This window comes from Agromyces ramosus, assembly GCF_004216665.1.
Lineage (GTDB): Bacteria > Actinomycetota > Actinomycetes > Actinomycetales > Microbacteriaceae > Agromyces > Agromyces ramosus.
In genome coordinates this window covers 208,713-664,975 of the sequence record NZ_SGWY01000002.1, presented here as the reverse complement: position 1 = coordinate 664,975, position 456,263 = coordinate 208,713, and the positions used below count along the sequence as shown (strand labels likewise).

Sequence of the window (456,263 nt, the reverse complement as noted above, 5' to 3'; positions counted from 1 at the left end):
TGACCGATGATCACGTACGTGCAGTCGAGCTGCGCGAGGAACGCGCCGGAGATCTCGCCCGTGTACGCGCCCGAGTCGTGCGCCGAGAGGTCCTGGGCACCGTACGCGAGCGGCAGCGAGTCCGCCGCGATGAGCGTCTGGACCGAGCGGAGGTCGGTGAACGGCGGGAACACCGCGACCTCGGCGTCGGCGAAGTCGTGCTTCGCGTCGGCCAGCGACCATGCGAGCTTCTGCACGAACGCGATCGACTGCAGGTGGTCGAGGTTCATCTTCCAGTTGCCCGCGATGAACGGGGTGCGCTTCACTGCCATCCGAGGACCTCCAGTCCGGGGAGCTTCTTGCCTTCGAGGAACTCGAGGCTCGCGCCCCCGCCCGTCGAGATGTGTCCGAATGCCGCGTCGTCGAAGCCCAACTGGCGCACGGCCGCGGCCGAGTCGCCGCCGCCGACGACGCTGAGGCCGTCGAGCTCGGTGAGCGCCTGGGCGACGGCGCGGGTGCCCGCAGCGAAGGGTGCGAGCTCGAAGACGCCCATGGGCCCATTCCAGAAGACGGTGCGCGAGCGGCGGATCTGCTCGGCGAAGGCCGCCGCGGTGTCCGGCCCGATGTCGAGTCCGAGTCCGGATGCCCCGAACGGCGTCTGCTCGATCGCGTCGGCCGCCGTCACCACGTGATCGGCGTCCGCCGAGAAGGAGGCCGCGACGACCACGTCGGTGGGCAGCACGATCGAGACGCCGCGCTCCTCCGCCTCGGCGAGGTAGCCCTGCACCGTCTCGATCTGGTCGGCCTCGAGGAGGCTCGATCCCACCTTGTGGCCCTGGGCCGCGAGGAAGGTGAAGAGCATGCCGCCGCCGATGAGCAGCGTGTTCACCCGCGGGAGCAGGTGCGCGATGACACCGAGCTTGTCGGACACCTTCGAGCCGCCGAGCACCACCGTGTACGGCCGCTCGGGCGACTCGGTGAGCCGGTCGAGCACGTCGAGCTCGGACGCGATCAGGTGCCCCGCGGCGCTCGGCCGCAGCTGCTCGAGCTCGTACACGCTCGCCTGCTTGCGGTGCACGACGCCGAACCCGTCGGAGACGACGGCATCGGCGAACCCGGCGAGCTCGCCGGCGAACGCCGTGCGCTCCGCCTCGTTCTTCGAGGTCTCGCCCGGGTTGAAGCGCAGGTTCTCGAGCACCAGCACCTCGCCGTCGCCGAGCGCGGCGACCTTCGCCGCGGCATCCGGGCCGACCGTGTCGGTGGCGAAGGCGACCGGGGCGTCGATCAGCTCGTCGAGGCGCGCCGCCACCGGCGCGAGGCTGTACCTCGGGTCGGGCGCGCCCTCGGGGCGGCCGAGATGGGAGACCACGATGACGCGGGCGCCCTGGCCGACGAGGGCCTCGAGGGTGGGGACCGATGCCCGCACGCGGCCGTCGTCCGTGATGACCTCGCCCTGGAGGGGGACGTTGAGGTCGCAACGGACGACGACGCGCTTGCCGGCGAGCGGACCGAGGGTTTCGATCGTTCGCAGGGTCACGATGGCTCGATTCAGAGGCGTTCGGCGACGTACTCGGTCAGGTCGACGAGTCGGTTGGAGTAGCCCCACTCGTTGTCGTACCAGCTCGAGAGCTTCACCTGGTCGCCGAGGACGCGGAGCAGCCCGGCGTCGAAGATCGAGGAGTGCGGGTCGGAGACGATGTCGCTCGAGACGATCTCGTCTTCGGTGTACTTCAGGATGCCCTTCATCGGGCCGTCGGCGGCGGCCTTGTAGGCGGCCTTGACCTCGTCGACCGTGACCGGACGCGACGAGGTGACCGTGAGGTCGGTGATGGAACCGGTGGGCACCGGGACGCGGAGCGCGAAGCCGTCGAGCTTGCCGACGAGCTCGGGGAGAACGAGGCCGATGGCCTTCGCGGCACCGGTGGAGGTCGGCACGATGTTGACGGCCGCGGCGCGGGCACGACGCAGGTCCTTGTGGGGGCCGTCCTGCAGGTTCTGGTCGGCGGTGTAGGCGTGCACGGTCGTCATCAGGCCGCGCTCGATGCCGAACGCGTCGTTGAACACCTTCGCGAGCGGCGCAAGGCAGTTGGTCGTGCACGACGCGTTCGAGATGATGTGGTGGCGTTCGGGGTCGTAGTCCTGCTCGTTCACGCCCATGACGAAGGTCGCGTCCTCGTCGGTGGCGGGCGCCGAGATCAGCACCTTCTTGGCGCCGGCGTCGATGTGCTTGCGGGCGTCGCCGGCCTTCGTGAAGAAGCCCGTCGACTCGATGACGATGTCGACGCCGAGGTCGCCCCACGGCAGGTTCGCAGGGTCGCGCTCGGCGAACGCCTTGATCGCCGTGCCGTTGACGATGATGTGGTCGTCGTCGTAGTCGACGGTCGCGTCGAGGCGGCCCGTGATCGAGTCGTACTTCAGCAGGTGGGCGAGCGTCTTGTTGTCGGTGAGGTCGTTCACTGCGACGATCTCGAGGTCGGCGCCCTGGGCGAGAGCGGCGCGGAAGTAGTTGCGGCCGATGCGGCCGAAGCCGTTGATGCCGATCTTTACGGACACAGGTGTCTCCTGAATTGACGTGCGCGAGTGCGCGATTCCAAGGTGAACGGATCGGACGGCGGTGTCCCCGGACGGGTCCGGGGACACCATCCGCTACGACAGTAGCAGCAGCCCTGAGGTCTTCTCGCGTGCGGCCTGGAGGCGCTGCTGGGCGTTGTCCCAGTTCGCGATGTTCCAGAACGCCTTCACGTAGTCGGCGCGGACGTTCTGGTAGTCGAGGTAGTAGGCGTGCTCCCAGACGTCGAGCATGAGCAGCGGAACGATGCCCGCGGGGAGGTTGCCCTGCTGGTCGAAGAACTGCACGATGATGGGCCGCTGGCCGAGCGAATCCCAGGCCAGCACGGCCCAGCCGGAGCCCTGCACGCCGAGCGCGGTCGCGGTGAAGTGCGCGCGGAACTTGTCGAACGAGCCGAACTCGTCGTCGATCGCCGCGGCGAGCTCGCCGGTCGGCTTGTCGCCGCCCTCGGGTGACAGGTTGGTCCAGAAGATCGAGTGGTTGACGTGGCCGCCGAGGTTGAACGCGAGGTCCTTCTCGAGCTTGTTGACGTTGGCGAGATTGTCCGAGTCGCGCGCCTCGGCGAGCTGCGCGAGGGCGGTGTTCGCCCCGGTCACGTACGCCTGATGGTGCTTCGAGTGGTGCAGCTCCATGATCCGTCCGCTGATCGACGGCTCGAGCGCCGAGTAGTCGTACGGCAGATCGGGGAGGGTGTAGTCAGCCATTGCTTCTCCTTGTCAGATGCCGGGCGTTCCGGGCTCCTGCCCGGCGTTCCGCGGCTGCATCCACGAGTCTATGCCCGGCCCGTGGCGGGCCGGTCGGGGTTGACGCGTCTGCGACGGCGCATGACGATGACGGATGCCGCGGCATCCGTCATGCTCTGATGACGCGGCTCCGCGGCGACGGGCGGCCGGAGGTCGCAGCTCAGACGTCGTCGAGGTCGGCGGGAAGGCTGGCCTCGGTGCCGGGGACGCCGAGCTCGATCGCGCGCTTGTCGGCCATCGCGAGCAGGCGGCGGATGCGACCCGCCACCGCGTCCTTCGTCATGGGCGGGTCGGCATGGTGGCCGAGCTCGTCGAGGCTCGCATCGCGGTGGGCGAGCCGGAGCTCGCCCGCGTACTTGAGGTGGTCGGGGATGTCGTCGCCCAGGAGCTCCATGGCGCGCTCGACCCGCGCGCACGCGGCCACCGCGGCCTGGGCCGAACGCCGCAGGTTGGCGTCGTCGAAGTTCACGAGGCGGTTGGCGGTGGCGCGCACCTCCCGGCGCTGGCGGAGCTCCTCCCAGTTGCGCACGGTGTCGGTGGCCCCCATGAGCGCGAGCATCGAGCTGATCGCCTCGCCGTCGCGGATGACGACCCGGTGCACGCCGCGCACCTCGCGGGCCTTCGCGGAGATGCCGAGGCGGCCGGCCGCGCCGACGAGCGCCATCGCGGTCTCGTTTCCGGGGCAGGTGACCTCGAGCGCGGCCGAGCGTCCCGGATCGGTGAGGCTGCCGTGCGCGAGGAAGGCGCCGCGCCACACCGCGGCGACGTCGTCGCGCGAACCGGTGGTGAGCTTGTTGGGCAGGCCGCGCACGGGGCGTCGACGGGCGTCGAGCAGGCCGGTCTGGCGTGCGAGGGTCTCGCCGCCGTCGAGCACGCGCACCAGGTACTGGTTCGACCGCCGGATCCCCGATGGCGAGATCACCGACACGTCGGGTCGCACCCCGTAGAGCTCGCCGAGATCGCGCGTCACCCGGCGGGCGATCGTGGGCGAGTCGAGCTCCGCCTCGATGGCGATACGCCCCGAGATGATGTGCAGTCCGCCGGCGAAGCGCAGCACCGCGGCGAGCTCCGCCGCCCGCACACTCGTCTTCGACACCTCGACCCGCGCGAGCTCCTCTTTCACGTCGGCGGTCAGTGCCACGTCATGTCCTCTCATTCGTCATGTCCGGCGACCGGTCACTCGCGGCCGCGATCGCGATGCTTCACGCTGACGGCCACGCCCGGGAACCGTCCGATCCGCTCGGCGAGCTCGCGGACGATCGCGACCGAACGGTGCTTGCCGCCGGTGCATCCGACCGCGATGGTCGCGTGTCGCTTGTTCTCGCGTTGGTAGCCGGACAGCACCGGCTCCAGCGCCGCCGCATAGGCGTCGATGAACTCGTGCGCCCCCGGCTGGCTGAGCACGTAGTCCGCGACTTCGGGGTCCTCGCCGTTGAGGTGCCGGAGCTCCGGGATCCAGAAGGGGTTCGGCAGGAATCGTGCGTCGGCGACGAGGTCGGCGTCGGCGGGAAGCCCGTACTTGAAGCCGAAGCTCAGCATCGTCACATGCAGGCCCGCCCGCCCGGCCTCCGCGAAGGTCTCGGTGATGAGGGTCGCGAGCTGGTGGATGTTCAGGTCCGAGGTGTCGACGACGATGTCGCTGGACTCGCGCAGCTCGGCGAGGCGCGTGCGCTCCGCGCCGATGCCGTCGAGCAGCGTGCCGTTGCCCTGCAGGGGATGCGGGCGACGCACCGACTCGAATCGGCGCACCAGCACGGCATCCGTGGCGTCGAGGAAGACGACGCGCACGTTCACGCCCGTGCGCAGCGCCTGGATGATGTCCTGGAGCTCGGAGAAGAAGTCGCGGCCTCGCACGTCGACGACCGCCGCGATGCGCGGCAGGGATGCGCCCGCGCGCTCCACGAGCTCGACGAGCGGACGGAGCATCTGCGGCGGCAGGTTGTCGACCACGTACCAGCCGAGGTCCTCGAGGGCGTTGCCGACGGTGGAGCGGCCCGCACCCGACATGCCGGTGACGATGAGCATCTCCTGATGCTCGGCCTCAGCTGCCATCGTCTCGGGCCCCCTTTCCGCGCGTCGACACTCCAGCCTACCGGGGCGCCGACACGCCGTCGGCGCGAAGGTGCGCATGCACGGTGGCCGCGAGCGTGGGGCCGATTCCCTTGACCTCGGCGATGTCGGTCTCGCTCGCCGCACGGAGTCGCTTCACCGAACCGAAGTGCTTGAGCAGCTCCTTCACCCGGGCGGGGCCGAGCCCGGGGATGCCCGAGAGCACCGAGCCGATGTCGCGCTTGCGTCGTTGCCGCTGATGCGTGATCGCGAAGCGGTGCGCCTCGTCGCGCACGCGCTGGAAGAGGAACAGCGCGTCGCTGTTGCGCGGCAGGATCACGGGGAAGTCGGCGTCGGGGGTCCAGATCTCCTCGAGCCGCTTGGCGATGCCGCACAGGTAGATCCCCTCGACGCCCGATTCCTCGAGCGCACGGGCGGCTGCCGCGACCTGCGGCTCGCCGCCGTCGACGACGAGGAGGTTCGGGCGATAGGCGAACTTCCTGCGTCGCTCGGAGACCGCCGCGGCATCCGGAGACTCGCCGTCGCCGTTGCCCACGCCGGGGCCGAGGCCCGACGTGTCGGCCGTCGCGGCCGGGCCTGCCGCCGTCGCGTCGTCGCGGCCGGGCTTCGCGAGGTAGGCGAGCCGGCGCGTGAGCACCTGGTGGATCGAGTCGGTGTCGTCGGACGAACTCGGGATCGTGAACCGGCGGTACTCGTCCTTGCGGGGCAGTCCGTCCTCGAAGACCACCATCGAGGCGACGATGTTGGTGCCGCTGAGGTGCGAGACGTCGAAGCACTCGATGCGCAGCGGCGCGTCGGCCATGCCGAGCGCCTCCTGGATGTCCTCGAGCGCGCGCGACCGGGTCGTGAAGTCCGCACTGCGGCGCGTCTTGTAGAGCATGAGGGACTGCCGTGCGTTCTGCGTGGCCGTCGTGAGGAGTGCCGCCTTGTCGCCGCGATGCGCGACGCGAAGCCGCACCTTGCGGGAGGCCAGCGTGCCGAGCCAGGTCTCGAGGGCCTCGGCGTCGTCGGGCAGCTCGGGCACCACCACCTCGCGGGCGGGCGTGAGGTCGTCGCCGTACGCGTTCTGCAGCACCGAGTCGACGAGGTCGCCGAGCGGCACGTCGAGCTCCTTGTCGACCGTCCACGAATGCACGCCGCGCACGCGCCCGCCCCGTACGACGAACAGGTGCACGGCGGCGGCGAGCTCGTCATGGTCGATGCCGAAGACGTCGAGGTCCACCTTCGCGCCGAGCACGACCGCGCTCTTCTCGAAGAACGCCGTCGCGGCCTGCAGCTGGTCGCGCCGGCGCGCCGCGGTCTCGTAGTCCTGCACGGCCGCGGCGGACTGCATCTGCCGGGTGAGGTCCCCGAGGATCCGCTGGTCCTGGTTCTGCATGAAGGCGACGAAGCGGTCGACGTTGGCGCGGTGCTCCTCGACCGTCACCCGGCCGGAGCAGGGCCCGAAGCACTTGCCGATCTGGCCGGCGAAGCACGGCCGTCCACTCGCCATCGCGCGCTTGTAGTCCGAGTCCTTGCAGGTGCGGATCGGGAAGAGCTTCATCAGCAGGTCGAGCGTCTCGTTCACCGCCCACACCTTGGGGTAGGGCCCGAAGTACCGGGCGCCGGGGATCCCGCGCTTGCGCGAGACCATCGCACGGGGCGCCTCGTCAGCGAGGGTGACCACGAGGTAGGGGTAGGACTTGTCGTCCTTGAAGCGCACGTTGAAGGGCGGATGGAGCTCGTTGATCCAGGTGATCTCGAGCTGCAGCGCCTCGACGTCGCTCTGCACGACGGTCCATTCCACGGATGCCGCAGTGGTCACCATCCGGCGCGTGCGTTCGTGCAGCGTCCGGAGCGGCGCGAAGTAGTTCGAGAGCCGTGCCCGCAGGTTCTTGGCCTTGCCCACGTACAGCACGCGCCGGTCGGCGTCGAGGAATCGGTACACGCCCGGGTCGGTCGGGATCTCCCCCGCCCTCGGGCGATACGGAACGGTGCCGCTCATCCTCGTCAGCTGGCGACGTCGGCGCGCTCGGATGCCGCGTCGAAGATCTCACGCAGGAAGTAGCCGGTGTGGCTCGCCGCCACGCGCGCGACCTGCTCGGGGGTGCCGGTCGCGACGACCTGCCCACCGCCCGAGCCGCCCTCGGGACCGAGGTCGATGACCCAGTCGGCCGACTTGATGACGTCGAGGCTGTGCTCGATGACGATCACCGTGTTGCCCTTCTCCACGAGCTTGCCGAGCACCTTCAGGAGCTTGCGCACGTCTTCGAAGTGCAGGCCGGTGGTCGGCTCGTCGAGCACGTAGACGCTGCGGCCGTTCGACCGGCGCTGGAGCTCCGTCGCCAGCTTCACGCGCTGCGCCTCGCCGCCGGACAGGGTCGTGGCGCTCTGGCCCAGCTGCACGTACCCGAGTCCGACATCGACGAGGGTCTTGAGGTAGCGGTGGATCGCGGAGATCGGCTCGAAGAAGTCGGCCGCCTCGCTGATCGGCATCTCGAGCACCTCGGCGATGTTCTTGCCCTTGTAGTGCACCTGCAGCGTCTCGCGGTTGTAGCGCTTGCCGCCGCACACCTCGCACGCGACGTAGACGTCGGGCAGGAAGTTCATCTCGATCTTGATGGTGCCGTCGCCGGAGCACGCCTCGCAGCGGCCGCCCTTGACGTTGAAGCTGAACCGGCCGGGCAGGTATCCGCGCGCCTTCGCCTCGGTGGTCTCGGAGAAGAGCGTGCGGATGCGATCGAACACGCCCGTGTACGTGGCGGGGTTCGAACGCGGCGTGCGGCCGATGGGCGCCTGGTCGACGTGGACGACCTTGTCGAGCTGGTCGATGCCCGTCACGCGACGGTGCCTGCCCGGGACCTTGCGGGCGCCGTTGAGCCGGTTCGCCAGCACGCGGTAGAGGATGTCGTTCACGAGCGACGACTTGCCGGAGCCGCTCACCCCGGTGACGGCGGTGAACGTGCCGAGCGGGAAGTCGACGTCGATGCCCCGGAGGTTGTTGGCCTCCGCGCCCTGCACCGAGATCATGCGCTCGGGGTCGATCGGACGTCGTCTCGCGGGAGTCGGGATCTCCTTGCGTCCGGAGAGGTAGTCGCCCGTCAGCGAACGCGTGTTCTTGATCAGGTCGGCGTAGCTGCCCGAGTGCACGACCGTGCCGCCGTTGACGCCCGCACCGGGGCCGATGTCCACGATCCAGTCGGCCGTGCGGATGGTGTCCTCGTCGTGCTCGACGACGATGAGCGTGTTGCCGAGGTCGCGGAGGGCGATCAGGGTGTCGATCAGGCGACGGTTGTCGCGTTGGTGCAGGCCGATGCTCGGCTCGTCGAGCACGTAGAGCACGCCCGTGAGTCCCGAGCCGATCTGCGTCGCGAGTCGGATGCGCTGCGCCTCACCGCCCGACAGCGTGCCCGCGGCGCGCGCGAGGTCGAGGTAACTCAGGCCGACGCGGATCAGGAAGTCGAGGCGGACCTTGATCTCGCGCAGCACCTGGGCCCCGATCGCCTGCTCGCGATCGGTGAGCTGGAGCCGGTCCATGAACGACCTGGCGTCGGTGAGGCTCAGCAGGCCGACATCGGCGATGCTGTGGTTGTGGATGAGCACCGAGAGCACCTCGGGCTTCAGCCGCTTGCCGTCGCAGACGGGGCACGGGACCTCGCGGAGGTACTCCGACCAGCGAGCCCGCTGCACGTCGGTCTCGGCCTGCAGGTACTGCCGCTCGATGTACGGCACGACCCCCTCGAACCCGGACGTGTAGCTCATCTCGCGGCCGTAGCGGTTGCGCCACCGCACCTTGACCTCGAAGTTGTCGCCCCGCAGCACCGCCTGGCGCGCCTCGAGGTCGAGCTCCTCCCACGGGGTGTGCAGCGAGAAGCCGAGGTCGCGGGCGAGCCCGTCGAGCAGCTTCTCGTAGTAGTTGTAGAGGCTCTTGCCCTGCGAGGTCCACGGCAGGATCACGCCCTCGGCGATGCTGAGCGAGGGGTCGCCGAGCAGGAGCGCCTCGTCGACCGACATGCGAGTGCCGAGGCCGGAGCACTCGGGGCAGGCGCCGAAGGGCGCGTTGAACGAGAACGTGCGCGGCTCGATCTCGGTGAGCTGGATCGGGTGCTGGTTGGGGCACGAGAGTTTCTCGGAGAAGGTCGCCCATGCGCTCGGACCCGTCTCGTCGACGTAGTTGACCTGCACGAGCCCGTCGGTGAGGCGCAGCGCCGTCTCGAGCGAGTCGGTGAGCCGGCCGAGGATGTCGGGCCCGGCCACGAGCCGGTCGACCACGACCGAGATGTCGTGCTTCACCTGCTTCTTGAGGATCGGGGGCTCGTCGAGGCGGATCACCTCGCCGTCGACCACGGCGCGCGAGTACCCGCCGGCGGCGAGTTCGCGGAAGAGGTCGACGAACTCCCCCTTCTTCTTCGAAACCACGGGGCTCAGGACCTGATAGCGCGTGCTCTCGGGCAGCTCCATGAGCTGATCGGCGATCTGCTGCACGGTCTGCCGCTGGATCCGCTCGCCGCAGACCGGGCAGTGCGGCACACCGATGCGGGCCCAGAGGAGTCGCATGTAGTCGTAGATCTCGGTGATGGTGCCGACCGTGGAGCGGGGGTTGCGGTTCGTGGACTTCTGGTCGATCGAGACCGCCGGGCTCAGGCCCTCGATGAAATCGACGTCGGGTCGGTCGACCTGCCCGAGGAACTGGCGCGCGTAGGCCGAGAGCGACTCGACGTACCGCCGCTGCCCCTCGGCGAAGATCGTGTCGAACGCGAGCGACGACTTGCCCGAGCCCGAGAGGCCCGTGAACACGACCATTGCATCGCGCGGGATCTCAACGTCGACGTTGTGCAGGTTGTGCACGCGGGCACCGCGAACACTCAGGCGCGAGTGGGCATCGAGACGTGAGACTGGCACCTTACGAGTCTAGAGAGAGCCACCGACACCGCGGCCCGCGCGGCGCGTGCTCTCAGCGAACATACGTTCGATTCGACTCGCGCAGGCCCGTGTTCTCGCGGCTGCCGGGCCTCGGCGACGGGAGCTCTCAGCCGAGGTGACCCGCCTTCTCCATCTGCCGGAGTTCGCGCTTCAGCTCGGAGACCTCGTCGCGCAGGCGGGCGGCGAGCTCGAACTTCAGCTCCCCCGCCGCCTCGAGCATCTGCTCGTTCAGGTCGCGGATGAGCTCCTCGAGGTCGTTCGCGCCGGCGGCGGCGATGCCCTCGCGCCGCAGGTTGGGCACGGGGGCCTTCTTGCGCGCATCCCGTCCGGCGAGGAGCGCCGCGGTATCGGCCTCCTCGCGCGCCAGCACCTCGGTGATGTCGGCGATCCGCTTGCGGAGCGGCTGCGGGTCGATGCCATTGGCGCGGTTGTACTCGAGCTGCCGGTCGCGGCGACGCGTGGTCTCGTCGATCGCGGACTTCATCGAGTCGGTGAGCACGTCGGCGTACATGTGGACCTCGCCCGAGACGTTGCGCGCCGCACGGCCGATGGTCTGGATGAGGGACGTGGACGACCGGAGGAAGCCCTCCTTGTCGGCGTCGAGGATCGCGACGAGCGACACCTCGGGAAGGTCGAGCCCCTCGCGCAGCAGGTTGATGCCCACCAGCACGTCGTAGACGCCCGCGCGGAGCTCGGAGAGCAGCTCGACCCGGCGGAGGGTGTCGACGTCGGAGTGGAGGTAGCGCACGCGCACGCCGGCCTCGGTGAGGAAGTCGGTGAGCTCCTCGGCCATGCGCTTCGTGAGCGTGGTGACGAGCACGCGCTCGTCGCGCTCGGCCCGCACGCGGATCTCCTCGAGCAGGTCGTCGATCTGCCCCTTCGAGGGCTTCACCACGATCTGGGGATCGACGAGTCCGGTGGGTCGAATGATCTGCTCGACCACGCCGTCGGCGATGCCCATCTCGTATCGGCCGGGCGTCGCGGAGAGGTAGACGGTCTGGCCGACCCGGTCCTTGAACTCGTCCCACTTCAGCGGCCGGTTGTCGAGCGCGCTCGGCAGCCGGAACCCGTGCTCGACCAGCGTGCGCTTGCGCGACGAGTCGCCCTCGTACATCGAGCCGATCTGCGGCACCGTGACGTGGGATTCGTCGATCACGACGAGGAAGTCGTCGGCGAAGTAGTCGAGCAGGCAGTGCGGCGCCTCTCCCGGGGCTCGGCCGTCGATGTGACGCGAGTAGTTCTCGATGCCGGAGCAGAACCCGATCTGCTCCATCATCTCGAGGTCGAAGGTGGTACGCATGCGGAGCCGCTGCGCCTCGAGCAGCTTGCCCTCGCGCTCGAGCTCCGCGAGCCGCTCCTCCAGCTCGACGCGGATGGTGCCGATCGCCCGCTGCATCACGTCGGTGCTCGCAACGTAGTGCGAGCCAGGGAAGATGGGCACCGCGTCGAGCTTCTCGACGACCTGGCCCGTGAGCGGGTGCAGGCTAAACAGAGCCTCGATTTCGTCGCCGAACATCTCGATGCGGATGGCGAGCTCCTCGTAGATCGGGATGATCTCGATCGTGTCGCCGCGCACGCGGAAGTTGCCGCGTGAGAAGTCGACGTCGTTGCGCTGGTACTGCATCGAGACGAACTTGCGGATCAGCCAGTCGCGATCGACTCGCTGCCCGACCTGCAGCGGCATCATCGCGCCGAGGTACTCCTCGGGTGTGCCGAGGCCGTAGATGCACGAGACGGACGAGACCACGACGACGTCACGCCGGCTCAGGAGGGAGTTCGTGGTGGAGTGCCGCAGCCGCTCGACCTCGGCGTTGGTCGACGAGTCCTTCTCGATGAAGGTGTCGGTCTGCGGCACGTAAGCCTCGGGCTGGTAGTAGTCGTAGTACGAGACGAAGTACTCGACCGCGTTGTTCGGCATGAGCTCGCGGAACTCGGTGGCGAGTTGTGCGGCGAGCGTCTTGTTGTGGGCGAGGACGAGGGTGGGGCGCTGCACCTGCTCGATCAGCCAGGCCGTCGTCGCCGACTTGCCCGTGCCGGTCGCGCCGAGGAGCACCACATCGGTCTCGCCGGCGTTGATCCGGCCGGCCAGCTCGGCGATCGCGGCGGGCTGGTCGCCGCTCGGCCGGTAGTCGCTCACGACCTCGAAGGGACGGACGGATCGCGTGGCCTGCATGCGTTCCAGTCTAGGTACGCCCGCCGACACTCCGTCCGCCGCAGGGCCCCGTCCACGCAGGCCGCGCAGGGGCCTAGGCGCGGGCGCGCTCCTGCTTGATGCGGTGCCAGAGCGCGTCGACCTGGCTCATCGTGTGCGCCATCGAGCCGTCGGTGTCGATCACGACATCGGCGACCGCCACCCGCTCCGTGTTGTCGACCTGGGCATCGACGCGCGCCCGGGCCTGGTTCGGGTCGAACCCGCGCTCCTCGACGAGTCGCTTGACCTGAGTGCGCTTGGGGGCGCTCGTCACCACGATGAGGTCGAACGGATGATCCACCGCGGCCTCGACGAGGAGCGGGACGTCGTAGACGACGACCGCGTCGGGGTCCTCTCCCTCGATCTTCCCCAGGAGCCTCGTCGTCAGCTCGCGGACGGCGGGATGCACGATGGCATTGAGCCGCTCGCGAGCCTCGTCGTCGTTGAAGACGATCTCGGCGAGCTTCTGACGGTCGAGCGTGCCGTCGTGATCGAGGATGCCCTGCCCGAACCCCTCGACGATCGCGGCGAGGGCGGGCTTGCCGGGCTGGACGACTCGCCGGGCGAGCTCGTCGGCGTCGATGTGCACCGCTCCATGCTCGACCAGCCGACGCGCGACCGTGGACTTTCCTGAGGCGATTCCGCCCGTGAGACCGATCAGATACACGTTGACCACTCTATCCGTGCGACACTCGACCCGACGGCGTGGGAGGTGCGCGTGCTCGAGGTGCTGACGGGGACCGGCCTCGCGTTGGCGGCCGGGCTGAACGCCTGGATCCCTCTGGTGGTGCTCGGAGCGCTCGACCGGTTCACCGGCCTCGTCGAGCTGCCGCCGGCGTGGGCCTGGCTCTCGAACGAGTGGGTCCTGCTCATCCTCGTCGTGCTGCTCGTGCTGGAGTTCATCGCCGACAAGATCCCAGGGTTCGATTCGGTCAACGATCTCGTGCAGACGGTCGTGCGCCCGACCGCGGGCGGTCTCGCCTTCAGTTCGGGCATCGATGCGACCACGGTGGCGGTCACCGATCCCGAGGCGTTCTTCGCGTCGCAGCAATGGATCCCGATCGCGATCGGCGTCGTGCTCGCGCTCGGCGTGCACCTTGCGAAGGCGACGGCACGTCCGGTGGTGAACACGGCGACGGGCGGTGTCGGCGCGCCGGTCGCGAGCACAGCGGAGGACCTCGGCAGCTTCGGACTGGCCTTCGCAGCCATTCTCGCGCCCGTCCTGGTGCTCGTCGGGATCATGGCGCTCGCCGTGCTCGTCATCGTGCTCGTGCGGCGACGGCGTCGCGCGAGACGGGCGCGCGAGGAGCATCCGTCGCCTGCCCCATGACGACAGGCGCGGAGACGCCGGAAGGCCGGCCCCGAGGGGACCGGCCTTCCGTATCGCGGATCGCGACTAGTTGTTGCTCGAGAGCTTCTCGCGCAGCGCGGCGAGCGACGCGTCGTCGGCGAGGGTGCCCGCGCCGGCGGAGTCGCTCGAGAACGCTGCGGCACCCGAGGTGAACGAGTCGTCGGCGGCAGCAGCAGCGTTCGCCTGGGCGACCTGCTTCTTGTGCGCCTCCCAACGAGCCTGGGCGGCAGCGTAGTCCTGCTCCCACTTCTCGCGCTGGGCCTCGAAGCCCTCGCGCCACTCGTTGGTCTCGGGGTCGAAGCCCTCTGGGTACTTGTAGTTGCCCTGCTCGTCGTACTCGGTGAGCATGCCGTAGAGCGCCGGGTCGAACTCGGTGCCCTCGGGGTCGACGCCCTCGTTCGCCTGCTTCAGCGAGAGCGAGATGCGGCGACGCTCGAGGTCGATGTCGATGACCTTGACGAAGACCTCTTCGCCGACCGACACGACCTGCTCGGCGAGCTCGACGTGCTTGCCCGACAGCTCCGAGATGTGCACGAGGCCCTCGATGCCGTCGGCCACGCGAACGAACGCACCGAACGGTACGAGCTTCGTGACCTTGCCCGGTGCGACCTGGCCGATCGCGTGGGTGCGGGCGAAGACCTGCCACGGGTCCTCCTGCGTCGCCTTGAGCGACAGGGAGACGCGCTCGCGGTCGAGCTCGACGGAGAGCACCTCGACGGTGACCTCCTGGCCGACCTCGACGACCTCGCTGGCGTGCTCGATGTGCTTCCACGAGAGCTCGGAGACGTGGACGAGACCGTCGACGCCGCCGAGGTCGACGAACGCGCCGAAGTTGACGATCGACGAGATGACGCCCTTGCGGATCTGGCCCGGGTGGAGGTTCGCGAGGAACGTGGAACGCGACTCGGACTGCGTCTGCTCGAGGAGCGCGCGGCGCGAGAGCACCACGTTGTTGCGGTTCTTGTCGAGCTCGAGGATCTTCGCCTCGATCTCCTGGCCGAGGTACGGCGTGAGGTCGCGGACGCGGCGAAGCTCGATGAGCGAGGCCGGGAGGAAGCCGCGGAGGCCGATGTCGACGATGAGGCCGCCCTTGACGACCTCGATGACCGAACCGGTCACGACGCCATCGGCTTCCTTGATCTTCTCGACGTCGCCCCATGCGCGCTCGTACTGCGCACGCTTCTTCGACAGGATGAGGCGACCTTCCTTGTCCTCCTTCTGGAGGACGAGGGCCTCGACGGTGTCGCCGACGCCGACGACTTCGCTCGGGTCGACGTCGTGCTTGATGGAAAGCTCGCGGGAGGGGATCACACCCTCGGTCTTGTAGCCGACGTCGAGGAGGACCTCGTCGCGGTCGATCTTCACGACGGTGCCCTCGATCAGGTCGCCGTCGTTGAAGAACTTCAGGGTCTTCTCGACCGCGGCGAGGAAATCGTCAGCAGATCCGATGTCGTTGATTGCGACCTGCTTGGGCGCCTTGGTCGTTGCGGTTGTCATGTAGTGAATGCTCCGTAAAGGACAAAATCGAGCCCGTCGCGAGGTAGAGCGTTGTTGGTTTCCGCGACGGGCATGCGGACATGGATGTCACACGAGTGACGCTCTATCCTAGCCGAAGCGCTCCCCCGGCGGCAACCGAGCCGGAGAGCCTATCCGAATCGCCCGGTTCAGGCCGCCGGCGTTCAGTTGAGGAGCGCACCGCGGAGCGTATCGAGGCCGACGCCGCCGAGGTCGAGCGCGCGCCGGTGGAACTCGCGGATGTCGAATGACGCGCCCTCGCGGCGGGCGACCTCATCGCGCAGCTGCTCCCAGATCCGCTGGCCGACCTTGTACGACGGCGCCTGACCCGGCCAGCCGAGGTAGCGGTTCACCTCGAACCGCACGAACCCCTCGTTCATGTTGACGTTCTGCGAGAGGAACTCGAGCGCGTACTCACCCGTCCACGGGCCGTTGCCGTCGGGCCGCTGCTTGCCGAGGTGCACGCCGATGTCGAGCACCACGCGGGCCGCGCGCATCCGCTGGCCGTCGAGCATGCCGAGCCGGTCGGCGGGATCGTCGAGGTAGCCCAGGCCCTCCATGAGCCGCTCGGCATACAGCGCCCAGCCCTCGGCGTGGCCCGACGTGCCCGCGAGCTGCCGACGCCACGTGTTGAGCTTGCCGCGGTTGACGACGGCCTGGCCGATCTGGAGGTGATGTCCGGGGACGCCCTCGTGGTAGACCGTCGTGAGCTCGCGCCAGGTGTCGAACTCGGTGACGCCCTCGGGCACCGACCACCACATGCGACCGGGCCGCGTGAAGTCGTCGCTCGGGCCCGTGTAGTAGATGCCGCCCTCCTGCGTGGGCGCGATCAGGCACTCCAGCGTGCGGATCTCGTCGGGGATGTCGAACTGCGTCGCACCGAGCTCCGCCACCGCCCGGTCGCTCGTCTCCTGCATCCAGCGCTTCAGGGCATCGGTGCCGTGCAGCTTACGGCTCGGGTCGCCGTCGAGGAACGCGATCGCCTCGGCGACGGATGCCCCGGGCAGGATCTCGCGCGCGATGGCCTCCTGCTCGGCGACCATCCGGGCGAGCTCCACGATGCCCCACTCGTAGGTCTCGTCGAGGTCGATGACCGCACCGAGGAAGTGCCGCGACCGCAGGGCGTAGATGTCTCGTCCGACCGCGTCGCGCTTGCCCGCGACCGCTTGGAGCTCGTCTTCGAGGAACGCGGCGAGCGAGCCGTAGGCGGATGCCGCGCCGGCGGCCGCGCGCGCAAGCTCGCGCCGCAACGGCTCCGCGAGCTCGTCGTCGCCGGCCTTCGCCTGCTCGACGAACGTGCCGAAGAAGCCGTCGGGCTTCGCGACCCGGCGCGCCTGCGCCGCGACCTCGCGCACCTGCCGCACCGCGGGCACGACGCCCTCGGCCGCGCCGGCGCGGAGGGTGGCGATGTAGCCGTCGATGGCGCGCGGCACGTCGCCGAGCCTCGTGGCGATGCGCTCCCAGTCGTCGCGCGAGTCGGTGGGCATGAGGTCGAAGACCTCGCGGATCTCCTGCGCGGGACTCGCGATGACGTTGAGGTCGCGAAGGTGGAGCCGCGCCTCGTCGACCTCGAGTTCGAGCCCGAGCTCGCTGCCCAGGTCGGCGACGGTGATCCGGTCGATGTCGTCGGCGGGCTCCGCCGTGCGCAGCGCCTGCAGCGTGGACCGGATCGCCTCGACCGAGCGCTCGTGCCCCTCGGGCGAGTAGTCGGCCAGACGGTCGTCGGTGGAGGGGCGCCCGATGTAGGTGCCGACCGCCGGATTCAGCTCGACGAGGGTGTCGACCCAGCCCTCGGCGATGCGGTCGACGTCGGACGGGGTGCGCTCACTCGATGCCATGGTGCGAGCCTATGACACCCCGCCGACGGCCCTCGAACCGCCCGGCACCGCACGTGCCGTCGCCGTACTCGCGTGTGACGCGCCCTCGCTCAGTGCGCCGCGTCGTCCCAGTTCGCGCCGCGGCCGATCTGCACGTCGAGCGGCACCTGGAGGTCGGCGGCGTTCGCCATGCCCTCGCGGACCACCGCTTCGAGCACGTCGGACTCTCCGGGCGCGACCTCGAACACGAGCTCGTCGTGCACCTGCATGAGCATGCGGCTGCCGAGGCCGCGAGCGGCGATGTCGGCCTCGACGCGCGACATCGCGATCTTGATGATGTCGGCCGCCGAGCCCTGGATCGGCGAGTTCAACGCGGCTCGCTCGGCATTCTCGCGGAGCACGCGGTTCGGGCTCGCGAGGTCGGGGAACGGACGACGGCGACCGAAGATCGTCTCGGTGTAGCCGTCGATCTTCGCCTGCTCGACGACGCCGCGCAGGTAGTCGCGCACCGCACCGAATCGCTCGAAGTACTCCTTCATGAGCTGCGTCGCCTCGGCGCGGTCGATGCGCAACTGCTTGGACAGGCCGAAGGCGCTGAGCCCGTAGGCGAGGCCGTACGACATCGCCTTCACCTTGGTGCGCATGAGGGGGGTGACGTCGACGGGGTCGACCGAGAACACGCGCGCACCGACGAAGCGGTGGAGGTCCTCGCCGGCGTTGAACGCCTCGATGAGCCCCGGATCCCCTGAGAGGTGCGCCATGATCCGCATCTCGATCTGCGAGTAGTCGGCGGTGAGCAGCTCGGCGTACTCGGGTCCGTGCCGGAACGCCTCGCGGATGCGCCGCCCCTCCGCCGTGCGGATCGGTATGTTCTGCAGGTTCGGGTCGTTCGACGACATGCGGCCGGTGGCGGCGCCGATCTGGCCGTAGGTGGTGTGGATCCGGCCGTCGCCGGCGATCGCCTTGTCGAGCGACTCCACGATCTGACGGAGCTTCGTGGCGTCGCGATGCTCGAGGAGGTATCCCAGGAACGGGTGCGGGTTCGAGTCCTGCAGGTCGGCGAGCGCACTCGCGTCGGTGGTGTAGCCGGTCTTCGTCGCGCGCGTCTTCGGCATGCCGAGCTGGTCGAAGAGCACCTCCTGGAGCTGCTTCGGGGAGCCGAGGTTCACCTCGCGGCCGATCTCCGCGAAGGCCGACTGGGCGAGCGCCGCTGCCCGCTCGCCGAGATCCGACGAGAGCTCCGCGAGCTCGGCGTGGTCGACGGTGACGCCGCGCAGCTCCATCGCGGCGAGCACGGGCACGAGGGGCATCTCCACCTCGGCGAGCAGGCGGCGCGAGCTCTCGGACAGCGAGCGCAGCACGACCGGGGCGAGACGCAGCGTGTACCACGCGTACTCGGGCGCGCCGGCGTCCATGCCCTCTTCTGGGACGAGGAGCGCGGGATCGGACTGGGGCACCGTCTCGCCGAGGTAGAAGGCGACGAGATCGGCGAGCGACTTCTCCTGCAGGATCGGACGGACCATCCATCCGGCCACCAGCGTGTCGAGCACGAGCCCGTCGAACGCGAGCCCCGACCGGCTCAGCGCCTTGAGCTGGCCCTTCGCGTCGGTCATGATCTTGGGCGCATCGCTCGCGAGCCACGCCTCGAACGGGGCGTACTCGGCGCGATCGGGCTGCCAGGGCAGGCGCAGCGACTCGTCGGAGCTCGCGATGCCGGCGCCGATCACGCGCCCGTCGACCACGTCGAGGCTCAGGCCGAGCCCCGCCGGCTCCGCGGCCGTCGCGCGCTGCAGCCAGGTCGCGAGCTCCTCGTCGAGCAGTATGCGGGACGTCGGCGCGGGGGGCGCCTCGGCGACGGCGGCCTCGGCGGCGGGCACCGGCACGGGGGCCGCCCCGCCGTTGCCGTTCGCCTCGCCGGTGACGAGCTTCGTCACCCGCTCCATGAGGGTGCGGAATTCGAGTCGCTCGAAGATCGGGCGAACGGACTCGAGGTCGATCGGCTGGGCGACGAGCTCGTCGAGCTCGACGTCGAGCTCGACGTCGCGGACGAGCTGGTTCAGCTTGCGGTTGCGCACGGCGTTCTCGCGCCCGTCGCGCAGGTTCTGCCCGACGACGCCCTTGATCTCGTCGGCATGCGCGAGGATGCCGTCGAGGTCGCCGTAGAGGCCGAGCCACTTGACGGCGGTCTTCTCGCCGACCTTCGGGATGCCGGGGAGGTTGTCGCTCGTCTCGCCGACGAGCGCGGCGACGTCGGGGTACTGCTCGGGGCGGATCCCGTAGCGTTCCACGACCGCGTCGGTGTCGTAGCGCTTGAGCTGCGAGACGCCCTGCGTGTTGGGGTACAGCAGTGTCACGTCGTCGCCGACGAGCTGGATGGTGTCGCGGTCGCCCGAGACGAGCAGCACCCGGTAGCCCTCGGCCGCACCGCGGGTGGCGAGGGTCGCCAGGATGTCGTCGGCCTCGAAGTCCTCCTTCTCGAGGGTGCGCACGCCCATGGCCTTCAGGGCGTCCTGCAGCAGCGGCACCTGGCCCCGGAACTCGGGCGGCGTCTCGCCGCGATTGCCCTTGTACTCGGCGTACTCGCGCGTGCGGAACGACTGACGTGAGATGTCGAACGCCACGGCGAGGTGGGTGGGCTTCTCGTTCTGGAGCAGGAGCAGCAGCATCGACAGGAACCCGTGGATGGCGTTCGTGTGCTGCCCGTCACGGGTGGAGAAGCTGTCGACGGGAAGGGCGTAGAAGGCCCGGAAGGCCAGCGAATGGCCGTCGATCACGAGAAGGGTGGGCTTGTCTGCGTCCGGCACCCCCATAGCCTACAAGCGGCCGCCGACAGCGATCCGCCAGTCGGGCGACCCCGTCGCGGAGGGTCGGCGGAGACGACGGATGCCGCGACGAACGGGTCGTCGCGGCATCCGGAAGCGGAAGGGGCGTGGGCTACTTCTTGGGCGCCAGCTGCTCGATGATCGCCTGCGAGACGTCCTTCATGGTGAGCCGTCGGTCCATCGACGCCTTCTGGATCCAGCGGAACGCCTCGGGCTCGGTGAGGCCCATCTTCTCGTTGAGCAGGCCCTTCGCCCGGTCGACCAGCTTGCGGGTCTCGAAGCGCTCGACGAGGTCGCCGACCTCGGCCTCGAGGGCGATGATCTGGGCGTGACGCGCCAGCGCGATCTCGATCGCGGGCAGGAGGTCGTTGGGCGTGAACGGCTTCACGACGTAGGCCAGGGCGCCGGCCTCGCTCGCGCGCTCGACGAGCTCCTTCTGGCTGAATGCGGTGAGGAGCACGACCGGGGCGATGTGGCCCTTCGAGAGCCGCTCCGCGGCCGAGATGCCGTCGAGCTGGGGCATCTTCACGTCCATGATGACGAGGTCGGGACGCAGCTCGGTCGCCAGGGCGACCGCCGTCTCGCCATCGCCGGCCTCTCCGACGACCTCGTAGCCGTTGTCGCGCAGGATCTCGACGATGTCCAGGCGGATGAGCGACTCATCCTCCGCCACGACGACACGGCGCGGCGCCGGCTGGGTCTGTTCGCTGTCTGTCACGCAGGAAAGCCTACGGTATTCTGGGCGGGGCCTCTGGCCGGTGTGGCGGAATGGCAGACGCGGAGCACTCAAAATGCTTTGCCCGAGAGGGCGTGTGGGTTCGACCCCCACCACCGGCACCACTCGGTGCCGCCATCGCGGTCGGGTTTCGGCCTCACGCCTCCTTCGCGGGCGGATGATGCACGCCGCGGTGGATCTCGTAGAGGCGCGCGTTCCCCGGCGAGTCGGGGTCGTCCACGATCGGCTGGTCCTCCATGAACAGCCGGATGAGGTGGGCGAGCTCCCCGGGGTGGCTGAAGTTGATGGCGTGCGCCGCACCTTCGATCCGCACGATCAGCACGTGGTTGTCGGTCTGGCCGGCCACCTCCTGCACGCGCGCCGCACCGGGCATCAGCGGGTCGCGGTCGCCGAGCACCGCGAGCGTCGGGATCTTCATGGCGAGCAGGCGTTCGAGCGATGGATACTGCGTGAGCGACCGGAACATCCGCATGGTGCTCGGAACGCCGAACCGCACGTAGTCGGGGGTCACGACCCGCATCAGCCGTGCCGGCTCGCGCGGTGCGTCGCGACTGATCTGCCCCATGGCGCGCCGGAGCGGCTGGTTGAAGATGCCACCCGCCGGTGAGACGAGGACCGCCCGGTCGATGCGGTCGGGATAGTGGTAGGCGAACTCGCAGATGACCGGGCATCCCATCGAGTTCCCCACCAGCGTCGCCTTCTCGATGCCGCGATCGTCGAGGAACCGCGCCGCGGCATGCGCGAGGTCGGGCACGTCGAGGGCGTTCGCCACCTTCCCGCTGCGTCCGAATCCGGGAAGGTCGGGCACGAGCGTGTGGAAGTGGTCCGCGAGCCGCTCGGCGGTCGGGAGGAGGTAGCGCCCGGAGAGGCCGAAGCCGTGCACGTGCATCATCACCGGGGCATCCGGCGGATTCCGCGACTCCCGGTAGAACACGTCGATGCCGTCGACCGTCGTCCATCGCTCGGCCAGGGCCGTCGCCGGTCGCGGACGGCCGGGACCGCTACGTCGCCAACCGGTCGGAACCTCGGAACTCGTCCTCACCATCGACTCCCATCCGTCGGACGTCGCCGCACGGCTCCGCTCAGGAGCGCACTCCAATGCTGCGCCCTGATCGCCGATCGTCCCTCTCCCCCGAACGGGGGTCAGCACCTGCGGTCCTCAACGGCCTTCCGGCACGGGCCCGTTTCCGAGGTACGCGTTCCGCCGCTCGATGAGCCGCACGAGGTGCGGGCCGATGAACGCCTCGGCGGCTCGACCGAGCCCGCCGAGCGGCGCCTCGAACACGACATGGTCGATCATGAGGGTGCCGTTCCCGTCGGCGACGAACGCGTGCTCGTGGCGGAAGCTCCGGAACGGCCCGCGCACCTGTTCGTCGACGAACCAGTGCGGCGCCTCGAGCTCGGTGATGCGGCTCGTCATCCTGATGGGCACGCCGAAGTGCCAGGCTCGCCAGGTCACCTCCTCCCCCAATCCGATCGAGCCGGAGGTGACGCCGCCGATCGCCCGCTCGCGGGAGCGAGCCATGGACGCGGCGTGGACGTCGATGTCGAGCGAACGGGCGAACGCCTCCTCCACGGGCATCGCGAGCGGCGTGCGGCATTCGAACTCGACGGTCACGTGATCATCCTGACATCCGGCCGGACCACTCGGCGTCCCGACCCCATCGCGACCGCGTGTTCCGACGGCGACGGCCCGGCCGCTCCGAAGCGGAGCGACCGGACCGTCGGGCGTCGGGGCGTCGTGCTAGAGCACCTCGCCCACGACGTGCACGCGCACGTCGTTGGTGGTGCCGGGGATGCCGGGAGGGGACCCGGAGATGATGACGACCTTCTCGCCGTTGACGGCCTTGCCGGTCTTCGCGAGCACGTCGTCCACCTGGCCGACCATCTGGTCGGTGTGGGTCACGCGGTCGACGACGAACGACTCCACGCCCCAGTTGAGCGCCATGCGGCGACGGATGGCGGGATCGGGCGTGAACGCGAGGATCGGGATGACGGAGCGGATGCGGGTCATCCGTCGCACCGACTCGCCGGTCTCGGTGAAGACGCAGAGGTACTTCGCCTCGACGAAGTCGGCGACCTCGACCGCGGCGAGCGTGATCGCACCGGCTTGGGTGCGCGGCTTCGTGCCGAGCGGCAGGATGCGATCGAGCCCGTGCTCCTCGGTCGACTCGACGATGCGGGCCATCGTCGTGACCGTGATGACCGGGTACTCGCCGACGCTCGTCTCACCCGACAGCATCACCGCATCGGCACCGTCGAGGATCGCGTTGGCGACGTCGGACGTCTCGGCGCGGGTCGGCACCGGGCTGTGGATCATCGACTCGAGCATCTGGGTGGCGACGATGACCGGCTTCGCGAGCCGCCGTGCGATCTCGACCGCGCGCTTCTGCACGATCGGCACCGCCTCGAGCGGCAGCTCGACGCCGAGATCGCCACGCGCGACCATGATCGCGTCGAAGGCCTCGGTGATCTCCTCGAGCGCGTCGACGGCCTGGGGCTTCTCGATCTTCGCGATGACCGGCACGCGACGGCCGACCTCGGCCATGATCTCGTGCACGCGCTCGATGTCGGACGCGTTGCGCACGAACGACAGCGCGATGAGGTCGGCGCCCAGCTCGAGGCCCCAGCGCAGGTCGGCCTCGTCCTTGTCGGACAGTGCGGGCACGTTCACCGCCACGCCGGGCAGGTTGATGCCCTTGTTGTTCGACACCGGGCCCGCGACGACCACCCGGGTCGTGACCACGGTGCCGTCGGTCTCGACGACCTCGACGCGGACCTTGCCGTCGTCGATGAGCAGGAAGTCGCCGGGCTTCACGTCGTCGGGCAGGCCCTTGAACGTGGTGCCGACGATCTCCTTCGTGCCGAGGATCTCCTCGGTGGTGATCTTGAAGATGTCACCCTCGGCGAGCTCGTGGGGGCCGTTCTCGAACTTGCCGAGCCGGATCTTGGGACCCTGCAGGTCGACGAGCACCGCGACGGCGCGGCCGGAGTCGTTCGCCGCCTTCCGCACGTTCTGGTAGACGCCCTCGTGCACGTCGTAGCTGCCGTGGCTGAGGTTCATGCGCGCGACGTCGATGCCCGCATCGACGATCGCCCGGATCTGCTCATAGCTCGATGTCGCCGGCCCGAGGGTGGCGACGATCTTCGCTCGTCTCATCTGGTGTGTGCTCCCGTGTTCCGCGCCGAAGCGCTGGGTGGTGGTCATGCATCGCGCCGTCGGCGCGCGCGGGTCTAGATCGCGAAGGCGCGGGCGTGCGCCGGGATCGGGCTCGGCAATTCGGTGTCGCCTTCAAGGTACCGGTCGACCGCGGCGGCCGCAGCGCGTCCCTCTGCGATCGCCCAGACGATCAGCGACTGGCCGCGTCCGGCGTCGCCGGCGACGAACACGCCGGGCTGGGCGGTGGCGTAGTCGGCGCCGCGGGCGATGTTCCCCCGGTCGGTGACGGGCAGGTGCAGCTGCTCGTCGAGCTCGCGGGTCTCGGGGCCGGTGAAGCCCAGTGCCAGCAGCACGAGGTCGGCCGGGATCTCGCGCTCGGTGCCGGCCTTCGGCACGCGCCGTCCGTCGAGGTACTCGGTCTCGGCCACGCGGATGGCGCGCACCTCGCCCGCGTCGTTGGCGAGGAACTCGACCGTCGACGCGAGGTAGTGGCGGTTGCCGCCCTCCTCATGGGCGCTCTGCACCTCGAAGACGGTCGGATGCATCGGCCACGGCTGCTCGGCCGGGCGCGTGGTGCCCGGCTCCTTGCCGATGGCGAGGTTGGTGACCGAGAGCGCGCCCTGGCGGTGGGCCGTGCCGATGCAGTCGGCGCCGGTGTCGCCGCCGCCGAGGACGACGACGTGCTTGCCCTCCGCGGTGATCTGGTCGAACACCTGGTCGCCGGCGAGGTGCCGGTTCGACTGCGTGAGGTACTCCATCGCGAAGTGCACGCCCGGCAGGTCGCGGCCGGGGATCGGCAGGTCGCGCGGCACCATCGCGCCCGTCGCGACGACCACCGCGTCGTAGCGCTCGCGAAGCTGCTCCCACGTGATGTCCACGCCGATGTCGACGCCCGCGCGGAAGCGCGTGCCCTCGGCCGTCATCTGGGCGAGGCGCAGGTCGAGGTGCTTCTTCTCCATCTTGAAGTCCGGGATGCCGTAGCGGAGCAGGCCGCCGATGCGGTCGTCGCGCTCGAACACCGCGACCGTGTGGCCGGCGCGCGTCAGCTGCTGCGCGGCCGCGAGGCCGGCGGGCCCCGACCCGACGACGGCGACGGTCTTGCCGGTGAGGCGGCCCGGCGGCTGCGGCTGCACCCAGCCGTTGCCGAAGGCCTGGTCGATGATCGACACCTCGACCTGCTTGATGGTCACGGCGGGCTGGTTGATGCCCAGCACGCAGGCGGACTCGCAGGGTGCCGGGCACAGCCGCCCGGTGAACTCGGGGAAGTTGTTCGTGGCGTGCAGGCGCTCGATGGCCGCGCGGCCCTCGCCGCGCCACATGAGGTCGTTCCACTCGGGGATGAGGTTGCCGAGCGGGCAGCCCTGGTGGCAGAACGGGATGCCGCAGTCCATGCACCGGCCCGCCTGACGGCGCAGCTGGGCGGGGTCGCCCTGCTCGTAGACCTCTTTCCAGTCCATGATGCGCACCGGCACGGGCCGACGCTTCGGCAGTTCGCGCTCGGTGACCTTCAGAAAGCCCTTCGGGTCAGCCACCCGTCACCTCCATGCATTCGACGAGCACCGCTCGGTCGGGGTTCGACATCCGCTCAGCCACCGGTGACCTCCAGGATCCTGGTCCACACCACGTCGCCGTCGGGGTCGAGGCCCTCGTCGACGGCGCTCTGGCGCGTGCGGAGCACCGCAGCGTAGTCGCGCGGCAGCACCTTGGTGAACCGATCGAGCGCGGGATCGCCCTCCGCGAGGAGGCGCGCCGCGACATCCGAGTCGGTGGTCTCGAGGTGCTGCTCGAGCAGGTCGCGCACGATCTCGCGGTCGGCGCTGCCGAGCGGATGCAGCTCGAGCTCGCCCGAGCCCAGGGACTCGCGGTTGACGCGGCCCTCGCTCAGGCCGAGCACGTAGGCGGTGCCGCCCGACATGCCGGCGCCGAGGTTGCGGCCGGTCTCGCCGAGGATCAGCGCCAGCCCGCCGGTCATGTACTCGAGCGCGTGGTCGCCCACGCCCTCGACGACCGCCGTGGCGCCGGAGTTGCGCACGAGGAAGCGCTCCCCGACGATGCCGCGGATGAACATGCTGCCGCGCGTGGCGCCGTAGCCGATGACGTTGCCCGCGATCACGTTCCGCTCGGCGACGAAGCCGCTGTCCTTCGAGGGACGCAGCACGAGCTGGCCACCCGAGAGCCCCTTGCCGACGTAGTCGTTGGAGTCGCCCTCGAGGCGCAGCGTGATGCCGCTCGGCAGGAAGGCGCCGAACGACTGGCCGGCCGAGCCCCTGAGGGTCACGTCGATCGAGCCGGGCGGCAGGCCGTGCTCGCCGCGCCGCACGGTGACCTCGTGGCCGAGCATCGTGCCGACGGCACGCTCGGTGTTCTTGATCGGCAGCTCGATCTCGACCGAGCCGCCGTCCTCGAGCACGATCGCGCTGCGGCGGATCAGCTCGTTGTCGAAGTGCCGGTCGAGCTCGTGGTCCTGCTCGCGGAGGTTGCGCCGCGGCTCGGATTCGGAGAAGTCGGGTCCGACGAGCACGGGGGTCAGGTCGAGGCCCGCGGCCTTCCAGTGCGCGACGGCGCGATCGATGTCCAGCAGGTCGCGGCGCCCGATGACCTCGTCGAGCGACCGGTAGCCGAGCTCGGCAAGGTACTCGCGCACCTCCTGGGCGATGAACTCGAAGAAGTTCACGACGAACTCGGGCTTGCCCGTGAATCGCTTGCGGAGCTCGGGGTTCTGGGTGGCGACGCCGACCGGGCACGTGTCGAGGTGGCAGACGCGCATCATGACGCAACCCTGCACGACGAGCGGCGCCGTCGCGAAGCCGAACTCCTCGGCGCCGAGCAGCGCGCCGATCACGACGTCGCGACCGGTCTTCAGCTGCCCGTCCACCTGCACGACGACGCGGTCGCGCATGCCGTTGAGCATGAGCGTCTGCTGGGTCTCGGCCAGGCCGAGCTCCCACGGGGTGCCCGCGTGCTTCAGCGAGTTCAACGGGCTCGCGCCCGTCCCGCCGTCGTGCCCCGAGACGAGGATGACGTCGGCGAGTGCCTTGGCGGTGCCCGCGGCGACCGCGCCGATGCCGGACTGGCTCACGAGCTTCACGTGCACCCGCGCCCTGGGGTTCGCCCGCTTCAGGTCGAAGATGAGCTGTTTCAGGTCCTCGATCGAGTAGATGTCGTGGTGCGGCGGCGGTGAGATGAGGCCGACGCCGGCTGTGGCGTGCCGGGTGCGTGCGACCCACGGGTACACCTTCGTGGGCGGAAGCTGGCCGCCCTCGCCGGGCTTGGCGCCCTGCGCGAGCTTGATCTGGATGTCATCGGCGTGCGTGAGGTACATGCTCGTGACGCCGAACCGGCCCGAGGCGACCTGCTTGATCGCGCTGCGCCGTTCGGGGTCGAGCAGGCGGTCGAGGTCCTCGCCGCCCTCTCCCGTGTTGGACTTCGCACCGAGCCGGTTCATCGCGATGGCGAGCGACTCGTGCGCCTCCTTCGAGATCGAGCCGTAGCTCATCGCCCCGGTCGAGAAGCGCTTCACGATCGACTCCACCGACTCGACCTCGTCGATGGGCAGCGGCGGCCGCGTCCCCGTGCGGAGCGCGAACATGCCGCGCAGCGTCATGAGCTCCTGCGCCTGCGAGTCGACGAGCGAGGTGTACTCGCGGAAGACGTCGTAGCGCCGATTCCGGGTCGAGTGCTGCAGGCGGAACACCGTCTCGGGGTTGAAGAGGTGCGGCGAGCCGTCTCGGCGCCACTGGTACTCGCCGCCGGTGGTGAGGCGCTCGTGCGCGCGCACGGCGGCGTCCGCGGGATAGGCCAAACGGTGCCGGTGCAGGTTCTCGGTCGCGACGACGTCGATGCCGACGCCGCCGAGCTTCGAGGTCGTGCCCGTGAAGTACTCGTCGATGAACTCCTGCGAGAGGCCGACGGCCTCGAAGGCCTGCGCCCCCGCGTACGACGAGATCGTGGAGATGCCCATCTTGGACATGATCTTGAGCACGCCCTTGCCGAGCGCCTTGATCACGTTGCGCACGGCCTCCTCGGGCGTGACCCCGGTGATGACACCCGAGCGCACGAGGTCCTCGCAGCTCTCCATGGCGAGGTAGGGGTTCACGGCCGAGGCGCCGAACCCGACGAGGAGCGCGACGTGGTGCACCTCGCGCACGTCGCCCGCCTCCACGACGAGGCCGACCTTCATGCGGGTCTCCGACCGGATGAGGTGGTGGTGCACCGCCGAGAGCATGAGGAGCGACGGGATCGGCGCGAGGTCCTTGTTCGAGTCGCGGTCGCTGAGCACGATGAAGGACGCGCCCTCGTCGATGGCCTCGTCGACCTCGTCGCACATCTCGTCGAGGCGTGCACGCATCGCCTCGGGCCCGTCGTCGACGCGGTAGAGGCCCTTCAGGGTCTTCGTCGTGCGCGCGCCCACGCGGGGGTCGATGTGCACGATCTTCGCGAGCTCGTCGTTGTCGATCACGGGGAAGTCGAGCGACACCTGACGGGCGTGGTCGGGTCCGGCGGTGAGCAGGTTCCGCTCGGGTCCGAGCGACGACCCGAGCGACGTGACGACGGCCTCGCGGATCGAGTCGAGCGGCGGGTTGGTCACCTGGGCGAACTGCTGCGTGAAGTAGTCGAAGAGCAGGCGCGGGCGCTCCGACAGCACCGCGATCGGGGTGTCGGATCCCATGGCGCCGAGCGGCTCCTGGCCGGTCTTCGCCATCGGCGTGAGGAGGATCTTCACCTCCTCCTCGGTGTACCCGAAGGTGCGCTGGCGCCGGTTCACCGACGCGGGCGGGTGCACGATGTGCTCGCGCTCGGGCAGCTCGGAGAGGCGGATGCGCCCGGCGTCGAGCCAGTCGCCCCACGGCTCGGATGCCGCGAGCTCGGCCTTGATCTCGTCGTCCTCGATGAGGCGGCCCGCCTCGGTGTCCACGAGGAACATGCGGCCCGGCTGCAGCCGCCCCTTGCGCACGATCTTCGACTGGTCGATGTCGAGCACGCCGATCTCGCTCGCCAGGACGACGAGCCCGTCGTCGGTGACGAGGTAGCGGCCGGGGCGCAGGCCGTTGCGGTCGAGGGTCGCGCCGACGAGCGAGCCGTCGGTGAAGACGATCGCGGCCGGGCCGTCCCACGGCTCCATGAGCATCGAGTGGTACTCGTAGAAGGACCGGCGGACCGGGTCGATCTCGGTCTGGTTCTCCCATGCCTCGGGCACCATCATCATGACGGCGTGCGGCAGGCTGCGGCCCGACAGCGTGAGGAGTTCCACGACCTCGTCGAACGAGGCGGAGTCGCTCGCGCCGGGGGTGACGATCGGGAGGATCGGCGCGAGGTCGCCGAGCACCTCGGACTCGAGCTGCGACTGGCGGGCCCGCATCCAGTTCCGGTTGCCCTGGATCGTGTTGATCTCGCCGTTGTGCGCGATCATGCGGAACGGCTGCGCCAGCGGCCAGGACGGGAACGTGTTGGTGGAGTAGCGGGAGTGCACGAGCGCGAGCTTCGAGGCGAAGCGCTCGTCGGACAGGTCGGGGTAGAACGGCTCGAGCTGCAGGGTCGTGACCATGCCCTTGTACACGAGCGTGCGGCACGACAGCGACGCGAAGTAGAGCTCGAGCTCGCGCTCGGCGCGCTTGCGCAGGCGGAACGCCAGCCGGTCGAGGGCGAGGCCGTCGAGCCGGCCGCCGTCCGACGTGGTCGCGGCCGACTGCACGAACAGCTGCTGCACGACGGGCATGGCGGCCCGGGCGAGCGTGCCGAGCTCGTCGGGGCGCACGGGCACCTCGCGCCATCCGATCACGTCGAGCCCCTCGGATGCCGCGAGCTGGGCGAACCGGCGCTTGACGCTCGAGCGGGTGGTGGGGTCGACGGGAAGGAACGCGTTGCCCACGGCGTACGCTCCGGCGGCGGGCAGGGCGAACGGGGCCACGGCGCGCAGGAATGCGTCGGGCACCTGCGTGATGATGCCCGCGCCGTCGCCCGTGCCGGCGTCGGAGCCGACCGCACCGCGGTGCTCGAGGTGGCGCAGCGCGTCGAGCGCCGCGGTGATGATGTCGTGTCCGGCGGTGCCCCGGAGGGTCGCGACCATCGCGAGGCCGCAGGCGTCCTTCTCGGCGGCGGGGTCGTACATGCCCTGCGCGTCAGGAAGGAGACCGAACCTCGAGAAGGGTGGAGTGAGCGACACGTGGACCGTCCTCATCAACTAGTTAGGCAGCGGGGGACGTCGTCGGCCCATCGAAGGGATGTCGCGACGCATGGTGCGGCGTCGCGTCGGAGAACGTGGAGTATGGGCGCTACGCGGAGGTAGAACGGCTCGAGCTTGTGGCTGCCGTCTCGCCCGTGCTGTTCTCACCCTCGACGCCATCGTCGAGAGAGTCGGAGTCGGACTCGGTTTCGTCAGAGTCTACCTCAGCGTCGGGTCCCTTCCATTCACGGCCGGGCACGTACGGGGTCGGCTCGTCGCCCGTGTGTCGGCGGCGCTGCAGGAGGAAGAGCACGATGCCGAGGATCACGGCCGCCCATGACGTCCACACGTTCACGCGGACGCCGAGGAACATCTCGCTCGGATCGACGCGGATCGCCTCGAAGAACGACCGGCCGAGGCCGTACCAGATGAGGTAGACGGCGAACGCCTTGCCCCATCGCAGGTTGATCCTCCGCTCGAGGAGGATGATGAGCGCGGCACCGGCGAGGTTCCAGATGATCTCGTAGAGGAAGGTCGGGTGGAACAGCGTGCCGTCGGCCAGGCCGGCGGGGAACGCCGGGTTGGACGACTCGATCTCGAGGCCCCACGGCAGGTCGGTGGGAAGGCCGAAGAGCTCGTGGTTGAACCAGTTGCCGAGGCGTCCGGCCGCCTGCGCGACCAGGAGGCCGGGCGCGAGCGCGTCGGCGAACGACCAGAATCGGATGCCGGTCATGCGGCAGCCGATCCACGCGCCGACCGCGCCGCCGATGAGGGCGCCGTAGATGGCGTTGCCGCCCTCCCAGATGTTCCAGATCGCACCGGGTTGGAACGGATTCCAGACGTTGGCGCCCTCGAAGAAGTAGTCGTCGGGATGCGTCAGCACGTGGTAGATGCGGGCGCCGATGATGCCCAGCGGCACCGCCCACAGGGCGATGTCGAGCACGACTCCCGGCTCCGCACCGCGCCTGGTCAGCCGTCGGGACGTCATGACGACGGCGAGGACGATCCCGACCAGGATGCACAGCGCGTACATGTGGATGTTGAGCTGCCACCCGAACAGGTTGATCTCCCAGATCTGCCATTCGTAGTCCGGGCTCGGGATGCTGAGCGGTGCGATCACTCGGGCTGCTGCCTTTCCTCGTGCGACTGACGGCCGTCAGGCCTCAGTCAGCGTACTTCACTCCGGCCGCGTGCCGCGCGCGAGCTCCGCCGCCAGCTCGCCGGCGGCGGCGACCCCGCCGTCGGCGAGGGCCTTCACGAGCGCCGAGCCGACGATCGCGCCGTCGGCGTACTCGAGCACCTCGGCGACCTGCGCGGCGGTCGAGATGCCGAGCCCGACGCAGCTGGCGGGTGCTCCGGCGTCGGCGAGTCGCGCGACGAGCGTGCGCGCCGCCACGTCGACGTCGCTGCGGGCCCCCGTGATGCCCATCGTCGAGACGGCGTAGACGAACCCGCGGCTCGCGTCGACGGCCTGGCGGATGCGCGCGTCGGTCGAGGTCGGCGCCGCGAGGAACACGCGATCGAGGCCGGTGCGCTCTGAGGCGGCCATCCAGTCCGCCGCCTCGTCGGGGATGAGGTCGGGCGTGATGAGCCCCGCTCCCCCGGCCGCGGCGAGGTCGTCGGCGAACCGATCGACGCCGTACTGCACGACGGGGTTCCAGTAGGTCATGATCAGCACCGGGGCATCCGTGCGGTCGGTGATGCGACGCACCGCCTCGAAGCCGTCGGCGAGGCGGAACCCGTTCGCGAGCGCCTGCTGGGTCGCCGCCTGGATCACGGGCCCGTCCATGACGGGGTCGGAGTAGGGCAGGCCGAGCTCGAGCACGTCGACGCCGTTCTCGACGAGCGAGACCGCCGCCTCGACGCTCGCGTCGAGGGTCGGGAACCCGACCGGCAGGTAGCCGATGAGCGCGCCCCCGGCCTCCTCGTTGCGGCGCCGGATGACGGGGCCCACCGTTCTCACTTGGGGTTCTCCTCGTCGTAGAGCTCGAAGTACTTCGCCGCGGTGTCCATGTCCTTGTCGCCGCGCCCCGAGAGGCTGACGAGGATCGTGGCGTCGGATCCGAGCTCGCGGCCGAGCTCGATCGTGCCCGCCAGCGCGTGCGCCGACTCGATCGCGGGGATGATGCCCTCGGTGCGCGTGAGCAGGCGCAGCGCCTCCATGGCGGCGGCATCCGTGACGGGGCGGTACTCGGCGCGGCCGATCGCGGCGAGCCACGAGTGCTCGGGACCGACGCCCGGATAGTCGAGTCCGGCCGAGATCGAGTGCGATTCGATCGTCTGGCCGTCCTCGTCCTGCAGCAGGTAGCTGCGAGCGCCGTGCAGGACACCCGGCCGGCCCTTCGTGATGGTCGCGGCGTGGCGCTCGGTGTCGACGCCCTCCCCGCCGGCCTCGAACCCGTAGAGGCCCACCTCGGTGTCGTCGAGGAAGGCGTGGAAGATGCCGATGGCGTTGGAGCCGCCGCCGACGCACGCCGTGACCGCCGTCGGCAGCCCCCCGGTGAGGTCGATGACCTGCTGGCGCGCCTCCTCGCCGATGACCTTCTGGAAGTCGCGCACCATCTCGGGGAACGGGTGCGGACCGGCGACGGTGCCGAAGATGTAATTCGTGGTGGCCACGTTCGTGACCCAGTCGCGCATGGCCTCGTTGATCGCGTCCTTGAGGGTGCGCGAGCCGGCGGTGACCGCGACGACCTCGGCGCCCAGCAGCCGCATGCGGGCGACGTTGAGCGCCTGCCGCTCGGTGTCGACCTCGCCCATGTAGATCGTGCAGTCGAGGCCGAAGAGCGCGGCCGCGGTCGCCGTGGCGACGCCGTGCTGCCCGGCGCCCGTCTCGGCGATGACCCGCGACTTGCCGATGCGCCTCGTGAGCAGGGCCTGCCCGAGCACGTTGTTGATCTTGTGCGAGCCCGTGTGGTTGAGGTCTTCACGCTTCAGGATGATGCGGGCGTCGCCCGCGTGCCTGGCGAACCGCGGCACCTCGGTGATGATCGAGGGGCGGCCGGTGTAGCTGCGGCCCAGCTCGGCGAGTTCGGCGCCGAAGTCGGGATCGAGCTTGGCGAGGTCGTAGGCCTCGCCGAGCTCGTCGAGGGCGGCGACCAGGGATTCGGGCACGAAGCGCCCCCCGAAGTCGCCGAAGTACGGACCGGTCTGCGCTCTGAGCGCCATGTCACACCGCCAGGAAGGCTCGAAGATTGGCAATCGGGTCGCCCGTGACGAGCGCCTCGCCCACGAGCACCACGTCGGCGCCCGCCGCGCGGTAGTGGGCGACGTCGGCGGCGGACAGCACCGCCGACTCCGCGACGCGGATGGCGCGGTCGGGGAAGCGCTCGGCCAGGCGGCCGAAGAGGTCGCGATCGAGCTCGAAGTTCGACAGGTCACGGGCATTGACGCCGATGAGGCGCGCGCCGAGCGCGGACGCGCGGTCGAGCTCCGCTGCGGAGTGCGTCTCGACGAGGGGCGTCATGCCGAGGGACACGATGAGGTCGAAGAGCTCGCGCAGCGTGTCGTCGTCGAGTGCCGCGACGATCAGCAGGACGAGGTCGGCGCCCGCGGCGCGCGCCTCGAGCACCTGGTAGGGCGTCGCGATGAAGTCCTTGCGGAGCACCGGCAGGGCGACCGCGGCCCGCACCTCCTCCAGGTCGGCGAGGGATCCGCCGAAGCGGCGCCCCTCGGTGAGCACGCTGATGGCGCTCGCGCCGCCGAGCTCGTAGCTGCGGGCGAGCGCGGCCGGGTCGGCGATCTGCGCGAGCGCGCCGCGTGACGGGCTCGACCGCTTGATCTCGGCGATGACCTTGACGTGGTCGGCGGGCTTCAGCGCCTCGAGGGCGTCGAGCGGCGCCGGGCGCGCGAGGGCGGCGCGCTCCACCTCGGCGAGGGAGCGCGTCTCACGGCGTGCGAGCGAATCGGCGACCGCGTTCGCGGTCAGTTCGGACAGCACGCGTCAGTGCACCTTCTCAGCGACCTTCGCACCGCCGACGCCGTAGCCCGCACGGGCCAGGACCCAGCCGACGACGGCGCCGACGAGGAGGAGCGCCGCCGAGGCCCAGACCAGCCAGACCACGTCGAGGAAGAACGCGACCGTGCCGATGGTGACCGCGATGAGCATGATCGTGACGGAGGTCCATGCCGCGGGCGAGTGTCCGTGGCCGGGATCTGCGTGCTCAGTGCTCATGATGCTCCTTCGTTGCTGGGGTTTCGGGGGCCAGTCTAGCGGCTGGGACCACCCGGGCCCTCGCCGCCGACCGGGTCGTCATGGGCCGGGGCGGTGGCGTCGGGCGTGGTCGCGCCGGTGTCACGCGTTGAGTCCCGGGGCGACTCGACCGCCGCCTCGTCGGCGGGCGCGGCGCCGTCGTCGGCCGTCGGGTCGTCGCCACGGCTCAGCTCGTCCCAGTCGTCGATGGCGCGATCGGATGCCGCGCGCCCGCCCGCATCGTGACCGGCGACCTCATCGATGTCGGCGAGCCGCGCGGCGCGATACCGGCGGGACGAGGTGGGCCAGCGGGTGCCGGTGACGAGGACCGCGATCCCGGCGAGCACGAGCAGGACTCCCCCGATGAGGGCGACCACGGGCCACGCCGTCGCGACGGCGGCGGCCACGAGCTCGGCGGTCGGGCCCGAGCCGGACACGCCGGTCGCATCCGTCACCGCGGGCGCGACGGCGGCGACCGGGTCGCCGATCGAGACGCCGGTCGCCAGGAGCACGCACCCTCCGAGCACGACCTCGAGCACGCCGAGCACGATCCGGATGCCGGGACCCGCGATCGCGAGCGCCGCGACGAGGGCGAGTCCGGCGAGTCCGAGCGCGGCGAGTGCGGGCGACGCCACGCTGCCGGGGACGGCGATCGGCTCGCCGGCGCCCTGCGCCGAGGCATCCGCGAGCTCGAGCTCGAACCAGGTCTGGCTCCAGGAGAGCAGGGCGAGCGCCGAGCCGACGATCGTCGCGACGATGACCGGCAGCTTCATGCGCGCGGCCCTCACTCGACCCTCCGCATGGCGTTGGCGACGGCCACGGCGCGCAGGGGTGCCGCGGCCTTGTTCTGCGACTCCTGGAACTCCGACTCGGGCACCGAGTCGGCGACGAGCCCGCCGCCCGCCTGCACTCGGGCGACGCCGCCCGAGATGGTCGCCGTGCGGATCGCGATCGCGAGGTCGGCGTCGCCCCCGAAGCCGAAGTAGCCCACGACGCCGCCGTAGAGGCCGCGCTGGGCCGGTTCGAGCTCGTCGATGATCTCGAGTGCCCGCGGCTTCGGCGCACCCGACAGCGTGCCGGCGGGGAACGTCGCGCGGAACACGTCGACGGCGTTCGCGTGGGGCGCGAGGTCGCCCTCGACGGAGGAGACGAGGTGCATGATGTGGCTGAACCGCTCCACGCGCATGAACTCGGTGACCTCGACCGAGCCCGCCGTGCACACCTTGGCCAGGTCGTTGCGGGCGAGGTCGACGAGCATGAGGTGCTCGGCCTGCTCCTTGGGGTCGGCGACGAGCTCGGCCTCGAGGTCGGCGTCCTGCTCGGGCGTGGCGCCGCGCGGCTTCGAGCCGGCGATCGGATGCGTGAACACGCGGCCGTCCTGCACCTTCACGAGGGCCTCGGGCGAGGAGCCGACGATCCAGTACGGCTCGCCGGCGGGGTCGTCGAGGTGCAGCACGTACATGTAGGGGCTCGGGTTGAGGCTGCGCAGCACGCGGTACACGTCGATGGGGTCGGCCGTCGCCTCCTGCTCGAAGCGCTGCGAGATCACGACCTGGAAGATGTCGCCCTCGCGGATGTACTCCTTCGAGCGTTCGACCGCCGCGAGGAAGTCGGCCTTCTCGGTGCGATGTGCCGGCGAGGCGGCCGTCGTCAGGTCGATCTCGGCGAGCCACGCCTCGGACGGGCGCGCGAGCCGCCGCTGCATCCGGTCGAGGCGCTCCTGGGCGTCGACCCACAGGGACTCGGGCGCGTCGTCGCCGTCGTGCAGCGCCGAGGCGACGAGCTGCACCGTGCCGGTGCGGTGGTCGATGACCACGAGCTCCGAGACGAACGAGAACGCCTGTCCGGGCATCCGGTAGTCGGCGGGCGGGCGGTCGGGCAGGTGCTCGATCTGGCGGATGGCCTCCCACCCGATGAACCCGACGAGTCCACCCGTGAGGGGCGGCGCGCCGGGGACGTCCTCCGTGCGCCACCGCTCGAAGAGCGCCTCGAGGGCGGCGAGCGGCGCGAGCGCGGCAGCGGCGCCCAGCGCGCGCTCGGCCGACAGCCCGTAGTCCTGCCATTCGACCCGGCCGTCGCGCTCGGTGAGCACGCCGTACGAGGAGGCACCCACGAACGAGTATCGGGACCAGATGCCGCCCTGCTCGGCGGACTCGAGCAGGAACGTGCCGGGGCGACCCTCGGCGAGCTTGCGGTAGATGCCGACGGGGGTCTCGCCGTCGGCGAAGAGCTCGCGCGTGACCGGCACGACGCGGCGGCCGGGCAGCAGCGCGGTGAAATCCTCGAAGCTCGTGGTGGCGGACGGCACTCGGGTCTCCTCGTCGTCGGTCGGCGTCGTCAGTGGGCGGGCGCGGCGCCCCGGGCGACCTGGATCGGATCGCCGTCGAAGCACGTGCGGGTGCCCGTGTGGCAGGCCGCACCGACCTGCTCGACGGTCACGAGCAGCGTGTCGGCGTCGCAGTCGAGCGCGGCGGCCCGCACGTACTGCACGTGGCCGGAGGTGTCGCCCTTGCGCCAGTACTCCTGCCTCGACCGCGACCAGAAGGTGACGCGCCCCTCGGTGAGGGTGCGTCGCATCGCCTCTCGGTCCATCCAGCCGAGCATGAGCACCTCGCCCGTGCCCGACTGCTGGATGATCGCGGGCAGCAGCCCGTCGGCGTTGAACGCGGCCCGGTCCAGCGGCGACCCGCCCTCCGTCCAGGCCTCCTCGTCGAACTCCAGCTCCTCGTCGCCCGGTTCGCTCATCGCACGGTCCTCCCATCGGCGGCGAGGGCCGCCTTGACCTCGGCGATCGTGACCTCGCCGTTGTGGAACACGGATGCCGCGAGCACGGCATCGGCGCCCGCGGCGATGGCCGGGGCGAAGTCGCCGACGCCGCCCGCCCCGCCCGAGGCGATCACGGGCACGCTGGACAGCTCGCGCATGCGCGCGGTCAGCTCGAGGTCGAAGCCCTGCTTGGTGCCGTCGGCGTCGATCGAGTTGACGAGCAGCTCTCCCGCGCCGAGCTCGATCGCCGTGCGCGCCCATTCGAGGGCGTCGAGGTCGGTCTCGGTGCGGCCGCCGTGCGTCGTCACGACGAACCCGGACGGCGTGCGGTCGGATCGCTTCACGTCGAGCGACAGCACGAGCACCTGCGCGCCGAATCGGTCGGCGATCTCGGCGACGAGCTGAGGCCTCGCGATCGCGGCGCTGTTGACGCCGATCTTGTCGGCGCCATGGCCCAGCAGGCGTGCGACGTCGTCGGTGGAGCGCACGCCGCCGCCCACCGTGAGGGGGATGAAGACCTGCTCGGCGACCCGCTGCACCATGTCGTACGTCGTCGAACGGTCGTCGACGGTCGCCGTGACGTCGAGGAAGGTGAGCTCGTCGGCGCCTTGGTCGGAGTAGCGCGCGGCCAGCGCCACGGGGTCGCCCGCGTCGCGCAGGTTCTGGAAGTTCACGCCCTTCACGACGCGGCCGGCGGCCACGTCGAGGCACGGGATCACGCGGACGGCGAGGGACATGCGCGCCTCACAACCGTGCCGCGTGGATCGCGCTCACGAGGATCGCGCGCGCGCCGAGGGAGTACAGCTCGTCCATCACATGGTTCATGTCGACGCGCGGGATCATCACCCGCACGGCCACCCATTCGGGGTCGTGCAGCGGCGAGACCGTGGGCGACTCGAACCCCGGAGCGGCCTCGGTGGCGCGCTCGAGGTGCGCGACGGGCACGTCGTAGTCGAGCAGCACGTACTGTCGGGCCACGAGCACGCCCTGCAGACGGCGCAGGAGCGTGTCGGCACCGGGACGCTCGACGCCCGAGCCGATCAGCACGGCCTCGGACTCGAGGATCACGGGGCCGAAGATCTCGAGGCCCGCCTTGCGGAGCGTGGAGCCCGTGGAGACCACGTCGGCGACGGCATCCGCCACGCCGAGCCGCACGGCCGACTCGACGGCGCCGTCGAGCTTCACGAGCTTCGCCGTGACGCCGTGGCCCGCGAGGAAGTCGCCGACGAGGCCCGGGTAGCTCGTCGCCACGCGCACGCCGTCGAGGTCGGCGAGCCCGGTGAACCGCCCGTCGGGCCCGGCGAACCGGAACGTGGAGTCGCCGAAGCCGAGCGGCGCGATCTCCGCGGCATCCGAGCCGGAGTCGAGCAGCAGGTCGCGGCCGGTGATGCCGACGTCGAGTGCGCCCGACCCCACGTAGGTCGCGATGTCCCGCGGACGGAGGTAGAAGAACTCCACCCCGTTGCGGGGGTCGGCGGTGTGCAGGTCGCGCGGGTCGCGACGGCCGCTGTAGCCCGCCTCCCACAGCATCTGCGCGGCGGTCTCGGCGAGCGATCCCTTGTTGGGCACGGCGATTCGGAGCATTCCCTGGCTTTCGTGTCGACGGAGCTGATCGGTCATGTCACTCATGGCGTGATCAGAGATGTCGGTACACGTCGGCCGGCGCGAGCCCCTTCGCGAGCATGAGCACCTGCAGGTGGTAGAGCAGCTGCGAGATCTCCTCCGCGGTCTCGTCGTCGCCCTGGTACTCGGCGGCCATCCAGACCTCCGCCGCTTCCTCGACGATCTTCTTGCCGATGGCGTGCACGCCGGCGTCGAGCTCGCGCACGGTGCCGGAACCCTCGGGGCGGGTGCGGGCTTTGTCGCTGAGCTCGACGAAGAGGTCGTCGAAGGTCTTCACGTCTTCAGGCTACCGGTGCGCGTGCGTGTGCGCTGACGCGGCGTCGCGCAGCGACGCGATGCGGTCGGCGGGCACGTCTCCGCCGAACACCGCCGACCCGGCCACGAACGTGTCCGCACCGGCCTCGGCCGCGATCCCGATGGTGTCCGCCGTGATGCCGCCGTCGACCTGCAGCCACACGTCGAGTCCGGCGTTGCGCACCGCGTCGGCGACCCGCCGCAGCTTCGGCATCGTCTCGGGGATGAACGACTGACCGCCGAAGCCGGGCTCGACCGTCATCACGAGCACCTGGTCGAACTCGGCCAGCAGGTCGAGGTAGGGCGTGGCATCCGTGCCGGGCTTGAGCGCGATGCCGGCGCGGGCGCCGATCTCGCGGAGCCGTCGCGCCAGCGACACGGGTTCGCCGGCCGCCTCGGCGTGGAACGTGACCGAGAACGCGCCAGCCTCGGCGTAGGCCGGCGCCCAGCGATCGGGGTCGTCGATCATGAGGTGCACGTCGAGCGGGATGGGCGAGACCTCCTGCAGGCGCTCGACCATCTGCAGCCCGAACGTGAGGTTGGGCACGAAGTGGTTGTCCATGACGTCGACGTGCACGAGGTCGGCCGAGGCGATGCGATCGAGCTCGTGCTCGAGGTTCGCCCAGTCGGCAGCGAGGATGCTCGGGTTGATCCGCGTCGTCATTCCGCCAGCCTACCGAGCGGCGTCGGGGGCGTCCGTGGCATCCGCCTCGATGCGACGCACGAGCGCGATGAACATCGCGTCGGTGCCGTGCCGGTGCGGCCACAGCTGCACGGTCTCGGCGTCGCCGGCCAGGTCGAGCGGATGCCGCGACAGGCCCTGCACCACCGCATGCGTGTCGAGCTGGTCGACGAGGCCCTCCCAGCGCTCGAGTGCGGCGGCGAGGCTGCCGTGGGTCTCGGCGGTGTGCGGCGAGCACGTGACGTAGGCGAGGATGCCGCCCGGCGCCAGCGCGCGCACGGCGGCGTCGAACAGCTCCCCCTGCAGCCGTGTGAGGTCGGCGACGTCCGAGGGCGACTTGCGCCAGCGCGCCTCGGGTCGCCGGCGAAGCGCACCGAGCCCGGTGCAGGGCGCGTCGAGGAGGATGCGGTCGAAGCCGTCCGGCGCGCCGAGCGCGTCGAGGTGGAGCTCGCGGCCGTCGCCGACGTGCACGTCGACGCTCGTCGGCACCCCGGCGAGGGCCTTGCGCACGAGCTCGGCGCGCGCGGGGACCATCTCGTTGGCGGTCAGCACGGCGCCCGAGGTGCGCGCCTCGGCCGCGAGCACCGCGGTCTTGCCGCCCGGGCCCGCGCACAGGTCGAGCCATCGCTCCCCCGCGCGGACGGGCGCCGCCCGCGTCAGCGCGAGCGCGGCGAGCTGCGATCCCTCGTCCTGCACGCGGATGCGTCCGGACGAGGCCTCCGCAGCGCCGATGGGGTCGTCGGCGACCGCGCCGATCGGCGAGTAGCGATCGGATTCGAGGCCGGGGATGCCGGAGACCTCGACGCCGAGCCCCGGCAGCACGGCGAGGTTCACGCGCGGCGAGGCGTTGTCGGCCTCGAGGAGCCGGGTCAGCTCGTCACCGCGCCCCTCGTGCGCCAGCGCGGTCCGCAGTGCGCGGACGATCCATCGAGGATGGCTCTCGAGTCGGGCGAGCCGATCGTCCTCGCCCTTCGCCCCCTCGGCCACGAGTTCGCGCCACGCCTCGGCCGAGGATCGGGAGATCGTCCGCAGCACCGCGTTGGCGAAGCCGGCGGCCTTCGGGGCGACCCGACGGGCCAGCGCCACCTGCTCGTACACGGCGGCGTGGGTGGGCACCCGGGTCGCGAGGAGCTGGTGGGTGCCGAGCCGGAGCACGTCGAGCACCGCCCGGTCGATCGCGCTCGTCGGACGACCCGCGGCGATGGCGACCACCTCGTCGTAGTAGCCCTGCATGCGCAGCGTGCCGTACGTCAGCTCGGTCGCGAAGGCGGCATCCGCCCGGTCGAGACCCGCACGGCGGATGCGCGACGGCAGCAGCAGGTTCGCGTACGCCTCGTCGTCCCGCACGGCCTCGAGCACCTCGAAGGCGACGAGACGGGCCGGCGAGATGCGCTCCTCGCTCGCAGGGCGCGACCCGCCGCTGCGACCGCGTCCGTCGCGGCGCCCGGCGCCGCGGTCCGTCGACGACCCGCTCATCTCGCCACCGCGCCGTCGCGCCCGGCGCCCCGCCACCAGTCGGCCGCGGACATCGCCGTGCGCCCCGCCGGCTGCACGCGCACCAGCTCGAGCGGTTCCGTTCCGGTGCCCACGAGCAGGCGCCTGCCGTCGAGCCGCAGGGTCCCCGGGGCGAGCGGGTGGGACCCGGGCGCCACGGCGACCCCGAGCACCTTGAGCCGCTGGTCGTCGAGGGTCGTCCATGCGCCCGGCTCGGGCGTCACGCCGCGGAAGCGATCGCGGACCGCGTCGGCGGGTGCCGTCCAGTCGAGGCGCGCATCGTCGATGCCGAGCTTCGGCGCGAACGTCGGCGCCCCCTCCTGCGGCGTCGCGGTCGCCGTGCCCGCGGCGATCGCGTCGACCACCTCGGCCAGCAGGTCGGCGCCGTCGACGGCGAGCTCGTCGAGCAGCACGCCCGCCGTGGCATCCGGCGCCACCTCGACCGAGCGCGTGCCGTACACGTCGCCGGCATCGAGCTCGGGAACGAGCCGGAACACGGATGCCCCGGTGCGGGCGTCGCCCGCGATGAGCGCGTGCTGCACCGGCGCGGCGCCCCGCCACGCGGGGAGCAGCGAGAAGTGCAGGTTGATCCAGCCGTGGCGGGGCGTCGAGAGCAGCGGCTCGCGCACCAGCCCGCCGTAGGCGACGATCACGCCGAGATCGGGTGCGAGGTCGGCGACCAGGCCCGTCGCGTCATCGCCGAGTCGAGCCGCCTCGATCACCGGGATGCCGTGTTCGACCGCCGACGTCGCCACCGGCGACGGCGTGAGCACGCGCCTGCGTCCGAGCGGCGCCGCAGGACGAGTGATCGCGGCGACGACCTCGTGCGGGCCCGACGCCAGGCGTTCGAGGGAGGGTACGGCGGCGGACGGGGTCCCGGCGAACACGAGGCGGAGCTTCTGCACACTCCATTGTCACCGAGATCTACGGAACCTCGGGGTCGTCGAACCGCACCCGGAGCACCGGGGGCCGCCGCGGCCCGCGCCCGGCCACGGGTCGACGGCGCTCCGTCGCCACGCGGATCATCTCCGCACGCAGTTCGCGGGCGACGCGAGCGCCCGCGGCGTAGTCGAAGCGGACGATGGCACGCTCGAGTCCGTCGTCGACGGCCGCCGGTCCCAGCACGTCGACCCCGTCGACCACCCGCACCGCGTCCGTCGCACGGGCCACCGCCGCCGGCGGCGACGTGATGCTCGCCACCCGCACGGCGGGCGGGAACCGCAGCGCCCGGCGCGTCGCGAGCTCGCCGCGCGCCCACTCCCCCTGCTTCCAGGTCGCGAGGGCGGTGGCGAGGGCGCCGCCCACGCCGACCAGGAACACCGCGGCCCCGGGCGCGCCGAGGGCGGTCGCGTTCGACCACCAGCGCAGGCAGTCCTCGGCGACGCGCAGCGATTCACGCAGGAGCATCCGCTCGCCGTCGAGGAGCAGCACCGCGCGGTACCCCCCGTCGGCGATGGGTTCGGCGCCGCGCGTCGCGACGACGAGCGCGGGCTGGGGACCGACCGCCAGCACGGGACGCTCGCCGTCGGACAGGATGATCCGGGCCTTGGGGAACGCACGGCCGAGCTCCTCCGCGGTGCGGCTCGCGCCGACCGTCACCGCGCGGAGCTTCGTGCCGTCGCACACCGGGCAGCGCCACGCGGCGGCACTCGTGCCGCACAGCACGCAACGGGGTTCGCCGCCGTCGCGGGGAATCGCCAGGGCGCCGCCGCACGCGACGCATCGCGCGGGCTCCCGGCACCGGTCGCAGGCGAGGGCGGGCGCGTTGCCCGGTCGTGCGACCTGCACGAGCACCGGTCCCTCGCGCACCGCCTCCTGGGCCTGGCGCCATGCGGCGGAGGGGATGCGAGCGGATCCGGGCTCGAGGGCTGCCTGCTGCTCGGTGGGGATGACCTTCGGCTTGGCGTGGCCCGCGGGGACGACGTCGTGCACCCAGCCGATCTCGACGAGCCGGGCCACCTCGACGCTGCGCGTGTGCGCGGCGAGCAGCAGCGCCGCCCCGCTCTGCTCCTGCCGCACGAGGGCGGCGTCGCGCGGGTGGACGCCGGGCGCGAGCGGCTCGTTGAGCAGTGGATCGCCATCGTCCCAGATCGCGATGAGGCCGAGGCGTGGCGCGGGCGCGTAGATCGCCGACCGGTTGCCCACGATGATGCGCGCGTCGTCGCGGGTCGCATCGAGGAAGGCGCGGTACCGGTCGCCTCCCGACTGCCTCGCATCGGTGCGCAGCACGCGGCGAGGGTCCACGGATGCCGCGAGGACCGCCTCGAGCTGCTCCTGGTCGCGGTAGTCGGGCACCACGAGCAGCGCCGAGCGATCGGCGGCGAGGGCGTGGGCGGCGGCCTGCGCGAGCGTCACAGCCCAGGCGCCGACCCATTCCCCCGACGGCAGCCGCAGCGGACGCGGATCGGCGGCGATGGCCATCCGCTCGCCGTGCGCGATGCCGGCCTCGACCCGCCCGGACGCGGAGCCGTGGATCGGGGGCGGCGACTCGGGCAGCGTGCCGGGATCGCCCGGCGCGGCGAGCCACGACCGCTCCGCCCGCACGTACCGGCTCGGGATCGCGAGTCGCAGCACGTCGCTCGCGTTGCCCGCGGCCCGATCGGCGACGGCGCGAGCGAGGGCCCACACCTCGGGCACCAGCAGCGGCACCTCGGAGACGACCTCCTCGAGCTCGCTGAGGGCGCCGCCGTACTCGCTCGACTCGGCGAGCTCCACGAGCCAGCCGTCGGCGATGCGGCCGCCCGTTCGGAGCGGCATCCGCACGCGGACACCGGGCCGGGCGGTCGCGCGCAGGCGCTCGGGCACCGCGTAGTCGAAGAGCTGGTCGAGCTGGGGAAGCGGTGAATCGACGAGCACCCTGGCGACGGCGCCGCCCGCCACGTCAGAGCCCGGCGGCGGCGCGGAGGTCGTCGACGCGGTCGAGCCGCTCCCAGGTGAAGTCGGGCAGCTCGCGGCCGAAGTGGCCGTAGCTCGCCGTCTTCGCGTAGATGGGCCGCAGGAGGTCGAGGTCGCGGATGATCGCCGCGGGCCGCAGGTCGAAGACGTCGCGGATGGCGCCGATGATGCGCTCGTCGGGAACGTGGGCGGTGCCGAAGGACTCGACGTAGAGCCCCACGGGGGCGGCCTTGCCGATGGCGTAGGCGACCTGCAGCTCGAGCCGGTCGGCGAGGCCGGCCGCGACGGCGTTCTTCGCGACCCAGCGCATGGCGTACGCCGCGGAGCGGTCGACCTTCGACGGGTCCTTGCCGCTGAACGCCCCGCCGCCGTGGCGGCTCGCGCCGCCGTAGGTGTCGATGATGATCTTGCGACCCGTGAGGCCGGCGTCGCCCTGCGGCCCGCCGATCTCGAATCGGCCGGTGGGGTTGATGAGCACCGCGAGCTCGGGACGGGAGAGCTCCACGGTGTCGAGGACCGGACGGATGACCAGCTCCTCGACCTCGGCACGGAGCTGCTCGGTCGACACGGCGGGCGAGTGCTGCGTCGACAGCACGACCGTCTCGATCGTGCGCGGCACCTGGCCGTCGTATCCGACCGTGACCTGTGTCTTGCCGTCGGGGCGCAGGTAGTCGAGCTCGCCCTGCTTGCGCACCTCGGCGAGGCGCTCGGAGAGCCGGTGCGCGACCCAGATCGGCACGGGCATGAGCTCGGGCGTCTCGCGCGTGGCGTAGCCGAACATGATGCCCTGGTCGCCGGCGCCCTGCATGTCGAGCGCGTCGTCGCTCGCCCGCTCGCGCGCCTCGAAGGCGTGGTCGACGCCCTGCGCGATGTCTGGCGACTGGCCGCCGATCGACACCGAGACCCCGCACGAGCGGCCGTCGAACCAGACGTCGGAGGAGTTGTAGCCGATCGACGTGACGCGGTCGCGCACGATCGCCGGGATCTCCACGTACCCCGCCGTCGTCACCTCGCCCGCCACGTGCACCAGTCCCGTCGTCACCAGCGTCTCGACCGCGACCCGGCTGTGCGGGTCGACGGTCAGCAGCGCATCGAGGATCGAATCGGAGATCTGGTCGCAGATCTTGTCGGGGTGGCCCTCGGTGACGGATTCGGAGGTGAAGAGGCGGAGTGCGTTCATGTGGTGGGCTCGTGTTCCTTCGAGGTCTCGGCGGCGGCCGCCGCAGTCGTCGATTCCGAGACAACCACGTCGAGGATGACTTCGGCCACTGACATTTTCGTTCCGTGTGCTCGTGTGACGACGACGCCGTCGTGTCCGATGACCACGACCGCGTTCTCGTCGCGCGCGAACCCCTCGTTCCAGCCCACCCGGTTGACCACCAGCAGGTCGGCGCCCTTCGCCTCGCGCTTGGCGCGGCCGAGCTCGAGGAGGCGGTCGTCGTCGGGTTCGGTCTCCGCGGCGAATCCGACGAGCAGGGTGCCGTCGTGCGGCGCGTGCCCGAGCCCGGCGAGGATGTCGGGATTCCGCACGAGCTCGAGCGTCATGCCCACGTCGCCGGCGTCCTTCTTGAGCTTCGACTCGCTGACGTCGGCGGGGCGGTAGTCGGCGACGGCGGCGGCCATCACGACCACGTCGGCGCCGTTCGCGGCATCCGTCACGGCCTGCTGCAGTTCGAGGGCGGTCGAGACCCGGCGGATGTCGCAGCCGGCCGGCTCGCCGATCTCGAGGTTCGCGGCGATCAGCGTGACTTCGGCGCCGCGCGCGAGTGCGGCCTCGGCGATCGCGACGCCCTGCTTGCCGCTCGAGCGGTTGCCGAGGAAGCGCACGGGATCGAGCGGCTCGCGCGTGCCGCCCGCGGTCACGACGACGCGGAATCCGGCGAGGTCGCGCCGAGCGGATGCCGCGGCGCGCTCGAGGGCCGCCGCGGCGATCACGTCGGGCTCCTCCATGCGACCGGGGCCGCTGTCGGCGCCCGTGAGCTGGCCGACCGCGGGACCGACGACCGTGACGCCGCGCGAGCGGAGCGTGGCGATGTTCGCCTGGGTGGCCGGGTGCCGCCACATCTCGGTGTGCATGGCGGGCGCGATGACGACCGGCGCCTCGCTCGCGAGCACGGTGTTGCCGAGCAGGTCGTCGGCGAGGCCGGTCGCGAGCTTCGCGATCGTGTTCGCCGTGGCCGGCGCGATCACGATGAGGTCGGCGGCCTGCCCGATGGCGACGTGGCGCACCTCGGCGACGCCCTCGTACAGGTCGGTGTGCACCGGGTTGCGCGAGATGGCCTCGAGCGTCGGCCGACCGACGAACCGCAGCGCACCCTCGGTGGGCACGACGTGGACGTCGTGCCCGGCCAGCACGAGTGCCCGGACGACGCCGACGGCCTTGTACGCCGCGATGCCGCCGGTGATGCCGACGACGATGTTGAGCGGCGACATCCTCGGCGCGCTACTCGCCGATCGGGCGGAGCCGGAGCTTGTCCTCGTTGATCTCGTGCAGCGCGACCGAGAGGGGCTTGTCGTCGATCGACGAGTCGACCAGCGGGCCGACGTTGTCGAAGAGGCTGCCCTCATGCAGGTCCGCGTAGTAGTCGTTGATCTGGCGGGCGCGCTTCGACGCGAAGATCACGAGCTGGTACTTCGAGTCGACCTTCGAGAGCAGGTCGTCGATGGGCGGATCGATGATGCCGGACAGCTTCTCAGCCATGGACAGACTCCTTAGAACGGAACGTGCGCACCTCTGTGCGCGGAAACTTGCGGCCCGGGCAGCTCAACGCCGACCCTTTCGGGGCCTCATCAAGTCTACGACCTTTTGCGCGGCCTCGCCGACGTCGTGGTTCACGACCTGGTGGTCGAACTCGTCGACGGCGGCCAGCTCGACCTTCGCGGTCTCCAGGCGGCGCTGCTGCTCGGCGGGGCTCTCGGTGCCCCGGCCGACGAGCCGGCGCACCAGCTCGTCCCAGGTGGGCGGCAGGAGGAACACGAGCGTCGCCTCGGGCATCGCGCGTCGCACGGAGCGCGCACCCTGGATGTCGATCTCGAGCAGCACGCTGCTGCCCTCGGCGATCGCCTCGTCAACGGGACGCCGCGGAGTGCCGTACCGGGAGGCGTTGTGCACGGTGGCCCACTCGAGGAGATCCCCCGCCGCGATCATGCGGTCGAACTCGGTGTCGTCGACGAAGTAATAGTGCTCGCCCTCGACCTCGCCCGGCCGGGGCGGTCGCGTGGTCGCCGAGACCGACAGGCGCACCTCGGGGTGGTGCCGTCGGATGTACGACGCGACGGTCCCCTTGCCCACAGCGGTCGGCCCCGCCAGCACGACCAGGCGGTCCCCGGTGCCGCCGTGACCGGCGACCCAGTCGGCCACGAACTCGCGGAGCCGCCTGCGCTGCAGGCGACCGAGCCCGCCGAGCCGCTTGGACTTGGCGATCCCGAGCTCGTCCATGATGCGAGCGCTCTTGGTGGCGCCGATCGCCGGGATGGAGGTGAGGAACTCGGGTACCCGGAGGCGCCCCTCGACGCCCTCGGGCGCCTCGTAGGCCTCGCGCAGCACGTCGAGAGGGCTGCGCGAGCCGCTCGCCACATCGGCCTTGACGGACGCCCGGGCGCGCCGCGCGGCGACCGCCGCCCGCGACGCGGCGACGCGGTCGACCTCGGGGGGCGACGCGGTCGCGGTCGTGCCGTGCGTCGGGGTGGTCGTCGTCTCAGGCAATCGCAGCTCCGTACTCGTCTGCGCGACGCGCGATCGCGTCGGCGAGCCCATCGGGACCGGCAGCGAGCAGCGAACGCGACTCGCTGGCGATGACGCCGGAGGCGAACGCGCCGAACCTGGTGCGGATGTCGCCGGGCTCGGCGCCCTGGTGCCCGAATCCGGGGGCGAGCACGGGCAGTCCCGGCCGCGGCGGTTCCGCGTCGGTGTCGATGCCCGTCACCCGCAGGTCGGTGGTGGCGCCGAACACGACGCCGATCGAGCCGAGCGTGCGCGTCGCGGCATCCGCTCGACCCTGGTTCCATCCGATCACGCCCTGCGTGATCGCCTGCGCGACCGTGCTGCCGGCGCGGCTCGACTGCTGCAGGACGGCCCGCTGGATCGCCGCCGCCTCGGGGTTGGATGTCGCGGCGAGCACGAACAGTCCCTTGCCCGCCGCCTCCGCGGCCACCATGACCTGCTCGACGGAGCCGAGGCCCTGGTAGGCGCTGATCGTCATGGCATCGGCCTCGAGGCTGGAACCGGGGCGGAGCCACGCCGCGCCGTAGGCGTCGACGGTCGAGCCGATGTCGCCGCGCTTCGCGTCGGCGATGACCAGCAGGTCGGCGTCGCGCGCCTCGCGGAGGACGCGCTCGAGCGCGGCGTACCCCGCGGCGCCGTGCCGCTCGAAGAACGCGACCTGCGGCTTCACGATGCCGACCTTGTCGGCCGCGGCCTCGACGGCGCGCAGGCCGAACTCGCGCACGCCCTCTGCGGAGTCGGGCTGGCCCCACTCGGCGAGCAGCGAGGCGTGCGGGTCGATGCCGAGGCACAGGTGCCCGTATGCTGCGAACACGGCTTCCAGCCGTTCGCCGAAGGGCATCACGGAGGCGCCGTTCATGCGGTCATCGCCGCCGCCCGGCGCGCGCCGTACTCCTGCAGGCTCGTCACCTCGAACCCGCCGCGCACCGCGTCGAGGGAGGCGACGGCCGCCGAGAGCTCGGCGATGGTCGTGAAGAGCGGGATGTCGGAGGCCACCGCCGCGGCACGGATCTCGTAGCCGTCGGCCCGGGCCGACCGGCCGCTGGGCGTGTTCACGACCACGTCGACCTCGCCGCGATGGATGAGTTCGACGACGGATGCCGCGTCGGCGTCGGGCTTCTCGCTGTACTTGAGCACCTCGCGGGCGCCGATGCCGTTGCGGCGGAGCACCTCGGCGGTGCCCTCGGTCGCGGCGATCTCGTAGCCGAGCTGCTGCAGGCGGAGCACCGGGAGGATGATCGAGCGCTTGTCGCGGTCGGAGACCGAGACGAACACCGTGCCCGACAGCGGCATCCCTCCGTATGCGGCCAGCTGGCTCTTCGCGAACGCGGTCGGGAAGTCCTTGTCGATTCCCATCACCTCGCCCGTCGAGCGCATCTCGGGACCGAGCACCGAATCGACCATGATGCCCTCGCGGGTGCGGAACCGGTGGAACGGCAGCACGGCCTCCTTCACGGCCACGGGTGCGTCGAGCGGCACCCGTGAGCCGTCGGATGCCGGCAGCATGCCCTCCTCGATGAGCTCGGCGACGGTGGCGCCCACCATGATGCGCGAGGCGGCCTTGGCGAGCGGGATGCCCAGCGCCTTCGACACGAACGGCACGGTGCGACTGGCGCGCGGGTTCGCCTCGAGCACGTAGAGCACGCCCGCGCCGATCGCGAACTGCACGTTGAGGAGCCCCCTCACGCCGACCCCCTCGGCGATCGCGCGAGTCGCCACGCGCACGCGGTCGACCTCGGCGCGGCCGAGCGTGACGGGCGGAAGCGTGCAGCTCGAGTCGCCCGAGTGGATGCCCGCCTCCTCGATGTGCTCCATGACGCCGCCGATGTACAGGTCGGTGCCGTCGTAGAGCGCGTCGACGTCGATCTCGATCGCGTCGTCGAGGAAGCGGTCGACGAGCAGCGGGTGGCTGGGGCCGACGATGCCTTGGCCCTCGATGCGCGAGAAGTAGTCGGCGAGCGAGGGCGAGTCGTAGACGATCTCCATGCCGCGTCCGCCGAGCACGTAGCTCGGGCGCACGAGCACCGGGTAGCCGATGCCCTCGGCCACGTGCACGGCCCCGGCCACGTCGATGGCGGTGCCGTTGCGCGGGGCGAGCAGCCCGGCGGCGTCGAGGATGCCCGAGAACAGTCCGCGCTCCTCGGCGAGGTCGATCGCGTCGGGGCTCGTGCCGAGGATGGGCACGCCGGCCGCCTCGAGGCCCTTCGCGAGCCCGAGCGCGGTCTGCCCGCCGAGCTGCACGACGACTCCGACGAGCTCGCCGGTCTGCGACTCGGCGTGGATCACCTCGAGCACGTCCTCGAGCGTGAGCGGCTCGAAGTACAGGCGATCGCTCGTGTCGTAGTCGGTCGAGACGGTCTCGGGGTTGCAGTTGATCATGATGGTCTCGAACCCGGCGTCGGACAACGCGAACGACGCGTGCACGCAGGAGTAGTCGAACTCGACGCCCTGGCCGATGCGGTTCGGACCCGAGCCGAGGATCACGACCTTGCGGCGGTCGGACGGCTCCACCTCGGTCTCGAGGTCGTAGCTCGAGTAGTGGTACGGCGTGAGCGCCGGGAACTCGCCCGCGCACGTGTCGACCGTCTTGTAGACCGGCCGGATGCCGAGGATGTGGCGCACCTCGCGCGCATCGGCCTCGCTGCCGAAGCCGCGCAGCTGGGCGATCTGCGCGTCGGAGAACCCGTGATCCTTCGCGAGCAGGAGGAGCTCCGTGTCGAGCGCATCGGCGGCGGCCACGGTCTCCGCGACCTCGTTGACGAGCACGATCTGGTCGAGGAACCACGGGTCGATCCCGGTCGCCTCGAAGACCTCCTCGATCGACGCACCCTTGCGCAGCGCCTGCTGCACGAGCACGATCCGGCCGTCGGTCGGCACGCGCGACGCCTCGACGAGTTCGGCCGCGCTGCGGTCCTCCTCGCCCCAGTGGAACGACGAGCCGCGCTTCTCGAGGGAACGGAGCGCCTTCTGCAGCGCGGTCGAGAAGTTGCGTCCGATCGCCATCGCCTCGCCGACCGACTTCATGGTGGTGGTGAGCGTCGGATCGGCGGCGGGGAACTTCTCGAACGCGAAGCGCGGCACCTTCACGACGACGTAGTCGAGCGTCGGCTCGAAGCTCGCCGGCGTCACCCGCGTGATGTCGTTCGGGATCTCGTCGAGGCGGTAGCCGATCGCGAGCTTCGCCGCGATCTTCGCGATCGGGAACCCGGTGGCCTTCGAGGCGAGCGCCGAGGAGCGGGACACGCGCGGGTTCATCTCGATCACGATGATGCGCCCGTCCGCCGGGTCGACGGCGAACTGGATGTTGCAGCCGCCGGTGTCCACGCCGACGGCGCGGATGATGTCGATGCCGATGTCGCGCAGCTTCTGGTACTCGCGGTCGGTCAGCGTGAGCGCCGGGGCCACCGTGATCGAGTCGCCCGTGTGCACGCCGACGGGGTCGACGTTCTCGATGGAGCAGACGACGACGGTGTTGTCGGCCGTGTCGCGCATGAGCTCGAGCTCGTACTCCTTCCAGCCGAGGATCGACTCCTCGAGGAGCACCTCGGTCGTGGGCGAGTCGTGGAGGCCCTGCGTCACGTAGCGCACGAGGTCCTCCTCGGTGTACGCGAAGCCCGAGCCGAGGCCGCCCATCGTGAACGACGGACGCACCACGAGCGGATAGCCGAGGTCGAGCGCGAACTCCTTGGCCTGCTCGAGCGTCTTCGCGACGTGCGAGCGGGCGACATCCGCCCCCGCCTCGATCACGAGGTCCTTGAAGAGCTGCCGGTCCTCGCCCTTGCGGATCGCCTCCACCTTGGCTCCGATGAGCTCGACGCCGTGCTTGTCGAGGATGCCGGCGTCGTGCAGGGCGATGGCCGCGTTCAGCGCGGTCTGGCCGCCGAGGGTCGGGAGCACGGCATCCGGCCGCTCCTTGATGATGATCGACTCGATGATCTCGGGCGTGATGGGCTCGATGTACGTCGCGTCGGCGAAGTCGGGGTCGGTCATGATCGTGGCCGGGTTCGGGTTCACGAGGATGACGCGCACGCCCTCGGCACGGAGCACGCGGCACGCCTGGGTGCCGGAGTAATCGAACTCGGCCGCCTGGCCGATGACGATCGGACCGGATCCGATGACGAGGACGCTGGTGATGTCGTCGCGCTTGGGCATCAGGCGCTCGTCTCCTTGCTCGCGATGACCATGTCGCGGAAGCGGTCGAACAGGTAGTTGGCGTCGTGGGGGCCGGCGGCCGACTCGGGGTGGTACTGCACCGAGAAGGCGGGGATGTCGAGGCAGTTGAGGCCCTCGACGACGTTGTCGTTGAGGTCGTAGTGGCTCACCTCGACGCGCCCGAAGCCCTCGGCCGATTCGCTCACGCGGTCGATCGGGGCGTCGACGGCGAAGCCGTGGTTGTGTGCGGTGATCTCGACCCGGCCGGTGGCCTTGTCGAGCACCGGCTGGTTGATGCCGCGATGGCCGAAGGGCAGCTTGTAGGTGCCGAACCCGAGGGCGCGTCCGAGCAGCTGGTTGCCGAAGCAGATGCCGAAGTACGGCAGGCCCTCGCGCAGCGTCGCCCGCAGGAGTTCGACGTGCGCGTCGGATGCCCCGGGGTCGCCCGGTCCGTTCGAGAAGAACAGCGCATCGGGGGCCAGGGCGAGCACCTCGTCCGCGGTGATCGACTGGGGCACCACGTGCACGTCGAAGCCGCGCTCGGCGAGGAACCTCAGGGTCGACGTCTTCACGCCGAGGTCGAGCACGGCGACGGATCCGACCCGGTCGCCCTCGGCGGGCAGCGTGTACGACTCGGTGGTCGACACGGTGCCCGAGAGGTTCAGGCCCGTCATCTCGGCGCCGCCGAGCACCAGCTCGAGCTGCTCGCCGTGCGTGAGCTGGGCGGCGTCACCCGAGAAGATGCCCGCGCGCATGGCGCCGGCGGAGCGGATGTGACGCGTGACCGCGCGCGTGTCGATGCCGCTGATGCCCACGATGCCGGAAGCCTCGAGGTCGTCGTCGAGGCTCCGCTGGGAGCGGAAGTTCGAGACGACGCGGGAGGGATCGCGCACGACGAACCCGGCCACCCAGATGCGCGCGGACTCCATGTCCTCGTCGTTCATTCCGGTGTTGCCGATGTGCGGCGCCGTCATCATGACGATCTGGCCGGCGTACGAGGGGTCGGTGAGGGTCTCCTGGTAGCCCGTCATGCCGGTGGCGAACACGGCCTCGCCGAGCGTGCGCCCGCGCGCGCCGTAGGCGCGTCCCTCGTAGCGGCGGCCGTCCTCGAGCACGAGCACGGCCGGCTCGTCGGTGCGGGTTGGGGTGGGGGTCTCAGTCATCCGAGGCCTCGCTCTCCTGTTCCGGCCGCGGCGCGGTACGCGCGGCGGCGATGTCCGTGATGGCGGCGATGATGCGCGCCGAGTCGCCCGGATACCGGGCCCTGAGGTAGCTGTCGACGTTGGGGGCCGCCTGCTCGGGATCGGCGAGGTTCGCGATCCACGTCACCACGACCAGCCCCTCGGGCTCCACGCCGCGGTCGATCGCGTAGCTCGCCTCGCCGGCCGACACGATGCGGTCGGCGGGGAGGAAGCTCGCGGGTTCGCCGGCGACGCGAAGCACCATCCCCTCGGGCGCGACCTCGATGCGGGCGGCGCCGCGGAAGGCGAGGCCGTGCACGGCGAGGCGCTCGAGCGGCTCGCCGGTCGGCGTCGTCGCGACGTACAGCACCTCCGTCTCGAGGATCGACGGGCCGAGCGACGCGGGCAGCGGGTACGGGGTGATCCGCTCGTCGCGAACGGTGCGGCGCTTCCACGACCGCACCATGAGCCACGCCGCGAGCCCGATGATGACGATGGCGACGAGTGCGCCGGCCCATTTATCCACGGGTCCCCTCCAGCCGCGCGGAGGCGTGCCGGGCGATCTCGTCGGCAGGGCGCACCGCGCCGTCGAGGTACGTGGCGTAGCCCCCGTGGAACGTGGCGACGACGCGACCGGGCAACCTCCGCCCGAGGTAGGGCGAGTTCACGCTGCGCCCGGCGAGCCGGTCGAGGGAGAAGTCGGATGCCGCGGCGGGATCGTACAGCGCGACCTCCGCCGCCGATCCGCGCTCCAGTGGCTGCCCGTGGCCGGCCAGGCGGCCGATGCTCGCGGGGGCGGCGGACAGCACGCGCGCGACATCCGCCCAGTCGAGGAGGCCGTTCTCGACGACGGCGGCGTGCACGACGGCGAGCGCGGACTCGAGCCCGACCATGCCGTTCGCGGCGGCGTCCCACTCGCTCTCCTTCGCCTCGACCGGGTGGGGCGCGTGGTCGGTCGCGACGATGTCGATGGTGCCGTCGGCGAGCGCGAGGCGCAGGGCTTCGACGTCCTCGGCGCGGCGCAGCGGCGGGTTGACCTTGAACCGGGGGTCGTAGCTCGAGACGAGGTCCTCGGTGAGCAGCAGGTGGTGGGGCGTGACCTCGGCGGTGACGTCGATGCCGCGGGCCTTCGCCCAGCGGATGACCTCGACGGAACCGGCGGTGGAGACGTGGCAGACGTGCAGGCGGCTGCCGACGTGCTCGGCGAGCAGCACGTCGCGGGCGATGATCGACTCCTCGGCGACGGCGGGCCAGCCGACGAGGCCGAGCTCGCCCGAGAGCGCCCCCTCGTTCATCTGGGCGCCCTGGGTGAGCCGCGGCTCCTGCGCGTGCTGAGCGATCACGCCGTCGAACGCCTTCACGTACTCGAGGGCCCGGCGCATGAGCAGCGGGTCCGAGACGCAGAAGCCGTCATCGGAGAAGACGCGCACGTTCGCCCGCGAGCGGGCCATCGCACCGAGCTCGGCGAGCTGCTCGCCCTTCAGGCCGACCGTGACCGCCCCGATCGGCTGCACGGTGGCGTAGCCGGCGGCGCGGCCGAGGCTCGCCTCCTGCTCCACGACCCCGGCGGTGTCGGCCACGGGAGAGGTGTTCGCCATTGCGAAGACGGCCGTGAACCCGCCCGCCGCGGCGGCCTGCGTCCCGGTGAGCACCGTCTCGCTCTGCTCGTAGCCCGGCTCGCGGAGGTGGGTGTGCAGGTCGACGAGCCCGGGCAGGGCCACGAGCCCGTCGGCGTCGACGACCGTCGCGCCCGCGGCATCCGCGATGCGACCGACCTCGGCGATGACGCCGTCCGAGAGGAGGAGGTCGGCACGCCCGCCCGTCGCGAGCGTCGCGCCGGTGATCAGGAAGCGCTCGGTCATGCGGCGTCACCCCGTTCGCCCGACAGCAGCAGATAGAGGGCGGCCATTCTCACTGATACTCCGTTCGCGACCTGCTCGCGCACCGTGGACTGCGGCGAATCTGCGGCGCGGGCGGCGATCTCCAGCCCGCGGTTCATGGGTCCGGGGTGCATCACCATCGTAGTCGGGGGCAGCCGATCGAACCGGGCGTCGTCCAGTCCCCACGTGCGCGCGTACTCGCGGCTGTTGGGGAAGAATGCGGCGTGCATCCGCTCGGCCTGGATGCGGAGCATCATGACCACGTCGGGACCGCCGGCGAGCGAGGCGTCGAGGTCGTAGCCGACGCGGGCGGGCCACGCCGTCGTGTCGACCGGCAGGAGCGTGGGCGGCGCGACGAGCTCGACCGTTGCGCCGAGCGTCGTGAGCAGCCACACGTTCGAACGCGCGACGCGGGAGTGCAGGATGTCGCCGACGATCACGACGTGCACGCCGTCGAGACCGCGTCCCCGCGACGTCGCGCCGTGCAGGCGGCGCCGGATCGTGAACGCGTCGAGCAGCGCCTGCGTCGGGTGCTCGTGCGTGCCGTCGCCGGCGTTCACGACGCCGGCGTCGATCCATCCGCTCATCGCGAGCGTCTGCGGGGCGCCCGATGCGTGGTGGCGGATGACGACGCCGTCGGCGCCCATGGCCTGGAGCGTCTGCGCGGTGTCCTTCAGGCTCTCGCCCTTCGAGACGCTCGACCCCTTCGCACTGAAGTTGATGACGTCGGCCGACAGCCGCTTCGCCGCGGCCTCGAATGAGATGCGCGTACGGGTGGAGTCCTCGAAGAAGAGGTTCACGACGGTCCTGCCGCGCAGCGTCGGGAGCTTCTTCATCTCACGCTCCTGCACGGCCGCCATGTCCTCGGCGACATCGAGCAGGGCGATCGCGTCGTCACGCGAGAGCTCCTTCGTGGAGAGCAGGTGGCGCATCAGTCGTCACCACCGTCGATCGTCACGGCGTCGTCGCCGTCGACCTCGGCGAGGCGGACGTTGATGCGCTCGCGGGTCGAGCTCGGCAGGTTCTTGCCGACGAAGTCCGCCCGGATCGGGAACTCGCGGTGACCGCGGTCGACGAGCACGGCGAGGCGCACTGCGCGAGCGCGGCCGAGGTCGGCGAGCGCGTCGAAGGCGGCCCGGATCGTGCGGCCCGAGTAGAGCACGTCGTCGACGAGCACGACCGTGGCTCCGTCGATTCCGCCGGAGGGCACCGAGGTCGGCTGCGGCGTACGGACGGGATGCCGGCCCAGGTCGTCGCGGTACATCGTCACATCGAGCGCTCCGGCGGGAACGTCGGAGGCCGCGATGCGGCCGATGATCGCGGCGAGGCGGTCGGCGAGCACGACGCCACGGGTGGGGATCCCGAGGAGCACGAGCCGTTCGGCCCCGCGATTCGACTCGAGGATCTCGTGGGCGATGCGAGTGATCGCCCGATCGATGTCAGCCTGCTGCAGCACGGTGCGCACAGCCATGCGGACTCCCTTCTCCGCCTCACGGGACGGGCTTCAAGGTTGCCTTCCGATCCAGCCTACCAGCCGTGGCCGTCGCCGCCCGCGGCGGTCGGGAGTAGCATCGGCCGCGCGGGGGCCTCCCCGCGTCGAGGAGGACGGGAGGGGCTCATGGCCGGCACGGGCACCGCGGACGATCCCTGGCAGTTGACGACGGCACCGGGAACGTCGGCGTACACGATGTACCGCGACGAGGGCGCCGAACCGCCCGCGCTCGTCTGCAGGGTGGGCTCGACCACGCTGACATACCGCCTCTCGGCGATCGACGACCTCGCCGCCTGGCTGCGCGAGCAGGGCGACTGGGTGCCGCTGGGTGCGGCCGACGAGCAGAAGACCGCCGCCGACGGCACGGTCGAGGCCTGGGGACGATCAGCGGCCAATCCCGTCGGCGGCTGGTACGGCCTCCGGAAGGGCTACCGGGGACGGTTCGGCATGTACCTGCCGCCGCTGCTCGAGGCGCTCGGGCTCGCCGAGCTCACGCACGACGCACGCAACAATCGCATGCGCGCGATCTGATCGCCGATAACCGCATGCGCGATCTGATGGCCGCACCCCCTGAACGCCGAAGGGCGGAGCGCCATGCGCTCCGCCCTTCGTGCCGGGTGCCGCCGGGTCACCGGCCGGACCTGGCCGATCCGCGCAGCACCCGCGACGCGACGACGAGCGCCGCCGCGATGAGCACCACGTTCTTGAGGACGTACTGACCGAGCAGGGTCGGCCCCGCGGCCGTGAACAGCTCGCTCGGGAAGAAGACGAGCGGCGACAGGATGCCGACGAAGGCGACGGCGAGCATGACGAGTCCGAAACGGGCGAACACGCCCGAGATCAGGGCGAGCCCGGCGACGGTCTCGATGACCGCCGTGAGGATCATGGCGAGCTGGCCGCCGACGATGCCGAAGGTGAGCACGCCCCACGTCGCCTCGACGAGCGACTCGACCGGGCTGACCCCGGGGAAGAACTTGATCACGCCGAAGGCGACGAACACGACGCCGAGGGCGACGCGGAGGGCCGGGACGCTCCACCGCTCGAGGAACGCCTTGAGCATGCCCTCGAACGCGCCGAGGCGGTCGATGAGGCTGAGGTGGGAGGCCGGGACCGGACGGGGGCCGACGGGCTGCAGGCCGGGAGTGGGGGCGGGGATCGATGACATGGCGCAGGTGCTCCTTCCAGAGCCTTCAGGTGTTGGGATCGGCGCTCGCACGTGCGGCACCGAGATCCAGTGAACCGGCTGCGACCGTCCCGGAGATCCGGGCCTGCGCCGGAATCCGGGGAGGGTCTCCACCCATTCCCCTCCCCGTGCCAGCACTGGGGGTGACGGCGAAGCAGGCTGATGTGGTCGAATCGGGCATGGCCGAAGTGATGATCGCCGTGATGCCGTTCCAGGGCCACGTCGCGCCGATGGCCGCCGTCGCCCGCGCGTTCGTCGAGGCGGGTCACGGTGTGCGCGTCTACACCGGCTCCGCCCATGCCGACCGGTTCACGGCCGTCGGCGCGCAGGCGCTCAGGTGGACCTCGGCGCCCGACTTCGACGAGCACGACCTGGCCGCGACCTTCCCCATGCTGCGCGGGCGCAAGGGTCCACGCCAGATGCTGGCGAACGTGGAGCACGTCTTCGTGCGCACCGCCGCAGCCCAGTCCGACGACCTGGTCCGGGCCTTCGACGAGCGCCCATGGGACGTCGTCGTCGCCGACGGCCTGAGCCTCGGCGCTCACCTGGCGTCCGAGCGCACCCGCACGCCGTGGGTCACCGTGAGCATCGTGCCGCTCGCGATCCCCAGCCGCGACCTGCCCCCGCCCATGTTGGGCCTCGCGCCCGCGACCGGCGCTCTCGGACGACTCCGCGATCGCGCGCTTCGGGCGGTCGCGCGCGCCGGCGCATACGGCATCCGGCGCGCCTACATCGCCGAGCGCGCACGCGCCGGGCTCCCGGCGAACGGCCGCTCGTTCGACGAGGCGTGGTACTCCTCCGACCTCGTCTGCGCCACGGGCGTCGCCGAGCTCGAGTTCGCGCGATCCGACCTCGCGACGCATGTCGTGTTCGTCGGCGAGCTGACCCGCGCGACGGCGGGCGGTGCGGCACTGCCGACATGGTGGGACGAGGTCGCGGCCTCCGCGGAGCCGGTGGTGCACGTGACGCAGGGCACGCTGAACGTCGACCCGCACGACCTCATCGAGCCCACGTTCGCGGCGCTCGGCCGGCAGCCCGTGCTCGTGGTCGCCGCGACGGGGCGTGCGGATGACCCGAGCCTGCCGTTCCCCGCCCCGCCGAACGCGCGCGTGGCCGGCCTCCTCCCCTACGGCGCCCTGCTCCCCAGGGTCGACGTGATGGTCACGAACGGCGGATGGGGCGGTGTGCTCGCCGCGCTCGCCGCCGGCATCCCGCTCATCGTCGCCGGCGGCGACCTCGACAAGCCCGGGGTGGCCGCCAGGGTGGCCTGGTCGGGCGCGGGCGTGAACCTGCGGTCGGGCCGTCCCTCGGCTCGTACGGTGCTCCGCGGGTGGCGCCGGGTGTCGACGGATGCCGCGTACCGCGTGAACGCCGCGCGCATCGCCGAGCGGCTGGCCGAGCACCACGGTCCTGCGGAGGTCGTCGAGCACACGCTCCGACTGCTCGCGACGCGGCAGCCGCCTGCCGCGGCGACCGCCGAGTGAAAAGGTGCGTGGCGGGTCGACGCGAGCGGGCGTACTGTCGAGGAATGGCGAAGCTCAGCGAGAGTCTGGCGGCGTTGGTGCCCACGTGGGGCGCCAAGATGGCATACGGCGAACGCACCACGTTGGGCGGACATGAACTCGTGCCCGTCGCACTCGTGGTCTTCGGGTTCGGCGGGGGCGAGGGATCCGGCGAGATGCCCGAGGGCGGCACCACCCCCGCAGGCAGGGGCGAGGGCAGCGGCGGCGGTGGCGGCGGCTACGTGGTGCCGATCGGCGCCTATGTCGGCGGCCCCGACGGGCTGCGGTTCCGCCCCAACCCGATCGCGATGCTGATGGTCGCCGTTCCGCTGGTGTCTGCCGCCGGCTGGGCGGTGTCGCGGATCGCCGGCGCGATCGGCGGGAGCCGCGCCGCGCACTGACCGCACCGCTCGGGCGCGGGTCGGAGTCTGCTCCTAAGCCTTGGCGTGCGAGATCGCGGCCAGGAGGCCGTTCACGAAGCCGGCGGAATCGTCGGTCGACAGCACGGTGGCCGCCTCGACGGCCTCGGAGATCGCCACGGGGTCGGGCACGGCGTCGTTGTACAGGATCTCCCAGACGCCGATGCGCAGCAGCGCGCGGTCGACCGCGGGCATGCGCTCCAGCGTCCAGCCGCGCGAGTGCGTGGTGATGAGCTCGTCGATCTCCTCGCGGTGGTCGACGATGCCGTCGACGATCTCCCGGGCGTAGAGCCACGACGCCTGTCGCTCGGGCTCGCTCACGGCGCGCTCGGCCTCGACCGCGAGCACCTGCTCGACCGGCACCTGGCGCATGTCGGCCGAGTAGAGCATGTCGAGGGCGCGCTTGCGCGCCTTCGTGCGGGCGCTCACTAGTCGTTCACGCGGCCGAGGTAGTCGCCCGTGCGGGTGTCGACCTTGACCTTCGTGCCGGTCTCGAGGAAGAGCGGCACCTGGATCTCGTAGCCGGTCTCGACGGTGGCGGGCTTGGTGCCGCCCGTCGAGCGGTCGCCCTGCAGGCCCGGCTCGGTGTAGGTGATCTCGAGCACGACCGACGCGGGCAGATCGATGTAGAGCGGGTTGCCGTTGTTCAGGGCGATGGTGACCGCCTGGTTCTCGAGCATGAAGTTCGCGGCGTCGCCGACGACGGTCGCGGGCACGGTGAGCTGGTCGTAGTCGGTCGCGTCCATGAACACGAAGCCGTCGCCGTCGTTGTAGAGGTAGGTGAAGTCGCGGCGGTCGACGTTCTCGATGTCGATCTTCGTGCCGGCGTTGTACGTGCGATCGACGACCTTGCCCGTGACGACGTTCTTCAGCTTCGTGCGGACGAACGCGCCGCCCTTGCCGGGCTTGACGTGCTGGAACTCGATGACGCTCCAGAGCTGGCCGTCGATGTTGAGGACGACGCCGTTCTTGATGTCAGCCGTGCTTGCCATTGGAGGTGATTCCGATCGATCGAGGGAAGTCAGAGGGCACGCGTCGATCGCGTGCGACTGATCGAGTGTAGTCGACTCACCCGAGCGACCGCAGAACCCAGTCGACCGCGAGACGGTAGGACTCCGCGCCGAACCCGGCGATCACGCCCGTCGCGACGCCCGAGATCACGCTCGTGTGGCGGAAGGCCTCGCGGGCGTGCGGATTGGAGAGATGCACCTCGACGAGCGGCACGCCGACCTGCTTCAACTGGGCGGCGGCATCCCGCAGTGCGTAGCTGTAGTGCGTGAACGCCGCCGGGTTCAGCACGACCGGTACCCGGCGGTCGACGGCCTCGTGGATCCAGCCGATCAGCTCGGCCTCGTCATCCGTCTGCCGCAGGTCGACCTCGACGCCGTCGGGCACGGATGCCGCGAGGCCGGCGCCGATGTCCGCGAGCGTCTCGCTGCCGTACACCTCGGGCTCTCGCGTGCCGAGGCGGCCGAGGTTCGGGCCGTTCAGCACGAGGATCGTCGTCATGCGGCCAGCCTAGCGGCGGGGGCATCCGCGGATCGTGGCCCGGTGGCGCGGCGCACCGACGGCCGTGGCACGGTTCAGGAGCCGATCTCCTGGTACGCCGCGAACAACAGCGATTGGTCGGGCGCCTGCATCACCGTGGGCTTCGCGAGGTCGTCGAGCACGATGAAGCGCAGCTGGCCGCCCCGCGCCTTCTTGTCGCGCTGCATCGTCGCGAGCAGGGTGTTCCAGCGGCCTGCGGGGTAGGTCGTCGGCAGCCCGAGCAGGTCGAGCACGCGCTTGTGCCGGTCGGCGACCTCGTCGGAGAGGCGGCCGGAGAGGCGGCCGAGCTCGGCGGCGAACGCCATGCCGACCGAGATGGCGGCACCGTGCCGCCACTGGTAGCGCTCGGCGTGCTCCACGGCATGCCCGAGGGTGTGCCCGTAGTTGAGGATCTCGCGGAGGCCCTGCTCCGTGAAGTCCTCGGACACGACCTCGGCCTTCATGCGGATCGCGAGCTCGACGACGCGCCGGAACTCGGGCGAGGTCGGATCGGTCGCGGCATCCGGATCGGCCTCGATGACGTCGAGGATCTCGGGGTAGCGGATGAAGCCGGCCTTCACGATCTCGGCGAACCCGGCGAGGATCTCGTTCCGCGGCAGGGTGTCGAGCAGCTCGAGGTCGCAGAGCACGGCGGCAGGCGCGTGGAACACCCCGACGAGGTTCTTCCCCTCGCTCGTGTTGATCCCCGTCTTGCCGCCGACGGCGGCGTCGACCATGCCGAGCACCGTGGTGGGCACCTGCACGACGCGCACGCCGCGCAGCCAGGTTGCGGCGACGAACCCGGCGAGATCGGTGATCGCCCCGCCGCCGAGGCCCACGATGGCGTCGCTGCGAGTGAAGTCGGCCTGGCCGAGGACCTGCCAGCAGAACGCCGCGACCTCGACCCGCTTGCCGGCCTCTGCGTCGGGTACCTCGGCGAGGAGCACCTCGAAGCGATCCTGGAGCTCCTCGCGCAGGGCGGCGGCACGCGCGCCGAGCGTCGGCGCGTGCACGACCAGCACCTTCCTGGCCGCCGGCCCGATCGCGTCGCCGAGCTCGGACACCACGCCGCGTCCCACGACCACGTCGTAGCCCGCGTCGCCGCCCACCCGGATGCTCGTCCGCGCCTCGCCTGCCGTCATCGTCGTCCTCCCGTGAACCGCTCGGTGATCGCGTCGACGATGCGCGCGACCGAGCGGCGCGACGTGTCGATGTCGTAGTCGGCGAGCTCGCGGTAGATCGGCGCGCGCGCCTCGAGGATGGCGGTCCAGCGCGACATGCCGCCCTCCGTCAGCATGGGTCGAGTGCCGCCCGTGAGCCGGGGCGCCACCGCCTCGGGCGACACCTTCAGCCACACCACCTGCAGGTCGGCGAGGTCGTCGCGCGTGTCGGGGTGCAGCACCGCTCCCCCGCCGAGCGAGATGACGGCCTCCTCGCGCAGGGCCTCGGCCACGACCTCCCGTTCGACGATGCGGAAGTACTCCTCGCCCTCGCGATCGAAGATCTCGTCGATGGGCCCGTAGCGCTCCACGATGCGCGTGTCGGTGTCGACGAAGGGCGCCCCGACGGATGCCGCGAGCCGATGCCCGACGCGCGACTTGCCCGCTCCCATGGGCCCGATGAGGACGATGGGCAGCGGGACGCGAACGCCGTCAGACACGGTCGGCCGCGGCCTCCGCCGACGCGACCTCCGTGCGGAGTGCATCGGGGATCGCCGCGAGGTAGGACTCGAGGTTGCGACGCGTCTCGGCGACGGAGTCGCCCCCGAACTTCTCGAGCACCGCGTTCGCGAGGGTGAGGGCGACCATCGCCTCCGCCACGACGCCGGCCGCCGGAACGGCGCAGACATCCGACCGCTGGTGGTGCGCCGGTGCGGCCTCGCCGGTGGCGACGTCGACGGTCGGCAGGGCGTGCGGGATCGTCGCGATCGGCTTCATGCCGGCGCTCACGCGGAGCACCGTGCCCGTGGACATACCGCCCTCGGTGCCGCCGGCGCGATCGCTCGCCCGCACGATGCGGCCGTCGGCGCGGTGGAGCTCGTCGTGGGCGGCGGAGCCCCGGCGCGTGGTCGTGAGGAACCCGTCGCCGACCTCGACGCCCTTGATGGCCTGGATGCCCATCAGCGCGGCGGCGAGCTGCGAGTCGAGGCGTCGGTCCCAGTGGACGTGCGAGCCGAGGCCCGGCGGCACCCCGTACGCGAGCACCTCGACGACGCCGCCGAGCGTGTCGCCGTCCTTGTGGGCCCCGTCGACCTCGGCCACCATGCGGGCCGACGTCTCGGGATCGAAGCAGCGGAGCGGGTCGGCGTCGAGCCGGTCGACGTCGTCGGGCAGTGGCAGTGGCGAGCCCTCGGGAACGCGCACCGGTCCGATCGCGACGGTGTGCGACACCGTGCGGATGCCGAGCTCGGCGAGGAAGGCGCGCGCCACCGCGCCGAGTGCCACGCGTGCGGCCGTCTCGCGTGCGCTCGCCCGCTCCAGCACCGGTCGCGCCTCGTCGAAGCCGTACTTCTGCATGCCGACGAGATCCGCGTGCCCCGGCCGGGGCCGCGTGAGGGGCGCACCGCGTCCGCGGCCGAGCTTCGCCGGGTCGATGGGCTCGGGGCTCATGACCTCCTGCCACTTCGGCCACTCGGTGTTGCCGATCCGCAGCGCGATGGGGCTCCCGAGGCTCTCGCCGTGGCGCACTCCGCCTGAGATCGCCAGCTCGTCCTGCTCGAACTTCATGCGCGCACCCCGGCCGTAGCCGAGCTTGCGACGCGCGAGGTCGGCGCGGATGGCGTCGAGTGAGACGGGGATACCGGCGGGGAGACCCTCGAGGATCGCGACGAGCTCAGGGCCGTGCGATTCTCCGGCAGTGAGCCAACGGAGCATGCCCCTATCCTTCCACAGGCGCGTCAGAGCGATCGGCGCATGACGTCGAGCACGGCCGCCTCGTCGGGCAGCGCCGCGAACGGATCGCCCGCCACGAAGATGCGCACCTGCAGCAGCGCCTGGTGCAGCAGCATCCCGTGCCCGTGCACGACCGTGCCGCCGGCGGCGAGCCATTGCGCGGCCAGCGGCGTCGGCCAGGGCGAGTACGCGACGTCGAGCAGGGTCGCCCGCCGCATGAGCGCCTCGGATGCCGCGACGTCGAGCTCCGTGCCGCCTGGAACCGTGCTGACGACGAGCTCGGCGTCGTCGAGCCGTGCGAGCTCGGCGAGCGGGGACGCGACGATGGCGAGTCCCAGGCGCCGGCCGAGTGCGATGATGGGCTCCGCCGCCTCCGGGCGGCGGAGCAGCAGGTGCACGTTCGTGGCGCCGAGCTGTGCCATCGCGACGAGCGCGGAGGCGGCCGTCGCACCGCCGCCGATCAGCACCCCGGTGCGCACGCGTTCGAGGCCGGCCTCGCCGAGGGCGCGCACGATGCCGCCGACATCGGTGTTGAAGCCGAGACGGGCACCGTCGGCGAAGCGCACCGTGTTCGCGGCACCGGTGAGCACGGCGAGCTCGTCGACCTCGTCGAGGAGCGGCAGCACGTCCTGCTTCAGCGGCATCGTGAGCGAGACTCCGCGCCAGGTCTCGTCGCGCGAGGCGACGAACTCCGCGAGCTCGCCTCGGCCGAGCTCGACGGCGTCGTACGTCCAGTCCAGTCCGAGCCGTTCGTACGCCGCTCGGTGCAGCGCCGGGCTCTTCGAGTGCGCGATCGGCGAGCCGAGCACCGCGAGGCGCGTCGCGTCGCGCGCGACGGGGTCACTCACAGTAGGCCGCGTTCTCCTCGCTGGCCGCGCACCACTCCTGCAGTTGCGCGACGGCCGCCTCGTGCTCGTCGACCGTGGTCGAGAACACCGTCTCGCCGGTGGCGAGGTTGACGGGCACGAAGAACAGCCACGGTCCGTCCGCGGGGCGGATCGCCGCGTTGATCGCCACGTCGCCGGGGTTGCCGATGGGGCCGACCGGCAGGCCCGGGTTCGCGTACGTGTTGTAGAGGTTCGACGCGTCGGCTCGCTCCGCGTCGGTCGTCCACACGGTGTGCGTGTTGCCCGTGCCGTACGCCACGGTGGCGTCCGACTCGAGGTTCATGCCCTGGTCGAGGCGGTTCTGGAACACCCGCGCGACCTTCGGGAAGTCCCCGAGGTTCGAGCCCGCCTCGCGCTGCACGATCGAGGCCAGCACGATCGTCCTCCAGCGCTGGTCCGCCGGCACGCCCGCCGTGTCGAGCGCCTCGAACTGCCGATCCACGAGCGTCTGGAGCACGCCGTGCGCGTCGATGCCCGGGTCGAGCGTGTACGTCGCCGGGAACAGGAAGCCCTCGAGCGTCGTCGCCTCGGCGGGGAGTCCGTAGGCGGACGGCGGCTCCGCGGCGGCGGCCTGCAGCTCCTCGATCGGGATGCCGGCGCCCTCCGAGATGGAGACGAGCACGTCGGGCAGCGCGGTGCCCTCGGGGATGACGAACGTGTTCTCGAGCTTGCTGGCCGGATCGACGAGGGCGTCGAGCGCCGCCTGCGCGCTCATCTCCTCGGCGAGCCGGTAGGCGCCCGGATGGAAGTCGGGCTCGGGGCTCTGCTCGAGCAGCAGGTCGTAGAACGCGTCGTACGAGGCCGTCACTCCCTCGTCGACGAGGTTCTCGGCGATGTCCGAGCCCGTGTCGCCGTCATGGATCATGAAGACGACCTCGCCGGTGCCGCTGCCGGTGAAGTCAGCCGCGGGCGTGAACCGCTCGACGATCGAGTTGATCGGCCCCTGCAGGAAGAAGAACGCGCCGGCGACGAGGGCGGCCACCACGACGAGGCCGATGAGGCAGCCCCACGCCCCGCGGCGCCTCGGCTTCTCGTGCGGGTGGTCGTCGTCGTGGAGCTGGAACTCGGATGCCGCGGCGCGGCGCTCCGCTCGCGACGTCCTCGTGGCCTCGAGCTCCTCGCGCTCCGCGAGTGCGAGTCGTCGCTGCTCGGCCTCGCGCGCCTCGCGCCGGGTCATCGGCTGCCCTGTTCCGGCACTGCCGGAGGCGGACGGAGCGGGCGTCGCATCGGCAGGGCGTCCGGCCTCGGGAGCGACGTCGTCGCCGGCGAGCAGCGCGTGCCAGTCGACGGCGTCGCGCTCGGGCGCGGATCCGCGTGGCTCCGGCGGGAGGTGGGTCACAGGGGGGACGACCCTTCGTCTGTCGTGAGCAGGCGCCCGGGCTCGGTGCCCGATGCCCGCTCCGTGTCGATGGCGTGTTGCAGAATGATAACGGCTGCAACTTGGTCGACGATGGGACGCTGGCTGCGACTCGAACGTCCCGAGGCCCGCAGGGCCTGTTGGGCGCTCACGGTCGAGAGCCGCTCGTCCACCAGCCGCACGGTGGATCCGGCCGCGGCGAGGCGAGCGGCGAAGGCGATCGCATCGTCGGTCGACGGCGTCGGAGCCCCCGACAACGAGAGCGGATGACCCACCACGAGCTCGATGGCCCCGTACTCGTCGGCGAGCTCGAGGATCCGGCGGATGTCCGCATCACCCTCCTGCGCACGCGGCACGGTCTCCACGGGAACCGCGAGGAGTCCGCCGGCGTCGCACCGGGCGACGCCGATGCGCGCCCGCCCCACGTCGATGCCGAGTCTCGCTCCCTGGCGCATCCGGCCTACCGGTGGAGCTCGCGGCGCACCGCGTCGAGGGCCGCGGGGATCGCCGACGTGTCGCTGCCACCGCCCTGCGCGAGGTCGGGCTTGCCGCCTCCGCCCCCTCCGAGCACGGACGCCATCGTCTTCGCGAGTGCGCCGGCATTCGCGCCCGCGTCGCGGGCCGCGGGCGACGTCGCGACGATCGCGATCGGCTTGCCGCCGACCTCGGCTGCGAGCGCCACCACGGATGCCGCGTCGCCGAGCTTCCCGCGCACGGCGGTCGCGAGCGATCGCAGCTCATCGCCCGAACCCAGCGAGCCGACGGCCTCGGCGACGAGGAGCACGTCGCCGACGCGCGTCGCGTTCGCCGCGAGCGCCGGAACGCGATCGGCGAGGGCCCGCGCCTCGAACTGGGCGATCCGCTTCTCCGCCGACTTCAGGCTGGTCACGAGCTCGCCGACGCGGTCGACGAGCTGCTCGGGACGGGTCTTCAGGCTCGTGCTCAGCTCGGAGACGAGCGCCCGCTCGGCCGCGAACCGGCGGAAGGCGTCCATGCCGACGAGCGACTCGACGCGCCGGTTGGAGGCGCCGACCGACGACTCGCCGACGATGTTGATCATGCCGACCTCGGCGCTCGTCGAGACGTGGGTGCCGGCGCAGAGTTCGCGCGACCACGGGCCGCCGATGTCGACGACGCGCACGACGTCGCCGTACTTCTCGCCGAAGAGCGCCATCGCGCCGAGGGCCTTCGCCTCGTCGAGCGGCATCTCGCGGGTGACGACCTGCAGGTTGTCGCGGATGGCGTTGTTCGAGATCTCCTCGATCTCGCTGCGGGTCTCGGGCGACAGCGCGGAGTTCCACCCGTAGTCGAGGCGCAGGTACCCGGCCTTGTTGAACGACCCGGACTGGTGCGCGTTCGGCCCGAGCACCTGGCGGAGCGCCGCGTGCACGAGGTGCGTGCCGGAGTGCGCCTGCGTCGCGCCGCGCCGGTAGTCCTCGTCCACGAGCGTCGTCGCGGGCACGCCCACGCCGACCTCGCCGGACACCACCTTGGCGGTGTGGCTGATCAGGCCCTTCACGGGCTTCTGGACGTCGATGACCTCCAGCTCGAACCCGTTGCCCACGATGCGGCCCTGGTCGGGCGCCTGGCCGCCGGATTCCGCGTACAGGGAGGTCTCCGCGAGGATGACCTCAGCGGTCTGCCCCGCGGTGGCGACCGGCACCGGCCGGCCGTCGACGATGAGCCCGAGCACGGTCGACTCGGTCGTGAGGTCGGTGTACCCGGTGAAGATCGTCTCGCCCTTGGCGCGGAAGTCGCCGTACACGGACAGGTCGGCGAGCACCTTCTTCTTCGACTTCGCGTCCGCCTTCGCGCGCGTACGCTGGGCGGTCATCAGCTCGTCGAACGCGCCGCGATCGACCGCGAGGCCCGCCTCGTCGGCCATCTCGAGGGTCAGCTCGATCGGGAAGCCGTAGGTGTCGTGCAGGAGGAACGCCGTGTCGCCGGCGAGCTCCGCCTGTCCGGCGGCCTTGGTCGTCGCGACGGCGCCGTCGAGGATCGAGGTGCCCGCCGCGAGCGTGCGCAGGAACGTCTCCTCCTCGCCGAGGGCGAGCTGCTCGATGTGGGCGTAGTCGCGCGCGACCTCGGGATACGCCGCCTTCATGGCATCGCGCGAGGCGGCGAACAGCTCGCGGAAGGTCGGCCCCTCGACGCCGAGCAGCCGCATCGCGCGGATGGTGCGACGCAGGAGCCGACGGAGGATGTACCCGCGACCCTCGTTCGACGGGGTCACGCCGTCGCTCATCAGCATGAGCGAGGAGCGGACGTGGTCGGCGATCACGCGCATGCGCACGTCGTCGTCGTGCACCGCGCCGTACCGCCGGCCCGAGATCTCCGCGGCGCGGTCGAGCACCGGGCGCACCTGGTCGATCTCGTACATGTTCTCGACGCCCTGCTTGATGAACGCGACGCGCTCGAGGCCCATGCCGGTGTCGATGTTCTTCTTCGGCAGTTCCCGCACGATGCGGAAGTCGGTCTTGGACTTCACGTCGTCGATGAGGTACTGCATGAAGACGAGGTTCCAGATCTCGACGTAGCGGTCGTCGTCCGTCGCCGGTCCCCCGTCGATGCCGTAGGCGGGGCCGCGGTCGAAGAAGATCTCGGAGCACGGACCCGCGGGTCCGGGCTGGCCGGTGTGCCAGTAGTTCGTGTCCTTGTCGAGTCGCTGGATGCGCTCCTCGGGCAGCCCTGCGATCCGCTTCCACAGCTCGATGGCCTCGTCGTCGTCCTTGTAGACGGTCACCCAGAGGTCCTTCGGCTCGAAGCCGTACCCGCCGTCGGCCTCGGGCGTGGTGAGCAGCTCCCACGCCATGCTGATGGCGCCCTCCTTGAAGTAGTCGCCGAAGGAGAAGTTGCCGTTCATCTGGAAGAACGTGCCGTGGCGCGGCGTCTTGCCGACCTCTTCGATGTCGTTCGTCCGGATACACTTCTGCACGCTCGTGGCGCGCGGGTACGGCGGCGGCACGAGGCCCGTGAGGTACGGGACGAACGGCACCATGCCGGCCACGGTGAAGAGCAGCGTCGGGTCGTCGGAGACGAGGGAGGCCGAGGGCACGACGGTGTGGCCGCGCGCGGCGAAGAAGTCCAGCCAGCGCTGGCGGATGTCTGCAGTCTGCATGATTCCGTTCTGGTTCAGCGGCCCGGTGCGACCGGGCGGAGTCGGGGTGCCGGCGTCAGCGCGCGGCGTCGGGCGCGAGGCCCTCGGCGCGGAGCTCGGCGTCGCGCTCGTGGTAGCCCTCGGCGATGGCCTTGCCGAAGGCCCGCGCCTTCGCATCGACCGACGAGAAGAACTCCCGGCCCTGCTGGGTCTGGTTGAGCTGGTGCGCGGCGACGAAGCCTGCAGCGACGCCCACGGCGAACCACACGATGCTCTTCACGAAGTGCTCCCTCTGACCGATTCGCGGCACGAGTCCCGCTCGGCACGCCTGCAGCTAGTCTAGGCGCCGGTCATGGCCGAGCGCCCGCGAGCAGCGCCCTGCGGAGGCCGCCGCGCCGCGCTCGACAGTCTAGCGGCGACGGATGCCGCGGAGGCAGATGCCGCAGGCACGGAACAGGGGCCGCGGGAAAGCCCCGCGGCCCCTGGCCAGTGCGTGGTCGCGTCAGCGAGCCGCGTAGTACTCGACGACGAGCTGCACGTCACAGGTCACGGGGACCTCGGCGCGCTTCGGGCGACGGACGAGCGTCGCGTGGAGCTTGTCGAGCTCCACGTCGAGGTAGGCGGGGAGCTTCGGGAGCACGTCGACGTGGCCGCCGGCCGCGGCGACCTGGAACGGCTCGGTGCCCTCGGAGCGCTGCTTGACGCCGATGAGCTGGCCGGGCTTCACGCGGAACGAGGGTCGGTCGACGATCTGGCCGTCGACGAGGATGTGGCGGTGCACCACGAACTGGCGGGCCTGCGAGATCGTGCGGGCGAAGCCGGCGCGGAGCACCAGGGCGTCAAGGCGCATCTCGAGCAGCTCGACCAGGTTCTCACCGGTCAGGCCGTCGGTGCGGCGAGCCTCGTTGAACGCGATGCGGAGCTGCTTCTCGCGGATGCCGTACTGGGCGCGCAGGCGCTGCTTCTCGCGAAGACGCACGGCGTAGTCGGAGTCCTGCTTGCGCTTGGTGCGACCGTGCTCGCCGGGGGCGTACGGGCGCTTCTCCATGTACTTGGCGGCCTTCGGGGTGAGGGCGACGCCGAGCGCACGGGAGAGGCGGGTCTTGCTGCGTGACTGGTTCGACACGAATGTCCTTTCGGAAGAATCTCAAGTGAATTCGCGGCGCGATCGTGCGCCGGGAATCTGTGTCAGAGGGATTCGCCAAGGGTGGATCGGCTACAGATCGCACCCGTTCGCCAGTGATCCTCTCGCAGCCGCGCTCGAGGGTCAGGCTTCAGGCCAGAGAAGATGATATCACGGAGCCGCGCCGCCGTTCATCGGACGGCGAGCCGGCCGCGCAGGCGTCAGGGTCCGCCCCGCACGATGCGTCGCAGCTTCGCGAGCCTCGCCGACACCTCGCGTTCATTGCCGTGCTCGGTGGGCTGGTAGTACGTCGCGCCGCGAAGCTCGGTGGGAAGGTACTCCTGCTGCACCACGCCGATCTCGTCGTCGTGGGGGTACTTGTAGCCCTTGCCGTGGCCGAGCCGCTTCGCGCCGGGGTAGTGGGCATCGCGCAGGTGCTTCGGCACCCGACCGGCCCGGCCCTCGCGGACGTCGGCGATCGCACGGTCGATGCCCAGGTACGCGGCGTTCGACTTCGGGGCGGTCGCGAGGTGCACGACCGCCTGGGCCAGTGGGATGCGCCCCTCTGGCATGCCGATGTACTGCACGGCGTCGGCCGCGGCCACGGCAACGCCGAGCGCCGTCGGGTCGGCCATGCCGATGTCCTCGGACGCGAGCACGATGATGCGCCGGGCGATGAAGCGCGGATCCTCACCCGCCTCGATCATGCGCGCCAGGTAGTGCAGCGCGGCGTCGACGTCGCTCCCGCGCACCGACTTGATGAAGGCGCTGATGACGTCGTAGTGCTCGTCGCCGTTGCGGTCGTACCGCAGCAGCGCACGATCGACGGCGCGGGCCACCACCTCGGCGGTCACGACGGGTCGGGGCGGGACGGCGGCATCCGCTGCACGACCGTCGTCGGCGCCGTCGTCGGCATCTCCGGCGTCGGATGCCGCGGGCTCGCCGTCGCCGGCGGCGGCGGCCGCGGCGACCTGCGACGCGGCGACCGACGCCGCCTCGAGCGCCGTGAGGGCCCGCCGCGCGTCGCCCGAGGCGAGTCGGATGATCGCGGCGCGCGCCTCGGGTTCGAGGTCGACCGCTCCGGCGAGCCCGCGCGGGTCGGCGACCGCACGGTCGACGAGGACGCCGAGGTCGTCGTCGGTGAGGAGCTCGAGCGTGAGCAGGAGCGACCGTGAGAGCAGCGGCGAGATGACGGAGAACGAGGGGTTCTCGGTGGTGGCGGCGACGAGGATGACCCACCCGTTCTCGACGCCGGGGAGCAGCGCGTCCTGCTGGGCCTTCGTGAAGCGGTGGATCTCGTCGAGGAAGAGGACCGTGGAGAGTCCGTAGAGGTCGCGGCTGGCGCGCGCCTCCTCCATCACCTGGCGCACGTCGCGCACGCCGGCCGTGACGGCGGAGAGCTCGACGAACTTGCGGCCCGAGGAGCGGGCGATCGCCTGCGCGAGCGTGGTCTTGCCCGTGCCGGGCGGACCCCAGAGGATGACCGAGACCGAGCCCGATTCGCCCGTGCGATCGCCCGCCAGTGCGACGAGCGGCGATCCCGGGGTGAGCAGGTGCCGCTGGCCGGCGACCTCGTCGAGACTCGTCGGGCGCATGCGCACGGCGAGCGGCGTCGCGCCGGAACGCAGCCCCGGGCTGGAGTCCACCATGACGTCCAGCGTAGCCGCGGCATCCGACACCCCGGCCGACCCCGACGACCCGCGGGCGCACGCGGGCGCACGCGGGCGCACGCGATTGGTGCCGACCACCGGCCTTGCGTAGAGTCGGCACGCAGGAGTCCCGAGAAGGAGCATGCGTGGCATCGAACGACCGTCAGGCGCGTGAGGAACGCGCCCGCCTCCGCACGTACCAGGCTCGCCAGGAGGTGCACGTCCGCAAGCAGCGCCGCCGCTCGCGCGACAACGTCATCGCCGTCATCGCCCTCGTGGTCGTGCTCGCGCTCGCGACCGCCGCCCAGCTGTTCTACTTCGGGGGCGGACCCGGCACGCCCGAGGCGGAGCCCACGGCCACGCCGACGCCGACCGCGACTCCTCCCGCCGGCGAGAACGAGGGCGACGTGCCCTCCGCGGACATCGCCGAGGATCGCACCTGGACCGGCACGCTCACGCTCAACGACATCCCGCTCGGCATCGAGCTCGACGGCGCGGCCGCCCCCCAGGCGGTCTCCAGCGAGATCAGCCTCATCCAGTACGGCTTCTACGACGGCACGAGCTGCCACCGCCTCACGCGGGAGAACATCTGGGTCCTGCAGTGCGGCGATCCCGCCGGCGACGGCACGGGAGGCCCCGGGTACAGCTACGGACCCGTCGAGAACGCGCCGGCCGACAACGCCTACCCGGCCGGCACGATCGCGATGGCGCGCCAGCAGCTGGACGGCTACAGCCATGGCAGCCAGTTCTTCATCGTCTACGAGGACACGACGCTCTCCCCCGACCAGGCCGGCGGCTACACCGTCGTCGGCCGTGTCACGAGCGGCCTCGACGACCTCAAGTCGGCCGTCACCGACGCCGGAACGGCCGACGGCGGCACCGATGGCGCGCCCGCCGTGCCCGTGGCGATCACGGGGTTCACGATCGAGTGACGACGGTCCCGCCCTCGGGCGGTGCAATAGGCTTGATGCCGTCAACGCCGCCCGTGGGGCGGCATCCGACCACGACAGGGTGAGGCCGTGACCGATTCAGAGCAGCAACCGTGGGGCCGCGTCGACGAGACGGGCACCGTCTTCGTACGCACCGCCGACGGCGAGCGAGAGGTCGGCCAGTACCCCGACGCCACGCCTGAGGAGGCCCTCGCCTACTTCGAGCGGAAGTACGCCGACCTCGCGGGCCAGGTCGGCCTCCTCGAGCAGCGCGCGCGTCGGGGCGCACCGGCAGCGGATGTCGCCAAGGCCGTGACCAACCTCCGCGAGTCCGTCGCCGGGGCGCACGCGGTCGGCGACCTCGACGCCCTCGCCCGCCGTCTCGAGGCGCTCTCCGGCACGGCCAAGGAGCTCACCGAGCAGCAGCAGGCCGAGTCGAAGGCCGCGCTCGACGAGGCGATCGCCGAGCGCACCCGGATCGTCGAGCAGGCCGAGGCGCTCGCGGCGCAGGACCCCGCCAAGACCCAGTGGAAGCAGGCGACCGCCGAGCTCGACGCCCTCTTCGCGAGCTGGCAGCAGCACCAGCAGGACGGCCCGCGCCTGCCGAAGAACGAGGCGAACGAGCTCTGGAAGCGCTTCCGCACCGCGCGCTCCACCATCGAGCAGCACCGCAAGGCGTTCTTCGCCGAGCTCGACGCCGCACATCGCGACGTGCGGGCCCGCAAGCAGGCGCTCATCGAGCGCGCCGAGGCGCTCGCCCCGCGTGGTGGCGACGCGGTCGCCGACTACCGTGCCCTGCTCGACGAATGGAAGCAGGCCGGCCGCGCCGGCAAGAAGCTCGACGACGCCCTGTGGGCGAAGTTCAAGGCGGCGGGAGACGTGCTCTTCCAGGCCAAGGCCGAGGTCGACGCGCAGGAGGACGAGGCGTACCGCGCCAACCTCACCGAGAAGCTCGCACTGCTCGACGAGGCCGAGAAGCTCCTCACGGTCACCGATCCCAAGCAGGCGCGCAACGCACTGAACCGCGTCCAGCGCAGCTGGGACGAGATCGGCCGGGTGCCGCGCGACCAGGTGCGGCCGGTCGAGGACCGCCTGCGCAAGGTCGAGACGCACGTGCGCTCGCTCGAGGACGAGCGCTGGCAGCGGGAGGACCCCGAGAAGAAGGCGCGCTCCGAGGGCATGCTCGGCCAGCTGCAGGACGCGATCGCGAAGCTCGAGGCCGAGCTCGCCGCGGCCGAGGCGGCGGGCGACCAGAAGGCGATCGCGTCGGCGCGCGAGGCCCTCGAGGCGCGTCGTGCGTGGCTGAAGGCCGTCGGCGGCTGACCGGCCGACACCACCGAGGCGACGCGGCCCACTCGACCGCGCCCTCCGACGACGACCGACGTTCTCCACAGTTCGATCGTCACGCGGTGCGCAGACGGCCGGATGCCGCAGCATGACCTCATGGCCCGGCTTCCCGCGGTGCTCGGCACCGATCACCTTCCGCTCGCCGAGCTCTGCGCCGCGCGACTCGACGGCGAGCTCTTCGTGATCGACCATGCCTGGGCACCGGTCGACGAACCCGACCACCCGGCATTCCGAGCCATGGTCCTGTCCATGCGATCGCCCCGCTCGCTCATCATCGAGCGGATGTCGGCGGCGTGGGTGCACGGGGCGATCGACGATGCCCCGACGGTCGCGCAGTTCTGCGTGCCGCTCGATGCCAGGATCGCCGTCGTCGACCGCCCTCGAACGCTCGTCCGCGAGGTCCGCATCGACGACGACGACATCGTGCGGTTCGGCGACCACCGGTGCACCTCGCCGACGCGCACCGCGTTCGACCTGCTTCGCGATCCGAGCCTCGACGACGACGTGGTCGTGGGCGTGGTCGGCGCCCTGCAGGTCGAGCGGCCCGCGCTCGCGACGGCACTGCACGAGCGACTCGATGCCGCCGTCCGGATGCCGCACCGGGCGGCGGCCCGCAGGCGGCTCGAGCTGGCGGAATCCGGGCGGCGTTCAGCGCGCGATGGCGATCAGCCGTCGCTCACGCGGTAGACGTCGTAGACGGCGTCGATCCGTCGCACGGCGTTGAGCACGCGATCGAGGTGCGTGGTATCGCCCATCTCGAAGACGAACCGGCTGAGGGCCAGGCGATCGGTCGAGGTCGACACGTTCGCAGACAGGATGTTCACGTGGTGCTCCGAGAGCACGCGCGTGACGTCGGAGAGCAGTCCGGCCCGGTCGAGCGCCTCGATCTGGATCTGCACGAGGAACACGCTCTTGGAGCTCGGTGCCCACTCGACGTCGATCATCCGCTCGGGCTCCCGCATCAGCGACTGCACGTTGTGGCAATTGGCCTGGTGCACCGACACCCCGGCACCGCGCGTGATGAAGCCGATGATCTCGTCGCCCGGCACCGGGGTGCAGCATCGGGCGAGCTTCACGAGGATGTCGGGAGCCCCGCGAACGAGCACGCCGGAGTCCGAGTTCCGGGGCAGAGGGCGAGAGCGCACCGGGATCGGCAGGTCGGGCTCGTCGCCCTCGTCGACGTCGCGGACGAGCGCCACGACCTTCTCGAGCACCGACTGGGTCGAGACATGGCCCTCGCCGACCGCGGCGTACAGCGACGACACGTCGTCGTAGCGCAGCTGCGCGGCGACCTCGGCGAACGACTCCTGGCTCATGAGCTTCTGGAGCGGCAGGTTCTGCTTGCGCATCGCCCGGGCGATGGCGTCGCGGCCCTGCTCGATCGCCTCGTCGCGACGCTCCTTGGTGAACCACTGCCGGATCTTGTTCCGCGCCCGGGGGCTCTTCACGAACGTGAGCCAGTCCTTGCTCGGTCCGGAGTCGGGGTTCTTCGACGTGAACACCTCGACCACGTCGCCACTGGACAGCTCGCTCTCGAGCGGCACCAGACGGCCGTTGACCTTCGCGCCCATGGTGCGGTGGCCCACCTCGGTATGCACCGCATACGCGAAGTCGACCGGGGTCGCACCAGAGGGCAGGCCGATCACGCGACCCTTCGGCGTGAAGACGTAGACCTCCTTCGCGCCGATCTCGAACCGCAGCGAGTCGAGGAACTCCCCCGGGTCGGCCGTCTCGGCCTGCCAGTCGGAGATGTGGGCGAGCCACGCCATGTCGGTGTCGTGGGCGCTCGCGGCGTCCGTCGCACGACCGGAGTTCATCCGCTCCTTGTACTTCCAGTGCGCGGCGACGCCGAATTCGGCGCGTTGGTGCATGTCGTGGGTGCGGATCTGGATCTCGACGGCGCGGCCCTTCGGGCCGATCACCGTCGTGTGGAGGGACTGGTAGAGGTTGAACTTCGGCGTGGCGATGTAGTCCTTGAACCGGCCGGGCAGCGGCGTCCACCGCGCGTGGATCGAGCCGAGGATCGCGTAGCAGTCGCGCACCGAGTTGACGAGCACGCGGATGCCGACGAGGTCGTAGATCTCGTCGAAGTCGCGCCCGCGCACGATCATCTTCTGGTAGATCGAGTAGTACTGCTTGGGGCGGCCCATGACCTTGCCACGGATCTTCGCGGTCTTGAGGTCCTCGCCGACCATGTCGATGACCGTCTGCACGAACTCCTCGCGCTGCGGGGTGCGCTGCTTCACGAGGCTCTCGATCTCGGCGTACAGCTTCGGGTAGAGCACGGCGAACGAGAGGTCCTCGAGCTCCAGCTTGATCGCCTGGATACCGAGTCGGTGCGCGAGCGGCGCGTAGATCTCGAGGGTCTCGGTGGCCTTGCGCGCCGCGGACTCGGCCGGCACGAAGCCCCAGGTGCGGGCGTTGTGCAGGCGGTCGGCGAGCTTGATGATGAGCACCCGGATGTCCTTCGACATCGCGACGATCATCTTGCGCACGGTCTCGGCCTGGGTAGAGTCGCCGTACTTGACCTTGTCGAGCTTCGTGACGCCGTCGACGAGCATCGCGATCTCGTCGCCGAAGTCGGCGCGCACCTGGTCGAGCGTGTACGCCGTGTCCTCGACGGTGTCGTGCAGGAGCGCCGCGGCGACCGTCTTGGGCCCGATCCCGAGGTCGGCGAGGATCTGCGCGACCGCGATCGGGTGCGTGATGTACGGCTCGCCGCTCTTGCGCTTCTGGCCCTCGTGGGCGCGTTCGGCGACGGTGTAGGCGCGCTCGATGAGCCCGAGGTCGGCCTTCGGATGATGCATCCGAACCGTTCGCATGAGGGTGTCCACGGCACCCGAGGGCTGGGCCTTCGAGAAGATCCGTGGCACCAGGCGGCGCAGCGAAGCGGTCGAGTTGACTCCCGCCTCGGTCATACGCCCACCTCCAGAACTCAATTATCGCCGTTCCGGGGCGTGCTCCGTGCCACTCTCGCCCGAGGCGAACATCACACGGTCGGCAGCGCCTCGGCGTTGCTCGTCGCGGATGCCGCGCGCTCGCGCTCCTTCAGCACCTTCTGGTCGTGGCGATGGATGGCCGGCTCGCCCTCGCGCAGCTGCGAGTACAGCGGCGCGGCGATGAAGACGGTCGACCACGTTCCCACGATGATGCCGATCAGCAGTGCGAGGGAGATGTCGCGCAGGGTGTCGGCCCCGAGCACCCCGGCGCCGATGAAGAGGATCGCCGCGACCGGCAGCGCCGCCACGACACTCGTGTTGATGGAGCGCACGAGGGTCTGGTTCACGGCGAGGTTCACCGACTCGGCGAACGTGCGGCGCGACTCCTGGCCGTCTTCCGCGGTGTTCTCGCGGATCTTGTCGAACACCACCACCGTGTCGTAGAGCGAGTAGCTGAGGATCGTCAGGATGCCGATCGTGGCCGCGGGGCTGATCTCGAAGCCGACCGCGGCGTAGATGCCGACCGTGACGATGAGGTCGCCGATGAGCGCGAGGATCGCCGCCAGCGACATCTTCCAGGTGCGGAAGTAGATCGCCATGATGACGCCCGCGAGCAGGAGGAACGCGACGAGACCGACGAGCGCCTGCCTCGTGACATCCGCACCCCAGCTCGGGCCGATGAACGACGACGTGACCTCCGACTCGGGGACGCCGTACGCCTCGGCGAGGGCGGTCGTGACCGCCCGCGAGTCGGCCTGCTCGAGTTGGTCGGTCTGCACCCGCACCCCGTCGCCGCCGACGATCGTGACGTGCGAGTCGGCCTCGGGCACGACCGACGCCACCGCGTCGATCGCGGGCTCGGGCGTGGCGTTCTCGATGCCCGCGATCTGGAACTGCGAACCGCCGCGGAACTCGATGCTGAAGTTGATCCCGCGCAGCACGGGGATCAGGACCGTGAGGATGATCAGCACGCCCGCGATCGCGTACCACTTCTTGCGGCCGCCGACGAAGTTGAACGAGCGCTTGCCCGTGTAGAGGTCGTTGCCGAATGTGGTGAGCCGGTTGGCCATCAGGACTCCTTGCCTTCGCTCGTCCCACTGCCGACGCTCGCGGTGGCCTTGCGTTCTGCGATGGTCTGGCGCTTCTGCGCCTCCTTCGAGCTCGAGGCGACCTTGCTCGCGGGCACTGCGACGGGCTTGCGGAACTCGGCGCGGCCACGGTAGACGGCACCCAGAGCATTGGGGTCGAGCCCCGACCATGGGTTGCCGCTCGAGAAGAACCTGGTCTGCGCGAGCAGCTGCAGCATCGGGTGGGTGAACAGGATCACCACGACCACGTCGATGATCGTCGTGAGACCGAGCGTGTACGCGAAGCCCTTCACGCTGCCGACCGCGAGGATGAAGAGCACCACCGCCGCGAGCAGGTTGACGCCCTTCGAGGCGAGGATCGTGCGGAAGGCGCGCTTCCATCCGGCCTCGACGGCGCCGACGAGCGGCCGGCCGTCGCGGAGCTCGTCGCGTACGCGTTCGAAGTACACGATGAACGAGTCCGCCGTGAAGCCGATCGCCACGATGAGGCCCGCGATGCCCGCCAGCGAGAGGCGGTAACCCTCCCGCCACGACAGGATCGTGATCATGAGGTAGGTGACCAGGCCCACGATCGCGAGCGACGCGATCGTGACGGACCCGAGCGCCCGGTACTGGAAGAGCGTGTAGATCACGACCAGGATGAGGCCGATGAGGCCGGCGATGAGGCCGGACTGGAGCTGCGAGGTGCCGAGCGTCGCCGAGATCGTGTCGGAGGACTGCACGGTGAAGCTGATCGGCAGGGCGCCGAACTTGAGCTGGTCGGCGAGCGACTTCGACGACTCCTGCGTGAAGTTGCCGGTGATCTGCGGGCGCCCGTCGGTGATCGCCCCGTTCATCTGGGGCGCCGTCAGCACGGCTCCGTCGAGCACGAATGCGAACTGGTCGCGCGGCGTCTGGCCGTTGAGGCCGAACAGGCGCGTGCTGACCTCGCCGAAGTCCTCGGTGCCCTGCTCGTCGAACTGGATGTTCACGGCCCACTGGCCGGTGCTGGCGCCGGTCTGGGTGGTGACCATGCCGTTGGTCGCGTTCACGATGTTCTCGCCGCTGGCCTCGACCGGGCCGAGCAGGTACTTCGCGGTGCGGCTGACGTCGCAGGTGACGAGCGGCTCGTCGGCGGGCGCGACGTTGGTGTCGGCCTCGTCGAGGGTCGCGCAGTCGAAGTTGTCGAACTCGTCCTGCAGGGCGGGGGTGATCCACGCCGGGTCGCTGCCGTCGGTCGGCTCGGTGGTAGGGGTCGACTCGAGCTCCTCTGCGGGCTCGGTCGGCGCGGGGCTCTCGGTGGGGTCGACCGACTGCGTCGTCGCGGCATCCGCGAGCAGCACCGCCCGCAGCTCGAGCTTGGCCGACGACTCGATGCGGTCGCGGGTCTGGTCGTCGAGCTCACCGGGGATGCGGACGACGACGTTCGATCCCTCGGTGTTGATCTCGGCCTCGGCGACGCCCGACGCGTCGACGCGCTGCCGGATGATCGAGACCGCCTGGTCGAGCTGCTCCTGCGAGACCGACTGGCCGGTCTCGACCTTCGGCTCGAGGATGATCTGCGTGCCGCCCTCGAGGTCGAGGGCGAGCTTGGGCGTCCACGAGCCGCCGCCCCAGATCACTCCGGCCGCGTTGATCGCGAACAGGCCGACGATGATGACGCCGAGCCAGGTGAGCGATCGCCAGGCCTTGCGAACGGGGGTCGGCCGGGATGACCGCTTGGATGGTGCAGCCACTGGTTCTGCTTTCTCTGCTGGAGCCCGCGCGACATCGCGCGGGCCGAGCCACGGGGGTTGGGGAGCCTTAGTCGTCCGACTTCTTGGTCTCGGGCGCCTCGTCGTTGGGGGTGTCGTCGACGCGCTCGCCGAACTCGGGCTCGCCGTTTGCCGGGCCGACCTCGGTCACGGCCTCGACCTCGGCCGGCTCCACGACCCGGGCGATGGTCTGCCGGTGCACCGTGAGCACCGTGCCGGGCGAGGTCTCGAGGAGGACCTGGTTCTCCTCCTCGTCCATGGAGAGGATGGTGCCGAAGACGCCGAAGTTGGTCATCACCTTCGCGCCCGGCTGGACCTTCGACTGCAGCTCACGCGCGTCGGCCTGACGCTTGCGCGAGTTGCGGAACATGAAGAAGATCAGCACCGCCAGGACGGCGAGCATGATGATAGTGAACGGATCGAACGTCATGAGGGGGAGGTACCTTCCGGTGTGCGGCGTGCCGCACGAAGTCGACGGCGTTGAGGACGAAGCCTCAATGGATTATAGGTCATCGATGGGAAGGGTCGCTGCGCCCTCGGGGGCCCGCTCCGCGAGCCCGAAGTGGCGCCACGCCGCAGGGGTCGCGACCCTGCCGCGAGGCGTGCGCGTGATGAGCCCGATGCGCACCAGGAAGGGCTCCACGACGGCCTCGATGGTCTCCGACTCCTCGCCCACGGAGACGGCGAGGGTGTTGAGTCCGACCGGCCCTCCACCGAACCTCGTGAGGATCGTCTGCATCACGGCCCGGTCGAGTCGGTCGAGGCCGAGCGCATCGACGTCGTAGAGGTCGAGAGCCGCTCGCACGGCCTCCACGTCGGCGTCGCGTCCGTGCACGAGCGCGTAGTCGCGCACGCGGCGCAGCAGCCGGTTGGCGATGCGGGGCGTTCCACGGCAGCGCCCGGCGATCTCGGCGAGCGCCTCCCCGTCGACGGCGAGCCCGAGCATCCTGGCCGCCCTCGACAGCACCTGCTCGAGCTCGGCCTCGTCGTAGAACTCGAGGTGCGCGGTGAACCCGAAGCGGTCGCGCAGTGGGTTCGGCAGCAGGCCCGAACGAGTCGTGGCGCCGACGAGGGTGAACGGCGCGAGGTCGAGCGGAACCGACGTGGCCCCCGCGCCCTTGCCCACCATGATGTCGATGCGGAAGTCCTCCATCGCGAGGTAGAGCATCTCCTCGGCCGACCTCGCCATGCGGTGGATCTCGTCGATGAACAGGACCTCGCCGGGCACGAGCGAGCTGAGGATGGCGGCCAGGTCGCCCGCGTGCTGGATGGCGGGGCCACTCGACATGCGCAGCGGCCGGCCTCCTTCGTGGGCCACGATCATGGCCAGCGTCGTCTTGCCGAGCCCGGGCGGGCCGGCGAGCAGGATGTGGTCGGGCGTGCGCTGCTGCAGTGTGGCGGCCGTGAGCAGCAGCTGCAGCTGCCCGCGCACGCGGGTCTGCCCGACGAACTCCGCGAGGCTGCGCGGCCGCAGGGCGCCCTCGAACGCGAGCTCGGCCTCGGAGGCGAGCACCGGATCGGTGAGATCGACGTCGAGGTCGTCGTCGTCGAGGCCGCGGCTCATCTCGCCCTCCCGGTCTGCTGGGCGGGACCCAGGCGCGAAAGGGTCAGGCGGAGCACCGCGGGAACGGATGCCGCCTCGACCTCGGATGCCGCGGCCATCGTCTCGTCGACCGCGTCGGCGGCGACGCGCTCCGACCAGCCGAGCCCGGTGAGCGCGGCGAGGACGCTCTCGGCGACGCCGCCCGTGACGACGGCGGCGGGAGCCGGCCTCGTCGTGGTCGCGACGAGCTTGCCCGCCAGCGACACCGTGATCAGCTTGGCGGTCTTCGGCCCGATGCCGCTCACCTTGCGGAACACGGCGTCGTCGTCGCCCTGCACGGCCGCGGCCACCTGCTCGGGCGAGAGCGCGGAGAGCACGCCGAGCGCCGACTTCGGGCCGACGCCGGTGACGCCGATGAGCAGTTCGAAGACGTCGAGCTCGTCGCGCGAGGCGAACCCGAACAGGGTCAGCGCGTCCTCGCGCACGATGAGGCTCGTGTGCACCGTGATCTCTTCACCCGGGCGGCTGGCGAGGGCGAGCGCGGGTGTGGCGTTCACATGGAACCCCACGCCGCCGACCTCGATCACGACCGAGTTGCCGGCCGCCGTGAGCACGCGGCCGCGGAGAGAGGAGATCACTCCTTCACCCTACGGGCCGCCCCCGACACGGCCGCGGAACGCTCCGCGGCGATCCATGCGCGCTGGGCCGGCGTGAGCGCCGCGCCCTCGACGGGCGGCGCGGCCGCGTCGAGCACCGCCGCGCCGGCGACTCCCCCGGTGCGCCAGGCGTGGCAGATCGCCAGCGCGAGCGCGTCCGCGGCATCCGCCGGCTTCGGCACGGCCTCGAGTCCCAGGATGCGCGCGACCATCGCACCAACCTGGGCCTTGTCGGCACGGCCGTAGCCGGTGATCGCGGCCTTGACCTCGCTCGGCGTGTGCAGCGCGACCGGCAGCTCCCGGCGGGCGGCGATGAGCATGGCGACGCCCGAGATCTGGGCGGTGCCCATGATGGTCGACACGTCGCTCCTGGCGAAGACGCGCTCGAGCGCGACGGCCTGCGGCCGGTGCTCCTCGATGATCGCCTCGATCCCGTCGGCGATCCTCGCGAGCCGGCGCGGGGTGTCGAGGTCCGCCGGCGATCGCAGCACGACCACGTCGACGAGCCGGGCGGTGCGGTTCGGATCGACGTCGACGACGCCCACGCCGCAGCGCGTGAGCCCCGGGTCGATGCCGAGCACGCGCACGGCGATCGGCCTACTCCGCCTCGAGCTCGGCCTGCACCTCTGCCGAGAGGTCGAAGTTGCTGTAGATGTTCTGCACGTCGTCGCTGTCCTCCAGTGCGTCGATGAGGCGGAACACCTTGCGCGCGGTCTCTGCGTCGATCTCGACCTTGAGATTCGGCACGAACGCGGCGTCGGCGGAGTCGTAGTCGATGCCGGCCTCCTGCAGCGCGGTGCGTGCGGCGACCATGTCGGATGCCTCGGTGATCACCTCGAACGTTTCGCCCTCGTCGGTGACCTCCTCGGCGCCGGCGTCGAGCACGGCGGCGAGCACGTCGTCCTCCGTCGTGCCCTCGGCGGGGACCACGATGACGCCCTTGCGTGCGAAGTTGTACGCCACGCTGCCGGGGTCGGCCATGGTGCCGCCGTTGCGGCTCATGAGCGTGCGCACCTCCGCGGCCGCGCGGTTCTTGTTGTCGGTGAGGCACTCGATGAGGAGGGCCACGCCGTTCGGGCCATAGCCCTCGTACATGATGGTCGTGTACTCGATCGACTCGCCGGTGAGACCGGCGCCGCGCTTGATGGCGCGGTCGATGTTGTCGTTCGGGACCGAGGTCTTCTTCGCCTTCTGCACGGCGTCGACCAGTGTGGGGTTGCCCGAGAGGTCGGCTCCGCCCATCTTGGCGGCGACCTCGATGTTCTTGATGAGCTTGGCGAACGACTTCGCACGGCGCGCGTCGATGACGGCCTTCTTGTGCTTGGTCGTCGCCCACTTGGAATGCCCGGACATGATGCTCCTGAATCGCTCCTCGGCGGGTGCATCCGCCGACAGACCATTGTATGGCAGCGTGCGCACCGCGCCCGGCCGCCGTGCTGGCGCGATCGCAGCCGGAGCGAGCGCCCGGATGCCGCGGCGCCCCCGCACCCGGCTCCGTGCACAGCCGGCCCGGGGCCGCAGCCGGCCTCAGCCGAGGATCTTCCGGAGGGTCCTGAGGTTGCGGTTCGTCGTGAGCGGCTTGTACTTGGGCTTCGCGAGCAGCTTGGCGAACGGGGTGCCGACCGTGGTGCCCTTCACCGGGTTCCAGTACACGACGCCCTCGCCGGCGGCGAGGGGGTCGACGTCGGCATCCGCCTCGTCTGCGAAGCGCATGAGCTCGTCGACGACCCCGGCCTCCGAGGTGAAGATCACCCAGGGTTGCCGCTTCGCGTCGTCGGCCTCGAAGGGGAACGCGTCGACGGCGCGCTCGAGCTCCGCGCGCGTGACGAGCACGATCCACGCGTCGTAGCCGAACCGATCGCGGAGCGCCCGCTCGATGCGGCCCTTCAGCGCCGCGTGCGATTCCCGCTTCGCCGACGCGAACGTGACATTGCCGCTGGCGAGCACCGTGCGAACGTCGGTGAATCCGAGCTCGTCGAACAGGGTGCGGAGGTCGGCCGACGTGACGGTGATCCCGCCGACGTTCACGCCGCGGAGCAGGGCGACGAACTGGGTCATGACGCGACCCTACCGAGGGCGACCGACACGGCGCACCGCCGCGCGCGACCGCCGGGCACCACCCTCACGGAATCGCGGGGACGACGCCGTCGGGGTACAGCTCGCGCATGGCGCGCTCGTACCTCCGCTTCAGCAGCAGTGCGTAGAGGACCCGGATCGGCGCCGGGAGGTTCTCCTTGATCCACTCCGGGCGCTCGTCCGGTGGCACGGTCGCGACCATCAGGCCGAGCTGGATCGCCATGACGTCCCGCGGCATGTTCCGCTTCGACTGCTGGATGCCCGTGCGGGCGTGCTCGCCCATCTCGTCCCACTCCGATTGGGTCAGGACCGCGCCGGCGACCGGCACGATCTCCTCCTCCTCGCGCCCGAGGTGCACGATCAGCGTGTCCCGGATGCGTTCGACGCCCGTGGCCAGCCGGTCGCGGCTCGCGGCATCCGCGTTGGCACGCCACGGATCGACGAGGGGCTCGACCTCCGCGAGCTCCGCGGCCACCTCGGCGTGCTGGGCCTTCATCAACTCGACGTGCGGAGCGCATCCCGGCGATCGATCGACGAGTCGGTCCCACAGCACCAGGTCCTCGGTCTCGTGGTGCAGGTGGAGGGCGGAGAAGTCCATCGACGCGTAGTCGGCGATGATCGCGGCCCGGCCGACGTCGCCGTCGTCGACGCTCCGGATGCGACCCGGGAGCTCACGGTACAGCCAGCGGAATATCCGGTGGACCTGGATGAGGTCGGTGGTGTCGCACCCGACGGCCTCTCCGTCCGGTCGGGGTTCCGACGAACTCGGCAGCCTCGTGACCACGTTGCACCTCGCTCCCGCGCCGCCCAGGACACCCTGCTGCGGCCGGTGCGGCGCGCGCCGGGGCAGCCGTTGAGCGGAAGCCTAGACCTCGGGGACACCTTCCGCACCGGTGTCGGCACCCCGTGAACGGGAGGCATTCGGTTGCGGAGCACCACGCCGACGCGGGACGCCCGGTGCTATTCGACGGCGCTGGCGGTCCGCGCGCGGACCTTGCCGAGGAAGTACTCGTGGAAGCGGTACTCCCCCGTGATCTCGGGGTGGAAGCTCGTGCCGAGCAGGTTGCCCTGCTCCACCGCGACGACGCGTCCATCGGCCAGCGCCGCGAGCGGCGTCGCCGCCGCTCCGACCGATTCGACCACCGGGCCGCGGATGAACACCGCGTGCATCGGCTCCTCGCCGAGCGCGGGGATGTCGAGGTCGGTCTCGAACGACTGGTTCTGCGACCCGAAGGCGTTGCGGCGAACGACCACGTCGAGTCCGCCGAGGCTCTGCTGGCCGGCGATCGCGTCGAGCACGGTGTCGGCGAGCATGATGAGCCCGGCGCACGTGCCGTACACCGGCAGCCCGTCGGCGATCGCGGCCTGCAGCGGCTCGGCGAGGCCGAACGTGCGCGACAGCTTGTCCATGACGCTCGACTCGCCGCCGGGGATGACCAGGCCGTCGACCGCGTCGAGCTCCTCGGGCCGGCGGACGAGGGACACGTGCGCGCCGAGGCGCGTCAGCACGTGCGCGTGCTCCCGGAAGTCGCCCTGCAGGGCCAGGACGCCGACGTGTGGTCCGGCCGCGGCCGAGTCCCCCACGCCGAGCGATTCGCTGCGGAGGTTCGCGGTCACCAGCCGCGCTCGGCGAGGCGGTGCGGCGCGGCCAGGTCGCCGACGTTGATGCCGACCATCGCCTCGCCGAGGCCACGGGAGACATCCGCGATGACGGAGGGGTCGTCGTAGAACGTGGTCGCCTTCACGACCGCGGCCGCCCGGGCCTCGGGGTTGCCGGACTTGAAGATGCCGGAGCCCACGAACACGCCGTCGGCGCCGAGCTGCATCATCATCGCGGCATCCGCCGGGGTGGCGACGCCGCCGGCCGTGAAGAGCACCACCGGCAGCTTGCCGGTCTCCGCGATCTCGAGCACCAGGTCGTACGGCGCCTGCAGGTCCTTCGCGGCGACGTAGAGCTCGTCGCGCGTCATGGACTTCAGCTGGTTGATCTCGGACGTGATCTTGCGGATGTGCTTCGTCGCCTCCGACACGTCGCCGGTGCCGGCCTCGCCCTTCGAGCGGATCATCGCCGCGCCCTCGTTGATGCGGCGGAGCGCCTCGCCGAGGTTCGTCGCACCGCAGACGAACGGCGTGTTGAACGCCCACTTGTCGATGTGGTTCACGTAGTCGGCCGGGGAGAGCACCTCGGACTCGTCGATGTAGTCGACGTCGAGCGCCTGCAGCACCTGCGCCTCGACGAAGTGGCCGATGCGGGCCTTCGCCATGACCGGAATCGACACCTCGGCGATGATGGCCTCGATGAGGTCGGGGTCGCTCATGCGGGCCACGCCGCCCTGCGCACGGATGTCGGCGGGCACGCGCTCGAGCGCCATGACCGCCACGGCGCCGGCGTCCTCGGCGATGCGCGCCTGCTCGGGCGTCACGACGTCCATGATGACGCCGCCCTTCAGCATCTCGGCGAGGCCGCGCTTGACGCGGCTCGAACCGGTCAGCGAGGTCGCGGCGGGCGCGGGCATGGAGCTCTCGGTCATGGGTCAATCCTAGTCGTCGGAACGGATGCGGCTTGCGCCACGATGGAGGTCGCGCACGCGTTCAGTGGACGCCATGTCCAGCCCGCGCCGTGCGCTCGGGTCTACGCCGGCCAGGCGTCGGCGATCTCCTGCCGCACCTCGCCGAGCAGGCGTGGGAGCGCCTTCGTGCCCGCGATGATCGGGAAGAAGTTGGCGTCGAGCGCCCACCTCGGCACGATGTGCTGGTGGAGGTGCTCGGCGATCCCGGCACCGGCGATGCGGCCCTGGTTCATGCCGATGTTGAATCCGTCGCACCGCGAGACCTGCTTCACCACCCGCATCGCCACCTGCGTGAGCTCGCCGATCTCGGCGACCTCCTCTGGGCTCGCCTCGTCGTACGTGGCGATGTGGCGGTACGGGCACACGAGGAGGTGACCGCTGTTGTAGGGGTACAGGTTGAGCAGGGCGTAGGCGTGGGTGCCGCGGGCGACGATGAGCGACTGCTCGTCGCTCATCTCGGGCGCGCGGCAGAACGGGCAGGTGTGCTCGTCGGGCTGCTGGCCGTGCTGGATGTAGACGAGGCGGTGCGGCGTCCACAGCCGCTGGAAGGCGTCGGGCACTCCGGCGAGGTCGGCCGCGGCATCCGTCGGCACGCCATCGAACTCGTCGGTCTCGTAGGCGCCCACGTCAGAGGTCGTCCTTCGTCATCACCTGGCGGCGGTCGTCGATGGCCGCACGGATGCGCGCCACGGCGTCGGCGATGGGCACGCTGTTCTCCTGGCTGCCGTCGCGGAACCGGAAGCTGACCGTCTCGCCTGCGCGGTCGTTCTCGCCCGCGATGAGCTGGAAGGGCACCTTCTGGGTGGTGTGCGTGCGGATCTTCTTCTGCATGCGGTCGTCGCTCGTGTCGAGCTCGGCGCGCACGCCGGCCCGTCGGAGCTGGTCGATCACGCCGCCGAGGTACTCGGAGTACTCGTCGGCGACCGGGATGCCCACGACCTGCACGGGCGAGAGCCACACGGGGAAGGCGCCCGCGTAATGCTCGATGAGCACCCCGAAGAACCGCTCGATCGAGCCGAACTTCGCCGAGTGGATCATCACGGGCTGCTGGTGGGAGCCGTCGGCCGCCGTGTACTCGAGCCCGAAGCCGGCCGGCTGGTTGAAGTCGTACTGGATGGTCGACATCTGCCACGTGCGGCCGATCGCGTCGCGCGCCTGCACCGAGATCTTGGGCCCGTAGAAGGCGGCGCCGCCCGGGTCGGGAACGAGCTCCAGGCCGGAGCCCTCGGCCACTTCGCGCAGCACGTCGGTCGCGACCGCCCACTGCTCGTCGGTGCCCTTGAACTTGTCGGATGCCGCGTCGCGGGTGGACAGCTCGAGGTAGAAGTCGTCCAGCCCGAAGTCGCGCAGCAGGCCGAGGATGAAGTCGAGCAGGTGCTTGATCTCGCCCGGCGCCTGCTCGGGGGTGACGTAGCTGTGCGAGTCGTCCTGGGTGAGACCGCGCACGCGCGTGAGCCCCTGCACGACGCCCGACTTCTCGTAGCGGTACACCGTGCCGAACTCGAAGAACCGCAGCGGCAGCTCGCGGTACGACCGGCCCCGCGACCGGAAGATCAGGTTCTGCATGGGGCAGTTCATGGCCTTCAGGTAGTACTCGCTGTTCTCGAGCTCCATCGGCGGGAACATGGTGTCGGCGTAGTACGGGAGGTGGCCCGACAGCTCGAAGACGTGCGACTTCGTGATGTGCGGGGTCGAGACGTACTGGAAGCCCTCCTCGATGTGGCGGCGGCGGACGTAGTCCTCCATCTCGCGCTTGATGATGCCGCCCTTGGGGTGGAACACGGGCAGGCCGCTGCCGATCTCCTCGGGGAACGAGAAGAGGTCGAGCTCGGCGCCCAGCTTGCGGTGGTCGCGCCGGGCGGCCTCCTCGAGGCGATGCTGGTAGGCGCGCAACTCGTCCTTGCTCGGCCATGCGGTGCCGTACACGCGCTGCAGCTGCGGGTTCTTCTCCGAACCACGCCAGTACGCGGCCGCGACCCGGGAGAGCGCCCAGCCGTTGCCGATCAGGCGGGTGCTGGGCAGGTGCGGCCCGCGGCAGAGGTCCTTCCAGACCGTCTCTCCTGTCTTCGGGTCGACGTTGTCGTAGATCGTCAGCTCGGCGCCGCCGACCTCGACGCTCTCGTTCTCGTCGCCTTGGCCCGCGCCGCCCTTGAGCCCGATGAGCTCGAGCTTGTAGGGCTCGTCGGCGAGCTCGATGCGGGCCTCGTCGTCGGTCACGACGCGCCGCACGAAACGCTGCCCCTGGCGGACGATGCGGGCCATCTCCTTGTCGAGCGCCTTGAGGTCGTCGGGGGTGAACGGCTCGGCCACGTCGAAGTCGTAGTAGAAGCCGTCGGTCACGGGCGGCCCGATGCCGAGCTTCGCCTCGGGGTTCACGGCCTGCACGGCCTGTGCGAGCACGTGCGCGGTCGAGTGCCGGAGGATGTCGAGGCCGTCGGGCGAATCGATGGTGACCGGTTGGACGTCGTCGGACTCGGTGACCGTCGTGGCGAGGTCCTTGAGCTCGCCGTTGACGCGCATCGCGACGACGGACCGATCGGTGAAGAGCTCGAAGCCGTCGGCCACTGTGTACCACTCCCTCTGAGTCGAAACGAACCCTTCAACTGTAGTGCGACGGGGCGGCGGGCCCGCCCGGGGCGGTCGGTGCGCACACTGATGACGGCGCCGCATCCGAGTTCTAGAGTTCTGCTCATGTTCAGTTCAGACCAGGACGACGAGGACCGCGGCACCGCGGTCGAGACGACCGAGGCCGCCGAGTTCGAGAGCGACCTCACCGCGGAGGACTGGGTCGCGAAGCGCCGAGCCGGCGAGCTCGGGTCCGGCCCGATCTTCTGGGCACCGATCCAGGTGCTCTCCCCCACGACCACGGTCGGACGCGGCCGCACGAACCTCACGCTCATCCGGCCGACCATCGTGCAGACCGACACTCCCGAGCCGTTCGCGGGCTTCGACCTCCGGACCACGCCGAACCGGAATCCGGCCGTCTCGGTGCACTTCAACCCCGGTGCGTACGGCGCCACCGGCCTCGGCACGTACGTGTTCACGTTCGCGGTGGATGCGCCGACCCGCGCGGCGTTCACGCCCAGCGGGTTCGCCGGCAGCGGCACGGTCGACGCGCCGGGCTCCATCCGCTTCAGCGGACGCCGCGTGATCACGGTCGTCCTCCGCGACGTGCCGCCGGCCCAGGACACCTTCGCGGCGATCGAGCAGACGTCGGGTGAGACCTGGTCGTGGTTCACCACCCGGATCAGCCACCCGCCGCTCGTCTTCGACCCGCTGCCGATCGGCTGAACCGGCGACCCTTGCACCCGGCGCGCGCAAGCAGCGCGCCCGGGCCGTCACGACTTGCGCCCGTTTGCGCTCGTTCTCGCAAGATCTCGACTTTACGTCGACATTCCCTCGCATCCCCTTGTGATGCCGCGCACCCGGGGCATACAGTCGCCTCACTCGCGGGCGTCGACGTGCCCGCCGTGTCCGATGGCGTACACCGAGAGGAAACGAGTCGACGATGACGCGTCCCACCAGCCCCTTCCCGCCGCCCTCTCGCCGCGCACGGGCGCGAGCGGCGCATCCCGCGCTCGTCGCGGCCGCCGCCGTCGCGATCCTCGCCGGCGGCGCCCTCGCCGGCCCCGCCGCAGCGTCCGCGGCTCCCGCGGCACCGGCTCCGGTCGTCACCCGCGCGGCACTCGACCCCGCCCTCGTCGCCGGCCGCGGCGCGGACGTCGGGTTCCTCGAGCAGGAGGCCGAGAACGCCGCGACGAACGGGGAGGTGATCGGGCCCGACCGCACGGCGTACACGCTGCCCGCCGAGGCATCCGGTCGCACCGCCGTGCGACTCGACCCGGGCGAGCACGTCGAGTTCACGCTGCCCGCGACCGCCAACGCGATCACCGTGCGGTACAGCATCCCCGACTCCCCGGGGGGCGGCGGCATCACCGCGCCGCTCGAGGTGAGCGTCGACGGCGGTCCCGCCGCCACGATGACCCTCACGTCGGAGTACGCGTGGCTGTACAACCAGTACCCGTTCACGAACGACCCGAACGCCGGACTCCTGCACCCCGACTGGTGGATCACCGAGTGCGGATGCGTGCCCGGCGCGGGGTTCGAGGTGCAGAAGCCGTTCCGCCCGATGCACTTCTACGACGAGCAGCGGATGCTCCTGGGCTCGACGTACGCGGCCGGATCCGTCGTCCGCCTCACCGCCCCGCAGGGCACGGATGCCGCGTGGACGGTGATCGACCTGCTCGACTCCGAGCTCGTGGCACCGCCGACGGCGCAGCCCGACGGCTCCGTGAGCGTGACGACGTTCGGAGCCGATCCGACGGGCGGACGAGACGCCGCCCCGGCGTTCCGCACGGCGATCCGGTACGCCCAGCGCCACGACCTCACGGTGTTCATCCCCGCGGGCACCTTCCAGGTGAACGAGCATCTCATCGTCGACGACATCACGATCCGGGGTGCGGGCAACTGGCACTCGATCGTGCGCGGCGAGGAGGTCGCACTGAAGAAGCCGACGGCCGACGGCTCGGTGCACACGGGCGTCGGCTTCTACGGCAAGGACGCCACGGCCGGTGGCAGCTCGAACGTGCACCTGTCGGACTTCGCGATCGAGGGCGACGTGCGCGAGCGCATCGACACCGACCAGGTCAACGGCGTCGGCGGAGCGATGAGCGATTCCACCATCGACGGACTGCACATCCGCCACACGAAGGTCGGGCTCTGGTTCGACGGCCCGATGCACGACCTGACGGTGACGGACACCATCATCGTCGACCAGGTCGCCGACGCCGTGAACTTCCACACCGGCGTGACGGCGTCGTCCGTGTCGAACACGTTCGTCCGCAACACCGGGGACGACGGGCTGGCGATGTGGTCCGAGCGGCTCGCGAACGCCGGCAACACGTTCGATCGCAACACCGTGCAGACGCCCACGCTGGCCAACGGCATCGCGATCTACGGGGGCACCGACACGACCGTGTCCGGCAACCTCGTCGCCGACCCGATCCGCGAGGGCAGCGGCATCCACGTGGGGTCGCGCTTCGGCGCCGAGCCCTTCACGGGCACGCTCTCGATCGCCGACAACACCACCGTGCGCGCGGGCACGTACGAGCTCAACTGGAACATCGGGCTCGGCGCGATCTGGTTCTACGCGCTCGACCGATCGATCGACCAGGCCGACATCCGGGTGACCGGCGACCACCTCCTCGACAACACCTACAACGCGATCATGCTGGTGTCGGACTGGCCCGTGAAGGACCTGTACTCGATCTCGGGCGTGCACTTCGAGGACCTGCGGATCGACGGCACGGGGACCTCGGTGGTCAGCGCCCGCGTCGCGGGCTCGGCCTCGTTCGAGAACGTCGACGCGCGCAACGTCGGCGCCGTGGGCGTCAACAACTGCGGCACCTTCCACTTCACGCCGGCGGGCTCGGAGTTCTCGCTCGTCGACCTCGGCGGCAACGACTCGAGCGGCGTGAACACGACCGGCCCGTGGCTCGCACCGTGGGAGCTGCCGAACACGATCACGTGCGACGACCGCCCGCCGGTCGTGGCGCCCCCGGCGCCGTCTCCATGGTGATGCGGCCGTGAACGCGAAAGGCCCCGGCGGATGCCGGGGCCTTCGTGGTGGGCGATACTGGGATCGAACCAGTGACCTCTTCCGTGTCAGGGAAGCGCGCTACCGCTGCGCCAATCGCCCAAGTCGAGAAGCAGCTTCTCAGGCTTGGAGGTGGATACGGGATTCGAACCCGTGTATACGGCTTTGCAGGCCGCTGCCTCGCCTCTCGGCCAATCCACCGTGTATGGGTTCACCACCAAAAGAACAGGAACGAACGTATGCTCATTCCTGATCAGAGCGGATGACGAGATTCGAACTCGCGACCCTCACCTTGGCAAGGTGATGCGCTACCACTGCGCCACATCCGCGTTGCCCGCATTTCTGCGTGCAGAGAGACTCTAACGGATTCCCCGATCGATTCACAAACCGAGCGGACCGCGTGGCACGTTCCTCCCGGTCATTCCCGGAATCCGCGACGGGATCCCGGGCGTGTCAGCCCCGAGAGTCGCCATCCTCCTCTCCCGCCGGGCGGCTCGATGTGCATTCGCCAGCCTCCGTCGGCTAGTATCGAGTCCGCGGTCACCACGGTGCACCGCGATCGAAGATGGGCGATTGGCGCAGCTGGTAGCGCGCTTCCTTCACACGGAAGAGGTCGTCGGTTCGAGCCCGGCATCGCCCACGAACGCCCCCACTCCACTGGGGGCGTTCTTCGTTGCTCGGCAACCCGTTGCGGCATCCGTTCCCCGCGCCTACCGTGGCGCGCACACGCACCGACGCGAGGGGGAACCATGACCGGACAGGTGTCGTTCATCGAGTTCGGCGGCCGTGACGCCATGACCGCACGCAGCTTCTACGGGAAGCTGTTCGGGTGGTCGTTCGAATCCGGTCCGGGCGGCGACGGCTACGCGATCGAGGGGGTCGGCGTGCCGGCCGGGGTCCACGGCGGCGACGAGGGAGCCTCGCCGTACGTGTTCTTCCAGGTCGACGACCTCGAGGCCGCGGCCGCGGACGTCGAGCGCCTCGGCGGCACCGTGGAGGTCATGCCGGGTGGCGACGACGAGGAGTCCGTCGCCCGCTTCGGCGAGTTCCGCCTGTGCCGCGACGACCAGGGGTCGCCGTTCGGCCTGCACCGCCCACCGCAGCACTGAGCACGGCGGACGAGCGCAGCCTCAGCGCCAGCCGTACCGCTCGCCGAGCGCCGCCGTGATGCGCGCGTACCGCCGCGCGTCGAGGGACGCCGCCTCGCGGCGCATGCCGTCGGCGCGCACCCGGAAGACCCGGTCGATCCGCGCCCAGCTGGGGCGCCCGGACGCATCCCATGCGCCGTCGCCGAGGGCGACGAAGTCGTGGTCGCCGTCGTGGGCCCTGCTCGTGAGCTGCACCGCCAGGTAGTCCCCGGATCCGGACGCGGCGACGATGGCCACCGGGCGGTCCTTGCCCCGCCCGTCGCGCTCCTCGTAGGGCACCCAGGTCCACACGATCTCGCCGGGGTCGGGTTCCCCGTCGCGAGACGGCGTATAGGCGAGGCGCACGTCGCGGAGCCGCCGCGGGTCGATCTCGACCGTGGCCGAGGGGCCCGCCCGGCCGGGTGACACCGGGCCCGCGTTCGCCGAGGCGCGTGCCGCCGCGGCATCTGCTTCACCGGTCGTCGCGCCGGTCGAGCGGCCCCCGGCGAGCGACCGGATGACACGCCCGAGGGCGGTGAGGAAGCGGCTGGTGTCTGGCACACCCGCACACTACCCCACCGCCCTCGCGGTGGATCGGTCGTCAGACGGTCTCGAGCTTGTACGCGTCCTCGCCGTGCACGACGGTGTCGATTCCGGCGATCTCGTCCTCGTTCTTCACCCGGAAGCCCATGGTCTTCTGGATGATGAAGCCGATGACGTAGGCGAGCACGAAGGAGTAGACCAGGACCGAGAAGGCCGCGATCGCCTGCACCAGCAGCTGCGTGAGGTTGCCGCTGTAGATGAGGCCGGTGCCGTTGGCGAAGAAGCCGAGGTACAGCGTGCCGATGAGGCCGCCGACGAGGTGGATGCCCACCACGTCGAGCGAGTCGTCGAAGCCCCAGCGGAACTTCAGGTCGACCGCGAGCGCGCAGATGGCGCCAGCGAGCAGGCCGAGGACGATCGCCCAGCCGGGCGTGAGGAACGCACACGCCGGGGTGATCGCGACGAGGCCGGCGACGGCGCCCGACGCGGCTCCGACCGAGGTCGGCTTGCCGTCCTTGATCTTCTCGACGACGAGCCAGGCGAGCAGCGCCGCGGCCGGAGCGGCCAGCGTGTTGATCCAGGCCAGCGCCGCGGTGCCGTCGGCGGCGAGCTCGGAACCGGCGTTGAAGCCGAACCATCCGAACCACAGGAGGCCGGCGCCGAGGAGCACGAACGGCGGGTTGTGGGGCACGTGCGCGCCCTTCGAGAAGCCGACGCGCTTGCCGAGCACGAGCGCCAGGGCGAGCGCCGCCGCACCGGCGTTGATGTGCACCGCCGTGCCGCCGGCGAAGTCGAGCGCGCCGACGCCGAAGAACTCCTGCATGCCGTAGGTGATCCAGCCGCCGTACGCGAAGCTGCCGTCGTCGGCGAGGCCGAAGTTGAACACCCAGCTGGCGACGGGGAAGTAGACGACCGTCGCCCACACCGCCGCGAAGACCATCCAGGCGCCGAACTTCGCGCGGTCCGCGATGGCGCCCGAGACGAGCGCGACCGTGATGATCGCGAAGGTCGCCTGGAAGCCCACGAACGCGAGCGGCGGGTAGGCCGCGCCCTCGGGCGTCTCGAGGAGGCTGGTCAGGCCGATCGCCGACCAGTCGATGGACCACGGTGCGGCAAGGCCGTCGGCGGAGGGGAACGCGATGGCGTAGCCGTACACGACCCAGAGCACGCCGATGAGGCCCATCGCGCCGAAGCTCAGCATCATCATGCTGATGACGCTCTTCGCCTTCACGAGACCGCCGTAGAAGAATGCGAGTCCAGGCGTCATCAGCAGCACGAGTGCCGCCGATATCAGTAGGAACGCGGTATTGCCTTGATCCATCTCGAACCTCTCTCAGTGCAGGGGTGGGGAACCTGGTGCGGTCCAGTCTCATGACGGGACGTTTCGAGAGGGATCGTGTTGTGTTTCGCGTTGGTTACGGGATCACCCTTCCACGTAAACAGCAGGTTTCGCGGCCCCGGGCGGTCGATGTGAATCCGGGCGGTCGCGGAATGCGGGCGGCATCCGGCCACCCGAGCGGATGCGGCATCCGGCCACCCGAGCGGATGCCGCCGATGCGGCCTACTCGTGCGGGGGCAGTTCGCCCGTGGTGAGCGCGATCATGCGGCTCATCGCTCGCAGGTACTTCTTGCGGTAGCCGCCCGCCATCATCTCGTCGTCGAACACCCGGTCGAGCGGGAGCCCGCTCGCGATGATCGGCACCTCGGCGTCGTAGACGCGGTCGATGAAGGCGACCAGGCGGAGGGCGGCGTTCTGGTTGGAGAGCTCGTGCACGCCCTCCAGGGCGATGAACTCCACGCTCTGGATCAGCTTGATGTACTTCGAGGGGTGCACCGTGGCGAGGTGGGCGATGAGCTCGTCGAAGCCGTCGAGCGAGACCTGGTGGCCGCGGGCGGCGAGCGCCTCCGCGGTGTGCGCCGCCGCGGCAGCGTCGCCGACCGACTCGGCGTGGCCCTCCGTATCGCGACGGCGGTAGTCGAGCCCGTCGATCCGCAGTGTCTCGAAGTTCGCGGAGAGGGCGTGGATCTCGCGCAGGAAGTCGGACGCGGCGAACCGGCCCTCGCCGAGCGCGTTCGGCGGCGTGTTCGACGTGGCCGCGACGCGCGTGCCGCCCCCCATGAGCTCGCCGAGGAAGCGGGTCATGAGCATGGTGTCGCCCGGGTCATCGAGCTCGAACTCGTCGATGCAGACGAGGCGGGCCCCCCGGAGGAGCTCCACCGCCTGCGCATAACCGAGTGCACCGACGAGCGCCGTGTACTCGATGAACGTGCCGAAGTACTTCGGGCCGTGCGCGACGTGCCAGAGGGCGGCGAGGAGGTGGGTCTTGCCGACGCCGAACCCGCCGTCGAGGTAGACGCCCGGCAGCTCGATGCGTGCGGGCCGCTTCCGGGAGAAGAACCCGCCCGGGCGCTGGGCCGCCCGCCAGGCGCCGGCGAACTCGTTGAGGCGGTCGAGCGCCGCCTGCTGCGACGGGAAGTCGGGGTCGGGCCGATACGATTCGAAGGAGGCGTGCTCGAACTGCGGCGGCGGAACGAGCTCCGACGCGATCTCGGCGGCGGAGATCGACGGGTTCCGCTCGACGAGTCGGATGAGGGCATGGCTCGCGGCCGTGGTCATGCTGGAGGGTCTCCCGTATTGCACCGGATGACGGGCATGCTGACTTCCACCCGCACGCCGCGTAGATTCGAGGTGGACAGGTCAACAGCCTAGTCCGCTCCCCTGCACACCCCGTCCGACCGGACGATCCCTGGAGGTTCCGCATGTCCGCCGAGTTCGACTCCGCCGCCAAGTTCGCCGAGTACGCGCATCCCGAGCGTCTCGTCACCACCGACTGGCTTGCCGAGCACCTCGGTCAACCGGGCCTGGTCGTCGTCGAGTCCGACGAGGACGTGCTGCTGTACGAGACGGGACACATCCCCGGGGCCGTCAAGATCGACTGGCACACCGACCTCAACGACCCCGTCGTGCGCGACTACCTCGACGGCGAGCAGTTCGCCGCTCTCCTCGGTTCGAAGGGCATCGCCCGCGACACGACCGTCGTGATCTACGGCGACAAGAACAACTGGTGGGCCGCCTACGCCCTGTGGGTGTTCACGCTCTTCGGCCACGAGGACGTGCGCCTGCTCGACGGCGGCCGCGACCTGTGGATCGCCGAGGGCCGCCCGCTCACCACCGACGCGCCCGAGGTGACGCTCGTCGAGTACCCCGTGGTGGAGCGCGACGACTCCGTGGTCCGCGCCTTCAAGGAGGACGTGCTCGCCCACTTCGGCAACCCGCTCATCGACGTCCGCTCCCCCGAGGAGTACAACGGCGAGCGCACCAGCGCCCCCGCCTATCCCGAGGAGGGCGCGCTGCGCGCCGGCCACATCCCGACCGCGGCATCCGTGCCCTGGGCGCGTGCCGCCGCCGGCGACGGCACCTTCAAGTCGCGCGCCGAGCTCGACGCGATCTACCGCGACGAGGCCGGCCTGCAGGACGGCGACGACGTGATCGCGTACTGCCGCATCGGCGAGCGCTCGAGCCACACGTGGTTCGTGCTCACCCACCTGCTCGGATTCGAGCAGGTGCGCAACTACGACGGCTCGTGGACCGAGTGGGGCTCCGCCGTGCGCGTGCCGATCACCACCGGCACCGAGCGCGGCGAGGCGCCCACCCGCTAGACGCGCCGGGCGGGCCGAGTCGATCGCCCGTGGTGGGAGAATGGAACCGATGGACGCCACGACCCTGCCCGCCCGACTCGCCGAGACCCGCGAGGACTTCCTCGCGCTCGGCGTTCGCGACCGACTTCAGCTCCTGCTCGAGTTCTCCAACGAGCTGCCCGAGCTGCCCGAGCGCTACGCCGACCACCCCGACCTCTTCGAGAAGGTCGAGGAGTGCCAGTCGCCGGTCTTCATCTTCGTGGAGGTCGAGCACGGCCGGGTCCACCTGCATGCGACCGCACCGGCCGAGTCGCCGACGACGCGAGGGTTCGCGTCCATCCTCGTCCAGGGCCTCGACGGACTGTCGATCGACGAGGTGCTCGACGTGCCCGCCGACTACCCGCAGTCGCTCGGCCTCTCCGAGGCGGTGTCGCCCCTGCGGGTGCGCGGCATGACCGGCATGCTCGGCCGGGTCAAGCGCCAGGTGCGGGAGCGCGTCGCCGCCTGACCGGCGGCACGGCATCGCCGGCGACGTTCGCGGCGTCGCGCAGGGCGGACGCGGTCGACGCTCAGCCCGCGATCTCGGCTTCGTCGCCCAGCCGGTCCACGTCGACTGCGCTGCGCTCGAGCCAGCCGCCGACGAGGGCGGTCCAGCGCTCGGGGTCGTGGTTCCAGAGCTTGGTGTGGCGCGCGCCCTCGAACACCTCGAACTCGATGAGGTCGGGGCGGGCCGCGGCGAGCCGGCGGGAGCCGTCGATGGGCACGAACCCGTCGTCGACGCTGTGCATGAGGAGGATCGGCGCGTCGAGCTCGTCGGCACGGGCGACCGGGTCGAGGTCCTCCACGTCGATCGGGGCGGCGACACCCGTCAGGCCGCCGCTGAACGGACCGCCGAGGAGGCGGACCACCACGTCGCCGAGCTCCTTGGGCATCCCGAGCGCCTGGCCCTGGAAGCGGAGGATGTCCACCCAGTCGATGGCGGGCGAGTCGAGGATCACGCCCACGAGGCGCTCGCGCACCGCGGCCGAGCGCAGGATCGCCTGCAGCACGATGGCGCCGCCCATCGACCAGCCCATCAGCACGATGCGCTCCGCCCCGTGCTCCTCCGCGTAGCGCACGGCGGCCACGACGTCGGCCCATTCGGTTCCGCCGAGCCCGTAGCGGCGATCCTCGCTCTCGGGGGCCTCGCCGTCGTTGCGGTACGAGATGAGCAGCGTGTTCCAGCCGGCCGCGCGCGCCGGGTCCACGGCGCGCAGCCCCTCCTGGCGCTTCGCGCCCCGCCCGTGCACCTGGATGACCCAGCGGGTCGACGGTTCCGCCGTCGGGACCACCCACGCCGGTGCGGGGCCGAGCGGCGTCTCGACCACGACGTTGTCGTACTCGTGACCGAGCTCCCACGGGCCGAGGTGGTACCAGCCGTTGATCCGCCCGCGATCGGCGCGCTCGAGGCGACCGAAGTCGACCGCGTCGAGGTGCCGTCGCACGAACCGGTCGTCCTCGTCGATCACGTCGCCGAGCCGTGCGTGGCCCGACTCGTGGTCGAACCAGAGACCGTACCGGCCGCGCATCCGCGTCTCATCGGATGCCGCGAGCACGACCTCCCTGCTGGCGAGGTCGACCGCGACGATGCGCTCCTCCTCGGGCCTGGTCGCCTGCGGCGTGACGACCCGCCGCGCCATCGTGACGGTGATCACCGCCGCGACGGTTCCGGCGACCGCCGCGAGCAGCCCGATCGCCGTGGCGGCGATCCCGATCGTGCCTGCAGCGCCTGTCCGTCGGCCCATCCGTGCCCTCCCTCGCGAAGCCGTCGTCCGTGTGGGCGGCGGTGCGGCGTGCCGCCGACATCCGCTCCACCCGAGACTCTAGTCTGCACTCGTGCCCGACTCCGCGACGCATCAGCCACCAGAGTTCGAGGCCGCACTCGAAGCCCTGCGTGCGGCCTCGCCGCGTGCGGAACTGCGTATCTCGGAGATCCCCGCGCCCGGCTCGCTGGCCCCGTTCGCGGTCGCACTGTCGGCGGATGTCGCGCCCACGCGTCACGGCGACGACTCCGACCTGGGCACCGGTCGGTTCGTACTCCTCTACGACCCCGACGAGCCCGAGGCCTGGGGCGGCCGCTTCCGCGTGGTCTGCTTCGCCCAGGCACCCCTCGAGACGGACATCGGCCTCGACCCGTTCCTCGCGGATGTCGCGTGGTCCTGGCTCGTCGACGCGCTCGACGCCCGGGGTGCACGGTACATCGCGGCATCCGGCACCGCGACCAAGATCCTCTCGACGGGATTCGGCGAGCTGGCCCGGCAGGGCGACGGCGCGCAGATCGAGGTCCGGGCGTCGTGGACCCCCCTCGACGCAGCCGTCGGCCCGCATGTGGAAGGCTGGGGAGAGTTGTTGTGCATGCTCGCGGGGCTGCCGCCTCGTTCAGAGGGGGTGACCGCCCTGCCCCGACGGAGGACCGACCGTGGATGAATTCCGGGTGATCGAGTCGCCCGCCGACTTCGGCGACGCGGTTCGGAAGCTGGCAGACGGTGAGGGCCCGATCGCGGTGGACGCGGAGCGAGCGAGCGGATTCCGGTACTCGCAGCGCGCCTACCTCATCCAGATGTACCGGCGGGGCGCGGGCACGTTCCTCTTCGACCCGCCCGAGATCCCCGACTTCTCCCCGCTCGAGGAGGCGATCCACGCCGAGGAGTGGGTGCTCCACGCCGCGAGCCAGGACCTCGCCTGCCTCCGCGAGGTCGGACTCGACCCCGACCGGATCTTCGACACCGAGCTCGCCGCCCGGCTGCTCGGGATGCCCCGCGTCGGGCTCGCCTCGGTCGTGGAGGAGCTGCTCGACATCAAGCTCGCGAAGGAGCACTCGGCGGCCGACTGGTCGACCCGTCCGCTGCCTCAGGCCTGGTTGAAGTACGCCGCCCTCGACGTGGAACTCCTCGTCGACGTGCGCGACCGCCTCGCCGAGCGCCTCGCCGAGACGGGCAAGGCCGACCTCGCGGCCGAGGAGTTCGAGGCGGTGCTGCACAAGGAGGCGAAGCCGCCGGCCGCCGAGCCGTGGCGACGGCTCTCGGGCATCCACGCCGTGCGCAATCCCCGCAACCTCGCGGTCGCGCGCGAGCTGTGGCTCGCTCGAGACGCACGCGCCTCGGAACTCGACATCGCACCGGGGCGCATGGTGCCCGACTCGTCGATCCTCGCCGTCGCGAAGGCGCTCCCCCGGACCCGGCGGGCCCTCGCCGACCTGCGCGAGTTCACCGGTCGGGCGAGCCGATCCGAACTCGATCGATGGTGGTCGGCGATCGAGCGCGGACTCGCCACCGACGAGCTCCCGGCCGTGCGCGTGCCGAGCGACTCGCCGCCGCCGCCCCGCGCCTGGTCGATGCGCAATCCCGAGGCGGACGCCCGGCTGCGACTGGCGAGGGCGGGGATCGTCGAGGTCGCCGAGCAGGTCGACATGCCCGTCGAGAACCTGCTCACGCCCGACCACCTGCGTCGCGTGGCGTGGAACCCGCCGGCCGAGCCCACCGAGGAGTCCATCGCATCGGCGCTGGCGTCCCTCGGCGCTCGCCCGTGGCAGGTTGCGGCAACCGCACAGATAATCGCGGATGCCTTTGTCGAGGCAGCACAATCTGTTCAGGATGCCGCGACGGGCGGTTCGTAGGTTCCGTCAAGCGATTCAGCGCCCTCGGATCGCGTTCGTAGGATCGAAGCATCCTGATCGAAAGTGAGCTGCAGCGTGGCTGAACGAGCTGAAGTCGTGTTCGTCGACGGGGTCCGAACCCCGTTCGGGCGAGCCGGTGAAAAGGGCATGTACTGGAACACGAGAGCCGACGACCTCGTCGTCAAGGCGATCGTCGCACTGCTCGAACGCAATCCGAACGTGCCGAAGGACCGCATCGACGACGTGGCGATCGCGGCCACCACCCAGACCGGGGACCAGGGCCTCACGCTCGGGCGCACGGCCGCCATCCTGGCGGGGCTCCCGAAGACCGTGCCGGGGTTCTCGATCGACCGCATGTGCGCCGGCGCCATGACCGCCGCGGCGATGATGTCGGGCTCGATCGGATTCGGCATGTACGACGTGGCCATCGCCGGCGGCGTCGAGCACATGGGCCACCACCCGATGGGCTCCGGCGTCGACCCCAACCCCCGCTTCCTCAGCGAGCGCCTCGTCGGCGAGGACGCCCTCGTCATGGGCGCGACCGCCGAGCGCATCCACGACCGCTTCCCGCAGCTGACCAAGGAGCGCAGCGACCGCTTCGCCCTCGCCAGCCAGCAGAAGACCGCCGCGGCCTACGACGCCGGGAAGATCCAGCAGGACCTCGTGCCCGTCGCCGTTCGGACCGAGGAGGGATGGGGACTCGCCACGCGCGACGAGGTGATGCGTCCCGAGACCACGCTCGAGGGCCTCGCGACGCTGAAGACGCCGTTCCGCCCGCACGGCCGGATCACCGCGGGCAACGCGTCCGGCTTGAACGACGGCGCGACGGCGGCCATCCTGGCGTCGGGCGCCGCGGCCAAGGAGCTCGGCCTCACCCCGAAGATGAAGCTCGTCAGCTTCGCGTTCGCGGGCGTGGACCCCGAGATCATGGGGATCGGACCGATCCCGGCGACCGAGAAGGCCCTCCGCAAGGCCGGCCTCACGATCGACGACATCGACCTGTTCGAGATGAACGAGGCGTTCGCCGTGCAGGTGCTCTCGTTCATGGACCACTACGGCATCGCCGACGACGACCCGCGGATCAACCCGTGGGGCGGCGCGATCGCGGTCGGCCACCCGCTCGCGTCCTCGGGCGTGCGCCTCATGAACCAGCTCGCGAGCCAGTTCACCGAGCGCCCCGACGTGCGCTACGGCATCACCAGCATGTGCGTCGGCCTCGGACAGGGCGGCACGATGATCTGGGAGAACCCGAACTTCAACAAGAAGGCGAAGAAGGCCTGAGGATGACCGACTACTCGACCATCGACTTCGACTCCCTGGTGGCCCTCGCGGGCGACGACGAGGTCGTCACGCACTCCTACGTGCGCGACATCCCCCTGGCGTCGGGCAAGACGCTCGCGCTGATCACCCTCGACAACGGACGCGACCACACGCGCCCGAACACCCTCGGCGCCGCCACGCTGCTGGAGTACGCGAAGACGCTCGACGAGCTCACCGCGCGCGCCGCCGCGGGTGAGATCGACGCGGTCGCGGTGACGGGCAAGGCGTTCATCCTCGCCGCGGGCGCGGATCTCTCGAAGGTCGCCGAGATCCCCGACACGGAGACCGCGAAGAAGTTCGTGCAGCTCGGCCACTACGCGCTCGGCAAGCTCACCCATGTGGGCGTGCCCACGTTCGTGTTCTACAACGGCCTCGCGCTCGGCGGCGGCCTCGAGATCGGCCTGCACGCGGACTACCGCACGGTGGATGCCTCCGCCCCGGCGCTCGCTCTGCCCGAGGTGTTCCTCGGCCTGATCCCCGGTTGGGGCGGCGCGACGATCCTGCCCAACCTCATCGGAATCGAGAACGCCCTGAAGGTCGTCATCGAGAACCCGCTGAAGCAGAACCGCACGCTCACGGGCCAGGACGCGTTCGACCTCGGCATCGCCGACGCGATCTTCCCCTCGGTGAGTTATCTCGAGGACTCGCTCCGGTGGGCCGACGACGTGATCTCGGGTCGCGTCAAGGTCAAGCGCCCGAACGAGCCCGGCAAGGTGGAGCGCCTGGTCAAGTGGGACGCCGCGATCGGCATCGCGACGAAGATGCTGAAGAGCCGCATCGGCTCGATCCCGCAGTCCCCGTACGCGGCGCTCGACCTCATGAAGGCGGCCAGGAGCGGCACGCGTGCCGAGGGGTTCCAGCGTGAGGACGAGGTGCTCGCCGACCTCATCGCGGGCGATCAGCTCCAGGCATCCGTCTACGCGTTCAACCTGGTGCAGAAGCGCACCAAGCGCCCGGCCGGCGCACCCGACAAGGACCTCGCGAAGAAGGTCACGAAGGTGGGCGTGGTCGGTGCGGGCTACATGGCCGGCCAGCTCGCGCTGCTCTTCGTCCGCCGCCTTCGGGTGCCGGTGGTCATCACCGACATCGACCAGGAGCGCGTCGACAAGGGCGTGGCGTACATCACGGGTGAGATCGACGCACTGCTCGGCAAGGGCCGCATCTCCCCCGACGAGTCGAACCGGCTGAAGGCGCTCGTCACCGGCACCACCGACAAGGCGGACTTCGCCGACTGCGACTGGGTCATCGAAGCCGTCTTCGAGGAGCTCCAGATCAAGCAGGACGTCTTCGCCGAGATCGAGCAGTTCGTCTCCTCCGAGGCCGTGCTCGCCACGAACACCTCGTCGCTCTCGGTCGAGCAGATCGGATCGAAGCTGGCGCACCCCGAGCGCCTCGTCGGCTTCCACTTCTTCACCCCCGTCGCGGTGATGCCGCTCATCGAGGTCGTGAAGACGCCGCACACCGACGACGCCACGCTCTCGACCGCGATGGTCACCGCGAAGAACCTGAAGAAGAACGCGGTGATCACGGCCGACACCCCCGGTTTCGTGGTCAACCGCCTGCTCGCCGTGCTGCTCGGCGCGGCGATGCGCGCGGTCGACGAGGGCACCTCCTTCGAGACCGTCGACACGGCGATCGCGCCGCTCGGACTGCCGATGGCGCCCTCGACGCTGCTCGACCTGGTGGGCCTGAAGGTGGGCGCCCACGTGCTCGACACCCATCACGCCGCGTTCCCCGATCGGTTCTACCGCAGCGAGAACCTGCACCGCCTCGCCGAATACGGCAAGCTCCTCGACAAGGACGACAAGGGCAAGGTCAAGGGGTTCGACAAGGGCGCCATGAAGATCGTGTCGGGCGGGAAGCACCCGCGCAGCGCCGACGACATCCTCCTCGCGCTGCAGGACGGCCTCGCGCGTGAGGTCAGGCTCATGCTCGACGACCAGGTGGTCGCCGCGCCCGAGGACATCGACCTCTGCATGATCCTCGGCGCCGGCTTCCCGTTCCAGATGGGCGGAGTGACGCCGTACCTCGACCGGGTCGGAGCCTCGGAGCGCGTCTTCGGGGACACGTTCCACCACCCGCCGGTTCGCGGCACCGGCGCGTAGCCGCCGGAACGCGACGGCCCTCCGGTGCATGCCGGAGGGCCGTCGCCGTCCGTACGGCGTTCGCCGCGGCATCCGCTCGATGCGTCGACGACGGATGCCGCCACGGCGACCGCGCGGTCAGAACCGCGGCTGCGGGCGGGTATCGCTCGAGACGCTCTCGAGCCCGGCGCCGCGCGCATGCGGCAGCTTCGAGCCGAGCACCATGGCGGTCACGTCGCGCGCGATGTGCTGGGGCGTGAGACCGACGCGCTCGAGGATGTCCCCGCGCGACCCGTGCTCGAGGAACTCGTCGGGCAGTCCGATCTCGGTGACGGCGGTGTCGACGTCGGCCTCGCGGAGGTCCTGGCGGATGCGCGTGCCGATGCCGCCGACACGGATGCCGTCCTCGATGCTCACGACGATGCGGTGTTCGCGAGCCAGGCCGATGACGCTCGCGGGGACGGGCACGACCCAGCGCGGGTCGACGACGGTCGCCCCGATGCCCTGTGCCTCGAGGCGCTCGGCGACCTCGAGCCCGAGTCCGGCCATCGGGCCGACCGTGACGAGCAGCACGTCCTTGCGGGCAGATTCGGCCAGCACGTCGACGCCGTCCTCCGTGCGTCGCACGGCGTCGTAGTCGACGCCCACCGTCCCCTTCGGGAAGCGCAGCACCGTGGGGGCGTCGTCGACGGCCACCGCCTCGCCGAGCTCCTCGGCCAGCCGGACCGAGTCGCGCGGGGCCGCGATCCGGATCCCCGGCACGACCTGCAGGATCGAGAGGTCCCAGACCCCGTGATGGCTCGGCCCGTCGGGGCCGGTGACGCCGGCGCGGTCGAGCACGAACGTGACGCCGGCCTTGTGCAGCGCGACATCCATGAGGACCTGGTCGAAGGCGCGGTTGATGAACGTGGCGTAGACCGCGACCACCGGATGCAGCCCGCCGAACGCCAGGCCGGCGGCCGAGGTCGCGGCATGCTGCTCGGCGATGCCGACGTCGAAGACCCGGTTCGGGAACCGCTCCGCCATGCGGTGGAGGCCCGTCGGCCGCAGCATCGCCGCGGTGATGCCGACCAGGCGCTCGTTCCGCTCCGCCTGGCGCACGAGCTCGTCGGCGAACACGCTGGTCCACGAGGGGGCGGACGCGGCCTCGAGCGACTCGCCCGTCTCGGGATCGATCTGCCCGACGGCGTGGAACTGGTCGGCGACGTCGAGTCGGGCGGGCTCGTAGCCCCGGCCCTTGTCGGTGATCGTGTGCACGATGACCGGCGCGCCGTAGGCCTTCGCCTGGCGGAGCGCCGCCTCCATGGCTCGCTCGTCGTGGCCGTCGACCGGGCCGACGTACTTGATGTCGAGGTTCGAGTAGAGCGCCTCGTTGCCCGTGAAGCGGCTGAGGAATCCGTGCAGCCCGCCGCGAACCCCCCGGTAGAAGGCACGCGCCGGCCCGCCGAGCCGGTCGAACGCCCGGCTGCTCGAGAGGTGCAGGTTCCGGTACGACTGGTTCGTGCGCACCGAGTTGAGGAACCGCGCCATGCCGCCGATCGTCGGGGCGTAGGAGCGGCCGTTGTCGTTCACGACGACGATGAGCTTGCGGGTGTTGTCGTCGGAGATGTTGTTCAACGCCTCCCACGTCATGCCGCCCGTGAGCGCGCCGTCGCCGACGACGGCGACGACATGGCGGTCGTGCTGGCCGGTCATCTCGAACGCCTTCGAGATGCCGTCGGCCCACGAGAGCGAGCTGGACGCGTGCGAGCTCTCGACGATGTCGTGCTCGGACTCCGAGCGCTGCGGGTACCCGGCGAGGCCGCCCGTCTTCCGCAGCGTCGACAGGTCCTTGCGGCCCGTGAGGAGCTTGTGGACGTACGACTGGTGCCCGGTGTCGAACACGATCGCGTCGCGCGGCGAGTCGAACACCCGGTGGATCGCGATGGTCATCTCGACGACGCCGAGGTTCGGCCCGAGGTGACCGCCCGTCTTCGACACCGATGCGACGAGGTACTCGCGGATCTCGATCGCGAGCTGCTCGAGCTGCTCGGAACTCAGCGCATCGAGGTCGCGCGGTCCCGAGATCGTCTCGAGCAGGGTCATGTGCGTGCCTCCGGGTCCAGTGCGGCATCGGCCGCGCATCAATCGAGTCTACGCCGGGCACTCTGGGAGGCCGGGAAGAGTTCGGGGCGGCCGGCTCATGCCGACCGCCCCGAGCGCGTGCGTCGCCTCAGACGAGCGAGCGGAGCACGTACTGCAGGATTCCGCCGTTGCGGTAGTAGTCGGCCTCTCCGGGCGTGTCGATGCGCACGACCGCGTCGAACTCCACGGTCTGCTTGCCCGCGGGCGAGTGCTCGCCCGGCTCGGCCACGACGTGCACGGTCTTCGGCGTGACGCCCTCGTTCAGCTGCTCGAGACCCGAGATCGACACGACCTCGGTGCCGTCGAGGCCCAGCGAGTCAGCCGACTCGCCGGCGGGGAACTGCAGCGGCACGACGCCCATGCCGATGAGGTTCGAACGGTGGATGCGCTCGAAGCTCTCGGTGACGACCGCCTTCACGCCCAGGAGGCTGGTGCCCTTCGCCGCCCAGTCGCGGGACGAACCCGAGCCGTACTCCTTGCCGCCGAAGATGACGAGCGGGGTTCCGGCGGCCTGGTAGTTCCGGCTCGCGTCGTAGATGAACGACTGGGGCGCGTCGGCCTGGGTGAAGTCGCGCGTGAAGCCGCCCTCGACGCCGTCGAGGAGCTGGTTCTTCAGGCGGATGTTCGCGAAGGTGCCGCGGATCATCACCTCGTGGTTGCCTCGGCGCGACCCGTAGGAGTTGAAGTCCTTGCGCTCGACGCCGTGCTCGCTCAGGTACCGGCCCGCCGGGCTGTCGGCCTTGATGTTGCCGGCCGGGCTGATGTGGTCGGTCGTGACCGAGTCGCCCAGCTTCGCGAGCACGCGCGCGCCGACGATGTCGGTGACCGGGGTCGTCTCCATCGTCATGCCGTCGAAGTACGGGGGCTTGCGCACGTAGGTCGACTCGGCGTCCCATTCGAAGATCGCACCGGTGGGCGTGGGCAGCGTGCGCCACCGCTCGTCACCCTCGAACACGCTCGCGTACTGGTTCGTGAACATGTCCTTGTTGATGGACGAGTCGATGGTGGACTGCACCTCGGCGGAGTCGGGCCAGATGTCCTTGAGGAAGACGTCGTTGCCGTCGCGGTCCTGGCCCAGCGGGTCGGTCTCGAAGTCGAAGTTCATCGATCCGGCGAGCGAGTACGCGATCACGAGCGGCGGGCTCGCGAGGTAGTTCATCTTCACGTCGGGGTTGATGCGGCCTTCGAAGTTGCGGTTGCCCGAGAGCACCGCGGTGACGGCGAGGTCGTTCTGCTGCACGGCGGCCGAGACCTCCTCGATGAGGGGCCCGGAGTTTCCGATGCACGTCGTGCAGCCGTAGCCGACCGTGTAGAAGCCGAGGTCCTCGAGGTCCTTCGTGAGGCCGGCCTTCTCGTAGTAGTCGGTCACGACCTTCGAGCCCGGTGCGAGCGTGGTCTTGACCCACGGCTTCGCCTTGAGGCCCTTCTTCACGGCGTTGCGCGCGAGCAGGCCGGCGGCGAGCATGACCGACGGGTTCGACGTGTTCGTGCACGAGGTGATCGCGGCGATCGTGACGGCGCCGTGGTCGAGCGTGTACGAGGTGCCGTCGGAGAGGTCGACCTTCGTCGGCTTGGAGGCCGTCTTCGGAGCGTGGCTGTGGTGGTGGTGGAGGTGCTGGCTGTGCTCGTCCTCGGGCGAGTTGCCGGGCGGGTCGGAGGCCGGGAAGGACTCGGCGCCCTCGAGGTCGACCAGATCGTGGTCGACCTCGGCGTAGTCCGTGAGGTCGGTCTCGAACTGCGCCTTCGCGTTCGCGAGGACGATGCGGTCCTGCGGGCGCTTCGGGCCGGCGATCGAGGGCACCACGGTGGAGAGATCGAGCTCGAGGTACTCCGAGTAGACGGCCTCGTCGGCCGGGTCGTGCCAGAGCTTCTGGAGCTTGGCGTACTGCTCGACCAGCGCGAGCTGGTCCTCGCTGCGTCCCGTGAGGCGCAGGTAGTCGATCGTGACGGCGTCGATCGGGAACATCGCGGCGGTCGAGCCGAACTCGGGGCTCATGTTGCCGATCGTGGCGCGGTTCGCGAGCGGCACGGAGGCGACGCCCGAGCCGTAGAACTCGACGAACTTGCCGACCACGCCGTGCTTGCGCAGCATGTCCGTGATCGTGAGCACGACGTCGGTGGCGGTCACGCCGGTCGGGATCGAGCCCGAGAGCTTGAACCCGACGACCTTCGGGATGAGCATCGACACGGGCTGGCCCAGCATGGCGGCCTCGGCCTCGATGCCGCCGACGCCCCAGCCGAGCACGCCGAGTCCGTTGACCATCGTGGTGTGGGAGTCGGTGCCGACGCAGGTGTCGGGATAGGCGCGCGTGACGCCGTCGACCGTGCGGTCGTAGATGACCTTGGCGAGGTGCTCGATGTTCACCTGGTGCACGATGCCGGTGCCGGGCGGCACGACCTTGAAGTCGTCGAACGCGGTCTGGCCCCAGCGCAGGAACTGGTAGCGCTCGCCGTTGCGCTCGTACTCGATCTCGACGTTGCGCTCGAGTGCGTTCTCGGTGCCGAAGAGGTCGGCGATGACCGAGTGGTCGATGACCATCTCGGCAGGCGAGAGCGGGTTGATGCGGTTGGGATCGCCGCCGAGGGCCACGACGGCCTCGCGCATCGTGGCGAGGTCGACGATGCAGGGCACGCCGGTGAAGTCCTGCATCACGACGCGCGCCGGCGTGAACTGGATCTCGGTGTCGGGCTCGGCCGTCGGCACCCACGAGCCGAGCGCCTCGATCTGCTCCTTGGTGACGTTGGCGCCGTCCTCCGTGCGGAGGAGGTTTTCGAGGAGCACCTTGAGGCTGAACGGCAGCTTCTCGTGGCCGGGCACGGTGTCGAGCCGGAAGATCTCGTAGGACTTGTCACCGACGTGGAGCGTGTCCTTCGCCCCGAAACTGTTCACTGCAGACACGATGTCCTCTCCTTCGCGGATGCCGCGCGGACATGCGCGCGACGCTCCATCTTCTCTGTCAGACAGGGGGCTGATCCAGCAAGGTTCACCTAAGCGTCCCCCGGCCCGGCACCGTCGTGGCGCCGGATTTATCTTGACGTCGAGATAACTCTATCATCCGTCCGAGCGCCGGGACGACGGATACACCGCCCGCACGACGAGCCAGGAGAACACGAGCACGAGCGCGTACAGCGGCACGCCCATGAGGAGGCGTGTGGCCCCGAGCGCTTCGACGTTGTCGACCAGGTAGAGGGGAACCTGCACCACGAGCCGGGCCACGAACAGCCCGATCCACACGAGGGTGAGGAACTGGGCCGCACGGTACTTGCGCTTGTCCTCGCGCCACGCGAGTCCGTCGCCCATGAGGAAGCCCACGATCAGGCCGAGCGCCGGCCAGCGCACCAGGAGCGAGATGAACAGGGCGAGCGCGTACGCCGCGTTCGTGAAGAAGCCGAGCACGTAGTTGTCCCGGGCGTTGCCGGTCCACAGCGCGAGCGCCGCGGACGCGAGCACGCCGACCAGGCCGGCGATGGCCTGGGTCGGCTGGCCCTTCGTCGCGATGCGGACGATCGTGAACACCACCGCGAGACCGACGGATGCCGCGAGCGACGGCACGAGCGCGGCCTGCGCGTCCCATCCGGCGAAGCTCGTGAGCACGCTGTAGGTGACGAGGAACACGAGTCCGGGCAGGAGCGCCTCGAGGATTCCCCGGACTCCCCCGACGGCGCCGAGCAGGTCGCGCCCGGTCAGGCGCTCGTCACGCGCGAGGGCGCCGAGGCCGCTGCGCTCCGCTGCGGCGGCGAACTGCCGCGCGAACTCGGCCGAATCGGGCGACGCGCCGGCCGCGGCATCCGCTGCGCCCATATCGCCGGAGGCGCCGCGGGCCCCGACCTCGTCGGACGGTGCCGGAACAGCGTCGGCGGCATCCGCCCGGTCGTCGCGAACGGGTCGGCGCTCGGCGTCGGGTTCGGTCATCGCTAGACGGTGGGCGCGGCGGATGACGCGGCGGGCATGCGGAGAGGGATGAGGTCGCGGGGAGGCATCGGCGTCGAGCCGCGCACCACGACGATGGAACGGAAGAGGTCCTCGACCTGCGCGGCGGCGGCGGGATCGACCGCGGCCTCGCCGGCGATCACGCCGCGGAGGAACCATCGGGGGCCGTCGACGCCGATGAAGCGGGCGAGGCGCATGTGTCCGGTCTGGCCCTCAGCGGCCGCGACCGGGATCTGTGCGAGCAGCTCGGGTCCGAACGCGCCCTCGCGCACGGTGGTCGTGCCGCCCTGGCGGGCGATCTGGTCGGCGATCTGCGCGCGGATCTCGTGCCACAGTCCGCTCGTGCGCGGCGCCGCGAACGGCTGCACCTGGAGGGTGGAGTTCGCGTAGTCGAGGCCGATGGCGACGACGCGCTTCGTGCCCTCCTCGACCTCGAGCCGCAGGTGGAGTCCCTCGCGCGGCAGCACCTTCACGCCGCCGAGGTCGACGTACGGACGGACCGGGTTCGCCTCGGACTCGTCGAACGGACCGGCGGTGGGCCGATCGTCGGGTGCGGACTTGGGCTGGTCGACGGGGATGTCGCCGACGTTCTCGATGTCGCTCACGCGTTCACTCCTGACTTGTGCTCCCGGAATCCCGTGGAGCCGAATCCCCCCTCGCCGCGCAGGCTCCCGGGGAGCCGCTCGACCTCGACGAACCGCGCTCGGCTCACCGGCATGACGACGAGCTGGGCGATCCGGTCGCCCGCCTCGATCGCGTACGGCTCGCGGGCATCGGTGTTGAGCAGTGCGACCTTGATCTCGCCGCGATAGCCGGCATCGACCGTGCCGGGCGCGTTCACGATCGTGATGCCGTGCTTGAAGGCGAGGCCCGACCGCGGCACGACGAACGCGACGTACCCGTCGGGCAGCGCGATCGCCACGCCGGTGCCCACCGTGGCACGCTCCCCCGGGGCGAGCACGACGGATTCGGCGGCATGGAGGTCGGCGCCCGCATCACCCGGATGGGCGTATGACGGGAGGCGGTCTGCCGTGATCAGCACATCGACGGAATCGGTCACTGTTCGAGGGTAGTGCAGAAGTCTGATCGAATAGATCCATGCCCGACTACCGCGAGAAACTGTGGCCGACGCCCTGGATCTACATCGCGACGCTGCTCCTGGTCCCGGCGAGCATCCTCGTGCTCGCGCCCGTCTCGCTGCCCGCGGGCATCGCCACGGGCATCATCCTCTACCTGGCGGCGGTGGGCTCGCTCACGCTCTCGGCGCCGGTCATCGAGGTGCGCGACGGGATGCTCCGTGCGGGTCGTGCGGCGATCCCGCTCGACCAGACCGGCGAGGCGGTCGCCGCCTTCGACGCCGACGCGCGGGTGGAACGCGGCACCGGACTCGATGCCCGGGCGTTCCTCGTCATCCGGGGATGGGTGCAGCCCGTGGTTCGCGTGCCGATCACCGATCCGTCCGATCCGGCGCCGTACTGGCTGCTGTCGAGCCGCCGGCCGAAAGAACTGGCCGCCGCGATCAACGGATCACGACGGCCTGAGCCTGCGGAAGGCGACCTCTAGGAGGCGCACTCCAGGCAGATCGGCCCGAGCTTGGTCTCGTGGTCGATCTGCGAGCGGTGCTTCACGAGGAAGCAGTTCACGCACGTGAATTCGTCGGCCTGCGGGGGCAGCACCACGACGTCGAGTTCGACGTCGGAGAGGTCGGCACCGGGCAGGTCGAAGCCTCCGGGGTTGTCGGCGTCGTCGACATCCACCACTCCCGACATCTTGTCGGGGACGCGCTCCTTGAGGGCCTCGATCGACTCGGAGTCGTCCTCGGTCTTCCGCGGTGCGTCGTAATCCGTTGCCATTCCCATCCATTTCCTCATCGCCGAAGATTCGGCGGCCATAGTCTGCATCAAATCGGTGACGTAAGCAAACCACTTGCACGGCCGTTGCGAACCGCTACCTGCTCAACTTCCGCCGCGCCCGCGCTATTCCCGACTGCACCCCGGTCGTCGTGGCATCCTTGGGCGGAGACGAAGGCACGGAAGGGCTTGTCGCGATGCAGGAACTGAAGGTAATAGGTGTCGAGAACGGCGCCTTGCTCGCCGCCTCCGACGATGGCGCGCGCTTCCGGATCGAGATCGACGAAGTGCTGCAGTCCCGCATCCGCCAGGCGCAACCCGAGGTCCACACGGGCCCCAAGCCGTCCCCCCGCGAGGTGCAGTCGCTGATCCGCTCGGGACTCTCCGCGGAGGACGTGGCGCAGGTCACCGGCGCATCGGTCGACTTCGTGCGTCGCTTCGAGGGACCGGTCCTGGCCGAACGCGAGCACGTCGTCACCTCGGCCCTCGCCGTGCCCGTGCACCCGGCCGTCGAGGTCGACCCAGCCGACGACCCCGCGACGTTCGGGAGCGTCATCCGCGACCGGCTCGCGAAGCTCGGGGCGCACGGCGAGCGGTGGGCGAGCTGGAAGGACGAGGAGCACGGCTGGATCGTCAAGCTCGAGTTCACCGCCGACACCATCGACCACGACGCCCGCTGGGGGTTCGAGCCGCGCAAGCAGTCGCTGCATCCGATGAACTCCGAGGCGACCACCCTGTCGCAGCAGGGCGAGTTGAAGGGCGGGCTCATCCCGCGCCTTCGCGCGGTCTCCCCCGAGTCCGACGAGTCGCGGTTCGACAGCGGCGCGTTCACCTTCGACGAGACCGATCACGGCGACTTCGACACCGCGCCGCACCTCGAGCCGCTCCCCTACGCGCGCACCGCACCGGCCACGTCGAGCCCGGCCGCCGCGCGCGCCGCGATCAAGCGCGCGGAGGAGCCGACGCCGACGCTCGGCGAGACGGCCGACCTGCTCGAGGCCCTCCGCCGCCGGCGTGGCGAACGCGAGGCCGCGATCGTCGAGCCCGAGCAGCCGCAGCTGCCCCTCCCGCTGGTTCCGACCCCCGTCGCGCAGACGCCGCCGCCCACGACGCCCGAGCCGAGTCCGAAGGCGAACGAGGAGAAGCCGGGCACGGCGGCTCGCGCCCTCTGGGGCGGCAAGTCGGCCACCGGGCCGGCCGGTTCGCCGCGTGCCACGAAGAAGGGCCGCGCCGCGATGCCCAGCTGGGACGAGATCGTGTTCGGCGCACGCACGGACGACGACCTGGCCTGATCCCAGCAGGCTGATCGTTCCACTCCGCCTGGATCGATCCGGCCGGATGCCCCAGCCGCGCCGTCGGCGGCGGGATGGCCCCGAGCACCGTTCCGCGCGCCCGGATGCGGTGCTACCATCGAACACACGTTCGAATGTCGGTGGAGGTGCGCATGCCCCGGGTGCAGGAGTTCGTCGAGGTCTGGACGAGCGAGGCGGGCGAGCCCGAGCGACTCGTGTGGCGAGCCCGTCGCTTCCGCGTCACCGACATGCCCACCGCCCTGGTCGGGCCCTGCGACTGGTGGAGTCCGTTCACGGACCACGACGTCTCCCCCGGCCGCATCCCACTGTCGATCTCGGGGTGGCGGTTCCAGGCGAGTGCCGACGACGGTGAGACGCACGTGTTCGACGTCGAGCACGACGGCGTGCACTGGAACCTGCTGCGCGTCTTCGACTGAGCCGGCGCGCGCTGTGGGGCGCCGGCGAACCGCCGGTCGCGGAGTTCGACGCTAGGCCGACTTCTCGGCGCGGCGCGGCTTGTGCGGGACGATCGTCGGAGCGGCGTTGTCCAGCACGGCGGCCCTGGTGACGACGACCCGCGCGACACCGGTGGACGATGGCACCTCGAACATGATCGGCCCGAGCACCTCCTCCATGATCGCCCGGAGTCCGCGGGCGCCCGTCTGCCGCAGCACCGCGAGGTCGGCGATCGCCTGGAGCGCCGCCTCCTCGAAGTCGAGCTCGACGTCGTCGAGCTCGAACATGCGCTGGTACTGCCGCACCAGCGCGTTGCGCGGCACGGTCAGGATCTCCATGAGCGCGTCGCGGTCGAGCGGGGTGACGGTGGCCACGACGGGGAGTCGGCCGATGAACTCGGGGATCAGCCCGAACTTGTGGAGGTCCTCGGGCAGCACCTCGCTGAAGATGTCGGCCTCGTCTTCCTTGTTGTGCAGCGGGGCGCCGAAGCCGATCCCGCGCTTGCCCGCCCGCGAGGAGATGATGTCCTCGAGGCCGGCGAAGGCCCCGGCCACGATGAACAGCACGTTCGTCGTGTCGATCTGGATGAACTCCTGGTGCGGATGCTTCCGCCCGCCCTGGGGCGGCACGGATGCCACCGTGCCCTCGAGGATCTTCAGGAGCGCCTGCTGCACGCCTTCGCCGGAGACATCCCTCGTGATCGACGGGTTCTCGGCCTTTCGGGCGATCTTGTCGACCTCGTCGATGTAGATGATGCCGGTCTCGGCGCGCTTGACGTCGTAGTCGGCGGCCTGGATCAGCTTGAGGAGGATGTTCTCGACGTCCTCGCCGACGTAGCCCGCCTCGGTCAGGGCCGTGGCATCCGCGACCGCGAACGGCACGTTCAGCTGCTTGGCCAGGGTCTGCGCCAGATACGTCTTGCCGCAGCCGGTGGGGCCGATGAGGAGGATGTTGGACTTGGCGATCTCGACGTCGTCGCGGGCGTGGTCGGCAGAGGTGAGCGTCGTGCGGGCGCGGACTCGCTTGTAGTGGTTGTACACCGCGACCGCGAGCGCCTTCTTCGCCGCGTCCTGCCCGATCACGTACTCCTCGAGGAAGGCGAAGATCTCCTTGGGCTTGGGCAGCTCGAACTCGCCGGCCTCGGTCTCGCCGGCCTCGGCCAGGCGCTCCTCGATGATCTCGTTGCAGAGTTCGACGCACTCGTCGCAGATGTAGACGCCCGGCCCCGCGATGAGCTGCTGGACCTGCTTCTGGCTCTTCCCGCAGAAGGAGCACTTGAGCAGGTCGGCGCTCTCCCCGATGCGTGCCATCGAACCCTCCCTGTCGACGAGTCTGCTCCGAGCCTAGCCCGAGATCGGGACGGAGCGGCATGGCGCGCCCGGATTGGATCGGGTCGCGGTTCGCGCTCCGCGAACTGTGCGACGAACACACCCCACGGCACGCTGAACGCGGCGGATGCGCACGGCCGTGTGGCCGGTCATCCGCCGCGTCGGGACGGGTCGCGCTATCGGGTGAGCGCGGGCAGGCTCTTGCGCGAGGTGAGCACCTGGTCGATGAGGCCGTACTCGAGGGCCTCCTCGGCCGACAGGATCTTGTCGCGGTCGATGTCGGTGTTGACCTGCTCCTGCGTGCGGTTCGAGTGACGCGAGAGCGTCTCCTCGAGCCACGAGCGCATGCGCATGATCTCGGCGGCCTGGATCTCGATGTCCGACGCCTGGCCGTGGCCGGCCTCGCCCATCGCGGGCTGGTGGATGAGCACGCGCGCGTTCGGCAGGGCGAGCCGCTTGCCGGGCGTGCCGGCCGACGCGATCACGGCGGCGGCCGAGGCGGCCTGGCCGAGCACGACGGTCTGGATCTGCGGACGGATGTACTGCATCGTGTCGTAGATCGCGGTCATGGCCGTGAACGAGCCGCCGGGCGAGTTGATGTAGAGGATGATGTCGCGGTCGGGATCCATCGACTCGAGCACCAGGAGCTGCGCCATGATGTCGTCGGCCGACGCGTCGTCGACCTGCACGCCGAGGAAGATGATGCGGTCCTCGAAGAGCTTCGCGTAGGGGTCCTGGCGCTTGTAGCCGTAGGCCGTGCGCTCCTCGAAGCTCGGCAGGATGTACCGCGAGCCGGGGGCCTGGATGCCGTTGAAGGCGGTTCCGCCGAACTGGGGGATGTTCATTCGCTCGTTCTCTCTCTTCCTCACGCCTGGGTTCCGCCGCCGCCGGCCACGTCGAGCGCCGACTCGCGGATGTGGTCGACGAAGCCGTACTCGAGGGCCTCCTGTGCGTTGAACCAGCGGTCGCGGTCGCCGTCGGCATTGATCTGCTCGACGGACTTGCCGGTCTGCGCCGCGGTGATCTCGGCGAGGCGCTTCTTCATGTCGAGGATGAGCTGCGCCTGCGTCTGGATGTCGCTCGCGGTGCCGCCGAACCCGCCGTGCGGCTGGTGCAGCAGCACGCGAGCGTTGGGCGTGATGTACCGCTTGCCCTTCGTGCCGGCCGTGAGGAGCAGCTGCCCCATCGAGGCCGCCATGCCGATGCCGACCGTGACGATGTCGTTCGGAACGAACTGCATCGTGTCGTAGATCGCCATGCCGGCCGTGATGGAGCCGCCGGGCGAGTTGACGTAGAGGTAGATGTCCTTCTTGGCATCCTCTGCGGCGAGGAGCAGCAGCTTCGCCGCGATCTCGTTGGCGTTGTCGTCGCGCACCTCGGAGCCCAGCCAGATGATGCGGTCCTTCAGCAGTCGATCGAAAACACCGGGGCTGGGTGTCGGTTCGGCCATGTGTCGCTCCGTTTCCGTTGTCGCGTTCACTCGAATCTATCCGGTGCAACGCACGCGAACGGGGCTGTTCGCCCTAGGCGGATGCCCGCAGTTCCCGCGCGTATTCCGTGACGGACACCCGGTACCTCGGCAAGTGGCGGGCGAGGGCTTCGAGGGCCTCGGATGCCGCGCGGCGGGCGTCGCCCGCATCGACGAGGGCGAGCGCCCGGAACGCCACGACCGCGTCGCGGAGCTCACCCGCGTCGGGCTCGATCGCGTCGAGGAGGCGCACGGCCTCCAGCGGTCGCCCGAGGTTGCGGATCGTGGACGCCAGCTGGATGTGCGCCTGCACGCGCTCCGACCCCTCGAGGCCGCGCGAGAGCGCCTCCCGGTACAGGGTCTCCGCCTCGGCCTCGAGCCCCGCGGCGTCGCGCGCGCCGGCCCGTTCGAAGAGCGCGATCGGGTCGCCGGTCGGACGCTCGCCGGCGAGTGCGTCGATGCGACGGATCACCTCGTCGTCGCCGAGGCGCTCGGCGGCCGACCAGACGGCGTCGATGCGATCCTGCCAGTCGCTCATGGCTCCTCCGGAGACGAGAGCGGGGCCGGACGAATCCGCCCAGCCCCGCTCGTGATCGATCGACCGACTACTCGGCGTCGGCCTTCTTGGCCGCACGCTTGCGCGCCGGCTTCTTGGGCTCCTCGGCGTCGGCGTCGCCGTCGGCGGGCGCGGCGTCGGCGTCGTCCGTCTTGGCGGCACGCTTGCGAGCGGGCTTCGCCTCCTCGGCGGGCGTCTCGGCGGCCTCGTCGGACTCGGCCTCGTCGGCGTCGCCCACGGCGGTGAACTCGGAGAGGTCGACGGCGTTGCCCGCGGCATCCGTGACCTTCGCCTTGCCGAGCGCGATCGCGAGCGCCTTGTTGCGCGCGACCTCGCCGACCATGGCGGGGATCTGGCCGTTCTGGCTCAGGACCTGCACGAACTCGTTGGGGTCCATGCCGTACTGCGCGGCGCCCTGCACGAGGTACTGGGTGAGCTCGTCCTGGCTGACCTGGACCTTCTCGGCCTCGGCGATGGCGTCGAGCACGATCTGCGTCTTGAACGCCTTCGTGCTGGACTCGGTGACCTCGGCGCGGTGCTCGTCGTCCTCGAGGCGACCCTCGGACTCGAGGTGGCGGTGCACCTCGTCCTCGATGACGCTGTCGGCGACGGGCACGTCGGCGAGCTCCACGAGCCTGTCGACGAGGAGGTCGCGGGCCTGGGTGCCCTGACCGAACGACTTGTTGCGGGCGACCTGCTCCTTGAGGCTCGCGGTGAGCTCGTCGAGCGTGTCGAACTCGCTGGCGATCTGCGCGAAGTCGTCGTCGGCCTCGGGGAGCTCGCGCTCCTTGACGGCGGTGACGGTCACGGTGATCTCGGCGGTCTCGCCCTCGTGGTCGCCGCCCAGGAGCTTCGACTCGAACGTGGTGGTCTCGCCGGCGGTGAGCGAGTCGAGCGCCTCGTCGATGCCCTCGAGGAGTTCGCCCGAGCCGAGCTCGTAGGAGATGCCGCTCGCGGTGTCGACCTCGGTGTCGTCGATGACGGCGACGAGGTCGAGGGTGACGAAGTCGCCGGTCGTGGCCGGGCGGTCGACCGTGATGAGCGTGCCGAAGCGGCTGCGCAGGCGGTCGAGCTCCTCGGTGACCTCGTCGTCGCCGATCTCGACCGAGTCGACCGTGAGCTCGAGGCCGTCGTAGTCGGGCAGCTCGATCTCGGGGCGCACGTCGACCTCGATCGCGAGCAGCAGGTCGCCGGAGAAGTCCTTCTCGTTCGGCCACTCGACGATGTCCGCCTCGGGACGGCCGAGCGGGCGCAGCTCGTGCTCGGAGACCGCGGCGCGGTAGAAGCCGTCGAGGCCCTCGTTGACCGCGTGCTCGAGCACCGCGGCCTTGCCGACCCGCTGGTCGATGATGGGCGGCGGCACCTTGCCCTTTCGGAAGCCCGGCACGTTGATCTGCTCGGCGATGTGCTCGTAGGCGTGGGCGATGCTGGGCTTCAGCTCCTCGGGCGTCACCGAGATGGTGAGCTTGGCGCGCGTCGGGCTCAGCTTCTCAACCGAAGTGGTCGGCATGTGGAAGATCTCCTGATTGTGTGGAAGTTCGTGTCGAGCCTCGGGCGACTCGTCGGGGCGACAGGATTCGAACCTGCGACCTCCCGCTCCCAAAGCGGGCGCTCTAGCCAAGCTGAGCTACGCCCCGAGTCGCTGACTCAACTCGTCGATTCACCCGCACGGGCACGCCGAAGCATGCGGCAGCGTGGATGGACCCCCGAAAGTCTACTGCACGGGCCGGGTGCCCGCTGCTGACGCCCGGCGCGTGATCTCGGGGCGACTCCGGCGCGGCGTCCCGACCGCGGGAATGACCCCCGAACGGGCGCTGTGGATGATCTGCCGACACGCCGATCCCGCGTGGCAGAGTGTGCGCATGACCGACCGCCCGAGCCCAGCCGGGGGGCCGGCGCTGCGCCGCTGGCCCGCCGATCCCGCCGAATTCGTCGACACCACGCGCTGCCCGGCCTGCTTCAGCACGCTGTCGGCGACGCGATGCGGTGTGTGCGGGCTCGATCTCGACGTCCCCGAGGCGGCCGAGCTGCTCCAGCGCTCCACGGCGGTCTACCAGGGCGAGCTCGCGCGTCAGGAGCTCATCGGGCGCATGCGCGCGGCGCAGGCGGCTCGCGAGGCGTGGGTCGAGATCCCCGCCACGAGCGTGCCCATCGAGGTGGCGGTCGTGCCGCCGGCCACGGCGACCCATGCCGATGCCGGCGCGCAGGCGGCATCCGTCACCGGGCCGACGCGAGACGAATGGTCCACGGTCGCCGTCCCGACCCGGCAGCACGAGTCGACGGATGCCGCGGCCGCGGCCGCCGTCGCGGCTCCCCCGGCTCCCCCGGTCGCGCCCGCCGGCTCCGTCGCCGCCGGCGAGCGCCGGAGCGGCCGATCGGGCGTGCAGGTCCTCCTGCTCACGCTCGGCGTGGTGCTCATCTCGGTCACGGCGATCGTGTTCCTCTTCGTCGCCTACCTGGTGGCGAGCCTCGAGGTGCGCTCGGTGATCATCGCAGGCGCGAGCGTGCTCGTGCTCGGACTCGCCTGGCTGCTGCGCGCACGTCGACTGCCCGGGACCGCCGAGGGCGTGGCCGTCGTCGCCGTCGTGCTGCTGCTGCTCGACGTGTGGATCGTGCGGGCCAACGAGCTGTTCGGCAGCGAGCGGCTCGGCGCCTCGGCCTACGCGGGGGTGGCGCTCGCGCTCGTCGCGGCCCTGCTCGCCGGCACGCGAGCCGTGAGCGGCATCCGCGTGCCCGGCTTCGCGGCCGCCGGGCTCGCCCCGGTCTCGGCCTTCCTGCTGGCGTACTCCGTCGACCCCGAGACCGCCGCCGGCATCTGGCTGGGCGGCCTCGCGGCCGCGGTGGTCGGCACCCTCGTCGCCGGCGCCCTGCGTGCCTCACCCGAGCGCGGCATCCTCCTCGCCGGCGGTTTCGTCGGCGGCGCCGCCGCGACGATCGATGCGCCGTGGGCGCTCCCCGACGTCGCCTGGGGCGCGTCGTGGGCGTTGCTCGCAGCCGCCGGCGCATGGTTGCTGGCGGTCGTCGTACTCGCCCTCCGCGAGCCCGGCGCGACCACCACCTGGAGCTGGATCGCGGCACCGGCGCTCGGCGCGAGCGTCGCGCTGGCCCCGGCGGTGGGCGCGCTGCAGGAGCTCGACCGCCCCGACGCGCTGTGGATCGCACCGGCGGGAGCGGTCGTCGCCGCGTGCCTCCTCGCCGGAGCTGCGCGGGCCCTCCGTGCCCGTCGCGAGCTGCTCGCCGGGTTCGCCGCCGCCGCAGCGGTGGCGGCCGCCACGGCGGTCGCCGGCGGCTTGGCCGGGCTCCAGGCGATCGGCATCCGGGCGGTGTCGAGCCTCGAACCATGGGCGCACGGCCCGACCGAGCAGGTGTCCTCGCCGGTCGACGACGTCGAGCTCGGTGCGGTGCTCGTCCCGCTGATCCTGGCCGCGGGCAGCGCCGCCGTGGCCGCGATCTTCGGACGCCTCCGGCGCCTCTCGACGATCCCGGTCGCGTTCGCCGCCGCAGGCGCCGTGGTCGCGGCGTGCATCGCACCCACGGTGTGGCTCGCCGCAGCAGCGCTCGTGCTCCTCTCGGCGATCGGCCTCGCGGCGGCCGCCATGACCGGTCGCGCGGCCGTCCCGGGCCTGCTGCCGGTCTTCGCGGTCGGGGGGATCTCGGCCGGCGGGATCGGCTGGAGCACCGCGTACTCGAGCGCTCCCGTCTGGCCGTGGACGGTCGCGGCGCTCCTCGCCCTGATCGTCGCCGGGCGCCTGCTGGCCCGGCGGGTGTGGCCGGCCGGCGCTGCGCGCGGGATCGGCGCGGCCCACCTCGCCACGGTCGCGGCGCTCGGCGGCGCCGTCGCGTTCTCGATCCCGTCGTGGCTCGAAGCGGCGGGCATTCCGCCGGTCGACCCCTGGCAGTCGCCATGGATGTGGCTGGGCACGGTCGCCGCGGTGCTGCTCGCGGCCGCGCTCCTCGTTCCGCGCGTCCCCCCGCTCGACCGAACGAGCCTGGCGATGCCGCTGCTCGGCGGCGTGGCCGCGGGTGCGCTGGCGACCGCGTTCGGCGACGCACCGCTCGGATGGCTTCCGGCCGCCCTCGGCGCCGTCGTCGTGGTCGCGGCCATCCGCCCCTCCGCGTCGCCGCTGGTGCGCAGCGCCCTCGCCGCCGCCGGTCCCGTCCTCGTCGCGCTCGCACTCGGCGCCGCCTTCGACGCGATCCCGGATGCCCCCGCCTTCGTCGTCGGCACCGCAGCCGGAGTCCTCCTCGCGGCGGCGGCCGGCCACGTCGCCGTGCCGCGTGACGCCAGCATCCCACGGCTCGCGTGGAGTCTGTCGGTCGGCCTCGCCGGCACGATCGCGCTCGCCTCGGCGCCGTTCGCCGGCGACGAGGCGTGGCTCCTCCTGCTCCTGCTCACGCCGGTGCCCGTGCTCATCGCCTCGCTCCACGGCGACCCCGTCGCCGGCGACTCGCCCAGCCGCCACCTCTCGTGGCTCAGCCTCCCGATCGCGGTCGGAGCCGCGTGGGCGTGGCTCTCGGGCGAGGGCGTCGACGATGTCGAGGCCTACACGGTGCCGTTGGCGCTCGCGCTCCTGACGGCCGGAGGCATGATCACCTGGCGTCGAACGGCGCCGTCGACCCGTTCCCCCGGCCGCACCGGCCTGTTCGCCTCCGCGGCCGCGGTGCTCGTGCTGCCGAGCATCGCATCGAGTGCCGAGTCGGAGCTCCGCACGCTCGTGCTCGTCGCCGCGGGCGCCGTGGTGGCGATCGCCGCCGCGTTCCTCCCCGAGACGGCCCGAGGCGTGCCGATCCGCACCCTCGGCGTCGTGACGGGCTGGACTGCGCTCACCGGCGCCGCGCTGGTGCGGGGCTCGGCCGTGGCGGTCCGCGAGGCGAGCGTGCTGCCCGTCGAGTTCTGGCCACTGCTGGCGCTCGCGGCCGGCGTGGTCATCGCGGTGACCTGGACGCGTTCGGGGTCGCAGCCGGCGTGGATCGCCGAGGCGCTGCTCGCGTCATCCGTCGTCGCGGCGTCGGTGCCGACGATGCTCGCGATCCTCGCCGGCATCGACTCGCTCGCTCGCGCCGCCGCGCTGTTCCCACTGCTCGCCGCCGCGCACATCGCCTCGACGGTGACCCGACGACGTCCCTTCACGGGACCGGTGATCCGATGGACGACGCTCGGTGTGCTCGTCATCGGCGGTGTCACGGCCCTCGCGGCCTTGCGGGTCGACCCGTTCGACATCGTGACGGCATCGATCGCGGCGGCCCTCATCGGCGCGGGCGCCGTACGGATGCGCCGCGAGGCCGAGCTCGGCAGCTGGCGCGAACTCGGTCCGGGGCTCGCGGTGCTGCTGCTGCCCGCGTTCGTGGCGGACTTCCTCGATCCCGAGCTCTGGCGCAACGTGGCGCTCGGCGTGGTGGCCGTGGCGGTCGTGGTGATCGGGGCAGTCCGGCGCCTGCAGGCCCCGTTGCTGCTCGGCGGCGGCGTCCTACTGGCGCATGCCATCGTGCAGCTGTGGCCGTGGATCACGCAGCTCTACGAGGCGGTGTGGTGGTGGTTGTGGCTGGGGATCGCGGGTGTGCTGCTGGTCGTCCTGGCAGCGACCTACGAACGACAGCTCCGCCTGGCCCGGGGAGTCGCGCGCACGATCGCCGCGCTGCGGTGACGGTCGGCGGCGGTGGGCTCGGCGGACGTCGTCACATGCGCTCCACCCACTCCTCGCGCCACTCCGGCGCCTCGAACGGCAGCGACCAGTACGCAGTCTCCTTCGCGATCCTCCCGTCGCGGAGCTCGAAGATGAACACGGCCTGGTACTCGACCTCGTCGCCGTAATCGAGGGTCGCCTCGACGACCCACAGCTCGCCCTCGCCGAGGATCCGGCGCGGCGTGATGCTGGGCAGCTTCGGGAAGGACCGATAGACAGCTCGTCGGTTGTCGCCGCCGACGACGCGCTCACCCGATTGCGGCCACTCCATGACCGCGTCCTCGTGGAAGACGGCGTCCATGCCGTCGACGTCGCCGGCGTTCAGCGTCGCGATCAGCGCCTCGACCGTCTCTCGCCCGCCCATCTCGTGCTCCCTCGAACGAATGGCGCGCGCGGGCGTGCGTGGACCGGCTCCTGCCGTGTACTACGATGATCCAGTGCTCGCGAGCGGGCACGCGCGGATGTAGCTCAATGGTAGAGCCTCAGTCTTCCAAACTGATTACGCGGGTTCGATTCCCGTCATCCGCTCCACGAGTGGTCCTGCCCCGGCCGTCTTCGCCCACGTGAAGAGCGCCGCCATCCGGTACCCGTGCGGGTCTTCATGGTCGACGCGTCGGCGGTGCCCACGACCACCAGGGCCGACGAGCACCGCGGCATCCGGACGACCCCGTCGGGCTCGGTCAGCCGAGCCTTCCCTTCCTTGAAATACGCGGGCGGCCGCGTAGCGTTGAACGGGACAGACGCCGAAACGGGAAGGGTGACACGTATGACCGACACGAAGACCGCACCGAAGACCACGAAGACCGGAGACCACGCCGACGTCGCCGCCGGCGTGGCGCAGTACCTGACCCCCGTCGTGCACGAGCTCGTCGCGCTGGTCGTCAACGGCAAGCAGGCGCACTGGCATGTGCGCGGCGTCAACTTCATCGCCGTGCACGAGCTGATCGACGACGTCGTGGCGCACGCGCAGGAGTGGGCCGACCTCGCCGCGGAGCGGGTCGTCGCCCTGGGCCTGCCGATCGACGGCCGTCTCGCCACCGTCGCCTCGAAGAGCGGCGCCGCGAACCCGAAGCTCGGATTCCAGCCGTACGAGGAGGCGATCGCGGACGTCGTCGCCCAGATCGACCTCGCGATCGAGAAGGTCGATGCGGCGATCGAGGGGCTCGACGAGCTCGACCCGGCCAGCCAGGACGTGGTGATCGAGATCCGCCGTGGCCTCGACAAGGACCGCTGGTTCCTCTTCTCCCACATCGCCGTGAAGTAGCCGACGATGGCGGGCTGACGGGCCCGGGTGCAGAATGCCGCTATGACGGCCGATGCATCCGGGCCCGTGTCATCCCCGGGGGATGACGCGGCGCGGCTCACGGACGCGCAGAAGTCGTTGCGTGCGCAGATGCTCGCGACCGAGCACTGGAGCCTTCTCGCGAGCCGCAGCACCACGCAGAGCGAGGTGCTCACGCGCATCGCGATCTTCCTCACGCTCGTCTCGGCCGGGCTCGTGACGCTCGGCGTGCTCGGGAACGCGACCCAGTTCAGCGGCTGGTTCGGCGTGGCGGCGCTCGGGGTGCTGTTCCTGCTCGTGGTGCTCGGCACGATCACGCAGCTGCGGGTGTTCAACACCGCCACCGAGGATCTCGTCTACGTCCTCGCGATGAATCGCCTGCGCGCCGCCTACCTCGACCTCGATCCGGGGATCGAGCCGTACTTCATGATGGGCACGACCGACGACCTGCGGGGAACGCAGCAGACGTACTACGCGTTCGCAGCCCGGAACCGCGCACAGGTGTTCGCGAGCTCGATGATGCTCATCCTCGTGGTGCACGCCGCGCTCGTCGGCCTCTTCGGCGGAGCGCTGACCTACGCGCTCGCCGCCTCGGTCGCCTGGTCGATCACCGTGGGCGTCATCCTCGCGCTGGCCGCGTTCGTCGGTTGGATGGCCTGGGGCTACCGCGGCTACTTCTCGGTGTGGCAGCTCCACCAGCCGCTGCGCTCGATGCCCGACGCGTGACCCGCGTCAGCGCTGCAGCCAGGTGAGCACGGCGAGCACGCGCCGGTGGTCGGTGCCCGAGTCCTCGAGTCCGAGCTTCTGGAAGATCGACGTCACGTTCTTCTCGACGGCACCGACGCCGATGAAGAGCTGCTTGGCGATGCCGGCGTTCGTGCGCCCCTCCGCCATGAGCGCCATGACCTCGCGCTCCCGCGGCGTGAGGGACTCGAGCGGGTCGCTGCGCCGGGAGAGCAGCTCGCGCACGACTTGGGGGTCGAGCACCGTGCCGCCCTCGCTCACGCGCTCCACCGCGTCCTCGAGCTCGTCGAGCGAGGCGACGCGGTCCTTCAGCAGGTAGCCCATGCCGCCCTCGCCCGACGAGAGGAGTTCGTGCGCGTAGGTGCCCTCGACGTACTGGCTGAGCAGCAGCACCCCGAGCTTCGGACGGCGTCGGCGCAGCTCGATCGCGGCCCGCACGCCCTCGTCGCGGAACGTGGGCGGCATCCGCACGTCGAGCACGGCGAGGTCGGGCGCGGTCTGCTCGATCTCGGCGAGGAGGCCCTCGGCGTCGCCGTAGGACCCGACGGTCTCGAACCCGGCCTCGTCGAACAGCCGGACGAGGCCCTCCCGCAGCAGCACGGAGTCCTCGGCGAGCACGATGCGCAGGGGGCGGCGGGCGGCATCCGTCATGACCTTCACCCTATCGGCGCCCGCCGCGCCGACGGCGCGCGCGAACGACGGCCCCGATGCCGGTGCGCATCGGGGCCGTCGTCGGTCGGGCGGGGCTCAGACCACGCCCGGCACCGTGCCGGCCGCGGTTCCGGATGCGCCGAGCGGCACGTACGGGACGTGCGCGCCGATCGTGGTCGGCCCGCCCGGGGGGCTGTCGATCACGAGCATCCCCCGAAGTCCCCGAACGCGCTCGTCGAGCCCGGCCAGCCCGTGCCCGGGCGTCGGCGCAGCGCCGCCGTGACCGTTGTCGGTGACCCACACGTCGACCCAGTGGCCGGCCGGGCCCTCGTCGCGCGTTCCGACGCGGAGCCGGATGGCGGTCGCCTCGGCGTGCTTCGCCGCGTTCGTGAGGAGCTCTGCGGCGATGAAGTACGCGTTGCGCTCGATCGGCGCGGGCAGCAGGCCGTCCGCGAGATCGACCTCGACGATCACCGGCACGGGACTGCGAGACGCGAGCGACTCGAGGCCGGCCGCGAGCCCGCGATCCTGCAGGATCGGCGGTGCGAATCCACGCGACAGCGCACGCAGCTCGTCGAGCGCCTCGCGGGCCTGCTCACGAGCCTCGCCGACGAGTGCCTTCGCCGAGCCGGGGTCCTGCTCCAGCCGGCGCTCGATCGTCGCGAGGTCCATCTGCAGGCGGACCAGGCGCTGCTGCGGGCCGTCGTGGATGTCGCGCTCGAGGCGCCGGAGCGAGGCGTCCTCCGCCTGTACGGCGGCACCGCGCGACGCGGCGAGCTGGGCGACCTCGACCTCGAGCGCCTCCGAGCGCCAGGCGCCGAGCACGCCCCGGGCGACCACGTCGTGCAGGAGGGTGAGCCCGCGGAACACGAACGGCAGGGTGGCGAGGAACACCAGCCCGAGGATGACCTCGAGGATCCGCTCGCCGACCACCGGGTCGTACGTGAGCTCGTTGCCGGGCAGGAAGCGGTCGACGAGCCATTCGTTCAGCCAGAACGTGCGGTCGCCGGTGGGGATGAACGGCTGCCAGATCCAGCCGGTCGTGCCGGCCAGCGCGACCGAGGTCCACGCGACGGTGATGCTCCACGTGACGATGCTGACGATGGGGTTGATGACGAGCGTGTGCAGCAGGTACAGCCAGTAGTGGCCGTCGATGAACGGCGCGAACGCCGACCGCCAGAAGCCCTGCTCGCGGCCGTCGCGGGCCCAGGCGGGTCGGCGGATCTCGGGGCGCCCGGCCCACCGCAGGCGGATGAGCTCGAGCGTGCCGAATCCGCGCGCGATGTAGAACGACGCGACCATGAGGAAGATGCCCACGAAGATCGTGACCAGGCCGAGGCCGGTGAAGAACACGGTCGAGAGCACGACCAGGCCGATGATGGCGATCGGCATGGTGAGGATGAGGAAGCCGAACTCGCGCGGGACCTTCGCCCAGAGGGCGCCGTACCCGCGGCGCAGCGGCGCGGCATCCGTCGTCGTGGTGGTCATGTTCGCGGAGCTCGCATTCCCTGGCAGCTCTGGCCGGAGGATCGCGGTGGCGTCATCCGGTCGATCGGTGGGCACGGTGTCAGTGCTCATGGTCGGTTCCTCCTGTCATCGTTGCAGACTGGCCCGGTTCGACGACGGCGAACTGGCCCATCATGCCCTGGTCCTCGTGCCACAGCAGGTGGCAGTGGTACATGTACGGGGTGTCGGGATCCGCGTAGTCCTCGAAGCGCATGAGGAGCTCGTACTCCCGCTGCGGTTCGGCGTGGATGGTGTCCTTCCAGCCCACGAGTTCGGGCGGCGGCGGGGCGCCGTCGATCGAGGCGACGCGGAACTGCACGTCGTGCACGTGGAAGCTGTGGGGCACCTCCGTGTCGTTCTCGACGAGCCAGCGTTCGAGCGTGTCGACCGTCACGGTCTCGTCGATGCGGCCCATGTCCATGGCCTCGCCGTTGATCTCGAAGCTGTCGTCGAGGCGGAACGTGCGGGTGGTCGCCACCTCGCCCGCGTCGTACGGCGTGATGGTCGCGAGCCGCTCCGGCACGGGCGCGGCGGCCTCGAGCTCGTCGGTGGCGCGCACCTCGAGCACGTCGAACGCGTCGGTGTTCCCGTTCATCGCCGCGACCGGGCCGACCATGCCCGCGGCCTCGGCGCTCATCTCCGATCGCAGCACGACCCGCTCGCCCGGCGTCAGGCGCACGAGCACCTCGGCTCGCTCGCCCGGCGACAGCACGACGCGATCCAGCTCGACGGATGCCTCGAGGAGGCCCCCGTCGGTCGCGATGAGCTCGATCGGGCGATCGTCCGACCACGTGAAGCCGTAGGTGCGCGCGGTCGACGCGTTCAGGAGTCGCAGCCGGAGCAGCTCGTCGTGCGCCTCGAGGTACGGTCCCCGGGTGCCGTTCACGAGGAGCTCGTCGCCGAGCCCGCCCGCATAGCCCCGCGCCGGCGCCTCGCGACGCCCATCGGCGGAGAAGCCCGTGTCCTGCACGATCACCGGCACGTCGTCGACGCCGTACTGCGACGGCAGGCCGAGGGCACGCTCCTCCGGGTCGTGCACAAGGAACATGCCCGCGAGGCCGCGGGTGACGTGCGCCTCGGTCTCGCCGTGCGGATGCGGGTGGTACCAGAGGGTGGCGGCCTGCTGGTCGATGTCCCACTCGGGCGACCACGTGGCATCCGGCTCCACCATCTGGTGGGGCCCGCCGTCCATCTCGGCCGGGAGGTGCATGCCGTGCCAGTGCACGGTCGTCGGCTCGTCGAGCGAGTTCGTGACGTCGACCCGCACGCGCTCGCCGCGATCGGCGACCAGCGTCGGGCCGAGGTACGAGCCGTTGAAGCCCCACGTGTCGCTGGTCACGCCCGGTGCGAACTCCGTGATGCCCGCCCGCGCGTCGAGCGCGAAGACCCGGGTGCCGGCGGCGTCGACGGTCGAGTCGGCGAGCGGTGGGATCGCCAGCGGCGTGTCGAAGTCGACCTCGCCGACCGTGGAGACGGGCGCCGGCCCGCCGAGGCCGCACCCGGCGAACGCGACGGCGACGAGGGCGCCGGCCGCCACCGCCGAGAGGGCGGTCTGCGCGGCGCGCGGGCGGCGGATCGGGGTGCGGAGCTGGCGTGTCGTTGGCATGGTTCCAGCCTCGCGAGCGGGATCCTCCCGCCCCAGCCGGCGTGCGCCCGGATCGGCGCGGGGGTTATCCCCCGACTCCCTCCCGCCCGACGGGGTGCCGCGGCAGTCGGGTCAACGGAGCGCGTCGTGCGTCATTCGTCCGGCGATGAGCGTGGCCGCCACGGGCATCGTGCGCAGCTCCTCGACGGATGCCGCGTACGGGTCGCGCTCGACGACGGCGAGGTCCGCTCGCCGTCCGACCCGGACCTCGGGACCGGCTCCGCCCGTCGAGGCGGCGAGCGCCGCGCGCACGTCGATCGCCTGCTCGGGATGCCAGGGCTCGCGTCCGTCGCGCGTCCGGCCGACGGCCGCGGCGATCGCCACCCACGGGTCGAGCGGGGCGACGGGCGCATCGGAGCCGAGCGCGAGCTCGACCCCGGCGGTGTGCAACTCCGCGAGCATGAAGGCACGGTCGGTGCGTCCGGCCCAGTAGCGATCCGCGATGTCGCGATCATCCATCGCGTGTTCGGGCTGCACGCTCGCCACGATGCCGAGACGGGCGAAGCGGGCCACGTCCTCGTGGCGCAGGAGCTGGGCGTGCTCGACGGAGCCGGAGCATCCGACCGCCTCGAACGCGTCGAGCACACTCGCGTTGGCGTGATCGCCGATGGCGTGCACCGCCGGTGCCAGACCGCCGGAGTGCGCGCGTTGCATGAGCGGCACGAGCTCCTCGTAGGTCACGGTGGCCAGCCCGTAGGGATGCTCGCCGCCCTCGAGGCCCGGGTAGGGGTCGAAGCACCACGCGGTGCGGGTGTTCAGCGACCCGTCGGTGATGACCTTGGCACCGCCGACCGTGACGAGGCCTCCGGTATCCGGCACGACGTCACCGGTGCGCAGCCCCTCTGCGATGGCGCGGTCGACGTGCTGCGGATAGACGCCGAACCCGACCCGCATCGGGAGGTCGCGGCCGGCCGCGCGGCGTGCCCAGTCGTCCCGGTTCCAGCGCATCTCGTAGTCGACCACGCCGACCATGCCCCGAGCGGCGGCACGGGACACGGCATCTGCGACCCACCCGTCGAGCACGTCGTCGGCGACCGCGTCGAGCTCGCGCAGGAGCCTGAAGCTCGCCTCCTCGCGGAGGACGCCGTCGTCGGGCACCGTCACGCCGTGCCGTCGGGCGGCGGCCGAATTGACCCAGCATGCGTGCAGGTCGGCGGCGACGAGCACCACCGGGATGTCACCCGACACCGCGTCGAGTTTCAGCCGGCTCGTTGCTTCCGGCCACAGCCCGTCGCGGTAGCCGAAGCCGACCACCTCGGACTCGCCGGCGTCGACGCCGCGTCGGACGAGCTCCGCGGCCTCTGCCGCGGATGCCGCGCCGGACAGGTCGAGCCGACGCGACACCATTGCCCATTGCGAGAGGTGCGCATGCCGGTCGTGCAGGCCCGGCACGATCCAGCGTCCGGCGAGCTCGATGCGATCGACGGCGGGGTCTGCCGCGGTCGTCGCGCCGTGAGGCACCACCTCCGCGACCACGCCGTCGGCGACGAGCACGTCGACGGCCTCGGGCGCGCCGGGCAGCCGTGCACCCTCGAGGAGCAGCCCGCTCATCCGCGGACCGCCCGCAGCGCCTCGTGGGTGCGGCGCATCTCCGCGGCGAGCGAGGCGCTCGCATAGGGACCGTCGCCCTCGAGCTCGGCGATGATGCGGTCGACGGTCTCGGCCGGGCGGTTCTGGCTCATCTTGTTCTTGGCGACGAACCGCGTGATCGGGATGCGCAGCCCCACGGTGCCCGACGCGATGCGGTCGGCGTACGCCGCGTCCTCGGGCGTGCCGCGCATACGCCGCGGCTCGGGCATGGCGCTCTCGAAGTGGTCGACGAGCGCCTCGAGCACGCGGAGGTTCTCGTCGGCGTCGAGCAGCTCGGGAGTGCCGTAGAGATGCGCGGTGACGAAGTTCCAGGTTGGCACGGCCGGATTCGCGTCGTACCAGCCGGGCGAGATGTAGCCGTGCGGACCCTGCACGATCACCATCAGCTCGTGGCGCCCGAGTTCGTGGACCACCTCGTCGGGCCGGCCGACATGCGTCAGCAGCACGATGCCGTCGGCGGTCTCGTCGAGCAGCACCGGGTAGTGCGAGGCGACGAGGCCCGCGGCATCCGTCATGCTCACGATCGTCATCCACGGGTGCTCCCGGATGAGGCGCTTCACGCCGTCCTCGCTCGCGAGGGTGAAGCTGGGGTTCTGTCGCATCGTCCTCCTCAGGCCTGGCAGTAGGGGCACCAGTAGAGCTTGCGGCCGCCGAGCTCCTCGAGTGCGATGTTCGTGCCGCAGACCCGGCACGGGAGTCCCTCGCGCTTGTACACCCAGTGGCGGTCGGCGCGATTGGCCATCGCCGCGCGATACGCCTCGGGGTCGAGGTCGTCCATCGTCATCATCTGCCCGGTCTCCACGCCGATGGCGAGCAGGTTCGACCAGTCGCGCCAGAGGTGACGCACGTGCGCCTCGGGCACCTGCCTGCCCGGGGTGTGCGGGTTCTGCCTGGCGCGGAAGAGCAGCTCGGCGCGGTACACGTTGCCGATGCCGGCGACCACGCCCTGGTCCATGAGCAGCAGGGCGATCGGCGTCGCCTTGCGGCGGACGGCGCTCGTGAACCGCTCCTCGGCCTCGGGGCCCCCGTCGATCAGCGGATCGGGACCGAGCCTGGACACGACGTCCTCGACCTGGGCGGGATCGAGCACCTCGCAGGCGGTGGGGCCGCGCAGGTCGGCGCAGATCGTGTCGGTGAGCAGGCGCACCCGCACCTGCCCGATCGGCTCGGGCGGGAAGGCCTCGAGGCCGTCGCCCTCCTTCTCGGACTCCGACATCCGCAGCCGGGTGCGCCGCGGAGCGCCGATCGAGGTGAGGGAGTTCTCGCCCGCGGCGTCGAAGACCACGGCGTCGGGGTTCGGCCCCTCGAGGAAGGTGCCACGCTGGTTGGTCTGGCCCATGCGCCCGTTCGCCGAGGCGATCGTCGCGTCCATCAGGATCTCGCCCGCGAAGTCCCATGCGCCGTACATGCCGAGGTGCACTCGCAGCCACACGTCACCCTCGAAGCCGAGGAACATCTGCTTGCCCACGGCGCGGGCATCGGTCATCCGTCGCCCGTCGAGCTCGGCGGCGCCCACCGCGAACCGTCCCTGCGGGCTCGACGCGTGCACGAGGTGCCCGACGAAGTTGCGCTCGAACTGGCGGGTGATGCGGTGGACGGAGTGTCCCTCGGGCACCGCGGGGCTCCTATGCCTCGCCGGGCGAACCGGCCGCCGCGTCGACGCCCTTGCCGGCGATGTCGCCCGTCGTCTCGTACTCCGCGAGCTGCGCGATGCGTCGCACGTGCCGCTCGTCGCCGGAGAACGGCTCGGCGAGGAACGCGTCGATGTAGCGGATCGCCTCCTCGACGGTGTGCTGGCGGGCGCCGATCGAGATCACGTTGGCGTCGTTGTGCTCACGGGCGAGGATCGCGGTGTCCATGCTCCACACGAGGGCGGCGCGGATGCCCTTCACCTTGTTCGCCGCGATCTGCTCGCCGTTGCCCGACCCGCCGAACACGACGCCGAGCGTGCGCACGCCGGCGGCCTGGTCGCGCGCGACCGCCAGGGCGGCGTTGATGCAGAACGCCGGGTAGTCGTCGAGGGGGTCGTATTCCGTCGGGCCGTGGTCGACGACCTCGTGACCGCCGTTGGTCAGGTGGTCGACGAGGGTGCGGCTGAACTCGAGGCCGGCGTGGTCGGTCGCGATGTGGATGCGCATGGGGCCAAGTCTAGGGATTCGGCACCCACCGGATGGCGCGTCCGTGCGGCTGCGCCCAGGCGAGCTGGACTCCGTCGAGCGCGAGTGCGAGGTCGGTCGAATCGTTGGGCACGTCCTCGCGCAACGCGATCCCGGGCGTGACCGAGCGCGCCTCGACCGAGAGCCAGTGCCCAGGGAGCCGTCGCACCTGCTCCGCGAAGCGCTCCCGGCCCCGCTCGTCGAGGTACATCAGCACGGCCGTGTGGAACACGACGAGGGTCGCACCATCGGGGGCCCGGGCGGCCACGTCGTGCAGTCGCGCGTTCAGGTCGCCGGCGACGATGTACGGCGGGTCGGCAGCGGCGACCGCGGCGGCGGCGCGCAGGCGCGCACGGCGATCCTCGTGCTCGGGCCAGATCAGCGCCTCGAGCCACGCGACGTCGTCGGGGCGACGCACGTCGAGCGGGTTGAGGTCGATGCCGCCACGCCACACGACCTCGGGCAGCCGCGCGGGCACCGGCACTCGGTCGTCGACCGTGCAGTCGAGCACCACCTCGCTCGGGCCGTCGGCAGGATCGAGCTGCGGGCGCCCCGTGTACCGGTAGCCGTACCGGTCGGGGTAGAGGCAGAGCCCCGCGGATGCCCCGACCTCGAGCAGCGCGATCGGCCCCTCGATCGCGCCGAGCACGGGCACGTGCAGGGCGCATCGCCCGGCCTCGTTCGTCTGGGTGGCATGGGTCAGGGCGGTGGCCCGCACCTCCAGCCAGTGTTGGTGGAGCCAGTCCCGGAAGAGGTGGTACGGGCCGATCGGCACCCCCTGGAACCGCGAGGCCGTGAACACGAGGTTCGGCTGCCGCTTCGGCGAGGGGAGCTCGTCGATGAGGGCGATCGTTTCGGGATCGTCTGCCACGCCGTGCGCCCACCCCTCGTAGCAGGCCGACATCCCACGGGCCTCCACGTCGGCGAAGGCGCGGTACCGCTCGGCGGTCGACGCCGTGGCATCCGTGCTGGTCGGCATAGGGCCACGGTATGGCGGAGACGGGTTGCGGTCAACGCGGCCCGGCACCGGCCGGAGCGACGGGCCCGCCGCGTTCTGGGGGCGGCGGGCGCGACACCCCGGCACTAGGCTCGGCGCGCCGGGCCGTCGGCGGAACGGAGGTCGGATGCTCCTCGTGATCGCGTGCGGCGCGCTGCTCGCCGTCGCCGTGGCCCTGTGCATCGTCTGGGGGCGCGAGCCGCTGGTCGAGCCCGAGATCGCCCGCTCGCCGGCCTCGGCAGCCGCACCCACGGCCTTTCGTCTCAGCCGCCACCTCGACGGACTCCGCCTCTACAGCTGGTGGGCCTCGATGCTGCTGGTCATCGGCACCGTCTCGGGTCTCCTCGTCACCGGGGCCGGCGGGCGACTCGCCATGCGACTGCTCGCCCTCACCTCGCCCGCCGCGACCGGCCGCCTCACGGAGGCCCAGGCCACGGTCGGGCGGATCACGTTCGAGGGCACGCTCGGCTACCTGGTGTTCGGCGCCCTGCCGTTCGCGTTCGCGTCGACGGCGCTGTACCTGCTCGCGGCACCGTGGCTTCCCCGTGGACGACTCGCGGGACCGACGTTCGGCCTCGCCGCGTTCGTCATGGTGGCACCGTTCATCGACCCCCTGCGAGCCGACAACATCGACTTCGACATCGTCGGCCCCGGGTGGCTCTCGGTGCTCGTGTTCGCGGCGCTGGCTGTGGTGCAGGGCGCGTTCCTCGCCGCGTTCGCCGGACGGTTGAGCCGGAGCCTCCCGCTCATGACGCGGGCGAACTGGCCCGACACCGCCCTGCCGCTCCTGTTGGCGGTCGTGCTGTTCCCGCTCGGAGCGATCCTCGCCGTCGGAGCCCTCGTCACGTTCGCCGTTCCGCGCCTCCTGCCGTGGTTCCTCGCCGTCCGCGCCTCGCGCGCCGGGGTGATCACCGGCCGCGTGCTCCTGGCGCTCGCCGTGATCGCGGCGCTGCCCGCGTTCACGGGCGCCGTTGTGTCGATCTGGGGACGCTGAGCCCGGCGCATCCGTCGCCCCACGACCTTCGTTCCCGGCTGCGGCACTCGGCGCGAGCGGGGCTAGGCTGGGACACGTTGCCTGCGGCCACGAGCCGCGTCGATGACTGCGAAGGAGCGCACGTGCCCGGAGAGAACCTCACCCGCATCGAAGCCGAGGAGCGCGCGGCGCTGGTCACGGTGCACGACTACGACGTCGTGCTCGACGTGACCACCGGCCCCGAGGTGTTCCGCAGCCAGACCACGGTCCGGTTCGCCGCGACCGAGGGCGCCTCGACGTTCATCGACGCGATCACCGCCGAGGTGCACTCCATCACCCTCAACGGCGTCGCGCTCGACCCGGCGGAGGTGAGCGACGGCGTCCGCATCGAGCTGTCCGGCCTGGCGGCCGAGAACGAGCTCGTCGTCGTCGCCGACGGCCGCTACATGCACACCGGCGAGGGCCTGCACCGCTTCGTCGACCCGGTCGACGACGAGGCGTACCTCTACACCCAGTTCGAGGTTCCCGACTCGCGTCGCATGTTCGCGGTGTTCGAGCAGCCCGACCTGAAGGCCGCGTTCCGCTTCACCGTGACGGCGCCGGCGCACTGGGAGGTCGTGTCCAACTCCCCCACGCCCGAACCGGTCGATGCGCACGAGGGCGCGAAGACGTGGGCGTTCGAGCCGACTCCGCGCATCTCGAGCTACATCACGGCGCTCATCGCCGGGCCCTATGCCGTCGTACGCGACGAGCTCACGTCGGCGGACGGCCGCGTCATCCCCCTGGGCGTCTTCAGCCGCAAGAGCCTCTCGCAGTTCCTCGACGCCGACTACATCTTCGAGAAGACCAAGCAGGGCTTCGAGTACTTCGAGGCGAAGTTCGGCGTGCCCTACCCGTTCGCGAAGTACGACCAGCTCTTCGTGCCCGAGTACAACGCCGGTGCCATGGAGAACGCGGGCGCGGTCACGTTCACCGAGTTCTACGTGTTCCGTTCGAAGGTGACGGATGCCGTGCGCGAGCGCCGCGTCGTCACGATCCTGCACGAGCTCGCCCACATGTGGTTCGGCGACCTCGTGACCATGAAGTGGTGGAACGACCTGTGGCTCAACGAGTCGTTCGCCGAGTGGGCGTCGACGATCGCCACCGCCGAGGCCACCGAGTGGACCGAGGCGTGGACGACGTTCAACTCGATGGAGAAGAGCTGGGCCTACCGCCAGGACCAGCTGCCCTCGACGCATCCGGTGGTCGCGACCATCAACGACCTCGAGGACGTGCAGGTCAATTTCGACGGCATCACCTACGCCAAGGGCGGATCCGTCCTGAAGCAGCTCGTCGCGTGGGTCGGCGTCGACGCGTTCTTCGAGGGCGTCTCGGCGTACTTCACGAAGCACGGCTGGGGCAACACGACGCTCGCCGACCTGCTCGCCGAGCTCGAGGCCTCGAGCGGACGCGACCTGTCCGACTGGTCGGGCCTGTGGCTCGAGACCGCGGGCGTGAACACCCTGCGCCCCGAGATCGAGACCGACGACGACGGCGTGATCACCTCGTTCGCCGTGCTGCAGTCGGCGACCGACGAGCACCCCACGATCCGCCCGCACCGCCTCGCGATCGGCTTCTACAACCTCACGGGCGGCAAGCTCGTGCGCGACCACCGCGTGGAGCTCGACGTCGACGGCGAGCGCACCGAGGTCGCCGAGCTCGTGGGCCTCACCCGCCCCGACCTCGTGCTCCTCAACGACGACGACCTCGCGTACGCGAAGATCCGGCTCGACGAGGCGTCGCATGGCGTCGCGCTCGCGAACCTGTCGGAGATCGAGGACCCGCTGGCCCGTGCCCTCGTGTGGAGCTCGGTGTGGGATGCCACGCGCGACGCCGAGACCCGCGCGAGCGACTACCTCGCCCTCGTGCTCGGCAACATCGCGAGCGAGACCGAGTCGACGACGCTGCGCATCGTGCTGGCCAACGCCGTGCTCGCGGCGAGCGCGTACACGGCACCCGAGCGACAGGCCGAGTCGCGTCGCGCCATCGCCGACGGCTTCTGGCGACTCGCCCAGGAGGCCGCACCGGGCAGCGACGCGCAGTTCCAGTTCGTGATGAACTTCGCCGCCATCGCCGAGGCCGGCTCGCACGTCGACGAGCTGGCCGACCTGTACGACGGCACGCTCGAACTCGAGGGCCTCGAGATCGACACCGACCTGGGCTGGGAGCTGCTCATCGCGCTCGTGGCCTCCGGCCGCGCGGGCGACACCGAGATCGACGAGCGACTCGCCGCCGACAACACCGCGACCGGCCAGCAGTCCGCCGCGCACGCCCGGGCCGCGATCCAGACGCTCGAGGGCAAGGAGCGCGCCTGGGCGTCGCTCATCGACGTCGACACGGCCACGAACACCGTGGTGCGCGAGACGGCCGAGGGTTTCCTGCGCGCGAGCGACCCGTCGTTGCTCGAGGCGTTCGTCGACCGCTACTTCGCGATGCTCGAGGACATCTGGGAGGAGCGCTCCTACGCGATCGCCGAGAAGCTGGTCGACGGCCTCTACCCGTCGCCGCTCGCGAATCGGGCCCTCGCCGACGCCAGCCGCGCGTGGCTCGACGCCCACCCCGACGTGCCGGCGCTTCGCCGGCTCGTGATCGAGCGACTCGCCGGCATCGACCGCGCGCTCGCCGCGCAGGCGCGCGACGCGCAGGACGGCTAGTCGCGACATCCGCTCGCCGTTCGACCGAATCGACCACGCACGACATCACGGAGGTACGGATGCCCCGGCCCGATCTCACCCGGAGCGAAGCCGAGGCCCGTGCCTCCGTCATCGCGACGCCCGCCTACGAGGTCGAGCTCGACCTCACCGGCGACGGCGACACGTTCCGCTCCACGACCCTGGTGCGCTTCCGGGCGACTCCCGGCGCGACGACCTTCATCGAATCGACGACGGTCGAGGTGCACGAACTCGTGCTCAACGGGCGCACGCTCGACGCCGACGAGGTCGGCGACGGCTGGCGCATCCGCCTCGACGGCCTCGAGGCGGAGAACGAACTGCGGGTCGTGTCGACGCGCGCGTACACCAACACCGGCGAGGGCCTGCACCGCTTCGTCGACCCGGTCGACGACAGCGTCTACCTGTACACGGAGTTCGCCGTCGCCGAGGCGAACCGGGTGTACGCCGTGTTCGACCAGCCCGACCTGAAGGCGTCGGTGCGGTTCACGATCACCGCGCCGGCGGACTGGCGGGTGCTGAGCAACGCGCCCACCCCCGAGGCGGAAGCCGCCGCGGTCGAGGGCACGGCGACGTGGGCCTTCGAGACCGGACCGGTGATCTCGAGCTACATCGTCGCGATCATCGCGGGCCCCTACGCGGCATGGCACGGCACGGCACGCAGCGTCGACGGCCGTGACGTGCCCCTCGGGCTGTTCACTCGGGCCTCGCTCGCGCAGTACGCCGAGCCCGAGGTGATGTTCGGCACGGTGCAGGCGGGACTGGCGTTCTACGAGCAGGCGTTCGGCGTGCCGTACCCGTACGGCAAGTACGACCAGGTCTTCGTGCCCGAGTACAACTGGGGCGCGATGGAGAACGTCGGCGCCGTCACGTTCAACGAGAGCTACCTCTTCCGCGCCCGCGTCTCCGACGCGCGGCGCGAGCAGCGCGCGATCGTGGTGCTGCACGAGCTCAGCCACATGTGGTTCGGCAACTCCGTGACCATGCAGTGGTGGAACGACCTGTGGCTGAACGAGTCGTTCGCGACCTGGGCCTCCACGCTCGCGACATCCGAGGTCACCGAGTTCACGGGCGTGTGGGCGACGTTCGCGAGCGACGAGAAGACGCATGCCGCCGAACAGGACCAGCTCCCCTCGACGCATCCGATCGTCGCCGAGATCCGCGACCTCGGCGACGTCGAGGTGAACTTCGACGCGATCACGTACGACAAGGGCGCCTCGGTGCTCAAGCAGCTCGTCGCCTGGGTCGGCCTCGAGGCCTTCCAGCGCGGGGTGGGCGCGTACCTCACCGCGCACTCCGGCGCGAACGCGACCCTGCGCGACCTGCTCGACGAGCTCGAGCGCGAGAGCGGACGCGAGCTCACCCGATGGTCGGAGCTGTGGCTCGAGACGGCCGGGGTGAACACCCTGCGGGCGGTCATCGAGACGGATGCCGCGGGCACGATCACCGTCGCCCGCGTCGAGCAGTCCGCGGCCGCCTCGCAGCCGACCCTGCGGCCCCACCGCGTCGCCATCGGCTGCTACTCGAGCGACGCCGACGGCGCCCTCGTGCGCACCCACCGCGTGGAGCTCGACGTCGACGGGGCATCGACCGACGTGCCCGAGCTGGTGGGCCTCCACCGCCCCGAACTGCTCCTCATCAACGACGACGACCTCACCTACGCCAAGGTGCGGCTCGATGCGCGGTCGTTCGACACCGCCGTCAGCCGGCTCGCCGAGCTCCACGATCCCGTGGCCCGCGCGGTCGTGCTCGGGTCGGCGTGGGACGCCGTGCGCGATGCCGAGCTGCCGGCGCGAGACTACGTGCGACTCGTGCTCGGCAGCGTCGGCCACGAGACCCAGTCCGCCGCACGCGGTCTCGCCCTCAGCCGGCTCGAGCTCGCCGTCGGCCGGTACCTCGCCGACGACCACCGCGAACGGCTGGCCGCCGAGACCGGCGACGCCGTCTGGGCGCTCGCCGAGCTCGCCGAGACGGGCTCCGACACGCAGTTGCAGTTCGTGAAGGCGTTCACGCGGCTGGCCGCGACGCAGGCGCACGCCGACGTGCTGAGCAGCCTCCTCGACGGGTCGATCAAGCTCCCTGGCCTCGACGTCGACCTCGACCTGCGCTGGGAGCTCGTCATCGCCCGCGCGGCGCTCGGCGCGGCATCCGATGGGGAGATCGACGGCGCGCTCGCGCTCGACGACACCGCCAAGGGACGCCAGCTCGCCGAGACGGCGCGCGCCGCACGCCCCGACCAGGCGGTGAAGGACGCCGCCTGGCGACGTGTGGCCACCGACACGACCCTGTCGAACGACCTCGCCCGCGCCATCGCCGAGGGATGGCGGCGCACGATCTCGCCCGAGCTGCTCGCACCCACCGTGACCGACTACTTCGCGCTGCTGCAGTCGACGTGGGCGGACCGGAGCTTCACGATGGCCTCGCTCGTGGTCTCGCGGCTCTTCCCCGCGCCGCTGGTCGATGAGGAGCTCGCCGCGATGGCCCGGGCCTGGCTCGAGGCGAATCCGACGCCCGCGCCGTTGCACCGGCTGGTCTCGGAGCAGCTCGACGAGCTGGAGCGCGCGCTGGCCGCTCGGGCGCTCGATGCCAGCGTGCTCTCGGGTGCGGCTCAGTAGACTTTCACACCATGTTCCGCGCTGAAGAACCCACCGTGCCGCCGCTCGAGGAGACGCCGCTCAGCGGGGACTTCTGGTCGGGCCTGGCGCAGTTCTGGGCGGACAACTGGGACGTCATCGTCGGCAAGCTCATCGCGATCGCCGTCATCCTCGCCATCGCGTTGCTCATCCGGTGGATCCTGCACTTCGTCATCGATCGCGTCGTCGATCGCATCGTGTCCGGCGTGAAGAAGAAGCAGGACGTCACCGACACGCAGGCCCTGCAGGCGTCGCCGCTCGCCGCCGTGCGCGTCGTACAGCGCACCCGCACGCTCGGCTCCGTGCTGCGCAACATCGTGAACGTGACGCTGTTCATCATCGTGACGCTCATGATCGTGAACGTCATCGACCAATCGATCCTCGGATCGTTCGCGCTGCTCGGCGCTGCGATCGGCGCCGGCCTCGGCTTCGGCGCCCAGAACATCGTGAAGGACGTGCTGAACGGCCTGTTCATGGTGGTCGAGGACCAGCTCGGCGTCGGCGACGTCGTCGATCTCGGCCCCGCCACCGGCATCGTCGAGGAGGTGCAGATCCGCGTCACCAAGGTGCGCGACGTGAACGGCACGCTCTGGTTCGTGCGCAACGGCGAGATCCTTCGCGTCGGCAACATGTCCCAGGGCTGGGCGCGGGTCATCCTCGACCTCGCGGTGCCGTACGACGCCGACGTCGACGCAGTCGAGGCCGAGATGCTCCGCACGGCCGTCGAGATGTCCCAGTCGGGCAAGTGGCGGTCGCGCGTCCTGGAGAAGCCCGAGATCTGGGGCCTCGAGTCGATCTCCGACGACGCGATGATCATCCGCATCGTCATGAAGGTGCGCACGTCGTCGAAGGACGACGTCGCCCGCGAGCTCCGCACACGACTCAAGCGATCGCTCGACGCGATCGGCGTGAAGCTGCCGGGCCTGTCGAGCGTCGTGCTCACCGGCTTCGACGGCGCGACCCGGGTCAAGGGTGCGAAGCCGCCGAAGACGGGGCCGAGCACGGTCGTGACGGATGCCGCCGGCACCTCCGCGACCAAGGTCAAGTCGATGCGTGCGCCCAAGTCCCCGACTACGCCGACCACGGGAGGCACCGAGTGAGCGACGAGACGTCCCCCGTGGCATCCGACCCCTCGGCGCTCGGCGCCGCCACGCCCGCGCCGCGAGCGCCCGGCACGTCCGGACCGGTGCAGTCGGCGGGCGTGCCCCTGCGCGGCAGCGAGCACGGCGCCGCACTCGGCCCGTCGTTCTACGAGACGGTCGGCGGACGCGAGACCTTCGAGCGACTGGTCGCGGAATTCTACCGCGGGGTGGCCGACGACCCCGTGCTGCGCCCGATGTACCCGGAGGAGGACCTCGGACCGGCTGCCGAGCGGCTCACGATGTTCCTCGAGCAGTACTGGGGCGGGCCCGGAACCTACAGCGAGCAGCGCGGCCACCCGCGCCTGCGCATGCGGCACCTGCCCTTCAAGGTGAACCCCGAGGCGCGCGACCGCTGGCTCGCGCACATGCGCGCCGCGGTCGATACGCTCGACCTGCCGCCGCTCGCCGAGGAGACGCTCTGGGACTACCTGCAGCGCGCCGCCTTCGCGATGGTGAACACCTTCGAGGACTGACGCGGCACCCGCAGCACCCTGCTCTCCCGCACGACGACCCCCGCACCACCACACCCCGCACCGCCACCCGCACCACCACCCTCAACACCACACGACGAAGGAGTCCACGTGGCCGCCTCCCCCGCATCCCGTCCCGAGCCCGACGCGATCATCGTCGGCGCGGGACTGTCCGGCCTCGTGGCCGCCGCCGAGCTGGTCGACGCCGGCAAGCATGTCGTCATCGTCGAGCAGGAGCCCGAGGCGAGCCTCGGCGGCCAGGCGCACTGGTCGTTCGGCGGCCTCTTCCTCATCGACTCGCCCGAGCAACGACGCATGGGCGTCAAGGACTCGCTCGAGCTCGCCAGGCAGGACTGGGACGGAACCGCCGGGTTCGACCGCGACGAGGACGAGTGGGGGCGCCGCTGGGCCGACGCCTACCTCGAGTTCGCCGCAGGCGAGAAGCGCCGGTGGCTGCACGAGAAGGGCGTGCGATTCTTCCCCATCGTCGGCTGGGCGGAGCGCGGCGGCTACAACGCCATCGGTCACGGCAACTCGGTGCCCAGATTCCACATCACCTGGGGCACCGGTCCGGGAGTGCTCGCCCCGTTCATCGCCCGGGTGCAGGCCGGCGCCGCCGCCGGCCTGGTCGAGATCCGCCACCGCCACCGCGTCGACGAGCTGGTGGTCGAGTCGGGCGCCGTGGTGGGCGTGCGCGGTGCGGTGCTCGAAGCGGATGCCGCGGGGCGGGGCGAGCCGAGCAACCGCGACGTCGTCGGCGACTTCGAGCTGCGCGCGCCCGCCGTGGTCGTGGCCTCCGGCGGCATCGGCGGCAACCACGACCTCGTGCGGGAGTTCTGGCCCGAGCGCATGGGCGTCGCGCCCGAGGAGCTGCTCTCGGGCGTGCCCGCGCACGTCGACGGCCGCATGCTGCCGATCGCCGAGCGCGCCGGTGCCCGCCTCGTCAACGGCGACCGGATGTGGCACTACACCGAGGGCATCACGAACTGGGACCCCGTGTGGCCGATGCACGGCATCCGGATCCTGCCCGGCCCGTCGTCGCTGTGGTTCGACGCCGAGGGGCGTCGCCTCCCCGTGCCGCTCTTCCCCGGCTTCGACACGCTCGGAACGCTCGAGCACATCGTCGCCACCGGGCACGCGCACTCCTGGTTCGTGCTCACGCAGAAGATCATCGAGAAGGAGTTCGCGCTGTCGGGCAGTGAGCAGAATCCCGATCTCACCGGCAAGGACCTGAAGCTGCTCGCCGACCGGCTCGGCTCGGGTGCGCCCGGCCCGGTCGAGGCGTTCAAGCAGCACGGCGTCGACTTCGTCGTGGCCGACACCCTGCCCGAGCTGTTCGAGGGCATGCGAGCCCTCTCCCCCGACGTTCCGATCGACACCGAGAACATCGAGCGCGAGATCGTGGCCCGCGATCGCGAGCTCGACAACGAGTTCTCCAAGGACCTGCAGCTCACCGCAGTGCGCGGCGCCCGCAAGTACCGGGGCGACAAGCTGATCCGGGTGGCGACCCCGCACCGCATCCTGGACCCGAAGGCGGGCCCGCTCATCGCCGTGAAGCTGCACGTCCTCACGCGCAAGAGCCTCGGCGGCATCCAGACCGACCTCGAGTCGCGCGCCCTCGCCGGCGACGGCTCGGTGGTCCCCGGCCTGTACGCCGTCGGCGAGGCGGCCGGGTTCGGCGGCGGTGGGGTGCACGGCTACCGCGCGCTCGAGGGAACCTTCCTCGGCGGATGCCTCTTCACCGGTCGTGCGGCAGGGCGGTCGATCGCCCGCGGCTGACGATCGCTCCTATGCCTTGAGCGTCCACGACCTGCGGCGCACGAGCACGTGGCCGCGGCGCGTCGAGAGGCGCGTCCACGGACCCGTCTCGAAGAGGCGCACCGGATCGTCGCCGAGGAAGCCGAGGCTGTAGACCGCGAACGCCGCTCCCGTCGGCACGTACTCGAGCTCGGGGACCCCACGCCCCCACACCTCGGAACGCACGCGCTGCACGAGCTGCTCCCCCGTGCCCGCGGGGATCGCCTCGGCGACCTCGGCGATGCCGGCGCGAGCGGCGGACTCGAGCGACGCGGCATCCGTCTCGCCCAGCGGTCGCCAGCCGCCACGCGGCGGGGAGATGCCCGCCCAGGTGACCGTGTTGACCTCGGGCGGTCGCGACATGCTGACGGGCCGGGACTCGTCGTCGTCGCCGAACTCGGCCCGGGCGCGCACGATGCGCTCGACGAGCGAGCGCATGGGCACGACCGCGTCGAAGTCCTCGGTGTCGAGCAGTTCGAAGGTCCGCAGGCCGAGCACGGTGGGGCTCTCGTCGAGGATGCCGCGGGGATAGAGGATCGCCGTGTAGACCGCCAGGATGCCGGAGCCCGCGATGAGCCGCACCGAACCGTCTTCGACGCGCCCGGCGCGCTGGAGGTAGGTGTGCAGGTCGCCGAGCGAAAGGCTGTCGGCCAGCGTGAGTCGTTGAACCATCTCCTGTCTAAACTACCAAGGGAGCGCCGCCGCACCGGCGGGCCGCTGCCGCCGACATCCAGCGGCGGGGCCCACCGACACGGAGGAACGATGAACGGTCCCATCGACGGCCTGCTGAGCACCCTGCACCTCACCGACACCGGCGCTCGCACCACGGAGGACATCTTCACGGGGCCGTCGCAATGGATGCCGCTCGGCCGCGTCTTCGGCGGGCAGGTGCTCGCACAGTCGATCGTCGCCGCCATGCACACCGTGCCGGCCGACCGCACCATCCACTCGATGCACGGGTACTTCCTCCGGCCCGGCGACGTGCAGCACCCGATCACGTTCTCCGTCGACCGCATCCACGACGGGCGGTCGTTCTCGACCCGGCGCACGCAGGCGTACCAGCACGGCGAGCCGATCCTGTCGCTCATCGCCTCGTTCCAGACGCACGACGAGGGAATCGAGCACCAGGTCGACATGCCGACCGACCTGCCCGACCCCGAGTCGCTCCCGTCGACGGCCGACGTGCTCGGCCACATCGAGCACGACGTGGCGCGCTACTGGTCGAGTGAGCGCGCGTTCGACGTGCGGCACATCCCCTCGCCCGTGTACCTCAGCGTCGAGGGCGAACGCGTGCCGCGCCAGGCCGTCTGGATGAAGGCGTTCGGCCGGCTGCCCGACGACCCGAAGCAGCACCGTGCCGCGCTCGCCTACGCGAGCGACTACTCGATCCTCGAACCGGTGCTGCGCGCCCACGGCATCGCGTGGGCGACGCCCGGCCTCAAGGTGGCGAGCCTCGACCACGCCATGTGGTGGCACCGCGATGCGCGGGTCGACGAGTGGCTGCTCTACGTGCAGGAGTCGCCGTCCGCGAGCGGCGGCCGCGGGCTCTCCCTCGGACGCATCTACACCCGCGAGGGCGTGCTCGTGGCGAGCGTGGCACAGGAGGGGATGGTCCGCGTCCCCCACGACGAGGCATCCGACTGAACCGAACGCGTCCGGATCTCGTGTTCTCCAGTACCGGCGATCCTCGGCAGGTCCATTCGACCGGATGAACCTGTGGGATGCCGCATCCACGCGCCCGATGCATCCAGAATGGGGAAACTGGCGCACACGGCGCGAGCGACGAACGAAGGAGCTCAGCGATGACGGACCCGACAGACCTCACCCGACGCACCGTCCTGACGCTCGGCTCGGCGGGCGCCGTGGGCAGCGCGCTCGCACTCGCCGGATGCGCCGCGGATGCGCCGACCGGATCGGCCTCCCCGACGACGACGCCCTCGCCGACCGTCAGCGACGAGCCGACGACCGGGCAGCTGACCGCGGCCCCCGACGCGCCGCCCGTCGGCGAGGACATCGCCGCGCTCGCGGACGTGCCCGTCGGCGGCAGCATCGACGCCACGATCAACGGTGCCCCCGCGCTCGTCGCGCAGCCGACGGCTGGTCAGGTCGTCGCGTTCAGCGCGATCTGCACCCACCAGCAGTGCGTCGTCGTCGCCGCGGGAAACGAGTTCGACTGCCCGTGCCACGGTTCGAGGTACGACGCGGCGACGGGCGACGTGCTGAACGGCCCTGCGCTCGAGCCCCTGTCGGCCATTTCGGTCGCCGTGTCCGGCGACCGCATCGTCGCGACGTCCTGAGCCATGGGCTACTCGTTCAGTGGGCTGCCACTGCACGTGCTGCTCGTGCACGCGGTGATCGTGCTGACACCCCTCGTCGGCCTCGCGCTGATCGCCGTCGCGGCGTGGCCCGCAGCCCGACGCGTGCTCTGGGTGCCCGTGCTCATCGCCGCGGCCGTGCTGCTGCCGCTCGGCCTGATCACGATCGAGGCCGGCAAGTGGCTGGAGATGCGGGTGCCGCCGGCACCGCTCATCCAGGAGCACACGGCCAAGGGCGAGGACATCATCCCGTGGCTGATCGCGCTGCTCGTGGTCGCCGTACTCGTGTCCGCATGGGCGGTGCTCGAACTCGTCGCGCGGCGACGCACCGGGGAGGGCGCCGAGCCGCGTCGCCCCGCCCGTGGGCTCCGGATAGCCGTCGGCATCGTGCTCACCCTCGCTGCGGTCGCCGTGACCGCCGGTGCGACCTGGACGATCGTGCAGATCGGCGAGTCCGGAAGCCGCGCCGTGTGGGAGGGGTCGTTCAGCGACGAACCGCTCGAGCCCTGAGGCCTCCCGGCCGCACCGCGCTCAGCGGCGACGGAAGGTGAGCGACTCGCCGAGGTACGGCTCCCACGCAGCCCGTTCCCGCTCGTCGATGCGGCGCGGCCGCTCGGTTGCGGTGTCGGCGAGCACGATCGTGGTGACCGCACGCGTGTAGAGGGCGCGCGGCTCCACGCCGACCGGCGAGTACACCTCGTAGCAGACGTCGAGGCTCGCGCCGCCCATGTAGCCGATCCAGAGCTCGATGTCGAGCGGCTGGCGCTGGTACGGGATCGGGGCGAGGTACTCGACCTCCTGCCGTGCGATGAGCGTGATCGTGCTGGCGCCCGGCGTCGCGTCGATGACCGCGGTGGACGCGCCGACGGCGTGCTCGGACGTGTCGGTGCTGACCCAGAACGCCTGGATGCGAGCCTCCTCGAGGAGGCTCAGCATCCTGGCGTTGTTCACGTGACCGTAGGCGTCGAGGTCGGACCACCGCAGCGGCGTGGGCACGTGCAGGCGCATCAGTGCCTCGTGAGCTTGCGGTAGGCGGAGCGATGCGGCTTCGCGGCCTCGGGACCGAGCCGTTCGATCTTGTTCGCCTCGTACGCCTCGAAGTTGCCCTCGAACCAGTGCCAGTACGACGGATTGTCGTCGGTGCCTTCGTAGGCGAGGATGTGGGTCGCGATGCGGTCGAGGAACCACCGGTCGTGGGTGATGACCACCGCACAGCCGGGGAACTCGAGGAGCGCGTTCTCGAGGCTGGAGAGCGTCTCGACATCGAGGTCGTTGGTGGGCTCGTCGAGGAGGAGGAGGTTGCCGCCCTGCTTGAGCGTGAGCGCGAGGTTCAGGCGGTTGCGCTCACCGCCGGACAGGATGCCCGCCCGCTTCTGCTGATCGGGACCCTTGAAGCCGAACGTCGAGACGTACGCGCGGCTGGGCACCTCGGTCTTGCCGACCTGGATGTAGTCGAGCCCGTCGGACACGACCTCCCAGAGGGTCTTGTTCGGGTCGATGCCGCCACGCGACTGGTCGACGTACGAGATCTTGACGGTCTCGCCGACCTTCAGCTCGCCGTCGTCGAGCGGCTCGAGGCCGACGATCGTCTTGAACAGCGTGGTCTTGCCGACGCCGTTGGGACCGATGATGCCGACGATGCCGTTCCGGGGAAGCGTGAAGCTGAGGCCCTCGATGAGCACCCGGTCGCCGAAGCCCTTCTTGAGCTTCTTCGCCTCGAGCACGATGTCGCCGAGGCGCGGGCCCGGCGGGATCTGGATCTCCTCGAAGTCGAGCTTGCGCGTGCGATCGGCCTCGGCCGCCATCTCCTCGTAGCGCGCAAGGCGCGCCTTCGACTTCGCCTGGCGGCCCTTGGCGTTGGAGCGCACCCAGTCGAGTTCGTCGGCGAGACGCTTGGCGAGCTTCGCGTCCTTCTTGCCCTGGACGGTGAGCCGCTCCTGCTTCTTCTCGAGGTAGGTGGAGTAGTTGCCCTCGTACGGGTAGAGGCGACCGCGGTCGACCTCGCAGATCCACTCGGCCACGTGGTCGAGGAAGTACCGGTCGTGGGTCACGGCGAGCACGGCGCCGGGGTACTTCGCGAGATGCTGCTCGAGCCAGAGCACGCTCTCGGCGTCGAGGTGGTTGGTCGGCTCGTCGAGCAGGAGCAGGTCGGGCTTCTGCAGCAGGAGCTTGCAGAGCGCGACGCGGCGCTTCTCACCGCCCGACAGCACCGACACCTGCTCGTCGCCCGGAGGGCAGCGCAGCGCGTCCATCGCCTGGTCGAGCTGCGAGTCGAGGTCCCACGCGTCGGCCGTGTCGATGGCCTCCTGCAGGGTGCCCATCTCGGCGAGCAGCGCGTCGAAGTCGGCGTCGGGCTCGGCCATCGCGAGTGAGATCTCGTTGAACCGGTCGAGCTTCGCCTTGATCGGACCGACGCCCTCCTGCACGTTCTCGAGCACGGTCTTCGTCTCGTCGAGCACCGGCTCCTGCATCAGGATGCCGACCGAGTAACCGGGAGTGAGCCGCGCCTCGCCGTTGGAGGGCTGATCCAGGCCGGCCATGATCTTGAGGATCGTGGACTTGCCCGCACCGTTGGGTCCGACGACGCCGATCTTCGCTCCGGGGAGGAACGCCATCGTCACGTCATCGAGGATGACCTTGTCGCCGACCGCCTTGCGGGCGCGCACCATCGAGTAAATGTAATCCGCCATGTCGCCTACCAGTCTATGGGTCGCGTCTCGCCGACGAGACAGCCGCCGGTGCCGAGCGCCGGCCGCACCGCGCTGTGGTAGCCGCCGGACGCCGGTCCGTACTGGCCGACGAGGCACTCGCCGCCGAACAGCACCGCGAACTGCACCGAGTCCGCCTGCAGGTCGACCGTGGTGCGATCGGCCGTGACCTCCATCTTCGACTTGTCGAAGCCCGCAGCCACGAGCGCATCGATGAAGTCGCGCCCGCCCGCAGAGCCGTTCGCCGCCACGACGCCGAGGTTCACGGCGTCGAAGAACTGGAGGTTCTCGGATGTCGGGAGGTCGGGACGCAGGGTGGGCGCAGCATCCTCGGCGGCCGGCGCCGTGCCGGTCGGCGCGGTCGGCGCCGTGGTGGCGGCGGGCGGGGTGGAGGGCCCGGTCGATGTCACCGGTGGCGGCGCGGCGGTGCATCCGGCGAGGCCGACGATGAGCGCGGCCCCGGCGAACGCCAGGACCGCGGTGATGTCGAGACGCCGTGCCATCGCTCCCCTTGTTCCGGTGGCGGCGACCGCCGGCGTCGTTCCGGCGGCGGCGACCGCCCGAGCCGAGTCTATGCGGTGGGCACCGCGCTCGTCCGGGCGGCCGGGCCGGCTCGCTCAACCGGCTGCCGCGAGCTGCGCATCGTCGATGCCGGACAGGTCGGACTCACCTGCCGCGGCCTCGTCGAGCCCTGGCGCGTCGTCTCCGTCGATCGTTTCGACGGCCTCCGAGCTCGACGCGACCCCCGGCCATCCGCCCGCGTCGGAGCCGGTGGCGGGCCGGTCGGGCTCGGTCGCGCTCTCGCGTCGCACCTTGATGAGGGTCGTCGTGCCCCAGGCCAAGTCGTGCCCGATCGAGTCGGCCTCGATCTCGATCGCCGTGCCGGACTTCTCCCCGCTCTCCCATGCCCGGAGGCGGAGTCGGCCCTGGACGACGACGCGATCGCCTCGGTGGACGGAGACCGCGGTGTTCTGCGCGAGCTGGCGGAAGCCGGAGACGGTGTACCAGTTGGTCTCGCCGTCCTCCCACGAGCCCTTCGTGCGATCGAAGTACCGCCGGGTCGAGGCCAGGCGGAACGAGGTGATCGCGAGACCCTGCGTGGTGACGTGCATGCGCGGGTCGCTGCCCACGACCCCGGTGACGGTGATGCTGTCGGTCATTGTCTGTGCTCCTCGGTCTGCGCCACCGCGGATCGGCGGCTCGCGGCATCCGGGGCTGCTCGTGCCTGACCATGCCCCGGATGCCGCGTCGCACCAGCATCACCGGCGGGCGGGCGGCACGAAGCGCACGAGGACGCCCCCGTGCGCGGCGTCCGGCACGGGGGCGTTGTCGAGGACGAGTCGATCAGGTGAGGACGTAGTCGGCGTACGACCGCCGGATCTTGTTCACCTTCGGCAGCGCGACCGCGAGGCAGTACCCCTGCCCCGGGTTCTTCGCGAAGAAGTCCTGGTGGTACTCCTCGGCGCGGAAGAAGTCGCCGAGCGGTTCGATGGTGGTCACGACGTCGCCGGGCCACCAGTCGGCGGCCCGTTCACGCGCCGCCTCGAAGGCCGCACGCTGGTCGTCGTCGGCGAAGAACATCGCCGACCGGTACTGCGTGCCGACATCCGCCCCCTGTCGATTCAGCTGGGTGGGATCGTGCAACGTGAAGAAGACGTCGAGGATCACCTCGCGCGGGATGACGTCGGGGTCGAAGTCGACACGCACGGCCTCGGCGTGGCCGGTGCTTCCGGTGCACACGGCCTCGTAGCTCGGGTCGGGCGCGGTGCCGCCGGTGTATCCCGACACGACGTCGTCGACGCCCCGGAGAGTGCGGTAGACGGCGTCGAGGCACCAGAAGCAGCCGCCGGCGAGAACGTAGCTTTCCATCGCCATAGAGTAACGGGATGACTTTCGTCGCGATTCCCGAACGGTACGACCGCATGCGCTACAACCGCGTCGGGAGAAGCGGCCTCAAGCTCCCCGCGCTCTCGCTGGGCCTCTGGCACAACTTCGGCCACGACCGTCCGCTCGACACGCAGCGTGCGATCGTCCGGCGCGCGTTCGACCTGGGCATCACGCACTTCGACCTCGCCAACAACTACGGGCCGCCGGCGGGCAGCGCCGAGGAGAACTTCGGGCGACTGCTGGCGACCGACCTCGCGCCCTACCGCGACGAGCTCATCATCTCGTCCAAGGCGGGCTACGACATGTGGCCGGGTCCGTACGGCGACTTCGGCTCGCGCAAGTACCTGCTGTCGTCGCTCGACCAGAGCCTCGGCCGCCTGGGACTCGAATACGTCGACATCTTCTACTCGCACCGGCCCGACCCTGAGACGCCCGTCGAGGAGACGATGGGGGCGCTCGCGAGTGCCGTGCGCCAGGGCAAAGCGCTGTACGTGGGCATCTCGAACTACGACCCCGAGCAGACGCGCGCCGCGGCATCCGCGCTCGAAGCCGAGGGCGTGCCGCTGCTCATCCACCAGCCGCGGTACTCGATGTTCGACCGCCACGTCGAGGACGGGCTGTTCCCGGTCCTCGAGGAGGTCGGCGCGGCGAGCATCGTCTTCTCGCCGCTCGCGCAGGGCCTGTTGACCGACCGGTACCTGTCGGGCGACGTGCCGGCGGACTCGCGCGCAGCGACGAGCCGATTCCTCTCGCCCGAGGAGATCAGCGCCGAGTACCTCGAGCGGATGCGCGGACTCGACGCCATCGCGAAGGAGCGCGGCCAGAGCATCGCGCAGCTCGCCCTGTCGTGGGTCCTCCGTGAGCCGCTGGTGGCGAGCGCCCTCATCGGCGCATCGAGCGTGGCACAGCTCGAGCAGAACGTCGCCGCGCTCGACGCGGCGCCGCTCGACGACGACGAGATCGCGCGCATCGAGCCGTTCGCGGCGCACGGCACCGCCCTGGGCTGAGGGGCGCACGCTCCGGATGTCGGCGGCTCCGCCTAGCCTCGTCGCAGACGCAGGGCCGGCTGCACGATGAGAGGAGCGTCATGTCTGCACCCGTGCTCGCCGCCCCGCGCGAGACCTTCCCGGCCGCACCGCCCGGCCTCACCATCACCGCGGTCGGCGCCGGACTCTGGCGGGTCGCCCTCCCGGGCGGACCGGTGCTCGGCCACATCGAGCGCCGTACCCACGGCGACGTCGAGCGCTACGCGGCACGACGGCTGGTCGGGGGCGGCGTCCGCGCGATGGCCCTCGGCGAGTTCTGGTCGGCGGCGGATGCCGCGGAGTGCTTCCGCTGACCATCGGCCGCCGTCATCCCGGGCACGCCGTCGCGCCTCGGCCGTGCGGGCACCCGCCACGGGTAGCCTGCCCACATGCAGTGGTGGAACGACCTCATCTCCTGGCTCACCTCGAGTGCCGCCCGACCGGCGGTCTTCGCGGGCGTGGTGCTCTTCGTCGCGGTGCTCGCGGCCGGGCTGCTCGCCGCGTGGATCGCGTCCGCCGCCATCCGGCGGGTCATCGCGCAGCGCGACCGGGAGGCGAAGACCGCAGCCATCGCGGCCTTGGTCGACGCGGCCACCGAAGCATCGGTCTGGAACTCGCTCACCCCGCAGGAGCAGGTGCTCGCGGATCGCGCCGTCGGCCAGGCCGACATGGTCGTGCGCCTGTTGCCGATCCGCGGTTCGGACGTCGCCGCCAACTGGGCGGCCCACCAGCTCCACGAGCTCAAGCGGGCGTCGGCCACGTTCGGCTACCAGCTCGACCCCGCCGTCGTCGAGTTCCGCGACCGCCTGCTGGAGTGGCAGCGGCATCCGTCGCGCACTCGCAAGCAGTTCCAGAACGACCTGGTGCGCTGGCGCTCGCAGCGGCAGGAACCTGAGCAGACCGCCCTCGAGGCCCAGGATGCGTGGGTGGCCGAACAGCACCACGAGCGCTATCAGTCGACGGCGACGATCGAGCCGCAGCCGGGCGAGCCGGCAACGGCAACGGCCCCGACGCCGACGCTCGACGACGCCCGGGCCTAGCGGGCTCCGGGCCGCAGCTCGCTCAGATCCACCAGTCGTCGAACATCGAGACCGGCACCGCCCGCTTGTGGCGGGTCTGGAGGAATCGGGCCTCGATGCGATCGGCGATCTCGGGATCGATCTCCTCACCCTCGAGGTAGGCGTCGATGTCGTGGTACTTCAGGCCGAGGTTCGCCTCATCCGACTGCCCGGGGTTCCCGTCGAGCAGATCGGCCGTCGGCACCTTCAGGTAGATGCGCTCGGGCGCCTCGAGGTGCTGGAGCAGCGCGCGACCCTGGCGCTTGGTGAGCCCGGTGAGGGGAAGCACATCGGCTCCGCCGTCGCCGTACTTGGTGAAGAAGCCCGTGACCGCCTCGGCCGCATGGTCGGTGCCGATCACGAGCAGGTGGTTCTCACCGGCCAAGGCGTACTGCGCGACCATGCGCATGCGCGCCTTCACATTGCCCTTGCCGAAGTCGCTCAGCGTCACGCCGGTGGCGTCGAAGTACTCCTCGCCGAGACCGTCGACCGCGCCCTGGATGTTGAACTCGATCGACTCCTGCGGCTGGATGAACTCGAGGGCGACCTGCGCGTCGGCCTCGTCGTGCTGCACGTCGTACGGCAGCCGCACCGCGACGAACCGGGCGGCGTCGCCCTCGTCGACGAGCTCCTCGACCGCCATCCGGCAGAGGCGTCCCGCCAGCGACGAGTCCTGGCCGCCGCTGATCCCGAGGATGAAGCCGGCGGCGCCCGTCGTTCGGAGGTAGGCCTTGAGGAAGTCGATCCGAGCACGTACCTGCTCGGCGGGGTCGATGACCGGGCTGACATTGAGTTCGGCGATGATGCTCGCCTGCAGGTCGCGCATCCCTCGACGATACCGCCGACGTGTTTCGCGGACGCAACACCGCCCGACGCCGTCGCGTGATCTCGGCCGTCGTGGCCGCGCTCCGCTAGCATCACGGCAGGCGCGGACCGCGGCGCCGGATCCGGGGGGTGCGACGTGGAGGTCTCGATCGGCACGCTGGTGCTCGTCCCGGCGGTCGCGGTCGCGGCGCCGCTGCTCGTGCGCGCCTTCGGCCGGGTGGTGGCGATCCCGCTCGTGGTGTTCGAGATCCTGCTCGGCCTGCTGCTCGGACCGGCCGTCCTCGGTTGGATCGTCCCCGACGACTTCCTGTCGTTCCTCTCGGAGTTCGGGCTCGCGATGCTCTTCTTCCTCGCCGGCAACGAGATCGACTTCGCGACGATCCGTGGGAGGCCCATCACGCGCGCGGCGATCGGCTGGATCATCTCCCTCGCGGCCGCGTTCGGCATCGCGGTGACCTTCGCCGCGCACGCATCCGCCGCCGTGTTCATCGCCATCGCGCTCACATCGACCGCACTCGGCACGATCATGCCCGTGCTGCGCGATTCCGGAGACCTCAGGACGCCGTTCGGCATCGCGGTCATCGCGCTCGGCGCCGTGGGCGAGTTCGGTCCGCTGCTCGCGATCTCCATCTTCCTCGGGGGTCGGTCACCGCTCGTGGCGATGCTCGTGCTGCTGGCCTTCGCGCTCGTCGCCGCCATCGCCATCTGGCTCGCGGCTCGAGGTGCCGGCCGGCGACTGCACCGGATCATCACCGCGACGCTGCACACGAGCGGCCAGTTCGGCGTCCGGCTCGTGGTGCTCGTGCTCGTCGTGCTCGTCGCCCTCAGCCTGGTGCTCGACCTCGACATGCTGCTCGGCGCGTTCACCGCCGGAATCCTCTACCGGATGCTCATCTCCGGCGCGCCCGAGCACGACGTCGAGATCATGGAGGGCAAGATCGAGGCGCTCGGCTACGGCTTCCTCGTGCCGATCTTCTTCATCTACACGGGCGTGACGTACGACCTGGAGGCCCTCTTCGCCGATCCGTGGACGATCGCCCTTCTCGCCATCAGCATCGTGCTGCTGCTCCTCGTCCGCGGCGTCCCGTCGTTGCTCGCTGCGCCGCCCGGCTCGAGCCGCGCCGATCTCGTCGCGACCGCGTTCTTCGGCGCGACCGGGCTGCCGATCATCGTCGCCGTCACGGCGATCGGAGTGGATCAGGGTGACCTCTCGACCGGCACGGCGGCAGCGCTCGTCGGTGCCGGCATGCTCTCGGTGCTGCTCTTCCCGCTCATCGCGTTGACCGTGCGCCGCAGGTCCCCGGATGCCGCGGCGCTGAAGCCCGACGACGACGTGCACGTGCCCACAGAGGGCTGACTCGGCGGCGCCCGGTATGCTGGCCGGGTCGGCCCCCGTAGCTCAGCGGATAGAGCAGCAGCCTTCTAATCTGTCGGTCGCAGGTTCGATTCCTGCCGGGGGCACCGCGCGGCAGTCGGATGCCGCGAACGCGAGCCTCCCGATCGACCGTCACGCGTCATCCGCCGGGTTCGGGGTCGCCATCTGGGACATACAGCACATCCGCCGCATCCCGCGGATGGAATCGTTCCGCGAAGTCGCGCTCGTTCGGCGTCCATACGTCCTCCCACAGTCGGTCGTGGTCCTTGCCGGAGCGATGGTCGCGCGCCTTCCCGCGGACCGTCGCGACGTCGAGCTCGACATCGACCCACACGCGCAGGTCCAGCGCCCCGTCGAGATCGGGATGGAACAGGCCCACCGCATTGATGACGAGGACCTCGGCCGCGGGCAGCGGCTCGGCGGAGGCGAGGGCGGCCGTCAGCCAGTCGTAGCGGCGGAACGTGCTCGGAGTACCGGCGCGGAAGGGATCGACCACTTCGCTCCGCAGGCGCATCCGCTCCACCGCGGACCAATCGGTCGAGCGTTCGCCGGCGAGGGTCGGATCGACGAAGTCGTCGCCGCGCATCCGGGCGCTGCCGCGCACCGTGTCGACGAGGCGGCGCGCGAGGGTCGACTTGCCGGCCCCGCCGAACCCCGAGACACCGACCACCGTGCGCGTCCGCTGCGCTCGCACCGCATCGATGGCGTGCAGGAGCTCGTCGAATGTCGCCACCCGCCCAGCCTAGGAGCGTGGACGCGCGCACGGGCCGAGTGCCTGTCCGACGCCCCCGGTAGAATCGCCGCATGGCAACCCCGAGCGACCGACTGGTCTGGATCGACTGCGAGATGACCGGCCTCGACCTCGAGGTCGACGAGCTGGTAGAGATCGCCGTCATCATCACCGACTACGACCTCAACCCCGTCGATGCCGGGCTCAGCATCGTCATCAGGCCCGACGCGAGCGCCCTCGAGAACATGGGCGAGTTCGTGCGGGCGATGCACACCGAGTCCGGGCTCATCGAGGAGATCCCCAACGGCGTCAGCGTCGCCGAGGCCGAGTACGAGGTGCTCGAATACGTGCTGAAGCACGTTCCCGAGGAGCAGAAGGCGCCGTTGGCGGGCAACACGATCGGCACCGATCGCTCGTTCCTCGCCAAGTACATGCCTCGGCTCGACGGTCACCTGCACTACCGCAACGTCGACGTCTCCTCCATCAAGGAGCTCGCCAAGCGCTGGTACCCGCGCGCGTACTTCAACTCCCCCGCCAAGAACGGCGGCCACCGGGCCCTCGCCGACATCCTCGAGTCCATCCGCGAGCTGCAGTACTACCGGCGCGCGATCTTCGTCGCCGACCCCGGCCCATCGAGCCAGGAGCTGCAGTCGCTCGCAGCCTCCGTGGTGGACGAGTTCGAGGCCAAGGTGTAGTAGTCTCTTTGAGTTGCCAGATCGCCTCGGCGGTCGGTACATGGTGGGTATAGCTCAGTCGGTAGAGCGCCTGGTTGTGGTCCAGGAGGTCGCGGGTTCAAGCCCCGTTACTCACCCCAAGTCATCCCACGCCTCCGAACGGAGCAGGTCGTGCAACTCGATGCCGAAGCGTTCGAGGCGATGGTGGTCGATGAGCTCGACCGATTGCCGGACGACATGGTCGACGGACTCGAGAACGTCGTGTTCGTCGTCGAGGACCGACCCGAGGACGGATCGCTCGACCTGCTCGGCCTCTACGACGGCTACGCGCTGACCGAACGCGACCGCTACGGCATGGGCGAGATGCCCGACCGCATCATCCTGTTCCGCGAGCCGCTGCTCGCGATCGCGGCCGACGAGCAGGAGCTCCGCGAGGAGATCCACGTCACCCTGGTGCACGAGATCGCGCACTTCTACGGGATCGACGACGACCGGCTGCACGACCTGGGCTGGGCGTGATCCGGGCCGGGTTACGCTGAATCCCATGACCTCCCCCGGCCGGATCATCGGCATCGTCATCGGCGCCGTCGCGATCCTCGGCATCGGCGTCTACGGCCCCGCGATGCTCCTCGGGCCGCTTCCCGAGGTGTCGGTCTCACTCGAACCAGCTGCCACGTCCGCCGCCGAGGTCCCGGCCCTCTCGTTGCCCCAGGCGGGGGCGAGCGCGATCGCGGTGGTCGGAGACGACGGCGCCGGTGAGACCGTCGCGACGGCCGGCGACCCCGCGGCCGTGCCGATCGGCGGCGCCGCGAAGATGGTGACGTTGCTCGTGACCCTCGATTCGCTGCCGCTTCCGGCAGACGGCGCCGGACCGGCCATTCCCATCGGCCCCGAGGACTACACCGACTACCTGCGGTACTCGGGCGAGGGATCCAGGTCCCTGCCGGTCTCCCCTGGCGAGACCTGGACGGAACGCGATGTCGTGCGGGCCGTGCTGCTCGCCTCGAGCAACAACCACGCCGACACCCTCGTCCGCTGGGCGTTCGGCGGCGTCGAGCCGTACGTCGAGGCGGCCAACACCTGGCTCGCCGAGCAGGGCTTCACCGCCACCCGGGTCGACGATGCGACCGGGCTCTCCGGCGACAATGTCGGCACCGCCGATGAGCTCGCGCGCCTGGCGGCCCTGCTCCTCGCCGACGGCCAGCTCGCCGCGATGCTCGACGAGCCCGGCGCCGCGCCGCTCGGCGCCCGCAACGTGCCCGATCTCGTCGGCCGCGAGAGCGACGGCGATGTGCGCGCGATCACGCGCAGCTTCACCGACCAGGCCGGCCTCAGCTACGTGTACACCGCCGAGCTTCCCGTCGTCGAGGGCGTGGACGGCGGCCCGCGACGCATCACGGGCGCGATGCTGCTGATGCCCGACTACGAGACGCTCGACCCCGCCGTCGTGACCGCGGTCGAGTCGGCCGCTGCGGCGTCCGCGCCGGTGACGGTCATCGCCGCGGGAACACCCTACGCCCGGGTCGAGGCGCCGTGGGGCGACCAGGCCGACCTCGTCGCATCGGTCGATCGGTCGGATGCCGCGTGGGGCAGCGCCTTCGGCGAGGCATCCGTCTCGGTCGACGACTTCTCTGTCGCACCAGAGGGACGCGAGGTCGGACGGGTGAGCGTGCCGACCGCGGCCGGGGAGATCGCGTCACCGCTCCGGCTCGCGGGCGACATCCGCGATCCCGGGCCGGTCTGGCGCCTCACGAACCCGGCGACCCTGATCGGAGCCTTCTTCGCCGGCCAGGAGGACTGACCGCACGGTCGGCCGTCAGTCGTTGTCGTCCTCGTCGAACTCCACGGGGTCGGAGTCGTCGGCGTCGAAGCGGAAGCGCACCCGCAGCTGCCCGTTGACCTGGCGCTCGTCGACCGCGTCGTACCAGAACAGCGACTCCAGCCCATCGACCGCGGCCATCATGCCCACGCGCGACTCGGCCTTGCCCCCCACGAGGACGCGGTGTTCGAACTCACCCTCCAGCGGGCCGTCGATGAATTCGGCGACGTACTGTGCTGCTCCCGTGTCTGCGCTCATGGGACTACGTTAGCCCTCGGGATCGGGGCGTGCACAGGAGCCGCACCCGCGACCGGCTCGGGCTCGACCCGTCCGTCGGGCGCGGCACGGAGACGCACCGCCGCACGCCGCTCGGGCGAGGTGCGGTGCACGTATCGACGCCACTGGCGTTCCCAGAGGTCCCAGAACGGATCGTACGCACCGTCGTCACGGTCGAGGGCTCGTCGTCGGCGCACCGCATCGGGCGCATCGATCCAGATGCGCACGGCGTCGGGCGCCGACGCCCCCGCGGCGAATGCGCCGCATCCCTCGATGATGAGCGCGCGGCCGGGGCGCACGCGCTCGAGCGCACCCGGGCGATCGCCGGCCCAGTCCCACCGCCGCCAGCCTCCGATGGCGCCCCGACGACGCCGATGCACGAGCGTCCGGGCGAGCGCGTCGCCGGCGCGCTCGAGACCGTGCCAGCCGGGGTAGGCGTCGTCGAGGCGCACGAGCACGGGGGTCGCACCCGGCCAGTTCGCCCGAAGGGCATCGGCCAGCGTCGACTTCCCTGCGCCGCTCGGTCCGTCGAGGAGCACGAGCGGGGCCCGGATGCCGCGGGCCGCCGCAAGGGCGACGCGGACCGCGGCGGCCGTCGGCTCCCCGTCGGGGTCCCGTGCGGGGGTCGTCCCGATCACGCTCGCGGCATCCCTCGCGCGTCACGACCAGATGACATTCCAGCTCCCGGTGGCGATCGCGGCGGTCGCCGACGCGGCGGCGACGAGGCATCCGACCGCGACGACGACCCACTCGGCGCGCCCGAAGTGCGCCGTGCGAGCCCAGGTGCGCTCGCCCGGCGCCCCGAATCCGCGAGCTTCCATCGCCGTCGCGAGGGTGCTCCCCCGCCGGATGGCGAGCACGAGCATGGCGAAGGCCTGTCCGAGCCCACGACGCACCGCGCCGTGATCGGCGATTCCGCGAGCACGGCGGGCGAGGCTCAGGGTGCGCCAATCGTCGATCGACGAGCCCACGAGCCGGAGCGCCGCGAGCGCACCGAGCACGAATCGCGCCGGCAGGCGGAGCGTCTGGGCGAGCCCGTCCGCGAGGTCGGTCGGGTCGATCGTGAGGAAGAGCACGACCGCGGGCAGCGCGATCGCGATGACCCGCGCCGTGGTCGCGATCCCGATCTGCACCGAGCCCTCGGTGACATGGACGATGCCGAACTCCCAGAGGACCGCGCCGGACGGCGCGCCGTAGAGCACCATGCTGATGCCGGTGAGCGGCGCCGCGATCCAGACCGGAAGCGTGCGCGGCGACCACAGCAGCGGTCCGAGGCCGATGGCCGTGAACAGGACGATCTCGCAGAGGATCGCGACGGTCGCCGAGACCGCATCGAGGGTGAGCACGAGCACGATGCTGAGCGGCACCGTGGCGGCGACCTTCGCGACGGGATTGACGTTCGCGAGCGGCAGGTCGGGACGGACGGCGGCGATGCTCATCGGCGATCCCCGTGCTCGGCAGGGGCCACCCGGCGCGCGCCGATCTCGAGCCGGCGGTCGGCGACCGCGTCGACGAACACGTCGTCGTGGGTCACCGCGACGACCCCGATTCCCTCGTCCCGAAGCCCGACGATCAGGCGCGCCAGCTCCCGCCAGGTGGAGGCGTCCTGCCCGAACGTCGGCTCGTCGAGCACCAGCATGCGCGGTCGGGTGGCGATCGCGCCGGCCACCGAGAGCCGCCGCTTCTCGCCGCCCGACAGCGTGAACGGGTTCGCCTCGGCGAGCCGCTCGAGTCGCAGGGCGGCGAGCAGCTCGTCGACTCGTGCGGTGCGCTCCACTGCACCGAGCCGGAGGGCGCGCGGCCCGACCTCGAGCTCGGCCCGTACCGAGCCGGTGAGGAATTGGTGCTCGGGGCTCTGGAACACCGTGCCGATCCGCGTGAGCAGATCGCGTGAGCGCCAGCGCCAGGGCGCACCGCGGAGTCCGTCGGCGAGTGCGGCGCTCGGCTCGAGCCGGCCGCCCTCGGCTCGGAGCAAGCCCGCGATCGTGAGGGCGAGCGTCGACTTGCCGACGCCGTTCGGCCCCGTGATCGCGAGGATGCTCCCCGCGTCGACGCGCAGGTCGGCGCCGCGCAGCAGGGGCGAGCCCGGGATCCGCGCGACGTCGAGACCCGCGGCGGTCAACAGCGGATGCCCCGCTGCCGCTTCGGGCCGCGGCGCGCGCCACGGCACTTCGCCGGGAAGCCACACGCCGGCGGCGCGCAGCTCACCCGAACGGGAGGCGACCACGTCGCGTGGCCGCCCGTCTGCGAGCAGCCCGCCCGCTGCGCCGAGCACGACGACGCGGTCGACGACGGGCAGCCAGGTGGATACGCGATGCTCGATCACGACGAGCGTCGCCCCCGTCTCGTCCACGACACGGGCGACGGCATCGCGCACCTCGCGGACGCCGTCGGGATCGAGGTTCGCGGTCGGCTCGTCGAGCAGGATGATGCCAGGGCGCATCGCGAGCACACCGGCCAACGCGAGCCGCTGCCGTTGCCCGCCCGACAGCTGGGCGGTCGCGTGATCGAGGGGCAGGTCGAGTCCCACCGCGTCGAGCGCCCGCGTCACTCGCGGCCAGATCTGCTCGCGCGCGACCCCGAGGTTCTCGAGGCCGAACGCCACGTCGTCGCCGAGCCGCGCCATCACGACCTGCGCGTCGGGATCCTGCAGGACGAGGCCGGAGCGGCCGCGCGACAGCGAGGCCGGCCGGCCGTCCACGAGCAGCTCGCCGATCGCCTCGCCGTCGTCGTCGCCGCCGAGCACGCCGGCGAGGCCGTGCAGCAGCGTCGACTTGCCCGACCCCGACGCACCGAGCAGCAGCACCCGTTCTCCGGGGCGGATCTGGAGGTCGAGGTCGCGCACGGCGGGCTCGCGACGCCCGCCGTGCCGCCAGCCCCAGCCCCGCGCCGTCACCGACGCGGGGCGGGGCGACGACGCGTCTCGCGTCGGCACGTCAGACCGTCCGGAGCTCGCGTCCCGCGGCGAACCGATCCAGCGCCCCGGCCCGGGCGAGGCCGCGCACTGCGAGCCACGATAGGCCGCCGGCGATCACGGCGCCGCCCACGACGGCGGAGACGGTGTAGATGATCGCGAACGCGGGCGCGGCACCGGCGTACCAGAGCACCAGGTCGTTGATCGCCATCGCGAGGCCGGCGCCGGCGCCGGCGAGCAGCGCCACCGGAAGCCGCCAGTTGCGATACAGGAAGATCGCGAAGACGAGCTCGGCGCCGAGGCCCTGAACGAGCCCGGCCTCGATCGTGAGGAGCCCGCCCCACTGGCTTCCGATGAGCGCGGAGACGGTGGCGGCGACGATCTCGGTGTAGATCGCGGCGCCCGGCTTGCGGATCACCAGCGCACCGAGCACGCCGGCGATGAGCCAGACGGCGGCGGGCGCCGCCTGCAGGCCGGGGAGCACGGCCTCGATCGGCGCCGAGATCGGGCCCCAGACGACGCCCCAAGCCCAGAAGACGACGCCGACGGCGACGCCGATGACGCTCGCGACGACGATGTCGACGACTCGCCAGCGCAGTCGTCGCGCATCGGGGCGCACGGTGGAATCGGATGAAGTGGTCGTTGCGTGCACTGTCGTGCCCTTCCGTTTCGATGAAAGAGGCACGGGAAATGAGATGCGCTGCCCTCCCTGCGCTGGCATGACCCAGATCAGGTTCGACGGTCGAAGGTTGAGAACCTTCCTCTCAGCCCGGCTCACCGGACTCCCGTGTTCGACATCGAGTATACGCTGGCGGACGCGCATCGGTCGGGCATCGCGTTACGCGTGACGTCACCTCGCGAGCGACGGCGGCCGGTGGTCGGGATCAGTGCTTCAGCGCGCGAATGATCGCCTTCAGTGCCTTGCCGGTGACCCAGATGAAGGGAGTCGCCACGAGGATGAGCCCGATGAGGTTCGGCTCGAAGCGCACCTCGCCGCGCTTGCCGACGTATGCGCCGAGCGGAATGGAGATTCCGCCGCCGCCTCCGCCGCTGCCCTGCCCGTGGAGTTCCCTCGAGCCGGTGCCGCTCGACGCCGTGCCGGCGTCTGCGTCGGTGGTGCCGCCCCCACCGCCGAACCCGTAGGAGCCGAGCGCCACGGGGATCACCGTGGTGCCGTCGATGTCGATGGGTTCCCCGTAGGACGTCTTCACTCCGACGCCGGCGACGGTCTGTGCGAGTTCCAGTACGAGTTCAGCCATGCGGCCACGCTACTCGCGGTTGCCTCGGCCTACCACCCCCAGCCCGCGGCGGCGGTGGCCGCGGGGTCGTCATCGTCGGGGTCGGTGCGCGACCCCGCGGCACGGCGCTCGCCACCGGGCCGGACGAGCGTCGCCGGGCGGACCGCACCTGTGCCGAACTTCGCGGTGACCCGGTCGATCGTGCGCTCGGCGTCGCGCCACTCCTCGTCGGGATCCCACAGCATCGATCCGCTGCCGGACGGCCTCAGGTGCTCGGCGCGCACGCCGATGAGCCGCACCCGCTCGCCGTCGCCGACCAGCTCGGCCAGGGCGTCGGATGCCTCGTCATAGATGCGACGCGCGACATCCGTGGCCTCGCCCAGCGTGCGCGACCGCGTGACGGTGCGGAAGTCGCCGTAGCGCAGCTTGAGGGTCACCGTGCGCCCGACGAGGCCGGCCTTGCGCAGGCGAACGGCGACGTTGTTCGACAGCCGCAACAGCTCGCGACGGATCTCGATCGGGTCGACGAGGTCGTGGCCGAACGTGTTCTCGTGGCCGATGCTCTTCTCCGTGCGCGTGGTGTGCACGTCGCGGGGGTCGATGCCGTTGGCGAGTCGGCTCAGCCGCGCGGCGAGCGCGGGACCCACCGAGCGCTCGAGCGCGTCGTAGGGCATCTCGGCGACATCGCCCACCGTTCTCAGGCCGACCCTGGTGAGGGACTCCTCGGTCACGCGCCCGACGCCCCAGAGCGCGGACACGGGCAACGGGTGCAGGAACTCGATCGTCTGCGCCGCGGGCACGACGAGCATGCCGTCGGGCTTCGCGCGACTCGACGCCACCTTCGCGACGTACTTGGTCGCTGCGACGCCGATGGAGCAGCTCAGGCCGGTCTCGGCGCGGACGCGCTCGCGGATCGTCCAGGCGATCTGGGCGGGACTGCCGTGCAGGCGGCGTGCGCCCGACACGTCGAGGAACGCCTCGTCGATCGAGAGCGGCTCCACGAGCGGCGTGATCTGCTCGAAGATGCCCATGACCTGCTTCGAGTAGCTCGAGTAGCTCGCGTAGTCGCCGCGAAGCACCACCGCGTTCGGACAACGCTGAAGCGCGACCGACATCGGCATCGCCGAGTTCACGCCGTAGCGGCGTGCCTCATAGCTCGCCGCAGCGACCACGCCGCGCCCCGCGGTGCCGCCGACGAGCACCGGCTTGCCGCGCAGATCGGGTCGCTTGAGCAGTTCGACGGAGACGAAGAACGCATCCATGTCGACGTGCAGGATCGGGGTCGCCGAATCGTCGACGGGACCCGTCGTGACCTGCCGCGACGAGCCGTCCTGCTTGCTCATGCTGCGACCCTAGTCCCTGCCGCCGTCATCGGTGGTCCGGGCGCGACCGGAAGCGGGGCGCCGCGCGAACGGGCCGGACTCAGAAGCCGAAGTCGCCGCCGCCGCCGAAGTCGCCGCCGCCGAAGTCGCCGAACCCGCCTCCGCCGACGTCGCCGCCACCGTCGTACCCGCCGGCATCCGCCGAGGCGTCAGCACCGGCGTCGGCACCGGAGTCGGAGCCCGTGTCACCGGAACCGTCGCCACCCGCCTCGAACGCCGAAGGGTCGGGCAGGAACGCCTGGGCGATGGCCGAACCGATGACGACACCGGCGATGGTGCCGAGCATCGAGCTGCCGATCATGGCGCCCATCGACGGACCCGCCTGCATCGGTCGGCCGTTCGCGGAGGCACCCGCGAACGCGCGCTCCATGCTTCCGGGCTGGCGCATCTCCGAACGCGTCGCGGCGCGCGCGAGCGCGGCCGGATCCTCGGACGTGATGCGCTCGCCGGCCGGGGCCTGCTCGGACAGTGAGACGTACACCTGGTGGCGCTGCTCGGGCGTCAGCTTGGCGAACGCCTCCGCGTGCACCGCCTCGATGGACTCGGGCGGCGCGGTGCGCAGCAGGTAGCGGTAGCGCTCGATCGCCAGTTCGTCCTCGCTCAGCTGTCGGGCCTGCGGCACGGGCGGCGCCGGTGGGGCGGTGCGCTCGTCGGGAGCGCCGAACAGTCGGTCCAGGAAGCCCATGGTGTCCTCGTCAATCGTTCAGGGGACGACCAATCTATGGCCGCCAGCATCAAGTCGCCTGTGAGTCCCCGAATGCCCGCTGCCGCCGGTGTGCGCGGCATCCGCAGATCTCGGCCGAGTCGCCCGGTCCTGCCCGCGCCGGATCGTGCGACACTTGCGGTAAGCCAGCCAAGCCGAGTCGGAGGGGCCGTGAGCGAGTCCAGCGCAACCCGTTCCGCCTCCCCCATGCCCGGCCGAACGGCGCGCGATCCCGTGATGGATCTCGTGCGCGTGCTCTGCGTGGTGGTGGTGGTCATCGGCCACATGCTCATGATCGGCGCGGCGGTCGTTCCCGGCCGCGGGCTGGTGGTCGAGCGCACGCTCCTCGAGACGAGCTGGATCGGCCCGGTCACCTGGATCGCGCAGATCATGCCCCTCTTCTTCGTCGTCGGCGGCTTCGTCGGGATCGGCGCCTGGCGCCGCATCGAGGCATCCGGCGGAACCGCGGCCGACTTCATCCGCTCCAGGATCCTCCGGCTGGCACGTCCGTCGATCGCCCTCTTCGCGGCGCTGGCGGTCGCTGTGCTCGTGATGCACCTCACGGGCGTCGACCCCGAGTCCATCCGGCTCATCGGGATCGGCATCACCTCGCCGCTGTGGTTCCTCGCGGCCTACTCCTTCGCGCAGGCATACCTGCCCGGACTCGCGACCTTCCACGCCCGGGCGCCCTGGTGGACACTCGCCACACTGGTCGCGGGCGCCGTGGCTTGCGACGTGCTGCGATTCGCCACCGGATTCGAGGCCCTCGGCCTGCTGGACATGACCTTCGTCTGGCTGTTCGCACAGCAACTGGGCTTCTGGATCGCCGACGGCTGGTTCCGGGCCAGGTCTCCGGCCACCGTGGCGGCGATCGGCGCCGGAGCCTACCTGGTGCTGTTCGGGCTCGTCGGGATCGGCTATTCCGGCAACATGCTGGACAACCTCTACCCGCCGACCTTCGCGATCGTCGCGCTGGCGCTCGGGCAGACGTGCCTGATGCTGCTCGCGCATCCCGCCCTGACCCGTCTCATGGCGCTGCGATCGGTGCAGGTGGTCGTCGCCACCGTCGGATCCCGCATGATGACGATCTACCTGTGGCACGTTCCGGTGCTCGCGCTGGTCATCGGGCTGCTGCTGCTCACGCCGCTGCCCACGCCCGCCGCCGGTTCGGCCGCGTGGTGGTGGACGAGGCCCGTGGTCTTCGTGGCGGTGGTCGTGGTGCTCGCGGCGATCTCGGCACTGTTCGGTCGGCTGGAGCGTCCGTCGCCGATCCACCACCCGTCCGATTGGGCGACCGGGCTCGCAGCCGCGTGCATGGTCATCCCGTCGTTCGCGCTGCTGGCCTGGGGGCTCGACTTCCTCGTGGCGGCGTCGAGCGCGCTCATCCTCGCCGCCGCCGTGCTGCTGATGAGCCCGCTCCCGGCGCGGGTGCGGGAGCGCGGCCCCACGGGTCCGACGGCCGTGACGCCCTAGCATCCGCCTCGGCGCTTCGGCCGCCCGAGCGATGAGGCGACCGAAGCGTCGCGGCGATCAGCCCTGGGCGCGCTCCAGCACGAGCTCGCGCACCCGCGCGGCATCCGCCTTGCCGTGCATGGCCTTCATGACGGCGCCGATGACCGCACCGGCCGCCTGCACCTTGCCGTCGCGGATCTTCGCGAGCACGTCGGGCTGCGACGCGAGCGCCTCGTCGATCGCCGCCACCAGCGCACCGTCGTCGGACACGACGGCGAGCCCGCGGGCCTCGACGATCTCGCGCGGCGATCCCTCGCCCGCGACGACGCCCTCGAGCACCTGACGCGCGAGGCGGTCGGTCAGCACGCCCTCGCCGACCAGCGCCGCGAGCTCGGCGACCTGCTCGGGCGTCGCGAGCGACGCGGCATCCGTCTGGCCGGCGTTCGCGAGACGGGTCAGCTCGCCGGTCCACCACTTGCGGGCGGCAGCGGGCGTCGCCCCGGCTGCGACGGTCAATGTGACCTCGACGAGCAGCCCGCCGTTCACCACGTCCTGGAACTCGAGGTCGGTGAAGCCCCATTCGCCCTTCAGCCGGCGACGACGCGCAGCCGGCGGCTCGGGAAGCACCGCCCGCAGCTCCTCGATGAGCTCCCGCGACGGCTCGACCGGCAGGAGGTCGGGCTCGGGGAAGTACCGGTAGTCGTCGGCATCGGACTTCGGCCGCCCCGGGCTGGTCGTGCCGGTGTCCTCGTGCCAGTGACGGGTCTCCTGCGTGATCGTGCCGCCCTTCGCCAGGATGGCGGCCTGTCGCTGGATCTCGTAGCGCACGGCTCGCTCGATCGAGCGGAACGAGTTCACGTTCTTCGTCTCGGTGCGCGTGCCGAGGGGTTCGGTGCCGCGCGGGCGCAACGAGACGTTCGCGTCGCAGCGCAGGTTGCCGCGCTCCATGCGCGCCTCGGAGATGCCGAGCGAGAGCGCGATGTCGCGGATCGTCGAGACGTACGCCTTGGCGAGCTCGGGTGCGTCGGCCTCGGCGCCGAAGATCGGCTTCGTGACGATCTCGACGAGCGGCACGCCGGCGCGGTTGTAGTCGACGAGCGAGTACTCCGCGCCCTGGATGCGGCCGGTGGAGCCGCCCACGTGCGTGAGCTTGCCGGCGTCCTCCTCCATGTGGGCGCGCTCGATCGGCACCTGGAAGACCCGACCGTTCGCGAGCTCGACCTCGACCGATCCCTCGTAGGCGATCGGCTCGTCGTACTGGGAGATCTGGTAGTTCTTCGCGAGGTCGGGGTAGAAGTAGTTCTTCCGGGCGAAGCGGCTCGACTCGGCGATCGTGCACCCGAGCGCGAGCCCGAGCGAGATCGACGAGCGCACCGCAGCACCGTTGACGACGGGAAGCGAACCCGGCAGGCCCAGGCACACGGGGGTCACGAGCGTGTTCGGCTCCGCGCCGTGGAACGCGGAGTTCGCGGGGTTCGGCGCGGGCGAGAACATCTTCGTGGTGGTGTTCAGCTCGACGTGCACCTCGAGGCCGATGACCGGCTCGAAGAGTTCGAGGGCCTTGTCGTAGTCCATCAGTTCAGCGCGGGCCATCAGACGGCGCCCTCCTCGGTCGCGAGCAGTTCATGGGTGCTGAGATCGGGGGCCCGGTCGAGGATCGGGCCGCCCCACTCGGCGAGCAGCAGCTGTTCGAGCGCGCCGCCGACGTTGTAGAGTCGCGCGTCCTCACGGGCCGGCGCCAGGAACTGGATGCCCACGGGAAGTCCGTCCTCGGGTGCGAGCCCGGCGGGGATCGAGATGCCCGGCACGCCCGCGAGGTTCGCCGGGATCGTCGCGACGTCGTTGAGGTACATGGCGAGCGGGTCGTCGAGCTTCTCCCCGAGCTTGAACGCGGTCGTCGGCGCGGTGGGAGTCGCGAGCACGTCGACGCTCGCGAACGCGGCGTCGAAGTCGCGCTGCACGAGCGTGCGCACCTTCTGCGCGCTGCCGTAGTAGGCGTCGTAGTACCCGGCGGAGAGGGCGTAGGTGCCGAGGATGATGCGGCGCTTGACCTCGGGGCCGAACCCGGCCTCGCGCGTGGCCGCCATGACCTGCTCGACCGTGCCGCCGCCGTCGGGCGTGACCCGCAGTCCGAAGCGCACGGAGTCGAACTTCGCGAGGTTCGACGACGCCTCGGCCGGGAGGATGAGGTAGTACGCGGCGATCGCGTACTCGAAGTGCGGGGCCGAGACCTCGACGATCTCGGCGCCCTGCCGCTCGAGCAGCTCGAGCGCCTCGTGGAACCGCTGGCGCACGCCCGCCTGGAACCCGTCGGAGTCGAGCTGCTTCACGACGCCGATGCGCAGCCCCGCGACATCCGCCCGGCGCACCGCGTCGGCCATCGACGGCCACGGCTCGGGGATCGACGTGGAGTCGTGCGGGTCGTGCCCGGCGATCACGTCGTGCAGCAGCGCCGCGTCGAGCACGGTGCGCGTGACCGGGCCGATCTGGTCGAGCGACGAGGCCAGCGCGATCGAGCCGTACCGGCTCACCGCGCCGTAGGTCGGCTTCACGCCGACGGTGCCGGTGACGTGCGCGGGCTGGCGGATCGAGCCGCCCGTGTCGCTGCCGAGGGCCAGCGGCGCCTCGAAGCTCGCCACGGATGCCGCCGAACCGCCGCCGGAGCCACCGGGGATGCGCTCGAGGTCCCACGGGTTGTGGGTCGGGCCGTACGCGGAGTGCTCCGTGGAGGAGCCCATCGCGAACTCGTCCATGTTGGTCTTGCCGAGCGGGACCATGCCCGCCTCGCGCACGAGGCGCACCGGGGTGGCGTCGTACGGCGGGAGCCAGCCCTGGAGGATGCGGGAGCCGGCCGTCGAGGGCATGCCCTCGGTGACCAGCACGTCCTTGATGGCGATCGGCACGCCCGCGAGGGCGCCGAGCCGGTCGCCCGCCGCACGTCGGCGGTCGATGTCGGCGGCGGTCTCGAGGGCGCGCTCGCCATCGACGTGCAGGAACGCGTGCACGGCGCCGTCGACGGCGGCGATGCGGTCGAGGTGAGCCTGCGTCGCCTCGACCGAGGAGACGTCGCCCGAGGCGAGACGCTCGCCGAGCTCGGCGGCGGACAGGCGGATGAGGTCGCTCACTGCTCCTCCCCCAGGATCGCCGAGACCACGAACCGCGAGCCGTCGGACTCGGGCGCGCCCGAGAGCGCCTGCTCGGGCGACAGCACGTTGTCGCCCACGACGTCGTCGCGGAACACGTTGTGCATGGGGATCGGGTGGCTCGTCGGCGGCACGTCGGGCGTGGCCACCTCGCTCACCTTCTCGACCGCCTGCATGATCTGGCCGAGCTCCGCCGTGAGGTGCTCGATCTCTTCCTCGGTGAGCGCGATGCGGGCGAGGTTCGCGAGGTGGGCGACCTGCTCCGCACTGATTTCGGACATGCTGCTCCGTCGTGTCGGGGTGGGGATGCACCGATTCTATCCGTGGCGCCGCGACCTGCTCTCGACGGCGCCTACCGCGGCTTGCCGAACAGCCCGACCCCGTAGCGGTGGAGCAGCTCGTAGGCGTCGGCGTACGTCTCGGGTTCCTCGTCGTCGGGCGTGCCGTACTTCGCGAGGAGCAGCCCGAGCAGGCCGTGCGCGGGCGGGCTGAGCGGCTTGTCCTTGTGGGCGTGCGCCGGATGCGGCGCCTCGGTCTGCGGGTTCGGCGGGATGTACTGGGGCGAGGTGGACGGCCAGCTGATGGGCTGGCGGGGCTGGTCGAGGTTCACGGCGTTGAACAGGTTGTTCGCGCCGAGGTCGCGACGGGTGAGCGGCTGCAGTCCGTGCAACCGCGAGAGGGTGGCGATGACGGCCGCGTGGTGCATCTCGTCGTGGACGATCGTGCCCGCCCGCGTGTAGGCCGAGACCGCGATCGCGGGCACGCGGCATCCCAGCCGGTCGAATCGGAACCCCATCTCGCCGTCGGAGTCGGCGTGCGGCGGCGTCGCCGGCGGCGGCGGCACGTGATCGTAGGTTCCGCCGTGCTCGTCGAAGGTGATGAGGAACATCGTGTTCATGGCGTTCGAGCCGTCGGGGCGCGCGCTGCGCTTGATGGCCTCGTAGATCTCGTGCACCAGGGCCTCGCCGGCGCGGACGTCGGAGACGGCGGAGTCGATGACGGGCCGGCCCTCGACGACGTCCTCCTTGAGCTTGCCGAACGGAGGATGGAAGTCGTTGTGGTTGTACGTCATGCGCGGCTCGATGAACGAGTAGGCGGGCAGCGTGCCGAGCTTCACGTCCTCGTAGAAGTCGCTCATCGTCGCGAAGTGGTCGGTGCGCCAGTACTGCTCGAGCACGGGTGCGTGCAGGACGCCCGTGAACGAGACCAGCTGGAGCTCGTCGTAGTAGATGCGCCACGAGATGCCGGCCTCCTCGAGCCGGTTGAAGATCGTCGGCGACGCGGCGGCGTCGAGCCATTTCTCGTAGCCGCCGCCGGCCTTGTTCGTGACGAACCCGTGCGACGTCGACGCGTGGAAGAACGAGCGGTTGCAGAACGTCTGGGAGGGCACCGCGCAGTACCAGTTGTCGTAGACGGCGAAGTTCCTCGCGAGCGTCGAGAGCACGGGGAGCATCTGGGGTGAGAACGAGCCCATGATCTGGGCCGCCTCCTCGGCGGACGGCGGGGTGCCCTTGCGGAGCCGCATGAAGTTGATCCAGTAGTCGCGCACGAATCCCGACATCGTCGCATCCACGTCGCGCGACGGCGCGTTGTACGGGGCGCTCATGGCCTCGACGAAGAGCTCCGCGTTGGTGGCGGGGTCGACCGTGCCGAAGATCTGCGTGTTGACGTGCGGGAACTCCTCGCCCGGGTCGGGGTTGGGGCGGCCCATGATGTCGTCGGTCGGGCCCTCGTACACATGCGCGGCCACGACGGTGCCGTCGGGCGACGTGTTGCGGTAGTCGCCGAAGGCGAGTCCCTCGTACCTCTCGCCGTCGGGCAGGTCGTCACCTGAGTAGAGGTAGCCGAGGAGGTTGTCGAACGAGCGGTTCTCGCCCATCAGCACGACGAGGTGGTCGAAGCCGGCCTCCTGGCGCGCCGTGAGCGGCACGAAGAAGTCCGCGCCCTCGGCGAATCCCGCGGAGTGGCCGATCGCGGCGCCGGCCGCCGCGCCGATGCCTCCGCCGACGACGGCACCCGCCGCGGCAGCGCCCCCGATCTTCAGGAAGTCGCGCCGCGAGGTGCCCGCGCCGTCGCCGGGCGAGTCCGCGTGCTCGTGCCCGGCGCCCTCCGCCGCGCCCTCCGCCTCGTCGTGCGCCACGTCGCCCCCACTCCCCGTGTCAGGCGTCGAGTGCGCCCGGCCCCTCGGTCACGAGCCGCGCGAACTGCGCGGCGTCGATGACCCGGACGCCGAGGCTCTCCGCCTTCGCCAGCTTCGATCCGGCCCCCGGCCCCGCCGCGACGAAGTCGGTGTTCTTCGACACGCTCGAGGCCGCTTTCCCGCCTGCCGCGATGATAGCTTCCTGTGCCCCTTCTCGCGTGAATCCCTCGAGGCTGCCGGTCGCGACCACCGTGAGCCCGGCGAGCACGCCACCGGCTGCCGCGGCCGCGCCGGGACCGGCATGCCCGGGCGTCGCGAACTGCACGCCGGATGCCGCCCAGCGATCGACGATGTCGCGATGCCAGTCGACGGCGAACCACTCCCGCAGCGAGTCCGCGATGGTGGGCCCCACCCCGTCGACCTCGGCGAGGTCGGCGTCGGTCGACGCGCGGATCCCGTCGAGCGAGCCGAAGTGCTCGGCCAGCGCGCGGGCCGCCACCGGCCCGACGTGCCGGATGTTGAGCGCGACGAGGAGGCGCCAGAGCGGCTTCGACTTGGCAAGCTCCAGGTTGGCGATGAGCTCGTACGCGGCCTTCGACGGGACGTGGGTCGCGTCGCCCGCGAACTCGGCGGCATCGGGGTCGTACGCGGGATCGGCATCGCGACCGGTGCGCCGTCGGATGCGCCGGAACGGCGCCCGATAGACGGGCGTGCCGTCGTCCTCCAGGCGTGGCAGCCCGGTCTCGACATCGCGGACGACGACCTCGATCGGGAAGAGCTCGCGCACCGTGAGGTCGAACAGGCCCGCCTCGGTGGGCAGGGGCGGCACCTCGGGCACCGCGGGGTGCGTCAGCGCCGCCGCCGACACCTCGCCGAGCGCCTCGACGTCGAGCGCGCCGCGCGACCCGATGTGCTCGACCCGCCCGCGCACCTGCGCCGGACAGCTCTCGGCGTTGGGGCAGCGGAGGTCGATGTCGCCCTCCTTCATCGGCCGGAGGGGCGTGCCGCACTCGGGGCACTCCGACGGCATCACGAACGCGTGCTCGGTGCCGTCGCGCAGTTCGACGACCGGCCCGAGCACTTCTGGGATCACGTCGCCCGCCTTGCGCAGCACCACGGTGTCGCCGATGAGCACGCCCTTGGCCTTCACCACCTCCTGGTTGTGCAGCGTCGCCTGCCGCACCACCGACCCCGCCACTCGCACGGGCTCCATGACGGCGAACGGCGTCGCCCGGCCGGTTCGGCCGACGCTCACGACGATGTCGAGGAGCTTGGTGTTGACCTGCTCGGGCGGGTACTTGTAGGCGATCGCCCAGCGCGGGGCGCGTGACGTGGCGCCGAGCTCGTCGTGCAGGGCGAGCTCGTCGACCTTCACGACGATGCCGTCGATCTCGTGCTCGACGTCGTGGCGGTGCTCGCCGTGGTACGCCACGAACTCCTGCACGCCCTGGACGGAGTCGAGCACGCGGAAGTGGGCGCTCGTGGGGAGCCCCCAGCTCGCGAGGAGCTCGTAGACCTCGGACTGCGAGCTCACGGGCGGGTCGGGCCATGCGCCGATGCCGTGCACGAGCATGCGCAGGCGATCGAGCCGGTCGCGCATGAGGGCGAGCTGGGCGGCGTTCTTGCCCTCGGCCTTCTGTCGCAGTGATCCGCTCGCGGCATTGCGCGGATTCGCGAACTCCCGCTCGCCCGCCGCGGCCTGCTTCGCGTTCAGCTCGTCGAACGCGGCGACGGGGAAGAACACCTCGCCGCGCACCTCGACGAGCGGCGGATGCCCGGTGCCCGCGAGCCTGGTGGGGATCGAGGGGATGTAGCGGATGTTCTCGGTGACGTCTTCGCCGACGCGGCCGTCGCCGCGCGTGGCCGCCGTGACGAGCCGCCCGTTCTGGTAGCGGAGGTTGATCGCGAGGCCGTCGATCTTGAGCTCGCAGAGCCAGTGCACCGGGCGACCGGCCGCCGCCTCGGCCCGCGTCGCCCATTCCGCAAGCTCGTCGGAGGAGAACACGTTGTCGAGGCTCAGCATGCGTTCGGCGTGCTCGACGGGCGCGAAGAGCGTCGTCTCGCCCCGCCCGCCCACGGTCAGCGTGGGGCTGTCCTGGCTCTGGAGCTCGGGGTATGCGCGCTCGAGCGCCTCGAGCTCGTGCATGAGCCCGTCGTACTCCGCATCGGAGATGATCGTCGTGTCGCGCTCGTAGTACGCGTCGCGGGCCTCGTTGATGCGGATCGTGAGGCGCTCCACCTCGTCGGCCGCGTCGGAGAGGCTGATGCCCTGGTCGATGTCGTCGTCCACCACATCGACAGTCTAGGGACGCCCTCCGACGCGGCCGTCGACGTCAGCCCCCGAATCCGGCGCGGTCGACCTTGCGGTGGTAGTGCGTGCCGGCCTTGCCGCCGAGGATCGCGCCTCCGAGGCTCGCGAGCGCGACCACGATCGCCGTGAGGATGCCGGCCAACGTGAGATCGCCCTCGCTCAGCGGGATGCGCGGGAAGACGTTGAGGTCGGCGAACACGTCGTACTGGCTGCCGACCACCACGCCGAGCAGGGCCACGACGATCGCGATGACGAGTGCCCACACCCACACGGCGAGGCCCTGCACCATGCCGTTGAACCGCGCCATGCGGCCGGCGACGTAGCCGCCGCAGTAGTACGCGACGAACAGGATGACGAGCAGCGCGATCGCGCCGATCCAGCCCACGCTTCCGGCGTCGAGTCCGACCTGGTCGGCGGCCGCCTCGACGTCCTCCGCGCCGAGCCCGAGTGCCGCCCCGGTCGCGGCGAGCAGTGCCGTGAGGATCGTCGCGGTGCCGAATGCGGTGAGCCAGCCGAAGAAGGCCGCGCCCACCTTCACGCCGCCGAACGCCTCGCGTTCGCGGGCGACGACCTCGCGTCGGTCGGCGACGCGGGCGGCCGCCTCGCGCCGGTCGTCCACGCCGTCGCGGTCGCGGTCGACGACTGGTGCGGCCGCCTCGCGTCGGTCGTCCACGCCGTCGCCGTCGCGGTCGACGACGGGTGCGGCCGCCTCGCGCCGGTCGTCCACGCCGTCGCCGTCGCGGTCGACGGCGACATGTCGCGCATCGGCACGGTCGTCGGCGGGCAGGGCGGTGGTGTCTCCGGTGGCGGTCGGTCGCTCGGGGTATCGGTCGGGGTCTCGCGGGGTACTCACGGTGGCCTCCTCGTGATGGGGTTTGCACGCCGGGGGTGGCGGCGTCACCGCGAATCTACGGGAGGAGGGAACGACCCGACGAGGCCTTGACAGCGGCCCGTCCGACGTGCTCGCGCGTGCAGCGAACACTCGGCGCGTGTTCAGGGTTCGCGGGCCGAACTCGGGCTCGCCGTGCGATCGGGTGGGCTACCCGTCCAGCCCGACGCGATCGACCCTCCGGTGGTACCGGACCCCGGCCATGCCGCCGAGGATGGCGCCGCCGAGGGTCGCGACGACGACGACGACCGCGGCGACGACCCCCGCGAGCACGAGGATGTCCTCTGAGAACGCGACGCGCGGGACCTCGACCAGGCCGTCGGGGATGAGGTCGTACCGGCTGTCGAGCACCACGCCGAGGATCGCCCCGACGATCGCGATGACGATCGCCCAGACCCAGACGGCGATGCCCTGCACGACGCCGCTGAAGCGTGCCATGCGCCCCGCGACGTAGCCGCCGCAGTAGAAGGCGACGATCAGGATCGCGAGCGATGTGCCCGCGCCGATCCAGCCCGCCGCCTCGGCATCGAGGGGTCCGAACCCGGCGAACGCCCCCGGCCCGGTGAAGTCGAGCCCGAGCACCGCACCGATGGCAAGGAGGAGCCCCGCGAGGAGACCCGCGGTGCCGGTCGCCGTGAGCCACCCGAAGAACGCCGACCCGACCTTCACGCCGCCGAAGCGCTCCCGCTGGCGTTCGATGATCTCCTCGGTGGTGATCGGACCGGAGTCGAGGACCTCCCAGTCCACGGGTCGTGCCTCGATGGTGGCCACCGGGCGCGTCGAGGGTGCCGGATCCAGGTTCCGGAACGGCTCAGCGGGGTCTCGGTTCGGATCGGCGGGGTACAGAGGGTAGGACACGGCATCTCCTCGTCACGTGCTCGGCGCCGGGGGTGGCGCCAGCGCGAATCTACGCGAAACGGGTCGCGTCGGCGAGGCCCCGACGCCCGCCGGCGACGCTGCGCGCGGGATCCGCGGACGGCGTCGCCGCCGGCTCGCCGCAGCCCGGCAGGGGACACCGGGCGAGCTCAGGCGTCGACGGAGACCGCGCTCACCGTACGGTCGATGGTGCACTGGCCGAGCACCCGCGTGCCGACGTACACGACGGCGGTCTGCCCGGGGGCGACCCCGTCGAGCGGATGCTCCGGGGTGACGACGAGCTCGCCGTCGGCGACGACGGCCACCGCGGGAACGGGGTCAGCGTGCGCGCGGATCTGCACCTCGCAGGCGAACGGCGTCGCGGCATCCGCGGGGGGAAGCCCTGCCCAGGTGTAGCGCGACCCGGCGATCTCGGCCGTCGCCAGCGCCTCCTTGGGGCCGACCACCACGGTGTTCTCCTTCGGCCGCACCTCGAGCGCGAAGCGGGGGCGCCCATCGGGCGCGGGCGTTCCCAGGTGCAGGCCGCGGCGCTGGCCGACGGTGTACGCGTGCGCGCCCTCGTGCGAGCCGACGACCGCGCCCGACCGGTCGACGATGTCGCCCGGCGCCACGCCGACGCGCTCGGCGAGCCAGCCCTTCGTGTCGCCGTCGGGGATGAAGCAGATGTCGTGGGAGTCGGGCTTCTGCGCGACCGACAGCCCGCGCCGCGCCGCCTCCTCGCGGACGAGCTGCTTCGACGGGGTGTCGCCCAGCGGGAAGTACGCATGCGCGAGCTGCTCGGCGGTGAGTACGCCGAGCACGTACGACTGGTCCTTCGCCCAGGCGCTCGCCCGGTGCAGCTCGCGGTTGCCCGCGGCATCCGTGACGACGGCGGCGTAGTGGCCGGTGCACACGGCGTCGAAGCCCAGTGCCAGCGCCTTCTCGAGCAGGGCGGCGAACTTGATGCGCTCGTTGCAGCGCATGCACGGGTTGGGCGTGCGCCCGGCGGAGTACTCGGCGATGAAGTCGTCGACGACGTCGGCCTTGAACCGCTCGGAGAAGTCCCACACGTAGTACGGGATGCCGAGCACGTTCGCGGCGCGCTGGGCGTCCATCGAGTCCTCGATGGTGCAGCAGCCGCGACTCCCGGTGCGCAGCGTGCCGGGCATGCGGCTGAGCGCGAGGTGCACGCCGACGACGTCGTGTCCGGCATCGACCGCGCGCGCCGCAGCGACGGCGCTGTCGACGCCGCCGCTCATCGCTGCGAGAACCTTCACCCGTCCAGTGTAGGCAGCGGGCTCCTGAGCGGATGCCCCGTGGGGCGGCCGGACGCGATCCAGGTCCGGCGCGGCGGCGCGCGTCAGCGGTCGAACGACGTCGCGCGCGCGGCCAGGCCGGCCTTGGCCGCCTGGGCGTAGGCGCCCGGAAGCGCCGCAAGGAACGCGTCGACCTCGGCGTCGGTGGAGACGTGGCCGAGCGTGATGCGCAGCGCACCTCGCGCGTCCGACTCGGAACGCCCCATCGCCATCAGCACGTGGGACGGCTCGGGCACTCCCGCCTGGCACGCCGAGCCGGTCGACACCGCGACGCCCGAGGCGTCGAGCAGGAAGAGCAGCGAGTCGCCCTCGCATCCGGGGAACGAGAAGTGCACGTTGGCGGGCAGTCGCCCGGACGGGTCGGGGTCGCCCGAGAGCCGCGCCGCGGGCACCGCGGCGAGCGCGCCCGCGATGAGTCGGTCGCGCAGCGCCGACATCCGCCGCGCGTCCTCGTCGAGCCGCTCGTGCACCGCGGTGGCGGCCGCCGCGAACGAGGCCGCCGCCGCGACGTCCTGGGTGCCGGAGCGCACCCGGCGCTGCTGTCCACCGCCGTGGATCAGCGGCTCCACGGCCGCCGAGCGGTCGAGCACGAGCGCACCGATGCCCGCCGGGCCGCCGATCTTGTGGGCGGAGACGCTGAGGGCGACGAGACCGGCGCCCGGGCCGGCATCCGTGGCCCGCCGGAGCCCCCGGACGTCGATCGGCAGCTGCCCGTACGCGGCGATCGCATCGACGTGCAGGGGCACGCCGGCGCGGGCGGTGAGCCGCGCGACCTCCTCGACCGGCTGGACCGTGCCGACCTCGTTGCTGGCCCAGAGCATCGTGACGAGGGCGACGGATGCCGCGTCGCGGGCGAGCTCCGCCTCGAGGACGTCGAGGCGCAGCCGGCCGACCTCGTCGAGCGGCAGCACCACGACCTCGGCGCCCTCGTGCGCGGCGAGCCACTCGACCGTGTCGATCGTGGCGTGGTGCTCGCCGGCCGGGACGAGCAGGCGCGGGCGAGCACCGGGCCCGCCGTCGACGGCGGAAGGCGCGGTCGACTGCCTCCGCCACCAGAGTCCCTTGATCGCGAGGTTCACCGCCTCGGTGCCGCTGCCGGTGAAGACGACCTCGATGCCGTCGACCCCGAGCGTCGCGGCGACGCGCTCCCGGGACTCCTCGAGGAGTCGCTTGGCCTGCTGGCCCGCGCTGTGGATCGACGACGGGTTGCCCACCACGGCGAGCGCAGCGGTGAGCGCCTCGATCGCCTCGGGGCGCATCGGGGTGGTCGCGGCGTGGTCGAGGTAGACCATGGCGCGCCCTCCTCCCCGGCCGATGTCCCGCCCCGCACGCCGGGGTGGCGTGCGCGGTGGGAGCGCTTGCATACGAACTACTGTAGATCGCATGTCCGCGCTCGACCCCCTCCACGACCTCGGTGTCCGCACCGGCGCGGACGGCGGCGACATCCGGGTCTGGTCCGAGCACGCGACGTCGATCGAGCTCGAGGTGTTCGCCGACGCCGACCTCGACTGGGCGGTCGAGCGCACGCCGCTCGTGCGCGACGGGCACGGCGTCTGGGCGGGATCCTCGGCGGCCCTCGTGCCGGGCGCGCGCTACGGGCTGCGCGTCGACGGCCCGGCCGGCTTCGATCACGCCTTCAATCCCGCGCACACCCTGCTCGATCCGTACGCGCGCGGACTCGCGCCGGCGGCCGACGGGTCGTGGCGCGGCGTCGCGCTCGAGCCCCTCACCGACGCCGGGTTCGACTGGGCGGGCACGTCGAAGCCCCGCGTCGCGCTCGACCACACGGTCGTGTACGAGACGCACGTGCGCGGGTTCTCGAAGCTCAACCGCGCCATCCCCGAGCCGTTGCGCGGCACCTACGCCGGGCTCGCCCACGACGCATCGCTCGAGTACCTCACGGGCCTCGGCGTCACGACGGTCGAACTGCTCCCCGTGCACGCGTTCGTCACCGAGCAGCGCCTGGTCCGGCAGGGGCGCCTCAACTACTGGGGCTACAACTCCCTCGCCTTCTTCGCGGCGCACGCGCCGTACGCGTCGGCGGCCGCGCAGTCCGAGGGGGCGCACGCCGTGCGGCGCGAGTTCGCCGGCATGGTCCGGCGGCTGCACGAGGCCGGCCTCGAGGTCGTGCTCGACGTCGTCTACAACCACACCGCCGAGGAGGGCCGCACAGGACCCACCTACTCGTTCCGCGGCATCGACAACGCGTCCTACTACCGTCACGACGCGCACGGCCGGTACGTCGACACCACCGGATGCGGCAACACCCTCGACTTCGGGCGCGGAGCACCGCAACGGCTCGTGCTCGACTCGATGCGGTACTTCGCCGAGGAGCTGCAGGTCGACGGGTTCCGCCTCGACCTCGCGGCCACCCTCGGCCGCGACGACCACGGCGGCTTCACCCCGGAGCATCCGCTGCTCAGGGCGATGCTCGAGGATCCGGTGCTGAGCACCGCCAAGCTCATCGCCGAGCCGTGGGACGTGGGGCCCGGCGGATGGCGCACGGGCGACTTCCCGGCCGGCTTCACCGAGTGGAACGACCGCTACCGCGACCGCATGCGCGACTTCTGGCTCGGCGACCTGCGGCGCGAACGGCAGACGGGCACCGCGGGCAGCGGTATCGGCCGGTTCGCCACGCGGCTCGCCGGTTCGGCGAACACCTTCGCGCTCGAGCGCGGCCCGCTCGCCAGCCTCAACTTCGTGACGGCGCACGACGGCTTCACCCTCGCCGACCTCACGGCCTACGACGTGAAGCACAACCTCGGCAACGGCGAGCACGACCGCGACGGCACCGACCACAACAACTCCTACAACCACGGCGTCGAGGGCGAGACCGACGACCCGGTGATCCGCGCGGCCCGGCGGCGCACCATCCGGAACCTGCTCGGCACCCTGCTGCTGTCGGCCGGCGTGCCGATGCTCACGGCCGGCGACGAGTACGGCCGCAGCCAGCGGGGCAACAACAACGCCTACTGCCACGACTCCGACCTGACCTGGCTGTCGTGGCGCGACGACGGGCGAGACGACGGCATCCTCGCGACGACGAGGCGACTGCTGCAGTTGCGCGCCGAGAACCCCGCCCTGCGCCCGGTGCGATTCGGCCGCTCCGGCGAGACGATCCCGAGCGCCTCGCAGATGGACTGGTTCAACGCCGATGGCACGACCATGACCATCGACGACTGGCACTCCCCCGAGGAGCGCACCCTGCAGTACCTCGCCGCGTCGACGCCCGAGTTCGAGGCGTTCAACCGCATCCTCCTCGTCGTGCACGCGCACGAGGCGGAGACCGAGGTGGTGCTGCCCGACCATGCGGGCGTCACGGGCTACACCCGCCTCTGGGACTCCGTCGAGGAGGAGCCGGTGCACGACCCGATCGACCACTCCCCCGGCGAATCGATCATCGTGCCGCCGCTCTCGATGCACCTGTTCCGCGCACATGGCGAACGATGGACGGGCGAACGGGCGGACGGTCGAACGGTGATGGACGAGCGATGACGGGCGACCGGTGATGGCCAGGCGCACGGATGCCGCAGCCGGCACGCCCGCGACGGTCGCGCTCACCCGGGCGGGCATCGCGTTCCGGGCGCTCTCCTACGAGCACGACCCGCGAGCCGCGGCGTACGGCCTCGAGGCCGCCGAGAAGCTCGGGCTCGACCCCGACCGCGTGTTCAAGACGCTGCTCGCGAGCGTCGACGGCGCGCTGGCCGTGGGCATCGTGCCCGTGGCCATGCAGCTCGACCTCAAGGCGCTCGCCCAGGCCCTCGGCGGCAAGCGCGCCGAGATGGCCGACCCCGCGCTGGCCGAGCGCAAGACGGGCTACGTCGTGGGCGGCATCAGCCCGATCGGCCAGAAGGCCCTGCTGCCGACCGTGCTCGACGAGTCGGCGATCCTCGCCGAGACGATCTACATCTCGGGTGGGCGACGCGGCCTCGACCTCGAACTCGCCCCCGACGACCTCATCGCGGTGACCGGCGGCCGGTACGCGCCGATCGCCCGGAAGCGCTGACCGCCGACCGGCCCGCCTCAGTCGGCGACGGCGACGAGCCCCAGCTCCGCAGGCGAGACGAGCAGCGGATGCCGCGGCACCACCCGCACCGTGTAGCCGAACGCCCCGGCTCGGTCGAGCACGACCGTGCCGGTGTACAGGCGCGGGCCCGACGCGGCGGACGCGGCATCCGTCGACCGCTCGGCCTCGAGCGGCGTGCGGCGCACGCCCTCGATCGACTCGTCGCTCCGGCTGCGGCCGTACACGACCTCGACGGCCACGTCGTCGGGCGCCAGCCCGTCGAGCTCGACGTAGGCGCGCAGTCGCAGCTCGTCGCCGACGTGCGGCGACTCCACTCCCCCGGACTCGACGTGCACGACCTGCACCTTCGGCCAGGACGCCCGTACGCGCGCCCCGAACGCCGCCAGATCACGCGCGCCGCGGTCGCCGTCGGCCGCCACGCGCGCCGCCTGCTCGGCCGCCGGGCGGTAGAGCTCCTCGACGTACTGCTTCACCATGCGGTCGGCCCCGAGCTCGGGCGCGAGCGTCGCGAGCGTGCGGCGGACGCGACGCACCCACTCCAGTGGCACCCCGTCGGCGTCGCGCTCGTAGTACCGCGTCGCCACCCGATGCTCGAGCAGCTCGTACAGCGCGGCGGCCTCGAGGGCGTCGCGCTCGCCGGAATCGCCCGCGGCATCCGCCGACGGGATCACCCAGCCGTAGTCCTCGCCGGCGAACTCGGCCCACCAGCCGTCGAGGATCGACAGGTTGAGGGCGCCGTTCATCGCGGCCTTCATGCCCGACGTGCCGCACGCCTCGAGCGGGCGCAGCGGGTTGTTCAGCCATACGTCGCAACCCGGGTACAGCAGCTCGGCCATGCCCATGTCGTAGTCGGGCAGGAACACGATGCGTTCGCGCAGCTCGGGTTGCTGGGCGAACTGCACGAGCCGCTGGATGAGGCGCTTGCCCTCGTCGTCGGCGGGATGCGACTTGCCCGCGATCACGAACTGCACGGGACGTTCGGCGTTGGTGAGGATCGCCTTCAGCCGCTCGGGGTCGCTGAGCATGAGGGTGAGGCGCTTGTAGGTCGGCACGCGGCGGGCGAACCCGACCGTCAGCGTGTCGGGGTCGAGCACGCGCGACACCCACAGCGGCGCCTGGGCGCCGGCGTGCTGGTCGCTCCACGCCGCGGCGAGGCGGCGCCGCGCGTCCTCGACGAGCTGCAGCCGCATGCGCCGCTTGACGCCCCAGAACTCGGCGGCGGAGAGGGCTCCGCTCGCCCAGTCGGCGTGCTCCGTGTCGGCGGTTCCGAGGGTCGCCTCGGCGAGCCCCAGGAGCGCCGGGTCGGTCCACGTCGGCGCGTGCACGCCGTTCGTGATCGACGTGATCGGCACGTCCTCCGAGTCGAAGCCCGGCCACAGGTCGCCGAACATGCGTCGGCTGACCTGCCCGTGCAGCTTGGAGACGCCGTTCGCGCGCTGCGCGAGCCGCAGGCCCATGACCGCCATGTTGAACGGGCTCGTCGCAGGGTCGGACCCGGGCTCGACGCCGAGCGCGAGCGCGTCGGCCGGGTCGACGCCGGGGAGCAGCGAGCCGGTGAGATACCGCTCGACGAGCCCGCGCTCGAAGCGGTCGATTCCGGCGGGAACCGGCGTGTGCGTCGTGAACACCGTGCCGGCGCGCACGAGCTGCAGCGCCTCGGCGAACGAGTGGCCCTCGGCGATGTGCGTGGCGATGCGCTCGAGGCCGAGGAATCCGGCGTGGCCCTCGTTCATGTGGAAGACGTCGGGCGCCGGTCGGCCGCTGAGCTCGGTGAACGCGCGCACCGCGCGGGCGCCGCCGATGCCGAGGAGCAGCTCCTGCAGCAGGCGGTGCTCGCCGCCGCCGCCGTACAGGCGATCGGTGACGGATCGCAGGTCGTCGGTGTTCGCTGGGATGTCGGTGTCGAGCAGCAGCAGGGTGATGCGGCCGACCGCGGCCTTCCAGACACGGGCGTGCAGCGACTCGTCGTCGGGCAGCGCGAGCGTGACCTGCACGGACGAGCCGTCGGGCCGGCGCAGCACCGAGAGCGGCAGCCCGTCGGGGTCGAGCACCGGGTAGCGCTCCTGCTGCCAGCCGTCGGGCGAGATCGACTGGGCGAAGTAGCCGGCCTTGTAGAACAGGCCCACGCCGATGAGCGGCACGCCGAGGTCGGAGGCCGCCTTCAGGTGATCGCCCGCGAGGATGCCGAGGCCGCCCGAGTACTGCGGCAGGGCCGCGGTGATGCCGAACTCGGGCGAGAAGTAGGCCACCGTGCTCGGCGCGTCGGTGCCGAGCGACTGGAACCAGCGAGGCTCCGAGAGGTACTCGCGGAGCCCGTGCCGCTCGCGTTCGGCCCACTCCACGTACCGGCCGTCGGCTGCGAGCTCGTCGAGCCTCGCGGGGTCGACCTCGCCGAGGAACGCCACGGGATCCCGTCGCGAGCTGCGCCACAGCTCGGGATCGATGTGCTCGAACAGGCGCTTCGTCGGCTCGTGCCACGACCACCGGAGGTTGCCGGCGAGCTCCTCGAGCGCGGACAGCGAGCCGGGGACGACGGCGCGGACGGTGAACTTGCGAATCGGCTTCACGCGCTCCACCCTAGGTCGACCGCGTGTCGAATGTGTGAACGGCCCGTCTCGACGATCGTCGCACCATCGGTGCGGCCCGCCGCGTGGCGGCGCGAGCATAGCGGACGCCGCGCGCGACGCGAAAGGCTCCGCGGTTCGGCAACCCGATCGCGACGCGCGTGGCATTCCGCGCTACGGTCGGAACGTGACCACCCACGCAGTGCTGGCCGGCCGGATCCCGGTGACCCGGGTCACCCCCGCCCTCCCCGACGACCGATGGAGGCCCAAGGCCTATGCGGGCGAAGTCGTGCCCTTCCGCGCGACCGTCTTCCGTGAGGGCCACGACCAGGTCGGCGCGATGCTGGTGCTCACGAGCCCGTCCGGGCAGGTGCGCCACGAGCGGATGTCGCCGCTGGCGGCCGGCACCGACCGGTGGGAGGCCCAGGCCCTCCTCGACGAGCAGGGCGTCTGGCACTGGCACGTCACCGGGTTCGACGACGAGATCGCCACCTGGCGGCACGACGCGGCCCTGAAGGTCGACGCGGGCGTGGACACTGAGCTGATGTTCGAGATCGGCGCGCGCCTGATGGATCGCGCCGTCGCCGAGAAGTCGCGCCCGCTCGCCACCCGGCGTCGGCTCACCGCGCTCGCCGCCGGGCTGCGCGACACCGGGACGTCCGTCGCCGAACGCCGCGCGCTCGTCGACGCGCCCCTCCTCGACGTGTTCACCGCCTGGCCCCTGGCCCGGCTCACGAGCGACTCGCCCGAGCACGAGATCCTCGTGGAGCGGCGACGCGCCGGGGTCGGCTCCTGGTACGAGTTCTTCCCGCGCTCGGAGGGTGCCCGCCGCCTCAAGGACGGCACCTGGAAGAGTGGCACCTTCCGCACGGCGGCGAAGCGCCTCGACGGGGTCGCCGCCATGGGGTTCGACGTCGTGTACCTTCCGCCGATCCACCCGATCGGCGTCACCAACCGCAAGGGACGCAACAACACCCTCGACCCGGGCCCGAACGACCCGGGTTCGCCGTGGGCGATCGGCGCCGCGTCCGGCGGCCACGACGCCGTGCACCCCGACCTCGGCACGCTCGCCGACTTCCGCGCGTTCGTGCGCCGGGCCGCCGCGCTCGGCATCGAGATCGCGCTCGACCTCGCACTGCAGGCCTCCCCCGACCACCCGTGGGTCGCCGAGCACCCCGACTGGTTCACCCAGCTCCCCGACGGCACCATCCGGTACGCCGAGAACCCGCCGAAGAAGTACCAGGACATCTACCCGGTCAACTTCGACGACGACCCCGAGGGCATCTTCGAGGAGGTGCTGCGCGTGGTGCGGCACTGGGTCAAGCAGGGCGTGCGGATCTTCCGAGTCGACAACCCGCACACCAAGCCCCTGACGTTCTGGGAGCGCCTCATCGCGGCGGTGAACGCCGACGACCCCGACGTCGTCTTCCTCGCCGAGGCGTTCACACGTCCCGCGATGATGCAGGCGCTCGCGATGGTCGGCTTCCAGCAGTCGTACTCCTACTTCACGTGGCGCAACACCAAGCAGGAGCTCGAGGAGTTCCTCACCTCCGTCTCCCAGGACACCGCCGACTTCATGCGGCCCAACCTCTTCGTGAATACACCCGACATCCTCACCGAGTACCTCCAGTTCGGCGGGCCCGCCGCATTCACGGTGCGCGCGACGATCGCCGCGACGGCGGCGCCGACGTGGGGCGTCTACTCGGGATTCGAGCTCTTCGAATCGGTCGCCCGTCCCGGCGCCGAGGAGGCGATCGACAACGAGAAGTACGAGTTCAAGCCGCGCGACTTCGCCGCCGCCGAGAAGGAGGGACGCTCGCTGGCGCTCTACCTCGGCATCCTGAACGGCATCCGCAACGCGCACCCGGCGCTCGGCCAGCTGCGGAACATCCGCTTCCACGCGAGCGAGGACGACTCCGTGCTCGTGTACTCGAAGCACCTCGACGGGCGATTCACGCCCGACGGCCGCGACGACACGGTCATCGTCGTCGCGAACGTCGATCCCCACTCCGTGAGGGAGACCACCGTGCACCTCGACCTCGCCGCCATCGGCCTCACCCCGGGCACCCCCTTCGAGGTCGAGGACCTCGTGACCGGGCATCGCTGGGACTGGGGCGATGCCAACTACGTGCGACTCGACGCGTTCACGAGACCCGCGCACATCCTCCACGTGGTGCGAGGCCGCGATGACTGACCGGATGCCGCTCCCCACCCCCGCGGTCGACGACGCCGTGCTCGCCGCCGTCGCCGAGGGGCGCCACTCCGACCCCCACTCCGTGCTCGGGCAGCACGGATTCGAGCTCCCCGGCACGCCGGGCGCGCACACGGTCATCCGCACGCGGCGGCCGCTGGCCGACCGGGTCGAGGCCCTGCTCGACGGGGGCGACGTGCTCCCGCTCGAGCACGTGGGCCACGGGATCTGGGCGGGATCGGGCGCGTTCGGGCCCGTCGACTACCTGATCCGCGCCTTCTACGGCGACGACGAGTGGACGAGCGACGACCCGTACCGGTTCGCGCCCACGATCGGTGAGCTCGACCTGCACCTCATCGGCGAGGGCCGTCACGAGCAGCTCTGGTACGTGCTCGGCGCGCACCACCGCGAGCACTGGGGCGCGACCGGCGCCGTGCGCGGCACCGCGTTCACCGTCTGGGCGCCGCGCGCCCGCGCCGCGCGCGTGGTCGGCGAGTTCAACCGCTGGGACGGCGCCGGCCATGCGATGCGGAGCATGGGGGCAGCCGGGATCTGGGAGCTCTTCGTCCCCGACCTCGAGCCCGGCACGATCTACAAGTTCGAGCTGCTCACGGGCTCCGGCGCATGGGTCATGAAGGCCGACCCGATGGCCAGGCAGGCCGAGGTGGCGCCCGCCACCGCGTCGGTCGTGAGCGTGAGCTCCCACGAATGGGGCGACGGCGACTGGATGTCGCGGCGCGCGTCCACGAACCCGCACGACGGCCCGATGAGCATCTACGAGCTCCACCTGGGCTCCTGGCGCCCCGGCCGCGGATACCGCGACGTCGCCGACGAGCTCATCGAGTATCTCGACTGGCTGGGCTACACTCACGTGGAGTTCATGCCCCTCGCGGAGCATCCGTTCGGGGGCTCATGGGGCTACCAGGTCACCGGCTACTTCGCGATCACCTCGCGCTTCGGCAGCCCCGACGACCTGAAGTACCTCATCGACCGCCTGCACCAGGCGGGCTTCGGCGTGCTCATGGATTGGGTCCCCGGGCACTTCCCGAAGGACGACTGGGCGCTCGCGAAGTTCGACGGCGAGGCGCTCTACGAGCACCCCGACCCGCGCCGCGGCGAGCAGAAGGACTGGGGCACCTACGTCTTCGACTACGGCAACCCGCGCGTGCGCAACTTCCTCGTGGCCAACGCGCTCTTCTGGCTCGAGGAGATGCACATCGACGGGCTCCGCGTCGACGCGGTCGCCTCGATGCTGTACCTCGACTACTCGCGTGAGGACGGCGAGTGGCTGCCGAACATCCACGGCGGCCGCGAGCACCTCGAGGCGATCGGATTCCTGCAGGAGGCGACCGCGACCGCGTACAAGCGCAACCCCGGCATCGTGATGATCGCCGAGGAGTCCACGTCGTGGCCGGGCGTCACCGCGCCCACGTCGTCGGGCGGGCTGGGGTTCGGCTTCAAGTGGAACATGGGCTGGATGCACGACACGCTGCAGTACATCCAGAAGGACCCGATGTACCGCGCGCACCACCATCACGACCTCACGTTCTCGTTCCTCTACGCGTTCAGCGAGCACTTCGTGCTGCCGATCAGCCACGACGAGGTCGTGCACGGCAAGGGGTCCCTCATCCGCAAGATGCCGGGGGATCACTGGCAGCAGCTCGCGAACGTGCGGGCCTACCTCTCCTACATGTGGGCGCACCCGGGCAAGCAGCTGCTCTTCATGGGCCAGGAGTTCGGCCAGCTCTCGGAGTGGAGCGAGGAGCGCGGACTCGACTGGTGGATCCTCGACCAGCCGACGCACAAGCAGCTCGCCGAGTTCGTCGGGGCGCTGAACCGCACCTATCGCGAGACCGCCGCCCTCTGGCAGCTCGACGACGACTCGTCGGGCTTCGAGTGGGTCGAGGGCGGGGCGGCCGCCGAGAACGTGATCGCGTTCCTGCGATACGACCGCGAGCGGCGGCCGTTGCTGTGCGTCGTCAACTTCGCGGGTCGCCCGCACGAGGGCTTCCGGCTGGGCCTGCCCCGGTCGGGCCGCTGGCGCGAGGTGCTGAACTCCGATGCCGAGCAGTTCGGCGGCTCCGGCGTCGGCAACCTCGGCGGCGTCGACGCGACCGACGATCCGTGGTCGGGACGCCCCGCGTCCGGGGTCTTCACGCTGCCGCCGCTGGCCGCGGTGTGGTTCGCGCTCGAGGCGTGAGCCGCGGCGGATCAGCCGGGCGAGTCGATCAGTAGAGCAGGTTGGTGAGGCGGCGTCGTGCCGCCACGACCCGGGGGTCGTCGGTGCCGGCGACCTCGAACAGCTCGACGAGTCGCTCGCGCACGGTGCGCTTGCCGTCGGCGTCGAGCTTCGGGAACAGCGTGAGCAGGCGGTCGAACGCGTCGTCGACGTGGCCGCCCGAGAGGTCGAGGTCGGCGACGTCGAGCTGCGCCGCGAGATCGTCGGGCGCGGAGGCCGCGGCGTTGCGGATCTCGTCGAGCGTCCTGCCCTGCAGGCGCCCGAGCAGGTTCGCCTGGGCGAGGCCGGCGACGGCGAGCGAGTCGCGCGGGTCCTGCGCGATCGCGGTGCGGTAGGCGGATGCGGCGGCCGCGAAGTCGCCGCGCTCGATCGCGTCGTACGCCTCCTGGTGCAGCGGCGGCAGCGGTTCCTCGACGGGCTCGGCGGGAGCCTCGCCGGAGTCGTCGCCGACGGCGACCCGGCCGGCGACGCCGTGCTGGGCCCCGAGCTCGAGGAGCTGGTCGAACACCTGCTCGATCACGTCGTCGGGCTGCACGCCCGCGAAGAGCGGGACCGGCTGGCCTGCGACGACGGCGACGACCGTGGGGATCGCCTGCGCCTGGAATGCCTGCACCAGCTGCGGGCTGCGGTCGGCATCGGCGGCGGCGAGCACGAGCCGCCCGTCGCGAGCGCGCACGAGCCGCTCGAGCGTCTCGACGAGTGCGGTGGACTGCTCGCTCCACGACGCCCACAGCACGACCACGACGGGGACGGTGCGCGAGAGCTCGAGCGTGGAGCCGAACGCCGCGTCATCCGTCTCGAAGACGATGCGATCCCCGCCTGCGGGCGCGCCGGCCTCCGGCTGCCGATCCTGCGGGCGCTGCACGAGTGCGGAGAGGTCGACGGCCCCCCTGAGGCCGTGGGCGGGGGTGGGGTCGGTCACGGTACCTCCGATGCTCCGATCAGGCTCTCGGACCAGCCGAGGAGCCGGATCTGCTCGTCCGAGCCAACGCTCGGCACGTAGAACAGCAACTGCACGCCGATGACGCGCTGCACGCCCTTCGCGCTCTTCTCGGTGAAGCCCGAGAGTGCCGCGCCGGGTGCGCCGGACTCGAATCCGATGGTGCCGCCGTCGTTCGGGGTCACCTTCTCGGTCTGCTCGATCGAGGCGGTGACGAGTGCGCCGGAGTCGTTCGTGGCCAGCGCGACCGTGGGGCTGCTGCCGACGACGTTCGAGAACGCGATGTCGGCCGTCGGCGGCAGGGCGTCGTTGATGGCCTGCTGGCCGGTGACGCCGAGCTGCTCCCGCAGCACGTCGCCCTCAGGGTCGAACATCGGTGCGAACTCCGACTGGTCGCCCTTGAGGAGCACGTCGGCGTAGGCCGAGGCGACCTGGCCGGGGGGCATCACGAGGCCCTTGAACTCGGGCGAGATGAGCGGCGCGCCGATCGACGCGGGCGCCACCTCGGGCACGTCGGCATCGGGCGCGAGCGACATCGCGTAGGCGATCTTGTAGTTGTCGCGCGGCGTGGCCTGCTGCATGACGAGGGCCGTCGGCGCCACGGTCGGGTCGTCGCTGTTCTTGGCGATGGTCAGGACCGTGCGTCCGCTCACCGGCCAGCCCTCGACCTGCTGCGGGAGGGTCAGGGTGAGCGGAGACGCCGGGATCGCGGTCGGAGCGGGGTGTTCGGGCAGGGTGCCCCGGATCTTGTAGTTGGCCTGGCGAGCGGCCAGTGCCGGACCGGTGAAGCGCTCGGCGAGGGCGGCCGCGTCGAGCGCGGCGTCGGCCTCGGTCGTGGAGACCGCGACGCGGCGCATGATCCGCTCCATCTGCGGCACGGTGACGGCGGGCTCCATGACCGCTTCGTCGGTGGCGGGCGCCTCCGTCGGAGTCGGCGTGCCGGTCTCGGTGGCCGGCGCGGTCGACGGCGCGGCCTGGTCGAAGCTCGGCCAGTAGTCCGCCGAGCAGGCGCTCAGCGCGATCGCCGGGACGACGATGAGCGGCAGGAGGGCGATCCGCTTGGCTCGGCCGACGGCGCGGCGCCCGCCGCCGCTGCCGACCTGGCTCTGGCGGAGCGAGGGCGGCTTCGGTGCGCTGGGTAGCTTGCCGCGGGGACCCCTGGGCAGGTTGCGACGCGGGCCGCGCGAGCGGCGGTGGTGCACGAAGCCCGAGACGAGCAGTGCGATGCCGCCGAGGAAGACGAGCGCCCCGCCCGCCAGCAGCGGTCCGGCCCACGGTGTCGAGTTGTCGAGCGGCCAGGCGATCGCGAGGTCCGTCGGAGCGGGTGCGGTGCCGTCGCTGGCGAGCAGCACCGAGATGTCGTCGGGCACGTCGATGGTGGTCGTCACGCTGCGCTCGTCCGTGAACTCGTCGAGCCACAGGTCGGAACCGACCGGGGATGCGGCGGGATCTGCGGCCGCCTCCGTCTCGCCCTCGGCACCGGTGGCAGGCGGCGCCGGCTCCGCGCCGTCGGCCGTCGAACTGTCGTCGTCGACGGCCTCCGTCACGACGACCTCGCTCGTGAGCTCCTCGGCCTCGGCGTCGTAGTGCACCGCCACGTACGGAGAGTCGCCGATCCACGCGGCGACGTCGGAGCTTCGCCCGTAGGAGACGAAGACCGTCTCGGCGCCCGACACCGTGAGCGTCTGCTTGCCGGAGTAGGCTCCCAGCGCATCGGGCTCGATGACCGTGTAGGCCGCCTGGCCCTCGACCTCGGCCGAGAGCGACACGCGGTCGGGGTCGAGGAGGACGGTGCGTTGGGCGATGCCGAACCCGATCATCACGGCCGCGGCGATGAATGCCACGATGGCGAGGGCGAAGCGCACGAACGAAACCTCCGGTGCCGCATGTCGCGGCGTCGAACAAAGACATTCCACACTACCGGCGCTGTCTGGGAGTCTCCTAACCACCCGCTGAGGATGGACCGGCACCCGGCGACATCGCGCCCTGAGGCCCCGTGGGCGCGGCCGTCCGGTCCCTGTGGGCAGACGTGCACGACGGTTGTCGTCGACCCGTACAATCGACACATCCCGCATGAGCCCCCACGAACGCGGGACCGAGCCCGGAGGAAGAATGGCCGTCGAAGATACCGAGTTCACGCAGGTGTTCCGCGGATACGACAAGGACGAGGTCGACAAGAGCATCAATGGGCTCCGTCGCGACATCATCAATGCGAACAACCAGCTCGCCGAGCAGTCGAAGGAGAGCAAGCGCCTCCACGCCCGCATCGACGAGTTGACGGCCGAGCTCGAGGAGGTCGGCAGCCCGACGTTCTCCGGTCTGGGCACGAAGCTCGAGAACACGCTGCGCGTCGCCGAGGAGCAGTCCACCCGGCTGATCGCGCAGGCCGACATCGACGCCGAGAAGCTGCGTCGCGCCGCCGAGGACGAGGCGCACCTCATGCGCTCCGACGCGCACGAGCTGGCCGAGCGCACCCTCAGCGAGGCGCGTGCACAGGCCAACCGCGTGCTCGAGAACGCACGTGCCGAGGTCGACGACATGGTCTCCCGCGCGCACGAGACCGCCGAGCAGCTCCGCCAGGAGGCCGCCCGCGACGCCGCCACGATCCGCGGCGCAGTCGCCACCGAGGCCGCCGAGCTCCGCACGAGCGCCAAGCGCGAATCCGCCGCCGCCCTCGCCGCCGCCGAGAAGAAGGCCTCGGCCATCCTCGTCGCCGCGAACGCCGAGGCGAACGAGGCGCGCGCCACCGCGGCCGGCCTCGCCCAGGAGACCGAGCAGACGCGGGCCGAGGTCGCGATCGAGCTCGACCGCGCCCGCGCCGATCTCGCCAAGGAGACCGAGCAGGCCCGCATCGACCTCGCCGCCGAGACCGAGCAGGCACGCCTCGACCTCGAGCGCGAGACCGCCGAGGCACGCGCCGCCATCGACGCCGAGATCGAAGAACGTCGCGCCGCCCTCGTGCACGAGCTCGAGCAGGCCCGCACCGACCTCGACCGCGAGCTCGCCGGGAGCCGAGCCGACCTGGCCCTTCAGAAGGAGCAGGCGAAGGTCGACCTCCAGCGCGAGGCCGAGGCCGCCCGCCTCAAGCTGCAGCACGAGCTCGACCGCATCCGCGCCAAGCACGCTGCCGACCTCGACCAGATGCGCGCCGACCTCGCGCTCGAACAGGAGCAGGCACGGGCCGACTTCGACGCCGAGTCCGAGCAGTCGCGCATCGACCTCGACAACCAGCTCACCGCCATGCGCAAGAAGACCACGCACGAGGTGAACCGGATGCGCCGCGAGATCGAGAAGGCGCACCTCGACCTGGAGTCGGAGCTCACGACGAAGCGCGACGAGGCCGAGCAGGAGCTGCTGGCCGCCCACCAGGAGGCGGTGGCCCAGACCCAGAAGTTCCTCGCCGACGCCAACGCGGAGCTCGCCGAGGCCGTCGCGCGCACCGCCGCGAGCCGCGAGGAGGCCGAGCGCCTCGAGTCGAAGGTCCGCACCGAGATCGCCAAGGTCCGGGACAAGGCCGACGACGAGGCGCGCGAGCGCATCGCCGCGGCGCACGACCAGGCTCGCAAGCTCATCGCCGACGCCGAGGAGCGCACCCGTGCGCTGGTCGCCGACGCGGAGGATCGCCTGTCGCAGATCAAGATCGAACGCGACGCGGTGGCAGGCTACTTCGAGAGCCTCCGCGGAGTGCTCACCGAGGCCGAGCGGGTGGCAGCGGACACCAAGCGCTGACGCACGGACGCGCCGGCCCCCATGAAGATCCAGAACGCGTTCCGCGTCGGACTCGTCGGGACCCTCGGGGTCGGCGTCGGCCTGCTCATCCTGTTCTCGATCTCGAGCCTCTCGACGATCATCGCCTACATCGGCGCGGCACTCTTCCTGGCCCTCGGCCTCGATCCGGCGATCAGCTGGCTCGAGCGCCGGGGGCTTCCGCGTTGGGCGTCGATCCTCATCGTCATGACCGGCGTCGGGCTGCTGGTCGCGGCCCTCGTGCTCGCCGTCGTGCCGATCGTGGTCGACCAGGTGAGCCAGCTCGTCGAGGAGATACCCCGAATCGTCGCCCGCGTGAACTCGCAGGACTGGCTCGAGGGGCTCCAGGAGCAGTTCCCGCAGGTGCCCGTCGACGAGATCAGCCTGCAGGTCACGACCGCCGTCACAGAGTTCTTCACCAATCCCGAGAAGCTGAGCGAGCTCGCGGGCGGGGTGCTGCAGGTCGCGATCGCGATCGGCACGGGACTGTTCGCGGTCGTGATCGTCTTCATCCTCACGCTCTACTTCACGGCATCCCTCAACAGCATGAAGCGCGCGACCTACCAGCTGGTGCCGGCGTCGAAGCGTGAGCGGTTCGCCGACCTCACCGAGCAGATCACCCAGTCAGTGGGTCGCTACGTGCTGGGACAGGCCTCCCTCGCCGCGTGCAACGGCGTCGCCAGCTTCATCTTCCTGTCGATCATCCAGGCGCCGTTCCCGGCGGTGCTGGCGTTCCTCGCGTTCCTCTTCTCGCTCGTGCCACTGGTCGGCACACTCACGGGCTCGATCGTGATCGTGCTCGTCTGCCTGATCCCGGGTCTCGGCTCACCCCTCACCGCGCTCGTCGCCGCGATCTACTACCTCGTCTACATGCAGGTCGAGGCATACTTCCTGAGTCCGCGCATCATGAACCGTGCGGTGAAGGTGCCCGGCGCGCTGGTGGTCATCGCGGCGCTCGCCGGCGGGGCGCTCCTCGGCATCCTGGGCGCCCTGATCGCGATCCCGGTGGCCGCGGCGTTCCTGCTCATCATCAAGCAGGTCGTGATCCCGCGCCAGAACGAGCGCTGACGCCGCCCGGCGGCGCCCATGCGCCCGCCGCCGAGGGTGCTCCGGTCAGGCGGCGGTCGGCGGCCACGTGGTCGGCAGCGGCAGGGCCGCCGGGTTCACCGCGGCGACGATCTCCTCGAGCACGCGCCGCGTCTGCGACTCCCCCACCCACAGGTGTCGGCCGCCCTCCACGTCGACCCGCCGCAGGCGGGGAAGCACCGCGAAGCGTTCCGCCGCCTCGGCCGGCTTCAGGTAGTCGTCGTGCTCGGGGATGACCGCGACGATCGGCGCCGACGAGGCGTTCCACCGGCTCAGCTCCTCCTCGCTCGTGCGATGCAGGGGCGGTGAGAGCAGCACGGCGCCCGCGATGCCGTGCTCGAGGCCGTACTTCAGGGCCAGCTCGGTGCCGAACGACCAGCCCACCAGCCACGGGTTCGGCAGCCCGCGCTCGGCGACGAACGCCATCGCCGCCGCGACATCCGCACGCTCGGCGACCCCCTCGCCGAACGAGCCCTCGCTGCGGCCGCGCGGCGACGTCGTGCCGCGGGTGTTGAATCGCAGCACCGCGAGGCCGGCCAAGGCGGGCAGGCGTGCTGCCGCCTTGCGCAGGATGTGCGAGTCCATGAAGCCGCCGGCGGTGGGCAGCGGATGCAACGTCACGAGCGTCGCGACGGGCGGCCGATCGATCGGCGTCGCGAGTTCGCCGACGAGTCGGAGCCCGTCGTTGGTGTGCAGTTCGATCTCCTCGCGGTTCGCCGGGAGCTCGACGCCCGCTCGGATCTCGACCGGGGACGCGTCGTCGGGATTCACCTGGTGCCGATCCTCCAACAGTGGGTGTGCCAGTGCCGCCTCGCTGCGAGGTCGGCTGCGTCGCCGAGCACGCCGTCGGCGCGCCAGGTGACGAGGTGGGCGACGCCGGGCGCGACCTCGAGGCCGCAGCCCGGGCAGAGATAGGCCTTCACGGCCTGCGCCTCGGTCACCGGCTGGACGTTCCATTCGCGCCCGCCGCGGGTCTCGGTGCGGCGCCATCCGGCGGTGAGCCGTTCGACGTCGAGCTCGGGGTGCTCCTCGCGAGCACGGGCCGCACGACCGCGAGATCGGTTCGAGCGTGCCATGGATACAAGTCTAGGCGGCGGCGCGGCATCCGCTGGGCGAGCCCCCGGGAGGCGCGGAGCGGATCCGTCGGCGCTCGCCTCGGCGGCTCGCGCCGGAGCGATCGTCTCAGTACCAGCCGACGTCCTGAGAGTGCGCCCAGGCTCCGCAGGGCGTGCCGTAGCGGCCCTGCACGTAGCCGAGGCCCCATTCGATCTGGGTCGCGGCGTTCGTCTCCCAGTCGGCGCCGGCGGTGGCCATCTTCGAGCCGGGCAGTGCCTGCGGGATGCCATAGGCGCCGCTCGAGGCGTTGTACGCGTTCACGCGCCAGCCGGACTCCTTGCTCCACAGGGCCACGAGGCAGTCGAACTCGCTCGACGCCCAGCCGCGAGCGGCGACCGCACCGGCGGCGTAGGCCTGGGCGGAGCCCGGATCGGGGGTGACGGCGGGCGGTGCCCATCCGCTGCCGGCCGAGGTCGAAGCGGCCGCCACCTTCGGCTCGGGCTTCTGCTCGACGACGTAGCCCTCCTTGGAGACGTCGATCGTGTACTCGCCATCGACGTCGAAGGCCTGCACGTCGGCACCGCCGAAGCGCTCGCCCTGCGCCGCGAAGTCGGGCGACGCCGTGGCGCCCGAGAACGGATCGACCACGTTGACGAGCAGGAAGCTCACGGAGGCGACGAACGCGAAGACCACGGTCGCGCCCTGCTTGACCGTGCCCGGCCTGCGCGTCGCCTGGGCGGTTGACGCCCCTGCGACGGGCGGCCGGGGAATGGCCTGTGCGGGTGCCGGTGCGCCCGGACGCGCGATGTTCGTCTCGGGACGCACCGGTGCCGTCGACCCGTCGATTCCGGAATGCCTGCCCACGATTCGTCGAGTGTATCCGAGGCGCTGCGATCGAGTCGAACCGGGACTCACCGGACCGCGAGCATGACGTCGACGACCGCGTCCAGCACGAGGTCGACCTGCGATTCCCGGTATCCGCCGCGCTGCGTGGTGAACACCACCGTTCGCACGTCGTCGATGGAGATCGGCCAGCCGTCGCGGAAGTAGCGCGTGAGCTTGTCGGCGAAGCGGTCGACCTCCCGCACCCGGTATCCGAGTGCCAGCGGACTGACCCGGTCGAAGCGCTGCCCCTCGGGTCGGGCGAGCCGGTTGGAGACGACCTGAGCCGTCGTGCGGGCCTCGCTGAGCCAGGCCTCGCCGCCGTGGAGTCGCGCCGCCACCTGGCGCTCCTCGGCCGCGAACGCGTCCTCCAGCCGTTCGAGCGCGGCGTCCACGTGCGCCGTGGAGTAGCCGCCCTTCTGCATCGCGAACGCGGTCAGTCGGATCCGCTCGGACGACAGCGGCGGATCGTCGCGTCGGGCCGTCCCGTCGTAGGCGCGACGGGCCAGTTGCAGGAACTCCTCGACCTGGGCGGTGTTGTATCCCAGTTGAGGCTTGCGGGCGCGAGGGAAGGTGGAATCCACCGCACCATTATCGCGGACGTCAGCCGAAGATCCGGAAGGCCACGTAGGCAACCGCCGCAGAGGGGAGGATCGAGTCGAGCCGATCGAGGAATCCGCCGTGGCCGGGCAGCCACGAACTCATGTCCTTGATGCCGATGTCGCGCTTCACGAGCGACTCGACGAGGTCGCCCAGGGTCGCCGTCAGGAAGATCGCCGCACCGAACACCAGCCCGAACCACCACGTGTTGCCGAGCATGAGGGTCGACAGCAGTACGCCCGCCACGAGGCTCGCGGCGGCGCCGCCGGCGAAGCCCTCCCACGTCTTCTTCGGGCTGATGACCGGCGCCATCTTGTGCTTGCCGAAGGCGAGGCCGAACCCGTACGCGCCGACATCCGCGGCGACCGCGATGATGATGAACGCGAGCGTCCACCACTGACCACCGTCGGCGGCGGTGAGCACCACGGTGAAGGTCGCGAGGAACGTGACGTAGCCCTGCACGAAGGTGCCGGCGGCGAGGTCGCGGACGAGGCTCGCGGCGGAGCGGCGGTGCGAGGGCAGTGCCTGCTCGACGAGTCGCCACACGGCGACGAGCAGCATCGCGCCGAGCACGGCGAGCAGTTGCCCGCCGGCGCCGGCGTAGTAGGCGATCGGCATCGCGAGGACGGCGGAAGCCACCGTCGGGATGCGCGGCACGTGGAACTCCGCCTTGCGCAGCGCCTGGGTGAGCTCGTAGCTCGCGAACCCGGCGAGCACGACGGCGAACACCATGAAGAGCTCTTTGAACACGAGCAGGCTGAGCAGCAGCGCACCGCCGAACGCCAACCCGATGAGGATCGCGAGGATCAGGTTGCGGCCGGTGCGCGCCTGGATCTTCTCCTGCGCCTGGTCGAACTGCGCCTTCGACGCCTCGAACTGGCGCTCCAGGTCGGCCTTGCGGGCCTGCACCTGCGCCTTGAACTCCTCGCGTGACGACCGGTCATGCCCCCCGGCGTCCGACTCATCCTCCCCTGGAACGCCCGCCATGGTGTTCCCTCAGACCTCGAGGAGTTCCGCTTCCTTGCGCTTGAGCGCCTCGTCGATCGCGTCGACGTTGGACTTCGTGATCTGCTCGAGTTCCTTCTCGCCGCGCGAGACCTCGTCGTCGCCGACCTCGCCCTTCAGGGCGTCGAGGTCGTCCTTCGCCTTGCGACGGATGTTGCGCACCGACACGCGGGCGTCCTCGGCCTTCGAGCGCACGATCTTCACGAACTCCTTGCGGCGCTCCTCCGTGAGCTCGGGAAGCGTGACCCGGATGACGTTGCCGTCGTTCGTGGGGTTCGCACCGAGGTTCGGGGTGTCGCGGATGGCGGTCTCGATGTCCTTCATCGCGCTCTTGTCGTACGGCGTCACGACGAGCGTGCGCGCCTCGGGGTTCTGGAGCGACGCGAGCTGGGCGAGCGGCGTCGGGGTGCCGTAGTAGCTCACCATGATCTTCTGGAAGAGCTGGGGGTTCGCCCGCCCCGTGCGCACGGACGCGAAGTCCTCCTTCGCGACCTCGACGGCCTTGTGCATGCGTGCGGTGGCATCGGACAGTACATCCGCGATCACGGGGGCTCCTTCGGTTCGCTACTCGGGACAGTCTATCGAGTGGACGCGGGCACGCCGTTGCTCACGATCGTGCCGAGTTCCGCGCCGAGGATGGCAGCGGTGACGTTGCCGCTCGGCTCCATGCCGAACACCTGCATCGGCATGCCGTTGTCCATGCAGAGGCTGAACGCGGTGGAGTCCACGACCTTGAGGCCGCGCTGCAGCGCCTCCTGGTAGCTGATGCGGTCGATCTTGTGCGCGTCGGGGTTCGTTCGGGGGTCGTCGGAGTACACGCCGTCGACGCCGTTCTTCGCGACGAGCACGACGTCGGCGTCGATCTCCAGCGCCCGCTGCGCGGCGACGGTGTCGGTGGAGAAGTACGGCAGGCCCGCGCCGGCGCCGAAGATGACGACACGGCCCTTCTCGAGGTGGCGCTCGGCGCGGCGCGGGATGTACGGCTCCGCGACCTGCGTCATCGAGATCGCAGACTGCACCCGGGTCTCCGCGCCCGCCTGCTCGAGGAAGTCCTGCAGGGCGAGCGAGTTCATCACCGTGCCGAGCATGCCCATGTAGTCGGCGCGTCCTCGGTCCATGCCGCGCTGCGAGAGCTCGGCGCCCCGGAAGAAGTTGCCGCCGCCGACGACGATCGCGACCTCGACGTCGCGGGCGGCATCCGCGATCTCCCTCGCGAGCGCGCTCACCACGTCGGGGTTGACCCCGAGGGCCCCGCCGCCGAACGCCTCGCCCGACAGCTTCAGCATCACCCTGCGCCTGTGTTCCGCCATGCCAGCCCCGTTCCTTCGTGCCCGTGTCAAAACTAGTGGTTCAATGCCCCCGGCGCAGTGCCCGGTGCCGGATGTCGCACCGCGATGCCGCACCGCGCGACGCGCGCTCGCGGCATCCGCGCATGGAAAAGGGAGTCCGGATCGCGAACGATCCGGACTCCCCTGTGACACCTAGGCGCCGACCTTGAAGCGAGCGAAGTCGCTCACCGTGAGGCCCGCGTCCGAGAGGACCTTGCTGACGGACAGCTTGTTGTCCTTGGCGTAGTCCTGCTCGAGGAGTGCGACCTGCTTGAAGTACGCACCGAGGCGACCCTCGATGATCTTCGGGAGCGCAGCCTCGGGCTTGCCCTCCTCGCGGGAGATCTGCTCGACGATCGCGCGCTCCTTCTCGACCGACTCCGCCGGCACGTCCTCACGCGTGAGGTACTCCGGGTTGGCGAACGAGATGTGCTGCGCCACCGAGCGAGCGGTCTCCGCGTCGTCGCCGGCGTAGCCGAGCACGACGCCGACCTGCGGGGGCAGGTCCTTCGACGTCTTGTGCAGGTAGATCGAGAAGTGCTCGCCCTTGACGAGGCGGATGCGGCGGAGCTCGACCTTCTCGCCGAGGATCGCCGCCTCCTCGCTGATCACGTCGGCGACGGTCTTGCCCTCGGCCGGCGCGGCCAGGGCGGCCTCGACGGTCTCGGCGCGAGCCGCGGCGACGGCCGCGAGCACGCGGTCGGCGAGGCCGACGAACTTGTCGCCCTTGGCGACGAAGTCGGTCTCGCAGGCGAGCTCGATCATGGTCGCGGTGCCGTCGCCGTTGTCGACAGCGGCCACGAGGCCCTCGGCGGTGGAGCGGTCGGCGCGCTTGGCGTTGCCCTTCGCGCCCTTCAGGCGGAGGATCTCGACCGCCTTGTCCATGTCGCCGTCGGCCTCGACGAGTGCGTTCTTCGTGTCGACCATGCCGGTGCCGAGGCGCTCGCGCAGGTTCTTGACGTCTTCGAGAGTGAAGTTGGCCATGTTTGGAAAGTCTCCTGGACTGGTGGAATTACTTGGACTCGGCGGCGGCGGCGCCCTCGGCGTCGGCCTCCGACTCGGTCGCGGCGACCTCGGTCGCGGCCTCGTCGACGACCTCGGCCGCCTCGGCCTCTGCCTCGGCGACGGTCTCGGCCACCACTTCGGTCTCGGCCGAAGCCTGCTCGGGGGTGGTCGCGCTGCCGGCCTGGAGGAGCTCCTGCTCCCACTCGGCCAGCGGCTCGACGGCCGAGACGTTGCCCTCGGCCTCGGGCTTCTGGTGACGCTCGATGAGGCCCTCGGCGGCGGCGTCGGCGATGATGCGGGTGAGCAGGCTCACCGAGCGGATCGCGTCGTCGTTGCCCGGGATCGGGTACTGCACCTCGTCGGGGTCGCAGTTCGTGTCGAGGATGCCGATGACGGGGATGCCGAGCTTCTTGGCCTCGTCGATCGCGAGGTGCTCCTTCTTGGTGTCGACCACCCAGAGTGCCGACGGCGTCTTCGACAGGTTGCGGATGCCGCCGAGCGACTTGTGCAGCTTGTCGAGCTCGCGCTTCTTGATGAGGAGCTCCTTCTTGGTGAAGCCGCTCGTGGTGCCCTCGAAGTCGAGCTCCTCGAGCTCCTTCATGCGCGCGAGGCGCTTGGAGACCGTGGTGAAGTTGGTGAGGAGGCCGCCGAGCCAACGCTGGTTCACGTAGGGCTGGCCGACGCGCGTGGCCTGCTCGGCGATCGACTCCTGGGCCTGCTTCTTCGTGCCGACGAAGAGGATGGTGCCGCCGTGGGCGACCGTCTCCTTGACGAAGTCGTACGCCTTGTCGATGTAGGCGAGGGACTGCTGCAGGTCGATGATGTAGATGCCGGAACGCTCGGTGAAGATGAACCGCTTCATCTTCGGGTTCCAACGGCGGGTCTGGTGCCCGAAGTGCACGCCGCTGTCGAGCAGCTGGCGGATGGTGACGACGGCCATGAGCCGTACTCCTTTGTTCTCAGTTGTCGCCCCGGCCGGCGGCCTGGAGCCCTGGTGCCCGGCACGGCTCCGCCTGTTCCGATTCGTTGGACGAACGCGGAGCGGGACTGAGTGGAGTCGGTGGCCGAATGGCACGCGTAGTCACCCCGGCAGGCCGAGGTGCTCCCGATACTCTACCATCATCGGCGGATCCGCCCGCCCGCCGCGGCACTCGCCCTCCCCACCCGAGGTCGGGTGCGATGCGCTCACCGGTCGGCTCGGGCAGGCCACGGATGCCTCGGGGCCGGCCAGCATCGGCGCATGCCCGTTCACACGACCGCCCCGGTCGCACCACCCCGCGCGATTCGCCGGGTGCGTGCCCTCCCAACGACCCTGCTGGCGCTCGCAGCGCTCGCGGGGGTGGCCATCACGCCGATGGCGGCGAACGCCGTCGACGGCGGGGCCGCCCCGCCTGCGCGGTCGGCCGCGGCGTTCTCCGCAGTGGCGTCGCCGTCGGTGGCGTCGGCTTGGGTGGCGTCGCGGTCGGTGGCATCGCTTCCGGTGGCGTCGCGGTCGGTGGCATCGCTTCCGGTGGCGTCGGGGGTGCCCGCCGGGTCGGCACGCCGGGCCGCCGCGGGGTGGTCGTGGCCGGTACCGCCGCCGATCGTCGTCGTCGCGCCGTTCCGGGCGCCGCCGACCCCGTACGCCGCCGGGCACCGCGGCATCGACCTCGCGGCCGACCCGGGCGCCGCCATCCGGGCGCCCGCGGCGGGCACCGTGAGCTTCGCGGGGCCGGTCGCCGGCCGCGGCGTCGTGGCGATCGACCACGGCGGCGGCGTGGTGAGCGCGATCGAGCCCGTCGCGGCGACGGTGGCCGACGGCGCGGCCGTCTCGGCGGGCGACGTGATCGGCACGGTGTCCTCCGGCGGACACTGCGCGGCAGCGTGCGTGCACTTCGGCGTGCGGGTCGACGGCGAGTACGTCTCGCCGTTCCTCTTCCTCGGCGGGCTGCCGCGCGCCGTCCTGCTGCCGATGACCTGAGTGCGGCCACGCGCGCGAACGCCGGCATCGATCGGCTGCGCGAATCACCGCCGTCCGACCCGCGATTCAGGCGCGCGGATGCGCCGTCTGGTAGCTCTGCTTGAGCCGCTCCGCCGAGACATGCGTGTAGATCTGCGTCGTGCCGAGGCTCGCATGGCCCAGGAACTCCTGCACGGCGCGCAGGTCGGCGCCCCCGTCGAGCAGGTGCGTCGCCGCACTGTGCCGGAGGGCGTGCGGACCGCTCGGACCGGTGCCGGGGATCGAGGAGAGCAGGGCGGCGACCTGCCGGTGCACGCTGCGCACGCCGAGCCGACCGCCGCGCACGCCGAGGAACACGGCCGGGCTCGCCGGCCCGACGCCGCCGCCTGCCCCCTCCCGCGCCGCGGACGTCGCTGCGCTGAGCATCGCCGGGCGGGCGACCTCGAGGTACCGGTCGAGCGCGCGCGCGGCCGGGGCGCCGTACGGCACCACGCGTTCCTTCGCACCCTTGCCCGTGACGCGTACGGTGCGGCGTCGACGATCGACGTCGACCAGGTCGAGGCCGACGAGCTCCGATACCCGCAGCGCGGAGGCGTAGAGCAGCTCGGCGATCGCGGCATCGCGCACGGCGACCGGATCATCGCCCGATGCGCGTTCCGCGAGCCCGGCGAGCGCCTCGGCGAGCGCGCGCTCGGTGACGACCCGCGGCAGGGTCCGCTGTGCGCGGGGGGCCCTGAGCCGCAGGCCGGGGTCGGCGGCGATGAGCCCACGCCGGTGCATCCACGCGGTGAAGCCTCGAGCGGATGCCGCGCGGCGCGCGATGCTGGCGCGCGCGAGCCCGCGCTCCGTGGCGGTCCACAACCAGTCGCGAAGCACGCCGAGGTCGACGGCGCCGGGATCGTCGACCCCGCGGTCGACCGCGAACCGGACGAGGTCGACGAGGTCGGCGCGATAGGCGGACACGGTGTGCTGCGAGTAGCCGCGCTCCGCACGCACGTGCGCGAGGTACTCGTCGAGCAGCCGGTCGAGGTCCACGTCCCCAGCCTGCCCCGGCGAGGCCCGTGCGGGGTCGCGGGCGGTGCGCGTGCCGCGGATCAGGTGCTCACGGAGCCACCGGAGGCTTACGCGAGAAGCGCTCCAGCCGACCCTCGGGTGAGAGCGCCTCGACCTCGGCGAGGAACTCCGCGCCGAAGCTCGTGACGACGGGGAACGGCCCGACCGGCACCACCGAGGTGACGAACGTGTCGTCGTAGAGGTGCACGAGCGTGAACGACCGACCCCCGTCGATCCCGACGAGCTCGCGCGGCGGTGCGGAGAGGTCCATCGTGTAGGCCGTCGCGCCGGCGACGGAGACGGCGATGCCGGCGAACGAGCCGTTGGTGGCGTAGTGCAGGTGTCCGCCGAGGATGAGCCGCACGTCGCGGCCGCGGATCACCTCGGCGAGCTCATCCTGCCCGCGGAGCTCGAGGAGGTCCATGAGCGCGAGCGGCGTCGGCAGCGGGGCGTGGTGCATCGCGACGATCGTGCCCTCGGGTGCCGGCTCGGCGAGCGCCGCGTCGAGCCAGGCGAGCGACGTCGCGTCGAGTTCGCCGTGGTGGAAGCCCGGCACGCTCGTGTCGAGGGCGATGACACGCAGGCCACCGAGGTGGACGACCCGGTGCACGGGTTCCTCGTTCGGCGTCTCGTCGAGCAGGCCTTCGCGGAACGGCGCCCGCTCGTCGTGGTTGCCCATCACCCAGATGAGTTCGGCGCCGGTCGACTCGATGAGCGGTTCGACCGCGGCACGTACCCGCCGGTAGGCGTCGGCCTCGCCGAGATCGGTCACGTCGCCCGTCACGACGATCGCATCGAGGGTGTTGCCCAGGCGGCCGAGCTGGGCGACGACCTGGTCCAACGCCCCGACGGTGTCGGCGACGCCGCCGAGGGGTGCTCCCCCGCGAAGCAGATGGGTATCGCTGACGTGGGCGATCACCCGCTTCGCCGCCGGATACCGGCCGAGTTGTTCGATCTGCATGACGACCTCCGGTCGTCAGCCTAGGGCCAGCCTCGGATGCCGCTGCGTGCTCACCCGGCACGTCGGCGCAGCCATCCCCCGGGTCGGCGTTCGACGACGCCCTCCGCCTCGAGGCGGCCGAGTGCTGCCATCGCCTCGATCACCGTGAGGCCCGCCCGACGAGCCACTTCGGGAAGCTCCCGCGGTCGCCGGCTGCTCATCGCATCGAGGATGCGGATGGCGTCGGGATCGTCGACGGCGGATCGCGCGCCGGGAGTATCGGCGGCGAGCGCACGTGGTCGCGACCCGACCGCACCGGCCGCCGCGGGATCCCGCGTGGTCGCGCCCGGTCGCGTCGCACGACCCGCGAGCTCCGCCATCTGGTCGGCATCGACGACGCACACCGCGTCGAATTCGCGAAGGAGGCGATGGCATCCCGCGGAGGCCGGGCTCGTCACGGGACCGGGGACCGCGCCCAGCGGCCGGCCCAGCGCGGCGGCATGTCCTGCGGTGTTGAGCGAACCGGACCGGATGCCGGCCTCGAGCACAACGGTCGCCCCGCTCGCCGCCGCGATCAGTCGATTGCGCTGGAGGAATCGCCACTTCGTGGGCGCCGCACCGCAGGGCAGCTCGGAGACGACGGCACCGGTCTGCGCGATGAGGCTGAGCAGCGACTCGTGGCCGAGCGGGTAGAAGCGGTCGACGCCGCCGGCGAGGAAGGCGATCGTCATCCCATCGCTCGCGAGAGCGGCGCGATGCGCCATCCCGTCGATCCCGTAGGCGCCTCCCGACACGATGGCGAATCCGCGGTCGACGAGTCCGGCCGAGGACTCCATGGCCACGTGCTCGCCGTAGCCCGTCGCGGCGCGGGCGCCCACCAGTGCGATCGTCGGCACGCGGCCGTCGAGGGCGTCGGAGCGGCCACGGACCCACAGCCCGATGGGCGCGTGCACTCCCAGCTCGTCCACCCCGCTCGGCCAGCACGCATCCCCGGGCACGATCAGGCGCGCCCCGACGCGCCCGGCCTGTGCGAGCGAGCGAACGAAGTCGCCGTGATCGAGACGCGGGCGCCAACGGGCGAGGCCGGACTCGGCCTCACGCTCGTCGAGGTCGCCGCCCGCGGCGCCCACCGCGTCGGCGAGCCGCTCCGCAGGAGCGCCCGCGAGGAGCGCCTCGGCCGCCGCCGCCGCCCCGACCGCGGCGATGACGCGGCCGAGCACGCCGTCGCCGGGCTCCGCGATGGTGCCGAGCACCGCGCGGGCGAAGGCGTCGAGCGATGCCGGGGCCTCACCCCGGACGGCGGCGAACTCGCCGGCCGACTGCTGCGCCGATCGTTCGACGAGGTTCATATCGTGATCCCCTTCCGGAGGAACAGGGCCCGACCGACGTGCTCGGCTCCGGGTGCGACGGCACCCTCGAGGTCGGCGATGGTCCATGCGGTCTTCAGCACGCGGTCATATCCGCGCATGGTGATGCCGCCGCGCTCGAGCGCCCGGTCGGCCGCGGCCGACGCCCGTCCGCCCGGGTGCAGCCGCCCGACGCCGCGCATCCACGGCCCCGGCATCTCGGAGTTGGTGCGCCACGGCGTGCCTCGGAGTCGCTCCGCCGCGACACCGCGTGCGGCCACGACCCTGGCACGCGCCTCGGAGCTCGACATGCCCTGCGACTGCCGGTGCATCCGGAGCCCCGCGGTCGTGATGCGGGGAACCCACACCTGCAGGTCGATGCGGTCGAGCAGGGGTCCGGAGATGCGCGCGAGGTACCGGCGCCGGGTCGCGGGTGGACAGGTGCAGCCCGCGGCCTCCACGCCGTAGCCGCCGCACGGGCACGGGTTCGCGGCGATCACGAGCTGGAATCTCGCCGGGAACGACGCGACCGCGTTGGCCCGGTGGATGCTGATGGTGCCCGACTCCAGCGGCTGACGGAGCACGTCGAGGACGGCGGTCGGGAACTCCGGTGCCTCGTCGAGGAACAGCACGCCGTGCGAGGCGCGCGCGGCGGCACCCGGCCGGATGACCCGACTGCCGCCGCCGACGATCGCGGCGGCGGTGGCGGTGTGGTGCGGCGCCTCGAACGGCGGGCGGGTCGTGAGCTCGGCGCCGAGCGGTCGCCCCGAGAGCGAGCGGATGGACGAGACCTCGAGGGCGGCATCGGCGTCGAGGTCGGGCAGGATCCCGGGCAGGCGGGACGCGAGCATCGTCTTGCCCGCGCCGGGAGGTCCGAGCAGGAACAGGTGGTGGCCGCCCGCAGCCGCCGTGAGGAGCGCGTCGACGGCGTCGTCGTTCCCCGCGACATCGGCGAGGTCGCCGATCGCGGGCACCTCGGCGCCCTCGGTGCGGAAGAGCCCGGGCACCGGTTCGACGGGCGAGTGGTCGAACGCGCCGCCGTGCCGGATCGCCGCTTCCAGCAGCGAGGCCACGCCGATCACCTCGACCCCCGGCACCAAGCGGGCCTCCGCCGCGTTGGCAGTGGGAACCATCACCGTGTCATGACCGGCCCGGGCGGCGGCGAGCACGGCGGGCAGGATCCCGTCGATCGGCCGGAGCCGCCCGTCGAGGCCCAGCTCGCCCAGGTGGACCACGCGATCGACGGACTCCACGGACACCCCGCCGGCTGCCGCGAGGCACGCGATCGCGATGGCGAGGTCGAACCCGGAACCGTGCTTCGGGAGGGCGGCGGGTGAGAGGTTGACCGTGAGCTTGCGCTGCGGCAGCGGGCATCCGGCATTGACCGCCGCCGAGCGCACACGCTCGCGCGCCTCGGCGAGCGCGGCGTCGGGCAGTCCGATGATGACGAACCCGGGAAGCTGGGAGGAGAGGTCGGCCTCCACCTCGACGACGGAGCCTGCGAGGCCGAGCAGCGCCACGGAACGGGTGCGGGCGACGGGCATCAGCTGATCCCCTCGAGGTGCTCGATCAGCGCGGGCGCCTCGGCCGGCGCGAGCACCGCGACCGCGTCGATGCGGATGCGCGACGCCGCGGCATCCGTCGCCTCGCACCAGGCGATCGCGAGGCGGCGCAGCCGAGCCAGCTTCAACGGCGTGATCGCCTCGAACGGGTGCCCGTAGTCGTGCGACGTGCGGGTCTTCACCTCGATGAAGACCGTGTCGCGGCCGTCGCGCGCGATGATGTCGATCTCACCGAGCCGACAACGCCAGTTGCGGGCGACGACATGCATGCCCCGCGCCTCGAGGTGGTCGACCGCGAGCTGTTCGCCGCGCCGACCGAGTTCCGCATTGTGGGCCATGAGCACCACCTCCGCGACCAGCGTGGCGGGGCGGCGCCGACGGAGGCGGCGGAATCGAGCGGATGGACGCCCGTGCGCATGGCGCGTCGGTTGTCGAGGACGAGTCGACGGCACCACGGCGCGCGAACGGGCGACTCAGCAGACGCGACGGCGGGATTCGAACCCGCGACGGAACCGGAAGAACCGATCCCCGGGCCACCCGGATCGTCGCGATGCGCCGATGTTACCGTTTCGTTATCTTCCGGGGCGAGTCCGCCTTTCGGAGGACACCGCTACTCGCGGAGGACGCGGCTACTCGTCGAGCGCGAGCTCCTTGGGCAGCTCGAATTCGCGCGTGGCGAGCTCCTCGACGTTCACGTCCTTGAAGGTGAGCACGCGCACCGACTTCACGAACCGGTCGGCACGGTAGACGTCCCAGACCCAGACGTCCTTCATGTTCAGCTCGAAGTAGAAGTCGTGCTCGGTGTCGCGGCGCACCAGTTCCACCTCGTTCGCGAGGTAGAAGCGCCGCTCCGTCTCGACCACGTACTGGAACTGCGACACGATGTCGCGGTACTCCCGGTACAGGGCCAGCTCGACCTCGCGGTCGTAGTCTTCGAACTCGTCCTCATCCATCGGGACTCATCCTACGCCGAGGTCGAAGAGCGTCTGCGCCTCCTCGGGGCGCTCGTGCAGCCAAGTGTGCCGGTGCAGCGCGCTCGGACCGTGCTCGGCGAGGGCGGCGAAGTGGCCGCGGCTCGAGTAGCCCTTGTTCTCGTCCCAGCCGTAGACGGGGAAGTCCTCGTGCGAGCGCCGCATGCCGCCATCGCGGTGCACCTTGGCGATCACGGACGCCGCGGCCACCGACGCGCAGTCGCGGTCGGCCTTGATGCGCGTGGTCACCCGCGCGCGGCGCTCGATCCACGGGCTGAGCCAGTCGTAGTTGCCGTCGAGCAGGAGCGGGGCGTCGAGCGCGACCTCCTGGGCGGCGGTCAGGGCGGCGTAGGCGCGAGCGCCGGCGAGCCCGAGGCACGCCATGATGCCGAGCTCGTCGATCTCCGCGGATGAGGCCTCGCCCACGGCCCAGCCGCGCACCCATGCCGCCGCACGCGGTGCCATCGCCTCGCGGCGGGGCTCGGTCAGCAGCTTCGAGTCACGGAGGCCCGCGGGCATGCGCCGCACCGACGCATCGATGAGCACGAGCCCGACCGTGACGGGGCCGGCCAGCGCTCCGCGACCCACCTCGTCGCACGCGAGGACCATCGGGGCGCCGCCGTCGAACAGCTCGCGCTCCGCCTTGAGGTTGGGGATCGCGGACGGGGTCATCTCAGCCCGACCCCTCGTCGACGCCCTCGTACACCTCGGGGTAGTTGCCGAGCCATGCCCAGTGGCTGATCGGCCAGCTCACCACGAATGCGCGCCCGACGACGTTGTCGACGGGCACGAAGCCCTTGAGCGGCGTCTCGCCGTTGTAGCGGGAGTCCTTGGAGTTGTAGCGGTTGTCGCCCATCACCCAGAGCGAGTCGTCGGGCACGACCTGGTCGAAGTCGTCGCGCGAGACCTTCGTCTCACCCGGCGGCAGCGCGACGTAGGGCTCGTCGAGGGGAACGCCGTTGACGCTCATCTGTCCGAGGGCGTTGCAGCAGACCACGTGGTCGCCGGGCAGGCCGATGACCCGCTTGACGAGGTGGTCGTTGGAGTCGGGCGCCGAGAGGCCGACGAACGCGAAGAACCAGTCGATCGCGGCGATCAGCGGGGGCTGCACCGTCTCGGCGCGCGCGGGGAGCCATCCGCCCGGATCCTTGAAGACGACGACGTCGCCGCGCTCGATCGGGCTCACCTCGGGCACCAGCTGGTTCACGATGATCCGGTCGTCCATCACCAGGGTCTGCTCCATCGACTGCGACGGGATGAAGAACGACCGGATGAGGAACGTCTTGATGAGGAACGAGACGAGCACGGCCACCACGAAGATGACGAGCAGGTCGCGAAGGAACAGCAGCGTGCTGCGTTTTCTGCGTGCCGACGCCGAGCCCGCGCGCTCTGTCCGCGTGGTACTGATTTCTTCTGTCATTTAACCGCCCGAGCTCCCCACCCAGTCTAGGGGTGGGGAGCTCGGTTCGATGACGTGCCGCTCGCGACGCGCGGGCGTCACGCCACGTGGGATCAGCTGTCGCGCTTCTCCTTGATCTTGGCCTTCTTGCCGCGGAGCTTGCGCAGGTAGTACAGCTTCGCGCGACGGACGTCACCGCGGGTGACGACCTCGATGTGGTCGATGACCGGCGAGTGCACCGGGAACTTGCGCTCGACGCCGACCTGGAAGCTGACCTTGCGGACCGTGAAGGTCTCGCGCACGCCCTCACCCTGGCGGCCGATGACGACGCCCTGGAAGACCTGGATGCGCGAGCGCGTGCCTTCGATGATGTTGACGTGCACCTTGACGGTGTCGCCGGGGCGGAAGTCGGGGATGTCCGACCTCAGGCTCGCGGCGTCGACATGGTCGAGGATGTGCATGATGGTTCGCTCTCTGCGCCCGCCACCGGTCGAACGCGGATCAATGATGGAAGTGTCCGGTGCCGCCTGCGCGATCATTCGCGCGGTGCGTACTCCCCGGAGGCAGAGTCCTGCGGCGGCACAATCCTCTATTGTGCCATGCCGCGGCGCTGCGCGCCAAAGCGAGGCGACGGATGCCTCGGGGCACCCGTCCGCAGCGTCAGTCGCGCACCTCGCGCACGATGATGACCTCGCCGTCGCCGTCGTCGAAGGGAGGGCGTCGTGCGGGCATCTCGCCCTGGGCGTCGGGCCGAACCGGCGAACCCGCCTGCTGGGCGGCGATCCGCTCGAACTCGGACATCGTGGCCTGCACCCGTCGCGCGCCGTCGGAGACGAGCTGCCAGATCGCCACCCAGAACGCGGCGATCGCGAGCAGGATCGCGGCCACGCCGAAGAAGGTCGACCCCTGGCCGTAGAAGCCGATGCCGATGATCGAGGCATGCCACGCGCCGACCACGCCGACGTCGGTCCACGAGACGGCACGCTCGGCACGCACCGTCGGGCGGGCCCACACGAGCAGGGCGACGATGCCGAGGGCGATGAACGCGATCGGCACGGTGATGATGAGGCCCAAGGTGCCCCAGCCTCCGCCTCCGAAGATCGCCCAGCCCACCGCGAGCCAGATCGGCAGTACGACGACCGCCGCGACCAGCCACCTGAGGAACGCACGCCGGATCAGCATGCCCACAGCGTAACGCTGCGCCGCTGCACGCGGACCGGGTGTTCACTCAGGGCGGACCCGACAGAATGGACTCGGAAGGGATGAGCGTGATCGAACTGAGGACCCCGGCGGAGATCGAGCAGATGCGGCCTGCGGGCCGCTTCGTCGCGAGCGTGCTGGAGGCGACCGCGAAGGCGGCCGCGGTGGGCGTGAACCTGCTCGAGCTCGACGCCCTGGCGCACCGGATGATCCGCTCCGCCGGAGCCGAGAGCTGCTACCTGGACTACCACCCGTCGTTCGGCGGGAGCCCCTTCGGGAAGGTCCTCTGCACCTCGGTCAACGACGCGGTGCTGCACGGACTCCCCCACGACTACCGGCTGCGCGACGGCGACCTGCTGAGCCTCGACTTCGCGGCGGCCGTCGACGGCTGGGTCGCGGACTCCGCGATCTCGGTGGTCGTCGGCACGCCCCGCGACGAGGACCTGCGCCTCATCGACACGACCCGCCGTGCGCTCGACGCTGGCATCGCCGCCGCACGGCCCGGCCATCGCATCGGCGACATCTCGCGTGCCATCGCCGACGTGGCGAAGGCCGAGGGCTACTCGATCAACACCGATTTCGGCGGGCACGGCGTCGGGCGCACGATGCACGGTGACCCGCACGTGCCCAACAACGGGCGTCCCGGTCGGGGCCTGCCGCTGCGGCCCGGTCTCGTCATCGCGATCGAGCCGTGGTTCCTCGAGACGACCGACCGGATCTTCACCGATCCCGACGGGTGGACGCTGCGCAGCGCCGACGGCTCGCGAGGGGCGCACTCCGAGCACACGATCGCCGTCACCGAGGGCGATCCGATCGTCCTCACGCAGCGCGGCTGACCGCCAGCGCCTCCGCGTAGCGGTCGAGCACGAGTGCGACGAGCGACGCGGGCGGCGCGGCATCCGCTCGGAGGACCGGCGCGGTCGTCGCGTCACCGCCCGCCGCGATCGCGAGGTCGTGGAAGTACCCGGGCGCGAGCAGGTAGCTCGAGACGACGACCCGCGACACCGGATGCGTCGCGCGAGTGCGCGCGATCGCGTCTCGCAGGCCGGGCCGTGCCGCCGACAGGAACCCGACCGCCACGGGGCGGCCGAGGCGACCCGCGAGCCGGCGGCCGACGATGCGGCAGTCGTCGACGGCCCGCATGTCGCTCGAGCCGGCCGCGGCCAGCACCACCCGGTCGTCGCCGCGCAGGCCGGCCTCCGCCAGCCGCTCGGCGAGCACCTCGACGAGGCGGTCGTCGGGTCCGAGGGCCGCCCCGAGGAGGGGCGCACCGCCCGCCTGCGCCACCTCGCGAACCAGGTCGACGTGCACGTGGTAGCCCGGGGAGAGCAGCAGCGGCAGGACCACCGCCGCGTGCCGGTCGCCGAGGCGGTCGAGCACGGATGCCACGTCGGGCTGCTGCACGTCGACGAACGCGTCCTCGACCATCACCCGCGGCACCGCTCGTCGCACCGCGTCGACCAGGGCGGCGACGGCCGCGCGGCCGTCGGCCGAGGACGTTCCGTGCGACGCCGCGACGACCGCGGGCGCGCGGGTCATCCGTCGAGCTCCACCTCGATCATGCCGCCCACGATGCGCGTGCGATAGGTGCGGAGCGCGAGCGACCCGTCGGTGAAGCACTCGCCGGTGCCGAGGTCGTAGACCTCCTTGTGCAGCGGCGAGGCGATCGTGGGGCGGTCGCCGCGCGAGCCGATGATCCCCCGCGCCATCACGGGCGCGCCGGTGTGCGGGTCGTGGTGGTCCACCGCGTACACCTCGTCGTCGGCGAACCGCACGAGGGCGACCTGGCGTGCGCCCAGCAGGGCCACCTCGCCCCATCCGGGCTCGAGGTCGTCGACCTCGCAGGTGCGCTCCCAGGTCGTGGTCATCTCGATGGTCGGCGGCATCACGGCTCCTTTCGTCGTGTGCTCGACACTACGTCCCGGGTGTTTCCCCTGCGGCATCCGGGTGTTTCCCCGAGGTGAAACCCGCCTCACATCCCGTCGGAGCCGACGTGCGTTCGCGTGCCACCGCGGTTACGTCGACGTAACAGGGCCGAAACCGCCCGGTCGTACGCTCGCCTGCAACCGAGCCCCGGAGGCAGCATGACCGAGACCACCCACGCCGCGACCGGTGTGCGCGACGTCGTCATCGTCGGCGGCGGGCCCGCAGCGCACCGACTCGCCGACAGCCTGCACGCCCGCGACACCGACCGCGCCCTCCGCGTCACCGTCGTCGGCGAGGAGGTCCACCGACCCTACGACCGCGTCGCGTTGAGCACCCGGCTCGCGGATGCCGCGACCGACCTGACCCTCGAGCCGACCTCGATGTGGGACGACGGCCACATCCGGCTCATCACGGGCGAGCGCGTCGTGGCGGTCGACGAGGCGGCGCGCACGGCGACCACTTCGGGCGGACTCGTGCTCGCGTGGGACGAGCTCGTGCTCGCCACGGGCTCGAGCGCGCCGGTCCCCGAGCTCCCGGGCAGCGAGCACGCCCGGGTGTACCGCACGATCGACGACGTCGACGCCTTGGTCGCCGAGACCCGCGAGCTCGCCGAACGGCACGGGCGCCCCGCGCAGGTCGTCGTCGCCGGCGGCGGCCTCCTCGGCCTCGAGGCGGCCGGCGGCCTCGCCAAGCTCGGCTCGCACACCGCGGTGGTGCACTCCGGGGGGTGGCTCATGTCGGCGCAGCTCGACGAGGGCGCGGGCCGCGCGCTCGGCCGGATCATCGCCGGCCAGGGCATCGGGCTCCACCTGGGCACGCGTCCGGCCGCGATCCTCGCCGAGGACGGCGCCGTCGTGGGCGTGGAGCTCACGAACGGCCGCGTCATCGCGGCCGACCTCCTCGTCTTCGCCATCGGCATCAGCCCCCGCGACGAGCTCGCCCGCGACCTCGGCCTCGAGCTCGGCCCGCGCGGCGGCGTCGCGATCAGCACCTCGTGCGCGGCATCCGCCCCGAACGTCTGGGCCATCGGCGAGGTCGCGAGCTTCGAGGGCCGGTGCACCGGCCTCGTGGCCCCGGCGAACGCGATGGCCGAGGTCGTCGCCGACCGTCTCCTCGGCGGGGCGGCCGAGTTCACGAGCGTCGACGACGCCACCAAGCTGAAGCTCTCGGGCGTGGACGTGGCGAGCTTCGGCGACGCGCTCGCCCGCACCGAGCAGGCCCTCGAGATCGTCTACGCCGACCCCGCCCGCGGCCTCTACCAGAAGCTCGTCATGACCGACGACGCGAAGACGCTGCTCGGCGGCATCTTCGTGGGCGACGCCTCGCCGTACGCCTCGCTGCGGCCCCTCCTCGGCACGCAACTGTCGAGCGAGCCGGCCGCCTACCTCTCGGCGTCGGGGATGGAGGCGCCGGCCGGCGACGAGCTGCCGGCGGCGGCCCTCGTCTGCGCCTGCAACAACGTGACCGCGGGCACGATCCGCGACGCCGTGAACGGGGACGAGCACGCCGAGGGCTGCACGGAGCTCGGGGCGCTGAAGACGTGCACGCGCGCCGGCACCCAGTGCGGATCGTGCGTGCCCCTCGTGAAGAAGCTGCTCGAGGCCGAGCTGACGAAGTCGGGCGTCACGCCCTCGCGTGCGCTCTGCGAGCACTTCGAGCTCTCGCGCCAGGAGCTGTTCGAGTCCGTGCGGGTGCTCGAGCTCACCTCCTTCGACGAGATCATCGCCCGCCTGGGCACCGGCCGCGGCTGCGACGTGTGCAAGCCGGTCATCGGTTCCATCCTCGCCACCCAGCACGGCTCGTACATCCTCGACGGGGGCCGCGGCGGGCTGCAGGACACGAACGACCGCGCCATGGCCAACATGCAGAAGGACGGCACCTACTCGGTCGTGCCGCGCATCCCCGCCGGGGAGATCACGCCGCAGAAGCTGGCGGTCATCGCGCAGGTGGCCACCGACTTCGGGCTCTACACGAAGATCACCGGCGGCCAGCGCATCGACCTCTTCGGTGCGCGACTCGACCAGCTGCCCGAGATCTGGAAGCGCCTCGTCGACGCCGGGTTCGAATCCGGCCAGGCGTACGGCAAGGCGCTGCGCAACGTGAAGAGCTGCGTCGGCTCCACGTGGTGCCGCTACGGCGTGCAGGACTCCGTGGCCATGGCCGTGCAGCTCGAGCTGCGCTACCGCGGCCTCCGCTCACCGCACAAGCTGAAGTTCGGCGTCTCGGGATGCGCCCGCGAGTGCGCGGAGGCGCGCGGCAAGGACGTCGGCGTGATCGCCACCGACCAGGGCTGGAACCTCTACGTGGGCGGCAACGGGGGCTTCCAGCCCGCGCATGCGCAGCTCCTCGCGAGCGACCTCGACGACGAGACCCTGCTCCGGTACATCGACCGCTACATCATGTACTACGTTCGCACCGCTGATCGGCTGCAGCGCACCGCGCGCTGGATCGAGGACCTCGAGGGCGGACTCGACCACGTGCGGGACGTCGTCGTGAACGACTCGCTCGGCCTCGCCGTCGAGCTGGAGCGGGCGATGGACCGGCACGTCGACACCTACGAGGACGAGTGGGCGGCGACGCTCGCCGATCCCGACCGCCTCCGCCGGTTCCGCTCCTTCGTGAACGCGCCGGACACGCCCGACCCCTCGATCGCGCGAGTGCCGGAGCGCGACCAGTTCCGCCCGGCCACCGCCGAGGAGCGCGAGCGCGGCGAGGCCGTGCTCGTCGCCGGAACCACCATCCCGGTGCGAGGGGCGGGCGCATGACGGGCCGGGTGACCCTCGTCGGCGGCGGACCCGGCCGAGCCGACCTCCTCACGGTCGCGGCGGTGCGCGCCCTGGAGGCGGCCGACGTCGTGCTCTACGACCGACTGGCCCCGTACGAGGCCCTCGCGGAGTACGCCTCGACGGCCGAACTCGTCGACGTCGGCAAGCGCCCCGGCCACCACGCCATCCCGCAGCACGAGATCGAGGCGCTGCTGGTCGGGCACGCGCTCGCCGGACGCCACGCCGTCCGGCTCAAGGGCGGCGATCCCTACGTGCTCGGCCGCGGCAGCGAGGAGGTGCTCGCGTGCCACCGTGCGGGCGTGCGCGTCGCGGTCATCCCCGGTGTCACCAGCGCCATCTCGGTGCCCGGCGCCGCCGGCATCCCCCTCACGCACCGCGGCGTCAGCCACCTGTTCACGGTCGTCTCGGGCCACGCACCGCTCACGGACGCCGAGCTCGAGCACCTGGCCGGCCTCGGCGGCACGATCGTGGTGCTGATGGGCGTGAACTCGCTGCCGTCGCTCACGGCCGGCCTCGCACGGTTCGGGATGCCGGCCGCGATGCCGGTGGCGATCGTCGAGCGCGGCTTCCACGCCGACCAGCGCACGACGGTCGGCGACCTCACCGACATCGTGTTCGCCGCCGGACGGGCCGGAGTGACCTCACCCGCCGTCGTCGTCGTCGGCGAGGTCGTCCGCCTCGCGCACGATGGCGACGCGAGCGCCGCCGAGCTCATGGAGCGGGCGGCCGGCTTCGCGGCGGTGGTCGCGTGACCGACGTCGTCGAGTGCGCACCCGGGTTCCGGCCCGATCAGCTCGAGGGCTTCCGCATCGGCGTCACGAGCGACCGGCGCTCGGCCGACCTCATCGACGCGCTCGCCCGTCGCGGCGCCCAGGTGCTGCACGCGCCCACGCTGCGCATGGCCAACGCGATCTCCGACGACCCCGTGATCGCCGACACCCGCACGATCATCGAGGCGCGCCCCGACGTGCTGCTCGCGACGACCGCGTACGGCGTCCGCCGGTGGTTCGAGGTCGCGGATGCCGCGGGCCTCGGCGAGGACCTCGTCGACGCGCTCGCCGACACGGCGATCCTCGTGCGCGGGCCGAAGGCCCGCGGAGGCATCCGTGCCGCCGGTCTCAACGACGTCGGCATGAGCGCGGAGGAGACGACCGAATCGCTCATCGACGAGGTGCTCGCCACCCGTCCCGCCGGGCTCACGGTGGCCGTGCAGCTGCACGGGTTCCTGAACCCCTCGCAGCTCGACCGACTGCGCGACGCGCACGATCGCGTGCTCACCGTGGAGCCGTACCGGTGGATCGAGACCGACGAGGCCGACGACCGGGTCGACCGGCTGATCGAGGCTGCCTGCTCCGGAGGCCTCGACTGCATCACGTTCACGAGCGCGCCGGCCGTGCACGCCCTGTTCGGCGCGGCGGAGGCGCGCGGGCGGTACGACGACCTCGTCGACGCCATGTGCGGCCCCGTCGTCGCCGCCGCCGTTGGACCCGTGACGGCGGCGCCGCTCGTGGCGGCCGGGATCACGCCGATCCAACCCGAGCGCTACCGCATGGGCGCGCTCATCCGCCTCGTGTGCGAGCACCTCGAGTCGACGCGCGTCCTGCGCCTCGACACCCGACACGGACCGCTCGCGCTGCGCGGCTCGGTCGTGGACGTCGACGACCGACGCGTCGCACTCGCCCCGGTCGCCCTCATGATCCTCCGTGCGCTCGTCCAGGCGCGCGGCTCCGTCGTCGGACGGGACCGGCTCGCGTCCGGCCTGCCGGGCACGAGCGACGAGCACGCGCTCGAGGTGGCCCTGAGCCGCCTGCGCCAGACCCTCGGCGTGCCCGGGCTCATCGCCACCGTCGTCAAGCGGGGATACCGGATCGATGTCTGACCACGACCTCACACGACCGACCGTCCCGGGTGAGCAGGTGGAGACCCAGGGTTTACGACCGGACCGATCCGCGGAAACACGCCGCCAATAGCGTCGGCTGCACGAGTTCGACCCGTGACCGACCCCCTGGAGGCACCGATGACCGAGACCGTGAGCACCGCTCCCCCGCACGTCGCACCACCGCACGCCCCCGAGACCGACGCACCCGCGCTCGCCACGAGGCCCGGACGGTGGATCGACAACTGGAACCCCGAGAACGAGGTGCAGTGGGAGACCGAAGGGCGCACCATCGCGCGGCGCAACCTGCGTTGGTCGATCTTCGCCGAGTTCCTCGGGTTCGTCGTCTGGCAGCTCTGGAGCATCGTCGCCGTGACGCTCCCCGCGGCCGGGTTCGACCTCGGCACCGGCGAGATCTTCTGGCTCATCTCGATCCCGAGCCTCGTGGGCGCGACCCTCCGCTTCCCGTACTCGTTCCTGGTGCCGAAGTTCGGCGGCCGCAACTGGACCATCGTCTCGGCCGCCCTGCTCCTCCTGCCGACGATCGCGCTGGCCGTCTGCGTGTCGAACCCCGAGACGCCGTTCGGCGTGCTCCTCGCCGCCGCGGCGCTCGCCGGCTTCGGCGGCGGCAACTTCGCCAGCTCGATGTCGAACATCACGTACTTCTACCCGCAGAAGGAGAAGGGCTGGGCGCTCGGCCTCAATGCCGCAGGCGGCAACCTCGGTGCATCCGTCGCGCAGTTCGTGGTGCCGCTCGTGATCACGATCGGTGCGGCGGCCACGCTGAACCTGCCCCTCGCCGGCTGGATCTGGATCCCCTTCATCCTGCTCGCGATGTTCGGCGCCGCGCGATACATGGACAACCTCTCCAACGCGAAGGCCGACTTCGCGGGCTCGGCCGCGGCCCTCAAGGAGCCACACCTCTGGATCATGTCCGTGCTCTACATCGGCACCTTCGGGTCGTTCATCGGCTTCGCGAGCGTGTTCCCGAAGCTCATCGCCGACCAGTTCCCCGAGTTCTCGACGATCGGCGTGGGCGGCGCGTCCATCCCCCTCGCGTTCCTCGGCGCCCTCGTCGGGTCCCTGGCCCGTCCCTACGGCGGCCGGCTCTCCGACCGGTTCGGCGGGGCCCGCATCACGATGGTCGCCTTCGCGGCGATGGGCACGATCACGCTCGCCGTGCTGCTGACGCTGCCGTTCGCGAGCTTCTGGCTGTTCCTCGGCCTGTTCCTGCTGCTCTTCGCGTCGGCCGGCATCGGCAACGGCTCGACGTACCGCATGGTGCCCGTGGTGTTCGCGGTACGCGGCGGCGGCACGGGCGACGTGTCGACGCAGCGGAAGGCCGCGGCGGCACTCGGCCTGATCTCGGCCATCGGCGCCTACGGCGGCTTCCTCATCCCGCAGGCCCTCAACCTCTCGTTCCAGGCCACCGGCGGCTATGCCGGCGCATTCCTCGGCTTCGTCGTCGGATACGCCGTGCTCCTCGTGCTCACCTACGTGGTGTACGTGCGCTCGGACCGCCTGCGCGCTCACAACATCTGAATCGAGACCACGTGACCCATCCCGCTCCCTCGCACTGCCCGTACTGCGCCCTGCAGTGCGCGATGACCCTCACCCCGATGGATGCCGCGGGTCGCACGGCCCCGCCCGTGACGGTCGCCGGCCGCGACTTCCCCACGAATCGCGGCGGCCTGTGCAAGAAGGGCTGGACGTCCGCGGAGCTGCTCCGCGCACCCTCCCGCCTCGGCGCCCCGCTCGTGCGGGGCGCCGACGGCGCGTTCCACGAGGCGAGCTGGGGCGACGCCCTCGACCTCGTCGCAGGCTCGCTCCGCGGCATCCGCTCGGCACACGGCGCCGACGCGGTCGGGGTCTTCGGCGGCGGCGGGCTCACGAACGAGAAGGCCTACGTGCTCGGCAAGTTCGCGCGGCTCGCGCTCGGTACGAGCCGCATCGACTACAACGGGCGCTACTGCATGTCCTCGGCCGCGGCCGCCGGCAACCGCGCGTTCGGAATCGACCGCGGCCTCCCGTTCCCGCTCGAGGACCTCGACGGGGCCTCCACGATCCTGCTCCTCGGCACCAACGTCGCCGAGACGATGCCGCCCTTCATCGGCCACCTGGCGGGGGCGCAGGCGGCGGGCGGGCTCGTCGTCGTCGACCCGCGACGCACCGCGACGGCGCGCCTCACCGACGACGGACGGGGCCTGCACGTCCAGCCGGCTCCCGGCACGGACCTCGCCCTCCTCCTGGGCCTCACCCACGTGGTGATCGCGGAGCGCCTCGCCGACGCGGACTACGTCGACGCACGCACGACCGGATTCGACGCGGTGCGCCGCAGCGTCGCCTCCTGGTGGCCCGAGCGGGTGCAGTCGGTCACGGGCGTCCCCGCACTCACCCTCCGCCGGCTCGCGCGCCGGTTGGCATCGGGCGAGGGCACGTACATCCTCACGGGCCGCGGGGTCGAGCAGCACGTCGACGGCACCGACACCGCGACCGCGGCGATCAACCTGGCGCTCATCCTCGGCCTGCCCGGGCGCCCGGGCAGCGGCTACGGAACGCTCACCGGACAGGGCAACGGGCAGGGCGGGCGCGAGCACGGGCAGAAATGCGACCAGCTCCCCGGCTACCGCAAGATCGTCGACCCCGACGCACGCGCCCACGTGGCGGGTGTCTGGGGCGTCGAGCCCGACGCGATCCCAGGCCCCGGCGTGCCCGCCGTCGAACTCCTCCAGTCGCTCGGCCGGCCGGGCGGAGTTCGCGCACTGCTCGTCCACGGATCCAACCTCGTGGTGTCGTCGCCGAACGTCGAGGCCGTGCGCGAGGGCATCGCCCGGCTCGACCTGCTCGTGGTCTGCGACTTCTTCCTCTCCGAGACCGCCGCCCTCGCCGACGTCGTGCTGCCGGTCACCCAGTGGGCAGAGGAGGAGGGCACGATGACCAACCTCGAGGGCCGGATCCTCCGCCGGCGACGTGCCATCACACCGCCGGGGGGCGTGCGCGACGAGCTGTGGATCCTCTCCGAGCTCGCCCGCCGCCTGGGCTCCACGGCGACGTTCGACACCGACCCCGAACTCGTCTTCGAGGAGCTGCGGCTCGCGTCTGAGGGCGGCATCGCCGACTACTCGGGCATCGACTACGCCATGCTCGACCGTGGCGAGGCGGCGTACTGGCCGTTCCCCAGGGGCAGCGCCGGCACGCCCCGGCTCTTCGCCGAGCGCTTCGCGCACGCCGACGGGCTCGCCCGGCTCGTCGCCGTGTCCGTGCGCGAGGCGGCGCGCCCGCGTCCGGCCGAGGGCGAGCTCACGCTCGTGACCGGACGGCTGCTCGAGCACTACCAGAGCGGCGCGCAGACCCGGCGCGTCCCCGAGCTCGACGAGGCGCAGCCCGAGGCGCTCGCCTCGATGCATCCGGCCACCGCCGACCGCCTCGGCATCGCCGACGGCGACGACCTCGAGCTGGCCAACGGGCGGGGCACGGTGCGCTGCCGGGCGCGGCTCACGCCCGACATCCGACCCGACGCCGTCTTCCTGCCGTTCCACTACGGCGACGAGCAGGCGGCGAACCTGCTGACGTCCGACGCGGTCGACCCGATCTCGTCGATGCCGGAGTTCAAGACGAACGTCGTGCGCGTCACGCGCCTCGTGGGAGCCGGAGCCCTCGCATGACCGCACTCAGGATCGTCCTCGTCGGCTACGGACCCGTGGGCGCCCGCTTCGTCGACGAGCTGCTGCCCGCGGTGCGCGCCGGTGTCGTCGAGCTCACCGTGGTCGCCGGCGAGGACGTCGAGGCGTACAACCGCGTGCTGGTGGCGGAGTACGCGGTCGGCAACACCGAGCTCGACTCCATGATCGTCGGCGACCGCGTCGTGGCCGAGGAGGCCGGTGCCCGCGTGCTCCTCGGCGTCGCCGCGACCTCCATCGACCGCGCGGCGCGCCTCGTGCGGCTGGGCACCGGCGAGGAGCTGGGCTACGACCGTCTCGTGCTCGCGACGGGTTCCCGCGCCAACGTGCCGACGCTCGACGGCGTCGAACGGCACCGGCGCGACCTCGCCTCGCTCGAGAAGTACGCGCGCCACCTCGTGGCGCACGACGACGAGCTGCCCGAGGGCATCACCGCGTTGCGCGACCTCGCCGACGCCGACCGCGTGCTCGCGGCGGTGCGCGAGCGGCGCCGCATCATCGTGCTCGGCGCGGGCGTGCTCGGACTCGAGCTCGCGCTCGCCGCCGCGCACGCCGGCGCCCAGGTCTGCGTCGTGCACCACGGTCCGCACCCGATGCCGCGCAACCTCGACCGCGGCGGCGGGCAGGTGCTGCGGGCGGCCCTCCGCCGCACGGGCATCACCGTCATCGCCCACAGCCGGGCCGAGGCGGTGGCGTTCCGCACGGGCACGGACGGGCGCCGCCGGTTCGACATGCTCGTCACGGCCGACGGCAAGCAGCTGCGCGGCGACCTGCTCGTGCTCTCGTGCGGCGTGAGCCCGCGCAACGAGCTCGCGACGCTCGCGGGCCTGCGCACCGCGGTCGGCATCGTGGTGCACCCAGACCTGCGGTCGTGGAGCGACCCCGACGTGTACGCGATCGGCGACTGCGCGCAGGTGGTGGAGCGCACCGAGGAGCTCGCCGGCCAGCGAACGCTCCCGGGCGCGCCGTCCGGCCTCATCGGGCCGGGCTGGCGGCAGGCCGCCTGGCTCGCGGCCGCCTTCTCCGCCGAGGCCGAGGGCACCGCCACGGATGCGGCGGCTCCCGAGGAGCGCGACCCGATCGTGATGCTCAAGGCCGAGCACATCGACGTCGTCGCCGTCGGCGAGATCGCCGCCGACCCGTGGGACGACGACGCGCTGCACCCGCGACGGCGCGTGTCTCAGTGGGCCGACCCCGAGCACCTCCGGTACGTGAAGATGGTCACCGAGGACGGCGCGCTCACGGGCTTCGTCAGCGTCGGGATGCCGCGCACCGCCGCCGAGCTCACGCTGCTCTTCGAGCGCCGGGGCGAACTGCCCGCCGATCGCTCGCTCCTGCTCCGGTTCGACGGACCGGACTACGACCCGAGCGCCGACGCCGACGCGTTCGCCCCCGCGACGACGGTCTGCTGGTGCAACGGGGTGACCGTCGGTCGCATCGAGGAGTCGGCCGCGTGCGGCAACACCACCGTCGAGTGCGTCGGACGGGACACGCGCGCCGGCACGGGCTGCGGCGGCTGCAAGGGACGGATCGCCGACGTGCTCGCGCGCGCGGCGGAGGCCGACGGGACGCCGAGCCTCACGCCCTGACGACGGCGCACCGGCCGGCGGCCGGCGACTCGACTCAGGCGGGTTCCCAGTCGTTCGCGTCGACCGCGGCGAAGCGCTCGAGCACGAGGTCGACGAGCTCGTGCGGAGCGGCCTCCCCGGGGAGCAGGAGCGGGTCGGCGATGAGGTCTCCGCCGGCGCCGGCGGCCGAGTCGTAGAAGGTTCCGGGCGCGAGGAGGTAGGCGCCGACGACGACGCGGGCGCCGGGATGCACCTCGCGGATCATCTCGATCGCGTCGGGGAGTCGTGGGATGGCCGCGGCGATGAACCCGACCGTCACCGGCCGGCCGAGCCGGTGCGCCAGCCGCCGGGCCGTCTCGAAGCACTCCCGCACGGCGCGCGGGTCGTTCGAGCCGGCAGCGGCGAGGACGACGGCGTCCTCGTCGTCGAGTCCGAGCGCGTCGAGCCGCCGGGCGAGCACGGCGACGATGCGATCGTCGGGGCCGAGCTCGTCGGCGAGCTGCGCTCCGCCGCCGATGCGATCCAGCCCGAGCGAGAGCCCGGTGCGCACATGGAACCCCGCGGAGAGCACGAGCGGCACGATGACCGCGTCGGGCTCGGCGGCGGCGGCCAGCGCGGCGGCGACGTCGCGGTTCGCGGCGTCGACGAAGCTGATCGAGACGTCGAGCTCCGGCCGCTCGGATGCGACGCCGTCGACGAGGCGGATCACCGCCTCGCGGTTCTCGGCCGACGGGGCGCCGTGGGTGACCGCGACCAGGCGGAGGGGATGTGCGCCGGGGACATCCGCCGGCAGACCGGCACCGCTCGACCCGACCATCTTCCGCACCGCGCTTCCCGGCGGAATCCGGTCTCGCCGCCGATTTCGACGCTATGCACGACGTGTTTCGCAGACGGCTCCCGCGTGTTTCCGGGAGGTGAAGAGTGCCTCACGTGCGCAGCACGCCTGGGCGGCGGGCGCCCGGCTCCGCGCCGACGGCCTCAGCCCTCGAGCAGCTCGGGGCGCACGCGCCGGGTGCGCTCCACCTGCTGCTCGTGCCGCCACGCGGCGATCGCACCGTGATTGCCCGAGAGCAGCACGGACGGCACGTCGAGTCCGCGCCACGATGCGGGCTTCGTGTAGCTCGGGTACTCGAGGAGGCCGTCCTCGTGGGATTCCTCGACGAGGCTCTCGGGGTTGCCCACCACGCCGGGCACCAGGCGTCCTGCGGCCTCGATCATCGCCATGACGGCCACCTCGCCGCCGTTGAGCACGTAGTCGCCCAGGCTGACGAGGCGCACCCGCATCCGCTCGCCGTAGTGGTCGACGACGCGCTGGTCGATGCCCTCGTACCGGCCGCAGGCGAACACGAGGTGCTTCTCTGCCGCGAGCTCGCGGGCGATCGCCTGCGTGAACGGCTCGCCCGCGGGCGACGGCACCACGAGCAGGGCCTCGGATGCTCCGTCGCCGACGATCTCGTCGAGCGCCTCGCCCCACGGCTCGGGCTTCATGACCATGCCGGCGCCGCCGCCGTACGGCGTGTCGTCGACCGTGCGATGGCGGTCGTGCGTGTGGTCGCGGAGATCGTGCGTGGCGACCTCGATGAGCCCGGACTGGCGCGCCCTGCCGAGGAGCGAGAGGTCGAGCACCGAGAAGAACTCGGGGAAGATCGTGACGATGTCGATCCGCATGCGCGACGCCTATCCGGCGGGTTCGTCGCCGCGGTCGGATGCGGCGGGCGCGTCGCCTGCGGGCTCGACCCGCGCCGTGGCATCCGTCGCCGTGGCATCCGCCCCGGACGGCGCCGTCACCTGCGCCTCGTCGGCCTCGTCGTCGACGAGCTCCTCGAACAGGCCGGCGGGAGGGGTCACCGTCACGGTGCCCGCCGCGATGTCGACCTGGGGCACGATCGCGGACACGAACGGGACCATGACCTCGCGGCCCTTCGACTTCACGATGAGGAGGTCCTGCGCGGGGAGGTGGTCGACATGGGTGACCTCGCCGATCCTCACCCCGTCGCGGACGACGGCGAGGCCGACGAGCTGGTGGTCGTACCACGCGTCGGGCTCGGGTGCCTCCTGGTCGACGTGCTCGACCCAGAGGATGGCCTTGACGAGGCCCTCGGCGGCGCTGCGGTCGTCGACGCCCTCGAAGAACCCGACCGGATGGCCGTTGTACCAGCGAAGCTCGCGGAGGACGAGGTGCTTGCCGTGCCACGGCGACGATTCGGGCACCTGCAACGAGAACTCGGCGCCCGGCACGAAGCGGCGCTCGGGATCGTCGGTGTAGAGCTCGAGCTTGATGGCGCCCTTCAGGCCGTGCGCCTTGGTGAGGCGGCCGACCCTGAGCTGCGTCCTGGGTGCGTCGGCCACGTCAGTCGTCGGTGTCGACGACGTCCACGCGCACGCGGCGGCCGTCGGCGAGCGCCGTGACGAGCGTGCGGAGCGCCTTCGCGGTGCGGCCGGCGCGCCCGATCACGCGACCGAGGTCCTCGGGGTTCACGTGAACCTCGAGGACCTCGCCGCGTGCGCTCGACGCGGAGACGACCTTCACGTCGTCAGGGTGATCGACGATCCCCTTGACGAGGTGTTCGAGCGCGGACTGGAGCAAGGCCTTACGCCTCGTCCGTCGCGGTCTCGTCGGCTGCGGCCTCGGCAGGGGCCTCCTCGGCCTTCGCGGGCTTGTCGGCCTTCGGCTTCAGCACCGGCTTCTTCTTCTCGTCGGCGACGAAGGCGGCCTTGGGCTCAGCGACCTGCACGGTCGAGACGGCGTCCTTGTCGCCCTTGAACCTGCCCCAGTCGCCCGTGAGCTTGAGGATCGCCGCGACCTGCTCGGTCGGCTGCGCGCCGACGGAGAGCCAGTACTGGGCGCGGTCGGAGTCGACCTCGATGAACGAGGGGTTCTGGGTGGGGTGGTACTTGCCGATCTCCTCGATGACGCGACCGTCGCGCTTGGTGCGCGAGTCGGCGACGACGATGCGGTAGTACGGCGCACGGATCTTGCCGAGGCGCTTGAGACGGATCTTGACAGCCACAATTCTCCTGAAAATGTTGTGAGGTGGGCGAACTGACAGCCGTGAGCGTGGGGTGCACACTCGGCGGAAGCTCTCTGGGGTCCTGTGCGCCGGATAGAGGGTCGGGCGGTACAGAACTCGACTGACCATTCTTGCAGATTTCGCGTCGTAAGGATAATCGCCGGGGTCGCATGCCATGATGGGCCGACATCGGCGCATTCGTCGGCCGGGAGGGGTTCCGCGCATGCACATCGAGTTCGCCCGCTCGGCCAGGTCGACCATCGGCCTGGAGTGGGAGGTCGCGATCGTCGACCGCGCCACCGGCGAGCTGGCCTCGATCGCGGACCGCGTGCTGCAGGTGCTCGACGAGCGCAGCGAGGGCGGGACGCATCCGTCGATCACGTCGGAGCTGCTCACCAACACGGTCGAGCTCGTGAGCGGCGTGCACGAGCGCGTCGCCGACGCGGTCGCCGACCTCGAGGGCCAGCTCGCCGAGGTGCGCGCGGTGATCGACGAGCTCGGCGAGTACGAGCTCGTGTGCAGCGGATCGCATCCGTTCAGCCAGTGGTACGACCAGCACCTCACCGACAAGCCCCGCTACCACAAGCTCATCGACCGCACGCGTTGGTGGGGCCGCAACATGATGATCTGGGGCATCCACGTGCACGTCGGCATCGACGACCGCGACAAGGCCCTGCCCATCCTCGACGGCCTCCTCGCCTACCTGCCGCACCTGCAGGCGCTCTCGGCGTCGAGCCCGTTCTGGGCCGGCGTCGAGACGGGGTACGCCTCGAACCGCGCGCTCATGTTCCAGCAGCTCCCCACCGCGGGCCTGCCCTACCCCCTGCCCGACTGGCCGGCCTACGAACGGTACGTCGACGACCTCGTGCGCACCGGCGTCATCGAGGACCACAGCGAGGTGCGCTGGGACATCCGGCCGTCCCCGAAGTGGGGCACGGTCGAGGTGCGCGTCTGCGACGGCGTGTCGACCGCGAACGAGATCGCGGCCATCGGCGCCCTCGTGCAGTGCCTCGTCGACTGGATGAGCGATCGCCTCGACGACGGCGAGACGCTCACCGTGCTGCAGCCGTGGTACGTGCGCGAGAACAAGTGGCGCGCCGCACGGTACGGCATGGACGCCGAGATCATCACGGATGTCGCGGGCACCGAGCGGCTCGTCGGCGACGACCTGCGCGACCTCATCACGACCCTGGTGCCGGTGGCCGAACGCCTCGGCTGCCAGGCCGAGCTGCAGCTCGTGCGGGCAACGCTGGAGCGCGGGGCGAGCTACCAGCGGCAGCTGCGCGTCGCCGAGGCCGCGGGCGGCGACCTCACCGCGGTCGTCGCGCACCTCGCGCGGGAACTGCGCGAGGGCGTGTCCCCGGTGGAACCGCCCGCGTCGGGCCGTTCGGCCGAGCCCGACGACTCAGCCGAGCCCGTTCCTGCCACCTAGGCCGGGATCGACCTCGTGCGGATGAGCTCGGCGTACCACTTCGCGCTGTCCTTCGGCAGCCGCTCGAGCGTGTCGTAGTCGACGCGCACGATGCCGAAGCGCTTGGAGAAGCCGTAGCCCCACTCGAAGTTGTCCATGAGCGACCACACCTGGTACCCGCGCAGGTCGACGCCGCGTGCCATGGCGCGGTGCGCGGCCGTGAAGTGGCGGCGCAGGTAGTCGATCCGGTCGACGTCGTGCACGGCGGGGCCGTCGGCCTCCTCGGTCACGACGTCGTCGAACGCCGCGCCGTTCTCGGTCACCATCAGCGGCAGCGTCGGGTACGCCTCGTGCAGCGCGACGAGCAGGTCCTCCAGGCCCGACGGGTCGATGTTCCAGCCCATCGCGGTGTACGGACCGGGCTGCACGAGGAACTCGACGTCCTCGGAACCGGGCCACGGTGTGCCGCCCATGTCCTTGTGGCCGTCGGCGTGGGCCCGCGGCGACTCGCCGTCCCACATCTGCACCGTGACGGTCGAGTAGTAGTTGACGCCGAGCAGCGAGATGGGCTGGCGGATGAGCTCGGTGTCGCCGGGCTTCACGAACGACCAGTCGGTGACCTCGGCCGTGTCGGCGATCACGTCGGCCGGGTACTCGCCGTCGAGCAGCGGGCCGAGGAACACCCGGTTCGCGAGGCCGTCGATGCGGCGGGCCGCCTCGGCGCCGGTCGGGCCCGACGGGCGGATCACGTGCAGGTTGAGCGTGATCGAGTAGCCGGGGTCGTTCGTCACGACGTCGCGCAGCGCCGCGACCGCGAGCCCGTGTGCGAGGTTGAGATGGTGCACCGCGGCGAGCGCCTTCGCGCCGTCGAGCAGGCCGGGCGCGTGCGCTCCGGAGCCGTAGCCGAGGTAGGCGCTGCACCACGGCTCGTTGAGCGTGGTCCACACCGCGATGCGGTCGCCGAGCCGCTCCCCCACGATGCGGGCGTAGTCGGCGAAGGCCTCGGCGGTGGCGCGGTTCGCCCACCCGCCCTCGTCCTCGAGGGCCTGCGGGAGGTCCCAGTGGTAGAGCGTCGCGATCGGCCGGATGCCGCGGGCGATGAGCCCGTCGACGAGCCGCTCGTAGAACGCCAGCCCGGCCTCGTTGGCCGGTCCGCGGCCGGTCGGCTGGATGCGGGGCCACGCGATCGAGAATCGGTACGCTTCGAGGCCGAGGTCGGCCATGAGGTCGAGGTCGGCGTCGAGCCGGTGGTAGTGGTCGTCGGCGACGTCGCCGGTGTCGTCGTTCCACACCTTGCCCGGCGTGTGGCTGAACGTGTCCCAGATGGACGGCCCGCGGCCGTCCTCCTGCACGGCGCCCTCGATCTGGTACGACGCGGTGGCCGATCCGAACAGGAAGTCGTCGGGGAAGGTGAGTCCCGCGTCGCGGTAGTCGGCCGAGCCGGTCGTCATCGTGGTGCTCCAAGTCGTCGAGTCGCGGCATCCGCTGTGCCGCCCGGTTCACTGTAGCGCGTTCGGCATCCGGGTTACTTACAGCGTTGTAAGTAGATTCGCACGGCGCTGCGGCGGTTCGCCGCGGCCCGGTCAGTACCAGTAGTCGCCGGTGCGCTCGAGGTACGCCGCGAGGAACGCGCCCTCACCGCGTCGCCACGTCTCCCCTCGCTCCTCGTGGGAGAGCTGGAAGGCGGGCATGTACTCCAGCACGTCGCGCGCGAAGGCGCTCTTGAAGACGAGCACGCCCTGCCCCGGGGCATCCGGCTCACCCGGCGGCGGCACGTGGCCCAGGTCGTACCGCTCGATGCCGTCGGCGGCCAGATCGCGGATGATGCACCACTGCAGCAGGCGCGAGGCCATGAGCTGCGGCTGGTCGCGCGTCGAGCCGCCGTCCTTGTACCAGGCGTTCGGCCCGTAGCGGGCGATGAAGGCGCCGGCGACGACCTGGCCGTCGTAGCGGGCGAAGTAGAGCTGGCCGCGGTCGTCTGCGACGAAGGCCGACCACACCGTCTCGAGGTAGCCGTCACCGCGGAAGAAGGCGCCAGAACGCTCCTCGGTCTCGCGGACGAGGTCGATCATGCGTGCCCGGTTGGCGTCATCGAGCTCGGCCCGCCCGACGACGACGCCGTGGCGCTCGGCGACCCGGATCTCGGCGCGGGCGCGCTTCTTCATGTTGGCGAGGATCTCCTCCTCGCTGACGGAGGTGTCGACGATGACCGCGTGGCGGTACTGCGACGCCTTGGCGGGCTGCCAGCCCTGCTCGAGGAAGGCCGCCTCGAGTGCCCCATCGCGGGGTTGGTGCACCTCGATCTTGGTGGCGAACGCCGTGCCGCGCTCGGCCCGGATCCGCTCGGTCAGGGGTGCGACGTCGGCGGGGGCGAGGCCGCTCACCCGCGGCAGGTGCTGGAAGAGGCCGAAGCCCTCGGCCAGGCGCTCGAAGACGAGCACCGGGAAGTCACGATCGGTGCCGAGCCCACGCCGCGAGACGTGCCACGGACCGGACGATCGCACCGCCTCCCACGTGCTCGACTGCATGAAATGGGGCGTGCTGTGCGCGCCGAGAACGCGGTCGTCCCACGCGACCGCCATCTGCTGCGACTGGGCCGCCTGCACTCTGCCTCCATCCACCGCGGTGGCCGGCGCGGATGCCGCCCCGCCTTCGGTCACCACGGCTCTTGCCGCACATCTTAGGCACTCCCGGTGGCCCGGCAGCGAACTCCACCCCGATGATCCCGATGTCGACGCGGCATCTGGCCCGCCGTGCGCCCCCGACCTAGTGTGGGAGGCATGGGCGATCCCCGACTCGAACTCGACGGCGAGCAGGTGAGTGCGCGCCTGCTTCCCGAGCGCGGCACGAACGGCGGCTACTCCCTCGTCATCGAGGGCACCACGCAGTCGCACGTCAACCCGCTCGATCCGCTCGACCTCCAGCTCGAGTACACCCGGCTCATCGCGGCGGTGATCGACGGATGCCGCGAGGCCGGCCGGCCGGTCCGCGTGCTGCACCTCGGGGGTGGTGCCCTCACCGTGCCGCGCTACATCGGCGCCACCCGTCCGGGCTCGGTGCAGCACGTCGTGGAGCTGCACCGCGAACTCCTCGAGTTCGTGCTCGAGGTGCTCCCGCTCGCCGACGACGTCGAGCTCACCGTCGAGTTCGACGACGGGCGCGCGGCGGTCGAGCGGGCCGCCCGCACCGGCGGCGGCTACGACCTCGCCATCGTCGACGTGTTCTCCGGCAGCGTCTCACCCCGGCACATGTCGACCCTCGAGTTCTTCCGGGAGCTCGACCAGCTCATGGCGCCCGACGCGATCGTCCTCGTCAACACGCTCGCGACGGCGGGGCTCGACATGAGCCGCGAGGTCGCCGCCACCCTCGCCTCGGTCCACGACGACGTGCTCGCCCTCGCCTCCCCCGCCGTCATCGCGGGCACCAGCCTCGGCAACGTCGTGCTCGCGGCATCCGCTTCGCCGTTGCCCGGCGAGGAGATCCTTCGCCGCGCGGATACCGGCCCCCGGCCCATCGAGCTGCTGCGCGACGAGGGCCTGGTGGCGTTCCTCGGCGACGCACCGGTGCGCCGCGACGGCGACCAGCTGGTCTGAGCATGCGGGCCGGTCGCGCTGCGTCGCGTGCGAGATCGGCCACGGCCTGCCTGGTCGCGCTCGGCGTCGCCGCGGTGCTGCTCGCGCCGCCCGCCCTTGCCGCATCCGCCGAGCGCGAGCCGTCGATCGGCCCGGGGCTGGAGTGGGTGGCGCACCGCGACAACCCGTTCCGGCAGGGCGACGACGCCGACTTCATCAACTCCGACCTGGCCTTCACGGGCGACTACCTCGTGCAGGGCAACTACGCCGGGTTCTCGATCTGGGACATCGCCGATCCCGCGGCCCCGGAGCTCGTCAGCGCCGTCTCGTGCCCGGGCGGCCAGGGCGACATCAGCACCGTCGGCGACCTGGTGCTCATCTCGATCGACGAGACGATGTCCGACGACTCCTGCGAGGCGGCACGGGTGCCCGAGACCACGGAGAACTGGGAGGGACTGCGCGTCTTCGACATCAGCGATCCCCGCGCGCCCCGCTACGCCGCCGCCGTGCGCACGCGCTGCGGCGGGCACACCCACACCGTGGTCCCCGATCCGGCGAGCGCCGACCGCGTCTTCGTCTACATGAACGCCTACAGCCGTGGTGCCTCGCTCAACTGCACGGGTCGCAACCCGCTGCAGATCATGGAGGTGCCGCTCGCGGCCCCCGAGGACGCCGCGATCGTGGGCGAGCTCGACCTGTTCGACGACGAGACCGCCTTCGGGCCCGAGGACCGGGTGCCGGGGGGCGCCGAGACGCGTTCGACCACCGGATGCCACGACATCACCGCCTACCCGGCGAAGGGGCTCGCGGTCGCGGCCTGCCGCGGCGACGGACTGCTGCTCTCGATCGCGGACCCGCTGGCTCCCGTGGTGCTGCAGCGCGTCCGCGACCCCGCGGTCACGTTCTGGCACTCGGGCATCTTCGACAACGACGCCACGCGCATCGTCTTCCAGGACGAGCTCGGCGACGGCTTCATCAACACCTGCTCGCCGGCGTTCGGAGCCGACCGGGGCGCCGACGCCGTGTGGCTCATCCAGCCCGACGGGCTCGTGAAGGCGGGCACCTACAAGCTGCCCCGCGCCCAATCCGACCTCGAGAAGTGCGTTGCGCACTCCGGCGGACTGGTGCCGGTGCCCGGGCGGTTCATCATCGCGCAGGCCTGGCTCGAGGGCGGCGTCTCGGTCGTCGACCTCACCGACCCGGCCGCGCCCGTGGAGCTGACGTGGTTCGATCGGCCCGACTACGGGTACTCGATGGACTACACGGCGGGCATCTGGTCGGTCTACCACTACGACGGCTACCTCTACGCGAGCGACATGTACGAGGGCCTCGAGGTGCTGCGGCTCACCGACCCGGTGTTCGCGGATGCCGCCAGGTACGACGACACGGGCCTGAACCCGCAGACGCAGCCGGCGTACTCGTGGGTGTGGCGTGCGGCGCCGGTGGTCCCCACCGCGGCCGCGGAGCGAGCACCGCTCGAGACGCTGTCGGTCGAGCCGGCCGCGATCGAGCCGACGGATGCCGCTGAGGTCACGGTGTCGCTGCCGCCCGGCTCGCTCACGCCGGGCGAGACGGCCGACGTGTGGTGGATGCCGACGCAGGCGGTGCTCGCGACGGCCGCCGCCGGGGCCGACGGCTCGCTCGCCGCCACCACCGTCGCCCTCCCCGGTCCGCTCGAGCCCGGGCGCTACGACATCGTCGTGCGGGGCGACGCGTCCGCGCCGCGGATCGCCCTCGCGAGCGTGGTCGTCGCGTCGTCCTCGCCGCAGCACGCGCCCGATGCCGCCGAGACGCGTGCCACGGGCGGCAGCGCCTGGTGGCTGCTCGTCCTGCTGCCGTTCGGCGTCGCACTCGCGTACCACGCGGCGATCGCGTGGCGCCGACGTCGTCGGGTGGCCCGGTGACGCCCACGATCCGTGCCGCGGCGGTGCGGGCGTTCGGCATCGCGGTCGCGACGCTCATGGCGGTCGGCGCATCGGGATGCACCGGACCGGCACCCGACCCCTCGGGCACCGACTTCGTCACGCCGGCGCCGCCCGACGGCGCGGAGTCCGACGACTCGGCGCGCCCGGACGCGGACGGGACGACGACCGGCGACGGCGAGACGACCAGCGCCGACGTCGCGTTCATCGCGACGATGGTGGAGCATCACGAACAGGCGGTGGAGCTCGCCGAGCTCGCGCCCGGCCGGGTCGCCGACCCCGAGCTCGCCGACCTGGCCGGCCTCATCGCGGTCACCCAGGCGGCGGAGGCCGAGTCGATGCGCGGGTGGCTGGAGCGCCGCCGCTCCGCCGACGACGCCGCGGCCGGGCACGAGCACGCCGAGTCGATGGCCGGCGAGATCAGCCGGTCGACGATCGACCGCGCGGCGGAACTGGAGGGCGGTGCGTTCGATCGACTCTTCGTGTCGGCGATGATCCCCCACCACCGGGGAGCGCTGCTGATGTCGGAGGCGCGGCTCGCCGAATCGGGCGACCCCGCGGTCGCTCGGTGGGCGCGCGCCATCGCCACGTCCCAGGCGCTGGAGATCGACCGATTGCTCGAGATCGAGGCGCGACTTCCGGCGGGGTGACCCGGGCTGCTAGCGGCCCAGGAACTTCTGCATGGCCGCGAGCTCCTCCTCGCTCGGAGCCGGCTTCGCGGCGCCGCCGCCCCCGAGGCCGAAGCCCGACCCCTTCGGAGCCGACCCCTGACCGGCCGGGGCCGCGCCCGATGCGATCGCGGCGTTCTCGGCGGCGCGCTTGGCCGGGTTGCCCGAACGCGAGCCCGACCCCTTCTTCTTGCCCTTGGCCGCCTGGCGCTTGCCGCCGCCGTAGCCGCCGCCACCCGGGATCGGACCCATGCCGGGGACCTGCGGCATGCCGCCGCGCGCGACGGTCTTCATCATCTTGGCGGCCTGCTCGAAGCGCTGCACCAGCTGGTTGACGTCGGTGACCGTCATGCCGGAGCCCCTCGCGATGCGCAGGCGCCGCGAGCCGTTCAGGAGCTTGGGGTTGCGACGCTCGGCGACCGTCATCGACTGGATGATCGCCTCGGTGCGCACGATCTCGCGCTCGTCGAAGTTCTCGAGCTGCTGCTTCATGCCGCCCGCACCGGGAAGCATGCCGAGCATCTTCTTGATCGACCCGGCGCCGCGGAGCTGCTGCATCTGCGCGAGGAAGTCCTCGAGCGTGAACTGCTCGGTCGCGAGCTTCTCGGCGACCTTCATGGCCTCCTCCTCGTCGAAGGCCTGCTGGGCCTGCTCGATGAGGGTGAGGATGTCGCCGAGGTCGAGGATGCGGCTCGCCATGCGGTCGGGGTGGAAGGGCTCGAAGTCGTCGAGGCCCTCGCCGGTGGAGGCGAAGATGATGGGGCGTCCGGTGACGGAGGCCACGCTGAGCGCCGCGCCGCCTCGCGCGTCGCCGTCGAGCTTCGACAGCACGACGCCGGTGAAGTCCACGCCCTCCTGGAACGCCTTCGCCGTCGTCACGGCGTCCTGCCCGATCATGGCGTCGATGACGAACAGCACCTCGTCGGGGTCCGTCGCCTTGCGGATGTTCGCGGCCTGCTTCATCATCTCGGCGTCGACGCCGAGGCGGCCGGCGGTGTCGATGATGACCACGTCGTGCTGCGACCGCTCGGCCTGCTTCACGGAGTCCTTGGCCACGCGCACCGGATCGCCGACGCCGTTGCCGGGCTCGGGAGCGAACACCGGCACGCCGGCCTGCGCACCCACGACCTGCAGCTGGTTCACGGCGTTCGGACGCTGGAGGTCGGCCGCCACGAGCATCGGCGTGTGGCCGTCCTTGACGAGCCACTTCGCGAGCTTGCCCGCGAGCGTCGTCTTGCCGGCGCCCTGCAGGCCGGCGAGCATGATCACGGTCGGCGGATTCTTCGCGAACACCAGGCGGCGCTGCTCGCCGCCGAGGATCGCGACCAGCTCCTCGTTCACGATCTGCACGACCTGCTGCGCCGGGTTCAGGGCCTTGTTGACCTCGTCGCCGAGGGCGCGCTCGCGCACGTGCGCCGTGAACTGCTTGACCACGTCGAGCGAGACGTCGGCGTCGAGGAGCGCGCGGCGGATCTCGCGGACGGTGCCGTCGACGTCGGCCGCCGACAGCTTGCCCTTGGTGCGGAGGTTCTTGAAGGTCTCGGCGAGGCGGTCAGACAGGTTTCCGAAGGTAGCCATGGTGCCTTCGATTGTAGGCGAGAGCGGATGCCTCCCAGCCGCACGTGCCGCCGGTCACCCCTCGAAGCGCACGTCGACGACCTCGCGACCGGTGTCGATCGCGGCGATCAGCCGCTCATCGGTGTCATCGGGAGCGAGCGCGTACTCGAACTCGGCGAACGGCTCGCCCGGGCCGTCGGCCTCGGGTCGCAGGTCGACGCGCAGGAGCGACAGCGATCGCAGCGCGTCCACCTGCCGGTCGCCCGAATCGCGGCCGATCGCCGCGTCGATCTCCTCCGCCTGCTCGAGCTCGGGGTCGAGCAGCACGTCGAGGAACCGCATCACGGGCGTGCCGCCGGAGTCGAGCTGGCTCACGAACGCCGATCGCAGCTCGTCGTCGACGAGCTCGAGTTCGCCGACGAGCACCGCCGCGGCATCGAGCGACGCGCCCGACACCATCTCGTCCTCGGCCTCGAGCACGACCTCGACGCGTTGGTCGCCGTACTCGATCATCTCCGACCAGTAGTCGCCGACGATCCCGAAGTAATCGTGCTCGGTCGCCATGGTCTCCTCCTCGTGGTCAGCCGACGAGCTTCTGCGCGAACACGTGCGGGGTGAACCCCGTGAGGTCGCCGATGCCCTCGCCCTGGCCGATCAGCTTGATCGGCAACCCGGTCTTCTCCTGCACGGCCAGCACGAACCCGCCCTTCGCGCTGCCGTCGAGCTTCGTGAGCACGAGCCCGGTGACGCCGCCGTGCTCGATGAACGCCTCCGCCTGCGCGAGCCCGTTCTGTCCCGTCGTCGCGTCGAGCACGAGCAGCACCTCGCTGATCGGCGCCTGCTTCTCGACCACGCGCTTGATCTTGCCGAGCTCGTCCATGAGCCCGCCCTTCGTGTGCAGGCGTCCAGCGGTGTCGATGATCACGATCTCGGTCCCGTCCTGCTTGGCCTTCTCGACGGTCTGGAAGGCGACGGATGCCGGGTCCTGGCCCTCGCGCTCGGGGCGCACGATGCCCACGCCGGCGCGCTCGGCCCACGTCGCGAGCTGGTCGACCGCGGCCGCTCGGAAGGTGTCGGCGGCGCCGACCACCACGCTGCGGTCGTAGGTGCGGAGGAAACGGGCGAACTTGCCGATCGTGGTGGTCTTGCCGACGCCGTTGACGCCGACGACGAGCACGACGGCCGGCCGCTCGGTGAGCTTCAGGGTGGGGTCGTACTTCGCGAGCCGTTCCTCGACGACCTCGCGGAGCATCCGCTGCACGTCGCGCGGATCGGTCGTGCGATAGCGCTCGACCTGCGCCCTGATGCCGTCGACGATCTCCTCGGTCACCGCGGGACCGAAGTCGGCGCGGATGAGCGCGGACTCGAGGTCGTCCCACGTGTCCTCGTCGATCGTCTTCGCCCCGAAGACCCCGCGGAGGGCCGAGCCGAGCGACCAGGATGCGCGTTCTGCCATGGGTCCAGCCTAGATGGGCTCGCGCGGTACACCGACGGCCCCGGGCCTGCAAGGGGTTGCCGGCCGGGCCCGGTCGGAGCAGCGTCGAGGATGACGGAAGGAGTGCGAATGACGATCGTGGGATTCCACGCCTCGCACGAACAAGTCCCCCCGGCCCGACTCCTCCACGCCGTGCAGCGCGCCGAGGAGGTGGGCTTCGACGCCGCGATGTGCTCCGACCACCTCGCCCCGTGGAGCCTGCGGCAGGGCGAATCCGGATTCGCGTGGAGCTGGCTCGGCTCCGCGCTGCAGGCCACGCGACTGCCGTTCGGCGTCGTCACGGCGCCCGGGCAGCGGTACCACCCGGCGATCGCCGCGCAGGCGATCGCCACCCTCGAGTCGATGTACCCCGGCCGGTTCTGGGCGGCCCTCGGCAGTGGCGAGGCGATCAACGAGCACGTCACCGGCGACGCCTACCCGCCGAAGGAGGAGCGCGACGCGCGCCTCCGCGAGACCGTGACCGTCATCCGTCGCCTGCTCGCGGGCGAGGAGGTCAGCGTCGACGGGCTCATCACCGTCGACCGGGCCCGCGTCTGGAGCCTCCCCCCGGTGCCGCCGGCACTCATCGGCGCCGCCGTGTCGACCGAGACCGCCCGCGAGTGCGCCGAGTGGGCCGACGGGCTCATCACGGTCGACCAGCCGCGCGACGCGCTGCGGAAGGTCATCGACGCCTACCGCGACGCGGGCGGCCACGGGCCGACGGCGGTGCAGGTGCACCTCAGCTGGGCTCCCACGGACGAGGAGGCCATCGCGATCGCCCACGACCAGTGGCGCACGGGCGTGCTGCCCGGACCCCTGGTCTGGGAGCTCGACACGCCGCAGGCGTTCGACGACGCGACCGCGGATGCCACGGCCGACGAGGTCGCGGCCACCGTGCAGGTCTCGTCCGACCCGGCTCGCCACCTCGCGAAGCTCGCGGAGCTCGCCGAGCTCGGGTTCGATCGCATCTACCTCCACCACGTCGGCGTCGAACAGGACGCGTTCCTCGACACGTTCGGCGAGCACGTGGTGCCGGCCTTGAAGGCGGGCGGCCGATGAGGATCACCGACCGCAGCGACCTGTGGTGGAAGACCGCGGTCGTCTACTGCCTCGACGTCGAGACCTACATGGACTGGAACGACGACGGCTCCGGCGACTTCGAGGGGCTCGCGCACCGGCTCGACCACCTCGCCGAGCTGGGTGTGACGTGCATCTGGCTCATGCCCTTCCAGCCCACCCCCGACCGCGACGACGGCTACGACATCACCGACTTCCTGGGCGTGGACCCGCGACTCGGGTCGCTCGGCGACGTCGCCGAGTTCACCCGCACCGCGCGGGACCGCGGCATGCGGGTGATCATCGACTTCGTGATGAACCACACGTCGGAGAAGCATCCGTGGTTCAAGGCGGCACGGCGCAGCCGCACCTCGCCGTACCGCGACTGGTACGTGTGGCGCGACGCGCCCCCGAGGAAGCAGGCGGCGACGGTGTTCCCGGGCGAGGAGGACAGCGTCTGGGAGCTCGACGAGCGCACTGGCCAGTACTACCTGCACAGCTTCTACCGGCACCAGCCCGACCTGAACATCGCGAACCCCGCGGTGCGCGACGAGATCGCGAAGACGATCGGCTTCTGGCTGGAGCTCGGCATCTCGGGGTTCCGGGTCGACGCCGTGCCGTTCCTGATCGAGCCCCCCGAGGGCGTCGACATCGGCGACCCGCACGAGTTCCTCCGCGACATCCGCCGGTTCCTCCAGCGCCGTTCGAGCGAGGCCGTGCTGCTCGGCGAGGTGAACCTCCCGTACGACCAGCAGCTCGAGTTCTTCGGGCGCACGGGCGACCCGCCGGAGCTCACCATGCAGTTCGACTTCCTCGGCATGCAGGCGCTCTACCTGTCGCTCGCACGCGAGGACGCACGACCGCTCGCGGAGTCGCTCGCCAAGCGTCCAGTGCTCGAGCCCGAGGCGCAGTGGGCGAACTTCGTGCGCAACCACGACGAGCTCACGCTCGACAAGCTCTCCGATGCGGAGCGCGAGGAGGTCTTCGCGGCGTTCGCGCCCGAGGAGTGGATGCGCGTCTACGGACGCGGGATCGTGCGGCGGCTGCCGCCCATGCTCGACGGGGATCCGCGGCGAATCCGACTGGTCTACAGCCTGCTCTTCTCGCTGCCCGGCACGCCCGTGCTGTTCTACGGCGAGGAGATCGGCATGGGCGAGAACCCGGCGCAGGAGGGCCGGCAGGCGGTTCGCACGCCCATGCAGTGGACCGATGAGCGCAACGGCGGCTTCTCCCGGGCCACGCCGGCGAAGCTGGTCGCGACACCGCCCGCCGACGGGTACGCGCCCGAGCACGTGAACGTCGAGGCGCAGATGCACGATCCCGACTCGCTGCTCGCGACCATCCGGCACTTCGCCGTGCGCTACCGCAGCTCCCCCGAGATCGGATGGGGCGAGCTCGACCTGCTGCCGACCGGCCAGGACGCCGTGCTCGCGCATCGGATCACCGCCGACGTCGGACGGTTCATCGCCGTGCACAACTTCGCGCCCACGCCGAGCCTGGTGACGCTGGAGCTCGGCCGGGTCGCCCCCGACACGCTGCTCTCCGACCTGTTCGCGGTCGACGCCGAGCCGATCGACGAGCGCGGTCGCATCGACGTGCACGTCGACGCCTACGGCTACCGCTGGTTCCGCATCGTCGAGCCCGACGATCGCCGGCTGACCTGAGGCCGGCGCCGCGGCGGCGGGAGCGGTTCGCACGGCGGGCGGATGCCGCGGGGCGTGCCCCTGCGGCATCCGTCGCGCCGGGGCCTCAGCTCGCGCGCGCCTCGCGCTCCTCTCGCACGCGCTGCCCGACCACGGCCGACACGCCGTCCTGGCGCATGGACACGCCGTAGAGGGCATCCGCGATCTCCATCGTGCGCTTCTGGTGCGTGATCACGATCAGCTGGCTCGACTCGCGCAGGTCCTCGAGCGTCGTGAGCAGTCGCCCGAGGTTCGCGTCGTCGAGTGCCGCCTCGACCTCGTCCATGATGTAGAACGGGCTCGGACGGGCCTTGAAGATCGCGATGAGCAGCGCGACCGCCGCGAGCGACCGCTCGCCGCCCGAGAGCAGCGACAGCCGCTCGATCTTCTTTCCGGCGGGCTTCACCGAGACCTCGATGCCCGTCGTGAGGAGGTTGTCGGGGTCGGTGAGCGAGATGCTGCCGGTGCCCCCGGGGAAGAGCACGGGGAAGACCTCGGCGAAGGCGTCGCGCGTGTCCTCGAACGCGCCGCGGAAGATCGACTCCATCTTCCCGTCGATCTCCTCGATGATCGTCAGCAGGTCCTTGCGGGTGTTCGCGAGGTCGGTCAGCTGCTCGGTGAGGAACTGGTGGCGCTGCTCGAGCGCGGCGAACTCCTCGAGCGCAAGCGGGTTGACCCGGCCGAGCTGCGCGAGCTTGCGTTCGGCGCCCGCCAGGCGGCGCTGCTGCTCCTCGCGCAGGAAGGGGCGCGCCGGTCCCTCCGCGTCCTCGGCTGGAACGGCGACGTCGGGCCCGTACTCGGCGACGAGCACGTCCTCGGTGAGGCCGAGCTCCGACTCGGCCCGCTCGACGAGCCCGGCCACGTGCAGCTTCTTCTCGTAGATGCGCAGCTCGAGGCCGTGCACGTCCTCGGTCACGGCGTGCAGGCGCTCGCGCACGGCCGCCTCTTCGCGCCGCACCCGCTGCAGCTCCTCGTTCCGGCTCGTGCGCTGCGCCTCCGCACGACCGAGGGCGACCCGGGCCTCCGCCACGGCGGTGTCCACCGAAGCGAGCGCGGCGGGCAGCGAATCGGCGACCCGCGTGGCGGCGGCCAGCTGGGCCCGACGCACGACGGCGCGGCGCGCGGCATCCGCCGCGGCCTGCTGCTCGGCCTCGAACTGCCGTTCCATGGCTTGCACGCGAGCCTCCTCGGCGCGCACGCGCTCCCGTGCGGTCTCGAGTCGCAGCCGCGCCTCGACCTCGAGCTCGCGTGCCTGCTCGAGCGCCGAGACCGCGCCGTCGCGAACGGTCGCGTCGATCACCGGCCGCTCGACCGACCGGGCGTGCTCGAGCGCGGTCTTCGCCTCGTCGGCCGCACGCTCGGCGTCGCCGACGCGTTCCTCGGCGTTCGCGGCGGCCTGCTCGAGGCGGGTCGTCTCGGCCCCGACGGCCTCCGCCTGCACACGCGCCCGGTTCAGCTGCTCCGTACGCTGCGCGAGCTTGGCGTCGAAGTCGCGCAGGGCGGCGAGCGCTCGCTTCGCCTGCTCCTTCGAGTCCTCGAGGATGGTGCGCTGCTCGGCGAGGTCGAAGCGGGAGCGCTCGAGCTCGGCGCGCAGGTCCTCGAGCCGGGCGCCGGCGCGGTCGCGCTCGGCGACGAGCTCGATCCGGCTCTGCTCGCGACCCGTCCCGCCGCGGATGACGTAGCGTCCGACGACGGTGCCGTCCTTCGTGATGACCGTCGCGGGCGCGTCGAGTCGCGCGAGCGACCGTTCCGCAGACCTGGCCGCCGCGAGGTCGTCGGCGATGAGCACCTCGGCCAGCAGCGCGACCACGCCGGCTGGGGCGTTCACCACGTCGGATGCCGCGGTGAGCCCGTCGATCGCCGATGTCGCTCGCGGCACAGCACCGGGCTCGGCGAGCGTGAGCGCCACGCGACCGAGTTCGCCGCGCTCCGCGTGTGCGAGGGCGCGGTATGCCGCGTCGCGGTCGTCGACGAGCACGGCGTCGGCCAGCGAGCCGAGCGCCGCGGCGATGGCCGGCTCGTACCCGGGCTCGACGTGCAGCGACTCGGCGAGCAGTCCGCGCACCCCGGCGATGCCCGAGGAGACGAGTGCGGCGGACCCGTCCTTCTGGTCCAGCGCGAGCGACAGGGCGGCGGTGCGTGCGGCGAGGGCGCCCTGCTCGCGCTCACGTCCATGGAGCTCCTCGCGGATCCGCTCGATCTCGGCCTCCGCCTCGAAGACCGCCGCCTGGGCCAGCTCGTAGGCCTCGTCGAGGTCGGTCTCCGCACCCTCGCCCGCCTCGGCCTCCGCCTCAACGCGCGCGAGCTGCGTGGCGGCGGCCTCGCGCCGGGCGGCGGCGGCCTCGAGCGCGTTCGCATGGCGCAGCACCTCCCCGCGCACGGCCGCGAGCTTCGAGGCGGCCGTGTCGGCCTGGCCGGCGAGCGCCGACAGTTCGAGGTCGTACGCCGTCACGCGGGCGCTCTGCCGGGCGATGCCCTCGTCGACGACGTCGAGGTCCGCGCGTGCGGCGCGGGTCGCGCCGACGGCTTCGTCGAGTGCGGCGGCGGCGGCGACGACGGCGCCCGTGAAGTCGTCGAGCCCGGCGGTCGCCTCCTCGATCATGGCGCGCGTGACGCTGGGCGCGGCATCCGTCGGCTCGACCTGGGCGCCGAGCAGGGCGATGCGCTGCCGGGCGAGCGCATCGAGGGCGCGCAGCCGGTCCTGCGCCGATTCGAGCGCGTGCGACGTGGAGCGCGCAGCGTCGACGTCGTCGCCGAGGTAGGCGGACTCCAGCCGCTCGACCCGGACCTGGTGCTGCTCGAGCTCCTGCTGCAGCACCTGGCGCTCGCTGTGGCGCTCGTGCTCGCTGCGCCCGTGCTCGTCGAGGGCGCGGCGCAGGCCGACGACCTCGTCGGCGAGCAGGCGGGCCCGGGCGTCGCGCACGACGGCCGCGATCGTCGCCGCCTCGCGCGCCACCTCGGCCTGGCGGCCCAACGGCTTCAACTGGCGCCGGATCTCGCCCGCCAGGTCGGACAGGCGGGTCAGGTTCGCCTGCATGGCGTCGAGCTTGCGGAGGGTCTTCTCCTTGCGTCGGCGGTGCTTCAGGATGCCGGCGGCCTCCTCGATGAAGCCGCGCCGGTCCTCGGCACTCGCGTGCAGCACGGCGTCGAGCTGACCCTGCCCCACGATGACGTGCATCTCCCGGCCGAGGCCCGAGTCGCTCAACAGCTCCTGCACGTCGAGCAGCCGGCACGTCTCGCCGTTGATGGCGTACTCGCTCGTGCCGTTCCGGAACAGCGTGCGCGAGATCGTCACCTCGCTGTACTCGATCGGCAGCGCGCCGTCGGCGTTGTCGATCGTGAGGCTGACCTCGGCGCGGCCCAGCGGACCGCGCGTGGCGGTGCCCGCGAAGATGACGTCCTCCATCTTGCCGCCGCGCAGCGTCTTCGCACCCTGCTCGCCCATGACCCAGGCGAGCGCGTCCACCACGTTCGACTTCCCGGAGCCGTTCGGGCCGACGATGCACGTGACGCCCGGTTCGAAGGCGAACGTCGTCGGCTGCGCGAAGGACTTGAATCCCTTCAGCGTCAGGCTCTTGAGGTACACGTCCCACCCTTCCGACTCGCGAGCGCGCTGCCGACGAGCGTAGTCGAGGAACGACGCGCCGCCGTTCGGCCCCGCCGCCATCCGGGGGATCCACCCTTGCCGCTCGGCTCGACGCCGAGTTAGTCTGGGCGGCTGCCCGCGCAGCGTGAGGAGCGATGATGTCCATCGAGATCCGCCCGGTGCCCGTCCCCCGCGAGCTCGGCACGCCGGAGGCCCGCGACTTCGAGGCGTACGCGGCGCTCGGCTTCGAGCTCGAGCGGGCCAACTGGGGCCACGACCACTTCGCCGAGACCGCCGCGGAACTGCTCGGGTTCCATCGCAACGACGCCCACCGCGGCCGACTCCTCATCGGGGCCTTCGACGGCGACGCGATCATCGGCCGGAGCGGCCTCGGCTGGGAGCGCGACGAGGCTTCCGCCACGGTCGAGATCACCCTCGGCGTGCACCCCTCGCACCGTCGACGGGGGGTGGGCTCACGGCTCCTGGTCGCCGCGGAGCACGCCGCCCGGGAGCTCGGTCGCGCCACCGTCGTCGCGTACTCCGATCACCCCGACCCAGCGGGAGGTGCGCACGACGGTCCGGTGCTCCGGGCACCCGACGGCGACGCGGAGTTGTCGGCGTCCGCTCCGGCCGCCGCCTTCGCCGCGGCGCATGGCTACTCGCTCGCGCAGCTCGAACGCGTGAGCAGCCTCGCCGTGAGCGGACGGGTCGACGAGTTCCGTCGCGAGCTCGAGGCGCGAGCGGTGCGTGCGGCCGACCGTGGCTACCGGCTCGAGCTCTGGAACGACCGCACCCCGGAAGCGCTCGTCGACGCGTACGCGGCCGCCCGTGAGCGCATGGTGCTCGAGGTCCCGGCCGGCGGCGTCACGATCGACCCCGAGCGGTGGGATGCCGCGCGCGTCCGCGAGCACGAGGCCGAGCAGCTCGACGGCGGCACGAGCGTGCTCGTGGCGGCCGCGATCACCGACGAGGGCGTGCTCGCGGGCTACACCGAGCTCGAGCTCCCCCGCGGCCGCGCGTTCGCCTACCAGTACGACACCCTCGTCGTCCGTGCGCATCGCGGCCATGGCCTCGGCATGCTCGTGAAGCTCGCCAACCTCGTGCGCCTGGCCGAGCTCGCGCCGGAGCGCGCGGTCGTCTACACGTGGAACGCCGACGAGAACGAGCACATGCTCGCCATCAACATCGCGCTCGGCTTCCGACGCTGCGGGCTCGAGGCGATCTGGCAGCGCGAGCGCGACGAGGCGCCGGCTCAGGCCGACGCCGGCTGACGCGGCATCCGGAGCCGCTGGCAGCGCGGGCATCGGTGCGACGAGCGGTTCATGAACGATTCCCGCACCATGGGCGTGCCGCAACGCGGGCATGGCAGACCCGCGCGCCCGTAGGCGTTCAGTGATTGCGCGAAGTACCCGGATGCACCGTTCACGTTGACGTACTGCGCATCGAAGCTCGTGCCGCCCTCGGCGAGGGCCTTGCCGAGCACGTCGCGGACCGCCGCGAGCAGTTCGCGGCCGCGTCGGCGCGTCAGCGACGAGGCCGGCTGCTCCCCGTGCAGGCGCACCGCCCACAACGCCTCGTCGGCGTAGATGTTGCCGACGCCGCTCACGAGGCCCTGGTCGAGCAGCACGCGCTTCACCCCCGACGCCCGGCGCGCCAGGGCGTCGAGGAATGCGCGGTCGTCGAAGGCCGGGTCGAGGGGGTCGCGCGCGATGTGCGACACCTGCGCGGGGATGGTGCCCGCCCACGGCCCCGTGACCCCGGCGGAGAAGCCGGCCACCTCGCCGTCGGCGGTCGGCACGAGGCGGTCGACGGCCAGCGAGCCGAACGTCCGCTGGTCGACGAAGTCGATGCGGAGCTCGCCGTGCTCGGGGTGGTCGAGGTGCAGGCGGATGCGTGCGTGACGATCGTCGCCGGGGTGGTCGGGCGTGCGGAGCAGCAGCTGGCCGCTCATGCCGAGGTGGCCGACGATGGCGCGATCGACGCCGATCGGCATCCACAGGAACTTGCCGCGACGCACCGCCGCCTCGATGCGCGCACCGGTGACGAGCGATTCGAAGTCGCCGGATGCCGCGTCGTGACGGGTCAGCGCACGGGCGTCGAGCACGTCGACGGCGGCGACCCGCGCCCCGGTCACCGCGGGCGCGAGCCCGGCTCGGACGACCTCGACCTCGGGAAGCTCGGGCACGTCAGCGGGCGCTGAGCTCGGTCCAGGCCTCGAGCGCGGCGGCCATCTCGGCCTGCTTCTTGCTCGAGCCCTCGCCGGTGGCCTGCACGAGGTCGCCCACCGAGACGGTGGCGACGAAGTGCTTGTTGTGGTCGGGACCGCTCTCGGTCACCGTGTAGAGCGGCGGCGGAGCGCCGCGCCGCGCGGCGATCTCCTGGAGGCTCGTCTTCGGGTCCATGGCGGCGCCGAACCGCTCGGGGTCGGCGAGCAGCGGGGCGACCAGGCGCAGCACGAACTCCGTCGCGGCATCGCCGCCGGCGTCGAGGTACACCGCGCCGATGATCGCCTCGACGGTGTCCGCGAGGATCGACGGTTTGTCGGACCCGCCCGTCATCGTCTCGCCCCGGCCGAGCCGGATGTAGGGACCGACCCCGATGGAGCGGCCCACCTCGGCCAGTGCCGCACTCGACACGAGGCTCGCCCGGCGCTTGGCCAGCTCGCCCTCGTCGAGGTCGGGGTGGTCGCGGAAGAGCTTGACCGTGACGGCCTGGCCCAAGATGGAGTCGCCGAGGAACTCGAGGCGCTCGTTGGTGGGGATGCCGCCGTTCTCGTACGCGAACGACCGGTGCGTGAGCGCGAGAAGGAGCAGGGCGGGATCGATGTCGACCTGCAGCGTCTGCTGCAGGTCGACGAGCGAGCGTTCCCCGTGCTCCGTCTGCTCCGTTCGCGTCACGACCGGTCGAAAGCCAGGTTGGTGCCGACTAGACGTCGGCGACCTTGCGGCCCTTGTACTCGAGGAAGAGCGGGGTGCCCGCGGAGTCCTCGACGACCTTCGCGCGGTGCGGAAGGCTGTAGGTGACCTTGCCGTTCTCCACGGTCTTGACGAGCGTGGGGACCTCGGCCTTCCACTGCGAACGGCGCGCGTGGGTGTTGGCCCGTGACTTCTTCCGCTTCGGAACAGCCATGACTCTCTCTCAATCTCTCTGCTGGTCGGCGCTGGATGCGACATCCGCGCCTTGGTCTTCGGAAGCCTCGAACCCGGCGAGCGCGGCCCACCGCGGGTCGCGTTGCTCAGGGGTGACGAGTTCCGGATGATCAGCCAGTCGGACCCCGGTCTCGGGGTCGAGACCTGGGCAGTCCGGCCGGCACACCGGCTGGAACGGCAGTGACAGCACCACCGCATCTCGGATGAGCGATTCAAGATCCACGTGGTCGTCTTGAACCTCATACTCGAAAGCTTCTCCAGAATGATACGCGAAAAGCTCCTGGAACTCGACTTCGACGGGCAGGGCGATGTCGATGAGGCAGCGTCCGCACTCGCCCTCGGCGACCGCGTCGACCTCCGCCGTCACGAGGACGCCCTCGTGCACGGACTCGAGCCGCACGTCGAGGTCGAGCTCCGAACCCTCCCTGAGTGCGACGAGTCCCTCGCCCATCGGCTCGGCGACGGGGATCGCGAACTGCTGCTCGCGCATCTCGCCGGGACGGTTCACGAGGTCGCGCACGTTCACGCGGAACGGGGAATGCTTGATGGCCACGATCGACGATTCTACGCCCCGGCCGCGGGCCGGTCGCCGAGCGCCTTGCGCGCCCGGTCGAAGAGCGATCGCGGCATCAGCACCGCCCTCGCACGCTCCGCTGCGCGGGCGTCGGCCAGCAGCGCGGTCCGCGCAGCGACGAGGTCCTCGGCGAGCCCCGGACCGGGCGACACGCCCGCTCGCCCGTATCGTTCGCGCTCCACCGCGTCGCGGAGGCGCAAGAGCGCCGATCGGGCCGCCGCGTCGTCCGCGAACGCCTCGCGCTCGGAGATCCGGGCCGCGAACGCCCGCGCGGTCTCGGCGTCGCCGCCGCCCGCCCCGAGGTCGCGGGCGGTCGCCACGAGCTCGTCCCACGCGGCATCCGCTGCACGCTCGCCGCGGCGGACGCGGCCGAGTCGCGTGAGCCGCTGGCTGGTGCGGAACGCGGCCGGGAGGAGCAGGAGCAGCAGCACCACGAGCACCGTCGCGCCGCCGCGGATCCACAGCTGCTGGGCGTTCGCGAGGGCATCGCCGCTCGGCCCGGCGAGCCCTCGGTCGGGGTCGAGTTCGGGTCGACCGCTCGCGCCGGGGGTGGAGGTCGCCGGGTCGGGCACGTTCGGTCCCTGCTCCTCGCCGGCGCCGGGACGCGAGTAGTCGGGCACGAGTCCGCGTCCGGGCGTCGGTTCGAACGGCACCCAGCCGACGCCCTCGAAGTACAGCTCGGGCCAGGAGTGCAGGTCGTGCGAGTCGACCTCGACGCGCTGCACGCCCTCGACGCGCTCCTCGGTCGGCGAGCCCTGGGTGTAGCCGATCGAGATGCGGGCGGGGATGCCGACCTCGCGGGCCAGCACCGCCATCGTCGAGGCGAAGTGCACGCAGTACCCGGCCTTCGTCTCGAGGAACTGGGCGATCACGTCGAACCCGCCGCCGTCGTACCCCTCTTCGACGGGCGCCTGCGTGGAGTAGTCGAAGTCGGGGCCGCGCAGGTACGCCTGGATCGCGACCGCCGCGTCGTAGGGCGAGGGGGCCCCCGAGGTGACGGATGCCGCGGTGTCGGTGATGACCTGGGGCAGCTCCTCGGGCAGCGCGAGGTACGCCGCGAGCTCCTCGGAGAGGTCGCGGTCGGCGCTGCGGAGCTGCGCGGGCGTCGGCTCGACGTCGAGGCGGGTGACGCGATACTCCTGCCCGTCGGTGTTCGTGTCGACGCTGCGCACGGTGAGCGCGCCGTCGTCCCAGAACCACGAGCCGCGGAGTCCGTCGATGCGCTTCGTGGGGTACGGCACCGGCAGCCAGGTGGTGCTGACCTCGTCGACGAACACGTCGATCGGATGCTCCGACGTGTCGACGCGGCCCGAGAGGCCATCGGGGCGCGGCATCGCATCGACCGTGTTGTCGCCGTCGACGGCGCGCTCGGTCGCGCTCCAGACCTCGCCCTCGAACCGGTCGAGCGTGAGGAGCGTGAAGTACGGCCGATCGCCGTCGCGGGCGAGGTAGTGGAAGGCGGGTCGCGCGTCGGGGCGGCGCAGGTCGCGACCGAGGTCGATGAACGGGCTCACGCCACGCGCGAACAGCGTGCCCCGCGAGGGCGAGCCCAGCAGGAGGCTCGTCGAGATGCTCGGGGTCGAGGCCGCCAGCACCGAGGCCGCGAGCAGTCCGACGGCCGCGAGGCCCAGCGATGCGCCGAGCGTGGAGGCGATGGGCACCCGCTTCGGGGCGATGACGGTGGCGGCCTGGTCGCCCTCCTCACGGGACGCGAGCGTGGCACGCCGACGCACGCGCACGTCGATGCGCAGGAGGAGGAGGTAGGCGGCGGCCGTGAGCACCAGGGTCGGCAGCTCCGCGCCCGCCTCGATGATGAAGCCGGGGATGAGGATCGGCACGAGGGCGGGCGCCGCGGCCAGCGCCGGCATGCGCAGCGTCTGCACGAGGATGTCGATGAGCACGGCGAGCAGGCCGACGCCGAGCGCGAGGCCGAAGGACAGTGCGGGCACCGGGATCGCCGGCACGGCCTGCTGCTCGATCGTGCGCTGGGCGCCGACGATGAGCTCGCCGAAGGTCTCGAACGTGCCCTGGGTCGGCACGATGAGCGCGAAGCTCGTGGCACCGCCGAAGAGCAGCGTGAGCATGAGCAGCAGCACCACGAGCTCGAGCACGGGCACGAGCGAGGGCGGCGTGCGGATGGCTCGGAACCCGAGTCCCGAGAACAGGGTGCCCGCGGCGATGAACGCGCAGAGCCACCACCAGCCGCTGCCCGAGATCAGCGGGCCGAGCGCCATCGTCGCGATGACCAGGAACAGGAACGACGCCGACGTGAGCGCGAGTCGCTGGACTCGCGAGAGCGGCACGGGATCAGGACGCATCCGTCGGCGTCCCGTCCCGGTCGTCGGCGTCACCCGTGCGCGATGGGGCACCGGCGCCCGTCGCCGCGCGCGCCGTGAGCGCGATCCCGGCCCACGCCTCGCCGATCTCGGCCGGGCGGCGCACCCGCATGATGCGCCAGTCCGACTCCTCGAGCAGGTCGAGCACGCGTCGCGACGCTCCCTCCATTGCGAACACGACGGCGGGCTCGAACATCGGGCGGAGCGCGATCAGATTGCTCGCGTCCTGCTCGTCGGGGTCGACGAGCACCGCGAAGCCGGGCGCCCGGGCCTCGCGCGCCCTCGCCCTGGCCTCGGAAGCCGTGGGCTCGGGCTCGGCGTGCACCGACAGGCGGGCGGGCTCGTCGAGCCGCGCGAGGTCCTCGAGGAGGGTGTGGTCGCCGCCCGGCATGCGATAGCCGCCGTCGTACGCGGCTCCGGGGACGACCGCCCGCTCGGGGTCGGCGACCTGGGTGCACCGCACCCGGAACCCGCTCTCGAGCAGGTGCACGCCGATCGAGGCGGCCATCTCGATACCGAGCTCGAAGGCGAGGTTCGGCCCGTCGTCGTGCTCGCGCCGGAGCGAGGACACCCGGGGCCGGCCGGCGAGCGTGGTGTCGAGCAGCACGCGCGCCTCGGGGTCCCCGCGCTGCTCCTCCTCGCGGACCATCAGTTCGCCCCGCCGGGCCGTGGCCGCCCAGTTCACCCGCCGGAGCGGGTCGCCGTAGCGGTACTCGCGGGCGATCAGCTCGTCGGAGTTCGGATGGGAGCGGCGCTGCAGGCCGTGCACGACGCCGTCGATGGACGCCGCGCTGCCGAGCGCCGCGTCGAGCGGCGTGACCCGTGGCGTGACGACGATCTCGTGCCCGGTGCCCACGTCCCGGTCGATCCGGGCGAGGCCGAACGGGTCGGTGATCCCGACGCGGAGCGGCCCGATCGAGGCGACGCCGCGCCGCGGCATCCGGAGCCGGTACTCGAGGCGCACCGTGTCGTCGCCGGACGGGAGCACGCCCTCGTACGGCCCGATCGCCGGCAGGATCGCCTCGGGCGGGCCCGTCAGGCCGTCGGGCACGGTGTCGCGCCAGTGCGCGCCGTCGAAGGTGCGACGCCCGCGGTTCTTCACGACGAGCGAGACCCGGGTCCAGGCACCCGCGGGCACGACCGGCGGCGCGAACGCCCGGGTCACGGCGAGGCGCGGGGTGCGCACCACCACGAAGACGCCGGCAGCGGCGGGCATCGCGATGCCCACGAAGGCCAGCAGCAGGATGTCGCGCAGGTCGAACCACAGCGACACCGCGAGGAGCAGCACGCCGACCGCGACGAGCGTGCCGCCGCGCCTCGTCAGTCGCGGCCAGGCCGAGACGCGAGCGGAGCGCGGGCGGGACATTCTCAGCTCCTTCGTGCGCTGCCGACCGGAATCGGCGTCTCCCCCACGATGCGGCGCACGATGGCGTCGATGAGCGGTCCGCTGTCGCGGTCGTGCGCACCGATCGCACGACTGGTGGGCACGAGCCGGTGCGCGAGCACGGGCACCGCGAGTGCGTCGACATCGTCGGGCAGCACGAAGTCGCGCCCGTGCATGGCCGCGTGGGCCTTCGCCGAGCGGATGAGCTGCAGCGTGGCGCGCGGACTCGCCCCGAGTCGCAGCTGGCGGTCGTCGCGCGTGGCCCGCGCGAGCTCGACCGCGTACTCCTTGACGGGCTGCGACGTGAACACGTGCTGCACGGCCGCGATCATCTCGCGGAGCTCGGCCAGCGACACCACCGCCCCGAGGCGGTCGAGCGGGCTCGACGTCTCGCGCGTCGAGAGCATCGCGATCTCGTCGGCGGGCGACGGGTAGCCCATCGAGACGCGCGCCATGAACCGGTCGCGCTGCGCCTCGGGCAGCGGGTACGTGCCCTCCATCTCGACCGGGTTCTGGGTCGCGACGACGGTGAACGGCTGGTCGAGCACGTAGGTGGTGCCGTCGGCCGTGACCTGGCGCTCCTCCATGCACTCGAGCAGCGCCGACTGGGTCTTGGGGCTCGCCCGGTTGATCTCGTCGCCGATCACGATGTTGGCGAACACCGGGCCGCGCTTGAACTCGAAGTGCCGGCTCGACTGGTCGAACACCGACACGCCCGTCACGTCGCTCGGGAGAAGGTCGGGCGTGAACTGGATGCGGCTCACGGTGCAGTCGACGGAGCGGGCCAGCGCCTTCGCCAGCATCGTCTTGCCGACGCCGGGGACGTCCTCGATGAGGAGGTGCCCCTCGGCGAGCAGCACCGTGAGGGCCGCCGTGATCGCCTCCCGCTTGCCGGCGATGACGGTCTCGACGTTCTGCACGATGGTCGCGGCCCGCGAGCCGACCTCGTCGATGCCCATCACGAGCCCGGGACCGGCGTCGGCTGCGCCGCCCAGCGTGACCGCCGCCTCGCTCATGGGGTCATCGCCGCCTGGAGGTAGTCGGCGACCACGAACGGCACGTACGGCGCGACGTCGCCGCCGAGCGCCGCGACCTGCCGCACGAGCGAGCTCGACACGTGCGCGTTCGCCGGGTCGGGCAGCAGGAACACCGTCTCGACGCCCGCCAGATGTCGGTTCACGATCGCCATCGGCGTCTCGTAGGCGACGTCGAGCTGCGAGCGGATGCCCTTGACGAGCACGGAGGCACCGACATCCGTGCAGTAGTCGACGAGCAGTCCCATGCTCCACGACGCCACGACGATGCGGCCCTCGATGCCCGCGTCGGCGATCGAGCGCTCGATGAGCGACACGCGCTGCGCAATGGGCAGGAGCGCGGACTTGTCGGGGTTGTGCACCACCACGACATGCAACTCGTCGTAGAGCCCCGCGGCCCGTGCGATGACGTCGAGATGGCCGAGCGTGACGGGGTCGAACGATCCTGGGACGACGGCGATCCGCTGCATACGCCCAGCGTAGTGCGCGGATGACGCGGTGAAAGGGCTTGCGGAGAGTCTCAGCCCTTGCTCAGGTACCCGCTCGCCTCGGCGTCGAGCCGTCGGCGCACCTCCGCCGCGAGCGCGGCATGGCGCCCGAGGCCGGGGTCGGCGGCGAGCACCTCCGCGGCGACCTCGCGGGCGTCGGCGATCACGTCGCCGTCGCGCGCGACGCGCAGGAGCTTCAGCGACGAGCGCCCGCCCGACTGGACGGCGCCGAGCACGTCGCCCTCCTGGCGCAGCTCCAGGTCGACCCGGGCGAGCTCGAAGCCGTCGAGCGTGGCCGCGACGGCCTCGACGCGCTGGCGCGCGAGCGAACCCGCCTCGGCGGAGGTCACGAGCAGGCACAGGCCGGGCACGCTCCCGCGGCCGACCCGCCCGCGGAGCTGGTGCAGCTGCGAGACGCCGAACCGGTCGGCGTCGACGACCACCATCGCGCTCGCGTTCGGCACGTCGACGCCGACCTCGATCACCGTGGTCGCGACCAGCACGTCGATCTCGCCGGCCGCGAAGGCGCGCATCGTCGCCTCCTTCTCGTCGGCGCTCATCCGCCCGTGCAGGGGAGCGACGCGCTTGTCGGTGAACCGGGGATGCTCCTCGAGCTCGGCGAGCACCGAGGCGACGGATGCCGCGGGCACCGCGGCGTCCGCCTCGGCCTCGCCGTCGGGCGCCTCCCCGTCGTCCTCGGCGACGCGCGCCTCGATCGCGGGGCAGACCACGAAGCCCTGGCGCCCCAGCTCGACCTCCTCGGCGAGGCGCTCCCAGACGCGCGGACGCCAACCGGGACGGTCGGCGAGCGGCACCACGTGGGACTCGATGCCGGCGCGGCCCGCGGGGAGCTCGCGGATCGTGGACACGTCGAGGTCGCCGAAGACGGTCATCGCCACGGTGCGCGGGATGGGCGTGGCGGTGAGCACGAGCACGTGCGGCGGATGCTGCCCCTTCAGCCGCAGCGCCTCCCGCTGCTCGACGCCGAAGCGGTGCTGCTCGTCGACGACCACGAGCCCGAGGTCGGCGAACGACACGGCGTCGCCGATGAGCGCGTGCGTGCCGACGACAATGCGCGACTGGCCCGCCGCGGCCCGCAGCAGCGCCTTCCGGCGATCGGCGGCCGGGAGCTGGCCGGTGAGCAGCGTCGGCACGACCGATGCCGACAGCTCGGGGCCGAGCAGGCGGGCGATGGAACGGAGGTGCTGCGCGGCGAGCACCTCGGTCGGCGCGAGGAGGGCTGACTGCCCGCCGGAGTCGGCCACGGCGAGCATCGCCCGCAGTGCGACGACCGTCTTGCCCGAGCCGACCTCGCCCTGCACGAGGCGGTTCATCGGCACCGGGTGCTCGAGGTCGTCGGCGATCTCGGCACCGACCTCCTGCTGGTCGGCGGTGAGCGAGAAGTGCAGCGAGGCGTCGAAGCGCTCGAGGAGCCCGCCTACCGACGGATGCCGCGCGGTCGTCGTGTGCGCCCGCAGTTCCGCGCGACGCAGCAGCAGGGCCGCCTGCAGCACGAACGCCTCGGTGAAGCGCAGCGTGCGCCGGGCCGACTTCCAGTCGGCCTCGGCCTCGGGCCGGTGGATCGCCTCGAGCGCACGCCGCTGGTCGAGCAGCGACCGCGCCTGCCGGACCGCGTCGGGCACGGGGTCGTCGAGGTCGCCCAGCCCGTCGAGGAGCAGCGCGATCGCCTTGGCCAGCTGCCAGCTCGCGAGCGTGCCCGTGGCCGGGTAGATCGGGATGGGCGCCTCCGCCCAGCGCTTGGCCGCCGCGGCATCCGCGGCGATGGGCGCCGAGTCGTCGAAGAGCTCGTAGTCGGGATGCGCGAGCTGGCGCGCCCCGCGGTAGTCGCCCACCTTGCCGGCGAAGATCCCGCGGCGGCCGGGCCGGAGGTCGTTCTCGCGCCACTTCTGGTTGAAGAACGTGAGGGTCAGGATGCCGGTGCCGTCGGAGATCTTCGCCTCGAGGATCGATCCCCGGCGCTGGCGCATCTCGCGTACGCGCACCTCGAGCACCTCCGCCACGATCGTGACGTTCTCGTCGAGCGGAAGGCTCGCCAACGCCGTCAGCTCGCCGCGGAGCGCGTACCTGCGCGGGTAGTGGCCGAGGAGGTCGCCCACCGTGCGATAGCCGAACGCCCGCTCGACGGCCTGCGCCGTGCGCCCGCCGAGCGCACCCGAGAGGCGGGTGTCGAGGGTGAACCGACCGGTGCCCGCGGCATCCGCTCCTTCGGACGTCATGCCTCGATCGTAGGCTCCTCCGCCGTCAGCGCGGCGAGCTCCGACTGCACGTACGGGTCGTCGGGGCGCGCGCGGGCGAGCTCGCGCTGCAGGTCGAGCGCCTCGTCGGTGCGGCCGAGCGTGCGCAGGCATCGGGCGATCGACCAGCGGGCCACGTGCTGCTGCTCGGCCGTGCCGTACAGGTCGGCGGCCTCGACGGCCTGCTGGAACTCGGCGAGCGCCGCCTCCGCGCGGCCGCTGTCGTGCATGGTCCATCCGAGGTTGTTGTGCAGGGCGACCCCCCATCGCAGCACGCGGGGGTCGCGGGAGCCGGCGAGCACGTCGAAGCCCTCGGCCGCCCACTCCTCCTCGTGCCCCTCGTCGTTCAGGGCGAGCATGTGCAGCGCGTCGAGCACGAGGAACGGCGAACCCGCCAGTGCGGCCTCGCGGACGGCCCGGGTCAGCACGGGCACGGAATCCGGCCGCCGGTCGGACGCGGCCAGGATGCGGCCGCGCTCGATGTCGACGCGCGCGCGGACCTCGGCGACGTCGCGCTCGGAATCGTCGGACGGGATGCCCGCGGCGACGACGCCGTCGAGCACGTCGATCGCCTCGGCGAACCGGCCCTGGATGCCAAGGGCGCGTGCGAGCTGTGTGGTCATCACCGCGCGCACGTGCGCTGGATGCTCATCGTCGTCGGCGGCCTCGCGGAACCGCTCCTCGCTCGCTGCGGGATCGCTGAAATCCCACAGCCGGTCGATCATCTGCTGTTCGTCCCCCCGGTGGTGGGACGGTTCGGCGGGCACCTGGTCGGTCGAGTCATCCACCCCTCCATCATGGCAGCGCCGTCGCCGCCGCCGCGCGGGCATGACACCGCACGTCCGCGTCGATATGCTGCCGGGAGCATGACCCGCATCATCGCCGGATTCGCCGGCTCGCTCACCCTCGCCGTGCCGCGCTCCGGCACGCGTCCCACCAGCGACCGGGTGCGTGAGGCGATCTTCTCGGCGCTCGAGGCGCGCGACGCCATCGATGGCGCCTCGGCACTCGACCTCTACGCCGGCTCGGGTGCGCTCGGCCTCGAGGCGGCGTCGCGCGGCGCCGCGGAGGTCGTGCTCGTCGAGAGGGCGAAGACGGCGGCCGAGATCTGCCGCCGCAATGCCGACGCGATCACCCGGGCTGCGAGAGGCGGCCCGAGGCCGCGCGTCCGCGTCGCGATGCGCACGGTCGCGTCGTACCTCGAATCCGCCGTCGGCACCTTCGACCTCGTGTTCATCGACCCGCCCTACGACCTCGGCGAACCCGCGCTCGCCCACGACCTGGCGCTCCTCGCCCCGCTGCTCTCGGACGACGCCGTGGTGGTCGTCGAGCGCAGCTCGCGCTCCCCCGAACCGGGGTGGCCCGACGGCATCGTGCCCGAGCGCCGTCGCGACTACGGCGAGACCACGCTCTGGTGGGCGTCCGCTCAGCCGGCCCGGCCGTCCCAGCCGGAGTAGGGATCCCACCCGTCGGAGCCCACGGGACGGCCGTCGACGAGGACGCCGCCCGTGCCCGCCACGACGCTGCCGACGACCTCGAAGGGCTCGGGCACCGACGCGCCGGCCGGGAAGGTCGCGAGCAGGCCGTGGTCCTCGGCGCCCGCCAGCGCGACCCGAAGGTCGGGTCCGAGCGCGGCGCCGACGAAGTCGAGGTCGACCCCGCTCGCCTCCGCGATGCGCCGGGCGTCGCGCGCGAGGCCGTCTGAGACGTCGAGCATGGCGGTCGCCCCGGCGCGGGCCGCCGCGACGCCCGCCGAGACGGGCGGCTGGGGCGCGAGCTGGGCGCCGACGAGCCGAGGGTACTGCGCCCGCACGTCGGCCGCCCGCACGGGATCGGGCTCGCCCGCGGCATCCGTGCCCGCGTCGAAGAGCAGCGCGAGCCCCCGGGCCGCATCACCGCGGGCGCCGGCGTGCGCCACGACGTCGCCCGGGACCGCGCCGGAGCGGAGTACGGGCGCGCGCCCCTCGAGGTCGCCGAACGCGGTGACCGCGATCGTCAGCACGGTCGAGGCCGAGAGGTCGCCGCCCACCACGCCGGCCCCCGGCGCGAGTGCCGCGAGCCCCTCGCGCAGTCCGTCGGCGATGCCCTCGAGCACCGTCACGGGCATCGTCGGGGGCACCGCGATCGCGACCACGAGCGCGGTGGGACGTGCGCCCATCGCCGCGACGTCCGTGAGGTTCGTGGCGGCCGCCTTCCAGCCGAGGTCGAACGGAGTCGACCACGCGAGCCGGAAGTCGGGGCCGTGCACGAGCAGGTCGGTGGTCACCACGAAGCGGCCATCGGCAGCGGCGACGACCGCGGCGTCGTCACCGGCGCCGAGGAGCGCCGCGTCGCCCGGCGCGAGCCGGGGAAGGATCCGGCCCAGCACCGCCGACTCGCCGAGCTCCGCGATCGTCGGGTCGCCGGGGTGCGCAGCTCGTTCCATGCCACTCACGGTAGCCTGAACGGGATGCCCCACCCAGACGCCCCCCAGCCACGACGCGGGCTGCGGCGCGTCGCCTCCGCCGCCGGCCTCGCCGTGCTCGGCAGCCTCGCGCTCGCCGGCTGCGCCCAGGCGGTCGCGTTCGACGCCGCGCCGTCGGCGAGCGACCCCGACTGCGCCGCCGTGGTCGTGCGCCTGCCCGACACCGTCGCCGGCCTCCCCGAGCGCGAGACCAATGCGCAGGGCACCGGCGCGTGGGGACAACCCGCCTCGGTGCTGCTGCGGTGCGGCGTCGAGCCGCTCGGCCCGACGACCGACCGGTGCGTGAGCGTCGACGGCGTCGACTGGGTCATCGACGAGTCGGATGCCCCGGACTACCTGTTCACGACGTACGGTCGCACGCCCGCCGTGGAGGTCCTGATCGACAACGACGTCGTGTCGGGCACGACGGCGATCGCCGACCTCTCGGCGGCCGTCTCGGCGATCCCCGCCGAGGACGGCTGCGTCGCGGTCGACGACGCCGGCTAGCGACTGCCTCGCGCGACCCCGACCGCGATGAGCTCGTCGATGAGCTCGGGGTAGCTGAGGCCGGAGTTCAGCCAGCACGTCGGGAACATCGAGATGGGCGTGAAGCCCGGCATCGTGTTGACCTCGTTGACGACGAAGCCCTCGCCGGTGAGGAACACGTCGACCCTCGCGAGCCCCTCCCCGCCGATCGCCTCGAACGCGCGTCGCGCGATCCGCTGCAGCTCGAACAGCTCGCCCTCGCCCAGGTCGGCCGGGCAGATCAGCTCCACGCCCGGGGCGTCGAGGTACTTCGCGTCGAAGTCGTAGAAGTCGCGGCCGGTGACCACCACCTCGCCCGCGATGCTCACGCGCACGTCGCCGGCGGAGCGGCCCTCGAGCACGCCGCACTCGATCTCGCGGCCAACGACCGCGGACTCGACGAGCACGGTGCGGTCCTCGGCGAACGCGACCTCCAGCGCGGCGTCGAGGTCGGACCACTCCGACACCTTCGTGACGCCGACCGACGAGCCGGCACGCGCGGGCTTGACGAAGACGGGGAGGCCCAGCGACCGGGTGCGCCGATCCCAGAGCTCGGGGTCGGCGGCGAGCCCCGCGCGCGTGAGCGTGACCCAGGGCGCGACCTCGATGCCCGCGCCCTCGAGCACGGTCTTCGTGACGTGCTTGTCCATGCCGATCGCCGAGGCGAGCACGCCGTTGCCGACGTACGGCAGGCCCACGAGCTCGAGCAGCCCCTGCACGGTGCCGTCCTCGCCGAACCGCCCGTGCAGGATCGGGAAGACGACGTCGACGTCGCCCAGGGAGCGATCGCCGGCGGCATCCGTCACGCGCAGTTCGCGCGACGAAGCGCTCTCGGGCCAGCGCACGCGGGTCCCGTTGTCGACGACCTCGGGGAGGTGCGCGGGGTCGAGGGCGAACCGCTCGGGGTCGTCGGCCTCGAGCACGAACGCGCCGTCGCGGGTGATCCCGACGGGGATCACCTCGTACCGGTCACGGTCGATCGCCCGGAGCACTCCTCCCGCTGTTGCGCAACTGATCGAATGCTCGCTTGAGCGCCCGCCGAACAGCAGAACCACCCTGAGCTTGTCCATCCATCGTCCTTTCGCCCTGCGGCTCGTCGTCGGTCGTGAGGTGCGGTGCGATGTCCTTCGGGTCCAGCGTGCCGGCGAGCACCTGCCGCACCTGCTCGACGATGGGCATCTCCACGCCCTTGGCCCGCGCGAGTTCGAGGATCGGCGCGACGGAGGCGAGTCCCTCGGTCGTCTGCTGCATCTGGTTCACCACGTCGCTGAGGTGGTAGCCCTGTCCGAGCAGCCGCCCCGCCGTGTTGTTGCGGGAGAGCGGCGACTGCGACGTGGCGATGAGGTCGCCGAGGCCCGCCAGGCCCGAGAGCGTCTCGGGGTGGGCGCCGTACGCCACCGCGAAGTCCGTCATCTCCACGAGGCCGCGCGTGATGATCGAGGCCTTGGTGTTCTCGCCGTAGCCGGCCCCGTCGACGATGCCGATCGCCACGGCGATGAGGTTCTTCAGCACGCCGCCGAACTCGGTGCCGATGACATCGGTGTTCACGAACGAGTGGAAGTAGCGGTTGCGGGCGACGGATGCCACGGACTGGGCGGCCTCGAGGCTCGTCGACGAGACGACCGCCGCGGTCGGCTGCTCCTTGGCGATCTCGAGCGCGAGGTTCGGGCCCGAGATGACCGCGATCTGGGACTCGTCGAGGCGCAGCGTCTCCGAGATGACCTCGCTCATGCGCATGCCGGTCGCCTTCTCGACGCCCTTCATGAGCGACACCACGATCGCCTCGGCGTGGATGTGCGGTCCGGCGACCTTCAGGTTCTCGCGCAGCGCCTGGCTCGGCACCGAGACGTAGACCTGCTCGGCGCCGGCCAGCGCGAGGTCGAGGCGGCTCGTGGCGCGCAGCCCGAGGGGCAGGTTCACGCCGGCGAGGTAGTCGCTGTTGCGCTTCGCCTCCTGGATCTCGCGCGCCAGCTCGGGCCGACGCGCCCAGATGACGACGTCGGCGCCGCCGTCGGCCAAGATCTTCGCGAACGTGGTGCCCCAGCTGCCCGCTCCGAGCACGGCGACGCGCTTGCCGGGGGCCTTCCGTGCGGATGTCCTAGCCATCAAGTCGACCGGTCTCCTTCTGGCCGTGGGCCGTCGGATCCCAGCGCTCGGGCGGCGCGGGCTCGCCGCGGAGCTCGGAGAGCAGCTCGGCGATCGCGTCCATGAGCTCGCCGGTGGCCTTCAGCAGGGTCGCCTGGTCGAGCGGCTTGCCGCGGTAGGCGCTGAGGTCGAGCGGCTCGCCGATCGCGACCTCGATGGTCTTGCGCGGGAACAGGCTGAGCTTCTTGCCGTAGCGGGCGAGCAGGGCCTGCGTTCCCCAGTGCGCCGCCGGGATGATCGGGATGTCGCGCTCGAGCGCGATCCGGACCGCGCCGGTCTTGCCTCGCATCGGCCACAGGTCGGGCTCGCGCGTCAGCGAGCCCTCGGGGTAGACGATGACCATCCGGCCCTTCTCCACGAGGTCCTCCGCGGCCCGCAGCGCCGCGTGGCTCTTGCTTCCGGCGCGCTCCACCGGGATCTGGCCGGAGCTGCGCAGCAGCCAGCCGAGCACGGGGTTCTTGAAGAGCGATGCCTTGGCCAGGAATCGCGGGGCGCGCCCCAGCTTCCAGGCCACCACGCCCATCACGACCGGGTCGATCTCGCTGTAGTGGTTCGGGGCGAGCACGAAGGCGCCGGCCTGCGGCATCCGCTCGGGGTGGTGGAACCGGAAGCGGACCGCGAGGTTGAAGAGCGGCAGGACGAGGACGGCGAGGAACCAGAAGAAGGAGGGTCGGCGCTTCTCCGAGCGGGCCTTCACGCCGGTGTGCGAGGGCGGGTCGTCATGTGACACTCCCCCATTATCCTTCGAGTTCGAAGTCCGCCCCGAGGAGCTCCAGCTTCGCGATGAAGTTCTCGTACCCGCGCGCGATGATCCCGACGTTCGAGACGGTCGAACGCCCGTCGGCGGTGAGGGCGGCGATGAGGTGGCTGAAGCCGCCGCGGAGGTCGGGGACCTCGATGTCGGCCCCGCGCAGCGCGGTCGGACCGGAGATCACCGCGGAGTGTTGGAAGTTGCGCTGTCCGAAGCGGCAGGCACCCGCGCCGAGGCACTCCTTGTGCACGTCGATCGACGCGCCCATCTCGACGAGCGCGTCGACGAAGCCGAAGCGCTGCTCGTACACGGTCTCGTGCACGATCGAGACTCCCTTGGCCTTGGTGAGCGCCACCACGAGCGGCTGCTGCCAGTCGGTCATGAACCCGGGGTGCACGTCGGTCTCGATGATGACCGGCTTCAGCTCGCCCCCGGGGTGGAAGAAGCGGATGCCGTCCTCCTGGATCTCGAAGTCGCCGCCGACCTTGCGGAAGACGTTGAGGAAGGTGAGCATCTCGGCCTGGCGGGCGCCGCCGACGAAGATGTCACCGTCGGTGGCGAGGGCCGCTGCCGCCCAGCTGGCGGCCTCGTTGCGGTCGAAGAGCGCGCGGTGCGTGTAGCCGACGAGCCGCTCGACGCCCTCGATGCGGATGACGCGGTCGGTGTCGACCGTGATGATCGCGCCCATCTTCTGCAGGATGTTGATGAGATCCATGATCTCGGGCTCGATGGCGGCGCCGGACAGCTCGGTGATGCCGTCGGCGAGGACCGCCGTGAGGAGCACCTGCTCGGTCGCGCCCACGCTCGGGTAGGGCAGCGACACCTTCGCGCCGTGCAGCCCGTTGGGCGCCGACATCCGGATGCCGCTCGGGAGCTTCTCGACGATGGCGCCGAAGTTGCGCAGCACCTCGAGGTGGTAGTCGATGGGCCGGTCCCCGATGCGGCAGCCGCCCAGGTCGGGGATGAACGCCTCGCCCAGGCGATGCAGCAGCGGGCCGCAGAACAGAATCGGGATCCGGCTCGACCCGGCGTGCGCGTCGATGTCGGCCATGTGCGCGGACTCCACGGCCGACGGGTCGAGGATGAGCTCGCCCTCGTCGACGCCGTGCGTGACGCTCACGCCGTGCACCTCGAGGAGGCCCCGGACGATGCGGACGTCGCTGATGTTCGGCACGTCCTTCAGCACGCTGGGGGTGTCGCCGAGGATGGCCGCGACCATCGCCTTCGTGACGAGGTTCTTGGCGCCCTTGAGCTCGATCCGACCGCGCAGCGGCTTGCCGCCGTTGATCGTGATGCGGTCGACGTTCAACCCGACTGCCGTTCCGTGGTTCTTGGCGTCCTGCCCGAGTGTGTTCACAGACTCCCTGATTCTGCCGGCTCCCGGATGGGGAGGGTCTTCGGCCGCCAAGCCTCTCGATGTGATTCGAACTCGGCGATCGACTCCTCGTCCCGCAGGGTGAGCCCGATGTCGTCGAGCCCTTCGAGAAGCCTCCACCGAGTGTAGTCGTCGATGTCGAACGGCACGGTGAGCGTGCCGACGCTCACCGTACGCTCAACCAGATCGACGGTCACGGGTATTCCCGGCTCGGCCTCGACGACCTCCCAGATGCGCTCGACGTCCTCGTAGGCGACCTGGGCGGCGAGCAGGCCCTGCTTGCCCGAGTTGCCGCGGAAGATGTCGCCGAAGCGAGAGCTGATGACGACGTCGAAGCCGTAGTCGCGCAGCGCCCACACGGCGTGCTCGCGACTCGAGCCGGTGCCGAAGTCGGGACCCGCGATGAGCACGCGGGCGCCCTGGTAGGCGGGGTCGTTGAGGATGAACTCGGGGTCCTGGCGCCACGCGTGGAAGAGCGCGTCGTCGAACCCGGTCTTCGTGACCCGCTTCAGGAACACGGCCGGGATGATCTGGTCGGTGTCGACGTTCGAGCGGCGCAGCGGCACGGCCACGCCGGTCACGGTGCTGATCTTCTCCACGGTCAGCGCACCTCCCCGTCGTTCTCGAGGTCCCACGGGCTCGACAGCGTGCCGCGGATGGCGGTCGCCGCCGCGACGAGCGGCGAGACGAGGTGGGTGCGGCCGCCCTTGCCCTGCCGGCCCTCGAAGTTGCGGTTCGACGTGGACGCGCACCGCTCGCCGGGGGCGAGCTGGTCGGGGTTCATGCCGAGGCACATCGAACAGCCCGCGAAGCGCCATTCGGCCCCGAACGCCTCGATGACCTTGTCGAGCCCCTCCGCCTCGGCTTCGAGGCGGACCCGCGCGGAGCCGGGGACGACCATGACGCGCACGCCGTCGGCCTTGCGCTTGCCCTTGATCACGGAAGCGAACGCGCGGAGGTCCTCGATGCGGCTGTTCGTGCACGATCCCATGAAGACCGCGTCGACGTGGATGTCCTTCAGCGGGGTGCCCGGCGCGAGGTCCATGTACTCGAGGGCTCGCTCGGCCGCCGCCCGCTCGTGCTGGTCGGCGATCGACGCGGGGTCGGGCACGGCGTCGGAGAGCGAGACGCCCTGGCCCGGGTTGGTGCCCCACGTGACGAATGGCTCGAGTGCGTCGGCGTCGATGAACACCTCGGCGTCGAACTCGGCGCCCTCGTCGGTGGCGAGCGTCTCCCAGTAGGCGATCGCGTCGTCCCAGTCGGCGCCGGCCGGAGCGTGGGCACGGCCCTTCAGGTAGGCGTAGGTCGTGGCATCCGGTGCCACCATGCCGGCGCGCGCGCCGGCCTCGATCGACATGTTGCAGATCGTCATGCGCCCGTCCATCGAGAGGGCGCGGATGGCGCTGCCGCGGTACTCGAGCACGTAGCCCTGGCCGCCGCCGGTGCCGATCTTCGCGATGACGGCGAGGATGATGTCCTTCGCGGTGACGCCCGGGCGGAGGGTGCCCTCGACGTTGATCGCCATGGTCTTGAACGGCTTCAGGGGCAGCGTCTGCGTGGCGAGCACGTGCTCGACCTCGCTCGTGCCGATGCCGAACGCCATCGCGCCGAAGGCGCCGTGGGTCGAGGTGTGCGAATCGCCGCACACGACCGTGATGCCGGGCTGCGTGAGGCCGAGCTGGGGTCCGACGACGTGCACGATGCCCTGCTCGACGTCGCCGAGCGAGTGCAGGCGGATGCCGAACTCCTTCGCGTTGCGGCGGAGCGTCTCGATCTGCGTGCGGCTCGTCGGGTCGGCGATCGGCCGGTCGATGGCGAGCGTCGGGGTGTTGTGGTCCTCGGTGGCGATCGTGAGATCAGGCCGGCGCACGGGCCGGCCGGCGACACGCAGCCCGTCGAAGGCCTGCGGGCTGGTGACCTCGTGCACGAGGTGGAGGTCGATGTAGATGAGGTCGGGCGTGCCGTCCTCGCCCTTCTTGACCAGGTGGGCGGCCCAGACCTTCTCGGCCAGGGTGCGCGGTCGTGCTTCCGACGTGTTCACGCCGTTCGGGGGTGCTGCGTTCATGCGTTCGCTTCCTCAGGATCTGCGGCCAGCCGACGACAAACTCCGCGACGGGATCGGCCTAGAACGAGGCCCCGCCGCGGCACCGAAGGAGAAGTCGCGGAGCACGCACCTCTTCAGGCTACACCGAGTTCAACGGCGCTCGATCCAGTCGCACGGCGAACTCGCCGAGCAGCAGGGTCGACCCGTTCGGAGCTTCGGCGCCCCGTCCGGGCTCGAGTTCGCGGGCCTCCCCCTCCGGGGTCAGCACCCGCGTGCCGTTCGTCGAGTGGAGGTCGGTGACCATGACCCGACCATCGACGACCTCGACGAGCGCGTGCGTCTTCGACACCGAGCGGGCGGGGTCGGCGAGCCGGATCGGGGCGGCCTGCGGGCGCCCCGGGTCGGCGGCCGGATCGCGCCCGAGCAGCACGGGGCGCAGCAGCAGCACCTCGAGCCCACCCTGGGCGCGGAGCCGCCAGGCACCGGGCTGCGGCGACGGGGTCGGCGCCTCGATGCGGGTCTCCCCTGTCGGCGGTGCGGCCGACCCCTGCGCGGCCGCACCCTGGGCCTCGGGCGGCCCGCCCGGCAGGGGCGGCGGCACGACCCCGGGCGGGGGGAACACCGGCAGGACGCGAGGCGGGGCGTCCCGCACCGTGCGATCGGGCGCGTCCGAGCGCGCCCCGGGAATCAGCCCCGGCGGCGGGACGATGAAGTCCGGCTCGGCCACCCGACCACTCTAGCGACGGGTCCGAACGCGGTAGCGGCTGACGAAGCGGCGCAGCCGACCGGCGGCCGCCGCCACGGCGGCCGTCGCGGCATCCGCCGACCGCCAGCGATCCTCCACCATGTCGTCGGACGCATCGAGGCCGCCGAACACGTCGCGGTCGATGGTCGCCGCGAGCGTGGCGAGCCGAACCGGCGTCGGCGACTGCGCCACGACGAGGCCCTGCTCGGCCTGCTGCTGCTCGAGCGCTCGTGCCGCCTGCAGCCGGGTGCCCTGCGCGGGCGGCTCGAATCCGAGCTCGGCATAGCGGTCGACGAGTTCCTCCCAGGCTCCGGCGGCCCGCCGGTCGCCGGCGCCGGTGCGACGCCGGCGACGCCTCCGCCGCTTCACGAGCGCGACGAAGAGCATCGGCAGGAACACGACGGCCGCGGGGATGCCGACCGCTGCGACGGCGACCCAGACCCACGCCGGAAGCTGGAAGGGGCGATCGCGGTCGTCGTCGTCGGTGTCGTCGATCTCGACGGTCGTGAGCAGCTCGTCCTCGACGTGCTCGGCGCGCGGCGGCTGGCGGACCTGCGGCTGCGGCTCCGACTTGGGCTTCGGCGTCTGCTCCTGCGGCACGTCGACCTGGTCGGGCGTCGGTCGGAAGGCGATCCATCCGACGCCCTCGAACGGCACCTCGACCCAGGCGGTGACGTCGGCGCCCATCACCTCGACATCGTCGGCCTCCTCGGCGACCTCCGGCGCGAATCCCATCACGACGCGCGCCGGGTATCCCAGGTGTCTGGCCATCAGCGCCATCGCCGCGGCGTACTGCTCTTCGTCGCCCACCATCTGCGACCGCGTGAAGAGCTCGATGAGGCGGTCGGCGCCATGGCCGGCCCGCGACGGCACCGAATCGCTGGCGAGGCCGTGGCTGAGGAAGCCCGCGGTCTTCAGTCCGCGCTCGATCGCCCGCAGCTGCTCGATCGGCGTCGCCGCGTCGCCGGCGTATTCCTCGGCCTTGGCGGCCACGACGTCTGGCACGTTCTCGACCGCGGGCATCGGCACGCGGGCCACGGGCACGTCGACGAGGTCCTCGAGGTCGGGCTCCCGCTGGATGCGCGACTCGAGGCGGTACCGGGCGTCGGTTCCGACCCCGCTCGTGAGCACCGCCGTGCCGGCGGCGGCGTTGTACCGCAGGTCGCCCGCCCGCGCACCGGTGCCCTCGTCGAGCAGCTCGAGCGTGGAGCCGTAGCCCACCATCGGCAGCCAGACATCGTCGTACGACGCGCCCATCACCTCGACCGTACGGCCGCTTCCGAGGCTCGCGAGCGGCGGGCCGGGCAGCGTCGGGCCCACGATCGCATATCCGCCGTCCTCGGCGTCCTCGGGCCCTGCGACGGTCCAGAGGCGCCCGGTGTACGCGTCCATGGTCGCGAGCCGGATGACATCCCCGGGCTCGAGTCCCGACACCCGGAACAGCGGCTCCTCGGCGAGGTCCTTCGTGTACGTGCGGAATCCGGCGAGCGGGCTCGCGAACTCGACGGGGTCGAACGGCGGCACGATCTGCTCGCGCAACACGAAGCGGTCGGGTGACGCCGGGGCGACGGCGAGCCCGGCGACGACGCCGAGCACCACGGCGCCGGCGACGATGGCGGCCGATCCGGTGAGCTTGCGCCGGCGGAGGCGCGTTGCGCCCTCGACGGATGCCTCGACGGTGGCGCCGCGGCGCCAGGCGAGCCACACCAGGGCGATTGCGGCGAAGGCGACGCCACGCACGGCGGCGAGGAACGCCTCGTCGGTGCCGAGGAGGATCCCCGACAGGTAGAGCAGCACCGGGCCGACGAGCACGAGGGACGAACGCAGCGGGGTGCGCTCGACGCTGAGCCAGCGCAGCACGAGCATCGCCCCCGCGAGGGAGACGAGCCACGCCGCGAAGAACGGGACCGCGGCCACGTAGTACGGCGCATCGACCGGCGCGCCGATCGTGAGGATGTCGGCCCAGCCGAAGACCGCGCCGATGGCGAGGCCGGCGAGCGATCGGAGGCTCGGGAGTACGCCGAACAGCCCGGCGTCGGCCATGGTGAACGGCGTGCCGAGGAGGAAGTAGGCGGCGAGGCCGAGGAGCACCGTGGTGAGCACCCCCAGCCGCCACGCGGTGCCCGCGACCGCGGCGAGCGTGCCGACGGCGATGCCGGCCACCGCGGCGAGCATGAAGTCGAGATCGCCGAAGCTCGTCTCGTAGCCGGCGACGCCGAGGAGCGCGAGCACCGAGAGCACGGCGAGGTCGCCCCATGCCGAGCGTGGGATGCGGGTCACGGGCGAACCCTCCGCACGAGCCGGGACAGTTCGTCGAGCGAGCCGACCGTCACGACAATCGAGTCGGCGACGCGTGCGATCCGCGCGGCGGCGCCGCGTTCCGCCAAGAACGCGATCACCCGGGTGTCGGGCCCGAAGACGGTCTCGACGGCGCGGAACTCCGCGAGCGGCGCGAGAGAGCCGCCCACCACGATGACGACGCTCGGCGTCTGGATGCGCTTGGACGCCTCGCGCACGAGGTCGCGGATCGAGGGCGCACCCGTCGCGAGCGGCTCGATGCGGCTGGTGTCGTCGAGGAGCGAGGTGGGCGTCGCGGTGCGCAGGCGGAGGCGATCGGTGACGGTCGCCAGCCTGGTCGCATCGCGGATGACCTGCAGGCCGATCGAGGCGAGCACCGACACGGCGAGCTCGAACTCCTCGTCGGAGGCGTAGTGGCCCGCCGATGTCGCCTGCACGAGCAGGAGCTGCGAGCGCCGGGTCTCCTCGTACTGCCGCACCATGAGCTGACCGGTGCGGGCCGAGGTGCGCCAGTGCACGTTGCGCAGGGCGTCGCCCGGCGCGTAGGCGCGCAGGGCGTGGAACGAGATGTCGTGGTCGGTGATCGTCTTCGTGACCTCGCCCTCGAGGTCGCGTACGAGTCCAGCCGCCGACGGGCGCAGCCGGGCGGTCACCGGATGCACGAACAGCTCGACGGGCTCGGTCCACCGCACCTCGCGTCGCAGCAGCCCGAGCTGGTCGCCGCGCACCGAGACGGCCGGACCCGCCACGATGACGGCGCGCCGATTCGTCGGCACCGCGAACAGCTCCTCGTGCCCGGTCCCGGGCTCGAGGGCGGGGATCACGAACTCCGCGACGCCGGCGCCCACCGGGAGCTCGAGGCGCGAGGGGACCGACGCCGCCGCGCCGGCGTTCTCGACGGCGAGCCGGCCGAGCGCGCGCTCGCCCGCGACGACGCGCGACGGCTGCAGCTCGATGCCCACCCGGTAGTGCATGCGGCCGAACACGAACGGGACGGACACGAGCATCGCGCCCACGAGCGTCGCGCCGAGGAAGGCGAACTCGATCCACCCGAAGCCCCCCGCGAGCCCGAGCGAGACCGCCGCGACCAACAGCACGAGCCATCCGACCCGGGACACCACGCCCGTCACCGGGGCGGTCGCCCGCCCCACGCGGGCACCGCCGGCACGCAGCCGGCTGACCGCCCCGCGAGCGGATGCCGCGACCGAGTGCGCGACGGAACGGATCGCGATGCGCGTCTGCGACGGTGTGCGGGCGGATGTCGTCGCAGGCGCGCCGATCTCGGCCGTCATGCCGCCCGGTACGCGGGCGGTGCCACGTCGATGAGGGCGCGCGAGACGATGTCCTCGGCCGTGACGCCTGAGAACTCGGACTCGGGATCGACGATGATGCGGTGCGCGAGCACCGGCACCGCGAGGTCGCGCACGTCGTCGGGCGTGGCGTACGAGCGGCCGTGGGCGATCGCCCACGTCTTCACCGTGCGCGCGAGCGCGAGCGCGCCGCGCATGCTGACGCCGAGGGCGGAGTCGCCGTGCTCGCGGGTCGCCGACACGATCTGGTTGAGGTACGAGAGGATCGCGGCATCCACGTGCACCTCGGCGGCCAGCTGCGCCATCGTGGTGACCGAGCTCGATGCGATGATCGGCGCGACCTTCGAGGCGCGGGCGCGATTCGCCGAGTCGAGCAGCAGCGTCACCGCCGTGTCGTGGTCGGGGTAGCCGAGCGACGTCTTGATGAGGAACCGGTCGAGCTGTGCCTCGGGCAGCGAGTAGGTGCCCGCCTGCTCCACCGGGTTCTGGGTCGCGATGACCATGAACGGCGAGCCCACCTCGTAGCTCTGGCCGTCGACCGTGACCCGGCCCTCCTCCATCACCTCGAGGAGCGCCGACTGCGTCTTCGGGCTCGCGCGGTTGATCTCGTCGGCCAGCACGATGGACGCGAAGATCGGCCCGCGGTGGAACTCGAAGCGCCCCTTGCCCTGGTCGTAGATCGTGACGCCCGTGACGTCGGACGGCAGCAGGTCGGGCGTGAACTGGATTCGCGAGTTCGTGCCGTCGAGGGTGTTCGCCAGCGCCTTCGCGAGCACGGTCTTGCCGGTGCCCGGGAAGTCCTCGAGCAGCACGTGGCCGTCGGAGAGCAGCGCCGTGAGCACGAGCTCGATGACCTCGCGCTTCCCGAGGATCGCCCGGTCGATGTTGTCGACGAGCTTCGAGAAGGCGTCCTGGAACCAGAGCGCCTGCTCCTGTGTCACTGACATGTCCACTCCTTCATGTGTCCGCCCGGGCCGGGCGTCTCACGTGTCACCACGTGTTGTAGCCGAGGTTGTTCCACTGGGTGCCGCTGATGGCGCCCAGGGTGCGCGACGTGCCGCCGCTGAGGTTCTCGAAGCGCACGGCGATCGTCTCGCTCGCCTGGCGCACGCCGAGGTGGTTCTGCAGCTGGAGCTGCCCGTTCGCGCCGACGTCGACGGTCTGCTGGTAGCCGCAGCACGCTCCGCCGTTGATCGTGGCGTAGACGCGGTAGGTGCCCGGATCCATGTTGCTCCACGTGATGCGGACCTCGGCGCATCCGCCGCCGCCGCTGTCGCACGATCGGCTCGGTCCCTTGCCGATCGAGCCGGAGGGCTGGGGGTTCTGCACGGTGAAGTTCGTCGTCGCCTCTGGGCCCGGCCTGCCACTGCCCACGTTCACCGCGCGGACCTGCACGCTGTGCCCGCCCGCCCCGACGCCCGTGAACCGGTGCGAGCGGTCGGTGCCGGAGCCGACCCAGCCACCGGAGTCGAGCCTGACCTCGTAGCGGACGCTTCCGCCGCCGGTGTCCGATGGCGCCGCCCAGCTGATGTCGACGCTGGTGGGCGCCGTGCCGTTCACCTGTGCGGAGACGCTTCGGGGCGCCGTGGGCGTCCCGTACGGCGTGACCGACGGCGACGGCGCCGACCACGCGCCCCACCCGATGGCGTTGTGCGCACGCACCCGGAACGTGTACGCGGTGCCGTTCGTCAGGTTCCCGACGCCGTAGTTCGTGCCCCCGGCCGATGCCGGCACGTCGCGAACGGAGCCGTTGACGTCGAGCTGGTAGCCGTCTATCGGGGAGTTGTTGTTCGCCGGGATGTTCCAGCGGACCGTCGCGGCACCGTCGCCGGCCGACGCGGTCGGCGCGTTGGGCGCATCGGGTTCGTCCCGCACCGTGACGATGATGCGGCCCTGCACCTCACGGGCGGGATCGCGCGTGCCGTCCTGGATGCGGTAGATCACGCTCAGGGTTCCGGTGAAGCCCGCACCCGTGCGCACCGTCACATCGGTCGCGGTGAAGCTCGCCGAGGCGGCCGACCCGACGTCCGCCTGGTCGATCCTCGCGTCGACGACGCGAAGCGGGGAGTCGGGAGCGAACGGGTTGAAGTCGTTCGCGAGCACGTCGACGGGCCTCGAGTCGCTGCGCTGGAGCGCGATGGCGTCGTCGTTCGCCTTCGGCAGGGCACGGGTCGACGACACGACGCTCACGTCCACGTATCCGGGCACCGTGAACTCGTTGAACTGCACGTCGAACGTGATCCTCGCCGTGGTGCCCGGTTGTACGCCGAGCGGCGAGGAGATCCGCAGGATCGACCCCTCGACGATCTGGCCATGGATGTCGGCCGACGTGCCGCCCAGGTTCGAGTACGTGATCCGCTCGATGTTGTCCGGATTCGGCTGGTCGCTCGACTCGCGCAGGTCGAGGTCGAGCGGCGCCTCGCCGGCCTCGATCGTCTCGCTCCGGGGCGTGAAGGTCGGCGGCGTGTCATTGAAGTTCGGGTCGCCGACGGTGATCGGGACGGTGAGGATCGCGGTGCGGCCGATCGGATCGGTGGCGCTCGTGCCGTCGGTCACCTCGAAGGTGAGGGATGCCGCGCCCCGGTAGTCCTGCGCGGGCACGAACTGCAGCGCGGTGCCGCTCACCATCGCCGCCTCCCGGGCGTTGGTCGCGGACGCGGAGAGGATGAGCGCGGGATCGCCCGACGGCACGACGACGAGGTCGTCGACGTTCCAGCTGATCCGCCCGTTCATGGGCACGACGATCTCGCCGATGTCGGCGAGGTACGGCGCGGGGAACTTGGCCTTCTCCTCGGCCGCGAGCTCCTCTGGCGTCTTCGGTCGCTGGGTCTCCTCGACCGTGTCGTCGCCCGAGGGCACGGCAGGCACGATCACGAACGCCATCGCCGACAGGTCGTCGAGCTCGTTCGTCAGGCGGTACGCGACGGCGTAGCGCTGGCGACCCGGGGTGACCTCGATGCTGCCGTCGGGTGCCACCTCCGCACGCCCGGCGTTGGGACCCTCGACGGTCACCGCCAGGTCTTCGACGAGGCCGCCCGGGTTCGTGGCGTCCGCGAGCGGCGTGACGGTCACGGGCTCGCCGTCGACGAGCTGCTCGGGCTCGATGACCTGGTCCTCGGCGGTGGGCGGCTCGATGACGGCGTCCTCGGTCACGGCGACCTGGAGGAATGCCGTGTCGGCGCCGCCGTGGCCGTTCGAGATCTCGTAGCGGATCGTGTACGCCGCCTCCTGCTCGGGCGCCGTGACGACCACGCGTCGCCGGTCCCGGATCTCCGCCTCGATGCCGTCGTCGACCTCTGGGAGGTCGGCGACGCTGAGGCTGAACCCGCTCGGGTCGGAGTCGTTGAGCAGCACCTCCACGGATGCGGTGCGCCCCGGCTTCATCTCGATGGCGTCGTCGACGGCGGTCGGCGGCAGCTGCACGACGGGCCTCGGCACCACGCCGATGCGGATCGTGCCCTCGGCGGTCGCGCCGAGGGTGTCGCGCAGCTCGTACGTGAACGAGTCGGTGCCGGCCGAGCCCGAGAACGCCTCGTACGTCAGCGACGTGCTCGTGCGCTCGATGACGCGACCGAGGCTCGGTGGCGCCGTGATGCCCGTCAGCGTCACCGAGTCGCCGTCGGGATCGAGCTGGTCGAGCGGGATGTCGATCTTCACGGCCGATCCCGCGAAGGTGCGGGAGGTGAGCGGCGTCGGCAGCGGCGCACGGTTCGTGCCGGCATCCCTCGCGACGACCGTGAAGTTCACGGTGGCGCGCGCCGACTGCTCGTATTCGTCGCCCACCGTGTAGACGACCGAGTAGACGCCGGGGTTCTCTGGGGCCTGGAATCGCACCGATTCGCCGTCGACGAAGGCGAGGCCCTCGGGCGTCTCGACATCGGCGAGGTCTGGCAGCACGTGCAGTTGCGCGGCATCGGGGTGGTAGTCGTTGTCGAGCACGGGAACGGTCACGATGTCGCCGGCCCGCACGATGGCCCCGTCGTCGACGGCGACGGGCGGCTGGTGCTTCACGAGCGGCGGCACCGGGACGACGGTGACCGTCGCCGTCGAGGCGTTCACGCCGTCGGAGACCGTGTAGCTGAACTGCAGCTGCCGGTCGAGGGCCTGCGAGGCCGTGACCCGCGTGACGGTGTTGGTGAGGATCTCGACCGACACGAGGCCCTCGGTCGACGAATCGTCGATCGACTGCACGGCGAGCACGCGGCCCGACGGCGAGACGTCGTTCGCGAGCACCGGCACCGACAGCGGCTCCCCGGGCCGGAGGTAGGCCGTGTCCTTCACCGCGATCGGCGGGGGCGCCTCCGCGGGCGGCTCCACGACCTGCACGCGGAGGAGCCCCTTGCTCACCGCGGCGCCGGCACCCAGATCGTAGAGGAAGACGTACTCGCCGGGCACGTTGCTCGAGAAGGCGATCGTGCCGCGCTCGACGTTGGGCGTGATCGTCGCGTTCTCGGGCACCCCCTCGACGCCGAGCAGCTCGAGCCCCGCGCCGGACGGCGACAGGTCGTTCGCCAGTGGCTCCACGAGCTCCGTCTCGCCGGCGAACACGCGCGCGAAGTCGGGCGTGCCGATCGGGTTCAGCGTCCCAGTCGGCTTCACGTCGACGACGAGCGTGCCCGACGCGGTGGCCTGTCCGTCGGAGACGGTGAACTGCACCTCCTTCTGCCCGAGCTCGGCGGAGCGGTGCTCGAACGTGAGGTACCCGTCGGGGCTCGACCGCACGGCGTCGCCCCCGGTCGGCGACGCGTTCACGAGGTACAGGTCGTCGCCGTCGGGGTCGTTCCAGTCGCCGAGCACGTTGTACGAGAGCTGCTGGCCCTGTTCGACGCTGATGGCGCCGGATCGCATCGAGGTCGGTGCCGCGTTCTCGCTCTCGGGCACGATGCGCACGTCGACGGATGCCTCGGCGACCCCTCCGCGGCCGTCGTCGACCGAGTACCGGAACGACACCGTGCCCGCCGCGCCCTCGGCGGGCGCGAACTGCAGGGCGCGACCACCGTCGATGAGCTCGAGGCGGCCCGCGGCATCCGAGATCTCGGTCGTGCCGGCCACGGTGAGCACGTCGCCGTCGGGGTCGGTGTCGTTCTCGAGCACCTCGAGGACCGTGGTGCGGCCCGGGCGCACGCCGTAGTCGTCGTCGCGGGCGACCGGCGGCCGGTTCACGTCGGTGCGCTCCGCGAGGGTGTCCTCGAAGGTCTGCTGGGCACTCTTCTCGTCGCCCTCGAGCTCGTCGCTCTCCTCGGGCGGCGTGACCTCCTCCCAGTTGTCGACGAGGCGCAGATCGGAGTCGACGAGCCAGGAGTTGCCGTTCGTCAGGTTGTTGAGCACGATCACGTCGCGGTTGACCCGGAACTCGAGTCGCGAACCCGCCGTCGGCTGGTCGATCGACACCGCCTTCGGCTCCTGGCCGTCACACGCCGCCAGGTACCTGCCGGTGGACGCCCAGGCGCCGTGGATGCACTCGCCGAGTCGCACGGGGGCGGCGACCTCGTCGCGCGACGCGGGCGCGGCATCCGCCTCGTTCTCGATGACGCGGGCCTTGGCGCCGTCGAAGGGCACGTCGAGCAGGGCGGAGCCGGTCGCGAGCACGACCCGGTCGCGCTCGGGCCCCGACTGCTGCAGCCGCAGGGCGGGTTCGGGAAGCTCGACGGTTCGACCGTCGACGACGATCGCGTCGGCCTCGACGTCGAACGCGACCGCGCGTTCGCCCACGGCCGCGAGCTGGTGCCGACCCATCGGCGGGAGCCGGGACGTCTGCGGCTCGTCGGCGACGCGTCGCAGGGTCAGCAGCTCGCGGCCGTCGGGCGACGTGGCGAAGACGGTGCCCTCGGCGCTGACGGCGACCTGCGCCTCGTCGCCGAGCTCGGCGACGGGCTCGGAGCCCCGGTAGTCGAACGACAGCTCGCCGCCCGCGGACACCCGCCAGAGCTCGCCCTTCGGGGAGAGGACGGCGATGACGTCGCCGCCGTAGGCGACCTTCGACGCCGGCGGCACGTCGATGCGCTGCACGAGCGTGGTGAACGAGGGGTCGATGCGCTCGAGCGACCCGACGCTCGGATCGAAGAGGAACGCGTCATCGCCGTCCTGGAAGACGTCGATCTCGTTCGTCGCGGTCGCGACGGCGGCGTCGAGCTCCTCGATCTGGCGGTTGAGGCGTCCGGCCAGCAGCTCCTCCGCGTTCGTGACCCAGACCTCGCGGGCGCGCAGGTCGGGATCGGTGACCGGGAATCCCTGATGCAGCACGGCGAACCCGAGCGGCACGCCGACGAGCACTGCGAGCGCGGTCGCCGACGCGACCTGCTTGCGACCCCGCGCCCAGGACGTGAAGGTACCCACGCTCGACTCCCCCGGAATGATTTCGCCTGATCGCACGCAACGGAAATCCGACCGCTCGGCGGCCGGACGCTGATCACGCTAACACGCGACCGGGCGCCCTCGAAATGGGGACATGTCCCCATCGGATCGCGGCCCGGGCGAGGGCTGGCGCACCGCCCGTCTCGGGGCGAACCACCCGCCCCCGAGCCCCTCGTCAGCCCTCGTCGGCCGCGTCGGCGTCGAGCAGCGCGAGGTCGTCGGCGCTCACCAGTCGCGTGGCCACCGCGTACTCCACGAGCCGTGCGCGACGGTTCGTCGCGAGCTTCCCGCGCCCGCCCCTGAGTCCGTCGACGCCGATCTTGTCGAGCTTCTCGCAGACGTTGTCGAGCTTGCGGTTGAACGTGGTCATGCTCCAGCCCAGGCGCGCGGCCGCCTCCGCCGACGTCGGCACGGTCGCCCTGCCCGCGACGGGCTGCGCGAGCACGTGCTCGGCGAGAGCGACGACCAGTTGTCGCTGGCCCGTGGTGAGCGTGACCGGGAGGATGGTGGTGCCGCCGTCGGCGGGCTTCGCGGTGAGCGACGTGTTGTAGAAGTCCTCCTCGGCGTGCACGGTGAAGTCGTACGTCGTCGATCCGGCGCTGAACATCACGTGGACCGTCTGGAACACCAGCGGCAGCTTCGCACCGGGGGCCACCCAGGCCTGCACGCTGCCCGTGGCATCCGACACCGTCGCCGAGAGCAGCTGGCCGACGTTCGAGAGCCACCACAGCCCGAACTCCGACGACAGGGTGAGGAAGGTGCGGTGCAGGTAGGGATTGTCGTCGATCGTGAGGTCGGACTCGCGCCCGATCGTGAACGGGGCGCCCTCCTCGACGGTGTACCACTCGCCGCAGAACTCCACGCGCAGGGGCCTCACGGCGTGCACCCCGTGACCGCCTCCGACGTCTTGCTGCCGCGCTGCACCTGCACCTCGATGCAGACCCGCTCGGACGTGGCGACGCCGGCGACGACGATCGACGACCCCTCGGTGACCTCGGTCGACCCCGAGCCGTCGGCGCGCTGCCAGCGGTACCGGTCGCCGTCCTCCGCGCCGGCGTGCGAGACCGGGAAGGTGACGGCCGTGCCGTCGGCGGAGCGCGTGCCCGGCTCCACGACGGGCGCGGGAACGGTGGCGGCCACGATGGCGTCCTGCCCGGACGGTGCCCGCGTGGGATCGGGTACGGCCCGGTCGAGCGTGCCGGAGAGCGCCACGGCGACGCCGATCGCCACGACCACCACGGCCCCGGCGGCGACGGCCGCGATCGTGCCGGCACGCGACCGCGACCGCCTCGGCGACATCGGCTCGACGGCGCCGGCCACGGCGTCGGAGCCGGTGCGTGACGCCGGCCGTGGCCTCGCCTGCGTGACGTCGACGGGCGATCCGGCGGATGCCGCCGGCCTCGACGGCCGCACGACGGTCGCGTCGGCGACGGCCGGGTCGGGCTGCGCTCGCCCGGCGGGCGCGGGCCGGAGCACGGTGCCCTCCGCCGCCGGCACGCCGGGCGTCGCGGCGGGCTGCGCCTCGATCTGCTGGGGCGAGCGTGCTCGGGTCGCATCGTCGCGGTCGGGCCCCGCCGGCCGCGGCTGGGCCTCGACGACGTGCACGGCCCGTGCGCGCGTGACGTCGGCGTCGTTGTCGGACGCGGCGCGCTCCGACGCGACGAGGTTGGGCACCTCGATGCCGGTGGTCGCGTAGCCCAGCTCGAGCTCGATCCGCTGCAGCGCGCGCGCGAACTCGATCGCGGTCGGATAGCGATCGTCGCGGCGCACCGACATGCCCTTCGCGAGCACCGATGCGAGGCTGCGCGGCACGTCGGCCCGGTCGATCGGCGTGATCGTGCCGCGCTCGATTCGTCCGATCAGGTCGAGCGAGCCGTTCGGCCGGCCGGGGATCTCGAACGGCGTGCGGCCGGCGAGCAGCGTGTGCACGGTCGCCGCAAGCGAGAACAGGTCGCTTCGCTGGTCGGGCCGGGGATCGTCCTCGAACATCTCGGCGGGCGACCACGGCACGCTCATGCCGACCGCCGACTGCCCCGACGTCGTTGCGGACCCGTCGGAAGGTGCGGTCACGGTGTGCACGGGCAGTTCGCCCTCGAGGTTCGAGGAGATGCCGAAATCGGTGAGCGCCGGCCATCCGTAGTCGTTCGTCAGCACGTTCGCGGGCTTGATGTCGCGGTGCAGGATGCCGGCGGCATGCGCGGTCGCCACGGCGCCGGCCAGGCGGATGCCGGTGCGGAGCGCATCCTCGACGGCGAACGGCTCGCGCTTGTACCGTTCCGCGAGGCTCGGCCCCGAGCAGTACTCCATGACGAAGTACGGTCGGCCGTCGACGGAGACGTCGGCGTGGAAGATCGTGACGATGAACGGATGCGCCGAGAGGCGGGCCATGAGGTTCGCCTCGGCGACGAACTGGGCCCGCGTATCGCGACCGAGCTCCTCGGTGAGGAGCACCTTGACCGCGACCTTGCGGCGCGGCAGCCGCTGCTCGTAGAGGAACACGTCGGCGAATCCGCCGGAGCCGAGGAGCTGGATCGGGGTGTATCCGGGCAGCTCGGGCGGGCTGGACGGGGCGCGTCGCATCACGCCCCGACCACCTGCAGCGTCCAGCCTCCGCCGAGGTCGACGACCGTTCCGGCCAGCACCGGCGTCGGCTCGCCGGCTCGGAGCTTCACGGGCGCCCTGCCCGGAGCCACGACGTGCGTGCCGTTGCGCGAGTGCAGGTCGGTCACCACGACGGTGTCGCCCTCGACCGCGAGCCTGACGTGGTTGCGCGAGATGTCGGGATCGCCCGCTCCGATCGTGATGAGGCGCGGGAGGCGGCCGCCGGACACCTGGCTGACGCTCGGGGCGCGCCCGAGGACCACCTCGTGGCCGATCTTCTCGATCGTGCCGTCGGGCATGCGCAGGCTCGACGTGGGCGCTGAGGCGAGGGCCGGGATGCCGGATGGGGGCGTGGAACCGCCGCCTCGCGCCGCCCGCTCGGCGCGGAGCCGCCGCAGGTCGACGCTCGCCACGGTGAGGCCGTCGTGGTCGCCGTCGAGCCCGCCCGAGTCGGGCGCCGGCTCCGTTGTGGACGCCGGGATGGCGTTCGTCGGCCGCGGCGGGGTGATCGGCGCCGCGACGGTGTCCTCGGCCGGCACCATCGTCTGCTCCGACGGCGTGACGACGGGCCCCGCCGCGGAGACGATCACGGCACGCGCGGGCGTGCCGCCCGGCGCCTGGGACGCGGCCGGCTCGACTGGGGCGACCGCCTCGCGGACTCCGGAGCTCACGCCGTGGGCGGGCACGATGCCCTCCACGATCGGGAGCTCGGCTCCGGCATCCGAGCCCTCGATGCCGCCGTGCACGGTGATGTCGGATGCCCCGGCGTCGATCACGCGCTCGGTCCAGGTCGAGACGCCAGCGCCCGAGATCGACGTGTCGCCGACCCGCACGGTGACCCCGCCGCGTGCCACGACGCGGACGGAGTCGCCGTCGGCGTGCCGCACGACGAGCGCGAAGGGCGGTGTCGTGGCGAGGCCGGTCGCGGTGAGGCGGTCGAGCACCTGCGGCGTCGGGTCGTCGGCGCCGAGCTGCGGCCAAAGCGCCACGAGGTCGGATGCTGACGTCGACGGAGCGAGCAGCATCACCGATCCGCGGACGGCGGCGAGCCATCCGTTCGCCGGATCAGGCCGATACGTCGCCATGCTCGCCCTCTCCGGTGCGCGGCGTGGTGTCCTCGGCGGCGCGGGACAGCGACTCGCGGCGGTCGCGCGTGGCCTCGTCGTCGTCGGAGCCGAGCTCGGACTCCACGACGATCACGGTGACGTTGTCGCGGCCGCCCCGCTCGAGCGCGGCGTCGACGAGCTCGCCGGCGAGGCCGGCGGCGTGGCCGGTGTCGCCCGCCAGGATGCGGGCGAGCTGCTCGTCGTCGACCTCCTTCGACAGTCCGTCGGAGCAGATGAGGAACACCTGGCGGCCGGTTGCCGGGATGAGCCACACGTCGGGGTCGACGACCTCGTCGGCACCGATCGCCCGGGTGATCACGTTGCGGTCGGGGTGTCGCTCGGCGTCGTCGGCGCTGATGAGCCCCGCGTCCACGAGCTCCTGCACGGCGGAGTGGTCGACGCTCAGCTGCTCGAGGGTGCGGCCGTCCCACGAGTAGACGCGCGAGTCGCCGATGTTGAACACCATCCAGTGGAAACCGGCACCGTCGCCCGCGTCGACGAGCGCGACACCGGTGAGGGTCGTGCCCGCGACGGCGGTGCCCTCCTCGCCCTCGGCGCTCAGGGCGCGCACGGCCTCGTTCGACGTGTGGATGGCGTCGAGCACCTGCTCGGGCGACGTGGGCCGCCCGGGCTCGAGGTGCCGGCGGAAGGTCTCGATCACCGTGCGGCTCGCGGCGTCGCCGCGGGCGTGCCCGCCCATGCCGTCGGCGACGAGGTAGACGGGCGCCTCGGCGAGGAACGCGTCCTCGTTCACGCTGCGCACGCGACCGACGTCGCTCTGCGCGCTGTGGGCGATCACGGCGGAACCGTGCGGGAGCGGGACGACGTCCTCGCCATCAGCGGACACGGTTCTCCTCGTCGCAGCTCACCACCGGGCCCCCCGGCCCGCGCGCCCCACCCAGGCGTCGCCTCCCCACGGTAGCAAGTCCGGGCGGGTGTCGCGGACCGCTGTGCACAGCCGCGACCCCGCCGGACCTCGTCAGTGCTCGCGGCGCGGTGCGTCCTCGGTGAAGTGGGGCACCTCGTCGAGGAGCTTCGCACCCCGGCGCCTCGAGTCGACGCGGGCCTTCACGAGGCTCGCGATCGTGGCGACCGCCATCGCGGCGACGATGACGCCGAGCGAGGCCCACGTCGAGATCTCGGGTGCCCACTCGACGGGCTCGCCGCCGTTGATGAACGGCAGCTCGTTGACGTGCAGGGCGTGGAACACGAGCTTCACGCCGATGAACGCGAGGATGAATGCGATGCCGTATTTGAGGTACTCGAGGCGCTCGAGGAGGCCGCCGAGGAGGAAGTAGAGCTGTCGGAGGCCCATGAGGGCGAAGACGTTCGCCGTGAACACGATGAACGCGCTCTGGGTGATGCCGAAGATCGCGGGGATCGAGTCGAGCGCGAAGAGCAGATCGGTGGTGCCGATCGCGATGAACACGATGAGGATCGGCGTGAACATGCGCGTGCCGTCGACCGTGGTGCGCAGTTTGATGCCGTCGTAGTCATCGGAGATGCGGACGCGCTTGCGCAGCAGGCGCACCAGCCCGCTCTCGTTCTCCTCGGCGTTCTCCTCGCGATGCAGGAACGCCTGCTGGATCGCCGTCCACACGAGCCAGGCGCCGAAGATGTAGAAGATCCAGCTGAAGTTCTCGATGAGCTGCGCGCCGAGCAGGATGAACACGCCGCGGAAGATCAGCGCGAGGATGATGCCCACCATGAGCACCTCCTGCTGCATCTTCTTCGGCACGGCGAACCGGGCCATGATCACGACGAAGACGAAGAGGTTGTCGATCGACAGGCTGTACTCGGTGAGCCAGCCCACGACGAACTGGCCCGCATGCTCGGCGTCGCCGAGCAGCAGCATGAGCAGCGCGAAGACGAGCGCCAGCGCCACGTAGAACACCACCCACAGCGTCGACTCCCGGAAGGACGGAACGTGCGGACGCTTGATGACGAGGAGCAGGTCGGCGATGAGGATGAGGGTCAGGACCACGAGGGATCCGATTTCGAACCAGGCGGGGAGCTCGAGCACTGGGGGCCTTCCGGGTGAGTTGTGGGTACAGGTGAACCCGAAAGTCTCTCCCGACCGCGCCTTCGGCGCGCCGCCACGACCGGAGCGGCGTCTCTGGCGCTCGTACTGACGATCGTGGCCCGAGGCGTGCGCCCCGCGGGATACTCCCCTTCGCTCTGGCGAGTCTAGCCGATGGCCGATCGGATGCCGCGTTCGCGTCCCCAGCGCACAGCGGTGCCGCAGCTCCACGGCGAGCGGATGCCGCGGGCCGAACGAGCCCGGAAATGCCGAATGCCCTCGCCGGAGCGAGGGCATTCGATGCGTTGTGACCCCAGCGGGATTTGAACCCGCGCTGCCGCCGTGAGAGGGCGGTGTCCTAGGCCGCTAAACGATGGGGCCGAATCGACAACTTGAAGAGTATGACACAGCCGCCGGGCTGCCGCAAAATCGGGGCCGCCGCGGCATCCGCCGTCTCATCAGGCGAAGACGGAGAGCGCGCCGGGCACCACTGCGACGTCGATCGGGAGCGTGCCGATACGCTCTCCGTCGGCGTACGCGACGATGTCGTCGGCGTCGATCGTCACCCGCTCAGCCCGGACGAACTCGACCGCCGGGTGGTCGACGTGCTCCCCCGCGAACACCTTGGGGAACACCCTGAGCAGGCCGATGCGCGAGAGCGGGTGGACGATGAACACGTCGAGGAGGCCGTCGGCGAGGTCCGCGTGGGGCACGATGCGCATGCCGCCGCCGAGCGAGGCGTTGTTCGCGACCGATACGAGCATGGCGCGCTGCTCGCGGCGCACCCCGTCGATGGTGATCGCGTACGTGCGGGGCCGGAAGGTGGCCAGTTCGCGCACCAGGGCCAGCGTGTACCGGCTGGGACCGCGGGGCCGGGTCATCCGGTTCGCGCGCTCGTTCACGACGGCGTCGAATCCCGTGGAGACCACGCACGCGAACCACGTGCTCAGCTCGCCGTGGCGGATCATGCCCGCGTCGATCACGCGAGGCTCCCGCGCGAGTGCGGCGACGAGGGCGTCCGTGGCCGCCGCCGGGTCGTCGTACGGCAGGCCGAGGCCCCGCGCGAGGTCGTTGCCCGTGCCGGCCGCGACGATGCCGAGCGGCACGCCCGTCTGCGCGACGAGGTTCGCTCCGAGCGAGACCATGCCGTCGCCGCCCACCACGACGAGGCCGTCGATGCCGCCCTGCGCGAACGCCGACTCCGTCTCGCGGCGGAGCAGCTCGAAGTTGGCCTCGCGGAGCATCGACACGTCGTGCCCCTCGTCGATGAGTCGCTCGGCGACCGCCGGTCCGACCGCGCGGTTCCGGCCGAACGAGGCGGCCGGATTGACGGCGAGCAGAAGGCGCCGGGGGGCTCGATGCATGGAGCGATTCTGGCAGGCGCTCGGGCTTGCGCGCCGCCCGACGGGCGGTGTTGGCTCGACGCATGCGACTCACGAAGCTCGAACACGCCGCACTCGTCGTCGAGGACTCGGGTGACAGGCTGTACGTCGACCCCGGCAAGTTCACGACCCCCATCACCGAGTCGGCCGGCACCGTCGCCGTCGTCGTCACCCACCAGCACGACGATCACTGGACGCCCGAGCAGCTCGGGCGCATCGTCGCCGCGAACCCCGACGTGCGGATCCTCGGTCCGGCGGGCGTCGCGGCCGCGGCATCCGACTTCGCCGTCGAGACGGTGGCCGCGGGCGACGAGGTGGACGTCGGCCCCTTCCGGTTGCGGTTCTTCGGCGGGCGCCACGCCCAGATCCACCCGTCGATCCCGATCATCGACAACCTCGGCGTGCTCGTGAACGATGCCCTCTCCTACGCCGGCGACTCGTTCGCGGTGCCCGAGGGCGTGGCGGTCGACGTGCTCGCGGCGCCGGCGAACGCGCCGTGGATGAAGATCAGCGAGGTGATGGACTACATCATCGCGGTCGCGCCGCGGCGCGCGTTCCCCACGCACGAGATGCTGCTGTCGCGAGCCGGCAAGGACCTCGCGAACGCGCGGCTCCGATGGGCGACCGAGCAGGGCGGGGGCGAGTACCTGCCGCTCGAGCCGGGCGACGCGATCGACTTCTGACACGCCGATGCGTCGACGCCCCGCCGGGACGGACCCGGCGGGGCGTCATGCGCGGTCGGCGGTCGGTCAGCCCGGCCCGGGTCCGCCGCCGTTGTTGCCGTTGCCGTTGCCGTTCCCGTTGCCATTGCCGTTGCCGCCGTCACCGCCGTCGCCGTCGGTGGGTTCGCCGCTCTCGGCGGGCGCGGGGGCCGGGACGGTGCCGCTGCGCGGCGCGACCGGGCCGAGCCCCGCCTCCGTGAACGGGTCGCCGCCGTACTTCGCCGCCGCGACCGACATCACGGCGGGCCACATGCGGTGACGAGCCGTCGCGGCCTGCCCGCTCGCGAATGAGATCCCGCGCTGGTTCGCCGAGCCGTTCACGCTCACGACGGCGGCGACCGTCGCCACCTTCGAGCTCGCCCCGCACATCCAGGTGTCCTTCGCCCCGTCGGTGGTGCCCGTCTTGCCGATGAGCGGCACGCGCGGCGAGGTGGCGCCATACGATGCCGTCGCCGTGCCGCCGGTCATCACGCGACCCATCGCGTAGTGCATGGCGGCGGCCACCTCGGGCGACACCGACTGCGTGCAGGTGCTGACGGGCGGCGGGATCTCCGCGCCGTCCCGTCCCACGATGCGGTCGATCGCGATCGGCGAGCAGGTGAGCCCGTTGTTGGCGATGCCGGCGAACGCGACCGCCATGCTGAGCGGGGCGACCTCGTTCGTGCCGATCACCGATGACGGGCCCTGCACGAGCGGATCGCCATCGGCCCGGTGCACGCCGAACGCCTCGGCGGTCTGCCGGATGCCGCACAGGTCGAGCTGCTTCGCCATGCCGATGAAGCCCGTGTTGATCGATCCGATGGTCGACTCCAGCGCGCTGTAGTTGCCACCCGACTCGTTGGCGTCGTTCCGCGGGTTCCAGTTGCCCGCGTAGTGGGGCCCGAGGCAGCTGTCCTGGAACACGCCCCAGTTGCTCTTCGGCCGGGAGTCGACCCGATCGGCCAGTCCGTGTCCCGTCCTCAGCCACTCGGCCAGCGTGAACACCTTGTACGAGGAGCCGGGTTGGAACCCGCTCGAGCCGCCGTAATCGTAGTCGGTGTTGTAGTTGATGCTCGTAAACTGCGGGCCGGTCGAGAGCACCGCCGGGTCCTGGCTGTACGTGCGGTTCTGGGCCATCGCGAGCACCCGCCCGGTGCCGACCTGGACGCTCGAGATCACGCCGCCCACGTCCCACCCCGGATAGGTCTGCGGCACGTGCTGCCCGATGGCGTTCTCGGCTGCCATCTGCAGGTCGAGGTCGAGCGTCGTGTAGACCTCGTATCCGCCGCGGCGGAAGTTCAGCATCCGGGTCTCCGCGTCCTCGCCGAAGATCGGGTCGTTCTGCAGGATGTTCTTCACGTAGTCGCAGAAGTACGCGCTGCCGCCGGCCGTCTGGCATCCGGTGCTCGGTTCGGTGATCGCGGGCTGCACGGGCGTCGCGACGGCCGCATCGAACTCCGCCTGCGTGATCTTCCGCTGCTCGAGCATGCTCGTGAGGATGTAGTTGCGCCGTGCGGTGTTCTCGGCGTACCCGTTGGCGGCGCCGTTCGTCTCGCTGTCGGGCTTGTCGAGCTGGAACTTGGCCGGGTTGTTGACGATGGCCATCAGCGATGCCGCCTGCGCGAGCGAGAGGTTCGCTGCCGTGGTGCTGTAGTAGTAGTTGGCGGCGGCCTCGATGCCGTACACCGTGCCGCCGAATCCGGCGATGTTCAGGTAGCCGAGCAGGATCTCGTTCTTCGTGTAGCGCTTCTCGACGCCGATCGCGAGGCGCATCTCCTTGAGCTTGCGGTCGATCGTGGTCTCGGTGACCGTGTCGTAGCAGCCGAGCCGCTCCTCCTCGACGAGCGCATGCCGCTGGTCGCCGGTGAGCGCGACCCGCTCCTCCTCGCTGAGGTCCTCGAGTGCGGTGACGTCGGCCATCCGCTCGCACTCCTGGACTCGCACGTTCTTCACGTACTGCTGCGCGATGGACGAGCCGCCCTGCGTCTCGCGGCCGGTGGCGGTCGTGACCGCCGCTCGCACGGTGCCCTGGATGTCGATACCGCCGTGATCGTAGAAACGGGGGTCCTCGCCGGCGATCGCGGCGTCCTTCACGTACTGGCTGATCGCATCCCAGCCGACCTCGACCCGGTTCTGGTCGTAGAACGACGCGAGCAGCACCGGCACCCCGTCGGAGCGGGTGGCGTAGATGTTGCTCTTCTCGGACAGCTCGCCGATCTCGAGGTAGCCGGGCAGGTTCTCGAACATCCCGATGGTGCCGGATGCCGCGATGCCGACGGTGGCGATCGCGGGCGTCACCCCGACGACGACGAGGGTGGCAGCCGCCGCACTCGCCGCGACGAGTCCGATGAATCCGCCGACGACGCCGAGGGGCGTGCGGGTCTCCGCGAAGTCGCGATTCCGCATGTTCCGGACGACCATGCATTCACCCCCGAAGCCCGCGATCGTGCGGGTGACGCGGTGCCCGGAAGGGCGAGCACCATGTTGCTCCGATCACCATGGAACCTCAGCATGCCGCTCGTGTCCAGACTTGGCCGGGACATCCGGCCCCGTGTCCCGGAACGGCGTGGCTACGCGGCCTCGGCGAGGAACGGCTGGTGCCGATATCCGCTCTCGTCCAGGATGGCCACGGTGGACTCGGGAACCTCGACGAAGGCGCCCGGCAGGTCGTTGAGCGGCTCCGAGACGACCACCCGAGCACGGCGGCCGAAGATCTTCAGGCGCTCGATGTCGGGGTACATCTCGCGCAGCGTGTCGATGTCAACGGAATGGAACAGCGACCGCGACATCCCCTGGGTGGAATAGCGGAACGCCCAGATGGTCGCGCCGTCGGCGAGCGCGATCGTGCCCTGCATCGGGAACCGGATGCCGTGCTCGCGGCCGACGGACTCCACCATCTGGACCGCCCTCGTGATGCCGCCGATCGGGTCGTCCTGCAGACCGAGCGTGAGGGCGAGGTGGAAGATCACCTCGGAGTCGGTGGTGCCGTGGATGTGCGGGTACAGCGACGGATCGACCGCGAACGTGAGGTCGCGCTTCATCTTGGCGAAGTCCCCGAGGAAGCCGTTGTGCATGAACATCCAGTTCTCGTAGCGGAACGGATGGCAGTTCGTCTGCTGGATCGGCGGTCCGCCCGCCGCGCGCACGTGGCTGAAGAACAGCGGGCTCTCGATCGCCTGCGTGAGCTCGCGCAGGTTCTCGTCGTTCCACGCGGGCTCCGTGCTGTGGAACAGCGCCGGACGGCTGCCGGCCACCGATTCGCGCGGATACCAGCCGAACCCGAAGCCGTCGCCGTTCACGGTCTCGGCGCCGAGCGGCGAATTGAGCGACTGCTTCACGAGCGAGTGCTGTGCGTCGAGGATCACCGTCGACGGTTGGAGCGGTTCACCGGAGTACGCGAGCCATCGGCACATGTTTCATCTCCCTGCACGTCGGCGCCGGCGGGGCGGAACGCGAGCGGCGCTGCAGCCACATGGTAGCCGCGTCCCCGCGCGAGGGCATCGAATCGTGCCGATCGTCAGCGCCCATTTCTGGGGGCATCGGATGCCCCGACTCCCCGCCTACCATGTGTTCACCGCGACCGTCGGGCCATTCGCATCCATCGTCCGGCCGCGGTCCTCGAGCCCAACACCCAAGGGAACGAGGGGCCCCGACCTCATTCTCCGGGTGGGGGTCCCTCGCTTGGGGTGCGGGCGCTGGGGGCCATCCTCTGCGCTGCTGGAGCGGCCGTGCTCGCGCCGACGACGGTGGCGTCATTGCGGCCGCGCGCGGCTCGGAGTACCTTCCGTCGCATGGACCCGGTGTCGTGGGTCATCCTCGGCGCGGTGATCGTGCTCTCCGCGGTCGGCGTCGTGCTGTGGAACCGCTTCGGGCAGCGACTCGCCCGCAGGAAGACGGTGGACGAGACCGCGGCAGAGGTGCGCGAGGCCCGCCTCAGCGCCGAACGGCGCTTGCGCGACTCGAAGGATGCGGGGAGGGACGGCGGGCGGTACGACAACGGACGGATCTGAGCCGTTCAGTCGTGAGGAGACGTCGCCGAGGAAATCGCCGAGGAAACGGAGAAGACCCGCGATATCTCGCGGGTCTTGCGCTGGGGTACCTGGACTCGAACCAAGAACAACTGAACCAGAATCAGCCGTGTTGCCAATTACACCATACCCCAATGGCCTGGAACCGAAGCCCCGGGCCGACATGCAACTCTAGCCTACGCATCGCACCCCGACCAAACTGAGCGGACCTCGGAGGGAAGGGCCCGTGTCGCGCTAGCCGAGGCGCCCGGCGAGCCGGTCGATGCGCTCGAGCGAGTCGATCTTGCCGAGGATCTGCATCGACTCGAAGAGCGGCGGCGACACGCGGCGTCCGGAGATCGCGGTGCGCACCGGCCCGAACGCGACCCGCGGCTTGAGCCCGAGTCCGTCGATGAGGGCGCCGCGCAGCGCCTCCTCGATCTGGTCGTGCGTCCACGCGTCGGCGGGCAGCCGGTCGAGCGCCTCACGGGCGGAGTCGAGCACCGTGGCGGTGTCGGCGGGCAGGGCGGCGAGGGCGTCGTCGTCGTACGCGAGGCCCGCGGCATCCGTGAACAGGAAGCCCAGCATGCCCGGCGCCTCGCCGAGCAGCCCGATGCGCTCCTGCACGAGCGGGGCGGCCTCGACGAGCACGGCCTCCTGCGCGGCGCTGATCGGCGTCTCGACGGCACCGGCGGCCTGGAGGTAGGGCACGGTGCGCGCCGCGAACTCGCCGACCTCGAGCTGGCGCACGTGGTCGCCGTTGATCGCCTCGGCCTTCTTCAGGTCGAAGCGCGCGGGGTTCGGGTTGACGTCCTCGACGTCGAATGCCGCCACGAGCTCGTCGCGGCTGAACACGTCGCGGTCGGCGGAGAACCCCCAGCCGAGCAGCGCGAGGTAGTTGACGAGGCCCTCGGGGATGAACCCCCGATCGCGGTGGTGGAAGAGGTTGGACTCGGGGTCGCGCTTGGAGAGCTTCTTGTTGCCCTCCCCCATGACGTAGGGCAGGTGCCCGAAGCGGGGCACGAAGGTGGTCGCGCCGATGTCGATGAGCGCGTGGTAGAGCGCGATCTGCCGCGGCGTCGACGAGAGCAGGTCCTCGCCGCGAAGCACGTGCGTGATGCCCATCAGCGCATCGTCGACGGGATTGACGAGCGTGTAGAGGGGCGCGCCGTTGGGACGCACGACCACGAAGTCGGTCGTGCCGCCGAGCGGGAAGTCGATGCGGCCGCGCACGAGGTCGTCGAAGCCGAGGTCGACCTCGGGCACCCTGAGGCGCAGCGCCGGCCGGCGACCCTCGGCGCGGAACGCCGCGCGCTGCTCGTCGGTGAGGTCGCGGTCGAAGTTGTCGTAGCCGAACTGCTTCGGTCGCCCGGCGGCCTCGTTGCGGGCGTCGATCTCGTCGGCCGTCGAGTAGCTCTCGTAGACGTGGCCGGCGGCCTTCAGCCGCTCGACCACGTCGACGTAGATCCCGCCGCGCTGCGACTGGCGGTAGGGCTCGTGCGGACCGCCGATGCCGATGCCCTCGTCCCAGTCGAGGCCCAGCCAGGTGAGCGCGTCGAGGAGCTGCTCGTAGCTCTCCTCGCTGTCGCGCGCGGCATCCGTGTCCTCGATGCGGAAGACGAAGGTGCCCCCCGTGTGCCGGGCGTAGGCCCAGTTGAAGAGCGCGGTGCGCACGAGGCCGACGTGCGGCGTGCCGGTGGGCGAGGGGCAGAAGCGGACGCGCACATCGGTGCCGGTCGCGGACGTGGTGGGGTGGGCTGTCTCGGACATACGCGTCCATGCTATCGACCGGGGCGCGTCCGACGCGCCGCGTCGGGTGGGGCGACGTCAGCCGGCGGCGAGCGACTCGAGGGCCGCGATGGTCGCGCCCACCGCGGGCACGCGCTCCGCGCCCCGTGCCGTCACGAGGTGCAGCGAGCGCACGTCGCTCCGTGCGGTCGGGCGGGTCACGACGCCCGGATGCCGCGGCGAGGCGGCCAGCGCGAGTGCGGGCAGCAGCGCCACGCCGAGCCCCTGCGCCACCATCCCCTCGACGGCCACGAAATTGTCGGTCTCGAAGGCGATGCGCGGCGTGAACCCGGCGGTCGCCGCGAGCTCGAGCAGGTGGCCGCGACAGCGGGGGCATCCGGCGATCCACGGGTCGTCGCCGAGCGCGGCGAGGTCGACCACGTCGGACTCCGCCGCGGGATGCCCGGCGGGAAGCACGAGCCGGATGGGCTCATCGCCGAAGGCGCGGACGTCGAGGCCGCGGGCGCTGGCCCGGTGTGGATCATCGCGATCGCCCGGGTAGCTGAAGGTGATGGCGAGGTCGGCCCGGTCGGCGCGCACGGCGGCGACGGCCTCGGGCGGCTCAGCCTCGACGTACGTGACGGCGACGCCCGGGTGAGCGGCGCCGAGCGCGGCGATGAGCCTCGGCACGAGCGTCGCCGACGCCGAGGGGAATGCGATGAGCCGCACCCGGCCGGCACGCAGGCCGCGGATCTCGGCGAGCTCCCCCGCGGCGGCCTCGATCGCGGTCGCCACGGCGTTCGCATGGCGGGCCAGCACCCGGCCCGACTGGGTGAGCCGGATGCCCCGGCCGACCCGCTCGACGAGCGCGATGCCGGTGCGCTCCTCGAATCGGCGCAGCTGCTGGCTCACCGCGGGCTGGCTGTAGCCGAGGGCCTCGGCCGCGGCGGTGAGCGAACCGTGCTCGGCGACCTGGCGCACGACCCGCACGGTCTGCAGGTCGAGTGCGGCCGCGAGACCCTCGATGGACGCGTCGGACATGCGTGAATCATAACGCCACGGCATGGATATGATCACTCACCTGCCGTTGTCGAATGGATCGCACGCGCGGAGACTGGTGGCATGTCCTCCCTCCGTGACCGATTCGCCGCCGGGCGCGGCTACCTCGCCGCCTGCACGCTCGGCCTCCCCGCCGACGTCACGCGTGAGGCGCTGCGCCTCGACCTCGAGCGCTGGGCGACGGGCACCGCGGCGGCGTCCGAGTACTCGGCGGCCCTCGAGCGTGCCCGCGGTCACGCCGCGACATTGCTCGGCGTCGATCCCGCGCGGGTCGCCACGGGATCGCAGGTCTCCGTGTTCGCGGGACTCGCCGCGGCATCCGCCCCGGCCGGCGCGGAGGTGGTCTGCGTCGACGGCGACTTCTCCTCGGTCGTCGGCCCGTTCCTCGCGCGGGGCGACCTCCGCGTGCGCCACGTGCCGCTGGCCGACCTCGCCGATGCGATCGGCCCCGACACCTGGATGGCGTCGTACTCGCTCGTGCAGTCCGCCACGGGCGACGTGGCCGACGCGGCATCCGTGGCCGAGGCCGCGCGCGCCGTCGACGCGCGGGTGCTGGTCGACACCACGCAGGCCACCGGATGGCTGCCGACCACCGACCTCGAGGCCGACCTCATCGTCTGCCACGCCTACAAGTGGCTGTGCGCCCCGCGCGGGGCGGCGTTCGCGGCGCTCTCGCCGCGCGCGCTCGCCGAGATCACGCCGCTCACCGCGGGATGGTACTCGGGCACCGATCCGTGGGCGTCGTGCTACGGCCCCGACCTGCACCTCGCCGACGATGCGAGCCGATTCGACGTCTCCCCCGCCTGGCACGCGTGGGTCGGTGCGGAGGCCGCCCTCGGATTCGCCGCCGCACTCGATGCCGAAGACGTGCGCGCCCACTCGGTCGGCCTTGCGAACGCCTTCCGGGAGCGCATCGGCATGGCACCGTCGGACAGCGCGATCGTCACCTGGCCCGACGCCGACGGCGCGGAGCTGGCGGCACTCGGCGCCGCCGGCATCACCGCGTCGGGCCGCGCCGGGCGCGCCCGGCTGGCGTTCCACCTCTGGAACGACGACGAGGACGTCGACCTCGCCGCGACGACGCTCGGTCGCTGAGCGGGCGGATGCGGCGGCGGCACGCCGCTCGCCCCGCCCGAGGCGTGACGCCGCCGTCGCTCAGCGCGGGCCGCGCACCGGGTTCGAGAGCGTGCCGAGGCCCGAGACCGTGACCTCGACGGTGTCGCCGTCGACGATCGGGCCGACGCCCGCCGGGGTGCCCGTGAGGATCACGTCGCCCGGGAGCAGCGTGAACACGCTCGACGCATAGGCCACGATCGCCGGGATCGAGTGCACCATGTCGGCGAGGCGGCCCTCCTGGCGGCGTTCGCCGTTCACGCTCGCCTCGATCGTGCCGCCCTCGAGGTCGAGGTCCGTGTCGATCACCGGGCCGAGCGGGCAGAACGTGTCGAAGCCCTTGGCCCGGGTCCACTGACCGTCGCGCTGCTGCAGGTCGCGCGCGGTCACGTCGTTCGCGATCGTGTAACCGAAGATCACGTTCGCGGCATCCGCCTCGGCGACGTGCTTCGCGATCCGCCCGATGACGACGGCGACCTCGCCCTCGTGCTCGACGCGGTCGCTCTGCACCGGGAGCACGATCGGCTCGCCGGGCCCGATCACCGAGGTGTTCGGCTTGAGGAAGAGCAACGGTTCCGCCGGCGCCTCGCCGCCCATCTCGGCGGCGTGCTCGCGGTAGTTCTTCCCGACCGCCACGATCTTCGAACGCGGGATGACCGGCGCGAGCAGCTTGACCTCGCCGAGCGGAACCCGCTCCCCCGTCGGCTCGTACCCCGCGAACATCGGGTCGGCCTTGAGGACCACGAGCTCGTCCTCCTCCTCGTCGACGATGCCGAATGCGATGGTGTCGCCGTGGGAGAAGCGCGCGATCTTCATGCGACCAGCCTACGGGGCGGCGCCGGAGGGCCCGGGCTCGCCGTCGGCGATCAGCCGCTTGCCGAGGCTCACCGCACGGTCGGGTTCGAAGCCGAGCGAGCGGTACCAGTCGATCACGCCCTGGTTCGTCGACCGCACCTGCAGGTTGAGCTTCGGGCAGCCCCGCTCGACGAGGAGCCGCTCGGCCTCCGCCATGATCGCCGCGCCCAGGCCCTCGCCGCGCCGCGACTCGTCGACCGCGAGGTAGTTCACCCACCCGCGATGCCCGTCGTAGCCGATCATGGCCGCGCCGACCACGGTCGGCGCACCGTCGACCGAGGCGTGCTCCGCGACGAGGAAGAGCTCGGGCTGCACCGTGAGCTTGCGCTCGATGTCGCGGTACGGGTCGTTCCACGGCACCACGAGCCCGGCGGCGCGCCAGAGCGCGACCACCGGCTCGGTGTCGTCACGGCGGAACGGCCGGATGACCGTGCCCGCCATCAGCCGTCGAGCCGGGTCATCCAGCCGTGGCGGTCCTCGACGCGTCCGTACTGGATGCCGGTGAGCTCCTCGCGCAACGAGAGCGCGAGCTCCGACGCGCCAGAGCCCGAGTGCACGATCTCGAAGTCCTCGGCGAGCAGCCGGCCGATGGGCGTGATCACGGCGGCCGTGCCGCACGCGAACGCGCCCACGATGTCGCCGGATGCCGCACCCTCGCGCCACTCGTCGATGGTCACCTTGCGGCTCTCGACCGTGTGGCCGCGGTCCTTCGCGAGCTGCAGCACCGAGTCGCGCGTGATGCCCTCGAGGATCGAGTCCGACTCGGGGGTCACGAGCGTGCCGTCGCGGTAGACGAGCACGACGTTCATGCCGCCGAGCTCCTCGAGGTACGTGCCCTCGTCGAGGAACAGCACCTGCTGGCATCCGTGCTCGGCAGCCTCGGACTGCGGCAGCAGGCTCGACGCGTAGTTGCCGCCGGTCTTCGCCGCACCCGTGCCGCCCTTGCCGGCGCGCGCGTACTTCGTGGAGAGCCAGATCGAGACGGGCTGCACGCCGCCGTGGAAGTAGGCGCCGGCGGGGCTCGCGATGAGGTAGTAGGCGACCTTCTTCGCGGGGCGCACGCCGAGGAACGCCTCCTTCGCGAACATGAACGGGCGAAGGTAGAGGCTCGTCTCGGGGGCCGTCGGCACCCAGGCGCCGTCGACGGCGATCAACTGGCGCAACGAGTCGATGAAGAACTCGCTCGGCAGCTCGGGCAGCGCGAGTCGCGCGGCCGAGCGCTGCATCCGTGCGGCGTTCTCGTAGGGGCGGAACGTCCAGATCGACCCGTCGGCGTGGCGGTAGGCCTTCAGCCCCTCGAAGATCTCCTGGGCGTAGTGCAGCACCGCGGCCGATGGCTCGAGCTGGATCGGGCCGTACGGCGAGACGCGGGGCCGGTGCCATCCGCCCTTCTCCGACCAGCACAGGTCGACCATGTGGTCGGTGAAGTGGTTGCCGAAGCCCGGGTCGGCGAGCACCGCGTCGCGCTCGGCGTCGCTCTTCGCCGCGTCGTTGCGGGTGACGTTCCAGGTGAGCCCGGCCGCGGATGGTGCCTGGAGCGGGAGGTTGATGGTCATGGTTTCCGTCCTTCGGATGCGCTGGTCAATCGTGTGCGCCGATGCGGGCGACGATCGCGTCGCCGACCTCGGAGGTCGAGCGTCTCATGTCACCGCGCTCGGCGATGTCGGCGGCGACCGCCCGCTGCACCTTCGCCGCCTGCTCGGGGTGACCCAGGTGGTCGAGCAGCAGGGCGACGGAGAGGATCGCGGCGGTGGGGTCGGCGATGCCCTTCCCGGCGATGTCGGGTGCCGAGCCGTGGACCGGCTCGAACATGCTCGGGAACCGGCCGTCGGGGTTGATGTTGCCCGAGGCCGCCAGGCCGATGCCGCCGCTGATCGCGCCGGCGAGGTCGGTGAGGATGTCGCCGAAGAGGTTGTCCGTGACGATGACATCGAATCTAGCAGGATCGGTGACGAGGAAGATGGTCGCGGCGTCGACGTGCAGGTAGTCGACCGCGACATCGGGATACTCGGCCGCGACGGCGTCGACCGTGCGCTTCCAGAGCGACCCGGCGAAGACGAGCACGTTGGTCTTGTGCACGAGCGTGAGCCGCTTGCGCGGGCGATCGGATGCCGCGGCGAACGCGTAGCGCACGACGCGCTCGACCCCGTAGGCGGTGTTCACCGAGACCTCGTTCGCGACCTCGGCCGGCGTGCCGACCCGGATCGCGCCGCCGTTGCCCACGTAGGGACCCTCGGTGCCCTCGCGCACGACGACGAAGTCGACCTCGCCCGGGTGGGCGAGCGGGCTGGATACGCCAGGATGCAGCACGGTCGGACGCAGGTTCACGTAGTGGTCGAGCTCGAACCGCAGCTTCAGCAGGAGTCCGCGCTCGATGTTCGCGCCGGCGAGCCTGGGGTCGCCGGGGACACCGCCCACCGCGCCGAGCAGGATCGCGTCGTGCTCCTTGATCGCGGCGAGGTCGTCGTCGGTCAGCACGTCGCCCGTCTCGAGGTAGCGCGCCGCGCCCAGGGAGAACGGCGTCTGCTCGAAGGCGACGTCGCTTCCGGCGACGGCCGCGTCGAGCGCCCTGAGCGCCTCGCCGACCACCTCGGGACCGATGCCGTCGCCCGGGATGACCGCGAGCCTGACCGTGCCTACCATGGATTCTCCTTCGTGCGCCAGCCCTCCCAGCGTACTGTCCGCTCGGGAGGCCGATCGATACACTCGGGCTCAGGACGAGGTATCCGCCTCATCGAACAGCGGCGCCCGAAGCCGCCGGAGAGAAAGCAGGACCCCCACCATGAGTCTCGGTCTCGGTATCGTGCTCTTCGTCATCGGCGCGATCCTCGCGTTCGCGCTGAATCTCGCCGTCGACTGGATCAACCTCCAGCTGGTCGGCTACATCCTCATGATCGCCGGCGCGATCATCATCATCCTGGGCATCGTCCTGCTGGCGCGTCGCCGCCGCTCGGTGACGACCTCGCACACGAGTGTGGACCCCGCCACGGGCGACCGGGTCGTGCGGAACGAGCACTCGGCTCCCGACGAGCCCAACGTGCTCTGAGCCGCATGCATCGAACGGCCGCCGCCCTCAGGAGGAGGGCGGCGGCCGCTCGTCCGTCGTACCCGCCTGCGTCGCTCCGACCTGCGTCGCGTCGACCTGCGTCGCGTCGACCTGCGTCGCCGTGCCCGTGATGCGGTGACGGAAGACCACGTACGTGTAACTCTGGTAGAGGAGCACCAGCGGGAAGCACACGGCGGCGACGACGGTCATCACCGTGAGCGCGTACTCACTCGACGCGGTGCCCGCGACGGTGAGGCTGTTCGCACCGCTGGTGCTCGAGACGAGCACGTCGGGGTGCAGAGCGGCGAAGAGGAATCCGACGGTCGCCCTCAGTGTGCTCTGCGAAACGAGATTCGGCAACCGTCGGCCGCGGTCGTCAGTCCGCTCGGGACGGCGCCGGATTGCGCAGCGCGATCGCCGCGACGACCGCGGCCGCGATCATCAGCGCGACGCCGATGAGGGAGGTCACCACGACTCCGCCGTCGAAGGCGCGGGCAGCGGATGCCGCGAGCTCGGCGCCGATCGACGGGGGCAGTTCCTCGGCGACGGTCATGGCGCCCGCGAGCGTCTCGCGCGCGGCATCCGCCTGTGGATGGGTGAGGACCGACGGCAGCGCGATGCCGGCCCGGAACTGCGCGGCGAGGATGCTGCCCAGCACCGCCGTGCCGAGCACGGCCCCGAGCTCGTAGGCGGTCTCGGACACCGCGGACGCCGCTCCGGCCTTCGCCGGCGGCGCGCTCGAGAGGATCAGCTCGTTCGAGACCGTCTCGGCGGCGCCGATGCCGACCCCGAGCAGCACGAAGGCGAGGATGATCGGGGCGATCGACCCCGAGTTCGCGCCGAGGGCGATCACGAGGTACCCGGCGGCCGAGAGGCCCAGCGCCACCGGCACGAGCAGTCGCGGGCGGATCCGACGGGCGATCGGCACGACCACGAGGCCGGCCGCGATCATGGCGACGAGGCCGGGCAGCAGTGCGAGTCCGGCCTCCACCGGGCTGAGCCCGGCGATGAGCTGCAGGTGCTGCGAGACGAAGTAGAGGAAGCCCACGAGCGCGACCACGCTCAGGAGGTTCACGAGCACGCCGCCGCCGAACGAGCCCAGGCGGAACAGTCGCACGTCGAGCATGGGCGAATCGCTGCGGAGCTGCCGCCGCACGAACCAGATCGCGCAGAACGTGCCGAGCACGATGGCCTGCACGCCGAACCCGTCGACGCCATCGGTCGCCAGCGACTTGACGCCGTAGACGATCGGCCCCATCGCCGCGAGCGACAGCACGATGCTCACGACGTCGATGCGGCCCGGCGCGGGGTCGCGGCTCTCGGGGATGAGCAGGGGCACGAGCACGAGCATCGGCACGAGCACCGGCACCGCGAGCAGGAACACCGAGCCCCAGGCGAAGTGCTCGAGCAGCAGGCCGCCGACGAGGGGACCGAGCGCACTGCCCGCCGCGAAGCCCGACGCCCAGATCGCGATGGCGAGGCGACGCTGCTCACGGTCGGTGAAGACCGCACGGAGCAGCGACAGCGTCGACGGCATCAGCATGGCCCCGAAGAAGCCGAGCGCCGCACGCGCGGCGATGAGCGACTCGGCGGTGGGCGCGAAGGCGGCCAGGACGGAGACCACGGCGAAACCGGTCGAGCCGATCAGCAGCAGCCTGCGGCGCCCGAACCGATCGCCCGCGCTGCCCATGCCGACGAGCAGCCCCGCCAGCACGAGCGGGTAGGCGTCGATGATCCAGAGCTGCTGCGCTGCCGTCGGCGCGAGGTCGCGTGAGATGGCGGGCAGGGCGAAGCTCAGCACGGTGTTGTCCACCGAGACGAGCAGCACCGGAAGCATCAGCACGACGAGGGCGAACCAGGCGCGTCGCGGCGCGCGCGACGGCCGACCCGGGTCGACGTGCGCGACGTGGTTCGTCGCGTGCTCGATCGGCTGGGTCGCGGGCTGCGTGGTGTTCGTCATCTCGGCTTCCATTACTGTACCGTCCAGCCGGTATAGTATCAGGTGGTGACCGGATGCCGCTCGCTACGATCGAGCACATGAGCCGCCCCCCAGCCGCACGCGACGCCGTGCTCGACGCGTTCGAGCAGATCCTCGTGCACGACGGCGAGCGCGCCGCCACCCTCGACGCCACGGCGCGCGCGGCCGGGGTGTCGAAGGGCGGGCTCCTCTACCACTTCGCCTCGAAGGACGCGCTGATCGACGGACTGATCGGGCGCCTCGACGCCCTCGTCGAGCACGACGTGCACGCCATCGAGACGGCCCCCGAGGGTCCCATCGCCTACTTCGTGCGTTCCTCGGTCGCGATGGCGCATCCGCTCGACCGCGCCGTGGTCGCCACCGCCCGGCTCGCGCAGGGGGGCAGCGCGGCCGCCGCACGAGCCATCCGCTCGGCGCGCGAGCGCTGGTTCGAGGCGATCGGCCGACACGTGGCCGACCCGACCGTCGCACTCGCGATCACCCTCATCGGCGACGGGCTCTACTACGACTCCGCGCTGCACGGCGACGACGACGAGCTCGGCGTCGACGCCCCGCGGGCGAACGAGATGGACGCCCTCGTGGCGCTGCTCGAACGACTCGCGACGGCGCCGCCGCCCACTACTCCTCGGTGATGTCGATCTCGACGAGCACGTCGGCCTCGATCGCCTCGCGCACCCGGTCGAGCACGTCGGACGGCACCGGGGAATCCACGGTGAGCACGCTGAGCGCCTGGCCGCCGGCCTCGCGGCGTGCGATCTGCATGCCCGCGATGTTGATGCCGGCGTCGCCGAACTCGCGGCCGTAGACCGCCACGATGCCCGGCCGGTCGGTGTACTGCATCACGATGTGGGTCGTCGCGATCGGCACCTCGATCTCGTAGCCGTTCACGCCGACGAGCTTCTCGATCTGCTTCGTGCCCGTGAGGGTGCCCGACACCGAGATCTGCCGACCGTCGGCGAGCGCGCCGGCGAGGGTGATCACGTTGCGGTACTCCGGCGAGTCGGAGTCGACGATCAGGCGCACGTCGATCCCGCGCTGCTCGGCGAGGAGCGGGGCGTTCACGTACGACACGGTCTCGCTCACGACGTTCGTGAACACGCCCTTCAGCGCGGCCAGCTTCAGCACGCTCACGTCGTAGTCGACGAGTTCGCCGTGCACCTCGACGTCGAGGCTGGTGATCGCGGCATCCGCAAGGCCCGCGAAGAGCTGGCCGAGCTTCTCGACCAGCGGGATGCCCGGACGCACGTAGGGGTCGATGACGCCACCGGCGACGTTGACCGCGTCGGGAACGAGCTCGCCGGCCAGCGCGAGGCGCACGGACCTCGCCACCGACACGCCCGCCTTCTCCTGTGCCTCGTCGGTCGACGCACCCAGGTGCGGCGTGACGATGACGTTCGGCAGTGCGAGCAGCGGGGACTCGCGCGGCGGCTCCGACACGAACACGTCGAGCCCGGCGCCGGCGATCGTGCGCGACGCGAGGGCCTCGTAGAGCGCGTCCTCGTCGATGAGGCCGCCGCGGGCGACGTTGACGACGTAGGCCGTCGGCTTCATCTTCGCGAGCTGCTCGGTCGAGATCATGCCGGTGGTCTCGGGCGTCTTCGGCATGTGGATCGTGATGAAGTCGCTGCGCTCGAGGAGCTCGTCGAGGCTCACCGTCTGCACGCCGAGCTGCTGCGCCCGGGCGGCGGTGATGTAGGGGTCGTACGCGATGACCTCCGTGCCGAACGCCTGGAGGCGAGCGGCGATGAGTGCGCCGATGCGGCCGAGTCCGATGATGCCGATGGTCTTCTCGTAGAGCTCGACGCCGGTGTAGTGCGACCGCTTCCACTCCCCCTGCGCCAGCGCGGAGTGCGCGGCCGGGATGTGCCGGGCGAGGCTCAGGATGTGGCCGACCGTGAGCTCGGCGGCCGAGATGATGTTCGAGGTCGGCGCGTTCACGACCATGACGCCCGCCGACGTGGCCGACTTGATGTCGACGTTGTCGAGCCCGACGCCCGCGCGCGCGATCACCTGGAGCTTCGGCGCGGCGGCGATCGCCTCGGCGTCGACCTTCGTCGCGGAACGCACGAGGATCGCGTTCGCGTCGGCGATCGCCTCGAGGAGCGCGGGACGGTCGGTGCCGTCGACGTTGCGGATCTCGAAGTCGGGCCCGAGGGCGTCGACGGTGGCGGGCGAGAGTTCTTCGGCGATCAGCACGACCGGCTTTGACACGAACGGTTCCTTCGGGGGCGAAGCGCGCGGAGGGCGCTCTGATGTGCGGTGGGATGCGCCACACGCCGTGGGGGCGCTACCCGGCCACTCTACTGGAGGGCGTATGCCCCCTCCGTTCTGTGACGACGCTGCCGTCACACGCCGGCGGGTCAGGAGAAGTCGATGCCGCCGAGCTCGAAGAGGGCCGCCAGGTCGAGGGTGATCGCCTGCACCACCGCGTAGCCGGTGAGGAAGAGCACGACCTGCACCACGGGGCCGCGGTGCCGGCCGAGCCAGAACGCGAGCGCGAACACGAGCAGCGGCACGACGAGGGCGGCGATGAGCAGGCCGAGCCCGATGCCCGCGAACGAGACGCCCAGGTCGCCCACCATGAGCGACATCCCGACGAGGTCGCGCACGGCCTCCCACACGTCGTAGGCGTAGAGCACGCCGAACAGCACGGCGATCGTCACGGCGAGCCAGAGCGGCGTCGCGGGCCTCGTCGCGGCGGTCGCCGGGGTCGCGTCGGTCACTCGGCCGTCGCCGTCGATGGGCGCGGATGCCTCGGTCATCTCAACCTCGCAGCAGGAACGGAACGGGCACGAGGAGCACGGCTCCCGCGAGCAGCCAGAGGAGCCTCGCTCGGCGGTGCTCGGCGGCGAGCCAGAGCACGGTGCCGAACCACAGCGCCGGAGCGGCCACCGCCAGCCAGCGGCCGAGCCCGTACATGAACTGGGCGACCGGGTCGGCCAGCTCGGGCGGGGGCGTGATCGCCCAGATCAGCCAGCCGATCGAGTAGAGCAGGTAGACGCCGCCGAGCACCCCGAGCATCACGAGCTCGGCCGAGCCGGCCTGCCGCGAGGCATCCGCGTCGTGTTCGACGGCGGTCGCGTCGCCGACGCCGGGCGCGGGCGTGGCGGCACCGCCGCCGCCGTCGGACCGTGCCGGGGCAGCGGATGCCGCGGCATCCGCCGGCGCACCGACGAGCGGTGCGGGGTTGCCGACGGTCTTCCACCCGGGCGCCAGGGTCGGATCGTCGTCGCCCTCCCACCGCAGCGCGTCGTCGTCGGGGTCGGGGCTCATGCGACCAGACTAGCGATCGAGCCGAGGCCCTGATCGTCGATTCGACGAGGGTTTCAATGGCCGGTCACCCGGAGGCGACGCTCAGCCAGGTCACGGTAGTCCTCGCCGGCTTCCGGCCCGCCCAGACCGGCGCGGCGCTCGGCCATGTCGCGGTAGGCGTCGCCCTCGACCGGTCCGCCGACGTTCGCGCGGCGCTCCGCCTGATCGAGGTACGGCGTGACCGCGGCTGCCTGGCCGCGGGCGATCTCCGCCCGGCGCTGGGCCAGGTCGAGGTACGCCGCGCGCTGCTCGGCGACCTGAGCGGCGGACATCCGATCGGAATCGGGTTCGGCGACCTGCCGTTGCCCGGCGCACGAGGAGAGGGCGAGCCCTGCCGAGGCCGCGAGCAGCCCGGCGGCGATGACGCGTTGGATGTTCTGCGTGGTGTTCATGACCGCAGGTTCGCCCGTGCGGGTATGGTCCGCCGGACGGATCGGTATGGAATGGGTATGGGTGCGTCCACCCTTCGTTGACAGCCGCCATGGCCGCGCCCACACTGCAGGTGTGGAGATCCGAGTGCTCGGTGACCTCACGATCGACGGTGGAAGGCTCAGCCCCAAGGAGCGGTCCCTCCTCGCCGCCCTCGTCCTCCGGGCCGGCAACGTCGTCACACCGTCCGAGTTGGCCGGCGCGGTGTGGGGGGACGAGCCGCCGAGCACCTGGCCGAAGCAGGTGCAGGCGTTCGTCGTGCAGATCCGCCGCGCGCTGGGCTCGACGTCCATCGCGACGACGCGCGGCGGCTACCGGCTCCGCATCGATCCCGACTCGATCGATGCCGTGCGCTACGAGCGACTCCTCGAGAGCGCCGCACTCCACCGCACGAACGGCGACCCCGCGCGTGCCATCGACGTGCTCGAACGGGCGGACTCGCTCTGGACCGGGGTGCCGTACTCGGACCTCGGCGAGTGGCCGGCTTCGGTCGCCGAGGCGGAGCGCCTCGAGGAGATCCGGAAGTCCGCCGAGGAGGACCTGCAGGAGGCACGGCTGGAGTGCGGTGAGCACCGGGCCGTGGTGCCCGACGCGGAGCGCCTGGTCCGCGCCGACCCCCTCCGCGAACGACGGTGGGCGATCCTCGCCACGGCGCTCTACCGGAGCGGACGCCAGGCCGACGCCCTCGCCACGCTGCGCAGCGCGCGTGAGCGGCTGGCCGACGAACTGGGCATCGAACCCGGCGCCGAGCTCGTCGCGCTCGAGTCCGCGATCCTGCACCAGGATGCCTCCCTCGATGCGCCGCCCGAGCCCCAGCTGACGAGCGCGGACTGTCCCTATCGCGGCCTGCAGCCGTTCGGCACCGACGATGCGGAGGAGTTCTTCGGGCGGGACGCCGACATCCAGTCGACACTGGCCCGCCTCGCCGGGTCGCCGTTCCTCGCCGTCTCCGGGGCGTCGGGCTGTGGGAAGTCGTCGCTGGTGCTGGCCGGCCTCGTCCCGGCACTCCGGGCTCGCGGCGACTCCGTGGTCGTCATCGGCTCGGGGGCGACGCCGATCGCCCGACTCCGCGACGCACTGTCCGGTCGGGCCCACGCCGAGGTCGTCGTCATCGACCAGTTCGAGGAACTGTTCCATTCCGGTCTCCCGGGTGAACAGGTCTCGGAGTTCGCGGCGCTGATCGCGACGGCCGTCGCAGGGGCGCAGCGAGTGGTCGTCGCCGTGCGCGCCGACTTCCTCAGCTCATGCGCCGCCGAGCCGAGCATCGGACCCCTGTTCGCGTCGGGCGTGCACCTCGTCGGGCCGCTGGGTCCGGACGGGCTCCGGAGCGCCATCGAGGAGCCGGCTCGCCTCGCGGGACTCCGTCTCGAGCCGGGGCTCGTCGAGCTGATCCTGCGGGATGCCGCGGGGGCGCCGGGCGTGCTCCCCCATGTCTCGCACGCCCTCGTGGAGACCTGGCTGCGCCGTGAGGGCGCGACGCTCACCGTCGCCGGGTACGAGGATTCCGGCGGCATCTCGGGCGCGATCGCGAAGTCGGCCGACCAGCTCTACCTGTCGCTCGATCCCGACGCGCGGGCGACCTGCCGCGCCACGTTCCTGCGCCTCGTCGAGATCAGCGCGGACGGGGCGCCCATGCGCCGCCGGATCCCGATCACCCCGATGCGGCAGGACGCCGCGCACGACCGTGTGCTCACCGGCCTGGCGCGCGCCCGCCTGGTCAGCGCCGAGGAGGACTCCCTCGTCGTCGCGCACGAGTCGCTCGCGACCGCGTGGCCGCGCCTCCGGGGCTGGCTCGAGGACGACGCCGAGGGCGTCCGCGTCATGAGCGCGCTGGCGACGGCCGCGAACACCTGGGAGGCGGATGGACGGCCCGATGAGGACCTGTACCGCGGAGCTCGCCTCAACGCCGTCGTGGCATGGCGCGAGGCCGCTGAGCCGGAGCTCACCGATTCGGAGGGCGCCTTCCTGGAGGCATCCGCGGCACGGGAGCGGGCCGCCGTCGACGAGATCGAAGCCCGTGCCCGGCACGACCGTCGGCAGAACCGACGACTGCGCGTCCTGCTCGTCGCGGCCGTCACGCTGTTCGCCGTCGCCGTGACCGCCGGCGGCTTCGTCGCGGCCGGCTCGAACGAGACCGCGCACCAACGGGAGACGGCCCAGGTCGAGGCGCTCACGAGCACGGCGCGATCGCTGCGGGAAACCGACCGCGACGTCGCGGCCCTGCTCGCGGTGGAAGCCCATCGACGGTGGCCCGACGACCCTCGCGCGCGCTCCGCGCTGATGGGCGCGATGACGAGCTCCCACGGCCTCCTCGCGACGACGCATCTCGAGGGCGTCGAGGGCATGTCGGGCGCGCTCATCCCGGGAACGCGGCGCGCGGTCGCCGTGACCGCGACCGGGGTCGCGGTGTACGACATCGATTCCGGCGCACTCCTGTACCCCGTCGACCTGCCGCGGGACGGCCTCGCCTTCGACCTCGACAGTCGGATCGGCCCGGCGGTCAGCGGCAGCGGATCGCGGGTCGCGAATGCGGAGCGGATCTTCGACGACACCGATACGCGGGTGGGCACTCGGCTGTCCGTCGCGGACCTGGCTTCGGGTGCCATGGTCCGGCCGACCATCGAGCTCGACTTCCCGCTCACGTCCATCACGATGAACCACGAGGGCGACCTGGTCGCCGCGATCGACGAGACCGGCGCGCTGCGCCTCATCGAGGCGGACACGGGCCTCGTACGGCAGGTCACCGGTACCTCGACCCACCCGGCGCAGGAGGCGACGGATCGCGCCGGAGCAGCGCGCTTCACGACCGACGGGCGCCTCCTGTACGGCACGGTCGAGGGACCGCTGCAGGTGGTGGACCCGGACACGGCTGCCGTGCTCGCCACGGTGCCCATGCCCGCGGATTCGACGAACGTGTCCATGGCGGTCGTCTCCGACACGCGCGTCATCGCGGCGGGCGACCAGTGGATCTCGTCCATCGACATCGCCGCGGGCCGGGTCGACTGGTCGCAGCAGCTGGTCACCACGACCGACGATCCCTGCCCATGGGTGGCGGCATCCGTCGAGCTCCGGACCGTCTACTGCGGTGACCTGTTCGGCCACATCGACGAGCGGAGCCTGGACACGGGCGCGCCGACGGAGCGCTCGTTCGACCCCCAGCTCGGGTTCGTCGGCACCATGTCGGTCATCGAGGACCGGAAGGAGCTCGTGGTCGTCGGCCGCGGCACGGCGATCACGCGCTGGAAGCTCGACGGGTCCGGTGCCGTCACACGGGTCCTCGCGCCCGGTTGGGTGATCAGAGACCGGTACTCGCCGGAAGGGTCCAGCCTCGTCGTCGCCCGCCGAGCGGACGGCGTGGAGTGGTGGGGGGACTACCGCGAGTTCGCGGTGCTCGACACGCGCACGGAGGAGCTGGTCCACGTTCCCACCCCCTCGTTCGGGGTCATGTGGGCCGGCGAGTCGACCCTGGTGGGCGACATCGGCGGCGTCGGGCCGCACCGGACCGGCTACCTCGACCTCCGCACCGGAGAGCGCTATTCGGGCGATCCGTTCCCCGAGCAGGTCGAGAGCGTCTGGATGAACGCCCCGGGCGACCGGCTGCACGTGGGCCGGCCCGGCGGCGAGATCTGGACCATCGACCCGGCGACCGGGCGCCGCATCGAACCGACGATGAAGACCGACGGCGGCTATCCGGTCCTCATCTCGACGAGCCCCGATGGCGGCCGCGTGCTCGTGACGAGTTGGAACAACGAGTTCACGCCCGATTCGATCCTCTTCGACGGGGCGACCGGCGAACGGATCCGGAAAGGGCTCGTGGGCATCGGCAGGACGGCGCTGACAGCGCGGGACGAGGTCGCCACCATCTTCCGGCTCCAATCCGTCGTGCGCTACGACGCCGACACGTTCGAGCAGATCGGCGCTCTTCCGGGCGCCTCCGGGGGCCTCGACACCATGAACGTGAGCACCGACGGCCGCACCCTGAGCACGTACTCCCTGGACAACACGGTGACCCTCTACGACCTCGTGGGCGGCGTGCAGCTCGGCGACCCCATCCCGGTCTGGGGCGAGTGGAACTACGAGCTCGGTGGCGTCTACTCGGGAGTGCTTCGGGCGGATGGCGAAGAGCTCGCCGTCAACGTCCCGGCCGGCATCGCGGTGTGGGACCTGCGGCCGTCCGCGCATGCGGATGCCGCGTGCGAGATGGCGGGCCGTGACCTCACCCACGACGAATGGCTCACCTACCTCGGCGACCTCGGCGAGTACCGGTCGACGTGCGGGTTCGGAGCGGCCGGACAGGCCGAGCCCGCCGGCTAGGGCGCCGGCCGCCGAGGAGCGCGACCGTTCCGGCCGTGATGCACGTTCCCACGAGCAGGGCTCCCGCGCGGAGATGGCGATCCGCCGACACGTCGGACGCCGTCTCCGGCGACCTCGGGGCCGGCGTCGTCGTCATGCCGCGGCACGCGCGGCGTCGACCGCGGCGCGAACGATCGCGGCATCCGTGGTGTCGAACGCGGCCTCGCCCCCGCCCGGGCCGCTCGCTCCCCCGCGCGCCGAGCGCCCACGCGCCGAGAGGTGCACGGCGTCGATGCCGGCGGCCGCGAGCGTCGGGATGTCGTCGACCCGCACGCCGCCACCGGCCATGACCTCGAGCTCGCCATGCGCCTCGGCTGCCATCCGCGCGAGCACGTCGAGTCCGGCACGGCAGTCGGGCGCGCCGCCGGAGGTGAGCACCCGGCGCACGCCCGTGCCCGCCAGCGACGCCACGGCGGCCCGCGGATCCGCCGCGGCGTCGACGGCCCGGTGCACGGTGACATCGTTGCCGTCGGCGGCCTCGAGGAACGCGGCGGTGGCCGCGAGGTCGAGCGCCCCGGCATCCGTCAGCGCACCGACCACGACGCCGTGTGCGCCGAGCGAGACCGCGAGGCGGATGTCGCGCACGATCAGGTGCAGCTCATCGTCGTCGTAGGCGAATCCACCCCCTCGCGGGCGCACCAGCACGTGCACGAACGAGGGTGCGGATGCCGCGGCCGCCAGCTCCACCGCCGACGAGATCAGCCCCGCCGACGGCGTCAGGCCGCCGACTCCGAGCGCCTGGCACAGCTCCACGCGCGCGGCACCAGCCGCGAGGGCGACACGTACCCCGGCGGCATCCTGGACGGCGATCTCGACGGAGACGGGTGTGGCCATTCCGACACGCTACTTGGTCCTGCGCCGATGCTTCGACGACGTCGGCGCCCGCGAGCTGCGCCGGACGGGCAGGCGCCCGGCGCAGCGTCGGGACTCCGAACGCCGGACGACCACGAACGCTGCGCCGGACGGGCAGGCGCCCGGCGCAGCGTCGGGACTCCGAACGCCGGGCGACCACGAACGGCGGGGCCGGCCGAAGCCGACCCCGCCGTGCGCGTGGAGCGAACGCCGCGACTAGCGGGCGACCTCGCCGTCCACGTAGTCGTCGTCGTTCGACGCGTTCCAGGCGAAGAGCTTGCGCAGCTCGCGGCCGGTCGCCTCGATCGGGTGCGCCTCGCCCTTGGCGCGGAGCTCGAGGAACTCGGGGGCGCCGGCGTCCTGGTCGGCGATGAAGCGCTCGGCGAACGCGCCCGACTGGATGTCGGCGAGCACGGCCTGCATGTTCTCCTTGACGCGCGGGTCGATGACGCGCGGGCCCGAGACGTAGTCGCCGTACTCGGCCGTGTCGGAGACCGACCAGCGCTGCTTGGCGATGCCGCCCTCCCACATGAGGTCGACGATGAGCTTCAGCTCGTGGAGCACCTCGAAGTACGCGACCTGGGGCTGGTAGCCCGCTTCGGTGAGGGTCTCGAAGCCGTACTGCACGAGCTGCGAGACGCCGCCGCAGAGCACGGCCTGCTCGCCGAACAGGTCGGTCTCGGTCTCCTCGGTGAAGGTGGTCTTGATGCCGCCGGCGCGGAGGCCCCCGATCGCCTTCGCGTACGACAGCACGAGGGGCCAGGCGTTGCCCGAGGCGTCCTTCTCGACCGCCACGATCACGGGCACGCCGCGGCCCGCCTCGTACTCGCGGCGCACGGTGTGGCCCGGGCCCTTGGGGGCGACCATGACGACGTCGACGCCCTCGGGCGCCTCGATGTAGCCGAAGCGGATGTTGAAGCCGTGGCCGAACACGAGGGTCTTGCCTTCGGCGAGGTTGTCCTTGATCGACTCGGCGTAGATGTGGCGCTGGTACTGGTCGGGCGCGAGGATGACGATCACGTCGGCCTCGGCCGCGGCATCCGCGACGCTCTTGACCTCGAACCCGGCCTCCTCGGCCTTGGGCTTCGACTTCGAGCCGTCCTTGAGTCCGATGACGACCTCGACGCCGGAGTCGCGGAGGTTCTGCGCGTGCGCGTGGCCCTGCGAGCCGTAGCCGATGACGGCGACCTTCTTGCCCTGGATGAGCGAGAGGTCGGCGTCCTTGTCGTAGTAGATCTCAGCCATGTGCTGTTCTTTCTCCTTGGTTTCGGTTCAGGTGACGGATGCCGCGACGGCGTGCTGCGGCATCCGCGTTCAGTTCTTGAAGACGCGCTCGGTGATCGACTTGCCGCCGCGGCCGATCGCGAGGAGGCCCGACTGGGCGATCTCCTTGATGCCGTAGGGCTCGAGCACCTTGAGCAACGCGGTGGTCTTGCCGGAGTCGCCCGTGACCTCGATCACGAGCGCGTCGGTCGAGACGTCGACGACTCGCGCGCGGAAGAGGTTCACCGCCTCGAGCACCTGCGAGCGCGTGGCGTTGTCGACGCGCACCTTGATGAGCAGGTGCTCGCGCTGCACCGACTGGGCGGGGTCGAGCTCGACGATCTTGATGACGTTGATGAGCTTGTTCAGCTGCTTCGTCACCTGCTCGAGCGGCAGGTCCTCCACGTCGACGACGACCGTGATGCGGGAGAGCCCGTCGATCTCGGAGTGGCCGACCGCGAGCGACTCGATGTTGAAGCCGCGGCGGGCGAACAGTCCCGCGACGCGGGTCAGCAGGCCGGGCTTGTCCTCGACGAGGAGGGAGAGCACGTGGGTCGACATGGTCAGTCCTCCTCGCTGAAGGCCGGCGAGTGATCGCGGGCGTACTGGATGTAGCTGTTCGACACGCCCTGCGGCACCATCGGCCACACCATCGCGTCCGCCGAGACGACGAAGTCGATGACGACGGGGCGGTCGTTCGTCTCGAGGGCGAGCTTGATCGCGGCGTCGACCTCCTCCTCCTTCGTCACGCGGATGCCGAGTGCCCCGTAGGCCTCGGCGAGTGCGACGAAGTCGGGGATGCGCACCGTGTCGTGCCCGGTGTTGAGGTCGGTGTTCGAGTAGCGGCCGTCGTAGAACAGCGTCTGCCATTGCCGCACCATGCCGAGCGACGAGTTGTTGATGACCGCGACCTTGATCGGGATGTCGTTCAGGGTGCAGGTGGCGAGCTCCTGGTTGGTCATCTGGAAGCATCCGTCGCCGTCGATCGCCCACACGACCCGGTCGGGCTCGGCGACCTTGGCGCCCATGGCCGCGGGCACCGCGTAGCCCATGGTGCCGGCGCCGCCCGAGTTCAGCCAGGAGTTGGGACGCTCGTACTTGATGAACTGCGCCGCCCACATCTGGTGCTGGCCGACGCCGGCGGCGTAGACGCCCTCGGGGCCGGTGAGCTCGCCGATGCGCTGGATCACGTGCTGCGGCGCGAGCAGGCCGTCGGAGGGACGCGTGAACCCGAGCGGGAACTCCGAGCGGAGCCCGTCGAGCGTCGCCCACCACTCCTCGAGGTCGGGCGTCGTCGTGGTGATCGCCTCGCGGTACCCGGCCAGCAGGTCGACCAGCACGTCCTTCAGGTCGCCCACGATCGGCACGTCGGCCGTGCGGATCTTCGAGATCTCGGCGGGGTCGATGTCGACGTGCACGACCTTCGCGTTGGGCGCGAAGAGCGCCGACTTGCCGGTGACCCGGTCGTCGAAGCGCGCTCCGAGGGCGACGAGCAGGTCGGCCTCCTGCAGCGCGATCACGGCGGGAACCGTGCCGTGCATGCCGGGCATGCCGAGGTGCTGCTGGTGGGAGTCGGGGAACGCGCCGCGCGCCATCAGCGTGGTGACGACGGGCGCGTTCGTCGCCTCGGCGAGCTCGACGAGCTCCTCCGACGCGCGCGAGCGGATGATCCCGCCGCCCACGTAGAGCACCGGGCGCTTCGCCTCGGCGAGCATCTGCGCCGCCGCGGCGACCTGCTTGCCGTGGGCCTTCGTGATCGGGCGGTACCCGGGCAGGTCGACCTTCGGCGGCCAGCGGAACATGAACTTCGCCTGCTGCGCGTCCTTCGTGATGTCGACGAGCACGGGGCCGGGGCGTCCGGTGGTGGCGATGTGGTACGCCGCGGCGATCGTGCCGGGGATGTCCTCCGGGCGCTTCACGAGGAAGGAGTGCTTCGTGATGGGCATCGTGATGCCGACGATGTCGGCCTCCTGGAAGGCATCCGTGCCCATCAGGTTCGAGAACACCTGGCCGGTGATCGCGAGGATCGGCACCGAGTCCATGTGCGCGTCGGCGATCGCCGTGACGAGGTTGGTGGCACCGGGGCCGGACGTCGCGATCGCGACGCCGAGCTTGCCGCTCGATGACGCGTAGCCCTCGGCCGCGTGGCCGGCGCCCTGCTCGTGGCGCACGAGGATGTGGCGGAGCTTGCGGCTGTCGAGCAGCGGGTCGTAGACGGGGAGGATCGCGCCGCCGGGCAGCCCGAAGACGTCGGTGATGCCGAGCATCTCGAGCGAGCGCACGACCGCCTCGGCACCCGTCATCTCCACGGGCGCGCCGGGCGGCACGGGGGCGGGCGAAGGCACGGGTGTTGCTTCCGTGGTCATTCGATTCCTGTTCTTGGTGGACGGTGTGCGGGAGCGCAGCACTCAGCCCGTGGTGGCGCCTTCTGCGGCGGAACGCACGAGCTTGGAGTACTTCGCGAGGACGCCACGGGTATAGCGCGGGGGAAGCGGAGCCCAGCCGTCGCGGCGGGCAGCCAGCTCGGCATCGTCGACCAGTAGGTCGATGGAACGAGCTGCGATATCGACCCGTATCAGATCACCATCGCGCACGAAGGCGATAGGACCTGCGTCCACCGCTTCGGGTGCCAGATGGCCGATGCACAGGCCGGTTGTGCCGCCGGAGAATCGACCGTCCGTCAAGAGTAGTACATCTTTTCCGAGCCCCGCGCCCTTGATGGCCGCGGTGATGGCCAGCATCTCGCGCATGCCGGGCCCGCCCTTCGGCCCCTCGTAGCGGATGACGACGACGTCGCCGTGCTTGATCTCGCCGGCCGTGAGCGCGTCCATCGCCGCGCGCTCGCGCTCGAAGACCCGCGCGGGGCCCTCGAACGTCGCCGCGTCGAAGCCGGCGGTCTTGACGACCGCGCCCTCGGGTGCGAGCGAGCCGTGCAGGATGGTGAGCCCGCCGGTCTCGTGGATCGGGTTGTCGAGGGTGCGCAGCACCTCGCCATCGAGCGGCGCGATGTCCATCTCGGCGAGGTTCTCGGCGAGCGTCTTTCCGGTGACGGTGAGCGCGTCGCCGTGCATCAGGCCCGCGTCGAGCAGCGCCTTCATGAGCACCGGCAGTCCGCCGCGGCGGTCGACGTCGTTCATCACGTACTTGCCGAACGGCTTCAGGTCGCCGATGTGGGGCACCTTCGAGCCGATGCGGTTGAAGTCGTCGAGGGTGAGCTCGACGTCGGCCTCGCGGGCGATCGCGAGCAGGTGCAGCACGATGTTCGTGGAGCCGCCGAGGGCCATGCCCACCGCGATGGCGTTCTCGAACGCCTCCTTGGTGAGGATCCGGCGAGCGGTGATGCCGTGCTTCAGCAGGTTGACGACGGCCTCGCCCGAGCGGTGCGCGTAGTAGTCGCGACGACGGTCGGCGGATGCCGGCGACGCCGACCCCGGCAGCGAGAGCCCGAGTGCCTCCGCGACCGATGCCATGGTGTTGGCGGTGTACATGCCGCCGCAGGCACCCTCGCCCGGGGCGAACGCGCACTCGATGCGCTTCGCGTCGGCCTCGCTCATCGTGCCGGCGCGCACCGCGCCGACCGCCTCGAACGAGTCGATGATCGTGATGTCCTTCTCGGTGCCGTCGGACAGGCGCACCCAGCCGGGCGCGATCGAGCCCGCGTAGAGGAAGACCGAGGCGAGGTCGAGCCGCGCGGCCGCCATGAGCATGCCGGGGATCGACTTGTCGCAGCCGGCGAGCAGGACCGAGCCGTCGAGCCGCTCGGCCTGCATGACGACCTCGACCGAGTCGGCGATGACCTCGCGCGAGACGAGCGAGAAGTGCATGCCCTCGTGGCCCATCGAGATGCCGTCGGAGACGGACACGGTGCCGAACTGCAGCGGGTATCCGCCCCCGCCGTGCACGCCCTCCTTCGCGGCCTGCGCGAGGCGGGCGAGCGAGAGGTTGCACGGGGTGATCTCGTTCCACGAGCTCGCGATGCCGATCTGCGGCTTGTCCCAGTCCGCATCGCCCATGCCGACGGCGCGGAGCATCCCGCGGCTCGTCATGGCCTCGATGCCGTCGGTGACGGTGCGACTGCGCGGTTTGGGATCGAACTCCGACATGCAGTCGAGTCTATGTCCAGGGAGAAGCGCCCTCGCGCGCCGCGTCACGCGCATCGGCCAGGCGCTCGAGCAGCTCGGCGACGTCTTCCGGGCTGCGCACGCGGTACGTCGCGATCGACTTGCCCTGGCCGACCTTCACGCCCACGTCGTCGTCGTCGAGGGCGGCGAACGCGTCCTCGTCGGTCACGTCGTCGCCGATGTAGATCGTGGCCGTCGCCCCCACGTGCTGGCGCAGGCGGGCGAGCGACTCCCCCTTGTCGCTCGAGCGCACGGCGAACTCGAGCACCGCCTTGCCCGTGCGCACCGTGATGCCGAGGAGCTCGGCCTCGACCTTGTCGCGGGCCGAGTGCTGCAGCGCCGTGCCGGCGGTCGTGCTCAGCCGGCGCGTGTGGAGGGCGAGGCCCGCGGGCTTGCGCTCGATCCACGCGCCGTCGGCACCGGCCGCGACCTCCTCCACGATGGACGAGAGCCGCTCGAGCTTGGCCATCTCCGAGTCGCGCAGGTCGATCGTGACGCCGGCCGGGTCGAGCTGGAGCTCGACGCCGTGCGATCCGCTCAGCAGGGTGCCGTCGGGAGGGCTCGCGACCTCGTCGAGGCTCGCGAGCGCGCGACCCGAGACGATCGCCACGCGGGTGTCGTCGGCGACCGCGAGGCGCTCGATCGCGGCGCGCGAGCGATCGGTGGCGCGGGCATCCTCCGGCCGGTCGACGAGCGGGGCGAGCGTGCCGTCGAAGTCGAGTGCGACGAGCAGGCGCTCGGTGCTCGCCAGGGTCGAGATGGCCGCCTGCAGCGGGTCGGAGACGCCGGGTGCGATGATCCCGGCGCCCGTGAGCGTCTCGAGGAACGTCGCCGACCACTTGGCCACGTCGTTCTCGCGCACGCGCCGGCGCAGGGCGCGCATGCGCCGCGAGCGCTCCCGCTTCGGCATCTGGACCGACTCGACGATCGCGTCCTTCAGCCCCTCGATGTCGTGCGGGTTCACGAGCACGGCCTGCCGCAACTCGTCGGACGCCCCGGTGAACTCGCTGAGCAGCAGCACGCCGTCGGCGTCGAACCGGCACGCCACGTACTCCTTGGCGACCAGGTTCATGCCGTCGCGGAGCGCCGTCACGAGCATCACGTCGGCGGCCAGGTAGAGGGCCACCATCTCCTCGCGCGGGTACCCGTGGTGCAGGTACGCCACGGCCTGGTGCCCGAGCGTGGAGAAGTCGCCGTTCAGCCGGCCCACGGCGAGCTCGATCTCGTCGCGCAGCTGCCGGTAGGTCTCGACGCGCTCGCGGGACGGGCTCGCGACCTGCACGAGGGTGACGTCCTCGACCTTGAGGCGCCCGTCGCGGAGGAGCTCGTTGAACGCCTTCAGGCGGTGGCGGATGCCCTTCGTGTAGTCGAGGCGGTCGACGCCGAGCATGATCGTCTCGGGGTTGCCGAGGCTCTCGCGGATCTCGCGGGCGCGGGCCTGGACGTCGGGCCGGCGGGCGATGGCCTCGAATCCGGCCGCATCGATCGAGATCGGGAAGTGGCGGGCCACGACCCGCCGCGTCTCGCCGTTGCCTGCGGGCGTGTCGATGATGGTGCCGTGCGTCTTGTAGCCGAACAGGCGGCGCACCGCACGCGAGAAGTTGCCGGCATCCGCTGCCCGCTGGAAGCCGATCACGTCGGCGCCGAGGAGTCCGTCGACGACCTGGCGACGCCACGGCAGCTGCGAGTAGATGCCGTAGGCGGGGAAGGGGATGTGGTTGAAGAACCCGATCACGAGGTCGGGGCGGGTCTCGCGCAGCATCCGCGGCACCAGCTGCAGCTGGTAGTCCTGCACCCAGACGACGGCGCCGTCGGATGCCGCGCGCGCGGCCGCCTCGGCGAACCGGCGGTTGACGCGCACGTACGCCTCCCACCACTCGCGGTGGAACGACGGCGGTGCGATCACGTCGTGGTAGAGCGGCCAGAGCGTGTCGTTCGAGAACCCCTCGTAGTACTCCTCGAGCTCGTCGGCCGAGAGGGGCACGGGGATGATGGAGATGCCGTCGTGCTCGAACGGGTCGAAGTCGCGGTCGGCGACGCCGGTCCAGCCGATCCAGGCGCCGTCGGCGGCTCGCATGACGGGTTCGAGCGCCGTGACCAGTCCGCCGGGCGAGCTCTTCCAGTGCGTCTCCCCGCCCGGACCCTCCTGGTAGTCGACCGGGAGCCGGTTCGAGACGACGATCATGTCGTACACGTGGTCGACGTAGAGTTCGTCGCGTTCCGATCCAGGGGCCTGCATGGTGTCGGATGTCCCTCCCTCGCGCTCCGCTCAGGCTAACAGTCCACCTGCCGGCCGTCGGCCCCACGGCTGGACTGCGCGCGGCATCCCGATCGGCACCGCCGACGCCGTCTGGCCCGGGCTGGGCTCCCGACGAGCCGCCCGGCGCCTGAACGCCGGGCGACCCCGATCGGCTCAGCCGAGGGCCGCCGCCGCGAACCCGATCGAGCGGATGCCCCGCCGTCGCGCCACGACGAGCAGCGTGCCGATGACGCCGCCGAGTCCGAACAGTGCGACCACTCCGGCCGCCGCCGCCACCGCTCCCCCGGACGCCCCCGCCACGATGAGCTGCATGCCCTGCACCGCCCAGGTGAGCGGCAGGAACGGGCTGATCGCCTGGAACGGCCCGCTGAGCACCTCGACGGGGTAGAGCCCGCCGGATGCCGCGAGCTGCAGCGCCACGAGCACGAGCGACACGAGCATCCCGGCGCGGCCGAGCGCCACCGTGAGGAACGCGTGGACCGCCGTGAATGCGAGGGCGAGGAGCGCCGCGAACGCGAGCGTCTGGGGCAGCACGCTCCACGCGACGCCGAGCGCGCCGTGCAGGAGCAGCACCACGGTCACGGCCTGCGCGAGCGCGAGGAGGCCGGTGCGCGCGAGGGCCCGGGTGACGAGGCCGCCCGTCGACGCGGTGCTGCGCAGCGCTTCGCGGGTGAACGGCCGGAACACGAGGAACACCGCCATCGCGCCGAGCCAGAGCCCGATGGGCACGAACAGCATGCCGATGACCTCGCCGATCGACCCGATCTCGTTGTTCCGCGCGGTCGTCGACGTGACGGGCTCCGACACGACGTCGGCCGTGCCGGACGCATCGATGTCGGTGAGCGCCTTCGCCTGCTCGGCACCGGTGGTGAGGCCCGCGGCGAGCTCGCCGGCACCGCCCGCGAGCTGCGTCGCGCCGCTCGCGGCGTCCGCCGCGCCCGTCGACAGCGCGCCGAGGCCGGCCGCGAGCTCGTCGATCCCGGAGGCGAGCCCGTACCCGCCATCGCGGATCGCTGCCGAGCCGCCGGAGAGCTGGGCTGCACCCGCGGCCGACTGGGCGATGCCGGATCGCAGTCCGCCGATCGCGGTCGAGGTCGAGCCGGCGAGCTCCTGCCCCTGGGCGGAGAGCGTCGAGAGTCCGCCGCCGATGCCCTCGACGCCGGCCCGCAGCTGGCAGAGGTCGGTCAGCTGGGGCGGCAGCGGGGTGGTGGCGCACGTGGCCATGCCGCCGGTCGCCGTCGAGACGGTCTGGTCGATCAGTCCCACGAGGCCCGGCTGGAGGGCGCTGTAGCTGGTGCCGAGCTGCGAGACGCCGCCGGTGTAGCCGGCGACGCCGTCCGACAGGGCGGTGAGTCCTCCCGCTCCGTCACTCAACTGGCCGAGGCCGCCCGCGAGGGCATCGACGCCGTCGGCGTACTGCGCGACGCCGTCGGCATAGGCGGAGGCGCCGCTCGCGGCATCCGTCGCCCCGGAGGCCGCCGACGCGACGCCGCTCGAGAGCTGGCCGAGCCCGCCGGCGAGCGAGTCGACGCCCGACGAGACCTGCGTGGCCCCGTCGGCCGCGTCGCCGAGGGAGCCGCCGACCGCGGCGAGGTTCGAGTAGAACCCCTCGAGGTACTGCGCGGTGAGCTCCCGGCCGAACGCGGTGGTCATCGCGTCGCCGACGGACTGCGCGACCGAGCCGGCCAGGTAGCCGTGCGCGTCGTCGGTGCGGATGTCGAGGTTGGCCTTCGTGGGAGCCTCCCCCGAGAGCGACGTGACCGACGCCGAGAAGTCGCTCGGGATGGTGAGCACCGCGTAGGCATCGCCGGACTCGAGCAGTTTCGCGGCCTCGTCGTCGTTCGAGATCGTCCACGAGAAGCCGGCGGTCTCGGGTGCGGTCAGCTCGGTGACGAGCTGTCGTCCGGCGAGCACGGGCTGGTCGGTGCCGTCGGGCAGGGTCATCGTGACCATCTCGTCGTTGTTCACGACGACCGCGGGGATGGTCTCGACGTTCTCGGTCGCACCCGCGAAGGCGCCGGACACGAGGCCCGCGACCGCGAGCGGCACGGCGATCACGGCCACGACGAGCGCGCCGTAGCGCACGCGACGCTCGGCGGGGGTTGAGCCGAAGAGCCGGGAGAGTCGGGTGCTCATCGGGCGACCTCCTTCTTGGTGGAGACGGGTTCGAGGGTGCGGATGCCGCGTGCGGCGAGTTCGGGCGAGGCGTCGGGAGTGGCCGCCGAGGCGCCCAGGCCCACGATGAGCGTCACCGAGGCGGGCACGAGGCGCGCGAGCGCCTGCCAGAGCTCGGCGCTCGAGGCGCCCGGGTCGTCGTCGAGGTCGACCACGACGGCATTCGGCCGTTCGGCGAGCGCCGCGGCGACGGCCACGAGGGTGCGGGCCTCGACGCCGAGCGCGGAGAGCGGGGTGTCGTCGGTGAAGCGCGGTCCGTCCGGGCCGTGCCCGGCGGCGTCGGCGGCGCGTCCGACCCAGGTGCGCACGAGCGCGTTCGACGGCGCGAGGCGGTACCACGGGCGGGTCGCGTCGGCGCGGCGCGCGACGAGCTCGCCGACCGTGGCGCCGGTCGCGGCATCCGGGGCCACCTCGGCGATCGCCACGCAACGCATCACCGTTCCCGCTCCAGATGGCAGCGGCACGCCGAGCACGGCGAGGCGACCGGACACGGGCGCGAGCCGGCCAGCGAGCGTGGCCGCGACGACGCGGCGGTCGACGGCATCGCCGCGCACGACGAGCACGCCTCCGCTCGGCACCTCGACGGCGATCGGGCCGATGGGGCGCTCGGGCAGGCCGAACACCGCGTCGTCGGCGTTGACGGCGGCGGGGCGCGCGGCGGCCCAGTCGGCCTGCGCGAGGTGGGCGCGCAGCCCCTCGCCCTCGATGTCGACGTCGGGCAGGCGCTTCGCGAGCCACTTCGGCAGCCACCACGCACCCCGGCCGGCCAGCGCCATGGCGGCGGGCACGAGGGTCATGCGCACGAGGAACGCGTCGAAGGCCACGCCGATGGCGAGCGCGAAGGCGATGCCCTTGATGGCCCCCGACCCTTCCGGCACGAAGGCGAAGAAGACGAAGAACATGATGAGCGCCGCCGCGGTGACGACGCGCGCGGCGTGCTGGAACCCGTGCACGATCGACGAGCGCGGCTCCTTCGTCTTCACGAACTCCTCGCGCATGCCAGACACGAGGAAGACCTCGTAGTCCATCGCGAGCCCGAACAGCACGGCCATCAGGAGGATCGGCAGGAAGCTGAGGATCGGGCCGGGTTCCACGTGCAGGAGATCGGCGAACCAGCCCCACTGGAAGATCGCGACCGTGACGCCCAGCGCCCCGAACGCGGAGAGCAGGAAGCCGAGCGCGGCCTTGATCGGCACGAACACCGAGCGGAAGACGATGAGCAGCAGCACGATCGACAGGCCGACCACGATGAGTGCGAACGGCACGAGCGCGTCGGTCAGCCGGTTGGAGATGTCGATCGCGACGGCCGTGTACCCGGTGACCGCGATCGGGGTGCCGTAGTCGGCCTCGAGCTCGGGCGCGAGCCCGCGGATCTCCTCGACGAGGGCCTTCGTCTCGGGGGTGTTGGGGGCGCTCTCGGGCACGACCTGGATGATCGCCGTGTCGACCGTCTCGTTCGGCAGCCCCTGGCCGACGTACGCGACGTCGTCGAGCTCGCCGAGGCGGGCGCCGATGGCGTCGAGGTCGTCGAAGATGTCGGTGGTCTGCGTGATGTCCACCGTGACGATGAGGGGGCCGTTGTAGCCGGGGCCGAACCCGTCGGCGATGAGGTCGTTCGCGTTCGCATCACTCGACGCTGAGGTGTCGGCGCCGCCGCTCGGAAGGTTCAGGTCGAGGCTGAGCGCGGGCACGGCCGCGGCGCCGAGCAGCCCCACGACGAGCACGACGAAGACGACCGGCGCCTTCAGCACGAGGTCGACCCACCGGCGACCCATGGTGCGCTTCGCGCCGTCGTCGGCGGCGTTGGCGCGACGGTGGGCGCGGCTCGTCGCCTTGGGCGTGAGCCGGCGCCCGAGCACGCCGAGCAGCGCGGGCAGCAGGGTGACGGCGCCGACGACGGCGATGAACACGGCGAATGCGGCCGCCACGCCCATGACGCTGAGGAACGGGATGCCGACGACGAGCAGGCCGAGCAGCGCGATGATCACGGTGAGGCCCGCGAACACCACCGCACCGCCGGCGGTGGCCACGGCCTCGGCGGCGCTCTCCTCCGGGTCCTGCCCGCGCGCGAGCTGCGTGCGATGTCGCGAGAGGATGAAGAGCGCGTAGTCGATGCCGACCGCGAGGCCGATCATGACGGCGAGCATGGGGGCGGTGTTCGACACCGGCGCGAACGCCGCGACGATCGAGATGCCGCCGAATGCGGCGCCGACGCCGATGAGCGCGGTCAGCAGCGGCAGGCCCGCCGAGAGCAGCGAGCCGAAGGTGATGAGCAGCACCACGCCCGCGAAGAGCACGCCGAAGACCTCGGTGATGGTGAGCCCGAAGTCCGTGTCCTGGAAGACCTCACCCCCGAATGCGACCACGAGCCCCGCGTCGCGTCCGGTCTCGCCGGTGGCGGTCACGGCCTCGATGGAGGCATCCGTGACGTCGGTGGTCGGGCTGTCGAACTGCACCTGGATGTACGCCGTGCGCGCGTCATCCGACACCTGCTTGCCGGCGTACTCGTCGAACGGGCCGAGCACGCTCGCGACGCCCTCGACGCCCTCGAGGTCGGCCTCCATCGCGGTGATGGCGGTGCGGTACGGCTCGTCATCGACGGATGCCCCGTCGGGTGCCTCGACGACGGCCTTCACCGCGGCGCCCGCGGTCTGCGGGAAGACGGCGGCGAGCTTGTCGATCGCCTCCTGCGACTCGGTGCCGGGGATGGCGTAGGACTCCTGGAGCTGGCCGCCGAGGCCGATGCCGGCGCCGAGGAGGGCCGCGAGGGCGACCGCCCACGCGACGATGACGAGCCATGCCCGTCGGAACGCGAATCGTCCGATTCGGTGGAGGAAGAGGGCCACGGTGTCTCTCAGTCGGTGGTGGGGGTGGAACGGCGGTCGGCCGGGGCGAGCAGGTCGGCGAGCACGGCGTGCAGCGACGCCGCCAGCTCGTCGTCGGCGGGGAGGTGGTCGTCGTCGACGAATGCACGGCCGGCCGTGAGCAGGAATGCGGCGCCGCCGAGCGCGACGCCGAATCGCACCTGGTCGGTCACGCTCTCGCGCTCCTGGTTGATCGCCTCGGCGAGCCGGCGCACGGCGGCGTTGGCGCGCGCGATGATCGGCAGCTGGGAGAGGCTCGGACCCTGGATGATGAACACGTGCACGGCCTGGCGGTTCTCGAGCAGCAGGTCGACGATGCGGTCGACGAGGCGACGACGGCGATCGCTGCGTCCGCCCAGGAGGAAGTCGTCGAGCACCGCCTCGAACTCGGAGATCGCCGGCTCGATCGCCGCCTCGAGCAGGGCCTCCTTGGAGGCGTAGTGGTACAGCACGCTCGACTTGGAGTAGCCGGCATGGTCGGCGATGTGCTGGAGCGACGTGGCGGCGAATCCGACGGTGGCGAACTGCTCGAGCGCGGCCTGCTTCAGTTCGTCGGCCGCGCGCACGCGCGACGTCGGGTGGGCATCGGTGGGCATGGTTCGACGGTAGTTGACCGATCGGTCAGCTTCTGCACGATCGGTCAGATTCACGGATGACTCCCAGTCATGCCGGGCGAGCCGGTAGCGTTGCGACATGCGCAAGTACCTCTTCAGCGGGGCCGTGATCAGCTCGATCTTCGGCGGGATCGGCGTCGTCAAGGCCACCGCGTCCGGCCCGAGGGACTGGCGCCTCCTCCTCATGTGGATCTCGTGGTTGGCGAGCCTCGCGATCGCGATCGGCACGGTCGCCGACGAGACGAAGCGGGCCGAGCTGACCGAGTAGCATCGGACCTCGGAGCCGAATCCCCCGCGGCCCCTCCCCCGGCGCAAGCCGGTGAGTGCGGCGTGTCTGGCGCGATCCGCGACGCGAGGGCCGAGACTGAAGTAGACCGAAAGGCCGCGCGACCCGTACCGCGCGGCCCGAACTCCACCGAGAGGGGCCACCGATGTTCCGCCGCTGGCGCAGAGCGAGGCTTGCAGCCCAGGCCGCCGCGCACGCCGCCGCCCCGAGCCCGCGCCCTACCGCGGCCGACCTGCGTGGCGAGCACCTCTTCGAGCTGCTGAACGCGAAGCTCTCGGAGTTCATCGGCCCCGGCGGAGCCTGGGCCCTCGTGCGTCGCACCGACGCCGACACCGACCGCATCTTCCACGCGATGCTGACGCACCAGATCGCGGCCGAGCTCACCCGCACGCTGCTCGACGAACGCGACACCGTGGCCGTCGTCGTACCCGCCGAGGACGAACCGCTCGCCCTGAGCTGGGAGCCGGCGCCGCTCGTCGTCTGGGCCGACCCCGTGGTCGTGCCCGAATCCGAGGCGGATGCCGCAGCGCTGCCCTCGATCGGATCGTCGGCCGACCTCGAGGCCCGCGCCGCCTGATCGCCGGCCCTCGGCACCGCCGCTCCAAAATCGCCCCGCGATTCTTGTACGGCCGGATCGAGAAGACGCTCCTGCGCCTTTCGTAGCGTAAGACCCGGGCATCGTGCCCGCATCCGCCACGAGAGGGAGACCGATGAGCGCCGCCCGCAGCACCTCGAACCACGCACCCGAGCCGACCGCCCCCGAACCGGCCGTGCCCGCGACCACCGCCGCCACCGCGACCGACGGCTCCGAGATCGTCGCGCCGCAGCCGGGCGCGCCTCGCCCGCGCCGTCGCGGCACCGCGACCGACCTCGCCCAGGTCGCCGTCTTCGCCGCGCTGATCGCCGCACTCGGCCTGCCGGGAGCCCTCTACCTCGGCGGCACGGCCGTGCCGATCACGTTCCAGACGCTCGGCGTGATGCTCGCCGGAGCGATCCTCGGCGCCCGCAAGGGCTTCCTCTCGGTGCTGCTCTTCCTGGCGCTCGTCGCTGCGGGCCTCCCACTCCTCTCCGGAGGGCGCGGGGGCCTCTCCGTCTTCGTCGGCCCCTCGGTGGGCTACCTCGCCGGATGGCTCGTCGGCGTCGTCGTGATCGGCTGGCTCACGGCCCGGCTGCTCCCCCGCTACCGCGTGCCCGCCGCGCTCGGCGCGACGGCGCTCGGCGGCATCGTCGCCGTCTACCTGATCGGCGTGCCGGTGTTCGCCGCCATCACCGGAACGCCGCTGGACGTGGCCTTCGTCGGCTCGCTCGTCTTCCTGCCCGGCGACCTCGCCAAGGTCGTCGTCACCGTGCTCGTGGCGAAGGGCGTGCACCGCGCGTGGCCCGGCCTCATCGCCCCGCGGTCATGGCCGTGGCGTCGCGACGCGGCGGTGTCGTCCGGCGCATGAGCGACTGGCTGCGCGGCTCGTCGCACGACGTCGCCCTCGCATTCGGGGCCGACGTCGTGCGGTACGACGAGCTCGCTCGCGCCGCCGACGTCGTGCCGCTCCCGAGGGGCGACGGGCCGGTCGGATGCCCCGCAGGCACGGAGCCCGTCGCACTCGTCGCCACCGTGCTCGCCGCGCTCGACCGCGGGCGCCCGGTGCTCGTCGGCGGTGACCAGGCCGCTGCCGACGGGCTCGCCGGCCTCCTGCCCGCCGGCACCGAGCTCGCACTCCTGACCTCGGGATCGTCCGGCCGTGCCGCCATCCCGCGAGTCGTCGCCCGCACGAACGCATCCTGGCTCGCATCGGCCGGCCCGCTCGCGCGCCTCGCGGGGCTCGGCGCCGGCGATCGGATTGCGGCGACGGGGCCGCTGCACGTGTCGATGCACCTCTACGCGGTGCTCCACGCGCTCTGGCTCGGCGCGACGGCGACCGACTCCGTCGCCGGCGCGACCGCCGTCCACGCCACGCCGACGCGACTCGCACGCCTGCTCGACGATCCGACGGTGCCGCCGACCGCGATCGTCGCCGGCGCCGCGTCGGGTGGCGCGCTGCGCCGACGTGCGGCCGCGCGCGGCATCCGCGTCACCGAGTACTACGGCGCTGCCGAGCTCTCCTTCGTCGCCGCCGGACGCGACGGCCGTCTCGATCCGTTCCCGGGCGTGGAGGTCGAGCTGCGACGCGGCTCCACCGGACACGAGGTGTGGGCGCGGTCGCCCTACCTGGCGCTCGACGCCGTCGGCGACGGCATGCTCCGCCGCGGCCCCGACGGGTTCGCGACGGTGGGCGACCTCGCCGAGCGCACCGCCGACGGCGGCATCCGCATCCTCGGCCGTGGGGATGCCGCGATCACGACCGCGGGGGCCACCGTGCTCGCCGAGCACGTCGAGGCGCGACTCGCGGCACTGCCGGGGGTCGACGGGTCCGCCGTGCTCGGCGAAGCCCACGAGGTCCTGGGCCAGCGCATCCTCGCGGTGGTCGAGCTCGCCGACGGCGTCGAGCTGGAGCAGGTCGTCACGGCGGCTCGCGCCACCCTCCCGCCGGTCGAACTCCCCCGCCGCTGGTTCGTGCATGTCGTCCCCCGCACGGACTCGGGCAAGGTCGCCCGTGGGGCGCTGCGCGCGGCCCTCGCCGACGGCTCCCTGGGCGACGGGTATCCGGCGGCCGCGGCGTCCGGGCGGAGCGTCTCGTGAGCACCGGGGCCGTGATCGTGGCGGGCCGGCGGAGTGCCATCGCCACCGCCGGGCGCGCCTTCGCCGGCGCCACCGTCGACGCCCTCGCCGCCCCGGTGCTCGCCGAGGTCGCGCGGGCCGTCGCGCCCGCCGGGATCCCCGTCGACGACGTCGTGCTCGGCAACTGCATGGGGCCCGGCGGCGACGTCGCGCGCGTGTCCGCGCTCCGCGCCGGGCTCGGCACCCACGTGCCCGGCGTCACCGTCGACCGGCAGTGCGGCTCGGGCCTCGACGCGGTGATGCAGGCGGCCTCGCGGGTTCGGGCGGGCGACGCTCGGCTCGTCCTCGCGGGCGGCGCGGAGTCGGCCTCGACGGCACCCCATCGGTCGTGGCCCGGGTCGGGCGTTCGATACACGCGGGCGCCGTTCGCGCCCGGCGGCTTCCCCGATCCCGACATGGGCCCGGCCGCCGACCGGCTCGCCGCGGCGCTCGGCATCTCGCGTGCCCGGCAGGACGCGTGGGCGGCACGATCGCACGCCCGTGCGGCTGCGGCACAGCACGCGGGCGCGTTCGACGCCGAGATCGTGGCGATCGACGGGGTCCTTCGAGACGACCGGCCGCGCGCCGCGATGGACCTCGCCCGTCTCGCACGCTTCGCGCCGGCGTTCGCGAGCGACCATGCGACGGATGCCCCGCCCGGGTCGCCCGTCGATGCGGCATCCGGTCGCGGCACCGTGACCCCGGGCAACTCGTGCGGCTTCTCCGACGGCGCGGCCGCGATGGCGGTGACCAGCGAGGCCGTGGCCCGCGAGCTCGGCCTGCCGGCACTGCGGGTGCGCGCCGCCGCCGTCGCGGCGGGCGACCCCGCCCTGCCCGGCCTCGGCGCGGCGCCCGCCGCGCGGCTCGCCCTCGCCCGCGCCGGACTCGCCGCGACCGACCTCGGATTCGTCGAGATCACCGAGGCGTTCGCCGCGCAGGTGCTCGCCGTCAGCGACGAGCTCGGCCTCGACGAGGACCGCATCTCGGGCGACGGCGGGGCGATCGCGCTCGGACACCCGTGGGGGGCATCCGGTGCCGTGCTGCTCGTGCGGCTGGCCGCCCGCATGTCGGGTGCCGACGACCCGCGACCGGGCCTGGCGGCCTGCTCGATCGGCGGCGGACAGGGCGTGGCGATGATCGTGGAGCGGGTGGCATGAGCGAGATCGTGTTCGAGCGCGTGAGCCACGACTTCGAGGCCGAGCTCGTCGTCGACGACGTGTCGCTCGTGCTGCGCGAACGACGAGTCGGCATCGTCGGGGCGAACGGCTCCGGCAAGTCGACGCTCGCGCGCATGATCAATGGACTCGTGACACCCGCGTCGGGCCGGGTCGTCGTCGACGGCCTCGACGTGGCCAGGCAGGGACGGGAAGTGCGCCGGCGGGTCGGCTTCGTCTTCACGAACGCCGACAACCAGATCGTGATGCCCACCGTGCGCGAGGACGTGGCCTTCACACTGCGCCGCCACCGGCTCGAGAAGGCGGATGCCGCGGCCCGCGTCGACGCGGCCCTCGACCGCGTCGGGCTCACCGACCTCGCCGAGCGCCCTGCCCACCGCCTCTCGGGCGGGCAGAAGCAGCTGCTCGCGATCGCGTCGGTGCTCGTGGCCGCGCCGGCGATCGTGGTCGCCGACGAGCCCACCACGCTGCTCGACGCCCGGAACGCGCGCCGCGTCGCGGAGCACTTCGAGTCGCTCGACCAGCAGCTCGTCGTGGTCAGCCACCAGCTCGAACTCCTCGAGTCCTTCGACCGGGTCGTCGTCATGGAGGCGGGACGCGTCGTCGCCGACGACGTGCCCGGCGCCGCGCTCGACGCCTACCGGGCGCTCATCGGGTGAGCGCTGCATGATCGGCGTCTTCCATCCCGGCACCTCGCTCGTGCATCGCGCACCGGCGCTCCTGAAGCTCGGCGTGCTCGCCGTGATCGTCACCACGGTCGCGCTGCTCGGTTCGCTCGCGTGGCTCGGCGCGGCATCCGTGCTCGTGGTGGTGCTGTTCGCGATCGCCCGCGTGCCCTTCGCGCTCGCCTGGCGACAGGTGGTGCCGATCCTCTGGGTGCTCGCGTTCGCCGTGCCCGTGCAGGTGATCTTCGGCGGCTGGGAGGCGGCCGCGCTGATGGCCCTGCGGCTCGTGCTCGCGGTGGCGCTGGCGGCCCTCTACACGCTGACCACGCCGGTGAGCGCCACGCTCGACGCCATGCAGGCGCTGCTGCGACCGTTCCGCCGCTGGGTCGATGCCGATCGGATCGGGCTCGCGCTCGCGCTCGCCGTCCGGTGCGTGCCGCTGCTCGCCGACCTGGTGCGCGAGGTGCTCGAGGCCCGCAAGGCGCGCGGCGCCGAGGGGTCGATCCTGGCCCTGGCCGTGCCGGTGATCGTTCGGGCGCTGCGCACCGCCGAACACCTCGGCGAGGCGCTCACCGCGCGCGGCTTCGACGACTGACGGGTCGACCGTGCGGCATGGCGCGGCGACCACCCGGCGATGCCGCCCGGACCGGCACCTGGTCACGGGCCCAGGGCGGCAGAATGATCCGGTGACCTCCTCATCACCCGCCGCACTCGAGATCGGCATCGAACCCGCCGCGTCCGCCGACGATGGCGCGCTCGTGGCCGCGATCACCGAGCTCGTCAACGGCGTGTACGTCATCGCGGAGGCGGGTCTCTGGGTGGATGGCGCCCGGCGCACGGATGCCAGGGAGATCGCCGAGCTGGTCCGTTGGGAGGAACTCGCGGTGGCCCGCATCGACGGCCGGCTCGTCGGCGTCGTCCGCGTGCGCGCGCTCGACGGCGGCACCGCCGAGTTCGGGATGCTGGCGGCCGACCCCGCGCGGCGCGGCGTCGGCATCGGTCGCGCGCTCGTCGCCTTCGCCGAGGCGTGGGCGATCGGACGGGGGTTCGGTGCCATGCAGCTCGAGCTGCTCGTGCCGACCTCGTGGGAGCATCCGTCGAAGCAGCTCCTTCACGACTGGTACTCGCGCATCGGGTATCGCGTGGTGCGGACGAGCGCCCTCGGGGAGCTCTACCCCGAGCTGGAGCCGCTGCTCGCGACCTCCTGCGACCTCGTCGTCTACCGCAAGGCGCTCGAGCCCGGCGGCGCCGCGATGCCGCCGGGCAGCGACCCCGACTAACGGGCATCGCCGACGCAGTCGGTCCGTGACAGGATCGCGGTGTGGCCGACCGATTGATGCTCCTCGACACCGCCTCCCTCTACTTCCGCGCGTTCTACGGCGTGCCCGACTCGCTGAGACGCGCCGACGGCACGCCCGTCAACGCCGTGCGGGGCCTGCTCGACATCATCGCCCGGCTGGTGAACGACTACGAGCCCACGCACCTCGTGGCCTGCTGGGACGACGACTGGCGACCGCACTGGCGCGTCGAGCTGATCCCGAGCTACAAGGCGCACCGCGTCGCCGAGATCGTGCCCGCCGGCCCCGACGTCGAGGAGACGCCCGACCCGCTCGAGGCGCAGATCCCAATGATCCGCGAGATCCTCGCCGCCCTCGACCTCACCGTCATCGGGGCCGCACGACACGAGGCCGACGACGTCATCGGCAGCCTCGCCACGCAGGCCGACACCGCCGTCGACGTCGTCACGGGCGACCGCGACCTGTTCCAGCTCGTCGACGACGCTCGTGACGTCCGCGTGATCTACACGGCACGCGGCATGAGCAAGCTCGAGGTGCTGACGGATGTCTCGGTCGTCGGCAGGTACGGCGTCCTCCCAGGCCAGTACGCCGACTTCGCGGTGCTGCGCGGCGACGCGTCCGACGGCCTGCCGGGGGTCGCGGGCATCGGCGAGAAGACCGCCGCGAGCCTGCTGCAGCAGTTCGGCGACCTCGACGCGCTCGTCGCGGCAGCCGCCGACCCGGCTGCACCCCTCTCGGCGACGATGCGGGCGCGCATCTCGGACGCTGCGGCGTACCTCGACGTGGCGCCCACGGTGGTCGAGGTCGTGCGCGACCTCGAGTTCCCGCCGTTCGACGCGCGCCTGCGCCCGCTCGACGCGGCCGAGGTGGCCGAGGTGCGGCGACTCGGCGAGGAATGGAACCTGGGCGGCTCGGTGCAGCGGGTGCTCCAGGCGCTCGGCAACGAGGTCGGCGCGGCGTAGCGCGTCCCCGCGGCTCGTCAGGCGGAGGCGCCGATCCCCGCACGGTCGCCGAGCACCGCCGCGAGCGCGCGACGCACGGATGCCGCATCGCCGCCGGCCTGCAGGCGAGCGGATGCCTCGGCGAGCGCCTGCCGCCAGGCCGCGAGGAGCAGCGACCCGATGGGCGCCTCGTCGGCATCGGCCGTGTCGGCGAGGAAGACGGCGATCGGATCGGACGACGACCCGCTCGGATCCGCTCCGCCGATCTCGTCGGGGCGAGGCTCGGCGAGCAGTCGCGCGAAGCCCGAACCGACGAGGTAGTCGTACCCGACGAGCAGCACGGCGGCGAGCCCGCCGGGTTCACGCGTGTCGCGAACGGCCGCCGCACCCTCCATGCGATCGAGCACGCGCCGCTCGACGTCGGTGCGCACCACGTCGTAGAGCCCGGCCTTGCTGCCGAAGTGGTGGTACAGGGAGCCGATCGTCACGCCGGCGGAGGTCGCCAGCTCGGTCACGCCGACCGCTTCGTACCCGCGCGCGCCGAAGGCGGCGAGGGCCTCCTGCACGAGGAGCGCCTTGGTCGATCCGGGAACGGGTACCCAACTGCGCACGACGCGAGTATAGTCGCGTTCTGTCAGCCCATAACGTGATTACGGTCAGGAGTGTCCGATGCAACTGCAATTCCTCTACGTGCCCGTCGCCGACCTCACGTCGGCGGTCGCCTTCTACCGGGACGAGCTGGGTTGGGAGGAGGCTTGGCGCGAGAGCGACGACACCGTGGCGTTCGCCGTCCCCGGCTCGTCCGTGCAGGTCATGGTCTCGACCGCCCCGGGCTCGGCCGGTCCGATGTACGAGGTCGACGACCTCGAGGCCTTCCTCGCGTCGCACCCGTCGGTGCCTCGGCGGGGCGACACCTCGGAGATCCCCGACGGCCGCGTGGTCGAGCTCGAGGGGCCCGGCGGAAACGCGTTCCATGTGTTCGACCAGGTCGACGCGGCATCCGGAGCATGACGAAAGCCCCGAACCTGGCGAGAGGTTCGGGGCTCCGTGGTGCACCCCCAGGGACTTGAACCCTGAACCCACTGATTAAGAGTCAGTTGCTCTGCCGATTGAGCTAGAGGTGCGTGCCGTTCACGTGCTCGGCCCGGATGTCTGCGACAACCCGAACCGAGGGACCACGTTATCAGGAGAACGACCCGATGCGCCAATCGAACGGCGGCCGCGCACGTCGGCGGCCGCGCCTAGGCTGGCGCACGTGCGCGTGACACGGTCTGACTCCTCCGGCGGATGGCGCGGTGGCCTGCGCGTGGGCGTCGGACTCGCGGTCGGCGCCTTCGCGCTCGCGGTGAGCTTCGGGGCGTTCGCGGTGACGAACGGGTGGCCGGCCTGGCTTGCGATCGTGATGTCGGCGGTCACGTTCTCGGGCTCGGCTCAGTTCGCGCTCGTGACCGCGGCGAGCGGTGGAAGCATCGCGGCCGGAGTCGGCGCCGCTGCCCTCATCAACGCGCGATTCATCCCGATGGGGGCGGCATCCGCTCGCTCGCTGCACGGCGGCCCGGTGCAGCGGGCGCTCGAGGGGCAGGCCGTCGTCGACGGATCGTGGGTGGCCGCGCAGAACGGCGACGGCACCCTCGACCGCGCCAAGCTCTTCGCGGCGACGCTCGTGCAGTGGCCGGCGTGGATCGCCGGCACCGCGATCGGTGCGCTCTTCGCTCCCTCCACCGACTTCATGCGGCAGTTCGGGCTCGACGTCATCTTCCCGGCGTTCTTCCTGGTGCTCCTCCTCGACGCGTTGCGCGGGCGACCACGGCTCGTGCTGATCGCCGTCGTCGCCGCCGTGATCGCCGCCGCGAGCGTGCTCGTGCTCCCGGGCGGCGTCGCACTGCTCATCTGCGGGCTCGCTGCGCTGCTCGCGGCGGCCCGCACCGCGAAACGGCTCGACCGATGACGGGGCTCGTGGTCGCGGTCGTCGCACTGGCCGTCATCAACATCGTCTACAAGGGCATCGGCCCGGCCGTGCTCGGTGATCGCGTCTTCCCGCCGCGAATACAGGAGATCATCGACGCGCTCCCGGCGGCCCTGCTCGCGGGGCTCGTGGTCGTCAACCTGCTCGGCGAGCGGTGGGGCGCGGCCGACGCGACCATGCTGCCCGGACTCGCGGCGGCATCCGTGGCGTGGTGGTTCCGCGTGGCGCAGCTCGGCTGCGTCGTGATCGCGGTCGTCGTCACGATCCTCGTGCGCCTGCTGTGAGGCGTGAGCGCCGATAGCCTGATCTGGTGACCGCCGACTACGCCGAAGACCTCGATCTCGCCCTCGAACTCGCCGACCTCGCCGATGCCGTCTCGCTCGCCCGGTTCCGCGCCGTCGACCTCGACGTGCAGACGAAACCCGACCGCACGCCGGTCACCGAGGCCGATCTCGCGGTCGAACGCGCCCTCCGCAAGCGCCTGGCGGAGGCCCGGCCGGGCGACGGCATCCTGGGCGAGGAGTTCGGCACCGAGGGCGACTCGGCCCGGCAGTGGATTCTCGACCCGATCGACGGGACCGCGAACTTCCTGCGGGGCGTGCCGGTGTGGGGCACGCTCATCGCGCTCGCGGTCGACGCCGTGCCGGTGGTCGGCGTCGCCTCCTCCCCCGCGATGGGTCGGCGCTGGTGGGCGGCACGCGGCCGCGGTGCCTGGACGACCGCGGCGGCCGGTGAGCTCGGGGCGCAGGCTCCCGACGCCTCGGATGCGGCATCCGCTCGCGTGCCGGGCGCCAGGCGACTGCGCGTGTCGGGCGTCGAACGGCTCGAGGATGCCTCGCTCAGCTTCCAGAGCCTCGCGCAGTGGCGCCAGGCGGGCCGGCTCGACCGACTCCTGGCGCTGTCGGAGCAGGTGTGGCGCGACCGGGCCTACGGCGATCTGTGGTCGTACGCGCTGCTCGCCGAGGGCGTCATCGACATCACGGGCGAGTTCGACGTGAAGCCCTACGACCTCGCCGCACTCGTGCCCATCGTCGAGGAGGCCGGCGGACGGTTCACCTCGATCGCCGGGCAACCCGGGCCATGGCATGGGAGCGCGCTGGCCACCAACGGTCGGCTGCACGACGCGGTGCTCGCCGCCCTCGCCGGCGACGGCGTGGAGGCCTGAGGCGTGGAGCTCTGCATCTTCACCGAACCGCAGCAGGGTGCGAGCTACGACGACCAGCTCGCACAGGCGGCGGCCACCGAACGCCTCGGCTTCGACGGCTGGTTCCGCTCCGACCACTTCCTCGCGATGGGAGACACCGACCCGCTCCCGGGTCCGACGGATGCCTGGACCACCCTTGCGGGCCTCGCACGGGACACCCGGCGCATCCGGCTCGGCACCCTCGTCTCGTCGGCGACGTTCCGGCATCCGTCGATCCTTGCGATCCAGGTCGCTCAGGTCGACGCGATGTCGGGCGGGCGCGTGGAGCTCGGACTCGGCACCGGGTGGTTCGCCGAGGAGCACGAGGCCTACGGCATCCCGTTCCCGCCGAAGCGCTTCGACCTGCTCGAGGAGCAGCTCGAGGTGGTGACCGGGCTGTGGTCCACGCCGGCCGGCGACCACTTCGACTTCGCGGGCGAGCACTACACGCTGGTGGATGCCCCGGCGCTTCCCAAGCCGGCGCAGAACCGCGTGCCCGTGATCATCGGCGGCGCGGGCCCGAAGCGCACCCCGGCGCTCGCCGCGCGATTCGCGACCGAGTTCAACATCGGCTTCCGCTCGGAGGACGTCGTCGCCGAGACGTTCGACGGCGTGCGACGTGCGTGCGAGCAGCTCGGTCGCGACCCCGGCACGCTGCGCACCTCGGTGGCGCTGCCGACGGTGGTGGCCACGGATGACGCGGACTACCTCCGCCGTCTCGCCGCGATCGGCGCCGACGTCGACACGTTCGCCGAGGTCAACATCGCCGGCACGCCGGAGGCCGCGGTGGAGAAGCTGCTGCGCCTGCGCGACCTCGGCGCCGATCGGGTCTACCTCCAGCTCGTCGACCTGCGCGACCTCAACCACCTCGAGCTCATCGCCGCGGAGGTGCTGCCGCACCTGCGCTGAGCCGCGACGACAGTCAGCGAGCCGGCCAGGTGGCGTTCAGGGGCGCAGGTCGGGCAGCCCGGCACCGCGCCGCGCTTCGGCCCACAGGTCGATTCCGGCATCGACGGCGTACCGGTCGATCTCTGCGAGTTCGTCGTCGCCGAATTCGAGCCGGTCGAGCGCGGCGACGTTCTCCTCGAGCTGCGATACGCGGCTCGCGCCGATCACGAGGCTCGTGACCCGCTCGTCGCGGAGCGCCCACGCCAGTGCGAGCTGCGCCAGCGTCTGCCCGCGACGTTCGGCGATCGCCGCGAGCGCCCGGATGCGCTCGAGCGTCTCCTCGGCGAGCATGTCCCGGTCGAGCGACCCGTCGGAGGCGGCGCGCGAGTCGGCCGGGATCCCGTCGAGGTACCTGCCGGTCAGCATGCCCTGCGCGAGCGGGGTGAACCCGATCACGCCGAACCCGAGCTCGCCGGCGGCGTCGAGGAGCCCCTCGGTCTCGATCCAGCGGTTCAGCATCGAGTACGACGGCTGGTGGATCAGCAGCGGCGTGCCGAGCCGGGCGAGCATGCCGGCGACCTCGCGGCTCGCGTCCGGGCTGTACGACGAGATGCCGACGTAGCGCGCCCGGCCCGAGCGCACGGCGTCGTGGAGGGCGCCGACGGTCTCGTCCAGCGGAGTGTCGGGGTCGGGGCGGTGGGAGTAGAAGATGTCGACGTGATCGAGCCCGAGTCGCTCGAGCGAGCGGTCGAGCGACGCCAGCACGTACTTGCGACTGCCTCCGACGCCGTACGGCCCGGGCCACATGTCCCAGCCCGCCTTCGTGGAGATCACGAGTTCGTCGCGATACGGCGCGAGATCGGTCGCCAGGAGCCGCCCGAAGTTCGACTCCGCTGCCCCGTACGGCGGCCCGTAGTTGTTCGCGAGGTCGAAGTGCGTGATGCCCAGGTCGAAGGCGCGACGCACCATGTCGCGCTGACCCTCGAACGGCCGGTCGTCGCCGAAGTTCTGCCAGAGGCCGAGCGAGAGCAGTGGGAGCCGCAAACCCGATCGCCCGGTGCGGCGGTAGGTCATGTCGTCGTAGCGGTCGGATGCCGCGAGGTAGGTCACTCCGACATCCTGCGCCCGGCTCGTGCGCACGTGCAAGGCGGCGCCGACGACGGCGAAGGCCGCCCCGTGGGGCGGCCTTCGTTCCATGTCGTGCGACAACGGCCGATGGTGGAGATGGGGGGAATTGAACCCCCGTCCATCGCTGTGATTCCACGCCTTCTCCGGGCGCAGCCTGTACGAGCGTTCTACTCGGCCCCGACCTTTGCCACAGGCACCCAAGTCGACAGGCCCAGCCTGAAAGAGTCCCGCACGTCGCTCAGGCGACGACGTGCAGCAAGTTCCCTAGATGACGCCAGTGACCGGGGCGGGAACCGACCCGCGGACTGACGGACTAGCGCACTCGCTTAGGCAGCGAGGGCGAAGTCAGACTGCTTCTTATTGGCAGTTATTGTTTCGCAGAGATCGTTTACGAGATAACCCTGCATCCTCGGCCCGCTTCTCGTGGGTTCGCAGGCGATGTCGAAACCGATCATCCCCATGTCGCACCGCACCGGTCGAAGCCGGTTCGGCGAGCCGTTGTCGCACCCTGTGGAGTTTCCAATCCCGCGCGAACCCGAGGGCTACGCGGCCTTACAGGTTACAACATACGCCTGGCCGCTGTCATTCCTCGGCAATCGTTCATGCGCGCGTAACCTACGCCGGAGTCGTTGCCCGTAGCGTCCCGGCATGGGAACTCCCGAGGCCGACCCCCGCAGCGCGCCCCGGCGCGCACCCGAATGCCCCCGTGGCCGCGTCCGCACGGGAGCCGCATGATCGGGCGTGTCGACCCGTTCATCGGCACCGAGGTCACCGACCTGCCGGCACCCAGCGGCATCGCCGCCACCTGGTGGTGGCCGAAGCCGCAGGTGGGCAACACGCATCCCGGCGCGACGTTTCCGCTCGGGATGGTGTCGGCGTGCGCGTACTCGGGCGCCTATCCCACCGGCTACGGGCGGTACGACCTCGCCACGGAGGGCGTTCCGACCACGATCCACGACGGCGCCGTGGCATCCGGATTCACGCACTTCCAGCAGTCGGGCACGGGCGCGATCCGCAAGTACTACAACTACTTCCGCGTGACGCCGATGCTCGAGCCGCTCGACGAACTGGGCCGCAACTGGGGCCTCGTCGACGAGACGGCGGAACCGGGATACTACGCCGCGACACTCGACTCCGGCATCCGCGCCGAACTCACCGTGGGGCCGAAGAGCGCGGTGCACCGGTACACGTTCCCGCGTCACCGCAACGCGCGCATCGTGATCGACTTCTCACTCGGCGGCCTGTCGATCCCGCACGGCGAGACGATTCCGCTGCGCGCTCATCTCGAGTCGATCGGGCCGGGCATCGCCCAGGGCGAGATCGTCGTCGAGGGCACGCCGCTCGCGGTGTACATCGAGTGCGAGGCCACGTCGTGGCGCCAGATGCTCTGGTACGACCGCCGGCTCATGCCCGGCGGCACCCGGCTCGCGTTCGAGCACATCCGCCCGACGACCCTGCGACCATTCGGCCTCATGTGGGCCGGACCGAGCGAGCCGGGGCAGAGCATCGAGGTGCGCATCGGCTTCTCGCTGCGCGGGGTCGAGCAGGCCCGCGAGAACCTCCGGCGCGACTGCGGAGTCGGCCCGGCGCGGTTCCCCCAGCGCCGGGACCGCACCAAGAAGGCGTGGCGCAGGCAGCTGAAGGCGATCACGGTCGACGCGGCATCCGCCGAGCGCGAGACCGTGTTCTCGACGGCGCTGTACCACTCCTTCATCAAGCCGTGCCTCGCACCGCAGGAGAGCCCGTTCTGGCCGTCGGACGGACCGTTCGTGTTCGACCTCAGCACGATGTGGGACATCTACCGCACCCAGCTCCCCCTGATCACGGCCCTGATGCCCGAGCGGGCGGTGGAGCTCGGCACGGCGCTCCTCACGATCTGCGAGGAGGAGGGCAACTTCCCGATCGGGTACCGGATGGCGCGCGGCAGCGACCGCTTCTCGCGGCAGGGCAGCGCCCTCGCGCAGACGTTCCTCGCCGACCTCTGCCAGCTCGCCCTGCCGGGCATCGATTGGGAGTGGGCGCTCGTGCACATGCACACCGACCTGCGACGCACGTACGGCGAGGACTTCCTCCTCCGCGGCATCGCGCATCCGATCAGCCACACGCTCGACCTCGCGTACGGGTACTGGTGCACCGCGAAGGTCGCCCAGCGCGTCGGCGACCGCGCCCTCGTCGAGGAGTTCACGACGCTCGCCGCCCGCTGGGTGAACGCGTTCGACGACACCACCGGCCTGCTGCTGGACTCGACCTTCTACGAGGGGAGCCGGTACAACTACTCCTTCCGGCTGCTGCACGACATGCGCAACCGGATCGGGCTCGCCGGGGGCGATGGCGCCTTCGTCGGGATGCTCGACGCGTTCTTCGGCTTCGGCGCGGAGCCGGTGCGCCAGCCCGGCATGCGTCCCGGGATCGAGGAGCTCGCCAACGGGTATGCACTCGGACGCTTCGAGGGGCTCAACAACGAGCCCGACATGGAGGCGCCGTGGGCGTACCAGTACGCGGGGCGGCCCGACCGCACCGCCGAGGTGGTGCACGCCGCCGTGCACCAGCAGTTCGGCACGGGTCGCGGCGGCCTGCCGGGCAACGACGACTCCGGCGGGCTCAGCTCGTGGTACGTCTGGGCGTCGCTCGGGCTGTTCCCCGTCGCCGGGCAGAACGTGTTCCTCGTGAACGCCCCCTCGTTCGCGGAGTCCGAGATCCGCCTCGGCGAGGGCGACCTGCGCATCGAGACCACCGGATTCGCCGAGCCGCGCCCCGGCGGTCCGGCCCAGTACGTGCAGTCGGTCGCGTTCAACGGAGACCGGCTCGATCGCACCTGGCTCCGCGGTGACGAGGTGCATCGCGGCGGCCGATTACTCGTGGAGCTCGGCCCGGAGCCGAGCGACTGGGGACGCAACGCCCGCCCGCCGTCGGCCTCGGCCGACTGACCCACGACCCCGACCGGACCGCACCGGGTCCGCACCAGAGCGCACCACCAGACGGCACCACCAGACCGCACGACCAGACCGCTCCACCAGAGCGCACCACCAGACCGCACGACCAGACCGCTCCACCAGACCGCACGCCCGTATCGATCGAAGGACGCGCCCATGAACAGCAAGCCCCGCAACCGACTCGTCATCGTCAACCGTGCCGATCCCGTGATCTGCGGGCACTCGGTCGAGGGTCGCAACCTCGCCGAGGCGGCCCTCGAACGCGGCTTCGACGAGGTGCGCATCGTCACGTGGCCGATCGAGCGCCTCGAGGCGACGGGGCTCCCGCTGAAGCCGCTCGACCGCATGCTCCCCTACAGCGACGGCATCATCGTCGAGCGTCCCGAGCCGGTCGGCGACTACAAGGTGCCCGATGGCCGCTACCTCGCCGGCATCATCGGCCGACTCGTCGAGCTCTTCACCGACGGCGTGCCGACGGTGTGCCTGTCGCTCTACCTCAGCCCGCACACGGTCGCGGTCACCGACGCCGTGCGCGCCGCGTGGAGCACCGGCCTGCCCGTGAACGTCACCACGATCGCCGAGGCGGTGGGGTCGGATGTCACGAACGTCGTGCGCTCGTGCGTCGAGCAGGGCCGCTTCGGCGCCGCCGCGCACATGCTCTCGAGCTACCTCGCGCAGGACCACTGCGTCGCGGTCTCGGAGTACACGCGCGAGCTCATCGTCGCCTCGGCCGCCGAGATCGACGCGTTCCACGGCACCCGGTTCGCCGAGCAGTGCCGCGAGCGCATCCGCATCTCGTACCCGGCGATCGACACGTCGCAGTACCTCGACCTCGACCCGGTTCTCGTCGACGGCGTGCTCGCCGCCAGGGGCCTCGAGCGCGACGGGTACGTGCTGTTCCTCTCGCGGCTCACGAAGGCCAAGGGCGTCGACGACCTCATCGCCGGATTCGAGCGCACGCCGGCGAACCAGCGGCTGCAGCTCGTGATCGCGGGCCGCGGACCCGACGCCGAGTCGCTGCGCGAGCTCGCGGCCGCGTCGCCGTGCGCAGACCGCATCGCGTTCCTCGACGATGTCGACGACGCCGAGAAGCCCTACCTGATGGCCGGATGCGCCGCCTACGTGCTGCCGAGCAAGCCGCGCCCCGAGTTCGTCGAGACGTTCGGCATCGCCCTCGCCGAGCAGATGCTCGCCGGCGGCGGCGCCGTGATCACCACCGAGACCGGCGGCATCGGCGAAGCGGTGGGCGAGCACGCGATGATCGTGCCGGTCGACGACCCCGATTCCATCGCCGCCGCCATCGACGCCGCGCTCGCCCTCCCGCCCGAGGAGCGCGCGGCCCGGGCCGAGCGGGCGCGCGTCCACGCGCTGCAGTTCGACCGGGGCGTCGTGTTCGACCGGCTCTTCGACGGGGCGGGAGTGCTGCCCGAGCGCACCCCGGCATGAGCGCCCTGCGGCGCGGTCCACCTCGGCACGTATGCTGAGGTCGGCCGTGCCCGCGCGGCCGCGGACGCGTCACGTCGCCCGCCGCTCGGAGCCGAGAGGGGACCACATGCCGACCACCATCGCCGTCACCGGCCACGCCGAGGAGCGCATCGCGCCCGAGCTCGGGGCCGTCACCCTCTCGGTCGGCGGCTCAGGCGCCGCTCGCAACGACGTCTACGGCCGCACCAGCGCCGCGCACGAGCGCCTGCTCGCCGCCGTGCGCGAGCTCGAGGCATCCGGCGCCCTGGAGAAGTGGTCGGCCGACCAGCTGCGCGTCTGGTCGTACCGTCCGTGGAACAACGAGGGACGGCAGCTGCCGGTCGTGCACCAGGCGAGTGCCGACGTCGAGGTCGTCTTCCGCGACCTCGGGCGACTCGGCGAGTGGGTCGGCGACACCGCCGGTTCCGATGAGCTCACGATCGGCGGCATCGACTGGCGGCTGACGGATGCCACGCGCAAGCGCGTGCAGGAGACCGCCCAGCGCGCCGCGGTGGCCGACGCCGTGGCCAAGGCGCAGGTCTACGCATCGGCGCTCGGACTCGGCACGCCCGCGCCGGTCGAGCTCGCCGACCACGGCATGCTGAGCTCCCAGCCGACGCCCATGCCGAAGGCCATGATGATGCGCGCCGTCGCCGACGTGGGCGGCGCGGCGCCGACGGAGTTCGCGCCGCAGGACCTCGTGATCGAGGCCTCCGTCGACGCGCGCTTCACTGCAGAACCCGCCTGACCGCCGCGGTCGCGTACGTGGTCCCCGTCTCGGGGTAAGAGTTGACAGTTCCTCACGTCTGAGTAGTGTGCAGACCAATCAGGTCGTTCTGCGTCACCGAAGATGCAACGGAGGAACCATGTTCAAGAAGTCACTCGCGGCGGCCGGACTGGCCCTCGCATTCGTCCTCGTCCCCACAGCCGCCCAAGCGCTCGACTGTATCAACGTGAGCAAGCCGCCGGCGGAGTGCGGCTCCGTGTGCACCGACGGACCCATCATCAACGGCAACTGGGCCTGGCTGCCCAGCGTCTTCCCCGGTGCTCCCGAGGTGTGGGCGTTCGTGCCGCCCGGAACCGTCCAGGGATTCGGTCTCCCGGGCGAGAAGGGCAACTTCCAGAGCGGCGAGGGCTTCGCCCTGCTGGTGAACGCCATCTGCGACTCCCATGGTTCGGTACTGGTGAACCGCCAGACCGAGCACGGTATCCAGCTGCAGGAGGCCTGCTGATCCGGCACTGCGACAGTGTCGCTCAGGCCCCGAGGAGAGTCACCCGGAGGAGAGTCACCAGAGGGACCGCCGCCCATTCGACCGGCGACGCCACCGGTTCAGGCCGGGTCGATGAGCAGCCGCTCGAGCGCGGCGAGGTCGTGCAGGCGCAGGCCCGACGCGAGCAGGTACTCGCGCGTGGACCCGTGCGCCCGCTCGACGGTGTCGAGCACGCCCTCGATCGCCTCGCGCGGACTGCCGCCCATCAGGATGCGGAGCTCGGGTGTGTCGGGCACGCCGTAGCGGCCGATGAGCGCCACCATCTCCTCGAGCCACTCGCCGGCGAGGTTCGCCTCGGTGCGGGCGTAGTCCTCGACCACCGCTTCGCGATCGACGCCCACGGCGAGCAGCGCGAGCGCCACGACGATGCCGGTGCGGTCCTTGCCTGCGGTGCAGTGCACCACGACCGACCGGTCGCCCGCACTCGCGATCTCGCGCAGTGCGCTCACCACGACGGAGGCGTGCTGGGTGACGATGCGCTCGTAGAGGGCATCGAGCGAGATGCCGCCGGCGCCCTGCGAGGCGCCCGAGCCCTCGAACACGGGCAGGCTCAGCACCTCGACATCGAGCCCCTCGAGGTCGTCGGGCATGAACCGCGCCTCGTTCTCATCGCGCAGGTCGATGACGATGCCCACCCCGAGCTGGCGCAGTTCGGCACGGCCCGCCTCACCGAGCCGGTGCAGCCCGTCGGAGCGGAAGAGCACCCCGTCGCGCACAGTGCCCCCGGCGGCCGGGAGCCCGCCGACGTCGCGGAAGTTGTAGGTGCCGGGAACCGGGATGCGGGTCGAGGTCTCCATCGCGATGAGCCTACCCCGCGGTCACGACACCACGGCTGGGAGGCCGCCTCGAACGCGGCCGCCGGGGCGACACCGGCTCGCGGCATCCGCTCGGGCCATGCGACCCGCGTGCGGCGCCGCGCGGCATCGGGTCAGTCGCCGAGGTTGCGCCGGCTCGCCATGGCGCGGTCGGCCTCGCGCTTGTCCTGCCGCTCGCGCAGGGCCTGGCGCTTGTCGTACTCGCGCTTGCCCTTGGCGACCGCGAGCTCGACCTTCGCCCGGCCGTCGCTGAAGTAGATCTGCAGGGGGACGAGCGTGTAGCCGCCCTCCTTCGTCTTGTGGCTGATCTTCACGATCTCCTGCTTGTGCAGCAGGAGCTTGCGCTTGCGTCGGGGCGCGTGGTTGTTCCACGTGCCCTCCGTGTACTCGGGGATGTGCACCGCGTCGAGCCACATCTCACCGCCGTCGATGAACGCGTAGCCGTCGACGAGCGACGCGCGCCCCTCGCGCAGCGACTTCACCTCGGTGCCCGTCAGCACGATGCCCGCCTCGTAGGTGTCCTCGATCGTGTAGTCGTGGCGCGCCTTGCGGTTGGTCGCGACGACCTTCTGACCGCGTTCCTTGGGCACGACCTGCTCCTTCGTTCGAGTGCGTTGCTGTCGGATGCCGCCCCATCGGTGACCGGGGCAGCCTTCGATTCTAGCGGATGCCGCGGCATCCGCCTTCCGCGCGGCCGAGCTAGACCCGCAGGTACCGCGTGATCGCGATGCCCGCCGAGACCGCCGCGAGCAGCACGCCCACCAGGATGAGCAGCGGCACGACGATGAAGGCGTCGGTGAGGTCGACGAACGTGAACGACAGGCTCTGCGCGAGGTAGCCCTGCACGAAGAAGTGCACGATCGCGATCACCGCCCCGCCCGCGAGCAGCGATCCGATCAGCCCTGCGAAGACGCCTTCGAGCACGAACGGCGTCTGGATGAAGCGATTGGATGCCCCGACGAGGCGCATGATGCCGAGCTCGCGCCGACGTGAGAACGCCGACAGGCGGATCGTCGTGGCGATGAGCAGCGCCGCGGCGACGAGCATGATCGCGGCGACGGCGATCGCCGTGTAGCTCGCCGCGTTCAGCACGTCGAAGATCTGGTCGAGGTAGCGACGTTGGTCGACCACCTGCTCGACGCCCGCGAGCCCGGCGAGGCTCTCGACGATCACCGCGGCCTGCGACGGGTCGACGAGGTTCACCCAGAACGTCTCGTTGAGCACCTCGGGTGTCACGTAGTCCGCTGCGGGCGTGCCCTCGAACTGCTCCTGGAAGTTCTCGTACGCCTGCTGGTGGTCCTCGAAGTAGAACTCGTCGATGAAGGGTGCGAGCGTGTCGGAACCGAGCTGCGCATCGACGGCGGCCTTCTGCTCCTCGGTGGCCTCGCCATCGGTGCAGCCCGCCGCGGTCGACACGGACGTGCAGAGGTACACGGCCACCTGGGCACGGTCGTACCAGTAGTTCTTCATCTGGGCGATCTGCAGCTGCAGCAGCGCCGCGGTGCCCACGAACGTGAGCGAGATGAACGTGACCAGCACGACCGAGACCACCATCGTGGCATTGCGGCGAAGGCCGTTCGCCGCCTCGGAGAGGACGAGACCGAACCTCATCGCGTCGGACCCACTTCCTGCTCGTCGTCGCCCTTGCGCGGTCCGCCCGGAGCGCGCAGTCCCAGCCGCTCGGCGAGGGTCAGGTGCTCGGATGCGCCGTCGCCGCCCTTCGCGGCACCTGCGGCGTCGCCCGCCACGGCGGCCGGCTCCGAGGCGTCGCCCGCCGGCGCGACCGGGACCGACGCCGTCGCGGCCGCGGTGATCGCCGCCGCGGCATCCGTCACCTCGTCGCGTTCCTCGGGCTCGACGTAGAGGGGCTGCTTCTCGTCCATGACCTTCTTGCCGACCTTGGGCGCGGCGGCGCGCACCGGCTTCGCCGGGGCGGCCTTGGGGTCGGCCGACGCCTTCGCGGTCGTGGTCGCCTTCGCCGACGTGGCCTTCGCCGAGGTCGCCGCCTTCGCTGCCGCGGGAGCCTTCGGGGCCGCAGGTGCCTTCGCAGCCTTGCCCTTGGCACCCCGGCCGCTCGTCGCGGCGACGGCGGCGATCACCGCCGAGGCGTCCTCCTCCGCGGGGATCTCGGTCGGCGCGGGTCCGGACTCGGGAGCGGGCCCGGGCTCCTGGCCGACGGCCGGCACGCCGGAGAGCGCCTCGTCGACGTCGCCGAGGGTGGCGCCGTACCCCGCACCCCGCTCGTCGCGCACGATGTCGCCCGCCGAGAGCTCGATGACCCGACGCTGCATCTGGTCGACGATGCCGGCCTCGTGCGTCGCCATGACCACGGTGGTGCCGCTCGCGTTGATGCGCTCGAGGAGCGTCATGATGCCGGCGCTCGTGACCGGATCGAGGTTGCCGGTGGGCTCGTCGGCGAGCAGGATCTGCGGCTTGTTCACGATCGCGCGAGCGATGGCGACACGCTGCTGCTCGCCGCCCGAGAGCTCGTGCGGCATCCGCTTGCCCTTGCCGTCGAGGCCGACGAGCTTGAGCGTCTCGGGAACGGCCGACTGGATGAATCCGCGCGACTTGCCGATGACGCGCAGGGTGAACGCGACGTTCTCGTAGACGTTCTTGTTGGGCAGCAGGCGGAAGTCCTGGAAGACGACGCCGAGGTCGCGGCGGAAGTAGGGGACCTTTCGGCTCGAGATCGATCCGAGGTCCTGCCCGAGCACGTGGATCCTGCCCTTCGAGGGCTTCTCCTCCTTCAGGATGAGACGCAGGAAGCTCGACTTGCCGGAGCCGGAGGCGCCGACGAGGAACACGAACTCACCGCGGAGGATCTCTACCCCGATGTCGTGCAGGGCGGGCCTTGCCTGACCCGGGTAGGTCTTGGTGACGGAGTCGAATCGGATCATCGCGTCGAGCCTAAGCAGCCCGCGCGCGAACGTCACCTGCGACTCGCCCAACTCTCAGGATGCGCGCGCTCGCGCGCCACTCGGTCACCGCAACCCCGTGCGGATCCGGCGCGGCATCCGTAAGTTGGAGAGCCAACCGAACGCGACGCAGGAGGTGTGATGACGGTCCCCCTCATCGGCATCGTCGCCGATCGCAAGTCCGCGAGCTATGGCGCGTGGGTCGACATTCCCACCGACGCGATCTCGCACACCTACGTCTCCGCGATCCAGGAGGCGGGCGGCGCGCCGCTGCTGTTCCCCAGCATCGACGCGCACGTGGACGACCCCGGTCGCCTGCTCGACCTGGTCGACGGGCTGTTCCTGCCCGGCGGGCGCGACCTCGACGCCGCGCTCTACGCCAGCGAGGCCCACCCGTCGAACGACACCCCGCTGCGGGTGCGCGACGAGCTCGAGATCGCCCTCACCCAGCTCGCCCGCGAGCGCGGGATGCCCGTGCTCGGCGCCTGTCGCGGGCTGCAGGTGATCAACGTGGCGCTCGGCGGCACGCTCGAACAGCACCTCGGCGATCGCGTCGACCTCACGCCGCACCGGGTGGAGGTCGGCACGCACACGTCGCACCCCGTCGCCATCGAGCCGGGCACGCTGCTCAGCGACATCACGCACGAGCTCGAGTTCGACATCTCGTCGCACCACCACCAGGGCGTCGACCGGCTCGGCGAGGGGCTCCGAGTCTCGGCGAGCGCACCCGACGGCGTCATCGAGGCCATCGAGGCGATCGACGGCGGCTTCTGCCTCGGCGTGCAGTGGCACCCCGAGGAACGGCTCGACCCCGAGGGCATCGCGCTCATCCGCGCGTTCATCGCCGCGGCGCGCACGAGGGCGCGCGCGAAGTTCGCAGTGCGGTCGTAGCGCTCAGTCGTCGGTGGGGCGCTTGCGCCACTTGATGCCGGCGGCGATGAAGCCGTCGAGGTCGCCGTCGAAGACCTGGCTCGGATTGCCGACCTCGTATTCGGTGCGCAGGTCCTTCACCATCTGGTACGGCGCGAGCACGTAGGAGCGCATCTGGTCGCCCCAGCTCGCGGTGATGTTGCCCGCGAGCTCCTTCTTCTGCGCCGCCTCCTGCTCCTTCTGCAGCAGGAGGAGTCGTGACGCGAGCACCCGCATCGCGGCCGCGCGGTTCTGGATCTGCGACTTCTCGTTCTGCATCGAGACGACCGTGCCGGTGGGCAGGTGCGTGATGCGCACGGCGGAGTCGGTGGTGTTGACCGACTGGCCGCCCGGGCCCGACGAGCGGAAGACGTCGACGCGGATGTCGTTCTCGGGGATCTCGATCTCCTGCGCCTCCTCCATGAGGGGGATGACCTCGACGGCGGCGAAGCTCGTCTGGCGCTTGCCGGCCGCACCGAAGGGGCTCATGCGCACGAGGCGGTGCGTGCCGGCCTCGACGCTCAGGGTGCCGAACGCGTAGGGCCCGTCGATCTCGAACGTCGCCGACTTGATGCCCGCCTCCTCGGCGTAGCTCGTGTCCATGACGGTGGCCGAGTAGTCGTGCTTCTCGGCCCAGCGCAGGTACATGCGCATGAGCATCTCGGCGAAGTCCGCCGCGTCGACGCCGCCCGCGCCGGCGCGGATCGTGATGACCGCCGGGCGGTCGTCCCACTCGCCGTCGAGCAGCGTCTGCACCTCGAGGTCGCCGATGGTCTTCTGCAGCGACGCGAGCTCGACGCGCGCCTCGCCGGCGGTCTCCTCGTCGCCGGCCTCCTGGGCCAGCTCGACGAGCACCTCGAGGTCGTCGAGGCGCGAGTCGATGCTCTTCACGCGCGCGAGCTCGGACTGGCGGTGGCTGAGCGCACTCGTCACCTTCTGGGCACGCTCGGTGTCATCCCAGAGGTCGGGTGCGCCGGCCTGCTCCGAGAGGCGAGCGATCTCGGCCTCGAGGGCGTCGACGTCGACGACGGCACGGATGTCGCGGAAGGTGGACCGCAGCGCGGCGATCTCCTGCGTGAGGTCAAGATCCAACATGGCCTCCCCAGCCTAGTCGGGCACGGCGTGCACTGCGGATCCCGGTGGCACGTGCACATGGATGTCACGGCGTGGCTGCTCGACTCGGATCCCGCGATCCGATGGCAGGCGATGCGCGATGTCACCGACGAGCCCGCCGACGCGGTCGCCGCCGAACGAGGAGCTGTCGGGCCCGAGCGGCGGCGGCGTACACTGCGAGGCGAGCGAGGTCGGGGGGCCTCGCCGCCGAAGGGGGCGACCATGTCGGGTCACGCGTACCTCACGTTCTTCGCGGATGCGCCGGGCGAGTCGCCCGCCGTCGGCCACGAGGACTGGATCGAGCTGCTGTCGTGGAACTGGGGAGTTGCGGCGGCCGCCACTCCGGGCGCACCGGGCGGCGGTGCCGGCGGCGGCGCCGGCCGACCCGACCCGTCGGAGCTCGTGTGGGAGCACTTCTTCGACGCGGCATCCACGCGAGTGCTCGGGTTCGTGGCATCCGGCCGGCACATCCCGAAGGCGGAGCTGCACGTCACCCGCGGCGGCGGCCACGGCGGACGTGACGCCTGGCTCGTCGTGAAGATGCAGGACGTCACGATCACCTCCGTGGTGACGACGGGTTCGGCCGAGGGCGACGTGGAGCAGAGCGTGGGCATGGAGTTCCGCGCCGTGCGGTTCGAGTACCGCCGGCAGCGCCCGGACGGCTCGCTCGGGACGCCGGCGACCTTCGACTGGGACATCCGGCAGGGCACCGTCACCACCGGGCCGTGACGCCGCGCCGCAGTGCCCGATCGTGAGCGCCCGCCGACCGACCCGCCGCCGGGCACGGGTGTAGCGTCGAGGGCGATGACCGACGCAACCCATCCGTTCTCGTGGCGCTCGATCATCCTCCCGGCCTATCTTCCGACGCTGCTGTTCTCGATCGGCGAGGGCGCGATCCTCCCGGTCATCCCGGTCGTGGCCACCGAGCGCGGCGCCTCGCTCGCGATCGCGGGCCTCGTCGCGGCGATGATCATGGTCGGCGAGCTCTGCGGGGACCTGCCCGCCGGCTGGCTGGTGGCGCGCATCGGCGAGCGCAACGCCATGATCGGCGCGTCGATGCTCGCCGTGATCGGCGTGCTCATCGCCCTCGCCTCCCCCACTGAGCTGGCCCTCGGCGTCGGCATGTTCCTGGTGGGACTGGCGACGGCGGTGTTCGGGCTCGCGCGGCACGCGTTCCTCACGAGCTACGTGCCCGAGGCGGTGCGGGCGCGAGCCCTGTCGACGCTGGCGGGCGTGTTCCGCGGCGGGTGGGCGGTCGGCCCGTTCGTCGCGGCGGCGCTCATCGCCTGGACGGGCTCGACGGAGGTCGTGCTGTGGGTGCTCGTCGTGGCGTGCTTCGCCGTGGTCGCGGTGCTGCTGGTGCTGCCCGACCCCGAGCGGGTGTTCGGTGCCGCGCGGCTCGTGCGCGAGGCATCCGTCGCCGACGCCGGGCTCACGGCCGGCGAGGCCGAAGCGGATGCCGCGTCGCACGGCGTGTTCCGGGCCATCGTGACGTACCGCGCCGTGCTGCTGCGCATCGGCAGCGGCGTCGGGCTGCTCGCGGCCGTGCGGGCGAGCCGCACCGTGATCCTGCCCCTCTGGGCGGTGTCGATCGGGATGCCGCCCGAGACCGCCGCGCTCGTGATCGGCGTGTCGGCGACCATCGACTTCGCGCTCTTCTACGTGAGCGGGCAGGTGATGGACCGGTTCGGCCGCCTCTGGAGCGCGATCCCCGGGCTCGTCGGCCTCGGCGTCGGGTTCCTCGTGCTCGCGCTGACGCACGACCTGCCGGGTGCCGAGGCGTGGTTCACGGGCGTGGCACTCCTGTTCGGCATCGCGAACGGGCTGTCGAGCGGCGTCATCCTCACGCTCGGAGCCGACCTCGCACCGAAGGCCAACCCGGCGCCGTTCCTCGCCGCGTTCCGCACGATCGGCGACGCGGGCGGCGCGGCGGCGCCGCTGATCCTCGCCGCGGTAACGTCGGCGGTGTCGATCATGGCGGCGAGCGCGACGATGGGCGTGCTCGGCTTCGCCGGTGCGGTGATCCTGTGGCGGTACGTGCCGCGGTACGTGCCGCGCCGCCCACACCGCCCACGCAGCACCTGACCTCGCCGCCGGCGACGACCGGTCAGTCGAGCTGCTCGAGCGCTCCCTCGGCGGCCTCGACGTCGTCGCGTGCGCGGTCGACGGCGGTGGCGGCCTTCGCGCGCACGCGCTCGGCCTCGCGCTCGTCGCGCTCCGCGTCGGCGATCTCGGAGCGCAGCTCCTTCAGGCGGGCCTCGAGGTCGTGGCGTTCGTCGCGCAGCTCGTCGGCGTTCCATTCCGCGGCCGCCAGCAGGTCCTGCGCCTCGTCGAGCGCGCGCTGCGCCTGCTCGGCGCGATCCTTCGCCTCGCGCACGTCGGCCTCGGCGCGACGGCGCTCCTCAGCCTTGGCTGCCGCGGCCTCGCGCTCGGCGGCGGCATCCGCGTCGTCGCTCTCGCCCTTCCCCGCCTTCGCACCGGCCTTCCCGCCTTTGCCGGGCTTACCGCCCTTGCCGCCTTTCGCTCCCATATCGGCCGTGCCGACGGCCCGCGCTCGGCTCGAGGGTGACGCCCCCTTCTTCGCAGGCCGGCTCGCGGATGCCTCGCCCGCCACGGCCCCGTCGAGGTCGACGTCCTCGAAGCCCACGGCCTGCAGGCTGCGCACGAGGCGTCCGGTGCGCAGCGCCTCACCCGCCGCCTCGTCGACGGTCCCGGCGATGAGCGTCTGCTCGACCTCGTCGAGCACGGCCCGCGAGGGCGAGCGGTCGGCGGCATCCGCGATGCCCGTCGCCTGCTTCAGCAGGCCCGACACGAGCTTGCGGCGCTCGGACCCGATGGCGGTGAGCGCCTTGCCGTCGCTCGCGGCCTGGGCGTCGCGCAGGTCGGCGCCGAGGTCGAGCAGCTCGTCGACCGCATCGGGGTGCTCGCGCACGAGCACGTTCACGATCCACGCCGAAGGCGACGGCTTGCGGAACTCGCCGATGCGCCGGCCGAGCTCGCGATTGTCGGCCTTGGCCTCCTTGGCGCGGGTGTTGCGCGCGGCCGTGAACTCGTCGGGCACCAGGGCGTAGAGCTCGTCGGCCGCGGTGGTGAGCGCGTCGGTCGCCATGCGTCCATCATGGCCCGCCCGGGTGGTGCGTGTCTCGTGCTCCGGTCAGGGCAGCGGGTCGCCGCTCGCGGCGTCGAACACGACGGTGGCGTCGTCGTACGCGGAGTCGAGGAGCACCATCATGCGCACCGGCCGTGCGCCGGAGGCATCCGCGACAGTGGCGCGCTCGACGATGACGATCACCGAGTCGGGGTCGGTGATGCCGGTCTGCTCCTCGGCTGCCGCGATGAGGTCGGGCACCGTCGAGAAGTCCACCTCGTCGGCGTCGAACAGGGCCGCGGCCGGGTCCTGCGGCTGGATCAGCTCGGGCCCCTGTCGCTCGGTGCGGTCGTAGCGGAACTGGTACCCGTCGATCGTGAGCGCGCCCGGCGCCGACGGGGCTGCGGCGAGCGCGTACTCGTCGTAGAACGCGATGCGCACGAACCGCGTGCCGCCGGTCTCCTCCGCGAGGGCGTGCACGATCTCCTCGTGCCGGTCGCCCAGCACGACGCCCGCCGCAGCAGGGTCCCCCGACGCCCATGCGCGCGCCGTGCGACCGATGGAGTCGTAGGCGGGAACGAGCACGATGGCCGCGGCGGCGACGGTCACGGCCGCGAGGAGCGGCCGCCGCCACGGACGCCCCGGTGCCTTGGGCGTGCCGGCGAGCGTCTGCGGCTCCGATGCCCAGGCGGTGGTCTGCGAGGCGAGCGGCACCGTGCGCTCCCCACCGGTGCGCAGGCGCTCGGCGTCGCGCTCGCGCGCCCAGTCCTCGGGCGGCGCGAACTCGAGCAGCACGTTCGCCTTCGAGGCATCCGGCCGCCGCACGACGATGATCGAGCCCGGTTGCAGCTGGGCGAGCGCGACGATGTCGACGATCTGGCGATGCACGGTCGTGTAGGCGGCACGATGACGCGGCGCGACCGTGAGCACGAGCTCGCACTGGGGCTGGTCGTTCACCGAGAAGCCGGTGCGGCGGATGGTCTCGACGCGGGCCAGTGCGAGCTCACCGGTGTGCAGGGGCCCGCCGGATGCCGCGCCGCGCACGCCGCGGGTGTACGCGCCGATCCCGGCGAAGGTGCCCGCGAGCGACCCCACCGCGAACGCGATGCTCCAGAGCACGGTGTAGCGCGGATCGCCGGTGACGATCGCGCCGACGACGCCGCCGGCGGCGACGCCGAACGCGATGGCTGAGAGGACGGCGAGCATGGGAACCCTTCCACGGAGTGCTGATCCTCCGAGGATGCCCGGCCGACCGTGACCGCACATGGGTAGGCATTGCTCATTCGGCGCAGCACGGTGCTCAGGCCCGGGCGAGCGCCAGTCTCAACCAGAGAAATAGAACGTCGCCAGCAGCACGGCCTGGCTGAGGAACACGAACCCGCCCACGATGATCGCCGCGAGAGACACCCATCCCGGCCCGGTCAGCGGGTCGCGCTTGAACTGCCTGCGGCCGAGCACCCCGAGGATGATCCCGCCGGCGGCCGTGACCAGCGCCGGCACCGCCGGCAGCAGGAACGACCCCACCGAGAGGGCGAGCCCGATGAGCGCGTACAGCGAGATGCGCCGCTGTCCCGCTCGCTCGTCGGCGCGACCCGCGCTCATCGTCCGGCCATCTTCTCGACCTGCATCACCAGGATGACCCGATCGGCCTTGTCGGCGGGCGCCTGCGGGTCGGCCTCGCCGTAGCGCTTGGCGAGGTGCACGTAGAAGGCGCCCTCGGGGTCGGGCACCGTCTCGACGAGCCGTCCGCGCACCTCCACGTACCGGAGCGGATTCTCGGGATCGAGCGCCTCGAGGGTCATGTGCGGGTTGCGCTGCAGGTTGCGGTATTTCGCGCGCTTCGTCGTGTGGGTGAAGCGGATGACGCCGGCATCGCCGTCGTACTCGAACCACATCGGGTTCACCTGCACGCTGCCGTGGTGGCGCACGGTGGCGAGGTGGCCGAAGACGGGTGCGGCGAGGATGCGGGCGAAGTGGTCGCTGAGGTCGGCGGTCATGCCTCCAGTCAAGCGCACGCGTGCACCCCGCGGCATCCGTCGTGCCCATTCCGGGGGTGATGTGACGGATGCGCGTGCGTGTCGCGTTCGTGCCGGCGGCCCATGCCCGCGCCCGTCCACTACATTCGGCCGTGGGGGCACGGTTGTTCCAGCACCACAGAACGGAGTCGACGGATGACACGGACGGAGCCTGCGCGTGCTGACGAAGCATCCGCGCCCAGCCATTCCCAGACCGGCATACTCCAACCGGTACTGCACCCCGGCGAGGTCGACGGACTCGTCGACCGGATCATCGCCGACGAGCTCGCGGCCATGCGCACGGCGTTCGGCGAGGGCGCGGAGTACGCCGTGACCCACATGGAGTCACCGCGCGAGCGCACGCTGCACCGGCTGGAGTGCCCGGCCCTCGAGCCGTTCCTCGATCGACACTCCCAGTGGACCGAGCACCACCGCCGTCGCCTCACGATGAACCCCGGGCACCGACTCAGCGTGCCGGCGCTCGTGACCCGGCAGTCCGCGCGCGGGCTGTCGGGTGTGCGGAGCTGCAAGGTGTGCTGGCCGAACGTGCACGGCAGCGACCCGCGACCGCTTCGACGCCTGAAGGCGCGGGGGCTTCGCGCACATCACGTCGGCCACATGCTCGCGACCGAGGACGGCGGCTCGCTCGGAACGATCGTGCGCTCGGCCCTGCAGACGGGGGCCGACCTGTTCGGGGTCAAGCAGGACTCGGTCGAGGTCGTCACCTCGGCGAGGACGCTGTGGTACTCCGCCTCCGAGCACGTGTTCATCTGGGACCTGCCCACCGACGAGGAGACCATCCGGCGCAAGACCGAGCTCCTGCATCGCCTCGGCTCGAACGTGACCCCGGCGGCCTGGATCCACTGAGGCGCCGGTGCGAGCTCCGGCGCGTGTTCAATGGAACACCGACCGGGCGGTGACCGTCACCTCGATCGGCACCTCGAGCGGCACGAGGTCGGTGTGCAGCGGCGCCTCCCAGGTGGATCGCAGGGTGACCGTGGCGGTGCGTCCATCCACGGATGTCGCCGCCACGAGCTCGACGTCGTCGAGATCGGTCGCCACCACGGCGAGGTACTCGGCAGCGGAGTCGCGCACCTCGGCGGAGTCGAGTTCGATCGCCAGGCCATCGCCGTCGAGGCGCACCCTCTCGAGGCTCCACGCCTCGGCGGCCGCCACTGCGGCGCCGTCCGCGAGGGTGAACAGCCGCTTGCGCTCGAGGTACAGGGTCGTCGCGGACACGACCACGAGCACGATCGAGAGTCCGAGGAAGCAGTAGAAGATCGTGAGGAGCAGCGTCGACCCGGTCTCGCCGCGATCGGGATGCGAGCCGGTCACGCCGTTCACGGCGAACCCGAGGCGAAGCGAGACACCGTCTGGGTGGCCGTCGCCGTGATCGGCACGCTGCCCATCGTCTCGAGGGCGAGGAGGTCGGGCACGAGCGGCAGCTCGACTCGGGCGAGCACCGAGACGCTCACGCGCCCGCCGGGCTCGAGGCAGTCGCGTCGATCGCAGGAGATCGAGACGGATGCCGCCGCCGGGTCGATCCCGTAGTCGCCCAAGGTCACGCGGACCGCGCGATCCACCGCGACATCCGATGCCTCGCGATCGGCGGCGAGCACGGCGACGCGGGCGGCCTGGCGGGCGGCTCCCTCGACGCCGAGCGCGGCGGCCTGGATCACGGAGACGGCGACGACGAGGTAGACCAGCGGCACGAGCAGGATGACGCCGACGGTGAGGAACTCGAGCGACGCCGATCCTCGATCCGCGGTGAGCCCGGTCGCCACCGGAGAGTCGCGCGGTCGGCCATCGCTGCGCTCACTCGACGATCTCGAGGGCCGCATGCCCGGAGACCTCCAATCCGCGCTCCAGTCCGAGCAGGCCGACCACGGGCAGCGTCGCGCGAACGGTGACCTCGACGGCGGGAACACCCGCGATGGAGGTCGTGCCCGCCGAGACATCGCGCGCGTAGTCGGCCGACACCGCCGCGGAGATCAGCTCCTTCGCGCGGTTCACGCCGGCAGGCCCCGACGAGCCGGCGAGCGCCGCGTACCTGGCTCCCTCGGCCGCCGCATCGAGGAGGGTGTTGCGCACGTGCAGGGCCAGCGCGAGCTGGACGACCGCGAGGGCGAGGACAGTGAGCAGCACGCCGACCATCGTGAACTCCGCGACCGCCGAGCCGCGCTCGTCGGCGACGACCTCGCGCAGCCGGCCGCCGCCGCGATTGCGAACGGCGGCGGTCAGAACCCGAGCACGCGACCGATCGCCTGGTCGAAGACGCCGCTCAGCGCCGGCCCCGCGAGTCCCCAGATGACGATCACCAACCCCGCTGTCATCAGGGTGATGAGCACCCAGCCGGGCACGTCGCCCCGTTCGTCCCGCAACTGCTCCGTCATCCGCTCCGTCAACCGCTCTCGCATGTTCGTTCCCTTCGTTCGTGCACCCGTCGGTTCCTCGACCTCTCCCCATCGCCCGGCCGGCCATCAGAAGCCCGCCTGCAGCACCAGGTAGCCCGGGAAGAGGGCGAATGCGATGGTGACGGGAAGGATGAGGAAGATGAGCGGCACGAGCATGGCGATCTCCTTGCGGCCGGCGAGCTCGATGATCGTGCGCTTCGCCTGCTCGCGCGCGTCGCCCGCTTGCGACCGGAGCACCGCCGCGAGCGGCGCACCGCGTTCGAGGGCACCCAGCACCTGGTCGAGCGCGCGCGAGAGCGCCGGATGGTCGAGGCCGTCGCGCAGGTCGACGAGGGCCGCGGTGAGCGGAACCCCGGTGCCGACGGCGGTCACGACGCGAGACAACTCGGTCGGAAGCTCGCCGGAACCGGTGCGGGCGACCCGCCGGATCGCGTCGAGCATGCCTTCGCCCGCTGTGAGGCTGAGGGTCAGGAACTCCAGCACCGTGGGCAGCTCGTCGGAGATCCGTGCGAGTCGTCGTCGAGCGGCCCGTTGCAGCAACCAGTCGCGCACCACGGCGCCGAACGCCGCCGCGACGATCGGGAGGGCCAGGCGCAGCACTGACGGCATCGCGGTGAAGGCGGGAGCGGCGAGTGAGAGCGCCGCACCCAGCACGAACCCGGCAGCCGACCACGCGAGCTGCTCGCCACGGAAGCGTTCGACCGTGGCCGTGGACCCGGCCTGACGCAGTCGCCTCGCGATGACGTCGTTGCCGCCGAACCAGCGGGCCGCACCCGAGCGGAACCGAGACACGATCGGGTTCATGACGAGGCCGAGCACCGGAGCCGGATCCGATGGACGGCGCACGAGCATCGCGCGAGCCTCGGCGGAGAGGTCGGCGACGTACGGCGCGACGCGCTCGACGAGCCTCGGCCGTCCCACGCGCGGAACGGCCGACGCGATCAGCCACAGGCCGAGGCCAAGGACCACGCCGAGCACGATCCCGATCGGCGCAATCGCATTCAGCGAAGCCATCGACGCTCCTCGGGGAGTCGACCGAGCGCGATCATGGCGCGATACGCGACGGTCGTCACCACGACGCCGACGAGGACGAGCACCGAACCCGCTGTCGAGTCATAGGCGACGAGCGTCTCAGGTCGAGACGAGAGCACGAGCAGCAGCAGCCACGGCGCTGCGACACCGAGCCGAGCAGCGTTGCGGATCCACGATTGACGGGAGACGACCTCGGCTCGCAGCGCCGCGTCCTCCCTGAGGTAGCCCGCGAGTCCGCGCAGCACGGCGGTGACGTCGCTCCCGCCGACTTCTCGCGCCATCCGCAGGGTCTCCAGGATGCGATCGGCCACCGGGTCGGCGAGTGCGCCCTTGAGTCGATCGAGGCAGGCCGAGAAGTTACCGTCGCGACCGTAGTCGGCCGCGAACGATCCGAAGGCGCTGCGCGTCGGCGCGGGCCCGAGCTCCGCCAGCGCCGCGACGCTGTCGGGGAGTGACATCCCCGCCCGAACGGACGCCACGAGGTGGTCGACGACGTCGGGCCAGACCGCACGGTTCGCCTGGCGGCGGCGGGTCGCGCGGGCGTGCACGACGAGCGGCACGACCGCTCCCCCGAGCACGGCGCCGACGACGGTGATCACCGGGATCTGGAGGACCGCCTGGGCCGTCGCTCCGGCGACGATCGCGAGCACGGCGCAGACCACCGCGACCATCGGCAGCGGCACCCCGCCGAGGCCCGCCATGGCGAGCGCGTCGCGGACGCCTCGGAACGGTGGCGGCGCAGCGCTCAGCCCGTCGGCGCGGGCCGGCCACGTGAGCGGCGATACCGTCAGGAGCAGGCCGAGTCCGAGGAGACCTCCGAGGATCAGGCTCACGCCGCCTCCCCGGCGAGCACGACCTCGGGATCGAGTCCGGCAGCGAGGAACTTGGCGGTGCGCGGCGGACGAGCGCCGGTCGCGACCAGGTCGCCGCCCAGGCGCGCGAAGAGCGTCTCGGCCTCGACGGCGGCATCCGTGGTCGAACCGGTCGGCGCGACGATCTCGACCACGCGGCGCGCGCCGTCGCGATCGATGCCGAGGTGCACGACGAGGTCGATACAGCTCGCGACGGTCGGCACGACGAAGGCCGAGTCGATGTTGCGCCCTGCGAGGAGGGGAAGCGTGCAGAGCTTCACGAGTGCGTCGCGAGCGGAGTTCGCGTGGATCGTGCACATGCCCGGAAGCCCCGAGTTCAGCGCGATCAGCAGGTCGAGGCTCTCGGCCTCGCGGACCTCGCCGACGACGAGCCGGTCGGGCCGCATGCGCAGCGCCTCCTTGATGAGGCGGCGCAGGGTGATCTCGCCCGTGCCCTCGAGGCTCGGCTGGCGGCACTGCATCGAGACGAGGTCGCGCACGTCGAGGTCGAGCTCGAACGTCTCCTCGACGGTCACGACGCGGTCGTCGACGCGCGCACCCGACATGAGGGCGTTGAGCATCGTCGTCTTGCCCGTGTGCGTCGCTCCGGACACGAGGATGTTGGCACCCGCGAGCACGCTCATGCGCAGGAACTCGGCCGCCTGGCGCGTGATCGAATCGAGCTCGACGAGCTGGCCGAGCGACCGGATGCCTCGGTGGAACTTGCGGATGTTGACGGCCCAGTGCGCCCGGGTCACATCGGGGATGGCCACGTGCAGTCGCGAGCCGTCGGGAAGGGATGCGTCGACGAAGGGCGACGAGAGGTCGACGCGACGACCCGAGTGCTGCAGCATCCGCTCGACGAGCTCGCGCACCTCGCGGTCGGAGAGCACGACGGTCGTGAGCTCGGCGACGCCGTCGCGCGCCACGAACACTCGCAACGGCCCGTTGATCCAGATCTCCTCGACCGTGGGGTCGTCGAAGTAGGGCTGCAGCGGCCCGTAACCGGTGATCGAGGCGAGCACCTCGCGGGCGGCCGAGGCCTCGTCGCCGAGCTGGGCGTGGGCGCCGGCCAGGGCCCGTTCGCTGTAGCGCCGGATCTCCTCGTGCGCGTAGCGCGCCGCCGCCGTGCCGTCGGCCGCGAGGTCGACCCCGTCGCGCAGGACACGGGTGCGCACGCGGTCGGCGATCGTGCGCACGGGGTCCGTCATGGGCTCCATATTGGAGGGGCACGGATGCCGCGGCGCGAACTTATCCACAGCGGCATCACGCGACCCGTGACGCCACCCCGTGCTGTCTCATCTGTCCCTCCAGTGATTGATGCACGTGCGCTGCGGGCGTACCGTTCGCCCCATGGACCCTGTGACGTGGATCGTGATCGGTGCGGCGATCGTGTTGTCGGCGATCGGAGTGGCCGTCTGGAATCGGACCCACCGCGGGAGTTCGAAGGTCGACTCGTTGGACGCCGGTTCCGCCGATGAGGTCCGGGCGGCTCAACAACAGGTCGACGGGTCGCAGGGCCGGTTCGGCAGGAAGCCGTTCTAGGCGGGTTCACGCTCGCCCCAACACCTCGGCGGTGAGCGTCCGTTCGTCCGGTGGTCTTGGTCTGCCGACGTGTTGTTCACATTTAGTAGTTGATCTGATACAGTACTGGGCATGATCCAGGACACCGCAGACGAAGCGTTCACCGCCGACCTGCTCCGCGGCCACACCGACACGATCGTGCTCGGCGTGCTCCGACGCCACGACAGCTACGGCTTCGAGATCTACAAGTCGATCCGAGAGGCCACCGGCGGCGCCTACGAGATCAAGGAGGCGACGCTCTACGCGAGCTACCGCCGGCTCGTGCGCGACGGACTCGCCGAGGCGTACTGGGGCGACGAGTCGCAGGGCGGCCGCCGCAAGTACTACCGCATCACCGACGCGGGCCGCGCCGCGTTCCGTTCCAACGTCGCGACCTGGGTCGCGACCCGCGGCATCATCGACGACCTGCTGGGCACCGCCGTGCCGGCACACACGAAAGGCACCCGGGCATGAACGCCACCGATCCCATCCGACGCAGCACCGACATCCACCGGCTCCTCGACGAGGCATTCGCGGGGGTCGAGCTCACTCCTGAAACGCAGGACCTCAAAGAGGAGATCCGCGACAACCTCCTCTTCCGCGTCGCCGAGCTCGAGGCATCCGGTGTCGAACCGTCGGATGCCGCGCGCCGGGCGATCGCCGAGCTCGGCGACATCCGCGCCCTCGTCGACGGTGAGGCCGCCGCAGCCTCGCCCGCCCGGCCCGAGTCCGCCTCCGCAGCGGCGCTGCGCAACCAGGTGCGACCGAAGCCCGGCTTCGTCGTGCGCACGGTGCTCATCTCGATCGTCGCCGCGGTGGCGCTCGTGCTGCTCGTGCTCGGCCTCGTCGGCGTGCTTTCGTTCGGCACCGGCGTGCTGATCGGGCTCAGCGCCGTGTTCGGCGCCGGGCTCGGCGTCGTCACGGCCGATGCGCTGCGCCAGGAGACCACCACGAATCATCCGCTGCCCACCGGCCGCGCCGTCGCATTCGGCGCCTCGACCGGGGTGCTGCTCGCCGGGCTGGCGTTCACGGGGGTCGTCATCGTGCGGCTCGACCTCGCGTGGATCATCCTCGGCGCCCTGCTCGTGATCGCCGCGATCGGCGTGCTCAGCTACCTCGGCGCGACGCAGACGAACCGGCACAAGCCGTGGATGGTCGAGCAGCAGCGTGCCATGCGCACCGGCAACCGCTTCGAGGAGGACCCGGCCTCGGCCGCGCGCTTCGGCATCTACACCGCGGCGACCTGGACCGTCGCGTTCGTGGTCGCCATCGTGCTCGGCTTCACGGTCGGCTGGCTGTGGGCGCCCGTCGCGCTCGTCGGCGGATTCGTCGTGATGCTCATCGTGCTCGCGCGCATGCTCTTCGGCGCCGACGCGCGCAGCAAGGGCTGAGCCGCATCCGAGAGCTCGCGGATGCCACGGGCGCGCCGTCTCCCTCGGACGGCGCGCCCGTCTGGCGTTCGGGCCAGCGCCTAGACTGATCGGGCACTCGCGGGAGTGGTGGAATCGGCAGACACGCAGGATTTAGGTTCCTGTGCCTTCGGGCGTGAGGGTTCAAGTCCCTCCTTCCGCACGTACGCCGATGCGATTCCTTCCGCGACGTTCCAGGCGAATGGGCAATGCCGCTGAGGGCAGGCGGATTACCGCAACCGAGACCGGTCAGGGCCGCGCGGGGATCTAGGATTTCCTGGTGGAGCGGTTTGCGTTCGTGATGTGCGCGGGGTTCGGCTTGAGCGCCGCCTGCTGCTTCTTGATGTACGTTCGCATACGCGCAGGTCGGTTCTACCCGAACCGGTGGCTCGGAGTCGCGACGAGTGTGACGCGCCGCAACGGGCACGTCTGGGAACCCGCGCACAAGGCCGCCGCGCCATGGATTCTCCGCGCGGGCGTCGTTGCTCTGCTGGCGTCCGTGCTTGCAGGCGCAAGTCTCATAGCGGGAGCTGAAGACGGGCTCGGCTGGTGGTTGACGATCGCGGGCGCAGCGACGGGCGCCGCGGCGGTCCTGATCTTCAAGATCGGCGCAGAGGGATCGGCCCTCGCGGCGGCCGGCAGTGGGCGCGATTAGAGCGCGTCAAACAGCCGCGCGCGTCCGCAGAAGGACCCGTGACCGGGCACGGCCACGCGAAGGCGAAGAGTGCCATGGTGCGCGACGACTCAGCGGATGTGCGGCGGGGTCGGCTGCACCACCTATCAGGCACAATGAACCCGTGACCGAGCCGCTTCGCCCGCCGAGAGAGTCCGCAGTTCCTGGCTTGATCGGCTGGTTCGCCGCAAGGAACGCGGCATGGGGCTCGCTCCTCGGTGCCTGCATCTCCATCGCCTGGATGGTGATGATTCAGGACTTCTTCTTCGCCGTCTTCATCGCACTCGGCAGCGCCGCGCTCTGTGCTGTCTATGCTGCGATCAGCTCCGTGCCGGCCTTCTTCGCGGGCCAGAGCGCCGCGCGCTTTCGGGCGCTCGTCGTCGGGGTCGTCTTCGCCAGCACCGCGATGGCGCTCCAGATCGTCCTCCTCACCCTCACCAACGCCCACTCGAGCTTCACGTGGCACGCCGGGGCGTTCTCCGTCCTCGGCGCCACTAATGCCGCGTTCATATTCCGAGGCACACGTCATAGGGTCGCGGCGGACGCTTCCAATGGAAGCGGCTCGATAGCGCAGCGTTGACGGATCCCGTTAGGACTGGTGCTTGCGGCTTCTGATCCACATGGCCAGAGTCACGACGCCTGCCGCTGCGACTGCAGCACCTCCGAAGAGCAGGGTGTTCCACACTATGAAAGAGTCCACGCCCGACGGTCTCATGCGCGAAGCGCGCGCGCAACGATCGCAGAGGCTTACTGAGGGATCGTCGACGAGCATTTAGGCCCGCCGGATGGGGCCGCGTAGGGGCCACGGTTCGTACTTCACGTCGGCGAAGTTCGCGACTTCGTCGCTCAGACGCCGAGCGATCTCTTCCCCGGCGGCGCCCCATTGGTCGCGGGCCTCGACGCTGTCCCATCCATCTGCGTCGTCGAAATGCGCTTCCCAGAACTCGTTCCACGCCGCGATCGATGTCGTCAGATCCTCGGACAGCCCGTACATCGCGGGCGTCGTCGTGTAGCCCACATCCCAGGTAGGCGTCGAGTTCTCCCACAGCGGCCAGTCCCGCGAGTAATCCGGGAACAGACGGATAACACGTCGCTCGGACGGCATCTCGCTCATGGGGTGAGGCTACCTCTACGAGCAGGGCGTCACGATCTGCAAGTGGGTCGCGTTGAGGGATCGTCCGCAGAAGGACCCGTAATCGAAACGCGGGTGATCGACGTCGCGGGGTTGCTGCAACGTCTACCCCAGCGTCACGGTCATACACACGAGCGGGTTCACGAACGTGAATGGACACCGTCGTGCAGATGCCCGAAGGTCGGGAACAACACGGTCGCACCCTGGAAGGGCCGAGCAATGGAGTACGAACAAGTCCGCGAACTGCTTCTGCAACAGTGGACGTATACCGGGGGACCCAACGAGTCCAAGGCGTCGGAGCTCTACCATGACGACGTCGTCCTCGAATTCCCTCAATCCGACGAGTGGTTCCAGGGCAAGATCAATCAGCAGGGCTGGCGAGAACGCTACCCGGCGAAGCTCGATTTTCAGCCGCAGGAGATCAGAGGCTCGGGCGACCTCTGGGTTGCGGAGGGGCTGCTCAGCTATGACGGGGGCGAACCGCTGCACTACGTCAAGATCCTGGAGTTTCGAGGCGACAAAGTAGCGCGTGAAACGCTCTACTTCGCCGACTCCTTTCCGGCGCCACAATGGCGCCAGCCGTGGGCAGCGAAAGGACCGCGACCCAAGCGCCAGCATGACCTACCCGAGCACGTCATGGGCGGAAACTGAGCTGGTCTGCCGCCAGTGAGCCCCCGCGCAGACACCGGACCGACTGCGAGCAGGTTCTCTGCGCATACCGCGACTGAGCTGGCCACTGTCGGTCCGGTGTCCGCGGCGGCGGGCTCCACGCGGTAGGACTTACACGGATGCCTCCTGTCGAACGTCGGTCGTCGCGGGACCGGCTGGGACGGCGGGGGTTCGAGGCCAGGTCCAGGCGGAGCGCAGGATGAAGGCCAGGAGCAGCACCTCGATTCCGATGGAGATGCCGTAGAAGAAGGCCCACTCCCAGGTCGCCCCTGCCGCGTTGAACATCGAGTAGGGGATGAGGAGCGATCCAACGACGAGGTTCGTGGCGCGATTCACCCGGGCGGGCAGCGTCATGGAGAGCACCACCATCAGGGCGGGGATCGACACGGAGACGAGGAAGATGGTCAACAACGTCGAGCTGATGTCGAAGGTCCAGATGAGGCCATTCAGGATGCCGTCGACGACGCCGGGCTTGTAGAAGTTGAAGACGTCGACGTAGATGTAGAGGAACATGAAGCTGGTCCACGCGGCGGCGATCTTGACCTGCACGGGGACCGGCGGGTTGTCGAGCAGGTTCGGGGTGTTCGTTCGGTTGGTCATCGGTTCTTCTTTCGAGAGGAGCGGTCCCTCCGCCGGAGTGGCGACAGGTCTGGGCGTGCATACGCACGGGTTGAGTCGTTCTCGTCGGTCCGGTCGTCAGACGGTGATCACGACCTTCCCTCGGGTGTGGCCGGCCGCGACGTAGCGGAGGGCGCCGGATGCTTCGTCGAGGGGGTAGGTGCGGTCGATGACGGGCGTGACCTGCCCGGTCGTGAGCAGGTCTGCCAGCGTGAGCAGGTCCTGACGCTTCCCGAGCGACGTGAAGGGCTTCAGGTGCTGACGTGTGAACCCGGACAGCACTCGCGCTGTGACGATCCGACCGATGGGGCCGATCCAGCGGCCGCCGCGTCCGCTGTTGGGGATCAGGGTGCCGGTGGGTGTCAGCACTCGGCGGACAGCCGCAAGGGGCTGGGCTTCCACGTTGTCGAGGATGACGTCGTAGCGCTTCTCGGTGCGGGTGAAGTCGGTCCTTGTGTAGTCGACGACGTGGTCGGCACCGAGGGAGCGGACCAAGTCGACGTTGCGGGTGCTGCACACACCCGTCACCTCGGCGCCGAACGCCTTGGCGATCTGTACGGCGAAGGAGCCCACGCCGCCCGACGCGCCCGTGACCAGCACCCTCTGGCCCGGTCGAACGTTCGCGATCTCGCGCAATGCCTGCAACGCCGTCATGGCCGAGGTGGGCACCGCCGCCGCGTCCATGACCGACAGGTCGGCGGGCACGGACACGAGGTTGTCCGCGGGGACGCAGGCGTACTCCGCGAGGGTTCCTGCGGTACTCCACCCGAACACCTCGTCGCCGGGGCGGAGAGCGGTGACATCCGTCCCGACCGCTGCCACCACGCCGGCGAGATCCCTGCCAGGGATGCCGTGGCGCGGCCGGCGGAGCCCGAACACCAGGCGCACCACGTACGGCTTCCCGGTCATGACGAAGTAGTCGCCCGGATGTACCGAGGCCGCGCCCACCTGGACGAGCACATCGCCCCGACCGGGCAACGGGATCGCGACCTCGGACGACTCGAGCGCCGAGGGCGGGCCGTAGCGGTGCTGGACGGCGGCCCGCATGGTCGCCGCCCCGGCCCGACTCGCGCCCGGCACCAAGCGCTTTTCCGCATTCGATCGCTGTTCGATTCCCACGGAAGACTCCTCACGTCCGAGCTGCGACTCTCGCCGGTTCGTACACTGTACGCGTACACCGTACTATTGCCCGTACGCTGTACGATTGTCAAGCGGTCGAATGAGCGAGGGGTCCCGTGTCTGCAAAGGAACAACACCAGGTCGCGTCTGACGCGGGGCTGAGCAAGCAGCGGGTGGTGCTGGAGGCGATCCGGCTCGCCGACCGCGAGGGGGTCGACGGTCTGAGCATGCGCCGGCTCGCTGGCGCGCTCGGCGCGGGCGCGATGTCGCTCTATCACTACGTGGCGAGCAAGGACGAGCTGCTGGACGCCATGGTCGACCTCGTGTTCGAGGAGATCGAGCTTCCGCCCGAAGAGACCGACTGGCAGTCGGCGATGCGGCGGCGGGCAGTATCCGCTCGACAGGTTCTCGCACGCCACCCGTGGGCGATCGGCCTGTTGGAGTCGCGGACATCGCCGGGGCCCGCGAACCTCCGCCACCACGAAGCGGTCACCGCCTGCCTGCGGAGGGCTGGCTTCACGGTCGTGATGGCGACGCACGCCAACTGGTTGCTCGACAGCTACGTCTACGGTTTCGCCCTGCAGGAAGCCAGCCTGCCGTTCGACACGGCCGATGAGTTCGCGGACATGGGCGAGGACGTGTACCTGCCCCAGCTTTCTCCTGACGAGTTCCCCTACCTCAACGAGTCCGCCGCGGCGCTCGTCGCAGCCGGCTACGACCCAGCCGAGGAGTTCACCTTCGGCCTCGACCTCGTCCTCGCCGCCCTCGAGCCCCTCAGAGCCTCCGCGGAGCGACGCTCACCGACCCCCTGAGGGGTGCACCGCATCAGGGCGCCGAGTTGACCCGTGAGAACGAAGGGAGGTAATCCCATCAACCCCGAATCGCCGGCTTCTCACTTCTCGGCACGGCGCTCAGACGTCGATGAGACACGGCGGACGGCCCGCATGCGGATCGGTAAGCGACCCCTCAGCGCATCACGCGCTTGGGTGGCGTTAGCGCGTGGCGGGAAGCGAACGGAGCGTGCCTTGGCCGTTACGTCGATTCGGTGAGGAAGTGGACGGCGAAGCCGCAGTACGCGATCCACGAGGTCGTGGTGAGGATCGTGTTGGCGAGGATCAGCTTCCACGCGCCCACGCGTTGTCGGATGGCGTGCCGCTCCGACCCGACCACCAGCCGTGAATAGATCGAGGGCACGTTCACCACGATGGCCAGAACTCCTGAGACGGAGGCGAACGCGCCGAACGTGAGCAGACCCCCGTTTCCCAGCAGTCCGGGAGCTGTGCTTGGTTGATCGCCCCAGCCGCCGACCAGGGTCGCGACAAACACTGCAAGAGTGACGAGCATGGCTATCGCGGTCGTCAGCGAAGCCCGCTGCCGGAACATGCCGAAGCGGATCGCATCGTCGCTGAGCTCGGGTTCACCGTCTCGGCGCGGCTCACCATCGTGCCGACTCCGCCACGCGACCACCTCTCGTGCGAGGACCGCCACGATGGTGTACGGGATTGCGACGTACGCGGCCGCCATCCCCATGTACAACGTCGCGAACAGAGCGGGGGTGAACCCGAAGACCGCGAATCCCACCGCGAGGATCAACAGCGTGACGGCGACCGTAGCGAGCGCCCCTGGACGTTGACGTACCGGATTCCGCTCAGTCAGTGCCTCGGTCACGCAATCTCCTGTCCGTTCGGGTCTGAGCAGTCAAGCCGCGTCCCTGCCTGACGTGGGCGACCGGTTCGGCTTCCGCCACCACTGTCACCTGGCTGCAACGTTGAGTTCCACGGCCTCGGCCACGAGTGCCTTGACCGCCGCTTCGTCCACCCGGTCTCCATCGAAGTAGTCGATGGCTCGGACGACTTTGCTGTCCAGCCGGGTATTGAAGAGATCGCTGCGTTCCATGCGGGCACCCTTCGCAAACGTCAGCCGTACGGCGCTCTTGAGCACGTCGACGAAGCAGACGTCTCCGTCATGCGTCCAAAACGGAACTCCCTCCGGTTTGGAGGGCTTCTTGTACTTGACCACCTCGACGGCGGCCGGGTCGGCGGCCATGATCGCAGCTCGAAGCGCGACGAGCACGTCCTGTTTCCAGCCGCTCTGCTGCGCGATGATGTCGTCGATCTGTTCGGAATCGGACTTGTCAGTCATGCGCGAATACTGGCGAAGAGAGCTGACGAAATCAACACCCGAAGTCGGTCGAACACGCGCGCGGCGGGATCGGCGATCGTGCGCTGGCCGCGATTCCACGCTTATGGTCGCGCGTTGTCGCGGCGCCGTTTCGGGTTCACGTCGCTCCTTTCGCACCCGGCTCGCCGGTCAACTCCCCGGTGCGAGCAGCCAATCCGGCAGGAGCCTCGCGAATGCCAGCAGCGACAGTCCAGCCGACACGACGGCGCAACCGAGTGCCGCGACGGCCTGTGGGAGTCGTCGACCCGTTCGTCGGCCGTTCGCCACGGACAACCCACTCATGACCGCGGTCCAGAGGCCGAGGCCAAGGATGGTCGCCGTGACGAGCAGGAGAAGTGTCGCCGTTGCGAGCGACGGTGCCGCGGAAGCCGCCACTTTCGACGACGTGACGACCAGCGCTGCGGCCGCGACCAGCTCGATGATCGCGCAGACCAGCGACGAGATCGCGATGAAGTTGGTCGGGGACCTGGGACTGAGCTCTGCGTAGCCCTTCATGTACTGGACGATGTGGTGATCCTCGGGCTTCGCGCGGAACTCCGTGTCGGACCAATGCTCCCCCTGCCACCATCGCTCCAGGTCGGGAGCCTCAGGGTCTTCGTACCATCCGGGTTCGGCGGGTTCGACGGTCACGCTGTCCATCATCGTGCACACTCGTCGACGAGGGCCCGGACGAGCGAAGTGCGTGGCAGCTGACTACCAGGTCGCGACGTACTCCGAAACGGGCAGCACGGTGCTCCGCACGACGGGGAGGCCCCGGCCGATCGCCTGGTCGATACGCTCCCGCAGGGCCGCCGAGTCGATGCGGTAGTCCACGAAGTCCGTGTCGCTCGCGTAGACGCCGATCGGCAGCGTGATCGCCTGGAAGAACGAGAACAACGGGCGGAACTGGTGCTCGATGATGAGCGCGTGCCGGTCGCTGCCGCCCGTCGCCGCGAGCAGCACCGGCTTGTCGATGAGCGCGTACTGCCCGACGAAGTCGAACACGTGCTTGAACAGGCCCGTGAACGACGCCCGGTAGACCGGGCTCGCCACGATGAGCAGCGTCGCCGACTCGATGCGTCGCAGCGCGTCCTCGGCGATCGGGTTCAGGTCGTCACGGCTGAGCGCACCCGAGAACTCGCGCCCGATCTCGGAGAGCTCGATCAGGTGCGCCTCGACCTCGAGGTCGTCGCCCGCGCCCGACCGCAACGCGGTCGCGAAGCCCTCGAGGATCTCTCGCACGAGCACGGTGGTCCTCGACGGCGAGTGCAGGCTTCCGGAGACGGCGACGACGGAGATGATCGGCATGGTGGGACGCTAACCGGCTCGCGGCAGCGCCGGAACCGCAGCGGACGCGTGGGGTAAGAGTGCGCAACAGGCGTTCACATCGACGGGGCATGTCCTCGTCGGCGTTGTGGACGGCGTGTCCTCGTGGCGCGGCATCCGTCATTCCGGCGTGGCGCGCGTTCGGCGCCCGCGCACCATTCGGATCTCTCGCACGCCGTCATCCACCTGCACGGTGCCGTCGGCGACGAAGCCGTGCTTGCGGTAGAACGCCTGCGCCCGAGGATTCGGATCGGCGACCCAGAGCGCCGCCGCTTCGTGCGGGTCGACGACCGCGTCGAGCAGGGCGGCACCAGCGCCCGATCCGTGCTCGGCTGCCACGACGTACAGCACGTAGAGGTGCGTCGCCCATCCCGGCTCCGGGGGGTCCGGCGGGCCCGCGAGCGCGACGCCGATGATCTCGCCGTCCCGCTCCGCCACCGCGGCGCGGCTCTCGCGGTAGCGCTCGTCGCTGATGGCGGCGGTCCAGAACCGCTCCCGCGCGTCGGGAAACGCCGGGTCATCGAGGACCTCGTCCCGCATCAGCCCGCGATACGTCTCCTGCCACGAGCGCACGAGCACGCGCGCCATCTCGGCGGCGTCCTCGACCCGCGCGGCACGGACCCTGATCGGGGAGCTCATGCCCGAACCCTACCGATCGCGGTCGCCGATCCGAAGCAGGCGACGACGGATGCCGCGCGGCCCATCGGCCACGCGGCATCCGTCGCTCTCCGACTGCTCCGGAGTTCGGCAGCACGGCGGGTCGACTTCGGGTCTTGTCAGGTCATGCCGTGTGCGCCAGGGTTCGCTCGCCGACCCCGACCCAGCCGGAGTCGCGTTCGGAGCTCTGCTCGACCGCCGCGAGCACGCGCTGCACCTGGAGCCCCTCGGCGAACGACGGATGCGGATCGATGCCGGCGTCGATGGCCTCGACGAGGTCCTTCACCTGGTGGCTGAAGCCGTGCTCGTAGCCGAGCGTGTGGCCGGCGGGCCACCAGGCCGCGACGTACGGATGCTCCGGCTCGGTCACGAGGATCTTCGTGAAGCCCTGCAGCTGGTTCGGCGCCGTGCGGTCGTAGAACCGCAGGGAGTTGAGGTCCTCGAGGTCGAACGCGAGCGCGCCCTTGTCGCCCGAGACCTCGATCGAGAGCGCGTTCTTGCGTCCGGTGGCGAACCGCGTCGCCTCGAACGACCCCAGCACGCCGCCGGCGAAGCGACCGGTGAAGATCGCGATGTCGTCGACGCTGACCTCGCCGAACCCCTCGGCGGCCGTGCCCGAGAGCCCCGAGCCGGCACCCTGCAGCGGCCGCTGCTTCACGATGGTGTCGACGACGCCCGACACCCGCTCGAGCTGCATCCCCGTGACGAACTGCGCCAGGTCGATGGCATGCGCGCCGATGTCGCCGAGCGCGCCCGAGCCGGCGTGCTCCTTCTGCAGGCGCCATCCGAGCGGCATGTCGGGGTCGACCAGCCAGTCCTGTCGATAGCTCGCGCGCACCTGCGCGATGCGGCCGACCGCCCCCTGGGCGATCAGGTCGCGCAGGAAGGTCACGGCCGGAACGCGCCGGTAGGTGAAGCCGACCATGGCACGGATGCCGCGTGCCGCAGCGCGAGCGGCGGCATCCGCCATGGCCTCGGCCTCGGCGACCGTGTTCGCCAGCGGCTTCTCGCACAGCACGTGCTTGCCCGCCTCGAGCGCGGCGATCGCGATCTCGGCGTGCGAATCCCCCGGCGTGACGATGTCGACGAGGTCGATGTCGTCGCGCGCGATCACCTCGCGCCAGTCGGTGGCCGACTCCGCCCAGCCCCACTTGGCCGCGGCATCCGCGACCCCCTCGGCGTTGCGGCCGACGATCACCGCCATCTCGGTCTCGACCGGGAGGTCGAACACGCGCTGCGCCGTGCGCCAGCCCTGCGAGTGGGCGGCGCCCATGAAGCCGTGGCCGATCATCGCGACCCGCAGCGTGCCGCTCACGACAGCACCACCTCCCGCTCGACCTGGACGCGGTTGCCGACGTAGCGCTGCGGCGCGATCTGCATGTAGAGCAGGCGCAGCGTGAGCGTCACGTCGACGTCGATGCGGTCGCCGGCCTCGGGCACGTCGTCGAGCGGGATCACCACGTCGGGGCGATCCTGCAGGAACCAGAGCGTGTCCCACTGGTCGCGCAGTTCGTCGATGCGATAGCTGCGACCCTGCAGCTCGAAGCGGAGCCGGTCCTTGGGGATCTCGGCGCCGTTCACCGCGACGGCGACGTCGTCGACCGCCGACAGCCAGAGGCTGCGATACCACGGGAGCTGGATGGAGACGGCGATCCCCTCGGGGTGCCGACGTACGTCCGTCTCCCGGTAGAGGGAGTTGTGAGTGGCCATGGGGGTTCCTTACTCGAACGTGTCGTCGAACGTGTCGTACGGCACGGGCGGGGCGGGCTCGAGCACCTGCCGGGTCGATGGGCTGTACGGGTGGTACGCACTGGGCACCGGCTCGTCGGCCGGCGGCATGAAGACGGGCTTGCCGTCGTCGCCGAAGTACATGAGGTCGAGGTCGAACGCGTGCTGGTTCTTCTCGCCGAAGCTGACCCAGTTCTCCTCGAACGGCGCGCGGGCGAGCTCGTAGCAGCGGAACTTCCAGATCTTCCACTCGCCGTCCTGGCGCAGGAAGTCGATCGCGTACTTGCACCACACCCAGTGCGCCCAGACCTTCTTGCCCTGGACCTCGCCGGGCGAGTACATGTAGTCGGGGCTCTCCTCGGCGACCTCGGGGTCGGTGAGTCCCGACTCCGTGCCCGCCATGATCCACACGCCCTTGGCGGTCTCGCCGTCGCCGGCGACCTCGATGACGGGCGTGGTCGTGGAGTGCAGGATGAGCTTGCCGACGGGTGTCGGGCGTCCGCGGTGATAGCGGATGACGCTCTCGTACTCCGTGTACTGCCCGGCGTTCGTGTAGCGCGCCCGGATGCCGGGCGTGCCCTCCTTCACCCAGAGCGGCACGATCTGCTCGTCCTGGAACGCGTTGTGCAGGTACATGTAGCGGTTGAAGAGGTTCTCGACCTCGCCGCGGTCGTTCGCGCGGCGCGCGAGGCGGGACGCCTCGGCGAGCTCGGCGCGCAGGCGGTCGAGCTCGTCGCGGAGCGCGGCGACCTCGGTCGTGGCATCCGTCGTGGCGGTCTCGGCGAGCTGATCAGACACGGGCAGCCACCGCCTCCTCGATCGCCCGGCGCATGAGCCGGTGCTGCTGCTGCACGAGGACGATCGGGTCGGACTCGCCGAGGTCGGCGAACGCGTGCCCCTCCCACTCGCTCGAGAGGTAGCCGCGGTACCCGCCTTCGACGAACTGCCGCACGATGCGCGGGATGTCCATCGCCGGCTCGTTGCCCTCGTCGTCGATGTCGTAGAACTTCGCGTGCACGTGGAAGATCTGCGGCATGATGTCGAGCCACTCCTCGGGCGGCACGAGCCCGTGCATGTTGAACGCGAGGCGCGTGAACGGCCCGAGGCGTGCCGGGTCGAAGTCGTGCGCCCGCAGGTAGTCCTCGAACTCCTGGTTGCGCTCCTGCATGGGCAGCGGCTTGCGCCAGATGTCCTGCATCACCGTGAAGTGCTCCTCGGGCAGGCCCATCTGGGTCAGCGTGCGGAAGAGCGTCGGCGAGAGGCTGTGCATCGTCGAGCTGAAGTCGGCGGTGAAGCCGAGGCGGTCGGAGCCGAGCTCGTCGTACATCTCGCGGATCCCGACGACCTTGGGGTCGTTCGGGCCCGACGGCGCGTGGATCTCGTAGCCGAGGCGCTGGTCGTACTGCTCCGCGAGCGGCAGCAGGCGACGGAGGAGCTCCTTGCCGGCCGAGCGGATCACCACCGTGCGGAAGCCCAGCCGGTTCGCGGTGCGCAGCTGCACCGCGAGGAACTCGAACTCCTCGTCGGGCGTCATGTCGCGGTCGGGACGGCGGCCCATGTCGAGGTTGGTGCCGATCGCGCTCGGCTCCAGTCCGAGGCGGTCGAGGTTCGTCTTCCACATGCGCACGAAGTCGTCGTCGACGTCGGGATAGGTGCGCAGCATCTGCGCGCCGTTGAACTCGACGCCCGGGCCGAGGCCCTTGTCGGCGACCTCCTGCAGCAGCGACTCGAACGTGTAGTGCCCCGCCGCCCACTCGCTCGTGAGCGAGTAGAGCGTGAGGCCGAGCCGGATGCCGGTGCCGGCGATGCCGTTCGTCTCGTCGGTCATGGTGGTCCTCTCGTCGTTCATGCCCGCACCGCCTTGCGCAGGTGGGCGTCGAGGATGGCGCGGGCCTCCGCGGCATCCGTGATCATGCGGGAGCCCGCCGCCTCGGCGGCCGAGCGCTGCACGGCCTGCTCGCCGGCGATGATGTCGAAGGGGCTCTGCCAGTGGTTCCAGTGCCAGCCCTCGTACTCGCTGGAGATCGCGCCGTTGTAGCCGTTGTCCACGAGCAGCGCGATGAGATCGCGCACGGGCACCGAGGGCTCCTCGCCCTGCTCGTCGATGCCGAAGAACTTGCCGTGCACGTGGCGGATCCACGGCATGATCTCGAGCCAGTCGTCGACCCGTGCCGGGCCGAACAGGCCGGTGCCGTTGATCCCGAAGTCGATGCCGAGATCGGGCCGGCCGTTCTGCGCCGCGAGGCCGATGAACGCGCCGAAGCGCTGGCCGTGCTCGGCCTGGTCGGCGGGCGGGCCCTGCTCGTAGAAGCCGTTCCAGAGGTCGACGACCTTGGCGAGCAGCTCCTCGGATGCCCCGCGACGGCGGTACGCCTCGAGCAGCGAGGGCGCGAAGCCCGACACCGTCGCGCCCCAGTCCATCGTGAACCCGAGGAACGGGGAGCCGACCTGCTCGTAGCGGTCGCGCAGCGCGAGGATGCGCGGGTGCGAGGCGTACTGGTCGGCGTGCACCTCGAGCGCGAGCGTCACCCCGTGCTCCTCGGCGATGGGTGCGAGCTGCTCCATCGAGTCGGGCGTGAGCGAGATCTGCACCCGGGCGATCGGGAAGCCGAGCTTCGCGGCCGCCACGATCTGTCGTCGCATGTAGTCGATGAGCTCGTCCTGCGTGAGGAGGCGGTCGCGGTGGATGCCGATGTCGGCGTTCACGGCGAGCGACGTCGTGACGAGGCCGACCTCGTCGACGAGGTCGCGGAACCAGCCGGCGAACCGGTCGTCGATCTCGGGGAAGCCGCGGAAGCTCGAGAACCCGATGACCTCCAGGCCGGGGCCGTAGCCCTCGGCCGCGACCTTGCGGATGAGGCCCTCGAGGTCGTACTCGCGGGCATGGAACGCGCGAGTGAAGCTGTAGAGCGTGACGCCCTGGATGGGCGTGCCGAGTGCGTGGTTCATCGCTGTCCCGCCTTCATGGTCTTGCGGTCGTGCTCCTCGATGTGGAGCACTTCGTTCTCGCCGATGACGATGTAGGGGATGTAGAGCTTCACGTCGACGTCGACCTGGTGCTCGGCGTCGTCGGCCTCGACGGGAACCTCGCCGGACAGGACGGCCGAGTCGGTGGGGAACCACCACTCGCCGGTCTCGTCGACCAGCTCGTCGAAGCGGAAGGTGCGGCCGTTCATGGTCCAGCGCAGCGAGTCCTCCGCGGCCGGCACGCCGTCGATGCGGAGGACCGCGCCGGCGATGCACGAGCCGGGCAGGGCCCGATACCACGGGATGCGGACCTCGACCTCGGCGCGGCGGCCATCGGTCGTGAGCGTGTTCGGCTCGATGATGCGATCGGGGATCACCGCGACCTCCTCGTCAGGGGCGGAGCGATGCCGCCGGACTTCTTTGTCATGATTTCCTCATTCTAATGTCTGTTTCTGACATAAGCAAGCACGGCGGTCACTCCGCCGAGAGTTCTCGTGCGATCCGCCGCGCGCCCCGCACCGCGAGCGCGACGCTCGTGAGCGTCGGATTGCACGCCGTGGCGGTGGGGATGACGCCGTTGCCGGCGACGTACACGCCGTCGACCACCCAGAGCTCGCTGTCGGGGCCGCAGACGCTCTCGCCGTCGTCGGACTCGCCCATTCGAGTGGTGCCCTGGTAGTGGAGCGAGGCCCCGAGCGGCATGGTGAACGGCCGCGGGTCGAGCGGGTCGCCCACGGCCGCGCCGAGGCGGACGATCTCCTGCCGGGCGCGGTCGAGCACGTCGTGGTCGCGATCGGTGAGGCGGTAGTGGATCCGCATCGCGGGCATGCCGTAGGCATCGGTCGCGTCCTCGGCGAACTCGATGCGGTCGTCGGCCTGCAGGTCCTTCGCGCAGAAGAGGCCGATCCCCACGATGGACCCCGGCACGACGGGATCGTCGTCCGCGAGCGGCACCGGCGAGGCATCCAGCTGCATGACCTGGCCGTGGAACGGCAGCTCATCGGTGTACGGCACCCAGCTCACCCCGCTCTGCTCGCTCAGCGCGCCGGGCGCGGCCACCTGGTCCTCGGCACCGACGGGTGCGAGCCGCTCGGCGTCGCGGATGCGGACCGCGAAGACCACCTGCGCCTGGTCGTTGAGGTAGCGGCCGAGTGCAGTGGGCCGGATGCCGGACGCCCACAGCAGCTGGGGGGTTCGCAGCGCGTCGGCGGCGACCACGACGACCCGGGCGCGCACGGTGTGCGTCTCGCCCGAACGCCGGTCGCGCACCTCCACGCCCGCCGCGCGACCGCCGTCCACGAGCACGCGGGTGACGAGCGACTCGTCGAGGAGCTCGAAGTTCGCGTTCGCGCGCGTCGCCTCGCCGAGCACGATGTCGGAGCCCGACCAGACCAGGCGGCCATCCGGGCGGCGATGGACGGCCAGCGGCATCCGCTGCACTCGTGTCGCCGGATCGCGGTCGTCGTCCACGACGGCGGCGAGGCGTTCGCGCACCACTGCGCCGAACGGCGAGCCGTCGAACGCGTCGGTCGTGACACCGAGCAGGCGGTCGGCCTCGTCGAGCAGCTCGTCGAGGTCGGAGAGGAACGGGATGCGCTCGCTGCCGCCCGGCCGCGGGCAGGCCGCCGTCCAGTGCGCGGACATTCCGCCGACGTTCGTCGACATCGCCGCCACCGGAAGGCCGTCCTCGCCCGCGAAGGCGTACCCGTCGTCGAGGAGGAACGTGCCCGGGCGGGCCCGTCGCTCCCCGCTCTTCACCGCGCCGGGAGAGCTGACCGTGTCGGCGCCCGCCCCCGGGCCCTCCGACGCGCGCTGGGCCGCCGCGCGTCGCGCGGGATCCTCGATGTTCTTGACGTGCGCCCCCGGCGGGTTCGACACCGTCGGGCCCGCCTCGAACATCGCGATCGCCAGCCCTGGCGCCTGCTCGCTCAGGATGCGCGCGTAGGCCGCGCCGGTCGGGCCGCTGCCGACGATGACGACGTCGACGTCGACGGGATACCGCGACGTGCCGTCCGCCGATACGGCGTTCATGCTGCCGCCGCGAGCTGCCGGATCAGCTTCACCGAGTCGGCTGAGGCCGTCTGCGGGTAGTACTCGAGTCCGATCGGACCGTCGTAGCCGGCAGCGCGCAGGATGCCGAGGCGATCGGCCCAGTCGAGTGACCCCGTGCCCGGCTCGCCGCGACCAGGCGCGTCGGCGAGCTGCACGTACTTCACGAGATCGCCGGCGTTCGCGAGCTCGGCTGCCATGTCCTCGCCCTCGACGGCCGAGTGGTAGATGTCGTAGAGCACGCCGAAGAACGTCGAGTCGACCCCGCGCGCGACGTAGACCGCCTCGGAGGTGCGGTCGAGCAGGGCGCCGGGGTGATCCACGCGGATGTTCACCGGCTCGAGCACGAGCGTGATCCCCGAGCCGTCGATCTGGGAAATGGCCTTGCGATAGATCTCCACGAGCTCGTCGAGCTGCGTCTGGCGCTTGGAGCCGCCGAATCCGGTGCCGCTGCCGACGACGATGCGCGGGCAGCCGAGGTCGTGCGCGATCTCGACCCCCTCGTCGAGCTTGCGGTAGAACTCCGAGTGGTCCTTGGGCGGGATCATGAACTGGGTGCGCGGCTCGGAGAGCTGCGCCTCGAGGCGAGTGCCGGTCTCCTCGAGCGCGGCCTTCAGCGCGATGAGGTCCTTCGGCTTCGCGGGTGCGTCGACGCCCGTCGGGCCCCACATCTCGACGGAGGTGAAGCCCGCCGCCGCGGCGGCGCGCACGCGCTCGTGGTAGTCGCCGGCTTCGGTGAAGAGCAGTTCGATGTTGGGTGCGAGTGTGTACATGGTGGCTCCTGGTCGTCAGAACATCGGATGGTCGTGGACGGCATGCGCGGGGACCTGCTGCAGCACGTCCCAATGCTCGACGATCCGGCCGTCCTCGAATCGGTAGATGTCCGCGACCGCGGCGTCCGGAGCGCCGGGGCGGCAGGCTTTCACGTGCACCATGGCGAGGTCGCCGTCGACGAGGATCCGCTGCACCTCGAAGTGCGCGTCGGGCGAGCCGTCGAACTTCGGGGTGAGCATCTCGATCGCGGCGTCGGGGCCGTCACCGATGGTGGGATTGTGCTGGCGGTACTCGTGCGAGACGTGGCCGGCGAAGGCATCCGCCACGCGCTTCTGCGTGTAGAAGAGGTCGACGAAGCGCTCGAACGCGACCCGGTTGTCGGCGGCCACGATCGCGCCTCAGCCCTTCAGGCCGCCGGCGAAGCCCTGGATGAACCGCTTCTGCGCGAACATGTAGAAGAGCAGGATCGGCACCATCGAGATGATCACCACGGCGAAGATCTTGTTCCACGCCGAGACCAGGCCGCCGACGTAGGTGTACATCGCCACCGGCAGCGTCTGCGTCTCCGATCCGCCGAGGAAGATCAGCGAGTTGAAGAAGTCGTTCCAGACGATCAGCCCCGCGAGGATCGCGACGGTTCCGGTGGCCGGCGACATCAGCGGGAGCACTACTCGGAAGAACGCCTGCGTCGGGGACGCCCCGTCGATGACCGCGGCCTCCTCGTACTCCGTCGTGAGCCCACGGAAGAAGCTCGCGTAGAGGAAGACCGACAGCGGCAGCAGGATCCCGATCCAGAGCAGGATCATGCCGAGGGCGTTCCCGGTGAGCCCGACCGAGCGCGCGCCGATGTACAGCGGCACGGTGCCCAGCTGGGCGGGCAGGATGATCGCGATCAGCACCAGGTAGTAGGTGAGGTTGGTCCAGGCTCGCGTGCGCCGGGCGATCACGTAGGCCGCGACCGAGCCGAGCAGCACGAGGCCGAAGATCGCCCCCGCGGTGATGATGACGCTGTTGAGGATGCTCATCGGGATGCTGTTGCGTCCCGTGGTCGTGAGCACCTCGACGAACGCCCCGAAGTCGATCGTCGACGGCGGCGCCACGGCGCTGGTGGTCAGCACCTCCTCGTCGGGCTTGAGCGCCGTCACCACGAGGAGGTAGAACGGCAGCAGGCCGATGATGGTGACGATCCAGACGAGCACCTCGCGGACCGCGGTGGCCTTCGTGTAGCGGAACATGGGTCAGGCCTTTCCTGCGTCGCGATCGCGGGTGAGGTACTGCTGGAGGATGGCGAACGCGAGGATGATCACGGTGAGCACGAGCGCGAGCGCCGAGCCGAATCCGAACTGCCCCAGCGAGAACGCCTGCTTGTAGACCTGCGTCGCCAGCGTCTCGGTCGCGCCGGCCGGGCCGCCGCCCGTGAGGGCGAGGATCTGGTCGAAGATGCGCAGGCTCTGGATGATGCCGAGGGTGGTCGCGATCGCGATCGACGGCCGGATGGCCGGCACGATGACGTATCGGAACCGCTGCCAGACGCCGGCGCCGTCGAGCGCCGCGGCCTCCTCGACCTCGATCGGCACGCTGGCCAGTCCGGCGAGGTAGATGACCATGGTGAAGCCGGTCTGCTGCCAGACGACGGTGATCAGGATGGCCCAGATCGACCACGTCGGATCGGCGAGCCAGACCTTCTGCATCCCCTCGAGCCCGATCAGGCCCAGGAAGCCGTTGAGCGGCCCGTCGAACTGGAAGATGAACTTCCACACGTAGGCCACGGCGAGCGGACTGAGGACGACGGGCATGAACAGCAGCGTCCGCAGGATGTACCGCGACTTGAGCATGCGGTTGATCGCGAGCGCGAAGAGCAGGCCGACGACGTTCGTCAGGATGACCGAGGCGAAGGCGAGGAACAGCGTGTTCCCGACGGCCCCGAGCATCAGGGGATCCTGGAAGATGCGCTCGAAGTTGTCGAGGCCGATGAACGACCAGTCGCCGAGGCCGGTCCAGTCGGTGAAGGCGAAGAACCCGCCCGTAAGCGTCGCGACGTAGTGGACCGCGATGACCAGGACCACGGCCGGAAGGGCCCACCACCAGTGGCCGAAGCTGATGAGCGGCTTCTTGCCCCGCTTCCTCGGCGGCGGAGTGTTCCACGCCTCGGGCGGCACGGTGAGTGTGCGAGTGCTGCTCTCGTCGATCGTCACTGTCATCTGCTCTCTGACCTCGTCGTCACGCGCCCCGTGTGCAGTGGGCGCCCACTGGCAACTCTGGCACACTTGCGTCGGAAAGACACATTAGTGATCCCAATATCGCGTATAAGTGGTGGCACCATCCGTTCGCGACCGGCGACTGGAAGGATGACACCCTGTGAAGGAGCACCAGTCGTCACCACCCGAGCCCGGGCCCGAGGCCGAGGTCGATCCGCTCTGGCGCACCTTCGTCGATCCGCCGGATGCGGCTCGCCCCCGGGCGTGGTGGCACTGGATGGACGGCAACGTCGATCCCGAGGGCATCGTGCGCGACCTCCGGTGGCTGCACGACGTCGGCGTGCGCGGCGTGCAGGTCTTCGACGGCGGGATGGGCGGAACCCTCGTCGTGCCCGCGCCGGTGCGGCCGGGGTCCGAGGCGTGGGACGACGCCGTGGACACGGCGGTCCGCACCACCTCGGAGCTCGGCATGGAACTCGCCGTCGCGACCTCGTCGGGATGGAGCGCCGCCGGCGGGCCGTGGGTCGCGCCGGCGGACGCGATGAAGAAGGTGGTGTGGTCGGAGCTCGTCGTCAGGGGCGGGCGTACGGTGGCGGCCGCGTTGCCGCCGCTGCCCGCGGTGCCGGGCCTGTACCAGGACTCCCCGCGATGGGGTGCCCTGCCGGGCGGCGTGCGCCACGCCACGGACTGGCGCGTGCTGGCGTTCCCCGTCGACCGGTCGCACGAGGTGCTGACGTCCGCCCACGTGAACGCGTCAGCACCGATCGACGAGTGGACCTGCCTGACCGACGGATCGTTCGGCCGCATGGTCGCGCTGCCACGCGACCCCGACGGCTGGTCGACGGCCTGGATCGAGCAGGAGTTCGCCGATCCCGTGACGGTGAGCTCGGTCGTCGTCGGGCTGCCGGGCCCGGGCGGATTCGGCGCCGCGCCGCCGGCATCCGCGGTCCTGCAGGCGAGCGACGACGGCCTCGAGTACCGGGATGTCGCGGAACTCCCGCCGGATTCCATCCCGGCCCGCACCGCGACCTTCCCCGCCGTCACGGCGCGACGATTCCGGCTGGTGCTGTCGGGATCGAGCGCGGCCGACGCACTGCCGCCGCTCGCCGACGGCGTGCGGCGGCCGCCGGTGCTCCGAACGACCGACCGCTTCGACGTCTCGGAGTTCGCCCTGCGCGCAGGCGGGCGCGTCCATCACGCAGAGGCCAAGGCCGGCTTCGGCGTCGTCAGCGACTACTTCGCCGTGCCGACCGACGCGAGCGTCGACCTCGGGTCGATCGATCCCGCGACGGTCGTCGACCTCACCGACCGCGTGCGCGATGGCGTCCTGCACTGGGCGGCACCCCCGGGCGACTGGACCGTGCTCCGCCTCGGCGCATCCCTCACGGGGCAGACGAACGGCCCCGCTCCGGCCGACGTGACGGGCCTCGAGGTCGACAAGCTCGACGGTGAGCGCGTGCGGGCGTACCTCGACACGCATCTCCGCCGGTTCGGCGTCGGCGACGGCGAGCCGCGGGCGGGCACGCCCGGCTTCGCCGCGCTGCTCAGCGACAGCATCGAGGCCGGCCCCCAGAACTGGACGGAGGCCATCCTCGAGCATTTCGCACGTCGGCGCGGCTACGACGCACGGCCCTGGCTCCCCGCGATCAGCGGGTACCTGGTGGGCGGGCCCGAGGAGGCGGACCGGTTCCTGTACGACTACCGGCGCACGATCGCGGAGCTCCTCGCCGATGAGTACTACGGCACGCTCGCCGCTGAGGCGCACCGGCGCGGCATGACCTACTACGCCGAGGCGCTCGAGGACGGACGGCCGCAGCTCGGCGACGACCTCGCCATGCGTTCGCACGCCGACGTGCCGATGGGCGCGATGTGGACGTTCGATGCCCAGAGCGGCCCGCTTCCGACGTACGTCGCCGACCTGAAGGGCGCGTCGTCGGTCGCGCACGTGCACGGCAAGCCGTGGGTGGGCGCCGAGGCGTTCACCTCCTTCGACCGGCCCTGGGCGTCCACGCCGCGCGCGCTCAAGCACATCGCCGACCTGCAGCTGGCGCTCGGCGTGACCCGCTTCTGCATCCACACGTCGCCCCACCAGCCGATCGCAGCTCCCCCGCCCGGCATCGCCCTCGCGCCGTTCCTCGGGCAGGCGTTCACGGTCAACGAGACGTGGTCGGGGCTCGCGCGCCCATGGATCGACTACCTCGCACGCTGCTCGGCACTGCTCAGCATGGGCACGCCCGCGGTCGACGTCGCGGTGTTCGTGGGCGAGGAGGCCCCGGTGACGGGGCTCTTCGGGCACGCGTTCGACAACGCGGTTCCGGCGGGCTTCGACTTCGACTACGTGGGCCCGGATGCCGTGACCGACGTCCTGCGCGTCGAGGGCGGTGCCGTGGTCGCCGACGGCGCGACGTATCGGTTGCTGTACCTCGGCGGGTCGAGCGAGCGGATGACGCTCACGACCCTCCTGGCCATCGAACGGCTCCTCGATGATGGGGCGACGGTCGTCGGCACCCGCCCGGTGTACTCACCGTCCCTCGGCGACGACGGCCGTTCCTTCGACGACGCGTGCCACCGCGTCTGGGCCGAGCCGCGCCCGCGCGGACGCGTGATCCCGACGACCGACCTCGGCGCCGCCCTCGCCGACCTCGGGATGCGACCCGCACTCGAGGTCGACGGCGCGCCGGTGCGCCAGATCGCGCGCCTGATCGGCGGCCGGCGCGTGACGTTCCTCGCGAACCCGACCGGCGACCCGATCGAGCTCCGACTCCGCATCGCGGACGTCTCACGAGCGCTCGAGACACCGGCGCCGCTCGTGGCCTGGGATCCGGTCGAGGTCCGCAGCATCCCGCTCCGATTCGCCGCGGACTCCTCCGAGGGCGACCGGTACGCCCTCTCCCTCCCACCGTTCGGGTCCGTGTTCGTGCTGGCGTCCGCTCCGCCGATCGCACGACGCAGCGGGGAGCCGGTTCCACTCGAGGGGACCTGGGAGCTCACGGTGCCGGGAAGGCCGACGGTCGCCATGGCCCCGCACCCGGGCCTGTGGAGCGAGTTCGACGAATCGAGGGGCTTCTCGGGCATCGGGACCTACCGGCTCGAGCTCGACCTGACCGTGGACCAGCTCGGGGCCGACCAGCTCCTGCTGGACCTCGGCACCGTGTGCGACCTCGCCCGCGTCGCCGTCAACGGCACGGACTGCGGAATCGCCTGGACCTCCCCGTTCCGCGTCGACGTCACCGCGGCCGTGCATGCCGGCGTCAACGTCGTGGAGGTCGAGGTCGCCACTCCCTGGCGCAATCGGCTCATCGCCGAGGCGGCGGCGCCGAGCGGCGACATCCTCGCACCGATGACCGCCGTGTTCGAGCCGACCGCCGACCCGCTGCCCGCTGGGCTCTCGGGCCCCGTCGTGCTGCTCGCGGAGTCGACGCCGTAGCGCACGATCGCGGCCGGATCAGCGCGACTATTGCCGCACATAACCGATACTAATGTCAGAATCGTGCGAATGTGTGTCAGGCTGGATCTGCGGCCAGCGGCCGAGCCAGCGTCAGGGCTGGCGACAACGACGTCACGAAAGGTCCGAAATGTCACAGCACCCCGCATCCAAGCCGCTTCGGTGGTCGCTCCTCGCGGCTCCCGTCGCCGGAGTCATGGTCCTCGCCGGCTGTTCCGGTGGCGGCGGCGACGCCGACGGCACCGACGGCGCCACCGCCGACGGCTTCAGCCTCATGGTCGCCCAGGCGAACGACGCCGACGACTTCTACGCCCAGATGGCCGCCGCCTACACCGAGGAGACGGGCACCGAGATCGAGGTGATCCCGTACCCCTCCGACGCCTACAACACGCAGGTCACGACTCAGTTCCAGGCCGGCAACGCGGCTGACGTCGCGATCCTCTCCCCGGGAACGGGCCAGCCGATCTCGGTGATCACGCTCGCGGACGCGGGCTTCCTCGAGCCGCTCGACGACACGTCCGCCGGCCTCATCCCCGAGGGCACCGAGTCGCTGTACGAGGTCGACGGTGAGGTCTACGGGCAGCCGACCTCACTGTCGCCCGTCGGGTTCGTCTACAACCCCGCAGCCGCCGAAGAGGTCGGCGTCGACGAGTTCCCCGCGACGTTCGACGACCTGCTGAAGGCCTGCACCACGGCCAAGGACGGCGGTAAGAGCTTCACCGCGCTCGCCGGCTCCGTCTCGTTCAACACGGGGCTCCTCGCGCAGATCATCTCGGCGACCCGCGTGTACGAGGAGACGCCCGACTGGAACGAGCAGCGCGCGGCGGGTGACGTCACCTTCGCCGACAGCGGCTGGAGGCAGGCGCTCGAGGACATCGTGGCCATGAACGAGGGTGGCTGCTTCCAGGACGGCGCGGCCGGCGGCACGTTCGACTCGATCACCAACGGCATCGGCGGCGGCACGTCGCTGAGCGCGGCGGTCCCCGGGTCGGCGGCCACGTCGATCAACGCCGGCGCCGGACTGGAGACCAACATCCAGGCGTTCCCGCCCGCCGAAGGCCAGGGCGACTACATGCTGGCCTCGGCCAACTACGCCTGGGCCATCAACGCCGCGGCCGAGGACGGCGCGAAGGCCTCCGCCCAGGAGTTCCTCGACTGGGTGGCGGAGCCCGAGCAGGCGCAGCAGTACGCCGACCTCTCCGGAGCCGTTCCGATCACCGGCGTGAGCGCCGACACGCTGCTCCCGGTCTACCAGCCCGTGGCTGAGCTGCTCGAATCGGGGGCCTACACCGGCCTGCCCAACTCCACCTGGCCGAACCCCGCCGTGTACGACGCGCTCGGCGTCGGGGTGCAGGGCCTGCTCACCGGTCAGACCACGGTGGACTCGGTCCTCGAGGAGATGGACGCGGCCTGGGACCAGTGAGTCCCACCCGTTGATCGGTCGCCGCCCGGTGCCTCGCGCGCCGGGCGGCGGCCTGCGTCCGGGCGCACTGATCGTGCCCACTCTCCCGCCGATTCCCCGACCGCTCCACACGAAGGGCGCCACCCCGATGTCGCAGAGCCGACGCATCCGGATGCTCCTCGACGAGCTGTCGTGGGCCGAGAAGCTCGGCCAGCTGCAGATCGTGTTCCGGCCCGACCTCCACGATGCCGAGCAGCTCGTGCGCGACGGGATCGGCTCGGTCTTCTGGCCCCGATCGGCCGCGGCGACGAACGCACTGCAGCGCGTCGCGGTGGAGGAGACCCGGCTCGGCATCCCGGTGCTGGTCGGACTCGACGTCATCCACGGGCACCGCACGATCGCGCCCGTCCCGCTCGCGCAGGCGGCGAGCTTCGATCCGTCTGTCGTGCGGGATCTCGCCCGCCTCGCCGCCGCCGAGGCCCGATCGGCCGGGGTGACCTGGACGTTCTCGCCCATGGTCGACGTGTCCCGCGATCCGCGATGGGGTCGGGTGGTCGAGGGCTACGGCGAGGACGTGCACCTCACGGCGGAGATGGGGCGCGCGATGGTGCGCGGCTACCAGGGCGAGACGCTCGCGGCATCCGACGCCATCGCCGCCACCGCGAAGCACTTCGTCGCGTACGGGCAACCCGAGGGGGGACGCGACTACAACACGGTGGACGCGTCGGAGCACCGCCTGCGGAACGTGCACCTCGAGCCGTTCCGCGCGGTCGTCGACGAGGGCGCTGCCTCCGTCATGGCCGCCTTCAACACGGTCGGCGGGCGGCCGATGCACGCGAACCGACGGCTCCTGACCGACGTGCTGAAGTCGGAGTGGGGCTTCGGCGGGGTCATCGTGGGCGATGCCGACGGCGTCCGGAACCTGATCCCCCACGGCGTCGCCGGCGACCTCGCGGAGGCGGTCCGCGTCGCCTGCGTCGCGGGCCTCGACGTCGAGATGGGCGGGGCGCCGTCGGACGCCCAGGCCGCAGAGCTCGGACCCGATCGGCTCGACCCGGCCCGCGTCGACGACGCCGTGGCCCGGGTGCTCGCGCTCAAGGAGGCGCTCGGGCTCTTCGACGATCCCTTCGTACCCGAGGGCGACGAGCGGACCGAGCCGACCGAGGATGCGCGACGGCTGGTGCGCACCGCGGCCGCACGCTCGTCGGTGCTGCTCACGAACGACGGCACGCTGCCGCTCTCGAATCCCCCTCGCGTGCTCGTCACCGGCCCGTACGCGGAGTCCACCGACCACCTCGGCGCGTGGACGCAGTCGTTCGCCGCGGGCGCGCGCAGCATCGCCGACGAGCTCCGATCGCGGATGCCGCGCACCGACCTGCGCGTCATCCCCGCCGTCGGCTTCCTCGACGGCCACGACGGGATCCCGGACGCCGTGGCTGCGGCTCGCGACCGCGATGTCGTGCTCGTCTTCGCCGGCGAGCCGAGCACCCTGTCGGGCGAAGCCGCGTCGCGCAGCGACCTGCGGCTGCCCGGACGGCAGGAGGAGCTGATCCGGCAGGTCGCCGCCACCGGGGTCCCGGTCGTCGTGGTGCTCGAGAACGGGCGGCCCCTCGTCGTCGCGGACTGGATCGACGACGCGGCCGCCGTCGTCGAGGCGTGGCACGGGGGCACGGAAGCGGCCGCGGCGATCGTGGACGTGCTGCTCGGCGATGCCGAGCCGGCCGGGCGGCTGCCGATGTCGTTCCCGCGATCGGTGGGCCAGGTTCCGATCCACTACGCGCACGAGAGCACCGGTCGACCGGCGACCACCGGCGGCATGCTCACCGAGGCATCCGTCGACATCGGGCTGCACGGCCCCGACAACGTGCACGAGCAGTACACGTCGAAGTACCTCGACCTCGAGCTCGGGCCGCAGTTCGCGTTCGGCCACGGGTCGGGCTACGCCGCCTTCACGCACGGCACCCCGCGGGTCTCGCACGGCGAGATCCCGCTCGAGGCGCTTGAGCGCGGTGAAACCGTCGGGATCGACGTGGTGGTGACGAACACCTCCGACCGCTCGGGCGACGAGGTGGTCCAGGCCTACCTCGAGGACGTGGTGTCGAGCGTCGCCCCACCGGTGCGCCGGCTCGTCGCGTTCGAACGCCGCACCATCGAGCCGGAGGCGCCGTGACCGTCTCGTTCGAGCTCGGCGCCGACCAGCTCGGCTTCTGGGCGACGGATGCCGCAGATGCACGATTCATCGTCGAGCCCGGGCTCTTCCGACTGCACGTCGGCGGCACGCTCGAGCGCACGCAGGCCGTCGAGTTCCGCGTCCGCTGACGGGGACGCCCGACCGCATGACCGCATGACCGCGCCAGGAGTATCCTCGTGGTCGACGGCGGGTTCTCCGCGCCGGACCTCCTGATCGGCCGTCCACGCCGGCCGACGATGCGGGGGCAAAGGGGATGCGTGTCCCCGGGGAACGAGCGAGCAGTGCACCGTTCCCGTATCCGGCGGGCCTCGGTCGCGTGGAGTCCGGGTCCGACGCCGGTTGGAGGACACGATCATGACCGCTCGCAAGCACCTCAAGCAGCTCGTCCGCGAACGCATGCGCAAGACCGGAGAGCCCTATACCGTCGCGCGGCGCCACATCGCCGACGCGGACACGTCCTGGGAGTTCCGCGGCGGCCTCGACGGCGACTCCGCCGCATTCGCGAACGTCCTGGCGAACCTCGGCGTGGTTGCGCCGCATACCGGCGAGCCGCTCACCGAGGCCATGGTGCTCGGCGTCGGCGGCGGGCTCGGCGCCGGCTACATCCTGTGGGAGTTCGACACGCTCCCGTTCCGGTCGCGCGTGCTGACGCTCGGATTCCGGCGGCTGTGGCAGTACCCCGACCGGTGGGCGGTCGAGACCGCCGAGCGGCTCGGCCTGCACGCCGAGGTGCACGAGACCGGCGGGGCGAGGGCGGCCGCAGCGGCCCTCGACGCCCAGCTCGACCAGGGGTTGCCGGCGATCGTCTGGACGGACACGTACACGCTCGGGCACCGGGGCGAGCCGGAGTGGCGCGACGGCTACGGCGGCCCACCGCTGATCGTCTACGAGCGCGGCGGCGATTCCTACGCCATCGACGACCGCTCGTCGCAGCGGATCACGGTGCCGGCCGAGCGCCTCGCCGCCGCGCGGGCGCGAGTCGGCTCGTACAAGCACCGGCTGATCACGATCGACCCGGAGCGCGTCGACCTGGACCTGCGTCCGGCCGCCGAGGAGGGGCTGCGGCTGCAGGTCCAGCACCTGAGCGGGACGTCGGACTCGTTCTCGCTGCCGGCGTGGCGCAAGTGGGCCCGGATGACGACGGACGCGCGCAACCGGAAGGGCTGGCCGACGGTGTTCGCGGACGGCCTCGGCGTCGGCAGCCTGCGGGCGTCGATCTACGCCGAGGCGGCCCACGGCGCGCACCTGCGCGGGCTCTACGCCGACTTCCTCGACGAGGCGGCAGGGCTGCTCGAGCGCGACGCGCTGCGCGACGCCGCTGCCGCCTGGCGGGAGGCGGCGACGCGCTGGGAGCCGATCGTCGACACGGCGCTTCCGCCCGGGCACGAGCTGCGCGAGCTGATCGACGCCGGCGAGGCGGCACGCTGGGAACTCCAACGCCGCCGCGACGAGGCCGTCGAGGATCCACCCGCCGTCGGCGACCTGGTGATGGCGATGTACGACGCCGAGGCCGAGGCGCTCGCGCGGCTCCGGTCGGCCGTCGGGTGACCGACTCGGAGGTGATCGCCCCGCTCGTCTCGCGCCGTCAGCCGAGCGGCGTGTACCGGAAGTCCCGGAACCGCACGTCGCCGTCACCCGTCGCGTAGATCGCCGGGCGCAGGCTCAGGAGGTCGCCGGTCGTGTTCGCGTGGTAGCCCGATGTCTCGTACCGCACGCCGTGCCGGACCCACTCGGTGCCGGGCGCGCGATACCAGCCGGTCACGATGTGCTCATCGTTGCGGATCCGGAGCATCATCCGCCGGCTGGCCGGCGCGGGTTCGCGCCAGTGGGTCCTGAGCCCGCCCGAGTAGCTCAGCATCCGCTCGCCGTCGATGCCCATGCCGCAGAACAGGCGATGGTTGAAGAAGAGGAGGAGTCCGGCCTCGCTCGAACCGGGCCCGAGCTCGATGTCGACCTCGACCTCGTAGGTGTGGTCACCGGTCAGGACGCAGAGGGGCGAGGTGTCGACCGGGCCGGTCCCCCTGGCGCTCAGCACGAGGCCGTCGTCCGAGCGGAGTCGACCCACCTCGCCCGGCGATGGCGCGTGGAACGTCCATCGCTCCCCCAGGCGCGGAATCGAGAAGTCGTCGTGGAAGCCCTCCGGCGCGCGCTGCGGAGACGCATCCGCTGGCGCGGCGAGTGCGCCGCCGAGGTCGTCGGCCGCGGCGATCGGCCAACCGTCGTCGGTCCACTCGACGGGTTCGAGCAGGATCTGCCGCCCGAGCGTGCGGAAGCCGTGCTCGTAGCCGTGGGAGAGCATCCACCAGTCGTCCGACGGGCCACGGAGGATCGTCGCGTGGCCGCGCGACCACCACCGCTCCGCGGCATCCCGCGTTCGTACGACGGGATTCCGCGGGCTGTTCTCCCACGGGCCGAGCACGGATCTCGACCGGGCGACGATCACCATGTGCCCGGTGGGCGGCCCGGCGGTGCCGCCGACCGCGCTGACCAGGTAGAACCAATCGCCTCGCCGGAACAGCTTGGGGCCTTCGAGCGCGTAGGCCTCGGTCACCCAGTCGTCGGGGTACTGCCAGCCGTCGTAGACCTGCTCGAGGTCGCCGACCGTGGCCAGGCCCTCCTGGGTCAGCGCGATCCGCCGGACACCGCTCACGAAGAGGTAGCGGTTGCCGTCCTCGCCGACGACGTGACCCGGATCGATCGCCCCGCGGATGCCGAGGTCGATCGGCGCCGACCACGGCCCGTGCATGGACGGGGCGTGGATCACGAAGATCGAGGCATCCGTGAGCCGCGACCACGGCGTCGGGATGAACGGGATGTAGATGAAGAAGCGGCCGTCGTGCTCGGCGATGTCGACCGCGAACGTGTTGCCGACCGGCTCCGGCAGGGCCGAGCCCTCGAACGTCCAGTTCACCAGGTCGGTCGAACGGTACAGCGGCAGCCCGGGCGCCGACTCGAACGACGAGTAGGTGAGCCAGTACTCGTCGCCGACCCTGATGACGGCGGGGTCGGGGCGGTCGCCCGCCAGCACCGGGTTCATGAAGCGAACTGCGCCGTCAGTCATCGTGAACGGACGTCGCGCCCAGCCAGTCGGCGAGCGCCGCGATGGTCGGCGGCGCGGTGGGGTCGGAGGGCTCGTCGATGTGGCCGTGCCGCGCGCCCGGCTCCTGGTGCAGCACGACCTCCACACCGGCGGCGGCGAGCGTCGCGGCGAAGGCCTCGCCCGAGGGCCGCAGTTCGTCGAACTCGCAGGTGACGATGAGCGTAGGCGGGAAGCCGTGCCCGTCGCCGACGCCGGCGAAGACCTGCGGGTCGGCGAGCGCCGCGGTCGAGCCGGCGTAGTTCAGCGCCAGCTGCCCGTGCGGCGAGAGTGGATCGGGCTCGTTCGACGCGGCTGGACCGTTCGGGTGGAGCAGCGGGTACACGAGCACCAGGCCCGCGGGCAGCGGCTCGCCCGCGTCGCGCAGGCGGGTCACGACGCCGGACGTGAGGGTCGCGCCCGCGCTGGCGCCACCCAGCGCGAGCGACTCCGACGGCACCCCGACGAGCGTCGCCGCGGCATCCCGCACCTGGCGCCATGCGGCGAGCACGTCGTCGGACGGCACGGGGTGGTGCACCTCGCCGAGGCACTTCGCGTAGTCGACGGCGACCACCGGGATGCCCCGTGCCGCGAGCTCGCGCGAGACCCAGTTCGACTCGGGCATGTCGAGGTTGCCGCCGATGAACGCGCCGCCGTGCACCCACACGAGCGCAGGACCGGTCGCCGCCGCCGCGGCATCCCGGTACACCCGGATGGAAACGGGCCCGTGCGGTCCGGCGACAACCTCGTCGACGGTTGCGACGCCCGCGAGGTGCGGAAACCGCCGCACGAGCGACGCGGTGTCGACATCGGGTCGCGGGTCGGCCGGCTCGCCGTGCTCGGCCAGCCATCGGATGGCGTCGTGAACCGGCATCCGCCGGAAATCGGGTAGGCCCGCGACATCCGCTTCGAGGGCTTCGGACTCGCTCATCACGTTCCTCTCGTGTCGTTCCCGTGGCCTACTGCTGCGGGCTGCGGCCCTTGGCGCGTGCGGTCCGCTCGGCCTCGGCGAGGATCTCGCTGTTGAAGTACTCCTGCTGCAGGATCACCTTGCCGTCGCGCACGCGGATCACGTGGATGAACGACTGCGGGTAGGGCTCGCCGAGGAACGTGGCCTCGGGCACCATCCGGCTCGTCACGAAGAAGAGCTCGGGGTCCTCGGCCGCGTGGATCACGAGGTCGCGATGCACGCAGTCGGCGAACATGCCGGTGTTGGCGAGCGTGTTCGCGACGATCTCGTCCCTGCCCTCCCACCGCGTCTTCGGCAGCCCGGCCGGCGCGAACGGCAGCTCCTTCACCCCGTCGGGATGCCACAGGGCGAGGCGCTCCTCGGGCTTCGCGAGGTTCGATGCGAAGAACGCCTCGACCACTTCCCTGTTGGCGGCGCGCAGCTCGTCGGCGGATGCCTCAGCAGTCATGTCGATCCTCCTCGTCTCGTGGTGCCGGGCTCACGCCGGCTGCAGCGCGCGCATGCTGCGGCGGATCAGGTCGTGCTGGCGGCGCACGAGCACCAGCGGGTCGACCTCGCCGAGCTCGGCGAACGCGTGGCCCTCCCACTCGCTCGACCAGTAGCCTCGATAGCCGCCCTCGACGAAGACGCGCACGAGTTCGGGGTAGTCGATCGCCGGCTCCTGGCCGTGCTCGTCGATGTCGTAGAACTTCGCGTGCACGTGCAGGATCTGCGGCATGATGTCGGCCCACTCCCGCGGGTCGACGTGACCGTGCATGTTGAACGCGAGGTGGGCGAACGACCCGAGGCGGCCGGGGTCGAAGTCGCGACCGCGCAGGTAGGCGATGAACTCCTCCTGGCGCTGGCGCATCGGGGCGTCGGTGGCCCAGATGTCCTGCAGCGTCTGCACGGCGTCATCGTCGAGGCCCGCCCGGCGCACCGCGCGCAGCAGGGTCGGCGACATGCTGTGCATGGTGGCCGAGAAGTCGGCCACGAAGCCGAGCAGGGGCGAATCGAGCTCGGCGTACGCGTCGCGCACCTTCACGATCTCGGGCGCGTTCGGCCCCATCGGCGCGTGGATCTCGTAGGCGAGCTTCAGGTCCAGCTCCTCGGCGACCGGCAGGAGCCGGCGCAGCAGCTCGGGCTTCGCGCTCTGGATCCGCACGAGCGGGAAGCCGAGCTTCGCCGCCCCGCGGAACAGCGTCTCGCTGAACTCGAACTCCTCGTCGGGCGTCATGTCGCGATCGCGGCGGCGGCCCATGTCGAGGTTCGCGCCGAACGAGCTCGCGTCGAATCCGTGCCGGTCGAACGCCTCGCGCCAGGTGCGCACGAACTCGTCGGACACGACGGGATACGTCGGCAGCACCTGCGAGGCGACGATCTCGATGCCCGGCCCGATGCCGAGCTCGGCGACCCGGTCGAGGAGGCCGGAGAAGTCGTACCATCCCGCCCGGAACTCGGCGCTCGCCGAGTAGAGGGTCAGGCCGAGCTTGAACGGGTCGGCGTCGGTCGCGGGCGGCGGCGCCGCGACCTCCGTCACCAATGCCGGCGTCGCGGCATCCCGATCGGTCACCGTCAGCGTCAGCGACTGCGTCACGACGTTCGGCACATAGACGCCCGGCCCGCCGTCGGCACCCGGCGCGATCTGCATGTACGGCAGCCGCAGTTCGCCGAACAGCTCGACCTCGTGGGTCTCGCCGAGGGCGGCCGGCTGCGGCCGGGCGACGATGAGCAGCGGGTGCGCCTGCAGGTACCAGAGCACGTCGTGCTGCTGGGGCAGCTCGTCGAGCGTGAAGCGCACGCCGTCGAGCTCGAAGGCGAGGTCCTCGGCATCCACCGGCTGGCCGTCCACGGTGAGGCGCAGCGTCGTCACCGACGACAGCCAGAGGCTGCGGTACCAGGGCAGGGTGAGCGCGAGCGCCAGCCCCTCGGGGTGGGCCCGAAGGCTGGAGTCGTCGATGAGTCCGTTCGGCATGGTTCGTGTCCTGTCTGCGATGGGTCGAGGTCGGATGCCGCGGCTCAGTCGAGCCCGTCGGCGATCCGTCGGATCAGGGAGTGCTGCCGTCGCACCTGCTCGATCGAGCGCCAGGGGATCCGCTCCCCCTCGTACTCGCTGGAGAGGTAGCCCGTGTAGCCGGCGTGCTTCAGCGCCCGGAGAACGGGCTCCCAGGGGATCTGCTGGTCCTCGAGCCGATCGTCGATGTCGTGGAACTTCGCCTGGATGAAGACCACGTACTTCGCGATGTCGGCGATGTCGGCGGGGTCGACGGCGATGCCGTCGAGGAACGCGGGGCGCTGGCCGGGCAGCTCGCCCGGGCGCAACGGGATCGGGCGGTCCTGGAAGATCCCGGTGTCGAGCAGGAGCCCGAAGTGCTTCGTTCCGGTGCGCTCGATGAGGTGGATGTAGTCATCGACCACCTCGTGCTTGATCGGGGTGGGCGAGTGGATCTCGGGGCAGATCACGACGTCGAGCTCGGCCGCGAGGTCGAGCGACCGCTCGACGGACTCCGTCCAGATCGGGTCGGGTACCAGGTCGCTCGACACCACGCCGATCTTCGGGCGCACGAACCGGAATCCGAGCCGCTTCGCGAGCCTCAGGTCGCGCTGCAGCATCCCTGCACCCTCGACGGCGGTGAGCGCTCGGGCATTCGGTCCGCTGGAGTGCAGGCGGGTGTCGATCCACGAGCCGTAGTTCGTCGGTTCGAGCCCGTACCGCTCCAGCAGTGCGAACCAGCGGTCGATCCACTCCGTGGTGGGCTCGGGGTAGCCGGCGATATGCCCCTCGCCCAGGATCTCGACGCCCGTGGCGCCGACGTCGGCGACCGCGGCGAGCGCGGTCTCGAGGTCGAGCACGGTGCCGTAGTCGGTCATGAAGCTGTAGAGCGAGACGCCGTATTGGAACGGCCCGCCGTCGCCCTCGGGCGAGAGCGTGATGTGCCGGGTCTCCCGGTAGGTGCTCGGCTGGTGCTCCTCGGGGATGTACGACATCCGCAGGCGCAGCTCCATGGAGACCTCGTGCACGCCGTCGGGCAGTCCGCCGTCGAGCGGCACCGTCACGATCGCGGCCTCCTCGAGGGGCCAGCGGACCCCGTCGACGTCCCAGAGCTCGGCCAGGGTGTAGGTGCGGCCGCCGAAGGTCCACCGCGGCACGTCGGCGCCGACATCGACGAGGTCGTCGACGCGGACGGCGATCCCGTCGATGAGGGAGGCCGCCATCCCCCGGTACGACGGCATCCGCACCCGGAACTGGAACCCGGTCACGCGGTCGCCCTCGCGGACGTTGCGGAATCCGACGGACTGGATCAGGTCTCGCTCGAGAAGCATCGGTGCTTCCTCTCTACTCGTCTACTCGGAACGGTGTCGGCTCGGAACCGTGGTCGTCGGTTCGCGATCACGCGACCGCGGATGCCTCGGCGCCGGCGCCCAGGCGCTCGACGGCCTTGCGCGCCCCGCGCACGGCGATCGCGACGCTCATCAGGGTGGGGTTCATCGCGGTGGCGGTGGGGATGAGGGCGTTGCCGCCGACCACGAGGTTCTCGTAGCCCCAGACGCGCGACCACGGATCGGCGACCGAGGTGCCGTCGTCGGCGTCCCCCATGCGGAGCGTGCCCTGGTAGTGCAGGCTCGAGCCGTTCGGCATGAGCCGCGGCTCGGCGACGAACACGCCGAGCGCGTTCCCGGCTCGGCGCAGCCGCTCGGTGGCGGCCTGGATCTCCGCGAGCTCCGCCTCGGTGAGCTCGTAGGTGATCGTCATGTTCGGGAAGCCGCGGTAGTCGGGCTCGGCGTCGTCGAACGTCACCGCGTCCTCGAAGCGCGGGAACTTGCGCATGCCGTAGCCCATGTTCACGTAGCCCCACCGGTTGTCGGAGTACGGGGCGCCGGGCTCCATCGGGAAGGGCGTCGTCTCGGAGTACATCACCTGCAGCGAGAACGGGTGGTCGGGCTCCGAGAACGGGATGCGGTTCACGGCGGCCACCGGGTCCGCCGCGGTGGTCGCACGGCGGGCGAGCTCCTCGTCGAGCTGCTCCTCGGTCGCGAAACGGCTGATCTTCTCAGCGTCGAGCGCCACCGTGGAGATCACCACCGGGTGTTCGGTGAGGTAGTGGCCGAGCGCGCGCGGTCGGATGCCCGACGCCCACAGCAGCTGCGGCGAGCGGAACGCGTCGGCGGCCACCACCACGAGGTCGGCGGGCACGAACGACGTCTCGTGCGTGCGCAGGTCCTCGACCGTGACGCCGGTGACGACGTCGCCGTCGTGCTCGACACGGCGCACGAGGGTGAGGTCGCGCAGTTCGAAGCGCTCGGCGAGGGGGTTGCCGGGCTCGATGAGCGGTCCCAGCACGACATCGGCCCCAGCCCAGCGCATCGTGCCGTCGGGCTGCGGATCACCCGCGACCGGGAGGGTGCTCGGGCCGTAGCCGTCGGGCAGCTCACCGGCGAACTCCTCCTCGAGCAGCGAGCGGATGCCGCCGCCGACGGCGGAGTCCGCGAACGCCGCGCTCTGCGCGTGCAGCAGTCCCTCGGCGGTCTCGATGAGCTCCTCCCACTCGTCGTCGGCGATGAACGCCACCTTCTCGCTGAACGCGGGACGTGGGATCGCGCACGTCCAGTGCGCACCCTGTCCGCCGACGTTCGTCGCGCCGGCCGCGGCGGGGAACGTCGGCGCGTGCGCCGAGCCCTCGCCGCCGAAGTCGAGGAGGTGCGTGCCCTGTCGAGCGGTGAACATCCCCTCGACGACGGTGGCCGACGGGATGCCGAGCGACGCCCGGAACTCCCCCGCCTGCGGACCCTGCGACAGCTCCCTGGCCCGCGCCTTCTCGACGGGGTCGGCGATGTTGCGCACGCTCTCGCCGGGCCGCCCGGTCAGCTGCGGCCCTGCCTCGAACATGACGACACGGGCATCCGGGATGCCCTCGAGCAGGAGCCGGGCGTATGCGGAGCCGATGGGTCCGCTGCCGACGACGGCGATCGTGGGGTGGTGCGACATGGGGTTCTCCTGTTCGAGGCTCACGCGGTGAGGGGTTCGGATGCGGGTTCGGGTTCGGGTGAGGGTTCGTGCTCGTCGGACAGCCGGCCCGCGGGCAGCAGGACCGCGGCGACGATGCCGACCGCGTACGTGAGGGCCAGCGCGAGGAACACCGGCGCCATCACGTCGCCGTAGATCTGCGCCACCTGCGACTGCACCTCGTCGGACGATCCGCGCACGAGCTGCGGCGTGAGCGACGAGGCCTCGAGGAGGGCGGGAAGCTGCGACGCGACGCCGACGCCGATCACGCCGCCGATGACGGCCGTCGCGACGGTGGAACCCATCTGGCGCACGAGGTTGATGGTCGCGGTGATCGTGCCCGTCTCGTTCCGCGGCACCGCGCCCTGCACGACCGCGACGACGAGGCTCATGAACGACCCGGTGCAGACGCCGACGCCGAACATGACGGCCATCGGCACCCACAGCGGCGTCCCCACCGGCAGCAGCGCCATGGTGAAGAGCCCCACCGCCCCCAGGGTCGTGCCGATGATCGGGAAGACCCGGTAGTGCCCGGTGCGGCTGGCGAGCCACCCCGTGCCGACGTTGGAGACGAGCATCCCGAACACGGTCGCGATGGGCACGAATCCCGACACGGTGGCGCTCGTGCGGTACGCCATCTGGAAGTACGTCGGCAGGTACGCCGTGACCGAGAAGAGGCCGATGCCGATGATCGCCGAGAGGGCGATGCCCGCGGCGATCGTGCGGTCGGCGAAGAGGCGAAGGGGCACGATGGGCTCTGCCACCCGGTACTCGATCACGAAGAACGCGGCGAATCCGATGGCCGCGATCGTGAACGCGACCACGGCGGCGAGCGCGGCGGCCGGATCGCCCACCCAGGTGACGGCGAGCACGAGGGCGACCATGGCGAGCGTGAAGGTGATCGCGCCGGCGAGGTCGAAGCGGCGACGGATGCCGACCTCCACGTGCGGCACCGCGAAGACGGCGAGGCCGAGCGCGGCGAGGCCGAACGGGATGTTGATCCAGAACACCCACGGCCAGCCCCAGTAGTCGGTGATGAGCCCGCCGAGCACCGGGCCGATGAGGATCGCGGCCGGGAACGCGGCGCCGATGATGCCCAGGTACTTCGGGCGCTCACGAGGGGTGGTCACGTGGGCGATGATCGTCTGCGACATGAGCTGGATGCCGGCGGCGCTCATGCCCTGGGCGACCCTGGCGATGACGAGCTGGGTCATGTCCTGGGCGAACCCGCAGGCGACGGATGCCGCGAGGAACACGACGAGCGACGTCAGGAACACGAGGCGCGGCCCGATGAGGTCGCCGAGCTTCCCGAGCACGGGCAGGAGCACGGTGCTCGCGAGGGTGTAGCCGACGACGACCCAGGCCATGTGCTGGAGCGCGCCGAGGTCGCCGGCGACCGTGGCGAGCGAGGTGGCGACGATGGTGTGGTCGAGCGCGCCGAGGAACGAGACGGTGAGCAGCGAGGTGACGAGGAGGCGGAGCCTGAGCGGAGAGAGCGACATTCGTGAATACCCGAACGATCGGGCCGTCGACGCGACAGGTTGTGCCCTCGCCGCATCGTCACCGCGAGGATCGGATCCCGTGGGATCCCAACGTCAGGGTCGATTCTATGCGCTCTTTAGTCGGAAATCAACTAAAGCGGCTGGGTCTACGTGGCACGAAGCAGCCGGGACGCGGCTTCACCGTCGTGCAGGAGGTCCATGAGGTCGGGCGACGATCCTGTGGCCCCGACCGCCCTGAGGGCGCGCCGGAGGGCCATGCGGTCGGCGGCCTCGAAGCAGGAGGGCGCCACCCGGCGCCCGTGCTCGGTGCTGGTCGAGAGCTCCGACCGGCCGACCGGTTCGTCGATCTCCACCTCGGTGGTGGTCTCCCCCAGGGCCTGGACGCGGAGGAGCGCACCCTCGGGCCGGGTCACGGTCGCCAGCACCGAGCCGACGACCCCGCCGTCGTGGGACCGGACGAGCGCGGCGGCGCCGCCCGCCGCTGCGGAGGCCGAGGCGACGACGAGCCTGGCGTCGGCCAGCACGCGCATCCAGCCGACCGCGTCGCGCACCATGGCCTCGAGCCCGTCGGCGCTCGCCCGGCACTCGGCGACGACGATCCGAGGGGACACCCCCGAGCGCTGCTCGAGGGCCCGCTCGACGAGGTCCGCACGGAGCCGGGAGCGATGGACGACGATCGGCACCCCGGCGGTCGCGGCGAGGTCGCCGACCGCGTCGAGCGGCACCTCGACCGGCTCTGCCACGAGCACCGCCGAAGCCCCGTCGCGCACGGCCGACGCCGCGGCATCCCACCACGACGTCGCACCGTCGACGACGACGATGGCTCCGGTCGCCTCGCGCGCCGGGTGCGCCTGCATGGGGAGGCCGGCGACCGCGACCCGGTATCCGGCGAGCGCCGACAGCACGGGGACGCGGGAGCTCACGACGGTGCTCCGGTGCGGATCGCCTCGGCCGCCGCATCGGCGAGGTCGATCGCGAAGACGGCGTCGTCGAGCACCTCGTGGTACTCGGTCACCGCCGTGCCGTCGAGCATCGCAGCCAGGGCCCGCCACTCGCGCACGTACCCGTCGTCGGTGTCACGGCGATAGGTCGTCGATCGCAGGTCGCCGTGGCGCACGCGGACGGTGGCGCTTCCGGCGTGCACGAACGCCGGCGGGAACTCGACGTCAATCCGGTCGGTCGAGGTCCCGACGGTCAGGCGCCACGTCGGGTCGGGTCCGTCGGGCAGCATGACGGCCGTCAGCAGGACGCGGACGCCGCTGGATCGGAAGCCGATCGTGTAGCCGAGCGGCGGCACGGCGGCGGCGAAGTCGACGCCCTCGAAGTCGGGCGCGAGGTCGCGGACCGCGGGGAGGTCGTGCACGGCGAGCCCGAGCACGAGCTGTCGCACCACGGCGGCGGCCGTCTCGGGGTCGGTGAGGTCGGGCGCGGTCCGAGGCGGAGTGCCCGACGTGGGGAGCTCGGTGACGGCGGCGTGAAAGCGACCGTTCGGCGGGAGCGCCACCGTGGCGGAGATCGAGCGCACGTCGGACTCGAGGGCCAGGAGGTGGTGCTTGGTGCGATCCCATGCCTCGTCGAAGAAATGGTTGGTGGCGACGAGGATGGGGATGCCCGCCTGCCGGCACGCGTCGACCACCTCCGTCGCCTCGTGCGCCGTGGTCGCCAACGGCTTCTCGCAGAGGATGGCACGCGCGCCCGCGGCGACGCATTCCCGGATGTGGCGAGCGTGCTCGGCGGGCGGACTGCAGACCGCGACCACGTCAACGGCGGGATCCGAGAGGAGCTCGGCGGTGTCGTGCGACGCCGTGGCGCCGAGGCGGGTGGCGAGCTCCACGGCGCGACCACTGCCGTGGTCGCTCACGTGGACGACGCGGAACAGGTCGCTGATCATCGACAGCGTCGGCAGGTGCAATGCCGCGACGCCGGGGCCCGCCCCGATCACTCCCACGCCCCACGGCATCCGACCACCTCCGTTGGCTCGCGTCGGCAAACTTTTGCCTCGACTATACAAAAGCTCATGCCGAATTGCCCATAGTAGCCGCGAAATCGACGCTGAACACACCCGGTTGTGTCAGAATCAGAGCATGGCACGGGAATCAACATTGCGATTCGGGGCTCAGACCGACGAGGTGACGAGCCTCCTGCGCATCGTCAACCTCGTGCGCACGGGTGAGGCGACGACCAGGCCCGAGATCGGGCGCGTCACCGGACTCGGGCGAGGCGTCGTGACCCAACGGGTGGACCAGGCCATCGAGATGGGCTTCCTGGCCGACGGCGAGTACGGCCCGTCGTCGGGCGGCCGCGCGCCTCGCACGCTCCGGTTCCGATCCGAGCAGGGTCGCATCGTCGTGTGCGCGCTCGGCGCGCTGCACATCCGCGTCGGGATCGCCTCGCTCGACGGCGACATCATCGACCACAGCCACCAGGAGTGGGACATCGCCCGCGGACCGGCGGAGACGATCGAGAAGGCGCTCGAGATGCTCGACGAGATCGTCGAGCGGCACCCCGACGTGCCGGTCTGGGGAGTCGCGGTGGGCGTCCCCGGCCCCGTCGACTTCGAGAGCGGCCGCCCGGTCGCCCCGCCGATCATGCCCGGATGGAACGGCTTCGACGTGCGCCGCCGCTTCGAGCAGCGGTTCGATGCGCCGACCTGGGTCGACAACGACGTGAACCTGCTCGTGTTCAGCGAGCGCGCGCGCCGCCAGGAGGACTCCCTCGACCTGATCTTCTGCAAGGTCGGCTCCGGGATCGGCGCCGGCCTGCTCTCCCGCGGGCGGATCCATCGAGGCGCGAACGGCGCGGCAGGCGACATCGGCCACGTTCGAGTGCGGGACTCGGACGCGCAGTGCCGCTGCGGCAAGGTCGGATGCCTCGAAGCCGAGGCCGGCGGCTGGGCGCTCATCCGCGATGCCGAGCGCGCGGTCGACGAGGGCGCGGGTGGTGCGCTCGCCCGCCACGTCGACGGCGGCTCGGAGGTCACGCCCGAGGCCATCGCGGTGGCGGCGATGGACGGGGACGCACTGGCGATCTCGCTCATCCAGCGATCGGCGCGGCTCGTGGGCGAGTCGATCGCCGCCCTCGTCAACATGTTCAATCCCGCCGTCATCGTGGTCGGCGGTGCCGTTTCCTCCGCTGGTGAGGTCTTCCTGGCCGAGATCCGCCAGCGTGTGTACGAGCTCTCGCTCCCGCTCGCCACCCGCGACCTCAGCATCGTGCGATCGCTCGGCGACGAGAAGGAGCCGCTTCGCGGCGGCGCCGAGATGGTGCGCGAGCAGCTGTTCGATGCGACGTTCCCCCGTTGGTTCGCCGACGGCCGCCCCACGCTCAGCGAGGTCATGGCGGCATCCTGACCTACTTCTTCCTTTTTCAGACATAAGGGTGTACCTTTTGGTCTCAAGCGAGACCACGAAGGAGTGCCATGCCCGAGCCGAAGATCCGGACCCTCGTCATCACCGGGATGACCGACGTCCATCACGACTGGCGAGCGACGACGCCGGCCCTGAAGGCGCTCCTCGAGGGGACGGGCCGGTTCGACGTGCGGGTCACCGAGGAGTTCCGCGGCGCGACGGCGCAGACGCTGGAGAACTACGACCTCGTCATCGTGAACTACTACGGTCGGCACGACCCATGGCGCGACGTGCCCGAGGTGCGCTTCGGCGCCGACGCCGAGCAGGCGCTCGTCGACTTCGTGGCCGGGGGCAAGGGCTTCATCGCCTACCACCCGACGCTCGCCGGCGGCGTCGGCTGGGACCCCGAGTACGAGCGGCTCCTGGGCGGCGTCATGCGCGAGACCACGTCGCGTCGCGCCCCGAACAACGACTTCCTCCTCCACACCGCCGAGGAGCACCCCATCACCGCGGGCTGGCCTGCCGAGTTCCCGCATTACGGCGACGACCTCTACGTCGGCCTGCATTGGCCCGAAGGCGTGAAGAAGTCCATCCTGCTCACCGGGTGGGACAACCCGCTGCGCTACACGCAGGTGCCGTCGCAATGGCGCGCGCTGCCCGGCATGGGCGAGGAGCATCCCGTCGCCTGGACCGTGGAGTACGGCGCCGGCCGCGCGGTCTCGATCGGCATCGGCCACGACGTGAAGGCGATCGGCCACCCGGCGTTCCGCGCCCTGTTCCCCCGCAGTGCCGAATGGGCGGCGACCGGACGCGTCACGGTTCCGACGCCCGACGACCTCGGCGAGCCCGTCGAGGGCGGCGACTGGTGGCCCACCACGCTCGAGCCCATGGTCCGCGCGATGTTCGACGAGTGGGTCGCCGCCGGCGAGCCCGCCTCGCAGAAGTGACCCGCGCATGACCCTGGCAGCGCTGCGCGACGACGCGCTCTCGTCGACGGCGGACGGGTTCGCGCTCCGCCTCAGCCTCCCATGGATCCGTTCCCTCCCCCTCGCCAGTCTCGAGGCCGTCGAGGTGGTGGTCGACGGCGAGCGGGTCGATCGGCTCCGGATCGCCCTCGGCGACCGCCTCCTGGATCCCGCCGCGCTCCGGCAGGAGCCGACGTGGTGGTTCCTGCAGGACCGGGTCGTGCTGCGGGGGGCACGGATGCTGAGCCCGGGAGTCCACGACGTCGCCGTGTCGTTCCGCCTGGCGATCCCGTACCTGCAGGCCGGCCCCGACGGCCCGCTCACCTTGCCCTTCCGCATCGAGCGCTCACTCGGGCTCGATGCCGCGGCCACGCACCCGTCCGTCTCCCGCGATGTCGCCTGACCGGCAAGGAACCGCCGTGACCACCGAACTCCCCCCCGCCTGGACCCTCGCGGCCAGCGCCTTCAACTGGACCCCCGACGTGATCCGCGCCGAGCGCACGGCGCCCGACCTCGCCGTCGGGATCGTGGCCGACGGAATCGCGCCCATCATCGAGCTCGAACCCGGTCAGCTGTGGCGGTCGTTCCCCGTCTCCACCGATGCCGAGGTCGACGCGCTGCGGCGCGATCTCGACGCGGCCGGCGGCAGCGTGAGCATCGTCGGCGCCAGCCTCGACGACTGGCTCGGCCCGGGCCGGCGGCGCAGCGAGGCCGAGCGCCTCGGCTTCCTGCTCCCCCAGCTCCATGCCGCGCGGCGCCTGGGCGCCGGCGGCGTGCGGCTCCCGATCGGCCAGGCGGGCGAGGCACTCCTGCGACGGCTCCTGCCCACCCTGCACGAGCTCGACCTCGTGCTGTACGAGGAGATCCAGGGGCAGCAGACGCCCGACTCGCCGGCCACGGCGGCGGCGATCGACATGATCGCCGGCATCGGCGACCCGCGGGTGCGCCTGCTCGTCGACATCAGCATGCTCATGCCCGAACTCCCGCCGACCTACCTCGAACAGCTCGCGGCGGCGGACCTCCCGGAGGACCTCCTGACCCGCCTCACCGAGGAATGGCGAGACCCCGCGACAGCGGGCGCCGTCGTCGAACTGCTCCGGTCGGGCGCGGTGCCTCCCGCGATCCACACCCTGTACATGAACCTGCTCGTGCGCTTCGGGCGGTCGGACGCGGCGGACCTGCGCGGCATCCTGCCCCTCATCGGCGCGTTCCACCTCAAGTTCTGGGACCTCGATGACACCGGTGGCCGGGTGACGGCGCCCATCCGCGACCTCGGCGCTCTGCTCGCCCCGTCCGGGTTCGCGGGGACGCTGTGCAGCGAGTGGGGCGGGCACGAATGGCTCCTCGAGGCGGATGCCGCGTACATGACCCGCCGTCACCTCGCCCTCGCTCGGCGAGCACTCGTCGATGGCGCCACCTCGGCCTGAGCGGCCCCTCGCGTCATCCGTCGACTGAAGCGGGTCGGGGTTCCGAATCGACGGGTCCGACCTGGAGGTCGTCGGCGTCCGTATCGACGCACACTTCGACGTCGGCGGGCGCGACGACGGGTTCGGAGGCACCGGGCAGCACCAGGGTGACGCCGATCGCCGCCACGGGGAGCTCGCAGGGGTCGTCGCCGGCCCGGTCCGCGGTCTGGGCGATCCTGGCCCAGATGAAGGCACGCTCCCCCGGGTCGACCGTCACGACGTCGCCTGCCCGCCCGTACGCGTCGGCGGTCGGTGCGCCCTCGAGGTCGTAGCCGACGGTTTCGACGGGTCCGGACGCGCTCAGGAACGCCGAGTCACTCGGGAATCCGGACAGCGAGCAGGCCGCGTCACCCGTATTGGTCAGGGCGATGTACGCGGTGTTCGGAGCAGCGGGATCGGTTCCCCAGTCGATCTCCGCGATGAACCGGTCCTGGCACGGAACGGCCTCCGACGGCATCGGCGCCGCCGTGGCGGTCGGTGCCGGCGACGGCTGCGACGCCTGCGTTCCTGACGCGGTGCACGCGACGAGGGTCGCGGCCGCGGAAACCGCCAGGAAGCCGGACAGGAGTTCGGATGCTCCGCTTCTCATGTCCAGAATCGTACGGGCCCCATTGCCTTTCAGGCACATATCTTCCTATAATTTCGGCATGCCACGACGACGCCCCGGGGTCCTCCTGCCACTCGAGCTGGCGATCCTCGACACGGGCTCGACCCTCCAGGCGGCCGAGGGATCGTTCTACGGATTCGGTCTGGCCCGGGCACTGGCGGATCAGGAGGGATCGGCGCTCCTTGCGCATGGCACCTTGTACAAGGCGCTCAACCGGATGTCCGAGGGGGGACTCCTCGAAGCCGAGTGGGAATCAGCCGAGCCGGCCGAAGCCGCGGGGCGTCCGCGCCGGCGACTGTATCGCGTGACCGGGGCGGGCGAAGCCGCGCTCCGGGCGTCCGTGCGCGCCGGCGCCGCACCGAGCTCGGTGACCAGGCCGGTGATCGCATGAGCGTCGAGTCCAGCGCCCACTTCCACCGAGCCGCTCGCGGCGTCCTGCGATGGACGATGACGTACACCCGTGGGCTCGACGCCCGAATCGCAGCGGGGCGGCAGGACGAGATCGCATCCGACCTGCATGAGCACGCGGTCTGGGCAGGCGAGGTCGGCGTCACCCCGCGGCGCCTCGCCTGGTCGATCCGACTGCGCGCCCTTCGCGGAGCGCCCGCGGACCTGATCTGGCGTTCAGCCGTGCTGCGCCGGGCCGATCCCGGCGTCCGCCTGGCGCTCCGGGCGCACGCGGCCCTGCTCGCGGTCGTTCTGGCGGTCGGCGTCCTGGATGTCGCGGTGGGCGGGTTCGTGCTGTTCCGGCTCGTGCGGGCGTTGATGATCGGCGATGTACGAAGCATCCCCGGCCCCGCGCTCGGCGCGATCGTCCTGGGCCTCATCGCCCTGCTGGCGCTGATGGCCATGGTCGGTGAACGGCTGCGAGGGTGGGCAACGCTGGCACTCGCCGTCCCGACCGGCCTCATCCTCGCCGAGACGGGCCGGGCCCTCTACTTCCTCAGCGCAAGCGCCGTCGTGCTCGTGAACCGGCTCCCGTGGTGGGAAGCGGCCACCTACGCCATCGGAGCCGCGCTCGCCCTCGTCTGCGTCACCGCCGCACTCCATTGGCTCCGCCGGCCCACCGACGCCCGGACGGGGCGCCAGGCCACCGTCCTGCGCGAAGGAGCGCCGCATGCCTGAGATCGACGACCTGCTCGACGCCGAACGCAATCGACGACGACCCGCCCGCCGTGCCCGAGTGGCGCTGATCGTCGCGGGCGCCGCCACGGTGGTCGCACTCGGGGCGGGGGCGGCACTGGCCGCGACGGGAGCCGCGTCACTCATCCAGCACGACGCGGAATCGTCGGCCGTCGACGACGTCGTGGCGCCCTCGATCGAGCCGATGACGCCGACGGCCGTGCCGAGCACGAGCGCCAACGAGCCGACGGCGACCGAGCCGACAGCGGCTCCTCAGCCGGCACTCGAGGAGTTCGGCTTCCCGGTGTACGACGCCTCCACCGACATCGCGACCATCCCGCGACCCGTTGCCGACCACGACCCGGCGAACACCGAGATCTGGCTCACGCAGCAGGGCATCATCGCCGACTGCATGCAGGAGAAGGGCCTGGAGTATCGCTTCACGGGCTACTGGCTCATTCCACCGGGCATCACCTGGGAGCAACAGCAGATCGCGCTCGAACTCGCCCAAGCGGGAACGCCGGAGTTCGAGGCGCTGCACGGCGTCAGCGAGTTCGGCCCCGACGATCCGGACGTGGTACCGGAGTATCGGTGGGAGGATGCCGGCTGCGTCGGATACGCCGTGCACGTCACCGGCATGGACGACGCCCACTGACGGTCTCGCCGTCCAGCCCGGGGGCCCTCACTGGTCGACGACGATCTTCGCGATCTCGTCGAGCGAGTCGAGCTGTGTCATCGGGTCGACGCCCGCGTCGCACGCGAGCTGGAGTGAATACGCGTTGGCCATCTCCGAGGTCGTGTAATCCAGGTTCGTGAACACCCGCGCGGCGACGAGCCACGTTTCCTCATCGGTTTCCGCAAGGATATTCCGGCTGGCCACTTCCCCATCCGCGGCCTCGGGCGTCGAAAAGTGGGTGAGCGCGAAATACCCATCCTCTGCGTACGTTGCGATCTCATCAGCCGTCGCCCCGGACACTTCTGCGAGATATTCGTCGGATGCGGACCGGTCGTCGACCGTCGCCGTCGAGAAGTTCTCCTGCCAGTAGTACGCCGTGCATGTGTCGTCGGCGTTGACGAAACTCGGTTCGCCTGGAGGGGTATCCGGGTTCGAGGTCCAGGCCGCGTCGTCCGCCGCAAGGAACGCGAACTGCCAGCCGACCTTCGCCAACGGGTCGAGCTGGGCACCGTCCGCGAAGCCGAGCGATTCCGGCGCGCCGGACGGTGCGGAACTCGATGGCGTGGCGGCCGTCGGGCGGGTCTGCCGGGGAACCCGGTTCTCCTGCGCCCCGCCACCGGGGAAGGCCGCGCAGCCGGTGGACATCAACACCATGGACGCCACGATGATCGTGCCCCCGAGTGCGGAGACACGAGCGCGCGAGTCCATGAGCAGACCGGCGAGGACTCGGTCGCGAGCGCCTGGCTTGGACCCGACTCGTGGCATGGCGAGCTCCCCTGCGATCGAACGACCGGCCGTCCTGACCGAGGAGCGACCCCGGTACGGCGTGTCCTTGCAGGCGATTCCGGTGACACGGCGCTCCGACCAGATGATAGCCAGCCGGGGTTCCAGCCGCAGTCCCCCGATCGGGTGGACGCCGCGTTCCCCGAGCGCTGATGGTCCCGCGCTCCTCGCCGTTGAGTGCGCGCGAGTGCTCGGGGCGGTCGACGCAACCCCCCCGTCCACATTGGACCGGCAGTCGAATTCGCAGCCGCAGTAACGCACACTGGATACATGTGGAGATTCCTCAAGGCGATCAAGGACAGGGAGCACCGTGTCGCAGCGACGACGTGGGCCGCCGCGATCGCGGCTGTCGTCTACACGTTCGCACCGATCGACCTGATCCCCGAACTCGTGCTCGGCCCGTTGGGATTCGCCGACGACATCGGCCTGTGGAGCATCCTCGCCCTGCTCTTCGTGCGCGAACAGCGGCGGTGGCAGGCCGGCCTCGCGCCGGAATAGGCGTCGGATCGGGATCCCTGAGCGTGACGCGCCTGCGCGGGCGCGGGCGCGACGCACTCACTGGGGTGCGGCGTCGTATCGTGGAAGACGGATATCCGACGCCGTGAGGGAGGTCGAGGATGAGCGAGGATCCCCAGCGCGCCGCGTCGCAGTATCGGCTCGATCGCCTCGCCCGTGAGGAGGCGATCGCCCGTGGCGAAGACCCCGATGTCGCCGAAATCGCGCCCGAACCGCCTCGACCGTCCACGCAGGCCGAGCGGTCGGCGTACGTCGAGAACGCGATTCAGCAGGCGATCCGCCGCGGCGAGTTCGACAACCTCCCGGGCGCGGGAAAGCCCCTGGAGGGACTGACCGGGCAGCACGACCCCGACTGGTGGATTCGTCGCAAGATCGAGCGCGAGCAACTGACCGGGCTGGGTCCGCCCGCGCTCACCCTGCGGGTCGAGAACGCCCAGTTCGAGGGCCGCCTGGATCGGATGCACCGCGAATCCGAGGTGCGCGAGGCGGTCGAGGACTTCAACCGGCGCGTGATCGAGGCGCGCCGCCAGCTGCTCGGCGGGCCGCCCGTCGTGACCCCGACTCGGGATGCCGACGACGAGATTCGCGCATGGCGCGAGCGCCGCGAAGCCCGAGAGCGCCAGGCGGCCGAAGAGCGCGCACAGCTCGAGCACGACCAGGAGCAGAGAACCTCACGAACTCGGTGGTGGCGGCGTCGCGGCTGAGATCGCGGTGCGCACGGTTGACCGGGTTCGGGTCGGCGGGACTTCGCAGTGCGGCGGACTCGCGCGGCAGGAACTCGGTAGCCCAGGCCGTTAGATGAAGCCGTTGTAGGAGCGACTCACGACGCCCGAATGGATCCAGTCGATGAGCGTGACGAAGTCCCACACCGGGAGGCCGGTCGCATCGTGGATCTGCTTGGCGTACGGGGGCATGTCACTGCATTCGAGCAGCAGGGCGCCGATCTCGGGGTGGTCGGTCACCAGCCGCACGGCAGTGCTGATGACCTCGTCCTGCACCAGGTCGAGGTCCATCCAGCCCTGGTCTTCGAGGATCGCGCCGCGGAACCCGGGGCTGTTCTCCATGCCGGCCACGACGATCGGCGCGTCCTCGCGTATGCCCACCGCCGTCAACATCCGCTGGTCGAGACTGCTCTGCTTCGCGCAGAGGATGCCCAGCTGCTGCTGGGGCTGCAGCGCACCAAGCACCATCGGAACCTGACACAGGCTGGACAGGAATACTGGGACCGGCAGTGCCTCGGCGAGCTCGCGTTGGAAGCGGGCGAAGTATCCGCATGCACCGACGATCGCGCGGCAGCCATCGCCGACGAGTTCTCGTGCGGCGGCGAGTACGGGTTCGAGCAGAGTCGGGTCGCCACCGAGAAGACGGGGACTGTCGGCGCCCTCAACGACCTTGAACCGGACCGGATACTCGTACGTCGACGCGTTCGCGACGTTGCCCGGGATGATGGGGTATCCGGTGTTGAGCAGCAGGATCCCGATGGCGTGCCCGGCCATCATCTGGGCAGCCGGCTGGTAGATGACCGTGCCCATGCGCTCCCTACCTCACGTCGACCGCTGGCGAACGAAGCCTTGACCCACGGTACAACGTGTGGTCCCCTGGGCGGTCGCGTCAGCGCTGGCAGCGGCACCTTCTCCGGTACGACTCCCCCAGGACCCGCCCGCGACGTGAGACCGCTGGGGGCGGTTGGATCCTGATCGCACATCACGACCCACGATGCCCTAGCGCTTCGGATCGACGCGGTTGATAGACTGGGAGGACTCGCCCCCACCCGAAGGAACACAACGACGTGTCCGACCAAGCCCCGCTCTCCCGGCTCGATCTCAACCTGCTCGTATCGCTCGACGCGCTGCTCACCGAGCGCAGCGTCACCCGCGCCGCCGAACGCCTGCACCTCAGCCAGCCGGCGCTCAGCGCGTCGCTCGCCCGCCTGCGCACGCACTTCAACGACCCGATCCTCGCGAGGACGGGCAACTCCTACGAGCTCACGCCGCTCGCGTCGCGTCTCTCCGAGCACACGGCGGCCGCGCTCGATGCCGCACGGCGGGTGTTCGAGAGCCAGGCGGAGTGGGACCCGAGCCAGTCGACGCGCGAGTTCGCGATCTACGGCTCCGACTACAGCCTCGCCACCACCGGGCGGCGACTGGCGTCGCTCGCGGCGGGTCGCGCGCCCGGGGTGCGGTTCCGGTTCATGGTGCACAACCAGCAGATCGTCGAGGACGCGGTGAACCGGCTGCGCGGCGCCGACGGCCTGCTCATGCCGCACGGGTTCCTCACCGACCTGCCCTACACCGACCTGTTCACCGACACGTGGGTCATCATCGCCGCCGACGACAACCCCGCCATCGGCGACGCCGTGACCCTCGACGACATCGCCCGTCAGCCGTGGGTGTTCACCTACCAGTCGCGCTCGGCGTTCACGTCGGCGACCCGCCAGATCCAGCAGCTCGGCATCGAGCCCCGCGTCGAGGCGGTGGTCGAGAGCTTCCTCGCCCTGCCGATGTTCATCGCCGGCACCGACCGGCTGGCCCTCGTGCAGGCGGGCCTCGCCGCCTACGCACGCGGCACGGGCGGCATCCGCGTGCACGAGCCGCCGTTCGACGCGACGCCGATCCACAACGCGATGTGGTGGCATCCGGTGCACCGCCGCGACCCCGAGCACGAGTGGCTGCGCACGCTCGCCGTCGAGGCGGTGAGCGGGCTGCACCACGAAGCGGCCTGAACGGCCCGGCGGTCGGACTCAGTCGCGCTCGCGCACCCGCGGCCGCGGTCGCGCCGGCAGGATGTCGGGCACGTGGCGCGCCGGGCCGACGACGTTGCGGATCTCGCCGATGCCCTCGACGCGCATGACGACCTCGTCGCCCTCGGTCAGCGGCGGCGGTGTGAGCTCGCCCGCCCGTCCCCAGAGCTCGGCGAGGCATCCGCCGTTGCCCGCGGTCCCCGATCCGAGCACGTCGCCCGGCACGACCCGCGCGTCGCGGGAGGCGTAGGCGACCAGGTCGCCGAACGGCCAGCCCATGTTCGAGAGCAGGTCGTGGCCGATGCGCTCGCCGTTGACGAGCACCTCCATCACGATCGGGAGGAATCCCTCGTCGTCGACCAGCCCGGCGAACTCGTCGGCGGTGACGATCCAGGGTCCGAGGGTCGTGGCGAAGTCCTTGCCCTTCGCCGGGCCGAGCCGTACCTTCATCTCGCGGCCCTGGATGTCGCGGGCCGACCAGTCGTTGAAGATCGTGTAGCCGAAGATGTGTCCGGCAGCATCCGCGGGAGACAGGTCGCGGCCGTCGGAGCCAGCCACCCCTCCGATGACGGCGCCCACCTCGAGCTCGAAGTCGAGGCGCTCGGTCTTCGGCGGGCGCACCTCGGCGCCGGTCGCGATGACCGAGTGCGGGTTCGTGAAGTAGAAGGTCGGGAACTCGTACCACTCGTCGACCACGTGGCTGGCGCCGTCGATCGACGCGGTGACGCCCTCGACGTGCTCCTCGAAGGCCACGAAGTCGCGCACGCTCGCCGGCACGAGCGGGGCGAGCAGCTCGACGTCGGCGAGGGGCACGGATGCCGCGGAGTCGACCTCGGCCGCCAGCACGGGCACCTCGGCCAGTCCCGCGGCGAGCACGTCGGCGACCGACAGGTCCCTCGGGAATCGCACCACGGCGTCGCCGACGACGAATCCCTCGCCGAGGCGGCCGTCGTGGCGCCACCGCGCGATCCTCACGGGGCGTGCTCCGCCACGTGCCGGAGCGCCGGGAGCAGCGCGGCCGCGTTGCCCGAGAGGATCGCGCGCGCGTCGGCGTCCGGGAGTCCGGCCTCGAGCACGCGCTCGACCGGGTCGTCCACGCCCATGTCGAACGGGTAGTCCGTGCCGAGCAGCACCCGGTCGGCGCCCGCGGCATCGACGAGCGCGCGGAGCGCACCGGGGGTGTGCACGAGCGAGTCGAACCGCAGGCGTCGCAGGTACGACGACGGCAGGTCGCGGCATCCGTGCGCCTCGGGCCGGACCCGCCACGCGTGATCGGAGCGACCGAGGAATGTCGGCAGGTACCCCCCGCCATGCGCGGCGACGAGTCGCAGGTCGGGATGCCGGTCGAGCACGCCCGAGAAGATGAGGTGCGACAGCGCGACGGCGTTCTCGACGGGCTGGCCGACCGTGTTCGAGAGGTAGTAGCGGTCGAGCCGCTCGTCGAGGCTGCAGCCGAACGGGTGCAGGAACACGATGGACTCGAGCTCCTCGGCGCGGGCCCAGAACGGCTCGAGACGTTCGTCGGAGAGCTCGACGTCGCCGGCGAACGACGAGAGCTCGACGCCCGCGAGTCCGCGCTCGAGCACGGCGTCCTCGAGCGCCTCGACCACGAGCTGCGGATGCTGCAGCGGCACGAGTCCGAGGCCGAGCAGGCGGTCGGGCGCGCCCGCGACGTGCTCGGCGATGGTGCGGTTCGCCTCGCGCGCGGCCCAGGCGGCGAGCTCCTCGCCCGCCCACGGGTAGTAGTGCGACGGCGACGGCGAGACGACCTGCACGTCCACGCCCTGCCGGTCCATCTCGGCGAGCCGCGCGTCGAGCGACGTGAGCAGCGGCATCCGCTCGCCGATCATGCGACCCGATGCGGCGAGGCTCTCGGGGCCGTTGCGGCGCGCCTCGAGTGCCTGCGCTGCGGCGAACCCCTCGGGGTCGCGTGCGCCGACCGCCTGCTGCAGGGCGGGCAGCAGGAGGTGGGCATGCACGTCGACCACGGGCGCGGTCGTCGTGGACTCGACGGCGCTCATGCCGGCTCGCTCACGAGCATGGCGATGCGGCGCATCAGCCCGGGCACGTCGGCATCCTGCACGTGGTCGATCTGCCACTGCCCGAGCTGCACGGATGCCTCGACGACCTCGGTCGCCCGCGGCAGCCGACGCGCGTGGAACTCGTCCCAGAGCGACTGGTCCACCGTGTCACGCGCGAGCAGCAGCTCGGAGAGCACCAGCGCGTCCTCGGCGGCCTGCGCGGCGCCCTGCGCGATCGTGGGCGGGCAGCTGTGCGCAGCCTCGCCGATGATCACGACCCGGCCGCGGTTCCACGCGTCGGGAACCACGTGCTTCGTGAACCACGTGTAGTTCACGCGCGAGGCCTCTCCGAGGGACTCGCGGATCTCGTTCCACGGCCCGCCGTACGCCCGGGACAGCTCCTTCATCACCTCGACGCCCTGCTCGGGCGAGAGCTGCCGGTCCTGGGCCGGCTCGACGAGGAAGGCGTACATCATCTCGTCGCTCGTCGGGGTGTACCCGGCGATGTACACGGGCCCGCCGTAGTAGAGGTCGGTCTGCGTGACGTCCTTCGGACGCGGCACGAAGGCGCGCCAGATGCCCATGCCCGTGCGCTCGGGCTCGACCTCGATGCCGAGCTGCTTCCGGATGGCGGAGTGCAGGCCGTCGGCGCCGATGAGCAGGTCGTACCGGCCGGTGGATCCGTCGGAGATCGTCACGTCGACGCCGGCGTCGTCCTGCGTGAAGCTCGTGACGGTCGTGCCGTAGTGGATGCGTGCACCGAGCTCGGTGGCACGGTCGGCGAGGATCCGGGCCAGGTCGGGGCGGTACATCCCGGCGACCGCCGGGTAGTCGGGACCGCCCGTTCGCGCGTCCGGGATCTGCGCGATGACCGGCGCGTCGGGGCCCGGGGCGCGCAGGCCGGTCTGGTCGAAGGAGTAGCCGGCCTCCTTCACCTGCTCCCAGACGCCGAGGCGGTCGAACACGCGCAGGGCGTTGCCCTGCAGCGTGATGCCGGAACCGAGGGCGGAGAGGTCGGGCTTCCGCTCGAAGACGTCGACCTCGACGCCCCCTTCGGCGAGCAGGATGGCGGCGGTGGTGCCGGCGACGCCGGAGCCGACGATCGCGACGCGGGAGACAGCGGACATCAGGGGATCCCTTCGTTGGGTTCGGGCTTACTTCAGGGCGATGGGGTTGACGGGCGAACCCACCGCCCCGGTGATCGGCAGCGGCGAGGCCACGAGCAGGAACTCGTGGCATCCGTCGGCGGCGCAGTCGGCGGCGAGCGCCTCCAGGTCCCACATCTCGCCGATCGTCAGCCCGATGTTCGGGATGACGACCTGGTGCAGCGGCTGGAACGCGTCGTCGAACTCGTTCGGACGCACCTCGAAGCCCCACGTGTCGGTGGCGATCGCGGCGATCTCGGTGCGGTGCAGCCATCCGGCGGTCGTGAACGACAGGCCGGCGCTCGGCCCGCCCGCGTAGCCGTTCCAGCCTTCGCGCACGGCGCGGGCGTAGCGGCCGGTGCGCACGAGCACGAGGTCGCCGCGGCCGACCGCGCTCGTCGCGCCCTGGGCGGCGATGCAGGCCTCCAGCTCGGCGGTCGTGATGGCGTAGCCGTCGGGCAGTTCGCCGGCGGGGCCGTCGTCGGATGCCTCGGGCCGCAGGAACCGGCCGAGGTCGAGCAGCACGCCACGGCCGACGATGGCGGATGCCGCGTGCTCGATGCCCGTGACCAGGTCGCCGTCGCTCGTGACCACCTGCCCGGCGGGGCGTCCGTTCCACGCCATGCCGCGGTCGAAGATGTGGCCGAGGCCGTCCCACTGGGTGGAGCACTGCAGCGGCATAGCGATGACGTCGTCGGCGCCGCCGAGGCCGTGCGGGAAGCCCTGCGTGCCGGCCGCGGCATCCGTGCCCGTGTCGAGCATGGTGTGCACCGGGTTGGTGCGGCGGCGCCAGCCCTGCTGGGGGCCGTTCATGTCGAACGGCTGCGAGAGCGTGAAGCTCGCACCGCGGCGCACGAGCGCGGCCGCGCGGGCCCGGGCCGCGTCGTCGATGAAGTTCAGCGTGCCGAGCCGGTCGTCGTCGCCCCAGCGGCCCCAGTTGCGGTACGCCTCGGCGGCCTCCGCCACGTGGCGATCGGGGTCGGCGCGGTCGAGCTCGACCGGGTCCTCCGTCGGCGTGCGACGGGTTCCGGATGCCGCGGCGGGCGTGCTCATCGCGTCGACTCCTCGGCGACGGCCCGCACGGTCTGCGCGCCGAGCCCCTCGATCGCCCCGACCATCACGTCGCCGTCGCGCAGCATCCGGCCGTGCACGATGCCGTTGCCGGCGGGGCTGCCCGTGAGCAGCAGGTCTCCGGGCAGCAGCGGCATGTTCTGCGAGGCGCCCGCGATGAGCGCCGGCAGGTCGAACAGCAGGTCGGAGGTCGTGGCGTCCTGCATCGTCTCGCCGTTGAGGGTGAGCTCGAGGCGCAGGTCGCCCGGGGTCGCGACGAAGGGGGCGGGCACGAGGAACGGGCCGGTCGGCAGGAAGCCGGGGGCGTTCTTGCCGCGGTACCAGTCGGTACCGATCTCCTTCATGTCCTCGCGGAACACGAGGTCGCGCGTGGTGACGTCGTTCACGATCGTGTAGCCGGCGACGTGCTCCATGGCGTGCTCGCGGTCGACCCGGAACGCCTCGCTGCCGACCACCACCGCGAGCTCGAGCTCCCAGTCGTGCTGGTCGCTGTACGACGGCAGCACGAGGTCGACGTCGTCGCCGACGACCGCGGCCGGCAGGCCGATGAAGAAGTAGGGGGTGCCCTCCCGAGCGCGGCGATCCATCATGTCGGCCGCCCACTCGCGCAGTTCCTCGATCGGGCGCGGGTCGTTCTTCGCGCGGCCCGCCGCGACGAGGTCGATCACGTGCGTGCGATAGTTCGCGCCGGTCTGCAGCACCTGGCGTGGCGTGACGGGAGCGGTGAGCGCGACGTCGGCGAGCGGGAGCCAGGCGTCGTCGTCGCGCTCGGCGACGGCGGCGAGGCGGTTCCACGACCCGGGCGCCTGCGCGAGGAACGCGTTGAGGTCGGGCGCTCCCAGCTCCTCGGGGCCGATCGGCCGCACGCGCTCCCCCGCGACGAGTCCGAGCACCGGCTCGGCGTCGCCCGCGCGGAAGCGGACGAGGGCGAAGGGGGCGGTCAGGCCGTCGGACGACGATGTCACGGTGGATCTCCATTCGGGCGCGCGTCGTTGGGTGCGCACCACCAGTCAAGGGGGTGCCGGGCTATCAGTGAAGGCTCGATCGATGATGGACTCCATCAGTCCTGTGGATGCGCGGAGCCCATCGACCGCGCGATCGGCAGGCCGCCGCCGTGGCCCGTGAGGCCACCGTCGACGGCGAGCTCGGTGCCGGTCACGAACGAGGCGTCCGGCGAGAGCAGGTGCGCGATGACGGCGGCCACCTCGTCCGCCCGACCGGCGCGGCCGAGCGGCGTCGCGTCGAGGTTCACGGCACGGAACGCGTCGGGCGCGCTCGCGGTCATGGGCGTCTCGATGAAGCCCGGGCTCACGAGGTTGACCCGGATGCCGCGAGGCCCGAGCTCCATGGCCGCGGTCTTCGTGATGCCCCGCAGGGCCCACTTGCTGGCGCCGTACGCGATGCCGTAGTGCGCCATCGTGCCGGCGGCCGACCCGACGTTCACGATGGAACCGCCGGCCGGCATGAGCGGTGCGAGTGCCTGCATGCCGAGGGCCGGACCGATCGCGTTGACGGCGAACGCCCGTTCGAAGTCGTCGGCGTTCACGTCATCGAGGCGCGCGCGGCGGGTGATCCCGGCGGCGTTGACGAGGCCGTCGAGGCGCGCGGCGTCGTCGGCGGGCGATGGACCGGCGCCTGGCCCGAGCTCCGCGGCCAACTCGGCCCACCGCCCGCGATCCGCGACGTCGAGTGCGACCCGCTCCACGCGGACGCCGCCGGCGGCGAGGTCGTCCCAGGCGAGATCAGCCGCGACCACCCGCGCCCCGGCCCCGGCGAGCGCGGCGACGGTCGCCGCCCCGATGCCCGATGCCGCACCGGTCACGACGTACCTCCGCCCTGCGTGCGATTCCATGGCGACCCCTTCCCCTGCGAACGGTCCGTTTCCATGGTGTCGTGCGGGAGACGTCGTGATGGCCCGCATCACGAATGGCGATGATCGGCGATCCGGCACCTCCGTACGCTGGCCTGAGGCACTCGACGAAGAGCAGGTGGCACGGATGACCGACGATGGCGACGCGCGCTCGGCACTCGCGCCCGCCCACCTGTTCTCGTGCGCGGGACAGGTGGCCGTCGTCACGGGTGGCTCGTCGGGCATCGGACGCGCCACCGCCGAGGCGCTCGCCGCCGCGGGCGCGCGCGTGCTGCTCGTGGGGCTGCCCTCCTCCGAGCCCGACCGCGTCGCCGCGACGATGCGCGCCTCGGGGCTCGAGGTGCACGGCCTCCCCGCGGATGTCACGGGCGACCGCGCCGCCGAGGGGATGGTGGCGGCGGCCGTCGACCGCTGGGGGCGCCTCGACACCGTCGTCGCGAACGCGGGCGCGGCGCTCGACGAGCCGGGAGCGATCGACCTCGACGCCCTCGACCGGATGTATGCGCTGCACGTGCGGTCGGTCGCCGCCCTCGCGAACACCGCGGTGCCCGTCATCGCGGAGCACGGCGGTGGCACGTTCCTGGTGATGTCGAGCATCGCCGGACTGCGCGGCAACCGCGTCCTGTCGGGCTACGGCATGACGAAGGCGGCGAACGCGCAGCTCGTGAGGAACCTCGCCGTGCAGTGGGGCCCCCGCGGCGTGCGGGCGAACGCGATCTCGCCCGGTGTCATCGACACGGAGTTCGCGCGACCGATCACCGAGGATCCATCGCTCGCGGGCGTGCGGCGCGACCGCACGCCGTTGCGTCGCTTCGGACGCGTCGAGGAGGTCGCCGGCGCGATCGTCTGGCTCGCGTCATCCGCCGGCGCCTTCGTGACCGGCCAGAACATCGTCATCGACGGCGGCACGCTCATCTCCGACTGACCGCCTCGGCTCTGCGTGCGGGCGAACGTGCGGCAGAACCTCGCGAGCGACGAGTTCGAAGTGGTCCAGGTCGGTGAAGCCGGCGAACTGCAGGGAGATGCGTCGGACCCCCCGAGAAGGTGAGGACTTCAGCATGACACAGACCGAAGTTCGCGGCTTCGCTTCGGAAACCACACTCCGCGATCCATGCCACATCATCCGGATCAATGCACGGCATCATCAGGTTCAGCTTCCCTGATGCACGGTCCTCGCCGAGAGTGGATGCAGTGCCGAATCGGCACGCACCATCATGCGGCTCGGCGCCGCCCCCGGAACGAAGGATCGACGATGATCACCCTCCTGTCACATCTCTCGCACGTCGAGATCGCGACGCCCGACGTCGAGGCCTCGGTCGTCTTCTACGAGGAACGCCTCGGCCTCCGCGAGGTCGGTCGCGACGGCCGCAAGGCCTACCTGCGCTCGTGGGGCGACTACACGCACCACAGCGTCGTGATCTCCGAGGGCCCCGAGCCGGCCCTCGTCGAGATCGGCTGGCGCACGACCAGCCCCGAGGCGCTCGAGGAGGCCGCCCGTCGGGTCGAGGAGGCCGGAGTCGCGGGCGAATGGTCGGACTCGGGCCCCGGACGCGGCCGCTCCTACGTCTTCACCGGCCCGTGGGGCCACACCATCCGCCTCGCGTGGGACATCGAGCAGTACCGGGCCGATGACGAGCACGCGTCGGTCTTCCCCGACCGGCCCGAGAAGCGCTCGAGCGTCGCCGGTGCACCTCGGTTCCTCGACCACGTGACGATCGCGGCATCCGACGTCAAGGCGTTCGCCAAGTGGCACCACGACGTGCTCGGCTTCCGGATCATGGCGTACACCGAGCTCGACGAGGCGCCCATCACCGTGTTCGCCGTCATCACGACGAACGAGAAGTCGCACGACCTCGGCGTCGTGCTCGACAGCTCGTCACGTCCGGGCCGCATCAACCACTACGCGTTCTGGGTCGACACGCGCGAGGAGCTCCTCATCGCCGCCGACGTGCTCATGGAGAACGGGACGCACATCGAGTACGGTCCGTCGATCCACGGCATCGGGGAGCAGTCGTTCCTCTACTTCCGCGACCCGAGCGGCCTGCGCATCGAGGTGAACACCGGCGGCTACCGCAACTACGTGCCCGACTGGGAGGCCAACACCTGGAAGCCGTCGACCGGGTCGAACAACCTGTACCGCAACGGCGCCATGCCGATGTCGATGACCGAGTCCTTCCCGCCCGACGAGGGTCACCCCACGGCCACCGAGGAGGGCATCGTGCCCGGCACCGAGGAGGCGCTGCTCAACCCGTACGGCAAGCACGGGCAGGGCTAGACCGGATTCGCAGACCGGGCCGGGGCGGCGGGCGAGAGCTCGTCGCCCCGGCGTTCCGTCTACGGGGAGGCTCCGCGGTCGGTCACGAGGCCCGCGTCGACTGCTCGGCCCCGATGCGAACGCAGCACTCGCCCGGGGTCGGTTCGAGCCACACGTCGCGCTGCTCGGCCGATTCATCGACGAGGCCCCGGACGAACGCGGTGTTCGCCGAGCAGACGAGCGCCGTGTGCCGGGTTGCGAGCTGGTGGAACGGGCAGTTCGTGAGCCGGTAGCCGCCGTCGGCGCAGTCGGCCGGTTCGTAGCCCACCGAGGTCAGCGTGGCGACGAGCGGGAGCTCCCGGCTTCCGAGGTCGTGCCCTCGGGCCTCTGCGGTCTCGATGAGCGTCGAGCCCATCGGGGCGCCGGTCTGGTCGGATCGCTCCGCCGCCGTCGCGAGCAGGTCGCCGGCGAGTTCGTAGCGACGGGTGGGAAGCGATGCCGTGAGCTCCTCCGCCGCCAGCCTGTAGAGCTTGGCGGGCCGCCCGGCGCCCGGTCCGGTGCGGCCTGAGCGTCGGCGGAACTCCACGGCGAGCGCACCGACCTCGACGAGGCGCTCCAGGTGGAATGCGGCCGTCGCCCGGGGCAGTCCGGTCTGCTCGGCGAGCTCGTCGCGGCCGATCGGCTGCCCGCTCCGGCGAACCGCCTCGAAGAGACCACGGCGGGACGGGTCGGCGAGCGCTGCCAGGATCACCGACGGATCAGGACCACCGGAATGGTTCATGCGTCCAGCCTATCTCTAAAACGACATATCTTGACAAAAGAAGGCGCGCGAACGTACGCTCGGCGACGTAGCCGATGCTGCGAGCACGCAGCCGATGCTCCGAGGAGGCGACGATGTCGTTGGTGCACGATCACGACGAGTTCGACCTCGACCACGCCGTCGGCGTGGTCGCGACGGCGTCATTGCCCGACCGTCGCGCCGAGGCGGCGGTGAGCGACCTCCTCCTCGCGCTCGGCTTCGATGTCGCCGATCCCGACCTCGTCGAGACCCCGCGTCGTGTCGTCGCCTCGTTCCGCGAGCTGTTGCATCGCGAACCGCTCACGATGACGACCTTTCCCAACGAGGAGGGCTACGACGAACTGGTACTGGTGCGCGAGATCCCGTTCACGTCGTTGTGCGCCCACCACCTCCTTCCCTTCCGCGGCGTCGCCCACGTCGGCTACCTGCCGGCGGAGCGACTCCTCGGGCTCTCGAAGCTGGCGCGGGTGGTCGAGCACTTCGCCGGCGACCTCCAGCTGCAGGAACGGCTCACCGTGCAGATCGCCGACTTCCTGGCGTCCGAGTTGGCACCGAACGGCGTCGGAGTCGTGCTCGAGGCCGAGCATCTGTGCATGTCCATCCGCGGAGCGAACGCGCCCACCGCGCGGACGCAGACGGCGCGATTCACCGGCGCGCTCGCCGAGCATGGGTGGGAGCGCTTCCGCGACGCGTCGCGTCATGGCTAGCGCCGACCGCCCCACCCCGAGGACTCGCGCTTCCGGCCGAACAGGAAGTACGAGACCGGACCGATGAAGTTCACCGCGATCAGGACCGCCCAGAGGGCCTTCGGACCGTTCACCTGCTCGGCGGGGCGGCGGGCCAGGTCGGTCCACGCCGTGGCGGCGAGCGCGAGGTGAATGGATGCCGCGACCAGCATCCCCGTCTTCCGGCGAGTGCTGAGGTCGCTCCATTGCTGCGTGGCCATGCTGGCCTCCTTCTTCGACGACGGCGTCGGATCCTGTCTCGGTGTCACCCTAGTCCGGCGACCTCAGATCCACGGCTGCCGCCAGCCGCCGTGATCGGCGACGAGCGCATCTGCCTCGGCGGGACCCCACGTTCCGGGCGCGTACGGGTGGATCGGCGACGGGTGGTCGACCAGGGGCTGCATGACGCGCCACGCCGCCTCGATGGTGTCCTGCCTGCCGAAGCGCGCGCGGCCGCCCCTGAGGGCTGCGAGCAGGAGGACCTCGTAGGGCGTCGGCCCCTCGCCGCCCTCGGCCGCGAACTCCATGTCGAGGTCGATGAGGCCGGGCCTCGCGGCATCCGCTCGATGCGCGTTGAGCCTGATCCGCATTCCCGTCGACGGATCCAGGCGCATCACGAGCTGGTCGGGCTCGCTGGTGTCGTCGAGCTGCCCGAAGCCGAGCTTCGGCGACCGCTTGAACACCAGCCGCACCTCGGTCTGGGTCTCGGGCAGGAGCTTGCCGGTGCGGATGAAGAACGGGACGCCCGACCAGCGCCAGTTCTCGACCTCGAGGCGCAGGGCGCAGAAGGTCTCGGTGGTGGAGTCGGCCGCGACGCCGTCGATCGCCCGATAGCCGTCGAACTGGCCGCGCACGTAGTGGCGGGGGTCGGCATCGACCGTCGAACGGAACAGCGACGTCTCCATGTCCTTGATCGTCTCGGTGTCGCCGTGCGACGGTGCCTCCATCGCGACGGCCGCGAAGACCTGCATGAGGTGGTTGACGACGACGTCGCGCAGCGCGCCGACGGGATCGTAGAAGTGACCGCGATCCGAGACGCCGAAGCTCTCGGCCATGGTGATCTGCACGCAGTCGACGTAGTTGCGATTCCACACGGGTTCGAGCATCGTGTTGGCGAACCGCAGGTAGAGGATCTCCTCGAGGCCCATCTTGCCGAGGTAGTGGTCGATCCTGAACAGCTGCGACTCGTCGACGTACTGGTGCAGCTCCGCGGCGAGCGCCCGCGCCGATGCCAGGTCGTGTCCGAACGGCTTCTCGACGACGAGCCGTGCGTGCTCGGTGAGGCCGGCACCGGCCAGCCCCTTCACGACCGTCGCGAAGAGGCCGGGTGGGATCTCGAGGTAGAACACCGGTGCCTTCGCGCCGCTGATCGCCGCGCCGACCCGGGCGTAGGCGGCGGGGTCCGCGAAGTCGGCCTGCACGTAGCCGAACCGCGCGACGAGGCGCGCGAAGACCGCCTCGTCGAGCGCTTCACCCGTGGCGACGATCGACGTCCGGGCCCGGTCGACGAGCTGGTCCATCGTCCAGTCGTCGAACGCGACTCCGACGATCGGGCAGTCGAGCAGCCCGCGCCGCTCCAGCCGGTACAGGGATCGGAAGGTCATCACCCGGGCCAGGTCGCCCGTGATGCCGAAGATCACGAGGACGTCCGCGTTCGAGCCTCCGGCGCCGCGTCCGTTCTCCACCACGGTCCTGCTCCTTCGTGTCTCGTGCTGTCGGGCGACCTGCGCCGAGCCGCGGCGCTGAGCCGTCTCGGTCGGTCGCTCGCCGGTCAGGTCGCGCGGCGCCCCTTGGTGAGCACCGGGTCGACGACGCCCGACCCGTGGTCGAGCTGGTAGTCGAGGTTCACGGCGGCGTTGATGAGCGAGAGGTGGCTGAACGCCTGCGGGAAGTTGCCGAGCTGCTCCCCCGTGAGCCCGATCTCCTCGGCGTAGAGCCCGAGGTGGTTGGCGTAGGTGAGCATCTTCTCGAACGTGAGCTGGGCGTCCTCGAGGTAGCCCGATCGGGCGAGCGCATCGACGTACCAGAAGGTGCACAGCGTGAACGTGCCCTCGGATCCGCGGAGCCCATCGGGTGAGGCGCTCGGGTTGTAGCGGTAGACGAGGCTGTCGGAGACGAGCTCGGCGTCCATCGCGGCGAGCGTCGAGAGCCACATCGGGTCGCGCGGGGCGACGAAGCCCATCAGCGGCATCACGAGCAGCGACGCGTCGAGCACGTCGGTGTCCTGGTGCTGCACGAACGCTCCGCGTTCGGCGTGCCACCCGTCCTTCATGACCTCCTCGTAGATCGCGTCGCGCTGCTCCCGCCAGCGCAGGATCGGCGCGGGCCTGCCACGGGATTGGGCGAGGCGGATGCCGCGGTCGAGCGCCACCCAGCACATGAAGCGGCCGTACGTGAAGTTCTGCGTGCCGCCGCGGGTCTCCCAGATGCCCTCGTCGGGCTGGTCCCAGTGGTCGCAGACCCAGTCGAGCATGTCGCTGATCTGGGTCCAGCCGACGTGCGGCAGCTGCAGGCCGTGCGTGTCGGCGAGGTGGATCGAGTCCATGGCCTCGCCGTAGATGTCGAGCTGGAGCTGGTCGGCGGCACCGTTGCCGATGCGAACCGGCCTCGATCCGCGGTAGCCGGCGAAGTCCTCCAGGGTCTCCTCCACGAGGTCGGAGGTGCCGTCGACGCGGTACATGATCTTCAACGGGCCGGAGTCCGTGCCGACGCTCTCGTGCACGCGGTCCATCAGCCACGCGACGAACGCCTCCGCCTCCTCGGTGTAGCCGAGACCGAGCAGCGCGTAGACCGAGAAGGATGCGTCGCGGATCCACGTGTAGCGGTAGTCCCAGTTGCGTTCGCCGCCCACCTGCTCGGGCAGGCCCGCTGTCGGTGCGGCGACGAGTGCGCCGGTCGGCGCGTAGGTCATCAGCTTGAGGGTCATCGCGGAGCGGGCGACCATCTCGCGCCACCGCCCGCGGTATGTGGAGCGGTTGTTCCAGTCCCGCCAGAAGCGCGTGGTCTCGAGCTGCATCGCGTTCATCTCGTCCAGCGGGATGCGCGTCGGGTCGGCGCCGCCGGTCTCGAGCATGACGCCCGCCATCTCGCCGGCATTGAGGCTGCCCGTGACGCGGATGCCGTCGCCGACGAGCTCGATGTGGCCGGCACGCTCGGCGCCGTGGAGCACCGGATCGCCGACGCGATGGAGGGTGAGCGAGAAGTCGTCGGAGACGAACTTCGCGCCCATGCCATCGCCGGGCACGATCCGGTGCGACGCGCGTCCGTAGTCGAACCTCGGCATGACCTCCGCCACGAACGACATCGTGCCGCGCACCACCCGCAGCATCCGCACGAGCCGGTGGCGGTCGGTCGCCTCGCCCTCCTCGACGGGCATGAAGTCGATCAGCTCGCCGACGCCCTCCTCGGTGAGGAATCGCGTGATGAGGATGGCGGTGTTCGGCAGGTAGAGCTGTCGCGACACGTAGTCGTCGGTGTCGGGTCGCACGCTGCAGTATCCGCCGCGCTCCGCGTCGAGGAGCGACCCGAACACGCTGGGCGAATCGAAGCGCGGCGCGCAGAACCAGTCGATGGTGCCGTTCGTGTCGATCAGCGCCGCGGTCTGCAGATCGCCGATCAGTCCGTGATCCGCGATGTTCGGGTAGTCATCAACCATGAGCGTCCCCAATCCCCCGACCATCGTGGCACGGGAGGCGGGCCCGCGTCATGACCAGTTCGGGGCGAGGGGGTCGCGGGCGGGCGGGGTTCGCCCGGTGGCCCAGGGAGGAGGCTCGGCCGCGCGCGATCAGCCGGCGTAGTCGGAGACCGGCGCGCCCGCGGCATCCGCCTCGAGGCCGAACGCCGCGGCGGCGTCGAGCAGCGCCTGGGCGCGGGCGATGCGCGGCAGGTCGCTGCCGTCGCGGATGCCGCACCGATCGAGGGTGTCGAGCACCTCGACCGCCCACGCCAGCTCCGAGGCCGAGGGGCTCAGGGCGTCGTTGACCTCGGCGACCTGCTCCTCGCGCAGGCAGAGCCGACCCGTCATGCCCACGGATGCCGCGTGCCGCGTCCCCTCCGCGAGCACGACCGCGTCGCGCGACACGGTGGGCCCGTCGATCGGCCCCGGAAGCCCCGCGGCCCGGCTCGCGGTGACGAGGCGCGAGCGTGCGAAGAGCAGCGCGAGCGGGTCGTCCGCCGCGCCCGTGTCGCGGCGGAAGTCGCCGCTGCCGAACGCGAGGCGCACGACGCCCGGCGTCTCGGCGAGGCCGAGCGCGGCTTCCACGCCGCGCGCGCTCTCGACGAGCGCGACGATCGGGAGCGAGCCATCGAGCGCGTCGGCGGTGCGTCGCACGTGCTCGGGCGACTCGACCTTCGCGAGCACGACGCCGGCGACGAGGTCGGCGCCGCGCAGCAGCGCGACATCCGTGCGCCACTCGTCCGACGCCGCGTCGCCGATGCGCACCCACGGTCGCTCCCCGGCCCCGGCGAGCGCGACGAGCGCTCGACGTGCGGCGCCCTTGTGCTCCGGCGCGACTCCGTCCTCGAGGTCGACGATCACGGCGTCGGCGACGGATGCCGCGACCCGAGCCGCGAGGTCGCCCGCCGATCCCGGCACGAGCAGCCACGACCGGGCGAGCCCGGCGGGCACCGCGGCTGCGGCACCCACCGGGATCGACGGGCCGATCGACGAGGCGATCGACGTGGCGGCGGACTCAGCGGCCACGGCCCTGGCTCACCTTCTCCTCGTCGAGCTCGCCGACGATCGCGGCGATGGCGGCGGTCGACGGGCGCTCCTCGCGCTCGACCTCGGCCTGCTCGTCGGGCGAGAGGTGGTCGTCGACGCTCATCGTGGCCTCGTCGAACGGCCGGTCGCCGGCCAGCACGCTCCGCAGCTGCTCGCGATCGAGCTGCTTCGTCCACGTGCCCACGAGCAGCGTGGCCACGGCATTGCCCGTGAAGTTCGTGAGCGCGCGGGCCTCGGACATGAACCGGTCGATGCCGACGATCACGCCGACGCCGTCGACGAGGTCGGGGCGATGCGCCTGCAGGCCGCCCGCGAGGGTCGCGAGGCCCGCGCCGGTGACGCCGGCCGCGCCCTTCGAGGCCACCATCATGAACAGCAGCAGCGAGATCTGCTCGCCGAGCGAGAGCGGGGTGCCCATCGCGCCCGCGATGAACAGCGACGCCATGGTGAGGTAGATCGCGGTGCCGTCGAGGTTGAACGAGTACCCGGTCGGGATGGTGATGCCCGCGACCGGCTTCGAGACGCCGGCGTGCTCCATCTTCGCGATGAGCCGGGGCAGCACCACCTCGCTCGACGAGGTCGAGACGATGAGCAGGTACTCGCGGCCCAGGTACTTCATCATGCGGAAGATGTTCACGCGGCTCACCGCCCAGAGCAGCGATCCCAGCACGACCACGATGAACAGCGCGCAGGTGATGTAGAAGGCGATCATGAGCGTGCCGAGGCCGATGATGGCCGCGACGCCCGTGTTGCCGACGACGGCCGCGATCGCGCCGAACGCGCCGATCGGCGCCACCCACATGATCATCGCGAGGATGCGGAACACGAGCGCCTGGATCTGCCGGATCGCGCCGAGGATCGGCGTGCCCTTCGCGCCCATCCTCTGCAGCGCGAAGCCGACGAGCAGAGCGACGAAGAGCACCTGCAGGATGTTGCCGTCGACGAGCGACGACAGCAGCGACGTCGGGATGATGCCGAGGATGAACTCGCTCGTGGTCTTGGCCTCGGTCGTGCCCGCGTCGTACGAGGTGCCCGCGATGTCGAGGCCCTGGCCCGGGTGGATGAGGTTGCCGACCACGAGGCCGATGCCGAGCGCGAACGTCGACATGATCATGAAGTACAGCAGCGCCAGGCCGCCGACCTTGCCGACGGTCGCCGCCTTCGCGATCGACCCGACGCCGAGCACGATCGTGCAGAAGATGATCGGGGCGATCATCATCTTGATGAGCAGCACGAAGGCGTCGCCGATGGGCTTCAGGCCCACGGCGAAGTCGGGGGCCACGAGGCCGACCGTGATGCCCGCGAGCACCGCGACGATCACCGCGATGTAGAGGTAGTGCGAGGAGTCGATCCTCCGCCGGGTCGTTCCCCCGGTGCGAGACTGGAGCGCCATTGCCGTCCCTGCCTTCCTTGGTCGGTCATCGCCCGGTTGGCGACGAATCGTTGGGTTCGGGCAAGCATGCGACGGCGGATGCCGCGGCATCCGGTTGTGTTCATACTGTTCGCGGCACGCGGCGAGACGCCCGCCTAGGCTGAAGCCGAGCAGCGTTGCGAGGTGGGCATGAAGGCGTGGATCGGCGGCTGGAGCATCGCCACGAAGCTCTTCGTGCTGCAGCTCGTGATGATCGTCGCGCTCGCCGCCCTGGCCGTCGCCTGGATCTGGGCCGACGCCCGCGCCGACGTCGAGCGGGACGCGGCCGCCAAGAGCCTCGCCGTCGCCGAGACGCTCGCCGCCGACCCCTACGTCGCCACCGCGCTCGGCACCCCCGACCCCACGACGCGCCTGCAGCCCTACGCCGTGGCGGTGATGGACGAGGCCGGCATCGACTTCATCACGATCATGGCGCCCGACCGGGTGCGCTACACCCACCCCGACCCGACGCAGATCGGCCGCGAGTTCCTCGGCAACATCGACCGTGCCCTCGCGGGCGAGTCGTTCACCGAGACCTACACGGGCACGCTCGGACCCTCGGTCCGCGCCGTCGTGCCGGTGCTCGGCGACGATGGCGAGGTGGTCGCGCTCGTCGCCGCCGGCGTGACCGTCTCGAACACGCAGGTCGCGCTCGGCGGGCGCATCGCGACGGTCATCCTCGCGGCGCTCGCGATGATCGCGATCGGCGCGGTCATCGCCTGGCTGCTCAGCCGCTACCTGCGCCGGGTCACCTGGGGCCGCGGCGCCGAGGAGATGAGCCGCATGTTCTCGTACTACGAGGGCGTGCTGCACTCCATCGGCGAGGGGCTCGTGCTGCAGGACCGCTCGAACGCCGTGGTGCTCTACAACGATCGCGCCGCCGAGCTGCTCGGCCTGCCGAGGCGACCCGCCACCGCCACCGCGGCCGTGCCGCTCGCGCAGCTCGACCTTCCGCGCGCGGTCGTCGACGTGCTCGCCCGCACCGACGCGGCCGTCGACGAGATCGCGATCACGCCGACGCACGTGCTCGTCATCGACCGCGACGTGATCGTGTCGCGCGAGCGCAGCCGCGGCGGCGGGCGCATCGGCACCGTGACGACCCTGCGCGACCACACCGAGCTGCAGGAGCTCACCGGCGAGCTCGAGACCATGACGACCCTCTCCGACGCGCTCCGGTCGCAGGCGCACGAGTTCGCGAACCGGCTGCACACGATCATCGCGCTCATCGAGCTCGATCGGCCGGCGGATGCCGCGGCGCTCGCGAGCTCGGAGCTCGCGCTCAGCCAGGCCCTCGCCGACCGGCTCCTCTCGGCCGTCGAGGAGCCCGTGCTGCTCGCGCTGCTGCTCGGCAAGGCGGCGCAGGCGAGCGAGCGCGGCATCGCCTTCGAGATCGACCTGCCCGACCGGCTCGAACCGACGTCGGTGCCAGCCCGCGACCTCATCACGATCGTGGGCAACCTCATCGACAACGCGCTCGATGCGGCCGCCCGCACGTCGGCGCCGACGGTGCACGTCGCGGTCGAGGCCACGGAGGCCGCCCTGCGCATCGCCGTGGGCGACAGCGGCGCGGGGCCGAGCGAGGGCGACCGCGTCTTCGACCTCGGCGTCACGACGAAGGAGGCGACCGGACACGGCATCGGGCTCGCGCTCGTGCGGCAGACGGTGACCCGCCTCGGCGGCAGCGTCCGCGTGCTGGGCTCGACGTTCGAGGTGAGGCTGCCGCTCACCGCGACGATCCTTCCCGCGGCGGTGCCGGCTGCTCCTGCTCCGGCACCGGCGACCGCCACCGCCACCGCCGACGCCGACGCGGGTGAGGGCGCCGCGGATGCCTGAGGCGCTCCGCGTGCTCGTGGTCGAGGACGAGCCGGTCACCGCCGAGGCGCACGCCGCCTACGTCGGCCGGGTCGACGGCTTCGACGTCGCGGGCATCGCCCACGCGGGGCACGAGGCGATCCGGATGCTGCGCGACGCCCGCGAGGGCCGCATCGCGCCGATCGACCTGATCCTGCTCGACGTGAACCTGCCAGACACCACCGGGATCGAGCTCTGCCGGTCGCTGCGAGCTGCGGGCATCGAGATCGACGTGATCGCCGTGACGGCGGTGCGCGACGCGGCGGTGGTGCGCTCGGCGGTGTCGCTCGGCATCGTGCAGTACCTCATCAAGCCGTTCGGCTTCGCGGCCTTCGCCGAGAAGCTCAACGCCTACCGCGACTACCACGCCCGCGTCGGCACGGCGGCGGTGACCGACCAGCAGGAGGTGGACGCCTCGTTCGCCGCGCTCCGGACCTCGTCGGGCGGCGACCTGCCGAAGGGCCTCACCCGCGAGACCCTCGACCGGGTACGGATCGCCGTTCGTGAGGCGCCCTCGGGCGCCGTGTCGGCGACCGAGCTCGCCGCTGCGCTCGACCTCTCGCGCGTCACCGCGCGCCGCTACCTCGAGCACCTCGCCGACCGGGGCGTGGTCGAGCGAGCGAGCCGGTACGGCACGCCGGGGCGGCCCGAGGTCGAGTACCGCCGGCGCTGACCCGGCGCCGGCACCGGCGCACCTCGACCGCCGGGGGCTACGGGCGGGGTGGACCCGCCGCGACCCGCGCCCGCGCGTACTCCGCCACCCGCTCGGCGGGCACCTGCCAGTCGGACTCGAGCCACCAGGTGACGCCGGCCTCGGCCCACGCACGGACGACCGCGGCATCCGCCACCCGATCGACCCCGCCCGTCGTGCCCTCCTGCACGACGTCGAAGGGCCGGTCGGCGAGGCCGAGCCGCTCCCGCTCCGAGGTGATCCACGCGATGGCCTCGGCGGCGATCTCGGGCGTGTACGTGCGCTGCTGCTCGAGCGGGTCCATCCCGGCAGCGCCCGGCGGCGCGTAGTTCGGGATCCACCCGTCGTAGCGCGCCACGCGGCGCATCGACTTCATGCGCGGCCAGACGCCCACGACCCACGTGGGGATGCGCGGCTGCTGCACGATGGCGGGCGGCAGCATGGTCTGCGTGGGCTCGGCGTGGTAATGCTCGCCCTCGAAGGAGAACGGCTGCCCCTGCCAGAGGTGCTGCAGCATCTCGAGGCCCTCGTCGAGCAGCTCGGCGCGCACCTTGCGGCCGGGGTCGTCCTCGAAGATCCAGAATCGCTGCTCGAACTCGGCGGCGACCCCGAGTCCGGCCGAGAGGATCACGCGCCCGTTCGAGAGCCGGTCGACGGTCATGGTCTGCCCGGCCAGCTCCCACGGGCGCCGCCGGGGCACCGGAGTGAGCATCGTGCCGAGCCGGATGCGGTCGGTGACCACGGCGGCCGCGGCGAGCGTCGCCCACGGGTCGGTGGCCCAGATGCCCTCCCAGACGAAGAACGCGTCCCACCCGGATGCCTCGGCGAGCGGCGCGAGCTCGACGGCGAGGCTCGGATCGGTGCCGGTGAAGATGAACCCGTGCTTCATGCGGCCGACGTTATCGCCTGCCGCCGACACCTGCCTCCCACGGGATCTCGTGGTTGTAGAGCCAGTCGTTGCGCGTGTCGTCGGCCGCGGTGCGGAGGAACATCGGCAGCATCGCGTCGCGGATCACGATGCCGAGTCGGGACCTCGTGACCCGCTTGCGCCGGTTGATCGCCCGCGCATAGCCGACGACCGCCTCCGCGCGCGCCTGGCGCAGCCGCTGGTACTCGGCGAACGCGGCCGCGTGGTCGGGGCCGTCGCGCAGGCACCGGGCGAGCGTGATGGCGTCCTCGAGGGCGAGGGATGCCCCTTGGCCGGCGCTCGGCGACGTCGCATGCACCGCGTCGCCGACCGCCACGACCCGGCCGCGGCTCCAGTTCGGCACGTGGGCGAGGTCGTCGATCGGATAGCCGCCGACCTCCCCCGTGGCGTGCGCCAGGATCTGCGGCACCGGGTACGGATCGTCGGCGTGCAGGTCGCGGAGCGTCGCGAGCCACCGCTCGGCGGGCACGGCGCGCAGGGCCGAGCGCTCGGACGCCGCGTGGGTGAGGTTCGCGAACCAGTACACCTCCCCGTCGGCGCGCACGAGGTAGCCGAAGAACGAACGGCGTCCGAAGACCATGTGCTGCGCCTCGGGTGTGGGCGCGAGGCCCGGCACCCGGGCGAACCCGCCGAGGCCGACGAGACCCGAGTACGCGGGCGCGGGTGCCTCCGGGTCGATGTGGCGCCGGGTCGCAGAGCCCACCCCGTCGGCGCCGACGAGCAGCTCTCCCGTGACGGCGCGACCGTCGGCGAACGTCGCGCGCACCGCGGCATCCGACTGCTCGATGCCTTCGAGCCGAGCGCCGAAGCGGATCGGAATCCCGGCGTGCTGCGCGGCCTCGCGCAGCACCCGGTGCAGGATGCCGCGGCGCACCACGACGCTGCCGCGTTCGGGCTCGCGTGCCGGGCCATTGGGCACCGTGCCGAGCTCCCGGCCGGTGCTCGACCACATGACCATGTGCGGCGAACGGTGCCCCTCGGCGACGACCTGATCGCGGAGTCCGAGCTGCTCGAGCACCGAGAGGCCGTTGGTGGCGACGTTCAGGAAGAGCCCGGCATAGGCGTCGGGCTCGTCGGCCGCCTCGAAGACCTCGACGTCCCATCCGGCGCGCTGCAGGAACAGGGCCACGGCGGGACCGGCGACGCCGCATCCGATGATGAGTGCGCGTGACATGCGATGCTCCTTGCGTAGACTGTGGCGGGGAGACTCTCGATTACAGAGTCTCTCGATAGTAGAGAGAATACGCGAGGATGGCCGAGACGTCAACACGTGCCCGCGAGCTGGAGCGCGCGGGCGAGGTGATGCGCGAGTTCATGGCGCGTGCGGTGCTCTTCCAGGACGCGGTGGCCAAGTGGGGTGGCGTGAACGGCACCGACCTGCAGGTCGCGAGCCTGCTCATGGGCGAGGGTCCGGCCACGCCAGGCGAGCTCGCCGAACGCACGGGGCTCACGGCCGGAGGCGCGATCACGACCGCGATCGACCGGCTCGAGCGCGCGGGCTTCGTCTCGCGCGACCGGGATCCGGGCGACCGACGTCGTGTGATCGTGACCGCGAACGCCGAGGCGATCCTCGATCGCTTCGGCGAGGTGTACGGGCGGGTCGGCGAGCGGTGGAACGCCTACCTGGACACGCTCACCGACGACCAGCTCGCCTTCGCGAACGACCTGTTCGCGCGGGCCGCCGAGGTCAACCGCGAGGAGATCGAGCGCCTGCGCGCGCGCTGAGCCTTCCCACGACGGGGCCGGGGCTCTAGGGTGAGGTAACCCTTACCTAAGTTCGCTCCCCAGGTACCGAAGGCTCGACATGACGATCGCTCCCCCGCCCGCCACCTCCACCGAGCCCCTGGACGTCGCCGCGCTCGTGCGCGCAGCCTCCGCCGACGACCACCGTGCCGCCGAGACCCGCGGGTTCATCACGGCGCTCATGGGCGGCGAGCTCTCCCTCGAGGAGTACACGCGCTACCTCGCCCAGCTCGCGTGGGTGTACGAGGCGCTCGAGGAGCGCGGCGGCAGGCCCGGCGACCCGCCCGTGTTCGACCCCGCACTCGCGCGCATGGCCGCGATCGACGCCGACCTGTCGGCGCTCGGGGCATCCGACTGGCGCCATGCCCATCCGCCGCTGCCCGCGACGGCCGACTACTCGGCGCACCTGCGGGCCATCTCCGGAGACGACGTGCGATACCTCGCCCACCATTACACGCGCTACCTCGGCGATCTCTCCGGTGGCCAGGCCATCGCCGCACTCGTCGCGCGCCACTACGGCGCGACGCCCGAGCAGCTCGGCTTCTACCGGTTCGAGGTGGCCGACGACGGCCTGGTGCGCTACAAGCGGAGCTACCGCGAGGCCATGAACGCACTCGCGCTCTCGCCCCACGAGGTCGACGTGCTCGTCGCCGAGGTGCGCACGTCATTCCGCATGAACAGCGCCGTCTTCGAGGCCCTCGCCGCCTGAGCGAGCGGATGCCGCGGGGCGCCCGCCGCGTCGGCGACGGTACCGCCGTCGGGGGTCGGCGTCATACCCGGGAATGATTCCCTGCGGGATCCCAGTCGGCCGCGGCATCCGCTGGGTAGACTGCAACGACACCACGCCGCCCTGCGACCCGGTGATCCGCCGTGTCCGACGACTGGAGCCCTGCATGATCCACACCGCGCTCATCCCCTTCCTCGACCCGGAGTCGATCATCGCCGCCGCGGGGCCGTGGGCACTGCTCGTGGTGTGCTTCATCGTGTTCGCCGAGACCGGACTGCTCGTGGGCTTCCTCCTCCCGGGCGACACGCTGCTCGTGATCTCAGGCCTGCTGTCGAATCCCGAGCTCGTGCCGCCGAACGGCGTCTTCGGGGTGTCGGTCTGGATCGTGGCGCTCCTCATCGCCCTCTCCGCGTTCCTCGGCGGCGAGGTCGGCTACGAGATCGGTCATCGCGGCGGTCCGAAGGTGTTCGAACGCAAGGAGAGCGGTCTCTTCAGCGTCAAGAACGTCGAGCGGACGAACGCGTTCTTCGAGCGCTTCGGCGGACTCACGATCATCCTCGCCCGGTTCGTGCCGATCGTGCGCACGTTCGCCCCGGTGGCCGCGGGCGTCGGCCACATGCACCGCGCCAGGTACACGCTCTACAACTTCATCGGCGCGGTCCTCTGGGGCTTCGGGCTCACCATCTTCGGGTACCTCGTGAGCTTCATCCCGCCGGTCGCCACCCTGGTGCGCGACTACATCGACATCATCCTGCTCATCGCGGTGGGCGGCACCGCCCTCATCACCGCCTGGCACTACTTCAGCGAGCGGCACAAGGCGAAGAAGGCCGCGGCGGCCGGCGAAGATGTGGTCACCGACCACGAGGAGGCCGAGCACCTGGTGCTCGACCCCGAGGTGTTCGAGCGCGGTCCCGAAGAGCGCTGACGATCGCACGCCGCCCCTGCGGGCGCCGTGCGACGGGGCTACACTCGGCGGCATGAGCTTCCTCTACGAGGAGAAAGCCTCAGCCTCCCGCTTCGTCGACGTGATCTGGCACACCGTCGACACGAGCGACGGCACCTACCTGGCGGCGGCCGACGCGTGCTGGGACATGATCTTCACGCGCACGCGCGCCGGATCGCGCGTGCTCCTGAGCGGCCCGTCGTCGGAGCCCACGGCGGTGCCCTACCGCACGGGCAACCGCAACGTGGGGGTGCGCTTCACGCAGGGCACGTACTTCACGCACGTGGAGCCGCGTTCGATGTGCGACCGCACCGTTCCGCTGCCGATGCCCGATGCCGAGCACTTCGAGCTCGCCGCCCGCACCTGGCCGATGCCCGACTACGCGACGGTCGACGACCTCCTCGCCGAGTTCGCCGCACACGACCTCCTCGCCCACGACGAGGTCATCGAGGCGGCGCTGCACGGCGAGAACCCGCCGGTGTCGTCGCGCACCGTCGAGCGCCACTTCACGCGCATCACGGGGCGGAGCCAGCGCCAGGTCCGGCAGATCGCACGGGCCCGCGAGGCCGTCGTGCGACTGCGCACCGGCGAGGCGATCGCGGATGTCGCCTACGAGCTGGGATACGCCGACCAGTCGCACCTCTCCCGCGACGTGAAGCGGCTCACCGGCTACACGCCGGCCGAGTCGCAGCGGCGCGACGAACCGGTCTGACGTCCGGATCGCACCCTGCCTGAGCACCGGCGCGCCGTGGTGCCGCGCGGCCACGCCGTGTCGTTCCGGTTCAAGACGGCGCCGACGGCATCCGCTTCACTCGTGCCCGTCGCACACGAGAGAAGGAACCGCCATGGACATCCGGCCCTACGCGATCGCGATCTCCGATGCCGAGCTCGCCGACCTGCAGTCCCGCCTCGAACGCACCCGCTGGCCCGCCGCGCTCGGCGACGACTGGGAGCGCGGCACGCCCGTGCCCTACGCCCAGCGCCTGGCGGAGTATTGGCGCACCCGGTACGACTGGCGAGCGGAGGAGGCGAGGCTCAACCGCCTGCCGCAGGTCCTCGCCGAGGTCGACGGGCAGCCGATCCACGGCCTGCACGTGCGTTCCGAGGAGGAGGCGGCGGTGCCGCTGCTGCTCATCCACGGCTACCCGTCGTCGTTCGTGGAGTTCGCGGGCATCGCGCCGAAGCTCGCCGAGCGCCCCGGCGTGACATCCGGCGTGGGTCCGGCCCCGGCGTTCCACGTCGTGGCACCGTCGATCCCCGGGTTCGGGTTCTCGACGCCGCTGACGAGCCACGGCTGGGACATCGCGCGCACGGCGCGCGCCTTCGACGAGCTCATGCAGGCGCTCGGGTACGACCGCTACGCCGTCTTCGGCGAGGACGTCGGCGCCGGTATCAGCGAGCAGCTGTGCCTCGACGCGGGCGACCGCGTGCTCGGCTCGATCGCCGCGACCGACCCCGGCTCGATCGCGACCCAGTACACGCCGCCGACCGACCACCTCACCGACGACGAGCGCGAGCACCACGAGCGGCTGAAGGACGCCCGGGCAGAGGACTTCGGCTACCTCGCGCTGCAGACCACCCGCCCGCTCAGCGTCGCCTACGGCCTCACCGACTCCCCCATCGCCCAGGCGACCTGGATCGCGGAGAAGTTCCAGGAGTGGACCGACCCCGACCGCGCCCTGCCGGAGGAGGCCGTCGACCTCGACGCGCTGCTCACCCTGATCACCGTGTCGTGGTTCGGCCGGGCCGGAGACGGCGCGGCGAACATGCTCTACGAGGCGGCGCACGCGCAGGTCGCCTGGGGCCGCAGCCACGACCGGCCGCAGGGCATCGCGGCCTTCGGCCACGAGCCGCTCATGCGCCGGATCCTCGACCCCGACGGGCACCTCGCGTTCTGGAGCGAGCACCGGCACGGCGGCCACTTCCCGGCGATGGAGGCGCCCGACGAGCTCGTCGGCGATCTCCGCGCCTACTTCGCGCGGCTGCTGGCCGTGTGAGGCCGAGCGCGGCGAACGGACGGAGGCGGCCGAGCGGAGCACCGCAGAGGACGGGGGCGCGGTCGCGCCGAGACGGTCGGCGCGCGGCATCCGGGTCACGGATGCTGCGGCTGCTCGTGCTCGGCGCGACCTGCGGGCTCCAGCTGGAACGTCGAGTGAGCTACGTCGAAGTGCTCGGAGAGGCATCCGCCGAGCTCGTCGAGCAGCTCTCCCGTGCGACCCGATGCGAACACCTCGGGGTCGACCTCGACGTGGGCGCTGAACACCGGGGAGCCCGACGTGATCTGCCACACGTGCACGTCGTGCACGGCCACGACGCCCGGGGTGCCGAGCAGGTGCTCGCGGATCTCGGCGACGTCGGTGTCGGCGGGCGCCGACTCGAAGAGCACGTGCATCACGTCGCGCAGCAGCGACACCGCCCGCGGCGCGATGAGCACCGCGATCGCGATCGACGCGATCGGGTCGGCGGCGTCGAACCCGGTCGCGACGATCACGACGGCCGCGATGATCACGAGCGCCGAGCCGATCAGGTCGCCGAGCACCTCGAGGTAGGCGCCGCGCAGGTTGATCGAGTCCTTCGCGCCGGCTCGCAGCACGAGCATGGCCGCGAGGTTGGCGAGGAGTCCGAGCACGGCGACGACGAGCATCGGCACGCCCTGCACCTCGTGGGCCTCGCCCTCGGCGCCCGAGACGAGCCGGCCGATCGCCGACACGGCGACCGACGCCGCGACGACGATGAGGATCACGCCGTTCACGAGGGCGGCGAGCACCTCCGCCCGCCGGTAGCCGTAGGTCTGGCGGTCGGTCGCCGGGCGGGCCGCGACCATCGCCGCGACGAGCGCGACGACGAGGCCGATGAGGTCGCTCGCCATGTGCCCGGCATCGGCGAGCAGCGCGAGCGAACCGCTGAGGATGCCGCCGACCACCTGCACCACGAGGAATGCGCCGATGATCGCGATCGCCACCCAGAGCCGGGTGCGGTTCGCGGTCGACGCGTGGTCGTGATCGTGTGCCATGTCCCTTCCAGCGTAGGCGCGGATGCCGCGACCCGGCCGTGATGGGAATGAGACCCGTTCTCAGCCGAGCCCGGTGCGGAAGCCCTCCCGCCAGGTCGGATACCGCAGCTCCCATCCGAGCTCGCGCTTGGCCTTCGCGTTCGACGACCCGCGCACCTTGGTCATCAGCGACACGCCGTGCTCGCCGATGAGCGGCCGGGCGACCAGCGCGGGAACGTGCCTGGGCGGCTTCGCTCCGATGATCCGGGCGAGCTCCGGGAGCCACTCGGACACCGGCGCCGGGTCGTCGTCGACGATGTTGTAGACGCCCGGGCCGCCGCGCGTGAGGGCGGCCGCGGTGGCGGATGCCGCGTCGTCGATGTGGCAGAACGACCACACTCCCGTGCCGCCGCCGACGAGCGGCAGCTTGCCGTCGTGCACCATGGCCAGCAGCTCGCCGCCCCGGCCGATCACGTTGCCGGGCCCGTAGAGGCCGCCGTACCGCAGCGCGAGTCCCCCGGCCTCGGTCGTCGCACGTTCGACGTGGCGGATGGCCTCCAGCGTCTGCCGGGAGGCCGACGTCGGCGACGGATCGAGCGGGTCCTCCTCAGTCTTCACCGGTCCGCCCGTGCGCTCGTTCGGCCAGCCCGTGAAGCTCTGCGCCACGAACCGCCCGACGCCCGCCTCGCCGGCGGCGGCGAGCAGGTGGTCGGTGCCGCGCGTGCGCAGGGCGTTCGTTCCGGCGAACTGCTCGTCGAAGTGCTTCAGGTCGGGCGCGACGCCGCCGAGCGCGCTGAGCTCGTGCACGATCGCGTCGGGTCGGGCCTCGAGCACGGCGCTGCGCACGGATGCCGCATCGAGGCCGTCCATGACCACGCCCCTCGCGCCCGCGGCCTCGATGTCGCCGAGTCGCTCGGCGCTGCGCGAGGTGCCGACCACGTCGTGGCCCGCGGCCACGAGCAACGGCACCAACCTGGATCCCACGGCGCCCGTGGCGCCGGCGATGAAGACTCGCATGAGTTCTCCCTTCCTCTCACCCCCTCCGACGGATCGACCTCGGGTGCTGTGACACCCGGTGCGAATCGGCCTGTGCCATGCTCGGACCATGCCCACCTCCACCGCGGAGCTCGGCGAGCTCCGACCGCTGATGTTCTCCATCGCCTACCGCATGCTCGGCAGCGTGACGGAGGCGGAGGACGTCGTGCAGGAGGCGTACCTGCGCCTGCACGAGCGGTCACTGGCGGGCGAGCACATCGAACGGCCCGAGGCGTTCGCGTCGACCGTCGCGACGCGCCTCGCGATCGACGCGCTGCGCTCGGCGCGTCGCACGCGCGAGGTCTACACGGGCACCTGGCTCCCCGAGCCGCTGCCCGACGACGACGCGGATCCGGCCCATCGGGTCGAACGCGACGAGACGCTCTCGTTCGCGTTCCTCGCCGTGCTCGAGCGGCTCGGCCCCGTCGAGCGCGCGGTCTTCATCCTGCGCGAAGTGTTCGTGATGGACTACGCCGAGATCGCGGCCATCGTCGAACGCGAGGAGGCCGCCTGCCGGCAGGTCATGCACCGAGCTCGTGCTCGCATCGCCGACGGCCGTCCACGATTCGATGCGGATGCCGCGCGCGATGCCGCCCTGCTCGACACGTTCTTCGCCGCCCTCGACGCCGGCGATGTCGACGCGCTCGCGAGCGTCCTCGCCGACGACGTGGTGTTCTACGCCGACGGTGGAGGCAAGGCCCCTGCGGTGCAGCATCCGCTGCACGGCGCCGTGGCGGTCGCGAGGTTCCTCGCGGGGCTCGCGCGGCGCGGCGCGGGCATGCACGTGCACCTGGACCGCACGTCGGCGAACGGCGAGGCGGCGCTGCGGGTGAGCTCAGCCGACGGTGCGACGCTGAGCCTGCTCATGGTGCACGTCGGCGACGGCTGCATCTCGGTGGTCGGCAACCAGCTGAACCCCGACAAGCTCCGCCACCTGGGTCCGGTCGGCGACCTGAACGCGCTGGTCTCCGGCGACGCCGGCAGCCCTCGATAGAGTGCATCCCATGGCAACGGACGTCACGCTCTACATCGGCCTCGCGCCGTACCACGCGAAGTACCGGTTCACGGATGCCGCCGTGTGGGACGGTGTTCGGTCGCAGATCCTCGATGCGATGAACCTGGGCAGGGGAACGATCGAGATCGACCGCAAGCGGGACACGGTCGTCCACGTGTACAGCCCGTTCCTTCCGGTGAGCTGGGTCGAGACCGGCAGCTAGCGAGAGCATGACCCCGCGCCGAACTGCCGGCATGTGCGGCCTCGACCGAAGAGCCCTGCTCAGGGTTCGAGGTAGGCGGCGAGGTTCGCCAACGAGGAGGTGAGACCCTCGGCGTGGTCTCGGGCGCGAATCCCCTCCGGAACGTTTCGCGCCTCGAATTGGACCGTCGTCCCCATCCTCCCGCTGCGCAGGCTCCATTCCATCTGCATCGTCCCCCCGAAGGCGGGATCGTCCGTCTCGAACTCGACCTCCTGCACGACACGTTCCCCCTGGACGATCCGCGCGATCCGCACGTCGGACACATCCGAGTCGGCCGACGTCTTGCCGGGCGCGCCGGATGCATCGTCATAGGTGAGCACGAGGCGGTAGGAGCCGCCATCGCGCATCTCGAACCGCTCGAATCGGCCCCGCATTCCCCGTGGCGGAAGCCATCGCAGGAGCGCTTCAGCGCTGGTGAGGGCAGCGAACACCCGCTCCCGGTCGGCGTGGATCAGGAGCGTCGCTCGATCCGTTCTGGCCATGTTCCGACACTAGCCGCGCAGCCGACGACCCCGGTCCCATCGCACCTTCGAAGTCGTTGACGCGGTCCCTGGTTCGGGCCAGCCTGATGGAAGGGCGGAACCAGTCCGTCATCACCCAGCCTCAGGGAGCGATTGCCGTGTCCGCATCACCACACGAGACATTGATCCGCGAGTACATCGAGGCCGTGTTCGACCGGCACGAGCTCGACGACCTGGGATCGTACTGGGTCGAAGACCTCTCCTCGCATTGGATGGGCCAGGAGACCCTGCACGGACTCGGCGAGTGGCGGGCGGCGATGGCGGACTTCTTCACCGCCTTCCCGGATCTCACGTTCACGCTCGACGACCTGTTCTTCGCCGGCGACCGGGGCGTGTGGCGGGGGCACTGGCGCGGCACCCAGCACGGCGACTGGGCAGGGATCGCCGCGTCCGGGAGGACGGCGGAATGGACCGCTATCATCATCGGCCGCTTCGCCGACAGCAGGCTCGCGGAGGACTGGGTGGAGTACGACCGGCTCGGGCTCTACCGGCAACTCGGCGACATCCCGCTCCGCGGATGACCGAGCCTGCGCCTCCTGCCCTCCGTGTCGGTGGTGCGGCCTAGGCTCGTACCGTGGCCACCCTCGACGACGTGCGACGCACCACCGTCGGGCTGCCCGGAAGCGAGGAGCGCGCGACGACGGGCGGCGCCGCGTGGTTCGTTCGCGGCAAGCTGTACGCGTGGGAGTGCCACCCCTGGCCGAGCATCCCCGCAGACATCCGCGAGACCGTCGCCCGCGAGCTCGTCGTCGGGGTGAAGGTCGGCGATCGCCTGGACGCGCTCGCCCTCGTCGAGATGGCGCCGAACGTGTTCCTGCGCACGACGACCCCGTGGGGCGAGCCGAAGGTCGCGTTCCGCATGGCCGGCATCGACGTCGACCATCTCGCCGAGCTCGTCACGGAGGCGTGGCGCGTGCAGGCTCCGAAGTACCTGCGGCGTGAGCTCGACGACGCGGGCTCGGAGACGACCTGATCGCAGGTCTCAGCCCACTCGTCGGGCGTTCACGGGTCCGCGAGGAAGTCCCCTGCGGACTCGGATCATCGACGACCGTCTCGCCGATCGCGGCCCGAGCTCGCGGTCAGCCGACGGCCTTGCGCACGAGCTCGGTGAGCCGCTGCTCCACCGCCGGCGTCCAGCTGCGGACCGCGTAGCCGATCGGCCACAGGTCGCCGTCATCGAGGGCAGCGCGGTCCTCGAAGCCGATGGTGGCGTAGCGCGTCTTGAACTTGCCGGCCGCCTGGATGAACACGACGATCTTGCCGTCGGCGTTCGCATAGGCGGGCATGCCGTAGTACGTCTTCGGGACGAGGTCGGGCGCGACCTCGGTGACGACCTCGTGGAGCCCCTCGGCGAGCACCCGGTCGTCTGGCTCCATCTGGGCGATCGCCTCCAGGACCGCCTTCTCACCGGCCGCGCGGTTCTTGCCGGCCTTCTCCTGATCGCGGAGCTCCTTGGCGCGCTGCTTCACCGCGTCGCGCTCTTCGGCGCTCAGCCCTCCGGACGTGTCGGTCTTGGCCATCGTGGCTTCTCCTTCTGGGATTCTCGTCGGCGACGCCGTACTGATCCGGCGTCGATCTCAGGCTATTCGGATGCGTCGTCGCGTGCTTCTCCGATCCTGCTCGATGCGCCGCAGCGGCGTGCGGGCGCGCGACCTACGCACCCGGTGCGCCGGGCGTGACGACGCCCGTCTCGTAGCCGAGCACGACGGCGTGGATGCGGTCGCGCAGCCCCAGCTTCATGAGGATGCGGCCGACGTGGGTCTTGACCGTCGATTCCGAGAGGTAGAACGCGGCGGAGATCTCGGCGTTGCTCATCCCCTGTGCGATCGCGGTGAACACCTCGGCCTCGCGCTCGGTGAGCGACGCGAGGCGGGGATCGCGGCGGGGATCGGTGCGTCCGGTCGTCGAGCTCGCGGCATCGGCGGCGGCATCCGCCGTGGCATCCGTCACCGCAGTCGCCGCCGAGCCGCCGGCGTCGGGCAGCCGGTCGCCGAAGAGATCGAGCAGGCGGCGCGTGATGCGCGGCTCGACGATCGCGTCGCCGGCGGCCACCGTGCGGATCGCGCGCACGAGCTCCGCCGGGGGCGCGTTCTTCAGGAGGAAGCCGCTCGCGCCCGCCCGCAGCCCCGCGAAGGCGTATTCGTCGAGGTCGAACGTGGTCACGATGAGCACTCGCACGCCCGGCGCCCGCTCGACGATGCGCGAGGTCGCGCCGATGCCGTCGGTGCCGGGCATGCGCACGTCCATGATCACGACGTCGGGTGCGAGCTCGGTCGCGAGTGCGACGGCCGCGTCGCCGTCCTCGGCCTCGCCGACGACCTCGAGGTCGGGCTCGCCCTCGAGCACCATGCGGAATCCGAGCCGGATGAGCGGCTGGTCGTCGACGAGGAGCACCCGGATGCCGCGGCCGACTGCCGCCGATTCCTGGCGGCCGTCGGGCCCGGTGCCCGTCGCGGGGTCAGGCATCGTCGGACCCCTCCGGACTCCCGTCCTCCGGTGCACGCGGCAAGACGGCGCGCACGCGCCACCCACCCGTCGGCAGCGGTCCCGCCTCGACGGTGCCCCCGAACACCGCAGCGCGCTCCCCCATGCCGATGATGCCGCGGCCGGCGCCCACCGAGGCGCCCGGGGCATCGGTGCGGCCGTCGTCGACGACCGTGACGGTCGTGTCGGCGCGTTCGTAGTCGACGGCCACGGTCACGTGCTGCGGATCGCGCGCGTAGCGGAGGGTGTTGGTCAGCGCCTCCTGCACGACGCGATACACCGCCAACTGGAGCGCGGCATCGGCGAGGGGAACCCCGTGCACCGAGAACCGAACGGGAAGTCCGGCCGCGCGGAACCGCTCGACGAGGTCGGCGAGGTCGGAGTGGCCGGGGGCGGGTTCTCGTGCCGGCGCGGCATCCGGGGTGTCACCGAGCACCGAGAGCAGCTGTCGCATGTCGCGGAGGGCGATGCGGCCGGTCTCCGAGAGCCGGTCGAGCGCGAGACGCGCCCGCTCGGGATCCCGCTGCAGCGATGCGCCGGCCCCATCGGCGAGCGTGATCATCACCGAAAGGCTGTGCGCGACGATGTCGTGCATCTCCCGCGCGATGCGGCTGCGCTCCGCGAGCGTCGCGATCCTGGCCTCGTTGTCCCGCTCCCTCGCGAGCTGCTCGGCCCGTTCGGTGAGTGCGCGCACGCGCTCCGCGCGCTGCCAGGTGTTCGTGCCGAGGAGCACCCCCACGGCGTCCGCCATCGCGAGGGTGAGCAGCACGATCGGAATGTCGAACGCCGACGGGGCGCCCAGTCGATCCTCCAGCACGGGAAGCCAGGCGAAGAGGCTCACGACCGTCACGAGGTACGCGGCGGCCGCGGCCACCCAGCCGATCACCGGCGAGCGGAAGGCGGCGACGGCGTAGAGGGCGATCGGCACCGCCAGCAGCAGGTTCGACTCAGCCGAGAACGTCACCACGGAGGTGAGGAGCGTGACGACGACCAGCACCGTGAGGGGCGCCCGACGGCGGAACAGCAGCGCGATCGCGGTGCCGGCGATGGTCACCACCTGCCACGGCGTCACCTGCGCCTCACCCGTGGCGACCTCCGACGCGAGCGTGGCCACCACGATCAGCGTGAACACCACCGACACCGCGACGTCGACGAGCCACGGGCGCGACCGGAGGAACCGGCGTACTCGCGGTGTCGGCGCTGCCGTGGCCTGCGTCGGCGTCGGGGCGGCTGCCGGAGACCCCGGCGCTGCCGGGGACCCCCCGGCAGCCGGGCTCGCGGCCCGGGCGCTGGAGGGTCCTCGCTCGTCCATCACACGTCTCGTCTCTTGAAGAGCGCTCCGGCCACGACGACTGCCCCGATGGTCCACCCGAGGAGGACGAGTCCCCCGGTGACGATCGGCTGCCAGCCGACCTGGGTCGCGGGTTGGAACAGCATCATACCGGCGGAGCTGGGCAGGAATCCGGCGATCTCGCCGCCGATCCCGGGGATGATCGGGATCAGGGTCGGGGCGAGCACGAGCAGGCCGAGCACCGCGCCCAGCGCCGCGGCGGTCCCGCGGAACAACGATGCGATCGCCGTCGACATCACCGCGATGAGCCCGACGAAGAGGGTCCCGCCCGCGAGCACCTGGAGCGCGTCCGGGTCGAGGAGCGACGAGCCGAGTCCGAGCGCAGCGAGCTGCGGTTGCACGAGCAGGAACGAGGCGACGGCACCGATCAGTCCGATCGCCATGCCCACGACCGCCGACACGACGAGCTTGGCGGCGAGCACGGGCGTGCGTCGCGGCACGGCCGCGAGCGTCGTGGCGAGCAGTCCCGTCGAGCGCTCGGTGCTCACGACGAGGACCCCGAACACCGCGACGAGCGCGTACGCGAACAGGAAGGCGAATCCGGCGACGCCGATGCCCGGCGCCTCGCCGTAGCTGTCGACGATGACGGCAGCGGGATCCGGCACGTCGGCGGCGGGCGCGACCGAGACGAGGAGCAGGACCCCCGCGGCGAACAGCACGGTGAAGGCGAGCGTGGCTGCGGCGGTCCAGTACGAGGACCGCACGCTCCGGGTCTTGATCCATTCGGCGCGGGTGATCCGTGCGAAGGTGAGGCGCGGCACGGAGCCGCGAGTGATCGAGTCGACGGCGTGTGCCGTCGTGGTCGATGCGGACATGATGGTGGTCTCCTGGTCGGCGGTGTGGGATCGGACTCAGCGGGCGGCCGCAGGCACGGCCGTGTACTCGACCGCGGAGTCGGTCAGCGAGAGGTACGCCTCCTCGAGCGAGGCGGTGTGCGTGGCGAGCTCGTGCAGGAGCACGCCGAGGTCGCGGGCCACGGCGGCGATCGCGGCGGCATCCAGCCCCGTGACCTCCAGCTCGTCGTGGGCGACGGCGGTGACGGTCACGTCGGGTGCCGCGAGCGCGGTGGCCAGCCGCTGCGCATCCGGCGTCTTCACGGCGACCCGGGACGCGCCGACGCCGGCGAGCACCTGCTCGATCGGCGCATCCGCGATCAGTCGGCCGCGTCCGATCACGATGAGGTGGTCGGCGGTCTGCGCCATCTCGCTCATCAGGTGCGACGAGAGGAAGACGGTGCGACCTTCGGCGGCGAGGCTGCGCAGGAATCGCCGCACCCAGACGATGCCGTCGGGGTCGAGTCCGTTGATGGGCTCGTCGAGCATGATCGTCCGGGGGTCCCCCAGCAGCGCGGCGGCGAGGCCGAGACGCTGGCCCATGCCCATCGAGTAGGAGCCCACGCGCCGGTCGGCGACGGTCTCCATCCCGGTGAGGCGCAGCACCTCGTCGACTCGCGCTCGGCCGAGGCCGTGCGTCGCGGCGAGCGCGAGGAGGTGGGAGCGCGCGGTACGGCCGGGATGCGCCGCGCCCGCGGCCAGGAGCGTGCCGACCTCGGCCAGTGGCGCGGCGTGCTCGGCGACCGGCCGACCGTTGACGCGGGTCGTGCCGGACGTGGGCCGGGCGAGACCGGCGATGACGCGCATCGCCGTCGACTTGCCGGCGCCGTTGGGCCCGAGGAATCCGGTGACGGTCCCCGGATGCACGGTGAACGACAGGTCGTCCACCGCGGTGGTCGCGCCGAAGCGCTTGGTCAGGTGTTCCACCTCGATCATGATGATCGACGGTCCCTTCGATTCGGATGCTCCGCCGGAGGTCCCGGCCGGAGTGCATGAATCGAAGGTAGGGAGCCGCACGACGGGCGTCGTCAGACCGCGGTACCGACCTTCCGGCACGACGTGGTACCGCGGGACGAGTCCCCTGGGTGGTGCCGGTCAGCCCGCCTGCCGGTCAGCCGGCCCGCCGGTCAGCCGCTCTGCCGGTCAGCGCCCGACACGCGCGGCGACGCGCTCGAGCTCGGGCAGCAGCTCGACGAACGCGCGGGCACGATGGCTCTGCGCGTCCTTCTCCTCGGGTCGCAGCTCCGCGGCCGTGACCTCGAGGCCGTCGGGCTCGAAGATCGGGTCGTAGCCGAATCCGTGCGATCCGCGCGGCTCGTAGGCGAGCGTGCCGCGCCAGCGGCCCTCGGCCACGAACTCGTGCCCGCCCGCGAGCACGGCCTCGGGCACCACGAGCGCGATCGTGCAGTGGAACTCCGCACCGCGATGCGGGCGCCGGATGTCGCTGAGCTGGTCGAGCAGCAGGCGCACGTTCGCCTCGTCGCCCGCGGCCGACCCCGCCCACCTCGCGGAGAAGATTCCGGGCGCGCCGCCGAGCACGTCGACGGTGATGCCCGAGTCGTCGGCCAGCGCAATGCGTCCGGTGTGCTGCGCCGCCGCGCGCGCCTTGATAAGGGCGTTCTCGGCGAAGGTGACGCCCTCCTCGACGGGCTCGGGGCCGTCGTACGGCAGCACGACCGCCTGCGGCATCCGCTCGCCGATGATGCGCTGGAACTCGCGCACCTTGTGCGCATTGTGACTCGCGAGCACGAACTCGAGGCTCACGCGCCGGCCGCCTCGGCGCCGGCGGCGAGCGCGCCCACCTGCAATCGGGTGAGCTCGGTGGTGCCGGCGAGCGCGAGGTCGAGCAGGGCGTCGAGCTCCCGGCGGTCGAACGGTGCGCCCTCGGCGGTGCCCTGCACCTCGACGAAGAGCCCGCGACCGGTCGCGACGACGTTCATGTCGGTCTCGGCGCGCACGTCCTCGACGTAGGCGAGGTCGAGCATCGGCGTGCCGTCGATGATGCCCACCGACACGGCCGACACCGTGTCGATCAACGGCTTCGCCTTCTGCCCGATGAACTTCTGCTCGCGGGCCCACTCGACGGCGTCGGCGAGCGCGAGGTACGCACCCGTGATGGCGGCGGTGCGGGTGCCGCCGTCGGCCTGCAGCACGTCGCAGTCGATCTGGATCGTGTTCTCGCCGAGGCCCTTGGTGTCGACCACGGCGCGCAGGCTGCGGCCGATGAGCCGGCTGATCTCGTGGGTGCGACCGCCGATGCGGCCCTTCACCGACTCGCGGTCGTTGCGGGTGTTCGTGGAGCGCGGCAGCATGGCGTACTCGGCGGTGACCCAGCCGCGACCCTTGCCGTTCATCCAGCGGGGCACGCCGTTCGTGAACGACGCCGTGCACAGCACCCTGGTGCTGCCGAACGAGACGAGGGCGCTGCCCTCGGCGTGGGCGCTCCAGCCGCGTTCGAAGGTGACCGTGCGCAGCTCGTCGGGCGAGCGGCCGTCGGCCCGAACGAGGTTCGCCTGGGGGTCGGATGCCTCGGTCATGCGTTCTCCTGTCGAAGCCGTGCGTGGTGGGGGATGGTGAGCGCGCCCGTCTCGACGAGCTCGACGCTCGGGATCTCGGGGGCGATGAGCCGGTGCGCGAGGTCGAGGAACGCGCTCGTGGAGCCGCCGGTCGCCTCGTAGCGGTAGGTGGGCGGCAGCGGCGATCGTCGCTCCATGCCGTTCGACACGAGCACGCGATAGACGTCGTTCGCGGTCTCGACGTCGCTCGAGACGAGCGCGACCTGCTCGCCCATCACGTACGAGATCGCGCCCTTGAGGAACGGGTAGTGCGTGCAGCCGAGCACGAGCGTGTCGACATCGGCATCGCGGAGCGGCGCGAGGTACTCCTCGGCCACCGAGAGCAACTCGTCGCCGCTCGTCACGCCGGCCTCGACGAACTCGACGAATCGCGGGCAGGCCGCCGAGACCAGTTCGAGGTGCGGGGCCGCGGCGAAGGCGTCGTCGTAGGCCCGCGATTGCACCGTGCCGACCGTGCCGATCACGCCGACGCGGCCGTTGCGCGTCGTGGCGACCGCCCGGCGCACCGCCGGCTGGATCACCTCGACGACCGGCACGTCGTAGCGCTCGCGCGCGTCGCGCAGCATCGCCGAGGACGCCGTGTTGCAGGCGATCACGAGCATCTTCACGCCCTGCGCCACGAGGTCGTCGAGCACGGCGAGCGCGTAGCCGCGCACGTCGGCGATCTTCTTCGGGCCGTAGGGCGAGTGCTCGAGGTCGCCGATGTAGAGGATCGACTCGTGCGGCAACTGGTCCTTCACCGCTCGGGCGACCGTGAGACCGCCGACGCCGGAGTCGAAGATCCCGATCGGTGCATCCGTCACGACATCCAAGCTTAGGCGAGCGCGTCGAGGTCGTAGGCGACGCGGATGGCGCGGGCGACGCGCGCTGCGAACGGATGCCGGTACCGACGGTGCCAGGCGAGGCGCACCTCGATCGGCGGCGCGTCGTCGATCGGCACGAAGACGACCCCGGGCCGGGGATAGTGGTGCGCGGTGCCCTCCGCCGTGACGCCGATGGCGTCGCCCGCGGCGATGAGGTCGAGCCATTCCTCCACGTCGCCGGTCTCGGTCATGGGCGGCACCGCGAGTCCCGCGGACGACCAGAGCTCGGCCGAGGTCGTGCCCGTGTGCCGGTCGTGGGCGACGGTGAACGGAACCAGGTCGGCGAGGCCGACGGCCACCCGGTCGGCCAGCGGATGGTCGATCGGGACCGCCACGACGCGCGGCTCGGTGCCGACGGGCTCGGATTCGAGCTCGGGGTCGACGTGATGCCGCAGCACGGCGAGGTCGACGAGCCCCTCGGCCAGTCCGCCGTCGCGGCGGTTCAGCCGGACCAGTCGCATGGGAGCGTCGGCGTGCGCCCGATTCCAGGCGCGCAGCACCGGGGTCGTGTGCGCACCGAGTGCGGCCCACTGGTATCCGACGCGGATGACCGATCGGTCGCCGCGCGCCTCCGCGACCGCACGATCGAGCTCGGCGAGCACGCGACGGGCGGTCGCGGCGAAGGAGCCGCCCGCTTCGGTGGGCTCGACCCGCCGCGTCGTCCGGTGCATGAGCCGGGTCCCGAGCTCGTGCTCGAGGGCGGCCAGCGCCCGGGACACCGCGGCCTGCGACATCCCCAACCGGTCCGCCGCGGCCGTGAACGATCGCTCCTCGTCGACCGCCACGAGCACTCGCAGCTGCCGCGTCTCCACATCCATGCAGCCAGCGTATCAATGTGCCTTGATTGCATTTCTCCATGCACGAATCTCGGCGTAGCGTGTCCGACATGTCACGGGAACCCATCGCAGCGGCCGCGGTCGTCGGCGGTGCGGCGTCGGTGCAGGTCGGCGCGGCGATCGGCGCCACGATCTTCCCGCTCGTGGGGACGGGCGGGGTGGTCGCGCTCCGCCAGGCCTTCGCTGCGGTGGCGTTGCTCGCCGTCGCCCGACCACGCCGCCGGGACCTGACGTGGCGGTCCGTCCGCCCGGCCCTGCTGCTCGGCCTCGTGCTGGTCAGCATGAACCTCGCCCTCTACGGCGCCGTCGAGCGGATCGGGCTCGGCCTCGCGGTCACCCTCGAGTTCCTCGGCCCCCTCGCGCTCGCGCTCGCCGGCTCGCGCCGTCGGCTCGACCTGCTCTGCGCCGCCATGGCCGGCCTCGGCGTCGTGCTGCTCACCGGCAGCGTGCCGGGGATCGATCCCGTCGGCGTGCTCCTCGCACTCGTCGCGGCCGCGTCGTGGGCGGCCTACATCGTGCTCAGTCGTCGTGCTGGGCGCACGCTCCCCGGCGTGCAGGGCACCGCACTGGCGAGCCTGCTCGCGGCCGTCGTCACCTCGCCGCTCCTCGTCGTGGCGATCGTGGGCCTCGCCCCCGACGAGCTCCTGCACGTCGCGGTCATCGGCCTCGCCACCGGCATCCTCTCCTCGGCGATCCCCTACTCGATCGACCTGCTCGTGCTGCGCCGGATGCCGCAGCAGCTCTTCAGCGTGCTGCAGAGCGTGCAGCCGGCCGCCGCCGCACTGGCGGGGCTCGTCGTCCTCGGCCAGGCGCTCGCCGCCTGGCAGCTCGTCGGCCTGGGGCTCATCTCCCTGGGCAACGTCATCGCGGTAAGCCGCCGCACGGGCGCCGCCGGAGCGCCCGCGCCCGCGCCTCCACGTCGGCCGATCGCCGACACCTGACCAGTAGGCTGACCGTGTGACCGGCTCAGCTGCGCTCTTCACCGACCGATACGAGCTCACGATGGTGGATGCCGCGCTGCGAGACGGCACCGCCCACCGCGAGAGCCTCTTCGAGGCGTTCGCCCGCCGGCTGCCCGACGGACGCCGGTACGGCATCGTCGCGGGCACCGGGCGCCTGCTCGAGCTCATCGACCGGTTCCGGTTCGAGGACGCCGAGCTCGAATGGCTCCGCACGAACGAGATCGTGCGGCCCGCCACGCTGGACTGGCTCGCCGACTACCGCTTCCGCGGCGACATCTGGGGCTACCGCGAGGGCGAGGCGTACTTCCCGGGCTCGCCGCTCATCACGATCCAGGCGACGTTCGCCGAGGCGGTCATGCTCGAGACCCTGGTGCTCTCGACGCTCAACTACGACTCGTCGGTCGCCGGCGCTGCGGCGCGCATGGTGTCGGTCGCGCTCGGCCGGCCCATCGCCGAGATGGGCTCGCGCCGCACGAGCGAACGCGCCGCGATCGCCGCCGCACGCGCGGCGTACATCGCCGGGTTCGACGCGACCTCGAACCTCGAGGCCGGGCGCACCTGGGGCATCCCCACGATGGGCACCGCGGCGCACGCGTTCACCCTCCTGCACGATTCCGAGGAGGCGGCGTTCCGGGCGCAGATCGAGGCGTTCGGGCCCACGACCACGCTGCTCATCGACACGTACGACATCGCGCAGGGCGTCGAGACGGCCGTGCGCGTGGCTGGCACCTCCCTCGGCGCGGTGCGCATCGATTCGGGCGACCTGCCCACCGTGGTCATGTCGGTCCGCGAGCAGCTCGACGGCCTCGGCGCCGTCGACACGAGGATCACGGTCACGAGCGACCTCGACGAGTTCACCATCGCCGCCCTCTCGGCGGCACCCGTCGACTCCTACGGCGTCGGCACGGCCGTGGTGACGGGTTCCGGATCCCCGGCGGCCGGGATGGTCTACAAGCTCGTCGCCCGGCGCGACGACGCGGGCGAGTGGGTGGCCGTCGCCAAGGCCTCCACGCAGAAGGCGAGCGTCGGCGGGCGCAAGAACGCGGCACGCCGCCTCGACTCCACGCACACCGCACGCGAGGAGCTCGTCTTCGTGGGCGACGGGCCCGACGGGGAGGCCGAGTTCGAGGCGGGCAGCCGGTTGCGCCCGCTCATGGTCCAGCTCATGGCCGACGGCGTCGCCGATCCCGCGTTCCTCGGCCCCGAGGGCACCCGGGCGGCACGCGCGCACCGCGCCGAGGCCATGCAGGAGCTGCCGATCGAGGCGTTCCGCCTCGGGCGCGGCGAACCCGTGATCCCGACGACCTACCGCTGAGGCGTTACTCCGCCTTCATCCGCTCGTAGATCTCCCGGCAGGTGGGGCACACCGGGAACTTCTCGGGGTCGCGACCCGGCGTCCACTTCTTGCCGCACAGGGCCTTCACCGGCTTGCCGGTGATCGCCGACTCGAGGATCTGCTCCTTCTTCACGTAGTGCGAGAAGCGCTCGTGATCGCCCGGCTCGATGGCCTCCTCTTCGAGGAGCTTCTCGAGTTCCCGGTCGAGCACCGAGGTGCCACCGCCGGGCGCGTCGGGGTCGGCGATGCTCGCGTGCGCACGTTCGATCATGGGCTCGATTCTACGCGCGGATGCCGCATGGGCGGCCGGTCGGCGGATGCCGCCGCGGAGCACATCCCCGATCAGGCGCGCAGTGCCGCGCCCACGATCTCTGGCCCGCGACGATCGAACACGCGACCGCCCAGCGCGATGCCGGCGGCGAGCACCAGGAGACCGAGGCCGACGCCCGCGGCGAAGGCGGCCGCGTGCCACGCCGGGTCGTCGAAGAGCCCCAGCGCCGCGAACCAGATGGCCGGGGCCGCCACGAGGAGTGAGCCGAACATCGTGATCGACTGCACGAGGGCCGTGACCGCGCCGGTCGACTGCGGCTGCTGGAACGGGCTGTCGCCGGGCTTCACCGCCGGGTACGGGAACCTGGCCGACGTGATCGAGCCCACCCCGAGCCCGCCGAGCAGCAGTGCGGTGCTCACGCCGACGATCGACGGCAGCAGCCGCCAGTCGTCGAGCACGAACACCGTGACCGCGCTGCCGAGTCCGATGACGAGCGCCCCCGCGATGAGCACCGGCACCAGTCGGCCCGCCCGGTCGGCCGCGCCGCGCACGCTCGAGACGACGTGCAGCCAGACGGCCGTGCTGTCGTACGCGGTGTCGTTGTGCAGTGACCAGCCGAGGAGCAGGCACATGAGGGGCACCGGGATCAGGGCGGTGTACGCGAGTGGGATGCCGGCGATGCCGAGTGGCACGATCACGAGCAGGGGGACGATCGGCACCATGATGATGGACACCCAGTAGCGTGCGTCGCGGAACCAGTAGGTGATGCTGCGCGCCGCGACCGCGCCCGTGGCGTTGTGCGGCATCCGATCGAACCAGCCGAGCCCGCGGTAGCTCTTCGCCGACGCCTCGCGGCCGGGCGTCACCAGCATCCGGGCGACGAGTGACCGCCAGCCGAACCAGATGGCGCCGAGCGTGAGCACGGCGACGCCGAACTTCAGGATCGCCGGTCCCCAGTCGCCCGCGGCGGCATCGCCCGGGGCCGCGAAGGCGGCGCCGAACGGCGTCCAGCCGAGCACGCCGGCGATGGTCTCGAGCACGCGAAGGCCCGAGTTCGCCCAGTCGAGGGTCGCGAGCACCACGATCACCGGCGAGAGCAGCACGATCAGCAGCACGCCGAGCACACTGCTGACCTCGCGGGCACGGCGCGTGGCGAGCAGCACCGAGGCCAGGCCCGTGGCGACGCGAGCGAGCAGCAGGCAGGTGCCGAAGGCGACCGCCGCTGCCAGGATCGCCAGGATCGCCTCGCCGGGGCCGCGCGACCACGTGACCACCGTGCCCGCGAGCACGATGGCGAGCGCGAGCGCCGGGATGCCGATCATCGCTGCCACGGCGAGCCCGAACGCCAGCGTGCGGTCGGGCAGCCCGAACAGCGCGAACCGCCGGGGATCCATCGTGTCGTCGACCCCGAACAGGAGCGGCAGGACGATGAACCCGACCACGGTCACCGACCCCGCGACGATGAAGACGTCACGGATGAGCTCGACATCGCCCACGAAGCGCAGGCTGACCAGCGTCATGAAGAGCAGCGCGGCGAGTCCGACCCCGTAGACGAGACCGAGCGAGATGCCGACGACCTGCCAGGGGCTCCGCCGGAAGATGTTCCCGAGCAGGCGCAGTTTCAATCGGAGAAACTGTGCAACCATTCCATGCCTTCCGCTGCCTTGCGTCCGCCGGCGAGCTCGACGAAGCGGTCTTCGAGGGTCTGGCCGGCGCGCACCTCGTCGAGGGTTCCGGCCGCGAGCACCCGGCCGCCGACGATGATCGCCGCGGAATCGCAGACGCGCTCGATGAGGTCCATGCCGTGGCTGGACAGCACCACCGTGCCGCCGCCCGCGACGTAGCGCTCGAGGATCTCGGTGAGGTTCGCCGCAGAGACCGGATCGACCGACTCGAACGGCTCGTCGAGCACGAGCAGCCGCGGGGCATGGATCATGGCGCAGGCCAGCGCGATCTTCTTCGTCATGCCGGCGGAGTAGTCGGCGACGAGGCGGTCGACCGCGTCCTCGAGCCCGAAGGCGGCGATGAGGTCGGCGCTGCGGTCGCGCACCGTGCGGGAGTCGAGGCCGCGGAGCGCGCCGGAGTAGTACAGCAGCTGGGCGCCCGTGAGCCGGTCGAAGAGGCGCAGGCGGTCGGGCAGCGCGCCGGTGGCCTGCTTCGCCGCGCGCGGATCGGCCCACGCGTCGATGTCGTGGATGCGCACGGTGCCGGCGTCGGGCCGCAGCAGGCCGGTGACCATCGAGAGCGTCGTGGTCTTCCCGGCGCCGTTCGGCCCGACGATGCCGAAGAACGACCCGGCGCGCACCTCGAGCGAGATGCCGTCGACGGCGGTGTTGTCGCCGAACCGCTTGACGAGGCCCTGGATGGCCAGTACCCGACGGGCATCGGGGCCAGGGGCCGGTCGCGCCACCCGCAGCGTGCGCTTCTTGCGCGGGGTGGGCTGGCGCGGCGCCGGGATGACGGCCACCGCCTGGTCGCCGGCGGGTGCGTCGGTCGTGGCGTCGAGCACCTGGGTGACGGATGCCTCGGTGTCGGCCGTCTCGGGCTCGACCACGGGCAGCACGAGGGTCGCCTCGGCCTCGGCGGCCGCGACGGGCGGCGCCGTGACGACCTCGCCCGCGGACTCCTCGACGGGCGGCGCCGCGACGTACTCCTCCGGCGCGTCGACGCCGGCCACCTCGACGCCGGCCGCGTCGGCCAGGGCCTCGTCGAGCGTGGTCGTCTCCACCGGCGGGTCGACGGGCGCGCCGACCTGGTGCTCGACGACTGCCGCGCCCGCCGCCGGAGCGACGTCGGGAGCGGACTCGGCGGCCGCCGAGCGGGATGCCGTCGACGGGGGCTCCGCGATCGCGTCGTCGGCGATGGCGGCCGCAGCGACCGCCGCCGCCGCGCGCACGGCGGTGGACGTCGTGTTGCGCTCCGGCCGCTCGCGGGTGATCTCATCGACCTCGGCTGCCGACGCTGCCGGGGCAGCGGCGGCCCGGGCTGCGAGGGCGGCGGGCGCCGCGGAGGCGACCGGCGCGTCGGCCACGGCCGTCGGCTCGGGCTGAAGCTGGGACTCGGGGGCCGGCTTGCGGGACGCCCGCTCGGCCGCGGTGGTCTCGGTGGTGGTCGACGCGGCGACACGCTGGGACTGCCGCTTCGTGGTCGCGGCGGCAGCGGCGCGACTCCGTGCCGCGGGGGTGCTCGACGCAGAGGTGCGGGCGGCGCGCGCCGTCCTGGCGGACTCGCCGCGGGCACTGGCCGCCTTCGACGACGCGGCGCGCGACGCGGCCGTGCGCTTCGATGCCGGCGTCTCGGACTCGTCGGCGGGCGTCGGCTTCGGCTTCGGCTCGGCGGCACCGGAAGCGGCCTTCGCGGCGGTGCTGCGCGCCGGACGGGGCTTGCGCGCCGGCTTCTGCGCCGACTCCGGCGTCACCTCGTCGTCCGCGGACGCGCTCGGGGAGCCTGCGGCACCGGTGCTCGCGGCGCCCGTCGCGGTGCTCCCCGTCGAGCGCGGCGCGACGGCGGACCCCCGAACGGCGGACACCCCCGTGCCGGTGCCTTCGGGAGCTTCGTCGTCCTGTGTTGAGCGCGAAACGGAAGTCACGCAGACAACCTACCAATCCCTACCCCTCGAACCCAGTTGCGACGTCCCCCGGCGACGCGGAACCTGTGCATTCCCTGAGCGTGGCATCACGATCCCGCTACGACCGCCTACCCTGCGAGGCGCGCGACGGTGGTACCCGATATCCTGAGATCCGGCATAACGGCGTGTCCATATGTGAACTTCCGGATGAACGTGGGGGGAACGCTCGGCAACGAGCGCCCGTGGCATCCGACCCACCGAAGGAGATGCAGTGACCACCCAGATCGTGATTCTCGCTGCCGGCATGGGGAGCCGGCTCGGGCGATCCCTTCCCAAACCCCTCACCGAACTGAGCGACGGCCGCACCATCATGCGCCAGCAGTTCGACAACATCGAGCACGCGTTCGGCGCCAACGCCAACGTGACGATCGTCGTCGGCTACAAGCTCGAGCACATCATCGAGGCGTTCCCGCAGGCGTCCTTCGTCTACAACGAGGAGTACGACCAGACGAACACCTCGAAGAGCCTCATGCGCGCCCTCGCGGCGTCGCAGGCGGGCGGCGTGCTGTGGATGAACGGCGACGTCGTGTTCGACCCGCGCATCCTCGACCGCGCGCTGCCGTTCATCGCGCGCGACCAGTCGTTCGTCACCGTCAACACCGCCAAGGTGTCCGACGAAGAGGTGAAGTACACGACCACCGCCGAGGGCTACATCAACGAGCTCTCCAAGACGGTCAAGGGCGGCCTCGGCGAGGCGGTCGGCATCAACTACGTGTCGAGCCGCGACAAGGCCGCACTGCTCGCGCACCTCGGGCGCGTCGGCGACCAGGACTACTTCGAGCGCGGCATCGAGCTCGCGATCGAGAAGAACGGCATGCTCGTCGAGCCGATGGACATCTCCGACCTCTATGCGGTCGAGGTCGACTTCGCCGAAGACCTGGAGCGTGCGAACCACTTCGTGTGATCACCGCACCACAGCAGTGAAGAGCGGATGCCTCGAGGCATCCGCTCTTCGCATCCCGGCCCGGCTCGCGCCCGCCGCTCAGCCCGGGCGCGCCTCGCGCGACGGCAGCTGGGCGACGCCGGCCCTCGCGAGCCGTGCGGCGATCACCCGGCCGATCCACGTGAAGAGCACGGGGCTGGCGACCCAGAGGGGCAGGGCGATGGCCCAGGCCCACCAGGCGTAGTGCTCGGCGCCGAGCCCGATGAACACCGCGATGGCCAGCACGAGCCCGGAGAACACCGCGGACACGTAGAACAGCCACGGATCCCATCGCCGGTATCTCGTGATGAGGAACGGCAGCTCGAGCAGCACGCCCACGAGCAGGCCGGTGCCGATGAAGCGTCCGATCCACCACGGGGCGAAGGCCGTGCCGACGAGCCCGGCGATCACGCCGGCGAGCACCGCGGTGCCCGGTCGCTTCAGCAGGGCGAGCGCGACGACGCTCGGGAGGAAGTGCAGGCCCACCGTGAGTCCGTACAGGATCGGCCCGAACGCCGCGAACGCGGCCGCGAGGTAGGCGGAGGGGCCGGCGACGAGACCGCCGCCCACGCCGATCGCGGCGCAACTCAGGAGCACGCGGGTACTGGTGCGGTGCACGACGTTCCTTCCGACCGGGCGCGGCACGCGCCGCCAGCCTGCATCAAACCTACCGCCGCGCGGCATCTACGATGAGATCGTGATGAGCTACGCCGACACGCATCCGCTGCAGCGGACGCCGTGGGCACGATACCGGCACTCGCTCTGGCTCCTCACCACCCGCGACCTGAAGGTGCGGTACTCGACCTCGGCGCTCGGCTACCTCTGGTCGGTGCTCGATCCGCTCGTGATGGCGGGCATCTACTGGTTCGTCTTCACGCAGGTGTTCCAGCGGCCGGTGGGCACCGAGCCCTACATCGTCTTCCTGCTCTCGGCGCTGCTGCCGTGGATGTGGTTCAACGGCGCCGTCTCCGACTCGACGCGCGCGTTCCTGAAGGACGCCAAGCTCGTGCGGTCGACCAAGATCCCCCGCACCATCTGGGTCAATCGCATCGTGCTGTCGAAGGGCATCGAGTTCCTGCTGTCGCTTCCGGTGCTCGCGCTGTTCGCCATCGTGTTCGGTGCGACGGTCGGCTGGGAACTGCTGCTGTTCCCGCTGGCGATCCTGCTGCAGGCGATCCTCACGGTGGGGGTCGCCCTCATCGTCGCTCCCCTGGTGGTGTTCTTCCGCGACCTCGAGCGCGCCGTCAAGCTCATCCTCCGGTTCCTGTTCTACGCCTCGCCCATCATCTACGGGGTGTCGAACCTGCCCTCCGAGCTGCACATCTGGGCGGCGTTCAACCCGCTGTCGGGCATCTTCGGCCTCTACCGCGCGGGATTCTTCCCCGACGAGCTCGACTGGTTCAACGTCGTGATCGCGGCGCTCATGTCGGTCGCCCTGCTCGCCGTCGGCCTCCTCGTGTTCCGCGGCAGCGTGCGCCAGGTGCTGAAGGAGATCTGATGACGGATGCCGCCGCGGCCGAACTCGCCGCGACCGAGACACACGCGATCCGCGCCCACGGGCTCGGCATCCGCTTCCGCCGCAATCGGCGCGGCCGACGCTCGTTCAAGGACCTGCTCGCCGGGCGCCGCCGCCGCACGCGCCCCGGAGAGTTCTGGGCGCTGCGTGACGTGTCGATCGAGGTGCGACCCGGCGAGGCGATCGGCGTGGTCGGCCGCAACGGGCAGGGCAAGTCGACGCTGCTCAAGCTGGTGGCGGGCGTGATGATCGCCGACGAGGGCACGGTCGAGGTCACCGGCGGCGTGGCGCCGCTCATCGAGATCACCGGAGGGTTCGTCGAGGACCTGACGGTGCGCGACAACGTGTACCTCACGGCGGGGCTGCACGGCATGACGAGGTCGCAGATCGATGCGAAGTTCGAGGAGATCATCGAGTTCGCCGACATCGGCGACTTCCTCGACACGCCCTACAAGCACCTGTCGAGCGGCATGAAGGTGCGCATCGCCTTCGCCGTGATCTCCCAGCTCGAGGAGCCGATCCTGCTCGTCGACGAGGTGCTCGCGGTCGGCGACAAGGCGTTCCGCGAGAAGTGCTACCGGCGGATCGACGAGCTCCTGGCGGGCGGGCGCACGCTCTTCTTCGTCTCGCACAACGAACGCGACCTGCGCCGGTTCTGCACGCGCGGGCTCTACCTCGACAAGGGCGCGCTCGTGCTCGACGCGCCCATCGACGAGGTGCTCGACCGCTACAACGCCGACCACGGCACGGTGAAGTAGGCCGCTCCGCCTGCGGTATACCGCATCCGGGAACGCGACGCGAGCCTCCCCCGGGTTCGGGCGACCTCACGGCCTCGGAGCTTAGGATCGTCCCACCATGAGCGAACGCGTGCACAAGATCACGTCGATGGGCGGAGACGCCCCTCGCGAGGGGCAGCCCTCGGCGTCGACCGCGGAGGGACAGGACGCGGGGGCGTCCCAGGGCGCCGGCGCAGCCGGTGCCCCGCATGACGACGGGCGAGCCCACGGCGTGGAGCGCGGGATCGACGCGGTGCTCTCCATCCAGCGGCCCGTCGTCGTGGCGCACCTGCGCGGCATCCGCCGGCGCTCCCCGAACGCGACACCCGAGCAGATCGTGCGGATCCTCGAGCGCCGCTACCTGGCCGCGGTCACGACCGGTGGCGCGGCCGTCGGCGCCACGGCCGTCATCCCGGGCATCAGCACCGGCATCACGCTCGTGCTCTCCGGCGTCGAGACGGCCGGATTCCTCGAGGCCACCGCACTCTTCGCGCAGTCGGTCGCCGAGGTGCACGGCATCGCGATCGACAACCCCGATCGTGCCCGCGCCCTGGTGATGACGCTCATGCTCGGCAACGAGGGCATCGACCTCGTGCGCCAGTTCGCCGGGCAGGCCTCCGGCAGCGGCATCGCCCGTAATGCCTACTGGGGCGAGCTCATCACCAACACGATGCCGAAGGCGGTCATGGGCACCGTGGTCGACCGGCTGCGGCACGTGTTCGTGCGGCAGTTCGCGGTGCGCGGCGGCGCCGGCATCATCGGCAAGGCCATCCCGTTCGGCATCGGCGCGGCGATCGGCGGCGCGGGCAATCACATCCTCGGCCGCAGGGTCCTCCGGCAGTCCCGACTCGCGTTTGGTGCGCCGCCGCAGGTGCTGCCGCACGAGCTCGAACCACGCGAGGGCGACTCGATCCTCCAGTCCGCCACGTCGCGGCTCACGCGCGCCGGCGCCGCCGTGGGCGACCTCGCCCTCTCCACCAGCCGAGGCCTCCGCACGGTCGCCTCGCGGGCGACCCGCGGAATCGGGCGTTCGAAGAAGCAGGCCGACGAGGATGCGGCGGCACCCGGAGCCGACGCGCCGTCGCAGTCCTCGTCGTAGGATGGCGGCGGCCGAGAGGAGGAGGGCGATGGCCGATCCGGTCGGCGACATCATCGGGGACTATCGGGCGTTCGCCGCGCAGCAGCGCGACCGCCTGCTCGCCCGGGGCATCGACATCGCGCCGTACGAGCTGGGTCACCTCGCCGTCCGCGTCCCTGAGTGGGACCAGTACGTCCACCTGCGGACCCTGCTCGAACGCCACGCCGTCGCCAACATGGAAGGCGTGTGGAACGGGCGGCCGATGTCCATGATCCTCCTCGCCGAGCCGCTCCGCGTCCTCGACGGCCAGGTGATCCCGCTCATCGAGCTCATCCCGCCGGTCCACCAGCGCGTCTACAAGATGGGCATGGAGCACTTCGGCGTGGTCGTCGGCGAGGAGGTCGACGCGTTCTCGCGCCGGCATCGGGCGGTGCTGACCGGCCAGCAGTTCCAGAACGCGTGGAACGAGCCCTACTACATCCTGTTCGAGGACTTCACCCACGTGAAGTTCCACCGCCACTCGCTGCGCGCGGTGATCGAGCTGCAGGGCGGGACGTTCGACGGCATCCACCATGTCGACGGCTGGGTCCCGCAGCGGCTGGTCACGGCGACCGGGCCGAACCCCCTGCCGCGCTGAGCGCCGCGGGCGGTCGGGGCACGTCCTGAGACACGGGTTCCATGCCCTGCGGGGCCAGGACCGCAGCCCGCGTTCGTCGGGCGAGCCCTAGGCGCCGAGCGTCTCGGCTTCGTCCTCGTCCTCCTCCTCGAACTCGTCGATGTCGCCGTCGCCCGCATGCAGCACGGCGAACCGCTCCCATTCGGCCATGAGGTGGTCGACCGCCGCGTGGAAGCGCGCAGTCGTGACGCCGGGGGTCGTGTCCCCGAAGTACCGCTCGACCCAGACGCCGAGTCTCGCGAGGGCAGCCGCGTCGTGGGCGACCTCGTCGACGCGCTCGACCATCGTCGCCGCATCCGAGGCGTCGAGCCACTCGCACGCCTGGAGGTAGCCGCCCGTGTCGATCTCGGCCTCGGGATTCGCGGGACGGGTGATGAGCAGCGGCTTGCCCGCGGCGAGTCGGTCGTAGACCATCGCCGAGATGTCGACGATCGCGACGTCGGCGGCCGCGAGCTGCCAGCCGAGCGACGGGCCGTCGTCGTAGACGTGCCGCGCCATCGGGTCCGCCGCGTTCGCGGCTGCGATGGCCGCAATGATCTCGCGATTGGCGGCGCCGTACAGGCGATCGACCACTCCGGACCGCGGGTGCGGTCGGTAGATCAGGCGATGGCGCCCGGTGGCGAGCAGTCCGCGCACGAGCGCGACGCCGTGCGACGCGATCGATCCGTAGGCGGCGGCACCTCGGTCGCCCTCCCAGGTGGGCGCGTACAGCACCACCTCGCGGTCGTCGGGCGTGTACGGCAGCGGCGACCCGTCGAGGTAGTGGTCGGCCTGCGGGCGCCCGATGGGGATGGCGCGCTTGTCGAAGTCGTAGTCCCAGAGCACCTTCTCGAGCCGGGCCCGCGCCGCGTCGCCCGCGATGAGCGCGTAGTCGTACGCCTTGAACTGGTTGGTCGTCATGTACATCTTGTCGGACTCGCCGTGGTTGATGAACACGTGCCAACGGCGCCCGTAGCGCATCATCTGGAAGTTCTTGGCGTTCTGGTTCACGTAGAACACGACGTGCAGGTCCTGCTCCTGGATCACCTGCTCGAGGTCCGCGACGCGCCGCACGTAGGCCACGGGCAGGGGCGACTCGTCGAGGAGCTCGAGCGCCGACCCCGACGCGCGGCTGAGGATGAGCACCGGATGCCGCGTGGCGAGCTCCGCGAGGGGCCGATACCACTGGCGCAGCTGGTAGAGGTTGACCCGCCCGTCGGCGAAGTAGACGCCGACGCGGAAGCGGTGCGGCTCGAACGGGGGACGATCGGCGAGCTTCCTCAGCAGCTCCCGCTGGGCGCGCCTCGACCACATGATGTCCCTGGCCAGCTTGACGGCGCGCTGCGCATCTCTCCGCACTCCCACCGTCCAAGGGTAGCGAAGGCGTGGCCGGGAGTCAGACGACCGGTGGCCGGCCCGCGAGCGTCATGCGCCACACCGTGCGCCAGCGCATCGGGCGCCGTTCCCCCGGGTGCTCGCGCCAGCCCGCGCGCCAGCCGCCGAACCACGCGCGGAGCGCCGACGGATTCCGTGCCCAGCGCAGCACCTGGATGGCCGTCCACGAGCCCACGTAGAGCGGGACGAGCACCATCGGCAGGTTGCGCCGCGCGAGCCACACGCGGTTCCGCGCGTTCAGGCGGTAGTAGTAGGCATGCCGAGCAGGGTCGATGACCGGATGCCCCGCCTCGAGGTCGCCGGCGTACCAGGCGACGCGACCGGTGTCCCAGACGCGCCAGGCGAGCTCGATGCCCTCGTGGGCGTAGAAGAACGGGTCGGCCCAGCCGCCCGTCGCCTCGAACGCCGCACGCGGCATGAGCACCGCGCCCTCCCAGCACGAGAACACGTTGCTCGAGTGCGCCGGGTCGCCCTTGCGGATGCGCGGGATCCACCGCCGCGGCGAGACCAGGCCCGTGGGGTCGACGACTCGGGGCTGGACGAGGCCGAGCTCGGGCCGCTCGGCCAGCATGCGGCATCCGTCGGCGAGGAATCGCTCATCGGGCAGGAAGGCGTCGTCGTCGAGGAAGAACAGCACGTCGCCGTGCACGACGGGCACGCCGCGATTGCGGCCGGCCGGGATGCCGAGGTTCTCGGGCAGGTGCAGGGCCTTCACGCTCACCGGCAGCGCCGGATCGGCGGTCGCCGGGTCCCAGCCGTTGCCGACGCACACCACGTCGACGTCCACGTCCTGCTGGTCGAGCACGCTCCGGATGCCCCGCGCGAGGTCGTCGGGGCGGGTGCCCATGGTGAGCACGACCACGCCGACCCGGGGGCGGCGCGGCGCGGCGGGCGAACCGGCGCCGCGGTCAGGAACGGACACGGCGTGAGGCCATGATCGCCACGAAGTGCCCGAACACCGACAGGATCGCGAGCGGCAGCAGCACGAGGACCACGACGCGGTCGACGAGCGGCTGGCCGAGGAAGAGCCCGACGACGGCCGCGGCGAGCGCGATGAGCGTGAGCTCGACCGAGTGGTAGAGCCGATGGAACGGCAGGAAGCGCGCCGCCTTGCGGAGCTTCGCGATCAGGCCACCGCGCGGCGCGGTCTCGCCGTGGGTGTCGGCCAGCTTCGGCAGCCCCGCGTTCGCGCGCGCGACGTGCACCATGTCGTTCAGCGCCTTGTTCAGGACGATGACGAGTGCGAGCAGCGCGCCGACCGTCGTCCACAGGAAGTCGGCCGGGAACTCGAGCGGGTAGGCGGCCGCGCGGATGCCCAGTGCGAGCGGGATGAGCGCCTCGGTCGTGTAGTGCCCGACCTTGTCGAGGAACACGCCGGCCGGCGACGAGGTGCGACGCCAGCGGGCGACCTCGCCGTCGCAGCAGTCGACAAGCATCTGCAGCTGGCCGAGCACCACCGCGAGCAGGGCGCCCCAGATGCCTGGGATGAGCAGCGCCGCGGCGGTGGACCAGCCCACGAGGATCATGAGCGCCGTGACGCCGTTCGCCGAGATCGACGTCTTCAGCAGCAGCCAGGTGAGGTACGGCGAGAAGCGGCGCAGGTACAGCGACGCCGTCCAGTGCTCCGCGTTGCGCCGCCCCCGCACCTCGGGGGGCTGGGCGACCGCGCGGAGCTCGGCGATGCTCGTGGGCCTGGCGTGAGCCCGACCGGCTTGTGACATCCGCGTCACCTTCCCGTGTGCTTGGCGATGTTGCTCGTCAGCGAGAGGTATCCGAGCACGAAGCCGACTCCCCACGAGACGTGTATGCACGGCAAGACTACGAGAAACCACCCGGCCACGGCGCCGCTGCGCCCACGACCGTAGGCGATGGTCGCCGCGACCACGAAGAGCAGGTAGACCACGGGCACGAGGAAGCCGAGCAGCAGCCACGGCGTCGCACCCATCGCCGCCTGCACGATGCCGGCGATGCCGAGCAGGAGGCCGAGGGCGACGCCGACGACCATCGCCGGCGGGATGAAGTAGCGGATGCCGTTCGCCGCCGGGAATCGGCGCGCGAGCTCGCCGCGCCACAGGCCGGTGGAGAACATCTGGCGGGCGAGGCGCTCGACCGACGAACGCGGCCGGTACGTCACCGCGAGCTCGGGCGTGAACCACACTGTGCCGCCGGTCTCGCGGAGCCGGCGGTTCAGCTCCCAGTCCTGGCCGCGCTTGATGGTCTCGTCGAAGAGCCCGACCCGCTCGAGCGCCGCCCGCCGGAAGACGCCGAGGTACACGGTCTCGGCTGGCCCCTCGGCGCCGCCGACGTGGAACGCCGATCCGCCGAGGCCCACCTTCGTCGTGTACGCGAGTGCGACGGCCTGCTCGAACGGCGTCTCGCCGCGTGCGTCCATGATGCCGCCCACGTTGTCGGCTCCGGTGCGCTCCAGCACGCCGAGCGCGACCCGGGCGTAGTCGACCGGCAGCATCGAGTGGGAGTCGACACGCACGACGACCGGGTACCGTGCCGCCCGGATGCCGATGTTCAGGCCGGCGGGCGTCGAACCCACCTCGTTCTCGAGCACGCGCACGCGCGCGTCCCGGGTGGCCAGGTCGGCGACGAGCTCAGCCGTGCCGTCGATCGACGGGCCCAGTGCGATGAGCACCTCGACGGGGCCCGCGTAGTCCTGCGCGAGGATCGACTCGACGGCCGCCCGAACGTGCGTCGCATCGTTCAGCACCGGCATGACGTAGGAGACGCCGACGAGCGGCGGCGCCGCCGGGTGGTGCTGATCGGGCATGTTCCTCACTCGCTCGGAAGTCGATCGAGCCTAGCAGCCGCGCCCTGAGCGGGATGTGAGCACACGGATGCGGCGGGGCCGGATCGCGTGCGATCCGGCCCCGCCGTCGTCGTGGTCCCCCTCGAGGGATCAGCCCTCGAAGGTGCCGAGGGTGACGCTCACGGTCTGCGACTCGCCGTCGCGCGTGAAGGTGATGTCGGCCTTCTCGCCGCCCGGGAGCGCGCGCACCTGGGCGGTCAGGTCGGTCTGGTCGGTGATCGGCACGCCGTTGAACTCGGTGACGACGTCGCCGGCCGCGAGGCCCGCCTGCTCGGCAGCGCCGCCGGCGCTGACCTCGGAGATGAGCGCCCCGACGATGTCGCTCTGGCCGTCAGCCTCGGCCGACGTGACGGTCGCGCCCAGCAGGCCGTGCGTGGCCGCGCCGTTCTCGATGATCTCGTTCGCGATGCGCTCGGCGAGGTTCGACGGGACCGCGAAGCCGACGCCGATGTTGCCGGCCTCGGTGCTCGAGCCGCCCGCGGAGAGGATGGCGACATTGACGCCGATGAGCTTGCCCTCGGAGTCGAGCAGCGCGCCGCCCGAGTTGCCCGGGTTGATCGCGGCATCCGTCTGGATGACCGGGAGCGACACCTGGCCGGACGCGGCCTGCGGCTGCTGCGACTCGCCGCTCTCGGGGTCGGGAAGGTCGAAGAAGAAGTCGAAGGGGCTCTCCGACCCGTCGCCCTGGTCGCCCTCGCCGTCGCCCTCGGTGGAGTCGTCAGGAGTCGACGGCGCCGCCGAGGAGGCGACGTCGATCGAGCGGTTCAGCGCGCTGATGATGCCGTTCGTCACGGTGCCGGAGAGTCCGAGCGGCGCACCGATCGCGATGGCCGTGTCGCCGACGTTGAGCTTGTCGGAGTCGGCGAACTCGAGCGGCGTGAGGCCGGAGGCATCCGTGAGCTTGATGACCGCGAGGTCGCTCAGGGGGTCGGTGCCGACGAGCTCGGCCTCGTAGAGGTGGCCGTCGTTCGTCTTGACCTGGATGACCGGGTCGCCGGTCGCGCCGTCGAGCGTGACCACGTGCGTGTTCGTGAGCACGTAGCCGTCCTCGGAGAGGATGATGCCCGAGCCGGTGCCGCCGGCCTGGCCCCCGGTGACCGAGATGGTCACGACGCTGGGGCTGGCCTTGGCCGCGACCGCCGTGATCTGGTTCACGGAGTCGCTGTCGTTGACGACGATGTTCTGCGCGCTGTCGGCGCTGTCGCTCGAGGCGGGCGCCTCGTTGGCGGCGATGAGCGCCGTGATGCCGGCGCCCGATGCGCCGCCGATGAGCGCGGCCGCGACGATGGCCGCGGCGACGCCGAGACCCACGCGACGCGGCTTCGGCGCCGCCTGCGCGGTCGTGGAGCCGTTCTGCTGCGCTCCGGCCACGGGTGCCGTCGGCTGGGTCTCTCCGGGGCGGGGACCGCCGAAGGCAGGCGGCACCTGGCCGCTGAGGGGCTGGGTCGGCGCGGTGGGCTGCGGGGCGTGGTACGGCTGCGGAGCCTGGCCCGGCTGGTAGACCGTGCCGGTCGCGGGCAGGTCGGCGGCGGTGCCGGCACCCTCGGTCGGAGCGGCGGGAGCGGCCGAGGCGGCCGGCACGGTCGATGCGGCCGGGGCGGCCGGGGCGGGCGTCGCTGCCGCGACCGGCGCCGCGGACTCGGCGGGGGCGGCGGGAGTCGCCGCGGCGGTCTCGGTGGACGGGTTCACAGGCGCCGCGTTCGTGGCAGCGGTCGCGGCGACATCGCCCTCCCGGGCCTCCCCCGTGGGGCCGTCAGTGGTGTCGGTCATGGTGTGCTCCTTCCAAAGCCATGCCAGCATCCCGCGCGAGTCTGTGTGCGGCATCGGCGAAGTCTGTGATCCGGCTATCACCGGGCGGTGAGTCATCCGAGTGCGGATGACGTCGCCCCGCGAGTCCGTGCGCCAGCGTAGCGGCCCCACCCTGACGTACGGTGAGAGCGTGAGCGACTTCTCCCCCGCACCCGGCCTGCAGCCGTGGCAGCGCACCGCGGCAGGCGCGGGCCTTCTCGCCGCCGACGGCACGATCGCCGCCACGATCTTCGCCGAGATGAGTGCGCTGGCCGCCCGGACCGGCGCCATCAACCTCGGCCAGGGCTTCCCCGACGAGGACGGCCCCGCCGAGGTGCTCGAGGCCGCCCGCCAGGCGATCGCTGACGGCGTGAACCAGTACCCGCCCGGGATCGGCATGCCCGTGCTGCGCGAGGCGATCGCCGCGCACCAGCGGCGGTTCTACGGCATCGACGTGGACGCGGCATCCGAGGTGCTCGTCACGGCCGGTGCGACGGAAGCGCTCGCGGCGACGATCCTCGCACTCGTCGACGTGGGCGACGAGGTCGTGACGTTCGAGCCCTACTACGACGCCTACGCCGCGCTCATCGCCCGTGCCGGAGGCGTGCACCGCACCGTGCCGCTGCGATTCCCCGACTGGCGGCCCGACCTCGACGAGCTCGAGGCCGCCGTGACCGACCGCACGCGGATCATCCTCGTGAACTCGCCGCACAACCCGACCGGGGCGGTGCTCGACGCCGACGTGCTCGCGTCGATCGTGCGACTCGCCGGGCGGCACGATGCGATCATCGTGAC

The 456,263-nt window shown here is 71.4% G+C and carries 425 protein-coding genes, 14 tRNA genes, 1 other RNA gene and 1 riboswitch (2 of these 441 cut by a window edge); of the genes, 139 read left to right on the top strand and 301 right to left on the bottom strand.

Annotated elements, in window-relative coordinates:
* The 10 genes from tpiA to coaE all read right to left on the bottom strand — a co-directional run.
* Positions 1-311, bottom strand: the 5' portion of a protein-coding gene (tpiA, locus tag EV187_RS09680; RefSeq protein WP_130352832.1) for a triose-phosphate isomerase. Its footprint begins 478 nt before the window's first position; 311 of the gene's 789 nt are visible here — the first part of the coding sequence; its start codon is at positions 309-311; its stop codon lies off the left edge, out of view.
* Positions 302-1,516, bottom strand: a complete 1,215-nt coding sequence (locus EV187_RS09675; RefSeq protein ID WP_130352831.1) for a phosphoglycerate kinase — start codon at positions 1,514-1,516, stop codon at positions 302-304. Before EV187_RS09675 ends, tpiA begins: the two co-directional genes overlap by 10 nt.
* A gap of 11 nt (positions 1,517-1,527) precedes the next feature.
* Positions 1,528-2,532 carry a type I glyceraldehyde-3-phosphate dehydrogenase gene (gene gap / locus EV187_RS09670; RefSeq protein ID WP_130352830.1) on the bottom strand — a complete coding sequence of 335 codons (1,005 nt, stop codon included), beginning with the start codon at positions 2,530-2,532 and terminating at the stop codon, positions 1,528-1,530.
* A gap of 93 nt (positions 2,533-2,625) precedes the next feature.
* Complete coding sequence (locus EV187_RS09665; RefSeq protein ID WP_130352829.1) at positions 2,626-3,252, bottom strand: superoxide dismutase; 627 nt, start codon at positions 3,250-3,252, stop codon at positions 2,626-2,628.
* A gap of 199 nt (positions 3,253-3,451) precedes the next feature.
* Positions 3,452-4,432 carry a DNA-binding protein WhiA gene (whiA, locus tag EV187_RS09660; RefSeq protein WP_130352828.1) on the bottom strand — a complete coding sequence of 327 codons (981 nt, stop codon included), beginning with the start codon at positions 4,430-4,432 and terminating at the stop codon, positions 3,452-3,454.
* A 35-nt stretch (positions 4,433-4,467) separates the two neighbouring features.
* Positions 4,468-5,316 carry an RNase adapter RapZ gene (gene rapZ, locus EV187_RS09655; RefSeq protein ID WP_242609525.1) on the bottom strand — a complete coding sequence of 283 codons (849 nt, stop codon included), beginning with the start codon at positions 5,314-5,316 and terminating at the stop codon, positions 4,468-4,470.
* A gap of 64 nt (positions 5,317-5,380) precedes the next feature.
* A complete protein-coding gene (gene uvrC, locus EV187_RS09650; RefSeq protein ID WP_130352826.1) occupies positions 5,381-7,345 on the bottom strand; it encodes an excinuclease ABC subunit UvrC in 1,965 nt (654 codons plus the stop codon).
* A 5-nt stretch (positions 7,346-7,350) separates the two neighbouring features.
* Positions 7,351-10,242 carry an excinuclease ABC subunit UvrA gene (gene uvrA / locus EV187_RS09645; RefSeq protein ID WP_130352825.1) on the bottom strand — a complete coding sequence of 964 codons (2,892 nt, stop codon included), beginning with the start codon at positions 10,240-10,242 and terminating at the stop codon, positions 7,351-7,353.
* 127 nt (positions 10,243-10,369) lie between these two features.
* On the bottom strand, positions 10,370-12,436 hold the full coding sequence (uvrB, locus tag EV187_RS09640) for an excinuclease ABC subunit UvrB (protein WP_130352824.1): 2,067 nt from the start codon (positions 12,434-12,436) through the stop codon (positions 10,370-10,372).
* A 73-nt stretch (positions 12,437-12,509) separates the two neighbouring features.
* Entirely contained in the window at positions 12,510-13,121 is a 612-nt protein-coding gene (gene coaE / locus EV187_RS09635; RefSeq protein WP_130352823.1) for a dephospho-CoA kinase, read from the bottom strand.
* Positions 13,122-13,172: 51 nt separating this feature from the next.
* On the opposite strand from coaE, the gene EV187_RS09630 reads away from it, so the two are divergent.
* Positions 13,173-13,784: a DUF4126 domain-containing protein gene (locus tag EV187_RS09630; RefSeq protein ID WP_130352822.1), complete on the top strand. Its 612-nt coding sequence runs from the start codon at positions 13,173-13,175 to the stop codon at positions 13,782-13,784.
* Positions 13,785-13,850: 66 nt separating this feature from the next.
* Here EV187_RS09630 and rpsA read toward each other — a convergent pair whose 3' ends face one another.
* From rpsA to EV187_RS09610, 4 genes are all read right to left on the bottom strand, one after another.
* Entirely contained in the window at positions 13,851-15,302 is a 1,452-nt protein-coding gene (gene rpsA / locus EV187_RS09625) for a 30S ribosomal protein S1 (RefSeq protein ID WP_130352821.1), read from the bottom strand.
* Positions 15,303-15,484: 182 nt separating this feature from the next.
* Entirely contained in the window at positions 15,485-17,158 is a 1,674-nt protein-coding gene (locus EV187_RS09620) for a DUF885 domain-containing protein (RefSeq protein WP_130352820.1), read from the bottom strand.
* A gap of 89 nt (positions 17,159-17,247) precedes the next feature.
* A complete protein-coding gene (polA, locus tag EV187_RS09615; protein WP_130352819.1) occupies positions 17,248-19,941 on the bottom strand; it encodes a DNA polymerase I in 2,694 nt (897 codons plus the stop codon).
* A gap of 130 nt (positions 19,942-20,071) precedes the next feature.
* Positions 20,072-20,677: an ANTAR domain-containing response regulator gene (locus tag EV187_RS09610; RefSeq protein WP_130352818.1), complete on the bottom strand. Its 606-nt coding sequence runs from the start codon at positions 20,675-20,677 to the stop codon at positions 20,072-20,074.
* A 36-nt stretch (positions 20,678-20,713) separates the two neighbouring features.
* On the opposite strand from EV187_RS09610, the gene EV187_RS09605 reads away from it, so the two are divergent.
* Positions 20,714-20,799 (top strand) — tRNA-Leu (locus EV187_RS09605).
* A gap of 32 nt (positions 20,800-20,831) precedes the next feature.
* Here EV187_RS09605 and EV187_RS09600 read toward each other — a convergent pair.
* The 31 genes from EV187_RS09600 to pyrR form a co-directional block, all read right to left on the bottom strand.
* A complete protein-coding gene (locus tag EV187_RS09600; protein WP_130352817.1) occupies positions 20,832-21,740 on the bottom strand; it encodes an alpha/beta fold hydrolase in 909 nt (302 codons plus the stop codon).
* A gap of 114 nt (positions 21,741-21,854) precedes the next feature.
* Complete coding sequence (locus tag EV187_RS09595; protein ID WP_242609524.1) at positions 21,855-22,313, bottom strand: SRPBCC family protein; 459 nt, start codon at positions 22,311-22,313, stop codon at positions 21,855-21,857.
* 126 nt (positions 22,314-22,439) lie between these two features.
* Positions 22,440-23,855: a pyruvate kinase gene (gene pyk / locus EV187_RS09590; protein WP_130352816.1), complete on the bottom strand. Its 1,416-nt coding sequence runs from the start codon at positions 23,853-23,855 to the stop codon at positions 22,440-22,442.
* Between the two features lie 74 nt (positions 23,856-23,929).
* Entirely contained in the window at positions 23,930-25,387 is a 1,458-nt protein-coding gene (locus tag EV187_RS09585) for a glutamate synthase subunit beta (protein ID WP_130352815.1), read from the bottom strand.
* A gap of 53 nt (positions 25,388-25,440) precedes the next feature.
* Positions 25,441-30,033, bottom strand: coding sequence for a glutamate synthase large subunit (gltB, locus tag EV187_RS09580; protein WP_130353271.1), 4,593 nt, complete (start codon positions 30,031-30,033; stop codon positions 25,441-25,443).
* Positions 30,034-30,127: 94 nt separating this feature from the next.
* On the bottom strand, positions 30,128-31,138 hold the full coding sequence (gene lgt, locus EV187_RS09575; protein WP_130352814.1) for a prolipoprotein diacylglyceryl transferase: 1,011 nt from the start codon (positions 31,136-31,138) through the stop codon (positions 30,128-30,130).
* A 57-nt stretch (positions 31,139-31,195) separates the two neighbouring features.
* Positions 31,196-31,981: a tryptophan synthase subunit alpha gene (trpA, locus tag EV187_RS09570; protein ID WP_130352813.1), complete on the bottom strand. Its 786-nt coding sequence runs from the start codon at positions 31,979-31,981 to the stop codon at positions 31,196-31,198.
* On the bottom strand, positions 31,978-33,186 hold the full coding sequence (gene trpB, locus EV187_RS09565) for a tryptophan synthase subunit beta (protein ID WP_130352812.1): 1,209 nt from the start codon (positions 33,184-33,186) through the stop codon (positions 31,978-31,980). Before trpB ends, trpA begins: the two co-directional genes overlap by 4 nt.
* 1 nt (position 33,187) lies before the next feature.
* Positions 33,188-33,958, bottom strand: a complete 771-nt coding sequence (gene trpC / locus EV187_RS09560; protein WP_130352811.1) for an indole-3-glycerol phosphate synthase TrpC — start codon at positions 33,956-33,958, stop codon at positions 33,188-33,190.
* A 3-nt stretch (positions 33,959-33,961) separates the two neighbouring features.
* On the bottom strand, positions 33,962-34,192 hold the full coding sequence (locus EV187_RS09555; protein WP_130352810.1) for a DUF6704 family protein: 231 nt from the start codon (positions 34,190-34,192) through the stop codon (positions 33,962-33,964).
* 35 nt (positions 34,193-34,227) lie between these two features.
* On the bottom strand, positions 34,228-34,983 hold the full coding sequence (locus EV187_RS09550; RefSeq protein WP_130352809.1) for a Trp biosynthesis-associated membrane protein: 756 nt from the start codon (positions 34,981-34,983) through the stop codon (positions 34,228-34,230).
* An 11-nt stretch (positions 34,984-34,994) separates the two neighbouring features.
* Positions 34,995-36,518, bottom strand: a complete 1,524-nt coding sequence (locus EV187_RS09545) for an anthranilate synthase component I (RefSeq protein WP_130352808.1) — start codon at positions 36,516-36,518, stop codon at positions 34,995-34,997.
* Positions 36,519-36,547: 29 nt separating this feature from the next.
* Positions 36,548-36,955 (bottom strand): phosphoribosyl-AMP cyclohydrolase, encoded by a 408-nt coding sequence (hisI, locus tag EV187_RS09540; RefSeq protein WP_130352807.1) that lies wholly within the window; start codon positions 36,953-36,955, stop codon positions 36,548-36,550.
* Positions 36,952-37,713: an imidazole glycerol phosphate synthase subunit HisF gene (gene hisF / locus EV187_RS09535; protein ID WP_130352806.1), complete on the bottom strand. Its 762-nt coding sequence runs from the start codon at positions 37,711-37,713 to the stop codon at positions 36,952-36,954. Before hisF ends, hisI begins: the two co-directional genes overlap by 4 nt.
* Positions 37,714-37,720: 7 nt before the next feature.
* The gene (hisG, locus tag EV187_RS09530; protein WP_130352805.1) at positions 37,721-38,560 is read right to left on the bottom strand and encodes an ATP phosphoribosyltransferase; all 840 of its coding nucleotides are present in this window, start codon (positions 38,558-38,560) and stop codon (positions 37,721-37,723) included.
* A gap of 52 nt (positions 38,561-38,612) precedes the next feature.
* Entirely contained in the window at positions 38,613-38,876 is a 264-nt protein-coding gene (locus EV187_RS09525; RefSeq protein WP_130352804.1) for a phosphoribosyl-ATP diphosphatase, read from the bottom strand.
* Positions 38,877-38,885: 9 nt separating this feature from the next.
* A complete protein-coding gene (rpe, locus tag EV187_RS09520) occupies positions 38,886-39,557 on the bottom strand; it encodes a ribulose-phosphate 3-epimerase (protein WP_130352803.1) in 672 nt (223 codons plus the stop codon).
* Positions 39,558-39,566: 9 nt separating this feature from the next.
* Positions 39,567-41,051 (bottom strand): RsmB/NOP family class I SAM-dependent RNA methyltransferase, encoded by a 1,485-nt coding sequence (locus EV187_RS09515; RefSeq protein ID WP_130352802.1) that lies wholly within the window; start codon positions 41,049-41,051, stop codon positions 39,567-39,569.
* Positions 41,048-41,974 carry a methionyl-tRNA formyltransferase gene (gene fmt / locus EV187_RS09510; RefSeq protein WP_130352801.1) on the bottom strand — a complete coding sequence of 309 codons (927 nt, stop codon included), beginning with the start codon at positions 41,972-41,974 and terminating at the stop codon, positions 41,048-41,050. The genes EV187_RS09515 and fmt overlap by 4 nt, the downstream gene beginning before the upstream one ends.
* Before the next feature lie 19 nt (positions 41,975-41,993).
* Positions 41,994-43,949: a primosomal protein N' family DNA-binding protein gene (locus EV187_RS09505; protein WP_130352800.1), complete on the bottom strand. Its 1,956-nt coding sequence runs from the start codon at positions 43,947-43,949 to the stop codon at positions 41,994-41,996.
* A gap of 1 nt (position 43,950) precedes the next feature.
* Positions 43,951-45,144 (bottom strand): methionine adenosyltransferase, encoded by a 1,194-nt coding sequence (gene metK / locus EV187_RS09500; RefSeq protein WP_130352799.1) that lies wholly within the window; start codon positions 45,142-45,144, stop codon positions 43,951-43,953.
* Complete coding sequence (gene coaBC / locus EV187_RS09495; RefSeq protein WP_130352798.1) at positions 45,141-46,397, bottom strand: bifunctional phosphopantothenoylcysteine decarboxylase/phosphopantothenate--cysteine ligase CoaBC; 1,257 nt, start codon at positions 46,395-46,397, stop codon at positions 45,141-45,143. The genes metK and coaBC overlap by 4 nt, the downstream gene beginning before the upstream one ends.
* Positions 46,398-46,407: 10 nt before the next feature.
* Positions 46,408-46,665: a DNA-directed RNA polymerase subunit omega gene (rpoZ, locus tag EV187_RS09490; protein WP_067947279.1), complete on the bottom strand. Its 258-nt coding sequence runs from the start codon at positions 46,663-46,665 to the stop codon at positions 46,408-46,410.
* A 63-nt stretch (positions 46,666-46,728) separates the two neighbouring features.
* On the bottom strand, positions 46,729-47,670 hold the full coding sequence (gene gmk, locus EV187_RS09485) for a guanylate kinase (protein WP_242609522.1): 942 nt from the start codon (positions 47,668-47,670) through the stop codon (positions 46,729-46,731).
* On the bottom strand, positions 47,663-48,547 hold the full coding sequence (pyrF, locus tag EV187_RS09480) for an orotidine-5'-phosphate decarboxylase (RefSeq protein WP_207221797.1): 885 nt from the start codon (positions 48,545-48,547) through the stop codon (positions 47,663-47,665). The genes gmk and pyrF overlap by 8 nt, the downstream gene beginning before the upstream one ends.
* On the bottom strand, positions 48,544-51,840 hold the full coding sequence (carB, locus tag EV187_RS09475) for a carbamoyl-phosphate synthase large subunit (protein ID WP_130352796.1): 3,297 nt from the start codon (positions 51,838-51,840) through the stop codon (positions 48,544-48,546). Before carB ends, pyrF begins: the two co-directional genes overlap by 4 nt.
* Complete coding sequence (gene carA, locus EV187_RS09470) at positions 51,840-53,003, bottom strand: glutamine-hydrolyzing carbamoyl-phosphate synthase small subunit (protein ID WP_207221796.1); 1,164 nt, start codon at positions 53,001-53,003, stop codon at positions 51,840-51,842. The genes carB and carA overlap by 1 nt, the downstream gene beginning before the upstream one ends.
* A complete protein-coding gene (locus tag EV187_RS09465; RefSeq protein ID WP_130352795.1) occupies positions 52,996-53,547 on the bottom strand; it encodes a PH-like domain-containing protein in 552 nt (183 codons plus the stop codon). The genes carA and EV187_RS09465 overlap by 8 nt, the downstream gene beginning before the upstream one ends.
* A complete protein-coding gene (locus EV187_RS09460) occupies positions 53,540-54,883 on the bottom strand; it encodes a dihydroorotase (protein ID WP_130352794.1) in 1,344 nt (447 codons plus the stop codon). Before EV187_RS09460 ends, EV187_RS09465 begins: the two co-directional genes overlap by 8 nt.
* Positions 54,880-55,833 carry an aspartate carbamoyltransferase catalytic subunit gene (locus EV187_RS09455; protein ID WP_130352793.1) on the bottom strand — a complete coding sequence of 318 codons (954 nt, stop codon included), beginning with the start codon at positions 55,831-55,833 and terminating at the stop codon, positions 54,880-54,882. The genes EV187_RS09460 and EV187_RS09455 overlap by 4 nt, the downstream gene beginning before the upstream one ends.
* Positions 55,833-56,372 (bottom strand): bifunctional pyr operon transcriptional regulator/uracil phosphoribosyltransferase PyrR, encoded by a 540-nt coding sequence (gene pyrR, locus EV187_RS09450; protein WP_130352792.1) that lies wholly within the window; start codon positions 56,370-56,372, stop codon positions 55,833-55,835. Before pyrR ends, EV187_RS09455 begins: the two co-directional genes overlap by 1 nt.
* Before the next feature lie 147 nt (positions 56,373-56,519).
* Between pyrR and EV187_RS09445 the strand changes: the two genes are divergently transcribed.
* Positions 56,520-56,924 carry a DUF6855 family protein gene (locus EV187_RS09445; protein ID WP_130352791.1) on the top strand — a complete coding sequence of 135 codons (405 nt, stop codon included), beginning with the start codon at positions 56,520-56,522 and terminating at the stop codon, positions 56,922-56,924.
* Positions 56,925-57,021: 97 nt separating this feature from the next.
* Here EV187_RS09445 and EV187_RS09440 read toward each other — a convergent pair whose 3' ends face one another.
* Positions 57,022-57,558 (bottom strand): DoxX family protein, encoded by a 537-nt coding sequence (locus tag EV187_RS09440; protein ID WP_130352790.1) that lies wholly within the window; start codon positions 57,556-57,558, stop codon positions 57,022-57,024.
* A gap of 197 nt (positions 57,559-57,755) precedes the next feature.
* Here EV187_RS09440 and EV187_RS09435 point away from each other — a divergent pair, with 197 nt between their 5' ends.
* Positions 57,756-59,060: a glycosyltransferase gene (locus EV187_RS09435; protein WP_130352789.1), complete on the top strand. Its 1,305-nt coding sequence runs from the start codon at positions 57,756-57,758 to the stop codon at positions 59,058-59,060.
* Between the two features lie 44 nt (positions 59,061-59,104).
* Entirely contained in the window at positions 59,105-59,479 is a 375-nt protein-coding gene (locus EV187_RS09430; protein ID WP_130352788.1) for a hypothetical protein, read from the top strand.
* Positions 59,480-59,512: 33 nt separating this feature from the next.
* Here the strand turns inward: EV187_RS09430 and nusB are convergent, their stop codons facing one another.
* The 13 genes from nusB to EV187_RS09365 all read right to left on the bottom strand — a co-directional run bounded on the left by nusB (position 59,513) and on the right by EV187_RS09365 (position 72,028).
* Positions 59,513-59,926, bottom strand: coding sequence for a transcription antitermination factor NusB (gene nusB / locus EV187_RS09425; RefSeq protein WP_130352787.1), 414 nt, complete (start codon positions 59,924-59,926; stop codon positions 59,513-59,515).
* A complete protein-coding gene (gene efp, locus EV187_RS09420) occupies positions 59,926-60,489 on the bottom strand; it encodes an elongation factor P (RefSeq protein ID WP_130352786.1) in 564 nt (187 codons plus the stop codon). The genes nusB and efp overlap by 1 nt, the downstream gene beginning before the upstream one ends.
* Positions 60,490-60,565: 76 nt before the next feature.
* Positions 60,566-61,006 (bottom strand): type II 3-dehydroquinate dehydratase, encoded by a 441-nt coding sequence (locus tag EV187_RS09415; protein ID WP_130352785.1) that lies wholly within the window; start codon positions 61,004-61,006, stop codon positions 60,566-60,568.
* 74 nt (positions 61,007-61,080) lie between these two features.
* A complete protein-coding gene (gene aroB / locus EV187_RS09410) occupies positions 61,081-62,166 on the bottom strand; it encodes a 3-dehydroquinate synthase (protein WP_130352784.1) in 1,086 nt (361 codons plus the stop codon).
* A complete protein-coding gene (locus EV187_RS09405) occupies positions 62,163-62,684 on the bottom strand; it encodes a shikimate kinase (protein ID WP_242609521.1) in 522 nt (173 codons plus the stop codon). Before EV187_RS09405 ends, aroB begins: the two co-directional genes overlap by 4 nt.
* Positions 62,677-63,897, bottom strand: coding sequence for a chorismate synthase (gene aroC / locus EV187_RS09400; RefSeq protein WP_130352782.1), 1,221 nt, complete (start codon positions 63,895-63,897; stop codon positions 62,677-62,679). Before aroC ends, EV187_RS09405 begins: the two co-directional genes overlap by 8 nt.
* Positions 63,898-63,920: 23 nt before the next feature.
* Positions 63,921-64,763, bottom strand: coding sequence for a shikimate dehydrogenase (locus tag EV187_RS09395; protein ID WP_130352781.1), 843 nt, complete (start codon positions 64,761-64,763; stop codon positions 63,921-63,923).
* Complete coding sequence (gene mltG / locus EV187_RS09390) at positions 64,756-66,141, bottom strand: endolytic transglycosylase MltG (protein WP_242609520.1); 1,386 nt, start codon at positions 66,139-66,141, stop codon at positions 64,756-64,758. Before mltG ends, EV187_RS09395 begins: the two co-directional genes overlap by 8 nt.
* Positions 66,138-66,614 carry a Holliday junction resolvase RuvX gene (gene ruvX / locus EV187_RS09385; protein ID WP_130352780.1) on the bottom strand — a complete coding sequence of 159 codons (477 nt, stop codon included), beginning with the start codon at positions 66,612-66,614 and terminating at the stop codon, positions 66,138-66,140. Before ruvX ends, mltG begins: the two co-directional genes overlap by 4 nt.
* Before the next feature lie 5 nt (positions 66,615-66,619).
* Positions 66,620-69,277 (bottom strand): alanine--tRNA ligase, encoded by a 2,658-nt coding sequence (gene alaS / locus EV187_RS09380; protein WP_130352779.1) that lies wholly within the window; start codon positions 69,275-69,277, stop codon positions 66,620-66,622.
* A gap of 55 nt (positions 69,278-69,332) precedes the next feature.
* Positions 69,333-69,536 (bottom strand): hypothetical protein, encoded by a 204-nt coding sequence (locus tag EV187_RS09375; protein ID WP_130352778.1) that lies wholly within the window; start codon positions 69,534-69,536, stop codon positions 69,333-69,335.
* 222 nt (positions 69,537-69,758) lie between these two features.
* Positions 69,759-70,382 carry a 30S ribosomal protein S4 gene (rpsD, locus tag EV187_RS09370; protein ID WP_130352777.1) on the bottom strand — a complete coding sequence of 208 codons (624 nt, stop codon included), beginning with the start codon at positions 70,380-70,382 and terminating at the stop codon, positions 69,759-69,761.
* Positions 70,383-70,600: 218 nt separating this feature from the next.
* The gene (locus EV187_RS09365; protein ID WP_130352776.1) at positions 70,601-72,028 is read right to left on the bottom strand and encodes a replication-associated recombination protein A; all 1,428 of its coding nucleotides are present in this window, start codon (positions 72,026-72,028) and stop codon (positions 70,601-70,603) included.
* A gap of 146 nt (positions 72,029-72,174) precedes the next feature.
* Between EV187_RS09365 and EV187_RS09360 the strand changes: the two genes are divergently transcribed.
* The 3 genes from EV187_RS09360 to EV187_RS09350 all read left to right on the top strand — a co-directional run bounded on the left by EV187_RS09360 (position 72,175) and on the right by EV187_RS09350 (position 74,991).
* Entirely contained in the window at positions 72,175-72,960 is a 786-nt protein-coding gene (locus tag EV187_RS09360; protein ID WP_130352775.1) for a peptidylprolyl isomerase, read from the top strand.
* Positions 72,961-73,047: 87 nt separating this feature from the next.
* Positions 73,048-74,280, top strand: a complete 1,233-nt coding sequence (locus EV187_RS09355) for a DUF349 domain-containing protein (RefSeq protein WP_130352774.1) — start codon at positions 73,048-73,050, stop codon at positions 74,278-74,280.
* Positions 74,281-74,400: 120 nt separating this feature from the next.
* On the top strand, positions 74,401-74,991 hold the full coding sequence (locus EV187_RS09350; RefSeq protein WP_165391152.1) for a hypothetical protein: 591 nt from the start codon (positions 74,401-74,403) through the stop codon (positions 74,989-74,991).
* Here the strand turns inward: EV187_RS09350 and EV187_RS09345 are convergent.
* The 14 genes from EV187_RS09345 to thrS all read right to left on the bottom strand — a co-directional run bounded on the left by EV187_RS09345 (position 74,970) and on the right by thrS (position 89,429).
* Positions 74,970-77,222, bottom strand: coding sequence for a RelA/SpoT family protein (locus tag EV187_RS09345; protein ID WP_130352772.1), 2,253 nt, complete (start codon positions 77,220-77,222; stop codon positions 74,970-74,972). The two genes, EV187_RS09350 and EV187_RS09345, sit on opposite strands and share 22 nt — an antisense overlap.
* Positions 77,223-77,293: 71 nt before the next feature.
* Complete coding sequence (gene secF / locus EV187_RS09340) at positions 77,294-78,313, bottom strand: protein translocase subunit SecF (protein ID WP_130352771.1); 1,020 nt, start codon at positions 78,311-78,313, stop codon at positions 77,294-77,296.
* Positions 78,313-80,046, bottom strand: coding sequence for a protein translocase subunit SecD (secD, locus tag EV187_RS09335; protein ID WP_242609519.1), 1,734 nt, complete (start codon positions 80,044-80,046; stop codon positions 78,313-78,315). The genes secF and secD overlap by 1 nt, the downstream gene beginning before the upstream one ends.
* A gap of 67 nt (positions 80,047-80,113) precedes the next feature.
* The gene (yajC, locus tag EV187_RS09330) at positions 80,114-80,467 is read right to left on the bottom strand and encodes a preprotein translocase subunit YajC (protein WP_242609518.1); all 354 of its coding nucleotides are present in this window, start codon (positions 80,465-80,467) and stop codon (positions 80,114-80,116) included.
* A 99-nt stretch (positions 80,468-80,566) separates the two neighbouring features.
* On the bottom strand, positions 80,567-81,628 hold the full coding sequence (gene ruvB / locus EV187_RS09325; protein ID WP_130352769.1) for a Holliday junction branch migration DNA helicase RuvB: 1,062 nt from the start codon (positions 81,626-81,628) through the stop codon (positions 80,567-80,569).
* Complete coding sequence (gene ruvA, locus EV187_RS09320) at positions 81,625-82,245, bottom strand: Holliday junction branch migration protein RuvA (RefSeq protein WP_130352768.1); 621 nt, start codon at positions 82,243-82,245, stop codon at positions 81,625-81,627. The genes ruvB and ruvA overlap by 4 nt, the downstream gene beginning before the upstream one ends.
* Complete coding sequence (gene ruvC / locus EV187_RS09315; protein ID WP_207221795.1) at positions 82,242-82,850, bottom strand: crossover junction endodeoxyribonuclease RuvC; 609 nt, start codon at positions 82,848-82,850, stop codon at positions 82,242-82,244. The genes ruvA and ruvC overlap by 4 nt, the downstream gene beginning before the upstream one ends.
* A 10-nt stretch (positions 82,851-82,860) precedes the next feature.
* Positions 82,861-83,616 (bottom strand): YebC/PmpR family DNA-binding transcriptional regulator, encoded by a 756-nt coding sequence (locus EV187_RS09310; protein WP_130352766.1) that lies wholly within the window; start codon positions 83,614-83,616, stop codon positions 82,861-82,863.
* A gap of 174 nt (positions 83,617-83,790) precedes the next feature.
* Positions 83,791-84,321, bottom strand: coding sequence for a DUF1697 domain-containing protein (locus tag EV187_RS09305; RefSeq protein WP_130352765.1), 531 nt, complete (start codon positions 84,319-84,321; stop codon positions 83,791-83,793).
* Between the two features lie 64 nt (positions 84,322-84,385).
* Positions 84,386-85,123, bottom strand: coding sequence for a hemerythrin domain-containing protein (locus EV187_RS09300; RefSeq protein WP_165391151.1), 738 nt, complete (start codon positions 85,121-85,123; stop codon positions 84,386-84,388).
* Between the two features lie 176 nt (positions 85,124-85,299).
* Positions 85,300-85,956, bottom strand: coding sequence for a pyridoxal 5'-phosphate synthase glutaminase subunit PdxT (pdxT, locus tag EV187_RS09295; protein ID WP_207221794.1), 657 nt, complete (start codon positions 85,954-85,956; stop codon positions 85,300-85,302).
* Entirely contained in the window at positions 85,953-86,855 is a 903-nt protein-coding gene (gene pdxS / locus EV187_RS09290) for a pyridoxal 5'-phosphate synthase lyase subunit PdxS (protein ID WP_130353265.1), read from the bottom strand. Before pdxS ends, pdxT begins: the two co-directional genes overlap by 4 nt.
* A 116-nt stretch (positions 86,856-86,971) precedes the next feature.
* Positions 86,972-87,535, bottom strand: coding sequence for an HIT family protein (locus EV187_RS09285; RefSeq protein ID WP_130352763.1), 564 nt, complete (start codon positions 87,533-87,535; stop codon positions 86,972-86,974).
* 1 nt (position 87,536) lies between these two features.
* Complete coding sequence (gene thrS, locus EV187_RS09280) at positions 87,537-89,429, bottom strand: threonine--tRNA ligase (RefSeq protein WP_242609571.1); 1,893 nt, start codon at positions 89,427-89,429, stop codon at positions 87,537-87,539.
* A 171-nt stretch (positions 89,430-89,600) separates the two neighbouring features.
* On the opposite strand from thrS, the gene EV187_RS09275 reads away from it, so the two are divergent.
* Both EV187_RS09275 and EV187_RS09270 read left to right on the top strand, forming a co-directional pair.
* Positions 89,601-90,200: a hypothetical protein gene (locus EV187_RS09275; RefSeq protein WP_130352761.1), complete on the top strand. Its 600-nt coding sequence runs from the start codon at positions 89,601-89,603 to the stop codon at positions 90,198-90,200.
* A 217-nt stretch (positions 90,201-90,417) separates the two neighbouring features.
* The gene (locus tag EV187_RS09270) at positions 90,418-92,487 is read left to right on the top strand and encodes a glycosyl hydrolase family 28-related protein (RefSeq protein WP_130352760.1); all 2,070 of its coding nucleotides are present in this window, start codon (positions 90,418-90,420) and stop codon (positions 92,485-92,487) included.
* Positions 92,488-92,532: 45 nt separating this feature from the next.
* Here EV187_RS09270 and EV187_RS09265 read toward each other — a convergent pair.
* From EV187_RS09265 to EV187_RS09255, 3 genes are all read right to left on the bottom strand, one after another.
* A tRNA-Val gene (locus EV187_RS09265) sits at positions 92,533-92,607 on the bottom strand.
* A gap of 25 nt (positions 92,608-92,632) precedes the next feature.
* Positions 92,633-92,706, bottom strand: a tRNA-Cys gene (locus EV187_RS09260).
* 56 nt (positions 92,707-92,762) lie between these two features.
* Positions 92,763-92,834, bottom strand: a tRNA-Gly gene (locus EV187_RS09255).
* Between the two features lie 238 nt (positions 92,835-93,072).
* On the opposite strand from EV187_RS09255, the gene EV187_RS09250 reads away from it, so the two are divergent.
* Positions 93,073-93,145, top strand: a tRNA-Val gene (locus EV187_RS09250).
* 109 nt (positions 93,146-93,254) lie between these two features.
* Positions 93,255-93,614, top strand: a complete 360-nt coding sequence (locus EV187_RS09245) for a VOC family protein (protein WP_130352759.1) — start codon at positions 93,255-93,257, stop codon at positions 93,612-93,614.
* A gap of 21 nt (positions 93,615-93,635) precedes the next feature.
* Here EV187_RS09245 and EV187_RS09240 read toward each other — a convergent pair whose 3' ends face one another.
* The 3 genes from EV187_RS09240 to zapE form a co-directional block, all read right to left on the bottom strand.
* Positions 93,636-94,193 (bottom strand): type II toxin-antitoxin system PemK/MazF family toxin, encoded by a 558-nt coding sequence (locus EV187_RS09240; protein WP_242609517.1) that lies wholly within the window; start codon positions 94,191-94,193, stop codon positions 93,636-93,638.
* A 40-nt stretch (positions 94,194-94,233) separates the two neighbouring features.
* The gene (locus EV187_RS09235) at positions 94,234-95,496 is read right to left on the bottom strand and encodes an ammonium transporter (protein WP_130352758.1); all 1,263 of its coding nucleotides are present in this window, start codon (positions 95,494-95,496) and stop codon (positions 94,234-94,236) included.
* A 240-nt stretch (positions 95,497-95,736) separates the two neighbouring features.
* Positions 95,737-96,792, bottom strand: coding sequence for a cell division protein ZapE (gene zapE, locus EV187_RS09230; RefSeq protein ID WP_130352757.1), 1,056 nt, complete (start codon positions 96,790-96,792; stop codon positions 95,737-95,739).
* Between the two features lie 143 nt (positions 96,793-96,935).
* Here zapE and EV187_RS09225 point away from each other — a divergent pair, with 143 nt between their 5' ends.
* Positions 96,936-97,835: a sulfurtransferase gene (locus tag EV187_RS09225; RefSeq protein WP_130352756.1), complete on the top strand. Its 900-nt coding sequence runs from the start codon at positions 96,936-96,938 to the stop codon at positions 97,833-97,835.
* A gap of 49 nt (positions 97,836-97,884) precedes the next feature.
* The gene (locus EV187_RS09220) at positions 97,885-98,322 is read left to right on the top strand and encodes a SufE family protein (RefSeq protein ID WP_130352755.1); all 438 of its coding nucleotides are present in this window, start codon (positions 97,885-97,887) and stop codon (positions 98,320-98,322) included.
* A gap of 61 nt (positions 98,323-98,383) precedes the next feature.
* On the opposite strand, the gene EV187_RS09215 is transcribed toward EV187_RS09220, so the two are convergent.
* Complete coding sequence (locus EV187_RS09215) at positions 98,384-99,598, bottom strand: alpha/beta hydrolase family protein (protein WP_130352754.1); 1,215 nt, start codon at positions 99,596-99,598, stop codon at positions 98,384-98,386.
* A 91-nt stretch (positions 99,599-99,689) separates the two neighbouring features.
* Between EV187_RS09215 and EV187_RS09210 the strand changes: the two genes are divergently transcribed.
* The 4 genes from EV187_RS09210 (at position 99,690) to EV187_RS09195 (ending at position 104,894) form a co-directional block, all read left to right on the top strand.
* Complete coding sequence (locus EV187_RS09210) at positions 99,690-100,280, top strand: DUF3000 domain-containing protein (RefSeq protein WP_130352753.1); 591 nt, start codon at positions 99,690-99,692, stop codon at positions 100,278-100,280.
* Positions 100,273-101,469 carry a ribonuclease D gene (locus EV187_RS09205; protein WP_130352752.1) on the top strand — a complete coding sequence of 399 codons (1,197 nt, stop codon included), beginning with the start codon at positions 100,273-100,275 and terminating at the stop codon, positions 101,467-101,469. The genes EV187_RS09210 and EV187_RS09205 overlap by 8 nt, the downstream gene beginning before the upstream one ends.
* Before the next feature lie 75 nt (positions 101,470-101,544).
* Complete coding sequence (locus EV187_RS09200) at positions 101,545-102,750, top strand: thiolase family protein (RefSeq protein ID WP_130352751.1); 1,206 nt, start codon at positions 101,545-101,547, stop codon at positions 102,748-102,750.
* Positions 102,751-102,752: 2 nt separating this feature from the next.
* The gene (locus EV187_RS09195; RefSeq protein ID WP_130352750.1) at positions 102,753-104,894 is read left to right on the top strand and encodes a 3-hydroxyacyl-CoA dehydrogenase NAD-binding domain-containing protein; all 2,142 of its coding nucleotides are present in this window, start codon (positions 102,753-102,755) and stop codon (positions 104,892-104,894) included.
* Positions 104,895-105,011: 117 nt separating this feature from the next.
* Here the strand turns inward: EV187_RS09195 and dxs are convergent, their stop codons facing one another.
* The 5 genes from dxs to dut form a co-directional block, all read right to left on the bottom strand.
* Positions 105,012-106,958, bottom strand: a complete 1,947-nt coding sequence (gene dxs / locus EV187_RS09190; RefSeq protein WP_130352749.1) for a 1-deoxy-D-xylulose-5-phosphate synthase — start codon at positions 106,956-106,958, stop codon at positions 105,012-105,014.
* Positions 106,959-107,085: 127 nt separating this feature from the next.
* Positions 107,086-109,896, bottom strand: coding sequence for an aconitate hydratase AcnA (gene acnA / locus EV187_RS09185; protein WP_130352748.1), 2,811 nt, complete (start codon positions 109,894-109,896; stop codon positions 107,086-107,088).
* Positions 109,897-110,049: 153 nt separating this feature from the next.
* Complete coding sequence (locus EV187_RS09180; protein WP_130352747.1) at positions 110,050-110,910, bottom strand: DUF3159 domain-containing protein; 861 nt, start codon at positions 110,908-110,910, stop codon at positions 110,050-110,052.
* Between the two features lie 2 nt (positions 110,911-110,912).
* On the bottom strand, positions 110,913-111,533 hold the full coding sequence (locus tag EV187_RS09175; protein ID WP_130352746.1) for a DUF3710 domain-containing protein: 621 nt from the start codon (positions 111,531-111,533) through the stop codon (positions 110,913-110,915).
* A complete protein-coding gene (gene dut, locus EV187_RS09170; protein WP_130352745.1) occupies positions 111,530-111,988 on the bottom strand; it encodes a dUTP diphosphatase in 459 nt (152 codons plus the stop codon). The genes EV187_RS09175 and dut overlap by 4 nt, the downstream gene beginning before the upstream one ends.
* A gap of 38 nt (positions 111,989-112,026) precedes the next feature.
* On the opposite strand from dut, the gene EV187_RS09165 reads away from it, so the two are divergent.
* Positions 112,027-112,491: a DUF3093 domain-containing protein gene (locus EV187_RS09165; RefSeq protein ID WP_130352744.1), complete on the top strand. Its 465-nt coding sequence runs from the start codon at positions 112,027-112,029 to the stop codon at positions 112,489-112,491.
* On the opposite strand, the gene EV187_RS09160 is transcribed toward EV187_RS09165, so the two are convergent.
* The gene (locus EV187_RS09160) at positions 112,488-112,781 is read right to left on the bottom strand and encodes a DUF4193 domain-containing protein (protein WP_056729312.1); all 294 of its coding nucleotides are present in this window, start codon (positions 112,779-112,781) and stop codon (positions 112,488-112,490) included. The two genes, EV187_RS09165 and EV187_RS09160, sit on opposite strands and share 4 nt — an antisense overlap.
* 194 nt (positions 112,782-112,975) lie before the next feature.
* On the opposite strand from EV187_RS09160, the gene sepH reads away from it, so the two are divergent.
* Both sepH and EV187_RS09150 read left to right on the top strand, forming a co-directional pair.
* Entirely contained in the window at positions 112,976-114,070 is a 1,095-nt protein-coding gene (gene sepH, locus EV187_RS09155) for a septation protein SepH (protein WP_130352743.1), read from the top strand.
* Between the two features lie 152 nt (positions 114,071-114,222).
* Positions 114,223-114,507, top strand: coding sequence for a hypothetical protein (locus tag EV187_RS09150; protein ID WP_130352742.1), 285 nt, complete (start codon positions 114,223-114,225; stop codon positions 114,505-114,507).
* A gap of 51 nt (positions 114,508-114,558) precedes the next feature.
* On the opposite strand, the gene clpX is transcribed toward EV187_RS09150, so the two are convergent.
* From clpX to EV187_RS09120, 6 genes are all read right to left on the bottom strand, one after another.
* Entirely contained in the window at positions 114,559-115,836 is a 1,278-nt protein-coding gene (gene clpX, locus EV187_RS09145) for an ATP-dependent Clp protease ATP-binding subunit ClpX (protein ID WP_130352741.1), read from the bottom strand.
* 194 nt (positions 115,837-116,030) lie between these two features.
* Entirely contained in the window at positions 116,031-116,699 is a 669-nt protein-coding gene (locus EV187_RS09140; RefSeq protein ID WP_130352740.1) for an ATP-dependent Clp protease proteolytic subunit, read from the bottom strand.
* 20 nt (positions 116,700-116,719) lie between these two features.
* Positions 116,720-117,304: an ATP-dependent Clp protease proteolytic subunit gene (locus EV187_RS09135; protein WP_130352739.1), complete on the bottom strand. Its 585-nt coding sequence runs from the start codon at positions 117,302-117,304 to the stop codon at positions 116,720-116,722.
* Positions 117,305-117,377: 73 nt separating this feature from the next.
* Positions 117,378-117,860 (bottom strand): tetratricopeptide repeat protein, encoded by a 483-nt coding sequence (locus tag EV187_RS09130; protein ID WP_130352738.1) that lies wholly within the window; start codon positions 117,858-117,860, stop codon positions 117,378-117,380.
* A 67-nt stretch (positions 117,861-117,927) separates the two neighbouring features.
* Positions 117,928-119,388 carry a trigger factor gene (gene tig / locus EV187_RS09125; protein ID WP_130352737.1) on the bottom strand — a complete coding sequence of 487 codons (1,461 nt, stop codon included), beginning with the start codon at positions 119,386-119,388 and terminating at the stop codon, positions 117,928-117,930.
* A gap of 52 nt (positions 119,389-119,440) precedes the next feature.
* Positions 119,441-119,515, bottom strand: a tRNA-Pro gene (locus EV187_RS09120).
* Between the two features lie 225 nt (positions 119,516-119,740).
* Here EV187_RS09120 and EV187_RS09115 point away from each other — a divergent pair.
* The gene (locus tag EV187_RS09115; protein ID WP_130352736.1) at positions 119,741-123,523 is read left to right on the top strand and encodes an SCO7613 C-terminal domain-containing membrane protein; all 3,783 of its coding nucleotides are present in this window, start codon (positions 119,741-119,743) and stop codon (positions 123,521-123,523) included.
* Between the two features lie 31 nt (positions 123,524-123,554).
* On the opposite strand, the gene EV187_RS09110 is transcribed toward EV187_RS09115, so the two are convergent.
* Positions 123,555-123,926 carry a nuclear transport factor 2 family protein gene (locus EV187_RS09110; protein WP_130352735.1) on the bottom strand — a complete coding sequence of 124 codons (372 nt, stop codon included), beginning with the start codon at positions 123,924-123,926 and terminating at the stop codon, positions 123,555-123,557.
* A 93-nt stretch (positions 123,927-124,019) separates the two neighbouring features.
* Here EV187_RS09110 and EV187_RS09105 point away from each other — a divergent pair.
* From EV187_RS09105 to EV187_RS09095, 3 genes are all read left to right on the top strand, one after another.
* Positions 124,020-124,093, top strand: a tRNA-Gly gene (locus EV187_RS09105).
* A 235-nt stretch (positions 124,094-124,328) separates the two neighbouring features.
* Entirely contained in the window at positions 124,329-124,826 is a 498-nt protein-coding gene (locus EV187_RS09100) for a Dps family protein (protein ID WP_130352734.1), read from the top strand.
* Positions 124,827-124,868: 42 nt separating this feature from the next.
* A complete protein-coding gene (locus EV187_RS09095; RefSeq protein ID WP_242609516.1) occupies positions 124,869-125,570 on the top strand; it encodes a hypothetical protein in 702 nt (233 codons plus the stop codon).
* Between the two features lie 6 nt (positions 125,571-125,576).
* On the opposite strand, the gene EV187_RS09090 is transcribed toward EV187_RS09095, so the two are convergent.
* The 8 genes from EV187_RS09090 to EV187_RS09055 all read right to left on the bottom strand — a co-directional run bounded on the left by EV187_RS09090 (position 125,577) and on the right by EV187_RS09055 (position 134,115).
* Complete coding sequence (locus tag EV187_RS09090) at positions 125,577-126,239, bottom strand: response regulator (protein ID WP_130352733.1); 663 nt, start codon at positions 126,237-126,239, stop codon at positions 125,577-125,579.
* A 96-nt stretch (positions 126,240-126,335) separates the two neighbouring features.
* The gene (locus EV187_RS09085; protein ID WP_242609515.1) at positions 126,336-127,817 is read right to left on the bottom strand and encodes a sensor histidine kinase; all 1,482 of its coding nucleotides are present in this window, start codon (positions 127,815-127,817) and stop codon (positions 126,336-126,338) included.
* Entirely contained in the window at positions 127,807-129,351 is a 1,545-nt protein-coding gene (locus EV187_RS09080; protein ID WP_130352732.1) for a multicopper oxidase family protein, read from the bottom strand. Before EV187_RS09080 ends, EV187_RS09085 begins: the two co-directional genes overlap by 11 nt.
* A gap of 111 nt (positions 129,352-129,462) precedes the next feature.
* Entirely contained in the window at positions 129,463-130,941 is a 1,479-nt protein-coding gene (locus EV187_RS09075; protein WP_130352731.1) for an amidohydrolase, read from the bottom strand.
* Complete coding sequence (locus tag EV187_RS09070) at positions 130,938-131,582, bottom strand: FMN-binding negative transcriptional regulator (protein WP_130352730.1); 645 nt, start codon at positions 131,580-131,582, stop codon at positions 130,938-130,940. The genes EV187_RS09075 and EV187_RS09070 overlap by 4 nt, the downstream gene beginning before the upstream one ends.
* 8 nt (positions 131,583-131,590) lie before the next feature.
* Complete coding sequence (locus EV187_RS09065; protein ID WP_130352729.1) at positions 131,591-132,595, bottom strand: Fpg/Nei family DNA glycosylase; 1,005 nt, start codon at positions 132,593-132,595, stop codon at positions 131,591-131,593.
* A 10-nt stretch (positions 132,596-132,605) separates the two neighbouring features.
* Entirely contained in the window at positions 132,606-133,118 is a 513-nt protein-coding gene (locus tag EV187_RS09060; protein ID WP_130352728.1) for a ribose-5-phosphate isomerase, read from the bottom strand.
* 10 nt (positions 133,119-133,128) lie between these two features.
* Positions 133,129-134,115, bottom strand: a complete 987-nt coding sequence (locus tag EV187_RS09055) for a DUF2332 domain-containing protein (RefSeq protein WP_130352727.1) — start codon at positions 134,113-134,115, stop codon at positions 133,129-133,131.
* A 145-nt stretch (positions 134,116-134,260) separates the two neighbouring features.
* Between EV187_RS09055 and EV187_RS09050 the strand changes: the two genes are divergently transcribed.
* From EV187_RS09050 to EV187_RS09025, 6 genes are all read left to right on the top strand, one after another.
* Positions 134,261-135,127, top strand: a complete 867-nt coding sequence (locus EV187_RS09050) for a hypothetical protein (RefSeq protein ID WP_130352726.1) — start codon at positions 134,261-134,263, stop codon at positions 135,125-135,127.
* A 122-nt stretch (positions 135,128-135,249) separates the two neighbouring features.
* Complete coding sequence (pepN, locus tag EV187_RS09045) at positions 135,250-137,799, top strand: aminopeptidase N (RefSeq protein WP_130352725.1); 2,550 nt, start codon at positions 135,250-135,252, stop codon at positions 137,797-137,799.
* 59 nt (positions 137,800-137,858) lie between these two features.
* A complete protein-coding gene (gene pepN / locus EV187_RS09040; protein WP_130352724.1) occupies positions 137,859-140,429 on the top strand; it encodes an aminopeptidase N in 2,571 nt (856 codons plus the stop codon).
* 11 nt (positions 140,430-140,440) lie between these two features.
* On the top strand, positions 140,441-141,547 hold the full coding sequence (locus tag EV187_RS09035; protein WP_130352723.1) for a mechanosensitive ion channel family protein: 1,107 nt from the start codon (positions 140,441-140,443) through the stop codon (positions 141,545-141,547).
* A gap of 107 nt (positions 141,548-141,654) precedes the next feature.
* Positions 141,655-142,062, top strand: coding sequence for a globin (locus tag EV187_RS09030; RefSeq protein WP_130353261.1), 408 nt, complete (start codon positions 141,655-141,657; stop codon positions 142,060-142,062).
* A gap of 108 nt (positions 142,063-142,170) precedes the next feature.
* On the top strand, positions 142,171-143,838 hold the full coding sequence (locus EV187_RS09025; RefSeq protein WP_130352722.1) for an FAD-binding dehydrogenase: 1,668 nt from the start codon (positions 142,171-142,173) through the stop codon (positions 143,836-143,838).
* A 9-nt stretch (positions 143,839-143,847) separates the two neighbouring features.
* Here the strand turns inward: EV187_RS09025 and EV187_RS09020 are convergent, their stop codons facing one another.
* Positions 143,848-144,528, bottom strand: coding sequence for a DUF8185 domain-containing protein (locus tag EV187_RS09020; RefSeq protein ID WP_130352721.1), 681 nt, complete (start codon positions 144,526-144,528; stop codon positions 143,848-143,850).
* A gap of 90 nt (positions 144,529-144,618) precedes the next feature.
* On the opposite strand from EV187_RS09020, the gene EV187_RS09015 reads away from it, so the two are divergent.
* The 3 genes from EV187_RS09015 to EV187_RS09005 all read left to right on the top strand — a co-directional run bounded on the left by EV187_RS09015 (position 144,619) and on the right by EV187_RS09005 (position 146,681).
* Entirely contained in the window at positions 144,619-145,500 is an 882-nt protein-coding gene (locus tag EV187_RS09015) for an acyl-CoA thioesterase (protein ID WP_130352720.1), read from the top strand.
* 158 nt (positions 145,501-145,658) lie between these two features.
* A complete protein-coding gene (locus EV187_RS09010) occupies positions 145,659-146,153 on the top strand; it encodes a QcrA and Rieske domain-containing protein (RefSeq protein ID WP_130352719.1) in 495 nt (164 codons plus the stop codon).
* A 3-nt stretch (positions 146,154-146,156) separates the two neighbouring features.
* Positions 146,157-146,681 (top strand): hypothetical protein, encoded by a 525-nt coding sequence (locus tag EV187_RS09005; protein ID WP_130352718.1) that lies wholly within the window; start codon positions 146,157-146,159, stop codon positions 146,679-146,681.
* A gap of 21 nt (positions 146,682-146,702) precedes the next feature.
* On the opposite strand, the gene EV187_RS09000 is transcribed toward EV187_RS09005, so the two are convergent.
* The 5 genes from EV187_RS09000 to msrA form a co-directional block, all read right to left on the bottom strand.
* Positions 146,703-147,179 carry an acyl-CoA thioesterase gene (locus EV187_RS09000; RefSeq protein ID WP_130352717.1) on the bottom strand — a complete coding sequence of 159 codons (477 nt, stop codon included), beginning with the start codon at positions 147,177-147,179 and terminating at the stop codon, positions 146,703-146,705.
* A complete protein-coding gene (ettA, locus tag EV187_RS08995) occupies positions 147,179-148,861 on the bottom strand; it encodes an energy-dependent translational throttle protein EttA (RefSeq protein ID WP_130352716.1) in 1,683 nt (560 codons plus the stop codon). Before ettA ends, EV187_RS09000 begins: the two co-directional genes overlap by 1 nt.
* Before the next feature lie 5 nt (positions 148,862-148,866).
* On the bottom strand, positions 148,867-149,382 hold the full coding sequence (locus tag EV187_RS08990) for a DUF6993 domain-containing protein (protein ID WP_130352715.1): 516 nt from the start codon (positions 149,380-149,382) through the stop codon (positions 148,867-148,869).
* A gap of 114 nt (positions 149,383-149,496) precedes the next feature.
* Positions 149,497-150,039 (bottom strand): single-stranded DNA-binding protein, encoded by a 543-nt coding sequence (ssb, locus tag EV187_RS18530; RefSeq protein WP_207221793.1) that lies wholly within the window; start codon positions 150,037-150,039, stop codon positions 149,497-149,499.
* A 184-nt stretch (positions 150,040-150,223) separates the two neighbouring features.
* Complete coding sequence (gene msrA, locus EV187_RS08980; RefSeq protein ID WP_130352714.1) at positions 150,224-150,748, bottom strand: peptide-methionine (S)-S-oxide reductase MsrA; 525 nt, start codon at positions 150,746-150,748, stop codon at positions 150,224-150,226.
* Positions 150,749-150,765: 17 nt separating this feature from the next.
* Between msrA and mgrA (EV187_RS08975) the strand changes: the two genes are divergently transcribed.
* The 3 genes from mgrA (EV187_RS08975) (at position 150,766) to EV187_RS08965 (ending at position 152,831) form a co-directional block, all read left to right on the top strand.
* A complete protein-coding gene (mgrA, locus tag EV187_RS08975) occupies positions 150,766-151,773 on the top strand; it encodes an L-glyceraldehyde 3-phosphate reductase (RefSeq protein WP_130352713.1) in 1,008 nt (335 codons plus the stop codon).
* Positions 151,774-151,853: 80 nt separating this feature from the next.
* Positions 151,854-152,105 (top strand): hypothetical protein, encoded by a 252-nt coding sequence (locus EV187_RS08970; protein ID WP_130352712.1) that lies wholly within the window; start codon positions 151,854-151,856, stop codon positions 152,103-152,105.
* Positions 152,106-152,180: 75 nt separating this feature from the next.
* Complete coding sequence (locus tag EV187_RS08965; protein WP_130352711.1) at positions 152,181-152,831, top strand: hypothetical protein; 651 nt, start codon at positions 152,181-152,183, stop codon at positions 152,829-152,831.
* Positions 152,832-152,853: 22 nt separating this feature from the next.
* Here EV187_RS08965 and nadE read toward each other — a convergent pair whose 3' ends face one another.
* Positions 152,854-153,675, bottom strand: coding sequence for an ammonia-dependent NAD(+) synthetase (gene nadE / locus EV187_RS08960; protein WP_130352710.1), 822 nt, complete (start codon positions 153,673-153,675; stop codon positions 152,854-152,856).
* 135 nt (positions 153,676-153,810) lie between these two features.
* Here nadE and EV187_RS08955 point away from each other — a divergent pair, with 135 nt between their 5' ends.
* Positions 153,811-155,031, top strand: coding sequence for a cation:proton antiporter (locus EV187_RS08955; RefSeq protein WP_130352709.1), 1,221 nt, complete (start codon positions 153,811-153,813; stop codon positions 155,029-155,031).
* Positions 155,032-155,062: 31 nt separating this feature from the next.
* Positions 155,063-155,135 (top strand) — tRNA-Arg (locus EV187_RS08950).
* Between the two features lie 53 nt (positions 155,136-155,188).
* On the opposite strand, the gene EV187_RS08945 is transcribed toward EV187_RS08950, so the two are convergent.
* The gene (locus tag EV187_RS08945) at positions 155,189-155,782 is read right to left on the bottom strand and encodes a uridine kinase family protein (RefSeq protein ID WP_242609514.1); all 594 of its coding nucleotides are present in this window, start codon (positions 155,780-155,782) and stop codon (positions 155,189-155,191) included.
* A gap of 71 nt (positions 155,783-155,853) precedes the next feature.
* Between EV187_RS08945 and orn the strand changes: the two genes are divergently transcribed.
* From orn to EV187_RS08925, 4 genes are all read left to right on the top strand, one after another.
* Complete coding sequence (orn, locus tag EV187_RS08940; protein WP_130352708.1) at positions 155,854-156,474, top strand: oligoribonuclease; 621 nt, start codon at positions 155,854-155,856, stop codon at positions 156,472-156,474.
* Between the two features lie 43 nt (positions 156,475-156,517).
* A tRNA-His gene (locus tag EV187_RS08935) sits at positions 156,518-156,593 on the top strand.
* A 31-nt stretch (positions 156,594-156,624) separates the two neighbouring features.
* A complete protein-coding gene (locus tag EV187_RS08930) occupies positions 156,625-156,972 on the top strand; it encodes a metallopeptidase family protein (protein WP_130352707.1) in 348 nt (115 codons plus the stop codon).
* A gap of 25 nt (positions 156,973-156,997) precedes the next feature.
* Positions 156,998-158,254, top strand: a complete 1,257-nt coding sequence (locus EV187_RS08925; RefSeq protein WP_130352706.1) for a serine hydrolase family protein — start codon at positions 156,998-157,000, stop codon at positions 158,252-158,254.
* 15 nt (positions 158,255-158,269) lie between these two features.
* Here the strand turns inward: EV187_RS08925 and EV187_RS08920 are convergent, their stop codons facing one another.
* From EV187_RS08920 to EV187_RS08885, 8 genes are all read right to left on the bottom strand, one after another.
* Positions 158,270-158,530, bottom strand: coding sequence for a hypothetical protein (locus EV187_RS08920; RefSeq protein ID WP_130352705.1), 261 nt, complete (start codon positions 158,528-158,530; stop codon positions 158,270-158,272).
* Positions 158,527-159,186: an AAA family ATPase gene (locus tag EV187_RS08915; RefSeq protein WP_130352704.1), complete on the bottom strand. Its 660-nt coding sequence runs from the start codon at positions 159,184-159,186 to the stop codon at positions 158,527-158,529. Before EV187_RS08915 ends, EV187_RS08920 begins: the two co-directional genes overlap by 4 nt.
* A 21-nt stretch (positions 159,187-159,207) precedes the next feature.
* Positions 159,208-159,987 carry an energy-coupling factor transporter transmembrane component T family protein gene (locus EV187_RS08910; protein WP_130352703.1) on the bottom strand — a complete coding sequence of 260 codons (780 nt, stop codon included), beginning with the start codon at positions 159,985-159,987 and terminating at the stop codon, positions 159,208-159,210.
* Positions 159,984-161,483 carry an ABC transporter ATP-binding protein gene (locus EV187_RS08905; protein ID WP_242609513.1) on the bottom strand — a complete coding sequence of 500 codons (1,500 nt, stop codon included), beginning with the start codon at positions 161,481-161,483 and terminating at the stop codon, positions 159,984-159,986. The genes EV187_RS08910 and EV187_RS08905 overlap by 4 nt, the downstream gene beginning before the upstream one ends.
* 1 nt (position 161,484) lies before the next feature.
* Positions 161,485-162,081 carry an ECF transporter S component gene (locus tag EV187_RS08900; RefSeq protein ID WP_242609512.1) on the bottom strand — a complete coding sequence of 199 codons (597 nt, stop codon included), beginning with the start codon at positions 162,079-162,081 and terminating at the stop codon, positions 161,485-161,487.
* A gap of 70 nt (positions 162,082-162,151) precedes the next feature.
* Positions 162,152-162,261, bottom strand: a riboswitch (TPP riboswitch).
* A gap of 85 nt (positions 162,262-162,346) precedes the next feature.
* Complete coding sequence (locus EV187_RS08895; protein ID WP_130352701.1) at positions 162,347-162,721, bottom strand: hypothetical protein; 375 nt, start codon at positions 162,719-162,721, stop codon at positions 162,347-162,349.
* Between the two features lie 29 nt (positions 162,722-162,750).
* On the bottom strand, positions 162,751-164,043 hold the full coding sequence (locus EV187_RS08890; protein ID WP_130352700.1) for a DNA polymerase IV: 1,293 nt from the start codon (positions 164,041-164,043) through the stop codon (positions 162,751-162,753).
* 79 nt (positions 164,044-164,122) lie between these two features.
* Positions 164,123-164,767, bottom strand: a complete 645-nt coding sequence (locus EV187_RS08885; protein ID WP_130352699.1) for a hypothetical protein — start codon at positions 164,765-164,767, stop codon at positions 164,123-164,125.
* 189 nt (positions 164,768-164,956) lie between these two features.
* Between EV187_RS08885 and EV187_RS08880 the strand changes: the two genes are divergently transcribed.
* On the top strand, positions 164,957-166,258 hold the full coding sequence (locus EV187_RS08880; protein WP_165391149.1) for an acyltransferase family protein: 1,302 nt from the start codon (positions 164,957-164,959) through the stop codon (positions 166,256-166,258).
* Between the two features lie 57 nt (positions 166,259-166,315).
* On the opposite strand, the gene gatB is transcribed toward EV187_RS08880, so the two are convergent.
* The 9 genes from gatB to EV187_RS08835 form a co-directional block, all read right to left on the bottom strand.
* The gene (gene gatB, locus EV187_RS08875) at positions 166,316-167,830 is read right to left on the bottom strand and encodes an Asp-tRNA(Asn)/Glu-tRNA(Gln) amidotransferase subunit GatB (RefSeq protein WP_130352697.1); all 1,515 of its coding nucleotides are present in this window, start codon (positions 167,828-167,830) and stop codon (positions 166,316-166,318) included.
* Positions 167,830-169,362: an Asp-tRNA(Asn)/Glu-tRNA(Gln) amidotransferase subunit GatA gene (gene gatA, locus EV187_RS08870; protein WP_130352696.1), complete on the bottom strand. Its 1,533-nt coding sequence runs from the start codon at positions 169,360-169,362 to the stop codon at positions 167,830-167,832. The genes gatB and gatA overlap by 1 nt, the downstream gene beginning before the upstream one ends.
* Positions 169,359-169,661 carry an Asp-tRNA(Asn)/Glu-tRNA(Gln) amidotransferase subunit GatC gene (gene gatC / locus EV187_RS08865; protein WP_130352695.1) on the bottom strand — a complete coding sequence of 101 codons (303 nt, stop codon included), beginning with the start codon at positions 169,659-169,661 and terminating at the stop codon, positions 169,359-169,361. The genes gatA and gatC overlap by 4 nt, the downstream gene beginning before the upstream one ends.
* A 71-nt stretch (positions 169,662-169,732) precedes the next feature.
* Positions 169,733-171,520, bottom strand: coding sequence for an alkaline phosphatase family protein (locus tag EV187_RS08860; RefSeq protein WP_130352694.1), 1,788 nt, complete (start codon positions 171,518-171,520; stop codon positions 169,733-169,735).
* 19 nt (positions 171,521-171,539) lie between these two features.
* Entirely contained in the window at positions 171,540-173,813 is a 2,274-nt protein-coding gene (gene ligA, locus EV187_RS08855; protein ID WP_423190881.1) for an NAD-dependent DNA ligase LigA, read from the bottom strand.
* A gap of 40 nt (positions 173,814-173,853) precedes the next feature.
* The gene (locus tag EV187_RS08850; RefSeq protein WP_130352693.1) at positions 173,854-174,684 is read right to left on the bottom strand and encodes a hypothetical protein; all 831 of its coding nucleotides are present in this window, start codon (positions 174,682-174,684) and stop codon (positions 173,854-173,856) included.
* Positions 174,685-174,870: 186 nt separating this feature from the next.
* Positions 174,871-175,467: a hypothetical protein gene (locus EV187_RS08845; protein WP_130352692.1), complete on the bottom strand. Its 597-nt coding sequence runs from the start codon at positions 175,465-175,467 to the stop codon at positions 174,871-174,873.
* A 278-nt stretch (positions 175,468-175,745) separates the two neighbouring features.
* The gene (gene mnmA, locus EV187_RS08840) at positions 175,746-176,852 is read right to left on the bottom strand and encodes a tRNA 2-thiouridine(34) synthase MnmA (protein ID WP_278039120.1); all 1,107 of its coding nucleotides are present in this window, start codon (positions 176,850-176,852) and stop codon (positions 175,746-175,748) included.
* A gap of 83 nt (positions 176,853-176,935) precedes the next feature.
* Positions 176,936-178,183 (bottom strand): cysteine desulfurase family protein, encoded by a 1,248-nt coding sequence (locus EV187_RS08835; protein WP_130352691.1) that lies wholly within the window; start codon positions 178,181-178,183, stop codon positions 176,936-176,938.
* A 91-nt stretch (positions 178,184-178,274) separates the two neighbouring features.
* Between EV187_RS08835 and glgX the strand changes: the two genes are divergently transcribed.
* Together glgX and ybaK are read left to right on the top strand one after the other, a co-directional pair.
* Entirely contained in the window at positions 178,275-180,386 is a 2,112-nt protein-coding gene (gene glgX, locus EV187_RS08830; RefSeq protein ID WP_130352690.1) for a glycogen debranching protein GlgX, read from the top strand.
* Positions 180,387-180,399: 13 nt separating this feature from the next.
* The gene (gene ybaK, locus EV187_RS08825; protein WP_130353256.1) at positions 180,400-180,897 is read left to right on the top strand and encodes a Cys-tRNA(Pro) deacylase; all 498 of its coding nucleotides are present in this window, start codon (positions 180,400-180,402) and stop codon (positions 180,895-180,897) included.
* Between the two features lie 17 nt (positions 180,898-180,914).
* Here ybaK and glgP read toward each other — a convergent pair whose 3' ends face one another.
* Positions 180,915-183,485: an alpha-glucan family phosphorylase gene (gene glgP, locus EV187_RS08820; RefSeq protein WP_130352689.1), complete on the bottom strand. Its 2,571-nt coding sequence runs from the start codon at positions 183,483-183,485 to the stop codon at positions 180,915-180,917.
* A 184-nt stretch (positions 183,486-183,669) separates the two neighbouring features.
* On the opposite strand from glgP, the gene EV187_RS08815 reads away from it, so the two are divergent.
* Positions 183,670-185,676: an alpha-1,4-glucan--maltose-1-phosphate maltosyltransferase gene (locus EV187_RS08815; protein ID WP_207221791.1), complete on the top strand. Its 2,007-nt coding sequence runs from the start codon at positions 183,670-183,672 to the stop codon at positions 185,674-185,676.
* Positions 185,677-185,680: 4 nt separating this feature from the next.
* Positions 185,681-187,873 carry a 1,4-alpha-glucan branching protein GlgB gene (glgB, locus tag EV187_RS08810; protein ID WP_242609511.1) on the top strand — a complete coding sequence of 731 codons (2,193 nt, stop codon included), beginning with the start codon at positions 185,681-185,683 and terminating at the stop codon, positions 187,871-187,873.
* 28 nt (positions 187,874-187,901) lie between these two features.
* On the opposite strand, the gene EV187_RS08805 is transcribed toward glgB, so the two are convergent.
* Both EV187_RS08805 and EV187_RS18345 read right to left on the bottom strand, forming a co-directional pair.
* On the bottom strand, positions 187,902-188,834 hold the full coding sequence (locus tag EV187_RS08805) for a tetratricopeptide repeat protein (RefSeq protein ID WP_130352687.1): 933 nt from the start codon (positions 188,832-188,834) through the stop codon (positions 187,902-187,904).
* Positions 188,831-190,717, bottom strand: coding sequence for a DUF8094 domain-containing protein (locus EV187_RS18345; RefSeq protein ID WP_165391148.1), 1,887 nt, complete (start codon positions 190,715-190,717; stop codon positions 188,831-188,833). Before EV187_RS18345 ends, EV187_RS08805 begins: the two co-directional genes overlap by 4 nt.
* Before the next feature lie 247 nt (positions 190,718-190,964).
* Here EV187_RS18345 and EV187_RS08795 point away from each other — a divergent pair, with 247 nt between their 5' ends.
* Together EV187_RS08795 and EV187_RS08790 are read left to right on the top strand one after the other, a co-directional pair.
* Positions 190,965-192,581 (top strand): coiled-coil domain-containing protein, encoded by a 1,617-nt coding sequence (locus EV187_RS08795; protein WP_130352686.1) that lies wholly within the window; start codon positions 190,965-190,967, stop codon positions 192,579-192,581.
* 21 nt (positions 192,582-192,602) lie between these two features.
* Positions 192,603-193,667 carry an AI-2E family transporter gene (locus EV187_RS08790; RefSeq protein WP_130352685.1) on the top strand — a complete coding sequence of 355 codons (1,065 nt, stop codon included), beginning with the start codon at positions 192,603-192,605 and terminating at the stop codon, positions 193,665-193,667.
* A 45-nt stretch (positions 193,668-193,712) separates the two neighbouring features.
* Here EV187_RS08790 and EV187_RS08785 read toward each other — a convergent pair whose 3' ends face one another.
* The 9 genes from EV187_RS08785 to rpsB all read right to left on the bottom strand — a co-directional run bounded on the left by EV187_RS08785 (position 193,713) and on the right by rpsB (position 200,501).
* Positions 193,713-194,456 (bottom strand): alpha/beta hydrolase, encoded by a 744-nt coding sequence (locus EV187_RS08785; RefSeq protein ID WP_207221790.1) that lies wholly within the window; start codon positions 194,454-194,456, stop codon positions 193,713-193,715.
* Entirely contained in the window at positions 194,453-194,761 is a 309-nt protein-coding gene (locus tag EV187_RS08780) for a hypothetical protein (RefSeq protein ID WP_130352684.1), read from the bottom strand. The genes EV187_RS08785 and EV187_RS08780 overlap by 4 nt, the downstream gene beginning before the upstream one ends.
* A 106-nt stretch (positions 194,762-194,867) precedes the next feature.
* A complete protein-coding gene (locus EV187_RS18720) occupies positions 194,868-195,605 on the bottom strand; it encodes an aggregation-promoting factor C-terminal-like domain-containing protein (RefSeq protein ID WP_242609510.1) in 738 nt (245 codons plus the stop codon).
* Positions 195,606-195,652: 47 nt separating this feature from the next.
* Positions 195,653-196,207: a DivIVA domain-containing protein gene (locus EV187_RS08770; RefSeq protein WP_130352683.1), complete on the bottom strand. Its 555-nt coding sequence runs from the start codon at positions 196,205-196,207 to the stop codon at positions 195,653-195,655.
* Positions 196,208-196,226: 19 nt separating this feature from the next.
* Positions 196,227-197,210 carry a phosphatidate cytidylyltransferase gene (locus EV187_RS08765; protein WP_130352682.1) on the bottom strand — a complete coding sequence of 328 codons (984 nt, stop codon included), beginning with the start codon at positions 197,208-197,210 and terminating at the stop codon, positions 196,227-196,229.
* A 9-nt stretch (positions 197,211-197,219) separates the two neighbouring features.
* Complete coding sequence (frr, locus tag EV187_RS08760) at positions 197,220-197,774, bottom strand: ribosome recycling factor (protein ID WP_130352681.1); 555 nt, start codon at positions 197,772-197,774, stop codon at positions 197,220-197,222.
* A gap of 32 nt (positions 197,775-197,806) precedes the next feature.
* Positions 197,807-198,538, bottom strand: a complete 732-nt coding sequence (gene pyrH, locus EV187_RS08755; RefSeq protein ID WP_130352680.1) for a UMP kinase — start codon at positions 198,536-198,538, stop codon at positions 197,807-197,809.
* Between the two features lie 171 nt (positions 198,539-198,709).
* Positions 198,710-199,540: a translation elongation factor Ts gene (gene tsf / locus EV187_RS08750; protein ID WP_130352679.1), complete on the bottom strand. Its 831-nt coding sequence runs from the start codon at positions 199,538-199,540 to the stop codon at positions 198,710-198,712.
* A gap of 28 nt (positions 199,541-199,568) precedes the next feature.
* On the bottom strand, positions 199,569-200,501 hold the full coding sequence (rpsB, locus tag EV187_RS08745) for a 30S ribosomal protein S2 (protein WP_130352678.1): 933 nt from the start codon (positions 200,499-200,501) through the stop codon (positions 199,569-199,571).
* Between the two features lie 300 nt (positions 200,502-200,801).
* Here rpsB and EV187_RS08740 point away from each other — a divergent pair, with 300 nt between their 5' ends.
* A complete protein-coding gene (locus EV187_RS08740) occupies positions 200,802-201,521 on the top strand; it encodes a murein hydrolase activator EnvC family protein (RefSeq protein ID WP_242609509.1) in 720 nt (239 codons plus the stop codon).
* Positions 201,522-201,587: 66 nt separating this feature from the next.
* Here EV187_RS08740 and EV187_RS08735 read toward each other — a convergent pair whose 3' ends face one another.
* From EV187_RS08735 to EV187_RS08690, 11 genes are all read right to left on the bottom strand, one after another.
* Positions 201,588-202,535, bottom strand: a complete 948-nt coding sequence (locus tag EV187_RS08735) for a tyrosine-type recombinase/integrase (protein ID WP_130352677.1) — start codon at positions 202,533-202,535, stop codon at positions 201,588-201,590.
* A gap of 67 nt (positions 202,536-202,602) precedes the next feature.
* The gene (locus tag EV187_RS08730; RefSeq protein WP_130352676.1) at positions 202,603-203,514 is read right to left on the bottom strand and encodes a phosphodiesterase; all 912 of its coding nucleotides are present in this window, start codon (positions 203,512-203,514) and stop codon (positions 202,603-202,605) included.
* Positions 203,515-203,564: 50 nt separating this feature from the next.
* Positions 203,565-204,842: a DNA-processing protein DprA gene (gene dprA / locus EV187_RS08725; protein ID WP_130352675.1), complete on the bottom strand. Its 1,278-nt coding sequence runs from the start codon at positions 204,840-204,842 to the stop codon at positions 203,565-203,567.
* The gene (locus tag EV187_RS08720; RefSeq protein ID WP_130352674.1) at positions 204,839-206,383 is read right to left on the bottom strand and encodes a YifB family Mg chelatase-like AAA ATPase; all 1,545 of its coding nucleotides are present in this window, start codon (positions 206,381-206,383) and stop codon (positions 204,839-204,841) included. The genes dprA and EV187_RS08720 overlap by 4 nt, the downstream gene beginning before the upstream one ends.
* Positions 206,383-206,748, bottom strand: a complete 366-nt coding sequence (locus EV187_RS08715) for a YraN family protein (protein WP_423190880.1) — start codon at positions 206,746-206,748, stop codon at positions 206,383-206,385. The genes EV187_RS08720 and EV187_RS08715 overlap by 1 nt, the downstream gene beginning before the upstream one ends.
* 133 nt (positions 206,749-206,881) lie before the next feature.
* Positions 206,882-206,951, bottom strand: a tRNA-Gly gene (locus EV187_RS18340).
* Between the two features lie 79 nt (positions 206,952-207,030).
* The gene (locus tag EV187_RS08710) at positions 207,031-207,354 is read right to left on the bottom strand and encodes a DUF2469 family protein (RefSeq protein WP_130352672.1); all 324 of its coding nucleotides are present in this window, start codon (positions 207,352-207,354) and stop codon (positions 207,031-207,033) included.
* A 6-nt stretch (positions 207,355-207,360) separates the two neighbouring features.
* Positions 207,361-208,044: a ribonuclease HII gene (locus EV187_RS08705; protein ID WP_130352671.1), complete on the bottom strand. Its 684-nt coding sequence runs from the start codon at positions 208,042-208,044 to the stop codon at positions 207,361-207,363.
* Position 208,045: 1 nt separating this feature from the next.
* Positions 208,046-208,792, bottom strand: a complete 747-nt coding sequence (lepB, locus tag EV187_RS08700) for a signal peptidase I (RefSeq protein ID WP_130352670.1) — start codon at positions 208,790-208,792, stop codon at positions 208,046-208,048.
* Between the two features lie 92 nt (positions 208,793-208,884).
* Positions 208,885-209,232, bottom strand: coding sequence for a 50S ribosomal protein L19 (gene rplS, locus EV187_RS08695; RefSeq protein ID WP_130352669.1), 348 nt, complete (start codon positions 209,230-209,232; stop codon positions 208,885-208,887).
* Positions 209,233-209,431: 199 nt separating this feature from the next.
* The gene (locus tag EV187_RS08690; RefSeq protein WP_130352668.1) at positions 209,432-209,953 is read right to left on the bottom strand and encodes a hypothetical protein; all 522 of its coding nucleotides are present in this window, start codon (positions 209,951-209,953) and stop codon (positions 209,432-209,434) included.
* Positions 209,954-210,039: 86 nt separating this feature from the next.
* On the opposite strand from EV187_RS08690, the gene map reads away from it, so the two are divergent.
* Positions 210,040-210,807: a type I methionyl aminopeptidase gene (gene map, locus EV187_RS08685; RefSeq protein ID WP_130352667.1), complete on the top strand. Its 768-nt coding sequence runs from the start codon at positions 210,040-210,042 to the stop codon at positions 210,805-210,807.
* On the opposite strand, the gene EV187_RS08680 is transcribed toward map, so the two are convergent.
* Both EV187_RS08680 and nirD read right to left on the bottom strand, forming a co-directional pair.
* Entirely contained in the window at positions 210,791-211,510 is a 720-nt protein-coding gene (locus tag EV187_RS08680) for a sirohydrochlorin chelatase (protein WP_130352666.1), read from the bottom strand. The genes map and EV187_RS08680 overlap by 17 nt on opposite strands.
* A complete protein-coding gene (gene nirD, locus EV187_RS08675; RefSeq protein ID WP_130352665.1) occupies positions 211,507-211,857 on the bottom strand; it encodes a nitrite reductase small subunit NirD in 351 nt (116 codons plus the stop codon). Before nirD ends, EV187_RS08680 begins: the two co-directional genes overlap by 4 nt.
* Before the next feature lie 198 nt (positions 211,858-212,055).
* Here nirD and nirB point away from each other — a divergent pair, with 198 nt between their 5' ends.
* The 6 genes from nirB to EV187_RS08645 all read left to right on the top strand — a co-directional run bounded on the left by nirB (position 212,056) and on the right by EV187_RS08645 (position 221,828).
* On the top strand, positions 212,056-214,662 hold the full coding sequence (nirB, locus tag EV187_RS08670; protein WP_130352664.1) for a nitrite reductase large subunit NirB: 2,607 nt from the start codon (positions 212,056-212,058) through the stop codon (positions 214,660-214,662).
* The gene (gene cobA, locus EV187_RS08665; protein WP_130352663.1) at positions 214,659-215,435 is read left to right on the top strand and encodes a uroporphyrinogen-III C-methyltransferase; all 777 of its coding nucleotides are present in this window, start codon (positions 214,659-214,661) and stop codon (positions 215,433-215,435) included. The genes nirB and cobA overlap by 4 nt, the downstream gene beginning before the upstream one ends.
* Complete coding sequence (locus EV187_RS08660; protein ID WP_130352662.1) at positions 215,432-216,562, top strand: uroporphyrinogen-III synthase; 1,131 nt, start codon at positions 215,432-215,434, stop codon at positions 216,560-216,562. The genes cobA and EV187_RS08660 overlap by 4 nt, the downstream gene beginning before the upstream one ends.
* A gap of 138 nt (positions 216,563-216,700) precedes the next feature.
* Positions 216,701-218,101 (top strand): MFS transporter, encoded by a 1,401-nt coding sequence (locus EV187_RS08655; RefSeq protein WP_130352661.1) that lies wholly within the window; start codon positions 216,701-216,703, stop codon positions 218,099-218,101.
* 11 nt (positions 218,102-218,112) lie between these two features.
* Entirely contained in the window at positions 218,113-220,224 is a 2,112-nt protein-coding gene (locus tag EV187_RS08650) for a molybdopterin oxidoreductase family protein (protein WP_130352660.1), read from the top strand.
* A complete protein-coding gene (locus EV187_RS08645) occupies positions 220,221-221,828 on the top strand; it encodes an FAD-dependent oxidoreductase (RefSeq protein WP_130352659.1) in 1,608 nt (535 codons plus the stop codon). The genes EV187_RS08650 and EV187_RS08645 overlap by 4 nt, the downstream gene beginning before the upstream one ends.
* Positions 221,829-221,862: 34 nt before the next feature.
* Here EV187_RS08645 and EV187_RS08640 read toward each other — a convergent pair whose 3' ends face one another.
* From EV187_RS08640 to rpsP, 5 genes are all read right to left on the bottom strand, one after another.
* On the bottom strand, positions 221,863-222,624 hold the full coding sequence (locus EV187_RS08640) for a sirohydrochlorin chelatase (protein WP_242609568.1): 762 nt from the start codon (positions 222,622-222,624) through the stop codon (positions 221,863-221,865).
* Positions 222,625-222,785: 161 nt separating this feature from the next.
* Positions 222,786-223,475, bottom strand: coding sequence for a tRNA (guanosine(37)-N1)-methyltransferase TrmD (trmD, locus tag EV187_RS08635; protein ID WP_130352657.1), 690 nt, complete (start codon positions 223,473-223,475; stop codon positions 222,786-222,788).
* Positions 223,476-223,484: 9 nt separating this feature from the next.
* Positions 223,485-224,156, bottom strand: a complete 672-nt coding sequence (rimM, locus tag EV187_RS08630; protein WP_130352656.1) for a ribosome maturation factor RimM — start codon at positions 224,154-224,156, stop codon at positions 223,485-223,487.
* Position 224,157: 1 nt separating this feature from the next.
* Positions 224,158-224,394, bottom strand: coding sequence for an RNA-binding protein (locus tag EV187_RS08625; protein ID WP_056651189.1), 237 nt, complete (start codon positions 224,392-224,394; stop codon positions 224,158-224,160).
* A gap of 4 nt (positions 224,395-224,398) precedes the next feature.
* The gene (rpsP, locus tag EV187_RS08620; protein WP_130352655.1) at positions 224,399-224,818 is read right to left on the bottom strand and encodes a 30S ribosomal protein S16; all 420 of its coding nucleotides are present in this window, start codon (positions 224,816-224,818) and stop codon (positions 224,399-224,401) included.
* 223 nt (positions 224,819-225,041) lie between these two features.
* Between rpsP and EV187_RS08615 the strand changes: the two genes are divergently transcribed.
* Complete coding sequence (locus EV187_RS08615; protein WP_130352654.1) at positions 225,042-226,250, top strand: glutamate--cysteine ligase; 1,209 nt, start codon at positions 225,042-225,044, stop codon at positions 226,248-226,250.
* Here EV187_RS08615 and EV187_RS08610 read toward each other — a convergent pair.
* Both EV187_RS08610 and EV187_RS08605 read right to left on the bottom strand, forming a co-directional pair.
* Positions 226,247-227,680 carry a GH1 family beta-glucosidase gene (locus EV187_RS08610; RefSeq protein ID WP_130352653.1) on the bottom strand — a complete coding sequence of 478 codons (1,434 nt, stop codon included), beginning with the start codon at positions 227,678-227,680 and terminating at the stop codon, positions 226,247-226,249. The genes EV187_RS08615 and EV187_RS08610 overlap by 4 nt on opposite strands.
* Before the next feature lie 132 nt (positions 227,681-227,812).
* The gene (locus EV187_RS08605; RefSeq protein WP_130352652.1) at positions 227,813-228,892 is read right to left on the bottom strand and encodes a lipid II:glycine glycyltransferase FemX; all 1,080 of its coding nucleotides are present in this window, start codon (positions 228,890-228,892) and stop codon (positions 227,813-227,815) included.
* A gap of 117 nt (positions 228,893-229,009) precedes the next feature.
* Between EV187_RS08605 and EV187_RS08600 the strand changes: the two genes are divergently transcribed.
* Genes EV187_RS08600 through EV187_RS08590 form a run of 3 tightly spaced genes read left to right on the top strand, consistent with a single transcriptional unit; the run spans position 229,010 to position 232,373 of the window.
* Positions 229,010-229,822 carry a spermidine synthase gene (locus EV187_RS08600; protein WP_130352651.1) on the top strand — a complete coding sequence of 271 codons (813 nt, stop codon included), beginning with the start codon at positions 229,010-229,012 and terminating at the stop codon, positions 229,820-229,822.
* 2 nt (positions 229,823-229,824) lie between these two features.
* Positions 229,825-231,705, top strand: coding sequence for an LVIVD repeat-containing protein (locus EV187_RS08595; RefSeq protein ID WP_207221789.1), 1,881 nt, complete (start codon positions 229,825-229,827; stop codon positions 231,703-231,705).
* Complete coding sequence (locus EV187_RS08590) at positions 231,702-232,373, top strand: DUF305 domain-containing protein (RefSeq protein WP_130352650.1); 672 nt, start codon at positions 231,702-231,704, stop codon at positions 232,371-232,373. The genes EV187_RS08595 and EV187_RS08590 overlap by 4 nt, the downstream gene beginning before the upstream one ends.
* A 9-nt stretch (positions 232,374-232,382) precedes the next feature.
* Here EV187_RS08590 and ffh read toward each other — a convergent pair whose 3' ends face one another.
* The 3 genes from ffh to ftsY are packed head-to-tail and all read right to left on the bottom strand — an operon-like array spanning position 232,383 to position 235,404.
* Positions 232,383-233,969 carry a signal recognition particle protein gene (ffh, locus tag EV187_RS08585; RefSeq protein ID WP_130352649.1) on the bottom strand — a complete coding sequence of 529 codons (1,587 nt, stop codon included), beginning with the start codon at positions 233,967-233,969 and terminating at the stop codon, positions 232,383-232,385.
* Between the two features lie 54 nt (positions 233,970-234,023).
* Positions 234,024-234,512 carry a hypothetical protein gene (locus EV187_RS08580; protein WP_130352648.1) on the bottom strand — a complete coding sequence of 163 codons (489 nt, stop codon included), beginning with the start codon at positions 234,510-234,512 and terminating at the stop codon, positions 234,024-234,026.
* 16 nt (positions 234,513-234,528) lie between these two features.
* Entirely contained in the window at positions 234,529-235,404 is an 876-nt protein-coding gene (gene ftsY / locus EV187_RS08575) for a signal recognition particle-docking protein FtsY (RefSeq protein WP_130352647.1), read from the bottom strand.
* Positions 235,405-235,512: 108 nt separating this feature from the next.
* Between ftsY and EV187_RS08570 the strand changes: the two genes are divergently transcribed.
* Positions 235,513-236,481, top strand: coding sequence for a TIGR03885 family FMN-dependent LLM class oxidoreductase (locus tag EV187_RS08570; protein WP_130352646.1), 969 nt, complete (start codon positions 235,513-235,515; stop codon positions 236,479-236,481).
* On the top strand, positions 236,478-238,142 hold the full coding sequence (locus EV187_RS08565; RefSeq protein WP_130352645.1) for an alpha-amylase family protein: 1,665 nt from the start codon (positions 236,478-236,480) through the stop codon (positions 238,140-238,142). Before EV187_RS08570 ends, EV187_RS08565 begins: the two co-directional genes overlap by 4 nt.
* An 85-nt stretch (positions 238,143-238,227) precedes the next feature.
* Here the strand turns inward: EV187_RS08565 and smc are convergent, their stop codons facing one another.
* Entirely contained in the window at positions 238,228-241,746 is a 3,519-nt protein-coding gene (gene smc, locus EV187_RS08560) for a chromosome segregation protein SMC (RefSeq protein ID WP_130353252.1), read from the bottom strand.
* Between the two features lie 158 nt (positions 241,747-241,904).
* Between smc and EV187_RS08555 the strand changes: the two genes are divergently transcribed.
* A complete protein-coding gene (locus tag EV187_RS08555; protein ID WP_165391147.1) occupies positions 241,905-243,017 on the top strand; it encodes a GNAT family N-acetyltransferase in 1,113 nt (370 codons plus the stop codon).
* Here the strand turns inward: EV187_RS08555 and mutM are convergent.
* Genes mutM through EV187_RS08505 form a run of 10 tightly spaced genes read right to left on the bottom strand, consistent with a single transcriptional unit; the run spans position 242,999 to position 253,754 of the window.
* Positions 242,999-243,931 (bottom strand): bifunctional DNA-formamidopyrimidine glycosylase/DNA-(apurinic or apyrimidinic site) lyase, encoded by a 933-nt coding sequence (mutM, locus tag EV187_RS08550; protein WP_130352643.1) that lies wholly within the window; start codon positions 243,929-243,931, stop codon positions 242,999-243,001. The genes EV187_RS08555 and mutM overlap by 19 nt on opposite strands.
* A 1-nt stretch (position 243,932) precedes the next feature.
* Positions 243,933-244,643, bottom strand: a complete 711-nt coding sequence (rnc, locus tag EV187_RS08545; protein WP_130352642.1) for a ribonuclease III — start codon at positions 244,641-244,643, stop codon at positions 243,933-243,935.
* 28 nt (positions 244,644-244,671) lie between these two features.
* Positions 244,672-244,875 (bottom strand): 50S ribosomal protein L32, encoded by a 204-nt coding sequence (gene rpmF, locus EV187_RS08540; protein ID WP_022887809.1) that lies wholly within the window; start codon positions 244,873-244,875, stop codon positions 244,672-244,674.
* 9 nt (positions 244,876-244,884) lie between these two features.
* A complete protein-coding gene (locus EV187_RS08535; protein WP_242609508.1) occupies positions 244,885-245,448 on the bottom strand; it encodes a YceD family protein in 564 nt (187 codons plus the stop codon).
* Positions 245,449-245,459: 11 nt separating this feature from the next.
* The gene (locus tag EV187_RS08530) at positions 245,460-247,787 is read right to left on the bottom strand and encodes a transglutaminase TgpA family protein (RefSeq protein ID WP_130352641.1); all 2,328 of its coding nucleotides are present in this window, start codon (positions 247,785-247,787) and stop codon (positions 245,460-245,462) included.
* On the bottom strand, positions 247,777-249,171 hold the full coding sequence (locus EV187_RS08525; protein ID WP_130352640.1) for a DUF58 domain-containing protein: 1,395 nt from the start codon (positions 249,169-249,171) through the stop codon (positions 247,777-247,779). Before EV187_RS08525 ends, EV187_RS08530 begins: the two co-directional genes overlap by 11 nt.
* Before the next feature lie 2 nt (positions 249,172-249,173).
* The gene (locus EV187_RS08520; RefSeq protein WP_130353250.1) at positions 249,174-250,148 is read right to left on the bottom strand and encodes an AAA family ATPase; all 975 of its coding nucleotides are present in this window, start codon (positions 250,146-250,148) and stop codon (positions 249,174-249,176) included.
* Positions 250,149-250,201: 53 nt separating this feature from the next.
* The gene (coaD, locus tag EV187_RS08515; RefSeq protein WP_130352639.1) at positions 250,202-250,693 is read right to left on the bottom strand and encodes a pantetheine-phosphate adenylyltransferase; all 492 of its coding nucleotides are present in this window, start codon (positions 250,691-250,693) and stop codon (positions 250,202-250,204) included.
* 50 nt (positions 250,694-250,743) lie between these two features.
* Positions 250,744-252,948 carry an ATP-dependent DNA helicase RecG gene (locus EV187_RS08510; RefSeq protein WP_130352638.1) on the bottom strand — a complete coding sequence of 735 codons (2,205 nt, stop codon included), beginning with the start codon at positions 252,946-252,948 and terminating at the stop codon, positions 250,744-250,746.
* Positions 252,945-253,754, bottom strand: a complete 810-nt coding sequence (locus tag EV187_RS08505) for a tetratricopeptide repeat protein (protein ID WP_130352637.1) — start codon at positions 253,752-253,754, stop codon at positions 252,945-252,947. The genes EV187_RS08510 and EV187_RS08505 overlap by 4 nt, the downstream gene beginning before the upstream one ends.
* A 78-nt stretch (positions 253,755-253,832) precedes the next feature.
* On the opposite strand from EV187_RS08505, the gene rsmD reads away from it, so the two are divergent.
* Positions 253,833-254,423, top strand: a complete 591-nt coding sequence (rsmD, locus tag EV187_RS08500) for a 16S rRNA (guanine(966)-N(2))-methyltransferase RsmD (protein ID WP_130352636.1) — start codon at positions 253,833-253,835, stop codon at positions 254,421-254,423.
* Here rsmD and thiL read toward each other — a convergent pair.
* Positions 254,393-255,391: a thiamine-phosphate kinase gene (gene thiL, locus EV187_RS08495; protein WP_130352635.1), complete on the bottom strand. Its 999-nt coding sequence runs from the start codon at positions 255,389-255,391 to the stop codon at positions 254,393-254,395. The genes rsmD and thiL overlap by 31 nt on opposite strands.
* Positions 255,392-255,415: 24 nt before the next feature.
* On the opposite strand from thiL, the gene EV187_RS08490 reads away from it, so the two are divergent.
* On the top strand, positions 255,416-255,916 hold the full coding sequence (locus EV187_RS08490; protein ID WP_130352634.1) for a DUF3515 family protein: 501 nt from the start codon (positions 255,416-255,418) through the stop codon (positions 255,914-255,916).
* On the opposite strand, the gene EV187_RS08485 is transcribed toward EV187_RS08490, so the two are convergent.
* The 18 genes from EV187_RS08485 to EV187_RS08400 all read right to left on the bottom strand — a co-directional run bounded on the left by EV187_RS08485 (position 255,913) and on the right by EV187_RS08400 (position 280,047).
* Entirely contained in the window at positions 255,913-257,004 is a 1,092-nt protein-coding gene (locus EV187_RS08485; RefSeq protein ID WP_130352633.1) for a D-alanine--D-alanine ligase family protein, read from the bottom strand. The two genes, EV187_RS08490 and EV187_RS08485, sit on opposite strands and share 4 nt — an antisense overlap.
* Positions 256,904-258,040 (bottom strand): NAD(P)H-dependent glycerol-3-phosphate dehydrogenase, encoded by a 1,137-nt coding sequence (locus EV187_RS08480; RefSeq protein ID WP_130352632.1) that lies wholly within the window; start codon positions 258,038-258,040, stop codon positions 256,904-256,906. Before EV187_RS08480 ends, EV187_RS08485 begins: the two co-directional genes overlap by 101 nt.
* The gene (locus EV187_RS08475; protein ID WP_242609507.1) at positions 258,033-258,809 is read right to left on the bottom strand and encodes a lysophospholipid acyltransferase family protein; all 777 of its coding nucleotides are present in this window, start codon (positions 258,807-258,809) and stop codon (positions 258,033-258,035) included. The genes EV187_RS08480 and EV187_RS08475 overlap by 8 nt, the downstream gene beginning before the upstream one ends.
* Positions 258,810-258,816: 7 nt before the next feature.
* Positions 258,817-260,187, bottom strand: a complete 1,371-nt coding sequence (gene murA, locus EV187_RS08470) for a UDP-N-acetylglucosamine 1-carboxyvinyltransferase (protein ID WP_130352631.1) — start codon at positions 260,185-260,187, stop codon at positions 258,817-258,819.
* Entirely contained in the window at positions 260,184-260,804 is a 621-nt protein-coding gene (gene leuD / locus EV187_RS08465) for a 3-isopropylmalate dehydratase small subunit (protein ID WP_130352630.1), read from the bottom strand. Before leuD ends, murA begins: the two co-directional genes overlap by 4 nt.
* A gap of 2 nt (positions 260,805-260,806) precedes the next feature.
* The gene (gene leuC / locus EV187_RS08460; RefSeq protein WP_130352629.1) at positions 260,807-262,270 is read right to left on the bottom strand and encodes a 3-isopropylmalate dehydratase large subunit; all 1,464 of its coding nucleotides are present in this window, start codon (positions 262,268-262,270) and stop codon (positions 260,807-260,809) included.
* 118 nt (positions 262,271-262,388) lie between these two features.
* Complete coding sequence (locus EV187_RS08455) at positions 262,389-262,976, bottom strand: FHA domain-containing protein (RefSeq protein ID WP_130352628.1); 588 nt, start codon at positions 262,974-262,976, stop codon at positions 262,389-262,391.
* Between the two features lie 9 nt (positions 262,977-262,985).
* Positions 262,986-265,274 (bottom strand): transglutaminase TgpA family protein, encoded by a 2,289-nt coding sequence (locus EV187_RS08450; RefSeq protein WP_130352627.1) that lies wholly within the window; start codon positions 265,272-265,274, stop codon positions 262,986-262,988.
* Positions 265,271-266,584 (bottom strand): DUF58 domain-containing protein, encoded by a 1,314-nt coding sequence (locus tag EV187_RS08445; RefSeq protein WP_130352626.1) that lies wholly within the window; start codon positions 266,582-266,584, stop codon positions 265,271-265,273. Before EV187_RS08445 ends, EV187_RS08450 begins: the two co-directional genes overlap by 4 nt.
* On the bottom strand, positions 266,581-267,549 hold the full coding sequence (locus EV187_RS08440; RefSeq protein ID WP_207221788.1) for an AAA family ATPase: 969 nt from the start codon (positions 267,547-267,549) through the stop codon (positions 266,581-266,583). The genes EV187_RS08445 and EV187_RS08440 overlap by 4 nt, the downstream gene beginning before the upstream one ends.
* A gap of 43 nt (positions 267,550-267,592) precedes the next feature.
* Positions 267,593-272,938 carry an Ig-like domain-containing protein gene (locus EV187_RS08435; protein ID WP_130352625.1) on the bottom strand — a complete coding sequence of 1,782 codons (5,346 nt, stop codon included), beginning with the start codon at positions 272,936-272,938 and terminating at the stop codon, positions 267,593-267,595.
* Between the two features lie 193 nt (positions 272,939-273,131).
* Positions 273,132-273,833, bottom strand: a complete 702-nt coding sequence (locus EV187_RS08430; RefSeq protein ID WP_165391173.1) for an FHA domain-containing protein — start codon at positions 273,831-273,833, stop codon at positions 273,132-273,134.
* A complete protein-coding gene (locus tag EV187_RS08425) occupies positions 273,830-275,536 on the bottom strand; it encodes a serine/threonine-protein kinase (RefSeq protein WP_130353246.1) in 1,707 nt (568 codons plus the stop codon). The genes EV187_RS08430 and EV187_RS08425 overlap by 4 nt, the downstream gene beginning before the upstream one ends.
* On the bottom strand, positions 275,536-276,642 hold the full coding sequence (locus tag EV187_RS08420; protein ID WP_130352624.1) for an FHA domain-containing protein: 1,107 nt from the start codon (positions 276,640-276,642) through the stop codon (positions 275,536-275,538). Before EV187_RS08420 ends, EV187_RS08425 begins: the two co-directional genes overlap by 1 nt.
* Complete coding sequence (locus EV187_RS08415) at positions 276,623-277,510, bottom strand: PP2C family protein-serine/threonine phosphatase (protein ID WP_130352623.1); 888 nt, start codon at positions 277,508-277,510, stop codon at positions 276,623-276,625. The genes EV187_RS08420 and EV187_RS08415 overlap by 20 nt, the downstream gene beginning before the upstream one ends.
* Positions 277,511-277,642: 132 nt before the next feature.
* On the bottom strand, positions 277,643-278,686 hold the full coding sequence (locus EV187_RS08410; protein ID WP_242609506.1) for a TerC/Alx family metal homeostasis membrane protein: 1,044 nt from the start codon (positions 278,684-278,686) through the stop codon (positions 277,643-277,645).
* Positions 278,687-278,991: 305 nt separating this feature from the next.
* Positions 278,992-279,064 (bottom strand) — tRNA-Glu (locus EV187_RS08405).
* 77 nt (positions 279,065-279,141) lie between these two features.
* On the bottom strand, positions 279,142-280,047 hold the full coding sequence (locus tag EV187_RS08400) for a diacylglycerol/lipid kinase family protein (RefSeq protein ID WP_130352621.1): 906 nt from the start codon (positions 280,045-280,047) through the stop codon (positions 279,142-279,144).
* A gap of 62 nt (positions 280,048-280,109) precedes the next feature.
* Here EV187_RS08400 and EV187_RS08395 point away from each other — a divergent pair, with 62 nt between their 5' ends.
* Positions 280,110-280,748: an MBL fold metallo-hydrolase gene (locus EV187_RS08395; protein ID WP_130352620.1), complete on the top strand. Its 639-nt coding sequence runs from the start codon at positions 280,110-280,112 to the stop codon at positions 280,746-280,748.
* Positions 280,749-280,814: 66 nt separating this feature from the next.
* Here EV187_RS08395 and EV187_RS08390 read toward each other — a convergent pair whose 3' ends face one another.
* On the bottom strand, positions 280,815-283,187 hold the full coding sequence (locus tag EV187_RS08390; protein WP_130352619.1) for a transglycosylase domain-containing protein: 2,373 nt from the start codon (positions 283,185-283,187) through the stop codon (positions 280,815-280,817).
* A gap of 149 nt (positions 283,188-283,336) precedes the next feature.
* Positions 283,337-284,179 (bottom strand): class II glutamine amidotransferase, encoded by an 843-nt coding sequence (locus EV187_RS08385; RefSeq protein ID WP_130352618.1) that lies wholly within the window; start codon positions 284,177-284,179, stop codon positions 283,337-283,339.
* A gap of 378 nt (positions 284,180-284,557) precedes the next feature.
* Between EV187_RS08385 and EV187_RS08380 the strand changes: the two genes are divergently transcribed.
* A complete protein-coding gene (locus tag EV187_RS08380; protein WP_130352617.1) occupies positions 284,558-284,776 on the top strand; it encodes a hypothetical protein in 219 nt (72 codons plus the stop codon).
* An 80-nt stretch (positions 284,777-284,856) separates the two neighbouring features.
* Here the strand turns inward: EV187_RS08380 and EV187_RS08375 are convergent.
* The 3 genes from EV187_RS08375 to EV187_RS08365 all read right to left on the bottom strand — a co-directional run bounded on the left by EV187_RS08375 (position 284,857) and on the right by EV187_RS08365 (position 287,542).
* Positions 284,857-284,928: transfer RNA gene (locus EV187_RS08375), tRNA-Gln, on the bottom strand.
* A 100-nt stretch (positions 284,929-285,028) separates the two neighbouring features.
* Positions 285,029-286,543, bottom strand: coding sequence for a glutamate--tRNA ligase (gene gltX / locus EV187_RS08370; RefSeq protein ID WP_130352616.1), 1,515 nt, complete (start codon positions 286,541-286,543; stop codon positions 285,029-285,031).
* A 57-nt stretch (positions 286,544-286,600) separates the two neighbouring features.
* On the bottom strand, positions 286,601-287,542 hold the full coding sequence (locus EV187_RS08365; protein WP_242609505.1) for a LysR family transcriptional regulator: 942 nt from the start codon (positions 287,540-287,542) through the stop codon (positions 286,601-286,603).
* 81 nt (positions 287,543-287,623) lie between these two features.
* Here EV187_RS08365 and EV187_RS08360 point away from each other — a divergent pair, with 81 nt between their 5' ends.
* The gene (locus EV187_RS08360; RefSeq protein ID WP_130352614.1) at positions 287,624-288,655 is read left to right on the top strand and encodes an aminotransferase class V-fold PLP-dependent enzyme; all 1,032 of its coding nucleotides are present in this window, start codon (positions 287,624-287,626) and stop codon (positions 288,653-288,655) included.
* 60 nt (positions 288,656-288,715) lie between these two features.
* Here the strand turns inward: EV187_RS08360 and EV187_RS08355 are convergent, their stop codons facing one another.
* From EV187_RS08355 to EV187_RS08340, 4 genes are read right to left on the bottom strand one after another with little or no spacing between them, the layout of a single operon-like run.
* Complete coding sequence (locus EV187_RS08355) at positions 288,716-289,489, bottom strand: fumarylacetoacetate hydrolase family protein (RefSeq protein ID WP_130352613.1); 774 nt, start codon at positions 289,487-289,489, stop codon at positions 288,716-288,718.
* A 9-nt stretch (positions 289,490-289,498) separates the two neighbouring features.
* Positions 289,499-289,969 (bottom strand): GNAT family acetyltransferase, encoded by a 471-nt coding sequence (locus EV187_RS08350; protein WP_130352612.1) that lies wholly within the window; start codon positions 289,967-289,969, stop codon positions 289,499-289,501.
* Complete coding sequence (locus EV187_RS08345; RefSeq protein WP_130352611.1) at positions 289,969-291,084, bottom strand: branched-chain amino acid aminotransferase; 1,116 nt, start codon at positions 291,082-291,084, stop codon at positions 289,969-289,971. Before EV187_RS08345 ends, EV187_RS08350 begins: the two co-directional genes overlap by 1 nt.
* Before the next feature lie 25 nt (positions 291,085-291,109).
* On the bottom strand, positions 291,110-292,171 hold the full coding sequence (locus EV187_RS08340; protein WP_130352610.1) for a 3-isopropylmalate dehydrogenase: 1,062 nt from the start codon (positions 292,169-292,171) through the stop codon (positions 291,110-291,112).
* A 139-nt stretch (positions 292,172-292,310) separates the two neighbouring features.
* On the opposite strand from EV187_RS08340, the gene EV187_RS08335 reads away from it, so the two are divergent.
* Positions 292,311-292,574, top strand: a complete 264-nt coding sequence (locus EV187_RS08335; protein ID WP_130352609.1) for a DUF6458 family protein — start codon at positions 292,311-292,313, stop codon at positions 292,572-292,574.
* A gap of 27 nt (positions 292,575-292,601) precedes the next feature.
* Here EV187_RS08335 and EV187_RS08330 read toward each other — a convergent pair whose 3' ends face one another.
* Together EV187_RS08330 and EV187_RS08325 are read right to left on the bottom strand one after the other, a co-directional pair.
* Positions 292,602-292,934 carry a cytochrome d ubiquinol oxidase subunit II gene (locus EV187_RS08330; RefSeq protein WP_207221787.1) on the bottom strand — a complete coding sequence of 111 codons (333 nt, stop codon included), beginning with the start codon at positions 292,932-292,934 and terminating at the stop codon, positions 292,602-292,604.
* A 16-nt stretch (positions 292,935-292,950) separates the two neighbouring features.
* Complete coding sequence (locus EV187_RS08325; protein ID WP_130352607.1) at positions 292,951-294,534, bottom strand: MFS transporter; 1,584 nt, start codon at positions 294,532-294,534, stop codon at positions 292,951-292,953.
* Positions 294,535-294,611: 77 nt separating this feature from the next.
* Between EV187_RS08325 and EV187_RS18865 the strand changes: the two genes are divergently transcribed.
* Complete coding sequence (locus EV187_RS18865) at positions 294,612-295,184, top strand: TetR/AcrR family transcriptional regulator (RefSeq protein ID WP_130352606.1); 573 nt, start codon at positions 294,612-294,614, stop codon at positions 295,182-295,184.
* Here EV187_RS18865 and serA read toward each other — a convergent pair.
* From serA to EV187_RS08300, 4 genes are all read right to left on the bottom strand, one after another.
* A complete protein-coding gene (gene serA, locus EV187_RS08315) occupies positions 295,171-296,763 on the bottom strand; it encodes a phosphoglycerate dehydrogenase (protein WP_130352605.1) in 1,593 nt (530 codons plus the stop codon). The genes EV187_RS18865 and serA overlap by 14 nt on opposite strands.
* A gap of 149 nt (positions 296,764-296,912) precedes the next feature.
* Positions 296,913-297,314 (bottom strand): hypothetical protein, encoded by a 402-nt coding sequence (locus EV187_RS08310; protein WP_130352604.1) that lies wholly within the window; start codon positions 297,312-297,314, stop codon positions 296,913-296,915.
* Between the two features lies 1 nt (position 297,315).
* Positions 297,316-297,825: a DNA polymerase III subunit gamma/tau gene (locus tag EV187_RS08305; protein WP_130352603.1), complete on the bottom strand. Its 510-nt coding sequence runs from the start codon at positions 297,823-297,825 to the stop codon at positions 297,316-297,318.
* Between the two features lie 53 nt (positions 297,826-297,878).
* Positions 297,879-298,256 carry a hypothetical protein gene (locus EV187_RS08300; RefSeq protein ID WP_130352602.1) on the bottom strand — a complete coding sequence of 126 codons (378 nt, stop codon included), beginning with the start codon at positions 298,254-298,256 and terminating at the stop codon, positions 297,879-297,881.
* Positions 298,257-298,368: 112 nt separating this feature from the next.
* On the opposite strand from EV187_RS08300, the gene EV187_RS08295 reads away from it, so the two are divergent.
* Positions 298,369-302,607, top strand: a complete 4,239-nt coding sequence (locus EV187_RS08295) for an nSTAND1 domain-containing NTPase (protein ID WP_165391146.1) — start codon at positions 298,369-298,371, stop codon at positions 302,605-302,607.
* A gap of 132 nt (positions 302,608-302,739) precedes the next feature.
* Here EV187_RS08295 and EV187_RS08290 read toward each other — a convergent pair whose 3' ends face one another.
* The 9 genes from EV187_RS08290 to EV187_RS08250 all read right to left on the bottom strand — a co-directional run bounded on the left by EV187_RS08290 (position 302,740) and on the right by EV187_RS08250 (position 316,777).
* Positions 302,740-303,480, bottom strand: a complete 741-nt coding sequence (locus EV187_RS08290) for a copper homeostasis protein CutC (RefSeq protein ID WP_130352600.1) — start codon at positions 303,478-303,480, stop codon at positions 302,740-302,742.
* A 234-nt stretch (positions 303,481-303,714) separates the two neighbouring features.
* Positions 303,715-304,743 (bottom strand): ketol-acid reductoisomerase, encoded by a 1,029-nt coding sequence (gene ilvC, locus EV187_RS08285; RefSeq protein ID WP_130352599.1) that lies wholly within the window; start codon positions 304,741-304,743, stop codon positions 303,715-303,717.
* 69 nt (positions 304,744-304,812) lie between these two features.
* Positions 304,813-305,322, bottom strand: coding sequence for an acetolactate synthase small subunit (ilvN, locus tag EV187_RS08280; RefSeq protein ID WP_130352598.1), 510 nt, complete (start codon positions 305,320-305,322; stop codon positions 304,813-304,815).
* A 2-nt stretch (positions 305,323-305,324) separates the two neighbouring features.
* Entirely contained in the window at positions 305,325-307,064 is a 1,740-nt protein-coding gene (locus tag EV187_RS08275; RefSeq protein ID WP_242609567.1) for an acetolactate synthase large subunit, read from the bottom strand.
* A 105-nt stretch (positions 307,065-307,169) separates the two neighbouring features.
* Positions 307,170-308,864 (bottom strand): dihydroxy-acid dehydratase, encoded by a 1,695-nt coding sequence (gene ilvD, locus EV187_RS08270; RefSeq protein WP_130352596.1) that lies wholly within the window; start codon positions 308,862-308,864, stop codon positions 307,170-307,172.
* A 10-nt stretch (positions 308,865-308,874) separates the two neighbouring features.
* Positions 308,875-311,121, bottom strand: a complete 2,247-nt coding sequence (locus EV187_RS08265; protein ID WP_130352595.1) for a bifunctional alpha,alpha-trehalose-phosphate synthase (UDP-forming)/trehalose-phosphatase — start codon at positions 311,119-311,121, stop codon at positions 308,875-308,877.
* Between the two features lie 174 nt (positions 311,122-311,295).
* Positions 311,296-313,278 carry a YhgE/Pip family protein gene (locus EV187_RS08260; protein ID WP_130352594.1) on the bottom strand — a complete coding sequence of 661 codons (1,983 nt, stop codon included), beginning with the start codon at positions 313,276-313,278 and terminating at the stop codon, positions 311,296-311,298.
* Positions 313,275-316,163 (bottom strand): MMPL family transporter, encoded by a 2,889-nt coding sequence (locus EV187_RS08255; protein WP_130352593.1) that lies wholly within the window; start codon positions 316,161-316,163, stop codon positions 313,275-313,277. Before EV187_RS08255 ends, EV187_RS08260 begins: the two co-directional genes overlap by 4 nt.
* An 8-nt stretch (positions 316,164-316,171) precedes the next feature.
* A complete protein-coding gene (locus EV187_RS08250) occupies positions 316,172-316,777 on the bottom strand; it encodes a TetR/AcrR family transcriptional regulator (protein ID WP_130352592.1) in 606 nt (201 codons plus the stop codon).
* Between the two features lie 97 nt (positions 316,778-316,874).
* On the opposite strand from EV187_RS08250, the gene EV187_RS08245 reads away from it, so the two are divergent.
* From EV187_RS08245 to EV187_RS08205, 9 genes are all read left to right on the top strand, one after another.
* On the top strand, positions 316,875-317,063 hold the full coding sequence (locus EV187_RS08245; RefSeq protein WP_130352591.1) for a hypothetical protein: 189 nt from the start codon (positions 316,875-316,877) through the stop codon (positions 317,061-317,063).
* Between the two features lie 163 nt (positions 317,064-317,226).
* Entirely contained in the window at positions 317,227-317,658 is a 432-nt protein-coding gene (locus EV187_RS08240; RefSeq protein WP_130352590.1) for a hypothetical protein, read from the top strand.
* Between the two features lie 133 nt (positions 317,659-317,791).
* Positions 317,792-318,526 carry a biotin transporter BioY gene (locus EV187_RS08235; protein ID WP_130352589.1) on the top strand — a complete coding sequence of 245 codons (735 nt, stop codon included), beginning with the start codon at positions 317,792-317,794 and terminating at the stop codon, positions 318,524-318,526.
* Positions 318,523-319,755: a long-chain fatty acid--CoA ligase gene (locus EV187_RS08230; protein ID WP_165391145.1), complete on the top strand. Its 1,233-nt coding sequence runs from the start codon at positions 318,523-318,525 to the stop codon at positions 319,753-319,755. The genes EV187_RS08235 and EV187_RS08230 overlap by 4 nt, the downstream gene beginning before the upstream one ends.
* Entirely contained in the window at positions 319,752-320,930 is a 1,179-nt protein-coding gene (locus tag EV187_RS08225) for a thiolase family protein (RefSeq protein WP_130352587.1), read from the top strand. The genes EV187_RS08230 and EV187_RS08225 overlap by 4 nt, the downstream gene beginning before the upstream one ends.
* A complete protein-coding gene (locus EV187_RS08220) occupies positions 320,927-321,607 on the top strand; it encodes an energy-coupling factor ABC transporter ATP-binding protein (RefSeq protein ID WP_130352586.1) in 681 nt (226 codons plus the stop codon). Before EV187_RS08225 ends, EV187_RS08220 begins: the two co-directional genes overlap by 4 nt.
* Before the next feature lie 7 nt (positions 321,608-321,614).
* Entirely contained in the window at positions 321,615-322,208 is a 594-nt protein-coding gene (locus tag EV187_RS08215) for an energy-coupling factor transporter transmembrane component T family protein (protein WP_130352585.1), read from the top strand.
* Positions 322,209-322,299: 91 nt separating this feature from the next.
* Positions 322,300-322,893, top strand: a complete 594-nt coding sequence (locus tag EV187_RS08210; protein ID WP_242609504.1) for a GNAT family N-acetyltransferase — start codon at positions 322,300-322,302, stop codon at positions 322,891-322,893.
* A 41-nt stretch (positions 322,894-322,934) separates the two neighbouring features.
* Positions 322,935-323,873: a 5'-3' exonuclease gene (locus EV187_RS08205; RefSeq protein WP_242609503.1), complete on the top strand. Its 939-nt coding sequence runs from the start codon at positions 322,935-322,937 to the stop codon at positions 323,871-323,873.
* A 17-nt stretch (positions 323,874-323,890) separates the two neighbouring features.
* Here the strand turns inward: EV187_RS08205 and EV187_RS08200 are convergent, their stop codons facing one another.
* The gene (locus EV187_RS08200) at positions 323,891-324,463 is read right to left on the bottom strand and encodes a TetR/AcrR family transcriptional regulator (RefSeq protein ID WP_165391144.1); all 573 of its coding nucleotides are present in this window, start codon (positions 324,461-324,463) and stop codon (positions 323,891-323,893) included.
* Between the two features lie 58 nt (positions 324,464-324,521).
* Between EV187_RS08200 and EV187_RS08195 the strand changes: the two genes are divergently transcribed.
* Entirely contained in the window at positions 324,522-324,863 is a 342-nt protein-coding gene (locus EV187_RS08195; protein WP_130352583.1) for a VOC family protein, read from the top strand.
* Positions 324,864-324,900: 37 nt separating this feature from the next.
* Here the strand turns inward: EV187_RS08195 and EV187_RS08190 are convergent.
* Positions 324,901-324,976 (bottom strand) — tRNA-Lys (locus tag EV187_RS08190).
* A 131-nt stretch (positions 324,977-325,107) separates the two neighbouring features.
* Here EV187_RS08190 and EV187_RS08185 point away from each other — a divergent pair.
* Genes EV187_RS08185 through EV187_RS08170 form a run of 4 tightly spaced genes read left to right on the top strand, consistent with a single transcriptional unit; the run spans position 325,108 to position 327,910 of the window.
* On the top strand, positions 325,108-325,800 hold the full coding sequence (locus EV187_RS08185; RefSeq protein WP_207221786.1) for an AzlC family ABC transporter permease: 693 nt from the start codon (positions 325,108-325,110) through the stop codon (positions 325,798-325,800).
* Positions 325,797-326,102 (top strand): AzlD domain-containing protein, encoded by a 306-nt coding sequence (locus EV187_RS08180; protein WP_130352582.1) that lies wholly within the window; start codon positions 325,797-325,799, stop codon positions 326,100-326,102. Before EV187_RS08185 ends, EV187_RS08180 begins: the two co-directional genes overlap by 4 nt.
* A 26-nt stretch (positions 326,103-326,128) precedes the next feature.
* Complete coding sequence (locus EV187_RS08175) at positions 326,129-326,983, top strand: inositol monophosphatase family protein (RefSeq protein WP_242609502.1); 855 nt, start codon at positions 326,129-326,131, stop codon at positions 326,981-326,983.
* A gap of 3 nt (positions 326,984-326,986) precedes the next feature.
* Positions 326,987-327,910 (top strand): LLM class F420-dependent oxidoreductase, encoded by a 924-nt coding sequence (locus EV187_RS08170; protein WP_130352580.1) that lies wholly within the window; start codon positions 326,987-326,989, stop codon positions 327,908-327,910.
* Between the two features lie 36 nt (positions 327,911-327,946).
* On the opposite strand, the gene mgrA (EV187_RS08165) is transcribed toward EV187_RS08170, so the two are convergent.
* Complete coding sequence (gene mgrA, locus EV187_RS08165) at positions 327,947-329,098, bottom strand: L-glyceraldehyde 3-phosphate reductase (RefSeq protein ID WP_479722873.1); 1,152 nt, start codon at positions 329,096-329,098, stop codon at positions 327,947-327,949.
* 7 nt (positions 329,099-329,105) lie between these two features.
* Positions 329,106-329,476: a transfer-messenger RNA gene (gene ssrA / locus EV187_RS08160) on the bottom strand.
* A 272-nt stretch (positions 329,477-329,748) separates the two neighbouring features.
* Here ssrA and EV187_RS08155 point away from each other — a divergent pair.
* The 4 genes from EV187_RS08155 to EV187_RS08140 all read left to right on the top strand — a co-directional run bounded on the left by EV187_RS08155 (position 329,749) and on the right by EV187_RS08140 (position 334,646).
* Positions 329,749-331,944: a glycoside hydrolase domain-containing protein gene (locus EV187_RS08155; protein WP_130352578.1), complete on the top strand. Its 2,196-nt coding sequence runs from the start codon at positions 329,749-329,751 to the stop codon at positions 331,942-331,944.
* Positions 331,945-332,106: 162 nt separating this feature from the next.
* Positions 332,107-333,396, top strand: coding sequence for a glycosyltransferase (locus EV187_RS08150; RefSeq protein WP_130352577.1), 1,290 nt, complete (start codon positions 332,107-332,109; stop codon positions 333,394-333,396).
* A gap of 106 nt (positions 333,397-333,502) precedes the next feature.
* Entirely contained in the window at positions 333,503-334,162 is a 660-nt protein-coding gene (locus tag EV187_RS08145) for an SIMPL domain-containing protein (RefSeq protein ID WP_165391143.1), read from the top strand.
* Positions 334,163-334,280: 118 nt separating this feature from the next.
* Entirely contained in the window at positions 334,281-334,646 is a 366-nt protein-coding gene (locus tag EV187_RS08140) for a hypothetical protein (protein ID WP_130352575.1), read from the top strand.
* A gap of 98 nt (positions 334,647-334,744) precedes the next feature.
* On the opposite strand, the gene EV187_RS08135 is transcribed toward EV187_RS08140, so the two are convergent.
* The 4 genes from EV187_RS08135 to ftsE all read right to left on the bottom strand — a co-directional run bounded on the left by EV187_RS08135 (position 334,745) and on the right by ftsE (position 338,400).
* Positions 334,745-335,482 carry a tyrosine-protein phosphatase gene (locus EV187_RS08135; RefSeq protein WP_130352574.1) on the bottom strand — a complete coding sequence of 246 codons (738 nt, stop codon included), beginning with the start codon at positions 335,480-335,482 and terminating at the stop codon, positions 334,745-334,747.
* A gap of 131 nt (positions 335,483-335,613) precedes the next feature.
* On the bottom strand, positions 335,614-336,090 hold the full coding sequence (smpB, locus tag EV187_RS08130; protein WP_130352573.1) for an SsrA-binding protein SmpB: 477 nt from the start codon (positions 336,088-336,090) through the stop codon (positions 335,614-335,616).
* Positions 336,091-336,199: 109 nt separating this feature from the next.
* Complete coding sequence (ftsX, locus tag EV187_RS08125) at positions 336,200-337,111, bottom strand: permease-like cell division protein FtsX (RefSeq protein WP_130352572.1); 912 nt, start codon at positions 337,109-337,111, stop codon at positions 336,200-336,202.
* A complete protein-coding gene (gene ftsE / locus EV187_RS08120) occupies positions 337,108-338,400 on the bottom strand; it encodes a cell division ATP-binding protein FtsE (RefSeq protein WP_130352571.1) in 1,293 nt (430 codons plus the stop codon). The genes ftsX and ftsE overlap by 4 nt, the downstream gene beginning before the upstream one ends.
* Before the next feature lie 159 nt (positions 338,401-338,559).
* Here ftsE and EV187_RS08115 point away from each other — a divergent pair, with 159 nt between their 5' ends.
* Positions 338,560-339,309: a gamma-glutamyl-gamma-aminobutyrate hydrolase family protein gene (locus tag EV187_RS08115; protein ID WP_130352570.1), complete on the top strand. Its 750-nt coding sequence runs from the start codon at positions 338,560-338,562 to the stop codon at positions 339,307-339,309.
* A gap of 3 nt (positions 339,310-339,312) precedes the next feature.
* Here the strand turns inward: EV187_RS08115 and prfB are convergent, their stop codons facing one another.
* The gene (gene prfB / locus EV187_RS08110; protein WP_130352569.1) at positions 339,313-340,422 is read right to left on the bottom strand and encodes a peptide chain release factor 2; all 1,110 of its coding nucleotides are present in this window, start codon (positions 340,420-340,422) and stop codon (positions 339,313-339,315) included.
* A 240-nt stretch (positions 340,423-340,662) separates the two neighbouring features.
* On the opposite strand from prfB, the gene EV187_RS08105 reads away from it, so the two are divergent.
* A complete protein-coding gene (locus EV187_RS08105; RefSeq protein WP_165391142.1) occupies positions 340,663-341,169 on the top strand; it encodes an Hcp family type VI secretion system effector in 507 nt (168 codons plus the stop codon).
* Between the two features lie 75 nt (positions 341,170-341,244).
* Positions 341,245-342,525, top strand: a complete 1,281-nt coding sequence (locus EV187_RS08100) for an MFS transporter (RefSeq protein WP_130352567.1) — start codon at positions 341,245-341,247, stop codon at positions 342,523-342,525.
* Positions 342,526-342,547: 22 nt separating this feature from the next.
* Here EV187_RS08100 and EV187_RS08095 read toward each other — a convergent pair whose 3' ends face one another.
* From EV187_RS08095 to EV187_RS08080, 4 genes are all read right to left on the bottom strand, one after another.
* Positions 342,548-343,549 carry an ATP synthase subunit B family protein gene (locus tag EV187_RS08095; protein ID WP_130352566.1) on the bottom strand — a complete coding sequence of 334 codons (1,002 nt, stop codon included), beginning with the start codon at positions 343,547-343,549 and terminating at the stop codon, positions 342,548-342,550.
* Positions 343,550-343,594: 45 nt separating this feature from the next.
* Positions 343,595-344,734, bottom strand: a complete 1,140-nt coding sequence (locus tag EV187_RS08090) for a hypothetical protein (RefSeq protein WP_130352565.1) — start codon at positions 344,732-344,734, stop codon at positions 343,595-343,597.
* A gap of 117 nt (positions 344,735-344,851) precedes the next feature.
* A complete protein-coding gene (locus EV187_RS08085; protein ID WP_130352564.1) occupies positions 344,852-345,130 on the bottom strand; it encodes a hypothetical protein in 279 nt (92 codons plus the stop codon).
* Entirely contained in the window at positions 345,127-345,525 is a 399-nt protein-coding gene (locus tag EV187_RS08080) for a PPOX class F420-dependent oxidoreductase (RefSeq protein ID WP_130352563.1), read from the bottom strand. Before EV187_RS08080 ends, EV187_RS08085 begins: the two co-directional genes overlap by 4 nt.
* Positions 345,526-345,699: 174 nt before the next feature.
* Here EV187_RS08080 and EV187_RS08075 point away from each other — a divergent pair, with 174 nt between their 5' ends.
* Positions 345,700-346,410, top strand: a complete 711-nt coding sequence (locus tag EV187_RS08075; RefSeq protein WP_130352562.1) for a hypothetical protein — start codon at positions 345,700-345,702, stop codon at positions 346,408-346,410.
* Between the two features lie 27 nt (positions 346,411-346,437).
* Here the strand turns inward: EV187_RS08075 and EV187_RS08070 are convergent, their stop codons facing one another.
* From EV187_RS08070 to EV187_RS08045, 7 genes are all read right to left on the bottom strand, one after another.
* Entirely contained in the window at positions 346,438-346,887 is a 450-nt protein-coding gene (locus EV187_RS08070; protein ID WP_130352561.1) for a pilus assembly protein TadG-related protein, read from the bottom strand.
* Entirely contained in the window at positions 346,884-347,327 is a 444-nt protein-coding gene (locus EV187_RS08065) for a hypothetical protein (protein WP_130352560.1), read from the bottom strand. The genes EV187_RS08070 and EV187_RS08065 overlap by 4 nt, the downstream gene beginning before the upstream one ends.
* 31 nt (positions 347,328-347,358) lie before the next feature.
* Positions 347,359-347,748: a TadE/TadG family type IV pilus assembly protein gene (locus EV187_RS18710; RefSeq protein WP_278039441.1), complete on the bottom strand. Its 390-nt coding sequence runs from the start codon at positions 347,746-347,748 to the stop codon at positions 347,359-347,361.
* A gap of 32 nt (positions 347,749-347,780) precedes the next feature.
* Positions 347,781-347,960, bottom strand: coding sequence for a hypothetical protein (locus EV187_RS18705; RefSeq protein ID WP_242609500.1), 180 nt, complete (start codon positions 347,958-347,960; stop codon positions 347,781-347,783).
* Between the two features lie 63 nt (positions 347,961-348,023).
* Complete coding sequence (locus EV187_RS08055; RefSeq protein WP_130352559.1) at positions 348,024-348,971, bottom strand: type II secretion system F family protein; 948 nt, start codon at positions 348,969-348,971, stop codon at positions 348,024-348,026.
* Positions 348,959-349,822 (bottom strand): type II secretion system F family protein, encoded by an 864-nt coding sequence (locus EV187_RS08050; protein ID WP_130352558.1) that lies wholly within the window; start codon positions 349,820-349,822, stop codon positions 348,959-348,961. Before EV187_RS08050 ends, EV187_RS08055 begins: the two co-directional genes overlap by 13 nt.
* The gene (locus tag EV187_RS08045; RefSeq protein WP_207221785.1) at positions 349,819-351,051 is read right to left on the bottom strand and encodes a TadA family conjugal transfer-associated ATPase; all 1,233 of its coding nucleotides are present in this window, start codon (positions 351,049-351,051) and stop codon (positions 349,819-349,821) included. The genes EV187_RS08050 and EV187_RS08045 overlap by 4 nt, the downstream gene beginning before the upstream one ends.
* 445 nt (positions 351,052-351,496) lie before the next feature.
* On the opposite strand from EV187_RS08045, the gene EV187_RS08040 reads away from it, so the two are divergent.
* From EV187_RS08040 to EV187_RS08020, 5 genes are all read left to right on the top strand, one after another.
* The gene (locus tag EV187_RS08040; protein WP_130352556.1) at positions 351,497-351,877 is read left to right on the top strand and encodes a PadR family transcriptional regulator; all 381 of its coding nucleotides are present in this window, start codon (positions 351,497-351,499) and stop codon (positions 351,875-351,877) included.
* On the top strand, positions 351,874-352,794 hold the full coding sequence (locus tag EV187_RS08035) for a permease prefix domain 1-containing protein (protein ID WP_130352555.1): 921 nt from the start codon (positions 351,874-351,876) through the stop codon (positions 352,792-352,794). Before EV187_RS08040 ends, EV187_RS08035 begins: the two co-directional genes overlap by 4 nt.
* Positions 352,795-352,893: 99 nt before the next feature.
* Positions 352,894-352,975 (top strand) — tRNA-Leu (locus EV187_RS08030).
* A 117-nt stretch (positions 352,976-353,092) separates the two neighbouring features.
* On the top strand, positions 353,093-353,467 hold the full coding sequence (locus tag EV187_RS08025) for an SdpI family protein (protein ID WP_130352554.1): 375 nt from the start codon (positions 353,093-353,095) through the stop codon (positions 353,465-353,467).
* A 142-nt stretch (positions 353,468-353,609) separates the two neighbouring features.
* Positions 353,610-354,065, top strand: a complete 456-nt coding sequence (locus tag EV187_RS08020; RefSeq protein ID WP_130352553.1) for a hypothetical protein — start codon at positions 353,610-353,612, stop codon at positions 354,063-354,065.
* Between the two features lie 192 nt (positions 354,066-354,257).
* On the opposite strand, the gene EV187_RS08015 is transcribed toward EV187_RS08020, so the two are convergent.
* On the bottom strand, positions 354,258-354,599 hold the full coding sequence (locus EV187_RS08015) for a hypothetical protein (RefSeq protein ID WP_130352552.1): 342 nt from the start codon (positions 354,597-354,599) through the stop codon (positions 354,258-354,260).
* Positions 354,600-354,836: 237 nt separating this feature from the next.
* Between EV187_RS08015 and EV187_RS08010 the strand changes: the two genes are divergently transcribed.
* The gene (locus tag EV187_RS08010; RefSeq protein WP_130352551.1) at positions 354,837-355,268 is read left to right on the top strand and encodes a nuclear transport factor 2 family protein; all 432 of its coding nucleotides are present in this window, start codon (positions 354,837-354,839) and stop codon (positions 355,266-355,268) included.
* A 129-nt stretch (positions 355,269-355,397) separates the two neighbouring features.
* Here EV187_RS08010 and EV187_RS08005 read toward each other — a convergent pair whose 3' ends face one another.
* Both EV187_RS08005 and EV187_RS08000 read right to left on the bottom strand, forming a co-directional pair.
* Positions 355,398-355,886: a DUF6326 family protein gene (locus EV187_RS08005; protein WP_130352550.1), complete on the bottom strand. Its 489-nt coding sequence runs from the start codon at positions 355,884-355,886 to the stop codon at positions 355,398-355,400.
* A gap of 96 nt (positions 355,887-355,982) precedes the next feature.
* Positions 355,983-356,951: an NAD(P)-dependent alcohol dehydrogenase gene (locus EV187_RS08000; protein ID WP_130352549.1), complete on the bottom strand. Its 969-nt coding sequence runs from the start codon at positions 356,949-356,951 to the stop codon at positions 355,983-355,985.
* A gap of 188 nt (positions 356,952-357,139) precedes the next feature.
* Between EV187_RS08000 and EV187_RS07995 the strand changes: the two genes are divergently transcribed.
* Complete coding sequence (locus tag EV187_RS07995; RefSeq protein ID WP_130352548.1) at positions 357,140-357,835, top strand: TetR/AcrR family transcriptional regulator; 696 nt, start codon at positions 357,140-357,142, stop codon at positions 357,833-357,835.
* A gap of 220 nt (positions 357,836-358,055) precedes the next feature.
* Here the strand turns inward: EV187_RS07995 and EV187_RS07990 are convergent, their stop codons facing one another.
* The 16 genes from EV187_RS07990 to EV187_RS07915 all read right to left on the bottom strand — a co-directional run bounded on the left by EV187_RS07990 (position 358,056) and on the right by EV187_RS07915 (position 370,885).
* Complete coding sequence (locus EV187_RS07990) at positions 358,056-358,691, bottom strand: hypothetical protein (RefSeq protein ID WP_130352547.1); 636 nt, start codon at positions 358,689-358,691, stop codon at positions 358,056-358,058.
* 84 nt (positions 358,692-358,775) lie between these two features.
* Positions 358,776-359,165, bottom strand: a complete 390-nt coding sequence (locus EV187_RS07985; protein ID WP_130352546.1) for a DUF1801 domain-containing protein — start codon at positions 359,163-359,165, stop codon at positions 358,776-358,778.
* Between the two features lie 168 nt (positions 359,166-359,333).
* Positions 359,334-359,834 carry a DUF2510 domain-containing protein gene (locus tag EV187_RS07980; protein WP_165391141.1) on the bottom strand — a complete coding sequence of 167 codons (501 nt, stop codon included), beginning with the start codon at positions 359,832-359,834 and terminating at the stop codon, positions 359,334-359,336.
* Positions 359,835-359,897: 63 nt separating this feature from the next.
* Complete coding sequence (gene msuE, locus EV187_RS07975) at positions 359,898-360,491, bottom strand: FMN reductase (protein ID WP_130352544.1); 594 nt, start codon at positions 360,489-360,491, stop codon at positions 359,898-359,900.
* Positions 360,492-360,629: 138 nt separating this feature from the next.
* Positions 360,630-361,148 (bottom strand): GNAT family N-acetyltransferase, encoded by a 519-nt coding sequence (locus EV187_RS07970; RefSeq protein ID WP_207221783.1) that lies wholly within the window; start codon positions 361,146-361,148, stop codon positions 360,630-360,632.
* Between the two features lie 142 nt (positions 361,149-361,290).
* The gene (locus EV187_RS07965) at positions 361,291-362,457 is read right to left on the bottom strand and encodes a Gfo/Idh/MocA family protein (RefSeq protein ID WP_130353240.1); all 1,167 of its coding nucleotides are present in this window, start codon (positions 362,455-362,457) and stop codon (positions 361,291-361,293) included.
* A 20-nt stretch (positions 362,458-362,477) separates the two neighbouring features.
* Positions 362,478-362,876: a C-glycoside deglycosidase beta subunit domain-containing protein gene (locus tag EV187_RS07960; RefSeq protein WP_130352543.1), complete on the bottom strand. Its 399-nt coding sequence runs from the start codon at positions 362,874-362,876 to the stop codon at positions 362,478-362,480.
* 9 nt (positions 362,877-362,885) lie between these two features.
* Positions 362,886-363,692: a nuclear transport factor 2 family protein gene (locus tag EV187_RS07955; protein WP_130352542.1), complete on the bottom strand. Its 807-nt coding sequence runs from the start codon at positions 363,690-363,692 to the stop codon at positions 362,886-362,888.
* A complete protein-coding gene (locus EV187_RS07950; RefSeq protein WP_242609499.1) occupies positions 363,685-364,743 on the bottom strand; it encodes a sugar phosphate isomerase/epimerase family protein in 1,059 nt (352 codons plus the stop codon). The genes EV187_RS07955 and EV187_RS07950 overlap by 8 nt, the downstream gene beginning before the upstream one ends.
* Complete coding sequence (locus tag EV187_RS07945; RefSeq protein WP_130352541.1) at positions 364,740-365,843, bottom strand: sugar phosphate isomerase/epimerase family protein; 1,104 nt, start codon at positions 365,841-365,843, stop codon at positions 364,740-364,742. Before EV187_RS07945 ends, EV187_RS07950 begins: the two co-directional genes overlap by 4 nt.
* Complete coding sequence (locus tag EV187_RS07940; protein WP_130352540.1) at positions 365,840-366,238, bottom strand: C-glycoside deglycosidase beta subunit domain-containing protein; 399 nt, start codon at positions 366,236-366,238, stop codon at positions 365,840-365,842. The genes EV187_RS07945 and EV187_RS07940 overlap by 4 nt, the downstream gene beginning before the upstream one ends.
* Positions 366,239-366,335: 97 nt before the next feature.
* On the bottom strand, positions 366,336-367,892 hold the full coding sequence (locus tag EV187_RS07935; protein ID WP_130352539.1) for a GMC oxidoreductase: 1,557 nt from the start codon (positions 367,890-367,892) through the stop codon (positions 366,336-366,338).
* A complete protein-coding gene (locus EV187_RS07930) occupies positions 367,889-368,683 on the bottom strand; it encodes a TIM barrel protein (RefSeq protein ID WP_130352538.1) in 795 nt (264 codons plus the stop codon). The genes EV187_RS07935 and EV187_RS07930 overlap by 4 nt, the downstream gene beginning before the upstream one ends.
* Before the next feature lie 15 nt (positions 368,684-368,698).
* The gene (locus EV187_RS07925; RefSeq protein WP_165391140.1) at positions 368,699-369,073 is read right to left on the bottom strand and encodes a nuclear transport factor 2 family protein; all 375 of its coding nucleotides are present in this window, start codon (positions 369,071-369,073) and stop codon (positions 368,699-368,701) included.
* A 9-nt stretch (positions 369,074-369,082) separates the two neighbouring features.
* Positions 369,083-369,919 carry a carbohydrate ABC transporter permease gene (locus tag EV187_RS07920; protein WP_130352536.1) on the bottom strand — a complete coding sequence of 279 codons (837 nt, stop codon included), beginning with the start codon at positions 369,917-369,919 and terminating at the stop codon, positions 369,083-369,085.
* A gap of 3 nt (positions 369,920-369,922) precedes the next feature.
* Positions 369,923-370,885 (bottom strand): carbohydrate ABC transporter permease, encoded by a 963-nt coding sequence (locus EV187_RS07915; RefSeq protein ID WP_130352535.1) that lies wholly within the window; start codon positions 370,883-370,885, stop codon positions 369,923-369,925.
* Between the two features lie 157 nt (positions 370,886-371,042).
* Between EV187_RS07915 and EV187_RS07910 the strand changes: the two genes are divergently transcribed.
* The 5 genes from EV187_RS07910 (at position 371,043) to EV187_RS07895 (ending at position 379,468) form a co-directional block, all read left to right on the top strand.
* Positions 371,043-374,309, top strand: a complete 3,267-nt coding sequence (locus EV187_RS07910) for a glycosyl hydrolase (RefSeq protein WP_242609498.1) — start codon at positions 371,043-371,045, stop codon at positions 374,307-374,309.
* Between the two features lie 148 nt (positions 374,310-374,457).
* A complete protein-coding gene (locus tag EV187_RS07905) occupies positions 374,458-375,750 on the top strand; it encodes an ABC transporter substrate-binding protein (RefSeq protein WP_130352534.1) in 1,293 nt (430 codons plus the stop codon).
* Between the two features lie 127 nt (positions 375,751-375,877).
* The gene (locus EV187_RS07900) at positions 375,878-377,899 is read left to right on the top strand and encodes a glycoside hydrolase family 3 N-terminal domain-containing protein (protein WP_242609497.1); all 2,022 of its coding nucleotides are present in this window, start codon (positions 375,878-375,880) and stop codon (positions 377,897-377,899) included.
* On the top strand, positions 377,896-378,048 hold the full coding sequence (locus EV187_RS18700; RefSeq protein ID WP_242609496.1) for a hypothetical protein: 153 nt from the start codon (positions 377,896-377,898) through the stop codon (positions 378,046-378,048). Before EV187_RS07900 ends, EV187_RS18700 begins: the two co-directional genes overlap by 4 nt.
* A 226-nt stretch (positions 378,049-378,274) precedes the next feature.
* Complete coding sequence (locus tag EV187_RS07895; protein WP_130352533.1) at positions 378,275-379,468, top strand: BtrH N-terminal domain-containing protein; 1,194 nt, start codon at positions 378,275-378,277, stop codon at positions 379,466-379,468.
* Between the two features lie 37 nt (positions 379,469-379,505).
* On the opposite strand, the gene EV187_RS07890 is transcribed toward EV187_RS07895, so the two are convergent.
* From EV187_RS07890 to EV187_RS07850, 9 genes are all read right to left on the bottom strand, one after another.
* Positions 379,506-380,981, bottom strand: a complete 1,476-nt coding sequence (locus EV187_RS07890; RefSeq protein WP_130352532.1) for a family 43 glycosylhydrolase — start codon at positions 380,979-380,981, stop codon at positions 379,506-379,508.
* Positions 380,974-381,927, bottom strand: coding sequence for an alpha/beta hydrolase (locus tag EV187_RS07885; RefSeq protein WP_130352531.1), 954 nt, complete (start codon positions 381,925-381,927; stop codon positions 380,974-380,976). Before EV187_RS07885 ends, EV187_RS07890 begins: the two co-directional genes overlap by 8 nt.
* A 28-nt stretch (positions 381,928-381,955) precedes the next feature.
* Positions 381,956-382,414, bottom strand: coding sequence for a nuclear transport factor 2 family protein (locus EV187_RS07880; protein WP_130352530.1), 459 nt, complete (start codon positions 382,412-382,414; stop codon positions 381,956-381,958).
* 30 nt (positions 382,415-382,444) lie between these two features.
* Positions 382,445-383,920 (bottom strand): C-glycoside deglycosidase beta subunit domain-containing protein, encoded by a 1,476-nt coding sequence (locus EV187_RS07875; protein ID WP_130352529.1) that lies wholly within the window; start codon positions 383,918-383,920, stop codon positions 382,445-382,447.
* Between the two features lie 44 nt (positions 383,921-383,964).
* The gene (locus EV187_RS07870; RefSeq protein WP_130352528.1) at positions 383,965-385,269 is read right to left on the bottom strand and encodes a C-glycoside deglycosidase beta subunit domain-containing protein; all 1,305 of its coding nucleotides are present in this window, start codon (positions 385,267-385,269) and stop codon (positions 383,965-383,967) included.
* Between the two features lie 67 nt (positions 385,270-385,336).
* Positions 385,337-386,932: a GMC oxidoreductase gene (locus tag EV187_RS07865; protein ID WP_130352527.1), complete on the bottom strand. Its 1,596-nt coding sequence runs from the start codon at positions 386,930-386,932 to the stop codon at positions 385,337-385,339.
* A gap of 20 nt (positions 386,933-386,952) precedes the next feature.
* Positions 386,953-388,452, bottom strand: a complete 1,500-nt coding sequence (locus tag EV187_RS07860) for an MFS transporter (protein WP_130352526.1) — start codon at positions 388,450-388,452, stop codon at positions 386,953-386,955.
* Between the two features lie 146 nt (positions 388,453-388,598).
* Complete coding sequence (locus tag EV187_RS07855) at positions 388,599-389,375, bottom strand: hypothetical protein (RefSeq protein WP_130352525.1); 777 nt, start codon at positions 389,373-389,375, stop codon at positions 388,599-388,601.
* Positions 389,372-390,412 carry a Gfo/Idh/MocA family protein gene (locus EV187_RS07850; RefSeq protein ID WP_130352524.1) on the bottom strand — a complete coding sequence of 347 codons (1,041 nt, stop codon included), beginning with the start codon at positions 390,410-390,412 and terminating at the stop codon, positions 389,372-389,374. The genes EV187_RS07855 and EV187_RS07850 overlap by 4 nt, the downstream gene beginning before the upstream one ends.
* 124 nt (positions 390,413-390,536) lie before the next feature.
* Between EV187_RS07850 and EV187_RS07845 the strand changes: the two genes are divergently transcribed.
* The 4 genes from EV187_RS07845 to EV187_RS07830 all read left to right on the top strand — a co-directional run bounded on the left by EV187_RS07845 (position 390,537) and on the right by EV187_RS07830 (position 394,191).
* A complete protein-coding gene (locus tag EV187_RS07845; protein ID WP_130352523.1) occupies positions 390,537-391,802 on the top strand; it encodes an ROK family protein in 1,266 nt (421 codons plus the stop codon).
* 68 nt (positions 391,803-391,870) lie between these two features.
* Positions 391,871-392,746: a ThuA domain-containing protein gene (locus EV187_RS07840; RefSeq protein ID WP_130352522.1), complete on the top strand. Its 876-nt coding sequence runs from the start codon at positions 391,871-391,873 to the stop codon at positions 392,744-392,746.
* A gap of 7 nt (positions 392,747-392,753) precedes the next feature.
* Entirely contained in the window at positions 392,754-393,167 is a 414-nt protein-coding gene (locus EV187_RS07835; RefSeq protein WP_130352521.1) for a C-glycoside deglycosidase beta subunit domain-containing protein, read from the top strand.
* 16 nt (positions 393,168-393,183) lie between these two features.
* Entirely contained in the window at positions 393,184-394,191 is a 1,008-nt protein-coding gene (locus tag EV187_RS07830) for an apurinic/apyrimidinic endonuclease family protein (RefSeq protein ID WP_130352520.1), read from the top strand.
* A gap of 13 nt (positions 394,192-394,204) precedes the next feature.
* On the opposite strand, the gene EV187_RS07825 is transcribed toward EV187_RS07830, so the two are convergent.
* The gene (locus tag EV187_RS07825) at positions 394,205-394,819 is read right to left on the bottom strand and encodes a DUF4232 domain-containing protein (protein WP_165391139.1); all 615 of its coding nucleotides are present in this window, start codon (positions 394,817-394,819) and stop codon (positions 394,205-394,207) included.
* A 58-nt stretch (positions 394,820-394,877) separates the two neighbouring features.
* On the opposite strand from EV187_RS07825, the gene EV187_RS07820 reads away from it, so the two are divergent.
* From EV187_RS07820 to EV187_RS07810, 3 genes are read left to right on the top strand one after another with little or no spacing between them, the layout of a single operon-like run.
* Positions 394,878-395,228, top strand: coding sequence for a PadR family transcriptional regulator (locus EV187_RS07820; protein WP_130352518.1), 351 nt, complete (start codon positions 394,878-394,880; stop codon positions 395,226-395,228).
* A complete protein-coding gene (locus EV187_RS07815) occupies positions 395,225-395,962 on the top strand; it encodes a hypothetical protein (protein WP_130352517.1) in 738 nt (245 codons plus the stop codon). Before EV187_RS07820 ends, EV187_RS07815 begins: the two co-directional genes overlap by 4 nt.
* A complete protein-coding gene (locus EV187_RS07810; RefSeq protein ID WP_130352516.1) occupies positions 395,955-396,614 on the top strand; it encodes a hypothetical protein in 660 nt (219 codons plus the stop codon). The genes EV187_RS07815 and EV187_RS07810 overlap by 8 nt, the downstream gene beginning before the upstream one ends.
* A 27-nt stretch (positions 396,615-396,641) precedes the next feature.
* On the opposite strand, the gene EV187_RS07805 is transcribed toward EV187_RS07810, so the two are convergent.
* Positions 396,642-397,289, bottom strand: coding sequence for a hypothetical protein (locus EV187_RS07805; RefSeq protein WP_130352515.1), 648 nt, complete (start codon positions 397,287-397,289; stop codon positions 396,642-396,644).
* A 399-nt stretch (positions 397,290-397,688) separates the two neighbouring features.
* Between EV187_RS07805 and EV187_RS07800 the strand changes: the two genes are divergently transcribed.
* Both EV187_RS07800 and EV187_RS07795 read left to right on the top strand, forming a co-directional pair.
* Positions 397,689-397,916, top strand: coding sequence for a DUF1232 domain-containing protein (locus EV187_RS07800; protein WP_130352514.1), 228 nt, complete (start codon positions 397,689-397,691; stop codon positions 397,914-397,916).
* A 119-nt stretch (positions 397,917-398,035) separates the two neighbouring features.
* A complete protein-coding gene (locus EV187_RS07795; protein ID WP_130352513.1) occupies positions 398,036-398,638 on the top strand; it encodes a DnaJ family domain-containing protein in 603 nt (200 codons plus the stop codon).
* Between the two features lie 90 nt (positions 398,639-398,728).
* Here the strand turns inward: EV187_RS07795 and EV187_RS07790 are convergent, their stop codons facing one another.
* Positions 398,729-399,466 carry an aspartate/glutamate racemase family protein gene (locus EV187_RS07790; RefSeq protein WP_130352512.1) on the bottom strand — a complete coding sequence of 246 codons (738 nt, stop codon included), beginning with the start codon at positions 399,464-399,466 and terminating at the stop codon, positions 398,729-398,731.
* A 257-nt stretch (positions 399,467-399,723) separates the two neighbouring features.
* Between EV187_RS07790 and EV187_RS07785 the strand changes: the two genes are divergently transcribed.
* Positions 399,724-400,656 carry a LysR family transcriptional regulator gene (locus EV187_RS07785; RefSeq protein ID WP_130352511.1) on the top strand — a complete coding sequence of 311 codons (933 nt, stop codon included), beginning with the start codon at positions 399,724-399,726 and terminating at the stop codon, positions 400,654-400,656.
* Positions 400,657-400,674: 18 nt separating this feature from the next.
* Here the strand turns inward: EV187_RS07785 and EV187_RS07780 are convergent, their stop codons facing one another.
* From EV187_RS07780 to EV187_RS07755, 6 genes are all read right to left on the bottom strand, one after another.
* Complete coding sequence (locus EV187_RS07780; RefSeq protein ID WP_130352510.1) at positions 400,675-401,649, bottom strand: fumarylacetoacetate hydrolase family protein; 975 nt, start codon at positions 401,647-401,649, stop codon at positions 400,675-400,677.
* Positions 401,646-402,695: an amidohydrolase family protein gene (locus EV187_RS07775; RefSeq protein ID WP_130352509.1), complete on the bottom strand. Its 1,050-nt coding sequence runs from the start codon at positions 402,693-402,695 to the stop codon at positions 401,646-401,648. Before EV187_RS07775 ends, EV187_RS07780 begins: the two co-directional genes overlap by 4 nt.
* The gene (locus tag EV187_RS07770) at positions 402,692-403,822 is read right to left on the bottom strand and encodes an FAD-dependent oxidoreductase (RefSeq protein ID WP_130352508.1); all 1,131 of its coding nucleotides are present in this window, start codon (positions 403,820-403,822) and stop codon (positions 402,692-402,694) included. The genes EV187_RS07775 and EV187_RS07770 overlap by 4 nt, the downstream gene beginning before the upstream one ends.
* A gap of 27 nt (positions 403,823-403,849) precedes the next feature.
* Positions 403,850-404,893 carry a cyclase family protein gene (locus EV187_RS07765; protein ID WP_130352507.1) on the bottom strand — a complete coding sequence of 348 codons (1,044 nt, stop codon included), beginning with the start codon at positions 404,891-404,893 and terminating at the stop codon, positions 403,850-403,852.
* Positions 404,890-405,876, bottom strand: a complete 987-nt coding sequence (locus EV187_RS07760) for a fumarylacetoacetate hydrolase family protein (protein WP_130352506.1) — start codon at positions 405,874-405,876, stop codon at positions 404,890-404,892. The genes EV187_RS07765 and EV187_RS07760 overlap by 4 nt, the downstream gene beginning before the upstream one ends.
* A gap of 95 nt (positions 405,877-405,971) precedes the next feature.
* Positions 405,972-406,763 carry an SDR family NAD(P)-dependent oxidoreductase gene (locus tag EV187_RS07755; RefSeq protein ID WP_130352505.1) on the bottom strand — a complete coding sequence of 264 codons (792 nt, stop codon included), beginning with the start codon at positions 406,761-406,763 and terminating at the stop codon, positions 405,972-405,974.
* Between the two features lie 145 nt (positions 406,764-406,908).
* On the opposite strand from EV187_RS07755, the gene EV187_RS07750 reads away from it, so the two are divergent.
* Both EV187_RS07750 and EV187_RS07745 read left to right on the top strand, forming a co-directional pair.
* A complete protein-coding gene (locus EV187_RS07750) occupies positions 406,909-407,706 on the top strand; it encodes an SDR family NAD(P)-dependent oxidoreductase (protein ID WP_165391138.1) in 798 nt (265 codons plus the stop codon).
* A gap of 327 nt (positions 407,707-408,033) precedes the next feature.
* Positions 408,034-409,056 (top strand): VOC family protein, encoded by a 1,023-nt coding sequence (locus tag EV187_RS07745; protein ID WP_130352503.1) that lies wholly within the window; start codon positions 408,034-408,036, stop codon positions 409,054-409,056.
* A gap of 82 nt (positions 409,057-409,138) precedes the next feature.
* Here EV187_RS07745 and EV187_RS07740 read toward each other — a convergent pair whose 3' ends face one another.
* Positions 409,139-409,816, bottom strand: coding sequence for a helix-turn-helix transcriptional regulator (locus EV187_RS07740; RefSeq protein ID WP_130352502.1), 678 nt, complete (start codon positions 409,814-409,816; stop codon positions 409,139-409,141).
* 113 nt (positions 409,817-409,929) lie between these two features.
* Between EV187_RS07740 and folE the strand changes: the two genes are divergently transcribed.
* Entirely contained in the window at positions 409,930-410,541 is a 612-nt protein-coding gene (gene folE, locus EV187_RS07735) for a GTP cyclohydrolase I (protein ID WP_130352501.1), read from the top strand.
* Here folE and EV187_RS07730 read toward each other — a convergent pair.
* The 5 genes from EV187_RS07730 to EV187_RS07710 form a co-directional block, all read right to left on the bottom strand.
* Positions 410,538-410,780, bottom strand: coding sequence for a PLD nuclease N-terminal domain-containing protein (locus tag EV187_RS07730; protein ID WP_130352500.1), 243 nt, complete (start codon positions 410,778-410,780; stop codon positions 410,538-410,540). The genes folE and EV187_RS07730 overlap by 4 nt on opposite strands.
* Before the next feature lie 63 nt (positions 410,781-410,843).
* A complete protein-coding gene (zwf, locus tag EV187_RS07725) occupies positions 410,844-412,247 on the bottom strand; it encodes a glucose-6-phosphate dehydrogenase (RefSeq protein ID WP_130352499.1) in 1,404 nt (467 codons plus the stop codon).
* 83 nt (positions 412,248-412,330) lie between these two features.
* Positions 412,331-414,214 carry a glycoside hydrolase family 15 protein gene (locus EV187_RS07720; RefSeq protein WP_130352498.1) on the bottom strand — a complete coding sequence of 628 codons (1,884 nt, stop codon included), beginning with the start codon at positions 414,212-414,214 and terminating at the stop codon, positions 412,331-412,333.
* A 129-nt stretch (positions 414,215-414,343) separates the two neighbouring features.
* A complete protein-coding gene (locus EV187_RS07715; protein WP_242609495.1) occupies positions 414,344-415,261 on the bottom strand; it encodes an HpcH/HpaI aldolase/citrate lyase family protein in 918 nt (305 codons plus the stop codon).
* Positions 415,251-416,675: a cation:dicarboxylate symporter family transporter gene (locus tag EV187_RS07710; RefSeq protein ID WP_130352497.1), complete on the bottom strand. Its 1,425-nt coding sequence runs from the start codon at positions 416,673-416,675 to the stop codon at positions 415,251-415,253. The genes EV187_RS07715 and EV187_RS07710 overlap by 11 nt, the downstream gene beginning before the upstream one ends.
* Positions 416,676-416,843: 168 nt before the next feature.
* Here EV187_RS07710 and EV187_RS07705 point away from each other — a divergent pair, with 168 nt between their 5' ends.
* Positions 416,844-418,526 (top strand): ATP-binding protein, encoded by a 1,683-nt coding sequence (locus EV187_RS07705; protein WP_130352496.1) that lies wholly within the window; start codon positions 416,844-416,846, stop codon positions 418,524-418,526.
* Positions 418,519-419,217 carry a response regulator gene (locus tag EV187_RS07700; protein WP_130352495.1) on the top strand — a complete coding sequence of 233 codons (699 nt, stop codon included), beginning with the start codon at positions 418,519-418,521 and terminating at the stop codon, positions 419,215-419,217. The genes EV187_RS07705 and EV187_RS07700 overlap by 8 nt, the downstream gene beginning before the upstream one ends.
* 37 nt (positions 419,218-419,254) lie before the next feature.
* Here EV187_RS07700 and EV187_RS07695 read toward each other — a convergent pair whose 3' ends face one another.
* Both EV187_RS07695 and EV187_RS07690 read right to left on the bottom strand, forming a co-directional pair.
* Positions 419,255-420,124, bottom strand: a complete 870-nt coding sequence (locus tag EV187_RS07695; RefSeq protein WP_130352494.1) for an LLM class flavin-dependent oxidoreductase — start codon at positions 420,122-420,124, stop codon at positions 419,255-419,257.
* Between the two features lie 10 nt (positions 420,125-420,134).
* A complete protein-coding gene (locus tag EV187_RS07690; RefSeq protein WP_130352493.1) occupies positions 420,135-421,337 on the bottom strand; it encodes an FAD-dependent oxidoreductase in 1,203 nt (400 codons plus the stop codon).
* A gap of 77 nt (positions 421,338-421,414) precedes the next feature.
* Between EV187_RS07690 and EV187_RS07685 the strand changes: the two genes are divergently transcribed.
* The 5 genes from EV187_RS07685 (at position 421,415) to EV187_RS07665 (ending at position 425,573) form a co-directional block, all read left to right on the top strand.
* The gene (locus tag EV187_RS07685; protein ID WP_130352492.1) at positions 421,415-421,888 is read left to right on the top strand and encodes a MarR family winged helix-turn-helix transcriptional regulator; all 474 of its coding nucleotides are present in this window, start codon (positions 421,415-421,417) and stop codon (positions 421,886-421,888) included.
* A 79-nt stretch (positions 421,889-421,967) separates the two neighbouring features.
* Positions 421,968-422,615, top strand: coding sequence for a biliverdin-producing heme oxygenase (locus tag EV187_RS07680; protein WP_130352491.1), 648 nt, complete (start codon positions 421,968-421,970; stop codon positions 422,613-422,615).
* 184 nt (positions 422,616-422,799) lie between these two features.
* Positions 422,800-423,558 carry a DedA family protein gene (locus tag EV187_RS07675; protein WP_130352490.1) on the top strand — a complete coding sequence of 253 codons (759 nt, stop codon included), beginning with the start codon at positions 422,800-422,802 and terminating at the stop codon, positions 423,556-423,558.
* A gap of 52 nt (positions 423,559-423,610) precedes the next feature.
* Positions 423,611-424,288, top strand: coding sequence for a helix-turn-helix domain-containing protein (locus EV187_RS18695; RefSeq protein WP_130352489.1), 678 nt, complete (start codon positions 423,611-423,613; stop codon positions 424,286-424,288).
* Between the two features lie 133 nt (positions 424,289-424,421).
* Positions 424,422-425,573 carry an epoxide hydrolase family protein gene (locus EV187_RS07665; protein ID WP_130352488.1) on the top strand — a complete coding sequence of 384 codons (1,152 nt, stop codon included), beginning with the start codon at positions 424,422-424,424 and terminating at the stop codon, positions 425,571-425,573.
* 95 nt (positions 425,574-425,668) lie between these two features.
* Here EV187_RS07665 and EV187_RS07660 read toward each other — a convergent pair whose 3' ends face one another.
* Together EV187_RS07660 and EV187_RS07655 are read right to left on the bottom strand one after the other, a co-directional pair.
* Positions 425,669-426,589 (bottom strand): cation diffusion facilitator family transporter, encoded by a 921-nt coding sequence (locus EV187_RS07660; protein WP_130352487.1) that lies wholly within the window; start codon positions 426,587-426,589, stop codon positions 425,669-425,671.
* A 60-nt stretch (positions 426,590-426,649) separates the two neighbouring features.
* Entirely contained in the window at positions 426,650-427,585 is a 936-nt protein-coding gene (locus EV187_RS07655) for an NAD-dependent epimerase/dehydratase family protein (protein ID WP_130352486.1), read from the bottom strand.
* An 88-nt stretch (positions 427,586-427,673) separates the two neighbouring features.
* On the opposite strand from EV187_RS07655, the gene sigJ reads away from it, so the two are divergent.
* Positions 427,674-428,597, top strand: a complete 924-nt coding sequence (gene sigJ / locus EV187_RS07650) for an RNA polymerase sigma factor SigJ (RefSeq protein WP_130352485.1) — start codon at positions 427,674-427,676, stop codon at positions 428,595-428,597.
* A 10-nt stretch (positions 428,598-428,607) separates the two neighbouring features.
* Positions 428,608-428,820, top strand: coding sequence for a hypothetical protein (locus tag EV187_RS07645; protein WP_130352484.1), 213 nt, complete (start codon positions 428,608-428,610; stop codon positions 428,818-428,820).
* A gap of 59 nt (positions 428,821-428,879) precedes the next feature.
* Here EV187_RS07645 and EV187_RS07640 read toward each other — a convergent pair whose 3' ends face one another.
* The gene (locus EV187_RS07640) at positions 428,880-429,341 is read right to left on the bottom strand and encodes an SRPBCC domain-containing protein (RefSeq protein WP_130352483.1); all 462 of its coding nucleotides are present in this window, start codon (positions 429,339-429,341) and stop codon (positions 428,880-428,882) included.
* A 137-nt stretch (positions 429,342-429,478) separates the two neighbouring features.
* On the opposite strand from EV187_RS07640, the gene EV187_RS07635 reads away from it, so the two are divergent.
* Both EV187_RS07635 and EV187_RS07630 read left to right on the top strand, forming a co-directional pair.
* On the top strand, positions 429,479-429,901 hold the full coding sequence (locus EV187_RS07635) for an ester cyclase (RefSeq protein WP_165391137.1): 423 nt from the start codon (positions 429,479-429,481) through the stop codon (positions 429,899-429,901).
* 53 nt (positions 429,902-429,954) lie between these two features.
* Positions 429,955-430,353: an MmcQ/YjbR family DNA-binding protein gene (locus tag EV187_RS07630; RefSeq protein WP_130352481.1), complete on the top strand. Its 399-nt coding sequence runs from the start codon at positions 429,955-429,957 to the stop codon at positions 430,351-430,353.
* 106 nt (positions 430,354-430,459) lie between these two features.
* Here the strand turns inward: EV187_RS07630 and EV187_RS07625 are convergent, their stop codons facing one another.
* The 9 genes from EV187_RS07625 to EV187_RS07585 all read right to left on the bottom strand — a co-directional run bounded on the left by EV187_RS07625 (position 430,460) and on the right by EV187_RS07585 (position 438,305).
* Positions 430,460-430,900, bottom strand: coding sequence for an iron chaperone (locus EV187_RS07625; protein WP_130352480.1), 441 nt, complete (start codon positions 430,898-430,900; stop codon positions 430,460-430,462).
* Positions 430,901-431,033: 133 nt separating this feature from the next.
* Positions 431,034-431,729, bottom strand: a complete 696-nt coding sequence (locus EV187_RS07620; RefSeq protein WP_242609566.1) for a response regulator — start codon at positions 431,727-431,729, stop codon at positions 431,034-431,036.
* A 109-nt stretch (positions 431,730-431,838) separates the two neighbouring features.
* The gene (locus EV187_RS07615) at positions 431,839-433,176 is read right to left on the bottom strand and encodes a sensor histidine kinase (RefSeq protein WP_423190879.1); all 1,338 of its coding nucleotides are present in this window, start codon (positions 433,174-433,176) and stop codon (positions 431,839-431,841) included.
* On the bottom strand, positions 433,176-434,030 hold the full coding sequence (locus tag EV187_RS07610) for an ABC-2 transporter permease (RefSeq protein WP_130352477.1): 855 nt from the start codon (positions 434,028-434,030) through the stop codon (positions 433,176-433,178). The genes EV187_RS07615 and EV187_RS07610 overlap by 1 nt, the downstream gene beginning before the upstream one ends.
* A 36-nt stretch (positions 434,031-434,066) precedes the next feature.
* Positions 434,067-434,984: an ABC transporter ATP-binding protein gene (locus EV187_RS07605; protein WP_130352476.1), complete on the bottom strand. Its 918-nt coding sequence runs from the start codon at positions 434,982-434,984 to the stop codon at positions 434,067-434,069.
* A gap of 207 nt (positions 434,985-435,191) precedes the next feature.
* On the bottom strand, positions 435,192-435,812 hold the full coding sequence (gene rdgB / locus EV187_RS07600) for an RdgB/HAM1 family non-canonical purine NTP pyrophosphatase (RefSeq protein WP_130352475.1): 621 nt from the start codon (positions 435,810-435,812) through the stop codon (positions 435,192-435,194).
* Entirely contained in the window at positions 435,809-436,585 is a 777-nt protein-coding gene (gene rph / locus EV187_RS07595; protein WP_130352474.1) for a ribonuclease PH, read from the bottom strand. The genes rdgB and rph overlap by 4 nt, the downstream gene beginning before the upstream one ends.
* The gene (gene murI, locus EV187_RS07590) at positions 436,582-437,427 is read right to left on the bottom strand and encodes a glutamate racemase (protein WP_130352473.1); all 846 of its coding nucleotides are present in this window, start codon (positions 437,425-437,427) and stop codon (positions 436,582-436,584) included. The genes rph and murI overlap by 4 nt, the downstream gene beginning before the upstream one ends.
* 11 nt (positions 437,428-437,438) lie before the next feature.
* On the bottom strand, positions 437,439-438,305 hold the full coding sequence (locus tag EV187_RS07585) for a LysR family transcriptional regulator (protein WP_130352472.1): 867 nt from the start codon (positions 438,303-438,305) through the stop codon (positions 437,439-437,441).
* Positions 438,306-438,373: 68 nt separating this feature from the next.
* Here EV187_RS07585 and EV187_RS07580 point away from each other — a divergent pair, with 68 nt between their 5' ends.
* The gene (locus EV187_RS07580) at positions 438,374-439,264 is read left to right on the top strand and encodes an EamA family transporter (protein WP_207221782.1); all 891 of its coding nucleotides are present in this window, start codon (positions 438,374-438,376) and stop codon (positions 439,262-439,264) included.
* 16 nt (positions 439,265-439,280) lie between these two features.
* Positions 439,281-440,600, top strand: coding sequence for a nicotinate phosphoribosyltransferase (locus EV187_RS07575; RefSeq protein ID WP_130352470.1), 1,320 nt, complete (start codon positions 439,281-439,283; stop codon positions 440,598-440,600).
* Positions 440,601-440,604: 4 nt separating this feature from the next.
* Here the strand turns inward: EV187_RS07575 and EV187_RS07570 are convergent, their stop codons facing one another.
* From EV187_RS07570 to EV187_RS18930, 3 genes are all read right to left on the bottom strand, one after another.
* Positions 440,605-440,892, bottom strand: a complete 288-nt coding sequence (locus EV187_RS07570) for a DUF3039 domain-containing protein (RefSeq protein ID WP_130352469.1) — start codon at positions 440,890-440,892, stop codon at positions 440,605-440,607.
* A 71-nt stretch (positions 440,893-440,963) separates the two neighbouring features.
* Positions 440,964-442,538 carry a hypothetical protein gene (locus tag EV187_RS07565; protein ID WP_130352468.1) on the bottom strand — a complete coding sequence of 525 codons (1,575 nt, stop codon included), beginning with the start codon at positions 442,536-442,538 and terminating at the stop codon, positions 440,964-440,966.
* On the bottom strand, positions 442,514-444,481 hold the full coding sequence (locus tag EV187_RS18930; protein WP_423190878.1) for an ABC transporter ATP-binding protein: 1,968 nt from the start codon (positions 444,479-444,481) through the stop codon (positions 442,514-442,516). Before EV187_RS18930 ends, EV187_RS07565 begins: the two co-directional genes overlap by 25 nt.
* 250 nt (positions 444,482-444,731) lie before the next feature.
* Between EV187_RS18930 and EV187_RS07555 the strand changes: the two genes are divergently transcribed.
* Entirely contained in the window at positions 444,732-445,424 is a 693-nt protein-coding gene (locus EV187_RS07555) for a phosphocholine cytidylyltransferase family protein (protein ID WP_130352467.1), read from the top strand.
* 78 nt (positions 445,425-445,502) lie between these two features.
* Here the strand turns inward: EV187_RS07555 and EV187_RS07550 are convergent, their stop codons facing one another.
* On the bottom strand, positions 445,503-446,060 hold the full coding sequence (locus EV187_RS07550) for an ECF transporter S component (RefSeq protein ID WP_165391136.1): 558 nt from the start codon (positions 446,058-446,060) through the stop codon (positions 445,503-445,505).
* Positions 446,061-446,142: 82 nt separating this feature from the next.
* On the opposite strand from EV187_RS07550, the gene EV187_RS07545 reads away from it, so the two are divergent.
* From EV187_RS07545 to EV187_RS07530, 4 genes are all read left to right on the top strand, one after another.
* Complete coding sequence (locus tag EV187_RS07545) at positions 446,143-446,940, top strand: ABC transporter permease (protein WP_130353235.1); 798 nt, start codon at positions 446,143-446,145, stop codon at positions 446,938-446,940.
* Positions 446,940-447,716, top strand: a complete 777-nt coding sequence (locus EV187_RS07540) for an ABC transporter ATP-binding protein (protein WP_130352465.1) — start codon at positions 446,940-446,942, stop codon at positions 447,714-447,716. The genes EV187_RS07545 and EV187_RS07540 overlap by 1 nt, the downstream gene beginning before the upstream one ends.
* A gap of 97 nt (positions 447,717-447,813) precedes the next feature.
* The gene (locus EV187_RS18690; protein WP_242609494.1) at positions 447,814-448,833 is read left to right on the top strand and encodes a hypothetical protein; all 1,020 of its coding nucleotides are present in this window, start codon (positions 447,814-447,816) and stop codon (positions 448,831-448,833) included.
* 28 nt (positions 448,834-448,861) lie between these two features.
* Positions 448,862-449,449, top strand: a complete 588-nt coding sequence (locus tag EV187_RS07530; RefSeq protein WP_165391135.1) for a VOC family protein — start codon at positions 448,862-448,864, stop codon at positions 449,447-449,449.
* Positions 449,450-449,536: 87 nt separating this feature from the next.
* Here EV187_RS07530 and EV187_RS07525 read toward each other — a convergent pair whose 3' ends face one another.
* The 5 genes from EV187_RS07525 to EV187_RS07505 form a co-directional block, all read right to left on the bottom strand.
* Positions 449,537-450,832 (bottom strand): CDP-glycerol glycerophosphotransferase family protein, encoded by a 1,296-nt coding sequence (locus EV187_RS07525; RefSeq protein WP_130352463.1) that lies wholly within the window; start codon positions 450,830-450,832, stop codon positions 449,537-449,539.
* 31 nt (positions 450,833-450,863) lie between these two features.
* Positions 450,864-451,709, bottom strand: coding sequence for a glycosyltransferase family 2 protein (locus tag EV187_RS07520; protein WP_130353234.1), 846 nt, complete (start codon positions 451,707-451,709; stop codon positions 450,864-450,866).
* Between the two features lie 61 nt (positions 451,710-451,770).
* Entirely contained in the window at positions 451,771-452,583 is an 813-nt protein-coding gene (locus EV187_RS07515) for a CDP-alcohol phosphatidyltransferase family protein (RefSeq protein ID WP_130352462.1), read from the bottom strand.
* A gap of 5 nt (positions 452,584-452,588) precedes the next feature.
* Positions 452,589-453,641 (bottom strand): glycosyltransferase family 2 protein, encoded by a 1,053-nt coding sequence (locus EV187_RS07510; RefSeq protein WP_242609493.1) that lies wholly within the window; start codon positions 453,639-453,641, stop codon positions 452,589-452,591.
* A 129-nt stretch (positions 453,642-453,770) separates the two neighbouring features.
* A complete protein-coding gene (locus tag EV187_RS07505; RefSeq protein WP_130352461.1) occupies positions 453,771-455,450 on the bottom strand; it encodes a S1C family serine protease in 1,680 nt (559 codons plus the stop codon).
* A gap of 169 nt (positions 455,451-455,619) precedes the next feature.
* On the opposite strand from EV187_RS07505, the gene EV187_RS07500 reads away from it, so the two are divergent.
* On the top strand, positions 455,620-456,263 hold the 5' portion of the coding sequence (locus tag EV187_RS07500) for a pyridoxal phosphate-dependent aminotransferase (RefSeq protein ID WP_242609492.1). Its footprint extends 574 nt past the window's final position; only the first 644 of its 1,218 coding nucleotides appear in the window; the start codon lies at positions 455,620-455,622; its stop codon lies beyond the right edge, outside the window.

What these genes read in the sequence shown, in the direction of transcription:
- EV187_RS09665 (WP_130352829.1), bottom strand. Translation starts at nt 3,252, where the DNA reads ATGGCTGACTACACCCTCCCCGATCTGCCGTACGACTACTCGGCGCTC.
- rapZ (WP_242609525.1), bottom strand. Translation starts at nt 5,316, where the DNA reads ATGCTCATCGTCACCGGCATGTCGGGTGCGGGCCGCTCCACCGTCGGC.
- uvrC (WP_130352826.1), bottom strand. Translation starts at nt 7,345, where the DNA reads ATGAGCGGCACCGTTCCGTATCGCCCGAGGGCGGGGGAGATCCCGACC.
- uvrB (WP_130352824.1), bottom strand. Translation starts at nt 12,436, where the DNA reads ATGCAGGCCACGCGATCCGTCCGTCCCTTCGAGGTCGTGAGCGACTAC.
- rpsA (WP_130352821.1), bottom strand. Translation starts at nt 15,302, where the DNA reads ATGACAACCGCAACGACCAAGGCGCCCAAGCAGGTCGCAATCAACGAC.
- EV187_RS09620 (WP_130352820.1), bottom strand. Translation starts at nt 17,158, where the DNA reads ATGGCATCGAGTGAGCGCACCCCGTCCGACGTCGACCGCATCGCCGAG.
- EV187_RS09600 (WP_130352817.1), bottom strand. Translation starts at nt 21,740, where the DNA reads ATGGTGAGGACGAGTTCCGAGGTTCCGACCGGTTGGCGACGTAGCGGT.
- pyk (WP_130352816.1), bottom strand. Translation starts at nt 23,855, where the DNA reads ATGAGACGAGCGAAGATCGTCGCCACCCTCGGGCCGGCGACATCGAGC.
- gltB (WP_130353271.1), bottom strand. Translation starts at nt 30,033, where the DNA reads ATGAGGACGGTCCACGTGTCGCTCACTCCACCCTTCTCGAGGTTCGGT.
- trpB (WP_130352812.1), bottom strand. Translation starts at nt 33,186, where the DNA reads ATGGCGCTCAGAGCGCAGACCGGTCCGTACTTCGGCGACTTCGGGGGG.
- EV187_RS09555 (WP_130352810.1), bottom strand. Translation starts at nt 34,192, where the DNA reads ATGAGCACTGAGCACGCAGATCCCGGCCACGGACACTCGCCCGCGGCA.
- EV187_RS09550 (WP_130352809.1), bottom strand. Translation starts at nt 34,983, where the DNA reads ATGAAGCTGCCGGTCATCGTCGCGACGATCGTCGGCTCGGCGCTCGCC.
- hisI (WP_130352807.1), bottom strand. Translation starts at nt 36,955, where the DNA reads ATGAGCGAACCGGGCGACGAGGAGCTGGAGTTCGACGAGGAGGCCTGG.
- hisF (WP_130352806.1), bottom strand. Translation starts at nt 37,713, where the DNA reads ATGTCCCTCGCCGTCCGCGTGATCCCGTGCCTCGACGTGGCCGCCGGC.
- hisG (WP_130352805.1), bottom strand. Translation starts at nt 38,560, where the DNA reads ATGCTCCGAATCGCCGTGCCCAACAAGGGATCGCTCGCCGAGACCGCC.
- rpe (WP_130352803.1), bottom strand. Translation starts at nt 39,557, where the DNA reads ATGACGACGCGGATCAACCCGAGCATCCTCGCTGCCGACTGGGCGAAC.
- EV187_RS09515 (WP_130352802.1), bottom strand. Translation starts at nt 41,051, where the DNA reads ATGAGCGGGTCGTCGACGGACCGCGGCGCCGGGCGCCGCGACGGACGC.
- metK (WP_130352799.1), bottom strand. Translation starts at nt 45,144, where the DNA reads ATGAACGCACTCCGCCTCTTCACCTCCGAATCCGTCACCGAGGGCCAC.
- coaBC (WP_130352798.1), bottom strand. Translation starts at nt 46,397, where the DNA reads ATGTCGCCGCTCAACATCGTCGTCGGCATCACCGGCGGCATCGCGGCG.
- rpoZ (WP_067947279.1), bottom strand. Translation starts at nt 46,665, where the DNA reads ATGGCTGAGAAGCTGTCCGGCATCATCGATCCGCCCATCGACGACCTG.
- pyrF (WP_207221797.1), bottom strand. Translation starts at nt 48,547, where the DNA reads ATGAACGGCGCCTCCGTGATGCCCTTCGGCGAACGGCTGGAAGCCGTG.
- carB (WP_130352796.1), bottom strand. Translation starts at nt 51,840, where the DNA reads ATGCCCAAGCGCGACGACATCACCAGCGTCCTCGTCATCGGATCCGGT.
- carA (WP_207221796.1), bottom strand. Translation starts at nt 53,003, where the DNA reads ATGACTGAGACCCCCACCCCAACCCGCACCGACGAGCCGGCCGTGCTC.
- EV187_RS09460 (WP_130352794.1), bottom strand. Translation starts at nt 54,883, where the DNA reads ATGACCGAGCGCTTCCTGATCACCGGCGCGACGCTCGCGACGGGCGGG.
- EV187_RS09455 (WP_130352793.1), bottom strand. Translation starts at nt 55,833, where the DNA reads ATGCGCCACCTGCTCTCCACGAAGGAGCTCTCGCGTGACGACGCGATC.
- pyrR (WP_130352792.1), bottom strand. Translation starts at nt 56,372, where the DNA reads ATGGCTGTGCGCACCGTGCTGCAGCAGGCTGACATCGATCGGGCGATC.
- EV187_RS09445 (WP_130352791.1), top strand. Translation starts at nt 56,520, where the DNA reads ATGGCCGGCACGGGCACCGCGGACGATCCCTGGCAGTTGACGACGGCA.
- EV187_RS09440 (WP_130352790.1), bottom strand. Translation starts at nt 57,558, where the DNA reads ATGTCATCGATCCCCGCCCCCACTCCCGGCCTGCAGCCCGTCGGCCCC.
- EV187_RS09435 (WP_130352789.1), top strand. Translation starts at nt 57,756, where the DNA reads ATGGCCGAAGTGATGATCGCCGTGATGCCGTTCCAGGGCCACGTCGCG.
- EV187_RS09430 (WP_130352788.1), top strand. Translation starts at nt 59,105, where the DNA reads ATGGCGAAGCTCAGCGAGAGTCTGGCGGCGTTGGTGCCCACGTGGGGC.
- efp (WP_130352786.1), bottom strand. Translation starts at nt 60,489, where the DNA reads ATGGCAAGCACGGCTGACATCAAGAACGGCGTCGTCCTCAACATCGAC.
- EV187_RS09415 (WP_130352785.1), bottom strand. Translation starts at nt 61,006, where the DNA reads ATGACGACGATCCTCGTGCTGAACGGCCCGAACCTCGGCCGCCTCGGC.
- aroB (WP_130352784.1), bottom strand. Translation starts at nt 62,166, where the DNA reads ATGACGGCAGGCGAGGCGCGGACGAGCATCCGGGTGGGCGGCGACGCG.
- aroC (WP_130352782.1), bottom strand. Translation starts at nt 63,897, where the DNA reads ATGCTCCGTTGGCTCACTGCCGGAGAATCGCACGGCCCTGAGCTCGTC.
- ruvX (WP_130352780.1), bottom strand. Translation starts at nt 66,614, where the DNA reads ATGCGCCAGGGAGCGAGACTCGGCATCGACGTGGGGCGGGCGCGCATC.
- alaS (WP_130352779.1), bottom strand. Translation starts at nt 69,277, where the DNA reads ATGCAGACTGCAGACATCCGCCAGCGCTGGCTGGACTTCTTCGCCGCG.
- EV187_RS09365 (WP_130352776.1), bottom strand. Translation starts at nt 72,028, where the DNA reads ATGGTGGACTCCAGCCCGGGGCTGCGTTCCGGCGCGACGCCGCTCGCC.
- EV187_RS09350 (WP_165391152.1), top strand. Translation starts at nt 74,401, where the DNA reads ATGGCCCGGCTTCCCGCGGTGCTCGGCACCGATCACCTTCCGCTCGCC.
- EV187_RS09345 (WP_130352772.1), bottom strand. Translation starts at nt 77,222, where the DNA reads ATGACCGAGGCGGGAGTCAACTCGACCGCTTCGCTGCGCCGCCTGGTG.
- secF (WP_130352771.1), bottom strand. Translation starts at nt 78,313, where the DNA reads ATGGCCAACCGGCTCACCACATTCGGCAACGACCTCTACACGGGCAAG.
- yajC (WP_242609518.1), bottom strand. Translation starts at nt 80,467, where the DNA reads ATGCTCGCCGTCCTGGCGGTGCTGATCTTCTTCATGTTCCGCAACTCG.
- ruvB (WP_130352769.1), bottom strand. Translation starts at nt 81,628, where the DNA reads ATGAGCCGCGGCCTCGACGACGACGACCTCGACGTCGATCTCACCGAT.
- EV187_RS09310 (WP_130352766.1), bottom strand. Translation starts at nt 83,616, where the DNA reads ATGTCCGGGCATTCCAAGTGGGCGACGACCAAGCACAAGAAGGCCGTC.
- EV187_RS09305 (WP_130352765.1), bottom strand. Translation starts at nt 84,321, where the DNA reads ATGACCCAGTTCGTCGCCCTGCTCCGCGGCGTGAACGTCGGCGGGATC.
- pdxS (WP_130353265.1), bottom strand. Translation starts at nt 86,855, where the DNA reads ATGCCCGCGCCCGCCGCGACCTCGCTGACCGGTTCGAGCCGCGTCAAG.
- thrS (WP_242609571.1), bottom strand. Translation starts at nt 89,429, where the DNA reads ATGCGCGTCAACGGCGAGCTCAAGGACCTCGCCACGACGGTCACCGAG.
- EV187_RS09275 (WP_130352761.1), top strand. Translation starts at nt 89,601, where the DNA reads ATGTTCAGTTCAGACCAGGACGACGAGGACCGCGGCACCGCGGTCGAG.
- EV187_RS09270 (WP_130352760.1), top strand. Translation starts at nt 90,418, where the DNA reads ATGACGCGTCCCACCAGCCCCTTCCCGCCGCCCTCTCGCCGCGCACGG.
- EV187_RS09245 (WP_130352759.1), top strand. Translation starts at nt 93,255, where the DNA reads ATGACCGGACAGGTGTCGTTCATCGAGTTCGGCGGCCGTGACGCCATG.
- EV187_RS09235 (WP_130352758.1), bottom strand. Translation starts at nt 95,496, where the DNA reads ATGGATCAAGGCAATACCGCGTTCCTACTGATATCGGCGGCACTCGTG.
- zapE (WP_130352757.1), bottom strand. Translation starts at nt 96,792, where the DNA reads ATGACCACGGCCGCGAGCCATGCCCTCATCCGACTCGTCGAGCGGAAC.
- EV187_RS09225 (WP_130352756.1), top strand. Translation starts at nt 96,936, where the DNA reads ATGTCCGCCGAGTTCGACTCCGCCGCCAAGTTCGCCGAGTACGCGCAT.
- EV187_RS09220 (WP_130352755.1), top strand. Translation starts at nt 97,885, where the DNA reads ATGGACGCCACGACCCTGCCCGCCCGACTCGCCGAGACCCGCGAGGAC.
- EV187_RS09215 (WP_130352754.1), bottom strand. Translation starts at nt 99,598, where the DNA reads ATGGGCCGACGGACAGGCGCTGCAGGCACGATCGGGATCGCCGCCACG.
- EV187_RS09195 (WP_130352750.1), top strand. Translation starts at nt 102,753, where the DNA reads ATGACCGACTACTCGACCATCGACTTCGACTCCCTGGTGGCCCTCGCG.
- dxs (WP_130352749.1), bottom strand. Translation starts at nt 106,958, where the DNA reads ATGACCCTGCTCGAGACGATCTCGGGACCGCGCGACCTCGATGCGCTG.
- EV187_RS09180 (WP_130352747.1), bottom strand. Translation starts at nt 110,910, where the DNA reads ATGACCGAACCCGACGCCGAGCGCCGACCCGTTCGCGACGACCGGGCG.
- EV187_RS09165 (WP_130352744.1), top strand. Translation starts at nt 112,027, where the DNA reads ATGCCCGACTACCGCGAGAAACTGTGGCCGACGCCCTGGATCTACATC.
- EV187_RS09160 (WP_056729312.1), bottom strand. Translation starts at nt 112,781, where the DNA reads ATGGCAACGGATTACGACGCACCGCGGAAGACCGAGGACGACTCCGAG.
- sepH (WP_130352743.1), top strand. Translation starts at nt 112,976, where the DNA reads ATGCAGGAACTGAAGGTAATAGGTGTCGAGAACGGCGCCTTGCTCGCC.
- EV187_RS09150 (WP_130352742.1), top strand. Translation starts at nt 114,223, where the DNA reads ATGCCCCGGGTGCAGGAGTTCGTCGAGGTCTGGACGAGCGAGGCGGGC.
- clpX (WP_130352741.1), bottom strand. Translation starts at nt 115,836, where the DNA reads ATGGCACGCATCGGGGAGAGCGCCGACCTGCTCAAGTGCTCCTTCTGC.
- EV187_RS09140 (WP_130352740.1), bottom strand. Translation starts at nt 116,699, where the DNA reads ATGAACATCCCCCAGTTCGGCGGAACCGCCTTCAACGGCATCCAGGCC.
- EV187_RS09135 (WP_130352739.1), bottom strand. Translation starts at nt 117,304, where the DNA reads ATGGCCGAACCGACACCCAGCCCCGGTGTTTTCGATCGACTGCTGAAG.
- EV187_RS09130 (WP_130352738.1), bottom strand. Translation starts at nt 117,860, where the DNA reads ATGAGCGACTGGCAGGATCGCATCGACGCCGTCTGGTCGGCCGCCGAG.
- tig (WP_130352737.1), bottom strand. Translation starts at nt 119,388, where the DNA reads ATGCCGACCACTTCGGTTGAGAAGCTGAGCCCGACGCGCGCCAAGCTC.
- EV187_RS09115 (WP_130352736.1), top strand. Translation starts at nt 119,741, where the DNA reads ATGACCGACCGCCCGAGCCCAGCCGGGGGGCCGGCGCTGCGCCGCTGG.
- EV187_RS09110 (WP_130352735.1), bottom strand. Translation starts at nt 123,926, where the DNA reads ATGGGCGGGCGAGAGACGGTCGAGGCGCTGATCGCGACGCTGAACGCC.
- EV187_RS09100 (WP_130352734.1), top strand. Translation starts at nt 124,329, where the DNA reads ATGACCGACACGAAGACCGCACCGAAGACCACGAAGACCGGAGACCAC.
- EV187_RS09095 (WP_242609516.1), top strand. Translation starts at nt 124,869, where the DNA reads ATGACGGCCGATGCATCCGGGCCCGTGTCATCCCCGGGGGATGACGCG.
- EV187_RS09090 (WP_130352733.1), bottom strand. Translation starts at nt 126,239, where the DNA reads ATGACGGATGCCGCCCGCCGCCCCCTGCGCATCGTGCTCGCCGAGGAC.
- EV187_RS09085 (WP_242609515.1), bottom strand. Translation starts at nt 127,817, where the DNA reads ATGAGCACTGACACCGTGCCCACCGATCGACCGGATGACGCCACCGCG.
- EV187_RS09080 (WP_130352732.1), bottom strand. Translation starts at nt 129,351, where the DNA reads ATGCCAACGACACGCCAGCTCCGCACCCCGATCCGCCGCCCGCGCGCC.
- EV187_RS09075 (WP_130352731.1), bottom strand. Translation starts at nt 130,941, where the DNA reads ATGAGCGGGCTGCTCCTCGAGGGTGCACGGCTGCCCGGCGCGCCCGAG.
- EV187_RS09070 (WP_130352730.1), bottom strand. Translation starts at nt 131,582, where the DNA reads ATGCGACAGAACCCCAGCTTCACCCTCGCGAGCGAGGACGGCGTGAAG.
- EV187_RS09060 (WP_130352728.1), bottom strand. Translation starts at nt 133,118, where the DNA reads ATGCGCATCCACATCGCGACCGACCACGCCGGCCTCGAGTTCAGCCGC.
- EV187_RS09055 (WP_130352727.1), bottom strand. Translation starts at nt 134,115, where the DNA reads ATGCCGACCAGCACGGATGCCACGGCGTCGACCGCCGAGCGGTACCGC.
- EV187_RS09050 (WP_130352726.1), top strand. Translation starts at nt 134,261, where the DNA reads ATGCTCCTCGTGATCGCGTGCGGCGCGCTGCTCGCCGTCGCCGTGGCC.
- pepN (WP_130352724.1), top strand. Translation starts at nt 137,859, where the DNA reads ATGCCCCGGCCCGATCTCACCCGGAGCGAAGCCGAGGCCCGTGCCTCC.
- EV187_RS09035 (WP_130352723.1), top strand. Translation starts at nt 140,441, where the DNA reads ATGTTCCGCGCTGAAGAACCCACCGTGCCGCCGCTCGAGGAGACGCCG.
- EV187_RS09020 (WP_130352721.1), bottom strand. Translation starts at nt 144,528, where the DNA reads ATGGTTCAACGACTCACGCTGGCCGACAGCCTTTCGCTCGGCGACCTG.
- EV187_RS09015 (WP_130352720.1), top strand. Translation starts at nt 144,619, where the DNA reads ATGAACGGTCCCATCGACGGCCTGCTGAGCACCCTGCACCTCACCGAC.
- EV187_RS09010 (WP_130352719.1), top strand. Translation starts at nt 145,659, where the DNA reads ATGACGGACCCGACAGACCTCACCCGACGCACCGTCCTGACGCTCGGC.
- EV187_RS09005 (WP_130352718.1), top strand. Translation starts at nt 146,157, where the DNA reads ATGGGCTACTCGTTCAGTGGGCTGCCACTGCACGTGCTGCTCGTGCAC.
- EV187_RS09000 (WP_130352717.1), bottom strand. Translation starts at nt 147,179, where the DNA reads ATGCGCCTGCACGTGCCCACGCCGCTGCGGTGGTCCGACCTCGACGCC.
- ettA (WP_130352716.1), bottom strand. Translation starts at nt 148,861, where the DNA reads ATGGCGGATTACATTTACTCGATGGTGCGCGCCCGCAAGGCGGTCGGC.
- EV187_RS08990 (WP_130352715.1), bottom strand. Translation starts at nt 149,382, where the DNA reads ATGGCACGGCGTCTCGACATCACCGCGGTCCTGGCGTTCGCCGGGGCC.
- ssb (WP_207221793.1), bottom strand. Translation starts at nt 150,039, where the DNA reads ATGACCGACAGCATCACCGTCACCGGGGTCGTGGGCAGCGACCCGCGC.
- msrA (WP_130352714.1), bottom strand. Translation starts at nt 150,748, where the DNA reads ATGGAAAGCTACGTTCTCGCCGGCGGCTGCTTCTGGTGCCTCGACGCC.
- mgrA (WP_130352713.1), top strand. Translation starts at nt 150,766, where the DNA reads ATGACTTTCGTCGCGATTCCCGAACGGTACGACCGCATGCGCTACAAC.
- EV187_RS08970 (WP_130352712.1), top strand. Translation starts at nt 151,854, where the DNA reads ATGTCTGCACCCGTGCTCGCCGCCCCGCGCGAGACCTTCCCGGCCGCA.
- EV187_RS08965 (WP_130352711.1), top strand. Translation starts at nt 152,181, where the DNA reads ATGCAGTGGTGGAACGACCTCATCTCCTGGCTCACCTCGAGTGCCGCC.
- nadE (WP_130352710.1), bottom strand. Translation starts at nt 153,675, where the DNA reads ATGCGCGACCTGCAGGCGAGCATCATCGCCGAACTCAATGTCAGCCCG.
- orn (WP_130352708.1), top strand. Translation starts at nt 155,854, where the DNA reads ATGGCAACCCCGAGCGACCGACTGGTCTGGATCGACTGCGAGATGACC.
- EV187_RS08925 (WP_130352706.1), top strand. Translation starts at nt 156,998, where the DNA reads ATGACCTCCCCCGGCCGGATCATCGGCATCGTCATCGGCGCCGTCGCG.
- EV187_RS08920 (WP_130352705.1), bottom strand. Translation starts at nt 158,530, where the DNA reads ATGAGCGCAGACACGGGAGCAGCACAGTACGTCGCCGAATTCATCGAC.
- EV187_RS08910 (WP_130352703.1), bottom strand. Translation starts at nt 159,987, where the DNA reads ATGAGCATCGCCGCCGTCCGTCCCGACCTGCCGCTCGCGAACGTCAAT.
- EV187_RS08895 (WP_130352701.1), bottom strand. Translation starts at nt 162,721, where the DNA reads ATGGCTGAACTCGTACTGGAACTCGCACAGACCGTCGCCGGCGTCGGA.
- EV187_RS08890 (WP_130352700.1), bottom strand. Translation starts at nt 164,043, where the DNA reads ATGAGCAAGCAGGACGGCTCGTCGCGGCAGGTCACGACGGGTCCCGTC.
- EV187_RS08885 (WP_130352699.1), bottom strand. Translation starts at nt 164,767, where the DNA reads ATGGGCTTCCTGGACCGACTGTTCGGCGCTCCCGACGAGCGCACCGCC.
- gatB (WP_130352697.1), bottom strand. Translation starts at nt 167,830, where the DNA reads ATGGCCCGCGCTGAACTGATGGACTACGACAAGGCCCTCGAACTCTTC.
- gatC (WP_130352695.1), bottom strand. Translation starts at nt 169,661, where the DNA reads ATGTCCGAAATCAGTGCGGAGCAGGTCGCCCACCTCGCGAACCTCGCC.
- EV187_RS08835 (WP_130352691.1), bottom strand. Translation starts at nt 178,183, where the DNA reads ATGGTCTACCTCGACCACGCCGCGACCACCCCGATGCGCCCCGAGGCG.
- glgX (WP_130352690.1), top strand. Translation starts at nt 178,275, where the DNA reads ATGTCCGCGCTCGACCCCCTCCACGACCTCGGTGTCCGCACCGGCGCG.
- ybaK (WP_130353256.1), top strand. Translation starts at nt 180,400, where the DNA reads ATGGCCAGGCGCACGGATGCCGCAGCCGGCACGCCCGCGACGGTCGCG.
- glgB (WP_242609511.1), top strand. Translation starts at nt 185,681, where the DNA reads ATGCCGCTCCCCACCCCCGCGGTCGACGACGCCGTGCTCGCCGCCGTC.
- EV187_RS08795 (WP_130352686.1), top strand. Translation starts at nt 190,965, where the DNA reads ATGGCCGTCGAAGATACCGAGTTCACGCAGGTGTTCCGCGGATACGAC.
- EV187_RS08790 (WP_130352685.1), top strand. Translation starts at nt 192,603, where the DNA reads ATGAAGATCCAGAACGCGTTCCGCGTCGGACTCGTCGGGACCCTCGGG.
- EV187_RS08780 (WP_130352684.1), bottom strand. Translation starts at nt 194,761, where the DNA reads ATGGCACGCTCGAACCGATCTCGCGGTCGTGCGGCCCGTGCTCGCGAG.
- EV187_RS08765 (WP_130352682.1), bottom strand. Translation starts at nt 197,210, where the DNA reads ATGGCGGGCGTTCCAGGGGAGGATGAGTCGGACGCCGGGGGGCATGAC.
- pyrH (WP_130352680.1), bottom strand. Translation starts at nt 198,538, where the DNA reads ATGGCGGAACACAGGCGCAGGGTGATGCTGAAGCTGTCGGGCGAGGCG.
- tsf (WP_130352679.1), bottom strand. Translation starts at nt 199,540, where the DNA reads ATGGCCAACTTCACTCTCGAAGACGTCAAGAACCTGCGCGAGCGCCTC.
- rpsB (WP_130352678.1), bottom strand. Translation starts at nt 200,501, where the DNA reads ATGGCCGTCGTCACCATCCGCCAGCTGCTCGACAGCGGCGTGCACTTC.
- EV187_RS08740 (WP_242609509.1), top strand. Translation starts at nt 200,802, where the DNA reads ATGCCCGTTCACACGACCGCCCCGGTCGCACCACCCCGCGCGATTCGC.
- EV187_RS08730 (WP_130352676.1), bottom strand. Translation starts at nt 203,514, where the DNA reads ATGCAGATCGAACAACTCGGCCGGTATCCGGCGGCGAAGCGGGTGATC.
- dprA (WP_130352675.1), bottom strand. Translation starts at nt 204,842, where the DNA reads ATGAACCTCGTCGAACGATCGGCGCAGCAGTCGGCCGGCGAGTTCGCC.
- EV187_RS08720 (WP_130352674.1), bottom strand. Translation starts at nt 206,383, where the DNA reads ATGCCCGTCGCCCGCACCCGTTCCGTGGCGCTGCTCGGCCTCGCAGGC.
- EV187_RS08710 (WP_130352672.1), bottom strand. Translation starts at nt 207,354, where the DNA reads ATGGATGAGGACGAGTTCGAAGACTACGACCGCGAGGTCGAGCTGGCC.
- EV187_RS08705 (WP_130352671.1), bottom strand. Translation starts at nt 208,044, where the DNA reads ATGACCCCGTCCGCGATCCCCAACCTCAAGGCGGAGCGCGAGCTGTTC.
- lepB (WP_130352670.1), bottom strand. Translation starts at nt 208,792, where the DNA reads ATGACAGAAGAAATCAGTACCACGCGGACAGAGCGCGCGGGCTCGGCG.
- rplS (WP_130352669.1), bottom strand. Translation starts at nt 209,232, where the DNA reads ATGCACATCCTCGACCATGTCGACGCCGCGAGCCTGAGGTCGGACATC.
- EV187_RS08690 (WP_130352668.1), bottom strand. Translation starts at nt 209,953, where the DNA reads ATGCTGATCCGGCGTGCGTTCCTCAGGTGGCTGGTCGCGGCGGTCGTC.
- EV187_RS08680 (WP_130352666.1), bottom strand. Translation starts at nt 211,510, where the DNA reads ATGACCCGCGCGCCCGCGGTCGTCGCGGCGTCGCACGGAACGTCCTCG.
- nirD (WP_130352665.1), bottom strand. Translation starts at nt 211,857, where the DNA reads ATGCCGCCGACCATCGAGATGACCACGACCTGGGAGCGCACCTGCGAG.
- nirB (WP_130352664.1), top strand. Translation starts at nt 212,056, where the DNA reads ATGACCGAGACCACCCACGCCGCGACCGGTGTGCGCGACGTCGTCATC.
- cobA (WP_130352663.1), top strand. Translation starts at nt 214,659, where the DNA reads ATGACGGGCCGGGTGACCCTCGTCGGCGGCGGACCCGGCCGAGCCGAC.
- EV187_RS08655 (WP_130352661.1), top strand. Translation starts at nt 216,701, where the DNA reads ATGACCGAGACCGTGAGCACCGCTCCCCCGCACGTCGCACCACCGCAC.
- EV187_RS08645 (WP_130352659.1), top strand. Translation starts at nt 220,221, where the DNA reads ATGACCGCACTCAGGATCGTCCTCGTCGGCTACGGACCCGTGGGCGCC.
- EV187_RS08640 (WP_242609568.1), bottom strand. Translation starts at nt 222,624, where the DNA reads ATGGTCGGGTCGAGCGGTGCCGGTCTGCCGGCGGATGTCCCCGGCGCA.
- trmD (WP_130352657.1), bottom strand. Translation starts at nt 223,475, where the DNA reads ATGCGGATCGACATCGTCACGATCTTCCCCGAGTTCTTCTCGGTGCTC.
- EV187_RS08615 (WP_130352654.1), top strand. Translation starts at nt 225,042, where the DNA reads ATGCACATCGAGTTCGCCCGCTCGGCCAGGTCGACCATCGGCCTGGAG.
- EV187_RS08610 (WP_130352653.1), bottom strand. Translation starts at nt 227,680, where the DNA reads ATGACGACCGGCTCGGCCGACTACCGCGACGCGGGACTCACCTTCCCC.
- EV187_RS08600 (WP_130352651.1), top strand. Translation starts at nt 229,010, where the DNA reads ATGGGCGATCCCCGACTCGAACTCGACGGCGAGCAGGTGAGTGCGCGC.
- EV187_RS08595 (WP_207221789.1), top strand. Translation starts at nt 229,825, where the DNA reads ATGCGGGCCGGTCGCGCTGCGTCGCGTGCGAGATCGGCCACGGCCTGC.
- ffh (WP_130352649.1), bottom strand. Translation starts at nt 233,969, where the DNA reads ATGGCTACCTTCGGAAACCTGTCTGACCGCCTCGCCGAGACCTTCAAG.
- EV187_RS08580 (WP_130352648.1), bottom strand. Translation starts at nt 234,512, where the DNA reads ATGGCGACCGAGCACGATTACTTCGGGATCGTCGGCGACTACTGGTCG.
- ftsY (WP_130352647.1), bottom strand. Translation starts at nt 235,404, where the DNA reads ATGGCAGAACGCGCATCCTGGTCGCTCGGCTCGGCCCTCCGCGGGGTC.
- EV187_RS08570 (WP_130352646.1), top strand. Translation starts at nt 235,513, where the DNA reads ATGACGATCGTGGGATTCCACGCCTCGCACGAACAAGTCCCCCCGGCC.
- EV187_RS08565 (WP_130352645.1), top strand. Translation starts at nt 236,478, where the DNA reads ATGAGGATCACCGACCGCAGCGACCTGTGGTGGAAGACCGCGGTCGTC.
- EV187_RS08555 (WP_165391147.1), top strand. Translation starts at nt 241,905, where the DNA reads ATGTCCATCGAGATCCGCCCGGTGCCCGTCCCCCGCGAGCTCGGCACG.
- rpmF (WP_022887809.1), bottom strand. Translation starts at nt 244,875, where the DNA reads ATGGCTGTTCCGAAGCGGAAGAAGTCACGGGCCAACACCCACGCGCGC.
- EV187_RS08530 (WP_130352641.1), bottom strand. Translation starts at nt 247,787, where the DNA reads ATGCGTCCTGATCCCGTGCCGCTCTCGCGAGTCCAGCGACTCGCGCTC.
- EV187_RS08525 (WP_130352640.1), bottom strand. Translation starts at nt 249,171, where the DNA reads ATGTCCCGCCCGCGCTCCGCTCGCGTCTCGGCCTGGCCGCGACTGACG.
- EV187_RS08520 (WP_130353250.1), bottom strand. Translation starts at nt 250,148, where the DNA reads ATGGGCATCGACGAGGTCGGCTCGCGGGCCGCGACCATCGTGCAGAAC.
- coaD (WP_130352639.1), bottom strand. Translation starts at nt 250,693, where the DNA reads ATGCAGCGGATCGCCGTCGTCCCAGGATCGTTCGACCCCGTCACGCTC.
- EV187_RS08510 (WP_130352638.1), bottom strand. Translation starts at nt 252,948, where the DNA reads ATGACGTCCGAAGGAGCGGATGCCGCGGGCACCGGTCGGTTCACCCTC.
- rsmD (WP_130352636.1), top strand. Translation starts at nt 253,833, where the DNA reads ATGACCCGCATCATCGCCGGATTCGCCGGCTCGCTCACCCTCGCCGTG.
- thiL (WP_130352635.1), bottom strand. Translation starts at nt 255,391, where the DNA reads ATGGAACGAGCTGCGCACCCCGGCGACCCGACGATCGCGGAGCTCGGC.
- EV187_RS08490 (WP_130352634.1), top strand. Translation starts at nt 255,416, where the DNA reads ATGCCCCACCCAGACGCCCCCCAGCCACGACGCGGGCTGCGGCGCGTC.
- EV187_RS08485 (WP_130352633.1), bottom strand. Translation starts at nt 257,004, where the DNA reads ATGGACAAGCTCAGGGTGGTTCTGCTGTTCGGCGGGCGCTCAAGCGAG.
- EV187_RS08480 (WP_130352632.1), bottom strand. Translation starts at nt 258,040, where the DNA reads ATGGCTAGGACATCCGCACGGAAGGCCCCCGGCAAGCGCGTCGCCGTG.
- leuC (WP_130352629.1), bottom strand. Translation starts at nt 262,270, where the DNA reads ATGAACGCAGCACCCCCGAACGGCGTGAACACGTCGGAAGCACGACCG.
- EV187_RS08445 (WP_130352626.1), bottom strand. Translation starts at nt 266,584, where the DNA reads ATGACGGCCGAGATCGGCGCGCCTGCGACGACATCCGCCCGCACACCG.
- EV187_RS08440 (WP_207221788.1), bottom strand. Translation starts at nt 267,549, where the DNA reads ATGTCAGTGACACAGGAGCAGGCGCTCTGGTTCCAGGACGCCTTCTCG.
- EV187_RS08425 (WP_130353246.1), bottom strand. Translation starts at nt 275,536, where the DNA reads ATGCGACGCGCCCCGTCCAGCCCGCCCGAGCTGCCCGGATACACCCCG.
- EV187_RS08420 (WP_130352624.1), bottom strand. Translation starts at nt 276,642, where the DNA reads ATGGCGACGTATCGGCCTGATCCGGCGAACGGATGGCTCGCCGCCGTC.
- EV187_RS08400 (WP_130352621.1), bottom strand. Translation starts at nt 280,047, where the DNA reads ATGCATCGAGCCCCCCGGCGCCTTCTGCTCGCCGTCAATCCGGCCGCC.
- EV187_RS08395 (WP_130352620.1), top strand. Translation starts at nt 280,110, where the DNA reads ATGCGACTCACGAAGCTCGAACACGCCGCACTCGTCGTCGAGGACTCG.
- EV187_RS08390 (WP_130352619.1), bottom strand. Translation starts at nt 283,187, where the DNA reads ATGGTCGTCCGGAACATGCGGAATCGCGACTTCGCGGAGACCCGCACG.
- EV187_RS08385 (WP_130352618.1), bottom strand. Translation starts at nt 284,179, where the DNA reads ATGTGCCGATGGCTCGCGTACTCCGGTGAACCGCTCCAACCGTCGACG.
- EV187_RS08380 (WP_130352617.1), top strand. Translation starts at nt 284,558, where the DNA reads ATGGACCCGGTGTCGTGGGTCATCCTCGGCGCGGTGATCGTGCTCTCC.
- gltX (WP_130352616.1), bottom strand. Translation starts at nt 286,543, where the DNA reads ATGTCCGAGACAGCCCACCCCACCACGTCCGCGACCGGCACCGATGTG.
- EV187_RS08365 (WP_242609505.1), bottom strand. Translation starts at nt 287,542, where the DNA reads ATGTCCGACGCGTCCATCGAGGGTCTCGCGGCCGCACTCGACCTGCAG.
- EV187_RS08360 (WP_130352614.1), top strand. Translation starts at nt 287,624, where the DNA reads ATGTCCTCCCTCCGTGACCGATTCGCCGCCGGGCGCGGCTACCTCGCC.
- EV187_RS08355 (WP_130352613.1), bottom strand. Translation starts at nt 289,489, where the DNA reads ATGAAGATCGCGCGCTTCTCCCACGGCGACACCATCGCATTCGGCATC.
- EV187_RS08350 (WP_130352612.1), bottom strand. Translation starts at nt 289,969, where the DNA reads ATGGCGGGCACGGTCATCCGGCCGTTCCGCCGTGACGACACCGAGCCG.
- EV187_RS08345 (WP_130352611.1), bottom strand. Translation starts at nt 291,084, where the DNA reads ATGACCATCAACCTCCCGCTCCAGGCACCATCCGCGGCCGGGCTCACC.
- EV187_RS08340 (WP_130352610.1), bottom strand. Translation starts at nt 292,171, where the DNA reads ATGGTAGGCACGGTCAGGCTCGCGGTCATCCCGGGCGACGGCATCGGT.
- EV187_RS08335 (WP_130352609.1), top strand. Translation starts at nt 292,311, where the DNA reads ATGAGTCTCGGTCTCGGTATCGTGCTCTTCGTCATCGGCGCGATCCTC.
- EV187_RS08325 (WP_130352607.1), bottom strand. Translation starts at nt 294,534, where the DNA reads ATGACGAACACCACGCAGCCCGCGACCCAGCCGATCGAGCACGCGACG.
- EV187_RS18865 (WP_130352606.1), top strand. Translation starts at nt 294,612, where the DNA reads ATGAGCCGCCCCCCAGCCGCACGCGACGCCGTGCTCGACGCGTTCGAG.
- EV187_RS08310 (WP_130352604.1), bottom strand. Translation starts at nt 297,314, where the DNA reads ATGACCGAGGCATCCGCGCCCATCGACGGCGACGGCCGAGTGACCGAC.
- EV187_RS08305 (WP_130352603.1), bottom strand. Translation starts at nt 297,825, where the DNA reads ATGAGCCCCGACCCCGACGACGACGCGCTGCGGTGGGAGGGCGACGAC.
- EV187_RS08300 (WP_130352602.1), bottom strand. Translation starts at nt 298,256, where the DNA reads ATGAACACCACGCAGAACATCCAACGCGTCATCGCCGCCGGGCTGCTC.
- EV187_RS08290 (WP_130352600.1), bottom strand. Translation starts at nt 303,480, where the DNA reads ATGGCCACACCCGTCTCCGTCGAGATCGCCGTCCAGGATGCCGCCGGG.
- ilvC (WP_130352599.1), bottom strand. Translation starts at nt 304,743, where the DNA reads ATGGCTGAGATCTACTACGACAAGGACGCCGACCTCTCGCTCATCCAG.
- ilvN (WP_130352598.1), bottom strand. Translation starts at nt 305,322, where the DNA reads ATGTCGACCCACGTGCTCTCCCTCCTCGTCGAGGACAAGCCCGGCCTG.
- EV187_RS08275 (WP_242609567.1), bottom strand. Translation starts at nt 307,064, where the DNA reads ATGACGGGTGCCGAGGCGGTCGTGCGCTCGCTCGAGATGCTCGGCATC.
- ilvD (WP_130352596.1), bottom strand. Translation starts at nt 308,864, where the DNA reads ATGTCGGAGTTCGATCCCAAACCGCGCAGTCGCACCGTCACCGACGGC.
- EV187_RS08265 (WP_130352595.1), bottom strand. Translation starts at nt 311,121, where the DNA reads ATGCAGGCCCCTGGATCGGAACGCGACGAACTCTACGTCGACCACGTG.
- EV187_RS08260 (WP_130352594.1), bottom strand. Translation starts at nt 313,278, where the DNA reads ATGAGCACCCGACTCTCCCGGCTCTTCGGCTCAACCCCCGCCGAGCGT.
- EV187_RS08250 (WP_130352592.1), bottom strand. Translation starts at nt 316,777, where the DNA reads ATGCCCACCGATGCCCACCCGACGTCGCGCGTGCGCGCGGCCGACGAA.
- EV187_RS08245 (WP_130352591.1), top strand. Translation starts at nt 316,875, where the DNA reads ATGCGCAAGTACCTCTTCAGCGGGGCCGTGATCAGCTCGATCTTCGGC.
- EV187_RS08240 (WP_130352590.1), top strand. Translation starts at nt 317,227, where the DNA reads ATGTTCCGCCGCTGGCGCAGAGCGAGGCTTGCAGCCCAGGCCGCCGCG.
- EV187_RS08235 (WP_130352589.1), top strand. Translation starts at nt 317,792, where the DNA reads ATGAGCGCCGCCCGCAGCACCTCGAACCACGCACCCGAGCCGACCGCC.
- EV187_RS08230 (WP_165391145.1), top strand. Translation starts at nt 318,523, where the DNA reads ATGAGCGACTGGCTGCGCGGCTCGTCGCACGACGTCGCCCTCGCATTC.
- EV187_RS08220 (WP_130352586.1), top strand. Translation starts at nt 320,927, where the DNA reads ATGAGCGAGATCGTGTTCGAGCGCGTGAGCCACGACTTCGAGGCCGAG.
- EV187_RS08215 (WP_130352585.1), top strand. Translation starts at nt 321,615, where the DNA reads ATGATCGGCGTCTTCCATCCCGGCACCTCGCTCGTGCATCGCGCACCG.
- EV187_RS08195 (WP_130352583.1), top strand. Translation starts at nt 324,522, where the DNA reads ATGCAACTGCAATTCCTCTACGTGCCCGTCGCCGACCTCACGTCGGCG.
- EV187_RS08180 (WP_130352582.1), top strand. Translation starts at nt 325,797, where the DNA reads ATGACGGGGCTCGTGGTCGCGGTCGTCGCACTGGCCGTCATCAACATC.
- EV187_RS08155 (WP_130352578.1), top strand. Translation starts at nt 329,749, where the DNA reads ATGATCGGGCGTGTCGACCCGTTCATCGGCACCGAGGTCACCGACCTG.
- EV187_RS08150 (WP_130352577.1), top strand. Translation starts at nt 332,107, where the DNA reads ATGAACAGCAAGCCCCGCAACCGACTCGTCATCGTCAACCGTGCCGAT.
- EV187_RS08145 (WP_165391143.1), top strand. Translation starts at nt 333,503, where the DNA reads ATGCCGACCACCATCGCCGTCACCGGCCACGCCGAGGAGCGCATCGCG.
- EV187_RS08140 (WP_130352575.1), top strand. Translation starts at nt 334,281, where the DNA reads ATGTTCAAGAAGTCACTCGCGGCGGCCGGACTGGCCCTCGCATTCGTC.
- EV187_RS08135 (WP_130352574.1), bottom strand. Translation starts at nt 335,482, where the DNA reads ATGGAGACCTCGACCCGCATCCCGGTTCCCGGCACCTACAACTTCCGC.
- ftsX (WP_130352572.1), bottom strand. Translation starts at nt 337,111, where the DNA reads ATGAGGTTCGGTCTCGTCCTCTCCGAGGCGGCGAACGGCCTTCGCCGC.
- ftsE (WP_130352571.1), bottom strand. Translation starts at nt 338,400, where the DNA reads ATGATCCGATTCGACTCCGTCACCAAGACCTACCCGGGTCAGGCAAGG.
- EV187_RS08115 (WP_130352570.1), top strand. Translation starts at nt 338,560, where the DNA reads ATGACGGTCCCCCTCATCGGCATCGTCGCCGATCGCAAGTCCGCGAGC.
- prfB (WP_130352569.1), bottom strand. Translation starts at nt 340,422, where the DNA reads ATGTTGGATCTTGACCTCACGCAGGAGATCGCCGCGCTGCGGTCCACC.
- EV187_RS08105 (WP_165391142.1), top strand. Translation starts at nt 340,663, where the DNA reads ATGTCGGGTCACGCGTACCTCACGTTCTTCGCGGATGCGCCGGGCGAG.
- EV187_RS08100 (WP_130352567.1), top strand. Translation starts at nt 341,245, where the DNA reads ATGACCGACGCAACCCATCCGTTCTCGTGGCGCTCGATCATCCTCCCG.
- EV187_RS08095 (WP_130352566.1), bottom strand. Translation starts at nt 343,549, where the DNA reads ATGGCGACCGACGCGCTCACCACCGCGGCCGACGAGCTCTACGCCCTG.
- EV187_RS08090 (WP_130352565.1), bottom strand. Translation starts at nt 344,734, where the DNA reads ATGCTCGCCGTCCTCTCAGCCATCGCGTTCGGCGTCGCCGCCGGCGGC.
- EV187_RS08085 (WP_130352564.1), bottom strand. Translation starts at nt 345,130, where the DNA reads ATGAGCGCGGGTCGCGCCGACGAGCGAGCGGGACAGCGGCGCATCTCG.
- EV187_RS08080 (WP_130352563.1), bottom strand. Translation starts at nt 345,525, where the DNA reads ATGACCGCCGACCTCAGCGACCACTTCGCCCGCATCCTCGCCGCACCC.
- EV187_RS08075 (WP_130352562.1), top strand. Translation starts at nt 345,700, where the DNA reads ATGACACGGACGGAGCCTGCGCGTGCTGACGAAGCATCCGCGCCCAGC.
- EV187_RS18705 (WP_242609500.1), bottom strand. Translation starts at nt 347,960, where the DNA reads ATGCGAGAGCGGTTGACGGAGCGGATGACGGAGCAGTTGCGGGACGAA.
- EV187_RS08055 (WP_130352559.1), bottom strand. Translation starts at nt 348,971, where the DNA reads ATGGCTTCGCTGAATGCGATTGCGCCGATCGGGATCGTGCTCGGCGTG.
- EV187_RS08045 (WP_207221785.1), bottom strand. Translation starts at nt 351,051, where the DNA reads ATGACGGACCCCGTGCGCACGATCGCCGACCGCGTGCGCACCCGTGTC.
- EV187_RS08040 (WP_130352556.1), top strand. Translation starts at nt 351,497, where the DNA reads ATGATCCAGGACACCGCAGACGAAGCGTTCACCGCCGACCTGCTCCGC.
- EV187_RS08035 (WP_130352555.1), top strand. Translation starts at nt 351,874, where the DNA reads ATGAACGCCACCGATCCCATCCGACGCAGCACCGACATCCACCGGCTC.
- EV187_RS08015 (WP_130352552.1), bottom strand. Translation starts at nt 354,599, where the DNA reads ATGAGCGAGATGCCGTCCGAGCGACGTGTTATCCGTCTGTTCCCGGAT.
- EV187_RS08010 (WP_130352551.1), top strand. Translation starts at nt 354,837, where the DNA reads ATGGAGTACGAACAAGTCCGCGAACTGCTTCTGCAACAGTGGACGTAT.
- EV187_RS08005 (WP_130352550.1), bottom strand. Translation starts at nt 355,886, where the DNA reads ATGACCAACCGAACGAACACCCCGAACCTGCTCGACAACCCGCCGGTC.
- EV187_RS08000 (WP_130352549.1), bottom strand. Translation starts at nt 356,951, where the DNA reads ATGCGGGCCGCCGTCCAGCACCGCTACGGCCCGCCCTCGGCGCTCGAG.
- EV187_RS07985 (WP_130352546.1), bottom strand. Translation starts at nt 359,165, where the DNA reads ATGACTGACAAGTCCGATTCCGAACAGATCGACGACATCATCGCGCAG.
- msuE (WP_130352544.1), bottom strand. Translation starts at nt 360,491, where the DNA reads ATGCCGATCATCTCCGTCGTCGCCGTCTCCGGAAGCCTGCACTCGCCG.
- EV187_RS07970 (WP_207221783.1), bottom strand. Translation starts at nt 361,148, where the DNA reads ATGAGCTCCCCGATCAGGGTCCGTGCCGCGCGGGTCGAGGACGCCGCC.
- EV187_RS07965 (WP_130353240.1), bottom strand. Translation starts at nt 362,457, where the DNA reads ATGATCGGCCACGGCTTCATGGGCGCCGCCCACTCGCAGGGCTGGCGC.
- EV187_RS07960 (WP_130352543.1), bottom strand. Translation starts at nt 362,876, where the DNA reads ATGGCCACTCACAACTCCCTCTACCGGGAGACGGACGTACGTCGGCAC.
- EV187_RS07950 (WP_242609499.1), bottom strand. Translation starts at nt 364,743, where the DNA reads ATGAACGACGAGAGGACCACCATGACCGACGAGACGAACGGCATCGCC.
- EV187_RS07945 (WP_130352541.1), bottom strand. Translation starts at nt 365,843, where the DNA reads ATGAACCACGCACTCGGCACGCCCATCCAGGGCGTCACGCTCTACAGC.
- EV187_RS07935 (WP_130352539.1), bottom strand. Translation starts at nt 367,892, where the DNA reads ATGAACGCCGTATCGGCGGACGGCACGTCGCGGTATCCCGTCGACGTC.
- EV187_RS07930 (WP_130352538.1), bottom strand. Translation starts at nt 368,683, where the DNA reads ATGTACACACTCGCACCCAACATCGAACTGCTCTTCACCGAAGCCGGC.
- EV187_RS07920 (WP_130352536.1), bottom strand. Translation starts at nt 369,919, where the DNA reads ATGTTCCGCTACACGAAGGCCACCGCGGTCCGCGAGGTGCTCGTCTGG.
- EV187_RS07915 (WP_130352535.1), bottom strand. Translation starts at nt 370,885, where the DNA reads ATGACAGTGACGATCGACGAGAGCAGCACTCGCACACTCACCGTGCCG.
- EV187_RS07905 (WP_130352534.1), top strand. Translation starts at nt 374,458, where the DNA reads ATGTCACAGCACCCCGCATCCAAGCCGCTTCGGTGGTCGCTCCTCGCG.
- EV187_RS07900 (WP_242609497.1), top strand. Translation starts at nt 375,878, where the DNA reads ATGTCGCAGAGCCGACGCATCCGGATGCTCCTCGACGAGCTGTCGTGG.
- EV187_RS07895 (WP_130352533.1), top strand. Translation starts at nt 378,275, where the DNA reads ATGACCGCTCGCAAGCACCTCAAGCAGCTCGTCCGCGAACGCATGCGC.
- EV187_RS07890 (WP_130352532.1), bottom strand. Translation starts at nt 380,981, where the DNA reads ATGACTGACGGCGCAGTTCGCTTCATGAACCCGGTGCTGGCGGGCGAC.
- EV187_RS07885 (WP_130352531.1), bottom strand. Translation starts at nt 381,927, where the DNA reads ATGAGCGAGTCCGAAGCCCTCGAAGCGGATGTCGCGGGCCTACCCGAT.
- EV187_RS07880 (WP_130352530.1), bottom strand. Translation starts at nt 382,414, where the DNA reads ATGACTGCTGAGGCATCCGCCGACGAGCTGCGCGCCGCCAACAGGGAA.
- EV187_RS07875 (WP_130352529.1), bottom strand. Translation starts at nt 383,920, where the DNA reads ATGCCGAACGGACTCATCGACGACTCCAGCCTTCGGGCCCACCCCGAG.
- EV187_RS07870 (WP_130352528.1), bottom strand. Translation starts at nt 385,269, where the DNA reads ATGCTTCTCGAGCGAGACCTGATCCAGTCCGTCGGATTCCGCAACGTC.
- EV187_RS07865 (WP_130352527.1), bottom strand. Translation starts at nt 386,932, where the DNA reads ATGTCGCACCACCCCACGATCGCCGTCGTCGGCAGCGGACCCATCGGC.
- EV187_RS07860 (WP_130352526.1), bottom strand. Translation starts at nt 388,452, where the DNA reads ATGTCGCTCTCTCCGCTCAGGCTCCGCCTCCTCGTCACCTCGCTGCTC.
- EV187_RS07850 (WP_130352524.1), bottom strand. Translation starts at nt 390,412, where the DNA reads ATGCCGTGGGGCGTGGGAGTGATCGGGGCGGGCCCCGGCGTCGCGGCA.
- EV187_RS07845 (WP_130352523.1), top strand. Translation starts at nt 390,537, where the DNA reads ATGGCACGGGAATCAACATTGCGATTCGGGGCTCAGACCGACGAGGTG.
- EV187_RS07840 (WP_130352522.1), top strand. Translation starts at nt 391,871, where the DNA reads ATGCCCGAGCCGAAGATCCGGACCCTCGTCATCACCGGGATGACCGAC.
- EV187_RS07835 (WP_130352521.1), top strand. Translation starts at nt 392,754, where the DNA reads ATGACCCTGGCAGCGCTGCGCGACGACGCGCTCTCGTCGACGGCGGAC.
- EV187_RS07825 (WP_165391139.1), bottom strand. Translation starts at nt 394,819, where the DNA reads ATGAGAAGCGGAGCATCCGAACTCCTGTCCGGCTTCCTGGCGGTTTCC.
- EV187_RS07820 (WP_130352518.1), top strand. Translation starts at nt 394,878, where the DNA reads ATGCCACGACGACGCCCCGGGGTCCTCCTGCCACTCGAGCTGGCGATC.
- EV187_RS07815 (WP_130352517.1), top strand. Translation starts at nt 395,225, where the DNA reads ATGAGCGTCGAGTCCAGCGCCCACTTCCACCGAGCCGCTCGCGGCGTC.
- EV187_RS07810 (WP_130352516.1), top strand. Translation starts at nt 395,955, where the DNA reads ATGCCTGAGATCGACGACCTGCTCGACGCCGAACGCAATCGACGACGA.
- EV187_RS07805 (WP_130352515.1), bottom strand. Translation starts at nt 397,289, where the DNA reads ATGGTGTTGATGTCCACCGGCTGCGCGGCCTTCCCCGGTGGCGGGGCG.
- EV187_RS07800 (WP_130352514.1), top strand. Translation starts at nt 397,689, where the DNA reads ATGTGGAGATTCCTCAAGGCGATCAAGGACAGGGAGCACCGTGTCGCA.
- EV187_RS07795 (WP_130352513.1), top strand. Translation starts at nt 398,036, where the DNA reads ATGAGCGAGGATCCCCAGCGCGCCGCGTCGCAGTATCGGCTCGATCGC.
- EV187_RS07790 (WP_130352512.1), bottom strand. Translation starts at nt 399,466, where the DNA reads ATGGGCACGGTCATCTACCAGCCGGCTGCCCAGATGATGGCCGGGCAC.
- EV187_RS07775 (WP_130352509.1), bottom strand. Translation starts at nt 402,695, where the DNA reads ATGAGCGCCGTCGAGTCCACGACGACCGCGCCCGTGGTCGACGTGCAT.
- EV187_RS07770 (WP_130352508.1), bottom strand. Translation starts at nt 403,822, where the DNA reads ATGTCCGCTGTCTCCCGCGTCGCGATCGTCGGCTCCGGCGTCGCCGGC.
- EV187_RS07765 (WP_130352507.1), bottom strand. Translation starts at nt 404,893, where the DNA reads ATGAGCACGCCCGCCGCGGCATCCGGAACCCGTCGCACGCCGACGGAG.
- EV187_RS07755 (WP_130352505.1), bottom strand. Translation starts at nt 406,763, where the DNA reads ATGGAATCGCACGCAGGGCGGAGGTACGTCGTGACCGGTGCGGCATCG.
- EV187_RS07750 (WP_165391138.1), top strand. Translation starts at nt 406,909, where the DNA reads ATGACCGACGATGGCGACGCGCGCTCGGCACTCGCGCCCGCCCACCTG.
- EV187_RS07745 (WP_130352503.1), top strand. Translation starts at nt 408,034, where the DNA reads ATGATCACCCTCCTGTCACATCTCTCGCACGTCGAGATCGCGACGCCC.
- EV187_RS07740 (WP_130352502.1), bottom strand. Translation starts at nt 409,816, where the DNA reads ATGAACCATTCCGGTGGTCCTGATCCGTCGGTGATCCTGGCAGCGCTC.
- folE (WP_130352501.1), top strand. Translation starts at nt 409,930, where the DNA reads ATGTCGTTGGTGCACGATCACGACGAGTTCGACCTCGACCACGCCGTC.
- EV187_RS07730 (WP_130352500.1), bottom strand. Translation starts at nt 410,780, where the DNA reads ATGGCCACGCAGCAATGGAGCGACCTCAGCACTCGCCGGAAGACGGGG.
- EV187_RS07720 (WP_130352498.1), bottom strand. Translation starts at nt 414,214, where the DNA reads ATGGTTGATGACTACCCGAACATCGCGGATCACGGACTGATCGGCGAT.
- EV187_RS07710 (WP_130352497.1), bottom strand. Translation starts at nt 416,675, where the DNA reads ATGGCGCTCCAGTCTCGCACCGGGGGAACGACCCGGCGGAGGATCGAC.
- EV187_RS07705 (WP_130352496.1), top strand. Translation starts at nt 416,844, where the DNA reads ATGAAGGCGTGGATCGGCGGCTGGAGCATCGCCACGAAGCTCTTCGTG.
- EV187_RS07700 (WP_130352495.1), top strand. Translation starts at nt 418,519, where the DNA reads ATGCCTGAGGCGCTCCGCGTGCTCGTGGTCGAGGACGAGCCGGTCACC.
- EV187_RS07695 (WP_130352494.1), bottom strand. Translation starts at nt 420,124, where the DNA reads ATGAAGCACGGGTTCATCTTCACCGGCACCGATCCGAGCCTCGCCGTC.
- EV187_RS07690 (WP_130352493.1), bottom strand. Translation starts at nt 421,337, where the DNA reads ATGTCACGCGCACTCATCATCGGATGCGGCGTCGCCGGTCCCGCCGTG.
- EV187_RS07685 (WP_130352492.1), top strand. Translation starts at nt 421,415, where the DNA reads ATGGCCGAGACGTCAACACGTGCCCGCGAGCTGGAGCGCGCGGGCGAG.
- EV187_RS07680 (WP_130352491.1), top strand. Translation starts at nt 421,968, where the DNA reads ATGACGATCGCTCCCCCGCCCGCCACCTCCACCGAGCCCCTGGACGTC.
- EV187_RS07675 (WP_130352490.1), top strand. Translation starts at nt 422,800, where the DNA reads ATGATCCACACCGCGCTCATCCCCTTCCTCGACCCGGAGTCGATCATC.
- EV187_RS18695 (WP_130352489.1), top strand. Translation starts at nt 423,611, where the DNA reads ATGAGCTTCCTCTACGAGGAGAAAGCCTCAGCCTCCCGCTTCGTCGAC.
- EV187_RS07665 (WP_130352488.1), top strand. Translation starts at nt 424,422, where the DNA reads ATGGACATCCGGCCCTACGCGATCGCGATCTCCGATGCCGAGCTCGCC.
- EV187_RS07660 (WP_130352487.1), bottom strand. Translation starts at nt 426,589, where the DNA reads ATGGCACACGATCACGACCACGCGTCGACCGCGAACCGCACCCGGCTC.
- EV187_RS07655 (WP_130352486.1), bottom strand. Translation starts at nt 427,585, where the DNA reads ATGCGAGTCTTCATCGCCGGCGCCACGGGCGCCGTGGGATCCAGGTTG.
- sigJ (WP_130352485.1), top strand. Translation starts at nt 427,674, where the DNA reads ATGCCCACCTCCACCGCGGAGCTCGGCGAGCTCCGACCGCTGATGTTC.
- EV187_RS07645 (WP_130352484.1), top strand. Translation starts at nt 428,608, where the DNA reads ATGGCAACGGACGTCACGCTCTACATCGGCCTCGCGCCGTACCACGCG.
- EV187_RS07640 (WP_130352483.1), bottom strand. Translation starts at nt 429,341, where the DNA reads ATGGCCAGAACGGATCGAGCGACGCTCCTGATCCACGCCGACCGGGAG.
- EV187_RS07625 (WP_130352480.1), bottom strand. Translation starts at nt 430,900, where the DNA reads ATGGCCAAGACCGACACGTCCGGAGGGCTGAGCGCCGAAGAGCGCGAC.
- EV187_RS07620 (WP_242609566.1), bottom strand. Translation starts at nt 431,729, where the DNA reads ATGGTGCTCGAGGGCGAGCCCGACCTCGAGGTCGTCGGCGAGGCCGAG.
- EV187_RS07615 (WP_423190879.1), bottom strand. Translation starts at nt 433,176, where the DNA reads ATGGACGAGCGAGGACCCTCCAGCGCCCGGGCCGCGAGCCCGGCTGCC.
- EV187_RS07610 (WP_130352477.1), bottom strand. Translation starts at nt 434,030, where the DNA reads ATGTCCGCATCGACCACGACGGCACACGCCGTCGACTCGATCACTCGC.
- EV187_RS07605 (WP_130352476.1), bottom strand. Translation starts at nt 434,984, where the DNA reads ATGATCGAGGTGGAACACCTGACCAAGCGCTTCGGCGCGACCACCGCG.
- rph (WP_130352474.1), bottom strand. Translation starts at nt 436,585, where the DNA reads ATGACCGAGGCATCCGACCCCCAGGCGAACCTCGTTCGGGCCGACGGC.
- EV187_RS07585 (WP_130352472.1), bottom strand. Translation starts at nt 438,305, where the DNA reads ATGGATGTGGAGACGCGGCAGCTGCGAGTGCTCGTGGCGGTCGACGAG.
- EV187_RS07580 (WP_207221782.1), top strand. Translation starts at nt 438,374, where the DNA reads ATGTCACGGGAACCCATCGCAGCGGCCGCGGTCGTCGGCGGTGCGGCG.
- EV187_RS07570 (WP_130352469.1), bottom strand. Translation starts at nt 440,892, where the DNA reads ATGATCGAACGTGCGCACGCGAGCATCGCCGACCCCGACGCGCCCGGC.
- EV187_RS07565 (WP_130352468.1), bottom strand. Translation starts at nt 442,538, where the DNA reads ATGGTTGCACAGTTTCTCCGATTGAAACTGCGCCTGCTCGGGAACATC.
- EV187_RS07545 (WP_130353235.1), top strand. Translation starts at nt 446,143, where the DNA reads ATGAGCTACGCCGACACGCATCCGCTGCAGCGGACGCCGTGGGCACGA.
- EV187_RS07540 (WP_130352465.1), top strand. Translation starts at nt 446,940, where the DNA reads ATGACGGATGCCGCCGCGGCCGAACTCGCCGCGACCGAGACACACGCG.
- EV187_RS18690 (WP_242609494.1), top strand. Translation starts at nt 447,814, where the DNA reads ATGAGCGAACGCGTGCACAAGATCACGTCGATGGGCGGAGACGCCCCT.
- EV187_RS07530 (WP_165391135.1), top strand. Translation starts at nt 448,862, where the DNA reads ATGGCCGATCCGGTCGGCGACATCATCGGGGACTATCGGGCGTTCGCC.
- EV187_RS07520 (WP_130353234.1), bottom strand. Translation starts at nt 451,709, where the DNA reads ATGGGCACCCGCCCCGACGACCTCGCGCGGGGCATCCGGAGCGTGCTC.
- EV187_RS07515 (WP_130352462.1), bottom strand. Translation starts at nt 452,583, where the DNA reads ATGTCACAAGCCGGTCGGGCTCACGCCAGGCCCACGAGCATCGCCGAG.
- EV187_RS07510 (WP_242609493.1), bottom strand. Translation starts at nt 453,641, where the DNA reads ATGCCCGATCAGCACCACCCGGCGGCGCCGCCGCTCGTCGGCGTCTCC.
- EV187_RS07505 (WP_130352461.1), bottom strand. Translation starts at nt 455,450, where the DNA reads ATGACCGACACCACTGACGGCCCCACGGGGGAGGCCCGGGAGGGCGAT.